The organism is Geitlerinema sp. PCC 7407, assembly GCF_000317045.1.
Classification (GTDB): Bacteria; Cyanobacteriota; Cyanobacteriia; order PCC-7407; family PCC-7407; genus PCC-7407.
In genome coordinates this window covers 2,720,778-3,182,150 of the sequence record NC_019703.1, presented here as the reverse complement: position 1 = coordinate 3,182,150, position 461,373 = coordinate 2,720,778, and the positions used below count along the sequence as shown (strand labels likewise).

384 protein-coding genes, 3 tRNA genes, 4 pseudogenes and 2 riboswitches (1 of these 393 cut by a window edge) are annotated in these 461,373 nt (G+C 57.8%); of the genes and pseudogenes, 219 read left to right on the top strand and 172 right to left on the bottom strand.

Annotation, left to right across the window (positions count from 1 at the left end; genetic code table 11):
* Window positions 1-555: 555 nt before the first annotated feature.
* A complete protein-coding gene (locus tag GEI7407_RS12940; RefSeq protein ID WP_015172637.1) occupies window positions 556-930 on the bottom strand; it encodes a hypothetical protein in 375 nt (124 codons plus the stop codon).
* A 226-nt stretch (window positions 931-1,156) separates the two neighbouring features.
* Between GEI7407_RS12940 and GEI7407_RS19625 the strand changes: the two genes are divergently transcribed.
* On the top strand, window positions 1,157-1,831 hold the full coding sequence (locus tag GEI7407_RS19625; RefSeq protein WP_015172636.1) for a hypothetical protein: 675 nt from the start codon (window positions 1,157-1,159) through the stop codon (window positions 1,829-1,831).
* Window positions 1,832-1,872: 41 nt separating this feature from the next.
* On the opposite strand, the gene GEI7407_RS12930 is transcribed toward GEI7407_RS19625, so the two are convergent.
* A complete protein-coding gene (locus GEI7407_RS12930; protein WP_015172635.1) occupies window positions 1,873-2,610 on the bottom strand; it encodes a TRADD-N-associated membrane domain-containing protein in 738 nt (245 codons plus the stop codon).
* A 288-nt stretch (window positions 2,611-2,898) separates the two neighbouring features.
* On the opposite strand from GEI7407_RS12930, the gene GEI7407_RS12925 reads away from it, so the two are divergent.
* The 3 genes from GEI7407_RS12925 (at window position 2,899) to GEI7407_RS12915 (ending at window position 9,011) form a co-directional block, all read left to right on the top strand.
* The gene (locus GEI7407_RS12925) at window positions 2,899-6,486 is read left to right on the top strand and encodes a tetratricopeptide repeat protein (protein ID WP_015172634.1); all 3,588 of its coding nucleotides are present in this window, start codon (window positions 2,899-2,901) and stop codon (window positions 6,484-6,486) included.
* A gap of 96 nt (window positions 6,487-6,582) precedes the next feature.
* On the top strand, window positions 6,583-7,254 hold the full coding sequence (locus tag GEI7407_RS12920) for a MerR family transcriptional regulator (RefSeq protein WP_015172633.1): 672 nt from the start codon (window positions 6,583-6,585) through the stop codon (window positions 7,252-7,254).
* Window positions 7,251-9,011, top strand: coding sequence for a macro domain-containing protein (locus GEI7407_RS12915; RefSeq protein WP_015172632.1), 1,761 nt, complete (start codon window positions 7,251-7,253; stop codon window positions 9,009-9,011). The genes GEI7407_RS12920 and GEI7407_RS12915 overlap by 4 nt, the downstream gene beginning before the upstream one ends.
* An 18-nt stretch (window positions 9,012-9,029) precedes the next feature.
* Here GEI7407_RS12915 and murG read toward each other — a convergent pair whose 3' ends face one another.
* Entirely contained in the window at window positions 9,030-10,121 is a 1,092-nt protein-coding gene (gene murG, locus GEI7407_RS12910) for an undecaprenyldiphospho-muramoylpentapeptide beta-N-acetylglucosaminyltransferase (protein ID WP_015172631.1), read from the bottom strand.
* Window positions 10,122-10,371: 250 nt separating this feature from the next.
* Between murG and GEI7407_RS12905 the strand changes: the two genes are divergently transcribed.
* From GEI7407_RS12905 to GEI7407_RS21100, 6 genes are all read left to right on the top strand, one after another.
* A complete protein-coding gene (locus GEI7407_RS12905) occupies window positions 10,372-11,250 on the top strand; it encodes a hypothetical protein (protein WP_015172630.1) in 879 nt (292 codons plus the stop codon).
* Between the two features lie 178 nt (window positions 11,251-11,428).
* A complete protein-coding gene (locus GEI7407_RS12900) occupies window positions 11,429-12,181 on the top strand; it encodes an SDR family oxidoreductase (protein WP_396229535.1) in 753 nt (250 codons plus the stop codon).
* A 19-nt stretch (window positions 12,182-12,200) separates the two neighbouring features.
* Entirely contained in the window at window positions 12,201-12,866 is a 666-nt protein-coding gene (locus tag GEI7407_RS12895; protein WP_015172628.1) for an isoprenylcysteine carboxylmethyltransferase family protein, read from the top strand.
* Between the two features lie 81 nt (window positions 12,867-12,947).
* Window positions 12,948-13,925 (top strand): hypothetical protein, encoded by a 978-nt coding sequence (locus GEI7407_RS12890; protein WP_015172627.1) that lies wholly within the window; start codon window positions 12,948-12,950, stop codon window positions 13,923-13,925.
* 82 nt (window positions 13,926-14,007) lie between these two features.
* On the top strand, window positions 14,008-14,658 hold the full coding sequence (locus GEI7407_RS12885; protein WP_150109789.1) for a hypothetical protein: 651 nt from the start codon (window positions 14,008-14,010) through the stop codon (window positions 14,656-14,658).
* Between the two features lie 65 nt (window positions 14,659-14,723).
* Window positions 14,724-15,587, top strand: coding sequence for a DUF6997 domain-containing protein (locus GEI7407_RS21100; protein WP_015172625.1), 864 nt, complete (start codon window positions 14,724-14,726; stop codon window positions 15,585-15,587).
* Between the two features lie 322 nt (window positions 15,588-15,909).
* Here GEI7407_RS21100 and GEI7407_RS20280 read toward each other — a convergent pair whose 3' ends face one another.
* Complete coding sequence (locus tag GEI7407_RS20280; RefSeq protein ID WP_071880839.1) at window positions 15,910-16,224, bottom strand: hypothetical protein; 315 nt, start codon at window positions 16,222-16,224, stop codon at window positions 15,910-15,912.
* Window positions 16,225-16,580: 356 nt separating this feature from the next.
* Complete coding sequence (locus GEI7407_RS12880; protein ID WP_015172624.1) at window positions 16,581-17,180, bottom strand: DNA-3-methyladenine glycosylase; 600 nt, start codon at window positions 17,178-17,180, stop codon at window positions 16,581-16,583.
* Between the two features lie 443 nt (window positions 17,181-17,623).
* Here GEI7407_RS12880 and GEI7407_RS19620 point away from each other — a divergent pair, with 443 nt between their 5' ends.
* The 4 genes from GEI7407_RS19620 to GEI7407_RS12860 all read left to right on the top strand — a co-directional run bounded on the left by GEI7407_RS19620 (window position 17,624) and on the right by GEI7407_RS12860 (window position 23,782).
* The gene (locus GEI7407_RS19620; RefSeq protein WP_015172623.1) at window positions 17,624-21,376 is read left to right on the top strand and encodes a PAS domain S-box protein; all 3,753 of its coding nucleotides are present in this window, start codon (window positions 17,624-17,626) and stop codon (window positions 21,374-21,376) included.
* Window positions 21,377-21,394: 18 nt separating this feature from the next.
* Window positions 21,395-21,649, top strand: coding sequence for a hypothetical protein (locus tag GEI7407_RS12870; RefSeq protein ID WP_015172622.1), 255 nt, complete (start codon window positions 21,395-21,397; stop codon window positions 21,647-21,649).
* Window positions 21,650-21,797: 148 nt separating this feature from the next.
* Window positions 21,798-23,174 carry a glycoside hydrolase family 10 protein gene (locus GEI7407_RS12865; protein WP_015172621.1) on the top strand — a complete coding sequence of 459 codons (1,377 nt, stop codon included), beginning with the start codon at window positions 21,798-21,800 and terminating at the stop codon, window positions 23,172-23,174.
* Complete coding sequence (locus GEI7407_RS12860) at window positions 23,171-23,782, top strand: hypothetical protein (protein ID WP_015172620.1); 612 nt, start codon at window positions 23,171-23,173, stop codon at window positions 23,780-23,782. Before GEI7407_RS12865 ends, GEI7407_RS12860 begins: the two co-directional genes overlap by 4 nt.
* Here the strand turns inward: GEI7407_RS12860 and GEI7407_RS12855 are convergent.
* Window positions 23,744-24,601 carry a PHP domain-containing protein gene (locus GEI7407_RS12855; RefSeq protein ID WP_015172619.1) on the bottom strand — a complete coding sequence of 286 codons (858 nt, stop codon included), beginning with the start codon at window positions 24,599-24,601 and terminating at the stop codon, window positions 23,744-23,746. The two genes, GEI7407_RS12860 and GEI7407_RS12855, sit on opposite strands and share 39 nt — an antisense overlap.
* A gap of 186 nt (window positions 24,602-24,787) precedes the next feature.
* Here GEI7407_RS12855 and GEI7407_RS12850 point away from each other — a divergent pair, with 186 nt between their 5' ends.
* The 3 genes from GEI7407_RS12850 to yidD all read left to right on the top strand — a co-directional run bounded on the left by GEI7407_RS12850 (window position 24,788) and on the right by yidD (window position 28,745).
* Window positions 24,788-26,791, top strand: a complete 2,004-nt coding sequence (locus tag GEI7407_RS12850; protein ID WP_015172618.1) for a cation:proton antiporter — start codon at window positions 24,788-24,790, stop codon at window positions 26,789-26,791.
* A 206-nt stretch (window positions 26,792-26,997) separates the two neighbouring features.
* Window positions 26,998-28,314 carry a pentapeptide repeat-containing protein gene (locus GEI7407_RS19615; protein ID WP_015172617.1) on the top strand — a complete coding sequence of 439 codons (1,317 nt, stop codon included), beginning with the start codon at window positions 26,998-27,000 and terminating at the stop codon, window positions 28,312-28,314.
* A gap of 140 nt (window positions 28,315-28,454) precedes the next feature.
* A complete protein-coding gene (yidD, locus tag GEI7407_RS12840) occupies window positions 28,455-28,745 on the top strand; it encodes a membrane protein insertion efficiency factor YidD (RefSeq protein ID WP_015172616.1) in 291 nt (96 codons plus the stop codon).
* Between the two features lie 110 nt (window positions 28,746-28,855).
* On the opposite strand, the gene GEI7407_RS12835 is transcribed toward yidD, so the two are convergent.
* Window positions 28,856-30,781 carry a heavy metal translocating P-type ATPase gene (locus tag GEI7407_RS12835; RefSeq protein ID WP_015172615.1) on the bottom strand — a complete coding sequence of 642 codons (1,926 nt, stop codon included), beginning with the start codon at window positions 30,779-30,781 and terminating at the stop codon, window positions 28,856-28,858.
* Window positions 30,782-30,862: 81 nt separating this feature from the next.
* On the opposite strand from GEI7407_RS12835, the gene GEI7407_RS12830 reads away from it, so the two are divergent.
* On the top strand, window positions 30,863-31,975 hold the full coding sequence (locus GEI7407_RS12830) for a precorrin-8X methylmutase (RefSeq protein ID WP_015172614.1): 1,113 nt from the start codon (window positions 30,863-30,865) through the stop codon (window positions 31,973-31,975).
* A 15-nt stretch (window positions 31,976-31,990) separates the two neighbouring features.
* Entirely contained in the window at window positions 31,991-32,554 is a 564-nt protein-coding gene (locus tag GEI7407_RS12825; protein ID WP_015172613.1) for an RNA 2'-phosphotransferase, read from the top strand.
* A gap of 38 nt (window positions 32,555-32,592) precedes the next feature.
* Here the strand turns inward: GEI7407_RS12825 and GEI7407_RS12820 are convergent, their stop codons facing one another.
* Complete coding sequence (locus GEI7407_RS12820) at window positions 32,593-33,534, bottom strand: aldo/keto reductase (RefSeq protein WP_015172612.1); 942 nt, start codon at window positions 33,532-33,534, stop codon at window positions 32,593-32,595.
* Window positions 33,535-34,093: 559 nt separating this feature from the next.
* Between GEI7407_RS12820 and GEI7407_RS19610 the strand changes: the two genes are divergently transcribed.
* Window positions 34,094-38,542, top strand: a complete 4,449-nt coding sequence (locus GEI7407_RS19610) for a CHAT domain-containing protein (protein WP_015172611.1) — start codon at window positions 34,094-34,096, stop codon at window positions 38,540-38,542.
* Window positions 38,543-38,570: 28 nt separating this feature from the next.
* Here the strand turns inward: GEI7407_RS19610 and GEI7407_RS12810 are convergent, their stop codons facing one another.
* Entirely contained in the window at window positions 38,571-40,397 is a 1,827-nt protein-coding gene (locus GEI7407_RS12810; protein WP_015172610.1) for a ShlB/FhaC/HecB family hemolysin secretion/activation protein, read from the bottom strand.
* Between the two features lie 394 nt (window positions 40,398-40,791).
* Here GEI7407_RS12810 and GEI7407_RS12805 point away from each other — a divergent pair, with 394 nt between their 5' ends.
* The gene (locus GEI7407_RS12805) at window positions 40,792-41,943 is read left to right on the top strand and encodes an alanine--glyoxylate aminotransferase family protein (protein ID WP_015172609.1); all 1,152 of its coding nucleotides are present in this window, start codon (window positions 40,792-40,794) and stop codon (window positions 41,941-41,943) included.
* A gap of 231 nt (window positions 41,944-42,174) precedes the next feature.
* Here the strand turns inward: GEI7407_RS12805 and GEI7407_RS12800 are convergent, their stop codons facing one another.
* The 5 genes from GEI7407_RS12800 to GEI7407_RS12780 all read right to left on the bottom strand — a co-directional run bounded on the left by GEI7407_RS12800 (window position 42,175) and on the right by GEI7407_RS12780 (window position 46,682).
* Window positions 42,175-42,369 carry a DUF2949 domain-containing protein gene (locus tag GEI7407_RS12800; protein WP_015172608.1) on the bottom strand — a complete coding sequence of 65 codons (195 nt, stop codon included), beginning with the start codon at window positions 42,367-42,369 and terminating at the stop codon, window positions 42,175-42,177.
* A gap of 787 nt (window positions 42,370-43,156) precedes the next feature.
* Window positions 43,157-43,636: a DUF192 domain-containing protein gene (locus GEI7407_RS12795; RefSeq protein ID WP_015172607.1), complete on the bottom strand. Its 480-nt coding sequence runs from the start codon at window positions 43,634-43,636 to the stop codon at window positions 43,157-43,159.
* Window positions 43,637-43,780: 144 nt separating this feature from the next.
* Complete coding sequence (gene nblR, locus GEI7407_RS12790) at window positions 43,781-44,479, bottom strand: response regulator transcription factor NblR (protein ID WP_015172606.1); 699 nt, start codon at window positions 44,477-44,479, stop codon at window positions 43,781-43,783.
* A gap of 77 nt (window positions 44,480-44,556) precedes the next feature.
* Window positions 44,557-45,474 (bottom strand): NAD(+) kinase, encoded by a 918-nt coding sequence (locus GEI7407_RS12785; protein WP_015172605.1) that lies wholly within the window; start codon window positions 45,472-45,474, stop codon window positions 44,557-44,559.
* A 239-nt stretch (window positions 45,475-45,713) separates the two neighbouring features.
* On the bottom strand, window positions 45,714-46,682 hold the full coding sequence (locus GEI7407_RS12780) for an SDR family oxidoreductase (RefSeq protein WP_015172604.1): 969 nt from the start codon (window positions 46,680-46,682) through the stop codon (window positions 45,714-45,716).
* Window positions 46,683-46,957: 275 nt separating this feature from the next.
* Between GEI7407_RS12780 and GEI7407_RS12775 the strand changes: the two genes are divergently transcribed.
* The gene (locus GEI7407_RS12775) at window positions 46,958-47,371 is read left to right on the top strand and encodes a helix-turn-helix transcriptional regulator (protein ID WP_015172603.1); all 414 of its coding nucleotides are present in this window, start codon (window positions 46,958-46,960) and stop codon (window positions 47,369-47,371) included.
* A gap of 29 nt (window positions 47,372-47,400) precedes the next feature.
* On the opposite strand, the gene GEI7407_RS12770 is transcribed toward GEI7407_RS12775, so the two are convergent.
* Complete coding sequence (locus GEI7407_RS12770; RefSeq protein WP_015172602.1) at window positions 47,401-47,505, bottom strand: PetM family cytochrome b6-f complex subunit 7; 105 nt, start codon at window positions 47,503-47,505, stop codon at window positions 47,401-47,403.
* A gap of 215 nt (window positions 47,506-47,720) precedes the next feature.
* Between GEI7407_RS12770 and pdxA the strand changes: the two genes are divergently transcribed.
* Both pdxA and GEI7407_RS12760 read left to right on the top strand, forming a co-directional pair.
* The gene (gene pdxA, locus GEI7407_RS12765) at window positions 47,721-48,788 is read left to right on the top strand and encodes a 4-hydroxythreonine-4-phosphate dehydrogenase PdxA (RefSeq protein ID WP_015172601.1); all 1,068 of its coding nucleotides are present in this window, start codon (window positions 47,721-47,723) and stop codon (window positions 48,786-48,788) included.
* A gap of 430 nt (window positions 48,789-49,218) precedes the next feature.
* On the top strand, window positions 49,219-49,440 hold the full coding sequence (locus GEI7407_RS12760; RefSeq protein WP_015172600.1) for a DUF4327 family protein: 222 nt from the start codon (window positions 49,219-49,221) through the stop codon (window positions 49,438-49,440).
* Window positions 49,441-49,561: 121 nt separating this feature from the next.
* Here the strand turns inward: GEI7407_RS12760 and GEI7407_RS12755 are convergent, their stop codons facing one another.
* Both GEI7407_RS12755 and GEI7407_RS12750 read right to left on the bottom strand, forming a co-directional pair.
* Window positions 49,562-49,972 carry a hypothetical protein gene (locus GEI7407_RS12755; RefSeq protein ID WP_015172599.1) on the bottom strand — a complete coding sequence of 137 codons (411 nt, stop codon included), beginning with the start codon at window positions 49,970-49,972 and terminating at the stop codon, window positions 49,562-49,564.
* Between the two features lie 188 nt (window positions 49,973-50,160).
* On the bottom strand, window positions 50,161-50,520 hold the full coding sequence (locus GEI7407_RS12750; RefSeq protein ID WP_015172598.1) for a hypothetical protein: 360 nt from the start codon (window positions 50,518-50,520) through the stop codon (window positions 50,161-50,163).
* A gap of 241 nt (window positions 50,521-50,761) precedes the next feature.
* Between GEI7407_RS12750 and GEI7407_RS19605 the strand changes: the two genes are divergently transcribed.
* From GEI7407_RS19605 to GEI7407_RS12700, 10 genes are all read left to right on the top strand, one after another.
* Complete coding sequence (locus GEI7407_RS19605) at window positions 50,762-51,547, top strand: SPOR domain-containing protein (protein ID WP_015172597.1); 786 nt, start codon at window positions 50,762-50,764, stop codon at window positions 51,545-51,547.
* A gap of 37 nt (window positions 51,548-51,584) precedes the next feature.
* On the top strand, window positions 51,585-53,150 hold the full coding sequence (locus tag GEI7407_RS12740; RefSeq protein WP_015172596.1) for a bifunctional ADP-dependent NAD(P)H-hydrate dehydratase/NAD(P)H-hydrate epimerase: 1,566 nt from the start codon (window positions 51,585-51,587) through the stop codon (window positions 53,148-53,150).
* Window positions 53,151-53,309: 159 nt separating this feature from the next.
* A complete protein-coding gene (locus GEI7407_RS12735; protein WP_150109788.1) occupies window positions 53,310-54,257 on the top strand; it encodes a GDSL-type esterase/lipase family protein in 948 nt (315 codons plus the stop codon).
* A 140-nt stretch (window positions 54,258-54,397) separates the two neighbouring features.
* A complete protein-coding gene (locus tag GEI7407_RS12730; RefSeq protein ID WP_015172594.1) occupies window positions 54,398-55,381 on the top strand; it encodes an alpha-ketoacid dehydrogenase subunit beta in 984 nt (327 codons plus the stop codon).
* Window positions 55,382-55,588: 207 nt separating this feature from the next.
* On the top strand, window positions 55,589-57,001 hold the full coding sequence (secD, locus tag GEI7407_RS12725; RefSeq protein WP_015172593.1) for a protein translocase subunit SecD: 1,413 nt from the start codon (window positions 55,589-55,591) through the stop codon (window positions 56,999-57,001).
* Window positions 56,998-57,999, top strand: coding sequence for a protein translocase subunit SecF (gene secF, locus GEI7407_RS12720; RefSeq protein ID WP_015172592.1), 1,002 nt, complete (start codon window positions 56,998-57,000; stop codon window positions 57,997-57,999). The genes secD and secF overlap by 4 nt, the downstream gene beginning before the upstream one ends.
* Window positions 58,000-58,098: 99 nt before the next feature.
* Window positions 58,099-58,527 (top strand): hypothetical protein, encoded by a 429-nt coding sequence (locus tag GEI7407_RS12715; protein ID WP_015172591.1) that lies wholly within the window; start codon window positions 58,099-58,101, stop codon window positions 58,525-58,527.
* Window positions 58,524-59,375, top strand: a complete 852-nt coding sequence (locus GEI7407_RS12710; RefSeq protein WP_015172590.1) for a Tab2/Atab2 family RNA-binding protein — start codon at window positions 58,524-58,526, stop codon at window positions 59,373-59,375. The genes GEI7407_RS12715 and GEI7407_RS12710 overlap by 4 nt, the downstream gene beginning before the upstream one ends.
* A 67-nt stretch (window positions 59,376-59,442) precedes the next feature.
* Window positions 59,443-60,315, top strand: coding sequence for an S-methyl-5'-thioadenosine phosphorylase (locus GEI7407_RS12705; RefSeq protein ID WP_015172589.1), 873 nt, complete (start codon window positions 59,443-59,445; stop codon window positions 60,313-60,315).
* 35 nt (window positions 60,316-60,350) lie between these two features.
* Window positions 60,351-60,914: a DUF3122 domain-containing protein gene (locus GEI7407_RS12700; RefSeq protein WP_015172588.1), complete on the top strand. Its 564-nt coding sequence runs from the start codon at window positions 60,351-60,353 to the stop codon at window positions 60,912-60,914.
* A gap of 155 nt (window positions 60,915-61,069) precedes the next feature.
* On the opposite strand, the gene fabG is transcribed toward GEI7407_RS12700, so the two are convergent.
* Window positions 61,070-61,834: a 3-oxoacyl-[acyl-carrier-protein] reductase gene (gene fabG, locus GEI7407_RS12695; protein WP_015172587.1), complete on the bottom strand. Its 765-nt coding sequence runs from the start codon at window positions 61,832-61,834 to the stop codon at window positions 61,070-61,072.
* Between the two features lie 167 nt (window positions 61,835-62,001).
* Between fabG and trxA the strand changes: the two genes are divergently transcribed.
* Genes trxA through GEI7407_RS12680 form a run of 3 tightly spaced genes read left to right on the top strand, consistent with a single transcriptional unit; the run spans window position 62,002 to window position 63,654 of the window.
* Window positions 62,002-62,319, top strand: coding sequence for a thioredoxin (gene trxA / locus GEI7407_RS12690; protein WP_015172586.1), 318 nt, complete (start codon window positions 62,002-62,004; stop codon window positions 62,317-62,319).
* Between the two features lie 58 nt (window positions 62,320-62,377).
* Window positions 62,378-63,091 carry an adenylate/guanylate cyclase domain-containing protein gene (locus tag GEI7407_RS12685; RefSeq protein ID WP_015172585.1) on the top strand — a complete coding sequence of 238 codons (714 nt, stop codon included), beginning with the start codon at window positions 62,378-62,380 and terminating at the stop codon, window positions 63,089-63,091.
* A complete protein-coding gene (locus GEI7407_RS12680; protein ID WP_015172584.1) occupies window positions 63,088-63,654 on the top strand; it encodes a hypothetical protein in 567 nt (188 codons plus the stop codon). Before GEI7407_RS12685 ends, GEI7407_RS12680 begins: the two co-directional genes overlap by 4 nt.
* A 9-nt stretch (window positions 63,655-63,663) precedes the next feature.
* Here GEI7407_RS12680 and prmA read toward each other — a convergent pair whose 3' ends face one another.
* Together prmA and GEI7407_RS12670 are read right to left on the bottom strand one after the other, a co-directional pair.
* Window positions 63,664-64,560 (bottom strand): 50S ribosomal protein L11 methyltransferase, encoded by an 897-nt coding sequence (gene prmA / locus GEI7407_RS12675; protein WP_041268439.1) that lies wholly within the window; start codon window positions 64,558-64,560, stop codon window positions 63,664-63,666.
* 135 nt (window positions 64,561-64,695) lie between these two features.
* A complete protein-coding gene (locus GEI7407_RS12670) occupies window positions 64,696-65,832 on the bottom strand; it encodes a quinone-dependent dihydroorotate dehydrogenase (protein ID WP_015172582.1) in 1,137 nt (378 codons plus the stop codon).
* A gap of 482 nt (window positions 65,833-66,314) precedes the next feature.
* Between GEI7407_RS12670 and GEI7407_RS12665 the strand changes: the two genes are divergently transcribed.
* Together GEI7407_RS12665 and clpP are read left to right on the top strand one after the other, a co-directional pair.
* On the top strand, window positions 66,315-69,137 hold the full coding sequence (locus GEI7407_RS12665; RefSeq protein ID WP_015172581.1) for a GAF domain-containing protein: 2,823 nt from the start codon (window positions 66,315-66,317) through the stop codon (window positions 69,135-69,137).
* A 138-nt stretch (window positions 69,138-69,275) separates the two neighbouring features.
* Window positions 69,276-69,878 (top strand): ATP-dependent Clp endopeptidase proteolytic subunit ClpP, encoded by a 603-nt coding sequence (gene clpP, locus GEI7407_RS12660; RefSeq protein ID WP_015172580.1) that lies wholly within the window; start codon window positions 69,276-69,278, stop codon window positions 69,876-69,878.
* A 235-nt stretch (window positions 69,879-70,113) separates the two neighbouring features.
* Here clpP and GEI7407_RS12655 read toward each other — a convergent pair whose 3' ends face one another.
* The 3 genes from GEI7407_RS12655 to GEI7407_RS12645 all read right to left on the bottom strand — a co-directional run bounded on the left by GEI7407_RS12655 (window position 70,114) and on the right by GEI7407_RS12645 (window position 72,360).
* Complete coding sequence (locus GEI7407_RS12655; RefSeq protein ID WP_015172579.1) at window positions 70,114-70,926, bottom strand: hypothetical protein; 813 nt, start codon at window positions 70,924-70,926, stop codon at window positions 70,114-70,116.
* 269 nt (window positions 70,927-71,195) lie between these two features.
* Entirely contained in the window at window positions 71,196-71,549 is a 354-nt protein-coding gene (locus GEI7407_RS12650) for an antibiotic biosynthesis monooxygenase (RefSeq protein ID WP_015172578.1), read from the bottom strand.
* A 181-nt stretch (window positions 71,550-71,730) separates the two neighbouring features.
* Window positions 71,731-72,360, bottom strand: coding sequence for a PEP-CTERM sorting domain-containing protein (locus GEI7407_RS12645; RefSeq protein WP_015172577.1), 630 nt, complete (start codon window positions 72,358-72,360; stop codon window positions 71,731-71,733).
* A gap of 513 nt (window positions 72,361-72,873) precedes the next feature.
* On the opposite strand from GEI7407_RS12645, the gene GEI7407_RS12640 reads away from it, so the two are divergent.
* The 3 genes from GEI7407_RS12640 to GEI7407_RS12630 all read left to right on the top strand — a co-directional run bounded on the left by GEI7407_RS12640 (window position 72,874) and on the right by GEI7407_RS12630 (window position 76,254).
* On the top strand, window positions 72,874-74,517 hold the full coding sequence (locus tag GEI7407_RS12640; protein WP_223294550.1) for an ATP-binding protein: 1,644 nt from the start codon (window positions 72,874-72,876) through the stop codon (window positions 74,515-74,517).
* Window positions 74,518-74,521: 4 nt separating this feature from the next.
* Window positions 74,522-74,968, top strand: a complete 447-nt coding sequence (locus tag GEI7407_RS12635; RefSeq protein WP_015172575.1) for a response regulator — start codon at window positions 74,522-74,524, stop codon at window positions 74,966-74,968.
* An 83-nt stretch (window positions 74,969-75,051) separates the two neighbouring features.
* Complete coding sequence (locus tag GEI7407_RS12630; RefSeq protein WP_015172574.1) at window positions 75,052-76,254, top strand: hybrid sensor histidine kinase/response regulator; 1,203 nt, start codon at window positions 75,052-75,054, stop codon at window positions 76,252-76,254.
* A 110-nt stretch (window positions 76,255-76,364) separates the two neighbouring features.
* Here GEI7407_RS12630 and GEI7407_RS12625 read toward each other — a convergent pair whose 3' ends face one another.
* A complete protein-coding gene (locus tag GEI7407_RS12625; RefSeq protein ID WP_015172573.1) occupies window positions 76,365-77,414 on the bottom strand; it encodes a fatty acid desaturase in 1,050 nt (349 codons plus the stop codon).
* A gap of 513 nt (window positions 77,415-77,927) precedes the next feature.
* On the opposite strand from GEI7407_RS12625, the gene GEI7407_RS12620 reads away from it, so the two are divergent.
* Window positions 77,928-78,728: a type II CAAX prenyl endopeptidase Rce1 family protein gene (locus GEI7407_RS12620; protein ID WP_015172572.1), complete on the top strand. Its 801-nt coding sequence runs from the start codon at window positions 77,928-77,930 to the stop codon at window positions 78,726-78,728.
* A gap of 203 nt (window positions 78,729-78,931) precedes the next feature.
* Window positions 78,932-79,975 (top strand): DUF3474 domain-containing protein, encoded by a 1,044-nt coding sequence (locus GEI7407_RS12615; protein ID WP_015172571.1) that lies wholly within the window; start codon window positions 78,932-78,934, stop codon window positions 79,973-79,975.
* Window positions 79,976-80,395: 420 nt separating this feature from the next.
* On the opposite strand, the gene GEI7407_RS12610 is transcribed toward GEI7407_RS12615, so the two are convergent.
* Together GEI7407_RS12610 and GEI7407_RS12605 are read right to left on the bottom strand one after the other, a co-directional pair.
* Window positions 80,396-80,469, bottom strand: a tRNA-Arg gene (locus tag GEI7407_RS12610).
* A 44-nt stretch (window positions 80,470-80,513) separates the two neighbouring features.
* Complete coding sequence (locus GEI7407_RS12605; RefSeq protein ID WP_041268437.1) at window positions 80,514-81,608, bottom strand: tocopherol cyclase family protein; 1,095 nt, start codon at window positions 81,606-81,608, stop codon at window positions 80,514-80,516.
* A 472-nt stretch (window positions 81,609-82,080) separates the two neighbouring features.
* Here GEI7407_RS12605 and GEI7407_RS12600 point away from each other — a divergent pair, with 472 nt between their 5' ends.
* The 7 genes from GEI7407_RS12600 to GEI7407_RS12575 all read left to right on the top strand — a co-directional run bounded on the left by GEI7407_RS12600 (window position 82,081) and on the right by GEI7407_RS12575 (window position 90,781).
* Window positions 82,081-83,523 (top strand): hypothetical protein, encoded by a 1,443-nt coding sequence (locus GEI7407_RS12600; RefSeq protein ID WP_041268436.1) that lies wholly within the window; start codon window positions 82,081-82,083, stop codon window positions 83,521-83,523.
* A 293-nt stretch (window positions 83,524-83,816) separates the two neighbouring features.
* The gene (gene rimP / locus GEI7407_RS12595; RefSeq protein WP_015172568.1) at window positions 83,817-84,278 is read left to right on the top strand and encodes a ribosome maturation factor RimP; all 462 of its coding nucleotides are present in this window, start codon (window positions 83,817-83,819) and stop codon (window positions 84,276-84,278) included.
* Between the two features lie 116 nt (window positions 84,279-84,394).
* Window positions 84,395-85,789 carry a transcription termination factor NusA gene (gene nusA, locus GEI7407_RS12590; RefSeq protein WP_015172567.1) on the top strand — a complete coding sequence of 465 codons (1,395 nt, stop codon included), beginning with the start codon at window positions 84,395-84,397 and terminating at the stop codon, window positions 85,787-85,789.
* Between the two features lie 86 nt (window positions 85,790-85,875).
* Window positions 85,876-86,181 (top strand): YlxR family protein, encoded by a 306-nt coding sequence (locus GEI7407_RS20275; protein WP_015172566.1) that lies wholly within the window; start codon window positions 85,876-85,878, stop codon window positions 86,179-86,181.
* A 316-nt stretch (window positions 86,182-86,497) separates the two neighbouring features.
* Window positions 86,498-89,518, top strand: coding sequence for a translation initiation factor IF-2 (gene infB, locus GEI7407_RS12585; protein ID WP_015172565.1), 3,021 nt, complete (start codon window positions 86,498-86,500; stop codon window positions 89,516-89,518).
* Between the two features lie 62 nt (window positions 89,519-89,580).
* Window positions 89,581-90,273, top strand: a complete 693-nt coding sequence (locus GEI7407_RS12580; RefSeq protein WP_051030865.1) for a low-complexity tail membrane protein — start codon at window positions 89,581-89,583, stop codon at window positions 90,271-90,273.
* A gap of 307 nt (window positions 90,274-90,580) precedes the next feature.
* Complete coding sequence (locus GEI7407_RS12575; RefSeq protein WP_015172563.1) at window positions 90,581-90,781, top strand: hypothetical protein; 201 nt, start codon at window positions 90,581-90,583, stop codon at window positions 90,779-90,781.
* A gap of 118 nt (window positions 90,782-90,899) precedes the next feature.
* Here GEI7407_RS12575 and GEI7407_RS12570 read toward each other — a convergent pair whose 3' ends face one another.
* Entirely contained in the window at window positions 90,900-91,388 is a 489-nt protein-coding gene (locus tag GEI7407_RS12570; RefSeq protein WP_223294427.1) for an alpha/beta hydrolase, read from the bottom strand.
* Window positions 91,389-91,885: 497 nt separating this feature from the next.
* On the opposite strand from GEI7407_RS12570, the gene GEI7407_RS12565 reads away from it, so the two are divergent.
* Window positions 91,886-93,544, top strand: coding sequence for a DUF1565 domain-containing protein (locus GEI7407_RS12565; RefSeq protein ID WP_015172561.1), 1,659 nt, complete (start codon window positions 91,886-91,888; stop codon window positions 93,542-93,544).
* A gap of 267 nt (window positions 93,545-93,811) precedes the next feature.
* On the opposite strand, the gene GEI7407_RS12560 is transcribed toward GEI7407_RS12565, so the two are convergent.
* The gene (locus GEI7407_RS12560; RefSeq protein WP_015172560.1) at window positions 93,812-94,117 is read right to left on the bottom strand and encodes a DUF3493 domain-containing protein; all 306 of its coding nucleotides are present in this window, start codon (window positions 94,115-94,117) and stop codon (window positions 93,812-93,814) included.
* Window positions 94,118-94,213: 96 nt separating this feature from the next.
* Here GEI7407_RS12560 and GEI7407_RS12555 point away from each other — a divergent pair.
* A tRNA-Thr gene (locus GEI7407_RS12555) sits at window positions 94,214-94,285 on the top strand.
* 331 nt (window positions 94,286-94,616) lie between these two features.
* Here GEI7407_RS12555 and GEI7407_RS12550 read toward each other — a convergent pair.
* Complete coding sequence (locus GEI7407_RS12550; RefSeq protein ID WP_015172559.1) at window positions 94,617-95,744, bottom strand: HNH endonuclease; 1,128 nt, start codon at window positions 95,742-95,744, stop codon at window positions 94,617-94,619.
* A 405-nt stretch (window positions 95,745-96,149) separates the two neighbouring features.
* Here GEI7407_RS12550 and GEI7407_RS21395 point away from each other — a divergent pair, with 405 nt between their 5' ends.
* Window positions 96,150-98,684: an MASE1 domain-containing protein gene (locus GEI7407_RS21395; protein ID WP_015172558.1), complete on the top strand. Its 2,535-nt coding sequence runs from the start codon at window positions 96,150-96,152 to the stop codon at window positions 98,682-98,684.
* On the top strand, window positions 98,684-100,018 hold the full coding sequence (locus GEI7407_RS12540) for a sensor histidine kinase (RefSeq protein WP_015172557.1): 1,335 nt from the start codon (window positions 98,684-98,686) through the stop codon (window positions 100,016-100,018). The genes GEI7407_RS21395 and GEI7407_RS12540 overlap by 1 nt, the downstream gene beginning before the upstream one ends.
* 219 nt (window positions 100,019-100,237) lie before the next feature.
* Here the strand turns inward: GEI7407_RS12540 and dnaN are convergent, their stop codons facing one another.
* Window positions 100,238-101,383, bottom strand: coding sequence for a DNA polymerase III subunit beta (gene dnaN, locus GEI7407_RS12535; RefSeq protein ID WP_015172556.1), 1,146 nt, complete (start codon window positions 101,381-101,383; stop codon window positions 100,238-100,240).
* A gap of 208 nt (window positions 101,384-101,591) precedes the next feature.
* On the opposite strand from dnaN, the gene GEI7407_RS12530 reads away from it, so the two are divergent.
* From GEI7407_RS12530 to GEI7407_RS12520, 3 genes are read left to right on the top strand one after another with little or no spacing between them, the layout of a single operon-like run.
* On the top strand, window positions 101,592-102,596 hold the full coding sequence (locus tag GEI7407_RS12530; RefSeq protein WP_015172555.1) for an NAD(P)/FAD-dependent oxidoreductase: 1,005 nt from the start codon (window positions 101,592-101,594) through the stop codon (window positions 102,594-102,596).
* Complete coding sequence (locus GEI7407_RS12525) at window positions 102,593-103,141, top strand: Npun_F5560 family protein (RefSeq protein ID WP_015172554.1); 549 nt, start codon at window positions 102,593-102,595, stop codon at window positions 103,139-103,141. The genes GEI7407_RS12530 and GEI7407_RS12525 overlap by 4 nt, the downstream gene beginning before the upstream one ends.
* Before the next feature lie 16 nt (window positions 103,142-103,157).
* Window positions 103,158-103,862 (top strand): hypothetical protein, encoded by a 705-nt coding sequence (locus GEI7407_RS12520; protein ID WP_015172553.1) that lies wholly within the window; start codon window positions 103,158-103,160, stop codon window positions 103,860-103,862.
* Between the two features lie 177 nt (window positions 103,863-104,039).
* Here the strand turns inward: GEI7407_RS12520 and GEI7407_RS12515 are convergent, their stop codons facing one another.
* Both GEI7407_RS12515 and GEI7407_RS21820 read right to left on the bottom strand, forming a co-directional pair.
* Window positions 104,040-104,414 (bottom strand): STAS domain-containing protein, encoded by a 375-nt coding sequence (locus GEI7407_RS12515; RefSeq protein WP_015172552.1) that lies wholly within the window; start codon window positions 104,412-104,414, stop codon window positions 104,040-104,042.
* Between the two features lie 459 nt (window positions 104,415-104,873).
* Window positions 104,874-105,008 carry a hypothetical protein gene (locus GEI7407_RS21820; RefSeq protein ID WP_255347572.1) on the bottom strand — a complete coding sequence of 45 codons (135 nt, stop codon included), beginning with the start codon at window positions 105,006-105,008 and terminating at the stop codon, window positions 104,874-104,876.
* Between the two features lie 60 nt (window positions 105,009-105,068).
* On the opposite strand from GEI7407_RS21820, the gene GEI7407_RS12510 reads away from it, so the two are divergent.
* Complete coding sequence (locus tag GEI7407_RS12510; protein WP_015172551.1) at window positions 105,069-105,704, top strand: DedA family protein; 636 nt, start codon at window positions 105,069-105,071, stop codon at window positions 105,702-105,704.
* A 194-nt stretch (window positions 105,705-105,898) separates the two neighbouring features.
* Entirely contained in the window at window positions 105,899-106,576 is a 678-nt protein-coding gene (locus GEI7407_RS12505; RefSeq protein WP_223294549.1) for an EcsC family protein, read from the top strand.
* Window positions 106,577-106,751: 175 nt separating this feature from the next.
* On the opposite strand, the gene GEI7407_RS12500 is transcribed toward GEI7407_RS12505, so the two are convergent.
* Window positions 106,752-107,957, bottom strand: a complete 1,206-nt coding sequence (locus GEI7407_RS12500; RefSeq protein WP_015172549.1) for an argininosuccinate synthase — start codon at window positions 107,955-107,957, stop codon at window positions 106,752-106,754.
* Window positions 107,958-108,117: 160 nt separating this feature from the next.
* On the opposite strand from GEI7407_RS12500, the gene GEI7407_RS12495 reads away from it, so the two are divergent.
* Window positions 108,118-109,083 (top strand): glycosyltransferase family 2 protein, encoded by a 966-nt coding sequence (locus GEI7407_RS12495; protein ID WP_015172548.1) that lies wholly within the window; start codon window positions 108,118-108,120, stop codon window positions 109,081-109,083.
* Here GEI7407_RS12495 and GEI7407_RS12490 read toward each other — a convergent pair.
* A complete protein-coding gene (locus tag GEI7407_RS12490; RefSeq protein ID WP_015172547.1) occupies window positions 109,080-110,402 on the bottom strand; it encodes a TAXI family TRAP transporter solute-binding subunit in 1,323 nt (440 codons plus the stop codon). The genes GEI7407_RS12495 and GEI7407_RS12490 overlap by 4 nt on opposite strands.
* A gap of 251 nt (window positions 110,403-110,653) precedes the next feature.
* Between GEI7407_RS12490 and rpsB the strand changes: the two genes are divergently transcribed.
* The 6 genes from rpsB to GEI7407_RS12455 all read left to right on the top strand — a co-directional run bounded on the left by rpsB (window position 110,654) and on the right by GEI7407_RS12455 (window position 120,987).
* Window positions 110,654-111,439, top strand: coding sequence for a 30S ribosomal protein S2 (rpsB, locus tag GEI7407_RS12485; protein WP_015172546.1), 786 nt, complete (start codon window positions 110,654-110,656; stop codon window positions 111,437-111,439).
* A 139-nt stretch (window positions 111,440-111,578) separates the two neighbouring features.
* Window positions 111,579-112,241, top strand: coding sequence for a translation elongation factor Ts (gene tsf, locus GEI7407_RS12480; RefSeq protein WP_015172545.1), 663 nt, complete (start codon window positions 111,579-111,581; stop codon window positions 112,239-112,241).
* A gap of 239 nt (window positions 112,242-112,480) precedes the next feature.
* A complete protein-coding gene (locus GEI7407_RS12470; RefSeq protein ID WP_223294426.1) occupies window positions 112,481-113,362 on the top strand; it encodes a hypothetical protein in 882 nt (293 codons plus the stop codon).
* 12 nt (window positions 113,363-113,374) lie between these two features.
* Window positions 113,375-115,948, top strand: a complete 2,574-nt coding sequence (recG, locus tag GEI7407_RS12465) for an ATP-dependent DNA helicase RecG (RefSeq protein ID WP_015172543.1) — start codon at window positions 113,375-113,377, stop codon at window positions 115,946-115,948.
* Window positions 115,949-117,040: 1,092 nt separating this feature from the next.
* A complete protein-coding gene (locus tag GEI7407_RS12460) occupies window positions 117,041-120,448 on the top strand; it encodes an EAL domain-containing protein (protein WP_015172542.1) in 3,408 nt (1,135 codons plus the stop codon).
* The gene (locus GEI7407_RS12455) at window positions 120,445-120,987 is read left to right on the top strand and encodes a pentapeptide repeat-containing protein (protein ID WP_015172541.1); all 543 of its coding nucleotides are present in this window, start codon (window positions 120,445-120,447) and stop codon (window positions 120,985-120,987) included. The genes GEI7407_RS12460 and GEI7407_RS12455 overlap by 4 nt, the downstream gene beginning before the upstream one ends.
* Before the next feature lie 14 nt (window positions 120,988-121,001).
* Here GEI7407_RS12455 and GEI7407_RS12450 read toward each other — a convergent pair whose 3' ends face one another.
* On the bottom strand, window positions 121,002-121,682 hold the full coding sequence (locus tag GEI7407_RS12450; RefSeq protein WP_015172540.1) for a hypothetical protein: 681 nt from the start codon (window positions 121,680-121,682) through the stop codon (window positions 121,002-121,004).
* 304 nt (window positions 121,683-121,986) lie between these two features.
* Here GEI7407_RS12450 and gorA point away from each other — a divergent pair, with 304 nt between their 5' ends.
* A complete protein-coding gene (gene gorA, locus GEI7407_RS12445; RefSeq protein ID WP_015172539.1) occupies window positions 121,987-123,327 on the top strand; it encodes a glutathione-disulfide reductase in 1,341 nt (446 codons plus the stop codon).
* Window positions 123,328-123,335: 8 nt separating this feature from the next.
* Here gorA and GEI7407_RS12440 read toward each other — a convergent pair whose 3' ends face one another.
* The gene (locus GEI7407_RS12440; protein WP_015172538.1) at window positions 123,336-124,157 is read right to left on the bottom strand and encodes an ABC transporter permease; all 822 of its coding nucleotides are present in this window, start codon (window positions 124,155-124,157) and stop codon (window positions 123,336-123,338) included.
* Between the two features lie 394 nt (window positions 124,158-124,551).
* On the opposite strand from GEI7407_RS12440, the gene GEI7407_RS12435 reads away from it, so the two are divergent.
* Window positions 124,552-125,043, top strand: a complete 492-nt coding sequence (locus GEI7407_RS12435; protein ID WP_015172537.1) for a DUF3172 domain-containing protein — start codon at window positions 124,552-124,554, stop codon at window positions 125,041-125,043.
* Between the two features lie 87 nt (window positions 125,044-125,130).
* On the opposite strand, the gene GEI7407_RS19600 is transcribed toward GEI7407_RS12435, so the two are convergent.
* Entirely contained in the window at window positions 125,131-127,311 is a 2,181-nt protein-coding gene (locus GEI7407_RS19600; RefSeq protein ID WP_081587323.1) for an AMIN domain-containing protein, read from the bottom strand.
* A gap of 240 nt (window positions 127,312-127,551) precedes the next feature.
* Between GEI7407_RS19600 and GEI7407_RS12425 the strand changes: the two genes are divergently transcribed.
* The 5 genes from GEI7407_RS12425 (at window position 127,552) to GEI7407_RS12405 (ending at window position 130,704) form a co-directional block, all read left to right on the top strand.
* Complete coding sequence (locus GEI7407_RS12425) at window positions 127,552-127,818, top strand: hypothetical protein (protein WP_015172535.1); 267 nt, start codon at window positions 127,552-127,554, stop codon at window positions 127,816-127,818.
* The gene (locus tag GEI7407_RS12420) at window positions 127,815-128,501 is read left to right on the top strand and encodes an energy-coupling factor ABC transporter ATP-binding protein (protein WP_015172534.1); all 687 of its coding nucleotides are present in this window, start codon (window positions 127,815-127,817) and stop codon (window positions 128,499-128,501) included. Before GEI7407_RS12425 ends, GEI7407_RS12420 begins: the two co-directional genes overlap by 4 nt.
* Window positions 128,502-128,664: 163 nt before the next feature.
* Complete coding sequence (locus GEI7407_RS12415; RefSeq protein WP_015172533.1) at window positions 128,665-129,234, top strand: NYN domain-containing protein; 570 nt, start codon at window positions 128,665-128,667, stop codon at window positions 129,232-129,234.
* 128 nt (window positions 129,235-129,362) lie between these two features.
* Window positions 129,363-129,434: transfer RNA gene (locus tag GEI7407_RS12410), tRNA-Asn, on the top strand.
* 67 nt (window positions 129,435-129,501) lie between these two features.
* Complete coding sequence (locus tag GEI7407_RS12405) at window positions 129,502-130,704, top strand: aminotransferase class V-fold PLP-dependent enzyme (protein WP_015172532.1); 1,203 nt, start codon at window positions 129,502-129,504, stop codon at window positions 130,702-130,704.
* On the opposite strand, the gene GEI7407_RS12400 is transcribed toward GEI7407_RS12405, so the two are convergent.
* Both GEI7407_RS12400 and GEI7407_RS21095 read right to left on the bottom strand, forming a co-directional pair.
* Window positions 130,701-131,903, bottom strand: coding sequence for a class I SAM-dependent methyltransferase (locus GEI7407_RS12400; protein WP_015172531.1), 1,203 nt, complete (start codon window positions 131,901-131,903; stop codon window positions 130,701-130,703). The two genes, GEI7407_RS12405 and GEI7407_RS12400, sit on opposite strands and share 4 nt — an antisense overlap.
* 16 nt (window positions 131,904-131,919) lie before the next feature.
* Window positions 131,920-132,099, bottom strand: a complete 180-nt coding sequence (locus GEI7407_RS21095) for a hypothetical protein (RefSeq protein WP_150109787.1) — start codon at window positions 132,097-132,099, stop codon at window positions 131,920-131,922.
* A 436-nt stretch (window positions 132,100-132,535) separates the two neighbouring features.
* On the opposite strand from GEI7407_RS21095, the gene GEI7407_RS12395 reads away from it, so the two are divergent.
* Both GEI7407_RS12395 and GEI7407_RS12390 read left to right on the top strand, forming a co-directional pair.
* Window positions 132,536-133,165, top strand: a complete 630-nt coding sequence (locus GEI7407_RS12395) for a DUF3038 domain-containing protein (protein WP_015172530.1) — start codon at window positions 132,536-132,538, stop codon at window positions 133,163-133,165.
* Between the two features lie 2 nt (window positions 133,166-133,167).
* Window positions 133,168-134,568, top strand: a complete 1,401-nt coding sequence (locus GEI7407_RS12390; protein WP_015172529.1) for a DUF4335 domain-containing protein — start codon at window positions 133,168-133,170, stop codon at window positions 134,566-134,568.
* Window positions 134,569-134,657: 89 nt separating this feature from the next.
* On the opposite strand, the gene GEI7407_RS12385 is transcribed toward GEI7407_RS12390, so the two are convergent.
* The gene (locus GEI7407_RS12385) at window positions 134,658-135,347 is read right to left on the bottom strand and encodes a hypothetical protein (RefSeq protein WP_041268430.1); all 690 of its coding nucleotides are present in this window, start codon (window positions 135,345-135,347) and stop codon (window positions 134,658-134,660) included.
* Window positions 135,348-135,963: 616 nt separating this feature from the next.
* Here GEI7407_RS12385 and GEI7407_RS12380 point away from each other — a divergent pair.
* Window positions 135,964-136,791, top strand: a complete 828-nt coding sequence (locus GEI7407_RS12380) for an OmpA family protein (protein WP_041268429.1) — start codon at window positions 135,964-135,966, stop codon at window positions 136,789-136,791.
* 70 nt (window positions 136,792-136,861) lie between these two features.
* The gene (fmt, locus tag GEI7407_RS12375) at window positions 136,862-137,851 is read left to right on the top strand and encodes a methionyl-tRNA formyltransferase (RefSeq protein WP_015172526.1); all 990 of its coding nucleotides are present in this window, start codon (window positions 136,862-136,864) and stop codon (window positions 137,849-137,851) included.
* Here fmt and GEI7407_RS12370 read toward each other — a convergent pair.
* Window positions 137,840-138,205, bottom strand: a complete 366-nt coding sequence (locus tag GEI7407_RS12370; protein WP_015172525.1) for a DUF6464 family protein — start codon at window positions 138,203-138,205, stop codon at window positions 137,840-137,842. The two genes, fmt and GEI7407_RS12370, sit on opposite strands and share 12 nt — an antisense overlap.
* Window positions 138,206-138,498: 293 nt before the next feature.
* Between GEI7407_RS12370 and GEI7407_RS12365 the strand changes: the two genes are divergently transcribed.
* Both GEI7407_RS12365 and GEI7407_RS12360 read left to right on the top strand, forming a co-directional pair.
* Window positions 138,499-139,218, top strand: a complete 720-nt coding sequence (locus tag GEI7407_RS12365; protein ID WP_015172524.1) for a hypothetical protein — start codon at window positions 138,499-138,501, stop codon at window positions 139,216-139,218.
* Between the two features lie 58 nt (window positions 139,219-139,276).
* Complete coding sequence (locus tag GEI7407_RS12360; protein WP_015172523.1) at window positions 139,277-139,975, top strand: hypothetical protein; 699 nt, start codon at window positions 139,277-139,279, stop codon at window positions 139,973-139,975.
* A 10-nt stretch (window positions 139,976-139,985) separates the two neighbouring features.
* On the opposite strand, the gene mutS is transcribed toward GEI7407_RS12360, so the two are convergent.
* Both mutS and GEI7407_RS12350 read right to left on the bottom strand, forming a co-directional pair.
* Window positions 139,986-142,664, bottom strand: coding sequence for a DNA mismatch repair protein MutS (mutS, locus tag GEI7407_RS12355; protein ID WP_015172522.1), 2,679 nt, complete (start codon window positions 142,662-142,664; stop codon window positions 139,986-139,988).
* A gap of 86 nt (window positions 142,665-142,750) precedes the next feature.
* Window positions 142,751-143,002 (bottom strand): hypothetical protein, encoded by a 252-nt coding sequence (locus tag GEI7407_RS12350; protein ID WP_015172521.1) that lies wholly within the window; start codon window positions 143,000-143,002, stop codon window positions 142,751-142,753.
* Between the two features lie 533 nt (window positions 143,003-143,535).
* Between GEI7407_RS12350 and GEI7407_RS12345 the strand changes: the two genes are divergently transcribed.
* Window positions 143,536-144,996, top strand: a complete 1,461-nt coding sequence (locus GEI7407_RS12345; protein ID WP_015172520.1) for a PLP-dependent aminotransferase family protein — start codon at window positions 143,536-143,538, stop codon at window positions 144,994-144,996.
* A gap of 46 nt (window positions 144,997-145,042) precedes the next feature.
* Here the strand turns inward: GEI7407_RS12345 and GEI7407_RS21390 are convergent, their stop codons facing one another.
* A complete protein-coding gene (locus GEI7407_RS21390; protein WP_190274213.1) occupies window positions 145,043-145,213 on the bottom strand; it encodes a hypothetical protein in 171 nt (56 codons plus the stop codon).
* On the opposite strand from GEI7407_RS21390, the gene GEI7407_RS12340 reads away from it, so the two are divergent.
* The 4 genes from GEI7407_RS12340 (at window position 145,175) to GEI7407_RS12325 (ending at window position 151,379) form a co-directional block, all read left to right on the top strand.
* Window positions 145,175-146,263 (top strand): hypothetical protein, encoded by a 1,089-nt coding sequence (locus GEI7407_RS12340; RefSeq protein ID WP_015172519.1) that lies wholly within the window; start codon window positions 145,175-145,177, stop codon window positions 146,261-146,263. The two genes, GEI7407_RS21390 and GEI7407_RS12340, sit on opposite strands and share 39 nt — an antisense overlap.
* A gap of 100 nt (window positions 146,264-146,363) precedes the next feature.
* A complete protein-coding gene (locus GEI7407_RS19595) occupies window positions 146,364-147,944 on the top strand; it encodes a PAS domain-containing protein (protein ID WP_015172518.1) in 1,581 nt (526 codons plus the stop codon).
* Between the two features lie 260 nt (window positions 147,945-148,204).
* The gene (locus GEI7407_RS12330; protein ID WP_015172516.1) at window positions 148,205-148,633 is read left to right on the top strand and encodes a response regulator; all 429 of its coding nucleotides are present in this window, start codon (window positions 148,205-148,207) and stop codon (window positions 148,631-148,633) included.
* A gap of 19 nt (window positions 148,634-148,652) precedes the next feature.
* The gene (locus GEI7407_RS12325; protein WP_015172515.1) at window positions 148,653-151,379 is read left to right on the top strand and encodes an ATP-binding protein; all 2,727 of its coding nucleotides are present in this window, start codon (window positions 148,653-148,655) and stop codon (window positions 151,377-151,379) included.
* A gap of 17 nt (window positions 151,380-151,396) precedes the next feature.
* On the opposite strand, the gene rsmH is transcribed toward GEI7407_RS12325, so the two are convergent.
* On the bottom strand, window positions 151,397-152,311 hold the full coding sequence (rsmH, locus tag GEI7407_RS12320) for a 16S rRNA (cytosine(1402)-N(4))-methyltransferase RsmH (RefSeq protein WP_015172514.1): 915 nt from the start codon (window positions 152,309-152,311) through the stop codon (window positions 151,397-151,399).
* A gap of 287 nt (window positions 152,312-152,598) precedes the next feature.
* Between rsmH and GEI7407_RS12315 the strand changes: the two genes are divergently transcribed.
* Entirely contained in the window at window positions 152,599-153,783 is a 1,185-nt protein-coding gene (locus GEI7407_RS12315) for an NAD(P)H-quinone oxidoreductase subunit H (protein ID WP_015172513.1), read from the top strand.
* A 116-nt stretch (window positions 153,784-153,899) separates the two neighbouring features.
* Here the strand turns inward: GEI7407_RS12315 and GEI7407_RS12310 are convergent, their stop codons facing one another.
* A complete protein-coding gene (locus GEI7407_RS12310) occupies window positions 153,900-154,682 on the bottom strand; it encodes an ABC transporter permease (RefSeq protein WP_015172512.1) in 783 nt (260 codons plus the stop codon).
* A gap of 180 nt (window positions 154,683-154,862) precedes the next feature.
* Between GEI7407_RS12310 and GEI7407_RS12305 the strand changes: the two genes are divergently transcribed.
* On the top strand, window positions 154,863-155,789 hold the full coding sequence (locus GEI7407_RS12305) for a sensor histidine kinase KdpD (protein ID WP_015172511.1): 927 nt from the start codon (window positions 154,863-154,865) through the stop codon (window positions 155,787-155,789).
* Between the two features lie 65 nt (window positions 155,790-155,854).
* On the opposite strand, the gene GEI7407_RS12300 is transcribed toward GEI7407_RS12305, so the two are convergent.
* Window positions 155,855-156,313: a GNAT family N-acetyltransferase gene (locus GEI7407_RS12300; RefSeq protein WP_041269012.1), complete on the bottom strand. Its 459-nt coding sequence runs from the start codon at window positions 156,311-156,313 to the stop codon at window positions 155,855-155,857.
* Window positions 156,314-156,757: 444 nt separating this feature from the next.
* Between GEI7407_RS12300 and GEI7407_RS12295 the strand changes: the two genes are divergently transcribed.
* A complete protein-coding gene (locus tag GEI7407_RS12295; RefSeq protein WP_015172509.1) occupies window positions 156,758-157,327 on the top strand; it encodes a diheme cytochrome C in 570 nt (189 codons plus the stop codon).
* Between the two features lie 228 nt (window positions 157,328-157,555).
* On the top strand, window positions 157,556-160,351 hold the full coding sequence (gene secA, locus GEI7407_RS12290; protein ID WP_015172508.1) for a preprotein translocase subunit SecA: 2,796 nt from the start codon (window positions 157,556-157,558) through the stop codon (window positions 160,349-160,351).
* 183 nt (window positions 160,352-160,534) lie between these two features.
* Here the strand turns inward: secA and GEI7407_RS12285 are convergent, their stop codons facing one another.
* From GEI7407_RS12285 to GEI7407_RS12270, 4 genes are all read right to left on the bottom strand, one after another.
* Entirely contained in the window at window positions 160,535-160,906 is a 372-nt protein-coding gene (locus GEI7407_RS12285) for a hypothetical protein (protein WP_015172507.1), read from the bottom strand.
* 470 nt (window positions 160,907-161,376) lie between these two features.
* On the bottom strand, window positions 161,377-163,116 hold the full coding sequence (locus tag GEI7407_RS12280) for an AarF/ABC1/UbiB kinase family protein (protein WP_015172506.1): 1,740 nt from the start codon (window positions 163,114-163,116) through the stop codon (window positions 161,377-161,379).
* 627 nt (window positions 163,117-163,743) lie between these two features.
* Window positions 163,744-164,889 (bottom strand): DegT/DnrJ/EryC1/StrS aminotransferase family protein, encoded by a 1,146-nt coding sequence (locus GEI7407_RS12275; RefSeq protein ID WP_015172505.1) that lies wholly within the window; start codon window positions 164,887-164,889, stop codon window positions 163,744-163,746.
* A gap of 233 nt (window positions 164,890-165,122) precedes the next feature.
* The gene (locus GEI7407_RS12270; RefSeq protein ID WP_015172504.1) at window positions 165,123-166,352 is read right to left on the bottom strand and encodes a DUF4912 domain-containing protein; all 1,230 of its coding nucleotides are present in this window, start codon (window positions 166,350-166,352) and stop codon (window positions 165,123-165,125) included.
* A gap of 612 nt (window positions 166,353-166,964) precedes the next feature.
* On the opposite strand from GEI7407_RS12270, the gene GEI7407_RS12265 reads away from it, so the two are divergent.
* On the top strand, window positions 166,965-167,771 hold the full coding sequence (locus GEI7407_RS12265; protein ID WP_015172503.1) for a DUF2993 domain-containing protein: 807 nt from the start codon (window positions 166,965-166,967) through the stop codon (window positions 167,769-167,771).
* Between the two features lie 129 nt (window positions 167,772-167,900).
* Here GEI7407_RS12265 and GEI7407_RS12260 read toward each other — a convergent pair whose 3' ends face one another.
* The 4 genes from GEI7407_RS12260 to GEI7407_RS12245 form a co-directional block, all read right to left on the bottom strand.
* Window positions 167,901-168,764, bottom strand: a complete 864-nt coding sequence (locus GEI7407_RS12260) for a phosphatidate cytidylyltransferase (protein ID WP_015172502.1) — start codon at window positions 168,762-168,764, stop codon at window positions 167,901-167,903.
* 107 nt (window positions 168,765-168,871) lie between these two features.
* Window positions 168,872-169,474, bottom strand: a complete 603-nt coding sequence (cbiT, locus tag GEI7407_RS12255; RefSeq protein ID WP_015172501.1) for a precorrin-6Y C5,15-methyltransferase subunit CbiT — start codon at window positions 169,472-169,474, stop codon at window positions 168,872-168,874.
* A 210-nt stretch (window positions 169,475-169,684) separates the two neighbouring features.
* A complete protein-coding gene (locus tag GEI7407_RS12250) occupies window positions 169,685-171,142 on the bottom strand; it encodes an aminotransferase class I/II-fold pyridoxal phosphate-dependent enzyme (protein ID WP_015172500.1) in 1,458 nt (485 codons plus the stop codon).
* A gap of 161 nt (window positions 171,143-171,303) precedes the next feature.
* On the bottom strand, window positions 171,304-172,071 hold the full coding sequence (locus tag GEI7407_RS12245; protein WP_015172499.1) for an ABC transporter ATP-binding protein: 768 nt from the start codon (window positions 172,069-172,071) through the stop codon (window positions 171,304-171,306).
* A 137-nt stretch (window positions 172,072-172,208) separates the two neighbouring features.
* Between GEI7407_RS12245 and GEI7407_RS12240 the strand changes: the two genes are divergently transcribed.
* Window positions 172,209-172,901: a 2,3-bisphosphoglycerate-dependent phosphoglycerate mutase gene (locus tag GEI7407_RS12240; protein ID WP_015172498.1), complete on the top strand. Its 693-nt coding sequence runs from the start codon at window positions 172,209-172,211 to the stop codon at window positions 172,899-172,901.
* 109 nt (window positions 172,902-173,010) lie between these two features.
* On the opposite strand, the gene GEI7407_RS12235 is transcribed toward GEI7407_RS12240, so the two are convergent.
* Complete coding sequence (locus GEI7407_RS12235; RefSeq protein WP_015172497.1) at window positions 173,011-173,883, bottom strand: 6-carboxytetrahydropterin synthase; 873 nt, start codon at window positions 173,881-173,883, stop codon at window positions 173,011-173,013.
* Between the two features lie 508 nt (window positions 173,884-174,391).
* Here GEI7407_RS12235 and GEI7407_RS21685 point away from each other — a divergent pair.
* Window positions 174,392-175,612, top strand: coding sequence for a hypothetical protein (locus GEI7407_RS21685; RefSeq protein ID WP_015172496.1), 1,221 nt, complete (start codon window positions 174,392-174,394; stop codon window positions 175,610-175,612).
* A 296-nt stretch (window positions 175,613-175,908) separates the two neighbouring features.
* A riboswitch (Glutamine riboswitch) is annotated at window positions 175,909-176,001 on the top strand.
* 42 nt (window positions 176,002-176,043) lie between these two features.
* Window positions 176,044-176,439 carry a DUF4278 domain-containing protein gene (locus GEI7407_RS12220; RefSeq protein ID WP_015172495.1) on the top strand — a complete coding sequence of 132 codons (396 nt, stop codon included), beginning with the start codon at window positions 176,044-176,046 and terminating at the stop codon, window positions 176,437-176,439.
* A 118-nt stretch (window positions 176,440-176,557) separates the two neighbouring features.
* Here GEI7407_RS12220 and GEI7407_RS12215 read toward each other — a convergent pair whose 3' ends face one another.
* A complete protein-coding gene (locus GEI7407_RS12215; RefSeq protein WP_223294424.1) occupies window positions 176,558-177,160 on the bottom strand; it encodes a hypothetical protein in 603 nt (200 codons plus the stop codon).
* Between the two features lie 14 nt (window positions 177,161-177,174).
* Between GEI7407_RS12215 and GEI7407_RS12210 the strand changes: the two genes are divergently transcribed.
* Window positions 177,175-177,771 (top strand): CDP-alcohol phosphatidyltransferase family protein, encoded by a 597-nt coding sequence (locus tag GEI7407_RS12210; protein ID WP_015172493.1) that lies wholly within the window; start codon window positions 177,175-177,177, stop codon window positions 177,769-177,771.
* Here the strand turns inward: GEI7407_RS12210 and GEI7407_RS12205 are convergent.
* From GEI7407_RS12205 to GEI7407_RS12195, 3 genes are all read right to left on the bottom strand, one after another.
* Complete coding sequence (locus tag GEI7407_RS12205; protein ID WP_015172492.1) at window positions 177,768-178,232, bottom strand: ABA4-like family protein; 465 nt, start codon at window positions 178,230-178,232, stop codon at window positions 177,768-177,770. The genes GEI7407_RS12210 and GEI7407_RS12205 overlap by 4 nt on opposite strands.
* A gap of 260 nt (window positions 178,233-178,492) precedes the next feature.
* Window positions 178,493-179,602: an ABC transporter ATP-binding protein gene (locus GEI7407_RS12200; protein WP_015172490.1), complete on the bottom strand. Its 1,110-nt coding sequence runs from the start codon at window positions 179,600-179,602 to the stop codon at window positions 178,493-178,495.
* A 22-nt stretch (window positions 179,603-179,624) separates the two neighbouring features.
* Window positions 179,625-180,233 (bottom strand): HD domain-containing protein, encoded by a 609-nt coding sequence (locus GEI7407_RS12195; protein ID WP_015172489.1) that lies wholly within the window; start codon window positions 180,231-180,233, stop codon window positions 179,625-179,627.
* Between the two features lie 432 nt (window positions 180,234-180,665).
* Between GEI7407_RS12195 and GEI7407_RS12190 the strand changes: the two genes are divergently transcribed.
* Window positions 180,666-181,784, top strand: a complete 1,119-nt coding sequence (locus GEI7407_RS12190) for an SGNH/GDSL hydrolase family protein (protein WP_015172488.1) — start codon at window positions 180,666-180,668, stop codon at window positions 181,782-181,784.
* Window positions 181,785-181,880: 96 nt separating this feature from the next.
* On the opposite strand, the gene GEI7407_RS12185 is transcribed toward GEI7407_RS12190, so the two are convergent.
* Both GEI7407_RS12185 and GEI7407_RS12180 read right to left on the bottom strand, forming a co-directional pair.
* The gene (locus GEI7407_RS12185) at window positions 181,881-182,297 is read right to left on the bottom strand and encodes a hypothetical protein (RefSeq protein ID WP_015172487.1); all 417 of its coding nucleotides are present in this window, start codon (window positions 182,295-182,297) and stop codon (window positions 181,881-181,883) included.
* Between the two features lie 7 nt (window positions 182,298-182,304).
* On the bottom strand, window positions 182,305-183,273 hold the full coding sequence (locus tag GEI7407_RS12180) for a hypothetical protein (protein WP_015172486.1): 969 nt from the start codon (window positions 183,271-183,273) through the stop codon (window positions 182,305-182,307).
* 286 nt (window positions 183,274-183,559) lie between these two features.
* Between GEI7407_RS12180 and GEI7407_RS12175 the strand changes: the two genes are divergently transcribed.
* Window positions 183,560-184,462: a lipopolysaccharide assembly protein LapB gene (locus tag GEI7407_RS12175; protein WP_015172485.1), complete on the top strand. Its 903-nt coding sequence runs from the start codon at window positions 183,560-183,562 to the stop codon at window positions 184,460-184,462.
* Between the two features lie 351 nt (window positions 184,463-184,813).
* Here the strand turns inward: GEI7407_RS12175 and GEI7407_RS12170 are convergent, their stop codons facing one another.
* Window positions 184,814-186,289 carry an MFS transporter gene (locus GEI7407_RS12170; RefSeq protein ID WP_015172484.1) on the bottom strand — a complete coding sequence of 492 codons (1,476 nt, stop codon included), beginning with the start codon at window positions 186,287-186,289 and terminating at the stop codon, window positions 184,814-184,816.
* A gap of 205 nt (window positions 186,290-186,494) precedes the next feature.
* Between GEI7407_RS12170 and GEI7407_RS12165 the strand changes: the two genes are divergently transcribed.
* Window positions 186,495-187,319, top strand: a complete 825-nt coding sequence (locus GEI7407_RS12165) for a tetratricopeptide repeat protein (RefSeq protein WP_015172483.1) — start codon at window positions 186,495-186,497, stop codon at window positions 187,317-187,319.
* A 154-nt stretch (window positions 187,320-187,473) separates the two neighbouring features.
* Here GEI7407_RS12165 and GEI7407_RS12160 read toward each other — a convergent pair whose 3' ends face one another.
* Window positions 187,474-187,842 carry a phage holin family protein gene (locus GEI7407_RS12160; protein WP_015172482.1) on the bottom strand — a complete coding sequence of 123 codons (369 nt, stop codon included), beginning with the start codon at window positions 187,840-187,842 and terminating at the stop codon, window positions 187,474-187,476.
* A 291-nt stretch (window positions 187,843-188,133) separates the two neighbouring features.
* Between GEI7407_RS12160 and GEI7407_RS12155 the strand changes: the two genes are divergently transcribed.
* The 5 genes from GEI7407_RS12155 (at window position 188,134) to rlmN (ending at window position 194,121) form a co-directional block, all read left to right on the top strand.
* Window positions 188,134-188,325: a YqaE/Pmp3 family membrane protein gene (locus tag GEI7407_RS12155; protein ID WP_015172481.1), complete on the top strand. Its 192-nt coding sequence runs from the start codon at window positions 188,134-188,136 to the stop codon at window positions 188,323-188,325.
* A gap of 508 nt (window positions 188,326-188,833) precedes the next feature.
* Window positions 188,834-190,075 carry an esterase-like activity of phytase family protein gene (locus tag GEI7407_RS12150; protein WP_015172480.1) on the top strand — a complete coding sequence of 414 codons (1,242 nt, stop codon included), beginning with the start codon at window positions 188,834-188,836 and terminating at the stop codon, window positions 190,073-190,075.
* 72 nt (window positions 190,076-190,147) lie between these two features.
* Window positions 190,148-191,470 (top strand): FAD-binding oxidoreductase, encoded by a 1,323-nt coding sequence (locus tag GEI7407_RS12145; RefSeq protein WP_223294423.1) that lies wholly within the window; start codon window positions 190,148-190,150, stop codon window positions 191,468-191,470.
* Window positions 191,471-191,473: 3 nt separating this feature from the next.
* On the top strand, window positions 191,474-192,856 hold the full coding sequence (locus GEI7407_RS12140; RefSeq protein WP_015172478.1) for a (Fe-S)-binding protein: 1,383 nt from the start codon (window positions 191,474-191,476) through the stop codon (window positions 192,854-192,856).
* Window positions 192,857-193,056: 200 nt separating this feature from the next.
* Entirely contained in the window at window positions 193,057-194,121 is a 1,065-nt protein-coding gene (gene rlmN, locus GEI7407_RS12135) for a 23S rRNA (adenine(2503)-C(2))-methyltransferase RlmN (RefSeq protein WP_015172477.1), read from the top strand.
* Between the two features lie 74 nt (window positions 194,122-194,195).
* Here the strand turns inward: rlmN and GEI7407_RS20270 are convergent, their stop codons facing one another.
* Window positions 194,196-194,378, bottom strand: a complete 183-nt coding sequence (locus tag GEI7407_RS20270; protein WP_015172476.1) for a hypothetical protein — start codon at window positions 194,376-194,378, stop codon at window positions 194,196-194,198.
* A 1,219-nt stretch (window positions 194,379-195,597) separates the two neighbouring features.
* On the opposite strand from GEI7407_RS20270, the gene GEI7407_RS12130 reads away from it, so the two are divergent.
* The 3 genes from GEI7407_RS12130 (at window position 195,598) to GEI7407_RS12120 (ending at window position 201,067) form a co-directional block, all read left to right on the top strand.
* Window positions 195,598-196,350, top strand: a complete 753-nt coding sequence (locus GEI7407_RS12130; RefSeq protein WP_015172475.1) for a peptidylprolyl isomerase — start codon at window positions 195,598-195,600, stop codon at window positions 196,348-196,350.
* Window positions 196,347-199,409 carry a peptidase domain-containing ABC transporter gene (locus tag GEI7407_RS12125; protein WP_015172474.1) on the top strand — a complete coding sequence of 1,021 codons (3,063 nt, stop codon included), beginning with the start codon at window positions 196,347-196,349 and terminating at the stop codon, window positions 199,407-199,409. The genes GEI7407_RS12130 and GEI7407_RS12125 overlap by 4 nt, the downstream gene beginning before the upstream one ends.
* A 74-nt stretch (window positions 199,410-199,483) precedes the next feature.
* The gene (locus GEI7407_RS12120) at window positions 199,484-201,067 is read left to right on the top strand and encodes an HlyD family efflux transporter periplasmic adaptor subunit (protein ID WP_015172473.1); all 1,584 of its coding nucleotides are present in this window, start codon (window positions 199,484-199,486) and stop codon (window positions 201,065-201,067) included.
* Window positions 201,068-201,168: 101 nt separating this feature from the next.
* Here the strand turns inward: GEI7407_RS12120 and GEI7407_RS12115 are convergent, their stop codons facing one another.
* Window positions 201,169-201,723: a hypothetical protein gene (locus tag GEI7407_RS12115; RefSeq protein WP_041268426.1), complete on the bottom strand. Its 555-nt coding sequence runs from the start codon at window positions 201,721-201,723 to the stop codon at window positions 201,169-201,171.
* A gap of 1,108 nt (window positions 201,724-202,831) precedes the next feature.
* On the opposite strand from GEI7407_RS12115, the gene GEI7407_RS12110 reads away from it, so the two are divergent.
* From GEI7407_RS12110 to GEI7407_RS12100, 3 genes are all read left to right on the top strand, one after another.
* On the top strand, window positions 202,832-205,957 hold the full coding sequence (locus GEI7407_RS12110; protein ID WP_015172471.1) for a peptidase domain-containing ABC transporter: 3,126 nt from the start codon (window positions 202,832-202,834) through the stop codon (window positions 205,955-205,957).
* 487 nt (window positions 205,958-206,444) lie between these two features.
* Window positions 206,445-208,364: an HlyD family efflux transporter periplasmic adaptor subunit gene (locus tag GEI7407_RS12105; RefSeq protein ID WP_190274134.1), complete on the top strand. Its 1,920-nt coding sequence runs from the start codon at window positions 206,445-206,447 to the stop codon at window positions 208,362-208,364.
* A gap of 82 nt (window positions 208,365-208,446) precedes the next feature.
* Window positions 208,447-208,782, top strand: a complete 336-nt coding sequence (locus GEI7407_RS12100; protein ID WP_396229521.1) for a HetP family heterocyst commitment protein — start codon at window positions 208,447-208,449, stop codon at window positions 208,780-208,782.
* A 637-nt stretch (window positions 208,783-209,419) separates the two neighbouring features.
* On the opposite strand, the gene tnpA is transcribed toward GEI7407_RS12100, so the two are convergent.
* Window positions 209,420-209,830 (bottom strand): IS200/IS605 family transposase, encoded by a 411-nt coding sequence (tnpA, locus tag GEI7407_RS12095; RefSeq protein WP_015172468.1) that lies wholly within the window; start codon window positions 209,828-209,830, stop codon window positions 209,420-209,422.
* 60 nt (window positions 209,831-209,890) lie between these two features.
* Here tnpA and GEI7407_RS12090 point away from each other — a divergent pair, with 60 nt between their 5' ends.
* From GEI7407_RS12090 to GEI7407_RS12065, 6 genes are all read left to right on the top strand, one after another.
* Window positions 209,891-211,123, top strand: a complete 1,233-nt coding sequence (locus tag GEI7407_RS12090; protein WP_015172467.1) for an RNA-guided endonuclease TnpB family protein — start codon at window positions 209,891-209,893, stop codon at window positions 211,121-211,123.
* A gap of 613 nt (window positions 211,124-211,736) precedes the next feature.
* Window positions 211,737-212,045, top strand: coding sequence for a hypothetical protein (locus GEI7407_RS12085; protein ID WP_015172465.1), 309 nt, complete (start codon window positions 211,737-211,739; stop codon window positions 212,043-212,045).
* Window positions 212,046-212,060: 15 nt separating this feature from the next.
* Window positions 212,061-212,441, top strand: a complete 381-nt coding sequence (locus GEI7407_RS12080) for a hypothetical protein (RefSeq protein WP_223294421.1) — start codon at window positions 212,061-212,063, stop codon at window positions 212,439-212,441.
* Between the two features lie 285 nt (window positions 212,442-212,726).
* Window positions 212,727-213,557 carry a calcium-binding protein gene (locus GEI7407_RS12075; protein ID WP_150109786.1) on the top strand — a complete coding sequence of 277 codons (831 nt, stop codon included), beginning with the start codon at window positions 212,727-212,729 and terminating at the stop codon, window positions 213,555-213,557.
* A 13-nt stretch (window positions 213,558-213,570) separates the two neighbouring features.
* The gene (locus tag GEI7407_RS12070) at window positions 213,571-214,341 is read left to right on the top strand and encodes a peptidylprolyl isomerase (protein WP_015172462.1); all 771 of its coding nucleotides are present in this window, start codon (window positions 213,571-213,573) and stop codon (window positions 214,339-214,341) included.
* Between the two features lie 33 nt (window positions 214,342-214,374).
* Window positions 214,375-215,277, top strand: coding sequence for an MvdC/MvdD family ATP grasp protein (locus GEI7407_RS12065; protein ID WP_015172461.1), 903 nt, complete (start codon window positions 214,375-214,377; stop codon window positions 215,275-215,277).
* Between the two features lie 85 nt (window positions 215,278-215,362).
* Here GEI7407_RS12065 and GEI7407_RS12060 read toward each other — a convergent pair whose 3' ends face one another.
* The 3 genes from GEI7407_RS12060 to GEI7407_RS12050 form a co-directional block, all read right to left on the bottom strand.
* Window positions 215,363-215,686 carry a hypothetical protein gene (locus GEI7407_RS12060; protein WP_150109785.1) on the bottom strand — a complete coding sequence of 108 codons (324 nt, stop codon included), beginning with the start codon at window positions 215,684-215,686 and terminating at the stop codon, window positions 215,363-215,365.
* 381 nt (window positions 215,687-216,067) lie between these two features.
* Window positions 216,068-217,105: a calcium-binding protein gene (locus GEI7407_RS12055; RefSeq protein ID WP_051030760.1), complete on the bottom strand. Its 1,038-nt coding sequence runs from the start codon at window positions 217,103-217,105 to the stop codon at window positions 216,068-216,070.
* Window positions 217,106-217,540: 435 nt separating this feature from the next.
* Window positions 217,541-218,341, bottom strand: coding sequence for a hypothetical protein (locus GEI7407_RS12050; protein ID WP_015172458.1), 801 nt, complete (start codon window positions 218,339-218,341; stop codon window positions 217,541-217,543).
* 637 nt (window positions 218,342-218,978) lie between these two features.
* Here GEI7407_RS12050 and purC point away from each other — a divergent pair.
* The 7 genes from purC (at window position 218,979) to GEI7407_RS12015 (ending at window position 226,613) form a co-directional block, all read left to right on the top strand.
* Window positions 218,979-219,713 (top strand): phosphoribosylaminoimidazolesuccinocarboxamide synthase, encoded by a 735-nt coding sequence (gene purC, locus GEI7407_RS12045; protein WP_015172457.1) that lies wholly within the window; start codon window positions 218,979-218,981, stop codon window positions 219,711-219,713.
* A gap of 182 nt (window positions 219,714-219,895) precedes the next feature.
* The gene (locus GEI7407_RS12040) at window positions 219,896-222,274 is read left to right on the top strand and encodes a BamA/TamA family outer membrane protein (RefSeq protein ID WP_041268425.1); all 2,379 of its coding nucleotides are present in this window, start codon (window positions 219,896-219,898) and stop codon (window positions 222,272-222,274) included.
* 12 nt (window positions 222,275-222,286) lie between these two features.
* Entirely contained in the window at window positions 222,287-223,210 is a 924-nt protein-coding gene (gene lpxC / locus GEI7407_RS12035) for a UDP-3-O-acyl-N-acetylglucosamine deacetylase (protein WP_015172455.1), read from the top strand.
* A gap of 47 nt (window positions 223,211-223,257) precedes the next feature.
* Entirely contained in the window at window positions 223,258-223,773 is a 516-nt protein-coding gene (gene fabZ / locus GEI7407_RS12030; RefSeq protein WP_015172454.1) for a 3-hydroxyacyl-ACP dehydratase FabZ, read from the top strand.
* A 47-nt stretch (window positions 223,774-223,820) separates the two neighbouring features.
* On the top strand, window positions 223,821-224,651 hold the full coding sequence (gene lpxA, locus GEI7407_RS12025; protein WP_015172453.1) for an acyl-ACP--UDP-N-acetylglucosamine O-acyltransferase: 831 nt from the start codon (window positions 223,821-223,823) through the stop codon (window positions 224,649-224,651).
* Window positions 224,648-225,883: a lipid-A-disaccharide synthase gene (gene lpxB / locus GEI7407_RS12020; protein ID WP_015172452.1), complete on the top strand. Its 1,236-nt coding sequence runs from the start codon at window positions 224,648-224,650 to the stop codon at window positions 225,881-225,883. Before lpxA ends, lpxB begins: the two co-directional genes overlap by 4 nt.
* Before the next feature lie 97 nt (window positions 225,884-225,980).
* Window positions 225,981-226,613: a YdcF family protein gene (locus tag GEI7407_RS12015; RefSeq protein WP_051030759.1), complete on the top strand. Its 633-nt coding sequence runs from the start codon at window positions 225,981-225,983 to the stop codon at window positions 226,611-226,613.
* Window positions 226,614-226,635: 22 nt separating this feature from the next.
* Here the strand turns inward: GEI7407_RS12015 and GEI7407_RS12010 are convergent, their stop codons facing one another.
* From GEI7407_RS12010 to rpaB, 6 genes are all read right to left on the bottom strand, one after another.
* Window positions 226,636-226,935 carry a DUF2288 domain-containing protein gene (locus GEI7407_RS12010; RefSeq protein WP_015172450.1) on the bottom strand — a complete coding sequence of 100 codons (300 nt, stop codon included), beginning with the start codon at window positions 226,933-226,935 and terminating at the stop codon, window positions 226,636-226,638.
* Window positions 226,936-227,025: 90 nt separating this feature from the next.
* Window positions 227,026-227,664, bottom strand: a complete 639-nt coding sequence (locus GEI7407_RS12005) for a 1-acyl-sn-glycerol-3-phosphate acyltransferase (RefSeq protein ID WP_015172449.1) — start codon at window positions 227,662-227,664, stop codon at window positions 227,026-227,028.
* A gap of 24 nt (window positions 227,665-227,688) precedes the next feature.
* The gene (gene fabD, locus GEI7407_RS12000) at window positions 227,689-228,570 is read right to left on the bottom strand and encodes an ACP S-malonyltransferase (RefSeq protein WP_015172448.1); all 882 of its coding nucleotides are present in this window, start codon (window positions 228,568-228,570) and stop codon (window positions 227,689-227,691) included.
* A 149-nt stretch (window positions 228,571-228,719) separates the two neighbouring features.
* Complete coding sequence (locus GEI7407_RS11995) at window positions 228,720-229,721, bottom strand: beta-ketoacyl-ACP synthase III (RefSeq protein ID WP_015172447.1); 1,002 nt, start codon at window positions 229,719-229,721, stop codon at window positions 228,720-228,722.
* On the bottom strand, window positions 229,721-230,758 hold the full coding sequence (plsX, locus tag GEI7407_RS11990) for a phosphate acyltransferase PlsX (protein ID WP_015172446.1): 1,038 nt from the start codon (window positions 230,756-230,758) through the stop codon (window positions 229,721-229,723). Before plsX ends, GEI7407_RS11995 begins: the two co-directional genes overlap by 1 nt.
* A 288-nt stretch (window positions 230,759-231,046) precedes the next feature.
* Window positions 231,047-231,778 (bottom strand): response regulator transcription factor RpaB, encoded by a 732-nt coding sequence (gene rpaB, locus GEI7407_RS11985; protein WP_015172445.1) that lies wholly within the window; start codon window positions 231,776-231,778, stop codon window positions 231,047-231,049.
* 245 nt (window positions 231,779-232,023) lie between these two features.
* On the opposite strand from rpaB, the gene radA reads away from it, so the two are divergent.
* Window positions 232,024-233,511: a DNA repair protein RadA gene (gene radA, locus GEI7407_RS11980; protein ID WP_015172444.1), complete on the top strand. Its 1,488-nt coding sequence runs from the start codon at window positions 232,024-232,026 to the stop codon at window positions 233,509-233,511.
* Complete coding sequence (locus GEI7407_RS11975) at window positions 233,508-233,876, top strand: hypothetical protein (RefSeq protein ID WP_015172443.1); 369 nt, start codon at window positions 233,508-233,510, stop codon at window positions 233,874-233,876. Before radA ends, GEI7407_RS11975 begins: the two co-directional genes overlap by 4 nt.
* A 4-nt stretch (window positions 233,877-233,880) precedes the next feature.
* On the opposite strand, the gene GEI7407_RS11970 is transcribed toward GEI7407_RS11975, so the two are convergent.
* Window positions 233,881-234,627: a creatininase family protein gene (locus GEI7407_RS11970; RefSeq protein ID WP_015172442.1), complete on the bottom strand. Its 747-nt coding sequence runs from the start codon at window positions 234,625-234,627 to the stop codon at window positions 233,881-233,883.
* Between the two features lie 729 nt (window positions 234,628-235,356).
* On the opposite strand from GEI7407_RS11970, the gene GEI7407_RS11960 reads away from it, so the two are divergent.
* On the top strand, window positions 235,357-235,668 hold the full coding sequence (locus tag GEI7407_RS11960) for a DUF6679 family protein (protein ID WP_015172441.1): 312 nt from the start codon (window positions 235,357-235,359) through the stop codon (window positions 235,666-235,668).
* 148 nt (window positions 235,669-235,816) lie between these two features.
* Here GEI7407_RS11960 and GEI7407_RS11955 read toward each other — a convergent pair whose 3' ends face one another.
* The 6 genes from GEI7407_RS11955 to ctpB form a co-directional block, all read right to left on the bottom strand.
* Window positions 235,817-237,568 (bottom strand): MBL fold metallo-hydrolase, encoded by a 1,752-nt coding sequence (locus GEI7407_RS11955; RefSeq protein WP_015172440.1) that lies wholly within the window; start codon window positions 237,566-237,568, stop codon window positions 235,817-235,819.
* Between the two features lie 123 nt (window positions 237,569-237,691).
* The gene (locus GEI7407_RS21815; protein WP_015172439.1) at window positions 237,692-237,817 is read right to left on the bottom strand and encodes a hypothetical protein; all 126 of its coding nucleotides are present in this window, start codon (window positions 237,815-237,817) and stop codon (window positions 237,692-237,694) included.
* Window positions 237,818-238,082: 265 nt separating this feature from the next.
* Window positions 238,083-239,867, bottom strand: coding sequence for an iron uptake porin (locus tag GEI7407_RS11945; RefSeq protein WP_015172438.1), 1,785 nt, complete (start codon window positions 239,865-239,867; stop codon window positions 238,083-238,085).
* Between the two features lie 427 nt (window positions 239,868-240,294).
* Entirely contained in the window at window positions 240,295-240,573 is a 279-nt protein-coding gene (locus tag GEI7407_RS11940; protein ID WP_015172437.1) for a 4a-hydroxytetrahydrobiopterin dehydratase, read from the bottom strand.
* Window positions 240,574-241,102: 529 nt separating this feature from the next.
* Window positions 241,103-242,161 carry a photosystem II D2 protein (photosystem q(a) protein) gene (gene psbD, locus GEI7407_RS11935; protein WP_015170991.1) on the bottom strand — a complete coding sequence of 353 codons (1,059 nt, stop codon included), beginning with the start codon at window positions 242,159-242,161 and terminating at the stop codon, window positions 241,103-241,105.
* Window positions 242,162-242,468: 307 nt separating this feature from the next.
* Window positions 242,469-243,779, bottom strand: coding sequence for a carboxyl-terminal processing protease CtpB (ctpB, locus tag GEI7407_RS11930; RefSeq protein ID WP_015172436.1), 1,311 nt, complete (start codon window positions 243,777-243,779; stop codon window positions 242,469-242,471).
* A 403-nt stretch (window positions 243,780-244,182) separates the two neighbouring features.
* Here ctpB and GEI7407_RS11925 point away from each other — a divergent pair, with 403 nt between their 5' ends.
* On the top strand, window positions 244,183-244,863 hold the full coding sequence (locus GEI7407_RS11925; protein ID WP_051030758.1) for a YdcF family protein: 681 nt from the start codon (window positions 244,183-244,185) through the stop codon (window positions 244,861-244,863).
* A 43-nt stretch (window positions 244,864-244,906) separates the two neighbouring features.
* On the opposite strand, the gene cobN is transcribed toward GEI7407_RS11925, so the two are convergent.
* Entirely contained in the window at window positions 244,907-248,824 is a 3,918-nt protein-coding gene (gene cobN / locus GEI7407_RS11920; protein ID WP_015172434.1) for a cobaltochelatase subunit CobN, read from the bottom strand.
* 529 nt (window positions 248,825-249,353) lie between these two features.
* Between cobN and GEI7407_RS11915 the strand changes: the two genes are divergently transcribed.
* Complete coding sequence (locus GEI7407_RS11915) at window positions 249,354-251,567, top strand: GAF domain-containing hybrid sensor histidine kinase/response regulator (protein WP_223294420.1); 2,214 nt, start codon at window positions 249,354-249,356, stop codon at window positions 251,565-251,567.
* Window positions 251,568-251,636: 69 nt separating this feature from the next.
* Window positions 251,637-252,350, top strand: a complete 714-nt coding sequence (locus tag GEI7407_RS11910; RefSeq protein ID WP_015172432.1) for an N-acetylmannosamine-6-phosphate 2-epimerase — start codon at window positions 251,637-251,639, stop codon at window positions 252,348-252,350.
* Here the strand turns inward: GEI7407_RS11910 and GEI7407_RS11905 are convergent.
* On the bottom strand, window positions 252,347-253,318 hold the full coding sequence (locus GEI7407_RS11905; protein ID WP_015172431.1) for a hypothetical protein: 972 nt from the start codon (window positions 253,316-253,318) through the stop codon (window positions 252,347-252,349). The genes GEI7407_RS11910 and GEI7407_RS11905 overlap by 4 nt on opposite strands.
* A 220-nt stretch (window positions 253,319-253,538) precedes the next feature.
* Here GEI7407_RS11905 and GEI7407_RS11900 point away from each other — a divergent pair, with 220 nt between their 5' ends.
* Window positions 253,539-254,696 (top strand): metallophosphoesterase, encoded by a 1,158-nt coding sequence (locus tag GEI7407_RS11900; RefSeq protein ID WP_015172430.1) that lies wholly within the window; start codon window positions 253,539-253,541, stop codon window positions 254,694-254,696.
* Between the two features lie 388 nt (window positions 254,697-255,084).
* Here the strand turns inward: GEI7407_RS11900 and bchD are convergent, their stop codons facing one another.
* A complete protein-coding gene (gene bchD, locus GEI7407_RS11895; protein ID WP_015172429.1) occupies window positions 255,085-257,127 on the bottom strand; it encodes a magnesium chelatase ATPase subunit D in 2,043 nt (680 codons plus the stop codon).
* Between the two features lie 205 nt (window positions 257,128-257,332).
* Here bchD and GEI7407_RS11890 point away from each other — a divergent pair, with 205 nt between their 5' ends.
* Entirely contained in the window at window positions 257,333-257,926 is a 594-nt protein-coding gene (locus tag GEI7407_RS11890) for a thioredoxin family protein (RefSeq protein ID WP_015172428.1), read from the top strand.
* A 96-nt stretch (window positions 257,927-258,022) separates the two neighbouring features.
* Here GEI7407_RS11890 and GEI7407_RS11885 read toward each other — a convergent pair whose 3' ends face one another.
* The 5 genes from GEI7407_RS11885 to GEI7407_RS11860 form a co-directional block, all read right to left on the bottom strand.
* Complete coding sequence (locus GEI7407_RS11885) at window positions 258,023-259,723, bottom strand: ABC transporter permease (RefSeq protein ID WP_015172427.1); 1,701 nt, start codon at window positions 259,721-259,723, stop codon at window positions 258,023-258,025.
* Complete coding sequence (locus tag GEI7407_RS11880) at window positions 259,720-260,520, bottom strand: phosphonate ABC transporter ATP-binding protein (RefSeq protein WP_015172426.1); 801 nt, start codon at window positions 260,518-260,520, stop codon at window positions 259,720-259,722. Before GEI7407_RS11880 ends, GEI7407_RS11885 begins: the two co-directional genes overlap by 4 nt.
* 23 nt (window positions 260,521-260,543) lie before the next feature.
* On the bottom strand, window positions 260,544-261,476 hold the full coding sequence (locus GEI7407_RS11875) for a putative selenate ABC transporter substrate-binding protein (RefSeq protein WP_015172425.1): 933 nt from the start codon (window positions 261,474-261,476) through the stop codon (window positions 260,544-260,546).
* A 190-nt stretch (window positions 261,477-261,666) separates the two neighbouring features.
* Complete coding sequence (locus GEI7407_RS11870) at window positions 261,667-262,161, bottom strand: hypothetical protein (protein ID WP_015172424.1); 495 nt, start codon at window positions 262,159-262,161, stop codon at window positions 261,667-261,669.
* A gap of 355 nt (window positions 262,162-262,516) precedes the next feature.
* A complete protein-coding gene (locus GEI7407_RS11860) occupies window positions 262,517-264,121 on the bottom strand; it encodes a 2-isopropylmalate synthase (protein ID WP_015172423.1) in 1,605 nt (534 codons plus the stop codon).
* Window positions 264,122-264,270: 149 nt separating this feature from the next.
* Between GEI7407_RS11860 and GEI7407_RS11855 the strand changes: the two genes are divergently transcribed.
* The 4 genes from GEI7407_RS11855 to coaBC all read left to right on the top strand — a co-directional run bounded on the left by GEI7407_RS11855 (window position 264,271) and on the right by coaBC (window position 267,332).
* Window positions 264,271-264,951: a GntR family transcriptional regulator gene (locus GEI7407_RS11855; protein ID WP_041268420.1), complete on the top strand. Its 681-nt coding sequence runs from the start codon at window positions 264,271-264,273 to the stop codon at window positions 264,949-264,951.
* Between the two features lie 112 nt (window positions 264,952-265,063).
* A complete protein-coding gene (locus GEI7407_RS11850; RefSeq protein WP_015172421.1) occupies window positions 265,064-265,687 on the top strand; it encodes an alpha/beta hydrolase in 624 nt (207 codons plus the stop codon).
* Between the two features lie 155 nt (window positions 265,688-265,842).
* Window positions 265,843-266,055, top strand: coding sequence for a DUF2555 domain-containing protein (locus tag GEI7407_RS11845; RefSeq protein WP_015172420.1), 213 nt, complete (start codon window positions 265,843-265,845; stop codon window positions 266,053-266,055).
* Window positions 266,052-267,332 carry a bifunctional phosphopantothenoylcysteine decarboxylase/phosphopantothenate--cysteine ligase CoaBC gene (gene coaBC / locus GEI7407_RS11840; RefSeq protein WP_015172419.1) on the top strand — a complete coding sequence of 427 codons (1,281 nt, stop codon included), beginning with the start codon at window positions 266,052-266,054 and terminating at the stop codon, window positions 267,330-267,332. The genes GEI7407_RS11845 and coaBC overlap by 4 nt, the downstream gene beginning before the upstream one ends.
* Here coaBC and GEI7407_RS11835 read toward each other — a convergent pair.
* The 3 genes from GEI7407_RS11835 to GEI7407_RS11825 form a co-directional block, all read right to left on the bottom strand.
* Entirely contained in the window at window positions 267,291-268,793 is a 1,503-nt protein-coding gene (locus GEI7407_RS11835) for a hypothetical protein (RefSeq protein WP_015172418.1), read from the bottom strand. The genes coaBC and GEI7407_RS11835 overlap by 42 nt on opposite strands.
* A 73-nt stretch (window positions 268,794-268,866) precedes the next feature.
* Window positions 268,867-269,670 (bottom strand): TIGR03943 family putative permease subunit, encoded by an 804-nt coding sequence (locus tag GEI7407_RS11830; protein WP_015172417.1) that lies wholly within the window; start codon window positions 269,668-269,670, stop codon window positions 268,867-268,869.
* The gene (locus GEI7407_RS11825; RefSeq protein WP_015172416.1) at window positions 269,660-270,667 is read right to left on the bottom strand and encodes a permease; all 1,008 of its coding nucleotides are present in this window, start codon (window positions 270,665-270,667) and stop codon (window positions 269,660-269,662) included. The genes GEI7407_RS11830 and GEI7407_RS11825 overlap by 11 nt, the downstream gene beginning before the upstream one ends.
* Window positions 270,668-271,003: 336 nt before the next feature.
* Between GEI7407_RS11825 and GEI7407_RS11820 the strand changes: the two genes are divergently transcribed.
* Window positions 271,004-271,561 (top strand): hypothetical protein, encoded by a 558-nt coding sequence (locus GEI7407_RS11820; protein ID WP_015172415.1) that lies wholly within the window; start codon window positions 271,004-271,006, stop codon window positions 271,559-271,561.
* On the opposite strand, the gene GEI7407_RS11815 is transcribed toward GEI7407_RS11820, so the two are convergent.
* On the bottom strand, window positions 271,558-273,459 hold the full coding sequence (locus GEI7407_RS11815; RefSeq protein ID WP_015172414.1) for a GAF domain-containing protein: 1,902 nt from the start codon (window positions 273,457-273,459) through the stop codon (window positions 271,558-271,560). The genes GEI7407_RS11820 and GEI7407_RS11815 overlap by 4 nt on opposite strands.
* A gap of 894 nt (window positions 273,460-274,353) precedes the next feature.
* On the opposite strand from GEI7407_RS11815, the gene GEI7407_RS11810 reads away from it, so the two are divergent.
* Together GEI7407_RS11810 and rdgB are read left to right on the top strand one after the other, a co-directional pair.
* Complete coding sequence (locus tag GEI7407_RS11810) at window positions 274,354-275,814, top strand: phosphoglucomutase/phosphomannomutase family protein (RefSeq protein ID WP_015172412.1); 1,461 nt, start codon at window positions 274,354-274,356, stop codon at window positions 275,812-275,814.
* Between the two features lie 98 nt (window positions 275,815-275,912).
* On the top strand, window positions 275,913-276,500 hold the full coding sequence (gene rdgB / locus GEI7407_RS11805; protein WP_041268418.1) for an RdgB/HAM1 family non-canonical purine NTP pyrophosphatase: 588 nt from the start codon (window positions 275,913-275,915) through the stop codon (window positions 276,498-276,500).
* A 106-nt stretch (window positions 276,501-276,606) separates the two neighbouring features.
* Here the strand turns inward: rdgB and GEI7407_RS11800 are convergent, their stop codons facing one another.
* Both GEI7407_RS11800 and GEI7407_RS11795 read right to left on the bottom strand, forming a co-directional pair.
* Window positions 276,607-276,945 (bottom strand): P-II family nitrogen regulator, encoded by a 339-nt coding sequence (locus GEI7407_RS11800; RefSeq protein WP_015172410.1) that lies wholly within the window; start codon window positions 276,943-276,945, stop codon window positions 276,607-276,609.
* Between the two features lie 191 nt (window positions 276,946-277,136).
* Window positions 277,137-277,715 carry a hypothetical protein gene (locus tag GEI7407_RS11795; RefSeq protein ID WP_015172409.1) on the bottom strand — a complete coding sequence of 193 codons (579 nt, stop codon included), beginning with the start codon at window positions 277,713-277,715 and terminating at the stop codon, window positions 277,137-277,139.
* A 326-nt stretch (window positions 277,716-278,041) separates the two neighbouring features.
* Between GEI7407_RS11795 and queF the strand changes: the two genes are divergently transcribed.
* The gene (queF, locus tag GEI7407_RS11790; RefSeq protein WP_015172408.1) at window positions 278,042-278,461 is read left to right on the top strand and encodes a preQ(1) synthase; all 420 of its coding nucleotides are present in this window, start codon (window positions 278,042-278,044) and stop codon (window positions 278,459-278,461) included.
* Between the two features lie 121 nt (window positions 278,462-278,582).
* Here queF and GEI7407_RS11785 read toward each other — a convergent pair whose 3' ends face one another.
* From GEI7407_RS11785 to GEI7407_RS11755, 7 genes are all read right to left on the bottom strand, one after another.
* Window positions 278,583-279,965 (bottom strand): cytochrome c biogenesis protein, encoded by a 1,383-nt coding sequence (locus GEI7407_RS11785; protein ID WP_015172407.1) that lies wholly within the window; start codon window positions 279,963-279,965, stop codon window positions 278,583-278,585.
* Between the two features lie 57 nt (window positions 279,966-280,022).
* Window positions 280,023-280,763: a cytochrome c biogenesis protein CcdA gene (locus GEI7407_RS11780; RefSeq protein WP_015172406.1), complete on the bottom strand. Its 741-nt coding sequence runs from the start codon at window positions 280,761-280,763 to the stop codon at window positions 280,023-280,025.
* Window positions 280,764-280,827: 64 nt separating this feature from the next.
* Window positions 280,828-282,078 carry an FtsW/RodA/SpoVE family cell cycle protein gene (locus GEI7407_RS11775; RefSeq protein WP_015172405.1) on the bottom strand — a complete coding sequence of 417 codons (1,251 nt, stop codon included), beginning with the start codon at window positions 282,076-282,078 and terminating at the stop codon, window positions 280,828-280,830.
* Window positions 282,079-282,742: 664 nt separating this feature from the next.
* Window positions 282,743-282,946: a phycobilisome linker polypeptide gene (locus tag GEI7407_RS11770; protein WP_015172404.1), complete on the bottom strand. Its 204-nt coding sequence runs from the start codon at window positions 282,944-282,946 to the stop codon at window positions 282,743-282,745.
* 397 nt (window positions 282,947-283,343) lie between these two features.
* A complete protein-coding gene (gene apcB, locus GEI7407_RS11765) occupies window positions 283,344-283,829 on the bottom strand; it encodes an allophycocyanin subunit beta (RefSeq protein ID WP_015172403.1) in 486 nt (161 codons plus the stop codon).
* Between the two features lie 63 nt (window positions 283,830-283,892).
* On the bottom strand, window positions 283,893-284,378 hold the full coding sequence (gene apcA / locus GEI7407_RS11760; protein WP_015172402.1) for an allophycocyanin subunit alpha: 486 nt from the start codon (window positions 284,376-284,378) through the stop codon (window positions 283,893-283,895).
* A 521-nt stretch (window positions 284,379-284,899) separates the two neighbouring features.
* Window positions 284,900-288,295 carry a phycobilisome rod-core linker polypeptide gene (locus GEI7407_RS11755; protein ID WP_015172401.1) on the bottom strand — a complete coding sequence of 1,132 codons (3,396 nt, stop codon included), beginning with the start codon at window positions 288,293-288,295 and terminating at the stop codon, window positions 284,900-284,902.
* A 509-nt stretch (window positions 288,296-288,804) separates the two neighbouring features.
* Here GEI7407_RS11755 and GEI7407_RS11750 point away from each other — a divergent pair.
* From GEI7407_RS11750 to GEI7407_RS11690, 13 genes are all read left to right on the top strand, one after another.
* Window positions 288,805-290,004 carry a class I SAM-dependent methyltransferase gene (locus GEI7407_RS11750; protein ID WP_015172400.1) on the top strand — a complete coding sequence of 400 codons (1,200 nt, stop codon included), beginning with the start codon at window positions 288,805-288,807 and terminating at the stop codon, window positions 290,002-290,004.
* A gap of 152 nt (window positions 290,005-290,156) precedes the next feature.
* Complete coding sequence (locus GEI7407_RS11745) at window positions 290,157-290,564, top strand: ATP synthase subunit I (RefSeq protein ID WP_015172399.1); 408 nt, start codon at window positions 290,157-290,159, stop codon at window positions 290,562-290,564.
* 57 nt (window positions 290,565-290,621) lie between these two features.
* On the top strand, window positions 290,622-291,386 hold the full coding sequence (atpB, locus tag GEI7407_RS11740; RefSeq protein WP_015172398.1) for a F0F1 ATP synthase subunit A: 765 nt from the start codon (window positions 290,622-290,624) through the stop codon (window positions 291,384-291,386).
* 157 nt (window positions 291,387-291,543) lie between these two features.
* Window positions 291,544-291,789, top strand: a complete 246-nt coding sequence (gene atpE / locus GEI7407_RS11735; RefSeq protein WP_015172397.1) for an ATP synthase F0 subunit C — start codon at window positions 291,544-291,546, stop codon at window positions 291,787-291,789.
* Window positions 291,790-291,903: 114 nt separating this feature from the next.
* On the top strand, window positions 291,904-292,380 hold the full coding sequence (locus tag GEI7407_RS11730; protein WP_041268992.1) for a F0F1 ATP synthase subunit B': 477 nt from the start codon (window positions 291,904-291,906) through the stop codon (window positions 292,378-292,380).
* 142 nt (window positions 292,381-292,522) lie between these two features.
* On the top strand, window positions 292,523-293,074 hold the full coding sequence (locus GEI7407_RS11725; RefSeq protein ID WP_015172395.1) for a F0F1 ATP synthase subunit B: 552 nt from the start codon (window positions 292,523-292,525) through the stop codon (window positions 293,072-293,074).
* Complete coding sequence (gene atpH / locus GEI7407_RS11720) at window positions 293,074-293,628, top strand: ATP synthase F1 subunit delta (RefSeq protein WP_015172394.1); 555 nt, start codon at window positions 293,074-293,076, stop codon at window positions 293,626-293,628. The genes GEI7407_RS11725 and atpH overlap by 1 nt, the downstream gene beginning before the upstream one ends.
* A 95-nt stretch (window positions 293,629-293,723) precedes the next feature.
* Window positions 293,724-295,244: a F0F1 ATP synthase subunit alpha gene (gene atpA / locus GEI7407_RS11715; protein WP_015172393.1), complete on the top strand. Its 1,521-nt coding sequence runs from the start codon at window positions 293,724-293,726 to the stop codon at window positions 295,242-295,244.
* A gap of 87 nt (window positions 295,245-295,331) precedes the next feature.
* Window positions 295,332-296,282, top strand: a complete 951-nt coding sequence (locus GEI7407_RS11710) for a F0F1 ATP synthase subunit gamma (protein WP_015172392.1) — start codon at window positions 295,332-295,334, stop codon at window positions 296,280-296,282.
* Window positions 296,283-296,582: 300 nt separating this feature from the next.
* Complete coding sequence (locus tag GEI7407_RS11705; RefSeq protein ID WP_015172391.1) at window positions 296,583-296,903, top strand: 2Fe-2S iron-sulfur cluster-binding protein; 321 nt, start codon at window positions 296,583-296,585, stop codon at window positions 296,901-296,903.
* Between the two features lie 46 nt (window positions 296,904-296,949).
* Window positions 296,950-297,153, top strand: a complete 204-nt coding sequence (locus GEI7407_RS11700) for a hypothetical protein (protein ID WP_015172390.1) — start codon at window positions 296,950-296,952, stop codon at window positions 297,151-297,153.
* Window positions 297,140-298,216, top strand: coding sequence for a DUF3326 domain-containing protein (locus GEI7407_RS11695; protein WP_015172389.1), 1,077 nt, complete (start codon window positions 297,140-297,142; stop codon window positions 298,214-298,216). The genes GEI7407_RS11700 and GEI7407_RS11695 overlap by 14 nt, the downstream gene beginning before the upstream one ends.
* A gap of 96 nt (window positions 298,217-298,312) precedes the next feature.
* Window positions 298,313-298,906 carry a CPBP family intramembrane glutamic endopeptidase gene (locus GEI7407_RS11690; protein ID WP_015172388.1) on the top strand — a complete coding sequence of 198 codons (594 nt, stop codon included), beginning with the start codon at window positions 298,313-298,315 and terminating at the stop codon, window positions 298,904-298,906.
* Between the two features lie 14 nt (window positions 298,907-298,920).
* Here GEI7407_RS11690 and purN read toward each other — a convergent pair whose 3' ends face one another.
* Window positions 298,921-299,604, bottom strand: coding sequence for a phosphoribosylglycinamide formyltransferase (gene purN / locus GEI7407_RS11685; RefSeq protein ID WP_015172387.1), 684 nt, complete (start codon window positions 299,602-299,604; stop codon window positions 298,921-298,923).
* A 135-nt stretch (window positions 299,605-299,739) separates the two neighbouring features.
* Here purN and GEI7407_RS11680 point away from each other — a divergent pair, with 135 nt between their 5' ends.
* Window positions 299,740-300,630: a carbohydrate ABC transporter permease gene (locus GEI7407_RS11680; RefSeq protein WP_015172386.1), complete on the top strand. Its 891-nt coding sequence runs from the start codon at window positions 299,740-299,742 to the stop codon at window positions 300,628-300,630.
* On the opposite strand, the gene GEI7407_RS11675 is transcribed toward GEI7407_RS11680, so the two are convergent.
* The 7 genes from GEI7407_RS11675 to GEI7407_RS11645 all read right to left on the bottom strand — a co-directional run bounded on the left by GEI7407_RS11675 (window position 300,627) and on the right by GEI7407_RS11645 (window position 311,607).
* Window positions 300,627-301,361 carry a DUF305 domain-containing protein gene (locus tag GEI7407_RS11675; protein ID WP_015172385.1) on the bottom strand — a complete coding sequence of 245 codons (735 nt, stop codon included), beginning with the start codon at window positions 301,359-301,361 and terminating at the stop codon, window positions 300,627-300,629. The genes GEI7407_RS11680 and GEI7407_RS11675 overlap by 4 nt on opposite strands.
* A 210-nt stretch (window positions 301,362-301,571) precedes the next feature.
* Window positions 301,572-302,105 carry a cupredoxin domain-containing protein gene (locus tag GEI7407_RS11670; RefSeq protein WP_015172384.1) on the bottom strand — a complete coding sequence of 178 codons (534 nt, stop codon included), beginning with the start codon at window positions 302,103-302,105 and terminating at the stop codon, window positions 301,572-301,574.
* A 44-nt stretch (window positions 302,106-302,149) separates the two neighbouring features.
* Window positions 302,150-304,423, bottom strand: coding sequence for a heavy metal translocating P-type ATPase (locus GEI7407_RS11665; RefSeq protein WP_015172383.1), 2,274 nt, complete (start codon window positions 304,421-304,423; stop codon window positions 302,150-302,152).
* A gap of 129 nt (window positions 304,424-304,552) precedes the next feature.
* On the bottom strand, window positions 304,553-304,939 hold the full coding sequence (locus GEI7407_RS11660; protein ID WP_015172382.1) for a VOC family protein: 387 nt from the start codon (window positions 304,937-304,939) through the stop codon (window positions 304,553-304,555).
* Between the two features lie 103 nt (window positions 304,940-305,042).
* Entirely contained in the window at window positions 305,043-308,330 is a 3,288-nt protein-coding gene (locus GEI7407_RS11655) for an efflux RND transporter permease subunit (RefSeq protein WP_015172381.1), read from the bottom strand.
* Window positions 308,331-308,421: 91 nt separating this feature from the next.
* Window positions 308,422-309,864: an efflux RND transporter periplasmic adaptor subunit gene (locus tag GEI7407_RS11650; RefSeq protein WP_015172380.1), complete on the bottom strand. Its 1,443-nt coding sequence runs from the start codon at window positions 309,862-309,864 to the stop codon at window positions 308,422-308,424.
* Between the two features lie 246 nt (window positions 309,865-310,110).
* Window positions 310,111-311,607, bottom strand: coding sequence for a thioredoxin-like domain-containing protein (locus tag GEI7407_RS11645; protein ID WP_015172379.1), 1,497 nt, complete (start codon window positions 311,605-311,607; stop codon window positions 310,111-310,113).
* Between the two features lie 207 nt (window positions 311,608-311,814).
* Between GEI7407_RS11645 and GEI7407_RS11640 the strand changes: the two genes are divergently transcribed.
* Together GEI7407_RS11640 and GEI7407_RS11635 are read left to right on the top strand one after the other, a co-directional pair.
* On the top strand, window positions 311,815-312,408 hold the full coding sequence (locus GEI7407_RS11640; protein ID WP_015172378.1) for a GDSL-type esterase/lipase family protein: 594 nt from the start codon (window positions 311,815-311,817) through the stop codon (window positions 312,406-312,408).
* A gap of 7 nt (window positions 312,409-312,415) precedes the next feature.
* Complete coding sequence (locus tag GEI7407_RS11635) at window positions 312,416-312,913, top strand: GNAT family N-acetyltransferase (RefSeq protein ID WP_015172377.1); 498 nt, start codon at window positions 312,416-312,418, stop codon at window positions 312,911-312,913.
* Here the strand turns inward: GEI7407_RS11635 and GEI7407_RS11630 are convergent.
* Window positions 312,910-315,819 (bottom strand): glycerol-3-phosphate acyltransferase, encoded by a 2,910-nt coding sequence (locus tag GEI7407_RS11630; RefSeq protein ID WP_015172376.1) that lies wholly within the window; start codon window positions 315,817-315,819, stop codon window positions 312,910-312,912. The two genes, GEI7407_RS11635 and GEI7407_RS11630, sit on opposite strands and share 4 nt — an antisense overlap.
* 662 nt (window positions 315,820-316,481) lie before the next feature.
* Here GEI7407_RS11630 and GEI7407_RS11625 point away from each other — a divergent pair.
* The 3 genes from GEI7407_RS11625 (at window position 316,482) to GEI7407_RS11615 (ending at window position 318,490) form a co-directional block, all read left to right on the top strand.
* Window positions 316,482-317,171, top strand: coding sequence for a TIGR00266 family protein (locus tag GEI7407_RS11625; RefSeq protein WP_015172375.1), 690 nt, complete (start codon window positions 316,482-316,484; stop codon window positions 317,169-317,171).
* 60 nt (window positions 317,172-317,231) lie between these two features.
* Window positions 317,232-317,786 carry a zinc ribbon domain-containing protein gene (locus GEI7407_RS11620; RefSeq protein ID WP_015172374.1) on the top strand — a complete coding sequence of 185 codons (555 nt, stop codon included), beginning with the start codon at window positions 317,232-317,234 and terminating at the stop codon, window positions 317,784-317,786.
* Window positions 317,787-317,869: 83 nt separating this feature from the next.
* Entirely contained in the window at window positions 317,870-318,490 is a 621-nt protein-coding gene (locus GEI7407_RS11615) for a chorismate lyase (protein WP_041268416.1), read from the top strand.
* 107 nt (window positions 318,491-318,597) lie between these two features.
* Here the strand turns inward: GEI7407_RS11615 and GEI7407_RS21385 are convergent, their stop codons facing one another.
* Window positions 318,598-318,753, bottom strand: a complete 156-nt coding sequence (locus tag GEI7407_RS21385; RefSeq protein ID WP_190274133.1) for a hypothetical protein — start codon at window positions 318,751-318,753, stop codon at window positions 318,598-318,600.
* 241 nt (window positions 318,754-318,994) lie between these two features.
* Between GEI7407_RS21385 and GEI7407_RS11610 the strand changes: the two genes are divergently transcribed.
* From GEI7407_RS11610 to hypB, 6 genes are all read left to right on the top strand, one after another.
* The gene (locus tag GEI7407_RS11610; protein ID WP_015172371.1) at window positions 318,995-319,507 is read left to right on the top strand and encodes an RNA methyltransferase; all 513 of its coding nucleotides are present in this window, start codon (window positions 318,995-318,997) and stop codon (window positions 319,505-319,507) included.
* Window positions 319,508-319,608: 101 nt separating this feature from the next.
* Window positions 319,609-320,397, top strand: a complete 789-nt coding sequence (locus GEI7407_RS11605) for an S-adenosyl-l-methionine hydroxide adenosyltransferase family protein (RefSeq protein WP_015172370.1) — start codon at window positions 319,609-319,611, stop codon at window positions 320,395-320,397.
* 25 nt (window positions 320,398-320,422) lie between these two features.
* Entirely contained in the window at window positions 320,423-321,079 is a 657-nt protein-coding gene (locus GEI7407_RS11600) for a DUF2301 domain-containing membrane protein (protein WP_150109784.1), read from the top strand.
* Between the two features lie 223 nt (window positions 321,080-321,302).
* Window positions 321,303-321,433: riboswitch (guanidine-I (ykkC/yxkD leader) on the top strand.
* 96 nt (window positions 321,434-321,529) lie between these two features.
* Complete coding sequence (gene speB / locus GEI7407_RS11595) at window positions 321,530-322,723, top strand: agmatinase (RefSeq protein WP_041268990.1); 1,194 nt, start codon at window positions 321,530-321,532, stop codon at window positions 322,721-322,723.
* 3 nt (window positions 322,724-322,726) lie between these two features.
* The gene (gene hypA / locus GEI7407_RS11590; protein WP_041268414.1) at window positions 322,727-323,113 is read left to right on the top strand and encodes a hydrogenase maturation nickel metallochaperone HypA; all 387 of its coding nucleotides are present in this window, start codon (window positions 322,727-322,729) and stop codon (window positions 323,111-323,113) included.
* Window positions 323,097-323,810 carry a hydrogenase nickel incorporation protein HypB gene (hypB, locus tag GEI7407_RS11585; protein ID WP_015172366.1) on the top strand — a complete coding sequence of 238 codons (714 nt, stop codon included), beginning with the start codon at window positions 323,097-323,099 and terminating at the stop codon, window positions 323,808-323,810. Before hypA ends, hypB begins: the two co-directional genes overlap by 17 nt.
* Window positions 323,811-323,904: 94 nt before the next feature.
* Here hypB and GEI7407_RS11580 read toward each other — a convergent pair whose 3' ends face one another.
* Both GEI7407_RS11580 and GEI7407_RS11575 read right to left on the bottom strand, forming a co-directional pair.
* Window positions 323,905-324,090 (bottom strand): hypothetical protein, encoded by a 186-nt coding sequence (locus GEI7407_RS11580; RefSeq protein ID WP_015172365.1) that lies wholly within the window; start codon window positions 324,088-324,090, stop codon window positions 323,905-323,907.
* Window positions 324,091-324,251: 161 nt separating this feature from the next.
* Complete coding sequence (locus GEI7407_RS11575; RefSeq protein WP_015172364.1) at window positions 324,252-324,497, bottom strand: hypothetical protein; 246 nt, start codon at window positions 324,495-324,497, stop codon at window positions 324,252-324,254.
* A gap of 367 nt (window positions 324,498-324,864) precedes the next feature.
* Here GEI7407_RS11575 and GEI7407_RS11570 point away from each other — a divergent pair, with 367 nt between their 5' ends.
* Window positions 324,865-325,302 (top strand): peroxiredoxin, encoded by a 438-nt coding sequence (locus GEI7407_RS11570; RefSeq protein ID WP_015172363.1) that lies wholly within the window; start codon window positions 324,865-324,867, stop codon window positions 325,300-325,302.
* Here GEI7407_RS11570 and GEI7407_RS11565 read toward each other — a convergent pair.
* The 6 genes from GEI7407_RS11565 to GEI7407_RS11540 all read right to left on the bottom strand — a co-directional run bounded on the left by GEI7407_RS11565 (window position 325,299) and on the right by GEI7407_RS11540 (window position 333,991).
* Window positions 325,299-326,726: a YdiU family protein gene (locus GEI7407_RS11565; protein WP_015172362.1), complete on the bottom strand. Its 1,428-nt coding sequence runs from the start codon at window positions 326,724-326,726 to the stop codon at window positions 325,299-325,301. The genes GEI7407_RS11570 and GEI7407_RS11565 overlap by 4 nt on opposite strands.
* A gap of 36 nt (window positions 326,727-326,762) precedes the next feature.
* Complete coding sequence (locus GEI7407_RS19590; RefSeq protein WP_015172361.1) at window positions 326,763-327,812, bottom strand: bifunctional 2-polyprenyl-6-hydroxyphenol methylase/3-demethylubiquinol 3-O-methyltransferase UbiG; 1,050 nt, start codon at window positions 327,810-327,812, stop codon at window positions 326,763-326,765.
* Between the two features lie 24 nt (window positions 327,813-327,836).
* Window positions 327,837-329,129 carry an ABC transporter ATP-binding protein gene (locus tag GEI7407_RS11555; protein WP_015172360.1) on the bottom strand — a complete coding sequence of 431 codons (1,293 nt, stop codon included), beginning with the start codon at window positions 329,127-329,129 and terminating at the stop codon, window positions 327,837-327,839.
* Window positions 329,126-330,850, bottom strand: coding sequence for an O-antigen ligase (locus GEI7407_RS11550; RefSeq protein WP_190274132.1), 1,725 nt, complete (start codon window positions 330,848-330,850; stop codon window positions 329,126-329,128). Before GEI7407_RS11550 ends, GEI7407_RS11555 begins: the two co-directional genes overlap by 4 nt.
* A gap of 323 nt (window positions 330,851-331,173) precedes the next feature.
* On the bottom strand, window positions 331,174-333,093 hold the full coding sequence (locus GEI7407_RS11545) for a nucleoside-diphosphate sugar epimerase/dehydratase (protein WP_015172358.1): 1,920 nt from the start codon (window positions 333,091-333,093) through the stop codon (window positions 331,174-331,176).
* A gap of 55 nt (window positions 333,094-333,148) precedes the next feature.
* On the bottom strand, window positions 333,149-333,991 hold the full coding sequence (locus GEI7407_RS11540) for a hypothetical protein (protein ID WP_041268412.1): 843 nt from the start codon (window positions 333,989-333,991) through the stop codon (window positions 333,149-333,151).
* A gap of 402 nt (window positions 333,992-334,393) precedes the next feature.
* On the opposite strand from GEI7407_RS11540, the gene GEI7407_RS11535 reads away from it, so the two are divergent.
* The 12 genes from GEI7407_RS11535 (at window position 334,394) to GEI7407_RS11490 (ending at window position 348,088) form a co-directional block, all read left to right on the top strand.
* Window positions 334,394-335,728 carry a nucleotide sugar dehydrogenase gene (locus GEI7407_RS11535; protein ID WP_015172356.1) on the top strand — a complete coding sequence of 445 codons (1,335 nt, stop codon included), beginning with the start codon at window positions 334,394-334,396 and terminating at the stop codon, window positions 335,726-335,728.
* The gene (locus tag GEI7407_RS11530; RefSeq protein ID WP_015172355.1) at window positions 335,725-336,666 is read left to right on the top strand and encodes a Gfo/Idh/MocA family protein; all 942 of its coding nucleotides are present in this window, start codon (window positions 335,725-335,727) and stop codon (window positions 336,664-336,666) included. The genes GEI7407_RS11535 and GEI7407_RS11530 overlap by 4 nt, the downstream gene beginning before the upstream one ends.
* 4 nt (window positions 336,667-336,670) lie before the next feature.
* Complete coding sequence (locus tag GEI7407_RS20260; protein WP_015172354.1) at window positions 336,671-337,345, top strand: formyltransferase family protein; 675 nt, start codon at window positions 336,671-336,673, stop codon at window positions 337,343-337,345.
* Entirely contained in the window at window positions 337,338-338,606 is a 1,269-nt protein-coding gene (locus GEI7407_RS20255) for a hypothetical protein (RefSeq protein WP_015172353.1), read from the top strand. Before GEI7407_RS20260 ends, GEI7407_RS20255 begins: the two co-directional genes overlap by 8 nt.
* Before the next feature lie 15 nt (window positions 338,607-338,621).
* The gene (locus GEI7407_RS11525) at window positions 338,622-339,767 is read left to right on the top strand and encodes a DegT/DnrJ/EryC1/StrS aminotransferase family protein (protein ID WP_015172352.1); all 1,146 of its coding nucleotides are present in this window, start codon (window positions 338,622-338,624) and stop codon (window positions 339,765-339,767) included.
* Between the two features lie 122 nt (window positions 339,768-339,889).
* Entirely contained in the window at window positions 339,890-341,173 is a 1,284-nt protein-coding gene (locus GEI7407_RS11520) for a lipopolysaccharide biosynthesis protein (RefSeq protein ID WP_015172351.1), read from the top strand.
* A 574-nt stretch (window positions 341,174-341,747) separates the two neighbouring features.
* Window positions 341,748-342,563 (top strand): hypothetical protein, encoded by an 816-nt coding sequence (locus tag GEI7407_RS21090; RefSeq protein WP_150109782.1) that lies wholly within the window; start codon window positions 341,748-341,750, stop codon window positions 342,561-342,563.
* Window positions 342,564-342,603: 40 nt separating this feature from the next.
* Window positions 342,604-343,704: a glycosyltransferase family 4 protein gene (locus GEI7407_RS11510; protein ID WP_015172349.1), complete on the top strand. Its 1,101-nt coding sequence runs from the start codon at window positions 342,604-342,606 to the stop codon at window positions 343,702-343,704.
* Window positions 343,701-344,807, top strand: a complete 1,107-nt coding sequence (wecB, locus tag GEI7407_RS11505; RefSeq protein ID WP_015172348.1) for a non-hydrolyzing UDP-N-acetylglucosamine 2-epimerase — start codon at window positions 343,701-343,703, stop codon at window positions 344,805-344,807. The genes GEI7407_RS11510 and wecB overlap by 4 nt, the downstream gene beginning before the upstream one ends.
* A gap of 23 nt (window positions 344,808-344,830) precedes the next feature.
* Complete coding sequence (locus GEI7407_RS11500) at window positions 344,831-346,123, top strand: glycosyltransferase family 4 protein (protein ID WP_015172347.1); 1,293 nt, start codon at window positions 344,831-344,833, stop codon at window positions 346,121-346,123.
* 7 nt (window positions 346,124-346,130) lie between these two features.
* Window positions 346,131-347,096, top strand: coding sequence for an NAD-dependent epimerase/dehydratase family protein (locus GEI7407_RS11495; RefSeq protein ID WP_015172346.1), 966 nt, complete (start codon window positions 346,131-346,133; stop codon window positions 347,094-347,096).
* On the top strand, window positions 347,096-348,088 hold the full coding sequence (locus GEI7407_RS11490) for a glycosyltransferase family 4 protein (protein ID WP_015172345.1): 993 nt from the start codon (window positions 347,096-347,098) through the stop codon (window positions 348,086-348,088). The genes GEI7407_RS11495 and GEI7407_RS11490 overlap by 1 nt, the downstream gene beginning before the upstream one ends.
* Here GEI7407_RS11490 and GEI7407_RS11485 read toward each other — a convergent pair.
* The 3 genes from GEI7407_RS11485 to GEI7407_RS21810 all read right to left on the bottom strand — a co-directional run bounded on the left by GEI7407_RS11485 (window position 348,085) and on the right by GEI7407_RS21810 (window position 349,821).
* Window positions 348,085-348,999 (bottom strand): ABC transporter permease, encoded by a 915-nt coding sequence (locus tag GEI7407_RS11485; RefSeq protein WP_015172344.1) that lies wholly within the window; start codon window positions 348,997-348,999, stop codon window positions 348,085-348,087. The two genes, GEI7407_RS11490 and GEI7407_RS11485, sit on opposite strands and share 4 nt — an antisense overlap.
* 128 nt (window positions 349,000-349,127) lie before the next feature.
* A complete protein-coding gene (locus GEI7407_RS11480) occupies window positions 349,128-349,655 on the bottom strand; it encodes a hypothetical protein (protein ID WP_015172343.1) in 528 nt (175 codons plus the stop codon).
* A gap of 34 nt (window positions 349,656-349,689) precedes the next feature.
* Entirely contained in the window at window positions 349,690-349,821 is a 132-nt protein-coding gene (locus tag GEI7407_RS21810) for a hypothetical protein (protein WP_255347571.1), read from the bottom strand.
* On the opposite strand from GEI7407_RS21810, the gene ruvB reads away from it, so the two are divergent.
* Together ruvB and GEI7407_RS11470 are read left to right on the top strand one after the other, a co-directional pair.
* Complete coding sequence (gene ruvB, locus GEI7407_RS11475) at window positions 349,820-350,929, top strand: Holliday junction branch migration DNA helicase RuvB (protein WP_015172342.1); 1,110 nt, start codon at window positions 349,820-349,822, stop codon at window positions 350,927-350,929. The genes GEI7407_RS21810 and ruvB overlap by 2 nt on opposite strands.
* Window positions 350,930-350,988: 59 nt before the next feature.
* Window positions 350,989-351,837, top strand: a complete 849-nt coding sequence (locus tag GEI7407_RS11470) for a tetratricopeptide repeat protein (RefSeq protein ID WP_051030756.1) — start codon at window positions 350,989-350,991, stop codon at window positions 351,835-351,837.
* A gap of 6 nt (window positions 351,838-351,843) precedes the next feature.
* Here GEI7407_RS11470 and GEI7407_RS11465 read toward each other — a convergent pair whose 3' ends face one another.
* On the bottom strand, window positions 351,844-352,623 hold the full coding sequence (locus GEI7407_RS11465; protein ID WP_015172340.1) for a TIGR01548 family HAD-type hydrolase: 780 nt from the start codon (window positions 352,621-352,623) through the stop codon (window positions 351,844-351,846).
* A gap of 252 nt (window positions 352,624-352,875) precedes the next feature.
* On the opposite strand from GEI7407_RS11465, the gene GEI7407_RS11460 reads away from it, so the two are divergent.
* Window positions 352,876-353,175 carry a 30S ribosomal protein PSRP-3 gene (locus GEI7407_RS11460; protein WP_015172339.1) on the top strand — a complete coding sequence of 100 codons (300 nt, stop codon included), beginning with the start codon at window positions 352,876-352,878 and terminating at the stop codon, window positions 353,173-353,175.
* 189 nt (window positions 353,176-353,364) lie between these two features.
* On the opposite strand, the gene atpC is transcribed toward GEI7407_RS11460, so the two are convergent.
* The 3 genes from atpC to GEI7407_RS11445 form a co-directional block, all read right to left on the bottom strand.
* Window positions 353,365-353,778: an ATP synthase F1 subunit epsilon gene (atpC, locus tag GEI7407_RS11455; RefSeq protein WP_015172338.1), complete on the bottom strand. Its 414-nt coding sequence runs from the start codon at window positions 353,776-353,778 to the stop codon at window positions 353,365-353,367.
* Between the two features lie 90 nt (window positions 353,779-353,868).
* On the bottom strand, window positions 353,869-355,326 hold the full coding sequence (atpD, locus tag GEI7407_RS11450) for a F0F1 ATP synthase subunit beta (protein WP_015172337.1): 1,458 nt from the start codon (window positions 355,324-355,326) through the stop codon (window positions 353,869-353,871).
* A 254-nt stretch (window positions 355,327-355,580) separates the two neighbouring features.
* Complete coding sequence (locus tag GEI7407_RS11445; RefSeq protein ID WP_015172336.1) at window positions 355,581-356,942, bottom strand: lipase; 1,362 nt, start codon at window positions 356,940-356,942, stop codon at window positions 355,581-355,583.
* 412 nt (window positions 356,943-357,354) lie between these two features.
* On the opposite strand from GEI7407_RS11445, the gene GEI7407_RS11440 reads away from it, so the two are divergent.
* Window positions 357,355-357,867: a low molecular weight protein-tyrosine-phosphatase gene (locus GEI7407_RS11440; RefSeq protein ID WP_015172335.1), complete on the top strand. Its 513-nt coding sequence runs from the start codon at window positions 357,355-357,357 to the stop codon at window positions 357,865-357,867.
* Between the two features lie 65 nt (window positions 357,868-357,932).
* Here the strand turns inward: GEI7407_RS11440 and GEI7407_RS11435 are convergent, their stop codons facing one another.
* The 3 genes from GEI7407_RS11435 to GEI7407_RS11425 all read right to left on the bottom strand — a co-directional run bounded on the left by GEI7407_RS11435 (window position 357,933) and on the right by GEI7407_RS11425 (window position 361,487).
* A complete protein-coding gene (locus tag GEI7407_RS11435; RefSeq protein ID WP_015172334.1) occupies window positions 357,933-358,589 on the bottom strand; it encodes a response regulator transcription factor in 657 nt (218 codons plus the stop codon).
* Between the two features lie 200 nt (window positions 358,590-358,789).
* Complete coding sequence (locus GEI7407_RS11430; RefSeq protein ID WP_015172333.1) at window positions 358,790-359,764, bottom strand: M48 family metallopeptidase; 975 nt, start codon at window positions 359,762-359,764, stop codon at window positions 358,790-358,792.
* A gap of 109 nt (window positions 359,765-359,873) precedes the next feature.
* Window positions 359,874-361,487 (bottom strand): serine/threonine-protein kinase, encoded by a 1,614-nt coding sequence (locus tag GEI7407_RS11425; RefSeq protein WP_015172332.1) that lies wholly within the window; start codon window positions 361,485-361,487, stop codon window positions 359,874-359,876.
* A gap of 617 nt (window positions 361,488-362,104) precedes the next feature.
* On the opposite strand from GEI7407_RS11425, the gene pheT reads away from it, so the two are divergent.
* Window positions 362,105-364,555: a phenylalanine--tRNA ligase subunit beta gene (gene pheT / locus GEI7407_RS11420; protein ID WP_015172331.1), complete on the top strand. Its 2,451-nt coding sequence runs from the start codon at window positions 362,105-362,107 to the stop codon at window positions 364,553-364,555.
* Window positions 364,556-364,703: 148 nt separating this feature from the next.
* The gene (locus tag GEI7407_RS11415) at window positions 364,704-365,621 is read left to right on the top strand and encodes a mechanosensitive ion channel family protein (protein WP_015172330.1); all 918 of its coding nucleotides are present in this window, start codon (window positions 364,704-364,706) and stop codon (window positions 365,619-365,621) included.
* Here GEI7407_RS11415 and GEI7407_RS11410 read toward each other — a convergent pair.
* Window positions 365,618-366,307, bottom strand: coding sequence for a Mo-dependent nitrogenase C-terminal domain-containing protein (locus GEI7407_RS11410; RefSeq protein ID WP_015172329.1), 690 nt, complete (start codon window positions 366,305-366,307; stop codon window positions 365,618-365,620). The genes GEI7407_RS11415 and GEI7407_RS11410 overlap by 4 nt on opposite strands.
* A gap of 129 nt (window positions 366,308-366,436) precedes the next feature.
* On the opposite strand from GEI7407_RS11410, the gene GEI7407_RS21380 reads away from it, so the two are divergent.
* Entirely contained in the window at window positions 366,437-366,598 is a 162-nt protein-coding gene (locus GEI7407_RS21380; protein ID WP_190274131.1) for a hypothetical protein, read from the top strand.
* On the opposite strand, the gene plsY is transcribed toward GEI7407_RS21380, so the two are convergent.
* The 4 genes from plsY to GEI7407_RS11390 all read right to left on the bottom strand — a co-directional run bounded on the left by plsY (window position 366,595) and on the right by GEI7407_RS11390 (window position 369,840).
* Window positions 366,595-367,266, bottom strand: a complete 672-nt coding sequence (plsY, locus tag GEI7407_RS11405; protein WP_015172328.1) for a glycerol-3-phosphate 1-O-acyltransferase PlsY — start codon at window positions 367,264-367,266, stop codon at window positions 366,595-366,597. The two genes, GEI7407_RS21380 and plsY, sit on opposite strands and share 4 nt — an antisense overlap.
* 112 nt (window positions 367,267-367,378) lie before the next feature.
* Entirely contained in the window at window positions 367,379-368,449 is a 1,071-nt protein-coding gene (locus tag GEI7407_RS11400; protein WP_015172327.1) for a DUF3086 domain-containing protein, read from the bottom strand.
* A gap of 71 nt (window positions 368,450-368,520) precedes the next feature.
* Entirely contained in the window at window positions 368,521-368,916 is a 396-nt protein-coding gene (locus tag GEI7407_RS11395; RefSeq protein WP_015172326.1) for a DUF3119 family protein, read from the bottom strand.
* Window positions 368,917-369,042: 126 nt separating this feature from the next.
* On the bottom strand, window positions 369,043-369,840 hold the full coding sequence (locus GEI7407_RS11390; protein ID WP_015172325.1) for an MlaE family lipid ABC transporter permease subunit: 798 nt from the start codon (window positions 369,838-369,840) through the stop codon (window positions 369,043-369,045).
* Between the two features lie 356 nt (window positions 369,841-370,196).
* Between GEI7407_RS11390 and GEI7407_RS11385 the strand changes: the two genes are divergently transcribed.
* The 7 genes from GEI7407_RS11385 (at window position 370,197) to GEI7407_RS11355 (ending at window position 378,094) form a co-directional block, all read left to right on the top strand.
* Window positions 370,197-370,499 (top strand): hypothetical protein, encoded by a 303-nt coding sequence (locus GEI7407_RS11385; RefSeq protein ID WP_015172324.1) that lies wholly within the window; start codon window positions 370,197-370,199, stop codon window positions 370,497-370,499.
* Between the two features lie 100 nt (window positions 370,500-370,599).
* Window positions 370,600-372,570 (top strand): pitrilysin family protein, encoded by a 1,971-nt coding sequence (locus tag GEI7407_RS11380; protein WP_015172323.1) that lies wholly within the window; start codon window positions 370,600-370,602, stop codon window positions 372,568-372,570.
* 16 nt (window positions 372,571-372,586) lie between these two features.
* Window positions 372,587-374,125 (top strand): pitrilysin family protein, encoded by a 1,539-nt coding sequence (locus GEI7407_RS11375; RefSeq protein WP_015172322.1) that lies wholly within the window; start codon window positions 372,587-372,589, stop codon window positions 374,123-374,125.
* A 233-nt stretch (window positions 374,126-374,358) separates the two neighbouring features.
* Window positions 374,359-375,285 (top strand): hypothetical protein, encoded by a 927-nt coding sequence (locus GEI7407_RS11370; RefSeq protein WP_041268405.1) that lies wholly within the window; start codon window positions 374,359-374,361, stop codon window positions 375,283-375,285.
* A gap of 75 nt (window positions 375,286-375,360) precedes the next feature.
* Window positions 375,361-375,708, top strand: a complete 348-nt coding sequence (locus GEI7407_RS11365; RefSeq protein WP_015172320.1) for a rhodanese-like domain-containing protein — start codon at window positions 375,361-375,363, stop codon at window positions 375,706-375,708.
* A gap of 245 nt (window positions 375,709-375,953) precedes the next feature.
* On the top strand, window positions 375,954-377,054 hold the full coding sequence (gene hrcA / locus GEI7407_RS11360; RefSeq protein WP_015172319.1) for a heat-inducible transcriptional repressor HrcA: 1,101 nt from the start codon (window positions 375,954-375,956) through the stop codon (window positions 377,052-377,054).
* Window positions 377,055-377,380: 326 nt separating this feature from the next.
* Window positions 377,381-378,094 (top strand): DUF928 domain-containing protein, encoded by a 714-nt coding sequence (locus tag GEI7407_RS11355; protein ID WP_190274130.1) that lies wholly within the window; start codon window positions 377,381-377,383, stop codon window positions 378,092-378,094.
* 107 nt (window positions 378,095-378,201) lie between these two features.
* Here the strand turns inward: GEI7407_RS11355 and GEI7407_RS11350 are convergent, their stop codons facing one another.
* The 3 genes from GEI7407_RS11350 to GEI7407_RS11340 all read right to left on the bottom strand — a co-directional run bounded on the left by GEI7407_RS11350 (window position 378,202) and on the right by GEI7407_RS11340 (window position 381,910).
* Window positions 378,202-378,666 (bottom strand): SRPBCC family protein, encoded by a 465-nt coding sequence (locus tag GEI7407_RS11350; protein ID WP_015172317.1) that lies wholly within the window; start codon window positions 378,664-378,666, stop codon window positions 378,202-378,204.
* A gap of 46 nt (window positions 378,667-378,712) precedes the next feature.
* Complete coding sequence (gene zds / locus GEI7407_RS11345) at window positions 378,713-380,185, bottom strand: 9,9'-di-cis-zeta-carotene desaturase (protein WP_015172316.1); 1,473 nt, start codon at window positions 380,183-380,185, stop codon at window positions 378,713-378,715.
* Window positions 380,186-380,287: 102 nt separating this feature from the next.
* Window positions 380,288-381,910, bottom strand: a complete 1,623-nt coding sequence (locus GEI7407_RS11340; protein WP_015172315.1) for a DUF6930 domain-containing protein — start codon at window positions 381,908-381,910, stop codon at window positions 380,288-380,290.
* Between the two features lie 569 nt (window positions 381,911-382,479).
* On the opposite strand from GEI7407_RS11340, the gene GEI7407_RS11335 reads away from it, so the two are divergent.
* The 6 genes from GEI7407_RS11335 (at window position 382,480) to GEI7407_RS11320 (ending at window position 385,261) form a co-directional block, all read left to right on the top strand.
* Entirely contained in the window at window positions 382,480-382,839 is a 360-nt protein-coding gene (locus GEI7407_RS11335; RefSeq protein ID WP_015172314.1) for an iron-sulfur cluster assembly accessory protein, read from the top strand.
* A gap of 80 nt (window positions 382,840-382,919) precedes the next feature.
* Complete coding sequence (locus tag GEI7407_RS11330) at window positions 382,920-383,339, top strand: M48 family metallopeptidase (protein ID WP_015172313.1); 420 nt, start codon at window positions 382,920-382,922, stop codon at window positions 383,337-383,339.
* Between the two features lie 64 nt (window positions 383,340-383,403).
* Complete coding sequence (locus GEI7407_RS21085) at window positions 383,404-383,757, top strand: hypothetical protein (RefSeq protein WP_015172312.1); 354 nt, start codon at window positions 383,404-383,406, stop codon at window positions 383,755-383,757.
* Between the two features lie 172 nt (window positions 383,758-383,929).
* Window positions 383,930-384,124 (top strand): hypothetical protein, encoded by a 195-nt coding sequence (locus tag GEI7407_RS20250; RefSeq protein ID WP_015172311.1) that lies wholly within the window; start codon window positions 383,930-383,932, stop codon window positions 384,122-384,124.
* A 137-nt stretch (window positions 384,125-384,261) separates the two neighbouring features.
* Window positions 384,262-384,513: a hypothetical protein gene (locus tag GEI7407_RS11325; RefSeq protein WP_015172310.1), complete on the top strand. Its 252-nt coding sequence runs from the start codon at window positions 384,262-384,264 to the stop codon at window positions 384,511-384,513.
* A gap of 4 nt (window positions 384,514-384,517) precedes the next feature.
* Window positions 384,518-385,261, top strand: a complete 744-nt coding sequence (locus tag GEI7407_RS11320) for a DUF554 domain-containing protein (protein ID WP_015172309.1) — start codon at window positions 384,518-384,520, stop codon at window positions 385,259-385,261.
* A gap of 12 nt (window positions 385,262-385,273) precedes the next feature.
* Here GEI7407_RS11320 and GEI7407_RS11315 read toward each other — a convergent pair whose 3' ends face one another.
* Complete coding sequence (locus GEI7407_RS11315; protein ID WP_015172308.1) at window positions 385,274-385,744, bottom strand: tetratricopeptide repeat protein; 471 nt, start codon at window positions 385,742-385,744, stop codon at window positions 385,274-385,276.
* A 644-nt stretch (window positions 385,745-386,388) separates the two neighbouring features.
* Between GEI7407_RS11315 and GEI7407_RS21375 the strand changes: the two genes are divergently transcribed.
* The 4 genes from GEI7407_RS21375 (at window position 386,389) to GEI7407_RS19585 (ending at window position 392,521) form a co-directional block, all read left to right on the top strand.
* Complete coding sequence (locus GEI7407_RS21375) at window positions 386,389-388,086, top strand: hypothetical protein (RefSeq protein ID WP_015172307.1); 1,698 nt, start codon at window positions 386,389-386,391, stop codon at window positions 388,084-388,086.
* Window positions 388,087-388,475: 389 nt separating this feature from the next.
* A complete protein-coding gene (locus GEI7407_RS11305) occupies window positions 388,476-388,592 on the top strand; it encodes a photosystem II reaction center protein I (RefSeq protein ID WP_015172306.1) in 117 nt (38 codons plus the stop codon).
* 230 nt (window positions 388,593-388,822) lie between these two features.
* Window positions 388,823-391,510, top strand: a complete 2,688-nt coding sequence (locus tag GEI7407_RS11300) for a DUF3769 domain-containing protein (protein WP_015172305.1) — start codon at window positions 388,823-388,825, stop codon at window positions 391,508-391,510.
* Window positions 391,511-391,720: 210 nt separating this feature from the next.
* Window positions 391,721-392,521: a hypothetical protein gene (locus GEI7407_RS19585; protein ID WP_015172304.1), complete on the top strand. Its 801-nt coding sequence runs from the start codon at window positions 391,721-391,723 to the stop codon at window positions 392,519-392,521.
* 164 nt (window positions 392,522-392,685) lie between these two features.
* On the opposite strand, the gene GEI7407_RS11290 is transcribed toward GEI7407_RS19585, so the two are convergent.
* Entirely contained in the window at window positions 392,686-393,246 is a 561-nt protein-coding gene (locus tag GEI7407_RS11290) for a phycobiliprotein lyase (RefSeq protein ID WP_015172303.1), read from the bottom strand.
* A gap of 351 nt (window positions 393,247-393,597) precedes the next feature.
* Here GEI7407_RS11290 and hemE point away from each other — a divergent pair, with 351 nt between their 5' ends.
* From hemE to GEI7407_RS11265, 5 genes are all read left to right on the top strand, one after another.
* Window positions 393,598-394,659: a uroporphyrinogen decarboxylase gene (gene hemE / locus GEI7407_RS11285; protein WP_015172302.1), complete on the top strand. Its 1,062-nt coding sequence runs from the start codon at window positions 393,598-393,600 to the stop codon at window positions 394,657-394,659.
* Window positions 394,660-394,831: 172 nt separating this feature from the next.
* Window positions 394,832-395,827, top strand: coding sequence for an NAD(P)-dependent oxidoreductase (locus GEI7407_RS11280; protein WP_015172301.1), 996 nt, complete (start codon window positions 394,832-394,834; stop codon window positions 395,825-395,827).
* The gene (locus GEI7407_RS11275; RefSeq protein ID WP_015172300.1) at window positions 395,793-396,311 is read left to right on the top strand and encodes a DinB family protein; all 519 of its coding nucleotides are present in this window, start codon (window positions 395,793-395,795) and stop codon (window positions 396,309-396,311) included. The genes GEI7407_RS11280 and GEI7407_RS11275 overlap by 35 nt, the downstream gene beginning before the upstream one ends.
* Window positions 396,312-396,935: 624 nt before the next feature.
* Complete coding sequence (locus tag GEI7407_RS11270; RefSeq protein WP_015172299.1) at window positions 396,936-397,778, top strand: peptidoglycan-binding protein; 843 nt, start codon at window positions 396,936-396,938, stop codon at window positions 397,776-397,778.
* Window positions 397,779-397,876: 98 nt separating this feature from the next.
* On the top strand, window positions 397,877-400,126 hold the full coding sequence (locus tag GEI7407_RS11265) for an AAA family ATPase (protein WP_015172298.1): 2,250 nt from the start codon (window positions 397,877-397,879) through the stop codon (window positions 400,124-400,126).
* On the opposite strand, the gene GEI7407_RS20745 is transcribed toward GEI7407_RS11265, so the two are convergent.
* Window positions 400,080-403,940 carry a PAS domain S-box protein gene (locus tag GEI7407_RS20745; RefSeq protein ID WP_015172297.1) on the bottom strand — a complete coding sequence of 1,287 codons (3,861 nt, stop codon included), beginning with the start codon at window positions 403,938-403,940 and terminating at the stop codon, window positions 400,080-400,082. The genes GEI7407_RS11265 and GEI7407_RS20745 overlap by 47 nt on opposite strands.
* A 167-nt stretch (window positions 403,941-404,107) precedes the next feature.
* Window positions 404,108-404,641, bottom strand: a complete 534-nt coding sequence (locus GEI7407_RS11255; RefSeq protein ID WP_015172296.1) for a type IV pilin-like G/H family protein — start codon at window positions 404,639-404,641, stop codon at window positions 404,108-404,110.
* Between the two features lie 212 nt (window positions 404,642-404,853).
* On the opposite strand from GEI7407_RS11255, the gene msrA reads away from it, so the two are divergent.
* Together msrA and GEI7407_RS19575 are read left to right on the top strand one after the other, a co-directional pair.
* Window positions 404,854-405,504 carry a peptide-methionine (S)-S-oxide reductase MsrA gene (gene msrA, locus GEI7407_RS11250; protein ID WP_015172295.1) on the top strand — a complete coding sequence of 217 codons (651 nt, stop codon included), beginning with the start codon at window positions 404,854-404,856 and terminating at the stop codon, window positions 405,502-405,504.
* Between the two features lie 261 nt (window positions 405,505-405,765).
* Window positions 405,766-406,722, top strand: coding sequence for a hypothetical protein (locus tag GEI7407_RS19575; protein ID WP_015172294.1), 957 nt, complete (start codon window positions 405,766-405,768; stop codon window positions 406,720-406,722).
* 37 nt (window positions 406,723-406,759) lie between these two features.
* Here GEI7407_RS19575 and GEI7407_RS11240 read toward each other — a convergent pair whose 3' ends face one another.
* Window positions 406,760-407,509 (bottom strand): carbonic anhydrase, encoded by a 750-nt coding sequence (locus GEI7407_RS11240; RefSeq protein WP_015172293.1) that lies wholly within the window; start codon window positions 407,507-407,509, stop codon window positions 406,760-406,762.
* Between the two features lie 266 nt (window positions 407,510-407,775).
* Here GEI7407_RS11240 and GEI7407_RS11235 point away from each other — a divergent pair, with 266 nt between their 5' ends.
* Window positions 407,776-408,207: a hypothetical protein gene (locus GEI7407_RS11235; RefSeq protein WP_015172292.1), complete on the top strand. Its 432-nt coding sequence runs from the start codon at window positions 407,776-407,778 to the stop codon at window positions 408,205-408,207.
* 224 nt (window positions 408,208-408,431) lie between these two features.
* Window positions 408,432-408,521 (top strand): annotated as a pseudogene (locus GEI7407_RS21880) (S26 family signal peptidase); the annotation flags it as partial.
* 151 nt (window positions 408,522-408,672) lie between these two features.
* On the opposite strand, the gene GEI7407_RS21075 reads toward GEI7407_RS21880, so the two are convergent.
* Window positions 408,673-409,299: a hypothetical protein gene (locus GEI7407_RS21075; protein ID WP_015172291.1), complete on the bottom strand. Its 627-nt coding sequence runs from the start codon at window positions 409,297-409,299 to the stop codon at window positions 408,673-408,675.
* A 639-nt stretch (window positions 409,300-409,938) separates the two neighbouring features.
* Here GEI7407_RS21075 and GEI7407_RS22000 point away from each other — a divergent pair.
* A pseudogene (locus GEI7407_RS22000) lies at window positions 409,939-410,205 on the top strand (hypothetical protein); the annotation flags it as partial.
* Here the strand turns inward: GEI7407_RS22000 and GEI7407_RS11225 are convergent.
* Entirely contained in the window at window positions 410,167-412,608 is a 2,442-nt protein-coding gene (locus GEI7407_RS11225) for a hypothetical protein (protein WP_015172290.1), read from the bottom strand. The pseudogene GEI7407_RS22000 and the gene GEI7407_RS11225 sit on opposite strands and share 39 nt — an antisense overlap.
* Window positions 412,609-413,126: 518 nt before the next feature.
* Window positions 413,127-413,402, bottom strand: a pseudogene (locus GEI7407_RS11220) (glutamine--fructose-6-phosphate aminotransferase); the annotation flags it as partial.
* A 217-nt stretch (window positions 413,403-413,619) separates the two neighbouring features.
* On the opposite strand from GEI7407_RS11220, the pseudogene GEI7407_RS21805 reads away from it, so the two are divergent.
* Window positions 413,620-413,688: pseudogene (locus tag GEI7407_RS21805) on the top strand (S26 family signal peptidase); the annotation flags it as partial.
* A gap of 175 nt (window positions 413,689-413,863) precedes the next feature.
* Here GEI7407_RS21805 and GEI7407_RS20215 read toward each other — a convergent pair.
* The 10 genes from GEI7407_RS20215 to GEI7407_RS11180 form a co-directional block, all read right to left on the bottom strand.
* Entirely contained in the window at window positions 413,864-415,060 is a 1,197-nt protein-coding gene (locus GEI7407_RS20215; protein WP_071880833.1) for a pentapeptide repeat-containing protein, read from the bottom strand.
* A 99-nt stretch (window positions 415,061-415,159) separates the two neighbouring features.
* Entirely contained in the window at window positions 415,160-416,050 is an 891-nt protein-coding gene (locus GEI7407_RS11210; protein ID WP_150109780.1) for a hypothetical protein, read from the bottom strand.
* A gap of 119 nt (window positions 416,051-416,169) precedes the next feature.
* Window positions 416,170-416,499: a YbjQ family protein gene (locus GEI7407_RS20210; protein ID WP_015172287.1), complete on the bottom strand. Its 330-nt coding sequence runs from the start codon at window positions 416,497-416,499 to the stop codon at window positions 416,170-416,172.
* A 464-nt stretch (window positions 416,500-416,963) separates the two neighbouring features.
* Window positions 416,964-418,877, bottom strand: coding sequence for a glutamine--fructose-6-phosphate transaminase (isomerizing) (gene glmS, locus GEI7407_RS11205; protein ID WP_015172286.1), 1,914 nt, complete (start codon window positions 418,875-418,877; stop codon window positions 416,964-416,966).
* A gap of 411 nt (window positions 418,878-419,288) precedes the next feature.
* A complete protein-coding gene (psaC, locus tag GEI7407_RS20205) occupies window positions 419,289-419,534 on the bottom strand; it encodes a photosystem I iron-sulfur center protein PsaC (RefSeq protein ID WP_006515950.1) in 246 nt (81 codons plus the stop codon).
* 253 nt (window positions 419,535-419,787) lie between these two features.
* Window positions 419,788-421,050 carry a SufS family cysteine desulfurase gene (locus tag GEI7407_RS11200; protein WP_015172284.1) on the bottom strand — a complete coding sequence of 421 codons (1,263 nt, stop codon included), beginning with the start codon at window positions 421,048-421,050 and terminating at the stop codon, window positions 419,788-419,790.
* A gap of 74 nt (window positions 421,051-421,124) precedes the next feature.
* The gene (gene sufD / locus GEI7407_RS11195) at window positions 421,125-422,462 is read right to left on the bottom strand and encodes a Fe-S cluster assembly protein SufD (RefSeq protein ID WP_015172283.1); all 1,338 of its coding nucleotides are present in this window, start codon (window positions 422,460-422,462) and stop codon (window positions 421,125-421,127) included.
* Window positions 422,459-423,250 carry a Fe-S cluster assembly ATPase SufC gene (gene sufC / locus GEI7407_RS11190; RefSeq protein WP_015172282.1) on the bottom strand — a complete coding sequence of 264 codons (792 nt, stop codon included), beginning with the start codon at window positions 423,248-423,250 and terminating at the stop codon, window positions 422,459-422,461. The genes sufD and sufC overlap by 4 nt, the downstream gene beginning before the upstream one ends.
* A gap of 97 nt (window positions 423,251-423,347) precedes the next feature.
* Window positions 423,348-424,784 (bottom strand): Fe-S cluster assembly protein SufB, encoded by a 1,437-nt coding sequence (sufB, locus tag GEI7407_RS11185; protein WP_015172281.1) that lies wholly within the window; start codon window positions 424,782-424,784, stop codon window positions 423,348-423,350.
* Window positions 424,785-425,007: 223 nt separating this feature from the next.
* Window positions 425,008-425,370, bottom strand: a complete 363-nt coding sequence (locus GEI7407_RS11180; protein WP_015172280.1) for a ferredoxin thioredoxin reductase catalytic beta subunit — start codon at window positions 425,368-425,370, stop codon at window positions 425,008-425,010.
* A gap of 180 nt (window positions 425,371-425,550) precedes the next feature.
* On the opposite strand from GEI7407_RS11180, the gene sufR reads away from it, so the two are divergent.
* On the top strand, window positions 425,551-426,201 hold the full coding sequence (gene sufR, locus GEI7407_RS11175; RefSeq protein ID WP_015172279.1) for an iron-sulfur cluster biosynthesis transcriptional regulator SufR: 651 nt from the start codon (window positions 425,551-425,553) through the stop codon (window positions 426,199-426,201).
* Window positions 426,202-426,269: 68 nt separating this feature from the next.
* Window positions 426,270-426,665: a hypothetical protein gene (locus GEI7407_RS11170; protein ID WP_041268398.1), complete on the top strand. Its 396-nt coding sequence runs from the start codon at window positions 426,270-426,272 to the stop codon at window positions 426,663-426,665.
* Here the strand turns inward: GEI7407_RS11170 and GEI7407_RS11165 are convergent.
* Complete coding sequence (locus tag GEI7407_RS11165) at window positions 426,662-428,434, bottom strand: FAD-dependent oxidoreductase (protein ID WP_015172277.1); 1,773 nt, start codon at window positions 428,432-428,434, stop codon at window positions 426,662-426,664. The two genes, GEI7407_RS11170 and GEI7407_RS11165, sit on opposite strands and share 4 nt — an antisense overlap.
* Window positions 428,435-428,478: 44 nt before the next feature.
* The gene (locus GEI7407_RS11160) at window positions 428,479-430,110 is read right to left on the bottom strand and encodes an adenylate/guanylate cyclase domain-containing protein (protein ID WP_190274128.1); all 1,632 of its coding nucleotides are present in this window, start codon (window positions 430,108-430,110) and stop codon (window positions 428,479-428,481) included.
* A 264-nt stretch (window positions 430,111-430,374) separates the two neighbouring features.
* On the opposite strand from GEI7407_RS11160, the gene GEI7407_RS11155 reads away from it, so the two are divergent.
* The 3 genes from GEI7407_RS11155 (at window position 430,375) to GEI7407_RS11145 (ending at window position 433,793) form a co-directional block, all read left to right on the top strand.
* Complete coding sequence (locus GEI7407_RS11155) at window positions 430,375-431,430, top strand: zinc-dependent dehydrogenase (RefSeq protein ID WP_015172274.1); 1,056 nt, start codon at window positions 430,375-430,377, stop codon at window positions 431,428-431,430.
* A gap of 144 nt (window positions 431,431-431,574) precedes the next feature.
* A complete protein-coding gene (locus GEI7407_RS11150) occupies window positions 431,575-432,210 on the top strand; it encodes a cupin domain-containing protein (protein ID WP_015172273.1) in 636 nt (211 codons plus the stop codon).
* Between the two features lie 509 nt (window positions 432,211-432,719).
* On the top strand, window positions 432,720-433,793 hold the full coding sequence (locus GEI7407_RS11145) for an ABC transporter ATP-binding protein (protein ID WP_015172272.1): 1,074 nt from the start codon (window positions 432,720-432,722) through the stop codon (window positions 433,791-433,793).
* 178 nt (window positions 433,794-433,971) lie between these two features.
* Here the strand turns inward: GEI7407_RS11145 and GEI7407_RS11140 are convergent, their stop codons facing one another.
* The 4 genes from GEI7407_RS11140 to GEI7407_RS11125 form a co-directional block, all read right to left on the bottom strand.
* A complete protein-coding gene (locus GEI7407_RS11140) occupies window positions 433,972-434,979 on the bottom strand; it encodes an NAD(P)H-dependent glycerol-3-phosphate dehydrogenase (protein ID WP_015172271.1) in 1,008 nt (335 codons plus the stop codon).
* A 52-nt stretch (window positions 434,980-435,031) separates the two neighbouring features.
* The gene (glpD, locus tag GEI7407_RS11135) at window positions 435,032-436,726 is read right to left on the bottom strand and encodes a glycerol-3-phosphate dehydrogenase (RefSeq protein ID WP_015172270.1); all 1,695 of its coding nucleotides are present in this window, start codon (window positions 436,724-436,726) and stop codon (window positions 435,032-435,034) included.
* Window positions 436,727-437,012: 286 nt separating this feature from the next.
* Complete coding sequence (ggpS, locus tag GEI7407_RS11130; protein WP_015172269.1) at window positions 437,013-438,524, bottom strand: glucosylglycerol-phosphate synthase; 1,512 nt, start codon at window positions 438,522-438,524, stop codon at window positions 437,013-437,015.
* Window positions 438,521-439,264, bottom strand: a complete 744-nt coding sequence (locus GEI7407_RS11125) for an HAD family hydrolase (protein WP_015172268.1) — start codon at window positions 439,262-439,264, stop codon at window positions 438,521-438,523. Before GEI7407_RS11125 ends, ggpS begins: the two co-directional genes overlap by 4 nt.
* Window positions 439,265-439,741: 477 nt before the next feature.
* Between GEI7407_RS11125 and gghA the strand changes: the two genes are divergently transcribed.
* The 4 genes from gghA (at window position 439,742) to GEI7407_RS11105 (ending at window position 447,454) form a co-directional block, all read left to right on the top strand.
* Complete coding sequence (gene gghA, locus GEI7407_RS11120) at window positions 439,742-442,207, top strand: glucosylglycerol hydrolase (protein WP_015172267.1); 2,466 nt, start codon at window positions 439,742-439,744, stop codon at window positions 442,205-442,207.
* 126 nt (window positions 442,208-442,333) lie between these two features.
* Window positions 442,334-443,839, top strand: coding sequence for a glycerol kinase GlpK (gene glpK / locus GEI7407_RS11115; protein ID WP_015172266.1), 1,506 nt, complete (start codon window positions 442,334-442,336; stop codon window positions 443,837-443,839).
* Window positions 443,840-443,952: 113 nt separating this feature from the next.
* Window positions 443,953-445,596 carry a tetratricopeptide repeat protein gene (locus GEI7407_RS11110; RefSeq protein ID WP_015172265.1) on the top strand — a complete coding sequence of 548 codons (1,644 nt, stop codon included), beginning with the start codon at window positions 443,953-443,955 and terminating at the stop codon, window positions 445,594-445,596.
* A gap of 280 nt (window positions 445,597-445,876) precedes the next feature.
* The gene (locus GEI7407_RS11105; RefSeq protein ID WP_015172264.1) at window positions 445,877-447,454 is read left to right on the top strand and encodes an iron uptake porin; all 1,578 of its coding nucleotides are present in this window, start codon (window positions 445,877-445,879) and stop codon (window positions 447,452-447,454) included.
* A 144-nt stretch (window positions 447,455-447,598) separates the two neighbouring features.
* Here GEI7407_RS11105 and GEI7407_RS11100 read toward each other — a convergent pair whose 3' ends face one another.
* The 8 genes from GEI7407_RS11100 to GEI7407_RS11065 form a co-directional block, all read right to left on the bottom strand.
* Window positions 447,599-447,952 carry a hypothetical protein gene (locus GEI7407_RS11100; RefSeq protein ID WP_015172263.1) on the bottom strand — a complete coding sequence of 118 codons (354 nt, stop codon included), beginning with the start codon at window positions 447,950-447,952 and terminating at the stop codon, window positions 447,599-447,601.
* A 108-nt stretch (window positions 447,953-448,060) separates the two neighbouring features.
* Window positions 448,061-448,945 (bottom strand): carbohydrate ABC transporter permease, encoded by an 885-nt coding sequence (locus tag GEI7407_RS11095; RefSeq protein WP_015172262.1) that lies wholly within the window; start codon window positions 448,943-448,945, stop codon window positions 448,061-448,063.
* Between the two features lie 13 nt (window positions 448,946-448,958).
* The gene (locus tag GEI7407_RS11090; RefSeq protein ID WP_015172261.1) at window positions 448,959-449,870 is read right to left on the bottom strand and encodes a carbohydrate ABC transporter permease; all 912 of its coding nucleotides are present in this window, start codon (window positions 449,868-449,870) and stop codon (window positions 448,959-448,961) included.
* An 87-nt stretch (window positions 449,871-449,957) separates the two neighbouring features.
* On the bottom strand, window positions 449,958-451,271 hold the full coding sequence (locus GEI7407_RS11085; RefSeq protein ID WP_015172260.1) for an ABC transporter substrate-binding protein: 1,314 nt from the start codon (window positions 451,269-451,271) through the stop codon (window positions 449,958-449,960).
* A 463-nt stretch (window positions 451,272-451,734) separates the two neighbouring features.
* Entirely contained in the window at window positions 451,735-452,538 is an 804-nt protein-coding gene (gene drmC / locus GEI7407_RS11080; RefSeq protein WP_015172259.1) for a DISARM system phospholipase D-like protein DrmC, read from the bottom strand.
* Window positions 452,535-454,427, bottom strand: coding sequence for a DUF1998 domain-containing protein (gene drmB / locus GEI7407_RS11075; protein ID WP_015172258.1), 1,893 nt, complete (start codon window positions 454,425-454,427; stop codon window positions 452,535-452,537). The genes drmC and drmB overlap by 4 nt, the downstream gene beginning before the upstream one ends.
* Entirely contained in the window at window positions 454,424-457,906 is a 3,483-nt protein-coding gene (gene drmA, locus GEI7407_RS11070) for a DISARM system helicase DrmA (RefSeq protein ID WP_015172257.1), read from the bottom strand. The genes drmB and drmA overlap by 4 nt, the downstream gene beginning before the upstream one ends.
* Before the next feature lie 118 nt (window positions 457,907-458,024).
* A protein-coding gene (locus GEI7407_RS11065; RefSeq protein ID WP_015172256.1) for an Eco57I restriction-modification methylase domain-containing protein crosses the window boundary here: on the bottom strand, window positions 458,025-461,373 show its 3' portion. 596 nt of this gene lie beyond the right edge of the window; only the last 3,349 of its 3,945 coding nucleotides appear in the window; its start codon lies beyond the right edge, outside the window; it ends in the stop codon at window positions 458,025-458,027.

Genomic DNA, 461,373 nt, shown 5'->3' with positions numbered 1-461,373 from the left:
TCAAAGATTAGCTGTCGATAGTTCTTGATACTGAAAAGCCGAGGCCTTACACAGGCCTCGGCTTTTCGCAAGAGTTACTCAGAAATAAGAAATAGACGATTACTTTAGATCAAACGCAAAGATTGTTCAGCTCTGACAAGACGAACGTCGCGATCTTGGTTTCTGCTTTGCAAACTCCCCTTTGTCATTCGCATTGCTTGAACAGTGTGACATGACTCAGGATAAAACAATGCTCTATCAAATGCTCCAGGAGCGTTGGGATCATCAACTGTGACCCACTTATTCTTAGCCCAGAATCCTTTGACAGGAGCGGACTCATCATCCGCAAATGCAATAATCCAGCCTGATTTTGGCATTTTGTCGATACCGAAAAATTAAATCTTCAATTTATGATAATCCATTTGCAATGGTTTTTAGTTGATCGAAAATCATTTGATTTAAAGACCCAATTAATTCTCGAATTTTAATGCTGTGCAGGTCAAATGAGCTTGAAATTGCAATTGCTCTCATTGCAATTTCAAGCCAAAAAATACACTTTTGGAAAATAGCTGAGAATTAAGGATGTAAGTCCATCAAAAAGTCAGGCACGTCTAAAACGTGGAAATAGACCAGGGCGGCAATAACCACGGTATAGAGCGTCGAGCCGCCCAACCCCAGCAGCAGATCTCGCCGGGTGTTTCGCTTCTCCTCATCCATGAAGACATCCACCGCTCCAAACTGCATCATCAAGATGCCCAGAACATTTGAGAGCCAGTAGCCCACGACCGTTCCTGCCAGAAACCAGTCGGCCTTGATCCAGCTCACGGCATATCCAAACACAAGGGCGATCGGCAGATTAAAAAAGATATCGTTCCACCAAGATAGAGGAGAGAGCATATAGCCCAGGCCGATCAGGGTGCCGCCACGCAGCTTCTTGAGGAGATTTATCACTTTGGAATTTAAATAGAGCTTGACTGATAGCGCTTCGTGGAGACTTTGGGATAATTCTATCGGTTGGTAGAGCCTTGGAAAAAGGCTAAAAAATGGGAGACTTGCTGAGCTGCGAGGTAGACAGGGCAGGAAATTGGGCGATCGCCCGCCATCTCCCTTTATCCTTCGGAAATGCCCAATTATAGAGTGTATCTATCTCCGCAAATTTTCCAAGGGATCTGAGAAAATGTCTCACTCGCCGATCGTATTAGCGCTTCAGTCTGTCATTTTCTTGGGTCTCTTTGGCTGTGCTCAGGCGAGGGTCGAGAGCCTACCTGTCGCAGAGGAAACGCGATCGCCTGCCGCTAGCCCCGTCGCCACCGAAGTGGCGTCTGCGGATCGGCTCACCCCCGAGCAAAAATCTTCTCTCCAGGCCCTCGATATACCGGTGGTGGTGCCGAGGTATCTGCCGGATGTCTTCGAAATATCGGAGGTCAAGGCCAATCTCTGCGGCCCCGACGCGCCTCAGCGGGGCAACTGCCGAGAGGGCTCTAGCTACACCCTGGTCTATCGCAATGCCCAAAATACCTGCCTGCTGGTGAATGGCGTCAGTGGCGGTGTGGGTGGCGGCTCTAGTGAGTTCGAGTTCCAGACGCCGACGGAGGTCTTGGGGGAAGTGACGATCCTATTTGGGCCGCCCACGGGCGAAAATCAGGCTCCCTCAGCTGATCAGTTGACGACTCCCCAGACCAGCCTAGGCAGCTTCCCGGCGCCGCTCAGTGGGCGATCTCCTTCGCCGCTCTACAACGTCGTGGTGGGCGACGGCGAGTACTACCGCGAAACCTACGGCTGTGGCGAAAATGCCAGCGTGACGCCCCAGGAACTGGAAAAAGTGGTTCAGTCCCTCGTGGTTTTGGAATAGGCGATCGCCCCTCAATTCGCGCTTGAAGCGATCGCTGGAGGCTAGAGCTTGTCTAGGAGTGCTTTTGCCATCTCGATTTTTGCCTGAAGCAACCGATTGTCTGGGCTGGCTTCGGCGATCGCGTCTGGGTCAGAATTAGGGTCTGCAACGCTGTCTAAAATCTGCATCGACATTCCCACGATATTCATACGCTCCAAAATCTCTGCATACTTGCCGGCCTGCTCAATGCTGGATCGGTAAACATACAAAAACGTCGCGCCAATGAATTCGGTCATGATGCCCGCAATGCCGCCGATCGCGCCCACGATCCAGTTTTCACGAGGATTTTGATAGCTCAGAGCCACACCATAGAGAATCAAAAGAAACCCCAGGGTCATAACAACAATGCTGAGCCAGAAAATCCACTGTATTTGACTGAGATTGCGCCTGAAATAGCTTTCTAGGGTGAGCTGCGCCATATCCCAGACTGGTTTTGCCTTATCAGGCTCCTCTGCGTGTCTGACTTGAGCCTGTTGGTAGGCTTTTTCTTCAAATTTTGAGCCAGTGCTCTCGGTTTGAAGGTACAAAAAGAACCCTAAGATCAAAAGAATATAAGGAAAAATCAGAAAGGCATAGGTAATAAAAGGCCCAAGAACTTGTAAAGAAACGTCCCAAACAAACGCGAGCTGCTGGCGGACAATAATCAGCAAGACACTGATGCTGATGATCAGTAAGCCAAGCAATCTTTTCTGGCGGAAACTGTTCAGACGTAATTTTTGGGGTTCTTGATCTAAATTCATGCTTCTTTGGCTAGGGTTGACGACGTTTTGATGAATCAATCCAAGATTTCTAAAAGCTTGCGATCGCTGGGATATGCCGATTTCTAATTGCCCAAGATTTTGTCAAAGATTTTAGTCTGACATTGTTTTTGCATGGCGCGCGCTCTTGGCATTATCTTGCTTGAAAAACTCGCTACAAAGCGAAAGAAAATCCTAAATAAGGATTGCAAAACGGGCGATCGAGATACCGTTTCCCTAAAGCGCTCTCTAGAATAAGGCTCAGCTTTTAATTTGTTGGGCGGGTTGCAGATGATGGCTGGGGCTAAGTTTGGTGGGCTGTGGGGCAGCGCGATCGCCTTGGGATGTCTGCTGGGCGTGGCGCCGAGTGGACCTGTGTGGGGGCAGGCGGCCCCGGCGGCTGAAACGACGGAGGATAACCTGTCGAGCCAGGCTCAGCTCCGGGAGCGCTACAACGACGCTCTCCAGCGAGCCGGAAGCGGCGATCCGGCAGAAGTCGAGCAGGCGATCGCCGACTTGCAGGCGATCCGGACCCTCTGGCAGCAGAGAGGCGATCGCGCTCAGGAAGGCCTGACCCTCCAGGCCCTCGGCTTTATTTTCGTGCTGCGGGGCGAGCTGCCGCAGGCCCTGGCTGCCTACCAGAGCGCACTGACCATCTACGAAGCGCTGCCCAACCGTGAGGCAGAAGCCGTCACCCTGAGCGGCATGGCCGGGATCTACGAACAGACCGGCGAAACCCAAAAAGCGATCGCGACCTACGAAAAGTCTCTGGCGATCGCCCGAGAACTGCGCCTGCCCGAGATGGAAGCTACCCAGCTCCAGTTCTTGGGCATTCTCTACAACAACCTGGGCCAGACCCAGCGGTCGATCGACGCTTACCAGGAGGCTCTCGCAGTCTACGAAACCCTGGGCGACCCGGCGGGTAAGGCAGAGGTGCTCTATTCCCTCGGCACGCTCTACACCGAGCTCGGACAGCTCCCCAAGGGCCTCGAGTACCTGCGCCAAGCCTACGACGGAGCCCGGGAACTGCCCAACCAGACGGCGGTCTTGACCCGAACCCTGGTGGCCTTGGGCTACACCTATTTGGCCATGGGCGAAACGGACCAGGGCATCACCTATCTCCAGGAAGCTGCGACGCTCCAGGGTGCCCAAGAAGATCTGGCGGGCCAGAGCCTGACGCTCTATGCCTTGGGGGGCGCGTATTTTCGGCAGGGCGATCACCAAAAGGCGATCGCCGCCTTTGAGTCCGTGCTCGAAAAGCAGCAGCGCGTGGGCAATCAAAACCTGATCGCCGCTGTGCACTCCAGTTTGGGAAATGTCTACAGCCAGCGGGGACAGTATCAGCAGGCTCGGGAAATGGCCGAAATGGCGCTACAAATTTATGAGCGCCTAGACGACAAGGCCGAAATAGCTGGCACTCTGACCACCCTGGGCAGCATCGACGCGGGCCTCGGCAACTATCAACAGGCCCTCAAGCGCTACGCAGACGCGATCGCCCTTCAGCGCGAGATCGGCCAGCTCCCTGGAGAGGCCGAAACCGTGGTCACCATGGCAAACCTCTACCGCCAGCTCGGAAGCTACGACCTGAGCCTCTCGACCTATGAGCGGGCGCTGGCCATCCAGCGGGAGATCGGCGATCGCGGCACCGAAGCCTTGATCTTGGAGTCCATGGGCTCGGTCCAGCGGCAGGCCCAAAACGACCCTGCGGCCCTCCAGTCCTACGAGCAGGCGATCGCCCTCGCTCGCCAGCAGCAAAACCCCCTCCAAGAGGCCACCTTTTTGGCCAGCCTCAGCCGCCTGCACACCGAAAACCAGCGGCCCCAGGCGGCGGCGGAGAGCCTGAACCGAGCTCTCGAAATCTATCGCCGACAAGGAAATCTCCTGGGCGAAACCGCCGCCTTGGGACAGATGGGCCGCCTCTACACCAGCCTCCAGGAGTACGATCGCGCCGCTGCCATCCTCGAAGACGCCCTAGATCGGATTCGGTCAGCCCAGGTCCCCGTCGCCGAGGCCAACATCCTGCGGAACCTGGCCCAGGTCTATCGGCTCCAGGGCAAGTTTGCCGATGGCCGCGCCGCCCTCGATCGGGAGCTGCGCCTGCGGGAGATCCTGGGCGATCGCGAGGGACAGGCCGAGTCCCTGTACCAGCTAGCCCTGGTGGAGCGAGACCAGGCCAATCTGCCCGCTGCCAAAGCGTCCCTAGAGCGGGCGATCGCCCTAGTCGAAGCCCTGCGCACGGGCGTCACCACCGACAAACTGCGCACCAGCTTCTTTGCCTCCAAGCAGGCCTACTACGAGCTGTACATCGACGTGCTGATGCAGCTCCACGACCGAGCGCCCGAGCAGGGCTACGCAGCCATGGCTCTCCAGGCTAGCGAGCGGGCGCGCGCCCGCAGCCTGCTAGATCTCCTTGCCCTCGCTCGGGCCGATGTGCGGGCGGGAGTCGACCCCAAGCTGTTGGCCGAAGCCGAAACCCTCGGTCAGCAGATCGAAGCAGCCGAAAAACAGCGAGTCACCTTGCTCAACCGCAGCGCCAGCCCGGAGCGGCTCACCGGCCTCCAGCAAGAGGTCGACAGCTTGCTGGCCCGCCTGCAAACCCTCGAAGCCCAGATTCGCGCCACCAGCCCCCGCTACGCGGACTTGACCCAGCCCCAGCCTCTCAGCCTCGCCGAGATTCAGCAGCAGGTCCTCGATGACCAAACCCTGCTGCTGCAGTACAGCCTGGGCGAAGAGCGCAGCTATCTGTGGGTGGTCAGCCCGACGGACCTGCGCAGCTACACCCTGCCGGGCCGGGCCAGCCTGGAGGCCGCTGCCCAGGCCTTTTATCAACAGATGCCGAGGCTGGATACCACGCCCACCTTCAGCGACGATCGCGCGATTATTGCCATTCCGCGGGAGGGTCCGCCGCCCCCAGCGGGTACCTCCTACGATGCCCAGATCAGCCAGGTCCTTTTGGGGCCGATCGCCGATCGGCTCCAGGGTCAGCGCCTGCTGATCGTGGCCGACGGAGCGCTGCAATACGTTCCCTTTTCAGCCTTGCAGATACCGGGCGCTGGCAAAGCCCCCCTGATCACCCAGCATGAAGTCATTCATTTGCCGTCGGCCTCGACCCTAGGGCTGCTGCGCCGTGAGACGGCGCAACGCGCCCCCGCCCCCAAGACCGTGGCCATCTTTGCCGATCCGGTCTTTACCCTAGGCGATGAGCGCTTCCAGACCTTCTGGAAGGTGCCGCCCCCGCAGCCAGCGCCAGATTTGGAGGAAGTCGCGTTTCGGCAGGCCCGCCAATCCTGGGGAATGGGTCTGGGGCGCTTGCCCTTTACGTCGGTGGAGGCCGAAAAAATCGGGGCGATCGTGCCGGATGCTCAAGAGTTTGTGGCGTCGGGCTTTGAGGCCAGTCGCGAGAAGGTGCTGGACACCGATCTGAGCCAGTACCGCATTGTTCACTTCGCCACCCATGGCCTGCTCAATGCCCAAAACCCCGAGCTCTCGGGCATCGTGCTGTCGCTGTTTAGCGCCGATGGGGAATCCCAAAACGGCTTTTTGCGCCTGCGAGACATCTTTAACCTGAAGCTGCCCGTTGAGCTGGTGGTCCTGAGCGCCTGTGAAACGGGCCTCGGCCAGAATGTGCGGGGAGAGGGCATGGTTGGCCTGACGCGGGGCTTTATGTATGCGGGGGCGCCGCGGGTGCTGGTGAGTTTGTGGAGCGTCGATGATGAGGGGACGTCGGTCCTGATGAGCCTCTTCTATCGCAAGCTGTTGCAGGAGCAGCTCGCCCCGGGGGCCGCACTGCGGGCCGCCCAGATCGAGATGTCCCAAGACCCTCAGTGGCGATCGCCCTACTACTGGGCGGCTTTCACGCTCCAGGGAGAGTGGCGCTAGGCGATCGCCGCCCGAGCCGCCCCGGCGTTTTCGTTGGCTAAACTTACAATTCAAATTGTCATTGACACTTGCAGTTGTCATAAATAGCATAGGTACATGGAAACTTTGCAGCAAATCGCTCAGCAAAATCCTCACTGGTCCCTGGATGAGCTGGTGCAGGTCGCCAACCGGTTCTTGCCCCAGTTTTTGCCCGACGAAAAGGCCCATACACGGGTCCGCGAGGAGGTCACCCCCCGCCTGGTGCGGCACTACACCAGCCAGGGGATGCTGGACGAACCGCTCAAAGAGGGGCGCGAAGCCCGCTATACCTACCGGCATCTGCTGCAAGTGCTGCTGGTGCGGCGGCTGCTGACCGAGGGGTACGGGGCCAGCGTAATCGACACCCTGGCCCGCTCCAAGAGCAACGCCGAGCTAGAAGCGCTGCTCTACGGCGGCGTCCAGCTGACCATGGCTCCGGCCAATCCTGCTTTGGCCTTTTTGCAGGAGATCCAGCAGCGCCAGGTCGAGAGTGCGCCCAAACCGGCGATCGCGCCCCCAGCGGTGTCCCGACCTGCTCCTTCGCCGCCTTCGTCCCCCGTCTCTCCGGCTCCCGTTTCGCCGCCGACCCTCCAGTGGACGCGCCTCGAAATCTTGCCGGGACTGGAGCTGCACGTGCGCAGTGACTTTGTGCTGCCGTCGACGACCCAGGAGCAGCAAACCCTGCTCCAGCGACTGTTCCAAGCGCTGATATCCCTCACTACTTCCAAACGGAGGTCTTCTAGGTCATGACTCCTCAACTTGAGCTGATTCCGTTGCGGGCTGCGGTGTGTGCTGATCGAGCGACGACCCTGGATGTGGTGGTGCGGATTGTGCCGCCGCAGGCAAGCAGTCGGAGCGATCGCCGCCCCAGCCTCAACCTGGGCTTTGTGATTGACCGTTCGGGCTCCATGGCCTCGCTCAACAAGCTGGACTACGCCAAGAAGGCGGTCTGCTACGCAATCGAGCAGCTACTGCCGAGCGATCGCCTCAGCGTCACGATCTTTGATGACCAAATTCAAACCATCATTCCCAGCACCCCCGTCAACAACAAAGCCAGCTTTATTCGCAGGGTGCAGCAGATTTATCGGGGGGGCAGCACGGCGCTCCATGGAGGCTGGGTGCAAGGGGGAATCCAGGTCAGCCAGTCCCTCACCGCCGACCTGAACCGGATTATTTTGCTCTCCGATGGCTTGGCCAATGTTGGAGAAACCAATCCTGACGCGATCGCTAGCGATGTCCACGGCCTGGCTCAGCGGGGCGTCAGCACCTCCACCCTGGGCCTCGGAGACGACTACAACGAAGACCTGCTCCAGGCCATGGCCCGCAGCGGGGATGGCAACTACTACTACGTCGCCCGAGCGGAGCAGCTGCCCAGCATCTTTGAGCAAGAGCTGCAGGGCCTGACCACCATCGTTGGCAAGGCCGTCACCCTGGGCTTCGAGCCCCAAGGGGCCGTCGCGGTCGAGGCGGTGCTCAATGACCTGGAGGTGGACGAGGGCGGTCGCTTCAAGCTGCCCAACCTGCTCCAGGAGCAGCCCATCGACATCGTGGTGCGCCTCAAGGTGCCTGCCCTGGCCCAGCTCATGCCTCTGTGCAGCTTTCATCTCGCCTGGACCGACACGGACCAGCGGCCCCAGGAGGTGCGCGCAACCCTCCAGCTGCCGGTGGTCGACCTCGCCCAGTGGGAGCAGCTGCCCCTCAATCAAGACGTGCAGCAGCAAGTGGCGCTGATGATGGCGGCTCGGGCCAAGAAAGAAGCTGTGCAGCTAGTCGATCGCGGAGACTACGCGGCGGCCAGCCAGGTGCTCCAATCGACGAAGCAGCAAATGCTGGACTTTCAGCTGCCGATGTCGGCTCCCGAGGCAGCTGCCCTTGCAGATCTCGATGATCGGCTCCAGAAGCGGGAGTACCTCCAGTACCGCAAAATGGCGACCCAGCAGGTGTACAGCCGCAGCGGACGCTTTAGCCGTGGCCACAACAGCTTGCTCTATGCCCTGGAGGGTGGCCCCAAGCTCGGCGACATTACGCAGCAAGAGCTCGATGCCATTGTCAATTCAGCCGATCGCTTTCTGTCGGACAGCGGCGTGGTTTCGCGGGCGATTCACCGGGCGGCTGGCCCAGAGCTGCTGGTGGCCTGCCAGGAACTGGGGGGCTGTCCGGTGGGCGAAGCGAAGCTGACGCCGGGATTTCAGCTGCGATCGCCCTGGGTGATTCACACGGTGTGTCCCGAGTGGCAGGGGGGCGATCGCCAGGAGACCGAGATCCTGGCCCAGTGCTACCGCAGCTGTCTGGAACTGGCGGCTGCCAAGGGCCTGCAATCGATCGCCTTCCCGGCGCTAGGAGTAGGAGCCCTGGGCTTCCCCGTGGCGATCGCCGCTCGAGTGGCGATCGCCACCGTCGGGCGCTACCTGACGACCCACAGCGAAATTGGCACGGTGCGGCTGGTCTGCTTCAATGAGGCCGTCTTGCAAACGTACCGCACTGAGTTCCAGCAGTCTGGTCTGTAGGGCGATCGCCCCCTACTCTTAGGCGCGAGCGGCCAGGGTTTGGCGAACCAGCGTCGCGAGCTGAGCCGCGCTGTCGGGTTCTGCCAGATCCTGGCAGCGCTGGGCCATTTCGGCGAGAACCTCCGGCGAATTCATCAGGTGAAGCACCTTGTCGCGCAGCAGGTCCGGCGTCAGGTCCCCTTGGCGACACACGATACCAGCCCCCGCCGCTCCAAACACCGCCGCATTAAAGGCCTGGTGATCTTCCGCCGCGAAGGGATAGGGCACCAGGATCGACGGAGTCTGGGTCACCGCCAGCTCCGTCAGAGTGCCCGCTCCGGCCCGGCTCAGGGCCAGATTGGCGCGGTGAAAAAGCGCCGACATATGAGGATAGAAGGGCATCACCAGATAGCGCGGGTGGTGCAGCGTGTCGGCCTCGGGATCGCTGTCGCCGGTCAGGTGCACAATCCAGGCCCCCGCCTCCAGCCACACAGGCGCCACCTGACGCACTAGCCGGTTGAGGGCGACGGCCCCCTGGCTGCCGCCAACCACCACGATCAGGAAGGCCTCGGGGGGAATCGGCAGGTTGAGGGACGGCGGGGTGAGGAAATCGGGCCGAACAGGGGTACCCACGCAAACTGTGTGGGCGCGGGGCAGGTACTGGCTCGAGGTGTCAAACCCGAGGGCGACTTTGGTGCACCAAGGGCTAAGCCAGCGGGTCACTTTGCCGGGGAGAGCGTTGGACTCGTGGAGAATCACGGGCAGCCCTAAGGATCGGGCCGCCAAGATGGCCGGCCCGGCGATGTAGCCGCCGGTGGTGACGACGCCTTGGAAGTTGCCCTGCTTGAGGAGGCTGCGCACCTGAAAAATGCCGCTAATCAAGCGAAAGAGAACCTTGACGGCTTTGATGCTGCGCGACTGGAAGCCTTCGACGCGGATGGTGTGGAGGGGGTATTGCTTGGGAACGAGCTGGGTTTCGAGGCGATCGGGGACGCCCAGCCACTCGATGTGATAGTCCGAAAGCTGCTCTGCTAGGGCGATCGCCGGAAATAGGTGACCCCCCGTTCCGCTGGCGGCCACGAGCAGGCGGGGAGCAGACCGATGAGAAGGACGGGCGGTGGCGTCGGACATAGTCACGAAATTGGGGAAACAGATAGCAAGATTGAACGTCAGAGTGCAAGCAAAGCGCAGGAAACAGCCGATGGCTTGGGGCTTCTAGGGCGATCGCCCCCAAATCTGGTCAGACCCTCCTGGAAACTCGCGTTACCCTTAGGGATATCAATCTGCCATTTCTGCTATTAATGGGTCAATTGCGGCTCTGGCGTCGAAGCCCTTCACAATGGCCCAGTTTTCCTGCCCATACATCACAACCCTATCACCGATGATGTTGAAGTATCTCACTGCACGAGCGTCCCATAGCGAGACCCCCAACCGTGGGCAACAAGGGGCGATCGCGTCGTCCTCTAGCTGGCTGACGTCCCTAGCGCTAGGACTCGTGGTTGGGCTTGGTGGGTTTCTGCCCCAGGCAGCCCGTGCGGCAGAGGGTCCCGAGTCGGCACCGGCCAGCCTCGTCCAGACCATCGACCAGATCGACACCGCTGCCAACCAGCGCGACCTCAAGGCGTTGATGCAGTTCTACGGTCCCAAGTTCAACCACGCCGACGGCCTCAACCGCCAGCGCTACGAACAGGCGGTGCGGGAATTTTGGGAGCGCTACTCGACTCTCAACTACGACACGGAGCTGCTGTCTTGGGAGCAAAACGGCGACATTCTGACGGCGGAAACCCTGACGACCATCACGGGTACTCAGACCGTCGGCGAGCACAACTTCCAGCTGACGGCGACGGTGAAGTCCCGGCAGCAGTTTGACGGCCAGCGGATGATTCGTCAGGAAATCCTGTCAGAGAAGTCGTCCCTCTCGGCGGGCGACAAGCCCCCGACCGTTGAGGTGCGGCTGCCGGAAACGGTGAGCGTGGGCCAGCGCTACAACCTAGACGCCATTGTCCAGGAGCCCCTGGGCGAAGATGTGCTCCTGGGAGCGGCGCTCGAAGAGCGAGTGCGCCCCGATGCCTACTTCAAGGCGGACAAGCTGGACCTGGTGCCCCTGACGGCGGGCGGGATTTTCCGGGAGGGCAGTGCGCCCAATGTGCCGGATAACTACTGGATTACGACGGCGCTGGTCCGTTCGGACGGTATGACTTTCTCGACCCAGCGGCTCCAGGTGCAGGGCCGGGGCGGACCGGTCAAGCAGCCCCGCTAGGACTGTGGCAGTTCGGAGATGAAGGTGCGATGAGCGTTGGCCCGTGCGGGATGATGCCTGGAAAGGCGATCGCGTCACGGGCCTTTGCGTGGGCCGGTCGGGCCGAGCGTAGCTGTAGTAAATGATGTAGAGCGCAGAAAAGGGGTGTTGTGTGATTTCGGTGAGCGATCGCGTGGTGATGATTACGGGGGCGAGCAGCGGCATCGGGGAGGCCTGCGCCTATGCCTTTGCCCAGGCGGGGGCGCGGCTGATTTTGGCGGCGCGGCGGGGCGATCGCCTCGAAGCCCTAGCCCAGGATTTGCGAGCAGAGTTTGACACGCAGATTCATCTAATAACCCTGGATGTGCGCGATCGCGCGGCGGTCGAGGCGGCGATCGCCGCCATCCCTGAGGAATGGTCCGCCATCGACATCTTGGTCAACAATGCCGGTCTCAGTCGCGGCCTCGAAAAGTTTCATCAAGCCGACATCCAAGACTGGGAAGAGATGATCGACACCAATGTCAAAGGTCTGCTCTACGTGACGCGGGCGGTGGTGCCGGGTATGGTGGCGCGCGATCGCGGCCATGTGATTAACATTGGTTCCATTGCCGGTCGGGCGGCCTACCCCAGTGGCCACGTCTACTGCGGCTCCAAGGCGGCGGTGCGATCGATCTCCGAAGGCCTCAAGCAAGATCTCCTGGGAACGGCGGTGCGGGTCAGCCTGATCGAGCCGGGTCTGGTAGAGACGGAGTTTAGCGAAGTGCGTTTTCACGGCGATCGCGATCGCGCCAAGGCCGTGTACCAAGGCCTGACCCCCCTCATCGGCGAGGACATCGCCGATTTGGTGCTCTTCTGCGCCACCCGGCCCCCCCACGTCAACATCAGCGAGCTGCTGGTGGTCCCCACCGACCAGGCCAACGCCACCCTGGTTCATCGTCGTCCAGCCCCCTAAAGCGTTTTGAGGAATCCCCATGGAAGACCGTTCTCCCGCAACCCCAGCCAGTGCTCTCACAGAGCTGATGGCGATCAATATTGGTAAATGGCTCACCGGCGTGCTGCTCCTGGGGGGCCTGTGGTTCTATGGCGCCCAGGACGATCTGCGCGGCGTGCTGTACTTGTGCCTCCACGGCGGCTACTGCGTCTGGTGGCTGCTGGAGCAGTGGCTCTATCCCGCCCGGAGCCGCTACATGTTTGCCACGCCGACGACGCTCCCCAGGGCGGCGCTCATCGTGGCGTTCTTGGGCATTATCTACGCCGTGCCGGGTTACTTCGCCTACACCAATCCAGCGCCGATTTCTCTGCTCACCGCGGCGATCGCCCTCATCCTGTACATCTTTGGCAGCTTGATCAACGCGACCGCAGACGTCCAAAAACTCACGGCCAAGGAAATGGGGGCGCAGCTTGTGCAGGATGGCCCATGGCGGCTGTCGCGCAACATCAACTATCTCGGCGATCTGCTGCGCTATCTCAGCTTCTCAGTGGTGGCGGGCTCACCCTGGGCCTATTTTCTGCCGGTGCTCGTGGCCGCGATCTATGCGCAGCGCATCAACCAAAAAGAAGCCAGCATGGCCGAGAAATACAGCAACTTCGAGCAATACCGCGCCCAAACCAAGCGCTTGATTCCCTTTATCTGGTAAATATCCAGGCTGCTTGCAGAATTTGGCCGCTTTTTGCTGAAGTTCCCCGATCGAAGGTCGTGGAATATCTGAAGGCGAGCCATGCTGGAGAGTCTCGTAAAAGCGCTTTTGACGTTCGGTGGCTTCAGTTTGGGCGTGACGCTCCTGATTTTGGCGCAGTTTTTGGGCCGACTGTCCCGAGGCCCGATCGCCCCTGCAACCGCCAAACTCCCAGAGCGCTATCTGCCCGTTTTTTGGGCCATTCTGTCGGGTCTGTTTTTGCTCTCTTTCCAGGCGATCGCGGTGATCTTCCCAGGGCGATCGCTACTGGTCTGGCTCGCTCTGGCCGCTTTCTTGGGCGCGCTGGCGATTCCCCTGGTGCGATCGCCCTTTCCACCCCCTCGATCGACCCTCGGCAATCTGGCTGTGCGGTTCTTTGGGGCGATCGCGCTCCTGTTCACCGGTCAGGCAACGGCCACCTTGGTTCCCTTTTGGACCGCCTACACGCCGCTGGTTGATATTAGCTTGGGATTTGCGCTCTTCCTGCTGATTGGGCCGCTGCTCATCTTCGATTGGTCGATGCTGGGCGTGATTTACTTTTGCCAAGTCCAGGAGCGATCGCCCCTCAACCGCAGGATGAATGCTGGCCTGTTTTTGGCGATCTCTCTGGGGGCGATCGCCCTTTCCATCGGCCTGATTCACAGCCACTACATCAGCGATCCGCTGGTTGATTTCAATCTTTATCGCAGCGATCGAGAATCGGTGGTTCGCTGGGTCGAGACCACCCAGCCCAAGGGAAGCAACAACTGTTTTCTAGACAGCACGCTGCAAATCCTAGAAAAGTTTGACGCTATTTGCCGAGATACGATCGCGCTTCCGCCCCAGTACCAAGGTCTCTCGCGCAATGGCACTATAGAAATCCTCAAAACCGCCGATAACCTGGCGCTCGTTTTCACCCACAGCACTCGCAGCTTCAAGGATGTCAGGACCACCTTCGTCTATCACCAAGATCCAGCCTCTCCCCTCACCCAACTAGACGAGAAAATCAGCGATCGCTGGCACTTCAAATATCAGTATTAGCCTTATCTAAGAATTTTTGTTTCCCAGAGCAGCAGGCGATCGCCCACAGACCCGAAAATACTACTAAGGAAGTATGGTGACTATGAGATTATCCCCCTCTGAAGCTCTGAATACTGAGGCACTAAGCCGATTGTTTGATCACACAACGAATTCTTATAAATATCTATTCTTTCTGGGGCTGATAGATAGATTGCATCAACGCCAGTTTGATGTTTCTATGCCAATCCTGCTTAAGGATGTAGTAGTAGAGATGTTGGCTAGAGCTTGGAGACCTTACTTTATCTACCAACTGAAATTTGGGGTACAAGATCGAATTGTAGAGAAGCTGAAAGAATTAGACGATGCTCTGCCAAAATCCTTGTTTCGCGTTAGCGATGTTAGTCGGAGTGATCTTCGAGGAATGGTTCAGGGCCGGGTCGTCGATTCCACTGTTGAACTCTTGCGCTATGTCCCTTTTCGCCTGATCCGCCCCTTCTTTGATGACGAACTAGTAAGGGTTAAGGATGCCCAGGTTAATCAAAAGATTTTGGTGCTGTCCCAAGACGAGTTTGAAACTCGCAAGCCACTCTACACTTTTACCGATGATGCACAGGCGATCATCGTTCACCCTGATTGGGCGACTTATCTACAAGAAAATGATGCCCAAATTCAAGACTGGGCGTTTGATGCGTGGGTAGACTATATGGAACGATCCAATCCAGGCGTTGACCAAATGGCTGAAAAACTGCGCTAGGGCTTTTGGCTTTGGTTCTCTAGCTAAAACATCTCAGTCAATATCACTGTCTAAACTATTCAAGTATGAGTGGTGTTTTTGATCAGGCAATCTCTATCTTGAAAAGTCAAGGAGTTTGCTACTCAGAGCCTCAATCTTTTCAAGGCTATCTTAAAGAGTATGAGATTAAGTCTCAAAAGACGGCTGCCTGTATTTCAATTCAAAAATTAGAAGATTTGAAGCCAGAGCTTCGTAAAAATGAATATATGGTTTTTCGGTTGGGTTGTAGATTTAACGACTCAAATACATATTTTGGATTGGCAAAACTTCATAATTCTAGTGATTGGTCAGAATATTTTTTGATAGACAAGCTGATTTTTGATGGCGTTGAGCCAGAAATATTCTTGCCCAATGTTTCTATAAGACAGTTGTTTGCTTTTAATCTGCTTGCAAATCTTACGGAAAATTCGCTCATCAATTTAGCAACATCCTCAGGATTACTTGCTGCAGCCTTACAGGTTGAAGAGCAAGGTGGCCTAGCTGCGCCTGCGTCTGGTCAAGGAACCTTTACGTTTGACTTTAAACCAAGTCCTTTGGCACCCTCAGCGTGGAATCATATCAATGGCCAAGTTGAAATAGATGCTTTATTTGTTGGAAGGAAAAACAAGCGAGAAACCCTATTTGTAATTGAAGCGAAAACATCTGATAGTTTTGAGTCATTGTCAAAACATAAGCTGGTTTATCCAATACTTGCTTTGCGATCTAAGGTGCCAGCCTATATTCCAATGATTCCCGTCTATGTCAGAGCTGTAAAACCAAAAGACAAGAAGGAAATTCACTTTTTTATTGCGATCTGTCATTTGAATCCTTGTAATCAAGAATCAATACTTTCGGTAAGTGAATTAAGTGTGTGCTACGTCAAGCATTTGATCTTAATGGGCTTCTCATGATTTTAATACAGCGGTTTTCACAATTATCAGACACTATAAGATAAGCCATAACATCAAAATGCCATCATGCCAGCTTACTCTAGAGACCTGCGCCAAAAAATCATTGAGGTCTCTAAGCAAGGAAACACATCAATTCGCGCAGTGGCGGAGTGCTTCGGGGTTAGCAAATGCGTTTCTGAGCTAATTGCCCCTGCTACTCGTGCAATTCTCTCTACGGCAAAGAGTTTCTACAAGAATTGATGTATTGACTGATCATTTCTTGTTAGGTGGTTATCACCAAAAAAATCTATTGACAGGGGCACTGATTTCGAGAGATTTTTCTCTATCTTGGAGCCCTTGTCCAGCCGCTGGCGATCGCCTCATTTTCAGTGCAAAACCACCTTTCGCCAGCAGATTGATCGATTCTGGTAGATTCATAATCTTCCATTCCAGGTACATGATAAAGCTTTCTTCCTGAATCTATAGAGATGTTGCCTTTGATATTGCATTCCGAACGAATAGAGGAGTTGCTAGAACTTTGACTGGGGCTCTTGGAGACTGGATTGAAGTTGTCAAAAAATTGACTAGAAGCTAAGACGAAAAGTCCAGCGCCACCCAAAAACTTAATGATGGTGTTCCAGGGAGATTTTGGCTTCATTTTCTGTTTTGGTTTTTGATTTACTATGAATTTGAGTGAAATCTCTAAAGTCGAAGCTTGGGAAGCTTGAATGCTTCTGTCTGATTCAACGATTGTTTCATATAAAGCCGTGTCTCTAGATTAAAAGTAAAAGCTTCCTTTTGGTACTGTATTGATGCGTAAGAAAATGTTTTCTATTGTCTGATCGAATAAAGCCAAAGCCTCATCATCTTTATAGGCTTTAATTTACTCTCTTTGGATATAAAGAGCATGGCATCATTCTAAAAACAAGACTTTTTCAGTATTCCCAAATTTGCGATCGCCAAACGTGATATTTACAGAAAGCTGATCGGGCTTGTTTAGATGAGGCTGAAACTTTAGCCTTTGCGGGAGACGGCGGGGCAGTGGTTGAGATACCAGCGCCAGGGGAGATCGACGCCTTTGGTGAGGCCGATGCGGGTGGTTTGGGTGATGGAAAAAGTTTGTTGATCGAAGCGGTGTTGCCAGTCAGGAGAGCGGTGCTCTAGCCAGAGGCTCTGACCGGGTTGGAGGGGGGTTGCGTTGAGAGAGCGATCGATCTGGAGAGTGCGACAGAGCTTGCCGGGGCCAGCGGCGATGCGATGGGGCTTGGGTTCGCGCTGGGGGTCGACCCAGGCCGGGACGCTGGCGAGTTGCAGAGCCCGAATCAGCACAGCGCTGGCGATGCCATCTTGGTCAGTCACGACATTGAGACAGTGATAGCACCCGTAGATCAAATAGATATAGGCCGTCCCGGCAGGCCCAAATATCACTTTGTTGCGGGGGGTGGGGCGCTGATAGGCGTGCATGGCGGGGTCTCCAGGACCGTAGGCTTCGGTCTCGACGATGGTGCCCGCGAGGCAGGTCCCGTCGGGTAGTCGCCGCAGGAGGGTGCAGCCAATCAGGTCTGGAGCAACTTCGGTGGAAGGGCGACTGAGCCAGTGGGCGTCAATGAGCATGAATTCAAAAGCGCTGAGGGCGAGGATAGGGTCTCTTGGCGGCGTGGGCTGGGGTAGGACGGGACGAAAACAGCGAAGCTTCGCTGAGGCGGACAAATGCGATCGCCCCTAGTAGATCTTAATAAAAGAAAATAAAGCGTCTGGAGGACTCTGGGAATTTTCGGGGCTGAAGGGGTGCTACTAAGAACAAGAGGCGCTGCAAAGGGGCGATCGCTTCTTCACTCTTCGTTAAAGTTTTGGGGAATGCCGGGCACGCTAACGGTAGGTTTGAACTGGATATTAAATTTTTTGGGGAGCGATCGCGGCTTGATGGAGGAGCAAGCTGCCCAGTGCTTTTGCGGATTGCTGCCAGTATCAAAATGGCTGTGTCCAAAGGTCTAGCCTTGGTTGAGCGATCGTCTACTTTCCTGACCCTGACCCCCTCAACGTAGGACGCTGACGCAATGCAATACAATCGACGCGGGCCGCAGGATGCCCACTTTCGCAGTGACGGGGGCGTGAACTTGGAGGAAGATACCGGGCTAGAGGCGATGCTGACCCACTTGCCGGGGGTGGTGTATCAGCTTCAGCATCATGGGGATGGGTCATGGCTGTTTTCCTACCTGAGTGCGGCCTGTTGGGGGCTCCTGGGCCTAGAGGCGGAGGCGGTGCGCGATCGCCCGCATTTGCTGTTTGACCGGATCGTGGCTGAGGACCTAGGGGAGTTTTGGCGATCGCTCCAGGCTGCGGAGCAGGCTCAGGGGGCTTGGCACTGGCAGGGACGCTTTTGCCTGCCGACGGGGGAGATCAAATGGCTCGAAACCACGGCCAATCCCCAAACTTTGCCTGGGGGAACCGTGGTGTGGGCGGGGCTGTGGCTGGACATTACGGTGCGCAAAGAGGCAGAACTCTCGACGGTAGCGGCGATCGCGGCCCATTCCCCCGAGCAGCGCGACGAGTGGCTGACCATCCTCCTCGACAATGCCCCGCTGATCCTCTACACCCTCGACACCCAGGGCCGCTTCACCTTCTCGGCGGGCAGCGGTTTGCGACTGCTGGGCCTCCAGCCCCAGCAGGTGGTCGGCGCATTGGTGTATGACCTCTATCAAGACTGCCAGGAGGCCCTGGTAGCCGTCGATCGGGCCTTGGCGGGGGAGGCCTCCATCGCCACGATTCAGGTCGGGGATGTTTATTTCGAGAACTCCTGCATTCCCTGCCGTGACAAGGGAGGCGCGATCGTCGGCGTGATCGGCGTTGCCCTGGATATCTCCCACCGCAAGCAGCTCGAAGAAGCCCAGCGCACCCAGGAGTACCAAATCCAGCGCCAAAACCAGGCCCTCCTGGACCTCTCAAAAAACAAGGTGCTCAGCAGCGGCATTTTGGAGAAGGCGTTTCAGGAGATGACGGTGGTAGCCGCTACCACCCTGGGCATTGAGCGGGCGAGCATTTGGCTGTTTGATGCCGATCGCACCCAGCTGCAATGCCAGGATCTCTATCAGCTTTCCCTGGGTTGCCATTCCCAGGGCATCGAGTTGCGGATAGAAGACTATCCGGGATACTTTGCGGCCCTTGAGCATCAGGCGACCATTGTGGCGAGCGAAGCGCGCACCGATCCGAGTACGCGCGAGTTTACCGAAAACTATTTCCAGCCCCTGGGCATCATGTCGCTGCTAGATTCGCCGATTCAGCTGGGCGGCAAGATCGTGGGAGTGGTGTGCTTTGAGCAGGTGGGTGAGCCCCGCTACTGGTCCCAGGCGGAGCAGACCTTTTCGCGATCGCTGGCTGACATTGCTGCGCTGGCCCTGGAGATCCACGAGCGGCAGCGGGCCGAGCGCGATCGCGATCGCTTCTTTGCGGTGTCCCAGGATTTGCTGTGCGTGGCCACCCTCGACGGCTACTTTCGCCGGGTCAATCCGGCCTGGGAGACCGTGCTGGGCTACACCGAAGCCGAGCTGCGATCGCGCCCCCTGCTGGATTTCGTGCACCCGAGCGATCGCGCGGCCACCCTCGCCGAGGCCCGCCGCCTGCGCGACCAAGACACCGCCTACCTGGAAAACCGCTACCGGGCCAAGGACGGCACCTACCGCTGGCTGGCCTGGAACTCAACGGTGTCCCGCGAAGATGACCTCGTCTACGCCGTGGCCCGCGACATCACCCACCTCAAGCAGGCCCAAAAAGAGCACCGCAAGCTGATCGCCCTGATCGAAAACAGCAGTGATTTTATTTGCCTGACCGCCCTCGATGGCCGCGTGCTCTACCTCAACCCCGCTGGGCAGCGCCTCGCTGGCGTCGAGAGTCTGGCCGCCGCCAAGGCCTACTGGCTGTTTGAGTTTCTGGTGCCCCACCAGCGCGACGCCTTTGCGCAGGAGGTGCTGCCCCGGGTGCTGCGCGACGGGGCCGCCCAAGGAGAAGTGCGGCTGCAGCCCGTGGCCGGAAACGCCGAGGTCGTGGTGGAGCACAACACCTTCGTGATCGCCAGTCCCACCAGCAACGAGCCGCTGTGTCTGGCGACGATCTTCCGGGACATCAGCGATCGCAAACGGTTTGAGGCGAATTTGCTGGAGCGCGAGCAGTTTCTGCGCACCATCTACGACGGCATTGAGCAAATCATCAGCGTGCTGGATGTGCGGCCCGATCGCGACTTCCGCGTCCTGGGCTGGAATCACGTCGCGACGCGCATCATCGGCTTGACCAGCGCCCAGGTCCAAGGCCGCACCCTCGAAGAAGCGCTGGGCGAAGAAAATGGCCGCCAGTGGCGTCAGCGCTACGCCCAGGCCGTGGCCACGGGGGAGACCCTCACCTACGAGGATCTCTACTGCCTCAATGGCCAAGAGTCGTGGTGGCTCTCCCACATCACGCCCCTGCGCAATGAGGCAGGCGAAGTCTACCGTTTGGTGATGACGGCCTCGGACGTGAGCGATCGCAAGCGGGTCGAAAAAGAGCAGGCCCGTCTGACCGCCATCCTGGAGGCGACCAGCGACTTGGTGGGAATTGGGGATGCGACGGGCCAGAGTATCTATCTCAATAAGGCCGGTCGCCGCATGATGGGGCTGGCAGAGGATGCCGATATTAGCGGGATTCCCTGCTGCGACTTTGTGGTGCCGGCCCAGCGAGAGCGCTTTCAGCGAGAGGCGATGCCCTTTGCCCTCGAGCACGGCCTGTGGTCTGGGGAGAACGTCATGGGGTATCGCGGCGCGGAGGTGCCCGTGTCCCAGGTGATCATCATCCACCGAGACCCCGAAGGGAATGTCGAGTTTTTGTCCACGGTGGCGCGGGACATCAGCGATCGCAAGCGCACCGAGGCCCAGCTCCGTCAGCAGGCCGACGAGATTGCCCAGACCCTGCGGGAGCTCCAGCGCACCCAGACGCAGCTCGTCCAGAGCGAAAAGATGTCGAGCCTCGGCCAGCTGGTGGCGGGAGTCGCCCACGAGATCAACAACCCGGTGAACTTCATTTCGGGCAACCTCACCCACGCCAGCGAGTACACCCGCGATCTGCTGGCGCTGATGACCCTGTACAACCAGCACTACCCCGACCCTGTGCCCGAGATTCGCGATCGCTCGGAGGCCGTGGACCTCGACTTTTTGCTCGAAGACTTGCCCCGGCTGATCAGCTCGATGCGCGTAGGGGCCGATCGCATTCGGTCCATCGTGACGTCCCTGCGCACCTTCTCCCGCATGGACGAGGCTGAGATGAAAGCGGTGAACATCCACGAGGGCATCGACAGCACCCTGATGATTTTGCAAAATCGCCTCAAGGCCAAGTCCTATATGCCCGCGATCGCCGTGGTGAAGGAGTACGGCAGCTTGCCCCTGGTGGAGTGCTACGCAGGCCAGCTCAACCAGGTGTTTATGAATATCTTGACCAATGCGATCGACGCCCTAGAGGAGCGGGACGAGGGGCGATCGCCCGCCGACCGCCAAACGTGCCTCAGCCAAATCACCATCAAAACGGTCCTGCTTGAGGGCGATCGCGTAGCGATTCACCTGATCGACAACGGCCCCGGCATCCCCGAAAGCATCCAGCAGCGGCTGTTTGACCCCTTCTTCACCACCAAGCCGGTGGGCAAGGGGACGGGCCTGGGGATGTCCATCAGCTACCAAATCGTGACCGAAAAGCACCACGGCTCTTTGCACTGCGTTTCCTCCCCGGGGCAGGGAGCCGAGTTCATCATCACGATCCCCATTCGTCAGCCCATCACTCCCCACCAAGCTTGAGCCTGTGAGTCCGATCTGATGAAACTGGAATATTTGGTTGTGCGGCTGTTGTTGAGCTACGACAAGAACGGAGAGCGCTGGGTCCAGGCGGTGCGGGGCGACGCGACGAAGCTCGGCCCCCTCAAGAGCTGGACGGGAACCCTAGATGGGCTTCTAGATGCGCTGGGAGAGCAAGAGTGGGAGCTGGCGGCAGGCACCACGGCCCTTTCGGCCACGATCACCGACCTGCACCTAGTCCTCAAGCGCGCGAAGTCCCAGAGCAGCCCTGCGTAAAGATATGCCAACAAACGCTGCTCTCCTGGACCGTAGACGGAACAATAAAATCGCGAGAAATCAGCTCAGGAAAGACGCCGTGAATGCTTTGAAGGGGGATGAAAAAGGGGGCTGTGTGGATGGTCTGGAGCGGGCTGAACGATAGGCTATGGCTCGTCAATCGTCCCCACTCCTGGGTCGCCAGGCGGTCCTAATTTGCCAGCGGGCGATCGCCCCGGTGAGAGCCTGTTGGCATGCTCTGGGAGGGCGATCGCCCCGGCCGGGCCGTTGGCTGCTGGCTGCCCTACTGCTGGCGGTTTTGCTCATGGCGGGCGTGCCCCAGGCACTTCGGCAGGCCCCGACGGCCTCAGCGCCTGCATCGCCACCGGCAGAGCTGCGGGGGGTGTGGCTGACCAATGTCAGCAGCAACGTCCTCTTTGCTCCCTGGGCGATCAACCGCGCCTTTCGCCAGCTAGCGACCCTGCACTTCAACACCGTATACCCCGTGGTCTGGAATCGGGGCCATACTTTTTATCCCAGTGACGTGAGCCAGCGCTTTACGGGCCGCGACCAGGACCCGACGCTGCGGCTGTGGCGGGCGGGGCGCGACGTGCTGGCGGAGATGACGCGGGAAGGGCAGCACTACGGCCTGCGGGTGATTCCCTGGTTTGAGTATGGGTTCATGGCCCCTGCGCGATCGCCCCTCGTGCGCCAGCATCCCCACTGGCTGACCCAGCGCCAAGACGGCTCCCAAACCGTGGGCGACTTTGAGGGGGCGGCCCTAGAGCTCTCTGGCCGATCGCGAGAATCGGGCTGGCAGCGGCTGCGATCGCACCTAGGCGATCGCGTCGTGGGCCAGCGAGTCTGGCTCAATCCTCTGCACCCCGAGGTGCAGGACTTCATTTTGCAGCTGGTCCTAGAAGTGGTCACCCGCTATGACCACATTGCGGGCATTCAGCTCGATGATCACTTTGGTCTGCCCGTGGAGTTTGGCTACGACCCCTACACCGTCGCCCGCTACCAGCTCGACCACGGGGGCGCTCGTCCGCCCCGGGACCCCCGCGATCCGGAGTGGGTGCGCTGGCGGGCCGATCGGCTGACGGCATTCATGGGCCGAATTGCTGAGGCGGTCCACCAGGCCCGGCCGGGCTGCATCGTGTCGCTGTCCCCCAACTCCCAGGGCTTTGCCTACACAGCCTATTTGCAAGACTGGAGCACCTGGGTCGAGCGGGGATGGGTCGATGAGCTGGTGGTGCAGGTTTATCGCCGTCACCTCGACGCCTTTTTGCTCGAGCTGGACCAGCCCGCCCTCCAGCAGGCCCAGGCCAAGATTCCGGTGGGAGTCGGCATCTTGACGGGATCCTGGAAGAAGCCGGTGAAAATGGCTCAAATCGAGCAGCAGGTGCAGGCCGTGCGCGATCGCGGTTTGCGCGGTGTTTCGTTCTTCTACTGGGAAAGCCTGTGGAGCTACCTGACCCCCGAAGCGCCCCGCCAGCGCCGCGCCGCCTTCCAGACCCTCTTTGATCCGTTGGAGCAAGCAACATGAGCCCTAGCCGCATCGCCTCTCGCGCAGAGGTGGGTTTTGGATTTTGGCTGCAGTGGGTCGCGCTGACGGTGCTGGCCTTTGGCCTCAGTCTCTACTGGATCGAGGTGGGCTATCGCAGCGACTTGGGGGCGATCGCCGGGGGGCTGGGCGGCCTGTGCGTCGGAGCGGCCCAGGGCTGGCGACTGCGGCGCTGGGGCCTGTGTGCTTGGCGCTGGGCCTTGGCGACCGCCCTGGGCTGGGCCGCTTTGGGCCTGTTGGGGGTGGGTGCCCTGGGCTGGGTGGTGCCCCAGACCCACGACATCGGGCCGCGCCTCGTCTACGGCTTGCTGGACGGCCTCAAGGTCGGCGTGATCCTGGGGAGCGCCCAGTGGTGGGTGCTGCGCCAGGGCCAGGATCAAACCTGGCTGTGGATTCCGGTGAATGTGGTGAGCTGGTCGACCGCCCTGGCCCTGGGCTGGGTTGTGGGTGGGGTCCTGCGGCAGGTGACCGGCGTCTTTGGGGGAGAAGTGGTGGGGCTGGGCCTTGTCTGGCTGGTGGCGGCCATGCTCAGCGGCCTCAACCTGATTAGCCTACTGAGCGATCGCCCCCGAAAGGCCCTCTTGACGTAGGGTTTGGGCGGTGTCCTTCAGCGGAGTCAGCAGATCCAGGGGCACCCGCAGCAGATTGAGCAGGCCCCAGTCGTCGGGCTTGGCGTTGGCCTGGGGGCCGTGGTAGTCGCTGCCGCCGGTCTTGAGCAGTTTGTACTGCTGACTGAGGGACTCCAGGGTCGCCACCTGCTGAAAGGAGTGATGGGGATGGTAGACCTCGATGCCCAGCAGCCCCGCCTCGACCAGGTTTCGCAGGGTCAGCTCCAGACCGCCGCCCCGAAACAGATAAGGATGCGCCCACACGGGCACCGCGCCGCTCTGGCGCAGGAGGGCCACGCCTTCTTCGCTGCTGAGGGGCTCGTAGCTGACGCAGGCGGGCCGATCGTCTCCCAAAAAGCGATCGAAGGCTTCCTCGGGCGATCGCACGTGACCCGCTTTTACTAGGGCCGCCGCCAGGTGGGGCCGTCCGGGGGCCATGGCGGGGCCGAGGGTGGGCAGCTCGATGGGATAGCCCAGCGCCGCCAGCTTTTCGGCCATCTCCTGGGCGCGGCGCTGACGACCGGCCAGCCGCTCGGCCAGCACCGGCTTCAGGCGCTCCGGATCTGGATAAAAGCCCAAAATATGCAGCGATCGCCCATTTTTGACCGTGCTCAGCTCTAGACCGGGAATAATCTCCAAATCTGTGCCCGCAGCAGCGGCGTAGGCTTCATCCCAGCCGCCAATTGTGTCATGATCCGTGATCGCCAGAGCCCTGACCCCCCGAGCGAGGGCCGCAGCCACTAACTCTGTGGGCGTCAAGGTGCCATCAGAATAGGTGGTATGGCAATGAAGCTCTAGCATGGCGGTATGCTCATCAACGATTTGGGGCGCTCTCGGAACGCTGAACGGGCGATCGCCCTTAGCTAGACCCTAGCCGAAAACGATCGTCAGCGGGAAATTTTCTCGCCCGCCTCCGCAAGGCGATCGCAGCGCTCTAGCCAACCTTTTTCATCCCCAATATTTGTTCTAGTTTTCCAGGAGACCCGCATGGCGAGTGAGCTGAAACTCATTGTTGACATGGTGACTGTCTTGGGGTCAGCCACCGCCGGCGGCTACCTGGCCCACCAGCTCCGCCAACCCGTTTTGCTGGGATACCTCGTGGGTGGCATGGTCATTGGCCCAGCGGGGTTTGGGCTGGTCGCCCTCGAGGGTGACATCCAGGTGCTCTCCGAAGTCGGCGTGGCCCTGCTGCTGTTTGCCCTGGGCGTCGAGTTTTCCCTCAAAGATCTTCTGCGGATGCGCAAGATCGCCCTGGGCGGCGGCTCGCTCCAGATCTTGCTGACGATCTTGCTGGGGGGCGGCCTCGCCTACCTGCTGGGCTGGGTGAGCACGATTCCCAAAGCGATTTTTCTGGGGGCGGTGCTGTCGCTGTCCTCGACCGCCGTCGTCCTGAAAACCCTGATCGAGCGCAACGAAGCCCAAACGGTGAATGGGCAAGTCATGCTGGCCATGCTGATCGTCCAGGACTTGGGCCTGGGGCTGATGCTGGCGGTATTGCCGGCTCTGACCCAGCCGCCGGAGGCCATTGGCAGCGCGCTGCTCTTTGCGCTTTTCAAGGCGGTGCTGTTCCTCGTTGCGGCGGTGTTTGCGGGGAAGTGGCTGATTCCGCCTTTGGTGCGCATCATTGGCCGCAGCGGATCCCAGGAGCTGTTTTTGCTGGGGATTTTGGTGCTGTGCTTGGGCATTGCCCTGATGACGTACTTTATGGGGCTGGGCATTGCCATGGGGGCCTTTGTGGCGGGGCTGATGATTTCCAATATCGAGTACGCGGATCACGCCCTCGATCGGGTGCTGCCCATGCGGGATGTGTTCGCCACCCTGTTTTTCGCCTCCATTGGTCTGCTGATCGACCCCCAGTTTCTCTGGGAGAACGCTGGAATTTTGCTGGGGCTGGTGGCGGTGTCGATGGTTGGGAAAGCGGCCATTGTGGGGCTGGTGGTCCGGGGGTTTGGCTACCCGCTCAGGACGGCGATCGCCGTGGGTCTGGGCATCAACCAGATCGGGGAATTTTCCTTTGTGCTGGCTAGCATGGCCCAGTCCCAGGGACTCTTTACGCCGAGGGTGTACGGCCTGGTGGTGGGCACCACGGCGGCAACGCTGCTCTTGGCGCCTCTTTTTCTCCGGCTGACGCCGGTGCTGCTGCGCGTCCTGGAGGACATGCCCCGGCTGCGCTACTGGCTGCGCCTCAGTCCGCCGCCGGTGCTGGTGGGGGCTGAGGAAGGAGAGCTGGTAGACCATATTGTGGTGGTGGGCTACGGCCGGGTGGGCCAAACCCTGGTTCGGATGCTCTATTTCCAGGGGCACCAGATCTTGGTGATTGACAGTAATGAAGCGGCGCTGCCGGCCCTGCGCGATCGGGGAATTCCCTATCTGTTTGGCGATGCGTCGAGTGTGCTGGTCCTAGAAAAAGCCAATCTGCCGAAGGCTCGCGCCCTAGCGATCGCCCTTCCCGATCCCTTGGCCACTCGTCTCACCCTCAACCGCGCCTTGAGCCTAGCGCCGGATCTCGACGTCACCGTGCGAGCCCACGCCAACCACGAAATCGACGCGCTGTATCAGCTGGGAGCCCAGGAGGTGGTGCAGCCGGAGTTTGAAGCGGCGCTGGAGATGGGAGCCCACATGCTCCTGCAACTGGGGGACTCGGCCCCGGCGGTGCAGCAGGCGGTCAATCGCTATCGCCGAGGCCGCTATCGCGAGATTTTGCCGGAGCGGGCAGAGTACTGGGGCGTGACCGACTGGGAGACGACGCTGGATGGCCTGCCCCACACCTGGTACGTGCTCCAGGACGATTCGCCGTTGCAGGGGCTCAGTCTGGCCCAGTCCAATATTCGACGACGGACTGGGGCGACGGTGATGGCCATTGAGCGCAACAAGCAGCTTCATCGCTACCCGACGGGCGAGGTGACCCTTGCCCCAGGCGATCGCCTTTTGGTCGTCGGCAACCCCGAAGAACAAGCCGCTTTTGAGCAGCTTCTACACGCCGCTTCCTAATTCGCCTCAACTGCACAATAAGACAGAAAATGCTTGATTTTGTGGATTTAATGAGCCAATAAGATCAGGAAAAATTAATCTTTTTTCAGCCCAAAAGCCTTTGAGTTAGGGATAGCATAGTCAGAAATAAAAACTTATTCAGCAGAAAATATGATTTCTGCTAGTGGTTTTGATCGACAAACAAACGCTCCTTTCTAGCGATCGCCATGCAGAAGTATCCCAAGGATAAAGCCGCAAAGGTCAAAAAAATACAAGAGCTCTATGCCTCAGGAGTGCGAGACTTCTCCTCTCAAGAAGATGACCTAAATCTCGATGGTGTGGACTTTACAGGAGTTGATTTGCAAGATGCCAATCTCTCTTATCTATCGATGATCAAATCGAAGATAGTTGGTGCCAATTTTAGTCGCGTCGATTTGTCTGACAATAATTTGACAGAAGCCGATTTAAGCGAAACAAACTTGAGCTCAGCAAACCTAGGCTATTCTTGCCTACACCGAGCAAAACTTGACAAGGCCGTTCTGTCGGATGCCAAATTAGATAATGCTGAGTTAAATGATGCTTCTTTGAGAGAGGCAAATCTGCAAGGAGCAGATCTGTGTAATTCTAAGCTGATAAATGTAGATTTTCGCGGTGCAGATTTACGAAATACTAACTTGTCAGACATTGATGCTAAAGGGGCTAATTTTGAAGATGCAGATTTGCGTGAAGCCAATTTAGGCCAGGCTCTTTTGTGTGGTGCAAATCTAGACAAAATTATTCTGCCAAATGCTAATTTGGCTTGTGTCGACTTCAGCAATGCCTCTTTGCAAGAGGCAGATTTACAAGGAGCGAATCTAACGGATTCCAGTTTTGTAAATGTGGATTTTCGCAATGTAAAGCTATCGAATGCCAACTTTTTCCGAGCCGAGCTTAAAGGCGCTAATTTCGAGAATGTAGATTTGCGAGAGGTGAATTTAGAAAATTCTATTCTGATCAATGCCAATCTTCGCGGCTCCAACCTCTGTAACGTTAACCTTTCATACGCTGATCTGAAGGGTGCTAATTTCGAGAATGCGGATTTACGGGGTGCTGATTTAGATGGTGTTCGGTATGATGAAACTACGCAATTCCCTGAAGATATTCATCCATCTTCCTATCAAGGGCTGTGGTTAGATGAAGACACGTTTGTAAAATATGACTGTATAGATCGCATAAGAATTGCGAAAAGCTGGGATAGATTTTCAGATTTAATGCTTGACATGGGGTTTGGAGAAGAAGTCTCAAAAATGGTCAAAACCGTTGATGATGACTCCACTGATGACTGGTTTGATGACTCCAATGATGACTGCTACTCCTACAGGCATGATATTGAATTCAAAGATGTAAACATTAGATTGTCAGACTTGCAAGATTTGGACTGGGACTACGTAGTGATAAAAAGTAGTACATCTCTTGATGGGTATGATTTTGGTTATCTTTCCTCAGCAATAAAGGAAGCAGTAGAATCTGGTGATATTGAATTGGAGATTTATTTGTATACCTAAAATGAACTAATTTTCTAATTAGGAACCTATGTCTAGGGCTACAGGTCTTGCAAATCTTGTAGATAGACCTATTGATAGAGCTTTGATGGGGATATGTTAGCTACAAGGTGAGGGTCAGTCTTCATCTCTTGGCTAATCCCATGACGGCTTACTCTTTAGAAACCTTGGCGACTCAAGCGGCGATCGCCTCTTTGGATGTCTACCGCGCCCACATTTCCCCGCGAAAAGGCTTCGGTTGCCCCCATCGCCTTTTGCACCAGGGTGAGTCCTGCTCGGACTACGTCAAGCGCATCCTGACCGAGCAAAACTTCAGCGCTGCGCTTCGCCTTTCTCCCGATCGCTTCAGAGCCTGCAAGGCGGCGGCCCAGACCCTCCAGTCCCAAAACGCCCAGAGTGGATGCATCATCATTCCCTGCTGCATTCCTATCTAGCGGGTTGGGGTTAGCAGGTTGGGGCTGGGCCGCTGCGCTGTCTGGCACCGATCGCTGAACCTGAGCGATCGCGTTGCGCCAAGACCCTTGTCGCCTCAGCGCGGGGCCTGTCACCCTCTCAGCAATCGCAACCCACTCAGCGTCACGATCACCGTCGAGCCTTCGTGCCCCAGCACTCCCAGCGGCAAGGTGATATCTCCGGCGAAGTTTGCAATTAACAAAATCACCACGAAACTGAGGGCAAACACAATGTTTTGCTTGACCACCCCTTGAGCGCGCCGACCCAGGCGAATCGCGTGCTCTAGGCGCTCCAGGCGATCCGCCATCAAGACAATATCTGCCGTTTCCAGGGCCACGTCACTGCCTGCGGCTCCCATGGCAATGCCAACGGATGCCTGTGCCAAGGCCGGAGCGTCATTGATGCCGTCGCCAACCATGGCCACGGACTGATACTGCTGTTGGAGCTTGCGAATGACGTCTACTTTCTCTTCGGGCAAGAGCTCTGCATAGACCTGATCGACTCCCACCTGCTGAGCAATGCTGTGGGCGGTGCGCGAATTGTCTCCTGTCAGCATGACAATCTGCTCAACGCCTAACCGCTTCAATCGGGCGATCGCCTTGGCTGCTGCTGGTCGCACCGTATCCGCCACCGCGATGATGCCCAAGATTTCTCCGGCGTAGGCAACCCAAACCACGGTTTTGCCATCAGCTTCCCACTGCTGGCTTTGTTCTCGGAGGGGTTGGGCCGCCGTGCTGACCTGTGCCTGGACAAAGGCCGCTTTGCCCGCGATCGCGCCTTGACCCTCGATGTCTCCCGTGATTCCCTGGCCCGCCCGGGCCTGAACGTTCACGGCGGCGGCCCAGGTCAGGTTTTGCTGGCGGGCGAACTGGGCGATCGCCTCCCCGATGGGATGCTCGGACAAGCTTTCCAGCGCCGCCGCCACTTGCAGAAGTTTGTTGGTAGAGGGCTGGGCCGAGAGCACGCTCACGACTTGCAGGTTGCCTGTGGTCAGCGTTCCGGTCTTGTCAAAGGCGATCGCCCGCACGCGCCCGATCTGCTCTAGCTGCGCCCCGTTCTTGAACAAGATGCCTTGGCGCGCCCCATTGGCGATGCCCGACAGCAGCGCAGGCATAATCGAAGCCATCAAAGCGCAGGGAGATGCCACTACCAAAAAAATTAGGGCTCGGTAGATCGTCTCTTCCCAGTTCCAGCCCAGCAGAAAGGGAGGCAGCGTACCCAGCAAGATCCCGGCCAGCACAATCACCTTGGCGTAGCCGCGCTCAAATCGCTCAATGAACTGCTGAGAGGGGGGCGCTTCCGTTTGCGCTTGCTGCACCAGACGGATCACCCGCTGAATCAAGCTACTTTCGGGCGGCTGGTGAATTTTTAGCCGCAGCGCCCCGCTGCCGTTGAGGGTGCCTGCAAAGACCTCATCGCCGATCGTCCTTTCCACCGGGATGGATTCTCCGGTGATCGAAGCCTGGTTGAGCGTGCTAAATCCTTCGATCACCAAGCCATCGGTTGGCACCAGTTCTCCCGGCTTCACCAGCACCTGATCGCCGATCTGGAGGTCCGCAACGGGAAGAATGTGCTCCTGGCCGCTGCGCATCACGCGCGCCGTATCAGCGGTGAGGCTCATCAGACCCTGGATGCTCCGCTCGGTGCGCTGCATCGCGTACCCCTCTAGCGCCCCGCTGATCGCAAAAATCAGAATCAGAACCGCCCCATCGACGATCAGGTAATACTCCCGTCGCCAGAGTCCCAGACCTGCGGCTCCCAGCGCGGCCACGATCATCAGCAGGTCCACGTCCAGTTCTTTTTCTTCAAAAAGGGTGGTGAGCCCCTCGCGGGCACTCTCGAACCCACCGATCACATAGGCTGCCGCCAGGACCCAGAGGGCTATGCCCAGCCAGCCGAAGTTGAGCATCTGCCAGCCTAGGAAGACGAGCACCGCGCAGGCGATCGCCGCTCCTGCGTCAGGGTGATCCTTGAGAAGGTTAGAAAATCGAGGGATAGGAGGGGGAGCTGCAACCATGCTTCAAAACGTCAGATTTCTGCCCTCCTAGCCTAAACCTTGACATTAGTGTCAATGTCAAGGTTTGAGTAAACTGAAAAAATGAAGACCGACCCCCTAACGATCAAAGAACTAACCGATGCGGTTGGCGGTGGCGTTACGCCCCGCATGGTGCGCCACTATCACACCCTCGGACTGCTGCCTCCGGTCCAGCGCTCCGAAGGCAACTACCGCCTCTATACTCAGCAGGACGTGCAGCGGCTCCAGCGGATCATCGCCCTGAAGCAGCAGGGGTTTCAGCTGTCCCACATTCGGCACCTGCTCGACAGCCATTCAGACGACGATGGCGATCCCACCCTGATGGCGCAGCTACAGCAGCAGTATCGCTCGGTGATTCAGCAGATTACTCGCCTCCGCCAGACGGCATCGGCCTTGGAGGGATTGCTGGGGCGCGACCAAGACTGCCAAATCACCCAAGCCGAAGCGCTGGCACAGCTCAAGCAGCTAGATGTCGACGCCCAGGAGGGCTTGGGAAAGCTCGACCAGCTGTGGCTCAATCTGGACGCCGAGACGACCAACCATCCAGAAGCATTTCAGGAGTCCCTGCAACACCTGCTGCCGGATTTGTCTGGCTATTCTGAAATCACGGTCCATCTGCTGCACCAGCTGGTGCTGGCGTGTGGCGATGTCAGCTTGGTGAGCGCTGTGCGGCTGAGCTCAGGGGCGATCGCCGCTGCCCGAGAGGCGCTGAAGGCCGGGTGCTCGGTTGTGACCGATGTTCCGGTGGTCGCGGCGGCCCTCGATCAGACTCGATTAGCCCATCTCAAATGCGCGATCGCAACCCTGATTGACGATCCTCACGTCACGGGGGTCAGCGAAGCCGAGCAAGCCTTTTGGAACCACGACCGCTGGCAGCAGCGGCTCCACCAGATTCCCCAGGGCTGCGTGCTGGTGGTTGGCTATGCTCCGTCTGTGTTGCTCACCGCCTGTAAGTTGATTGAGCAAGGGACAATCCAGCCCGCTCTCGTCATTGGCATGCCCATCGGCTTTAGCCATGCTCCAGCCGCGAAGCGACAGCTGATGACCACCTCAGTTCCTTCCATCACGGTTCAGGGGAGCCTCGGCGGGGGACTACTGGCCGCAGTGGCCCTAAACGCTCTAGCAGAAACATTCATTGCCAAGCCAGACTGCCACTGCTATCTCACTCGGACTTAGCAGGAGAAGCGATCGATGACAGAAAACTCGCCTTCTTTGGTCACTGCTAGCAAGTTTATGAGCCTGCTTCTGCGCCATCAGCCCGAGGCGATCGGCCTGAGCCTGGATGCCCAGGGATGGGCCTTGATCGAAGACTTGGTTCGGCTGTCCCAAAACTCGCGATCGCCCCTCACCCGGGAGGTGATTTTGGACGTGGTGCGCACCAACAGCAAACAGCGCTTTAGCGTGTCCGAGGACGGCCTGCGAATCCGGGCCAACCAGGGCCACTCGATCTCGGTGGATCTGGGCCTCGCGCCGATCGCGCCGCCGGAGGTGCTGTTTCACGGGACGGCCACGCGGTTTCTAGAGGCCATCTTGGCGGAGGGGCTGCGGCCAGGGTCTCGTCAGCACGTGCACCTGTCGGCAGACCCAGCCACCGCTCGGCAGGTTGGCCAGCGCCACGGCAAGCCGGTGGTGCTGGTCGTGGCCTCCGGCGCGATGCACCAGGCAGGCCACGAGTTTTTTCGCGCCGAAAACGGGGTCTGGCTGACGGCGGCAGTCCCTCCCCAATACCTGAAGGTGGCGGTGGACTCGCCCTAGGCCAGTCTGCCAGTTGGGGAGGCGCTGCCTCGGGCGCGCTAGCGCTCGTAGGAGTAAATGTCGCCGGGCTGCTCAAAGAGAGACTGCGATCGCGCGCTGAGAATCTCGATGTCTTCTGGGTCTAGGGTCCACTGGAGCGCCTCGACGTTGCTCTGGATCTGCGATCGCTTCAGCGTCAGGCCCGAAATCACCGCCTGCACGCCGGACTGCTGCTTCACCCAGTTCAGCGCCACCTGGGAAATGGTTTTGCCGTGCTTTTGGCCCACCTCTGCCAGGGTGTCCAGCATCCGCAGGACCGGCAGCCAGCCGCCATGAAGCCGGATCATGCGGCTGTAATAGAACGATCGCCCGTGATCGCCCTCCATTTTGGGGGCTTGGGTGCCGCGAAACTGGTCCGACAAAAAGCCGCCCGCCAAGGGACCGTAGGGCAGCAGCGCGACGTCATTGGCCACGCACAGAGCCTGCATCGCCGCCTCGACCCGCCGATCGATCAGGCTGTACTGGACCTGGTGAGTGCTGATGGGGGCGTATTGCAGCGCTTTCTCGAGCATGGCGGTGGTGAAGTTGGTCACGCCGAGCCGCTGGATTTTGCCCTGGTCCACGAGGTCCGCTAGGGCGGTGAAAGTGCCTGCGAAATCCACTTCCGGATCGTGCCAGTGAATTTGCAGGACATCGAGGGTGTCTCGCTGGAGATTGCGCAGGGAATTCTCGACTTTGCGGCGCACCTGAAACTCGCTCGGCGCCTCGCCAAAAAAGACGGCTTTGGTCAAGACAAAACTGTCGCTGCCTTTGAGGAGTCGACCCAAGAGGGTTTCGCTGCGCCCGTAGATGTCGGCGGTGTCGAAGCAGTTGATGCCGTGGGCCTGATAAAGGTCGATCGCCCGAGCAATCTCTGCTTCGGAAAGGGCTTTCCAACTGCGATCGTCAAGCTGCCAGCAGCCGACGATGAGCGAGTTCGGTAAAGGACGAAGACGGGTCATGGGCAAAACATTCAGGCACAAAGGTTGACGGAACAGTGTGAGGGGCGATCGCGCTCAAGGACGTTTTAACTGGCTGCGCCTGCCCGGCGAACTCGGGCCAATAACCTCAAAAAACGCCAAGAGACTGCGTCAGTTGACGATAACGCACCCTCTAGAAACCTGCCAACCTTTCCGAAAGGTTCCGCGATCGGCCTGTTTGACCCCTTGGGGGCTCTGAAAAGAGACCCGCCCGGACCGGCTTTGCCAAGGGCCCTGACCCCGCCGTGAAGTATTCCTAAATCTTGGCGGAAAGTGGCCTAAAAGTGCCGCAGACTAGAGGCAGATTCCGCGCTGGCTGGGCGAGATTTTGAGGGCAAACAAAGTGCTTCGATGGTGAGGTCTGGTTTCAACGTCGATCCGCCAACCAAGAGACTCCCAAGTTTGCGAAATATGGGTCCAGATTGAAGGGCGATCGCGCCTGGTTCTGAATCCTTGACCTGAATACTTTCCAGACTTTCTCGATGGAAGTGGTGCCGCTGCCTACAACCTTTTGGGCGATCGCCCGCGTTTTGTCACTGCCATGAACCTCCTCCCAAAACTCCTGCCTGCTCTGCTGATCGTCGCGCCTTTGATCAATACGGAGGCCGGCAAAGCCCAAGCTCAATCCATCCAGGCCAACCCCGACGGCACAAACACCCAGGTTCAGCTCAATCAAGGCCGCTATGACATCACGGGCGGGGCGCGATCGCGCGACGGCCAAAACCTCTTCCATAGCTTTAGTCAATTTGGGCTCACTGACGCCGAAACGGCCCGGTTCCTGACCAGCCCAGAAACCCAAAACATCCTGTCGCGCATCACCAGCGGCACGCCGTCGGAGATCAATGGCCTGCTGCAAGTCGTCGGCAGCAGCGCCCATCTCTACTTGCTCAATCCAGCGGGCATTGTCTTTGGGCCGAGCGCTCGCCTGGATATTCCCGGCTCCTTTACCGCTGCCACGGCTACCCACCTGAAGTTCGCCGAGGGCTGGTGGAGCGCCATCGGCAGCCAAGACTACGCCAACCTGGTCGGCAATCCCGAAAGCTTTGTCTTCCAGGTGGACCAGCCCGGCAGCTTGGTCAACGAGGGCACGCTGGCACCGGGCCAAAACCTGACCCTGCTGGGCGGCAGCGTGATCAGCACCGGAGCGCTCTTGACGCCCAATGGCCAGCTGGCGATCGCCGCTGTCCCGGGCCAGAGCACCGTTCGTCTCACTCAGCCCGGGGATGTCCTCAGCCTAGAAATTAGTCCCCACGACGCCGCGGTCAATCCAGTCCCCCTCGGCGGCACCTGGAATTTGCCGATCGCCAGCCTGCCCGAGCTGCTCACCGGCGGCCCTGCTCCCCACGCCACCAGCGTCACCGTAGACCCTGACGGCAGCGTCCGCCTCCAGGGCTCCAGCCTGGCCCTGCAGCCGGGAGACGTCACCCTGCGCCAAGCCAGCGGCCAAAACGTCCGGGTCCAGGCCACCGAAAGCATTAACCTGCTCGAAGGCACCTTCAGCGCTGCCCAAGACCTGACCCTCCAAGCCGATAACCGCATCTACATCCGAGACAGCGCCACGGTTCCTTTTCGGGCGCAGGCGGGCCGCGATCTCACCCTCCAGGGCCGCCAAGCCGTTGACATCCTTGCTCTCAACCACCTGGACATCACGCCCTTCGTCAGCGGCGAAGACATGCGCCTGATCAGCGACGGCCCCATCTCAGGCGATGCCCACTTCACGAGCGGCGGCGTCTTTGAACTCAGGAAGCTGGACGGGCGCCCGGGTGACTTCTTCAGCTACTACGACCCCATCATCAGCTCAGCCAACGATGTCTTTTTAGGTGACTACAACGGCGTGGCGCTGAAGATCGAGTCTGGTGGCAGCATCACCGCAGGCAACATTCGCATCACGGGGCCAGATATCGGCTTGACGGGTCAACCACCCAGCCCAGATATTACCCTCCTCACCACTCGTCCTGCCCTGATCTTGCGAGCTGGCCAGCCAACCCTGACGGCAGCTCCAGGTCCCGGCGTATTTACCCTGCCCCCCAATTCGCCACCTTTGGGAGGAACGATTTTTTCGACACCCGGAACTCTCTCTGCTGGCAATATCCAGGTGGGGGATATTGATACCTCTAGCAATATTGACTCTGATCCGGGCTCTGAATTTACAGCAGAAGTGTATGGCGGTCCTGTGATCCTCGAAGCCCGTGGGGGGCGAATCGTTGCAGGCAATATCAACACCAGCAGTAGCTATGTGGGCTTGCCTGGCCTGGGTGAAGCGGGCCGCGTTGACATCAATGCATCGGAGACCGTGCAGGTTGGCAACATTACGGCTACGGCGACCAATCCTTCGGCGAGTTCTGTGGTGCGAGGCGGGGAGGTTGTGATTCAGGGGGCTGGGGTCAAGACTGGCGCTTTGAATACGGGAGTGAACAGCTTTGGGTTTGTCTCTGCCCCCTATGTTGCTGGACCCGTCAATATCGTCTCCCGAGGCCCGATTGAGACGGGGGCGATCGACACAACTGCGGTTGCCTCTAGCGTGGTACCCCAGGTATCGGGGGGATCTGTGACCCTATCGGTGCTCCCTGGAAACCCTGGAGATGTCTTGTTTGAAAGTATCAACACCCAGGGCCGCATAAACGATTTGGATTCGGTTGCCAGCGGCGGGCCAGTCAGCATCACCGCTGAGGGAGTGGTGCGCGGAACGGGGACTCTGATTACCGGAGAGACGATTTTGACGGCGGCCCGTGACCAAGGAGGCTTTGTCAAAATCAGCCACAACGGTGGGCCGAATACGGGCGTGGACGATTCGCGCTTTATTGTCGGGAATGCGACGAGTAATGGTACGGCGGGCTCGATCGACAGCCGATCGACTGCACCAGGAACTGGGGTGCTGATCACAGGGCAGACGTTTCCGGCTCCGGGAACCCCGATTCCGAACAACACGGATTCGGATCTGGGGGACCCCAATGTGGATGGGGTGCGCATTACCTATCGCAATACGGCTCCAACGCTTTCGGCGGCGAATCCTACGGTGGGAGATGCGGAGGCTGGCAGCGTTTTTACGTTCTCCGCATCGGCTCTAGGCTTGTCGCCGGGAGACGCAAATCCTGAAGATCTGCCGACGGTGGCGGGTGAGTCCTACATTATTGACTCGGTGGCTCCGGGGGTAATCGTGCGGGTCAATGGCAGCTCGATTTCGCCGGGGATAACGCGGCTGAGTCCAACGGATGTGGTGGAATACCAAGCGCCGCCGGGGGTCACGGGGACGCTGCCGCTCTTTACGCTGCGGGCTACCGATCGCGTTTCCCTATCGGCGCCTATCCAGATTTCAGTGAATGTGGTGATAACACCGCCACCGCCACCGCCACCGCCACCACCGCCACCGCCACCACCACCACCACCACCACCACCGCCAACCCCATCTCCTGAGCCAACCCCTGAACCAACCCCAACTCCATCTCCTGAGCCAACCCCTGAACCAACCCCAACTCCGTCTCCTGAGCCAACTCCAACCCCGTCTCCCGAGCCTGAGGTCCGTAGACCTAGACCGCCTCAGGAACCGGTGCGATCGCCCATTAATGTGGCGACAAGGGTTCCGGTTGCGGAGGTTGATACGGCGATCGCCTCTCGTGAAAGCCGTCTGACCAATGAGTTTGCCGACCATCTGGGCATCCCGATCGAGACGCCCCCGGTGACGCTGGACGAGGCACGGGAAATCTTGCGCGACATCGAGGACAATACGGGCGCGCGGCCTGCGTTGGTCTATCTCAGCTTTTTGCCCGAGGGCCAAGTGCTGGCCAGAACTGGCGCCCCCGGCCAAGCAACGGCCCTAGATCCAGAAAAAGCCTTTGGCAGTGGGGGCGGCAGCGCCAACCGCGCAGGCCAAATGGAGTGGCAGTTTGGCGCGATCGCCCAGGCTTTGTCTTCGGAGGCGACTTCGGAGTTTGAGCCCCAGGACAGCGATCAGCTGGAGGTGTTGGTGGTGACGGCGGAGGGAGAGCCGATCTTCCAGCGGATCCCAGAGGCGACGCGATCGCGGGTGATGGCGATCGCCGCCGATCTGCGGGCCGCCGTTGCCAGCCCCGATTCCACCAGCTCCGATGACTACCTGCTGCCGGCCCAGCAGCTCCATGAATGGATCATTGAGCCGGTGCTCCTGAGGCTCGAGCAGCGCCGAATCAACAATCTGGTGTTCCTCATGGAGCCCGGCTTGCGATCGACCCCCATGGCGGCGCTCCACAACGGTCAGCAGTTCTTGGTGGAAGAATTCAGCGTTGGGATGATGCCCAGCCTCTCCCTGACCGATACCCGCTATCGTGACATTCGCGATACCCAGGTCCTCGGCATGGGCGTGTCCGAGAGCACCCAAGAGCAGCCGCCTCTGCCAGCGGTGCCGGCGGAACTGGCGGCTATCGAGCAGCTCTGGCAAGGACGGGCGCTGCTCAATGAGTCCTTCACCATCGATCGCCTCAAGGCCCTGCGCACCGAGCGGCCCTACGGCATCATTCACCTGGCAACCCATGCGGACTTTGAGCCTGGGCCGCTGGCCAACTCCTACGTGCAGTTTTGGAACAGCCGCCTCAAGCTAGACCAGCTGCGCACCCTGGGGCTGGCGAATCCGCCGGTAGAGCTGCTGGTGCTCAGCGCCTGCCGAACGGCTCTGGGGAACGAAGAAGCAGAGCTCGGCTTTGCGGGCTTTGCGGTGAAGGCCGGGGTCAAAAGCGCGATCGCCAGTCTGTGGTTTGTCAACGATGCGGCAACAGCGGGCCTGATGACAGAGTTCTACGGCCATCTGCGGACAGCCCCCATCAAAGCAGAAGCCCTGCGCAGGGCTCAGCTGGCCATGGCCCAGGGGCAAATCACCCTTGAAGACGGCAAGCTGCAAGGGTTGGAGTTCTTGCCAGCGGTCGAGCTGCCGCCAGAGAGTGCCGACTTGGTGAGCGATCGCGTGCTGTCTCACCCTTACTACTGGGCCGGTTTCACCCTGATCGGGAACCCCTGGTAAAAGCGACAACGGCGTTACCCAGAGCGACCTAGGGCGTGTAGCGGACACTAAAGTAGAAGCTCTCGTCCTGGGCGTTTTGGGTGCGATCGCTCAGCTCGATAAACGGCACCGCGTAGTCTAGGCGAATCGTCAGACCGGGCAGCGCCTCCCACTGTAGTCCCAGGCCCGCCGCCGCCAAAAAGGTCTGGTCCGCCAGCCGATTGGGATTATTCGAAGTGTTCCAAACCTTGCCCACATCCACAAAGGGAGCCAGCTGCACAGTGGGGCTGCCGGTTTCATTGCGAACGATGGCGATCCGGTCCTCCACCGAAAAGCGAAAGCCGTTGTCCCCGGAGCGGGCATTTTGCCGAAAGCCGCGCAGGGACTGGCCGCCCCCGATCACAAACTGCTGAGACGGCAGCAGGGTATCAGGCGTCAGCTGAAGGTCAGCCTGCACGATCAGCAGGTTGCTGTCATTGAGGATCTGGACCCGCTGGGCCTGGCCCAGCCAGCTCACAAAGCGCCCGTCGGGCGTGGGGTCGTCGTTGATCGTGGCGTCCAAGATATCCAGGCCCAGGTTGAACTGCGATCGCAAGGCCCAAGCGCCGCCCACGTCCCGGCGCACGTAGTCTTGACCAAGCTTGAGCACGCGCGTGCGGCTAAAGCCATCGGCGTCGGGACCGATGCCAAAGGGCGTGGGCTGATTGTCAAACAAAAACGTCTGGCCGTTTTGCAGCGTGAAGCCCAGGGACAGGGCTAGCTCTTCGCGGGGCGATCGCACCAGGGGCTGCCGAAAGCTCACCTCATAGAGCTCCGTCTCCCCCCGAATCCCAAAACCTGCAAAGGCCGGGTCAATAATCTCATTGTTGTTGGGAGCTGCCCGCAGAGCCAGGGTTCCCTCGCGGGCATTCAGCGGAATCTGGTAGCTGAAGTCAAAGACATTGGCGCCGCCTGCCGTGGTGCGATTGTAGGCTGCCGCTAGCTCATCGCCGTTGCCTGTGAGATTGCGATGGCGCAGCGCGATGCCCATGCGCTCCGAGCCAACGCTGGGAGGCGAGTAGTTGTCAACGCTAAAAGTTGCCTGAAATGGATTTGCTTCGACCACCCGCACCGACAGCAGGCTGCGCCCTATTTGCTTGCCCGATCGCAGGCTGGCCTCCACATTTGCAAAGAGCGGGTTGAGCTTGAGGAGGCGCAGCTGGTCTTCGAGGCGATTTTTGTTCAGGGGCTGGCCGGTGCCCAGGCGAATGCGATCGCGGACGTAGTCCGCCCTCACCCGCTGGTTGCCCTCGACAATAATGTCCTCGACGCTGCCCTCAATCACCTGAATCTGGACGATGCCATTGCTCACCGTCTGGTCGCCAACAATGGCCCGCGAAGTAATATAGCCCTCGCCAAGATAGAGTTCGGTGATTTTGTCGGCGGCTTGGCGCAGCGCCTCAAGGGTGACTTGGCGGCCTTCTAGCGGACCGACGATCGCCTCGAAATCGGCTTCTTCAAAGACCGTGCTGCCAACCACCTGCACCTGCTCGACAGCAATCAGGGGGCTCGCCTCTTCTGCGGGGGTCTCCTCTGCGGGAGTCTCGGGTGCCAGCGTGTCCTCCTCGAGGAGCGGCTCCTCCTCTAGCAGGGGCTCGTCTTCCGGCAGGATAGTCTCGGGGTCTGTCGGGAGGGTCTCTGGCAGGCCCGGTGACGGCAGTAGGCGATCGCGGTTAGGGTCCGGCACCTGGGCGATCGCGTCTTGCGCCATGCCCGGCTCTCGCTCCGGAGGGTCCGCGGTGCCCTGGGCGATCGCCTCCGAGCTGACCCCCAGCCCCCAACACCCAGTCAACAGCGCCGCTCGCCACCAAGATCTCGCTCCATATCCCCAATTCATAAACCCTTCTCCCCACCGCTGATCAGCGATGACTACCAGCGTTTTTAAGCTCACTCTACGCACCCGCTAACCCTTGATCCGTTTAGATAAGGGCAGCTTGTGGCAGAAAATAGATATTTCTACGGTTGTCTTTTGTAATTTAGTGGGAGCGAAGGGCGATCGCCGCCATTTTTCACGCCACTGTAATTTTTCGTCGCCCACTCCTGGGTTGCCCGCTCCTGCCTCTTTTGCGAGGGCCTATCATCCCCCCCAAATTCAGGCCCTGAGGCTGCCGAATTTTTCCTTAAATCCCTTTCCCAGACTCGTCATCCTCCCCTAAGCCGAAAGGAGCGAGTTATGCGATCCTGGATCATACGCCAAAATTTTAGATGCCTCACACGGTTGGACAGAACCAATGGATGACAAGTTAATGCTGATGATTCCCGGCCCCACACCGGTGCCGGAGCAAGTTCTGCTGGCGATGGCAAAGCACCCCATCGGTCACCGCAGCGGAGACTTCAACAAGATTATGGCGGAGGTCACCGAAGGCCTCAAATGGCTGCACCAAACCCAAAACGACGTGCTCGTGCTAGCCTCCAGCGGTACCGGCGCCATGGAAGCGGGAATCATCAACTTCCTGAGCCCGGGCGATCGCGTTTTGGTGGGCAACAACGGTAAGTTTGGCGAGCGCTGGGGCGAAGTCTGCGAAGCCTACGGTCTGACGGTCCAGGCGATCACCGCCGAGTGGGGCAAGCCCCTCGACCCCGAGCAATTCCGCGCTGCTCTAGAAGCGGACACCAACAAGGAAATCCGGGCGGTCATCATCACCCACAGTGAGACCTCCACCGGCGTCCTCAACGATCTCGAAGCCATCAACCGCCACGTGAAAGCCCACGGCCAAGCGTTGATGATCGTAGACGCGGTGACCAGCCTCGGCGCTGTGAACGTGCCCATCGATGAATGGGGCCTCGACGTCGTCGCCTCCGGCTCCCAGAAAGGCTACATGCTGCCGCCGGGTCTCGGCTTTGTGAGCGTCAGCGCCAAAGCGTGGGACGCCTACAAAACCGCAAAACTGCCCCGCTTCTATCTGGATCTGGGCAAGTACCGCAAAGACGCCGCCAAGAACAGTACGCCCTTCACGCCGCCGGTGAATTTGTTCTTTGGCTTGCAGGCAGCCCTGCGGATCATGAAAGCCGAGGGTCTCGAGAATATCTTTGCTCGCCACCAGCGCCAAATGCAGGCGACTCGCGCCGCCATGCGGGCGTGCGATCTGCCGCTGTTTGCGCCGGATGAGGCAGCGAGCCCAGCTATCACGGCGGTCATGCCCCAATCGGTGGACGCAGAGCAAATCCGCTCAGCGATGCGTAAGCGCTTTGACATCGCGCTAGCGGGCGGCCAAGACCACCTCAAGGGCAAGATCTTCCGGGTGGGTCACCTCGGTTTTGTGAGCGATCGCGATATTCTGACGGCGATCGCGGCCCTCGAAGCCACCCTGCAAGACCTCGGTCACCAGACCTTTACCTCGGGCGCTGGGGTTGCTGCTGCGGCCAAAGTGCTGATCGGCTAAAGCCCAACTAGGCACAAAACCCATAAACACAAAAAAGCGGATTCAACCGAATCCGCTTTTTTGCATAGAACCAAACATTGCAGCATATCAGCACGAGACTTGCCTCCCCCTTGCCGGATGACTGTTTGACGGCTGACCAACCACGAGAATTTGTTAGGAGTTAGACCAAAATTTCTGAAAAGCTTTTTCGGTCTGCTAATGACAGTTGCTAGACTGTCTCTCCGTTCCTCTCTAAGCCGCCGTCTCTAGCCAGTCATAAATGCGATTGAGCTGATCAAGGGTTACAAGGCCGTACTGCCAAAGCACCATGGGCAAGGGGCCAGGATCTTGGGCGCAGTGCCGCAGGGCCATCTCGATGGAGGAAGAAGATAAGGCTAAATCCTCCCGAAGAAACCGGATCAGTTGTGAATAGCTTGCAGGAGTCACGACTAAAACTCACCTCCCGAAAACATTGGTTGTCTCTACCCTCTTGTATGTGTTGATTGAGCTTGTATTGTGTCGCAGCGATCGCCGCTTGCAGAAAACTGCTCAGCCAGTCTTTAAGCTGTCCACAGTGTGCCACTGCCAACACCCCCAGACCTCCGACCTAAGCTAGAGAAGCAGAGCCTCCAGCGTCAGAGATTCAGCGACTTCTAGCAGCAGACCTACAGCAAGATCGAGAGACTTGCGCTGCTCTTCGCAAGTCCTCAGCAGACCAAGAAACGCTTGGTCCCAATGCTCTTTACCGATCAGATGCGATGCTTGCAAAAGCAACACCGCGATCGCCTCACACCAAAGACCTCACACCCGCCGCTTGAGAAATTCCCGAGACTGTCGTCGCACGGCGTAGGCAAAGACTACACCAACCCGCAGCGCCATATCGGAAATTTCGCTCGGCGAAAGAACGAATCAAAATTCCTGGTCAGGCTTGTCTCTAGGACACTCGATTCTGCTGTTCAGCACAGCTAGCCATGTGACCTATTGGCCTTAAATCTGAGCAGGAATCACCACTCCGATTAAAGTCTTCCCAAAGCATAGACGAAGATCTCCCAACCTGAGCAAAACCCAGTGTGAAGAATCTACGCTCATAAACTCCGGATGCGCCCGGATGAACCCTGGGGCCGACTTGGACTGCAAGCGTAGCAAATTCCAACCGGGTTTGTATAGGTCTAATTATGAGTAGTTTAGTGTTTTTTTGTAAACTTTCTCAAAAAAAGCTCTCAAAAAGCAGACATCACGGCGAAATTGCTTCAATGCTGACGCGATCGCCCACTTCTAGACCGAGCTCGGCGGCTCTGCCAGCTCGCAGCTCGATCACTTGGTCAATCAGAGCTGTCGGGCCGTAGGTGGGGCAGCTTGGGGTGGTGCAGGGGGGCACCTCAGCCGCGATCGCCTTCACCTCACCGTTGTACACAAACACCATATCCAGCGGCACCGGCACATTGCGCATCCAGAACTGCACCGGTCGGGCCGGCTCAAAGGGAAACAGCATCCCTCGATTGGCCGGAAGGGCTGGCCGGAACATCAGCCCCGTTGCTTGCTCTGCCGAAGTCCTCGCCACCTCCAGGCGGATGATCGCTTGACCGATGCGCGCCTGAGCCGAAACGGGGAGCAGCTGAGCACCTGCCGGAAGCGTGCTCTCGAGAATCTGCTCTGCCGAATCTGTGTCTGGGGGTAGCTCGGTCGCTGGAGCAGAGCAGCCCATGAGCAGCATCGTGAGTCCCAGCGCAGTGCTCCGAAGAAACAGATGAGGGCGATCGCCCGATCGGTTAGTCATGCTAGATGAATCAAAAAATCTATCAACGCAAAGGGATTGACCGCAGGCGAGGCTGAGAAGTTTCGATCGCGCCGATTTTGGTTAAGGTTCACGCAGCACATAGCCCACGCCGCGCACAGTCTGAATTAGCCGTTTTTCGCCTTCGTCCTCGATTTTCAGCCGCAGATAGCGAATATAGACCTCAATCACGTTGGATTCGCCCATGAAGTCGTAGCCCCAGACATTCTCTAGGATTTGCTCCCGCGTCAGGACCTCCCGTGGATGCTCCATCAGGTACTTCAGCAGGTCAAATTCTTTCATCGTCAGGTCGATGGTGCGTCCATTGCGCAGCACTCGCCGGGTAGCCAGGTCCAGGACCAGTTCCCCAAAGCGAAGCTGCTCATTGCCGGTGGTCTCGGGCCGCAGATAGAGCCGCAGCAGCCGCAAGAACTCTTCGGTGCGATAGGGCTTGAGGAAATAGTCGTCGGCTCCTGCTTCGAGGCAGGCGATGCGGTCTTCGACGGTGTCGCGCGCCATCAGCAGCAGGACCGGCACCCGAAAGCCCAATCCCCGCAGCTGCGTGCAAAACTGGAGCCCTGACTCACCCCCCAGCATGCGATCGACCACTACCATGGCGGGCTGGAGCTGCGAGAGCTGCTGGAGTCCAGTGCTGGCGTCGTGGGCCACGACGGCGTCGTACCCTGCTTCTTTGAGATCCAGACTCATGTGCTGGGCAAGCAGATCATCGGCCTCGAGCAGCAAAATGCAAGGATCATGGACAGCGGAAGCCGGGAGATTCATAGGCCTGAGGAGAGCGGCAGCAAAAAGGGCGATCGCGCGATCGCCTCAACCGAATTTTATCTGGTTTCTAGGCAAGGCTAGGGCAGCTCGACCGAGGTTGGCTTGGCGATGTGGGGTAGGCCCCAGCCCAGCTTTTCGCGCAGCACTTGAAAAAACTCAGGGGCTTGCAGACGAATAAATCGAGCGTTGTAGGGCGATCGCTCGACCTGCACCCGATCATCGGGCATCACATAGCAACCGGCGTTGCCGTCCACCACCATCACCAAGCGATCGAGGTTGGCAGGGAAGATCTGCACCACTTCCTGATCATCAAACACCAGCGCTCGCGAAGCCAACGAGTGAGGGCAGATCGGCACCAGCTGTAGGACAGAAACCCCAGGCGTTACTACAGGCCCCCCGGCCGACAGCGAATAGGCCGTCGAGCCCGTGGGCGTCGAAAGAATAATCCCGTCGGCGGCAATATCGACGGGGGCATGACGACCAATGCCAATCTCAAAGTGGCACATGCTCGTCAGTGGCTCCCGGTGCAGCACCATCTCGTTGAGGCACAGAGCCTCCCACAGCAGGCGATCGCGCCGGAACACCTGCACCGCCAGCATACTGCGGGTCTCCACCTCGTACTCTCCCGCCAGCATCTGATCGATGGCCGTTGAGAGCTGATTGATGTAGACCTCCGTCAAGAACCCCATATGGCCTGTGTTGACCGTCAGCAGGGGAATCCCGAGGGGAGCTATTTGCCGAAAGGCCGACAGGACCGTGCCGTCTCCCCCCAGCACGATCGCAAACTGAATTTCTTCGTCAAAACCTGGCGGAACCAGACTCTCAATGGGAATACGACAAGCCTCGCCCTCTAGCTCGGAGTAGCCCAGAATCCCCCCCAAACCGGTGGCGAGACAAACTTCCCATCCCTGGTCTATGAGCTTGCTGTGTAACTCTTCTGCGGTTCGACAGGCAACAGGCTTAACGTCGTTGTAAATAATGCCAACCTTGGGCACGCTTGTGATCCAACGTCTAAATGAAGGTCTAAAAAAGGGGCGATCGCCCAAATAGTGGGGATTCTTCAACCTCAATGCAGAATTCTAATTCCTCAATGGGTCACGCTCATACCAACTATGAACGCCACTGCAAGAGAGAATTCTTCACTTTGAAAGAAGCCCCACTCATTCAAGCTTAATCTTACCGCACCCTTCCCGAGCCACAGTGCCTAGAGGGTGCTATCTCTCAAAAGCTGCCCTTAGAAAGGCAGTTTCTTTTTGCTCTGTTTCTTGGCCGAGACTTCGTAATCTAGCTCTTTTAGCTTCTTAATAATGCGGGCAAAATACTCCTGCATGTAGGCTTCTAGAGTCGTAGTTTCCTGGCGATCGATCCCAAAAGTCTCGTACACCTCGTCCATCGGTGCCGTAAAGGGTTCTCCGTCGGCGATCACTTCCACAAAGGCCAGTCGGTCCGCCAAGTTTTGGCCCCACTGGAAGAAGCGCGCAATGCGGCGAACGCCGCGCACCAGGCCCGTCGGCATGCGAGCCACCTTCGCGTCTTGGCCCGAAAGCCGCTCGCACAGGCGAATGATTTCGTAGCCTCCCCAGGGTCGAGTGCCCACCACGGGGAAGATGCGGTTCTCGGTGGCCGGGACCGACAGCGATCGCACCGCAAACTTGGCGATGTCGAGGGTGTCCATGTAGGCGATGGGGGCCGCTTCTCCGGTCACCCAAACCGTTTGGCCTTCCAAAACCGGAATGGCGTACTGGGCAATCAGACCCTGCATGAAGCCGCAGGGCCGCAGAATCGTGTAGTTGAGCCCCGACTCCGCCAGAAATTTCTCCGTGCAGTGCTTGATGTCCATCAGCGGCACGTCGGGATGCTGGTCGCACTCCAAGATCGAGAAAAAGACAAAGCGCTTGATGTTGGCAGCCTTGGCTGCCTGGATCAAGGCGACTTTACCGTCCCAGTCGACCTTCTGCATCCGCTGACTGTCGGTGGGGCGAGTGGTCGCCGCATCGATCACGATGTCCATGCCTTCGAGGGTGGGCGGCAGACTTTCGGGATTGCACAGATTGGCCTCGACCAACTCAGCGCCCCACTCCCGCAAGAACGAGGCCTTTTTGAAATTTCTCACCAGACAGCGCACCTTATATCCCTCATCGAGGGCGCGCCGCGTAACTTGTCTTCCTAAAGTGCCCGTGGCACCCACCACCAGTACATTCATGAGGGATAAGGATGATTCGTTAACTTTTTATAAGATGTTATCAGAAATCCTTGTCCCCCTTTCAGAAATGCGCTGAGAAGACCAAAACTCGAAGGCCTGACGGACCTGCGACCCAAGCTGTGACCCACGGGGCGATCGCCTGCGCCCGCTCAGCTACCAGCGCACAGGGGCATCCGAGCCCGGCCGTCTGCCTGCCAGAAAGATTAAAGTAGGATTGGGGCTGCTGAGCCCGTCCAAAGTTTTGGCCGCTGGTCCGATGCGTTTTGAGATGTGCAATGTCTAATCCCAAACCTGTGCTTTCAACGTCTGCGGATGCCGTTCAGGCTTCGGAGAGTCTGAACTGCGACGTTCAGCATCCGGTCAATCTGGAGCAGGTTCGACAACTGCACCGAGAAATTTTGAGTCAAGAAAAGGCTCAGCGAATGGCTGAGTTTTTTGGTTTGCTGGGGGACGCCAACCGCCTGCGCATTGTGTCGGCGCTGGCTATGCAAGAGCTGTGCGTCTGTGACCTAGCGGCGATCGTCAAAATGAGCGAGTCTGCGGTGTCGCACCAGCTGCGGGCGCTGCGATCGATCCGACTGGTGGGCTACCGGAAGCAAGGGCGAAACGTGTTTTATCGCCTCAAGGACAGCCACGTGCTGAATTTGTATCGAGAGGTGGCGGAGCACCTGGATGAACCGGAGGACTGAGCAGTGCTCCGGCTCATACTGACGAGAAATTAGCCTTCTGCGCCTTTCTGAATTTTCAGAAGCAGGAAACCAGCGGACAGGCCCACCAGAATCAGGCTGGCGGATAGAAAGGCGGCGGTGAACATTTCGCCCATTGCAGTATTCGCTCCTCTCAGTAGCTGCGTGAAAACAGGCTCCCTGGGTTCTAGAATGCGGCGAAAGTCGCCTGAACGCCGGGGGCTGCACCCAGTATTTTAGGTCAATCAGGGCTGGAATAGTTGGTTTGTGGCCCGCTGGAGCGGTGCTGCTGGCTGGCCTCCTCGGCTGGGCCAACGGAGTTTGGGATAGGTCAATCTTCAGGAGAACGGGTATGAACGGGCAGCATCGGGAACAAGAGCAGGTTCGGTTGGCGGTCACCCTCGGAGATCCTGCGGGTATCGGGCCTGAGGTGCTGCTCAAGGCGCTGTCTCAGCCGCTGCCAGGGGCTCAGGTGACGGTGGTGGGCCAGCGATCGCTCCTGGAAACGACCTACGAGCACCTGCGTCGCCAGCACCCCGATCTGCCGCTGGCTGACCCGGCAACCCTGGCGGTCCTGGAGGTGCCGACTCCCCTGAGCACGCTGACCTGGGGTCAAGAAAGCGCAGCCACGGGCGCAGCCAGCTTCGCGTACCTGGAGACGGCGATCGCTCGGGCCGTTGCTGGCGAGTTCCAGGGAATCGTCACCGGCCCCATCGCCAAGTCCGCCTGGAAAGCAGCTGGTCATCACTATCCCGGCCAAACAGAGCTGCTGGCTGAGCGGGGCGGCGCCCCGCGCTACGGCATGCTCTTCGTGGCGCGATCGCCCCATACAGGCTGGATCCTGCGCACCCTCTTGGCCACCACCCACATTCCCCTGCGCCAGGTGCCCGACGCCCTCACCCCGGAGCTGCTCGATCAGAAGCTGGAGCTGCTGCTAGGGTGCCTGGACCAAGACTTTGGCCTCAAAACGCCGCGCATTGCCGTTGCCGGCCTCAACCCCCACAGCGGCGAGCAGGGGCAGCTGGGCCGAGAAGAAGTGGAGTGGCTGGGACCTTGGCTAGAGCGATCGCGCCAGCGCTGGCCCCACGTCCAGATTGAGGGACCGATTCCCCCCGACACGCTGTGGGTCAAGCCCGGCCAGGCCTGGTTTGGCCCCGCAGGCGCGATCGCCCACGACGGCTACCTCGCCCTCTATCACGACCAGGGCCTCATTCCCGTCAAGCTGATGGCCTTCGATCGCGCCGTCAACACCTCCATCGGCTTGCCCTTCGTGCGCACCTCTCCGGACCACGGCACCGCCTTTGATATCGCTGGCCGGGGAATCGCTAGCCCCGCCAGTATGAAAGCGGCCCTAGACCTAGCGGTAGATCTGTGTGTCCAGCGCCGCCAGGGCGTCTCTCAACCTGCGATCGCCTCTTAAGCTTGGAAGGTGCAGGCGATCGCAACTTTAGAAAATGTTTCAGGCCCCGAACTTTTGGGAGTTGTGTGTTTCTGTTTTGATCTGAAGCGCCCCAGGCGATCGCTGCCACAATAGTTCTAGAGGTTCCTCTTGGCCTGAAACTTTGGAACTTCTTAAGAATTTCTATCGTTCAAATAAGCGAATTTAAACTTTCTAGAACTGCCAAAAGCCGCTGCGGATTGTATCAAAGGTGGCACATTTTGTAGAAATTATAATGTCAGAGAGTTCTGACTCTCTTAACGGTTATTAATATAATTGAGAGAGGGGTAGCGTAAGAATAAAAACTGGTTAGTATACTCGATTACAAAAGGCACAGCTCGCCCAAAGCTTTACCGTTGGTTTCGCTACCCCGTCTCGATTTGTTAGCTCGCTACAGACATGAGGGTGAACCATGATTCAATCTGTCCAATACTCCTTAAATGTAATTCAGGACGAAGCGCGTCAGCTTGTGCACAAAGGGGTAGTTAGCCGCAAACAGCCGATTTACGTTCTGTGCCAGTTCATCCCGCCTCGGGAGTGGGCCTTGGTGGAGTGCGAACTAGAGCGTAATGATTTCTTGTTGCGCGATCCGATTTGTGACTTGCTCGGCCACGAAGAGTGGGAAAACGATTAGATTCCAAAGGTGTGAGGCTTCTAAAAATTGAATAGTTTTCATTGGGAAAACGCCCTGTACTTGATAAAAGTGCAGGGCGTTTTTGGGAATCAAGATGCAGTTGTTTTGCCGGGGCGATCGCCTACTGTCCGGAGTCAGATTCTTGGTTTCTGAGGGCTTCGAGCTCGGCCCGGATGGCTGCAAGCTGAGCGGTCAGCTCTTGCAGCTCTAGCTGCGTGTCCGGCGAGGCTGCCGAGGGCGGAGCGACCACGGTGGTGGTGCTGCCGTAGTCGTATCCGGTACTCTCGGCGGGGCTGGAGGCGGCGCGATCGCCCTGGCGGAAAATGCTGTCCACAAAGTTGCGGGCTTCCTGCTCGGTGACGCTGCCCTTTTCGGCCCACTCTTGGGCTAGCTGATCAAACTCGGTCCGCAGCTTGGAGAGGTTGGCATCACGCCGTTGGGGATCTTGCAGGATCTCAACTAGGGAAGCTGTCGCGCCGAGGGTGACGCGAAAACCTCGCTGGAGTAACTGAAGTACGGTGTCGGAGTTCATCGAGGTTATGTCGGTATTTTGAATGGGGCAGGGAGGGGGTGACAGCGAAACGCGAAGCGTGGGATGCCCAAGAATGAGGGTCTAGGGGCGATCGCCTGCTGTCAGTGTGAGCCTGAGCCTGCCTCGATTCTACAAAACTCTTCTGAGAATGCTGGTTGTGGGTGAGCTTTCTAGCCAAAAGGTCCGTTTTAGCCAGCCTGCTCGAGATAAAAGTTGACGTCCTCGATCACGCGGCTCAGCTCGGCTTCGGTGGTGAGGCGAATGCGCTCGTCCCGGATGGTGATCAGGACCTTGGCAGCGAAGGGGCTGGGCCAAATATTGGGATTGCAGAAGATCTCGAGAAAGACGTCGCCGGTGTGGCGATACTCGATGGGCTCCTGGGGATTGGGGCGGCCGGGGGTGCCGGGGGTGGCTTGGGCGGCGATCGTCTTGAGACGACTCATCAGCGTGCTGAGGGCCGCTTGCAAATCGCGGGCGGCCTCCGGCGTGAAGCTAAGGGAAACCGAGCCTTCGGTGAGATTGAGTTTGAGCGGGGAAAGATGGCTCATGGGGGCTATGGGGCGGCGAAGCGCAAAAGAACAGCGAGACGGATCCAAAACGCCTTGAGGACTTTGGTCCTTCTGGGGTTTTAGTGTAGTGGGTTTTGGCCAAGGGGCGTCAGGGGCCAAAAATCTGGGGCGATTGCCCTCTGGCAGCCAGGGCAGGGTTTTGCCAAACTCCCGTGCTACACTGGCTGCAAATTTTCCCATGCCCTAGGGGAGTTCCTCAAAAATCATTGGGTTCGAAGTCATGGTGAGTCACCACAATGGGTGCCAAGTTGGGCCGCTACGTTTTGGGCTAAAGCTGCGCCTGCTCGCGGGGGCAGCGGTGGTTTCGGGTGCGTTGGGGGCGATCGCGGAGGGGGCGATCGCAGAAACCCCTCTCCTCAAAAGCCAGCTCATCGCTCAGGATGTGTTTCAGGGTCTGCCGCCGCCGCCAGAACTCACGCCCTTGCCCTCGGTGACCGTGCCCTCGGACCCGTCGGCTGCTCCCGCCGCTGCCCCTCGGGAAATTGAATTTTCTGCGCCCCTGCCGACGACCGCGCCGTCGCTGAGCCCCGCCACCCCGGCTGGCCTGCCCGGACGCTATTTCGTGCTGATCAGCGGCGATAGCGATCTGCTGCTGGGGCAGGTGCGGCGCGTGGAGCCGGAGGCCTTCCGCAAGACCTATAAAGGACGCACGGTGATTCAGGCAGGCACCTTCAACAGCCGCGAAAACGCCGCCCAGCGAGCGGCCCAGCTCCAGGCCCAGGGCATTCGCTCGAACCTGATCTCGGTCTCGGGGGACGGCGGAGAGGACTTTGGGTCGGTGGCCCAGGGCTACTATGTGGTGATTCCGGCCGATCGCGCCCTGCTGCCGTCCATTGCCGAAACGGTGCGCCGTGCCGGGGTCAGTGGCCAGGTGCTCCAGCGCACGGCACCTTTGGGACCTCATGTGGCGGTCGGTCCCTTCGGCGATCGCGACGCGGCGGAGCGCTCCATGAACGCCCTCAAGGGGATCGGCCTCCCCAACGCGCGGGTCTATTTCGATCGGTAACTGAACGAACTGAACAACGCTTGAGCGCCCCATCGCCATGCAGGACCGAGCGGCTCAACTTCAAACCTTTGTGGTGACGGCCCAGCAGATGCGCGCCATCGAGTCGCGGGTGTTTGCGGCGGGGATGCCGGTCGCGGCCCTAATGGAAAAGGTCGCTGGCCAGGTGGCGCGCCGAATTCAGGTGCTCTACCCCCAGCCTGCAACGCGCCGGGTGGGAGTGCTGGTGGGGCCGGGGCACAATGGCGGCGATGGGCTGGTGGTGGCGCGGGAGCTGCTGTTTCGGGGGTATGAGGTGCGTCTGTGGCAGCCCATCGCTAAGCTAAAAGACTTGACGGCTCAGCACGCCCGCTATGTCCAGAGCCTGGGCGCTTCGGTGAGCGATCGCCCCGAGAGCCTGGACGGCGTGGATTTGATTGTGGATGGGCTGTTTGGCTTTGGGCTGGAGCGCCCGATCGACGGGGATTTGGCGGCGGCGATCGCCCACCTCAACGCCCTGCCGTGCCCCGTAGTCAGCATTGACCTGCCGTCCGGTCTGCACACCGACACCGGCGAGGCCCTGGGCACCGCAATCTGTGCCGATCGCACCCTGTGTTTGGGCCTCTGGAAGCTGGGCTTGCTCCAGGATCGCGCCCTGGCCTTTGTTGGAGAAACAGAGCTAGTTGACTTTGATCTGCCCCTAGCGGACATCGCGGCGGTGCTATCAGAGTCGCCTGGGCTGCGCCGGATCACCCCAGAAGTCGCTCTTTCGGGGCTGCCGCTGGTCCGCCAGCCCTCCACTCACAAGTATCGCCAGGGCCACGTCCTGCTGGTGTGCGGGTCTCGGCAGTACCTGGGGGCGATGCTGCTGACGGCGCTGGGGGCGCGGGCGACGGGGGTGGGTATGGTGTCCATGGCGGTGCCGGAGTCCGCGAAGCCCTGGCTGGTGAGCCGCCTGCCCGAGGTGGTGGCCTACGGCTGCCCGGAAACCGAGAGCGGGGCGATCGCCCAATTGCCCAGTCTCGACTTGGCGAAATTCCAGGCGATCGCCTGTGGACCGGGCCTGACCCTGGACGCAGCGGGCGTTATGAGAACGCTTTTGGAGAGCGATCGCCCCTTGGTCCTCGACGCAGACGGCCTGAACTTGCTGGCCCAAATCGATCCCATCGCCACCCTGCGATCGCGATCGGCCCCGACGGTGCTGACCCCCCACACTGGCGAATTTCAGCGGCTGTTTCCCGAGACCGGCTGGGATCGCGAAAACCGGCCCCAGGCGGCCCAGGCTGCGGCCCAGGCCACGGGTGCAACCATTTTGCTTAAGGGTGCGCGAACGGCGATCGCCAGCCCCCAAGGCCCCGTCTGGATCAATCCCGAGAGCACGCCCGCCCTGGCTCGGGGCGGCAGCGGCGATGTCTTGACCGGGCTGATCGGTGGCCTGATGGCCCAGGGACTCGCCAAAGGGATCGCCCCGGAGGCGAGCGTGCGCAGCGCCGCCTGGTGGCATGCCCAGGCGGCATGCCGAGCGGCTCAGGAGCGCACCGTCCTGGGCGTGGATCCGGTGACCCTGACCGAGGCCCTGATCCCGACGCTGCGGGACTGGGCGGCGATCGCCCGTCCCCCGATGTAACAGAGTTGTTGCGGCGCTTTGGGCCAGCGAGGAAATCCGGCAACTGTCCTGACTGCGGAAGAAACCCGTGTCAAAAGAGAAACAGGCGATCGCTCCGTGGTCTGCCAAGATTTGCAGCTCAGGAGCGATCGCCCCGCGTCGTTTCACCAGCAATTGCCCATGAGTGGTTTGGAACTCCTGGCTCTGACCGAAGCCCAGCTTGCTGCTTCTGCCTCTGCGTCCGCTCCCGATCCGGTGCCCATTCTCCAGACTGCTCCCAAGACCCTTCCGGAGCCCGCTGTTCCCGCTAATCCGCCAGCCCCCGCCGGTGTGGCGATTCAGCCCGAGTTTGGCGCTCTGCCGCCCGGCCGCTCGGACTTCACGCCCCTAGCGCCGCCCCAGGTAATTCCGCGGCCTCGCTCCGGCAGCCAGCTCTTTGTCCAGCGCTGGGCCGCCCTGCGGGCGGGCCGGCTCTACACCCGTTTGCCCAGTGACAGCTTTCAGGATCTGTGGTCTCGGGCGACCCGCCAGCCCACCCACGAAGACTGGAAGCGTCTCCTGGCCCAAGAAGCGCGGGTGGTCGCCCAGAGTCAGGGCCGCAGCCGCCTGTCGGTCCTGGTGGGAGACTCCCTCACCCTGTGGCTGCCCCCGGAGGACTTGGCGGGCGATCGCCTCTGGCTCAACCAAAGCATCTCCGGCGAGACCTCGGCCCACGTCCTGAGCCGTCTGCAAAACTTCGCCCAGACGCGGCCCGACACGATCTACGTGATGGCGGGGGTCAATGACCTCAAGCAAGGTGCCTCAGACAACACCGTCCTGTGGAATCTGCGGGTGATCATGCGGCGACTGCGCCAAACCCACCCCTCTGCCCAAATCGTCGTGCAGTCGATTTTGCCCACGCGCCTAGACCGGATTCCAGGCGATCGCGTGGCGCGCCTCAATCAGCGCCTCGCCGCGATCGCCCGCCAAGAAAACGCCCAGTACCTCGATCTCTACTCTGCCTTTGCAGACTTTGATGGCAACCTGCGCCCCGAACTCACGACCGACGGCCTTCACCTAAGCGCCCAAGGCTACCAGCTCTGGCAGCAGCGATTGCAGCAGTCCCAGTGGACCATTGCTCAGTCCTAGCGGCGACTTTCCCCCAAGGGCGATCCCTCGAAGATCCCCGCTCATCGCAGCGAAACCCCCGGTTAAGGGGTAAAATCTTAGACTGCATCAAAATTCGTGCAACCACTCGACGTAGACCGTAGCCGCTGACGAGGTTATAGATGGCAGAAACCTTCATGTTCAACGCCCTTCGCGAGGCTGTCGACGAAGAAATGGCCCGCGATCCGTCTGTGTTTGTCCTGGGGGAAGACGTCGGTCACTACGGCGGTTCCTACAAGGTCACCAAGGATCTGTATAAGAAATACGGCGACTTGCGGGTCCTCGACACCCCGATCGCCGAAAACAGCTTTACCGGCATGGCCGTTGGCGCCGCCATGACTGGCCTGCGCCCCATCATCGAGGGCATGAACATGGGCTTTTTGCTCCTGGCCTTCAACCAAATCGCCAACAACGCCGGGATGCTCCGCTATACCTCGGGCGGCAACTACAAAATCCCCATGGTGATTCGCGGACCGGGCGGTGTCGGTCGTCAGCTCGGCGCTGAGCACTCCCAGCGCCTCGAGGCTTACTTCCAGGCCGTCCCTGGCCTCAAGATCGTTGCTTGCTCCACGGCCTACAACGCCAAAGGCCTGCTCAAAGCCGCCATCCGAGACGACAACCCGGTGCTCTTCTTCGAGCACGTCCTCCTGTACAACCTCAAGGAAAACCTGCCCGACGAGGAGTATGTCCTGCCCCTCGACAAAGCAGAGATCGTCCGGCGCGGCAAGGATGTCACCATCCTCACCTATTCCCGGATGCGCCACCACGTCACCCAGGCGCTCAAAACCCTCGAAAAAGAAGGCTTTGACCCGGAAGTCATCGACTTGATTTCCCTCAAGCCGCTGGACTTTGACACCATTGGCGAATCCATTCGCAAAACTCACCGCGTCATCGTGGTTGAGGAGTGCATGCGGACTGGCGGAATCGGTGCAGAAATCGTCGCCTCCATCAACGATCGCTTCTTTGATGAGCTCGATGCCCCGGTACTGCGGATGTCCTCCCAGGACATCCCGACTCCCTACAACGGTGCTTTGGAGCGGCTGACCATTGTGCAGCCTGAGGACATCGTAGAGGCCGTCCGCAAGATGGTGGCTCTGCGCGTCTAGATCAGCTGAGCGCTGGGTGGGGCCAGCGCTATCGTTGGCCCTATCCTTAAGATGAAAATGATCAAAAGAAACCTTGGGTCTGACGGCTTTTAGCCGCCCAAGTTAGAAAGATTTGTGGCCTAGGGGTCCGCTTGGGAGCTGCTTTGGGCAGTCCTAGGCGCTCTGAGGAGCCACTGTAAGATAGCTGTTATCGCTGCGGGACTTGGTATGGGAAAACAGCGTTCTGTTTTGATTTTAATTTTCGCCCTCATTTTGGCGGCGATCGCCCTTTTGTTTTGGCCCAATGAAAATGGCAAGCGAGAATTCTTGCCCCTGGGCCTCGATTTGCGCGGCGGAGCGCAGCTCACCATTCAGCTCAACCCCTCGGAGAACGTGAAAGAAATCACGCCCGAGGTCCTCGAAGGGGTGAAGCGGGTGATCGAAAACCGCGTCAACGGTTTGGGCGTTTCAGAACCGATTATTCAGACCTCGGGCAGTGACCAGATCGTGGTGCAGCTGCCGGGCGTCAGCAATCCGGAGCAGGCGGAGCGAGTCTTGGGCGGCACGGCTCAGCTCGACTTCCGTCGTCAGCGACCTGGCACCGAAGGCCAACTGCAAGCAGAGCTGCTGGTGCGCCAAGAGCTCGAGAAAAATCTGGCCGAGGCTCGGCAGGCTGACGATCTGGCGAAAATCGAAGAAGTTCAGGCTGCTTTGCGTCGCAGCAATGAGGCGATCGAGCCGCTGTTTGAGAAGGTGGGCCTCAATGGTGAAAACCTGACCGATGCGAGCCCCCAGCCGACTGGCGCGGGCGATCGCTGGGAAGTGGCCATTGTCTTTGACGGGCAAGGCGGCGATCGCTTTGCGGAGCTCACCAAGTCCTTGGCGGGCACGGGGCGCAGCATCGGCATCTTCTTGGATGAAGTGCTGATTAGCGCACCTACCGTGGGCGTCGAATTTGCCCAGACCGGAATCGCGGGCGGTCGCGCCGTGATCACCGGCAGCTTCAACGCGGAGAGGGCCACGGACCTGGCGGTCCAGCTGCGCGGGGGCGCTTTGCCTGTGCCCGTCGAGATCGTGGAAAACCGGACCGTGGGCGCTACCCTGGGCCGCGACAGCATCAACCGTAGCCTCTACGCGGGTATCGGCGGCTTGGTGCTGGTCTTAATCTTCATGGGCGTTTACTACCGCTTGCCGGGACTCGTCGCGAATCTGTCTCTGCTGATCTACGCCCTATTGACCCTGGCGGCGTTCAAGCTCGTGGGCGTGACCCTCACCCTACCGGGAATTGCAGGCTTCATTCTCAGCATCGGGATGGCTGTCGACGCCAACGTCTTGATTTTTGAGCGGATGCGGGAAGAGCTGCGCGTCGGCAAAACCCTCTTCCGCTCCGTGGAATCTGGATTTTACCGCGCCTTCTCGAGCATTCTGGACAGTAACGTGACTACCCTGATTGCTTGTGGAGCGCTGTTTTGGCTGGGCTCCGGCCTGGTCAAAGGCTTTGCGCTGACCCTGGCGATCGGCGTCCTGACGAGCATGTTCACAGCCGTTACCTGTAGCCGCACCTTGCTGCTGTTTGCCATTAGCATGCCGTCTTTGCGGAAGCCGGCCTGGTACTGCCCCAAGCTGGAGGTGACAGGATGAAACTAGAAATCAACAAAAACCGCCGCTACTGGTGGGTGAGCTCGGTCGCGATTTTGCTGGGCGGTTTGTTGGCGATGGGGATTTCTTGGGCCACCATCGGCACGCCCCTGCGGCCTGGACTGGACTTTGTGGGCGGGACGCGGGTGCAGCTAGAGCTCGACTGCACCGTCCCCAACAACTGCACGCAGCCAAACTCCAACGAGCCCAAGGCGATTGACCCGGCGGCGGTGCGCCAGATTCTAGATCAAAAAGATCTGACTGGGAGCATTCAGGTCACTGGCGAGAATCGCCAGGGCGTTTTGATCCAGACGACGAGCCTCTCTCCTGAGGAGCGACTGGAGCTCCAGGGACTCCTAGAGCAGGAGTTGGGAACCTTTGACACGGAGCGATCGCAGATTGACTCCGTGGGTCCGACCCTGGGTCGCCAGCTCTTTATCTCCGGCATGCTGGCGCTGATCATTTCCTTCGTTGGCATCATCGTCTACCTGACCTTCCGCTTCCAGTTTGACTACGCTTTCTTCGCCATCGTGGCTCTAGTCCATGATGTCCTGCTGACGGTCGGCGTCTTCGCCATTTTGGGCCTGACCTTGGGAACTGAGGTTGACAGCCTCTTTATCGTGGCGCTGCTCACGATTATTGGTTTCTCGGTCAATGACACAGTGGTCATCTATGACCGGGTGCGAGAGGTCATCCAGCAAAACCCAACCAAGCACATTGCTGAGGTTGTGGACGATGCGGTTAACCAAACACTGACGCGCTCGATCAATACCTCTTTGACCACGATTTTGCCCCTGGTGGCGATTTTCTGGTTTGGCGGATCGACGCTCAAGTACTTCTCCCTGGCGCTGATTATTGGCTTTTTGACAGGGGTGTACTCCAGTATCTTTATCGCTAGCTCCATGCTGGCCTGGTGGCGAGAGCGCACTGGCCGCACGACGCTGCAGCCAGTGGTGGCGACAGAAGGTCCGGCTGAAGAGACGACGGCTGAAGAGTCCTAAACGATCGATCGCGCGATCGCCCTTGGGTTGCCAGGCGGCGATCGCGCTTTTGCTCCTGGCTGCCGAAATTTTGAAGGCAATTGCTGAACGCGCGTGACTATGCCTGCGCCCTTCCCTGATCCCTACCTGCACTTCAAGGCTGTTGAGCCGGACCTCCGGCTGCAGGCGTGGCGCCTGCACCGAATCACGGTGGGCTTGCGGTGGCTGTGGGTGGGGATCTTGTGGATGACGATCGCGCCAGCGAGTCTGTGGCGGCTGCGGGGCGAATTTGCTCTGTGGCGCGAGTACTTTACCTGGTCAGCAGTGCGCTATGGCTTGGTGTACCATCCGGTGGCGACCTTGGGCATCGCTTTCTGCATTGGTATGCTGCTGTCGGTCTTGGTCTGGCAGAGCCGAAATATTCTGTTTGATCTGCCGCGTGTTGAGCAGCGACGCCTAGAAAAACAGGTGCGCAAAATTCGGCACCAGGGTCCGGTGCACCCGCTGTGGCGCTGGGTCTGGTCCCCCTACGATCCCCAACTGAAATGACGATCTGGGAAGCGGATTTTTATCGTCGTCCGCTGCGAAACGCGGCGGGCCAGCCTCTCTGGGAGCTGCTGCTCTGTGATCAGCAGCGGCAGCTGATCTTGAGTGCGATGTGCCCTCAGCCGGACGCAACGGCGGCTTGGCTCACGGGGCAGCTGCGATCGCACTTTGCGGCGGGAGTGACGCCTCCAGAGCGCCTGCGGGTGTTTCGGCCCCAGTCCCTGAGCCTGCTCCAGGTGGCCTGCGAGCCCTTAGGAATCGCTGTCGAAGGAACGCGGCGCACCCCGGCCATCAAGGCAGCGCTGCTGGCGCGCGCCTCGGCCTACGCCCAGATGCCGGAGTATTCCAGCGAAGCGTACCAGCCCCTCTACATCGAGAAAGCGCCCCCTGCGCCTTTGCCCGAGACGCTGTGGGGCGATCGCTGGCGGTTTGGGGCGATGGCCGCTGGGGATCTGATTTCGGTCTTTCGGCATCGCCCGGTGCCGATTTTGGAGATGCCCACGGAGCTGCTGCCGGTGCAGCTGGGGCTGGCCTCCACGACCCCCATTCCGGGCGTCATCCTCGAAGGCGGTCGGCGATCGCTCCAGATTGCCCGCTGGCTCCAGGCCCATCAGCCCGTGTCGCTCCACTACCGGACGGGCGACCCGGACGGCCTGATCCTCGAAGCGGGCCTGAGCGATCGCTGGGTGATCGCCACGACCACAGACCCCGACATGGCCGCAGCGGCTCGCACCTACGAGGAGCGCCAGCAGGCCAGCCAGGGACTGCACTTTTTGCTGATTGAGCCTGACGACTCGGGCCAGACCTCCACGGCCTTTTGGCTTCTGCGCCCCGATCCCTTTGGCTCCTAGACTGCGCCAAACCACGGGATTGTAGAATGGCTACGGTTATCACCCTCTCAAGCGAACTGAAGAATTTATGGCGCAGGCAAAGATTGGCATTATCGGGGGCAGCGGCCTTTACAAGATGGAAGCCCTCAAGGACATTGAGGAAGTGCGGGTCGAGACGCCCTTTGGCGATCCCTCGGATGCGCTGATCGTCGGAACTCTGGATGGCACGCGGGTGGCCTTTTTGGCGCGCCACGGTCGCAACCACCACCTCACCCCCACTGAGCTTCCCTTCCGGGCCAATATCTACGCCATGAAGAGCCTGGGCGTTGAGTACTTGATTTCGGCGTCGGCCGTGGGCTCTCTCAAGCAAGAAGCCAAGCCCCTCGACATGGTGATCCCGGATCAGTTTATTGACCGGACCCGCAACCGGATTTCGACCTTCTTTGGGGACGGCATCGTGGCCCACATCGCCTTTGGCGATCCGGTGTGCGGCCACCTGGCTAAAATCCTGGCAGAGGCGGTCGAGAGCCTGGATCTGCCGGAGGTGACGCTGCACAAGGGCGGCACCTATGTTTGCATGGAGGGGCCAGCTTTCTCGACTAAGGCGGAGTCGAATCTGTACCGCAGCTGGGGCGCCACGGTGATCGGCATGACCAATGTGCCGGAGGCCAAGCTGGCGCGCGAAGCGGAAATCGCCTATGCGACTCTGGCGCTGGTGACGGACTACGACTGCTGGCACCCCGACCACGACAGCGTGACGGTGGATATGGTGGTCGCCAACCTGCACCGCAACGCCACCAATGCCCAGCAGGTGATTCGCGAGACGGTGCGCCGCCTGAGCGAAAATCCGCCGGTCTCTGAGGCCCACTCGGCGCTGAAGTACGCGATTTTGACGCCGCTGGACAAGGTGCCCGCAGCGACCAAAGAGCGGATGAAGCTGCTGCTGCAAAAGTATCTCTAATGCTCGGTTAACCCCTTGTTTTGGGAGGTGTGGCGATGGGCCTTCGGCGTTGGCAAAGCATTGGTATGACCTGGTTTCTGGGCCTCGTTCTTTGGCTGGGTGGGCTGGCGATCGCCCCTGCTGGACACGCTGAGCTGCGCCTGGCCCAGGAGGCGCCGGACCACCTGCTCTACAAGTCCTGGAACACCCTGCGCGATCGCGAGGGGCGATCGTGGCAGGTGGTGCTGTTTCGGCGGGGCGAACCGACGCCCGCAGAGCTGGGCCTGCGTCTGGTGGGCTTTCCGGGCGCGGTGGCGATCGCCCATCCCCAGCCCCTCGAGATCGAGAGCACCACAGGGGCAGTCCTGCGATCGCCCGACCTGTTTCAGCAGGATGCCCCGGCCCCCAGCGTGGGGCAGTATGACCTACTGCCCCTCCTAGACCAGCTGCCCTCGGAGCGATTTCAGCTCCGGGTGCCCCTGACCGACGGGACGGCCCTGGAGATCCGGGTGCCCCAGGCGGTTGCGGCAGAGTGGCGGGCGATCGCCCAGCTCCAGGGGCCATCTCCCGAGCTGTTTGCCGTCGATGAGATTGACTACGCGCGATCGCTCTCGCGCTAGTGGATTAGCGCCAATAAATTAATCGATCTTTGGCCAATGTCTCCGGCAAAAAGGGCTCGAGTTCTAATTTGAGAAACTCGAGCCCTTCATCTTCTGGATTCCGCAGTCCACGCCGCCCGGAGGGCGACGCTGGGTCGGAAAAAGACCGGGATATACTACGCCATTACCATGCCGCCATCGACGTTCATGACTTGGCCGGTGATGTAGGCCGCTGCCGGATCGGCGGCCAGGAAGCGAATCAGGCCGGCCACTTCCTCGGGCTGACCGTAGCGTCCCAGGGGAATGAACTTGAGAATGCCCTCGGCGTCCAGACTGTGGGTCATGTCGGTGGCGATGAAGCCGGGCGCGACCGCGTTCACGGTGATCCCGCGACTGGCCAGTTCCTTGGCCACGGTTTTGGTGAAGCCAATCACGCCCGCCTTAGCGGCGCTGTAGTTGGCTTGGCCGGGATTGCCCATCTGGCCTGCGACAGAGGTGATATTCACGATGCGGCCGGAGCGCTGCTTGAGCATGATTTTGCTGACGGCGCGGGTGCAGAGGAAAACGCCGGTCAGGTTCAGATTGATCACGGCTTGCCAATCCTCGGGCTTCATGCGCAGCAGCAGGGTGTCCCGAGTGATGCCCGCGTTGTTGACCAAGACGTCAACGTGGCCCCAGCGGCTCATGGCTGCTTCGACCAGGGCGTCCACTTGCTCCGCGCTGGACACGTCCGCCTGGACGGCGATCGCCTCGACGCCCATGCCCTGGACTTCGGCGACGACTTCGTCAGCGGCGGTGCTGGAGCTGGCGTAGTTGACCACGATGTGGGCGCCTTCTGCTGCGAGGGCGATCGCCGTGGCTCGGCCAATCCCCCGTGAACCCCCCGTGACAATCGCGACCTGTCCCCGTAACCGTTGCAGCTTTTCTGGCAAGGCTTCCATCCCAATTTCTTCCTTCTAAAAAGCACCAATTCACAAGAGCTCATTCAATCACAAAACGGCAAAGGGACTGAGACTGCCCGCGAATTGCCGCGACCAGGCCCTGCCCAAGCGTGGCCAGAATCTGCGCTAGCATAGGCCCAAACGTGCTCTGTTGGAGGAAAAACTCCATGGCGATCAAAAAGCAATTTACGAGCTTTCAGGATTTGCTGGCGGAGTCGGAGGTGCCGCTGCTGGTGGATTTTTATGCCGCGTGGTGCGGGCCATGCCAGATGATGGCCCCGATTTTGGAGCAGGTGCAGCACCGCCTGAGCGGCCGCCTCAAGGTGGTGAAGATTGACACCGATCGCTATCCCCAGCTAGCCTCTCGCTATGGTATCCAGGCGCTGCCGACCTTGGTCGTGTTCAAGCAAGGACAGCCGGTGGATCGCCTTGAGGGGGTGATGCAGGCAGAGCAGCTAATCTCGCGACTGCAAAGCGTCCTGTAGCGATCGCGGGGCACTGGATCAGGTTTTTTGTCGTTTTCCTTGTGCCCTGAGCGCCACTATGGAGCAATCTGTGTTGAATCACCGCGCCGTGTTGGGGATGTTGATGGGTGGGGCGATCGCCGCTTCTGTGTCTGGCGGCCCAGCGCTCCCCCTGCTCGCTGCGGAGCCGCCCCCAACGGCGGAGACCCTAGAGCAGCTGCTGGAGCGGCGCAACGCCCATCTAGAAGCAGTAGAGGCCATCGATCAAGAAATCTGGCAGATTTTTGGCAAAACTCAGGCCGTGATGATGATCGACATGGCGGGGTTTTCGCGCACGGCGGCGGAGCTGGGCATTGTGCCAACCCTGGCGATGATCCAGCGGCAGCGCAGCGTCGCGGTGCCCTTGATCCGCCGCCACGGCGGCCAGATGCTCAAAGCTGACGCGGATAACGTGCTGGCGGTGTTTCCCGACGTAGATCAGGCCGTGGCGGCGGCGGCGGATATCCTGCGGACGCTGGTGGCCAAGGGCCAGGGCGCGAGCATCGGCATCGGCTATGGCGAAACCCTGGCGATCGCCAGCGAAGACGTCTACGGCGAGGAAGTAAACCTTGCCTCTAAGCTGGGCGAGGACCTAGCCCTGCGAAACGAAATTTTGCTGACGGAGACGGCCTACCAGCGCTGGCAGCCCCGGCCTGCCCAAGCGCAGCTGTGGAAGCGCGACGAGCTGGAAATTGCGGGGCTCGAGCTGACGGTGCATCGCTGGCAGCCTACGCAGCCCGCCGCGCAGCCATGAACACCCCCAGCCACGCGATCTTGAACCTGGTGCTGCTCGATCGCGCCCAAAATCACCCCTGGCCCGTGTTGCTGGGCTCGGTGCTGCCAGACCTGCCGATTTTTGCCTTTTATGGTCTGCAGCGCTGGGTGTATGGCCAGCCGCCCAACAAAATCTGGTCCGAAATTTATTTCCAGCCGTTTTGGCAGGACGTGGTGGCGATCGCCCATTCGATGCCCCTGGCGCTGGCGGGGTGGGCGATCGCCCGCAGCCAAAATCATGCCGGGGCCGAGCTCCTGTGCGTGAGCCTCTTGCTTCACTCTCTGCTCGATCTGCCCGTCCACAGCGAGGACGCCCACCGGCATTTCTGGCCCCTGACGGACTACCGCTTTTTTAGCCCGCTCTCCTACTGGGACCCCCGACACTACGGCCAGTGGGTCGCCCTGGCAGAAGCGCTGCTCGTCCTGGGGGCGATGGTGCTGCTGTGGCGGGGCGCTGCGCCTGGGGGGCGGGTGCTGCTGGCCGTGGTGAACGGTCTGTACGCTGTGGCCTATGTGCGCTTCTATGTCTTAACGGGGGTCTGATGGGGGCGGCTAGGCGCGGCGGATATTGAAGCAGCACCATTCCTGGCGTCGCCAGAGGGTCGCGACGATCCAGCCGTTTTGCTCGAGGGTGTCTGCGACGGGTTTTGCCTGGTCCATCAGCACCCCGCTGATGATTCCCCAGGTGCCCGGCTTGGCGATCGCCCCGAAGTGGGGCGTCAAATCAATGACAATTTCCGCCAAAATATTACACAAAAAACCGTCAACGGGCTCGGGGCACAGCTCAATCAGCTGCTGCATGCTGCCCCGCTCAGCGATCAGCCGGTCGGCGTCGAGGCCGTTGAGTTTGCGGTTGCTCATTGTGGCCTTGATGGCCATGCTGTCGGTGTCGACGGCGTAAACCCGCTGGGCTCCCAAGAGCAGCGCGCCAATGGAGAGAATGCCGGAGCCGCAGCCCACGTCGGCAATGATCTTTTGGCTGGCCTCTTCGCGATCGCCCAGGCGCATTTCTAGAGACTCTAGGCAAAGCTGGGTGGTGGCGTGGGCGCCGGTGCCAAAGGCCGCCCCTGGATCCAGGCGAATCACCAGACGATCGGTCCCCTCCGGAACCGGAATCCAGGCAGGGTTGATCAAAAAGCGATCGCCGATTTCCTCTGGTTGCCAGTGGTCTTTCCAACTGCTGGACCAGTCCTCTTCATCGATCAGATTCCACTGGGTGACCGGGACCGGCAGGCCCACCGACAGCGCGTCCTGGCGCAGGTTGATGGCCAGGGCCGCCAAATCCAGAAGCTGAGCGTCTTCCTGCGGCAGATAGGCGCGGACCAAATAGCTGTGTCCTTTGACCTCGTTGGAGGTGCCCCGACAGCCAAACTCCTCCAGGCGCCAAAAGATCAAATCGTCTAGGGCAGCGTCACAGAGAACCTGAATTTCCCACCAACTGTTCACCAACGTCCTACCGCCCCAATGACACCCTACTTTTCATACCATTTTGCGAGGGATTGTACACACTCGATTTGGCTGCAAATTGGCCGAGAACGTTTTTGAGGCGGGGTTTGGGGGAGGTTTGTCCTAGCGGGCAGGGGATCAGCGCCGGTGATCGAGGCCTACCGCCTCGTGCAGGTGCGTCAGGCCGTGGGCGTCGAGCTGGCGGACGAGGCCTTCGAGAATGCGCCGCACCATCCAGGGGCCTTCGTAGATCCAGCCGGTGTAGACCTGAATGAGGGTGGCTCCGGCGGTGATTTTGGCCCAGGCGTCCTCGGCGGTGAAGATGCCGCCCACGCCGATGATCGGCAGGCTGCCCTGGGTCTGCTGATAGATGAAGCGAATCACCTCGGTGGAGCGCTGGCGAACGGGAGCGCCGCTGATGCCGCCGGCTTCTTCGGTGACGGGGTTGCCGGTCTGCTCGATGATCTGGGTGCGCAGGTTGTCGCGGCGAATGGTGGTGTTGGTGGCGATGATGCCGGCGAGCTGGTAGCGCTGGGCGAGGGCGATCACGTCGGCGATCGCCTCCCACTCGAGATCCGGGGCGATCTTCACCAGCAGCGGCTTGCGGGTCGTGTTGGCCTGCTGGAGCGCCTCCAAAATAGGCGCGAGCTGATCTGTGGCCTGGAGCGATCGCAGTCCTGGGGTATTGGGCGAAGACACGTTCACCACAAAGTAGTCGCCCAGTTCTTGGAGCTGCCGGAAGCTGCCCTCGTAGTCCGCTGCCGCCTCTTCGAGCGGTGTTACCTTAGACTTACCCAGATTGATGCCAATGGGAATTTGCCGCGATCGCTGCTGCCACAGCCCTTGGAGGTTGCTCGCGAGGGCAGCGGCGCCCTGATTGTTGAACCCCATGCGGTTGAGCGCCGCTTGGTCGAGGGGCAGCCGAAACAAACGGGGACGCGGATTGCCGGGCTGAGCGTGCAGCGTGACCGTACCCAACTCCGCAAACCCAAAGCCCAGGGAAGACCAAATGCCAGCGGCCAAGCCATCCTTGTCAAAGCCAGCGGCCAGCCCCACGGGATTCTCAAAGTTCAAGCCCCAGACCTGCTGGGAGAGTCTTTCGTCCTCCCATCGGCAAGACTGAGCCAGGCGGTTCTCCATCCAGGCACTGGCCGGATTTAAGCTGCTTTGGTGAAGCTGCCGCAGAGTGCGAATAGACTGTTGGTGCAACCACTCTGGATCAACTTTCAGTCCAGAGAACAAAATAGGACGTATACCGGCTTGATAGATATCCAAGGGCGCAGCGTTTTTGACAACACACAAGGGCAGATTGAAAGGACGAATCCCCGTGACCCATCGCGTGTGGCCTCGGTGCGATCGCCCCTAGGCCATAGTATCAGCCTCCTGGACCCCGACTCTAGCGATCGCTCTCGGCTCTCTTCCCGGCAGCCTCTGCATCAAAATTTGCTGTTCGCTTGAGTGCATCTACGTTGGCGATGGCAATGATAAATGTATAAAAACAAATCAGCTCTAGTGCATTGGTATTGGGCAAAACGGTGGAACAGGCGGCTCTAGACCTGCCAGCAGTTTCAGCGCACTCTGAGGTCTTCCTTGGCAAATCCCCGGCTAGCAAAACCCAGCCAATGCCCCTATCGCTTCCTCGCTCTGCTGCTGGTCTTGTGGCGATCGCCCCCGCTGCTGTGCTCAGCGCTTAAAGTAGAGCTTGCCCGTTTCCCTTGGATGATGATGAACCTCCCTCACACAGGGGAGCTGAAGATATGGGTCAACCCAAAGAACCGAACGCCTACGAAAAACAGCTTGTTGCCCTGGGACGGGTTCTCCAAACCTTGCGGGAGGAAGAGAACACGACGGTTCTCGTGGAGACGACTCTGAGCTATCTCCAGACAGCCTGTGACTACAGCCTGCTGTGGCTGGGCCTCTACGATCGCCTCGATCACTGCATGATCGGCAAAGGGGGCCTCATTCCCAACAACGACGTGGCCTTTTTGAATAAGCGCTTCATGCTGCAGCCCGGCGATTTGCTGGAGCAGGTGGTGATCGAGCAGCGGCCCGTGGGGGTGCCCGATCTGCGCGAAGAAATGCGCGCCGGGGAATGGCGACGCTTGGCCCGCAACCTGAATATTCAGGGAACCATCATTTTTCCGATCCGCTACCGCGACATTTGCTATGGCGTGGTGCTCCTGGGCTCGTCTCTGTGGGGTGTGTCCCCCAGCGCCGAGGAGAAGGCGCGGCTGTCGATCGTGCTGGGAGAGCTGGCGACGGTTTTTCACAAGATCGAGGTGGACTGGCAGCGGGAGCAAACCAAGCACCCCGATGAGCCGCTGCTGCGTCTGCTGGCTTCGCTGCGATCGCTCCCCGACTTTCCCCAGCGCCTGGAGGCCATCGTCGAGGAAACCCACCGCTTCATCGCTCCGTCCCGCACCAATATTTACTGGTTTGAGCGCAAGCGGCGCTATTTTTGGCGGCGCGTCGGCAACCTGCGCAAAGCGGCGGCCTTTAGCGAAGCCGCTCAGGCCGTCTCGGGCATCACGGTCCAGGAGGTGGGCGGGTTTTATCAGGCGCTGGTCTCCGATCAGCTGGTCTCGATCGGAGAGGCCCACAGCTCCCTCAAGGCGGAGGTGACCGGGCGGCTGATGCAGCTGATCCGGGCGCGATCGCTCCTGGCAGCGCCGATCCTGTTCCAGGATGAGCTGATTGGCTTTTTGGCGGTCGAGGGCAACGAGCCCCGCATTTGGGCTGACGAAGAAAAGCGCTACATGCGGGGCGCGGCGCAGCTCGTGGCCCTGATGGCTCCCCTCGAAGATATGGAAGCGGCCATTCAGCAAACCCGCTCTGACCAGATTTTGACAGCCCAGATTGCCCGCGCCATCTACTCCGACGAAGATTGGAAGTCGACCCTAGCCTTCACGGCCAGGCACCTCAACGATCGCTTCCATACAGAGCGCTTTTGGGTCCTGGTCTATGACCCCGATCAGCGCCACTTCATTGTGGGCTACCAGAGCCAGCTCTCCAATCGCCGTCTGCTGCCGACGCCGCTGCCGCCCCTGAGCAGCCTCGACTTCCAGACCCTCGAGCAGAGCACAGAGCCGATCGCCATCGAAAATCTAGAAGATGACTTGCGCTTCATGGCTTGGCGGGAGCAGTTTCTAGAGCTCGGCGTGCGATCGCTCTTGGTCTGCAGCACCGCCCCCGGCGGCCTGCCCGAGGGCGTGGTGATCTTGACCCACGAAGCCACCCGCACCTGGCAGCAAAACGAGCGCGATCTGCTTCAGATCGTCAGCCAGCAAGTCGGCGTGATCTTGCATCAGTGGCAGCTCCAGCGCCAGACCGACCAGCAAAACAAGATCCACCAAACCATTCACTGGGGCCTGACGGCGCTCCAGCAAACCACCAACGTGGACCAGCTCGAATGGTCCGCTATGCAGCACGTCGCCCAAATTCTCCAGGCCCCCTTGGCCACCCTGGTCACCTGGCAGCCCGGCCGCCGCGCGGGCCGGATCGCAGCCCCGGTGGTCGGCAACAACCAGTTTCTGCTGAAGCCGGATACGGTGGTGCCGGTGCACACCGATCCGCTGATCCAGTGGGTGCTGCAGTCCGATGAGCTGCTGTCGCTGTCGGCGGAGTCGCTGTCTGCCGAGACTCGCCAGTGGCTGAATGCGCCGGGTCTGGGGGAGCTGCTGGTGATGGCCCTGCGCACCACGCCGGAGCATCAGCCCATGGGCATTGTGCTGGTGGCGGATGGGCCAGGTCGCCGCTGGGCGGAGCGACACCTGATAGCCCTGGGCACGCTGATTGGGCAGTTTGCGTGGTCGCGGCGAGCGCTGATTTTGACCGATCTGCTGAAGACGCAGCGGGAAGACCTCGAGCGCATGAACTGGTACAAGCACCGCCGCCTGGAGGATATCCACCGGGTGCTGGGGACTGGAATTCGCCGGCTCAATGAGCTGGGAACGCGTCAGGATGCCCTGACCGGAACCCGCCATCAACAGATTCTGCGGCAGTTCGGGAATTCTTTGGCGAGCCTGACCCAGGTGCTCAAGAACGAAGAGTGGCGAATGCGCATCTATAAGGGGAATGTGGCGCTGGTGAGCCTGCTGCGGCGATCGCTTGAGCAAGTGGAAGGCGTGGTCAAGCAGCGTCAGCTGTGGACTCAGGTGCACAATGACTTCAACCTGAGCATCAGCGGCGACGTCCTGAAAATCGAGGCGGTGCTGAACGAAGTGCTGCTGGCGGCTTGTCTGCGATCGCCTTCAGGAGGCCGCATCGACATCTGGTGCCGGCCCATCGACTCGACCTTGCTGGATCTCTCGATTACTGACAGTGGCGTGGTCGAGCCGCGCCTGCTAGAAGAGCTGCAGGCGGCGCGATCGGCGGATTTGCTGGCTCCCTCAACCCTCGATCAGCCCCCCGGCCTGCACCTCAAAATTTGTCAGGCCATCATGAAGCAGCTCGATATAGAGCTCACCTTCAGCCAACTCGAAGATGGCCGAGTCCTGACGCGTATGCTGCTGCCCGTCGCAGCCGGAATCCCCCTGGATTCGTCGATCTCCAGCTCCTCCAAAAGCAGCTCTCTGGGCTAAGCGCCCCCCCGACACCGTCAAGCCCCGTCAATCTCAATGCGCTGACGAGACTGCGTATCGCCGAATACCTTCAAAGCCGCCCGACGCGCTGGACAACGCCTAAAATGTAGAGAAGTTGCAGTAACGCAGGTGGGCTGAATGATCCCTATTGTCATTGAACAGTCTGGTCGGGGCGAACGCGCCTTTGACATCTATTCCAAACTGCTCCAAGAGCGCATCATCTTTTTGGGACAACCGGTTGATTCTGACCTCGCCAACCTGATTGTGGCGCAGCTGTTGTTTCTGGAAGCCGAGGATCCAGAAAAGGATATCTATCTCTATATCAACTCGCCCGGCGGTTCGGTGAGTGCAGGGATGGGCATCTTTGACACGATGAATCACGTCAAGCCCGATGTTTGCACGATCTGTCTGGGTCTGGCGGCCAGCATGGGCGCGTTTCTGCTGGCGGCAGGGGCCAAAGGCAAGCGCATGAGCCTACCCAACTCCCGGATCATGATTCACCAGCCGCTGGGCGGCGCCCAGGGTCAGGCGACGGATATCGAGATTCAGGCGCGGGAGATTTTGTACATCAAGCGCCGCCTGAATGAAATTCTGGCGGAGCGGACGGGCCAGCCCCTCGATCGCATTGAAACAGATACCGATCGCGACTTCTTTATGTCGGCGGAAGAAGCGAGAACCTATGGTCTGATTGACCAGGTGATCGATCGCAAGCCTTCGGCGAGCAACCCGATCGCAGTCTAGGGGCGATCGCCCGCTAAGGGCGACTGCCTATACTGGTTATACAAAAAAGGCGAGGAATTCCTCGCCTTTTTGCGTTTCAAGGGCATTGAAATAGCAGCTAGATCCCGTCTAAATCGCTTTCAAAGTTTGGTTTGAGATCGCCTTTTTAGGACTCTAGGAAAGCTACTTCAAGCTAATAAAATCCTTCTGGGAAATACCCGATCTCGCAGCCCAAAGACGGGACTTGATATCTTGGCTATTCAGGCTTGTGAGGGCTATCGTCCTTCGAGCTGCTGCCATCTTTAAAGCTGTCGGTGACAGCGTGCCAGAGCTCTTGCAGGACCTGCTTGACCTGCTTTTCTTTGCGAGCGATCGCCCCTCCGGCTTCCCCGAGCTTCTGCTCAAAGGTGCTGTGCCGCTGCTTCACCTGCTCGGCGACGGCCTCTGCTTTAGGCTTGGCGCTTTCGTACCAGGATTTCGCATCATCCAGGTACTTTTGGATCTCTTCGTGCTCGCCGTAGCGGGCGGCCAGGTTGGCTCGCAGCACGGCAAGCTGGGCCTGAAGCTGCGCATAGCGCTTGCGCATCAGGGCTGCCTCTTCGCTGCTCTTGAAGCCATCGATGGCGCTGTTGAGAGCTTCCCGCACCTGGTCTGCTTTGGTGCCGTCGCCCTCGGTGCTCTCGCTGGCTTCAATGTCGATCAGCAGGCTATCGACCTCGGTTTGCAGGGCCGCTTCTTGGGCTTCGACTTGGGCCTGGAGCTGCTGGATTTCGGCTTCGGACTGGGCGATCGCCTGGCGCTTTTGCTGGCTGAGACCGGCGATCGCCCCCTCCAGGGAGGCCGTCACGTCTTCTTTGACTTCGCCGCCGCGATCGCGCAGCGCATCGACCACCGCCGCAAAGATGTCTTTCACCACGGCCCGAAACTCCGTCGAGCCCTCCTTCAGCTCAGACCCTGCCTGAGCCACGGCGGCCTGCACGATCTCTCGCAGGCGATCGCCCCGGAGCTTACCTTCATCCTTCGCCCTTTGCAGATCAGCCGTAATGCGCTCTTTCACAGGATTTGCCATGGGTTAACTCCTTATCTCGCTGAGCGGGAGCAACGGTTTATCGTGGGCCATCGACACCTTTGTGCTAGCTGGCCAGCATCCTAGAAGCGCAGCTCCCTCGGCGTCCTGCTCTAGACTGGAGCCATCTCCTTGCCCAGAGTTCGCCTCTTGATCCCATGCTGACGCATTCCCCCTGAAATGGGCACAATCAGAAGAAATAGACGACTTCGCTGTCTACCCACTCAAGCTGAATTTGATGCAGAATACCGGCTCAAGGGGCGATCGCGTTTTCAGTGGGCGATCGCCATATCGGCGTGGTTTTCGGCGTGGGGATGGAGGCTGCAAACCACCTCATAAAAAACGGGCTTGGGCGGCTCCGCAAACAAAGGCGCCATCTTCTTCAAGATCGCCTCATACAGCGCGCTCTTGTGCGCCTCCATATCCTCGATGTTTTCCCAAAAAATCACCGAAATCCCGCGATCGGTTCCCGGCTCCTGGAGCAAATAAGCCCCTCTAAAGCCTTTTCCGTAGGTGGAAACCGCCTCGTAGTATAGATTTTTGGCCTCATCAAAGCGCCCGGGCTTGAATTCACCAATAGCGACATAGGCGAAATCATGCTTCAAAAAATCCTGGAAGTCTGACATGGTTACCAGCTCCAAATGACCTGTCTGAACTCAGTGTAGGGGGTTGATCGCGGTGGTGAAATTAATAAAATCTAAGGCCTGACAAGTCCTTTGAAGCTGTGAAAAATTGCAACAAAGCAGGGAGACTGTCCCCAAAATTTGCTGAGTCGGATGGGCGATCGCTCCCTGCTATTTCCAGATACTATGCTGCCCCAGCCCGTCTCCCCCAGCGCAGCAGCCACCCAGCGCCTAGTACCCCCAACCCCCCGATGAGACTGGGTTCTGGCACAGGATTCACCGGATCAAAAATCACGTTGCCGTAGCCATACCATTCCAAAGGCCAATCTGTTTGATATTCAAACTCGCGCCTGGGGAGGGGCTGCCCTGCCGCATCGGTACCTCCTGGATACCAAAATTGAAAGATTAGACCAGTCCCTTGATAGCTGTGCTCATAATTGCCGCCATCATAAAAGACATGAGTGGGAGTCCCATCTTGGAAATAAATGTAAGAACGGCCTAGCTCTTCATCTGCCTCTGTAAAAGTTTGGTCCAAAAAGTTGAAACTGAAGCGAACGTTTCCATCGAATTCGTGGGAATTGCTCGTATAAGAGACGCCAGAATATTCAAATCCACTGCGCTGAAAATGGGTGTCGTCAATGGTGACCGATCCCCGGAATTCTTGACCGGCGAGGGCACCCGTTAGGTTAGTAATGGTGAAGTGGTAAGTCAAGTCAGCCGCGATCGCACTACCCTGATGGATCCCCAAAATCGTCGTGGCCCCAACAGCGGCAAAAACAGCGGTCGCAAAATGAGAATTCAACAACGCTTTCATAGTGACCTCCCTGGAGGTAGCGCAAGATCTCCGGAGGGCGATCGCCCTCCCTTTGCTCAAACTGGCACCGCTGTTTCTCCTCTTGGCCAAGAGTCATACGCTAGCCAGCCATCAAGGACAACTGATGACCAGCAGGCTCTAAAAGCTGCATGTTCACTATAGCCAGTGTTGAAAAACTGGATTAAAAGATTGTGTAAAAGCTGTCTTTATTTCATCAAGATTCTGATAAAAAACCAGCCATTAATTAAATATTTTTTCCGTGAAATTTTGCACAAAAAACTTATGGTATTTATATTTGAATTATAATTTTCAGATTCCAAAATCATCGCTTATTTTTTAATATAAAAATATTCTTTGAATATAGAGCTGGCTTGATCTTTTGCCCAGAAGCTGTTTAATGATTGATGAAGTTTTGAATCTAAGAAATTGACGCCAGAACTATCGCAGAAAATTCAGCGTGATTTACAGATTGCCAATCGGGCGCTGCGGGTTCTAGGGGCCTGTACCCAGGCGGTGATCCGTGCGACTGACGAAAACGCTCTGCTGCAAACTCTTTGTCAGTTGATTACTGAGGAAGCGGCCTATCGCATGGCTTGGGTGGGCTACGCGCTCCATGATGAGGCAAAAACGGTACAGCCGATGGCCTGGGCCGGCTACGAAACCGACTATCTCAAAGCCGCTGAGATTACCTGGGCAGATGTTCCCCGAGGCCAGGGCCCGACGGGTCGCGCAATTCGATCTGGTCAGCCTGTGGCCTGCCAGAACATGCTAGAAGACCCAAGCTTTCTGCCCTGGCGAGCAGCGGCGCAGCAGCGGGGCTACCAATCTTCGCTGGTTTTGCCGCTGCTGGAAGGAGAAAAGGTCTTTGGAGCCCTCAACATTTACTCCGCAGAAGCAGATGCCTTTGATCTGCGAGAGATGGAGCTTTTGCGAGAGCTAGCTGATAGCCTCAGCTTTGGAATTTCGGTGCTGCGCGCGAAACAAGAGCGCCAGCGAGTAGAAGCGGCTTTGCAGCTATCCGAAGAGAAATTTGCGAAGGCTTTCTATAGTAGTCCTGTGGCAAAAAGCATCACAACGCTGGAGGACGGCCGATATTTAGACGTGAATTGGAGTTTTGAGGAGTTATTTGGTTATCGGCGCGAGGAAGCACTGGGTAAGACAACTCTTGAGCTGGGAATTTGGCAAAGACCCGAATATCGACTCAAGATGATTGGCCTGCTCAGGGATCATGGATCTTTGAAAGATTATGAAGCATTGCTCAAAACTTCTAGTGATCGGCCTATCATTTGCTCTCTTTCGACTGAGCTCATTCAAATTCAGGGCGTGACTTGCGCAATTTCTGCGATCGAAGATGTGACTGAGCGTAGGCAAGCAGAGCAGCTAATTGTGCAAATGAATTCGGAGCTTGAGCAGCGGGTAGAGGCTCGAACGGCGGAACTAACGCAAGCGACAGAGCAGCTTCAGCTCCTTAATCAAGAGTTGCAGCGATCGAATCAAGAGCTAGAAGAATTTGCCTATGTCGCCTCCCACGATCTCCAAGAGCCTTTGCGCGCAGTGACTGGCTACACGCAGCTGTTGATGAGCGAATATGGCGATCGCTTTGATGACACTTCGCGCTCCTACGCTGAATTTGTCATTGACGGCGCCAAGCGAATGCAGCAGCTAATTCAGGATTTGTTGGCCTATTCGCGGGTTGGAACTCGGGGCAAAGAATTTGCTGAGACTGACTGTAATACGGTCTTGCAAGAGGTGCTGAGAAACTTGCAGATGGCGATCGCCGAAAGCAACGCTGAAATTGTGATTGAATCCTTACCCATTCTCAGCGCTGACCAAAATCAGCTAGGACAACTATTCCAAAATCTAATTGCGAATGCGATCAAATTCTGTAAAGAAGAATATCCAAAAGTCCAAATTCGAGTAACTCAAAGAGAAACTGACTATCTATTTGAAGTCACCGATAATGGAATTGGCATCAAGCCTCAGTATCTAGAGCGAGTTTTTGAAGTCTTTAAGCGTCTTCATACTCGACGAGAATATCCAGGAACCGGCATTGGGCTCGCCATTTGCAAAAAAATTGTGATGCGTCATAATGGGCAAATTTGGGCAGAGTCCACTCCGGGTGTAGGGACAACATTCTATTTCACGATCCCCACTTAAAGTTATGAATCGCCGTTTGGATTGCCGACCGATCGAAATTTTGCTCGTGGAAGACTCTCCCAGTGACGCGAATTTGACGATTCGAGAGTTTGGCAGAGCAAAAATTGCCAACAATATTCACTGGGTAGAAGATGGCGAATCCGCCATGAACTATCTAAGGTGCCAGGAAGAATTTGCCAATGCGGTGCGGCCCGATTTGATCTTGCTGGATCTCAATCTACCCGGAATGGATGGGCGTGAAGTCTTGGCGGAGGTCAAAGCAGATGCCTCGCTCAAGCAAATCCCGGTGGTGGTTTTGACGACTTCTGCGGATGAGGAGGACGTTTTGCGCTCCTATAACCTGAATGCTAATTGTTATGTTACTAAGCCCATTGATATTCATCAATTTATTCACGTTGTTCAACTCATTAATGAGTTTTGGCTGGCAGCCGTAAAACTACCGGTTGAATAAGTGCGATCGCTTCCTAAAGATCTCAGCACTCTCTGATTTTGACTGCGAAATCACAACTGGTTCTCACGAAACTCTAGAGTCTCATGCATCCAGAATCTCTCCATGTTCTCCTAGTAGAAGATAGCCCAACGGATGCCCAGCTCTTTCAGCATGTATTTCTCCGAGCAGCAACAGGTAAATGGTCGCTTGTGCATGCTGAGCGTCTCAGCGAAGCCGTTGATTATTGCCAAACTCAGTCCTTTGATGTTGCGCTATTAGACTTACGCCTACCGGATTCAGACGGCCTAGAGACCGTCACGCAATTCAATCAGGCCGCCCCCGACATTCCGATCATTATTTTGACAGCCACCGATGACGAGGAGCTTGCCCTCCAGGCGATGGCCCAGGGCGCCCAAGACTACTTGGTCAAAGACCAGGTCACCACTCAGCTACTGCGTCGCAGTGTTCGCTATGCCGTGGAGCGATCGCAGATTATCCAGCAGCTCAGAAGCAGCGAAAAGAAAACCCTAGAAGCGCTGGATAAAGAGCGTGAACTCAATCAACTCAAGTCCTATTTTGTCTCGATGGTTTCCCACGAGTTTCGCAATCCCTTGAGCACATTGCGGGTGATGAGCGACATTTTGCTGCGCTTCGAGGGCCGCCTCACTCCAGAAAAAAAGCAAGAGTATCTGCGTCAAGTAGACACCGCAATTAGTCACATGTGTCAGCTGTTAGACGAAGTGATCCTCTTAGGCAGAGCGGACACCGGTAAGCTTGAGCTAGATCTTACCGAAGTTGACTTACAGGCGTTCTGTAATGAACTGATCTCGGCCTTACAGTTTAGTGATGAGCAGCAGCATATTCTGCAACTGGTTTCTGATACCCCGTTAGAGCGGGTTAAGCTCGACGCTGGACTCCTAAGGCACATCCTCACCAATCTTTTGTCCAATGCCTTGAAGTACTCGCCTCCGGCCTCGGTGGTGAAACTAACAGTGGCTTACCAGGAAATGCAGGTGATCTTCAACGTCAGCGATCGCGGAATTGGCATTCCTAAAGCCGATCAATCTCGTCTTTTTGAAACCTTTAGCCGCTGTAGTAACGTGGGCAAAGTCCCTGGCACGGGCCTAGGCTTGGCGATCGTCAAACGCTGCGTTGACTTGCATCATGGAACAATTGAAGTTGAGAGTGATGCGGGAAAAGGGACCGAAGTGACCGTTGTCTTACCGGTTGGGACGCTGCTTCAAAGGTTGCTAGACCAAAAATTTGTGGAAGCCAGGAATCAAGTAGGCTTTCCAAACCGAGACTAATTAAAAGTCAGACCCAGCTTAATGATCAAAAAAAAGAGCGAAGCCAACGCTGGCTTCGCTCAAAAGAATTTCAAAAGCGATTAGTGCTTCTTAACGTATGGGTTGAACGTTTAAGCAGACTTGCGCTTGAGATCTTTGAAAGAGATATAAATGGTCTCGGGATCATAGATGTGGCATTGATCCACGATCTCCCTCATCAGAGGCCAAGAGAACTTGCGCTCAATCATGTGCGCTCCCCAAGTTTCTTTGAGTTTGTGGTGAGCCATGCGTAGGTTGTAAGAAGGAATCGCAACCGACACGTGGTGGGGAATGTGGACATTGATGTCGTGGCACAGGATCTCGACCCAGCGGGGGTAAGAGCAGTGCACGGTACCTGCGAGCTGAGACTCAGCAGCGCTCCACTCGTTTTCTAGATAGAAGGGGATATCCGGGGCGGTGTGGTGCACCAGCGTGAAGGTGCTCATCCAGAAGTGGTAACCCAGCCACGGCATCAGCCAAAACTTCACAAAGCCCCAAACGCCGGTGGTGATGATCAGGGTGGGGAAGACGATCGCTGCGAAAATCAGCACAGCCGCGATCGACAGTTTGGCTTTCCCTTGATCCCGCTTGGAGAAATTGGACAGATCAAAGTGCAGCACTGCCCAGTGAGCAACGGACGCTACCCACCAGAACCGGCCCCGCAGCAGCTCATAGGACTTGCTGATGACGGGGGTCTCGGCGGCGTAGGTCTCAGGGGTCCACGGGTGCCAAGCGTTATCGATGTCTAGCTTGTTGGTGTGAATGTGGTGATGGTCGTGGAGGATGCGCCAGCAATGAAAAGGATAGATAAGGGGCAGCATCAAAACGTGGCCGACCAGGTCATTCACCCAGCGACGCTTCGCAAAGGAGCGGTGGCCGCAATCATGAGCAATTACAAAAAAGCCCGTGAGAGCGGTACCTGTGAAAAACCAAGCGAAGGGCAGCAGGAACCAGGGTGAAAAGACGATGCTGGTGTATCCCAGGATGACGGCAGTTACGCTCAAAAGGACAGACAACCAGGCCTTGCGGCTATTTTTCTGAAAGCATTCTCGAGGCAGCGTTTTAATAATATCTTTCAGTTGAATGTCAGCATCTACTAAAGATCGGGATGCGTTTGTGAGCTTCTCGGTCGTTGCAGTCATGAACGAGATTAAATCTCCATATAGCGTTAAAGTGCTTGTAGCTATGGGACCTCACACCAAGAAGATCGCTGAGCTCACTGATATACTGAGCGAGCGATGCTGCTGAATGCGTGTGTGAATGCCGGTACAGCCTTTAAGGAACCGATTTGGTAAACTAGCGCTCCAGAGATGAGAGCGTTTAAAAAACCTTCACATTTATACCATGTAAATTTGTTTCCGCCCTGCGGGAAATGCGGGTTTTCTAGTTTTCTAGAAGTGCCGAATTTTGCTATAACTGAGCAATTTTTGTCAAAATTGTAGAAATTTTCGCTTTCGTGGCCCCTAATCAACTTGGAGACGCCTGCGGCCGCCAAAAAACGAGCGCGATCGCCCCTCTAGGATCGGGAATGATATTTCTCGCTGACATCGTAAAGGTGGTTTTGGGTCGATCGCCCTTGACGAGAGCGCTATGCTCCAGATTGGTTGGTCTCGCGTCCGCACGTTTACATCACAGAATTCTGAAGGACTCGGCCTATGACTCAAAAAATGGCGCTTCCGCGAACCTTTAGCCAGCGCTTTATATCCCTGTTTTGCATGGGGCTAGTGGGGATCGCGCTTTTGCCGGTTGTTTCGATGCCGCTGCTGCGATCGCAGTGGGAAATGCTGCCGCCGTCGCGGCCTCCGCTGGGGGTGATCGTCGCTGCATCGGTGCTCCAACCGCTGATCCTGCTGGCTGTGGCAACGGCTTTTGGGGCGGCCTTCGCCCATCGGGTGAACCTGCGATCGCTTGTGGCAGAGGGGCGATCGCTAAAGCTCGTGTTTGCCACGCTGCCCATTGCGCTAGTAACCGGTACAGGACTGGGCTTGCTTTTCTCGCTGCTGGACTGGCAAGTGTTTCAGCCCCAAATGCCAGAATTTTTTGAGGCGGCCAATCGGCTGCAGCCCCGAACCTGGAGCACGATGCTGTTGGGGCTCCTCTATGGCGGCATTACCGAGGAAATCCTGCTGCGCTGGGGAGCTATTTCGCTTTTGGTGTGGCTAGGATGGCGCGGCTTCCAGCGGCGGCGAGCTGAACCGTCAAAACCTGTGTTTCAAGTGGCGATCGCGATCGCTGCGATCGCCTTTGCCCTGGCCCATTTGCCAGCCGTAGCCGCCTTTGCACCCCTCTCTCCTCTCCTGGCGCTGCGCGTGCTCCTACTCAATGGGTTGGGGGGGCTGATTTTTGGCTGGCTTTTCTGGCGGCACAACCTCGAAACCGCCATGGTTTCTCATGGGAGCGTTCACGTTGTGGTTACCCTGATTAGCACTTTGTTGCCTTTCTTGCCAAAAACTTAGGGTTCCGGGCGTCACCCTAAAAAAGAATGGTGCGGCAACTGAACTGAGCTGGGGGTCCAAAGGATTTCGCAAGTTTCCCCCTGTTCATGAAGGAATGTAAAGCCGTACAATGAGCGGGCTGTTGATAGTTTTCGGCCTAGACCGAAGGTTTTGCCATATACAAACTATCCTGCCTGTTCTTTTCGCCCTGAATTTCTCATAACGTGACATCGAATCTGATCTCTCGTCCGCCCGCGCGCGAATTTTTGCCGTTTACCCTCCAAGATGTGCGCCGCGCGATCCCAGCCCACTGCTTCCAGCCCAAAGCCTGGCGATCGCTCTCTTACTTTTTCCTAGACATTGGCATTATTGCGCTTCTGTATTGGGTCGCTGCCCAAATAGATAGCGCCTGGTTTTTTCCCATTTTTTGGTTTATGCAAGGCACCATGTTTTGGGCCTTGTTTGTGGTAGGTCATGACTGCGGTCATGGCTCCTTTTCTCGCTATCGCTGGCTCAATAATCTGATTGGTCACCTGAGCCATACGCCTATTTTGGTGCCCTATCACGGCTGGCGAATTAGCCACCGCACCCACCACGCCAACACGGGCAACATCGAAACCGATGAAAGCTGGTATCCGGTCACCGAAGGCTACTACAACGGTATGCCTTGGTATGAGCGTTTTGCCCGCTTCCACTTGATTTTGGTGGTGTATCCGCTTTATCTTTTCCGGCGATCGCCCGGTAAGCAAGGCTCGCACTTCTTGCCCGACAGTCCCCTGTTCAAACCCCATGAAAAATGGGGCGTGATCACGAGTACAGTTTGCTGCGCGCTGATGCTGGCATTTCTGATTGGCCTGGGCTTTTATCAGGGATTTGGCTTCGTTTTCAACTACTACTTCATGCCCTATCTCTTCTTTGTGATGTGGCTGGATGTAGTGACCTTCCTGCACCATACCGAAGCCGATATTCCCTGGTATCGCGGCAAGGACTGGTACTTCCTTAAGGGTGCTCTGTCGACGATCGATCGCGACTACGGCATCTTTAACCCGATTCACCACGACATTGGCACTCACGTTGCTCACCATATCTTTTTGGGAATTCCCCATTACTATCTGCGTGAAGCAACTGAAGCGATCAAGCCAGTCTTGGGTGAGTACTACCACGAGTCCAAAGAGCCTATCTTTAAGTCTCTCTGGCGCTCCTATCGCTCTTGCTACTTTGTTCCTGATAAAGGCAGCAAAGTTTACTATCAATCACCTCAACGCTAGATTTGCGTGAAGGTAATTGATAGTTTTTAGAGCGCCTCAATGCTCTAGAGAAACTGACGAAAAGTCCCTGAAAACGTCTCTTTCAAAAGCCCGATTAACGAACTGGTCTGTAATAATTTCAGTTTCCTAAAGTGGGGAAATTTGAATCTTCGGCCCCTAGTAGCGGCGATCGCGAATATTTGATGTATTTCAAACGCGATCGCCCCATCTACTAGGGGCTCTATTTATGCCCAATCTTAATGATCTAGCGCCAGTTTTTTAGACCAGCATTTTCCAGCGCTCAGCCTCGAGTGATTCATGGCTGTTGCTGAGTGCTGAGCGCTGAATTGCTTCAAAGCTTGATAGACATTACCCAAACTAGAGTTCCTCGATTAGAGCATTGCCCTAATCGAGACGTGCATCCAGCTTGAGTTGGGGAAACGGGACTGGCGCGATTCGAACGCGCGGCCTATCGCTTAGGAGGCGATCGCTCTATCCTGCTGAGCTACAGCCCCAAGGCTCAGACCCATGATAGCAACAGGTGCTATCTCCTCCAAGGTCATCTGCCCGACACCCACGGCTCGTCCCACGGGCCGCCTCCGACCTCCAGTCCTCCCAGAGAGCTGCTCGCTTCGACGATGGGGGTCCATCCGTGGGGCGATCGCGCTTTGAGGCTGAGGGAGACAGCGCCGTGCATGGTATCCCGGCAGCAAAAAATCAGGCCGTCTCGGGTGGGCGCCCGCAGCGGGGTGCCCGGGCGATCGCAGATCCCCGTCACCTCCACCGCAAACCGCTCATTTTCAGCCCGAATTTGCCAGTATCCCCAGGGCTTGATATGCCAAGAAACGCGGGCGTTCCACGGCACAAACTCATAAAACTTGCCGCGATAGTGCAGGCCCACCATGGCGACGGACTCCATCCAGGTCAGTACGCCGCGCCGTCCGCCGCCCGCCGTCAGCGCCAGGTCTGGCTCATCCTCAAAGCTGTTGCAGTTGACCCAAAACCACTTCTCGGGAAAGGCCCCGCCCCAGTTCTTTTCGCTGTAGGCAGGAGCGCAAGTAAAGTCATAGCGCTGGCCATTCCACTCGATCCAGCCGCTGGCGAGGCCGTGGGCCATGAGGATTTGCCAGCCCGGCTCGAAAATCGGCAGGAACGACAGCCAGCCAGCCGTGGACTGCTGGGCAGCACCGCGATCGCCCCATCCATAGACTGGCTCGATCCCATACTCCCAGAGGGCTGTCTGTCCGGAGCCCGGATCGCGGAGCTTCCCTTGATGCCAGGTGGCGGTGGCTTGATAACCCTCAGCGATCTGGTGATCGAAGTCGGCGGGGGGCAGCAGCCGAGGCGTCTCCCCAGGGGCGATCGCCTGCCAGTGGCCCAAGGCCAGCTCCCCAGGACTCGCCCAAAAGCCCCGGCAGTCCGGGAAGGTGCGACACAGGTACTCATCTCGCGGACCCAAGATCTGAGCCCCGCCGCCGCTGTGGAACTGGCCGCCTTGCGGATCTTCGATGGAGTACATGAAGGCGAAGGTTTCTCGCACGTCGGGCAAGGTGACCCGATAGTACCAACCCTCAAAGAAGCGGCGATCGCTCCCATCCCAGTGATAGCCACTGTGGGGCGTTTGGAGACTGCGAAATGGAGATCCAGGAGTCATGAAGTCGGAGCAAGCAACACCGCCCATTGTGCAAGAGGATCCCCCATCTCGACCACATCAAGGCCATTCTATAGAGAGAGAGCCCTAAACCTGAGATGGCCCCAAAAGAGCCCCGTCTGAAGTTTGCACTTGGGCGATCGCTCCCTAGCCGCCCGCCAGCAGGGAACTCTGTCCTGTGTCTGAGGTATCTCCATCGAGAAACCTGATATAAGTAGCTTGGCAGAACGAGCCAAAATTCCAGGGAAACGCTGACGAACCGATGGCCAGCGCTTACAACCTAACTCTAGGTAGTCCCCACGCCCCCAATGACCCTCGCCCTGCCTCCTAGCCACCCGTTTAGAGAGTGAGCGCTTCGTCGCCCCGCCCCGCGAGTGGTCGATGTGTCGATAAGAAAGCAATGTCAACGCTCCAACGCCTCCGAAAAAAGTCCGCCCGCCGCAAAAACTCGCCCAGCCTTTGGTTCGAGCGGGCAATGGCTGCTCTTGCCGCTCTCAACTTTGGCCTGGTCCTCTTCGATCTGACCTACATCTCCATGCGGGACTTTTGGCTGCGGGGCACCGTCCAGGTCATGAACTTCACCATCCAGATTCCCCTGCCGCCGATCACCGACTGGTATGACCCCATCAAAGGGATCGAGCCCTACCGAGACACAGAGATCTATCTCGAAACGGTCGATCAGCTAAAGCGCCAAGTGGCCCGCACAGGCTTAGAGTCTGAGGCTGTGGCGGTTTTGCTGGCGGATCTGCGCGATCGCAGTATCGCCATGATCGAAGACAACCCCTTTCTGGTCGCCGACAAGACCGGCACCCTCGAAAAAATCAAAAACCGCCTGCGCGAGCATGTCGGCACCGAATCTTCCAAGGAAGCCTTCGATGTTTTTTGGACCCAGACTTACCTCACCCGAGAAGGCTGGGAAGACTCCATCGGCTACTTCGATCGGCGCATCCGTCCTCTGATCGCCACCAACTACTACCGGCCCCTGGGAGAGAATGGGGAGCTTTACAGTAATTTTTGGGCCATCGACGCGCCCTTTGTCTTCATTTTTTTGGCGGAGTTCTTGGCCCGCACCTTCTACATCAGCCGCAAGCACAACGGCGTGAGCTGGATCGATGCCATGCTGTGGCGCTGGTACGACATCCCCTTGCTGCTGCCCTTTTGGCGCTGGCTGCGGATTATCCCGGTCACTCTGCGCCTCGACCAGTCAGGCCTGGTAGATATGGATCGGATCCGATCCCAGGCCAGCCAAGGATTGGTCGCAAGCATTGCCGAAGACCTGACCGAGCTGGTGGCGATCCGCACGATCAATCAGCTGCAGTCCGCCGTGGAGCAGGGAACGCTGACCCGCTTGCTCACCCGCAATGAAGCGGAGCGTCGCTCCTATATTGATCTCAACAATGTTAATGAGGTCGAGGCAGTCACCAACCTGCTTATACAGATGCTGATTTATCGGGTGCTGCCCAAGGTGAAGCCCGACATTGATGCGATCGTCAGCCACAATATCCAAGGGGCCGTGGGCCAGCTGCCTGGAGCCCAGTTGGTGAATCAGCTGCCGGGTATGGACCAGTTTTCAGCCCAGGTGACGAACCAGGTTTCTGCCCAGATCACCCAGACGATCTATGAGGCCGTAGTTCGGGGGCTCGAAGATCCTGTGGGTGCCGAGCTAGCGGGGCGCCTCGTGCAAAGCTTCTCCGAGGCGTTGGGGACAGAGTTTCAGTCCCAGCGCACGAGCGATGAGCTCCAGACGCTGCTGGTCGATTTCCTCGAAGAGTTCAAGGTGAACTACATTGCCCGTCTCAACCAAGAAGACGTGGAAACTCTCTTGGACCAGACGCGCGAACTGCGGCAGCAGCTTTCGGCCCAGAGGCAGGCGCAGGTTGCGGCTCGCGATCGCAGCTCTCTGGCCTCCTCAGACTAGCCAAACTCTGCCCCATCCTTGATCCCCGCTGGGGCGCGGCTAGCTTGTGGCATGTCGCTAAGTTTCCGGCTAAGATACATTAGATTAGTTCAACCGAAGGATATCGCCCTATCCTTTGGCGTGAACAGACATCATTTCAAAGAGGAAGTGGGTCAGCGCCCACTTTTTTTATTGGCTAAGCGGGGTTGTGGACCGGAGCTTGAGCGGCGATCGCCCCCCAAACTTCGCCCATAATGATCTGCCGAAATGATGTGAGCCCTTCGTTGAGACTCGTCATCAGACACACCGAAGCCATGGTGCACCCACTCGTTCCTCAAATCATTGATCTGGCCGTACCAGTTGCTGAGAACCTGGGCTTAGAGGTCGTTGGGGTTGTGTTCCATACCAATCAAAACCCCCCCGTTCTGCGCGTGGATATTCGGAATTTGCAGCAGGACACGGGCCTTGATGACTGCGAACGAATGAGCCGAGCCTTCGAGGAAGTTCTCGACAGCGTCGATCTCATTCCCGATCGCTACGTGCTAGAAGTGTCGAGCCCCGGCATCGCGCGCCAGCTCATCACCGATCGCGAATTCATTTCTTTTAAAGGATTTGCGGTCATCGTTGAACTTACCGAACCGTTTAACGGCCATAAAACCTGGACGGGGCAGCTGGTTCAGAGGGACGAAGAGTCGCTGTCCCTTAATCTCAAAGGACGCACTTTGACCCTTCCGCGATCGCTCGTGGCCACGGTGCAGCTAGACGAGCGTCGCTAAGACCGGTAGGGGATCAGCTCTAGCCTGCCGGCACAAGCATTTTGACTACCTTTGATGCTGATGTCGATCGCGCGCTGAATTCATGGAAGTTTAGAGAGTTTAAGGAGATTCGAGCGATGTCAATGGTTAACCTGCCAGGCCTGGCTGAAATGATCGATGGGATCAGCCGCGAGCGCAACCTGCCCAAGCACGCGGTCCAAGCCGCTCTCCGAGAAGCTCTGCTCAAGGGGTATGAGCGCTATCGGCGTACCATGCGCATGTCTGCGGGTGGCCTCAACTTCGATGAAGACTACTTCAACAACTTCGAAGTCGAGCTAGATATCGAAAGCGAAGGCTTCCGCGTCCTCTCCACCAAGACCATCGTCGATAGCGATAGCCTCATCAACCCTGACCACCAGATTTCGCTCCAGGAGGTTCAGGAGGTTGCAGCCGAGGCTCAGCTAGGCGACACCGTCGTGCTCGATGTCACGCCGGATCAGGCCGACTTTGGCCGCATGGCCGCCATCCAGACCAAGCAAGTGCTCGCCCAAAAACTTCGGGATCAGCAGCGCAAGCTAATTCAAGAAGAGTTTCAAGATCTTGAAGGCACTGTCCTCCAGGCGAGAGTGCTGCGCTTTGAGCGCCAGTCTGTGATCATGGCCGTTACCAGCAGCTATGGCCAGCCCGAGGTCGAAGCCGAGCTGCCCAAGCGAGAACAGCTCCCCAACGACAACTACCGCGCCAACGCCACCTTCAAAGTCTTCTTGAAGAAAATCTATGAGGGATCCCACCGCGGCCCTCAGCTCATGGTGTCTCGGGCAGACGCGGGCTTGGTGGTGGACCTGTTTGCCACAGAGGTTCCCGAAATTGAAGATGAGGTGGTGCGCATTGTGGCCGTCGCCCGCGAAGCCAATCCTCCTTCGCGGCATGTTGGCCCCCGCACCAAGATTGCGGTTGATACCCTAGAGCGAGACGTGGATCCTGTGGGCGCCTGCATTGGCGCGCGCGGTTCGCGGATCCAGGTGGTGGTCAATGAGCTGCGAGGTGAAAAAATCGACGTGATTCGCTGGTCTCCGGACCCGGCAACCTACATCGCCAATGCGCTGAGCCCGGCGCGAGTGGAGGAGGTGCGTCTGGTGGATCCGGATGCGCGTCAAACCCATGTGCTGGTGGCTGAAGATCAGCTCAGCTTGGCGATCGGTAAAGAGGGGCAAAACGTCCGTCTGGCTGCTCGTTTGACCGGTTGGAAAATTGACATCAAAGACATTGCCAAGTACGACTACGACGCTGAAACGGCGAAGATTGACGCTCTCATGGCAGCGCGTCAAGCCGAAGAAGAGGAAGCGCTAGAAGCGTTTGAGGCTGAGGGGCAGGCGGCGATCGAAGACGAAATCGAATACGAAATGGACGATGATCTGGCCCCGGAGTCTGAGGCGGCTGAGCCGGTTGAGGACGAGGCTGAAACGCTCTCCGAGGATGAGGCGATCGCCGAAGAGGCAGATGCGGAGGCCGACGACGACTCAGAAGAGTAAGATAGGAGACAACTGTCGCGGCTAGAGCTTTAGTCGCGACAAAGTTTTGACCTTACTGCCGGTCATTTGAGGGAGGTGGAACCGACGTGCAACCGAACTGCCGCCGCTGCATTAGCTGCCGCACAGCCGGGCCTAAAGTGGCCTTTTGGCGGGTGGTTCGAGTCTATCCGTCCCAGGCGATACAATTAGATGAGGGAATGGGGCGTTCTGCCTACCTTTGCCGAACATCCGACTGCCTGCAGGCGGCGCAGAAAAAAAATCGTCTCCAGCGATCGCTGCGATCGCCGGTACCCCCCGGTATCTACGACGTGCTCTGGGAGCGCCTCCACACTCAGGCCGCCCTAGCAGCGAACCTACCCAACGCACTGAGTAACGAGGACACAACGCGTTGAAGCATCTCCAGTCTCGCTAGAGAGCCAACCCATCGCGATCGCCCGCAGGGGGCTCAGCTCTGTTCCTGTCACCCAAAACCACCTGTGACAGAAGGCGATCGCTCCGCGCGTTAACGCAACCTTACACAGCTTTTGGGAGATTCATGCAAGATTAAAAACAGTAGAGTAATTTACGGTGCCGTCATGTTTCTAAACCTGTTCAATCCTTCACAGGATCAGAAGTCTGGCAGCGGTAAATCTCCAGCAGGTGTCACTGTTACTCAAACGGTAAGGCCCTATGTAAAACGGTAACGAACGTTTCGAGAGGGAATCGTGGATGAACAACGGAAAAGTCAGAATTTACGAGCTATCACGGGAACTCAATTTGGATAATAAAGATATTTTGGCGGTTTGCGACCAACTGAATATTGCGGCCAAGAGCCATAGCAGTACCATTAGCGAAGCAGATGCCGAGCGGATTCGGGCATCGGCGGAGAAGCTGGCGGGTAGCCACGCTTCAGCAGTCGCTATCAAACCCAACTCCCCAAGCCACGGCGCTGGAACCATGTCTCAGGAATCAAAGGGTCGTCCTGCGGTCAAGAAGCCTCAAATTCTAGAAGTGCGTCATCGCGAACCGTCAAGTTCACAAGAGTCTGACGACTCCACGTTGAAAGCAGGGCCTGCACCCGTGCGCCCTGCTAGCGTCCAACCCTCTTCGAGACCGACCCCGCCCGTCCGGCCCGCAAAGCCCGCTCCGGCTCGGGACGAAGCAGCCTCCGCTGAGGTCAAAGAATCCGCAGCTCCGGCAACCCCGACTCGCAATGCCGCCTCAGAGGGGCCTGTGACCCCGCCCGTTTCGCGGCCGGCCGTTCGGCAAGTCCGCTCGGCCGCTGAACTCCTTGGTCCCCCGTCGCGGCCCTCGTCTCAGCAAGCCGATGACGACGACCAGGGTATACGGCCATCCCAGGTCGAGCGTCCTATCCTCAAGCGCGATCGCGCAGACCAAGACACAGAAACCCGCGAGGCCAGAACTGGCGAGCCCCGGCGTCGCGAAGGCGGACGGCCTCCTGAGCGAACCGATCGCTCCACCAGCAGCGTCCCTGAACTGCGCCGTCCAACCAAGCCCGTTCGACCCACCCGCTCCACGGGTGAAACGGAAGACGAGGGCGAAGAGATCGCAGTCACCAGCGTGGACGATCAAGATCCCCTGGAGCTCAAGCGGCCCACCCCGCCTCGCCTCAAGCGCGTCGCTGGCAAGAAGCAGCGTGAGGACGACGAGAGCGAAGAATTTGCTGATAAGCCCACCAAAGCAGCACCCAAGAGCAAGCGTCGCCATCAAGAATTTCTGGAAGACGACGAAGAAGACATCGATTCGGACCTCGAGGACGGCCAAGGCGACGGCGCGACCCTGGTGTCTCTATCCCTGATGCGGCCTGCCAAGCCCAAAGCCGAAGGCACCAGCAAGCCCACGGGGACGCACCAGCGCGCTCGCAAGCCGCCCACCCGAAACAGCGGCGACAGCAACCAGCGGAGCTCCCGCCGCGAACAGCGCCAAGAAACCAAGCGCGAAAGACCTACCAAGATCACCCTTTCCAACGAACTCACAGTGCAGGAATTGGCTGATGAGCTCGTTGTAGCAGAAACCGAGGTCGTGAAGATTCTCTTCATGAAGGGCATCATGGCCACGGTTACCCAAACCCTGGACATCCCGACAGCGCGCATCGTGGCTGAGGAGCTAGGAGTTGAGCTAGAGGCTGCTGAGCAAGCGGCCGAAGCTCGCAAGGTCACCGAGATGATCGATGCCAATGACCTCGAGAGCCTCACTCGACGTCCGCCGGTCGTGACCATCATGGGCCACGTTGACCACGGTAAAACGACCCTGCTCGACTCGATCCGCAAGACCAAAGTGGCAGCGGGCGAAGCAGGCGGTATCACCCAGCACATTGGCGCATACCACGTTGATGTGGAGCACGATGGCCGGGTTGAGCAAGTTGTCTTCCTGGATACGCCCGGTCACGAAGCCTTCACCTCCATGCGGGCTCGAGGTGCGCGCGTCACCGATATTGCCATTCTGGTGGTGGCCGCCGATGACGGTGTGCGTCCCCAGACGATCGAGGCCATCAGCCACGCCAAGGCGGCTGAGGTGCCCATCGTGGTCGCGGTCAACAAGATCGACAAAGAATCGGCTCAGCCGGACCGCGTGAAGCAAGAGCTGATGGAATACGGTCTGGTACCTGAGGAGTGGGGTGGAGACACCATTGTGGTGCCGGTGAGCGCCCTCAATGGCGAAAATCTCGACACCCTGCTGGAAATGATCCTGCTGGTGGCCGAGGTCGAAGATCTCCAAGCCAACTCCGACCGGGCGGCCCGCGGAACGGTCATTGAGGCGAATCTTGACAAGGCTCGAGGCCCTGTGGCGACCCTTCTGGTCCAGAACGGTACCCTGCGCGTTGGCGATATTCTGGTTGTGGGCTCGGTCTTCGGTAAGGTCCGGGCGATGGTGAACGATCGCGGTAAGCGCGTGGATATTGCGTCGCCTTCCTTCGCCGTCGAAGTTCTAGGTCTGGGCGAAGTGCCTGCCGCTGGAGACGAGTTCGAAGTCTACCGCGATGAGAAAGAAGCGCGACAAACGGCTTCTAGTCGCGCGGCTCAGCAGCGCCAGTCCCGCTTGCAGCAGACGATGGCTTCTCGCCGGGTGTCCCTCAACAGCTTCTCGGCTCAGGCTCAAGAGGGCGAGTTGAAGGAACTCAACTTGATTCTCAAGGCCGACGTACAGGGCTCGGTCGAGGCTATTCTGGGCGCGCTGCAACAGCTTCCCCAGAAAGAGGTGCAGGTCCGGGTGCTGCTGGCAGCGCCGGGCGAAGTGACCGAAACGGATGTAGATTTGGCGGCGGCTAGTAGCGCGGTCATCATTGGCTTCAACACGACGCTGGCTAGCGGCTCTCGGGCTGCGGCAGATCACGCTGGGGTCGACGTGCGCGAATATGACATCATTTACAACTTGCTGGATGATGTCCAGGCGGCGATGGAAGGGATGCTCGAGCCTGAAATGGTGGAAGAGCCCCTCGGCCAAGTCGAAGTTCGGGCGGTGTTCCCGGTGGGACGTGGAGCTGTGGCGGGCTGCTATGTTCAGTCCGGTAAGGCGATTCGAAACTGCAAGGTTCGGGTCCAGCGCCGCGGCCAGGTGGTCTACGAGGGGAACCTCGATTCTCTGAAGCGGATGAAAGAGGATGTCAAGGAAGTCAACTCTGGCTTTGAGTGTGGCATTGGCATTGACAAGTTCAGCGCTTGGGAGATGGGCGATATCATCGAGACCTTCCGCATGGTCTCGAAGCGTCGGACTCTGTCGATGGCCTAGATAGAGTCAGGGGCAGCTCTTCTAAAGGGCTGCCCTTTTTGATGTTTTGCGTGATGGCGATTATGCGTTCATTCTGGTCAGAACCGTTTTTGTGGATCCATTTGGCGGGACTAGCTGCTGTGCCTTTGGCGCTGGAGGTGGTGTGCCTGGGGCTGGCAGCGGGCGATCCGATTTTGCCGGCGTGGCTAGAGTTTTTGCTGGTGGCTGGTGTGGGAATTGGGCCGGTGCTGCTGATGCAGTGGCTGCGTCCATTTTCGATTTTTAGCGTGCTGGCGGTGTCGCTGAAGCCGGAGCAGCTATCGCTGGATCAACGGCGAATGCTGAGTCTGTTTCGGACGCCAGCAAGTCACGTGGCGGCGATCGCCGCTTCGGTCTTTATGGCGCTGGTGCTCTGGAAGCTCTATCAAATAGCGCCCATCGCCGCGATCGCAACTCCCCTAGCGCCCAAGGACCACGTCGTTGGCCTCGCCGTGGCATCTGTGGCTTTCTTGGGAGCAAACTTGTTTCTCCATGTACCGGTCAGCGTGGTGCGGGTCATGGTGGTTAGCGAATCGGCCTTTAGCGCGACGCAGCCTTACCCACTTGAGCGCATTGACCGCGACTTTCTTTTGCCGGGGCTGCGGGTGAATCAGATCTTGCCGACGTTTGCGCAGGAGGCTGGACAAGTTGCAGCTGCTCCACCGACGGCGGCCAAGCGAAGTGCTGAGGAGATGGCGCCCCCGGATGCTTCCTCGTCTTCGCCAGAGCAGGAGTGAGGCAAGACGAGCGGACCCGCGATTTTCCAGCCAAACTTTTGCGAGAAGTTTGGAAAAAATAGTCTGCAATTTTGTTCAAGTTTTTGCCAATTGTGTCATCCTTGCTACAGAAAGCAGTTTTTTCCAAAATTTCTACGGTACTTTCCGGGAAACGTTGTCTGCGTAACCAGACAGCGTAAAATTTTTACGCCTACAATGGAGAGGACAAAGCGTCGGGTTGGCAGCACGCTCTAGAAGAGGTGCTTGGGAAGGACCGCATTCACCTGACGCCAATCGGCGAGACTGTATCACGATTGTTGAGGTGTCTATGAGCCTTTTTTCTTCTCCCGCTATTGGCCAGTTTTCTGAGGATTCTCAAATTTGGGAAAGCCTGAAAAGCGCGATCGCCTCTAGCTCTGGCTTCCAGCGCTGGCAGATGGAGCGCCAAAGCAATGGCAACCGTCAGAACTCTCTGGACCAGCAGGTCCGCCGCTACCTGCGAGAAACGCTGGAGACCCTGGCTTACTAGGCAGGAGCGATGCCTGAATGGCGATCGCGTGGCAAAGTTTGACAATTTTTGGATTCATCTTTTGGATTCATCGAAATGGGGGCCTTGGTGCCCCCATTTATTTTGGAAGTGGTGCGGCTCAAAAGGGGAGCTTGTTGAGCAGATCAACGCCGGGCAGCTGGCCGCTGAGGACCTGAAGCTGACGGTAAGCGTCCACTAGGCGATCGCCCTCAACCTGCACTTCCTGGGTTGGGTACTTTTGGATCACCTCGATCAGGCTCACTTGGCCGTCATCGGCTGCGGCTAAGACGAGCGCACCCCGCAACGCCTGGCGATCGCCCCGTCCCGATGGCGTATGGATCACCGTAGACATCTCGTCGAGCACCAAATTTCCTGCCCGGCTGTTCAGCAAGCGGTCAGCGAGGAGCGGATTGACCTTCACCGTGCGCGATAACGCTTTGCGCACCTCGGCGGGATTTTGGCCTGCGAGGCTCAAATTGGTGCGTAAACCGGACGAAAGCTCACCGTGCTCCGCTAGAGCCGTCAAATCTGCCACGGAGACCGTTTCTCGCAAAATGCTGTACTTGAGCAGAACCTGCTCAGCGGCGATCGCCCGCCCTGTTGCCATCCAAGCCACTAGACCGGCGATGCCCAGTGCGGGGATAACCCATAGTCCTTTGATTTTTGGTTGTTTGGTTGCTGGTCGTTGCATAGTGCCATCTGCTATCAAAATCTATTGACTCACCGTCCAGAATGAAGGTGCCCTCCTGAGCCGCCAACTGCCTCGGGAAATGTTTTGTTTGTCCGGTTCGATGGGCTCGGCGACCCTCCGGTGGCCCAAAAATCCGGAAAACCTGAGTTTTTGCTAAAAAAATCGAACTTAAGATGACGGTCAGTCCTCAAAATAATTGAATAACGTGAAAACTAGGGTTTGGCACCGTATCTAAGGGCTAACCAGCAGCCAAACGAAAGAGGGTGAGGTGCTTGGCTGAGTTTCTGCTTGGATCTAGGCGCGCTTCGCGGGACATCAACTGCGACAGCCTGCCCTGGACTTCGAACCAAGAGAACGCCACTGCGATGACTCACCCCATTGCCCATACCAATTGCTATACGAGAGAAAAATCGATGACTCATCAGGACCGCGTCTCGCCTCAAGGTCGCATGGCCCGACGACTGGCCCCCGTTAGCTTGCGGGCTGGATTGGTGAGCCTTTTGCTGTTGACGTTGGGAGTTCCGGCGATCGCCAGCAGCTCGCTGCCGACGGCGACCCGCGATCGCCCCACGCCCGCCTCGACCGCCCAAATCCCAGCCTCAGCGCGGGTCCTCTACGTCAACCCAGCTCGGGGTGACGACAGCTCCAGCGCCGGCGGCAGCGAAGCGAATGCCTATCGCACCATCACCTATGCCCTGCGCCAAGCCAGCGCCAACACCGTCATTCAGCTTGCTCCTGGCACCTACAGCCGCGACTCTGGCGAAGTGTTTCCGCTGACCATTCCTGCTGGCGTGATTTTGCGAGGGGATGAGTCTAACAAGGGCCAGACCGTGCTGATCGTAGGGGGAGGCACCTATCTCAGTCCCAGCTGGGGAGGTCAGAGCGTCGCTGTACGCGCAGAGAAGACCGCTTCCGTGCGGGGCGTGACCATTTCCAATACCGCCGATAGCCGCGGAACGGGGCTGTGGGTCGAAGATGGAACCCCCGTTATTCGCAACAACACCTTCACCAACAGTCGCCGTGACGGCATCTTGATTGCCGGTAGCGCAAACCCCACCATCGCGGACAACGTCTTTGTGCGCAACGGCGGCAACGGCCTATCGGTGACCCGCGCGGCCCAGGGACAGATTGAAAACAACGTCTTTCAAAGTACAGGCTTTGGCATTGCCGTTGGCGGCACCTCAGCGCCGAGACTGGCTTCCAACCGGGTGATCGAAAATGTCGACGGTATCTACGTGAACGACAACGCTCGCCCGGTGCTGCGGGGCAACACCATCGAGCGCAACACCCGAGATGGCGTGGTGGCGACCATCAACGCCCAGCCCGATCTGGGCACTGCGGACGATCCAGGCGAAAATATCCTTCGCAACAACGGTCGCTACGATCTGCACAACGCGACCCGCACCAACACGATCGTGGCAGTGGGCAACGACATTAACCGCGATCGCATTGTTGGCAAGGTGGACTTTGTTGCTACCTCGATTCCTTCTTCTGGCTCCTTCAGTGATGTGACGGGCCACTGGGCCGAGGCCTACATTGCCGCTTTGGCTAGCCAAGACATTATTGCCGGTTTCCCCGACGGCACTTTTCGGCCTAGCGAACCGGTGACGCGGGCTCAGTTCGCGGCGATCGTCGCTAAGGCCTTCAATCCGGCTCCCCAGCGGGGCGCGACGACCTTCTCGGACATTCGCTCGGGCTATTGGGCGACCCAGGTGATCCAGACGGCCTACCGGGGCGGTTTCCTGGCGGGCTATCCCGGCAATATCTTCCGGCCTGAGCAGCGCATTCCGCGAGTGCAAATCCTGGTGGCCTTGGCCAATGGCTTGGGGCTCTCGCCCACCAATACCAACGTGCTGTCGGTGTACCAGGATGGGGCGCAGATCCCGTCCTATGCCGTGGGGCCGGTGACCGCAGCCACAGAGCGCCAGCTGGTGGTGAACTACCCAACCGCGACTCAGCTCAACCCCAACCGCGAAGCGACCCGGGCAGAAGTGGCGGCTCTGGTCTACCAAGCGCTGGTGAATGCAGGCAAAGCAGAGCCCATCGACTCGCCCTACGTGGTCAAACCCTAGCGATCGCCCGCGAGACGCGGGCTCACTGACTAGACAACACAAAAGGCCAGGGATCCGAAGATTCCTGGCCTTTCGTAGATATTTATAAGGATTTATCGCTGAAGGTCTTTATATTGGCTGACCTCCTTTTATTGACTGTTATCCTCGCAGGGTTTTCGGGGGTCGGTAGATTTCGTAATGTTTTCTTTGTATTCTTTCCTTGTCTTTCGTGATTTTTCGCAATGAATTGCCGCAAAACTTCAAATTGGCGGCGCTGAAAGCCCCAGGCTAGGGCTTTTTCCGTTTCGCGGCGTTTTTGGGCGATCGCCGCTCCCAGCGCAGCAGCGCGATCATCAGAGCGACCACCCCCACCTGCAGGGCAAAGTTGGGCAGCGCGCTGCTCACGTCCCGCCCCGCCAAGATTTGGGTCAAGAAAATGAAGCTGCCGATGCCTCCGGACGCAGCGAAGGCAACGTAAATAAACTGTCGCAGCCCTTTGTAGGGGGCTGCGGCCTCGGCGCGCAGCCGCTCGAAGGCTTCGGGGTCGCGCTGCTGTAGGCGACGACCCGCAGGGCTCGGATTAGGGTCAGGCATAGCTTGCTGGCAAAATGATTAGATAATCTTCTGGAAACAGCCGCAAAAAAATGGGCGATCGCCCTTTGATGCTGCTATACTAGTTTACCGTTACATGCCGATGTGGCTCAGTGGTAGAGCACTCGATTCGTAATCGAGCGGTCACGGGTTCAAATCCCGTCATCGGCTTTCAAAAACTTACAGAATCAATGATTTAGAGAGCCTCAATCTGTTTGGATATGGCTCTAAGAGTCTCATTTAATAGTACAAACTTTCTATGAATTGGTCATTTTGAGACCATATAAGCCAGTTTTTTGGGGTAAAAAATTCCTTTCTCTGACACTAATGCTGGCTCGAATCCACCCATGATGAGGTCTTAGGTCGATTCCTTGACCTCAACCAGAAACTTCCTGAAGAAGAAGTGCTAGGCGGCAAGCCCGCTGAGAGCAAGCAGAAAAAGGCAGCGAAAAAGTTTGCCAAGCCCAAGAAAGCGGACGACACGCCATTATTCCCAGGCTTTTCATTCTAAAGTCATGCCACCCAGTTCATGTCGGTACCCAAAAGCAACGTATTTTCTCATGAAGTCTTTCATTGAATCGGCTACAACTTCTTTATCGGGGATGCTGCCTTCAGGAACATCTTTGAAGAAGTTCTTAGCGGCTTCGCGTGAAAGAGTACTGACAAAGTCATTTGTTTGTTTGATCGACATCGCTTCCTTAAGATCTACCCATGCTCGATTGATTTCTTGATTGAAGTGTGGCTGTTGCTCAAATAGATCTAAAAGCTCCTGTCTAGAAATGGCAATCTTCATCTCTAGAGCAACCGTCTCATTCTTGACTACATCAAACGTGTATGTAGCGTTGAGAGGGGTGCCATCGTAACGATCTGACAACAGAACGAGAAATTTGAAGGTGCTAAAAAAATCGATATGGGCAAACAAAATACCTTCCGAGGGATCGCCCTTTACATAAAGCGTATGAAAAACCGTAAGATTTTCGCCATCAAGTGCAGTGAAATTATCGGGATAGAAAAAACATACGCAGCTACGGTTTTGTCCATCTTTGATGTAAGGAATTAAGTGGGCGATGGTATCCCGTGTCCCGCCTTGATGGAGATATAACCCAATCGCCATTTTACAGATGGCTCTAAAGGCTTCTTCTCCTCCAACAGTTTCCTCATGATGAACTGGGCTAGTCATATAAGAACCTTGTGGAGCAGCCTCATCCAGTATGGCTTCAACATCTAGGCACGGATATTTTCGCTTCAGTCCCTGTAAAACCTCCCGCATCTGTTTCTTATCTTTAGCAGAAATTGATAGGTGAGGTGCTCCATCAATAGTGGAATTTTGGATGACAGGCTTGATTGAAACTGGCTTGCCTCCCGCACTAATAAAAATTTTCTCTCCTGTGCCTGTAATTGTTACTTTAATTGGGGGATTGGTGCCGCGATCGCGTTTAATATTCAGCAACAAGCCAATAAAATTAAGCTGATTGGACAGTGCTGCATCAATTTTATCAAAGTAAGGAGCACACTCCTGACACAGCAAAGAGTCTGACTTTAGCTTGCCTCCCAGTGAATTTAAAAGAATATGCTCTTTATAACGATTTTCTGATTGAATTTCTGTTTCGCAAATGTAGCACTGTGCCATTTCGAGGCTCCACTTTCGATATTTTGTGCATAGTGTAAATGTTACATACGGTACTTATACTTTAGCCACGGTGATTGCTCTGTTGGAATTTCGCGCAGAATGTTACCTGCGAGTCGCGAGAAATGTAGATCGATTTATTTAGAGGCTCAATAGTCTGGAAAGGCATAGGCATGGTTACCTTGCTGCGTAATCACCCTAAAAAATCCTTTATAATCTCCAGATTTATTCCTTAATTTATCTTTATAGCTCTCGAAGACCCCGTGTTTTTCCTGAGATTTTTTGAGTAAAATCCTCCCTTTGATTACTAAGCGTCATTGGCAGCGATCGCTACATCTCGTCCGAAAGTGGGCACCTTAAAATCAAGAGATCTGTGTTTCCCTTGGCGTGCTGCCTGGACTTGGCTCCATGAACCTGCAAGACTTTTCCCGGCGAATCAAAAAGATTCTGCTCATCCTGTCGATTGCGCTGATCTATTACATCACAGCAAAATTAGGGCAGTTTTTGGCAATTCCCCCTGGCTTTATCACGCCAGTCTATCCGCCCTCTGGTATTGCCCTAGCGATGATCCTGCTTTTGGGATACCAGGTTTGGTGGGGGATCTGGCTGGGAGCTTTTGTGGCGGCGGCGTGGGCACTGTGGGCGAATACCGGCGTTTTGCCCATGGCGGTTATCTCAGGTCTTGGGATTGCCACGGGCTCTGTTTTACAGGCGATCGCCGGAGCGTTTCTCATTCGGCGCCTGATCGGCAATCGCCGAATTTTTACCAACGTCCCCAGCGTGACTCGGTTTACCGGTATCGAAGTTTTGAGCTGTATGGTGAGCCCCACCTTCGGCTCAACCGTGATGTATTTGTGCGGGTTCATCAAGGCCGAAAACTACGTCATTAGCTGGCTGACTTTTTGGCTAGGAGACTTGATTGGGGTTCTGGTGGTTGCGCCGCTGCTGCTCTCTTGGATTGGCAGTCGGTATCAGTCCTTTGAGAAAATCAATTCATCCATTCACCCGAGTCCAAAGGCTTTTGCCCTAGAGACGGGACTGTGGCTTTTGTCATTGCTCAGCATTGGCATGGTGGCCTTTGGGTTTAGCTATCCCGTGGAGTATTTGCTCATCCCGCTGCTGGTTTGGTCGGCGTTTCGGACAGAGCAGCGTTTTACGGCGATCGCCATTGTGTTGGTGTCCGCTCTGGCGATCGCCGGCGCTATTCGCGGCACCAGCTCCTTCAACCGCAGCACCCTCAATGAATCTCTGCTGCTGCTGCAAACCTTCTTAGGGACCGTCACCGTCACGACGTTGATGTTGTCGGCTGTGATCATGGAGCGCGAACAAGCCAAAGAAAGATTGCAGCGCGTCAACGAAGACCTAGAGCTCAAAGTAGAAGAGCGCACCGCCGCCCTCAAGCAGTCCAAGGAAGCAGCAGAAGTCGCGAGCCACGCCAAAAGTGAGTTTTTGGCAAACATGAGTCACGAGCTGCGGACCCCGCTCAACGGCATCTTGGGCTATGCCCAGATCCTCAGCCGCTCCCAAAGCTGGGGCGAAAAAGAGCGCAAAGGCATTGATATTATCTATCAGTGCGGCTCGCACTTACTGACCTTAATTAATGACGTTTTAGACATTTCTAAAATCGAAGCTCGCCGCCTAGAGCTAGAGCCTGCGATCGTTCACCTGCCCGCCCTTTTGCAGGGAATTGCTGAAATTGTTGGCATTCGCGCTAAACAAAAAGAAATTGATTTTGTGTATCTGCCCGATGCAGATTTGCCAGAAGGTATCGAAGCTGACGAAAAGCGCTTGCGGCAAGTGCTGATCAATCTGCTAGGCAACGCAGTTAAGTTCACCGATCACGGCAAAGTTACTTTTAGAGTTCGGCGATTGCAGGCTCCAGAAAATCACGCGTCAAGAAAGGAAATTCAGGCAGAAGATGCCGAAACTTCAACTGTACGCCTGCGCTTTCAAGTGGAAGATACAGGCATCGGCATCGATGCTGAGGCCATAGAGAAGATTTTCCAACCCTTTGAGCAGGTCAGTAACTACAAGCGCAATTCCGAAGGAACTGGCTTGGGACTGGCCATTAGCCAAACGATCGCTCAGATGATGGGCAGCCATATTTCTGTCCAGAGCCAGGTCGGAATAGGCAGCACATTTTCCCTAGAAGTCGAGTTTCCGATCGCGACTGAGTGGCGACAGTCCACCCTGAACGCCAATGGAGAGCGCCTAGAAGGCTACCAAGAAGAACAAAAAACCATTTTAGTGGTTGACGATAAGTGGGAAAATCGATCCGTTATTGTCAACTTACTGGAGCCTTTGGGCTTTGCTGTGATTGAGGCGGAGGATGGAAAAGATGGCTTAGAAAAAGCCTGGAAACATCAACCAGATCTGACTATTACGGATATTCTGATGCCTGTTATGAATGGCTATCAGTTAATTCAAGGGATTCGAGAGTCCGATACGCTCAATTCAATCCCAATTATTGTTTCCTCAGCCTCGGTTTCAAACCTGGAGCAACAGCAGAGTCTAGATGCTGGAGGGAGTGCTTTCTTAGGGAAGCCTGTCGAAGCTGAAAGCCTATTTCGAATGTTGCGTAAGTACCTACAGCTTACTTGGGTTTATCAAGCGCCAGTTTCGGATTTGAAACCAGAAGCGACATTGACTTTACCGGTATCGACCTCTGTGCCGGTGACGAGCCTAGCTCCTGTGGGTCTAGACGCTGTCCCATCGTCAGAGGCTCTAGCGCAGCTACTTGATTTGGCTCAGCAAGGCCGCCTGAAAAGACTCGTGGATCTTGCCCAGGATTTAGTTGTAGAAAATGCCCAATATGCACCTCTGGCAAAGCAGCTCTCTGAGCTGAGCAGAGGGTTTCAGGTCATAAAAATAGAGGAGCTGATTCAGCAATTGCTTAAGCAGGCTGCTGATAAGAAAGCTGCTGAATCGGAGAGAGGTGAATAATGAATAGTCTGCCATTGATTTTGGTTGTTGATGACACGCCAGCGAACTTGGAAGTGGTGGTAGAGGCACTGAGTGATGCTGGTTTTGAGGTGGCGATCGCAACAGATGGAGAGCGCGCGATCAGGCAGGCAACCCTGAGCCAGCCGGACCTGATTTTGCTGGATGTCATGATGCCGATTTTAGACGGCTTTGAAACCTGCCGCCGTCTCAAAGCCTCTTCGGTGACCAGCGATATTCCCGTGATTTTCATGACGGCTTTGTCGGATACGACGGACAAAGTTCGAGGGTTCACTCTGGGAGCAGTTGACTACGTCACGAAGCCGTTTCAAGAGGCAGAGCTGATTGTTCGCGTCACGACTCAGCTCAAATTGCGCCAGCTCAACCAAACCCTAGAGGAGCAAGTAGAGCAGCGCACCGATGAACTGCAAAAAGCGCTGCAACAGCTCCAGCAGTCTCAGGTACAGCTTGTGCAGTCTGAGAAGATGGCGATGCTAGGCCAGCTCGTGGCTGGCGTGGCCCATGAAATCAATAATCCTGTCAACTTTATTCATGGAAATTTAGTCCACGTACAGGAGTATGTAGAAGATTTGCTGACCTTTGCGGAGGTGTATCAGCAGTGCAGTGCAGAAGCGCCAGCGGCCCTTCAATCGGCTGCGGATGATCTGGACTTGGCCTTTGTTCAAGATGATCTCCCCAAGACGCTGGCCTCGATGAAAATTGGCACTCAGCGTATTTGTGAAATTGTGCGATCGCTCCGCAATTTCTCGCGCCTTGACGAGTCTGAGTGCAAAGCCGTCAATGTCCATGAAGGGATTGATAGCACGCTGCTGATCTTGCAGCACCGCCTCAAGGGCACGTCCAATCATCCTGAAATTCAAGTGATTCGCGACTACGCCGCTGTGCCGCCAGTGGAATGCTACGCGAGCTCGCTCAATCAGGTTTTTATGAATATCTTGGCTAACGCGATCGACGCTCTCGAAGAGCAGATGACTCAGCGAACCTATCCTGAGAATCAACAGCGGCCAAGTCAGATCGCGATCCGAACCTCGGTGCTCGAAAATCAGTGGATAAAAATTGCGATCGCCGATAACGGGCCTGGTATTTCTCCGCAGATTCAGCGACGTATCTTTGACCCCTTCTTTACAACCAAGCCTTTGGGCAAAGGCACCGGCATGGGGCTCTCGATCAGCTATCAAATTATTGCTGATAAGCACCAAGGCAAGCTCGAGTGCATTTCGACGCCGGGCGAAAGATCGGAGTTTATTATTCAGATTCCGATTCGGCAGCCAGCCTTGGCAACTGCCGGGGGTCGCAGTGAATCCAGCAACAGCTAAAACACGACGAAACAGGAGATGAGCAATCTTAGAAAATTAGTGTGAAAACCAGGATAAATGCCAATAGTGGCTGACTGTTAGTTTGAGAAAAACGCTATAAATTTCCGCAAAAGCGCTCTGAAAAGTTAGTTTTCAGAGCGCTTTTTGCTCAATAAACTCTTCGGAAGAAAGGCTTTCGGGGGGCGATCGCCCCCCAAAAGATACAGACGACCCATCCGCTTAGCTGCGAATCTGGACCGGCATCACGAGATAGGTCATTTTCATTGCGCCAATGGGCACTAGGACAACGGGGCTAGTCGCCGTATTGACCTGAATCTGGACCTCGGTTGACGGCAAAACCTTGAGGCCGTCGAGCAGATATTTCACATTGAAGGCGATGTCTAGGTCTTCGCCGGTGAGCTGAGCCGGGACGGCTTCCTGGCCGCTGCCCACGTCTTGGGCATCCACCGACACCGTGATCTGCTGCTGAGCCGAGTCTAGGGAAATTTTGACAATATTATTCTTGCGATCGGCCAGCACCGCAATCCGCTCTAGGGCCGAGATCAGCGATCGCCGCTCCACCGTGACTTGGCGAGCAAACTGCTTCGGAATCAGCTGGCGATAGTTGGGATACTGCCCCTCTAGCAAGCGACTGGTCAGGCGCTGGTCCGCCCATTCAAAAACGACCTGTCCCGGCTCCGAGCGAAGGGCGATCGCCTCCGTAGACTGGTGCGCGGCTAGCATCCGCTCCAGCTCCCGCAGGGTTTTCCCCGGGATCGTCACATCCAGCGTCCCTTCCCCTCCCACGATCGTCGCCGCTCCTTCTTCGGAGCTGGTCTGCACCACCGCTAGCCGGTGGCCGTCCGTGGCCGCAAACTCCAGCCCCTCCGCCTGGATCGTCACGTGGACCCCCGTCAGCACCTGCTTGGTCTCATCGGTGCTCGCCGCAAACAGAGCCCCCTTGAGCCCCTCGATCAGCGCCTCCGCCGGCAGCTGGGCCACGTCCCCTTCCTCGATGATCGGCAGCTCCGGAAACTCCTCCGCCCCCATGCCCCGCACCTGATACTTGCCCGAGGCCGACTTGATCGTGACCGTCGCTTCCCCCAGGTCATCATCCAAAACCATCTCTCCGTCGGGCAGGCGCGCCACGATGTCCCCCAGCAGCTTGGCAGGCAGCGTGATCTCTCCCCCCGCCTCAATCTTGGCGGCGAAGCTGGTCCGAATCCCCAGGCTCAAGTCAAAGGCGGTCAGGCTCACGCGCTGGGTGGCCTCATCTGCCGTCAGCTTGACATTGGCAAGTACCGGATGGGCAGGGCGAGACGGGACAGCGCGGCTGACCAAAGAAAGGTGAGTACTAAGATCGCTTTGGGTACAGGCGAGTTTCATGGCGGTCTGCTGAATGAGGCGTTTAATAGACTACAGCAATTCTTGGCTAGGAGCGATCGCCCCTTGTCAGGAGCACTTCGCAAGCTTCCGTACCCCTAACCCATCCTCCGGAAGCGCTTGCCCAGATGATCGCTGCCCGCGAAAGCTAGCATTGATTAACACTCGATTCATCTAAGCAAACCCGCACTCCATCCACTCCAGAGACATCATGAAGCTGGCAAAAAAGAATCTCGATCAGCGCCTCGATCACACCTATGACGTCATTATCGTCGGTGGGGGGGCCGCTGGCCTCTCCGCTGCCATCTACCTCCAGCGCTATCGGCTTTCCTGCCTGGTCATCGAAAAAGGCCGGGGCCGCTCCTTTTGGATGCAGGACCTGCGCAACTACCTGGGCCTCGACTCCACAACACCCGGACGCGCTCTCCAGCAGCAGGGCCTCGATCATGCCCTATCCCTAGGCGCTGACCACCTGCGCGCCTACGTGGAAGACATCCAAGACGAAGGAGAAACCTTCGCCGTCAAGGTCAAAGTGGGCAAACAGGACAGCGTTTATCCCACCTTTCGATCGCGCTACGTGATCGCGGCTAGCGGCATCATCGATCGCCTGCCCCAGCTTGAGGATATGCAAAATGTCTTTGACTTTGCGGGCTACACCCTGCACGTCTGTATGATCTGCGACGGCTACGAAATGGCCGATCAAAAGTGTGGCCTGTTCGTCGGGTCAGAAGGGGCGATCAACACCGCTTTTGTCATGAACTGGTTTACGCCCTACCTCACCGTGTTTACCCAGGGCCTGTGTGAGGTGAGTGCCGAAATGCGCCAAAAGCTGCAAGAGCATGGCTACCCCCTGGTCGAAACCCCGATCCGGCGCTTCCTGGGCGAAAATCACCAGCTCAGCGGCGTAGAGCTGACCGACGGCTCGGTGGTGGAGCTGCAAACCGGCCTGGTGGCCATGGGCTCGGAATATCACAATAAATATCTGGAAAGCCTGAATTTGACCAAGCAAGGGGAGAATATCGTGACGGATGAAATGTGCCGTACGTCTCATTCTCGGGTCTTTGCGGTGGGAGATCTAAAAGTCGGTCTCAATCAGGTGTCAATCGCGGTTGCAGATGGTACATTAGCTGCAACGGCAATATGGCGAGACATTCGGCGCGCTTCATCTCCCCGCCGTTGGGAAGAAAACCTTACTACGGGAGCTGCGAAATCGTGACTCAAACTGACCTTTCAAGTTTTCAGGATCTCCAATCTCAGGTCGTGAACCTGCGGGAAGAACTGCAAATGCGCGACCAGCTCGTGCAGCAGCTGTCCCAGGAGCTGTTTCGCTTGGTGAAGGGCAACACCGGGTTCATGCCGACGCCGGAGGTGTCCGAAAAGCACCAGGCTGAGATGCGGGCGCTGCGGGAGCAGCTGCAGGGCGTCGAGCAGCAGGTGTCTTTCTACCAAGAACAGATTTCCAGCCGCGACTCTGAGATCTATCAGCTGCGGCAAACGGTGCAGGAGCTGACCGATCGCTCCCGGATGCTGGAGCAGGTGGTGCAGGAGCTGCCGAAGGTGTACCGCCAGAAGTTTGCGGAGCGCATGGCACCGATCAAGGAGAAGGTGGCGGCGATCCAGCAGGAAAACCGGAAGCTCCACGCGGAGCTGCAGAGCGTGAGCTATCGCCTGGCGGTGCGCAATCGTCGGGCTGGCAGCCTCGATTTGCCGAGCTTCCCCCGAGGCGCGATGCCCAATGTGCCGACCTTCAGCGACGTCTAGGTGATTTTCGGAGCATATGCGGGTTGCGATCGCCGTTGATGGGGCTGTCGATGAGACCGGTGAGCCACGAGAGGCTACCCCGGCGCTCATCCAGTCCATTCGTGCCCTCCGGCAGGCGATCGCCTCCTCGAACTTCGATGGGGACGGCCCAGGCGGCCAAGAGGCCAGCGTAACCGTGGTTTCGGCCACGGCGCTGAGTCCGGAGGCGATCGCCCCGAAGACGCTACTGGTCCCCCTGACCCTCGATCTCCCAGAAACGCTTCACTTCCCCGAAAAAACGATTTACGCCACTTGCCGTGATGTCCCACTGCTGCGCCAGCGCGTTCAGCAGTGGGACTTTTTGGTAGGAGAAGGCCAGTATTGGCTGCCCGTTGTCCAGACGGCCAAGGGGCCGCTGTACGCCGAGGCGATCGCGCCCGCGGCCCCGACCGGCTACTGCCAGCCCCTCCACCTGGCCGATTACCAGCGTCAGCCCCTCTACCGCCTGAGCCAGCGGCTGCTGTCGTCTTTGGCCGCGCCTCCGGCGGTTTATTTGCTTCAGTTTGGCTACCAGGGCGATCGCTGGTGGTTTGACCGCTTGTGGCCCTTTCCGGCGCCGCCCGCGATCGCTAGCCTGAGCTGCCAAGCGCCGAATCTGTTCAGCTGCCACTGGCACTGCCTGCGGGGGCAGCCGCTGCGCGACATCGTCATTCGGCCGCCCGTGGACCACGTTTTGCTCTAGTCGTCACCCCCGACACGAAAAAAGCCGCGACCAGAGGCGATCGCGGCATAGAAGCGATGAGAGATGAAATGCCTCAGCATTCCCGGAGCCCATCGATTGGGATTCACACGTTTTTGGCTGTCAGACTCTCTAGAAGACCAACCAGGCCGCTTTGACGACCCTTGCTAGAGCTCAGTTCTAGGCTGCTAGCTCGCCTTTGAGGGGCGCGATCACGCGAGGGCGGTGATGCTTCAGAGCCGCCTCCGGACTCTCAAAAATCTCAAATACCCGATCAAGCTGCGTGATTTCGAGGATCAGACGCACAGGTGCCCGCAGGTTGCAGATGACCAAGCGGCTACCACAGGCTCGGGCTGCTTTCAGACTCTCAGTCAGAGTCATCAACCCGAAGCTATCAATAAACTCGATTTGGTCGAGGTCTAGGATCCAGAGGTACTGCGGTTCGAGGGATAGCCGATCAATACACTCCTGAAGCGTCGCACTGCCTTGGGCGTTCAGGCGGCCCTGGGGCTTGAGCACGACCACACCTGATGTTTCACTCAAAATCATGGCCATAGTTCGCGTTGGGGGACAGCTTTGGAAAGGACTGGAAGGCCCTGCCCTTCCTTGAAACCTAAACTTGGAGCACGGTGCATCACTCGTAGCTGACAGCTGCGGGCTAGAGGTGGGCAACTAAAGAGCAGTCAGGACGAGTGCAGTCAGCAGGCCCAAGTCGTTAGTCCAGCAACCCGGGTAAATATCCTGGGTTTTACGTAAAACTACGCTTGACTGAAATCTATGCTAAGCGAGTTGGCTGAAATAAACCCGAGTTTTTGCTGGGCTTTGCAAAAACTTCACGACTTCCCAGGAGTTCAATAAAGTTTTGGGGGCGATCGCCAAAACGCATCTGCCGCAACAGATTGAGCAGCTGCCAGCCGATAGAGAGAATTTTCTCTCTGACTAGAGAGACGCTTTTCTATCTTCAGAGGGATTTAAGAATTCTGACCGAAGATAGGGGAAATTTTGCGTTTGCTTCTACACCTCCATGCCAAAGGGCTGATTTCCGGAAGCGAGTTGCCCGGTGATTGCTTTTGATCTTGCCAGCGCCTTTATAAAGTTTTCTGCCAGAATGCCGTCAAATGGCGGAATTTCAAGCTTCTCAATTGACACTCTTCTTTCAAACGCGCCACAATCTGAGAGTAAGGTGAAACTTTGTAAAGGCCATCTTGAATGTCCGCCGAAATCATCTCGCTAGAGTCTATTCAAGAGATTGCCCATCAGTACGGCTATGGGGCCGTCTTCTTTGGCATTTTGCTGGAAAACATGGGCATCCCGCTGCCCGGAGAGACCATCACGCTCGTGGGTGGCTTCTTGGCAGGGAATGATGAGCTCAATGTTTGGCTAGTGCTGCTAAGCGCGATCGCTGGGGCGATCGTGGGCGATAGCTGCGGTTATTGGATCGGTCGCTGGGGCGGCTGGCCTTTCTTGCTGCGCTTGGGCAAGATCTTCCGCATCCAGGAAGAACAAATTGCTGAGGGTCGGCGACAGTTTAGCGAAAATGCGGCCAAAGCAGTGTTTCTGGGCCGATTTATCGCGCTGTTGCGAATTTTTGCAGGGCCGCTGGCTGGGATTGCCCAGATGCCCTATCGCCAGTTTTTGCTCTACAACGCTGCGGGAGCGGCGCTGTGGGCGTCGGTAATGGTGGGCGTGTCGTTCTTTATCGGTCAGGTGCTGCCCCTTGAGGAAGTGATTAGCTGGGTCGCTCGGTTTGCGATCGCGGCCTTTGTCCTCTTGGCCGCCTGGATTGGGGTGCCGTTGTGGCTGGAGTCTCGCAAGATTGCCAAACAAGTAGAGCCGCAAGAATAAACGCGTTCTCGCGCTTGGTTCACGGCTAAGTCTGCTCAGTTCAAATCAGTTCAACCAATTAGTCATTGAGTGAGTAAAAGAGGGAGGCGATCGCCTCCCTCTTCGCGTTTCTGCAAAACCGGCCAAAAGCATGGGTGAACTATAACTGTCAAGTCGTAGAAAATTCGTAATCCTACGGTTAGGTATTTAAAGATCTGAAGGCTAAAACAGATAAAGCCGTTTCAAAGAAAAAATCAATGGTTTCATCTTCTGTGCCCAGCGACTTAGAGCAAGCTGCTAATGGGTTGCTCGATTGGATTGTTAATGCAGGTATTAATGGCTTGGGTGTTTTGGCACCCGCTGAAAAAGTCGCAGAAGATCATCGACGTTCCTGTAAAACCATTGAAGATGCAACCAACTCGGTAATTGCGTGGAATGCCGCCTATGCCGCTGGCACAGGGTTTGTGACGGGTTTGGGAGGTTTGGCGACGCTGCCAATCGCACTTCCTGCTAGCTTGGCCGCTTCCTACGCTCTAGCCGCCAATACAATTGCTGTAATTGCATGTCTGCGTGGTTACGATATTCATTCGGAGCAGGTCAAGACAATGATCTTGCTTTCTCTCATTGGTGGAGGAGCAGAAGAAATCTTGAAGGGAGCTGGAATTACAGTCGGCAATAAAGTTTGTCTGAATGTGATTAAACAAGTGCCGGGTAAAGTTCTAATTGAGATTAATAAAAAGGTTGGTTTTCGCCTCATCACCAAAGCCGGAGAAAAAGGCGTAATTAACCTCACAAAAATGGTTCCTATTGCTGGTGGCTTTGTCAGTGGTGGCTTTGATTGTCTGTTTATCAATACCTGTGGCCACACAGCGAAGAAAGTTTTCCCAAGTTAAAAGAACTAAGTTTTGACCCTGGTGGTCTGAATGCGGAAGCGGGAGTTGAAAAACTAAAAGACCCTTATTCTCTGCTTTGCGGGCGATCGCAGAATGAGAATAAGGGTCTTATTGAGTGTCTAGGCGCGGGCGATCGCCTAAGGCGCTCAGAACTCGAAAGCCTAACTAGCAAGTCCTAGGACTCACGCAGCTTCTGAGACCACACACGGGTGGGCAGGCCCCACACATAGATGAAGCCCTCAGCAGCCTTGTGATCGAAGGTGTCCTCAGCGCCGTAGGTGGCGAGGTCAGGGGTGTAGAGGGACTTCTCGGACTTGCGGCCCACGATGGTGGCGTTGCCCTTGAAGAGCTTCAGACGCACCGTGCCCGAGACTCGCTCTTGGGTTTGGTGGACAAAGGCATCCAGAGCGCCCTTGAGGGGGCTGTACCAGAGACCGTTGTAGATCATCTGGGAGTAGGTTTCTTCGATGCCGCGCTTGTAGTGGGTGACGTCGGCGGTTAGGGTGAGGCTTTCGAGGTCGCGGTGAGCCTGAATCAGCACGAGCAGGGCCGGGGCTTCGTAGATTTCCCGCGACTTGATGCCTACCAGGCGGTTTTCGACCATGTCGATGCGGCCAACGCCGTGAGCGCCGACGACTTCGTTTAGGCGGCTGATCAGGCTGACGGGATCGAGGCCTTGGCCGTTCAGGCCGACGGGGACGCCGCGCTCAAAGTTGATCTCGATGTACTCGGGCTCGTCGGGGGTATCGGCGATCGCTTTCGTCAGGTCATAGACTTCTTCGAGGGGCTCGGTCCAGGGATCTTCGAGAGGACCGGCTTCGATGCTGCGGCCCAGCAGGTTGCGATCGATGCTGTAGGGCGAGGACTTCTTCACCGGCGCCGGAATGCCGAACCGCTCGCCGTAGGCAATGGTTTCTTCGCGGCTCATGCCCCACTCCCGCGCCGGAGCGAGCACTTTGATGTTGGGATTTAGAGCGGCGATGGACACGTCAAATCGCACCTGGTCATTGCCTTTGCCGGTGCAGCCGTGGGCGACAGCGTCCGCGCCGTACTTTTCGGCTGCTTCCACCAGCAGCTTGGCGATCAGCGGGCGCGCCAGGGCCGTCGACAGGGGATAGCGATTTTCGTAGAGGGCGTTTGCCTGAATGGCCGGGAAGGTGTAGTCCTTGACGAAGCTCTCGGTGGCGTTGATCACGAGGGATTCAGCCGCGCCAGAATCGAGGGCTTTTTGGCGAATGGGCTCTAGCTCATCCCCTTGGCCGAGATCAGCGGCCAGCGTGATCACTTCTTTGACGCCCCATTCTTCTTTGAGGTAGGGGATACAAACGGAGGTGTCTACTCCGCCAGAATATGCCAGCACAACTTTGTCGGCGCGACCCATGACCATCTCACTCGGTAGAACAATGAGTCCCTATTATGCAACTAATCCTGATGGATTCGTGTCTAGGCCGGTACAGATCCGACGAGTCCGATTGGGGTGTGGCATGATGCAAAAAGTAGGCGATCGCCCCGAGTTTTGAGTCCCAGATTTTGGAGCTACTGTGTTTTTCAGCGTCGTTATTCCCACCTACAATCGCAAACCCATCCTGGAAAAGTGTCTGCGGGCGCTGGAGCAGCAAACCTTTGTGCCCCGGCAGCCCGTTGAGGGCTATGAAGTGGTCGTGGTGGATGATGGCTCGACCGATGGCACGGTGGAGTGGCTGCGTGCCTTGGGCGTCAGCGATGCCGTCGGCACGAGCGCTGAGTTTGGTCACGTGCGGCTGCTCGGCCAGGATCACCAGGGTCCAGCAGCGGCCCGCAACCTGGGCGTACAGGCGGCCCAGGGCGACACGATTATTTTTATAGATAGCGACTTGGTGGTGACGCCGCAGTTTTTGCAGGCCCACGGCGATCGCCTGGTAGAAGGGGCGCAGCAGCTCGGGAGCGATCGCCTCTTTACCTATGGGCGCGTCATCAACACCGCCAATTTCGAGCATCCCACCAGCGAACCCTACAAGGTGACCGACTTCTCGGCGGCCTTCTTTGCTACCGGGAATGTGGCGATCGCCCGCCACTGGCTCGAAGCCGCTGGCCTCTTCGACACCCAGTTTCAGCTCTACGGCTGGGAAGACCTCGAGCTCGGCGTCCGGCTCAAGAACCTGGGCCTCAAGCTGATCAAGTGCCCCGACGCTGTGGGCTACCACTGGCATCCCCCCTTCTCCCTCGAGCAAATCCCCAAGTTGATCGATCAGGAAATTCAGCGGGGGCGCATGGGCGTGCTGTTTTACCAGAAGCACCCCACTTGGGATGTGCGCATGATGATCCAGATGACCTGGCTGCACCGAGTGCTTTGGGGGCTGCTGTCTTTGGGGGGCCGCCTTAATGAACGCACCCTCGCCCCCCTCCTCCAGTGGCTGATCGATCGCGGCAAGCCCCAGCTAGCGCTGGAAGTGGCCCGCATTTTCCTCAATTGGTACAACGTCCAGGGTGTCTACGCGGCCTATTCCCAGATGCGGGCTCGGGCCTAGAATCGATGGGGGCGATCGCCCCTGTCCCCCAAGCCATCGAGGGGCAGCCGGTTGAGCAGCACCATTTCCCGATGGCGAATCGTCGTGATCGCCACCTCCCAGGGAAACGTAAAGGACTGGAAAGACTCCGGAGAGATTCGGTCTTCGTCGAGGTCCACCACCACCTTCCGCAGGATCTCAAAAAGCTGGGCCTGAACCGCCCGCAGCTGACCCACGTCCTGGACATCGTGCACCTGATCGATCAGCGCCAAAATCTCCAGGTTGTACATATCGGCCCGGTTTTTTTGGCGGCCCAGCAGCCACAGCCGAAACTGCCAAAGACTCGACACCGCCAGCACCGACATCGACAGCAGCAGGCCCAGCGGCTCGGCATACTGCACAACAAAGTTGGGCTCATCTTGCCGGTAGTAGGCCTTGGCCCCTGGGTGCAGCGGGACTCCCAGCCCTTCGCCCGCCTCCGGTAGCTGGATCGTCGCCGCTTGGGGGTACTGGGTGACCAGTTCGTTGCGCGCCTCGTAGAGAATGCGCGTCACCTCATAGATCGCGCTGGCGTCCACCGTTTCGTGGGCGATCAGCATCGCCCGCACCCCCACCCCCGGCAGGTCGGTTGGCGGGATGGGCGGCGCTCCGCCATAGATCCCCTTAGGAATTGTGACGGCCTCGATCTGCGGCAGCGAGAGCTGTAGGGCGCTCACTTGGTCGATGGGCAGCAGGCGCGCCTGCCCGGTCCGCAGCAGATCGGCCATCGCGGGGTTGCCCAGACCGATCACGCGAAAGAGGGCATCTGCTTGGCCTGCCCGGACCATGGCGCTGGCGCGGACCGGTGGCACGGTCGTGGGCAAAAAGTTGTTGGCCGAGAGGCCATAGTGCTGGGCGAGGGGCCAAAAGAGGGCGTAGGACCCGCTGCCCTCGGGGGGAAGGGCGACGCGCTTGCCCTGCAAGTCCGAGAGATTCTGGAGCGACGGATCTTGGCGGGCGACCAGATGAAAGACTTCGGGAAACAGAGAGGCGATCGCCCGGGCTGGCGGCTCGACGGACGCATCGCTCTGAACAATCGCGAGATCGGCCTTTTTCTGGAGCAGGAGCTCCACATTGTTTTGGGAGCCCTGGGTCTCGAGCACCTGAATGCGCAGGCGGGGGTGGTGCTGGGCTACGACCCGCGAGAGGGCCTGACCAAAGGCATAGTATTCGCCGTCCTTGGCTGCGGTAGCCAGGGTCAGGGTGTAGACCCGGGTGTGATTGCGCACCGACAGCACCGCGAACCCCGCCGCTGCTACCACGCTCAGCACCAAGACTGAAAGCGTTACTCGTGTTTGCATCCACCTACCGCCTGACTCATCGTAGAAGCCCAGGGGCGATCGCCTGCGCGAAGACGCGCGATCGCCATCGGAGATCTGTCCAACTATGCTACCCTAGGAAAGTTGTCAAATCTCACACATCCAGGGTTTCGGGTGTTTCTGGCCGCCGAAAGCCATCTCGTGAGCAGCCTCGGCTGCGTGCGCGATCGCCCCTTCGACGTTTGCCTGGAATCCGCCTGGATGGAGGCTAAACCCGAAAGGAGAATTTCATAATGCCTGTTGTCTCTTTGGCTCAACTCCTAGAGGCTGGTGTTCACTTTGGTCACCAGACCCGCCGCTGGAATCCCAGCATGGCGCCTTACATCTACACCGCTCGCAACGGGGTCCACATCATCGACCTCGTGCAAACGGCTCGCTGCATGGAGGACGCCTACCAGTTCATGCGCACCAGCGCTGAGCAGGGCAAAAAGTTCCTGTTCGTCGGCACCAAGCGCCAAGCTGCGGGCATCATCGCCCAAGAAGCCCAGCGCTGCGGTGCTCACTACGTCAACCAGCGCTGGCTCGGTGGCATGCTCACCAACTGGGCAACCATCAAGACCCGGATCGAACGCCTCAAAGAGCTAGAGCGTCGCGAAGAAACCGGTGCTCTGGATCTTCTGCCCAAGAAAGAAGCATCTGTACTGCGCCGCGAACTTGAGAAGCTGCGCAAGTACCTGGGCGGTCTGCGCTCCATGCGCAAGCTGCCGGACATCGTCGTCATCGTCGACCAGCGCCGGGAATACAACGCCGTTCTGGAGTGCCAGAAAATTGGCGTGCCCATCGTGGCTCTGCTGGACACCAACTGCGATCCCGATGTGGTGGATATTCCCATCCCCGCTAATGACGACGCCATCCGCTCCATTAAGCTAATAGTGGGCAAGTTGGCAGACGCGATCTATGAAGGTCGCCACGGTCAACTGGACGCCGAAGAAGACTACGAAGACTACGAAGGCGCTGAAGAAGACTACGACTACGAAGAGAGCGACGCCTCGGGCGACGACGAAGGCGCTGACAACTAATCGGCACAACGACCCCCAGCGGGCGATCGCGTAAACCGATAGTCGGTGGCTTGAGAGGTGGGCCTAGAAGCTTGCTCTCAAGGCGCGATCGCTCCCCCAAGGGTCAACCTGTCAAAGCAGAGAGTAGGGACAAACAACAATGGCAGAAATTTCGGCAAAGCTCGTCAAAGATCTGCGCGAAAAAACCGGCGCAGGCATGATGGACTGCAAAAAAGCCCTCAAGGAGTCCGGTGGCGACCCCGTGAAGGCTGCAGAATGGCTGCGGCAGAAGGGCATTACCTCTGCTGAGAAAAAAGCAAGCCGGGTGGCTGCCGAAGGTCTAGTCGGCAGCTACATTCACACGGGTGGCCGAGTGGGCGTGCTTGTGGAAGTGAACTGTGAAACGGACTTCGTGGCTCGCCGCGAAGAGTTCCAAACCCTGGTGCGCAACGTGGCGATGCAAATCGCGGCTTGCCCCAACGTGGAGTACGTGAAGGTCAGCGACATTCCCGCTGAAGTCGCTGAGCGCGAAAAGCAGATCGAAATGGGTCGCGATGACCTCGCGAACAAGCCGGAAAACATCCGCGAGAAAATCGTGGTGGGCCGGATCGAGAAGCGCCTCAAGGAACTGGCGCTGATGGATCAGCCTTTCATCCGCGATCAGAGCATCACGGTGGAAGAGCTGGTGAAGCAAGCCGTTTCTCAACTGGGCGAAAACATCCAGATCCGTCGCTTTGTGCGCTTTGTGCTGGGCGAGGGCATCGAGAAGGAAGAGAGTAACTTCGCTGAAGAAGTGGCAGCTCAGACCGGCGGCAAGCTCTAGATTGCCCTGGGGGCGATCGCCTTTTGATCGGCGAGAGAAGGGCGATCGCCTGCTGATGCCTACTTCAGGAATGCTTTTTGAGGACGGGTTTTCCATCGACTATGGGAACCTGTCCTTTTGTCTTTGTATGCTGGAGTTGAGTCCGTTTAAGCAACAGTTTGCTGAGAAACAGTCCTGTAGCGTCACGCTGATTGGTTAATCAGGGTGATGGGCAAGAGCCAGGAGGTCGAAGAACAGTGGTGGGATCGGTCGATCGAATTGAACGCGATATTGCGGGACTTGAAGAGGCGATCGCAGCCTTGGCCCAAGAATTTCAAGTCCAGTACAAAGCCTATTTGACGTCTCTGGGGCAAGCTGTGCGCCAGCAGCTGATTTTGGCGTCCTATCATCTGTGTACCCAGGGCTATCCCGAGGCTTTTTTGGAGCTGAGCTTTAGTCAGCGGCAGCAGCTCCAGCAGGCCCTCCAGCGCGTGGGACAGTCTGCCCAGGGTCGACTGCTCGAGCAGTTGCAGCCTCCCGAGGCCTTTGAAGAAGAAGATGAGCCGGACTCGACGCCCGAGGAGGCGATCGCCCCTTCTGCCCAAGAGGACTGCTGCCCTGAGGACGAGCATGCCCTAGTGCCCCAGACGTCCCAAGCGCCATCCTCCGACGCTCCTGCCGATCCAGCCGAGGACATCTTGACCCCTGAGCTACTCATCGACTGGCAAGAGGATCTGGAAGACGCGATCACAGACCAGTTGGCTCTGCTCTCCCGCGATGCCAACGTGATTTTGCAGCGCTTTGGCATTTTGCCGCGGCACCTGCCCGAGCCGGTACTGGAGGCGGCGGCTAAGGTGGAGATGGGCACCGAGATGCGATCGAGTTCGCCCAATTTGCTCAATCTGCTAGTGGAGACCGAGAGCGACGACGAGCAGAGCGCGATGGTCTCCCAGGTGATGGCGCTGTACCTGCGGCTGGGGGAGATTGAATTTGCGGAGCCGACGCTGCTCTCGCTGCGCCAGCGACTGCGGGACTTGGTCAATCGTCTGCAAAGGCTGGCCCGCGACTACCAGGCGAAATGCCACGAGCGAGCGATCGCCCAGGCCCAACACGCTTGGCGAGCGAGCTGGTATGAAAGCTGAGCCCCAACGGTCATGACAGAGCGCCTTACCCAGTCAGAGTGGATACCGCCGGAAGAGCGTTCGCCCCGAGTGGCCGACACGGGCGATCGCGGCGGGACGTCTAGCCCTGAGCCGGACTGGGTGCGCCTGCAAAAAGCCCTGGCCGTCGAGGCTGAGAAAGGCTTTAACAACCTCGAAGGGAAGCAGCACCGCTTTCATGAATTCCTGCGGCTGAGCTTTGAGCAGGTGCCGGATCTGCGGGATGAGGACGCGCGGCGACGCTGGCGGGCGATCGCCGATCAGTTTGGTCAGTACCCCGACATGACCTTTGCCCAGCGCCAGCACCTGATCGCCGAGACCCGCCGCTTCCTGCATCAGACGCGCAAGCAGTGGGAAGCCAAGAGCGTCCTGTCCGGAGCCGTCGACCCGAGCAGCCGCAGCACCCCCGCCAAAAAAATCAAATCCCCCCGCACCGCCTCCCTGGTCGAGTCCGCTGCTCCCAGCCTCGATCCCGACCAAGCGCTGACCTACCTAAAAGGCGTTGGTCCCAAAAACGCTGAGCGTTTGGCCAAGCTGGGCCTTTTGACTGTGCGCGATCTCTTGTTTTACTATCCGCGCGACCACCTTGACTACGCCAAGCAAGTTCGCATTCGAGACTTGGTCGCTGGGGAAACGGTCACCATCGTCGGTACGGTCCGGCGATGCAACTGCTTTACCAGCCCCAAAAACAACAAGCTCGCCATTCTAGAAATCACCCTGCGCGACAGCAGCGGCCAAATTCGCCTGAGCTGGTTTCGGCCCGGGCACCGCTTCACGAGCCGCGCCTGGCAAGAGCAGCAGCGCCGCAGCTATCCCCCCGGCACGACCCTGGCTGCCTCGGGCTTGGTCAAGGAAAGTAAGTACGGGTTCACCCTCGAAGAGGCCCAAATCGAGGTGCTCTCCCACAGCGAAGACACCATAGAGTCGCTGACGGTGGGGCGCATTGTGCCGATTTATCCGCTCACTGAGGGCGTTCCGGCGGATCTGGTGCGCCGTGCCGTCCTGCAAGCGCTGCCGGCGGTGGCCCAGCTGCAAGACGCGCTGCCGGCGGATCTGCGCCAGCAGTATGGCCTGATTTCTCTCAAAGAGGCGATCGCCCACATTCACTTTCCCCCCGATCGCGAAGCCCTCGCCCAGGCCCGTCGCCGCCTGATTTTCGACGAGTTTTTCTATTTGCAGCTGGGGCTGCTGATGCGGCGGGTCTCCCAGCGCCGCGAGCAGGCCAGCGCCATTCTGGCGCCCACCGGTGATCTCCACCAGACCTTTCTCGAAATTTTGCCCTTTCAGCTGACCGGTGCCCAGGATCGCGTCGTCAACGACATCCTCAACGACATGGGCCAGCCTTTCCCGATGAACCGGCTCGTGCAGGGAGATGTCGGCTCCGGCAAAACGGTGGTTGCGGTGCTGGCGATCCTGGCTGCCATCGAGGCAGGCTACCAGGCAGCTTTCATGGCTCCTACCGAAGTGCTGGCCGAGCAGCACTACCGCAAGCTGGTGAGCTGGTTCAATCTCATGCATCTGCCCGTGGAGCTGCTAACCGGCTCCACCAAGGCCGCCAAGCGCCGCCAAATCCACGCTCACCTGCAAACCGGAGAGCTGCCGGTGCTGGTCGGCACCCATGCCCTGATTCAAGATGCGGTCAGCTTCCACAAGCTGGGCCTAGCGGTGATCGATGAGCAGCACCGCTTTGGGGTCCAGCAGCGGGCCCGCCTCCAGCAAAAGGGCAGCAACCCCCACGTCCTGACTATGACGGCGACGCCCATTCCCCGTACCTTGGCGCTGACGCTGCACGGTGACCTGGACGTGAGCCAAATCGATGAGTTGCCGCCGGGGCGTCAGCCCATTCAGACGACGGCGCTGACTGGGGGCGATCGCGCCCACGCCTACGATCTGATTCGCCGCGAGATCGCCCAGGGCCGCCAAACCTACGTCGTGCTGCCCCTGGTCGAGGAGTCCGAAAAGCTCGATCTGCGATCGGCGATTGATGAGCATCAGCGCCTTCAGGAACTCATTTTTCCCGAGTTTCGCGTGGGGCTGCTCCATGGCCGCATGAGCAGCCAAGAGAAAGAAGAAGCCATCAATCAGTTTCGCGACAACGAAACCCAACTTCTGGTGTCGACTACGGTCGTTGAAGTGGGTGTTGATGTGCCTAATGCAACAGTCATGCTCATTGAACATGCGGAGCGTTTTGGCCTCTCTCAGCTGCACCAGCTGCGGGGACGGGTAGGCCGAGGCGCTGCCCAGTCTTTTTGTCTGCTGATGAGCAGCTCCAAAGCGGAAACGGCCCGCCAGCGTCTGCAAGTCCTAGAGCAGTCCCAGGATGGATTTTTTATCGCGGAGATGGATATGCGGTTCCGGGGACCAGGGGAAGTACTGGGAATGCGTCAGTCGGGGCTGCCGGACTTTGCCCTGGCCAGCCTGGTGGAGGATCAAGCCGTGCTCGAAGTGGCCCGAGCAGCGGCTGAATCAGTGGTCCAGCAAGACGACACCCTGGCCGCTTGGCCCCTGATGCGCCGAGAGCTGAACTATCGCTATCAGCGCTTGATGGGCGGCGCGATTTTGACTTAATTACGGGTGGGCCTTTGCCCCAATCCTTAAACAGGCTTTTTCCTGGCTCAGGGGCTCTAGAATCTCGGCGGCAAAGTCAGGCTGTGGCGGGACAATGCCTAACAATTGTCTCTGCAATAAGTCTGCTGGGTCAGGAGCAACAGTAGCCCAAGCGAGTCAGAATCAACGGTCTGAGGCGTTGATACGTCACTAAAAAAAATCTGCTGCGAGAGCATTAAGCAGCTCACCGCGTTGGCTGAAAACAAGTATTTTTTGCCACGAATTTTTTGTCAATTCTCAGCAAATATGTCATTGAAAATAAACTTTCGTAAAGTTGTGCGAAATAAAATCGTAAATTTTGGCTGATTTTTAAATTTTTCATGAAATTTCTTGAATGGAAAATACGAAAAACCAAGATTTTTTCATGCTTTTGTTAAGCTTGTGTGGTTTTCTATCAGCGACGGCTGTAGAAATTCGATAGGATGGTGTGCATCGATACACAGTAGCCACTTAAATTCTTCGATCGCGGCAGATTTTGTTAGTAGCTGAGCCTTTTGTTGGGGATTCAAGGCCTTAGTTGTTCGGAAATTGCCAGGGATTAAAATCCGCCTCTAAATTTCGGTATTTTCTCAGGAATTATCGCGATCGCATCTTCCCTAGGCCTGATTTTATAGCGTACAGATTTCGTGAATTCTCGCTTTACTTTGGCAATGAATCTGGCGTTTAATAGCGATCCCGAGGGGAAATCAAATAAAACTTTGGCATCACAAAATATCTGTTACGAAAACCTTATTCAAACCTCAGGCCGCAATGACTATCCATGATCATTCTCGCTGTCCAGATCTGCCCCTGGATGTCAAGTCAACAGATCTGACAGAGCCTCAGGATAACTGGGGAAAAAGCGATCGCGGCTCGCATTATAAGACTCACTATACTCACCAGTATCGGGGAAGGACACCGCTGGCTGCGGGAGCTGATTCTGCCTGGGCTGAGCTGATCCCCCCGGACAATGAATACTCCCCTGGGAGATCGGCTAGCCTGCGATCGCCCGTCGGATCGGACAGGACAGACGCGGATGCCGGAAGCTTCCCTGGTTTAGAGGGATTTCAAACCATGCTGGAAGAGCAGCAGAAATTCATTGCGCTGGTTGAACACAGCAGCGACTTCATCGCGATGTCCTCTGCTGATGGTCAAGTTTTATACATCAACCCAGCGGGTCGAGAAATGCTAGGGCTTGATAGCCTGGCTGAGGCTCTGTCAAAGGATATCTCGGAGTATTTTACAACTGAAGAATTTCAGTACTTCATAGAGGTGATTCTGCCGACTTTGTCGACTGTGGGTCGCCATGAGAGCGAAGGGCACCTCAAGCATTTCAAAACGGGTGCGCTGATTCCTGTACAGCGGAGCTGCTTCACGATTCGCAGCAGTACGACGGGTGCGCCGATTTGCATGGCGACCATTCAGCGAGACATTCGGTCTTTTCGCGCTACGGAGAGGGCTCTGCGGGAAAGCGAAGAGCGCTACCGCAGCCTAGTTGAGCTCTCTCCCGATGGCATTGCGGTTCACTGCAATGGCAGGCTGACCTACGTGAACGGGGCAGCGGCTCATCTGCTCGGCGCTAAGGCGTCCGAGGATCTCCTGGGTCAGCCCATCATTCATTTTTTGTCGCCCCAAAGCCACCATTTGGGCTGTGACGCGTCGGGGGTGATGCCTGAATTTATTGCCATTGAGGGATTTGTCCAGGAGACGATCACCCGTCTAGACGGCACGTCGCTGGCGGTCGAGATGAGCGGGATTGCGACCACTCATCAGGGCCGACCGGCCTTTCAGTTGATGATTCGCGACGTTAGCCACCGCCAGCAGGCCGAGAACAGCCTGCGGGCCCACGCTCGCCAACAGGCGACCGTCGCGAAGCTGGGGCAGCGGGCTCTGGAGGGGATCGATCTGGCGGTGCTGTTTGATGAGGCGGCGGCGTGGGTGGCTGAAACCCTGGAGGTCCCCTACAGCACGATTTTGGAGCTGATGCCCAATAGCCATGCGTTTTTGGTGACGGCGGGAGTCGGCTGGCAGTCTGGAATCGTGGGCTGCGCGATGATTGGCGCGCAGCCCAGCTCCCAGGCGGGCCATACGCTGCGGTCTGCGACCCCGGTGGTGTTTGAGGATCTGCGGGTCGATGCTCGCTTTAGCAGCTCTCAGCTGCTGCACAACCACCGCGTGATCAGCGGCATGAGCGTGGTGATTCCGGGGGCTGGGGGGCAGCCTTTTGGGGTTTTGGGGGTCTATGCCCGTCATCTGCGGCAGTTTAGTGAAGATGATGTGCACTTTTTGCAGGCGATCGCCAATGTGCTGGCGACGGCGATCGATCGCAAGCAGGCCGACAGCCGTCTGCACCTGATGGAGCGGGTGATCGCGGCGAGCAGTAACGGCATTGTGGTCACCGATCCAACCCAGCCCGATAACCCGGTGATCTATGTCAACCCAGCTTTTGAGGGCATTACGGGCTATAGCGGGGAGGATGTGCTGGGGAAAAACTGCCGCTTTTTGCAGGGGCCGGACCGCGATCAGGCGGGGGTGGAAGAGCTGCGGCGGGCGATTCGAGAGCAGCGCGAGTGCCACGTTGTGCTGCACAACACGCGCAAGGATGGGGTGGATTTCTGGAATGAGCTGTTTGTGGCGCCGGTGTTCGATCGCCAGGGCTATCTGACCCACTTTGTGGGCATCCAAAACGATATTACGGAGCGCAAGCGGGCTGAGGAGGCGCTGCGCCAGAGCGAGGAGCGCCTCGAAAGCATCCTAAATTCCCTAGAAGACATTGTGTGGTCGGTGGATGCCCAAACGCGGCAGGTGCTTTACCTGAATCCGGCGGCGGAGCGCATCTATGGCCGGCCGATTGCGGAGTTTTTGCAGCATCCGGATCTGTGGCTGCAAATTATCCACTCGGACGATCGCGATCGCGTCTTGGAGGCGGCGGCCCTGCTGCGCCAGGTGGGCAGCAATGACGTGGAATATCGGGTGGTTCGGCCCGACGGCGAGATCCGCTGGCTGCGCGATCGCGGCCACGTGGTCTACGATGCCGACGGTGAGCCGCTGCGCGTCGATGGCATCTCCTCAGACATCACCACTCGCAAGCGCATGGAGGAGCAGCTCCGCCACGACGCCCTCCACGATGCCCTGACGGGGCTGCCCAACCGGGCGCTGTTTATGGATCGCCTGCGCCAGTCAGCCGCCAAGGATACCCGCTATCCGGATCACCTGTTTGCGGTGCTGTTCCTCGATCTCGATCGCTTCAAGATGGTCAACGACAGCATGGGCCACCTGGTCGGCGATCAGCTGCTGGTGGCGATCGCCCGCCGTCTGCAAAAGCGTCTGCGGCCCAGCGATACCCTTGCCCGCTTGGGGGGGGACGAGTTCACCATCTTGCTCGAAGACCTCAAGAGCCCTGCCGAAGCGCAGCACGTGGCGGGACGCATCCACCGGGCCTTGCGCGTGCCTTTCAACGTGTGCGGCCACGAGATCTACATCAATGCCAGCATCGGCATTGCCCTGAGCCGAGACGAAGCGGGCGAGCGCTACCATCAGCCGGAGCACTTCCTGCGCAACGCAGACGCCGCCATGTACCACGCCAAGGGCCTCGGCAAAAATCGCTACGAGGTCTTCAGCCCCGTTATGCACACCCAGGCGGTCCGCTTCATGCGCATCGAGATGGACCTGCGGCGCGCCCTCGAGCGGCGGGAATTTGTGGTCCACTACCAGCCGATCGTGGAGCTGCAAACCGGCGCTCTGACCGGGTTCGAGGCCTTGGTTCGCTGGCACCATGCCGAGCACGGCTGGATTTCGCCCGCCGAGTTCATTCCGGTGGCCGAAGAAACCGGCCTGATCATTCCCCTGGGACAGTGGATCTTGGAGGAAGCCTGCCATCAGCTCAAGATCTGGCAGAGCGCCTTCCCCAAAGCCCACAATCTGGCGATGAATGTGAACCTGTCGGTCAAGCAGTTCTCCCAGCCTGACCTGATTGCCCAAATCGATCGGGTGCTGCACTCGATTCAGCCAGCCCCTGGCAGTCTGAAGCTGGAGATCACCGAGAGCGCCATTATGGATAATGCAGAGGCAGCGGTGCTGATTCTGCAAACCCTGCAAGCCCGAGAGGTGCGCTTCTGCATTGATGATTTTGGGACGGGGTATTCTTCGTTGAGCCAGCTCCATCGTTTTCCGGCCCACACCCTCAAGATCGATCGCTCCTTCGTGAACCGGATGGACGTCCGGGACGAGGATGCGGAGATCGTGCGCACCATTGTCACCCTGGCGCACAACCTGCGCATGGATTCGGTGGCCGAGGGCATCGAGACGCCGACGCAGCTCCACCAGCTGCGATCGCTGGGCTGTGAGCTGGGTCAGGGCTATCTCCTTTCGCGGCCGCTCAGCGCTGCTGACGCCGAAGCGTTGATTGGGGCCTGGGGTCAGGGAAATCTACCGTGGCAGCCGTTCTTTTCCCACGACACGAGCATGGTGCAAAGTCTATGAAAGCAGCCGTTTGGTTGACGGGGCTGATGGTGCTGGGTCTGGCGCTACCGGCGATCGCCGGGGAAGCTGAGCGCACCGAAGCCAACCGCCAGCGTCTCTTGGGCGATCGCGCCTGCCTCGCGTGCTACCTGCGCAAAGCCGACCTGCGCTATTTTCAGCTCAACGGCGTCAAGCTCCTGGCTGCCAACCTCTCCAAAAGCAACCTCTACAGCGCCAAGCTGCGCGGCTCAGACCTTGGTCTTGCCAATCTTCGGGAAGCCAACCTCGGCGACGCCGACCTCAAGCAGAGCAATCTGCGGGGCGCCGACTTGCGCAACGCCAACCTGCTGGGAGCCTCCCTCATCGAAGCCGACCTGCGGGGCGCCGACCTGCGCGACGCTAACTTGACCAATGCCAACCTCGACGGCGCCGACCTGCGCCAGACAAACCTCCAGGGAGCCGTCCTCACCGGCGTCAGCTTCCGGGGTGCGGTCCTGTGCGGAGCCACCATGCCCAACGGCCTCGCTGCCCGCTACGGCTGCCCCCTCACCACTAATTAAGGCGCCGGTCTGCCTCACTCCTTGTACTGCACGTTGCTGTGGACATTGCGCACGAGATCGAGACACTGCTGTAGTCGAGGGACGTAGTTGCGGTTCCACTTGTCGATGTACTCGGCAATGCGGTACTTCTCAGGGATTTCGTAGTTGTAGACCCGGAAAAAGAGCGATCGAAAGGCTCGCCAGTGACGACTGTTTTCGGGTTCGTCTGCCAGGTCCCACTTGCTGAGGGCTCGCTGGAGCAAGAAAAACGTAGCGAGCTGCTCTGGGGGGGTCAGGTCCCAATCCCCGGACGCGAGATAGTGGTCGAGGGCCTCGCGATAGTCGAACAAAAAGTCATCCACGTACTGCCAACCGTTGAACCGCAGGGCGCAGCAGGTTAGCACTTTTTTCTCATCGAGCTGGAGCAGCTGGAGCTTGCCAGCCTCGATGTCGGGCACCAGCTCAAACAGGTGCATCATGCCGCGATCGGGCACGCCCAAGAAAGAAGCGATGTGCACCAAGTGGCTCTCTTCGAGGGATTGGCCGGTTTCGATGAGCTGAAATCGCCGGGGAACCCGGGGAGTAGCTGTGTTGACCCGCGCCCACAGGTAGGGCTTGCCGTCCTGGACTTGCACGGTCAAGATGCTGGCGCTGGTGGGCAGCTCGATTTGAAATTCCCGTTCGAGGGGAATGGGGTATTGGTAAACAGTCTCCATGGGCTTAATAATTCCACGGTGAAGCTGAGAAGCACAAGCGCGCTCTAGCGGTTCTCAAAGGAACTCCTCAATTGTGCCCCAGGACTCAAGGGGGTGCTGGGACGGGCGATCGCCCTCTAGACCCTAGGGCTGGGGGGCTTTTGGGCAAAAGTCATTAAGATCGAAAGGCGGTACGCCGTCTCAATTAGGCTGCTCTGGTGACTGGTTGCATCCCTTGACTCACCCTTGGGGTGATGGATGACACTGGCGCACTAGAGCGACCGAGAGACCCAAAGACTAGCCCAGACGCTGCGGGAGAGATGCCATGAGCTTTGATTATGATCTGTTCGTGATTGGTGCGGGGTCGGGAGGCATCGCGGCGGCCCGGCGCGCAGCGAGCTATGGTGCTCGGGTGGCGATCGCCGAACGAGACAGCCTGGGCGGCACCTGCGTCAATCGCGGCTGCGTCCCCAAAAAGCTCTTCGTCTACGCTTCGCGCTTTGCGGAGCAGTTTCAGCTGGCCCAGGACTACGGCTGGTCCGTGGAGGCTGGGGAGTTTGACTGGCCACACTTCATCGCCGCCAAGGATCAAGAGATCGGGCGGCTCAATCAGGTCTATCAGCGGCTGCTCGAAGACTCTGGCGTGACGCTGCTGCGGGGACTAGCCCAGTTTTGCGATCGCCATACCCTGGAGGTGGACGGCCAAACCGTCACGGCTGAGAAAATTTTGATTGCGGTGGGCGGCAAGCCTCGGCGGCCAGAGATTCCTGGCATCGAGCACGCCTGGGTCTCGGATGACATCTTTCACGTTCCGCAGCAGCCTCGCCGCATCGCGATCATTGGCGGCGGCTACATTGGGGTGGAGTTTGCGGGCATTTTGCAGGGGCTGGGGTCCCAGGTGTCCTTGGTGGTGCGCGATCGCCTGGTGCTGAACCATTTCGACCAAGACATCCGCGAGCACGTGCAGCTGAGCATGGCCTCCCAGGGCGTTGAAATTCATACGGATACTGAGGCAAAGGCCATTGAGCGCCACGATCGCGGGCTGACGGTCTGGCTGACAGGGGAGGAGCCCCAGTCCCTAGAGGTGGATGGCGTGCTGGTGGCAACGGGGCGGGTGGCGCACCTAGGGCCGCTGCGCCTGGAGGCTGCTGGCGTGACCGTGGAGCGGGGGGCGATCGCCGTGGATGCCTACAGCCGCACCTCCCAAGCAAATATCTTTGCGGTGGGAGACTGCACCAACCGCCGCAACCTCACCCCAGTGGCGATCGCCGAGGGGCGAGCCTTTGCCGACACCGAATTCAATCAGCAGCCGCACCACGTCAGCTACCACTGCATTCCCTCTGCCGTCTTTTCCCATCCCGAAGCGGCCACCGTCGGCCTCACCGAAGCCGAAGCGCGAGCGAAGATCGGAGACGCGGTGCGCTGCTACCGCAGCCAGTTTCGGCCCCTGCTCCACACCCTGGGTCACACAACCCAGGTCCTGCTCAAGCTGGTTGTGGACGGCGAAACCGACAAAGTCTTGGGGGCTCACATGGTCGGAGAAGCCGCCGCCGAAATTATCCAGGGTCTGGCGGTGGCGCTGCGCCTCGGGGCGACCCGCAGCGACCTCAACCAAACCATCGGCATTCACCCCTCCACCGGCGAAGAGTTTTTCTCGATGCGCTAGGGCTCGGCCTAGTCTTGCTGGTGCGAAAACTGGTAGGCTCCCACCAGCGAGAGGGCGATCGCCACGGCCAGCAGCACCGGCACGGAGTACCAGGGAAACTGGGACAGCGGCAAGTAGGCTGCGGCCCGCAGCGCCGTGCTGGTGTAGGTCAGGGGCAGCAGGTAAACGACGCCCTTGAGGAGGGTGGGCAGCGTCGCCGGATCAAAGAACGTCGCCCCCAAAAACGACATCGGGATAATCACAAAGTTGTTGTAGAGGCCGACGCTTTCGAGGGACTTGACTGAGAGGCCCACCAGCACCCCCAACCCCGCAAACACCGCGCAGTTGAGAACCAGCACCAGCAAAAACAGCGGGTTCAGAAAGCTCCACACCTTGCCCGTAAACAGGACCGCCACCAAAATCACCGATCCTGAGGTCATCAAGCCGCGCACAATCCCCGCCATCATCTTGCCCACGTGGAGGGCCAGGGGATGAATCGGCAGCAGCAGCATTTCCTCGAAGGTCTTGGTAAACAGCCGCTCGCCGCAAATCGAAAAGGTCGTGCCCCCGAAGCTAATGGTCATCGACGAGAGAGCCACCATGCCCGGCAGGATGAACTCCAGGTAGCTATCGCCAGCGGGAGACTCCATGGCCTGGTCGAGGGCGCTGCCCAAGCCCAAACCAAAGGCCAAAATGTAAATCAGGGGAGACACCAGCCCAGAAGCCGCGACTTGGGCAATGCGCACCCGCAAATCTAGCCAGTCACCCCAGAAAACGGTCAAACTGTCGTTCCAGAGATAGCGCAAACCGCTACCGGCAGAGTTTTTGGAGACAAAGGAAGGAGAAGTCACAAGCGGTCCAGAGGAATAGATGAGGTGAACAGGGAGAATCCAGCCCGAAAGCTACTGGCGGGGTGGATTCTGGATTTTAACCCGGGGATTGAAGTGTGTCAGTTGGGCCTGGCGGCTAATTCCTGGCAGGGCCTCACAGTGTCTCGAATAGGGGGCGATCGCCCCTCGCTTTTGCGCTAAGCTGGGACTTAAGGGGTCTTTGTCATGAAAGCAAGACATTGGGGGATTTGCGACCCTTTGCGGATACCCTCAGGGGGCGATCGCAGGAAATAACGGCATACTGGTGGAAGAGTGTCCGCGAGGGCACCAACCTCTGGTTTTCGGAACCGCCTAATTCCCTATGAGACGTAGATCTAGACCCACGGCCACCAAAGTTTCTCCCCGATCCGAGCCTATGAGTGCCAAAGCTCCCCTGATTAGCTACACCAGCTTGGCGATTTTGGCAGGGGTGTTCATTTTGGGAATTGGCGTTGGCATTGGCTTTAGCTCCACAGCCAGCTTCACCCCCGAAAACGTCGCGTCTCGGGAATTCATCGATCGCAGCGCCCCCAATCCAGAAATCTGCGTGCAGTACGGAGCCAGCGCCATCGTCACCGAAACCCGCACCTTTGTCACTTTTAACCCCTTCAACGTGTACGTGACGCAGCCGGTCATGCAGCCAGGCTGTGTCCTGCGCCGCAACAACTGGGCCGTCCTAGAGCAGCGCGATCTGATCAATAATGAACAGGTCCGCGAGTGCAAAAACCGGATGAACACCTTTGGGTATACCGGTGACCTAGGGGCGACGCCAGAGATTCAGTGCGTTTACCAAAACGACGCCAGCAAGAACCAGTTCCTGGGGCAGCCCGGAATTGGGGCACCGCCGCCAGAAACCAAAGATTTCTAATCGAAGACTTTTTTACGCGTAGAACAAAGCTCTAGCGGGCCTACGCAAAAAGAGGGGCGCAGTCTGCGCCCCTCTTTTTGCGAAAGACTAGCTGCGATAGAGGTCTTCTGCCAGCTCGACTTCGAGGATCTGTCCCGGCTGGATCACGATGGTGGGAGCAGACCCAAAAAAGGTGGTCGCGGCCCCCGCGACAGCGCCGCCGATCAGCCCAACGCCTGTAAATCCGCCGATCACGGTACCGGCGATCGCCCCTAGGCCAGATCCTAGGAGCAGATCGTCGCTGTCTTTTTTGGAAACGTAGTCAGACTTGCCGGTGACCAAAATATTGCGATCGCTGAGGGTGACCGCCTGCACAAAGAATCGGCTGCCGCGTCGGCTGGTTTCGAAGCGCCCGACCACCTGGGTCCCCTCGGCCAAAACCACATTCCCCGCCGCGTCTAGCACAGCCTCCTGGAGTAGCAGGACTTCTTGGCGCTCCTGATCGCCATCGAGGGTGAGGGGGGCGTCGCCGGCATAGCGCAGTCTGAACTGAGTCCCCTTGGATAGCAGAATGTCGGGATTTTGGGGCGGCAGGGCGATCGCCACAGTCTCGGGCGCTGAGGGGCTGGGCGCCTCATTGACGGCGGGCAGATCTGGGGCGGGGGTGCTGGGTGCCCCGGACCCTGCCACAATCACCTCGGGCAGCGGCTGACCGAAGGAAAACTCTCGGGGCGCGATCGCCCCTTGAGCCGCCGGGTTGGCCTGAACCGGCACTGCGAGGGGGGCCTCAGGAGGCATGGCAGCCAAGTCTGGCACCTGAATCTGGGGCAGCTCTGGGTCTGACGCTTGGGCTGGGGGCAGCTCGACCGGCACTTCGAGGGGGGCGGGCGATCGCGCGGGCGCTGGAGCGCTGACCAAAGCGGGCACCTGTACCGTGGCCGCAGCGGGCGCGGGCGTCTCCGCTGTCACTGGCAAGGCCGAAACCTCCTCAACGGGCAGCTCGACGGGCACTTCGATCGCGACCTCGGTTTTCTGGGCAGGCACAGCCGCCGGGGGCGCTTGGGGGGAGGCTGGAGCTGCGGGCGATCGCCCTAGGTCCGGCACCTGTACGGCGGGGCGCTTGGGTTCAGACACGTCTGAAGGGGCCGCGGGCGGCAGCTCGACGGCGATGTCGACTGGGGCCTCTGCGGTCGGCGGTGGGGCGATCGCCGCTGTTGCCGCCAGGGGTGCCGCCGCTGGCCGTGGCGGAGCAGCGGGCGCCGCAGGAATGGCGGCGGCCGGAGCTTCTGGTGCTGGTGCGGGCTTGGGTGTGGTCCCAGCGGGTTTGGGCGTCACTCGCGGGGTGCTGGGAGCGGGCGTAGCAGCCGTGCGGGCCGGGGGAGGAGCCCCAAGATTGGGAACTCGCACCTGAACGCCCGTTTGGCTAGATCGCCGAAAAGGGGCCGCAGGCGGCAGCTCGACGGGGCCTTCGAGGCCTGATGGGCGGGCAGCAGGGGTCGGAGCGCTGGTCTCAGGACGCCGAGGGGCGATCGCCCCTGGCTGGGCGGTCGGCGGAGTGCTGGGAGCCGCGGGCGCTGAAGGCTTCGGCGCTGGGGCCTCGATGGGAATATCAATGCCTGGTTCTGCCGCCGCCGCCAGCAAATCTGCGGAATCCTCGCTATCCGGCAGTGTCTCGGCGAGCGGCTCTGGCGTCTCGGGAGCAGCAGGCGCTGCCGGTGCTGCACTGGCGGGCGTCTCAAGGGCAGAGGGCGGATTGTCAGGCCGGGCGGCCTCAGCAGGGGCAGGGGCGATCGCCACCGGCACACTTTGGCCCGCTTCCCCTGCAATCAAGGGCTTGAGCACCCAGCTCGTCTGATCAGAACCGCTTGCCTGGAGCTGAACCTGCCCCGGCGCCAAAACGACCTCGGGCGACAGCTCCATCACAATGCGTGCCGTATCCGGCTGAAACTGAGACACCCGAATCTGGCGCACTGAGCCGCTGTAGGTCTGAACCTGCTCCACCGTTCCCACCTGGGTGCCCGGCAGATCCACCACGATGCGAAGAGGCTTGGCCAGCAGGAAATAGCGCGGCTGCGTGCCTTCGTTCACCTTCAGCTCGAGCTGATTTTCCCTCGGGTCAAAGCGCCACTGGCTGAGCAGCGCCCCGTAGGCTGGCAAATTCGCGTGGGTCAGCGCGGCGGCTGCGAGGGCGCCCAGGATCTGCCGAATGGGCCGAAATCCTCGCCCTTGGTGCCGCGCCGGTTTGTTCCTCCCGCCCGTGTTGTCCCGCATCATAACCCCTCGATCCATTTAGACAGACTTGGCTCATAGGATAGTCGCAAGGGCCCGCTCTGGAACAAAATTTCTTGAGCTTTCGATAGGTTTGGCGAGCGATCGCCTCTCGAAGATGCTCTCCAGTGCCGATCAGGGGGCCTTGGGCCTCAAGCTTGGCCCTGGGCGATCGCCCCTGAGGCTTTTGCCCCCGCTCCCCCAAGATTTTGAGATACTAGGCATAGTGTTGAATGTCCACGTATCGAGCGTTATTGGCCCATGTTCATCATTGATATTGCTGTTAAGTACACCCCCCTCCCCCTGTCCGTTCAGCGCAAAAGCCAAGAAGACGCTCACCAGCTCTACCAGCACGTGCTGGACGCCATCCAGTCGGGTCAGCCCAAACTCCTAGAGCTCACCTGTGAGCACCAAACCGACAAGCGGCTGGCGATCGTAACCAGCGAGATTTCTGCGGTGCAGCTCACCGAAAAGTCCGGCAGCTCTGCCTCGGGTCGTCCAGCAGGCTTCTTTGCGATCGCTGAATGAGTTTTGCCCCTTCCGATCCAGGCGCCCCTGCGATCGCAGTGCGCGACCTCTGCTTCCGATGGCCTTCGGGGGCAGAGGTCTTGCGGGACTGCTCCCTTGCCGTGCCCCGAGGACAGTTCTGGATGCTCCTCGGGACCAACGGCAGCGGCAAGTCGACGCTCCTGCGCACCCTGGCGGGGCTCTTGCAGCCCCAGTCTGGCACCATCGAGCTGCACCCCCCCGTGGGCTTTGTTTTCCAGAATCCGGACCACCAGCTCGTCATGCCCACCGTCGGCGCGGACGTAGCCTTTGGCCTTGTGTCCGAAAAGCTGTCTCCCCCTGAGGTCCAGCAGCGCGTCACCTACGCCCTGGCCGCCGTCAATCTTTTGGACTTTATTCGGCGGCCGATCTATGCCCTCAGCGGCGGCCAAAAGCAGCGCGTTGCCATTGCAGGGGCGATCGCCCGTCATTGCGATGTGCTGCTGCTCGACGAGCCCACGGCTCTTTTGGACCCCGACAGCCAGATTGACCTGGTCAAGCAGCTCCAGCGCCTGGTCAAAGAGCGGGGGCTCACGGCTCTCTGGGTGACCCACCGCCTCGAAGAACTCAACTACTGCGACGGCGCGTTTCTGCTCGAGCAGGGCCGAGTCGTCGATCAGGGCAACCCCGATCGCCTCCGTCAGCGCCTAATCCAGTCTTTCTAGCGAAAGGGGCTGCACCCGAAAGACAAGATCTCCGAAGTTTTTGAGAGGGCCTTGGCCGTGTGAAAAAGGCTTTATTTTCCTTAAAAGAGAATAAAGCCTTGCTAGAGATCGTATTAATATATGAGACATGCATAAGTTTTCTTTACATTCCCCCCCTTAAGCCATGGCACGCTCCGAACCCCAGGCATTTCTATTGGTCGACGGATACAACGTCATAGGAGCCTGGTCGGAGCTGAAGCAAGCGCGCGACTGTGAGGGTCTAGAAACCGCCCGCTGGCAGCTGGTTGAGACCCTGACCAACTACAGCGCCTTTCAGGGATACGCCACAGAAGTTGTCTTTGACGCCTACTACCAAGACAGCAGCAGCCGCCGGGAATCGGTTACCGACCACCTCAGCATTTATTACACCGACTTTAACCAAACCGCAGATACCTACATCGAAAAGGTCTGTGCTTTGTTTCGCCAAGATCTGCGCAAGTACAGTCAGCGCCTGATCGTGGCGACCTCTGACCGAGCCCAGCAGCTGACGGTTGTGGGCTATGGGGCGGAGTGGATGTCCTCCCAGCAGCTTGCCCTAGAGGTGGAGTCGGTGACCCGGCGAGTCCGCCGCAAGCAGCGAGCAAACACTCGCAAGAAATCCTCGGGGCGATTTTTGGCCAGCTCCCTGGACCCGGTGGCTCAGCAGCGCCTGGCTGCGCTCCGGATGGGCATTGTGCCGCCGCCTTCGGTCTAGGCGGTGGGCGGCGATCGCAGCCTTCGAAACGGGCGATCGCCCCGGTCTGGAAAAACTTAAAAAAAAGTTTTCCAAAGGGGTTGCAAAATTTTCTAACTGTTCTGTAATATAAAAAGGCACGCGAGCGGTCCTCAGTAGCTCAGTGGTAGAGCGGTCGGCTGTTAACCGATTGGTCGTAGGTTCGAGTCCTACCTGGGGAGTTGAAAAATAGCAAAACACTGCGGGGGTGAGTTATGCTCATCCCCGCAGTGTTTTTGGGGATCTGGGATGCCAAGGACAACCTACGGGAAACATTGGTCCCTCGATCCGGCAGTCATTTTTCTCAACCATGGTTCTTTTGGGGCCTGCCCGAGACCAGTCTTGGAACGGCAGCGGCAGCTGCGCGATCGCCTGGAGGCGCAGCCGCTGCGATTTTTTGTCCAGGAAATAGAGCCGCTGCTGGATCAGGCGCGCCAGGCCTTGGCCGCATTTGTGGGGGCGGAGCCGGAGAATTTGGCTTTTGTGCCCAACGCCACGACGGGGGTGAATACGGTCCTGCGATCGCGCTGTAGCGGCCCCGATCGCCTCCAGCCGGGCGATGAGCTGCTGACAACGAATCACGGCTACAACGCGTGCAACAATGCGCTGCGGTTTTTGGCGGAGCAGACGGGGGCGCGCATTGTGGTGGCGGAGGTGCCTTTTCCCCTGGCAAGGCCCGAAGCGGTGGTGGCGGCGGTGATGGCTCGGGTGACGGACCGGACCCGCCTGGCGCTGCTGGACCACGTGACCAGCCAGACAGGGCTGATCTTTCCGCTGGAGACGCTGGTGCCGCAGCTGACGGCGGCGGGGGTCGAGACGCTGATTGATGGGGCCCACGCGCCGGGAATGATTCCGCTGGATCTGAGGGCGATCGCCCCGACCTACTACACTGGCAACGCCCACAAGTGGCTGTGCTGCCCCAAGGGGTCGGCGTTCCTCTACGTGCACCCCGATCGCCACGAAAATATGCGGCCCCTCACGATCAGCCACGGGGCCAACTCGCCCCGGCGCGATCGCTCTCGGTTTTGGCTGGAGTTTGACTGGCCGGGGACGGTGGACCCGACGCCCTACCTGTGCGTGCCGGAGGCGATCGCCTTTTTGGGGTCGCTGCTGCCGGGAGGGTGGCCCGCGCTGATGCAGCACAACCACGCCAAGGCGATCGCGGCGCGCGACCTCTTGTGCCGGACGCTGGGCGTTGCGGCTCCCTGTCCAGATGACATGCTGGGAACCCTGGCCTCGGTGGCGCTGCCCGACGGCGACTGGCAGTCTCTCCAGGCCATTCTGCTGGACCAGTTCCAGATCGAAGTGCCCATCGTGCCGTGGCCCACAGCGCCCCGACGCTGGGTCCGCATTTCCGCCCAGATCTACAACGATGAGACCGAATACGCGGCCCTAGCCGAGGCGCTAACGGTGACTTTGGCCCAGGAGCGCTCTGGCTCGCCGATCGCCTAAAAGGGCTGCTGGAGTCCCTTGAGCGATCGCTCCTGTTCGGCGTCGCTGAGCCCTTTGCTCTGAACCAGGACGCCAAAGTTGCCGAGGCCCATAGGGTCCATCAGGCTGTGGAGCACCTCCCGCCGCTGGAAGATGCGGCTGATGTCGTCGGCGGTGGCGATCGCGCTGCCCCCCGCCGACAGCGCCGTCAGGCGATCGCCCAGGCCCAGAGCCATCAAAAACAGCCCCTGCTGCGTGAAGCCCAGGTTCTGGAGGCCGCAGCGATCGCCCTGGCGCTCGAGCGCTGTGAAATTCACGTGGGCCGTCAGATCCTGCTGACCCACGTGAATATAGGGATCGCCGTGGTGCTGGTGCTGGTAATAGCACTGCAAGGTGCCCTGGCTGCGGGCCGGTGCGTAGTAGCGGCTGGCCGGATAGCCATAGTCAATGGTCACGACGTAGCCCCGCTGGAGGCGATCGCTCACCGTCTCCAGCCAGTCCAGGGCTGCCAAGTTGACCTCGGTTCGGTAGCCCTCGGGGTACCCCGGAGCCAGCAAATCAATCTCGTTCAGCTCAAAATATGCCTGCAAGCGCGGCGTAGATAGCTCCCCCAGCACCTCCGTCAGGCCGCCGCCCTCGTCCACCGTCACATACACCTCCTGGAGCTGGCCCCCTTGCACCACCACCTGATGAACCGGGAACGCGTCCACCAGCTCATTGGAGAAGCAGCAGCCCACCAGAGAACTCGGGGCGATCGCCTCCCAAGTGCTCCAGGCAACCTTGCCCGCGATCGCCCCAAACTCTGCCAGCTGCGATCGCTGGACCGCCCGAAGGGCCGGAGACTTTTCGACAATGCGATAGCTCAGCGCCTCAAAACAAGCCCGATGGTGCTTGGCCAGATAGCGCAGGCTATCGCGGGCCAGTAGTCCCTGGCCTGCGCCCATCTCCAGCAGCGTCATCGGCCCCCCGCCCAGGCTCTGCCACACATCGACCCACTGCTCCGCCAGCAGCTCCCCAAAGTCGCTCGCCAAATAGGGCGACGTCACAAAATCCCCCTGCATCCCAAACTGATTGGGCCGCGAGGCATAGTAGCCATGCTCCGGGTGATACAGCACCCAGTCCATATAGTCTGCAAAGGAAATGCGGCGCTGGGGATGGGCCGCAATCCGCTCCACCAAAAACGGGTACAGAGCGCGATTGCCAGGACGAGGAGGATGCATAAGGGTCACAAAAAGACTAAAAAATCGCCGAGCAGCCGCGATCGCCGCCCAAACCCACCAAAACCCCTCGGCGCAGTCCCGTCAAGTCTTCCTCGGCCTTTTCCCGGCTCAAGCTCGCAGCCTCGTCAGCGGGCGATCGCCCCAAAAAACCGCAAAATCCTCCGATTTCAGCAAAGTTTTGCAACTTTCCAGACATCTTGCGGAACGGTTCCTTTCGCCGCAGAAGAAAATCACTACAATGCTCGTTCTCAGAGGCGATGCCCAAAAGAACCCGATTTCGGTAGAATGCTGCTGAATCCAGCGGAGCGACTCGTTGGCTTTCCACAGCGGTCTTTCTGGCAGCGGCCTCTGCGGTGCCTTGCCCCAGCAAAAACGCGGTCAAAGACCGACTTTTCTTCCATCCCCAGGAAGATAAAACGAGCAAATACCGTGTAATCAGCGCTACGGGCTCAGTACGATCGTCGTACAACAATGTATAGTCACCGTGTCATGATGGCGAGGGAGCGACGCAGTCCATTCATTCTTGATCATTCTGTTCTTGATCCTTGGGCCAGGAACCCTTCCCCCTTGCTCCCTCGTCATGTATGAGTTACAACAGTCCCTTCGTTAAGGTGCGCGGCTAGCCAGTCAACATGGACGTTTCTCTTAGCGTAATGCAACCCAACAGTTCACCTGCCCAGTCTTCCCCTATCATCTTGGACAGCTTGCCAAACTACCTGAGCGGCGATCGCGGTTGTCCCCGGCGGGCGCGGCTGCACATCGACCTCATCCTCTTGGCAATCGAAGCCCTCGACCTGGGAGGCTCGGAAGCGATCTTAGCCGTCGCGCAGGAACTCGGCCTCCAGCCCATCATCAAAAACCGCGTTGTTCTCTGGCGACTCCGCAGCACCAACCCCCTCCGACGCTACAGCCAGCGCCGCCCCCTCAGCCAAGACGAAGCCAAAGCCCTTGTGATCATCGCGAGTCACCTCGCCCGTCGCCTCACCGTCTTGATCCGGCAGCTTCTTTTGGCCCACCAGCAGCTCCAAGACAAAAAGCTCTCAGTCGAGCATCACTTCCGGCTCTCGGAGTATCTAGAGCGCTTTCGTGCCCACTTCCGCTCCCGCATGAACCCCAAGCGGGCTGGCGTCATCAGCTACAACAACAGCCCCGAGCGGCTCAACGAATTGGCCATGAACTTGCTGGGACAACTGCTGTTTTGTACCGGGACGGCCGGCACACAGCGCTTTTGGTGCAGTTTGTTTGACGGGGAAGTGGAGTAACAATGCAGCGTCAATATAGTTTGCCTAACTGCAAGCTGGTTCTCGAAGGGATCGAAGACATTCCGGCAGAAGGAGCCCTCGATCCGCGACCTCCCATCAATGTCTTGGTGAATGCAGAGTGCCACATCCAGGGGCATGAGCAGCCTTTGAGCGGGGGACGCACCTTTTTTGAGGGGCTTGTGAATGCTGTGAACCACTATGCCCAGAGCTTCTTTAGCAGCGTCTCGGCGCCCGAAAGCCGACGCGGCAAGGCGTCTCCGGTCACGATCGAGCGCCTCGACCAAAATCGTCACCGCATCGTGATTCACCCAGAAGCGATGTCGAGTGAGGAGGCGGCCGCTGCGCGGACTGGTCCCCTGGAGATGGATCTCACGACGGTGCAGCTGTTTGACTTGGTGGAGGCGGTCGACCAGTTCTTTGCCGACAGCCGCACGCTGCCGGATCTGTCTTGTCAGCTCCAGCCCGTTTCCCGCAAGCACGCGAAGGCCGAGCGTCCCCTCCAAGAGCGCGCTTTGCCGGCGGCGGTTGGGATCTCGGGGCTAGCGGCGGCGGCGGTGGCGGTCTTCTTGCTGCCGATCCCCAACCTGGAGCGGCCGCGCGATCCTGCGGCCCAGTCGCGCAACGGCAATAATCCGAATGAGACCTCTGCGGCGCAGGCGGGCCAGACAGGCCAGCCTGACTCGGAGGAATTGGCGGCCATGATCGCCTCAGCGCGAGAAATTGTGGACCCCAATCAGCTCAATGCTTTGCGCCAAAGCCTGTATGACACCATTGACCAAGCCTGGTCTGAGGAGCCTGAGTTTTCGGAACCCCTGAGCTACAAGGTGAGCGTGGGCGAAGATGGGGCTGTGCTGGGCTACGACGGTATGGATTTGGTGTCTGATGAATCGGTGAACCAAACGCCGCTGCTGGACTTGGTGTACATCCCGCCAGAAGGGGGAGTTGCCCCTCGCGAGACGATCGCCCTTTTCAAGGTGGTCTTTCGTCCGAGCGGTGTCCTGGAGGTGAGCCCCTGGCGCGGCTTTCGATCGCCCCCTAGCGATGGACCGACCATCGACGACCCTGCGCAAATCGAGGAGTTGACGGGCTCAGTCTACGACCAAATCAACAATGCTTGGGACGAGGAGCCTTCCTTTGAGCAGGATTTGGTGTTCCGAGTGGGAGTCACCAGCGAAGGCAAGATCGCCGAGTATGAGGCGGTGAACCAGCCGGCCCGTGATTATGGCCAGGAGATCCCCTTGCCGAGTCTGGTCGAGCGATCGCCCTCGTCGTCTACTGCTGCTGAGACTGCGACCACAGAGGCGTCTACAGTGCCCCCTGTGCCCCTTGCTCAGTTCAAGGTCGTCTTTACGTCCCGAGGGGTCCTACAAGTCAATCCTTGGGATGGCTACCCCGACTCTTAACCGCCGTGCCTGTCGCGAAAGGGCTAGCAGAAGCCTGCTAGCCCTTTGTGCTGCCCTGGGGGCAGGGAAGAGAATGAAATTAAATGAAATTATCGGTAGGCCTGGGGGCCTGCCCAAACGTTGTTGACGACGGTCCCGTGCACCAGGGGTTTGTCGTTGGGCGAGAGCGTGGTTTGCCCGCGGGTGTCGACGGCCCAGAGCGGCCAGTTGGGGTCGCCCAGGGTGCCAGCCCGAAAGAGCACCTGCTCAGGGCTGCGCTGACTCCAGCCGAGCAGGATGGCGTTGGAGTACTCGATGCGGCTGGGGGCCAGGGTGCTGGTGCGATCGCGCGTGCGATCCCAGACGACGGCGTAGTCGGAGGCATCGGAAGTGTTGAAGATGCCCTCAAATTCGCGGGCCAAAATGCGATCGCCTGAGGGCGACCACGACACGGGAATTAAGATGGCGATCGCCCCTGGCATATCCGCCGCCTCGTTTTCGAGAAAGGGATTGTCTGACAGGGGAGACGTGGCGGTGATCACCCGCAGGTCACCGGTTTTGACGTTTTCCAGAAACATCGTGCTGCTGATGCGGCTCCGAAAGCCGTCGGGCTGCACCTGCATCTGAATGCGGCTGTAGGCAGCGTACTCTCCATCGGGGGACATCAGTGACTGACTACGGTAGTAGCGAACACTGGGGACTCCCGAAGCGGTCACCTCAGCCTGAGTGGCCAACACCCAGTTCCAGGGAACCGGATGCGGGCTGTTGAGCGGATCAATTTGTACCGGAGATTCCATCATGGCAGCATCAGAAGGTTGGGGCTGTGACTCTGTTGCTTCACCCAATCCCTGTGTAACCAGCGCCTCGGTCAAGGAATCCGCTTGCGCCAAAGCGGGAGTCCCGAGGGCCGTCGCACCCAAAATGCTCAAACAAAGAGCACACCACAGAGGCTGACCAAGGCGCATCGTGGGCCAGCCAAAAAGCAAGAAACGCTGGAGCATTGAGTGGGCAATAATTCCTAGACGACGTTCTTAGTGTGAGAAGCGGCGTCTACACAAATTCAAGCTTGGTGTCTATATATGTACCCTATGGGATCGGTACTGGAAAGCCTGAATTCACTAAAGTTTTCAAGGCTTTTAATGTTTCGTTGCGGACTGGTCAAAAAACAAGCGATCGCCCACATTTTCTGACAGTGTCTGCAACATTTGGCTGCTAAGTCAAAATTTCGAGACCCGGTTTATCGCCTAGGCGTGACGGCGAAACTGCTGAGTTGAGCTAGTATCTCTTTGATCGTCTTTGCTGGCCACAAAAAAGCCGCCCAGCCTTCTAGGGGTGCTCTGGCCAAGACCCTGAGGCCGCAGCAAGCCGAAGGATCTGCGAAGCGTGCCTTCGTTTGTCGATGTTCGAAAGAAAGCCGTGAATGACGCCCCTGTTTCTCCTCCGTCGCCTTCTCCCAAGGTGCAGCGAAGCTGGCCTGTGCTGACGTTTGTGTTTCGACTGCTGCTGCTCTCGGTGGGGGTGAGTCTGGCGTGGCTGGTGGGAATGGCGATCGCGCTGTTCAATCCCGGCGCTAGCAGTGAGCCGCCGCTGGTCGTCCAGGGTCTGCGGCGATCGCAGCAGTGGTTGGGCCTGCGGGATCCCGCGTCCAGCAGCGCTCCCCAGCCTGCTGCCCCCAGTGCCAATCTTTCGACGAGCGAGCAGCAGGCCCTCCAACAAGAACTGGAGCAACTGCAAGCTGAGGCCCAGTCTTTGGCCAGTCGCGCGGCCCAGATCGAAGCCCAGATCGGGGTTCAGCAGTCCAATGAGCCCCTGGAGTCGCGAATTCAGCGCCTCTCTCAGCAAATTGAGGGGACCAGTGACTTTGCACAGACACCGGGCAGCAGCTCGACTACGCCCGTCTTTCGCGTGACGCTGCCCAGCGATGTGCTGTTTGCGAACAACCAGAGCACCCTCAAGCCGGAGGCAGAGCCAATTCTCGATAGCTTGGTGGGCGATCTCCAGGCCTATCCCAGCAGCACGATTCGGGTCGCTGCCCATACCGATGACGTGGGCAGCCCCGAAATGAATCGGGCGCTCTCTCTCCAGCGGGCCGCAGCGGTGGAAAGCTACCTATCGGGCGTCCTGGGAGATGGCTATCACTGGGTGAGCGTGGGATTTGGGGAGGATCTGCCGCTGGCCACGGGCCAAGCCGAGGGCGATCGCCTGCGCAATCGTCGCCTGGAAATCACCGTTGAGCCCAAGTGATTCGCCCGCTGAAGGCGCTAGGTGTGACACTTGTTTGTACACTGCTGAAAACCTTTCAGTGCGCTGATTCATGAGAATTGTGTTTTTTGGGACTCCCCAGTTTGCTGTGCCGACCCTCGATCGCTTGCTGGAGCATCCCGAGTTTGAGGTGGTGGCGGTGGTGACGCAGCCGGACAAGCGGCGGGGGCGGGGCAGCCAGCTGATCCCTTCGCCGGTCAAGGAGCGGGCGATCGCCCACCAGATCCCGGTCTGGCAGCCCACCCGGATCAAAAAAGACGCTGACATCTTGCAGCAGCTGCGAGAGACCCAGGCCGATGCCTTCGTGGTGGTTGCCTACGGCCAGATTCTGTCCCCCGAAATTTTGGCCATGCCGCGCCTGGGCTGCATTAATGTCCATGGCTCTCTGCTGCCCGAATATCGCGGAGCCGCGCCCATCCAGTGGTGTCTGCGCCACGGCGCGACGGTAACGGGCATCACCACCATGCAAATGGACGCAGGCATGGACACCGGCCCCATGCTGCTCAAGGCGACCGTTCCCATTGGCCTGTTTGATAGCGCGGCGGACCTCGCCCAGTCCCTGGCCACTGTCGGCGCAGACCTGCTGATCGAGACGCTGCTAGAGGGCGATCGCGGCGCCCTGATGCCCGAGCCCCAGGACGACGCCCAGGCCACCTACGCCCCGCTGATCCAAAAATCTGACTATGAGCTCGACTGGTCTCAGCCAGCGATCGCCCTGCATAACCAAGTGCGCGGCTTCTACCCCGCCTGCGTCACCATTTTTCGCGAAGCGCCCCTCAAGGTCATGGCGACCGCGCCCATCAGCGCCGCCACCCTTCCCCAGCTACCCGATGCCCTGCAAGCTCAGGCCTCCAGCCTCACCGACCTAGCGGGCCAGCCTGGAGAAGTCGTTGCCCTGCTCAAAAACCTGGGGCCTGTGATCCAAACCGGCGACGGACTCTTGCTGTTGCAGCAGGTGCAAATGGCGGGCAAGCGGCCCCAGTCGGGCTGGGATTTCGCCAATGGCGCCCGCCTAACCCTCGGCGAAACCCTAGGCGTCTAGAGAGGCCAGCTCAAAGTGCCGGCAGCCCTCACACGGACCCGCTGGATTGACAGCGCAGCGCAACAGCTCCGACAGAGCGTTGTAGCGGCACTTGGCGTCCCCCAGAACCCATCGCCCCTGGACCAGGGTCCGTTCTGAGGGCCGAGCCGCAGACTGTACGTAGAGCGCCACCTTGTGCAGGCGATAGCGGCCAGACTTCAGTTGATAGCGGTGACGACGCTCCAGCACAGCGTAGGTCTGGCCGTTGAAGTCCAGATAGCTGCCGGGCTGGGGCATCCAGTCCAAATGAACATTGCCGAGGGACTGACGCGAATGCGTCAAGATCACCTCGGTGGGTAGCGAATCTAGCTCCATAGGGGCGTGAATGTTACGCAGCGTACATCTTGGATGGTATCGCACCCCCTCTAGTAATTTCGACTGAACCTCCGAGGGACTCCCGACGGGACACTGAGGACTGGGGTCTGGGGCGCAGAAACGAAAGCAGCGCCGCTGATGCTCAAAATGCTGAAGGAAAAGCTTCGATTTTGATCCAAGCCCACCGAAATCCACCGAGAGCATGATGTAGTTCTGGCGAAACCCTCTGCGCGAGGACTGTCGGCGCGCCGAGGCTTTGAGGAATTGATGTCATCAGGCCTTCGGAAATCTCTATGAATTATTTTTCTGTGCTGATTATGCTGCTGCGCGATCGCGCCAACTTCCTCTCAGAAATTCGCCAAAATATTAAAATCGAGCAAAAAATCATCGCTTTGTTGGTTTCGAGCTCGATTTTTTTTGCGGTTTACGGCTTGATTATTGGCTCTTCCAATAGTTGGTTACAATCTGCTTCTTCGGCGATTAAGCTGCCAGCGCTTTACCTAATCACGCTGGTCATTTGTTTGCCGACTCTCTATTTCTTTGACATTCTGATGGGGTCAAGCTTGCAGTTTGCTCAGTACTTGGCGCTGATGCTGACGACAGTTTCAGTTATTAGCGTACTGCTGTTTGCCTTTGCTCCGGTGACGCTGTTTTTCCTGATTTCCATTCGAGATTACAACTTCTTTTTGTTCATTAATCTGGTCATTTTTGGAATTACCGGGCTGGTGGGGGTCAGCTTGTTTTATCAAGCGATGCAGACGCTGGTCAGGCCAACCGTCCTGAAGGTGCGCGACGCAGAGCCCATTGACCCCGAGCCAGGCCATCAGGATATGCGGCAGCGACTGCTGCAAGGCTGGCTGGTGCTGTACGCGCTGGTAGGCAGTCAGCTCGGCTGGACGCTGCGGCCCTTTTTTGGAGCACCGGACCAGGCGTTTCAGCTTTTTCGCCCGGAAATCGAGGGGAATTTCTATCAGCAGGCGATTATTATTGTGCTGAAGCTGTTTGGATTTTAAGGCTGATCAAAACCCTTGAAAGGGATGAACAACTTTGGGAAAGATGCTCTGAAAATTTATGCAGCCTGAGCTTCAAGATTTGATGATTTCGGCCCAGGAAATAGAGCGTCTGAGCGGGCTGGATGTAGGGGCCGTGTTCGCAGGGGGAACGGTTCGTAAAGGGGTGTTGTCAAATCCCCGAAAACTGACAGAATGGGCGATCGCCCAACTGATGGCCCTGGGGATTATTCTGATTTTTTGTTTTCCCTTGGGGCTGGTTGTGGGGCGCAGCTTCAACTGGCTGAGCAACGATCCGGCGACTCTGGCCCGCTTTGTGCAGCTGACTCTGGGAATGTCGGGAGCGATCGCCCTTGGCTGGAATGCCTATCTCTGGCGTCGGCACCAGCAGCTCGCCCTGTTTTTGACGCTGCTCGACGAGATCGACAAGCATCACGAAATCCTGCGAGCGCTGCAAATTTTGGATGAGCTCGAGACGGTGCAGGCCAAGGGCGATCGCCGCGATCGCGCGGAGGTGTTGGCGGCCCTGGCTGTCACCCGGGAAAGCTTGGTGTGCGCCCTCCTGACCGAAAAAATTCTGCGCCAGCACCAAGCCTTTTTGGCGCGGCGTCAGGAACTGCTGGAGCACGTGGAAACCAACCTGGGGCGGCTGCGATCGCTGCGGGTGCTGAGCGAGGCCGATGAGTACGGCCGCCTAATGCGGGAGGCGCTGGACATCGGCCTGAGCGTACACCGCGAGCTGCACCGCCTGGACACCTGACCCCTCGGCCCTAGCCACCAAAAATATCAAGCTGCTCAGGGCGGTTCTCGGAGGCGCTGGGACTGGGCGATCGCCCGTTTTTCTCAGGTTTGTCGGCGATCGCGCTGGTTTTGCGCAGGCCCACGGCGATTTTGCTGTGCTTTTCGATCTGGCTCATCACCTGCCGCGCCCGCTGGATCACCACCGCTGGCAGCCCCGCCAGTCGCCCCGCCTCAATGCCGTAGGAGCGATCGGCCCCGCCGGGCTGCACCTGATGGAGAAACACGATTTGGTCCGGCAGTTCCTTCACCACCACCTGGTAGTTGGCCACGTTGGGCAGCAGCGAGGCCAGCTCGTTGAGCTCGTGGTAATGGGTAGCAAAGATGGTGCGAGCGCCGATCTCGCCCGCCAGGTACTCCGCCACGGACCAGGCGATCGCCAGCCCGTCAAAGGTGGCGGTGCCGCGGCCGATTTCGTCCAGCAGCACCAAGGACTGGGGCGTCGCGTGGTTGAGAATGTTGGCGGTCTCGTTCATCTCTACCATGAAGGTAGACTGGCCCGTCGCCAGGTCGTCGACGGCCCCGACGCGGGTAAAAATGCGATCGCAGATGCCCAAGGTAGCCGAGGTGGCTGGCACAAAACTCCCCACCTGAGCCATCAGTTGAATCAGCCCGACTTGGCGCAGATAGCAGCTTTTGCCGCTGGCATTGGGGCCGGTGAGCACGATCAGATCTGGCGCTGTGACACCGCGATCGCCCAGGTGGGTCGAATTGGGGACAAAGAAGCCCGCCGGTAGAGACTGCTCCACCACGGGATGGCGGCCTGCCTCCACGGCGATGGTGCGCCCTTCGCCGAGTTGGGGGCGGCAGTAGCCGCGATACACCGCCACCTCCGCCAAGCCGCACAGCACATCCGCCGCCGCCACAGCCTGAGCCACCTGGCGAATCAGGGCCGCTTGCTCCCCGACCTGGGTCCGCAGCGCCGCGAAAATTTCGTACTCCAGCTGGTTGAGGTCGTCCCGCGCTGAGAATATGCGGGCCTCGCGCTCCTTCAGCTCGGGCGTGATGTAGCGCTCTTCGTTGGTGAGGGTCTGCTTGCGCAGATAGTTGTCCGGCACCTGGTCGGCCTTGGCCCGAGAGATGCTGATGTAGTAGCCAAAGGTCTTGTTGTAGCCGACCTTGAGGGTCGAAACGCCGGTGCGATCGCGCTCGGATTTTTCGAGGTTGTTGATCCAAATTTGGTCGTCTTCGATCTGGCTGCGGCGGGTATCCAGGTCGGCATTGACCCCAGAGCGAATCAGGTTGCCGTCGGTGAGGGAGAGGGGCGGCGACTCCACCAGGTGGGCCTTGAGGGTGTGGCCGAGCTGCTCCAGGACCGGGGGCACGCTCTGGAGAGCCTGGAGGTAGGGCGATCGCCCTTGGGCTACCAGCGTCGCCAGATCGGGTAAGCGGCCAAAGGAGTCCGCCAGCGCCACCAAATCTCGCGCATTGGCGGTCCCCGATCCGGCCCGTCCGGCCAGCCGCTCCAGGTCATAAATGTCTCGCAGGAGGGCCTGCAAATCCTGGCGCAGCGTGCCGTTGTCCACCAGTTCCTGGAGGGTCTCCTGGCGCTGGGCGATCGCCTCTACCTTCAGCAGCGGTTGCAGGAGCCAGCGCCGCAGCATCCGCGACCCCATCGCCGTCACTGTGCGATCGAGCGCCCACAGGAGCGATCCGTGAAAAGTCCCGTCGCGCACCGTTTGGGTGATCTCCAGATTGCGGCGGCTCTGGTGATCCAGGATCAAATAGTCAGTCAGGGCGTAGGTGCGCAACGTTTGCAGGGGGACCGGGGTTTCTCGCTGGGTGTCCTCCAAGTAGGCCAGCAGCCCGCCCGCTGCCCGCACCGCCAGGGGCAAATGGTCGCAGCCCATGCCTTCGAGGGACCGCACCCGCAGCCACTCCAGCAGACGCTGGCGGGCCTCCGGCAGCGCAAAGGACGCTTGCGATCGCAGGGCGTAGCAAAACTGGGTCGGCAGGCAGTCCGGCAAATGGCTCGATCGCTCCCCCGGTCGCAAAAGGCCGCCCAGATCCGGCGCATTGGTAGGCACCAGCACCTCCGACGGCTGCAGCCGCATCAGCTCCTGGGTGAGCTGCTCTAGGTCGCTGGCCTGGGTGGTGAGAAACTCGCCCGTCGACACATCCGCCACTGCCAGACCCCAAGCGCTGCCCGCCAGCACCACCGCCGCCAAAAAATTATTGCGGCGAGCGTTCAGCATTCCTTCTTCGAGGACCGTACCCGGCGTCATCACCCGCGTGATCTCGCGCCGCACCAAGCCCTGGGCCTGGGACGCATACTCCATCTGATCGCAGATCGCCACCGCGTAGCCCTTCTCGACGAGCTGGGCGCAGTAGCGATCGAGGGCGTGGTAAGGAACGCCCGCCATGGCGACGCGGCCAATGTCCTTGCCCCCTTCCTTGCTCGTGAGCACCAGCTCCAGCTCCCGCGCCACCGCCACCGCATCCTGGAAAAAGCACTCAAAGAAATCCCCCACTCGGTACAGCAGGAGCGCGTGGGAATAGTCGTCTTTGAGGTCGGCGTAGTGGCGCATCATGGGCGTCAGCAGCTCCCGATCCGCTAAGCGGTGGTCGGTGAGGCTGTTGATGGCTTTGGCGCGGCGCTCTGGCAAGCCGTCGCTGGCGTCAGGCCCAAAGGCCTCAGGGGAAACGGTCATGGGTCGGTCGCAAATCGGCAAGTCCTTAATCTATCCTACGAACCTGCCCGGACACACTCCCACCGGCCCAATCCCCAAAACCCCGCCTACAGATAATATCGATGCTCCAGCCAGGCGCGGATCTCGGCCTCAGAGGCAAAGCAAACCGTGTGGCCCGTTGCCGGGTCGTAGACGTGCCACACGATCTGATGGTCGGGGCCGTGGGTCTGCCAAATTTGGGGCTCGGTGGACTCCGTAAAAAATCGGCTGATTTTTTGCCAGGCGCGCTGGAAAATTTCGCCGAAAACGACTGAAGATTTTGATGAGGAGCTGGTCGATAGTGTCGAGAAGGCTTTCACGAGAACCTCCAATGAATTGAGGATGAAAAGAGGGTGTAAAGGGAGAGAAACTCTTTGGAAGAACACTCCTAAACCTTGAGGCAAACACATCGCCCGGTTGGGTGAATTCCAAGGATTAAAAAGCTGAATTTCTGCGTTTGGAGCGATCGCTCACTGATGCAAAAAACCGCCAAAGCGTTTCTGAAAAAGGGTTTTGCGAGATTCTGAGAGGCTGTGGGGTGGATGCTACAGAAATCTTTTGATTGCCCTTCTTCTTTTAGTATGCCCAAAATTTCTGACAACAGAAGGTACAGATTTCTGAAAAGAAACTAGTACGGTTTCAAGAAATGTTTACTGTTCTATTTGAATTTTTTAAAACTGTACTAGCAAATTCACTTTTCAATCCCGTATATTCGCTCTAAGTGGGGTTTCCAAAAAGTAGCTTTTTGGGGGGCTAGCGCAAACGGTCGAAGGGGCGCGCTAGGCCCCCAGGCAAGAAAGACGCTGGGGCGTGGATGGGGCTGACGATGTCCACTCTTATTGAGGGTTAGGCCGTGAGGATTTTGCTGGATCGCCACTCGCCGGAGCCAATCTATCTGCAAATTCGCGATCGCTTTCGGCGGCTGATCACGGCGGGCATGCTGCAACCGGGCGATCGCCTGCCCTCGATTCGCGCCCTGGCCAGCAGCGTCCAGGTCAACAAGCTCACCGTCGTTGAGGCCTACAACGTCTTGGAGGCGGACGGCCTGATCCATGCGCGCCAGGGGGCGGGGTATTTTGTCAGCGATCGCGCGATCGCCAAGCCTCCCAAGGAGTCCACGTTTTCGCCCCGCCAAGAGGTGATCATCCCCGATCGCTGGGGCTGCTCATTTTTTGACCTCTACACCACCTCTTTGCACGTCAAAGACCAGCCGGAGATTATCGACTTCACCTCTGGCTTTTCTCAGCCCCTGGGCCTAGAAGACTTGCAGCGGCTGGCGCGTCGGGCCATGGGCCAGCTGCCCGAGAGCCTCTTTTGCTACGACTATGCCCAGGGCCAGCAAACCCTGCGCCAGCAGATCGCGCGCCTCTTGATGCAGGAGGGCTTGGCGGTGTCCCCCGATCACCTGATCGTCACCAACGGCTCCCAGCAGGGCTTGGCGCTGGCGATTCAGGCCTATGTCCGGCCGGGAGACTGGGTGATCGTAGAGAGCCCCACCTACCACGGCACCCTGGCCCTGCTGGAGACCCTGGGAGCGCGGGTGATTGGCATTCCCATGGCCCCCGACGGCATGAACCTAACGCTGCTGGCCCAGTACCTAGAGAGCCATCGCCCCAAGCTGATCTACACCGTCAGTACGCTGCACAACCCCACGGGCATCACGACTTCCCAGGCCCATCGCCAAGCGCTGCTCGATCTGGCGGAGCATTACGACTGCTGGATTTTGGAGGACAACGCCTACGAAGGGCTCAATTTTGAGCCGGTGCCGCCGCCGATCAAGGCCCTGGACACCCGCGATCGCGTGATTTATCTGGGGACCTTTTCCAAGACGCTGACGCCGGGGCTGCGGGTGGGCTATGTGGTGGCGACGGGGCCAGACCACCAAAACCTGCTGGAGCGGAAGCTGCTGCAAGATCTGCACGTCTCGACGGTGTCCCAGGCGATCGTCAGCGAGTATCTGGCGTCGGGGCACTACCGCCACCACCTCAGCCGCCTGCGCCACCACAACCAGCGCAGCCAGCAGGCGATGCTCCAGGCCCTAGAGCAGCACTTTCCCTTGGAGGCGTCGTGGACGGTGCCCCAGGGCGGAATGTTTTTGTGGGTGGAGCTGCCCGATCGGCTGCCGCTGCGGGAAATCTGCAACCAGGCGATCGCCCATCAGGTGCTGGTGTCCTGCGGCGACGCGTTTTTCCCAGGGCAGCGGGGCTATCCGGCCATGCGCCTGAACTTTTCCCAGCCGCCGGAGGCCATCGAGCGGGGCATTCGGGTCTTGGGGACGCTGCTCAAGCAGCACAGCCTCCGTCTGACGGGCTAAGGCGGGATCTATCTTGGGGCTGGCTGCGGGGTTTGGGGCGATCGATCTACCCTGAAATCAGCCCCCCCGAGGCGATCGCCTCGAAAACGGGCTGGGCAGAGGTGCCGATCGGGGCCTCGGTGCAGTGGCGTTGTGGGGGTGATTTGGTGCGATCGCCCACTTTGCCGAAAGACTCTCTATGCCCCGTCCCGTCCTCTATTTCGCTGTGACGAATCATGGCTTTGGCCATGCGGTGCGTGCCGCTTCGGTGGCCGCTGCCATCCAGCGCCTCAATCCAGAGATTTTGCTAATTTTGGTGACCACGGCGCCGCGCTGGCTGCTGGAGTCCTACATTCCGGGAGACTTTATCCAGCGGCCCCGCGGCTTTGATGTGGGGGTGGTCCAGACCGACAGCCTGACCATGGACAAGGCGGCCACCCTCGAAAAGCTGCAAGCCATCCAGGCCCAGCAAAAGGCCATCATTGCCAGCGAGGTCAATTTCCTGCGCCAAAACCGCGTCGGGCTGGTGCTGGCCGATATTCCGCCTTTGGCCGCGCCTATTGCCCGGGCGGCGGGCGTGCCGGTCTGGATGATGAGCAACTTTGGCTGGGATTTTATCTACAAGCCCTGGGGGCCTGACTTTGCGCCGATTGTGAGCTGGATTGAGGCGTGCTTTGGCCAGTGCGATCGCCTGTTTCGCCTGCCCTTTCATGAGCCGATGGTGGCCTTTCCCCAGATCACCGATGTGGGCCTGACCGGCGGCATTCCGGCCCACGACCTGGCCAAGCTGCGCCAGCACTTTGGCCTGAGTGCGCCAACCGAGCGCACGGTGCTCCTGACCTTTGGCGGCTTGGGGCTGAGCCGAATTCCCTACGAGGCTCTGGCCCAGTTTCCCGACTGGCAGTTCATCACCTTTGATGCCCAGGCGCCGAAGCTGCCCAATCTCTGCCGGGTCCAGGACCATCGCTACCGGCCAGTGGACTTCATGCCGCTGTGTGGCCGGGTGGTCTCAAAGCCGGGCTACAGCACCTTTGCGGAGGCGGTGCGGGTGGGGGTGCCCATTGCGTCGCTGCCCCGAGAAGACTTTGCCGAAGCGCCGCTGCTGCTAGAGGGCATTCGCGATCGCGCCTATCACCAGATCCTGTCGCCGACGGCCTTTGAAGCGGGAGACTGGTCGTTTTTGCGCGAGGAACCCCAGTCTCCCCGCTTCCCCGAGGCGATCGCTCCTGATGGTGATCAGGCGATCGCCCAGGCCGTGGTGGATTTCTTTGCCCGCGCCGAATTTTAGCCCCTGAGGTGCCTTGGGCCTTGGGCCTGTGATCGCCGTCTAAAGCCCCAAATCCCTGCCCGAAGCTGACCTTGTTGAAACAACGATTGATTATCACTTTATGAGCCAGTCCCCTTGCTCCCCCGTCCCCTCGTCGCCCTCCGGCCCCCTGCTGCTCCGCCTGCCAACCCTGCCGCAGCAGTGCCTTGACGCCCTGCCCCAAGTCGCCTGGATCACGGATGCCGAGGGACACTTGCTCACCTGCAATCGTCAGTGGCACTGTGTGACCGGGCAGCCGAGGGAGATAGAGCTTTGGGCCTGGGTTCACGCAGAAGATCGCGATCGCCTCCAGCACGCCTACAGCGCCCAACCCCAAACAATCGAGTATCGCCTGGCCCATCGCGACGGCGCATTTCGGTGGATGCAGGCCCAGATCACGCCCCTCTGGGACACCGAGGGTCAGCTCCAGGGGCACCTGACCCTCAGCAGCCGCAGCGATCGCCCCGATCGCTCTGCCGCCTTGCAGACGGATTTTTGCAGCTTGGTCAACGGCCTGCCTGACGCGATCCTGTGGGAGGCAGACCCCCAAACCCTGGCCTTTACCTTTGTCAGCGACAGCGCCACGACCCTGCTGGGCTATCCGGCCCACCAGTGGCTGCGGGACGATTGCTTTTGGCTCACCCTGGTTCATTCAGAGGATCGGGGCTGGGTGAAGCACTTTCGCCAAGAAGAGATCGCCCAGGGCAAAGACTTTCGGTGTGAGTACCGCTGTGTTTCTGCCAGTGGCCAGACCCTCTGGCTGCGGGAGCAGGGATACCTAGTGCGGGCCGAGGACGGCACCGTCCAGAAGCTCCGGGGCATCTTGATCAACGTGACGCGCACCAAGCACGCAGAGGACGCTCTGCGCAGCCACGCCAACGAGCTCGCCCGCACGACCCGCGCCCTGGCCCAAACCTCCATCAGCCTAGAGCAGCGCAACCGCGATCTGGACCAGTTTGCCTACATTGCCTCCCACGACCTCAAGGCGCCGCTGCGGGCGATCGCCAACCTGTCCCAGTGGCTCGAAGAAGACCTCGATGGCGTGCTCACCCCCGACACTCGCCACCAGATGACCCTGATGCGGAGCCGGGTTCGCCGCCTTGAGGGCCTGATCGACGGCCTGCTCCAGTACTCCCGGGTGGGGCGCTTGCCCAGCGATCTCGAGCCCGTTTCGGTAGCGGAGCTGGTGCACGAAATTCTCGACTCCCTGGTCCCGCCGCCAGAATTCCAGGTTCGGCTGCACGAACCCCTGCCGACGTTTTGGACGGCTCGCCTGCCCCTGGCCCAGGTGCTGACCAATCTGATCAGCAATGCCATCAAGCACCATGGGGGCGATCGTGGCACGATCGCCATCAGTGCCCAAGATCTAGGGACCTACTACGAGTTCAGCGTGGCGGACGACGGGGCGGGCATTGCCCCGCGCTACCACGAAAAGATTTTTATGATCTTCCAGACCCTGGCGGCCCGCGATCGCGTAGACAACACCGGCATTGGTCTGGCCATCGTCAAAAAAATCATCGATGGCTACGGCGGCCACATCACTGTGGAGTCGGATCTCAACCAAGGAGCAATTTTCCGCTTCAGTTGGCCAAAATCTCTCTCAAGACAGGATACAACCCATGAGGAGTTGCCTAAGATTGGGATCACTCCTTCGGACGAATAATTTCGTTTATCGAGAGTTTTTCGTCAAAGTTCTGGGCTACGGCAAATCAACTCAAACCCGCTATCCGACAATAATTTATCTCCATAAAAATCAGGGTGTCTCGAGACTGCGCTGAACTCCCCACAAAACCGCTGTTTCAACGTCTAGTCTATTTCCCTAAGTAGACGGCAAGGGCCAAATCGGACAGTTAGAATGACACGCAGCCGCTGGAGTTAAGCCTCCTGTCATTGCTTGTTTCCCCCAAGATGCATAGAACTGAGATGCTCCTAACCACCGAAACTCGTTATCGGCTCCTGCTGGTAGAAGACGATGATGTCGACGCGATGAGCGTCCAGCGCGCCTGCCAGCAAAGTAAGATTCTCTGTAGCCTGGAGCGTGCCTCAAATGGGCGAGAGGCGCTTGAGCGTTTGCGGTCTGCGCAGGCTGGCACACCCTCCGGTATCCAGCGGCTAATTCTTCTGGATCTCGACATGCCAGAAATGGGAGGGCTAGAGTTTTTGAGGACGCTGCGAGCGGACCCTCAGCTACAGTCGCTCCCGGTCATTGTTCTCACAGCTTCCGAGTCTGACCAAGATCGTCTGGAAGCGGGAACTCTAAAAATTGCTGCTTATCTGCGCAAGCCAGTATCCCAGGACAGCCTTCTGAAGGCTCTTGGTCAGTTCACGCGATGTAGTAGGAGTGTCGGCTAACCCTGGCCGATCGGGGAGCATGGAACAGACGCTCAATATTCTGGTGGTTGATGATGATGAGGTTGATCGCCTCCTATTTCAGCGTGTTCTGAGGGCTTCGGGTATTCAGGCGGATGTCACGGAGGTTGAGGATTGCGCGGGAGCGATCGCCTATCTGGAGGCGTCTTCCTTTGACTGCATTTTTTTGGACTACCGCCTGCCGGACGGGGACGGTCTAGAGCTCATTCTGCAAATTCGCCAGCTGGGCACAACGCTGCCGATCGTGGTGCTCACGGGGCAAGGGGATGAGCGGATCGCGGTAGAGCTGATGAAGTCGGGGGCCTCGGACTACTTGGTAAAGTCCAGCCTCACCCCCGAGAACCTAGGTCAGACGCTGCGCAGCGTGACGCGCATCTACCAGGCGGAAGCCCAGGTGGCCCTGACTCAGGCCCGCTTGCGCCAGAGCGAGGAGCGATTTCGATCGCTGGTCCAGTATTCCTCGGACATCATCACGATCCTGGAGCCCGACGGCACGATCAGCTATGAGAGCCCGTCCATCGAGCGGATTCTGGGCTACTTGCCCGATGAGCTGCTGGGCAAGCGACTACAGGATTTTGTGCATCCGGCAGATCAGGAGATCGTGGCTAGGGTGCTGGCGGAGGCGATCGCCCAGCCCCGCACGCCCCTGTACGCCGAATACCGCATCCAGCACGCCGAGGGGAGCTGGGTCTACCTCGACACCGTCAGCAACAACCTGCTGGCCAACCCCAGCATCCAGGGCCTCGTCATCAACTCTCGAGACATCAGCCAGCGCAAGCGAGCCGAGGATTCTCTGCGCTTTTTGGTGGAAGCCAATACGATCTTGTCTTCTTCCCTGGACTACGCCACCGCCCTCGAAAATCTGGTGCGGCTGGTGGTGCCGCGCCTAGCAGACTGGTGCGCCATCGACGCGAATCCGCCGGGCGAGGGCTTGCAGCGGCTGGCGGTGGCCCACTTTGACCCCGCCAAGGAAGCCCTCCTGTGGGAAATCCAGCAGCGCTATCCGGCGTCGCCGGACGCCGAGTTTGGCTATCCCAAGGTGCTGCGGACCGGCGAGACAGACTATCAGCTCACGCTGTCCCTGGAGTCGCTGGCTGGAGAAAGCCAGGATGCGGATCATCAGCAGCTCCTAGAGCAAATCAACTGTCGGTCTTATATCTGTGTGCCGCTGCGGGTGGGCGATCGCGTTTTGGGGTCGCTGCTGTTTGTGATGTCCGACTCTGGGCGGCTATACGAGCCCGAGGACATCACGCTGTTTCAGGACCTGGCCTATCAGGCGGCCCTGGCCGTCGAGAATGCCCAGCTTTACCAGCAGGCCCAGGAAGCCAGCGAAAATCTGCGTCGCGCCATTTTGGTGCTGGGCGAGCGTCAGCGCCAGCTCCAAACTTTGCAGCGCCTGACCACCCTGCTCAACCAGCGCCTAGCCGACTTGCCCGGTCTGCTCCAGGTGATGGTGGACGCCATGTGCGACGCCATTCCGGGGGCGCAGTTTGGCCTGATCGTGCTGCACAATGCCCAAAACTGGCTCCTGCAACTGACGGCGACGGCGGGCTCGGGGGTCGATCGCTTCGAGACCAATGACTCGCTGCGGGTGGGCGACGGGCTGCTCGGGCAAATTTTCTTGACGGGAGAGTCGCGGCTGATCATCGGCAAAGAGCACCGGCCCAAGCTGCTGGGAGCAGAGGTGGCGTCGATCTGCGCGGTGGCGATCGAGTCGGCGCAGTCGGGCCGCTTGGGCGTGCTAGCGATCGGAAATTGGCTCAATGACTACGCCTTTGACGAAGACGATCGGCAGCTGCTGCTGGCCTTTGGAGAGCAAGCGGCGATCGCCATTGACAACGCCCAGCTGATCAACGCCCTCGAAGAGCGCGAGGAGCGCCTCGCCGTCCAAAATGACCTCCTGGCCCAGCAAAACTGGGAGCTCGAGCAGCAGCGCCACCGCATCCAGCAGCAAAACATTCAGCTCCTCGAAGCGGCCCGCCTCAAGTCGCAGTTTTTGGCCACCATGTCCCACGAGCTGCGCACCCCCATGAATGCGATCATCGGCTTTTCGCAGCTGCTGTTGCGCCAGCGCCAGTCTCCCCTTTCCAACCAGCAAACGGACGCGGTAGAGCGCATTCTCAACAACGGCAAGCACCTGCTCGCCCTGATCAACGACATTTTGGACCTCTCCAAGATCGAGTCGGGCCGGCTCGATCTGGAAATGGAAGAATTTAACGTGGTGAATCTGGCCCGGGCGACCATGGATGAGCTGCGCTCCCTCGCGGACCAAAAGCGCCTCGCCCTGAACCTGCAAAGCGATCTCAGCGATCCGATGATTGTCAATGACCGGGCGCGCCTGCGGCAAATCCTGGTGAATTTGCTCTCTAATGCCGTCAAGTTCACCGAGACCGGCAGCGTCACGGTGCAGCTCCAAAGTCGCGGCGTCGACCGCATTTCCCTGAGCGTGACCGACACCGGCATCGGCATTTCCCAGGCTGACCTCAAGCACATTTTTGAGGAGTTCCGCCAGGTGGATCAGTCCCTGCGGCGGCGCTACTCCGGCACGGGGCTGGGGCTGGCCATCGTGGACTGGCTGGTGCGGATCATGGACGGCACCATCCGCGTGGAGAGTGAGGAAAAGAAGGGCTCGTGCTTTGAAATTGAGCTGCCGCGCTGCGTGTCGCCGCCGCCGCCCGCCAAGGTGCAGAGCTGGTCTCAAACGCGGCAGTCGCGAGTAATCACCTGAGGGCGATCGCCCTGGGGCTAGGCGTCTGACTTGCGCTCGGCGATGCGCAGCTTGGCAGATCGAGCGCGGGGGTTGCGATCGCACTCTTCCTCGGTGGGAATAATCGGCTTTTTGGTCAGCACCTTTAGCTCCGGGATTTCCCGCAGGCGGTGCTTGACGATGCGATCTTCGAGACTGTGAAAGCTAATGATGCCCAGGCGGCCACCGGGTTTCAGCCACTGGGGCGATCGCGCCAGAAAGCGCTCTAGGACTTCGAGTTCTCGGTTGACGACAATGCGCAGCGCCTGAAAAACGCGGGTGGCTGGGTGAATGCGGCCATAGCGGTAGGCTCGGGGGACGCAGCGGGCGATCGCCTCTGCCAGCTCCGTCGTCGTCTCAAAGGGGCGATCCTCGACGATGCGGCGAGCAATGCGCCGCGACAGCCGCTCCTCGCCGTAGTGATAAAACGCATTGGCCAGGGCCTGCTCGTCCCAGGTGTTGATCACCTCCGCTGCCGTCAACTCTTGGCGTTGGTCCATCCGCATGTCCAGGGCCGCCGCATGCCGAAAGCTAAAGCCCCGCTCAGGAATGTCGAACTGGGCCGAGCTCACCCCCAGATCCGCCAAAATGCCGTCAAAGCGGCGATCGCCCGGGTCATACTCCGAAAAGTTGCCGCGCCAAAACGTCACGCGATCGCCCCAGGGCCGGAGCGTTTCCGCCGCCGCCGCCAAGGCCTGCTCATCCTGATCGATGGCCACCAGCTGCGTGTCGGGCGTCGCCAAGATGTGCTGGCTGTGGCCACCGCCGCCCACCGTCGCATCGAGATAGCAGCCCCCCGGCTGGACCGCCAAACCCGCGATCGCCTCCGTCAGCAGCACCGGCACATGCACAAAAGCGGGTTCGTCGACCCCCGCTGCTAACTCCAATTCCGTCCCATCTTCAAAAGAACCCATGCCAACCCTAGAGGCGTCTCGATAATAATGAACTATTTTGGGGTTTTCTAACTTATCTGGCCGATAAGCGACTCCTGTCAAAGGCGTGCGATCGCCCTTTGATCGAACCAATTCTCGCCTGCCAGCACGTTTCCCGGGCCATCCCTCTCTATAATTAAAAGGGCGTCAAAAGACCGCTAGCGTCTTTTTCCGCGTCCTCTCAGGTGCAGCGCAGCCTTGCCTGCCAAGCATCTCTCGCCCACAACTCGATCTCTGCTGAACCGATTGCAAGGGGAGACCGCTCATCTATGACAATGATCGAAACCAAGACCGAACCCATGGTGCTCAACATGGGCCCCCACCACCCCTCCATGCACGGGGTGTTGCGGCTCATCGTCACCCTGGACGGCGAAAACGTAGTGGACTGTGAGCCCGTCATTGGCTACCTCCACCGGGGCATGGAGAAGATTGCGGAAAACCGCACCAACATCATGTACGTCCCCTATGTCAGCCGCTGGGACTACGCGGCAGGCATGTTCAACGAGGCAATCACGGTCAATGCCCCCGAACGGCTAGCAGACATCGAGGTGCCGAAGCGGGCCAGCTACATCCGCGTGATCATGCTGGAGCTCAACCGGATTGCCAACCATCTGCTGTGGCTTGGACCTTTCTTGGCAGATGTCGGCGCCCAGACCCCCTTCTTCTACATCTTCCGGGAGCGGGAGATGATTTACGACCTGTGGGAAGCCGCCACCGGCATGCGCCTGATCAACAACAACTACTTCCGCATTGGCGGCGTTGCGGCGGATCTGCCCTACGGCTGGATCGACAAGTGCGAAGACTTTTGCGACTACTTCCTGCCCAAGGTCGATGAGTACGAGCGCCTGATCACCAACAACCCGATCTTCCGGCGACGCATCGAGGGCATTGGCACTATTACCCGCGAAGAAGCCATCAACTGGGGGCTGTCAGGGCCGATGCTGCGCGGCTCGGGCGTGAAGTGGGACCTGCGCAAGGTCGACCACTACGAGTGCTACGACGACTTTGACTGGGATGTGCACTACGAGACGGCGGGCGACTGCATGGCTCGCTATCTGGTGCGGATTCGCGAAATGCGGGAGTCGACCAAGATTATTCGGCAGGCTCTCAAGGGAATCCCGGGCGGCCCCTACGAGAACCTAGAGGCCAAGCGGATGATGGAAGGTCCGAAGTCGAAGTGGAATGACTTTGAGTACCAGTTTGCTGGTAAGAAGATTCCGCCGACCTTCAAGATTCCGGCGGGCGAGCACTATGTGCGCCTCGAGAGCGGCAAGGGCGAGCTGGGTATCTTTATCCAGGGCAATGACACGGTGTTCCCCTGGCGCTGGAAGATCCGGGCGGCGGATTTCAACAATCTCCAGGTGCTGCCTCACCTGCTGCGCGGCGTGAAGGTAGCGGATATTATGGCAATTTTGGGCAGTATCGACATCATCATGGGATCGGTCGATCGCTAGAAGCTGTCGGTGCCAGGGGCGATCGCCCCTGGCGCTGCCCCTAGAATTGCATCCTCGCCCCGGGCCGCTGGCTTGGGGTTTTTTGTTGGGCGATCGCCCTTTCGATTGGCTGGCCCCTAGCTAGAGGCACTGGTATAAAAGCGCAGGGCAAAGCGCCAAAGACCGATGGACCCGAGGAAAAGGGCGATCGCCAGACTGCCAGAACCGAGATACCACAGCCAGTCGCCCCGGCCCAAAATTGCCTCAGCCGGTACGGTGGTGAGAAACGCTACGGGCACCACAAAGGTAAAAAAGATGCGATAGGCAGCCGGATAGGCCACGATGGGATAGCGCCCCGCCTCTATCAGGCCCCGCAGGACTTCGGTGGTGTTGTAGATTTTGACAAACCAGATGCTTGTGGCTCCCAGCATGAACCAGAGACTGTACAGGCTCATCAACGCTAGCAAGAGGGGGAAAATGCCTCCCACATAGCGCCAAGGCGACAGCCCCAGCTTCCAGCCTGCGTAAATCACCAAAATCACTCCAAAGGCCAAATCTGGAAATCCCCAGGGAGAGATCATTCGGGTCGAAAGCCAAAACTGGCTGCTGAGAGGTTTGAGCAGCAGAAAATCGAGAGTCCCTTCTTGGACATGGCGAACGATGCGGCTGAGATTGGGCACAAGAAAGGTCGCTGAGAAGCCTTGTAGCAGGGTGAAGATGCCCAGCACGACGAGGGCTTCGTTCCAGCTCCAGCCCGAAAAGGTATAGCCGGTTTGGTAAAAGAGAAACAGGCCGAAGAGGCTGCCTAGAAAACCACCTAGGCTGCTGAGGGCCGCTAAAACAAAGTTAAGGCGATATTCCATTTCGGCAGCGATCGCCGTACTCCAAAACAGCCGCAGCACCGCTAGATATCGAACCATAATCTGCCCTTGGAAGCCCTCTAGTTCTTGCGTCTCATCTTAGGATGAGGGGCGATCGGATGGGGGCGATCGCCCCTCAAAAAACGGTCAAAGTTATCTGAACTAGTCAGCTAGGCAGCAAATGCCCCTCAAGTTGGACTTCACGGCCCCGATCACTTTCACAAAAGGAGCTCAAGACCCATGCCCTGGGCGTTGCTAATCGTTGGACTCGGAATGGGCAGTGTGCTGGGATGGTTGCTCAAAGCGCGATCGCTGCGCCACAAGCCCCGCAGTTCCGCCGCCAAGTCTACTGGGGCTGACGGCAGCGCCGCGGACCAGCTCATCGATCGCATGCGTAGCCAGGTCCGCCAAGCTCAGCTGGCCTACCAAGCTGCCAGCGAAAATGCTCTCTTCAAGAGTGGTTTTTTGGCCCGGACGTCCCACGAACTGCGATCGCCCCTCAACAGCGTTTTGGGGTTGCTACAGCTCATCGAGTCCGACCTGTGCGACAGCCCCGAGGAGGAGCGTGAATTCATTGGCCAAGCCCACGAGACCCTGCTCAAGATGGTCGAGCAGCTCGACGAAGTGATTGGTGTCTCCAAGCTGGAGCACGGCACCTTTCCGCCCCAGATCCGGCCCGTCTACGTCGCGAGCCTGCTCGATGAGCTTTATCACCTCACCCACCTGCAAGCCGCCAATCGCGGCATTCGCCTGACCCTAGAGCCCATTGATGCCCATCTCTACGTCCAGACGGATGCCCGCTGCCTCCAGCAGGTGCTGCTCAATCTGCTCGACATTCCCCTCACTCTGATGAATGAGGGCTATGTCACGCTCAAGAGCACGGTCAGCGGCGACTGGGTGGTGTTCGAAATCGAAGATGAGCGGCCGGCGATCGCCCTCCAGGAGCCTCTGCGCCTTGAGCAGCTGCAAGTGTCTCCCGAAGGCGCTCCCTGGACCAAGCTCTCGCCGGGAATGCGCTTCCTGATGGCCCAGGCGATCGCCAGCGTCCTGGGCGGCACCCTCGATTTGCTGAGCGCCCCCCTCGAAACCGACGATCCCAAGGCTCCCACCAAAACCCGCACGCGCCTGACCCTGCCCATGGGCGAGCCCCCGAGTGCCCCCCTCTAGGGATCTGCCCCCGCAGGCGAACTGCTGGCGGGGGCTGGGTCGATCGCATTGCACCTAGACAGCTTCTACTGGGAGATCTCAGCCATCCAGGCTGGGCAAGGGCTATCCATCGGCTGGTTGTGCAGCACCATGGTGGTCGAGCCATTGGGCTGGAAGCCGATCCGCTCGTAAAAAGCTTGCTGATTGGTGGTGGTGAGGTATACGCGCTCCACCCGGCTTAGGCGAGGGTGGCTCAGCACCGTCTCCACCAGCTTGCGCCCGAGGCCCGCGCCCTGATAATCCGGATGAATCACCACATCCCAGATCATGGCTCGATAAATCCCGTCAGAGGTGGCCCGCGCGAAGCCAATCAGGCGATCGCCATCCCACACCCCAATCACCGGCTCACTAAAGGCGATCGCCGTGGCCAAATCCTCCAGTCGTCGCCCCTTCGCCCAAAAGGCAGCCAAATCAAACAAAGAGCGAAGCTGCTCTAGATCAATTCGCTCCTTGCGATCGCAAAACTGAATGTGGCGGCAATCCATATTGGTCGGTTCCTCCAGCATCGTCGCTGGCGTCAAAGTGGACTGGATCAGTCAGTCAGCGCTCTCGCTGGCCTGCTAGAACAAGGGCGTCGAGCCCGGGATTTGGGGGATGTGACTGACTGTTAAGTTAGTTGGCTTTCGTTCAACAGTAATGCATAGACCCAGTCTTCGACAGAGCGTTTCCACACTTTTGTCACCCTTTAAAAACAACTCCAAACCTTAAAAGCCACCAGAGAAATAGCTGAAGAAATTCACCGCGCTGAACTCTCGGCTGCCCGATCGTTTCTGCGATCGCCCTTCCCGGAACTCCCCTTGGCCCCACCCGTCCTTGTAGCCGAGCCGCCCGATCGGAGATCATAGAAAACGGCAGCAAAACCACGTTGGTTCTGTTGCTCCGGCCCTCCGCGCTCTAGCACCTCGCTCTTTTGAAATACCCGGCACTCCATGGATAAGGCACCCCAGCACACCCCCTCCCCGACCCGCCTACCGCGGCGAAAACGGCGATCGCCCGTCGTTCTCATGGTTCTCCTTGCCTTCTGGAGTGCCTGCATTGGCTGGGCTCTATCCCTCAGCGCCTACAGCCAAACCCCCACCCTCCCCAGCGAAGCGCCAGCCGCCATTGGCACCGTCGACCCCGTCCCGCCCGTCCATCAGCTTGGCCAGCAGCTCTACCTCGAAAATTGCAGCAGCTGTCACATCGCGATTCCCCCGGCGGTCCTGCCCACAGAAACCTGGCGACGACTGCTCCAAGATCCCCAGCACTACGGCCAGCAAATCACCCCCCCAGTCGATCCGGGCCGGCTGCTGATTTGGAACTACCTTCAGATCTTCTCGCGCCCCCTCAAAGAAGGCGAAGAAGTCCCCTACCGCCTCGAGCGATCGCGCTACTTCAAAGCCCTCCATCCCACCGTCGATCTGCCCCGCCCCGTCACCCTCACGGGCTGCGTAAGCTGTCATCCAGGCGTCAGCGACTTCAACTTCCGTCGCCTCGCAGACGCCCAAGCCGAGCCCTAACCGGTTGAGATACGGGAATCCCGCCTTTGCCCACGGAGCAAAGTGATAGGATGAACTTACAGTCAGCCGTCCAGACGATAACGCTTTTAGCGCTTTCTGAGGCTTCGGCTCGACTGTGGGTTTGGGTCAATGCGATCGCCTTTCTCTTCCCCGAGAAGCCGCGCCTCTAACGCTCATTGTCGAACCCCTTGTTGCATTTCTCGGACGCTAACCTTCTCCGCTCCTGCCATGCTGAAACGACTGCTGGGTGACCCCAACGCACGCAAGCTCAAAAAATATCAACCGATTGTGACGGAGATTAACCTCCTTGAGGACGAAATCAAAGTACTCTCGGACTCAGAGCTACAGGCCAAAACTGGAGAATTTAAGCAGCGCCTAGAGAAGGGCGAGAGCCTGGATGACATCCTGCCCGAAGCCTTCGCCGTCGTGCGCGAAGCGGCCAAGCGAGTCCTAGGAATGCGGCACTTTGACGTGCAGATGATCGGTGCCATGGTCCTCCACGATGGCCAGATCGCCGAAATGAAAACCGGTGAAGGCAAAACCCTCGTGGCAACCCTGCCGGCCTACCTCAACGCCATCAGCGGCAAAGGTGTCCACGTCGTCACCGTCAACGACTACCTGGCGCGCCGGGACGCCGAATGGATGGGCCAGGTCCACCGCTTCTTGGGCCTGAGCGTGGGTCTGATCCAGCAGGGCATGAACCCCGCCGAGCGCAAGCGCAACTACGACTGCGACATCACCTACGCCACCAACAGCGAAATCGGCTTTGACTATCTGCGCGACAACATGGCCACCTCCATGGCCGATGTGGTGCAGCGCCCCTTCAACTACTGCGTCATCGACGAAGTGGACTCCGTCCTGGTAGACGAAGCGCGCACCCCCCTGATCATCTCCGGTCAGGTAGAGCGCCCCAGCGAGAAGTACCTGCGGGCGGCAGAGGTCGCGCGGGCGCTACAAAGCGAAGAAGACTACGAAGTAGACGAAAAAGCCCGCAACGTCTTGCTGACGGATGAGGGCTTTATCAAGGCGGAGCGAGAACTGAACGTTCAGGATCTCTTTGACCCCAAAGATCCCTGGGCTCACTACGTTTTCAACGCCATTAAAGCAAAAGAACTTTTTATCAAGGACGTGAACTACATCGTCCGGAACGATGAAGTCGTGATCGTGGACGAGTTCACAGGACGCGTCATGCCGGGGCGGCGCTGGAGCGACGGCTTGCACCAAGCCATTGAGGCCAAGGAGCGCGTCGAGATCCAGCCTGAAACCCAGACCTTGGCGACGATCACCTACCAGAACTTCTTCCTGCTGTATCCCAAGCTGGCGGGCATGACGGGAACGGCCAAGACGGAGGAGGCAGAGTTCGAGAAGATCTACAACCTCGAAGTCACCATTATTCCGACCAACCGGACTCGTCTGCGTCAGGATTTGTCCGACGTGGTCTACAAGACTGAAGAGGCGAAGTGGCGGGCGATCGCCGATGAGTGCGCCCAGATGCACGAAGCAGGCCGTCCGGTCCTGGTGGGCACCACCAGCGTCGAGAAATCCGAGGTTCTCTCGGCCCTGCTGCGCGAGCGCAACGTCCCTCACAACCTCCTCAACGCCAAGCCTGAGAACGTGGAGCGGGAATCGGAGATCGTGGCCCAGGCGGGTCGCGGCGGCGCTGTCACCATCGCCACCAACATGGCCGGTCGCGGTACCGACATCATCCTCGGCGGTAACGCCGAGTACATGGCCCGCCTCAAGGTGCGAGAGTACCTGATGCCTCGCATCGTGAAGCCCGAAGACGAGGATGAATTTGGCGTGATGCGGGTTCCGGGAGCGGGCGCTGGCCGCAGCGGTGGCCAGGGCTTCGCAGGGACCGCCGCCAAGGTGAAAACCTGGAAAGCCTCGCCGGATATTTTCCCGAACGACCTGCCCAAGGAAATCGAGCAGCAGTTGAAGGATGCGGTGGAGTTTGCGGTGAAGCAGCACGGGGAGCGATCGCTGCCTGAACTGGAGGCCGAAGACCTCATCGCGGTCGCTTCTGAGAAGGCCCCCACCCAGAACCCCGTCATTCAGCACATTCGCGACGCCTACAACGCGGTTCGTCACGAGTACGAGCGCTTTACCAGCACCGAGCATGAGGCGGTTGTCCAGCGCGGGGGTCTGTACGTCATCGGGACTGAACGCCACGAGTCGCGCCGCATTGACAACCAGCTGCGCGGTCGGGCTGGCCGCCAGGGAGACCCGGGCTCTACCAAGTTCTTCTTGAGCCTGCAAGATAACCTGCTGCGCATCTTCGGTGGCGATCGCGTGGCTGGCTTCATGAATGCCTTCCGCGTCGAAGAAGACATGCCCATCGAATCGGGCATGCTGACGCGCTCCCTCGAAGGGGCTCAGCGCAAGGTCGAGACCTACTACTACGACATTCGAAAGCAGGTCTTTGAGTACGACGAGGTGATGAACAACCAGCGTCGAGCAATCTATGCCGAGCGGCGACGCGTCCTTGAGGGGCAAGACCTTAAGGAGCAGGTCATTACCTACGCTGAGAAGACGATGAGCGACATTGTGGACGCCTACGTCAACCCAGAACTGCCGCCGGACGAGTGGGATCTGCCCAACCTCGTAAACAAGGTGAAAGAGTTTGTCTACCTGCTGTCGGATCTCGAGCCCGCCCAGCTTGAGGACTTCTCGGTCAATGAGATCAAGACCTTCCTCCATGAGCAGGTCCGCATTGCCTACGACCTCAAGGAAGCGCAAATCGATCAAATTCAGCCGGGTCTGATGCGCCAAGCGGAGCGATTCTTTATCCTCCAGCGCATTGATACCCTCTGGCGTGAGCACCTCCAGCAGATGGATGCCCTGCGAGAGTCTGTGGGTCTGCGGGGCTATGGCCAGCGCGATCCGCTCATCGAGTACAAGAGTGAGGGCTATGAGCTCTTCTTGGACATGATGACCAATATCCGCCGCGACGTGGTCTACTCGCTCTTCCAGTTCCAGCCTCAGGTGCAGCCCGCTACCCAGGCTACTTCTGAGATGGTCTAGGTCTCGCGATCGCCCTCTAGCGTTCTAAATTCAAGGCGTATCAATCTTCAGCTTGATTGGTGCGCCTTTGCGCTTTGCGGGGGCGATCGCCAGCAAAAAGCCCGCTGATCCGATCAGCGGGCTACCATCAAGCTTGTCGCAACAATAAAACGGCAACAGGGCGATCGCTAGATGGCGCTGGATTTACCCGATGGAGTCTAGATCGATCGCCTTAGAGCCGCCCCGCTCCAGCTGAACAAGAATTTTGCCGAGCTGAGACCACACGAGCCACGCCGTCAGCACCGTCAGCGGCAGCGCCACTGCGTAGGACAGAAAGCGGGAAAACCCGAAAATTTCTAGGCCAGAGCCCAAAAAGAGCGCAATCCCGATCGCAATCCCCAAATAGGGCACTTGCAAGTGAGAGCCCTGCATCGTGGCCAGGGTGCGGCTAGAGCGCTGGCGATACCACTCCTGCACCAGCTCCTTGAGCGTGGCTTCAAAGGCGACGCCGGACGTGACGCCGATGAACAGGCCAGCGACCAGCAAGAAATAAGGCGGTTCTAAATAAAATTGCACAAGGTACTCCTTGAATCCTGAGGTTGATATTCACTCCAGCTCAGCACCGGGCGATCGCGCTGGAGATTGTTTGGATCGCTCCAAAGACTGCCTGTATCTCAGGTCCAGGCCCTTTACGCTGGGACGAACCTGCGGCCAAAACGCCGCGACAGGCCACTTGCTGAGTGTTTGCCCAAAACAAAATCTAGACAAACAGCCTTGGAAAGCTTTGGAGCCAGGATTCGACAATCCCTATCCTGGTTTCAGCATCAAGCTCATTCTACAAGATGTCGATTTTGCCGAGATTGCGTAGCGCGCTTCTGCCTGTCTCTTGCTGCTTGAGGCTGCTCTTGGGAGGATCTCCGCGATCGCTTCCGGCATCACCAAAGCCTGATTGCAGATCCCCGAAGCGCCCTAGACCTAGAAGTAAGCGCCCAATTCCGTCGCAAAGTGAAAGCAGCGAAATACTTCTGCTCAGCGTGGCTTGCTGCTTAGTCTCTTGGGGAGGTCGTCAGCGCAGCCACGGGCGGAAACAACGAAGCCGCACTTTCGAGGGAAAACTCCGTCAGAGCGCCTACTGCAACGTCCCAGAGGCGAGCGGGCTGGAGATCGTCTTTGACCAGGCGCCAGAGCCGCTGAACCTGCTCTGTGTGCAGGCGATCGTCCTCGGTGAGCGCCAGCAAAAGCTGACGGCGGAGAAACTGGCCTTCCTCGGACATCAGGTACTGCAAGCCGAGCTGAGCCGTGGGCAGCAAATCAAAGCTTTGGTCAGACTGGGCGATCGCAATCAGGTTTTCCAGGCGATCCCAGCAGAAGCGGCCGTCCTTGAACAGCACCTCCACTAGGCGACGCCGCAAAGCCGGTGATTCTCCCTTCAGCAGCCGCTGGGCCACGTAGGGATAGGCAATCTCGACAATCTTGAAGTCGGGATTGAGGCTAAGGGCCAAACCCTCCTGCGTGACCAAAGACCGAATGATCAGCGCAAACTTTGCAGGGACTCGGAAGGGATATTCATACATCAAGTCCGAGAAGCGATCGGTAATGGTCTTGAAGTTAAAATTACCGACGCTCTCGCCCATCACGTCGCCCAGGACCGACTCCAGCGCCGGCACGATAGGCATAATGTCAACGTCCGGCGTCAGGAAGCCCAGCTTGACGAAGTCCTTGGCCAGCTCCACGTAGTCTCGGTTGATCAGGTGCACGACTGAGTCCACCAAGGCTTCCTTGGTTTCTTCGTCTAGCTGGTCCATCATCCCGAAGTCAATGTAGGCCATGCGGCCATCTTCGAGGGCGAACAGGTTGCCCGGATGGGGGTCTGCGTGAAAAAAGCCAAACTCCAGAAGCTGCTGTAAACCGGTGGTAACGCCGATGCGAATCACTGCATCGGTGTCGATGGTGTCCGCTCGCTTCAGGCACTCGGTTCCCGCGAGCTTGAAGCCGTGGATCCACTCGAGAGTCAGGACGTGTTGGCTGGCATAGCGCCAATAGATGGCTGGAACCTTGACGCAGGCAGTTTCGCGGAAGTTTTCGGCAAAGCGCTCAGCGTTGCGGCCCTCGTTGAGGTAGTCGACCTCCTCAAACAGCTTGGTGCCAAACTCATCAACGATCAGGGTCAGGTCGTGGCCGAGATTCAGGGGCAGCCAGGGCGCGAGCCAGCTGGCGGCCCAGCGCATCAGGAACAAATCGCGGGTCAGGACCGGCAGCAGATTGGGCCGCTGAACCTTGACGGCCACTTCTTCGCCGGTGGCGAGATAGGCGTGATAAACCTGGCCTAGACTGGCTGCCGCGACGGGTTCGGGAGAAATATCGCGATAAATCTGGTGGACCGGCTGGCCGAGCTCCGCCTCAATGATTGCAAAGGCGGTCTCAGTGGGGAAGGGAGGCAGCTGGTCTTGTAGCTTGATCAGCTCTTCGAGAAAATCCGGCCGAATGAGGTCTGGCCGCGTCGAGAGAGCCTGACCAACTTTGATGAAGGTGGGGCCGAGCCGGGTCAAAATCTGGCGCAGCTGTGAGGCGCGTTTGAACTTGTTGGCTTCTTCTTGGTGACGCCATTTGTCCCACTGAATCCCCGCTAAAAAGTTGAGGAAGGAGAAAATGATCGTAAGGGCGCGCCCGATAATTTCCCAGGGGCGGGAGCGATAGTAGCGGGCGATCGCAGCAGCATCGTAGCGCTGCAAAGGGAAGTCAAGGGTCTGGGCTGAAGAAACCGTTTGTTGCCGAATCACGCTCACACTTGCCTTCGTAATGAGGTTTTGACGACGGAATCAGGCGATCCGCAGCGATCTCGAAGCCGCCGGAGCGAGAGAGCAGTGACTGGCCTTGGGAGAGGTGCCTCTGCACAAAAGTTGAAATCACTGTTGAGATCACTGAAGAATTCAAAAGAAAGACCTGAGATGGGGCCAAGGAGCAAAGAGTTATGATGCTTCCAAGGCATTAGTTTGCCTAAATTCACAGGTTTTTATCTTTTCATTAACTATAGTATAAGAAAATACAAAATATTTCACTAAAGGGCCGACTGATCGTTAATTTTTTGTAAATAAGCCCTGGGTTTGGAGCTGGTCTTCGCTACTTGAAAGCAGTGCTTTTTCTTCAGAAATACGGCTTCTTTTAGACGTTTCCAGAGAAGTAAAAAGCGCTTGATTGCGAGAATGGCGCTTTTTCTTTTGGAGATTGTAGAAAGCGCTCATTTCTAGCGCTGTTTGCCTTGATCCTTTTGGGGTTTACGACCTGCGATCGCCGTCAAAGCTTTACAAAAATTATTTTCTGGTGCCGTTTTAGACGCGCCTGATCAACAAAAGCAGCCCGCAGAAGCTGCAGACTGCTTTTTGAGAAGGAGCGGAGGTGCGAACCGAGACGCTTTAGAGGGCGATCGCGTCCTTGAGGGCGTGGACGACCTGGGCCTGTGCCTCGGGCGGCAGCTCGGGAAACATCGGCAGCGACAGGACTTCACAGGCCAGCCGCTCCGCCACCGGCAGCTGGCCTTCGCGGTAGCCCAGAGACTGGTACACCGGCTGCAGGTGCAGCGGGATTGGGTAGTAGACCATGGAACTGACCCCCTGATCCTGCAAGAACTGGCGCACGGCGTCGCGGCGATCGCGCCGCGCCTGGAGATCAGCTGCTGCTGGATGCACAATCCTCACGGTGTACTGGTTCCAGACGCAGCGCCCCTGGGTCGCGACCTGAGGCACCACAACATCTGGGACTGGCGCCAAAAGCTGGTGATAGCGCTCGGCGACGGCGTGGCGCTGCTGATTCCAGGTGTCGAGATGGCGCAGCTTGATCTGCAAAATCACGGCCTGCACAGCGTCCAGGCGGCTGTTGACCCCCACCTCGTCGTGGAGATAGCGCTGGCGCTGGCCGTGCTCCCGCAGCGATCGCAGCCGCCCCACCAGCTCCGGATCATTGGTGGTGATTGCCCCGCCATCGCCGCAGGCCCCCAGGTTCTTGGTGGGGAAGAAGCTAAAACAGCCGACGTGGCCGATCGCGCCGACCTTTTGGCCCTGCCACTGGGCGCCCGTGGCCTGGGCGCAGTCCTCGATCACCGTCAAACCGTGGGCTTCGGCCACGGCCATCAGCCGCGTCATATCCGCCGGATAGCCAAACAAATGCACCGGAATCACCGCCCGAGTCTTGTCGGTGATCGCCGCCGCGACCTGGTCAGCATCGATGTTGAAGGTCAGGGGATCAACGTCCACAAAAACCGGCGTCGCGCCCACGGCGCTAATGGTTTCCGCCGTCGCCACAAAGGTAAAGGGCGTGGTGATCACCTCGTCTCCCGGACCAATATCCAGAGCCCGCATCGCCAGATACAGCGCATCGGTGCCGGAGTTGCAGACCACGGCATGGCGGGTGCCGATGTACTCTGCGAATTGGGTCTCAAACTGCTGAACCTGGGGACCGCCGATGTACTGTCCCGAGGCCAAGACTGCCAACACGGCCTTGCTAACGTCAGCCTCAATTTGCTGATATTGCTGGGTTAAATCCAGAGGTGGAATTTTATTCACTCGGTCGCACCACGCTGCTAACACTCTTAAATACAATCAAATTTCGAATCGAAAGGGAATCCGCCAGAAGCGAAACTCTGGGCCTCGCGGCCTGAGGCACTGGGGTTTTAGACTGGGGGCGATCGCCCTTTGTTGCCCGAGACGCCAGATCACCCTAAACAAAAACCTCCGGCGAAAACCGGAGGCTGTTTGCTATGGCTACTTCAATCTGATGTGCAAGACCGTCGAGAGACCTAAACGAGCCACTCCTCGACCGCTTCTGCCTTGGTGTTCGTGTTGCGAGAGGGCGTCTCGCGGTTGAACTTCATATGGATAGAGCGGGTCTGCTCGCCATCGGCCGCCACCGCCATGATCGGGTAGTCGATCAGGCCGTCTTGGAAGGACATCTGGAAGCGGAAAGTCCCGTCGGGATTGAGCTTGATCGGCTGACCGCCAATGGTGACAGTCGCGTCAGGCTCCGTCGCGCCGTAGACAATCAGCTCAGCATCGGCCACCAGCCAGAATTTGCGGGGACGAATGGGCGGCATCGAGGCCGAGAAGCCAACGCCGGACATGCCAGCGCCGGACATCGTCAGGCCCATGCCAGACTCCGTCGGCAGCGCCCACATTCCCACGCCGGACGGGAAGACGTAGGAGCTGACCACCGAGCCCGCCACGTGCTGCATGGAGCCGAAGAGGGAACCGGCCACTCGCTGAGCCTCGGCGCCTTGGGCCATGCCGAAGATCTTTTCGTAGAGGGGGCTGTCGCCAGCCACCGGTGCGGGCTTCTTGCTGGGAGGAACCAGCTCGAAGAATTTCTTGCCGCGCAGCTCTTCGTCCCAGTTGATGGTGATGAAGTTGTCCTCGATCCAGTCGGAGGGGTACACCGGCGGAATGTGAACAGGCAGCGATCGCGCCAAGACCAGCCAGCGACCGTCTGCGCAGCGATAGCCAATGTCGATCGCATAGTCGCGATCGCTCACCGGAACCGGCAGGTACCACTCCCGAGCCAGCTCATCGCAAGGATACTCTTGCAGGCTGTGGGGGCTCTGGTGCTCTAGGTTGATATCCGTCACGTCGTACAGCCGCAGCGCCAGCTGCAATCCGCCCTGGCGACGAGCGTCTTCCTTGTGCTCGTTGGGCACATCCCAGTAGGCGTAAGCCCACTGCGGATCCCGAGGTAGGAGGACAATGCGGCTTTCGCCGTAGCCCGAGGGGAGATCCGCCAATCCTTCATCAACCGAAGACAGTTCTCCGCCAGTACGGTCTTCTTGCCCGAGTTCAAACTTTGCTGCTTCCACTTCTTCCTGCGCCTCCAGCGTACGAGATGGACTGAGGGAAAACTTGGTTCGCTGAACTTCTTGAATCGATGCCAAAAGCTGGGACTTCCGCATGCGGCTATAGCGGGAAATCCCGTACTCACTGGCTACCCTGCGCAGCTGCCGCAGAGTCATTTCTTCTAGGGGTGGGCGTTCCTTAGCCATGGGTATGGTCTCCGATTGGGTAAAGACATCGAATGCAGGACTTCTGGCAGTGGCTGTAGCCCTAGAGCGTTGCGAGAGCTCTAGGTCAGAAGTCAGAGCGTTGGACTCCCTGGCATATTCAGTGGTCGGTCTACGTAGTCTGCAGTCTTTGTCTCCAGGTTGACCTGGAACTCACTGGCAAGCGATCGCGAACCGAATAGTGGTCGCAGCGCTAGACCCTCCTTCACAGCATCCGGAGCCAAAACAAGCCCTGGAGCTAGGAGCCTTGCCCCCGTTCGTTGCGATCTTTTTGGGATCAAGCAGTGAAGTGGGGATCGCTCGCTTGCTTCATATGTCGCAAAAAAATCAAAAGAGATCAAGGCCTTAAAAGGCTGATTTTGCGAGGTTCTACGAATTCTAGGCAAAAATGGGGATCGTTATGTCAAATTTTCCTGACATTTATCCTTGAGGGGATCAGGGCAATTGTCAGAGATTCTTGACACAAAATTTGAGGCAAGATTCGAGTTGGGGCGTGCGGTAAACTTTTGCAAAGCAGCCGCGTCCTAAACTGCAGCCCAGCCCGCTCGGACCGAGGGCGTCGCTGGCTCCGGTTCTTTGTCACAGTGGTTTTTCATGAGTTCAGAGAGTTCAGATTTTTCTTCGTCCCATCCGCTGGAAGCTGAAGGCCCAGAGGCTGAGCAGGCCAAGGGCGATCGCGCGCCCCGCAGTCGGCTGATCAGCCGGGTGCTGACGCCGGCGGTCAAGCTGTGGCTGCGATCGCAGGTCGAGCACATCGAGGATCTCCAGATCGAGATTGCCAGCGGCGATCGCCAGATTTTGTCGGGCTACCTACCGCGCATCGTCCTCGCCGCCCGCAAAGCCATTTACCAAGGCATCCATCTGAGCCAGATCGCCATGACGGGCGAAAACATCCGGGTCAACCTGGGCCAGGTGCTGCGCGGCAAACCCCTTCAGCTCCTAGAGCCCATCCCCGTTACCGCCGAACTCACGCTCCAAGAGGCCGACTTCAACGCCTCCCTGCAAACGCCGCTGTTTGCCAACGCTGTGATCGACTTCTTGACCGATTGGCTGGGCAGCACCGACGCCATCGGCGAGGAGGTCACCACCGAAGGCCCCCTCAATCTGCAAAATCTCCAGGTCAAGCTGCTCCCCGACGCCCTGATCCTCAGTAGCCAGATCCGCTCAGCCAGCGGCGAAGCGGTGCCTCTGATCATTCGCACGGGCCTGTCGGGCCAGGGACGCTATCTGCGCTTCGAGAAGCCCTCCTGGCTGCCCCACCTCAACGCCCAGCGCGGCATTCCCCTGCGGGAGCTCGATGGCTATGTCCTCGACCTCGGCGAAACCGTGGTGATCGAAGACCTGACCTTGTCTAGCGAATGCCTCCACTGCCAGGGCCACTTAACGGTGCTGCCGGGCTAGCCTCGGTTTCAGCTGAGTTTTTGCCCTGCCATAAAGCGCTTGCCCTGCGGACTCTGTCTCGAAACCGTGGGGCAAGCGCTTGGCTTGGGTTTGAAAGTCGGCGATCGCAGGCTGCGACGGAGCGTGGCCCTAGGAGAGCAGGGGCAGCAGCAGGGTGACGAAGTAGTAAACCAGAGGAGCCGTGAAGACGTAGCTGTCGGCCCGGTCGAGAATGCCGCCGTGGCCGGGAATCAGCTGGCCGGAGTCCTTGACGCCCGCATCGCGCTTCATCATGGACTCGGTGAGGTCGCCCAGGAGGCTGGCAATGCCGATGATCAGTCCCAGGCCGACCCCGGTGTAGGGCCAGGCGGGCCAGTCGAGATACCAGGAACCGGCGATCGCTACGCCCACGCTGCCAGCTACGCCAAACACTGCGCCCTCCACCGTTTTCTTGGGGCTGATGTCCGAGAGGCGGGTGCGGCCAAAGAGCTTGCCGAAGGTGTAGGCGCCGATGTCGGCGGCCCAGATGCAGCCAAAGGACAGCAAAGTCAAGGTCAGGCCTTCGGGGAGACTGCTCAGGCTCCAGGACTCTGGCCAGAAGCCGCCCAGGGGAAGATTGGTGCTGGCTGCGCTGCCGAGCGATCGCAGCCGAATCCAGTAGCTCGGCAGGTAGCCGCCATAAAACAAGCCCAAAATTGACGTGGCAATGTCAGCAATGGTGGCGAACTTGGGCTGAAAGAGCAGGTAAAAGCAAATGAACGTCCCGGCCACGGGCATCACAGCATCCGCAAGGGCAGGAGAAAGCGTCGAGGTGATCAGCAGCAGCTGGCTGACAACCAACGTTGTTTTGGCCGCTGGCAGAATCCCCTTGGCCCGAGCCATCTGGAAGTATTCTTGCTGTCCCAGATAGATGATGATGCCGAATCCCAGCGTGAAGTACCAGCCGCCGAGGAAAATCATTCCGAGGGCAAGGACAATCGCTACGATTCCGCTGACAATTCGAGACCAAGGCATAGAGCAAGGCAGTGTGAGGTGAATGACCCGAAAACGCGCGATCGCGGCCTTCAATAGGGTTAACCTAAGCTTATACCGAGCGTAAGGCTGCGGAGCGGTATTGCTCGCTAGCTCAGCTTTTCGGCACTCAGGACAAAGAGGGGGTCGGCGGCGGCAAAGGTTTGGTGGATGCCGCGCTTTTCGAGGCGATTGACGGCGGACTGGACCACCTCGATGTTGCGGGCCTGGAGGGCCGAAAAGCTCTCTGAGATGGCGTAGAGGCCCTCGAGGTTGCTGGCGATCGCCACCACGCGCCCCGGCGATCGCAGCCTCGGCCACACCGCCGTCAAGATTTCCCGCACCGATCGCCCGCCCTCGATGCAAACGCAGTCCGGCGAATCAGCCAGAGCCTCCAGGCACTCGGGCGCATTGCCCTCGATCACCTGAATATTGCCCACCTCAAAGCGATCGCAGTTGCGCCGAATCAAGGCCGCCACTTCTTCATCTCGCTCCACTGCGACAATGCGCCCCTCGGGACACAGCAGCCCCACCTCCACCGAAATCGTGCCGGTGCCAGCGCCGATATCCCAAAACACCGCATCTTTTTTCAGCCGCAGCTGGGACAAGATCAGCAGGCGCACTTCCCGCTTGGTCATAGGAATGCCGGGCAATCCTTCAAACAGGTCGTCAGTGATGCCAGGAGTGGTGTAGGGCCAGAGTTGACAGGGCATAGGGGCAACAGATGGATGACGGCGCACGGTGGGGAATAGGCAGGATTGTGGGGTCAGAGGAGGGAAACTCCTGCGTCGGCTTCCGAAGCTGATTCTACTGGGACAGCTTCCAGCTTGGGGGAACCCTCGCCCTATCTTAAGGAACAATCGCTCGGAGTGGCCGCTGGGGCGACCCTGCCGTGGACTCACTTGGTTGACGGCGGGAGACCGTTACAGTGACTCCTGCAAGACATTCACCCGGGGATCTGCCTCCTCGCCGCACCCCGTCACAAATCCGCCTGCCGCCAGCACCTCCTGAACGAGGCGGACAGCAGCAGGGGTAATGCGCTCTCCCGGCAGCAGCACCGGAATCCCCGGTGGATAGGGACAAACGGTGGCGGCGCTGATGGTGCCGACGGCCTCTGCCAGGGGAACGGTCGTCTGAGATCCAAAAAAAGCCTCCCGGGGCGATCGCGCCAGCGGTCCGTCGGCCTCCAGGGGCTGCCAGGGCGCTGGCACGAGGGGCGCGCTAGCCTCAGCGGCCAAGCGATGAAAGCCCTGCACCAGCGCCTCGATATCTGCGTCGGTGTTGCCCAGGGTGACCAAGAAAGTGAGACGCCGCAGAGTCGGCAGCTCGGCGGTCACGCCAAAGGCTTCGTGGAGGCGCTGGTCGGCGGCAAAGCCATCAAAGCCCCACTGGGTGACGTCGACGGTGATGCGCGTCAGGTCCAGCGCTGCAAAGCCGGGCTGGGGCACGGGGGGCGGCTCCAGGAGCGAGAGGCCCGGTAGGGCTTGGAGCTGCTCCCGGGCGCGGCGGGCGAGGGCGATCGCCGCTGCCATTCGGGCCGGGCCTTCGGTGGCCATCTGGTGGCGCGCTGCGTCTAGGGAGGCCAGCAGCCAGTAGTTGGGGCTGGTGGACTGGACGAGCTGGAGGGCCTGACTGATCCGGCGGGGCATAACGCGATCGCCCCGCAGGTGGAGCATGGCCGCCTGGGTCAGCGCCGACAGGATTTTGTGGGTGGACTGGATGACCAGGTCCGCCCCCGCCGCCAAGGCCGAGGGGGGAAGCTCGGGGTAAAAGGCAAAGTGGGGACCGTGGGCCTCATCGACGATCAGGGGCACGCCGTGGCGGTGGGCGATCGCCGCGATCGCAGCCACGTCGGCACACACGCCCTCGTAGGTCGGCGACACGATCAGCACCGCCTTGGTCTGGGGATGGTCGACCAGGGCCTGGGCGATCGCCTCCGGATCCAGGCCATAGGCCAGACCTTGGGCCGGGTCATACACCGGCGCTACGAAAACAGGCGTTGCCCCCGACACCACCAAGCCCGCGATCGCCGACTGGTGGACATTGCGAGGCAAAATCAGCCTGTCGCCCGGACCGCAGGTCGCCGCGATCGCCGCGATCACGCCGCTCGTCGAGCCATTGGCCAAAAACCAGGTCTGGTCCGCCCCAAAGGCCTCAGCGGCCAGCTCCTGGGCCGCCAAAATCGGCCCCTGCGGCGCAAACAGATTGTCCAGCTCCGGCAGCTCTGGCAGGTCCGCGCGCAGTCCTTGGGTGCTCAAGAGCGCCACAAGCTCCGGCGGTGCGCCCCGGCCTTGTTTGTGGCCCGGCGTATGAAAGGGAGCGTAGGGGCGAGACGCCTGGGTCTGGAGGGCGTTCAGCAGAGGCAAATCGGCTTGGTTCACGCGGAGATTCAGCGGTCAAGTGAAAGAGCAAGACCCCTTATTTTCCCTTAGAGGATGTCTGAGAAGTCAAAGAATCACCCTCATCCCCCAACCCCTTCTCCCAAACTTGGGAGAAGGGGAGCAGAAGGGGTGAAGAGCAATAATAAGTCTTGAGGCATGTTTCACATGCTGACGGTGTGGCCCAGGTCCTCTGGCGCCAGATGGGAGTGGATCACTTGGCCATCGCGGAACCAGACGATCCGCCCGGTGCAGCGCGCGACCTCGGGCTCGTGGGTCACCATGACGATGGTCATGCCGCTGGCATTGAGGCCGCCGAAAATGTCCAGAACTTCCCGCGTGGTGTGGGAGTCGAGGGCACCCGTGGGCTCGTCGGCCAGCAGCAGCACCGGCTCGTTGACGATGGCGCGGGCGATCGCCACCCGCTGCTGCTGACCGCCCGACAGCTGACTGGGGCGATTGTTGAGGCGGTTGGCCAGGCCCACCCGCTCTAGAGCAATGGCAGCGCGATCGCGGCGTTCTCGGGCCGGAACCCCGGCGTACACCATGGGCAGCATCACATTCTCCAGGGCCGTCAGCTGGGGCAGCAGATGAAACTGCTGGAACACAAAGCCCAGCTTGCGATTGCGAATAATGGCTAGCTCTGCATCCGTGAGGCGAGCGACTTCCTGGGAATCTAGGTGATAGCTGCCGCTGGTCGGGCGATCGAGACAGCCAATGATATTCATGGCCGTGGATTTTCCCGATCCCGACGGCCCCATGATGGAGCAGTACTCGCCCGGCTCGACCGTCAAGCTGATCTCTGAAAGGGCATAGACCGCCGTCTCCCCCTCCCCATACACCTTGGAGACCTGCTCGAGCTGCACGATCGCGCTCACGTCGGCGATCGCCTCTGGCTGAGCTTCTCGGAGATTGGTTGCCAAATCACCCATGGGAATTTTCCCGCCACAAACATGCTTCTAGCTTAGCGATCGCCCCCGGCTGCCTGGATGACCCACCTAGGTGATTCCGATCCCGCCAACGGCGATCGCCCCCCTGCTAAAGTTTGGCCAGACTCCCAGGAGAAATCATGGCCACGCTGATTTTGATTCGTCACGGGCAGAGCACCTGGAACGCTGCCAACCGCTTTACGGGCTGGGTCGATGTCCCCCTGAGCAAGCAGGGCCGAGAAGAAGCCCGCCGCGCCGCCCAGCAAATTTCGAACTACCGCGTTGACGTCTGCTACACGAGCCTGCTGATTCGCGCCATCGAGACCGCCATCATCGCCCTCACTGAGTGCGAAGGCGTGTGTGGCGATCGCAGCCCCGTGCTCAAGCACAACGCCGACGATCCCGACTGGCACGGCTGGGACGCCTACGAAGGCGACCCAAGCCAAGAACTACCGATTTTTCTCTCGGCGGCCCTGGATGAACGCTACTACGGCGAGCTGCAGGGCCTCAACAAGAGCCAAACCGCCGCCAAGTACGGCTCAGAGGTCGTCCACACTTGGCGACGCTCCTTTGCCACTCGGCCCCCCGGCGGCGAAAGCCTCGCCGACACGGCAGCCCGCACCCTGCCTTTCTTCCAGAGCCGGATCTTGAGCCACATCGCCCAAGACGAGGTGGTCTTGGTGGCGGCCCACGGCAACTCGCTGCGATCGATCATCATGCACCTCGACCAGCTCGATCCGGAAACCGTGCCCGATCTGGAGCTGGCGACCGGGGTGCCGATCGTCTATGAAATGACCCCCGCCGCGCAGATCCTGAGTAAGCGCACGCTCTAGGCCTGGTTCAGCAATCCTGCGCTAGGCACCCACGACAAAGGCGATCGCCCCCTGCCATCGGGAAAACGCGATCGCCTTTGAATCGTCGAAAACCTGGCCCTTCGATCGACTAGACCTGCACCAGCACCGGCGTTTCTGCCTGGGCCGTCACGCGGCCCTCCGCCACCAGGTTGGTGTACACCTCGCAGGAGTTGTTGGGGCTCTCAACCAGCTTCACCTTGTACAGCTCAGCGCCCGTCGCCCGGATCGGCTCCACCAGCAGATCGCGAATGTGAACCGCGATATTTTCCGCCGTCGGCACCACCTGCTCAAAGTAGGCGATGTCTTTGTTCAAGAAGGTGTGGTCAAAGGGCTCCACCACAAACTCGTCGATGGCCTTTTGCAGCTCCACCAGGTCCGCGATCATGCCCGTGCGCGGGTCGATCTGGCCCTTCACGGTCACTTCCAAATGGTAGTTGTGCCCATGGCCGTTGGGGCGTGCACACTTGCCGTAGATCTCGCAGTTCTCTTCGTAGCTGAGATCTGGGCGCGCCAGACGGTGGGCGGCGCTGAAATGAGTGCTAATGGTCAAAAACGCTTCCATGTCATTCCCCAAGTAATCGGCCCAAAGTTCAGGATGTTCGTAAAGCTGAATTCGCACCAGCGGCAAATGCGGGGCGAGACGCTGCCAGACCACCCGCGCGATATTCTCCGTGGTGGGCAGGGTTTGCGTAAACTCTGGCCACGCTTCATTTAAAAAGGAGAAGTTCAGCTGCTGGGTGACCTCCTGCTTGATGACGTGCTTGACGTCAGACAGGTTGAGCACCATGCCGTACTCGTCTAGATCTCCGGCCATGGAGACGTACAGCACATAGTTGTGGCCGTGGCCCGGTGCGCGAGCGCAGAGGCCAAAACGTTGCGCATTTTCGGCGTCGGTCAGCTCCGGCAACCAGTATCGGTGGCTGGCCGAGAACTCCGCTCGACGATTAATGGTGCATTTCATGGGCAGGCAATATTTGTGAAGTTCTGTGAACCGGCACTAGTTCCAGCATAAACCAATTGAGCAGAGAGATTGGCCTTTGGGGAGAGCCGGGGATCAGCGCGATCGCAGAATTTCACGGTCCCTTGGGACCTGAAACCGGAAGGGCCGAGAGCCTGCACTCATTGGCAGCGAGCCTGCTCAATCCCGAAAAGTGGTAGCACCCGCCAAGCCGTCCAAAATCGGGGGCGATCGCCCTTAGCAAGGGGCAATCCCAGAGGACCAGAGCCGCGTGCTACCATACAGCCAGATTCTCACTCATTGCTAAAGTGATAGGAAGTGCTTATAGGAGAAAGGGTCGGGAGTTATTTCCCGGCTGGTTTCTAGCCACGCTGCTCTAGCGCCTGCGCCCTCCTCAAGCTGCGCTAGAGCGCTTTGCTCTTGACCCAGAGAGCCCTTTCCAAAAGAGCTTTGGGAAGTCTTTGGTCTTCCTTGGCCCCAGCCTATTGCCACCGTCGTCTTCTTGAAGCCCATGCGTAGTCTCCTGCTTCGGGTGATTCCCCTCAGCCTCCTGGCTGTTTTGATTGTTGTTGGTGCTCACCTAGCGATGCCCTCGAACCAGTATCCAGTGGTGGAGGTGCATCTGACCCAGGCTGGGCCGGCTGGCTTTGTGGATACCTATGGAGAGATGACTGGCAGTGCTGTCGGTGAGCGGCCGGTGGGATCGCTGTATCTGTCGGGGCTGCTAACTTTTGCGGCGGGGGGCGCTGCGTGGGGAGTCCAGCGGCTGCGCCGCCAGCGAGCGCTGGGCGAACTGGAAAAGATCAATTTTCGATCGCAGATTGACCAAGCGGGCGATCGCCTCAACGCAGCCCACCAAGCCCTAGAGTCTCACCAAGCCCAAGTCCAGCAGCTCAGCGCCGACGCAGCCACCGCTGCCCAGCAGCTCCAGACGGCCCACGTTCAGATCCAGCAGCTCAAGCAGCAAATTTATGAGCTCGAGCGCGTCTCCCCGATTCACGAAACCCAGCAGGAGCCGCAAAGCCAGGCCGTTGCGCAGCTTCGGCAGGAGCTCGACACTTCCCAAAGCCTCAACCACCAGCTGCGACAGCAGCTCACCGAAGAAACTGCCAAGGTCTTGCATCAGCAAGCCGACATTCAGCGCCTCACCGACCAGTGCCAAACCCTTGGCCTCCAGCTCGCCGATCACCAAAGCGAAATTGATCAGCTCCTCGCCCAGCTCGAGCTCGCCCTCCAGCAAGAAGACGAGCATCGCCGCAGCATCACCTGCCTCGAAGGCCAGCTCAGCCACCAAGCCGCCCTCCAGAGCGCCCAGCTCGAGAACCTCACCCGCACAGTGCGGGACCTCAAGCGCCAGCTGCGCCAAGCGAGCTTTCAGCAGCAGCAGGCCACCGAAGACGCCCTCACCTTCGAAGAGGGCTGCACCAACGGCAAGCACTTTTATCGGCTGCGCATTGACTGCGAAAAAGATCTCAAGAAGCTGCCCAGCCGAGAGTTTAAGCAGCTCATGATACGGATCTTGGACTTGCAAATCTCGCCGCGTCCCCAGGACCACCGCCCCCTCAATAAGTATGGCTATCGCTCGGTGATGAGCATCGATGAGGGGGAGTATCGCATTTGTTACAGCATCTATGAGGCGGTCGAGCATCAGCTCGGCGAGGTGCAGGTGCTGGTGGTGGATAAACGCAATGACGGCCGAGTGTATAACCGCCTGCGACAGATGCTGGGATAGGGGGCAAAGCTGCCTCAGCAAGGCTAGAATTCTTCGGAAAAAATGTATCGTAAAATACAAAATTTTGCGTGAGTGCGGCGGAGGAATTTCTCTCACGATAGAAGCGGGCTGTGTGAGGGGCGATCGCCCGGTGGGTCAGCGTTTCCGTTCTCTGCCGAAAGCAAGATTTTAAAAGTTTGCTTTGCTACAAAGAGGCTTCAAAGCAATGCGAGATAAGCCTTGGCGGCCTATTGTAAGAAGTTGCTAAACTGCTTCCGTTTTTTAATGGAAACAGTAAAATGATATACAGACGTATAATCGTTCATCCCCATAAGGGCTCGGGTCATCTTTACAAGGCGATCGCAGCGCTTGGGGGACGGAAGTAGGGAAAAATCCCGAAGGAACGCGCCTCACGTTATCTACCTTCTTCAAATGATTCGGAGGCGAATTTCATGAAGCTCTCTTATCGCGGAGTCAGTTACGACTACAATCCCCCCGTTCTAGACAGCGTGGAAAGCGAGTTGACGGGCCAGTACCGAGGCCGGCCAACCATCTTTCACTATGCCCGGCATATGTCTGTGCCCCAGCCGGCCCACACGCTGACCTATCGCGGTGCTCAGTACTCGACTGATGGCCGTGTGCCTGCGCCCAAGCCTGTTGTGGACTCGCTGCCGGTGAACGTGCCCTTGATTTACCGGTCTGACGTGTCCTCCTTCAATGCTGTGGCCAAGACCCACCTCGACAACATTCGCAAGAGCGCTGAGCGCCGCCTGCAAATGGCGCGCGAGCGAGGCGACGAGCAGCTGGTGCGGCTCTTGGAAAATGAGCTGAAGCAGGTGGCTTCCTAAGCTTTTTCTGGGGCGATCGCCCTTTTGTGAAGTGTTTTGAATTCCCATAGTCTGCGCTGTCTCGTTTTGCGGCAGCGCAGTTTTTTTGTGGCCTGAAAGCGGGCGATCGCGGGCTCTGTCAGGCCAGAATGGCGATCTCGTCGGGGTTGAGGTGCAGGGTCAGGCGATCGCCGTACTGGACCGACGGCAGCCACGGCGCCAAGACTTCTAGCGTGGAGGCGTCCTGGAAGTGGGTGCGCTTGGTTTCGGGGTGGGGGTAGTAGACCCAGGCGTCGACGGTGCGATCGCCGATCGCGATCTGGCAGGCCGAAAAGGAGAAGTGCTCCGGCGGATGGTGGGGCGTCCAGTCCACCGACCGGAAGGTGTAGCGCGGCGCGACCATCTCGAAGCGGTGGGGCGCGATGGACAGGTTGAGGGTACCGCAAAAGCAGCCCGCGAGGTCGAGGCCCCGGGCGGCAAAGTGGGGCTGCTGGAGCGCGACGCTGCCGCCGGGGTAGGGGCTGTCGGTGGCTTGGCCGGAGGCGATGCGGTGACCGGGCTGCACGATGGCCGTGAGCGATCGCCAAGACTGGGTCATGGAGCTGCTCCTAGAAAATTTGAGGCTGAAAGTTCGAGACTCCTGGGGGTGCGGCGCGGGGGGGTAGTCCCCAGTGTGCAAAGGCTGCGTGAAGTCTGCGGACTGGAGCGCCTGAGCGGTGTAGCTGCTGGGCAGTTTTCTCACAGAAGGCGATCGCGATGGTGTGGCTAAACAAGATTCCTGGTTTTTTGGTGGCGTTTCGGTTTGCGATCGCCCTGCTGCTGCTGATCGACGCGGCGGATCACGCCGTGGGGCCGTGGTTTTTGGTGGGCTACGTTGCCGCCGTCCTGTCAGATATTTTCGATGGCATCATTGCCCGTCGCCTGGGGGTTAGCACCGTTGGGCTGCGTCAGGCCGACAGCTTGGCCGATGTCTGCCTGTATTCGAGCGTGGCGTTCAGCGTTTGGTGGGTGCATCCGGCGGTTTTGCTGGCCTTCCGGGGGCCGCTGCTGGTCTGCGTCGCGGCCCAGATCGCCGTCTACGCCGCCAGCTTGATCAAGTTTGGCCAAGCGCCCAGCTTCCACACCTACATCGCCAAGGCGTGGGGACTGGGGCTGTGCGCGGCGACGGTGAGCCTGTTTGGCTTTGGCCACAGCGCCGCCCTGTGGCTGGCGATCGCCCTTTGCTGGCTCAACAGCCTCGAAGAAGTGCTGATGACGCTGATTTTGCCCCAGTGGCACCACGACGTTTTGACCCTGGGCCACGCCCTGCGGCTGCGGGCCGAGGACCGGTCAAAATCAGCCGTCGCGTCCTAGGGCGTGCTTTCTGAGGGGGCGGTTTCTGACGCCGCTTCGCCTTTGTCGAGGCGCTGGGCGATCGCCGCCGTCCCGATGTGAGACAGCAGCCCCAGGGGACCGGCAAAGAGGCACAGCGCGATGGAATGAATCGTCCAGACGCCGGTCCGCTGCCCCTCCCAGTACACCCAGCGCCCCACGAACAGGTCCATCACCAAAAAGTGAACCCAGCCCGTGGCCGCGGCCCGCTCATCGCCAAAGAAGCGGGCAATGTCCGCCAGGGTGGGATTGGCGAGGGCCTGGGCCGTTTCTTCGTTCAGGGTGCCCGCGATGAAGTAGATATAGAGAGCGGCTAGGGCCACAAAGGGCAGATAGGACCCCATCACCTTGCGGGTGAGGCCCCAGTTGGGCAGAAAAATCATCAAGGCCCAGAAGGGCAGCACAAACAGGTTTGCGCCATCAAAGAGTTGGGTAATGCTCATAGATTTTTGGGCAAAAAATAGAAGTGCAAAAACGGCGTGACGAAAAATTGGCGCGATCGCCCTCCAAGCCTTGAGTTTCCCTTAAACTCAGCTCCCTTTGGCGATCGCCCCGGCACAATGGAGAAAAACCGCCGAGAAGGGAAACAACCATGGAATCTGGCGAACTGCTCACTTTGATTTTGCTACTGACCCCCGGCATTTTGCTGTCAGCAATTGTTTTGGGCACCTTTGCCGCTGGAGGCTGACCGCTGTCCGGAGCGCTACGACTCCTCCTCGGGCAAGGGATACACAGTCTTGCCCGAGGCCTCATCAAACAAAAAGATTGCTTCTAAATTGAACTGGATCAGCAGGCGATCGCCCGGTTGGGGCTGTACCAGGGGCGAGGCTTGCCACGTGAGATACAGCGCCGGGTTCGAGCCCGCGAGCTTGGCCCGAATTAAGGTTTCGCGGCCCAGGGGCTCCACGACCATCACCTCCACCATCAGATGCCCCTCCATCTCCGAGGGAGCAAGGGAGATCTGCTCAGGCCGAATCCCCAGATCGAAGCGCTGGTCCGGACTCGGGGAAAACTTGGCCCGCAGCAGCGGCGGACAGGGAATCACCTGCTGCCCCACCCGAAACCCGGTGCCGTTGTAGGTCACCGGCAGAACATTCATGGGCGGGTTGCCCACAAAGGTGGCAACCATGCGATTTTGGGGCCGGTTGTAGATGCTCTGGGGGCTGCCGATCTGCTGAATTTGCCCTTGGTTGAGCACCACAATCTGGTCGGCCAGGGTCATGGCCTCGACCTGGTCATGGGTGACATAAATCGTGGTGATACCGAGGCGCTGGTGCAGCTGCTTGAGCTCGGCTCGCGTGTCGTCCCGCAGCTGGGCGTCCAGGTTCGAGAGGGGCTCATCGAGCAAAAAGACCTGAGGTTCGCGGGCGATCGCCCGTCCGAGGGCGACCCGCTGCTGCTGACCGCCGGAGAGCTGCTTGGGCTTGCGATCGAGCAGGTGGGCGATGTCCAGCGATCGCGCTACGGCCTCGATGCGAGGGGCGATCGCCTCAGGCGCGGTGCCCCGCATCTTCAGCCCAAAGGCCAAATTGTCGGCCACGCTCATGTGGGGATAGAGGGCGTAGTTCTGAAAGACCATGGCCACGTCTCGCTGACGGGCGGGCACCTCGGTCACACAGCGATCGCCAATGAACAGATCCCCACTGGTGGCCTGCTCAAGCCCCGCAATGGTCCGCAAAATGGTGGATTTGCCGCACCCCGATGGCCCCACCAAGACCCAAAAACGGCCATCGGGCACCGTAAAGGTAATGTCGTCAATGGCGGTGACGCGGTTAAAGCGGCGGGTAATTCCCTCAAGACGGACGCTGGCCATGGGTGCTTTTGGAATGCAGTTGCTAGGGCAATTGTCCCCCACCTTGTCCCAAAACGCCTTGGCCTTCTGCGCTGACTAGAGCTTCGAGGGTCTGCACCACCCGCTCGAGCTCCTGCTGGAGGGGCGACGCACCGGCAGCCCGAAAGGCATCGCTGCAAGCGCGGTAGTACCACAGGGTGCCGTCTTTGCCCCCCTGAAAGCGCTGCCACAGCTCATCCCCGAGCTGGCGATAGTCCTGCACGATGGAGCGAGCGTTGTACAGCTTGTCGGACATGGAGACCAGCCGAACGGAGTCGGGGGCGTGGGGAATTTTGGCGACGTAGGCCTCTTTGCGCGATCGCCAGGGGGGCTTGGGACTGGTGTCTGCGTCGGTGCAGCCGTCCACGATCGCCGCCACGGTCTCGCCAAAGCGGCGGCGAATCTCTTCGCGAGTGGCGGCTCCCCCTTGGTCCTCGATGGCGTCGTGGAGCAAGGCGGCGATCGCCTCGTCTTCGTTGGCACCATGCTCTAGGGCGATGCTGGCCACCCCTAGCAGGTGGGCGGCGTAGGGCACCCCCGACCCCTTGCGAATCTGCGTCGCGTGCAGCTCCATCGCAAAAACCAGCGCTTCCCGAAAGCGTTCAGAGAGCATAGCGATTGATTTTCCCCAGGGAAACTGACCGCTACGATAGCTCAATGCTGGGCAAAAATAAACCGGACCCGCTCACAAGAATTGATTGACGAAGTAATGGATATTGGCAATCAAGAATGAGGTGTTTTTGTGGGCGATCGCACGAATTTTGAAATGAATTCAAATTAATAAAATTAGCTAAGTAGCATTCAATATCAAGATTTGTGGCAAAGATAATAATGCTTTTTGATTTATTTTATGAGCACGAATTTTAGACAAAAAATCAGTCAATAAATTGCGATTAAAAGATTAATAATCTATGAAAAATTCAAGAGCTTCTGATAAGAAAATAGCCGTGAATTTCAATTGATGAAAAAGCTGCCAGTTTGGCAGATACACCCGTTCTCTCGGTGCTAGAACAGCAGGATTGCCCCCTTTTTGCTGACGCTTTTTATGAAATCTGTCCTGTTCTGCGCTGGCTGCTCCCTGCTTGCTTTGGCAGCGCCTCTGAGTGAGAGCGCGATCGCCGTTTCCTTCGATCGCATGTACGTGTTTGGTGACAGCTTGTCGGATACCGGCAACGTGTCGAATGTCACCCGCTTCGTCCAAACGCTCGATCCCTCTACCTCCGTTCAGCCGCCCTCTCCGCCTTACTTCCAGGGGCGCTATTCCAATGGGCCGCTGTGGGTGGATTACCTGGCCGATGCCTTTGATGTGGACTTGGTGCCGTCCAGTACGCTAGCGTTTCCGGCCCCGATTACGGTGACGCCGTCGGGCTCGGTGACCGTGAACGAAAATTTTGTAGGACAGACGGTCGATCGCAGCGTGAACTTTGCTTTTGGGGGGGCGCAGTCGGGCTTGAATAATGCGGTTGATCCGCGCTTACCGGGAATTTTGCGGGAGACGAATGCCTTTCTCGGTGATCACCTTGCGGCTGGAGCCCGGGCAGATGAAGACGCGCTCTATGTGGTGTGGGCTGCTGGGGCAAATGACTATCAGCCTTCGACCTTTGCTGAGCCCGACAAAGCGATCGCCTCTGTCATGAAAAACATCACCCAAAGCATCACGACGCTGTTTGACTTGGGAGCGCGAAACTTCTTGATTCCCAATGCGCCGAACCTAGGCCTCACGCCCCTGGCCCTGGCGGCAGGACCTCAGGTCTCGGGGCTGCTGACCGATATTAGTAAAGGTCACAATGCTTTGCTCCAATCTACTCTGACGTCGCTGGGGCAGTCTCTCACGGGGGCCAAGCTGGTTTCCCTCGATATCAATGGCCTCCTTGCGAGAGCGATCGCCGATCCGGGACGCTACGGCTTTGTGGAAACCCAGACTTCGTGCCTCAATCAGGTCACCTTAGCGGTTTGTGATGCCCCGGATCAGTATCTGTTTTGGGATGGCATTCACCCCAGCGGCAAGGCGCATCAAGTGGTCAGTGAGTTTGCTCTGGCAACTCTCCATGATGCCTACGATGATGGCTCGGTCTCGGTGCCGGAACCGGAGATGGGCTGGCTAGGGGCGATCGCCCTCGGAGGCTGGCTGACTTGGCGCAGACGTCGCTCGGTGGCTGCCTAAGAAGTCCGCAGGGCAAAGTCTTGGATCTTGCCCTGCATCAAAAAGGCGACGCAACTCGCCGCCGTGCTCACCAATATTTATTGGATTAAAAGAATCCTAGAATTCCCATACGTGATCAGGATTCTCTAGGTTCTTTTGGACTGTTGACAAATCTGCCAGATCCTTAAAGGGGCTAGACTTTGCTAGATCTACGATCGCATTTAGCGCCAAACTGAGCTGCTGATTGTTGTCAGAGGCGATCGCGTGGTCAACCACTTCGAAAAGTGACTGAAAGTTCTTGGCACGTTCATCAAACGAACGCTCAAGATACCCAATCAAAAGATCAGACTTTGCCTTGATTTCAGCCAGAGACTTCTTCTCCCATGCCTCAATCGCCCGCCGTTTGGTCTTCTCTTGCTCAGCAATAATCAAGTAGTCGCTACATGCTTGAACAATTTCACTCAGGCACTCCGCGGGAAGTACTAAAGCATTAACCTTTTGAGCAGGATTGACAGAGATTTTCTTGCTTGTCATGTTTTTCTTAGAGATTCCGATACTTTACTTGAAGTTTCATGGCTTCATCATTGAGAGCTCCATCGGTGGTCAAAACTGGAGTTTTCATGATTTCAGCTAGCGCCTTAATCAAGAGAGCAACTTGTTGAAATTTTTCTGCATCTCGTTCGCGCACAAAAGGTCTTGTCTCTAAATCCTCTAAGCCTTCTAATGCTCTGGAATTGAGGCGATTTATGAGATCTTGGAGCTCACTAATTCTTTGTTCTGCCTGACCAAGAAAATTTTGAAAAGCATTCAGCTTTTCAACTTCGACAATGACTTTGGCTGCGTATTCACGAGCCTCAGTTAATGCTTTTTCTCCTTCCCCTCCCAAAACAAAGCCACCAATCATCAGGGCTGGTCCTACAGCAATGCCGCCCAAAACCAAGGTGCCCAAAGCCATTCCACCCCCACCTGCTGCTAAGGATCCTCCGCCTAGCCACGCGAGAGTTGCATTCCATGCGGCAGCCCCACCAAGTCCACTGATTGCTGTGCCAGTACTAGCTGTGCCGAAGAGTCCTATAAGACCCAAGGCTCCTTGACTGGCAGCATATCCTGTTCCGACTGCTTTGAGAGTTCCTGATGCAAAGCTTACGGCCTCTAAAGCGGTTGCTTTATACTCCTGAACTTGCTGAGGTGAAACCCCTTCTAGCCCCTCCAAAAACTTCATGTCGCTTTGCGAAGCTCGTTGACCAATTTGCGCAATAAACGCTACGAAACGTCCAATAGTGCGCAACTTGCATTCAATCTGAAGCCGACCATACTCTTCCGCTAGACTGTTAGTCGCTTGCAAAGCATTTTCAACTGATTTTTGCCGTTGCTCATGAATCCTTTGAGCATTTTTGCCAATCTTCTTGGCTTTGTCCATTTTAGAAATACCATCTACACCTGCCGCAGCTCCGACACCGGCAGTAACTAGAGCGGCAGCTCCAAGAATGATCGGGATAATGAAAATCATGAGGAATTTCCTGGCAGAGGGTAAGGGCTTTGCTGGCTAAGCAGGCTCTGGCAAATTTAAAAATTTCTACCAAGGTAGCAATACGCGCATTTTGTGACCCTCAGTACTATCCCTGATAGTTTGTCTGCTAAAGCTTGGGCCTCAATTGCCGGGTTGAGCGGCTGGGGCGTAGACAGCAGCTTTGGAGTTTTGGGGATTAAAGGGTGGCGATCGCGATCGCTCCTAGGGTGATGGTGTAAATTGGGGAACCAATGCACCCAACTCCTGTGAGGCGAGGCACTCGGTGATGAAGACACGCTGGATTGTACTGGGGCTACTGAGTAGTGTTTTTGTCGGCGCTCCTGGCTGGGCTGTCCCCTCGATAGCGGCCCCAGTGCAGCTTGCCCAGAGCAGCGGCGAAACCGCAGAAGACTGGCTAAATCGAGGCGTCCAGGCCGCTCAGCAAAACAAACTCGATGAGGCGATCGCTGCTTTTCAGACAGCAGCCCGCCTGAACCCCGCCCTGGCCCCCGCCCACTACAACCTGGGGCTGGCCCTGCGCCAAAAAGGCGAACTGCAACCCGCCGCCGATGCCTTCTACCGTGCGACGCAGTCCGACCCCCAGTTTTCCCTCGCCTTCGCCAACCTGGGCGCAGCCCTCCTAGAGGGCAACAACCTAGATCAAGCCGAAGACTATCTCGGGCGGGCCATCGAGCTAGACGCCGATTTGGGTCTGGCTCACTACAACCTGGGCCTCGTTCTGTCGCGCCAAAATCAGCCTGAGAAGGCGATCGCCGCCTTCCAAAAAGCCATTCAGTTTAGCCCCAAGGCCCCCGAACCCCTCTATCACCTCGGTCTGCTACAGCTCGCTCAAAACAAAACCCAAGAGGCTCAGCGCTCCTTCGAGAAAGCCATCAGCCTCAACCCCCGCTACGCCGAAGCCCACTACAACCTCGGCGCTATCTTCCTCAGCGAGAACAAGCTAGATGCGGCCCTCGAAGCCTTTCGGCGCTCCGCTGAGGCCAACAGCAACTACGCCAACGCCTACTACGGTGCGGGCGTCGTCTTTCTGAAGCAGGGGATGCCCGCCGACGCGCGGCAGGTGCTGGAGTATGCCCAGGACCTCTACGAATCCCAGGGCAACACCCAGTGGGCCGCCAAGACCACGCAAATGCTGGAGCAAACGGAGTCCGTTGGCGGCACGCCATAGAGGCCGTTAACAGAAGCTGAAAGTGGCTGATACTTCACGGGATCATCCTCCCTGCCCCCCTTAAAAAGGGGGGAGAAGTCCTTGATTCAAAGGGGATAGAAGTCCCCCTTAAAAAGGGGGATTTAGGGGGATCTTCACCTTTGCTACAGAGAATCTGAAAGTGGCTGATGCTCCACAGGATCATCCCCCCTGCCCCCCTTAAAAAGGGGGGAGAAGTCCTTGATTCAAAGGGGATAGAAGTCCTCGATTCAAAGGGGATAGAAGTCCCCCTTAAAAAGGGGGATTGAGGGGGATCTCCACCTTTGCTACATAGAGACAAAGCTTTTCAAGCATCCTCTCAGATCTGCGAGTCTAGAGAGTATTGATCGGATCGGTGGGGTCGTCAGGCGGCGTGATGCCTTGGCGGCGCTCCCGCAGGCGCAGCAGAATGGCCGCGTGGATTTCTCGGCTGATCGGGTAGAAGTAGGCCAGCACCAGGCCCAAAATCAGCGACACGGTGGGAATGGGGCCGATGGCCACTCGGATGGCAAACAGCGCTGACTCGGGCTGAAGGGGGGTGGGTTGGCCGGGCACGCTTTCGATGAAGCTCGCCTGATCGAGGGCATTGCCCACCAAAAAGAGACCCAGGGCGAGGCCGAGCTTCTGGAGCAGCACCATGAAGCCGTAGAAAATGCCTTCTCGGCGCTGGCCGGTGCGCAGCTCATCGAGCTCGATCACGTCGGGCACCATGGACCAGGGCACCAGGTAGGCGGTCGAAACGCCAAATCCCGCCGCGATCGCCAGTCCATACATCAGGCCCACCTGACCGGGCTGCAAGAAAAACAGGCCCCCCTGGACCAAGATCCACAGGCCTGCGCCCAGGAAATACACGATGCGCTTGCCGACGCGATCGCTGACAGCACTCCAGAAAAACAGCGTCACCAGCGCCGTGCCCTGGACCGCGAGGGCAACCTGGGTGAAAGCCTGGTTGGGCAGCCCCATCCAGTTCACCACAAAGTAAGGAATGATGGCGGCTGTGATCTGCACCGCCAGCCAGGAGCACAGATAGATCCCGATCACGTAGAGAAAGGGGCGATTGCTAAAGACGATGCGCAACTGCTCTTTGAAGGGAATGTTGGCTTCCTCGGAGTCTTTGCTCTCCCCTGCTTTGTTGCCCATGGTGCGCTGGTAGGTGCCCCACACGCACCAGTAGATCGGCAGCACCGAAATCACCGCGCACAGCAACCCCAGCAGCAGATACTGCTGTCGCCCGTCGGAGATGAGACCAAAGATGACCTGGGCCAGAATCAGCGAAAAGATGCTGCCGCCAATGGAGAAGGCAAACCGAAAGCTGTTGAGGCTGGTGCGCTCGTTGTAGTCCTGGGTCATCTCCGGCGTGAGGGCCGTGTAGGGCAGGTTGACGGCCGTGTAGGCCATGTTGAAAAAGATGGAGATGATCACGTAATACCAAAACAGCCCCCACTGGTTGGCAGCCGGGTCAGGGCTGAAGCTAGGAACGATCCACTGCAAAAAGAAAAATACCCCAAAGGGAATCGCGCCCAGGACCATCCACGGATAGCGGCGGCCCCAGCGGCTCTGGGTGCGATCGCTCAGCACGCCCACCAGCGGATCATTGATCGCGTCCCAGACCTTGCCGATCATCAGCACGCTGCCCGCCAGAGCGGCATTGAGGCCCGCCACGCTGGTCAAGAAGTACAGCAGGAAAAAGGCCAACAAATTCGCGGTGATCGCCGGTCCTAGGTCGCCTGCGCCGTAGGCCAGCTTGGTCGGAAAGTTGAGGGGCTCAGCGGCGGGAGTCTCGGAGGGAGGATGGGGGGAAGAAGTCATAGAGTTTGTGTCAGCCAATCAACGCAAATCTGGCTCCACAACCGCGTCCTGACCAGGGGCGATCGCAGACATCGTAGAACTCATAATCAGGCTTAAGCTAGGATTCCATCGATTTGGTCCAGGAAATCGTAATAATTACTTTTGATAGATGTGTTGCCCTCGCGTTTTTTGGCCGCGAGGAGCAAACAGGCGAGGAGAAAAACTCATGGGAACCGTAGTTGAAGTCAGACAGGACAATTTCACGGCTGAGGTAATCGAGAAATCCTACGAAAAGCCGGTGCTGGTTGACTTCTTTGCCCAGTGGTGTGGGCCTTGTCAGATGCTCAAGCCCATGTTGGAGAAGCTGGCCCAGGAATATGACTTTGTGCTGGCCAAGGTGGACATCGACGAAAGTCCGGCCCTGGCCAACGCCTACAGCGTCGAGGGCGTGCCGGATGTCCGGATCGTCAGCCAGGGCCAAGTGGAGCCCGGATTTGTAGGGGCGCTGACGGAGGCCCAACTTCGAGAGCTTTTGGCAAACCAGCTCAATCTCCAGTCAGATCTGGAGGCGGGCATTGCCGGGATGGTCGCTGCCCTGGACGCAGGCGATCCGCGAGGAGCGTTGCAGCAGCTACAGCGACTGGCGAACCGCTATCCGGAGGAGCGGCGGCTGATGATCGAGGGTGCCAAGCTGCTGCTGCGGGTCGGCAACCTGGAGGATGCGGAGAAGCTGGCGGGCGCTATCCAGGCGAGCGATCGCGACTTTTATGATCAGGCGGTGGCGGTGAAGGAGCTGATCGACCTAGTGCGCCTGAGCCGCGAGACGGCGATCGCCTCAGAGTGGGACCGCGAATTTTTCAAAGCCATCGAGCTCACGCTGCGGGGCGACCACGAATCGGCTCTGGATCTGCTCCTCGACATCGTTCGGGGCAACCGCAAGTACCGCGACGACGGCGCTCGCAAGGCCATGCTGATGATCTTCTCGCTGCTGGGCCTGTCCCACCCCCTCAGCAACAGCTACCGCAAACAGCTCATGCTGGCGATGTACTAGGCCCTGCCCGCCAAATTGCCCACAAGAAAAAGCCCCGTTAGCAATCCACTAACGAGGCTTATTCCCTCTCAATCCACCACTGATCGAAGGATCGAGTTTCGATGGCATTGCAGCGGCCAGAAACCGAATCCTTCGCTGGGCGCGATCGCGCGCTCTAGACACCTGTTTGCATATCCGGATGACGCTCAGCAAAGTACTTGCTGAGGAAGGTATTCACGAGCGACAAGACCACGGGGCCCAAAATAATTCCGACGATGCCGTGGACCGAGAATCCTGGCACCAAAGCCGCCGCCAGCCAGAAGCAGACGCCGTTGACCACCAGAGAAAACAGGCCCAGCGTTACTAGGTTGACAGGCAGGGAGAGCAGGGACAGCACCGGTCTCACGGTGGAGTTGACCAAGCCCAACACGACTGCGCCGATCAAGGCCGCTGGAAATGTCGCCAGGTCCACGCCCGGCACCACCAGATCAACGACAAGTAAGCTCAGGGCTGTTGCTAGCCACGTTAAAAAAGTTCCAAGCATCGTATATCCTCTCGAATGGGAATCGATTTATTAAACGCACTGTTTATAGGACCCATTGTGGGCGATCGCATTTTTCCTGGCCTCTCTACACAGATAGATTCCCCTTGCCAAGAATCTCTGATTCGACTGTGCCTGAGTACTGAGAAAGGCTGACAAAACTAGAGACTATGAGTCTTTGGCTAGCGCTATATCTTCTGAATACTCGCTGAATAAGCCAGAAGTAAGAGGGCAAAATTTGCGGCGTTTTCCATAATGGAAACAAGAATGAAACGCTGCAAAAAGAGAGACGATATGAAGCTACTAAGAATTCTTTTGGCTGTCCTAATCCCGCCGGTGGGTGTCTTCATGACCTACGGCTTTGGCCCCACCCTGCTGATCAATATTGGCCTAACGCTGTTGGGCTGGCTCCCCGGCTCGATCCACGGTCTGTGGGCCGTCGTGAAGCACGAAGAGAAGCTGAGCCGCCAGGAAGAAGTTTACTAAAGCTCCAGGTTAGATACCCAGCCAAATTCAAGTCCTCAGGGGCGATCGCCTTTCTCTCGCTACAGTGAGAGGCGATCGTTTTTTTCTGGCTGCCTATTTTTGCATTAATTTCTATTGCATTATCTTGATACAACCAGCACCATCAAAAACAACGCTTGGCACACAATTCAAAGCCGCAGTGCATACCGCTATTTCCTGGCGATGAAGTTTAGCCATGCAGCGAAGCGTGGCTGTTAAGAAAATACATAAACAACCTGAGCTAAAACGCGCAGAATTCCCGCCCTCATACAACTTGCTGTAATCCCCTTTGTCCTGAGCTAAGGGAGCACCCCGAGGCATCATGCCTAGAACGCTTGAGGCGGCTAACGGAAGCTGATACAAAGGCAATCTGCCGGAAGTAGGCAGGAGCCCGGACCCTTCAAACGGCTCACCCAGAACTTCTCGTGGCGATCGCTCAGACATTTTTTGCCAAGATGGGAAAGGTGAAAAGCTTGGAGTAGGGCGATCGATGATGACGCGCTGGCAGAACTGGCAATGGGGGCAGCAAAGGCTGCGGGAGTGGGGGCGCTTTGGGGCCTTGTGGGGGGCGATCGCCCTGCTGTTGGGACTTTCGGCCTGCTCGATCCCGCGAGTAAATGCCGAAGATCGGCTGTTTCTGGGACTGTCGGCGGAGCTGATCGGGACCTATTCCCTGCCGAGCGACACCACCTTTGAAGAGACTCAGGTGGCCGGTTTGTCGGCGATCGCCTACGACCGCCAGCGCGATCGCTTCTACGCCCTCAGTGACGACAGCCGGACGGCACCGCCCCGCTTCTACACCCTCAAGCTAGATTTGGCCCCAGAGCCTACCGATACAGCGGGCCTAGAAGCTGTAACCGTCGAAGGGGTGACCTTCCTGCTGGATGAGGCCGGTCAGCGCTACGCGCCCCAGCAGCTAGACCCCGAAGCCCTGGCCCTCGCGCCCCAAGACGTCCTGTGGGTCGCTAGCGAAGGGAGTGGTTCTTCGATTCCGCCCGCGATCGGGGCCTACGACTTGCAGACGGGCCAGCTCCGCCGCACCCTGCCCCTGCCGCTCGCCTTCTTGCCCGACCCCCAGGGCGACGAGCCCCGGGGCGTCCGAGGCAATGTGGGCTTCGAGGCGTTGACCCTGAACCCCACGGGCACTGTGGCCTCCCAGGGCGAGCCGCTGCGCCTGTTCGCCGCCACCGAAGCGTCCCTGGCTCAGGATGAAGATGAAGAAGCCCTCGATCGGCGCAGTCGCTTTTTGCACTACTACCTTGGCGAAGGGCCGCCCCTAGCCCTCTCCAGCCACCTCTACGAGCTAGAAGAAGCCCCCTTTGGCCAGGTGTACGGCCTGACGGAGCTGGCGGCCCTGGATGCGGGCGGCCACTTTTTGGCCCTGGAGCGGGCCTTTGGGCTGGGGGGCTTTGGGGCGAAGCTGATCCAGATCGCCACCGGCGGCGCGACGGATATTTCGGGCGTGAAGCGCTTGCAGGGGGACATCACAGGCATCGAGCCCATCCGCAAGCAAGCGCTGCTGGACCTGAAAACTCTGGATCTGCGCCTCGAGAACCTGGAAGGAATGACCCTGGGGCCGCGCTTGGCGGATGGCAGCCAGAGCTTGATCCTGGTGAGTGACAATAACTTTGGCGATCGCCCGACCCAGTTTTTGCTGTTTCGGCTGCGCGCTGGCAGGGCCGCTGCGGCGGTGACCCCCGTTCCGGCAGCGCCCCCGGCCCCGGTATCCTGATAGGGTGAGCAGGGCGGCGATCGCCCTAAAGAAATCCACAAGAATCCACGCGAAAGGCGAGATAGAGAGCAAGTGACGCAAGCGATGGGGGCGATCGCCCCAGAATTGGCGGCCATCGTGGGGCCAGACAACGTGCAGGCTTGGGAGCAGGTGGCTCCGGCGTTTCAGGCGACGCTCCAGGCGGCGGTGCCCGGGGCGTCGCCGGTGGTAGCGTCCCCAGCGACCCCCGAGGAGCTGGCCGCCGTAATGGCGATCGCCCACCAAAAAGGCTGGCGCGTCCTGCCCTGCGGCAGCGGCAGCAAGCTAGACTGGGGCGGCCTCGGCGCTGGGGCTGAGGTGGTCCTGAGCACGGCCCGCCTGACGCGCCTGGTGGAGCACGCCGTGGGCGATCTGACGGTCACCGCAGAGGCCGGGCTGACCCTGGCGGCGCTGCAGCAGACCCTCGCCGCCTCGCGCCAATTTCTGGCCCTAGACCCCGCCTATCCGGACCGAGCGACCCTGGGCGGCATCGTGGCCACCGCCGACACGGGGGCGCTGCGCCAGCGCTACGGCGGCGTCCGGGACATGCTGATCGGCCTGGAGTTTGTCCGCTACGACGGCCAGCGGGTCAAGGCCGGAGGCCGCGTGGTTAAGAATGTGGCGGGCTATGACCTGATGAAGCTGCTGACGGGCTCCTATGGCACCCTGGGCATCCTGACCCAGGTGACCTTTCGGCTGTACCCCGAGTCCGAAACCTCCCAAACGGTGCTGCTGCGGGGAGAGGGCGAGGCGATCGCCCGGGCCGCCCAAACCCTCTTGGCTTCGGCCCTCACGCCGGTGGCCGCCGATTTATTAACGCCGTCCCTGCTGGCGGCCCTCGATCTGGGTGAAGGCTTCGGCCTGCTGGCGCGCTTCCAGAGCGTCGCCCCCAGCGTCGAGGAGCAGATCGCCAAGCTGCGCAGCCTGGGCCAGTCTCTGGGCCTGGGGGACCACACCTTTGGGCCAGAGGTCGAAGGTCCTCTATGGCAGCGATTGACAACGGTTCTGACCGAAGACCCGACAGAATCCACCTTGCTGGCCAAAATAGGAGTAGAGCCGGCGAAGGCGATCGCGACTTTGCAGCAGCTCGGGGCGATCGCCCCCGGAGCTCAGGCTCGCCTGCACCTGGCCAGCGGCTTGGGCCTGCTTCGGCTAGACGGCGCGCTGGCCGAGGACCCCGCAGCGCTTGGCGACATGCGATCGCGCTGTGAGCAAGCCGGTGGTTTCTTGAGCGTGCTGCGGGCCACCCCAGCCCTCAAGCGCTCCCTCGATGTGTGGGGCTACAGCGGCAGCGCGATCGCCCCCATGCGCCAGCTCAAGCAGCAGTTTGACCCTAATTCTTTGCTGAGCCCCCAGCGATTTGTCGGGGGAATTTGATCCATGCAGACCTTCGACCCGCCGACCTCACCTTCTGACTCGACCTTGCCCTGCGGCTTCGACGCCCAGCACCCCCCCGCCCAAAACCTCATCGACGCCTGCGTTCACTGCGGCTTTTGCCTGTCGACCTGTCCGAGCTACCGCGTGATTGGCAAAGAAACCGACTCGCCGCGGGGCCGCATTTACCTGATGAATGCGGTCAATAAAGGAGAGATTCCCCTGAATGAGGCGGTAACGGAGCACTTCGACACCTGTCTGGGCTGTCTGGCCTGTGTGTCTACCTGCCCCTCAGGGGTCCAGTACGACCAGCTGATTGCCGCTACCCGGCCCCAGGTCGAGCGCAACCAAACGCGATCGCTCTCCGATCGCTGGCTGCGATCGCTCATTTTTGGCCTCTTCCCCTACCCCAACCGTCTGCGCCTGCTCCTGCTGCCCCTCTTCTTCTACCAAAAGCTGGGCCTGCAAGCCCTGGTGCGATCGACCGGACTGTTGCCGCGCCTGCTGCCGCGCTTGGGGGCGATGGAGTCGATTTTGCCGACGGTGCCGCTGTCGGCCTTTCGGGAGCCCGTGGCCACGGTGATTCCGGCCCAGGGCGAAAAGCGCTATCGCGTCGGCATGATCCTAGGCTGCGTGCAGCGGCTATTTTTTGAGCCGGTGAATGCGGCCACCCTGCGGGTGCTGACGGCCAATGGCTGCGAAGTGGTGATTCCGCGGGCTCAGGGGTGCTGCGCCGCCCTGCCCGCCCACCAAGGCCAGGAAGCCCAGGCCCAAACCCTGGCCCGCCAAATGATTGACGCCTTTGAGGGGACGGAGGTAGACGCCATTATTATTAATGCGGCGGGCTGCGGCCACACCCTTAAGGAGTACGGCCACATTCTCCAGGATGACCCCGCCTATCGGGCCAAGGCGGAAGCCTTTGCGGCCAAGGTGCGCGATGTCCAGGAGTTCTTGGCGGCAGCGGGACTGACCGCGACGCTCTCGCCCGTGGCTGAGCAGCCGCTGCCGGTAGTTTACCAGGACGCCTGCCACCTGCTCCACGGCCAAAAGATCAGCGCCCAGCCCCGAGATCTGCTGCGCCAAATTCCGGGGGTGGTGCTGCGAGAGCCCCTAGACGCGGGTCTGTGCTGCGGCAGCGCGGGGGTTTATAACCTGCTGCAGCCTGAAGTGGCCGAAGAACTGGGCCAGCAAAAGGTGCAAAACCTGGTGGCGACGGGGGCGGTGGTGATTGCTTCGCCCAATCCGGGCTGCTCGCTGCAAATCCAGAAGCACCTCCGACAGCAGGGTCACTCAACGCGCCTGATGCATCCCATGGAGCTGCTGGACTGCTCGATTCGGGGGCAGCGCCTGGAGATGCCGCCGGTCGAGGAGCCCGCGGCTCGGGCCTAAAGAGCCTAAAGTTCGCTGATCTGGGGGCGATCGCCCTTTGCTGTTCCTGGGCTGGGCGCTACCCAAAAGATTCACAGACAGCCTCCTAGCTCCTGGGCTAGGATGGAACATCTGTGAGCCACGGTGGGCGATCGCCCACCAGGACCTGAGCTTCGCCGCTTCCCTTGCACTGATCGCTTTTTCTGAGAGCCCTGCTTGCCATGTCAGATCTGACCTTGACCCCGATCGCTCCTGCCGAATCGCGCCGCCCCCTGCTGGGAGCCTCCCAGGCAGAGCTGACGGAGTGGGTCCAGCAGCAAGGACAACCGGGCTATCGCGGCAAGCAGCTGTATCAGTGGCTCTACGAGCGGGGGGCGCGCTCTCTAGAAGAAATCTCGGTGTTTCCCAAGCAGTGGCGATCGCAGCTGGCCGACTTTCCCATCGGGCGATCGCAGATTCACCACCGCGCCGTAGCGCCCGACGAGACCGTCAAGTATCTGCTCAAGCTCGCCGATGGCCAGATTATTGAAACCGTCGGCATTCCCAGCGATCGCCGCCTCACCGTCTGCGTCTCCTCCCAAGTCGGCTGTCCCATGGCCTGCGACTTCTGCGCCACCGGCAAAGGCGGCTTCCAGCGCAACCTAGAGCGCCACGAAATCGTAGATCAGGTACTGACCGTTCAAGAAGACTTTCAGCAGCGCGTCAGCAACATCGTTTTCATGGGCATGGGCGAACCGCTGCTCAACACCGACAATGTCCTGGCCGCCATCCGCTGCCTCAACGAAGACGTCGGCATCGGCGCGCGCCACATCACCGTTTCCACCGTCGGCATTCCGGGCCACATTCGCCGCCTCGCCGATCAGCAGCTCCAGATCACCCTGGCGGTCAGCCTGCACGCCTCCAACCAGCCCCTGCGGGAGCGCCTGATTCCCAGCGCCAAGCCCTATCCCCTGGCCGATCTCTTGGAGGAGTGCCGCACCTACGTCCAGCTCACCGGTCGGCGAGTCACCTTCGAGTACATCCTGCTAGCGGACTTTAACGATCTGCCGGAGCACGCCGCCGAGCTGGCCCACTCTCTGCGGGGCTTCCAGAGCCACGTCAACCTCATCCCCTACAACCCCATCTCCGAGGTGGATTACCAGCGGCCCAGCCCCCAGCGGGTTCAGGCCTTCCTAGACGCCCTCAAGCGCCACCGCATTGCTGCCAGCGTCCGCTATTCTCGAGGCCTGGAGGCAGATGCGGCCTGCGGACAGCTCCGCGCCTCCAAACTAAAAGCGAGCCTCTAAAAACGAGGCTCGCTAGGCTCAAAAATCGATTTTTTCGATCAAAGGTAGACACTGTCGAGCCGCCTGCCGCTACCCTATCGTCGAGATGCGATGCCGGGGGCGTAGGCTTCGATAACGCGGCCCGTCTCAGAGCAGGTGATCATCAGGTAATCACAGCGGTGGCACTGAGTACGAATCAGTCGGCTGCTCAGAATGTGATGGCGCTCAGCCGAACTACCGCAGTTGGGGCAATGAACCTTCTGAACAATTTGCTGCATTTTTCGGACTTCCTCGTTTTGTGTAGTCGGGCGGCTGGACGAAAAGGCTGGAAATGGGGGCAACGGCGTTTCCAAAAAGCTTTGCCCGGGCTCTAGGTCAGGCGATAGCTGCCTAAACATCGAGTTTCTAACGCCTAGAGCCTGCTCAAAAACTTTACAGAAGCGCTAAAAATTCCCAGAAAATTCACGAAACTCAATCTTACTCAATGCAAGTTTTTGAATGATTCGATTTGGTTACAAAAAGGTGAGTGGGAATTCATTGCTTCTATTAGACATTATGTTGAGTGCTATCAGAGTTGTCAATGTAACTTCGGATGGGGATCGCTTTGTTTTAGCGTGATCCCCGCCCTGCTTCCTACCAAATGAAAATAAGGATTTAATAAAGAACCCCTCTTGGTTGATGAATAAATCGACAAGAGATTTGGTGTTCTTGAAGGTGATTGGTGAGAACGGCTTTTTTTGCTGAAAAGCGATGGACTTTCCGGCTGGAGAGAGTTTTTTGAGAATGAAATGTTAAATAAATCTTTAGATAGATGTTGAGAGAGATCTAGCAATAATGCGAGCTGCTTTGGGAGGCGATGAGAATTTCTAGAAAGCGAATCAAAAGGAAAAAAGAAAAGTAATGAGTTTTGTTGCGGCGACCATAAAGTCTTGGCGATCGCCCCTTGGAGAGGGCATCTTTAGAGTGTGAAATCATCGTTTGTGACCGGTCTTTTACATTGGCCTAAATCAATCGAAATGTAGCTTAAGAAAATGTAAAGTTTGGGCGGCGATCGCCCCAGACACCGTAAAGCGCCCCCAGGTCAGCCCGCTGGGGAAACCTAAAGGAGCCCGATTTTGCCAAAAGTCTTGATTGCTTGAGCCTGCCTGCACAATATGTTGTTTATCAGGGTGAGAGCTTAGGGGGCATGACCCGAGGGCAGAGTTTGCGACATTGTCCAAGGCAGCGGCGGTGCACCCGTCCCGGGAAGTGTGCCCGCGCCGGGAAGTGTGGTAGGTTTCCTGACAATTGGCGCATCGCCGCAGCGCAAGGCTCAAGCCTGCTTGGGTTGCCGCTTCCCCAAAAACGCTAAAAACCTTGCAACACAGAGGCGATCGCAGATTTTGGGGTACGCTATGGCGACTGGTTGCTGATCTCAGACACCAGAGCCCGAAAAGCCTGATTTAATAAACCCGTTTCCCCGCGTTGTGGGGCCTAGATGATAATCGCCATCCACTTATGACCGCAGTTCTCAAAGTCGGCCAGCGAACGATTACCGCTGAGGAAATTATTCCGCTCCTGGCGCGCTACCAGCTTTTGCCGCAGCTTGTGCGAGAGCTGCTGGTGGATGAGGCGATCGCGTCAGTCGAGTGCTCCCCCGAAGAACTGGATGCGGCCTGTGAGCAAATCTTTTTGCGCCACCAGCTAGAGCTGCCGGAGGCGCGCCAAAACTGGCTCAAGAGTCAAGGCCAGACCCTAGAGCTGTTTCGGGCCAACACTCTGCGCAGCTTCAAGCTGGAAAAGTTTAAGCAAACCACCTGGGGACCGAAGCTAGAGTCCTATTTCCTGACGCGCAAGGGCCAGCTCGACCGGGTGATCTACTCCCTGATTCGGACCCAGGATCCGGGAATTGCGCAGGAGCTGTATTTTCGGATTCAAGAAGGGGAACAATCCCTAGCAGAGCTGGCGGCAGAGTACTCCCAGGGGCCGGAGGCCCAAACTGGGGGCTTGATTGGTCCGGTGGAGCTGACGGTGCCCGCTCCTCCGCTGGCCCGGATGCTGTCGGTGAGCAAACCGGGACAGCTCTGGCCCCCAACGCGTTTGGGGGAATGGTTTGTGATTGTGCGTCTCGAAAAGTTTTTGCCGGTGCAGCTCGACGATGGCGTTCGTCAGCGCCTGCTCAATGAATTGTTCAATGGCTGGTTGCAGGAGCAGCTGGCGCAGCTCGGTGCCCCTGATTCCCCCGACTCCACTCCCACGGCTTCGCAATGATCTACACCACAACTTCGGTTCAATCGTTTCTCGCCAGCGTTGAACCCTTCAATTTGCTACCGCCGGCAGCCCTGGAGCAGCTGTCCCGCCAAGGGCAGCTGCTGCGCTATCGCATGGGTCAGGCGATCGTGATTCGCGACAAGATGCCCGCCCAGATTTCGATTTTGTTTGAGGGGCAGGCGCGGATGCTGGGCTATGATCCCCGGACCCAGCTGCCGGTGACGCTGCGGCTCCTAGACAAGGGAGCGGTGCTGGGGGATGCGAGCCTGGTGCGGGGGGTGCCCTGCGAGACGGCGATCGCCTCCCGCGAGACCATTTGCCTGACGTTTTCGGTGCAGGATTTTTGGACGCTGCTCGATCAGCATCCGCTGCTGTCCCAGGCCTTTCACGATCGCGCCTCCCTGATCGAGATCTTTGATCTGCTGGGGGCGGAGCTGATGCGCCGAGCCGACGGCGCGGCCAACCTCAAAGATCTCACCCAGGCGTTGCAGACCCAGACGGTGGTGCACCACTGGCCCGCTGGTCCTCGCACCCTGGCCGACCTCAACCCTGAGCGGCTGTGGCTGGTGAGCGGGGGCGGGGCGATCGCCGATCGCCCCGCAGGCTCTCGCCTCGAGCCCGGGCTTCAGGACACCCTGCAGGTCACCGGCACCCTGCCCGCCCGCATCCTGGAGATGCCCGACTTTGCCTCGGTGCCGCCCCCCGGAACGCTGCCCATCGGGGCGGCTGAGGATCTGGCGGTGGCCGATGCGCCGGTGAGCGCCGTCGCGGCCATGGAAGGGGAAACCAGCCTGGAGTCCCCGACCGACAACGGCATTCCCTACGCCCCCGATCGCCCGCCTGAGGCCGAAAATCTGCCCTACGTGATCGACGCGCCGGTGGGCCGGGCCAAAAAATACCCCTACGTGCGCGGGCGGGGGGCGGTGTATGCGCCCCTGGCCTGCTTCCAGATGCTGGCCAAGCATTTGGGGATGCCCTTCCGGCGAGACCTGATCGAGCGCGTGCTCAAGAGCCAGGTCGAGCGCTACGGCAAAGAGCCCAATCTCGATCAGGCCGTATCGCTCCAGCTCTATGGGGCGATCGCCGAAATGATGGGTCTGAGCGCCAACTTGGTCAGCGTGCCCGCAGGCTCCTTTGGCCGCCTGCCCACCCCCGCCCTGATCCTGTGGCAGGGCAGCGTCGCCATTCTCTATGGCGCCACCAGCCGAGAAGTCATTCTGGGCATTCCCGAGGAAGGGGTGCGCCGCCGCCGCCTCAGCGACTTTTTGCGCTCGTGGGGCAAAGAAGGGCCGGTCTTGCTCCTCAGCTCCACCCGCCAAACGCCCCAAAGGAAATTCGGCTTGGGCTGGTTCTTGCCCTCGGTCAACCGCTATCGCCGCGTCCTGATCGAGGTCTTCATTGCCTCCTTCTTTGTCCAGCTGTTTGCCCTGGCCAATCCCCTGATGATCCAGGTGATCATCGACAAGGTGATCATCCAGAACAGCATCGACACGCTGCAAATTCTGGGCATTTTCCTGGTGATCATTGCGATCTTTGAGGCGCTGCTGTCGAGTTTGCGAACGTACCTTTTCGTCGACACCACGAACCGCATCGACCTGTCCCTGGGCACCGAGATCATCGATCACCTGCTGCGCCTGCCCCTGAAGTACTTCGAGCAGCGGCCCGTGGGTGAACTGTCTACCCGGGTGGGCGAGCTGGAGCGAATTCGCCAGTTCCTGACGGGGACCGCCCTGACGGTGGTCCTTGACTCCATCTTCTCGGTGATCTACATCCTCGTGATGCTGATCTACAGCCCCCTGCTGACGGCGGTGGCTCTGTCGACGATTCCGCTGTTTGTGGGGCTGGCGGTGATCGCCTCGCCGATCATCCGGCGGCAGCTGCGGGAGCGGGCCGAGCGCAACGCCGAAACCCAGTCCTACCTAGTGGAGGTGGTGGGCGGTATCCAGACCGTCAAGGCCCAAAACATTGAGCTGCGATCGCGCTGGCAGTGGCAAGACCGCTACGCTCGCTACGTCAGCGCCGGCTTCAAGACCGTTTTGACCTCGACCACCGCCAACTCCCTGACCCACTTCCTCAACCAAATCTCGGGGTTGCTGGTGCTGTGGGTGGGGGCCTACCTGGTGCTCAAGGGGGAGCTTACCCTGGGTCAGCTGATCGCTTTCCGGATCATCGCGGGCTACGTGACCACGCCCCTGCTGCGCCTCGCCCAGCTCTGGCAAAACTTCCAGGAGCTGGCGCTGTCCATCGAGCGCCTGAGCGACATTCTCGACACGCCCCAAGAGGCCGACGAGACCGATCGCACCAACATCCCCATGCCCTACATCAAGGGCGCGGTGTCCTACGACAATGTTTCCTTCCGCTTTGGCAAGACTGGGCCGTCCCAGCTCAATAACATTACCCTCGACTTCCCATCTGGGAAGTTTGTGGGGATTGTGGGCCAGAGCGGCTCTGGTAAGAGTACTTTGATGAAGCTTTTGCCGCGTCTGTATGCGCCCAATAATGGCCGCATTATGATTGATGGCTATGACATCAGCAAAGTGGAGCTGTACTCTCTGCGCCGCCAGATCGGTATCGTGCCCCAGGACACGCTGCTGTTTGATGCGTCAGTGCAGGAAAACATTGCTCTGACCAACCCGGAGGCGACCTCTGAGGAGATCATCGAAGCCGCCAAGATCGCCGTGGCCCACGAGTTTGTGATGGGCCTGCCCAATGGCTACAACACCCGGGTTGGGGAGCGGGGTTCTTCTTTGTCCGGGGGTCAGCGGCAGCGTCTGGCGATCGCCCGTACCATCCTCCAAAATCCCCGGTTGCTGATCATGGACGAAGCCACCAGCGCCCTCGACTACAACACCGAGCGCCAGGTGTGCCTCAACCTTGCCGAAGCCTTCCGGGGCCGAACGGTTTTCTTCATCACCCACCGCCTCAGCACCATTCGCAACGCGGATCTGATCTTGATGATGGACCAGGGGTCCGTGGTGGAGCAGGGAACCCATGAAGAATTGATGGAGCTGCGGGGACGCTACTTCTGTCTCTACCAGCAGCAGGAAGCCCAGCTCTAATAAGGCCCAGGGTTCAAGAATCTACCGCCGATCGCTTGCCCGCCTACGTCCTTAAATCAGCAGGTTTTGAAGCTATGACTCAGAGTAACGGCAAAAACGGCACCCACACCGCCAATGGCACCAACGGCAGCCGCCACGCTGCCCCCATCGCCGTCACCCCAGCCCAGCCAGGCCCGAGCATCATCAGCATCGAAGAGGAGATGCGGCCAGCCAGCTTTGACAAGCCGGTGGTGCTGCAACAGTCTCCGCTGTGGTCCCGAGCGATCGTCTGGACGATCGTGGGAGTGACCAGCTCGCTGCTGGTGTGGGCGGCCTTTGCGGAGGTGGAGCAGGCGATTCCGGCGCGGGGCAAGCTGGAGCCTACCGGCGCGGTGAAAGAGGTCCAGGCTCCCGTGGGCGGCGTGGTAAAAACGGTCCACGTCAAAGACGGCGATCGCGTCAAGGCGGGCGATCTGCTGATTAGCTTTGACCCGACTGCCTCCAAGGCTCAGCTAGAGTCCCTGCAAAGCATTCGCGCCAAGCTGGTTCAGGAAAACCAGTTCTATCGCACCCAGACCAGCCAGACTCTGACGCCAGTGGAGATCGAAGCCCAGATTGCCCGGCTAAATATCTCCCCCGCCATGGCCTCTCTTACCAAGAGCCGCGCGACCCTCGTCTCTGAAAATCGCCTCTATCGCTTGCAGCTGGGGGATACCAGCGGAGCGGCCAGCCTGAGCGCGGAGCAGGTCGCCCGCCTGCAAAATAGCCAGTCAGAGCTGCGATCGCGGGTAGCGGCCGCCGAGCTAGAGGTGGGTCAGCTGGAGCGCCAGCTGCGAGAAAACGACGTTCAGCTCGCGAGCGCCAAAGACTCGCTGGCGGTGAACCAAGAAATTTTGGGGAACGTCGAGCCGCTGCTGGAGGACGGCGGAATTGCTCGCCTGCAAGTGCTTCAGCAGCAGCTCGAGGTGCGCACGGGCCAGTCCGAGGTGCAGCGCCTCACCGAATCCCAGCAGCGCCTGAAGCTGGCGATCGCCCAGGCCCAAGAGCGCCTGCAAAACACCGTTGCCTTCGCGGGCAAAGACCTCTTCACCCAGCTCGCCGACAACGAAAAGCGCATTGCCGAGATCGACAGCCAGATCAGCCGCGCCGTCGTTGACAATGAAAAGCGCATCGCCGAGATCGACGGCCAGCTCGAGCAGGCAGCCCTCACCCTGCGCTACCAGGAGATCAAAGCGCCCGTAGACGGCGTGATCTTCGACCTCCAGGCGGGCGGACCGGGCTTTGTGGCCAACACCAGCGAGCCGATCCTGAAGCTGGTGCCCGAAGACAGCCTGATTGCCAAAGTCGACATCACCAATCAGGACATCGGCTTTGTTGAGCCGGAGATGAAAGTGGATGTGCGCATTGACTCCTTCCCCTACAGCGAGTTTGGGGATGTCAAAGGCACTCTGGTCGAAATTGGCTCGGACGCCCTGCCGCCCACCGACATCAAGCCCTTCTACACCTTCCCGGCCAAGATTCGCCTGGAGCAGCAGTCTCTCAAGATCAAAGGTAAAGAAGTGCCTCTCCAGTCCGGTATGTCCATCAGCGCCAACATCAAAGTCCGCAAGCGGACGGTGCTGAGCATCTTCACCGAGCTCTTCCAGAAGAAAACCGATAGCATCACCACGGTGCGCTAGGGTCGAAAAATTCTAAAAGGCGATCGCGGGTCGTGCCCAGGCACTGCCCGCGATTTTTATGGGCGATGGAAAGGGGCACAGGAAGGGCGAGCCGGTGGCCCCTAGCTCTGCGGCCGCAGAGCTAGGGGCCACCCCAGCACCAAGCCACCTAGGGCCAGCCAGCCCAGGGAGCCGGTCGGCTCGGGAACGCTCTGGGCTGCCGTGACTCGGGCGCTGGTGACCGTGGCGTTGCCCGGTACCAGCGCCGCCGCAAAGCTTCCCTGCAAGAACCGAGTGGGCGGTGCGCCATAGTCTGGCCCAGACGGCACAGTTGGCAGGGCATTAGCTGCAAAAAATTGTAGATTAAACGCCGCATTGGGGCGCGCAATGTCTAGCCAGTAGAGCGTGGTGCCGCGATCGACCTGCTGAAAGCGCACGAACGACGGGGGCAGCTCAATGGGGTCATCTATGGCCAGATTGATATTTTGCTGGCCACCAACCAGGGTAAAGCGATAGTCCGTCAGGGCGATCGCTTCTCCGCCGAGGGAACTGGGCTGCCGCTCATCTGGGTCATAAACGTAAAAACCGCTGAAGCTCTCTAAATTAAAAAGATTGTCAGGAGCAAAGGTGCCAGTCACGTCAAAACGTAGAGGAGCAGCGATCGCTGCGGGAGCCAAAACTGCTCCTAATAAGCACGAATTCAAAATGCTTAAAAGCCAAAAGATTCGTAGATTCATGGGAAAAACTTGAATGAATAAATCAGACAAAAACTGACTTAAGCCATTGACGCAATTTGGAAGTTTCAGATTAGTGGCACAGTGCCAAATTGCGAATTTTGACCGTAAAAGCTTGCTTTTCTGTATAGCGCAGGACACCCGTATTCAGCAGAATCATGGAGGCCAGCTTCACACTTTCTTTAAAAAAGAATCTACAAAATCTTTTGAAATTTCGAGAGCGCGATCGCTGTATCCCTTGCCTGGAAAGCTTTTAGGTCGCAAGAGGTTCAAAAACTCATCTTGTTTGCATAAAAAATTAATAAAGCCTTACGCGAAAGCATCTGTATAATCACGGGTATTGCCTTCAAAAGACATACAACTCGCGAAAATCCTCGATAGTAGCAAGCTAAAGGCTTTATTGAGCTTGCTGAAAACTTGATCGCTAAATCCTGATAATAATCAGTCTGTACCTTGAAGAATGTTTGAAATAATACTCGTTTATGGCCTCTAAAATATTTTCTGGAGGTATTGACATTAAAGATTTCAATCGCGTAAAAGTATTGGTTAATAGAGTCAGGATCGCTGAAATTGATTAACTTAAGTCGAAATCCTAAGCCATAAGGATAAATCGACAAAAGTCCAGATTTTGAGTCCGATTTGATATTTGACTAATGTCTTCTGGATCTGAATTCGTCTTGGCACTGGGGTAGTGCGATTCAGATCGAAAAAAAAGCTGATCATAAATTCTGCTTAAGGAAACAGCATTTTCCGTGCTTGGTTTTCGAGTAAGCCATTGCTAAAAGTACTTCCTGATATTTCTTTCAGCTTCTGATCTTGTCGCTCAGAGATCGCTGTTTGTCTGGGGCAGTCATTGCCCTGGTAGGCCAGATCGCTGTGTGAACTCTAGATTTTTGAAAGCTGAATAGCCTTCAGCAAGTCCCTCTGCCTTAGACGTGTAGAGGGATAGAGTCACCTTGCTTAATTTAGGCAGAAAGGACGTCTTTGCAGTCTTTTCGGTGGATGACACTGCCATGAACGCAATTTTCCGACAGCGACCGAGGTCTGGGGAATGAATGCTTCATCCAGACTTTTAAGCCAATCTTCTACAGATCCAATTGAGGTCTCTAAAAGTGATGAAGATCTGGTTTTTCAGGGCCTAAATGTGACCGCTGAAGCGCCAGAGATTCTGCGATCGCTGGCAGAGAGCGTGAGCTACACGAGCGTTTCTCTGGGGGAGGTCGTGGCCGCCTCGGAGCCGTCGGGTTCTGAGGCGGCGGGAGACTGGGCCGGTCTGTATATAGTGTGCCGGGGGCGGGTGAGGCTCTTGGCCCCGGCCTCGGGGGAGCGCTGGGTTTCGGTGCTGACCCTGGAGCCGGGGGAGGTGTTTGGGGCGGGAGCGTTGGCGCCAGAGGCGGGCCGGTGTCAGGCGATCGCCGCGAGCAATGGACTGGTGGCTCGCCTGCCCCAAGCCGCGCTGCAAGCGTGGTCGGCTCGCCTCCCTGCCCTGGGCAGCGCGGTGAGCGATCGCCTGCTGCACCATCAGCGCCTGATCTTCTTCAAGACCATGACAGAGCTGCGATCGCTGCCGAGCCACCGCCTAGACGCTCTGGCTTCGCTGATGATCCAGAAAACGGTGCCCGCCGGAGCCACGATCGCCCAGGAGACGCCGACCGACCTGGGGCGCTGCTGGCTGCGCCAGGGCCAGGTCCAGAGCCACGACCCCGAAAGCTTGCCGCCCAGCCCGGGTAGCACCTGGGGCTATCCGGATGCGGTCCCGGCGGCCTGGACAGCCCAAACAGAGCTACAGATTGAGTACTTAGCGATCGAGCACTGGAGCACCTACCAGGCCATGGTGCATCCCCACGGGGACGCCGCCAATCACAACGGCCACACGACCAACGGTCACCGCAAAGCGCCCCGCCTGGCCCCAGTGAGCGATCGCCCGACCCGAGAGGCAGCGTCCGCTAGCGCCCCCGCGACGCCCGAGCCGGCCCCATCGGCTTCCCCGGTCCTCTTTCCCAAGCCGCTGCGCCGCTACCTGCTGGACTGGCTGGAGCGCTATCCCTTTATCCAGCAGCAGAGTTCCTCCGACTGCGGCGTCACTTGCCTGGCGATGATCAGTCGCTACTGGGGCAAGCGGGTGCCGATCCACATCCTGCGCGATCGCGCCAATGTCGGCACGGCGGGGGCCTCCCTCAGCGCTCTGGCCAAGGCCGCCGAAAGTCTGGGATTTCAGGCGCAGCCGGTGCGCGCCAGCCTCAGCAAACTCGCAGAGCAGGCCAACCCCTGGATCGCTCACTGGCAGGGCATTCACTATGTGGTGGTGTATCAGGTGCGGCGCGATCGCGTCGTGATCGCCGACCCAGCCCTGGGACGCCAAACCCTCTCCCGCCAAGCCTTTCTAGAAAACTGGACCGGCTACGCGCTGCTCTTGGCGCCGGGCGATCGCTTCCGAGAGGTCGAGGTGGCGCAGCCCTCCCTGTGGCGATACCTCCACGCCCTGTGGCCCTATCGGGGACTAGCCGCCCAGATTCTCGCAGTGTCCCTGCTGATCCAGATTTTTGGCATCATCTCCCCCCTGTTTACCCAGATCATTCTCGACCAAGTCGTCGTCCAAAAAAGTCAGGTCACCCTCCAGGTCTTTGTGATTGGCCTGTTTATCTTTGGCATCTGGAGCATGATGCTTTCGGCGGTGCGCCAGTACCTGCTGAGCTACTTTTCCAATCGCCTCGACCTCACCTTGATCAGCGGCTTTATCAGCCATACGCTCCTGCTGCCTCTCAAGTTTTTTGAGTCGCGGCGGGTGGGCGACATTCTGACCCGGGTGCAGGAGAACCAAAAAATCCAGCGCTTCTTGATCGGGCAAGTGGTGCTGGCGTGGCTCGACTTCCTGACGGGCTTTGTCTATCTGGGGTTGATGTTCTATTACAACTGGCAGCTGACCCTGCTGGCTTTGTGTCTGATTCCGCCCATCGTGCTGATCACCTTGGGGTCGACGCCCTTTCTGCGCCAGATGTCGCGGGAGGTGTTTAATGCCTCAGCAGAGCAGAACTCTTCTCTGGTGGAGCTGATCACGGGGGTCTCGACGATCAAAGGAGCGTCGGTGGAGCGAGAGCTGCGCTGGCGCTGGGAAGACACCCTAACGAACCAAATCAATGTCCGCTTCAAGGCGCAAAATCTGGCCATTGGGCTCCAGCTGGTGAGTGGCTTGATCAACAGCCTTGGGGGCACGGCGCTGCTGTGGTACGGGGCGACGCTGGTGATCCAAGATCAGCTGTCCATTGGTCAGTTTGTGGCTTTCAACATGATGATTGGCTACGTGATTCGGCCGATTTTGGCCCTGGCTCAGCTGTGGGACGAGCTGCAAGAGGTGCTGATTTCGGTGGAGCGTCTCGACGACATTTTCGAGACGGAGCCGGAGGAGCACCCCCAGCGGCCCATGCTGGTCATGCCGCCGATCCGGGGGGCCGTCACTTTGGAAAATGTGACCTTCCGCTACTCCGAGGAAGAGGAGCAAAACACGCTGCAAAATCTGTCGCTGGAGGTGGCGGCGGGCCAAACCGTGGCGATCGTCGGTCGCAGCGGCTCGGGCAAAAGCACCCTGGTGAAGCTGCTCCAGAGCCTGTATGCGCCGACCAGTGGCCGCATCTGGATTGATGGTCACGACATTCGCCACGTGTCGCCCCAGTCTCTGCGATCGCAGATGGGGGTGGTGCCCCAGGAGTGCTTCCTGTTTTCGGGCACGATCTTGGAAAACATTACTCTGCACCGGCCAGACTTCCATCTGGAGGAGGCCATCGAAGTGGCGAAGCTGGCGGAGGCCCACAGCTTCATTCAGGCGCTGCCCATGGGCTACAACACCAAGGTGGGTGAGCGAGGCTCGACCCTCTCGGGGGGCCAGCGCCAGCGCGTTGCGATCGCCCGCGCCCTTCTAGGCAATCCGCGCATTTTGATTTTGGATGAGGCGACGAGCTCGCTGGACACGGAGTCAGAGCGCCGCTTCCAGCAAAACTTGGCCCAGATCAGCCGCGATCGCACGGCGTTTATCATTGCCCACCGCCTCTCGACGGTCCGCAACGCGGACCTGATCCTGGTGCTCGATCGCGGGGTTCTGGTAGAGCAGGGCACCCACGAAACCCTGATGGAGGCTCGCGGTCTCTACTACCACCTGGCCCAGCAGCAGCTCAACCTCTAGCCCTATCTCGAAGGCCAACTGCTGGCTTTGGCATGATGCATGGTTTCGCTAGCCAATCAAAAATCGCGATCGCCCGCCAAAATGCGCAAAATTCTACCTTCTTCACGAAATTTAGAGAATAAATTTGCCAGTTTGGCAGTGCGGCTAGCCCAAGGCCGCTAGCATCGAAGTGGCCTGTCTTGCGTGTATTTACGGTTTTTTGCAAAGACTCCTGAGATGGCTCAGTAAAAACGCGTAAAGATGATGCTTTTTGGGATGACTCCTGCTGTTGACACGATGCAAGTTCCCTGGATGAGTTGTTTCCCCGAGCCCCAGGCCCCAACAAGATTTCAAGATCGCTCAGCTGAGACGAGGCATTCTGGGCGGGTGGAGATTGGGATTCAGGGTTGAGCGCTCGGACGTGTGTTCCACACCCGGCAACGGTCGTGATCCAGTCTTTGAGGGACGAAATTAGGTCATGGGTTTTTTGTTAATTCAGAACCGATCGGTGTCCTGTTCTGTACTTTTGCTGCTTTTGGGGGCGGGGCCAGCCCTTGCTGAAACCCCGCGCCCCGGCCAAACCGCAGCCTCTGGCTGTGAGCAGCTGACTTACCAGGTTCAGCCAGGGGACACCTTTGATGCGATCGCCCGCGATCGCGCCCTACCCGTAGCAGCAGTCCTGGCGGCCAACCCCGGCCTGGACCCAGAATCGCTGCAAATCGATCAGACCATTCAGCTGCCGGTGCCGGCAGAGTGTGCGCCCGAGTCGCCAAAGGCGGCGGTCCCAGAGCGCGCCGCGGCTCCTGCGATCGTGGCTCAGCTGGGCGCCACGGTGGCCTCTGCGCTGACGGATCGCCCGGATCTTTGGATCGGGGGCGGGTCGCTGCTGTCGCTGCTGGGACTTGCGTATCTGGGCCAGCGCTGGCGTCGGCGCTGGCTCGGGCCGCTGGTCTCCCGACCGGCTGAGGGAGACTTGGGGCGATCGCCCCTGACGCCCTCTCCTGCGGTTCCTCTCGATTTGCCCCTGGAAATCACCCCCGTTTCGGCTGCGGCCATCGTCGGTGGGGTGGCGATACCCAGTGCACCCAGTCGCCCCGTCGTCCGCCCGCCCGCGATCGCCCCACCGCCTGAGCGGCCCGCCCCTCCTGCCCCGCCAGAGGAGCACTGGTCAGGAGCGCTGCAAAATGTTCTGAACCAGCCCCCCGCCTCCCTTCCCAGTCGCATGATGCTGGGTGGCGTGATGTTTTTTGTGGTCTTTGGCACGTGGGCCTGGTTTGGCCACATCGAAGAGTCGGGGAAAGGCCGGGGGCGCCTGATTCCAGAGGGCGAAGCCTACAAGCTCCACGCCATCGAAATGGGACGCATCGCGCGGCTTGCCGTTCAAGAAGGCCAGAGCGTCAAAAAAGGCGAAATCATCGTCGAGCTCGATACAGAGCTCGCTCAGCAAGACCTGGCGCGGCTCCAGCAGACGCTGATGGCCTACCAAACGGAGCTACTGCAAAAGCAAGGGCTGCGCGAACAAATGGAGTCCGAGGCCCAAAGCCGAGCTCAAATGTCGGCGGCGGACTTGCAGGCTCAGGAAACGTCGCTGCTAGAGGCCCGAAACAGCGCAGAGACATTTCGTCGGCTGCTCGAACAGCTCAAGGGTGATGCGGCCGCCCAGGGCGATCGCCTTGAGCGCTTACAGCCCCTCGCGGATGACGGGGCCATCAGTCGAGAGCACCTCTTTGATCTAGAGCAGTCCCTGCGCGATCGCCGCCGCAGCATTACTCAGAGTCAGGGAGACTTGGCGCGATCGCTTTCGGAGGCCGAGCGCCTAGAGGCCCTGCTGCGCCAAAAACAGGCCGAAGCTCAGGCAGTCCAGGCCGAGGCCCAACAGCGCATCGAAAGCCTGCAAGTGGAGCTGACCCAAATCAAAGCCAAGATGACCGAAACTCAGGGACTCATCACCAGTGCTCAAACCAAGCTCAAGCAGCGCTTTGTGTACGCTCCGATCGACGGAGTCGTGCTGTCCCTCAACGTCGACCATGCGGGAGAAGTGCTGCAACCGGGACAGACGATCGCCGCGATCGCCCCCAGTGACGCTCCCCTGGTGCTCCAAGCGGCTCTCCCAAACCCAGAAGCGGGCTTCGTCAAAATCGGCATGCCCGTCAAAGTCAAAATTGACGCCTACCCCTTCCAAGACTACGGCGTTGTACCAGGACACGTGGTTGCCCTGTCCCCTGACACCAAACAGGACGAACAGATGGGGCCTGTTTACGAAGTCAAAGTCGCCCTCGATCGCAACCACGTCATCGAAGGCGGCCGATCCATCACCTTTAAGCCGGGCCAAACGGCCCAGGCTGACATCGTGATTCGTCGTCGGCGCATTCTCGATATCCTGCTGGATCCGATTCGTCAGCTCCAGCGCGACACCCTATCCCGATAACCGCCTTCTTTGGAGAGAGTTTGAAATGCATCAGCCGTTTTCTGCTGCAAATTCCAGCCTGAATTCAAAAAGACAAAAGGTTATGACACCCGAGCAATTCAATCAAGTGGTTGAGGCGATTTTGTCCGGCAAATATTCTTGGGCTTGCGTCCTAATCTTGCGCTTCGCAGGCTATAACCCGCTGCACTACATCCCCTACCGGACCTACAACCGGCTCATGAAAGAAAACCGGCCCCATGCCCATCGCCCCAACACGCCTCCATCTGCGGGCGATCGCTCCAGAGACCCCAGAAATAGCGACGCCCAGCCTCGCAAAGCAAGCACGATTTCCGACCTTGCCTACCTTGACTCCGTCAAAGGAGAAAGCCTGCCGGTGCGGGGCAGCGGCAGCAATCAGTTTCGAACCCCCTGGGGGTGAGACAGCCGCCCTGGTTGGGCGATCTTTCCTGTCGGGCAGCTGAGTCCCTTGAGCGGGCGATCGCCCAGCAAAATAACCATTAAGCCACAAAGCCTTTAAAACCCCTCTTTAAAGTCAAAAGAGGGGTTTTAATTATGAGATCTAAAACATCTAAAAATATTCAATATGTTTCTCTGATTGCTAGCTGAAACTTCATTAAATCTATTTCTATATAAAAATGGGTTTAAAACTGCCAACATGGCAGACGAACGATAACAGGATTCCATAGGATTTTTTTGTCGAATCGACATGACTTTATCCATTGTAGTTCTCAATGGATTTCGCCAAAATTAGTCCCTCTTGCCTTCTCATTCCCCACCTTCCCAGGGCCATCTGCACCTTTTAGCCTAGATTCGCTTTGCAGGTGGCTGTATGTCTCTAAAATTCAGCGTCTGGGCGCTGCTTTGGAAGCTGCATTACCAACCTCAAAGAGCAATCAAACCCCATGTTGATCCAAGATTTAGCTAGTTCAGCCAGAAGCCTCACGTCCATAATCTCTGATTTGGCGTGAGATGAAGGCGCGTTTATGGCGGAGCGGTCGGTGAACCATGTTTGACGCGAGAGGCGACCAGCACCGCCATAAACCATCTCCTTCGCTTCAGTCCGGAGAGTCTTGCTCCTCAATGTATCGCTTGAGAGTCGAGACCGTAACGCCCCCACAGGATGCAATGAAATAGGAGCCATTCCACAACGCATCTTTGGTATAAAACTCAGAAACCCGCTCCTCAAACTCAGAGCGCAACCTCCGACTCGTCACCGTTTTCAGGTTGTTCACCAACTTACTCAGCTCCAAGCTGGGATGGTACTGAAACAGCAAATGAACGTGATTTTCTTCCCCATTAAACTCAATCACTCGACAGTCCCAGCGCCCTAGAAGATCCTCGAAGATCTCATGCAGTCGCTCCAACATCTCCTTGGTGAACAGCTTTTTTCGATACTTGGTTGTCAGAATCAAGTGAGCCTTTAAGTCCGATACAGAGCGACCTCTAGAGAAGAAATCATTTTTCATCCAGGCCATGACCCTTTAATTGGTGTACAATTAAAAAGTATCACTAATTAAAGCATTCAAGTGAGAACCGCTTACCAGTACCGACTGCGTCCAACCTCCAGTCAAGTCGCCGTGATAAGCGAATGGCTGGAACTCTTGCGCAGACAGTACAACTACCGTCTCGGTGAGCGGTTCTCTTGGTACGAGCAAAACCGCTGTGACATCAACGCTTGCCCGCTAATCTGTCACCTGCCAGAACTGCGAGAGAATCCCGACTTCTACTCCCAGAAACGAGACCTGGTGAACTCCAAAGCTCTGTTTCCGGAGTACCAGCAGATTTATTCTCAAGTGCTGCAAGATTGCATTGGCCGGGTCAAGAAGACCTTTGACCGCTGGCTCAAGGGAGACTGCAACGGCAGTCGAAGCGGTAGACCTCGGTTTAAGGGAGTAGGTCGATATCGCTCCTTCACCTTCCCGCAAGCAAAGCAAGACTGCATTCGGGGCAAACAGATCAATCTCCCCAAGATTGGTTGGGTGAAACTGATCCAGCATCGACCCTTACCAGAAGGGTTCAAGGTCAAGACTGCCACCGTCAGCTACAAAGTCGATGGCTGGTATGTGACTCTGAGCTTGGAAGATGCATCAGTTCCCGTCCTTACTCCCGACATCCCCAATACTGAGAACACGACTGGAATTGATCTGGGCTTGAAGTCGTTTTTGGTGGACGACGCAGGGCAAGAAGAACCCATCCCCCAGCACTACCGCAAAGCAGAGAAGCGTCTGAAGCGGTTGCAGCGGAGTTTATCTCGAAAGAAGAAGGGGTCTAATCGCCGAAAGAAGGCGATTAAACGAGTTTCTAAGGCACACCTGAAAGTCTCGAATCAGCGCAAGGACTTTCACCACAAGGTCGCAAGCAAGCTTTTATCCCAGGGAAAGCATGTTGCTCATGAAAAGCTGAATGTTCGAGGCATTGCCAGAAGCAAGCTGGCGAAGTCAACTCATGATGCTGGCTGGGGCCAGTTCCTGCAAATCTTGGCAGTCAAGGCTGAAAGAGCTGGATTGCTTACGGTTGCAGTGAATCCTAGAGGTACGTCTCAGAACTGCTCTGGCTGCGGAGTCAAGGTACCTAAAACACTTCAGGACAGGATTCACGCCTGTCTTGAGTGTGGACTGACGCTGGACCGTGACCACAATGCAGCGATCAATATCAAGTCTTTGGCGGTAGGGCATTCCGTCAATAAAGCTCAGGAAACGCCCGATGGGTTACCAGGGGTCACTGAGAAGCCTGCACCGTATACGTCAGTATCGGTGTAGGAGTATGTCACTTCATCTTGAAGCGCTGGGCAGAAACTGTAAGGTTTCTGGTGGTGCCTACTCCTATACCTATGCTTATACCGATGCAGGAGCAAACTATAGCTATGCAACGGCTGATGCCTATAGCCTTGGCTATGTCGGGACTGCGGATACCAGCACCTACACCAACGCGACAAAAACGGGTAGCTACTCAGTCAATACTGCGACGGCAGACGCAACGGCCTACGCTCGCAGTCCTATGGGCACTTCCTCGGGGACATCGACGAGTACATCGCTCTATACAAGTACAGGGACTTTTAGCTCTCGAAGGTCATCTGTGAATTTGTCCTACTCGACGAACAATTATCGCTATTCCTGAGGAAAAAAGTCGTGAGAGTACGCCATTTTGGCATCACGTTTTGAAATAAAGCTGTGAAACAAATGGTTGGGCGATCGCCCAACCATTTGTTTTTAGGACTTTTTCTAGGCGAACTTTTTATCTTGAAAATTTCGTTATTGAAAAAGAGTCGAAAGTGCCAGAATGGCAACACGAATAACGGGTTTATTTCTATTCTTAATTCAACAGCTAAAACAAGGCTGTTGCACAACCTAAACCGTTGAAGAGAGAAGTCCAATGAATATTTCTGATCTGAATCACTTGGAAGCTTTGTCGGATGTCAAAGTTGTTGGCGGCACCTACTGGAGCGGTGGCGGCAGCAATATCGACGTTAACATTGACAAGGAAGTCGATATCCATGTTGACGAGTATGTCAATGTTTACAAAGACTTCTGCGTAGATTCTCATGTGGATGGCATCAGCGCCTTCGCAGAAGCAGAAGCTCTCGCCTACGGCTATGACGCCCATGCAGAGTCACTGACCTTCACCTACACCAAAGACGACTTTGCAACTTCTTCGGCCCAATCTATCTCGCTGACCGGCTGATTTTAGATTGCTGTCTTGACTACTGAACGGGGTTTCTGCTTTGTGAAACCTCAAGCTAAACCGTCAAAAAGAGAAGAGGAAAAATCGATGCTTATTTCTGATCTGAGCCATTTGGAAGCTGTGTCGGATATCAAAGTCGTTGGTGGCACCTACTGGGGTGGTGGCGGCAGCAATATCAACGTTAATATTGACAAGGAAGTTGATATTGAAGTCTACGAAAATGTGGAAGTCTACAAAGACTTTTGTGTAGAGTCTTATGTGGATGGCATCAGCGCCTTTGCAGAAGCAGAAGCTCTCGCCTATGGCAATGATGCTCACGCTGAGTCGCTGACCTTCACCTACACCAAGCCTGGTTTTGCGACCTCTTCTGCTCAGTCTATCTCCCTGACCGGCTGATAGAAACTGCTCTGTGATCTGAAGAGAATCACGAGACTGGCTAAACCAAAAAAATGAAATCAATGGAAGTTGCGGCGATTGGGCACGTCAAGGCACTTCCATTGATTCATTTGTGGCGTTTTTAAATTGACTAGGGTGTATTAAAAAGCATTTTTTGTTTCTTTTTTGCCTGAATTGGCTTTTTTGTCGGGTGTATTTTGAGAGATTAATTGCCATGGTCTTTGAGAAAACCTTTGTTTAGAAGAGTGATGTGTGATGGTGATTTTCAAGCTTTCTGATTTCCCCATGCAAATGAGTGCAAATGCTTTTCAAGCGGGTGGGACGCGCGCTTCGAGCAGTTCCACTGCCTACGTCAATAGCCAAGGAGCAGGGGGCCAGAGCCGATCGACGGCTTCGTCTCCTCTGGGAACGGTTGTCCGATTTGATGAAATTTTTAAGCCTGGGGCAACTTCTAGTAGCGCTTCGGGGACGGCGATCGCCTCGACGACGCAGCTGCCGATCGCCACGGTCCAGGTGAAGGCCCCTGCCGATCCTCCGGACGATTTGCCTGCGGCTGAGCCCCCTGCTCCCGAAACCTCTCCGACGGTCTCGCCAACGCTGCCGACGCTGCTCCACCTTGCCCTGGACTCGGCTAAGGCTGGCCTGACGATCTCAGCAGGTGAGGGAGATCAAGTCTTGGAGGGAACGGCTGAGGGCGATGATCTGCGCGGCGGTCCGGGAGCCGATCGGCTGATCGGTGGCGAAGGTTCTGATCTGCTGGTGGGCGGCCTAGGAGAGGATCAGCTCACGGGTGGTCCAGGGGCCGATCTCTTTGTCTGGCAGCGATCGGACTTGGCGCTGGCTGAATCAGGAGATGTGATTGTAGATTTTGATGCGGCTCAGGGCGATCGCATTGGTCTGGTGGGGTTGACCTTTGAGGAGCTGTCCCTAGAAGTGCTCGACACCAATCAAGATGGCCTAGCGGACGCGACCCGAGTCGCGGTTGGGGCTGTCGATGGTCTGTCTGCTGCTCTGGGTGTGGTCTCTGGAACCGTGGATGCAGCGGGTGCTTCCACGCTGACCGCGAGCAGTTTTGTTAGTTTGCCGGCTGATTTTGGAGCGATCGCAAGCGTCTGAGAGGAAAAAGATGATGGGCATGATGACGGGCGTTTCCCTCGAGGCTGAGGAAATCCTGCAGTATCTCAAAACTGAGATGCGTTTCAAGGAGATATATCAGAAGGTGCTCTGCCGTCAGATAGTGTTGCAAACGGCCCAAGAGCGCGGAGTGGCTGTTTCGCCGACGGACGTGCAGCAGGAAGCAGACCGACTGCGCCGAGAGCTACGCCTAGAGAAGGCGGCCGATACTCTGGCTTGGCTGGCGGAGCAAATGATCACGCCGGAAGAGTGGGAGATTGGTATCAGCGATCGCCTCTTGACCCGCAAACTCGCCGAGACGCTCTACGACACGGAAGCTGAGGCCTACTTTGCCCAAAATCGCCTCGACTACGAGCGCATCATGCTCTATCAGATCATCGTTCCCTACGCTGAGCTAGCCCGCGAAATCTTCTATCAAATCGAAGAAGAAGAAATCAGTTTTTATGAGGCGGCTCACCTCTACGACATTGATGAGGCGCGGCGGTGCCGGTGCGGCTACGAAGGCAAAATTTACCGCTGGAGCCTGAAGCCGGATATTGCAGCCGCGATTTTTGGCGTGAGCGTGGGTGAGATTGCGGGGCCGGTCCAAACTGATCAGGGGTTTCATCTGCTGCGGGTCGAAGAGCTAATCGTGCCAGAGCTCACGCCCGAGGTGCGCAAGGAAATCGTCGATCGCCTCTTTGGGGAATGGCTCAAGGGCGAACTCAACTACCTGCTGCACCACACCCCCCGCCCCGAGGCCAGCGGTGTCGCCCTCGAAAGCTGAGCCCGCCGCTGACTCCCTTTTCGAACGTAAAACATGAAAATTTTGGTGTTGGGATGCCCGGAAGAAGCCCACGCCCGCCACATGGGCCAGGCGCTGCGGGCTGCGGGAGCATCGGTCAACTATCTCGATACAACCCAGTTTCCCGCGCGGCTGCGCTTGTCTTGGTGTCCTCAGACGGCTGAGGGCACCCTTTGCTTTGAGTCGGGCGATCGCCTTTCTCTGCGAGACATTCACAGCGTTTTTTGGCGCAGCTTGGGAGAACCGGCCATTGCGCCGCTAGACCCAGCCCTCCAGCCTGTGGCGAGACAGGACGCCGCCAGCTTGCTGCGATCGCTGATCAGAGCCTGTCCCGCTCGCTGGGTCAACTCCTGGCGGGCCTACGACTTCCACAAAGAGAAACCCCGCCAACTCCAGCGGGTCCACGCCCTGGGCATTCCCATTCCCGAGACCCTCGTCACCAATGACCCCCAGGAAGTCCTGGCCTTCGCCCAAAGGCGCGATCGCCTGATTTTCAAGCCGGTCTACGGTGGTGCCCACACTCGCCAGTTGACCCCTGAGCACCTCGACGCGGCGCGACTGCGGCACGTGCTGGGCCTAGCGCCGGTCACCCTCCAGACCTACATCCCCGGCACCAACCTCCGGACCTACGTCGTGGAGGATGCGGTATACGCCGCCGAAATTCGCTCTGCTGCCCTCGACTTTCGCGAAGATGCCCAGGCCGAGCTCATTCCCGTTGCCCTGCCCGAGGCGGCTCAGCGCCAGTGCGTTGCGATCGCCCGCGCCCTCGGCCTCACCTGGACCGCCATCGACTGGCGCCAGCCCCCCGACGGTGACTGGGTCTTCCTAGAAGCCAATCCCAGCCCCATGTTTCTGTTTTTTGAGCAGCGGACCGGCTACCCCATTACCCAGGCCCTCGTCGAGACCCTCACCCGCTAGATTTCTGCCGCCCCCGCCAAGAAAACGGCTTCTCGATGACCGAGAAGCCGCAGGCGGGACTTAAAAGCTGACTCAACAAGGGACGTTAGGCTAGCTCATAACCGGGCCAGCAGCCGCCTTCCTCGCCCAGTGCCAGAGTCGTCATCTCCGGCGGGTCTATCACAATGGGCGGCTTGATCGGATGATAGGCCGGTGGTTTCACGGGCCCAGGGCAAATAGGTGTGGGCTTCGGCGGTTCCCAGTCGATGGGATCTGGGAAGCAACTGCCCCCCTCTTCGCCCAAAGCCAGGGTCGTGTAATAGGTTAATCCGCCGCCAACTTGAGCGGCTTCGGCCTCAGAAATGGCTTCAGAAAAGTCGAGTTCTTCGGGGCAAGCCTGCTGAGGAAATAATTCAAAAGGGTGCATCACAGTGAACTCCTCGCGGATATTTCAGATGAGTGAACGTGATACGGCAGGGGGCAAAAACTCGCTCGGCGGCTCAGGGAATGTCACAGAACGACTAAGGATTACCTGACCGGGATCTAAAAACAGATTGGCAAGCGGGTTAGATAATCCTAAAAAACTGCGAAAAAAAAGGGCGATCGCCTTTAAAGTCCCTCAAAAGTTCTAAAAATAGAAGTTTTTTGGGAGATCCTGAAAAAGACGATCGCTTCTCAATCAGCCCTGAACGCGTAAGCAAATCTTAAAAAGAATTTCTCGCACCATGTTGCCACTCTGGCATTTCGGTAAACATAAAAAATTCCGGCATTACACCGGAATCATGGCTGTAGAAACCCGGCTCCAATCCACCTAAGCAAACACGATAGATCCAGAATTCAGTAGATTAGTGGGCGTGATGTTCAAAACGCGACCAATCAAATCGCCGTTGTAGAAGATTTGTGTTTCTGTGCCGCTGATGCCAAACCCGTAGGCCATCATATTGCTGCCGTTGAGCTGAATCTTGTCGCTTCCAGCCTGAAAATCCACAATCAGCGCAAAATCCCCGGTTCCGGCTGCATCGTAGAAAACCGTCGTGCTGTTGCCCAGCACGAAGACATCAGCACCCGCTCCAGTGGTCGAACCCGGCACATCCCCGTAGAGAAGATCAATTTCAAAGTCCCCTGTAGCCCCGGCTCCTTGGACAGTATCGGCTCCTCGTCCCCCCACAACTGTGTCATTGCCGCTGCCGCCGATCAAAACGTCGGTGCCGTCTTGGCCGTCCACCAGATCGTTGCCGCCGCTGCCATCAAGGGTGTCGTTACCGCTCGCTGCCAAAAAGCTCTGAGGCAAGCCAGTCGTGGCGTTAATGACAACATAGCCGCCGTATAGGCTGTCGTTGCCATTGCCGCCAAAAAGACTGTCGTTACCACCCTGAAACAATGTGGTGCCGGGGATGTAGACGCCGTCGCCGACAAGGACGTCGATGCCGCCGCCTGCGGTCAAGCTGTCATTTCCTAGGCCGCCGTCAAGGGTGTTGTTGCCGCTGGTGTCGATCAGCTCATCATCCCCAGTTTCGCCGACAGAGACATCGTTGCCGATGCTGCCGAGGAGTTGATCATTGCCGGAGCCGCCCAGAAGCGTGTCATTGCCAGAACCGCCTAGGAGTGTGTCAAGACCAGCGTCCCCGAAAAGCAAGTCCGCATCGCTGCCGCCGTCGACGAGGTCGTCGCCGTTCCCGCCAAAGATCGTGTCTAGGCCGCGATCGCCAAAGATCTGGTCATTGCCTTCTTCTCCGCGCAGCTCATCGTTACCGCTGTCGCCTTTAATAAAGTCGTCGCCGCCAGCACCAAAAACCGTATCATTGCCTTCCCCTGCGTAGATAATATCGGCATCTATTGTGGAAGCCAATGCACTGGTTAAAGAGATTAAGTCTGCGCTAAAAGTACCTCTGACTAAAGCCATGATGAACAACTCCTAGCTTAAAAAATGAGTTCATGCTAGGGATACTATAGAAACTCGCTAAAAAGCTTGTGGGCCAAAATGGCAGTTTTTTGATATCAAATTTTAATTAATTTTGTTCTTTGCCAAAAATGAAAGATAGCTTAGTGATTTTGTGCTTCTTTGGTTGCAAATTTAACTTAGAGAGTTTCAATAATGCTTTCTTGAATAAATGAAAATATCGAACTTCGTTAATCCATAAAAATCAATAATTTCTCTTAGAAAAATTCTATTTTTGATTGACTGAATTGGCAAAAAAGTTATTAAATCTAGAATGCAAATGAATTTATAAAGAATAAAAAGCTCAGGATTTAATGCCTGAGCTTTTTATTTGCAATCTCGAAATTAGTTGAAATTTTGGCGTTTTTTTGATGCTTTTTGAAGAGCTGAAACTCCAGTCAATCCACCAAAAACCAAAAAGGCGATCGCCGACCCGGGTTCCGGAGCTTTAGCGAGAGCGGTATTGCTTTTGACCTCGACCAGGCGAAGCTGAGTACGACTCGCAAAGGTTTGCCCAAACGACCCGAGAACCAAACCAGACAGAACCTCTGAAGTTCCACCCGTGTTGAAGGAGATAGAAGAGGCGTCGCCTAGAACAATATTTTCACTGCTGTCAAGAGAAACAAAATCCGTTCCCGTTGTCTTTAGGCCGCCTGAGAAGCTAAAGAAAGCAATGGGGTTTGGGGAGCTATCAGCTTCCAAAAAGAAAGAGATGGATCCCAGGGATTCTACGTATTCCTGAACTGGATTATCAATTTGGGTGAGCAAGTCGAGACTGGCAAAAAAGTCAAAACCGAAGCTTTGACCTGCCTCAACCCAGAAGTTTCCCAAGACTGAAGCCGTGCTATTGGCAAGACCGAAGTAATTTTTGCCCTGACCAAAAGCTTCACTGTTTGTGGAGTTGGAGGAGAAAAGAGACTCATTGCTGAAAGTGGCATCTGCGTCTGCGATCGCCCCATTAGAGCCACCTTCTCTAGCGATCGAAAAGGTATCAGTATTAACATCCGTTTGGAAATCCGATGCAGACTGATTGTATCGAATCAGGACATTGCCGATAGAGCTAGAAAAAGTTGCAGCCTCTCCAGGAAGAGCTGTGAGTAAAGTACCTAAAGTAACGGAACTGAACGCAGCAAAAAATAGCTTCATGGTGTTGAAGAGGGAAGGAAATTCTCAGTGGCCCAAAACGTGGCAATAGTCAGGCCTTCCAGTCAAAATCAAGTCGAATTTGGAAAACTGTAAGGCTCAAAGAAGAAGTCTAAATTGAGATCAATCCTATGTAGATTTCACCAGAAAATTATAAAGACCAGTTAAATATATCCGTGCACTTGATAAATTTTTGAAGATTTAAATGAATCAAGATTAATCGAGAAAATTCAATAAGAATGAATAACAGAGGCGATCTTTCAGAGTTCTTGCGGTTGCTTGATGAGAAGCTAATGAAGCAATGATTAAGCTCTTAACAAGAGTATAAAGCTTGAATAAGGAAAGAAAGTGATTTTCAAAAAATTAGTGAATTCTCAAAAACGCAATCAATTGAAGTCAATCCTTGTTTGCTGTCTGAGTGCTCTTCCGTAAAAGGCAATGTCTGCGATCGCTCACTCAACAGCCTCCATCTGGCCCCAGAGCCCGCTGTCCCAGAACTTCCTTCGCGGGCTAAAATGGCCTTCTTGGGATTCTCCCGGCCAAAGCATCGCTGCAAGCTCACCGCTAAGGCAATGGGTCGCTGCCTAGGTGGCAGTCTTGGCTTGGGACAATCCTCGATCACCCTCCTAACAGCGAAAACATGTCTGGCCTCGAAAAGCGCTACGAAGGTAAAGCCAAGATTCTGTACGCCACAGATGACCCCGATATTTTGCTCACCCACTATAAGGATGACGCCACGGCCTTCAATGCTCAAAAGCGAGGCAGCATTGCGGGCAAAGGAGAGATTAACTGCCGCGTCGCTGCTCACCTGTTCAAGGTTCTCGAAACCCAGGGAGTCCCCACCCACTTCATCGACTGCCCTACCCCCAACCAGATGCGCGTACGCGCCGTGACCATCGTGCCCATCGAGGTCGTGGTCAGGAACATTGCGGCTGGCAGTCTCTGTCAACAGACGGGACTGGAACTGGGGACCGCGATCGCCCCTCCCCTCGTCGAGTTTTATTACAAAAACGATGACCTGGGAGACCCGATGCTCACGGTTGACCGGCTACTGCTGATGAAGCTAGCCACGCCCGCTCAAGTCGATCAGCTGCGAGCCATGGCCCTCAAGGTGAATGAAGTTCTCATCGACTTCTTTCAGCGGTGCAATATTACCCTTGTGGACTTCAAGCTGGAGTTTGGTCTCCGCCCTGATGGCACGATGCTGCTCGCAGACGAAATCAGTCCGGACACCTGCCGACTGTGGGACCAAGGTGAAACTGACCCCAATCTGCGGGTAATGGACAAAGACCGCTTTCGGCGAGATTTGGGCAACGTAGAACATGCCTATCAGCGTGTGCTAGAGCGCGTTCTGGCCCAAACCGCCGAGACTTAGGTCTGTCAATGCGGTAGAATTTGCCCGTTTGCTCGACGTGCTCTCACTTTGCGCGATCGCGCAGAGTCCACAGTGCGACCCGTGCAGGGGTTTCTTCTTGCCTGACTTCTGAACAGATCCTCTTTCTCGTGCCTGCCAAGGGCAGGTCATGGTGTGTGGACGTGCCAAGTAACGTGAACAAAATGCGATTTTCTCCTGCTCTGATGGCGGTTTTTGCGGCTTCCGCCACTTTGGGTTTCTCCAATCCTGCCCGTGGACAAACCGTTGATGCTGAATCTAGCGTCGTCGTTGAAACCAGCCAGACGGAAGGGGCCTCCTCCGAAGCGGATTTGTCGCTTCTGGAAACCCCGAGCCCTGAAGTTTTGCCGGTGGAGCCCGAAAGCGCCCCTGCTGCCTCGCTGGTCCTTGAGCCCGATGCGGCAGATGTAGCCCCACAGAGCGATCGCTTTGAGGCGTTCCAAATCAGCCGCAACGCCGATCTTCAGCTGTTTACTGGCAGTGAGCTGGCTCAGGCAGGCTCCCCACCCCCAGGCACCCAAGGCCCCGACCAAGAAACCCCCAATCAAATCGAATTTGAGGTGTCGCCGGACGGCTCAGAACCTCAGATCGAGATTTCGCCGGAGCTCCAGCGGCGATCGCCCGCTGACGAAGAAATACCTCCCGAAGGCGAAATGGCCCCCGAAGGTGAGATGGCTCCCGAAGGCGAAAGCCCCACGCCTGACGCCGCTGGCGAGACAACCGACACCCCCGCCCAGGAGACCGAAGCGCGCGTCTTGATCAGCGAGCTAGACGTCCGAGGCGTCGCCGGTAATCCTGCCGAAGCAGAATTGCTAGATGCCATCTACAGCGCAGCGCGCACCACGCCCGGCCGCCCGACCACCCAGTCCCAGCTCCAGGAAGACGTCAACGCCATTTTCCGGACGGGCTATTTTTCCAACGTCACCTACGAACCCGAAAACACTCCCCTAGGCGTGCGGGTGACCTTTGTGGTGCAGCCCAACCCCATCTTGCGTCAGGTCACCGTCACAGGCGACGAGGTTTTGCCCGACGATGTCGTCAACGAAGCCTTCGAAGAGCAGTACGGCGAAATCCTCAACTTCCGAGATTTGCAGCGCGGTATCCAGCAGGTCAACGACTGGTACCAAGAAAATGGTTACGTGCTGGCCCAGGTGATTGATGCGCCCGAAGTCAGCCAAGACGGCGTTGTGACCCTCGAAGTCGCCGAAGGTGAAATCGAAGATGTCCAAGTGCGCTTTTTGAGCGAAGATGGCGAACTGACGGACGAGAACGACGAGCCCATCAAGGGCAAGACGCGCCCCTTCATCATCACGCGCGAACTTCAGCTTGAGCCCGGCAAGACCTTCAACCGGACCCAGGTAGAGGAGGATTTGCGCCGAGTCTTTGGCCTCGGCATCTTTGAGGACGTGCGCCTCTCCCTCGAGCCCGGCCAAGACCCCCGCAAGGTAGTCGTGGTGGTCAACGTGATCGAGCGAGACACCGGCTCCATCGCCGCCGGGGCGGGCTTTAGCTCTGCCAGCGGCCTGTTTGGTTCGGTAAGCTACCAAGAACAAAACCTGGGCGGCAACAACCAGAAGCTAGGGGCTGAGGTCCAGGTGGGCGTTCGTGAGCTGCTATTTGACGTCAACTTCACCGATCCCTGGATTGCGGGCGACCCCTACCGCACCTCGTACACGGTCAACGCGTTCCGTCGGCGATCGATTTCGCTGATTTTTGACGGCGGCGAAAATGAGGTGACGTTGCCCAACGAAGACCGGCCTCGGGTGACGAGAACCGGTGGCGGTATCAGCTTTACCCGGCCTCTCGATGATGGCTGGACCCTGTCCTTGGGAGGCCAGTACCAGCGGGTGTCCCTGCGCGATGCGGATGGCGACCTGAGCTTTGTAGACGAGCTGGGGAATGTTCTGAGCTTTGATGATGACGGCACAGACGATATTTTGTCGGTGCAGTTTGGGGGGGTGCGCGATCGCCGAAACGACCGGATTCGTCCCACCCAGGGCTCCCTGCTGCGCCTAGGCGTCGAGCAAACGGTTCCCTTGGGCGGCATCCTCTTTAACCGCCTGCGGGGCAGCTATAGCTACTACATGCCGGTGCGCTTCACCAACTTCACCGAAGGCTGCCGCCAAGAAGACTCGACTCCCAACGATTGTCCCCAAGCTCTGGCCTTTAACGTCCAGGCCGGAACGGTTCTGGGAGATCTGCCGCCCTATGAAGCTTTCTCTTTGGGAGGCAGCAGCTCGGTGCGGGGCTATGGCGAGGGCGAACTGGGTAGTGGCCGCAGCTTTGTGCAGGCCAGCGCAGAGTACCGCTTCCCGCTGTTCTCCTTCATTGGGGGCGCGCTGTTTGCGGACTTTGGCTCGGATCTGGGAACGGGTGACAATGTGCCCGGTAGACCCGCAGAGGTCCGCGGCAAGCCGGGTAGCGGCTTTGGCGTTGGGGCTGGGGTGCGCATTCAGTCGCCTCTGGGACCGATTCGTATTGACTATGCGGTCAATGACGACGGTGATAGCCGCATCCACTTTGGTATTGGCGAGCGTTTCTAGGTAATCCACAGAATGTCAGGAGCTACGGACAATTTTCCGGTATCTGCACCCGACGTTCCGGGGCGATCGCAGTTTGGGGTATCTACCGCTGCCGCTCAGCAAACGCTGGCCCAGCCCGTCCGTCAAATTGGGGTTGGGCTGCACAGCGGGGCTCGGGTAGAGGTGCGGCTCTTGCCTGCGGCCGCGGATACGGGTCGAATATTTGTGCGGACGGATTTGCCCGCAGCGCCGACTGTGGCCGCGACGATCGGAGCGGTCAGCCAGACGACGCTTTCTACGGAGCTGCAGCACGGCGAGGCCAAGGTGCGCACGGTGGAGCACCTCCTCGCGACGCTGCAAGGATTTGGCGTTGACAATGTGCGCATCGAAATCGACGGCCCTGAGGTGCCGCTCCTAGACGGTTCGGCCAAGGAGTGGGCAGAGGCGATCGCCCAGGTGGGGGTTGTGGCTCAGTCAGCGCCCAGGGCCTCCCAGCCTGCGCTGACTCGACCCTTGTGGGTCTATCAGGGCGACGCCTTTGTCGCAGCGCTGCCAGCCTCCGAGCTGCGCTTTACCTACGGCATTGAATTTGAGCTGCCCGCCATCGGCACCCAGTGGCACAGCTGGCAGCCGGCCCGAGAGCCCTTCGGCAGCGCGATCGCCCCGGCGCGGACCTTTGCCCTCGCCCACCAAATCGATCAGCTCCGGGCCGCCGGACTGATTCGCGGCGGCAGCCTCGAAAATGCCTTAGTTTGCGGTCCAGACGGATGGATCAATCCTCCGCTGCGATTTTCAAATGAGCCAGCGCGTCATAAACTTTTAGACTTAGTAGGGGATTTAAGTTTATTGGGAACGCTGCCGACCGCTCATTTTTTGGCCTACAAAGCCAGTCACTTTTTGCACACGCAACTCACTCGGCTTCTGGCACAGCGAGGGTGCCAGTCACCCCAGGCTTGAAAACGTCGCCCGATTACCCTTTCGCACAGTCATCAAGAAGTTAACCCATGTCCACGCTAATTGACGTACACGCCGACAATACCGCCAGTGAAGTTCAGGTCCGCTCTCAGCCGACCCCGTCTGCGCCCGCGATTTTGGCGGCCGAGGATATCCAAAAGCTGCTGCCCCATCGCTATCCTTTTGCGCTGGTCGATCGAATCATCGAATATGTTCCGGGTGAGCGGGCGGTTGGTATCAAAAACGTGACGTTCAACGAGCCCCACTTCCAGGGACATTTTCCGGGACGGCCCATCATGCCGGGCGTTCTGATCGTCGAAGCCATGGCCCAAGTGGGTGGGGTTGTGCTGACCCAGATGGCCGATATGGAGGGCGGACTGTTTCTGTTTGCCGGCATTGACAAGGTGCGTTTTCGTCGGCCTGTGGTGCCCGGCGATCAGCTGGTCATGACCGTGGAACTGCTGTGCGTGAAGCGCCGTCGTTTTGGAAAGATGCAGGGACGTGCTGAAGTGAACGGTCAGATCGCGGCAGAAGGCGAGCTGATGTTCTCCTTGGTCACCGACTAGCTGCCCCTCCTACCACGAGTTGGGACGCAATCCCTGGAGTGAATCCCTTGACAACCTTAATTCATCCGACTGCGGTGATTCATCCCGCTGCCGAGGTGCACCCTACTGCGCAGATCGGCGCCTATGCCGTGATTGGTCCACGGGTCAAAATCGGTCCTGAAACGACGGTTGGAGCCCATGTGGTGATCGACGGCTGGACGGAAATCGGTGCCCGCAACCATATTTTTCCTGGGGCTGCCATTGGTCTGGAGCCCCAGGATCTGAAGTACGACGGCTCTATAAGCCTGGTGCGGATTGGGGATGACAACCGAATTCGCGAATACGTCACGATCAATCGCGCAACGCGAGCCGACGAAGCAACGCTGATTGGCAACGGCAATCTGCTGATGGCCTATGTCCATGTGGCGCACAACTGTGTCTTGGAAGACAACATTGTGATCGCCAACTCGGTGGCTTTAGCAGGCCATGTTCATATTGAGTCGCGGGCTGTGATTGGCGGTGTGTTGGGAGTGCACCAGTTCGTCCACATTGGCCGGTTGGCAATGGTGGGCGGCATGAGCCGGATCGATCGCGATGTACCGCCTTACATGTTGGTGGAGGGCAATCCGTCTCGGGTGCGATCGCTCAATCAGGTAGGCCTCAAGCGGGCTGGCCTGGTCGATGGAGACGGAGGTCGCACCTTCCAGTCCCTCAAAAAGGCCTACCGGCTTTTGTATCGCTCGGGGCTGACGCTCAATGAGGCGCTAGAGCGCCTTGATCTGCTGCCTGAAAGTGAGCCTTTGGCGAATCTGCGCCGATTTTTGGTGGCGTCTCAGCAGCCCGACCGCCGGGGGCTGATTCCGGGGCGGCGGCGATCGAGTGGCCGGGAGGAAGCGTGACGGCGTTGGAGAAGCCCAAAAATGGGTCGGGTCAGTCTGCTGAGCGCACTTATCAAATATTTATTAGTACAGGTGAGGTCTCAGGAGACTTGCAGGGCGGCCTGTTAGTCGAGGCTCTGTACCGCCGAGCCGCAGCTCGCAAGATTGCCATCGAGGTGTTTGCGCTGGGCGGCGATCGCATGGCGCAAGCTGGCGCAGAGCTCCTGGGAAACACGAGCGCGATCGGCTCGGTGGGGATTCTGGAGTCTGTGCCCTATGTGATTCCGACGCTGCTCCTCCAGCGGCGCGCCCGCCGTGTGCTGCAGCAGCGATCGCCGGATGTGGCTGTTTTGATCGACTATCTAGGCCCCAACCTGGGCATCGGGCGCTACCTCCAGCAGCAGTGGTCCCAGGTGCCGCTGGTGTACTACATCGCTCCCCAAGAGTGGGTGTGGTCCTTTGGGTCGCGCAACACCGCCACGATCGTCCAAATGACGAAGCGTCTGCTGGCGATTTTCCCGGAGGAAGCGCGCTATTTTGCGGAGCAGGGCGCAGATGTGACCTTTGTGGGCCACCCGCTGGTGGATCGCGTCCGGTCGGCCCCGAGCCGAGCCGCTGCGCGCGCCAGTCTAGGCATCGGGGAAACCGAAACGGCGATCGCGCTTTTCCCGGCTTCCCGGCGCCAGGAGATTCAGTATCTGCTGCCGGTGATGTTTGAGGCGGCGCAGCAAATCCAAAAGCGGCTGCCCCAAGCGCGCTTTTGGATTCCGCTGTCCCTGGAGACCTATCGGCCCGCTATCGAGGCCGCCATCAAGCGCTATGGCCTCGCGGCGACGATCGTCTCGGGCCAGAGTCAGGCGATCGCCGCCGCTGCCGATCTGGCCCTGACCAAGTCCGGCACGGTCAATCTCGAGCTGGCTCTGCTGAAGATTCCCCAGGTGGTTCTCTATCGCGTCAGCCCTCTGACGGCCTGGATTGCTCAGCACGTGCTGAAGTTTTCGATTCCTTTCATGTCGCCGCCCAACCTAGTGGCGATGCGATCGATCGTGCCCGAGTTTCTCCAGCACGAAGCGACCCCCCACAATGTTGCCGAGGCCGGGCTCGAGCTGCTGCTCAATGCAGAGCGCCGCGCCCAGATGCTGGCAGACTACGACGCCATGCGCGCAGTGCTGGGTAGCGAGGGAGTCTGCGATCGCGCTGCGGAGGAAATCTTGTCCCTCCTGCCGAACCAAAAGGCGATCGCCAGCGAATAAACTTCTGAAGCTCTGCGGATCAGATAGAAGCCCAGCAGAAAATTGCTGTAAACTTCGTGTGCAGCCTTGCCCGAGAATGAGCAGCCTTGATCAACGCATGCAGCTAAAGACTTCTCCCCACCCGCGCTCCAGAAAGCGGCCTGCGCGTGTTCGCCCTAAGCGGCGATCGCGCTTGGCCCTGATTTTGCCTTTGCTGTGTCTGAGCCTCTGGGTGGGGTATCGCAAAACCCAAGCGCTCTTGCTGCGACCGGATGCCATGCTGGTTTTGGGTGGCTCCCCGGATCGAGAAGTCTTCGCAGCAGAGTTTGCCCGTCAGCATCCCCACTTGGACATTTGGGTTTCGTCGGGCAGCAACCCTGAATATGCGGAATGGGTGTTTGATCAGGCGGGCATTTCGCCAGAGCGGATTCACCTGGACTACCAGGCCGTTGACACGGTCAGCAACTTCACGACCTTGGTCGATGAGCTACAGGCGCGCAAAATCGATAGCGTCTATCTCATCACCTCTGAGGACCACATGCGTCGCGCTCAGGTGATTGGTGAAATTATCTTGGGAAGCCGCAACATCAGCTTCAAGCCGATCGCCGTCCCCTCGACCCGCGAACCCGAGCCCATCGAGAAAGCGGTGCGAGACGGGGCCCGAGCGGTGCTTTGGCTCGCGACAGGCCGGACCGGCACCACCCTCAGCCGCTGGCTACCGCCCAAAACCCAGCTGCCGCCCGACAGCTAGCGATACAAGGCGATCGCAATTCCTAGGCTTCAGGAGCAATTTCCTTGATCAGGACGTAGGGCGCCACAATCAGAGACGTAAATTTCCGGGTGTCGTCTTGGTTCCAGAAGGACAGCTGCTCCGCAGACGGTTTGGCGATCAGCTGCTCCGTGATCCAGCGCTGGACGGCCTGGACGTTGTCATTGGCGATCGCGACCCCCACCTCCAGAATGTCCAGCTCAGACGACACCAAAATGATTGCGTCGCGCTGGGCATGGGGCTTGAGCCAATCCCATTCTGCTTCGGCCAGGTTGTCTGCTAACTGGGTTTTCAAGTCTTCCATCGTTCTACCTTGCCCCTCAGGGGGCCTCTAGATTGGCTGTCAGGCTTCAGTGAGTGGCTCTAAATTGCAGACTTCGGCCCACAGGCTCCCCTACCGCCCAAGATCGTGCATCTCTGTAATCACCTGAGCGCACTGCTGCGTCACTGCGTCCAGGGCTTCTCGCTTGGTGCTGGGCGGGGGCGGTATCAAAGAGCCAATGCGAATGGTGATCGGGACAGGCTGCGGGAGCGCTGAGCCTTTGCGGAGAATCTTTTCTGTGCCCCACAGGCTCACCGGCAAAAGCGGTACCTGAGCCTTGGCCGCAATCAGCGCCGCCCCCAGCTTGGGCTCGTGAATTTGGCCATCTTCGGTGCGCGTCCCCTCCAGAAAGACCCCCGTTGCCCAGCCCTGCTCGAGGGACTGTATGGCCGCGCGAATCGCAGCGCGATCGCCTGCTCCGCGCTTCACTGGATAGGCCCCATACAGAGAAATCGCCTGCTTCAAGACAGGGACCTCGAAGAGCTCTTCCTTGGCCATGTAGGCCACAGGCCGCCGGACTGCACAAGAGAGCAACGGCGGATCAAAGTAGCTAGCGTGATTGCTGACTGCTACAAACGCCCCTGTCTTCGGTACGTGATTGACGCCATACACCCGACCCCGCAAATACACGCTCAAAACAGGGCTAACCACTGACCACTTGAACAAGTGATAGAGCAGTAGGCTAGCTAAAGGTTCGCGGCTTCGGCCCATGGGAATCTTGGTTCCTTCGTCACGTTATGCTGGAATCTCGGCGGCGCTGCTGATATTCTCCAGGGCGATGTCACCGCAGGTCCGCTTGATCAGTCCCGTCAGGACTTTGCCAGGGCCGACTTCGATTACCCGATCAACCCCTTCAGCTGCGAGCTGGAGCGACAGCTCGCGCCAGCGGACCGAGCCCGTCATCTGCCGACTCAGGCGATCGCGCAGAACCGAACCGTCGGTGGCCGGCAGGGGCTCTACGTTTGACAGGACCGGGACCTGAGCGTCTTGGAAGGTCACTGAATCGAGGACCTGCTGAAATTCTGTGGCGGCTGGGGCCATCAAGGGCGAGTGGAAAGCGCCGGAAACATTGAGCGGCACGGCTCGCTTCGCTTTCACCGTGGCCATGATGTGCGCCACCGCTTCGGGCGTGCCTGAAATCACGACCTGGCCCGCATTGTTATCGTTTGCCAAAACGACCCCAGGCGTTTGCTGAAGCTGCTGATCGAGAGCCTCGCGATCGAACCCGATCAGAGCCGCCATTTTGCCGTCGGAGGTGCTGTCCATCAGCTCGGCCCGACGCTGGACCAGCCGGAGGCCCGCCTCAAAGCTAAAAACCCCGGCAGTATAGAGAGCAACATACTCCCCAAGGCTGTGGCCCGCCACTAAGGCGGGCTGGTGCCCCTTCTCCCGCAGCAGGTCCACCAAAATGCTTTCGATCACGTAGAGGCAGGGCTGCGTGTAGAGAGTGCGAGAGAGCTGGGCATCGTCGCTGCTGCACACCTCGGAGACAGACCAGCCCAGGATATCTTCAGCAATGGCGAGCTTGGCTTGCCCAACGGGCAAATCCACGAGGTCAGCGCCCATGCCGGTTGCTTGTGAGCCTTGTCCAGGAAACACCCATGCGGTCTTGGTCATCGCTTCGTTCTCGAAAGGTAGGGTTGGTGAAGGGTTAAAGAAATATTCTCAGCAAGCGGGCAGAAAAGGTAGCCCAAAGCGATGCTTGGGCTCCTCAATGGGCGATCGCCCTCAAGTCAGGCTATCCAGCTATCCAGCGCTGCGGCGACCTAGCGTCCCCACTGGAAGATCGCCGCTCCCCAGGTCAGGCCAGCGCCAAAGCCAGATGCTGCGATCGTCTGTCCCGGCTGGATCTTGCCTGCGCGGACGTACTCATCGAGGGCGAGGGGAATCGAGGCAGCGGAGGTGTTGCCGTAGCGGGCCAGGTTGCTGACCACTTTTTCGGACGGGACTTTGAGCCGCTGGGCAACGGCGTCTAGAATCCGCTGGTTGGCCTGGTGCAGCAGGAGCCAGTCGAGATCCTCGGTGCTCAGGCTGGCGCGGTGGAGGGCCTTTTCGATCACCTCTGGCACCCGCTTGACGGCAAAGCGATAAACTTCCTGGCCATTCATCGTAATGAACTGGTAGTTGCCCTGGGCGATCGCGTGCTCACCGACCAGCGATCGCGGCTGACCCGCATAGGCCAGATTGAGGCAGCTATTTTGGCTGCCGTCGCTGCGCAGCTCGAACCCCAGCAGGCGATCGCGATCATTGGCCTGGAGCACTACCGCCCCAGCCCCGTCACCAAAGAGCACACAGGTCCGGCGATCGCTCCAATCAACCCAGCGCGACAAAACATCCGCCCCGATCAGCAGCACCTTGCGATAGACGCCGGTCCGGATGAACTGAGACGCCGTCACCAGGCCAAAGACAAAGCCCGAGCAGGCCGCCGTCAAGTCAAAGGCCACCGCATTGACCGCACCCAGTTCCGCCTGGACCTTGCTCGCAGTGCCAAACAAATCATCCGGTGTGGAGGTCGCCAAGATGATTAGGTCAATCTCCTGCGGCTCAACCTCAGCCATAGCGAGGGCACTGCGCGACGCCTCCGTCGCCAAGGTTGCCAGTGTTTCTTGGGGAGTGGCCAAACGGCGCTGCTGAATCCCAGTCCGACTCGAGATCCACTCATCCGAGGTCTCGACGATCTGACTCAGGCCAACATTATCTAGCGATAGCGACGGCGCTGCCGAACCGCTACCCGTAACGGCAACTCCTGCCCCGATAAATTGATGCATTACTCTCCGTCAGTCGTGGGCGTGGCTACTTGTTTTTGGTACTGCGATTGAATGCGATCGAGCACGCGATTATCCACAGCTTCCATCGCCAAGCGGATCGCATTGAACACTGATGGTGCCTGGGAGCTGCCATGGCTGATGATGCAGACGCCCGCCACCCCCAAAAGCAGACCGCCGCCATGCTCAGCGTGATCCATCCGCTGTTTGATGCGCTTCAAGTTGGGCCGGAGCAGCCAGGTCCCGATCTTGCCGCGAATTCCCCGGGGCAGCTCCTCTCGCAGAATCTGCAAGGCTACTTCGCCAACGGCTTCCGCAAACTTTAGCAAGACGTTTCCGACGAAGCCGTCACACACAATCACGTCAAAACGACCCGACAAAACGTCGCGGCCTTCTGCATTGCCAATGAACGAAAGGTTGGTGTTTTCCTGAAGGAGTTGGTGGGTCCGCAGAGCGAGCTCATTGCCCTTGGACTCTTCCTCACCAATGTTCAGCAGGCCAACCTTGGGGTCGTCGATGCCCAAGACGTACTTGCTGTAAATGCTTCCCATCGCGGCGAACTGCTCTAGGAACTTGGGGCGACAGTCTACGTTGGCGCCCACGTCCAGGATAATGACGGGCTTGCCGGCAACCTGGGTCGGCAGAACGGTTCCGATGGCCGGGCGATCGATGCCTGGCAGACGACCGAGGCGCAGAAGGGCCGCGGCCATCGCTGCACCAGAGTGTCCGGCAGAGACGACTGCATCTGCTTGGCCAGATTTGACCAAGTTCATGGCGACATTGATCGATGCTTTCGGCTTGCGCCGCAGGCCGCTCAGGGGCTCTTCATGCATTTCAATCGTGCCTTCTGCGGGCACAATCTGCAGCTGGTGCGAGGAGCCATGACGTTTCAAAGAGGCTTCGATCTGGGCTGGGTCCCCGACAAGCAGGACTTCCACGCCAAGTTCTTCGTGCGCTCTGAGCGCTCCAGCAACGATCTCGGCAGGGGCGTGATCCCCTCCCATTGCGTCAATTGCGATCCGTGCGCGAGTCGATCCCATCGATCAAATTTGTAGAAACCTCAAAAATTTTAACAGATGGTTTTCGCGCAATACGCACTCTTCACAGAAGTCTTATTGCGAATTGCCTGCCTCAAAACCTTTGATCTTGGGGCGATCGCCCCTTGCTTTGAGCGGCCTGCTGAGGCGTGATCTAGCCTGTGAAGCCTGTCTTGGCCAAGACCCCTGTCCGGGAAGACAGGGACCCGTGAAGATGGAGTAAAACGGCGATCGCCCCCTGCATGCAGAAATCGGGCGATCGCTTTTAATTCGCCACCCGTCCAACCGGACCTACTCCTCCATGCCGGGCTCCACAATCCGCTGGAACAGGTAGCCCGTACCTCGAGCCGTCAAAATCAGCTCCGGATTGCTGGGGTCATCCTCCAGCTTGGCCCGCAAACGCGAGATGTGGACGTCTACCACGCGAGTGTCCACATGGCGCTCAGGCGTGTAGCCCCAAACCTCTTGCAGAATTTCAGAGCGCGAGAAGGGTTCACCAGAGCGGCTAACGAGCAGCTCCAGCAGGCTAAATTCCATACCGGTCAGCCGAATTCGCTCATCGCCTTTGTAGACTTGGCGCTTGTTGGTGTCGATGCGCAGACTGCTGACATGGATGACGCCAGAGCTGGGAATGCCTGAAGTCCCCGTTTTCTCAACGCGGCGCAGCACAGAGCGAATGCGGGCCTCGAGCTCCTTTGGGGAGAAGGGCTTGACGACATAATCGTCGGCTCCGAGCTCCAAACCCGTAATCCGGTCGGCGACATCTCCCAGGGCCGTTAGCATGATGATGGGGATGTCAGACTCTTTGCGCAGCTCTTGACAGACGCCGTAGCCGTCTAGCTTGGGCATCATGACATCCAGCACAACCAAGTCAGGGGCAGTGTTCCGGAAGGTTTCCAGAGCCTCTTCTCCGTCAGCGGCCGTAACGACGTCGTAGCCAATCATTGATAGACGAGTCTCTAGGATGCGGCGGATGCTAGCTTCGTCATCCACCACCAAGATCTTTTCTTTATGATTTTCCAAGTTACCCGACGCTCCTCGAACCTACATATCTAATCATTAATTTTCAATACCTTATCATTAAGATATTACCGTGCCGCTAAATTATAAAGATTCCTGAAACACTTGTTTCCAGGACATTTCACGCTTTCTTAAGATTCACTTTTGTTGTCCTTGCTCTCTCGTGGGCGCTGCCTGAAACAGGACTTCTCTACATTGTTCTGGGGAGGCGTTTTCGGGGGGAGAGCTATCGCAAGAAACTGACGGGAATGCCTAAGTCTAGAACTCAGTATGTCTGCAGTGAGTGCGGGGTTGCCTCACCCCAGTATTTTGGTAAGTGCCCGGCCTGTGAAAGTTGGAACACGCTGATCGAAGAAGTGGTTGGGCCGACGTCAGTGGTGGAGGCGATCGCCCGTCCCTCGGCGAGTGGGGGGCGATCGGGGCGACGGTCTCGGTCAGAGGGCGATCGCGGGCCGGGTGCGCCTTTGGCGGCGCTGACGTTGCCCCAGATTGTCCAGTCTGCCCAGGCCCGGATGCCCTCAGGCTACGGAGAGCTCGATCGGGTACTGGGGGGCGGCATTGTCCCAGGGTCGCTGGTGCTTTTGGGCGGCGACCCTGGCATTGGCAAGTCAACGCTGCTTTTGCAGGCGGCCGATCGGATGTCGCGCTGCTATCAGGTTCTCTATGTCTGCGCAGAGGAGTCGGGCCACCAGGTGAAGCTGCGATGGCAGCGGCTGCGAGAAGGCTTTGCTGATGGGCCGGAGACCCAGACTGAGCCGGGAGCAGATTTGGCGAATTTCTTCTTGCTGCCAGAGACAAATCTGGAGGCGATTTTGCTGGAGCTGGAGTCTTTGCGGCCCCAGATCGCCGTGATTGACAGTATTCAGGCGCTGCACTTTGCGGCCCTCAGCTCGGCGCCGGGGTCAGTGGCCCAGGTGCGCGAGTGTACGTCGGCGCTGATGCAGCTGGCCAAGCGAGCGAATATCACGCTGATGATTGTGGGTCACGTGACGAAGGAGGGGGCGATCGCCGGCCCGAAGGTGCTGGAGCACTTGGTTGATACGGTGCTGTACTTCGAGGGCGAGCGCTTTGCCAGTCATCGTCTGCTGCGCTCCGTCAAAAACCGCTTTGGGGCCACCCATGAGCTGGGCGTTTTCGAGATGGCGGATCGGGGACTGACCGAGGTGCCCAACCCGTCGGAGCTGTTTTTGGGCAATCGGGAAGAGGTGAACCCTGGCACCGCAACGATTGTTGCCTGCGAAGGAACGCGGCCGATTGTGGTTGAGCTCCAGGCCTTGGTCAGTCCCACCAGCTACAGTTCCCCCCGCCGCTCGACGACGGGGATTGAATTCAATCGCCTGCTGCAAATCCTGGCGGTGCTCGAAAAGCGGGTCGGGATTCCTCTGTCCAAGCTGGATGCCTACGTGGCGTCCTCCGGCGGCCTCAATGTGGGCGAACCAGCGGCGGACCTGGGGGTGGCGGTGGCGGTGGCCGCGAGCTTCCGCGATCGCGTCGTAGATCCCTACACTGTGGTGATTGGCGAGGTCGGCCTAGGCGGCCAGGTGCGGCCCGTTTCCCAGATGGAACTGCGCCTCAAGGAGGCCGCGAAGCTCGGGTTTCAGCGCGCCATCATTCCCAAGGGCCAGACGATCGCTGACGCTGGTCTAGAGGTCATTCCGGTAGCGCGGGTGGTAGATGCCTTGGCGGCTGCCCTGTCATCGGCGCCAGAGAGTTCTGATTTAGGAGACGAACCATGAAGCGTCCTGGCTTACTGTTCGCTGCGATCGCCCTAGTTGCCCTGCTTTTCTGGGGAACCGCGATCGCCCCTCGGGCCTCTGCCCAAAACCTAGGCAGTCTCCAGGCTCAGATTCGTCGCCTAGAGTCAGAAGTCTTGCAGCTGCGCTCCCAGGTCAACCGCCTCGATAGCCAAGCCTCCCGCGCCGATCGCCGCCCCCCGACCAGCGATCGCCCCGTGGCGCCCCTCGAACTGCCCGATCGTCCCGCAGCCCCGCCCCCGACCGATGGCCAATTCGACCGCCTCGCCACCCTGGTGATCGAGCTCAAGCAAGACTTGCAGTCCCTCGATCGCCGCGTTACTCAGCTAGAGTCGGCCGCCCCCTAGTCTCCTAATCCGCTGCCAAAAACTCCAAATACTCCGCGCTGAGCGCCTTCACCGCCGCCTCATAAAACTGCTTGCCGTGTTCCGGCGTTGCCAAGTCAGGATTTGAGCCCATCCGACCGTCCGGATAGCGCCGCCGAAAATCAGCCGCCCCGTAGATACTGTGACCCTTGGCCACCTCGGGCGATAGTGGTACCCGCTTGATAGCCTCAGGATACACAAACTGAGTCACTGCCACTTCGCTGGGCGTTGCGTGGGCCCCCTCCTGATCGCCGTACAGTTCTTTCGCTAGCTTGTATACCGGTGAGCACATATACCAGTTGGCTACTCGGCAGCGCGCGCGATCGCCGTTAGGCAGTCCCAAATCCGTCAGCGTCACGTAGCTCTCTGCAAACGCAGCCTTCAGCGTTGCGACATTGCCGCCATGACCATTAATGAAGAAAAACTGGCAGAAGCCCGCACGGGCCAAACTCACCAGATAGTCCCGAATAACCAAAATCATCGTGCTAGGACGCAGGCTCATCGTGCCCGGAAAGCCTGTGTGGTGGAGCGCCATGCCCACATTGATCGTCGGGCCGACTAGAGCGCCGATTTCTTTCCCCACGCCGTGGGCGATCGCCTCCGCGCAGATTGCATCTGTGCCGATCAGTCCCGTCGGCCCGTGCTGCTCCGTTGAGCCGATCGGCAAAATAATTCCCTGGGAGCGCTCTAAATACGCCTCCACCTCTGGCCAAGTACTCAGCTGTAGCAACATTCGCTAAAACCTTAGGTGCACAACAACAGTGCTCTGCAAGCGAGCCCTCTCCCTCATTCTAAAAAAGCCACCCTCGAGCCCGTGCGCGATCGCCTGAAAGGGGTTGCAGTGGCTAGGCACATCCAGCCCGCTTTTGGGTTTCTGGCTGCCTGACCCATCCAACTTCCCCAAACCACCATTAACAATCGCTAGAATGGGGGATAACATTAAATAGTGATTTAGAGCACCTTATATATAATGGGGTCCAAGCGACACTCCCCAGTAGCAGCGAGCTAAACCTTGCAGACTACAGGCTCCCATTGTTCCTGTCCATTACTCAGCACTAGGGTTTTGTCAAGCTTCGAGCGACCCTGCCCCCCACACGACTATTTTTCGCAGCAAATTATCGGTACTATTGCTTTGAAGTTGGCCCCCAGGTTGTTTTCCACAGACCTTTCCAATTCCTTTCGATATCGACCATTGCGGCGCATACTCCTTGAGGATTTTATTGGAATGACCGTACTTCACCGAGCAGTGTTTGACCCCCTCGCTTGCCTAATTCCACCGACTATTTGCAAAACGGTTCGCTAACGCCTTGTTACTTTTCTGGGCAACCTGCCTTTACAAGGACACAAGGTTGGTAAATTCGTTTAAGCCCTTTGCAGTTTAGTCCTTAGGCCAAGGCGCCTCCGTTTTACGGAAGCCCTGCCAAGCAACTATAGAAACGTTACCGGCTCAGGAGACGCGGCAATGCTACATCGCAAGATCTATCAACTTTGCTGTGATGGTCGCGAAGTATGGATCTTTTTGCGGGACCAACAGCGCTGGATTGAACGCGCCCGCATCCTTGATATCGAAGGAGATTTGGTGACGCTTCGCTATGAAACCGAAGAAGAAGATGAAATCTGCTCCTGGGAGGAGATGGTGCGCCTAGAGAGCATCGGCGCAGTCACCCAGAAGCTGGCAACTGTGCCTCGGGGCGATGTCGAACCGATGGTGTCCGACGACTGCCCAGAAGCAGAGCAAATTCGCAATCATCGTCCAGACAGCGGTTTGGAATAAACCAAGTAAAAGGCCAGCCAAAACGACTTTGGCTGGCCTTTTTAGTGAATCCCTGGTGGGGGTTAGCTGTCTTGCCCAAAGGCCCAGGAGTCACTGAACCCCGAGAGAAATGTGCATTTTCCTTGGGGCTAAAAGCTGGGTGAAATTGTCAATTGGGCTCATCAAGTTCTTCTAAAGAGGCGATCTCCCGATCTGGACTGAGCATGCCCCACTCGAAGACAGGACAATAGCCTTCTGTGGTGACCTTGAAGCCGAAGAGCGGTGATTTTTGGTTCCAGCAGCGCCGTCCTCGATAGTGGTAGCAGTTCCCGCAGCATTCTAGATCGGACGGCAGCGGGCGATCGCCCCCCTGACTGAGGAGCTCGCGCTGAGAAATCCCCCGAAGCACGAGCTCCTCACCCTGCCAGCGGACATCCACGAGCCCAGTATCCGCGAAGTTTTGCCATCGGGGGTCAGAGATCAGCGCATGGGGCAGGGTGATCGTCACAGCGGTTTCTAACTCAGTTAGCTCTCCTTCGTAGGTTGTCTCAGGGACCGCAGGCTGCAGGAAAGTCTCACCGATAGGCAACTCTAGCGGTATTCCCAGCGAGGGTGAGTGCAGCTGATAGCGATGATTCAGTTCATCGAGGCCTGTCAGATCGGCGAGATAGGTGGGCGATCCATGCACAAAGACCACATGCTGCGGCCTCAGATTGTGAATCAGCTGCGTGGTGCCTGGACCATCACAGTGCTCTGATAGCAGATAGGTTTGGATCTTGATTCGCCCCTGGCGGAGCGCTGCCTGCAATTTTTGCGCGGTGTCGGGAGCCTGACCCTGCAAAAATTGCTGAATGGCGTTGGAAGGGGTGCTGTAGCCGGGATGCTCGGGAATCAGGATGGCCCAGTTTCCGGCGTCATCGGCAGTATAGGGGGTTAAATCGACTGTTTCGTCGACCAGCATGATGCAAGGAGCTGCTCCGTCACGCACGCTTTGTAGTGCCTGGGAGCTGCTCCATCGACGCATTCGCGGGCGAATGCGCTCATCCCAAAATAGAGGCTGATGCCGCGCGAAGTTTTGCACTGAGGACGGGAGGTGGGGCAAGATGTCGAGATAGGCATCGCACGCCTGAGCGACTGTGCCTGAAACCCAAATGTCGATCTCCCGGCCCGTGAAGTGGTGGTGGCTGCGCAGCAGCATGAGAAGCTCTTGGCCCAGACCTAGGGGCGGCACGGGCATCAAAATGGAATAGCGAGAGGCGATTGCCTGATCGATGCGCTCTGCAAGCTGATTTTCTTGCTGACGGCGATGAGGCTGTCTGGCGGTTCCGTAGCTTCCCTCTACGATCAAGACATCGGGCTTGAGTCCCCGCACCTCATCCAGCGGAAAGCCATCGACCAACCGCGAACTGGATAGAAAAAAATCCCCAGTATAGAAAATCGTGTAATGTCGACCTGCTCCCTCTGAGTAAGGGGGGGATGCATAGGTCAATAAAATCGCTGCGGCTCCTGGTAGATGACCAGCAGGCCAAAGCTCGGCGCTCAAGCCGTCCCGAAACTCAACAGGCGATCGCCAAGGTAGTGCTTGGCAAAAAGTGGGTACTTCTGAGGGATGAAGGGATGGCCAATTGAGATGAAGTAATTGGGTGGTTACTTCACTGGCATAAATTGGAACCTTGGGAAATGCGTGGTGAAACTCCAGCAGTCCGCGAGCGTGATCGGAATGAGCGTGAGTGCACAACACCAGATCAACCGGAGGATCGGGCTGTTGCCGTAATACTTCGAGGTTGGTTGGCCCGCAATCCAGCAGAATCCGGTGAGGGCCCATTTTCACTAGGAGAGAGGTTCCCCCATCGAGGTAACTCACACCATAGGGTACGCATTCCAGTTCAGTCACATCTGCACCGCACTTCCCAACACCCAAGGGTTTTGTCAGCCCTGAGCAGTGTTTACAGAGGTTTTAGAGGCTCAGTTTGCATGAGCCTTCGTTGATATTGCCGTAGGTGCGCTGAAGCTATCGAAGGGCGATCGCACCTCACAAAGAGTCTTAGTGAGCTGAACCGTTGCCGTGGTACTTGTCGGTGTCATAGAAACCGTTGCGAGTGCCAAAAAACAGGCAGGCAACCACAAAAAAGGCAGAGAGTCCCACCAAAAGCAACTTAACTTCCATCATAGTTGTAGTGCCTCAACAGAGGAGTAGCTGAACAGATTCTAGTTAGTGAGCACTTGAGTCTTGGAAAACCCTGCGATATTTCACACTTGTTTGCAATAACTGCCGAATTTCCAGATCTAGCTCACCAAGATAATAGATCGCCAAGAGAGTACTTACCCCCTTAAATGCTCTGAAATTTTAACAATCGTAGCAATCAACGCAAAAAAGCCCCTAGCAGGGCTAGGGGCTTCGAACTTCAAGCTAAAAAACTAGATTGTCTACAGTTTTAGAACTTGAAGGTGGTACGAAGGGTACCAATCACAGCATCGCTGTCAGATCCGAAGATGTCTTCGTTGGGGCTGGTCAGCCAGATGACACCGGGAGTGATGGAGATGTTGTCGTTCAACTGGTACTTGTAGAAGGCTTCCACGTGGAAAGGCACTTCTTGGTTGCGGTAGTCAGAGCCGGGAACTTCGATCAGACCTGCGTAGGGCTGAGCACCAGCGAAGATACCCAGGAGGTTGCCCTCTTTGCCCAGGTCAGGGAAAGCAACACCCAAGCCATAGGTCCAGATTTCAGCGTCACCAGCTTCCACCAGCTTGGCATCGGTGTAAGCACCGTAGCCGCTAACGGAAACGCGATCGCTCAGACGGAAGGCTGCTTCAACGCCGTAGGAGTTGGTCACAGTGGGAGAAGTGCCCAGGCTGGGGAAGTTAGCCAGGGTGCTACCAACAACACCATTACCGCTACCCAGGTCAAAGATAGCGCTGCCGCTGGTGTGGTAACCGTGAACGTAGGTCAGGCCCAGACCGAAGCGATCGCTAACGTTGAAGTTAGCTTGAGCAAGAGCTGCATAGTCGCCGTTGAATAGGCCGTTCTTCTCCTCAGGAGAAGCGGGATCGCTGGTCGACAGACCGCCAGCCAAGTAGCCAAGCGTGACGGTGCTAGGACCAAGGATGCTCTCTAGCGGGCTGAAGCCAAAGCTCACAGCAGCACCGGCGCCGCCACCGATCCGGTAGATGGGGCTCTCAGACGCAAAAGTCGAGAGCGCGCCGTTACCGCCGTCGTAGTCTTCAAAGTAGGGATTCAGCGTAGGAGCGTAGTCGCTGTGAATACCACCCGTTGCCGCTACGTAAACGCGGGAGTTGCCGAAGGGGAAGGTATAGGACAACCAATCGAGGACAATGTCGTTGTCGCTATCAGAGAGGTTGAAGGTTTGGGTCGACTCAGGAGTACCAAAAGCGACCGGCAGAGGAGACAGGTTACCAGCAGCCAGACGGGTAACCAACTTGTCACGGCCCGTGAAGCTAGATTCCAGAGCTAAGCGAACCCGGTTACCAAAGACGATTTCGTTATCGTCGTTGTCGCCAAAAGAATCGGTCAAAGCAAAGATTGCTTCACCGTTCAGCTTGGTGGTGGTGGAGAACTGGTTGGCTTCGAGCTCAGCGGTGCGAGCTTCGAGGGAGTCCACGCGGCCGCGCAGGGTGGCGAGCTCAGCAGCGAACTCTTCTTGCAGGCGCTGCAGGGTGGCGAGGTCTTCGCGGGTGGCCAGGTCAGCGGTGCCAGCGGCGATCAGCTCGTTCACGCGGTCCAAGCAGGCGTTGAGACCAGCGGCGAACTCGTAGCGGGTCATGGCCCGGTTGCCGCGGTAGGTGCCGTCGGGATAACCAGCGATACAGCCGTAGCGCTCAACGAGGGACTGAAGCGCTTGGAAGGCCCAGTCGGTCGGCTGAACGTCGGAGAGCTGAGATACAGAGGTTACCTGACCGGCATCGTCTGCGCGGCCTTCCAGGCTGTAAGTATTGATTTGGCTGAGGGACCCAGCATCAGCGGCTTGGGCCAGGGTCGTCGGCTCAGCAAAAGAAGGGGCTGCTTCAGCAACAGGTGCCTCAGGAGCGGCAGACTGGGATGCTACAGCTTCAACAGATTGCAGAGACTCGACAGCAGCCAGTTCGCTAACTTGGCTTGTCGCGGGAGCGCTTTCAGCAGCGATCGCGCCCGCAGAAGCAACCAGAGCAGCTCCCAGAACTGCAGGGCTTACTAGCAGTGACTTCCACAAAATTTTCGACATTATCGTTATCCTCACACCTGAGTTGTAGAACAATTCGATGAATTGACCTGTCTACATCCAAAACACTGGATCCTTGAAGGACCGCCGGCTACGCGTCAGAGCACTGAAGCTTAGCATCAAGGTACTGTGTGCCAAGACACACGTACAAAATTAATCCTAGCAGATCCTTAAGGCTGACGAGAATACTTTATCCCTAAGGAGTGCTGCCTAGTAAGGACGTTAGTGAAAACAAGCAAGTTCCCTACTTTTTCGGAAAGGACCTTGAGAATTTTGTTAGGCGGGGACGCTGTGGTGTCTTCAAGGCTGGATGAGGGTTTTGCAAAGAAGTCTAGCTTTGTTGACCGCTCTGTTTGGATTGAAAGCTCTCAATATTGAAGCCAGAGACTTCTATCTCTGAAGCCTAATAGTTATCCAGCCAAAAGGATCACTAAATTTTCGAAATTATTTGAGCCAACTCAAAATCTTTTGTTGTTAACCCGCCGGCATCATGAGTTGTTAGCGTGATCTGTACCTTGTTGTAGGCGATCGCCAGATCAGGATGATGTCCCATTGCCTCGGCAGGCTGAACCAGTTGATTGACAAATTCGATCGCTTCTACAAAGCCTGGAAAAGTCCGGCGACAGCGGAGCGCTTTGTCTCCCAACTCCCAACCGCGGAGCTGGTCAAATCGAGCTTGAATTTCAGCCTCTGTCAATAACGGAGCCATAAAACAAAAAATTCTCCAAGGACAACATTCTTCTATCCTAGGAGATTCTATAAATCCACTTGAGTAGTCTGAAACAAGCTTCAAGGTGATGAATGCTTGTAATCCTCTAGCGAGGGCCAACTGCCTTTAAAAACTATCCGCTCCCACCTGGGACAAACGCTGTACAAAAAAGCACAAGGTTTGTAAAGATGGGAGCGGTGTAGCGGATCATCATCGTTGACACCTGACTGCCGGGAGGAACCCCGTCCAGTTCGCTTAGCCTAAGTCAGCACTTGGCTGGCTTAAACAAGAGCTTTCTTTCTAGAGAACAGCCCCGGCGCTCAGCCGGCTATTGTCAACGTGATGACCCATGCATTTACTACTATCAATCATGGGCATCACCTCCTTAATCCCTAAATGGTTGATTTGAAGAGCTCAACTGTCAGCCAGTGTAACACAGGTTTTCAGTTTGTAGTGCTCTTAAATCAAAAGCCCCCACACCTCAGTGCAGGGACTTCTGATTTGGTCTTAAAACCAGAGCTCGCTGCGATTAGAGAGCGTTACCGCGAGGCAGTACTTCCTCAGGGAAAGCAAATCCTTCGTGCGGCTGGTCCTGCGGCGCCAACCAGGCCCGGATACCCTCGTTCAGCAAGATGTTCTTCGTGTAGAACGTCTCGAACTCAGGGTCCTCCGCTGCCCGAATCTCCTGCGAAACAAAGTCGTATGCCCGCAGGTTCAGACCCAAACCAATGATACCCACCGAGCTCATCCACAGGCCCGTCACAGGCACGAACAGCATGAAGAAGTGCAGCCAGCGCTTGTTCGAAAACGCAATCCCGAAGATCTGCGACCAGAAACGGTTCGCCGTCACCATCGAGTACGTCTCTTCTGCCTGCGTCGGGTTGAACGCCCGGAAGGTGTTCGCGTTCTCGCCGTCCTCAAACAGCGTGTTCTCCACCGTCGCTCCGTGGATCGCGCACAGCAGTGCACCCCCCAGAACGCCAGCCACTCCCATCATGTGGAAGGGGTTCAACGTCCAGTTGTGGAAACCTTGGAAGAACAGCAGAAAGCGGAAAATCGCCGCTACACCAAAGCTCGGTGCAAAAAACCAGCCAGACTGACCCAGCGGGTACATCAGAAACACCGACACAAACACTGCAATCGGCGCGCTGAAGGCGATCGCGTTGTACGGACGAATGCCCACCAGTCGAGAAATCTCAAACTGACGCAGCATGAACCCGATCAACCCGAAAGCTCCGTGCAGGGCGACAAAGGTCCACAGACCTCCCAGTTGGCACCAGCGGACAAAGTCCCCTTGGGCCTCAGGTCCCCACAAAAACAGCAGGGAGTGTCCCAGGCTGTTGGGCGGTGTCGACACCGCCACGGTCAAAAAGTTGCATCCTTCCAGGTAGGACGATGCCAACCCGTGGGTGTACCACGAGCTTACGAAGGTGGTCCCCGTCAGCCATCCCCCAACCGCCAAGTAGGCGCAGGGGAACAGCAGCAAACCAGACCACCCAATGAACACAAACCGATCGCGCTTCAGCCAGTCGTCGAGAACGTCAAACCATCCTCGCTGGGCCTGTGCGCGTCCGACTGCGATGGTCATAGCGCTAATCTCCAAATCTTATGAGTACATCGAAACTTTGCTCTCAATTCCGACTGCTTACGACTCTAATGATGTAGAAGTAAGTCGGAAAATGAGGAGAGTTTACGTTTCTTTACTCAAAGTATAGGAGGAACTGCTAAAAGTTTCACCCCTATTTTTGAATTTATTCTGAATTTTGCTTTCTGATGAAAGTCCAGAACCCTTGCAGTGAGCGGGAAATGCTGCTGGAGTAATGACTTCTCAAATGCAAAAAATCCTTTGGGCGATCGCCCAAAGGATTGCTAAGAATAAGTAATTGTAACTAGCTTTAACGACTCGCGCGCTGCGGCGGCTTCGCGTTCGGGCGGAAGGCAGTTGCCATCAGCGTGTCGATGGCCTTTGCGTACTGCGGATCGTTCATGGTGCCAATCAGCTTCGGATTGCTTGAGAGCTGCATCTGCTGAGCCTCGCTGAGCTCGATTTGGATATCAGGGGTAATGCCCTTGTGGCTGATGTCCGTGCCATTGGGGGTGTAGTAGTGGGCGATCGTTACTGCAACCCCAGATCCATCTGAGAGCGAGTGAACAGACTGTACAAGGGCTTTTCCAAAGGTTTGACTGCCGATAACCGTCGCTCGACCGTTGTCCTGGAGTGCGCCGGTCAGGATCTCGCTGGAGCTAGCCGAGTTCCCGTCTACGAGTACCGTGAGGGGGAGCTGTGTCAGCGCGGAGTTGTTGGCGGAGATATTTTCGCTTTGGCCTACTCGGTTGACGGTTTTCACGATGTCCCCTTGGTCAAGCCACATGCGCGCAATGTCGATGCTCGCATTTAGGAGGCCGCCTGGGTTGCCCCGCAAGTCCAGCACAAACGCCTCTGCACCTTGCTGCTTGAGCTCTTGGATAGCTCGCCGCATTTGCTCGGAGGCGTGGCCGCTGAACTGGTTGAGGCGAATGTAGCCAATAGCCCGACTGCCTTCGCGGTTGAGGGTGTAGCGTACTGTGGGTAGCTCAATGCGGGCACGGACGAGGGAGACATCGAAGGGGGCCTGACCGTCTCGGGCGAGTTTGAGATCAACCTTGGTGCCCTCTTCGCCTCGAATCATGGCTGCTGCGGCTTCAACGGCAATGCCTTCGGTTGATTTGCCATTGATTGCTAGGATCTCGTCTCCGGGCTGGATGCCAGCTTTGACGGCAGGAGAGCCCTCGATGGGCTCGACCACCACCAGCTTTTTGCTTTCCTCGTTAATTTCGAGGCGCATGCCAACGCCAGAGAGCTCTCCGGAGGTTTGGTTGCTCAGCGCTTGGTACTGCTCGCGATCCATGAAGCGAGTATAGGGATCATTGAGGAGCTCTAGTTCTTTGCGCAAGGCGTCGTAGGCCTGCTCTCGGGAGCTGTAATCTCGGCTGAGGAGGCGCTGACGGGCGGCCTGCCAGTCGGTTTGGTTGAAAGTGGCGTCGACGTACTCGCGATTAACGATTTGCCAAGCTTCGTCGAGGATGGCTTTGGGGCTCTCCTGGAGGGCTGCCCGAACCGAGTTGGTGACGCCAGGAATGAAAAGCGAGAGGGTTGCTGTGGTGGCGATCGCACCGCTGAAGAGTGCTATGTGAAAGATGTGGGGGTGCTTGGGGGTTCGATTCATGGAGAGTGCCGGGACGAGGGAAAAGTCAGTGACTGACGGTGGACTGAAAACCGCTATGGCTCGTGTAAGGCTGAGGAAATGAGGGTGCGCTCGCGATGGCCTGAAATGTAGTTTTCTGGACGCTTAGGGAAAAACTACTATCTTTTAACGGGCTTGTCTCACGATTATCAGGGGCCTTTTGGGCATGATTGGGGAGACAGGGTGTGAAGTTTCGATAAAAATCTCTTGGCCAGTAGACAAGATAGAAATTGGCTTCACGATAGCGAAGTTTGACTGAATGGTACGGGTAATCGTGTGACAGTTTGTTGAGCGTCTCGGAAAAGCGGTCCTGAAGTGGCGTCCTGAGGACGCTGGAGGCGCGATCGCCGAACTCGAGCTACCCTGAGTTGTTCTGCTTACCATAATGCCCAAGAATTCTCGATATGAACGCGATCGCTGTCACAAACGCGGCTTTTGGAAACGGATGGTCGCCCTGATCGCGATGATTTTGGGTCTGTGGCTGCTGACGGTAGGCGCAAGGCTGTTGCTAGCAGCGCGCCACCCAGTGGATGGCTACTTTGTGCTGGGGGGCAGCATCCGCCGGGAGATAGTGGTGGCGGATCTGGTGCGTCAGCGCCCGGAGATACCAGTTTTGATTTCCCAAGGGTCTGAGGCACCCTGCATTCGGGCGATTTTTCAGCGAGCTTTGGCACCAGCCGATCGCGTGTGGCTAGAAACCTGCGCCCAATCAACCTTTGGAAATTTTTTCTATGGCTTGCCGATTTTGCGGCGCTGGAGAGTCCATAAGGTCAAGCTGCTAACTTCGGCGACCCATCTGCCGCGAGCGAGGTGGATGGCGCAGATCTTGCTGGGGGCTCACGGGATATGGGTGGAGGTGGAAGTGGTGCCAGAAACCGGAATTCCGGGAAACCGGGAATCGTGGCTGAAGACGGCGCTGGATGTGACGCGTAGCCTGGGGTGGGCGGTGATCAGTCAGGGATGGCAGCCCCAGTGTGGGGCGGTAATGCCGCTAGCGACAGTCGATGGGAGAGTCGGGCGATCGCCGGCGGTCCGCTGCGAGCATCAAGGGCAATTAATTCCCTGAGGTGCTGCCCTAGAGCAATTGCTTCTCAGGGAATTAATTGACTCTAGGTGCCTGCTTCGATGGCTCCTTCGGCTTCGTGCACCAGCGATCGCAGGTCGTCGAGCAAGTCTGGTGAGGCCGAGGCCCAAAGTCCTCGCTGCTGGGCTTCTAGCAGCCGCTCTGCCATATCTCGCAGCGCCCAGGGATTTTTGGCTTGAATAAAAGCTTGTACCTCTGGGTCCAGAAGATAGGCCTCGGCGACGCCGGTGTACATGTGGTCCTCGACGCAGCGGGCTGTGGCGTCGTAGGCAAAGAGATAGTCCACGGTGGCCGCCATTTCAAAGGCCCCCTTGTAGCCGTGGCGCATCACGCCTGCGATCCACTTGGGGTTGACGACCCGCGAGCGGTAGACCCGCGCGATCTCTTGGCGCAGCGATCGCACCCGAGGACTTTCGGGCCGAGAGTGATCGCCAAAGTAGGTCTGGGGGTTGCGCCCCTGGATGGCCCGCACGGCGGCGGTCAGCCCGCCCTGAAACTGGTAGTAGTCATCAGAATCGAGGAGATCGTGCTCGCGATTGTCTTGGTTGTGCAGGACTACCTGCATCTGGCGCAGGCGATCGCCAAAGGCCTCCGGAGCTGCGCGGCCTTCCCCCTGGCGCGTGTAGGCGTAGCTGCTCCAGTTGATGTAGGCCCGGGCCAGATCGGCGTCATCTTGCCAGTTTTGGGCCTCAATGAGCCCTTGCAGACCGGCACCATAGGCACCGGGCTTGGAGCCAAAGACGCGGTACTGGGCACGGGTCTGGGCCTGGTCTGCGGGCAGGCCGGCTGCTTGCCAGCGCTGGGTTTCCTGATGGACCTGGGCTGCCAGGGGATTTTGATCGGGCGGCTCTGGCAAGGCGGCGATCGCCTCCACTGCTTGGTCGAACAGATCGATCAAATTTGGGAAGGCATCTCGGAAAAAGCCCGAAATCCGCAGGGTGACATCGACCCGAGGACGGCCCAACAGACTCACGGGCAACACTTCAAAGTCCACCACTCGCCGCGACGGCCCATCCCACACGGGCTGCACGCCCAGAAGGGCCAGGGCCTCAGCGATGTCGTCACCGCCCGTGCGCATGGTCGAGGTGCCCCACACCGACAGGCCAATGCTGCGGGGATACTCGCCGTTGTCTTGGACGTAGCGCTCGACCAGGGCCTCAGCAGCCTTGCGACCTACGTCCCAGGCGGTTTCGGTGGGCAGAGCGCGAATGTCCACGGAGTAAAAGTTGCGCCCGGTGGGCAGAACCTCTGGGCGGCCGCGGGTTGGTGCGCCGGAGGGGCCGCTGGGCACGTAGCGTCCATCGAGAGCCCGCAAAAACTGGGTGATTTCTTGGGAGGTCTGGCGGAGATTGGGCAAGAGATGGCGGCTGATCCAGGCCAGTTCGGTGGCCGTGGCGGTGCTGCTGGGTGCCCCTGGGGCGTCAGGCGCGATCGCCCGCCAAGCCTCCGCGAGGGTGGGTAAATTGCTCGAATCGTCGATGGGAGAGTCGACCAGAGCTTCCAAGAGACGAGCGGCGATCGCCTCCAAGATTTCCACGGCATCCCCCACCGTGCGCAAGGCTTCGGGCGATCGCGACCCGCTGGCCAAAATCTGGCGATCGCCCTCCGCAAGGCGTTCTCCCAAATCAGGCCCCAGGGGATCGGCCTCTAACCCTAGGTCTTGGGCGATCGCGCGGGTGAGGCCCTGGCGCTGGCGGGCCGGAGAGCGGGCGATCGCCACTGCCAAGTCGCGCAGCTGACGGCCCTGAGGACACTGGCCAAAAATGTGCAGCCCGTCGCGGATTTGGGCTTCCTTGAGCTCGCAGAGATAGCCATCGAGGGAGTTCAAGATCGCCGTCTCAAAGGCTGCCGCATCAACGGTGGAAGGCTGGCTGATGGGGCGATCGCCCTCGGTCAGGGCCTCGGCGAATTCCTCCAGTCCCAGATCGCGGTGGAGCTGCGCCTCGTCAATCACCTGCAAGAGGCGATCGCGAATCAGCGGCAGGCGCGTGGGGTCGAGGGTCTGGGCTTCGTAATACTCGTCCACGAGGTGCTCGACCTGCTGGAGCGGGCCGTAGAGCTCCGCTCGGGTCAAAGGCGGAGTCAGGTGATCCAAAATCACTGCCTGAGCGCGCCGCTTGGCCTGGGAGCCTTCCCCTGGGTCATTCACGATGAATGGGTACAGGTGGGGCATGGGGCCAAAAACCGCCTCGGGGAAACAGCTTTCGGCCAGGGCAACGCTCTTGCCCGGCAGCCATTCGAGGTTGCCGTGTTTGCCGAGGTGGGCGATCGCCTGGGCCCCAAAGCGCGATCGCAGCCAGTAATAGAACGCCAAATAGGTGTGGGGCGGCTCCAAGTCCGGCGCGTGGTAGTTCAGCGCCGGGTCGAGGTCATAGCCCCGGGCCGGCTGAATGCCGACAAACACGTTTCCTAGCCGAATGCCAGCGATCGCAAATTCTCCCTGGGGTGCGTAGCGATCCGGCGCTCCCCAGCGATCGCAAATGGCCTGCTGCACCGCCTCGGGCAGTCCAGCAAAAAAGCGCCGATATTCCGCCAGCGGCAGAGTGTCGATCACCGATGGCCGGCAGCCCTCCGGCAGCGAAAACTGTTGCCGCGCGTCCCACATCGCCTGATTTTCAGGGTCGTTGGTTCGGCCCGCCGTTAGCTGGGCGATCAGCTCCTCGCTCGATTGCGGCGGACTATCAACGCGGTACCCTGCGGCCTGCATTGCCGCCAAAACGGCCACGCAGCTAGCCGGGGTATCCAGCCCAACGCCGTTGGCTAGGCGACCGTTGCGGGTCGGGTAATTGGCCAGGACCAAGGCGACTCGGCGATCCGGCGGTGGGGTGTGGCGCAGATGCACCCAGGCTGCGGCCAGCGCCGCCACAAACTCCACGCGATCGCGCGCAGGCTCGTAGATGACGACGTCCGTTTCGAGGCGGGGGTGATGGGCCTGCACGGTCTTGAAGGAGACGGCGCGGCTAATGATGCGGCCATCGACTTCGGGCAGCGCCACATTCATGGCCGTGTCCCGAGGCGACAGTCCCCGCACCTGCGATCGCCACTGCTCCGCAGTCCCCCCGCTCAAGATCACCTGCAAGATCGGAACGTCGAGGGCCCGCCACAGATCCAGCTTGGGCTGCTCCGTCGAGAGCTTCGCTAGGGAAAAGCTCGTGCAGTTGAGCAGCAAATCAATCCTCGGCGCGTCCGATGGCCGGAAATGGGCCTCTAGCTCTTCTGGCAGATCGGGATCTTGCATGGAGGCGACAAAGACAGGCACCGGCTCGAGATTTTGGGCGGCGATCGCCTCACAGAGCGCATCGATGGGTGCCGTGTTGCCCGCCAGATAGTGCGCCCGGTAAAACAGCACCCCCACCCGAAACCGGGTCGAAGAATCACGCGCCTGGGGAGTCTGGAACGGATAGCGGCCCACTCGAGGCACCGGCTGGGGCGCCAGCGGCCTATAGGACAGTCCCAGCACTACCTGGGCCAGGTGCTGGAGTCCCTGGGCCAGGTTTTCGACGCCCCCTTCGGTGAAGTACTGCCACAGCTCGTGAACCGCCCGCAGGGGGACCGTCGAGAGACTCATCAAGTCTGGATCGGGGCGATCGTCCCCTGGCAGCACGATCAGGGCAATGCCGCGGTGCTCGGCCAGCTCCTGCACCACCTCTAGGCCGTAGGACCAGTAGGCTCGTCCCCCCAGCAGACGCAGCACGATGCCTTGGGCCTGCTCTAGGACGTCCTCGGCGTAGGTGTCGATGGTCAGGGCCTGCTGGAGCTGGAGCAAGTTTGCCACCCGCAGCGCCGGAAAATCCGACGGTAAATGGGGCAGGGCCTGGGCGATCGCCTGAATATCTGTGTCTGCTGCTGTCAGGATCACCAGCGGAGCGGGAGTTTGCTCCACAAAAATGACGCCCTCTGTATCCGGGGTCCAGCCGCCGGGAGTGGCTGCAAGGCGATGCATCGTAACCTCGTTAGTGTCGGGAGTGTTGGCGGTGTTTGTCAGAAATAGTCAGGACTTTTGCAGACGCCTGGGCGATTTTCCCAGGATTCTTGGATAAAAAAGCCTAGGGCTTCGCAAGAGGCACAATGCGTGAATCGACGGCCCAGCGATCGCGCTTCGAGCTCGGCAAGGTGTGCGCTGCTAGCCAGGAAGCAGGAGAATATGCCAGGGATAGGACTTGAGCTGACTTTCAGCCAGCGCGCCCATAAACTCCTGTTAAGATGTCCAGCGCACTATGGCACAGTAATAGATTAGGGGATTAAACGCTTCAAATTATTTCAGCCAGAAATTCTGAAGGCGATCGCGAGCTCGGTCCTGATGCTGGACGGCTGGCTGCGGGAGCCCCCATTGTTTCATTTCAGCCCTTCATCTTTATCAGACCGGCCCTCGTTGCTCTGTCGTTGAACGAATGAGTCTTCACCAGCATCAAACGCTGCATCAACCGCTGTCCCTTGAGCTTTGTAATCGCTTACGCAGCCTCCTGCAGCAAATGGTTCGCAACGCGGGCACGCCGACGATCGCCGTGAGTGAGCTTACCCTCGCCACTGCCAAGCTGGCAAAGGGTCGCCAGGACTGCGCGCCTTTGCCAGCTTTATTTACGCTGGTGATCTCTGCTGACTTCAGTGCGCTGCTGCTGGGCGATCGCCTCCCCGAAAACCCAGCCGATCTCTGCAAAGCGCAGATTACCTTTGAGCCCGAGGCGATCGCGAGCTTCGGCCATCAGCTGGCCGCCCACCTGAGCCGCACATCGACCCTGGCCAAGCAGCTCAAGCAGGCCCTGGCCGTCCTCGGAACCAACAATCCCCTGCATCAGAGTGAATTCACCCAGGAGCTCCTCGGCCTCCTGATGCAGCCGCCCCAGACGCCGATGGCCCAGTGCAGCTCCGACCAAAGCAGCTTCAAAACCATTGAAGCCGCTCTCCAACCGCAAGTGGAGCAGGAGCGCCTCCTCAACCAAGTCATCACCCAAATTCGCCAAAGCCTCGAGCTGCCGGTGATTTTGGAGACGGCAGTCCAGCAGGTGCGGCACTTTTTGGTGGCCGATCGCCTGGTGATCTACCAGTGCCAGCGCCAGACCGGTGTGCCGGAGGCAGGCATCGTCTACGAAGCTCGGGTCTCGGCCAGCGTCGGCTCGATTTTGCATGTGGTCGAGTCCAACACCTGCCTCAAACCGTCCACGGAGTGCCACGAAAAATATCGCCAGGGAACGGCTGTGGCGATCGCCGACACCGAGGTCTCCTACGCCGACCTGCCTTGTCTCCTGGAACTGGTGCGGCGGCATCAAATTCGCGCCAAGCTCGTCGTCCCGATCGTGCTCCAAGACGAGCTGTGGGGCCTGCTGATTGCCCATCAGTGCCAGCCCCGGGTCTGGACCGAGACCGAGCAAGCCTTTCTCAAGCACACGGCTGAGCATCTCGCCATCGCCATTCAGCAGGCGTCTCTCTACGCTCAGCTCCAGCAGCAGCAGCAAACCCTCAAGCAGCGGGTCATCGAGCGGACCCAGGAGCTCTACGACACCCTCCAGCTGGCTCAGTCCGCCAACCAGGCCAAAAGCGAGTTTCTGGCGACGATGAGCCACGAGCTGCGCACGCCCCTCACCTGCGTGATAGGTATGTCGGCGACCCTGCTGCGATCGACCCTGGGGGAACTGACCCCCAAGCAGCGCGACTACCTCAAAACCATTCACAGCAGCGGCGAGCACCTGCTCAGCCTCATTAACGACATCCTGGACCTGTCCCAGGTGGAGTCGGGCAAGGCTTTCTTGACCATCAGCGAATTTTCCCTCAGCCGCTTGGCCCAGCAGGTGATGCGCGCCATCGAGGAAAGAGCCCAAAGCCACCAAGTGCAGCTCATTCTGGACTTGCGCCTGGAGGCATCCCGTAGCCGCTTTGTGGCGGATCAGCGGCGCGTCCGTCAGATCCTGCTGAACCTGCTGAGCAACGCAATCAAGTTCACGCCGGACGGGGGCCAGGTGATTTTGCGGGTGTGGCGTGAGGGCGAGACGGCGGTGCTCCAGGTCGAAGATACGGGAATCGGCATTCCGGAGCATCAGCGGCCCCTGCTGTTCCAAAAATTTCAGCAGCTCGACACGTCCTACCGGCGAAAGTACGGGGGAACGGGCCTGGGTCTGGCCCTCACAAAGCAGCTGGTGGAGCTGCACCGGGGCTGGATCAACGTGGAGTCGTCGGTGGGGGTGGGCTCGACCTTTACGGTGCACCTGCCGGCCCAAACGCGCGCCTCAAGCTCGGCGATCGCGCCTCCGTCGTCCTTTCGGGAGCAGCCCTCGGAGCCGCTCCAGGGCAACATCGTGCTGATCCAAGAGCACGAAGAGAGCGCGATGCTCATCTGCGATATCTTGACCGCCGCCGGTTATCAGGTGGTGTGGATGGTGGAGGGCATCACGGCTCTCAAGCAAATTGAGATTTTGCAGCCAGCGGCCGTGATTACCGACACGCAGCTGCCCAGCATCGACGGCGATGAGGTGATTCGGTATTTGCGCAGCGTCACCCTTCTGCGGGATCTGCGAATTTTGGCCCTGGTGTCCAAGGCGACCCCTGCTGACTACGTGGCCTACCTGGAAATGGGAGCGGACGACTATCTCACCAAGCCCATTCACCCCGAGCAGCTGCTGATCAAGGTGAATGCGCTGATGAGCCTGACGGTGCCGCCGGTGATGACCCTGGGCCGGACCTCGACGCCCTGAAACCGGCGATCGCGGCAGGACCGAGATTCTTGCTAGAGTGGCAAAGCACTGTGTGGAAGGGTCTGATTTATGGTGTTGCCCGAGGGGTCTTTGGCGCTGCTAGAAACGCTCCGTGGTGGCTTGGTGGTGTCCTGTCAGGCGCCCGCCGATTCGCCGCTCTATGAACCGTCAGTGATCGCGGCGATCGCCCAGGCGGCGGTGCTGCGGGGCGCGGTGGGCGTGCGCATCGACACCCCAGCCCACATCGCGGCGGTGCGCCAGCGGGTCCAGGCTCCGATCATTGGGCTGTGGAAGCGGCAAATTCCGGGCTGCGAGGTCTATATCACGCCCCAGTTTGAGCATGCTCGGGCTGTGGCCGAGGCGGGGGCAGACATTATCGCCATCGACGCGACGCTGCGGCCCCGGCCCGCCGGGGAAACGGTGGTGGAGCTGATCGGCCAAATTCACGACTCTCTGGGCAAGCTGGTGATGGCCGATGTGGACACGCTGGAGGCGGCGATCGCGGCGGTCGAAGCGGGCGCTGACCTCGTGGGAACGACCCTCTACGGCTACACGCCAGCGACGGCTGGCCAGACGCCGCCGGGCTGGGAATTGCTGAGCCAGATGACGCTCCTGGGGAAACCGGCGATCTGCGAGGGCGGCGTGGCTTCTCCGGAGATGACCCGCAAGGCCCTGGACCTAGGGGCCCACGCGGTGGTGGTGGGGACGGCGATCACGGGAATTGACTTGCAGGTGCAGGCCTACTGCCGGGCGATCGCCCCGGCGGAGGATCACCGGCTCTAGGCCTGGCGCTTGAGAATGATCATGTCGCTGCCCACGATGGGGCTGCGCGCCACCAAATCCCCCTGCCGATTCACCAGCCGCAGATAGTCAAAGCGGAGGTCCTGGGCCTGGCGCTGGAGGGCGCTGGCCAGGCGGTCTTGCTCCGTGACGGAGAGGCTGTACCAGCGATCGCTGAGGGAGACCACCAGCCGATGGGTAGCTTCGTTGATTTGCAGCGACTCGATCAGGTCGGGGACGTAGCGATCGCTGATGGCCACCAAGGGCGATCGCACGCTAGCAAGAAACTGCTCCTCAGGGGACAGCATCGGCTCGGGCACTAACTCAGGTAGGGCCGGGACGTCCTCGGCCGCAGGCTCGGTAGGTTCCTCCGGCAGGACAGCGACGGGAGCCGGCGTCTCGGGAGCCGTCAGCGTCGGCGGCGCGGTCAAGGTCGGCGGAGCTGGTTGGCTTATGGGGGCGGGGCGCTGGACCGGGGGAACTCGGACCACGTCAGGCGATCGCCCTGGACTGCCCGAAAAGAGCGACGACAAGATCCACAGCGCCAGGAAGATCGCGCCCGCCACGATCGCTGATAACGTCCGGTCGGATAGATTTTCGGTGGCAGACTGGGGCAGACGCGATCGCACCTGAGTCAGCAGCTTTTGCCACCAGGCCTGAAAGCGCTCGAGCCAGGGCCGCAGCTGCGATCGCCATCGGCCAATCTGCTGCTCCCAGTCAATGGAGGTGCCGCTCGGGCTGCCTGACTGGGGAGGGCCGCTGGCTTCCAGCTTGGCGATCGCCCCCTGCAAGGCCTGCACCGTCAGCCGCAGCACATTCAGGGCCTGGGTCCGCAGCACCGGCTGCGCTTTCTGCCAAGTGGCTTGGGCCTGGGTCAGGAGCTGCGCTGCAGGATTCTCCCCCTGACGCTGGGGTGAAGACTTGGGGGGTTCAGGTTGCGAAAATCCGGGCTCTTTGGGTTCTTCAGTCATGTCTGCCGCTCACCATTCGCCTTTGCACAGCTATATACCAGCATACGAGGAACCGGAAACTGCCGGGAGCCCCCTTGCTATGATGTTTCTGGCTTTTTGGGGCTGGGGGTAAACGGCGATCGCCGATCGCGCCGCCCTGCCAATTTTGAATCCTGGGGCACTCCAGGGGATTCTCCACCATCACAGCATTGGTCAACTCGTCTGGGACTACCAACACATCATGGGACTCAAGCGCCGTCGTTTTCTAGGCCTCGGTGGTGGCATTTTGGGGGGCGTGGGCCTCTCGATGATAGGCCACCGACTGCTGGCTGATTCAGCCCCAGTCCCGACAAGGGGGCCAGCCCCTTCGCCCCTGCCTGAACCGGTGCCGAGCCCTGTGGCCTCGCCAGCCCCTGCGGGCCTGTTTGCGCCGGCTCGGGGAGATGTGCGCATCGTGGTGATCAGCGATCTCAACAGCCAGTACGGCTCCACTGACTATGACCCCGAAGTCGACCAGGCGATCGCCTTTACCCCGGACTGGCAGCCCGATCTGGTGCTCTGCGGGGGCGACATGGTGGCAGGACAGTCCGCTTCCCTCAGCCGCGCCCAGATCGAAGCGATGTGGGCCGCCTTTGATCAGCACGTGGCGGCGCCGCTGCGCCGCGCCCAGATTCCCTTTGGCTTCACGGTGGGCAACCACGACGCCTCCGCTGCCCAGTCTGGTGGCCAGTACAGTTTTCAGCAAGAGCGCGACCTAGCCGCCGCCTACTGGAATGCGTCCCAGCACAATCCTGGCCTGACCTTTGTCGATCGCGCCCAGTTTCCCTTCTATTACACCTTTGCCCAAAAGAATATTTTTTATCTCGTCTGGGATGCGTCGGCCAGCCGCCTGTCGGCGGAGCAGCTTGCCTGGGTGGAGCGCAGCCTCGCCAGCGAAGCGGCCCAGTCAGCCACCCTGCGCATCGCCATTGGTCACCTGCCGCTGTACGCGGTGGCGGTGGGCCGGGACAGGCCAGGGGAAATCCTGGATGATGCGGACAGACTGCGATCGCTCCTCGAGCGCCACCGGGTGCACACCTACATCAGCGGCCACCACCACGCCTACTTCCCCGGCCATCGGGGCAGCCTACAAATGCTCCACGCGGGGGCCATGGGCGGCGGACCGCGCCCGCTCCTCAACAGCAACCTTGCCCCGTTCAAGACGCTGACCGTCGTAGATGTTCGCCTCGCCGAAGCCGACACGGTGTACACCACCTACGATCTGAGAACTTGGCAAGTGGTCGATCAGCAGACTCTGCCCCGGCTGGTCGTCGGCCCCAATGGCTGGATCCTGCGCCGAGACGTCGAAGAAGCCAATCTCAGCGCCGCAGAGCGTGCCGCTGCGGGGTTGACTCCCTGAGGTTAGAGAAACTTGGGATACGCGGCTTCTCCGGGGAATCTTGGAGAGAGGGCGAAGAAGCGGCAAACTTTCACGAAAACTTCTAATAAAAAACCGCTTCTCCCCAGAGAATAGAGAAGCGGTTGCCTTGGATGAATGAGGTTCCTACAAACAAGATAGACAACCCGCTTGTCAATGGTTTGACACTGGTGTGACAAGGGTGTGTCAGGGTGCATTTTTCCCGCTTTGGGGAGACGATGGAGCAAAACCCATCCCTCTGAAAACGCTGAAGCGCTGGCTGGCAGGCGATCGCCCCGTAGAATTACGCAGACATTAGATTCTAGATTGCTAGAAAAACCTTGGGAGCAGTTCGCTTCCAAGGCTTTTCTGTTGATGCAGGGGTGGGTGACTAGCGCGCTTTCATGTCGGCGATCGCGCTGCGAGTCATAGAGGCGATCGCCTGATCCGTTGCCTTCGGCAGGTGATAGTACTTGCCGCCGGCGGTTTTGGCCAGCTCTTTGGCAAATCCCGTGGAGATGAACTTATTCTCGGTGTCGATGACCAGCAGCTGGATACCCAGGCCGCGAATGCGTCCCGCGATCTCCAGCAGCTCGCCCTTGATGTCTGGCTTTTCGCCCTCCATCATCACCTCGCCCAGGGAGCGCGCCAGCGGGATATTCCCCCGCCCGTCGGTAATGGCCACGATCACCACCTGGCCTACGTCCCCGGTTTGCTGAGCATTCATGCCGACCCGCACGGCCTGGGTCAGGCCGTGGGCCAGGGGCGAACCGCCGCCGCAGGGCAGCCGGTCCAGACGTCGCCGCGCCGACGCGATCGATCGCGTGGGGGGCAGCAGCACTTCGGCCTGCTCGCCCCGGAAGGGAATCAGGGCCACCTGGTCGCGGCTCTGGTAGGCCTCGGTGAGCAGCTGCATCACTGCGCCCTTAGCCGACTGCATCCGGTTCAGGGCCATGGATCCCGATGCATCCACCACAAAGACCACCAGCGCGCCCGATCGCCGCGCCAGCCGCTTCGAGCGAATGTCGGGCTGCTCCACGATCACCCGGCGCTCCGGGTTGCGCAGGCGCCGCGCCTTTTGGTAGGGGGCGGCGGCGCGCAGGGTGGCGTCCACTGCGATGCGCCGCACAGGCCCCTTGGGCAGCATAGGCTTCACGTAGCGGCCCCGGTCCTCGGTAAACATGAGGCTGCGAGCCCCCGACTTGCCGCGCCGCTGGGCCATCTGGGCGAAGTACAGGACCGTCGGATCGAGAATCACGCCCTCCGGGTCAAAAACAAATTCTTCTGGAACGCTGGGGGGGTCTTCGGGCTCCTCGGTGTCCTCGTTTTCGCTCTCGTCCTCGGTTTGATCGTCCTCGTCCTGATCTTGGTCGGTGGGCTCGTCCGGGTTGTCCTGGTTGGCAGGGGGTGGCGGCGGCGGTGGCGGTGGCTGCTCCTCGGGCGGCGTCTCGATGACTGTTGCCCGGGGAATAATCACCAGCTCGACGGCCCGTCGCAGGTCGTCGGCGCTGACCTGGGTGCGGCCATCGAGGGCGGCGCTGGCCTTGGCCACCCGCACGGCGAAGAGCTCGGCCCGGTGTCCCTGGACGCGACCGCGCACGGCCTCGTTCACCAGGTAGGTGATTTGGTCTTGGGAAATCTGGACATCCTTGAGCCACTCGCGGGCCAGGATGATTTGGGTTTTGAGACTTTCGGTGTCTTCTTCGTACTGCTCGAGGAAGGCGGTGGGGGAGTTGGCGTAGCTGGTGGCCTGCTCGACGGCGGCCACCCGATCATCGAGGCCCAGCACCATGTCGGCGGAGAGGGCGATCGCAAATCGGTCGAGGACGTGCTCCCGCAGCGCCCCTTCCTCGGGGTTGTAGGTGGCAATCAGGATCGGCTTGCAGGGGTGCTGGACGCTGATGCCTTCTCGCTCGATCTGGTTGCGGCCGTCGCTGAGGGCGCCCAGCAGCAGGTTGGCGATTTGGTCGTCGAGGAGGTTGATTTCGTCAACGTAGAGGACGCCTCGGTGGCCTTCGGCCAGCAGTCCTGGCTGAAAGACGGTTTCGCCGCGCTTGATGGACTGGGCGACGTCCACAGAGCCCAGCAAGCGGTCCTCGGTGACGCCCAGCGGCACCTGAACAAAGGGAGCCGGAACGACTTGGGTCGGCGCTTCGGTGGGGCGATCGCCATACTCAGCGGCGGTTTGGTCGTCCCATTCCGAGGGCAGGTTGGGATCGCAGTTGAGGGAGCCTTGGACGATTTCGATGGGGGGCAGCAGGGCGTGAATTGCGCGCGCCATCACGGATTTGGCCGTGCCGCGTCGACCCGAAATGATGATGCCGCCAAGGCCTGGATCCACCGCCGACAGCAGCAGGGCGACCTTGATCGCTTCCTGGCCGACGACGGCTGCGAGGGGAAAGGTTAGGGGTGCAGAGCGACTGAGCACAGACATCCTTTTCGTTGACGGAGTTCCAGTACTCCAGCATACCAAGAAGCGCCCAGCCCTTGGGCTGCTGGCTTTTGGCTGGATTGGCGAATTTGGCGGGAAAAGGGGCGATCGCCCTGCGAAGAGCGGTGGTCTGCTCTAGGATCAAGAGCATTGGGCTTCGATCCAGTACTTCAACGATTTTCGGCACAACACGGCACATACAGAAATCATGGCTGAGCACTCTCCCACAGCAACCCCCGAAGCAACTCCGGTCAACTTTGCCAAGCGCATTCGCAACTTTGCCACGGTGCTGGTGGCTGTTTTCCTGAGCGTGAGTGTCTTCCTGGGGCTCCAGACCGCCAACCCGTCCTCTTCGCTGACGGCCCTGGCAGAGTCGGCGATTCCTCTAGAGGCTGCCCTCACCAGCAATAAGCCTACCCTGATTGAGTTCTACGCCAACTGGTGCACGAGCTGTCAGGCCATGGCCGAGGATATGGGCGAGCTGAAGCAAACCTACGGCGATCGCATCAATTTTGTGATGCTGAATGTCGATAACAGCAAGTGGCTGCCTGAGATGCTGCACTACCGTGTCGATGGCATTCCCCAGTTTGTGTTCCTCGATGCCCAGAGCGAAACCCTGGGCAGCACCCTGGGCGAGCAGCCCAAGGCCATCATGGCGGCCAACCTAGAGGCGCTGCTTTCTGGAGAGGCGCTGCCCTATGGCCAAGCCAGCGGCCAAACCTCTGCCTTTGAGGCGCCGGTGACCGCAGCGGGTGGCCAAAGCGATCCGCGCAGCCACGGCAGTCAGGTGGTGGCGAACTAGAGGCTGCGACGGCTGAAATTTTGCAAGTGCGCGATCGCCCCTTGCTTCCCGTCAAAGGCTCGGGAGGCAAGGGGCTTTTGCGTGGGGACAGAGTCGCTAGCGCAGCGATCGCCGCACCGAAGCGCTGATCAGGTCGACCATGAAAGTCAATGCCATGAAGCACAGCAGCGTTGACAGCAGGCCAGGATAGTCGAAGTTGCTGAGCTGCTCGGTGAGGCGGCGGCCCAGACCCCCGGCCCCCACTAGCCCCACGATCACGGTGGCCCGGATGCACACTTCCCAGCGGTAGAGAATGTAGGCCAAAAAGCGCGGCAGGGTATTGGGCAGCAGGCTGTAGAAAATGATTTGCCCCCGGGAGGCGCCCAGGCTGTGCAGGGCGCGGGCGGGACGCTCATCGAGATTTTCGATCACTTCGGCCATCAGGCGACCGAGCACCCCCAGGTTGTAGAGACCGAGGGCGATCGCCCCCGGCAAGATGCCGGGAAACAGCACAAACAGCAGCACCAGCGCCCAGATCGGCGGCGGAATCGCTCGACTGACCAGCAGCACCAGCCGGGTGGTCACCAGCACGGCCATTCCTCGCAGCCAAGCCGCGCGATCGCCCGCCTCCGGCCGGAAGAGGCCGCCGGGGAGCAGGAGATTTTGGGCGGCCCAGAAGGACAGAAAAATCGCCACGGCCCCCGCCCAGCTCATGGCGACAATGGACATCGCCAAGGTCTGAAGCGACAGCTCCAACAGGTCCCCGGCTTGGGAAAAGTCCGGCGGAAAGGCGGTGGCCGCGATATCTGCCAGCAGGGCCTGGGTGCGCGGCGACCATAGCTTGCTAAAGTCGGCCCCTACATAGAAAAACGAGAAAATAACCAGCCCAACGGTCCCTATCCAGGAAGCGCGCAAGATCCAGTCTGCCTCCCGGCGCGGCTGGCGGCGCTGGAGCTTGCCGACATTCAGATCCAGGCGGCTGGGCGCCCCGATGCGACGGCGCAGAATTGCGCTCCAGGCGTCGATGGCGCCGCTCAGCAAAATCAAGGCGATAAAGAGGGTCCAGAGCTGGCTGTAGCGCAGGGACTTTAGGCTCAAGAGGAGCTGGTAGCCCAGGCCCCCGGCCCCGATCACGCCGAGAACTGCGGCCGATCGCACCGAGCACTCAAAGCGATAAAAGCCGTAGGACAGCAAGCTCGGGAAAGCCTGGGGCAAGATGCTGTAGAGAAAGGCGCTGATGGGGGAGGCGCCGCTGCTGAGGAGCGTTCCCAGGGGAGCTCGGGGGGTCTCGTCGAGCAGCTCAGAAAAAACTTTGGCGGTGATCGCGCCGAAGGGAAGGGCGATCGCCAAAATGGCCACCAGCGGATCGAGGCCAAAAATATTGACGAAAAACAGGCCCCAGATCAGCTCGTGGATGGCGCGAGGCACGGCCAAAGCCCCGCGCAGCGCCACCCAGATCATCTGGGCGCGGCGGGGATGGGTGGGCCAGACCGACTGCCACCAGACCTCTGAGCAGAGTACGCCGCCCACCAGGCCAATAGCGGCGCTGAACACCGTGCCGCAGACGGCGTAGCCCAGGGTTTTTAGGGAGGCGTCTAGGGCGATCGCCACAAACTCCGGCGACAGGTCCGGGCGCAGAGCCGCTGCCCAAAATTCCTGCACCAGAGACCAGCCCCCCTCGTTGACCACGTCGCGGCTGAAGATCCCGGTTTGGGCGATCGCCGCGCCGATGGCAACCAGGGCGATCGCCCCCCATAGGTTCCGCAGGGTCCAGCGCTGGGGGCGCGGCAAAGCAGAGAGATCGAATTCAGCGCTCATAAGCGGTACAGCTCGGTCACCATCTCCTCTGTGACCGCTGGCGCTGGAGCGTCAAACATCACCTGACCCTGGCGCAGACCCACAATGCGATCGCAGTGGCTGCGGGCAAAGGCCACGGAGTGCAGCGTCGTCACTAGCGTAGTTCCCAGGTCAGCGCTCAGGCGGCCCAGCAAGTCCATGACCTCCCGCGATCGCTCCGGGTCTAGGCTAGAAATGGGCTCATCGGCCAGGATGGCTTCGGGATTTTGAACCAAAACGCGGGCGATCGCCACCCGCTGCTGCTGGCCGCCCGACAGCCGATCTGTGCGTTCGTAGAGCTTCTCGGGGATGCCCACCTGGCCCAGCACTTGGGCCGCCCGCTCCACCTCCTGGGGAAACACCAGGGACAGAGCCGACTTCAGCAGGGACCAGCGCCCCAGGTTGCCTGCGTTCACGTTGTGGATCACCCGCAGATTGTCCACCAGGTGAAACTGCTGGTAGATCGTGCCGATGCGGCGCTGGACCTGACGGCGCGATCGCGCCTTGAGGTGGGCCAGGTTTCGGCCCAAGGCCCACACCTCCCCGGTCGTCGGTGCCTGGGATCCATTTAGGAGGCCCAGCAGCGTGGACTTGCCAGCGCCGCTGGGGCCTACCAGCGCCAGCCGCTCCCCGGCCCGCACCGTCAGGCTGACCTCCCGCAGCGCCTCGAACCCTCCAAAGCGCACGCCCACCTGCCGCAGCTCGAAAATGACGCTGCGATCGGCTGCTGGCGCCGCCGCCTGACTGTGGGGTTCCTGCACCGCTCTCTCTGGATTCATGACCTAGGAAGTTGATCCGTGAACTACTTGATCTTGCCGATTTGGCGACCGACCGCCTCGATTTGGGCGTAGTTCTTATTCTCCGTTGGGATAAACTTCTGAGCCCCAAACAGCTCCAAAATTTCCTTTTGGTCTGGGTCGGCCGGGTCGAGGCTCAGCAGCGCGGCCTGGACCTTGTCCACGAAATCCGCGCCGTAGCGCTCTTTCACCGCCGGATTGATTACCCAGTGGTAGTCGTAGTAGGTGGGCGTCCGCCAAATGACCTGGACCTTGCTCGTGTCGATCGCGCCCTCTTTCAGACGGCTTTCCCACACCTGCTCATTGAGCGCTCCGACCTCGTAGGAGCCTGCGGTCACCAGCTTGATCGTCGCGTCGTGAGAATCCGAAAAGCCCGGCTCTCCCTTGAAGTCTTCAAGTTTGACCCCGGCCTGCTGCAAGAAGTACTGGGGCATCAAACGGCCTGAGGTCGAGGACTCGCTACCAAAAGTGAAGGAGCGCCCCCTCAGGGCATAGAGTCCTTGCAAATCCTCAAAAGGCTGAAGATCTGAGTTTTTGTTGGCAATAAAAACGCTGCGAAATTCGGCGTCGATGTCTCGCTGCGCTAGGGCTTCGGCTCCGGGAACCTGCAAACGAGCCTGCACCCCTGTGAGCCCCCCAAACCAGACCATGTCTAGGTCTCCGACTTTGAAGGCCGTCACGGCGGCGGCGTAGTCGGTGACGGGCTTGTACTCCACCGGCACTCCCAGCTTGGCTTCTAGGTAGGTGGCTAGCTTGCCGTAGAGCCGCTGGAGCTTCTCGGGGTCTTGATCAGGAATTGCCCCGGTAGTGAAGGTGCGGACTGCTTCTCCCTGGGCATTGGGTAAGGGACTGCTGGCGGAACCTCCCTCCGGTGAGGACGAGCAGGCTGCGAGAGGCAGCAGGAGACTGACTAAACTGGCTAGTAATAGACGTTTCATAGGTTATTTGCGATCGCTCACCCACAACAGAACAGGCGGTTAGCGGCTGTGGCCTAGCACCTCGGTCTTGCGCGGACCCCAGCCTTCTCTAGAAATTGGCCAATCCTGAGCATACGCCAAAGCAATCAAAAGCGATCGCTCCCTTGCAGAAAGCGATCGCCCGCAAAATTTGGCTGGGTGAATCCAGTCCCTAGTAGGTGTAGTAGTAGCCCGAGGGATACTCGACTCGCCGATAAATGACCCGCCCGCGCCGAGAGCCGTTGATTTCGGAATTGATAATGGTGGGGTTGATCAGCGTGGAGTCGTTGATCTCGGAGTTGATGATGGTCGGGTTGACCAGGGTGCCGCGGCCGTAGGGGTTGTAGTCGTAGCGGGAGCTAGAGCTGTTGCTGACGCAGCAGACGACGCCACCGCGCGATCGCGTGCCGGTGGGGCGATTGGGGTCGATGGACAGGTCTACAGACGTGCTGCGGCTGCTCGGGCGGATCGTCGCTGGATAGGGCCGATAGTTTTCGTAGCGGCCATAGCGATCGTAGGAATCGTAGTCATCACCGATGATGATTTTGACCTCGGCGGAGGCCGGGGCGATCGCGCTCCCGAGCAGGGCCACTGTGGTCAGCAGCGCAATGCCCAAAGACTTCTGGGCCGACAGACCGGGCGATCGCAAATGGGGCAGTCTCACCATGATTGGCTCCTAATTAACAAGTGCATAGCGATCCCAACAGTGGCGCACACGTGCTCTGACATTTGATACCGAAGGTCTGAGGGCGGAGAGACTCAAACTCGGGATGAGAGCTGACCTTGAGCTTAGCGGCTCGGCTCCAAATGGACTTCGTGCAACAGACTCATCCACTTGGGCGATCTGACGGGCGTCTGCGGCTCGGTCAGTATCCCGTCGTCCGCAAATTCTGGGAGAACTCGCTCAATAAGACCTTCAAAGAGAACCTCTGGTTCCCGGAAAAATCCCAGGATCAGAGAAGCCTGCGGGCCGCTGGAACTGGCTTGAGACTACTCTCAGTCTGGATTAGCCCGCGCTTTTCCTAGGCGCTCAGGGCCGCCGGTGCCGCTGCCGGGAGCGATCGCGCCAGGCGATTGAGAGCGTTCATGTAGGCGAACGCCGCTGCGACCACGATGTCCGTATCCGAGGCCTGCCCGATAAACAGCCGGTCCTCGTGGCGCAGGCGCACCGTCACTGTCCCTAGGGCGTCAATTCCCTCCGTCACAGACTGGACCGCAAACTCCACCAGATGGTTGGGGATTTTCACCAGGCGATTGATCACTTGGTACACCGCATCCACGGGGCCGGTGCCCACCGCTGCCTCGGTCAAAATTTCGCCGGTGGGAGTGACGATGGTGACCGTAGCCGTGGGACAGGTGCAGTCGCCGCAGGTCACCTGGACGTGCTCGAGGCGGAAGCTAGGCTCTGCGTCGGCCTGGACTTCGTCCCGGGCGATCGCCTCCAAATCCCAGTCGGTAATGTCTTTTTTCTTGTCGGCCAGCTCCTTGAAACGGTGGAAAGCCCGATTGAGCTCCTCTTCTGCCAGCTGAAAGCCCAGCGTCTGCAAGCGCGTTCGGAAGGCGTTGCGGCCGGAGTGCTTGCCCAGAACGATCTGGTTTTCCATCAGGCCAATGGTGGCCGCGTCCATGATTTCGTAGGTTTCGCGGTGCTTGAGGACGCCGTCTTGGTGAATGCCGGACTCGTGGGCAAAGGCATTGGCGCCGACGATCGCCTTGTTGGGCTGGACGCTCATCCCTGTGGCCTGGGACACCATCCGCGACGAGCGGTAGAGCTCCTGCGGATTGATCCGGGTCAGGGGCTCGGTGTGGTCGGCGGGCCGGCCCAAAATCGGGTTGAAGTAGGCCTGCCGCACGTGCAGCGCCATGACGACTTCCTCGAGGGCAGCATTACCGGCCCGCTCGCCAATGCCGTTGATGGTGCACTCGACCTGGCGCACGCCGCTCTCGATGGCGGCCAGGGCGTTGGCGGTGGCGAGGCCGAGATCATTTTGGGTGTGGATGGACAGGATCACCTGATCGATGCCCGCGACGTTTTGGCGGACGCCTTGGATCAGGGCTTCGATTTCCTTGGGGGTGCGGTAGCCCACGGTGTCCGGAATGTTGATCGTGGTGGCCCCAGCGGCGATCGCCCGCTCCAGCACCTGATACAAAAAGGCGGGCTCTGATCGCGTGGCGTCCATGGGTGAAAACTCAACATCTGCCACGAAGCCCTTGGCGTAGGCCACCATTTCGCCGGTCAGGGCCAGCACTTCGGCCCGGGACTTGCGCAGCTGGTGCTCCAGATGAATATCCGAGGTGGAGAGAAACACGTGAATGCGCGGATGGGCGGCGGGTTTGAGGGCCTCGGCTGCTGCTTCGATGTCCTTGGGTACGGCTCGGGCCAGGCTGCAAATGATCGGGCTGTCGGGGCGGCCGCCCACCTCCCGCGCGATCGCCTGGACGGCCTCAAAGTCGCCGGGACTCGACACCGCAAAGCCAGCCTCGATCACATCAACGCCCAGTAGAGCCAGTTGATGAGCGATCGCCAGTTTTTCGCCCACGTTTAGGGTGGCGCCGGGAGACTGCTCGCCGTCGCGCAGGGTGGTGTCAAAGATGATCACTCGATCGGACTGAGGTTGATGGCTCATACTGACTCCTTTTAATTGAGGGGAGTGATGGAAGGGCGGCTGAGGACTTGGAGTCGCTCGGTGGGCGATCGCCCATGGCTAGGCGTTTGCTCACCAGTCTCAGCTACTCGCTTTGGATATTGTATACAAAAATCGTATACAATATCCACATGAATCTCAACGACCTTGCCGCCACTGTGCTTCAGCAGCAGCGCAGCACGCCCGATCTAATCGCCGATGCCCTGCGTCAGGCCATCCTGCACGGCATCTTTCAGGAAGGGGAATCCCTGCGCCAAGACCAAATCGCGACCAAGTTTGGGGTGAGCCGCATTCCGGTTCGAGAGGCCCTGCGCCAGCTCGAAGTCGAGGGACTGGTCACCTTCTACACCAACCGAGGCGCCACGGTTTCGGTCCTCTCGCCCGCAGAGGCCCAGGAGCTGTGCGAAATTCGCGCTGCCCTGGAAACTACGGCCCTGCGGGTGGCGCTGCCCCAGCTCCAGGCCGAAGATTTGCAAAAGGCCGAGACGCTGCTGGCCGCCACGGACCAGGCGACGGATGTGGGCCGCTGGTCAGAGCTGAACTGGGAATTTCACGCCACGCTCTATGCCCCGGCCCATCGGCCCCGCCTGATGACCATGCTGAAGGCCATCCACGTGAACATGGATCGCTATGTCCGCCTGCAAATGAGCAAAATGCACTACCTGGAGCGATCGCAGAGAGAGCACTACCAGCTCTTGGCCGCCTGTCGCCAGCAAGACACCCCTGGCGCGATCGCCCTGCTAGAGGCTCACATCACCGAAGCGGGCCAGCAGCTTGTCGCCTATCTAGAGCAGTGCCCCAAGGGCCGGTGAGCGCAGTGATCTCAGCAGGCGATCGCCCCTTTTCTGGATCTGGTGCCCAAGGCTGGCCTCAAAGGCGCTCGACGCGGCACAGTAGAAGCAGCAAACCAGATTGAGAACGCCTATGCTGTCGGTCAAATCGATCCTGCCCACCTCGAATCAGCCCCCCAAAGGTGTGATTGTCGCCCTCCACGGCTGGGGCGCGAACGCTGCGGATTTGGCCGGACTGGTGCCTTTCTTGGGCTTGGGCGATTATCAGTTCCTGCTGCCGGATGCCCCCTTTCCCCACCCCTACGCCGCTGACGGCAAAATGTGGTATGACCTGGAAAGCGACCAGTACACCGGCATTACTGAGAGTCGCCAGCTGCTCCATGACTGGCTGCGATCGCTCGAAGGCGAGACCGGCGTGCCCCTCGATCGGACCTTTCTCAGCGGCTTCTCCCAGGGCGGCGCGATGACCCTCGATGTGGGGCTGCAGCTGCCGCTAGCGGGGCTCCTTTCCCTCAGCGGCTACCTCCACCCGGTGACCCAGCCTCTGGCCGATCCGGTGCCGCCCGTGCTCGTCGTCCACGGCCGCCAGGATGCCGTCGTTCCCTTGCGAGCTGCCCACCACGCCCGGGAGGACCTCACCCAGCGGGGGGTGAGCGTGCAGTACGAAGAATATGACATGGGTCACGAAATCCAGATGGTGGTGCTAGAGCGAATCAAGGCATTTATCGAGGCCCAGAGCGCCGCCTGGGCAAATTGACCCGGGGACTTAGCGCCGACCAATTGAAACACTTGATGACCTTTTCCGGGAAGGGGTAGGGATTTCAGATAAAATTAAAGCCTGAGGCGAGTTTCCTGCCCGCTGCTCAGCAAAGCAAGTGAACTGAAAGCGCGGAGGATAGGAGGTGCGGAGCCATGACAACTGCCAATTTTTCCCATAAGGACGTTGCTGAAATTACCGAAGCAGAGGTGGCTGCCCTAGCCAATCGCTTGGAAGATGATGATTACAGCAGCGTATTCGAGGGGCTAGAAGACTGGCACCTGCTGCGAGCGATCGCCTTCCAGCGTCCAGAACTGGTTGAACCCTACATTCACCTACTCGACCTAGAAGCCTACGACGAAGCGTGAAAGGTCGGCGAATTCTCCTAGGCCTCGGTGGTGGCATCGCGGCCTATAAAGTATGCGAAGTGATTTCTTCCCTGGCGAAGTCCGGGGCTGAAGTTCGGGCCATCCTGACTGATGCTGCCCAAGAATTCATTACGCCGCTGTCGGTGGCGACGCTCTGTCGCCATCCGGCCTACACGGACCAAGACTTTTGGCAGCCGACCCATGCTCGCCCGCTGCACATCGAGCTGGGGGAGTGGGCGGAGCTGCTGGTGTTGGCTCCCCTGACCGCAAACACCCTCGGTAAGCTGGCCCACGGCCTAGCGGACAATCTCCTGACCAATACAGTCCTGGCCTCGACCTGCCCGATCCTGCTGGCCCCGGCCATGAATACGGATATGTGGGAGCAGCGGACGGTCCAGGCGAACTGGCAGCAGGTTTTGGGCAATCCGCGCTGCCATGGCGTGGGGCCAGGGGCGGGAATTCTGGCGTGCGATCGCGTTGGGATGGGCCGCATGGCCGAGCCGCCAGAAATTTTGGTGGCCATTGAGTCGCTGCTGCAAACCGGCGGTCGGCGGGACTTGGCAGGACAGCGCGTCCTCATCAGCGGCGCCTCGACCCGCGAGTACCTAGACCCAGTGCGCTTTTTGGGCAATCCGTCCACCGGCAAGATGGGGGTGGCGCTGGCCCAGGCGGCCTACTATCGCGGCGCAGCGGTGACGCTGGTCCATGGCCCGATGGAGGCGTCCCTGCGATCGCTGCTGCCGCCGGTCCAGACAGTGCCGGTGACCACCGGAGAAGAAATGTATGCGGCCATGCTCGCCCACCAGCCAGAGGCAGACTGGATTGTGATGTCGGCGGCGGTGGCCGATGTGAAACCGGCCCGCTACGTGGCGGAGAAACTGCCCAAGCGATCGCTCCCGGATCAGCTGGAACTAGCGCCGGTGCCGGATATCCTGATGACCCTGGGCGATCGCCGCCTGCCGCGCCAGACCCTCGTAGGGTTCGCGGCCCAGACCGGCGATATTTTGCCGCCCGCGCGGGACAAGCTCCAGCGCAAGAAGCTCGACGCGATCGCCGCCAATCCCGTTGACCAAGCCGATAGCGGCTTTGGCACTTCGACCAATCAGGCGATTTTCCTCGATCGCCACGGCCGCCAGCAGGCGATCGCCCCCTGCTCCAAACTGTCCATGGCCCACCAGCTCTACGACTTTGTGCTAACTATCGACACCAGTAACGGTGCTGGTGGCCTCGCCGACCTAGGGCAGCCAGACTGGCCGGAATCCTTCAAAGGGCAGTAGCTCCGGCTGCTGGAGAGCCAGAGTTTTGCCGGTTTCGGCGTCAGGCGGCGTCAGGGGCAGCAGCCAAAGCTGACTGGTGGCGATCGCCTCCCCCGCATCGTTGCGCAGGGCGCTGGGCTCGCTCTGCTGAGCTGCGTCTGCGCGGATCGAGCGGTCAAACAGCAGCGCCAGCCCGTCCGGCGCTAGGCTCATGCGCACATCCGGCTGCGCAGGTAGCTGAACCAGCGTGGTTTTTTCTTTGGTCTTGAGGTTGAGCGTGGCGATGTAGGGCTGCTCTCGATAGGCGTTCGGGTCCTCGATCAGCTCCGTCAGCAGGCAGTAGAGCTGCTGCTGTAGCGGGTCAAAGGTAACGGAGCGAATCGATCCGGTCGTGCGCATCAGCTCCACCTCGCTGCCCTGGTTGGTCACCAAAAAGAGCGATCGCGTCCGGTCTGTGTTGAATTTCACCATGGCGGCCTGGGTGCCGTCCGGGGCAAAACTCAGCACCGTGCCGTACTTCGGCAAAAAGTCCAGGGTATCGGCTGTTTGGGCCTTGCTTTCGTCTAGCGGCACAATGGCAACCCCTTGCCCCTGGGCCATGGCCACGGCTTTGCTGTCTGGCGTGATCAAAAACTCGCCCCCGGGCTGGGTCTCAAAGGGGACCGGTTCCTTGTTGCCCAGGATTTTCCAAAAGCCAAAGTCACTGGGGTCGTCCCGCTTGACCCGCTGCACGATGATAAATTCTCCATCGGGTGAGAGGTCAAACTTGAGATTTTGATAGGGACCACTGTCTAGGACGAGCTCAGGGGCTGGATTTTCCTCACGCGGCGACCCATTGGCGCCGGTGCCCACGACGTACAGCTTTTGGTCAAATTTGCCCTGGTTGTAGCTGGTCCGGTCCGTAGCCGCAAAAAGAATGCGATCGCCCTTGGGATAGCTCTCGAACTCCCGCACCACCAAGCCCGCTGGCGAGAGAATCTGCTTTTTTTCCTGGGTGAAGTTGTAGAGAACCAAGCGTCCCTCTTCGTCACCGTTGGTGCCGATGTAGGCAAAGGCGCGATCGCGCGTCTGAAACTGGCTCAAGAAAGGTTCAATGGAAGCAGCTTGCTCAGCAGTATTGCTAAAGCGGTCCCTAGCCCCCTCAAGGGCAATGCTAAATTGCGTGCTGTAGGGGGCTGGCAGGGTCAGCGTGTAGGCCATGCGCCGCCCCGCCCAGCTGATTTTCCCTGGGAGTGCTGGACTGATGCGCAGGTTGCGCTCCACGCTTTCGGTGTTCATGGGGCGATTGAAGGTGACGATAAAGGCCCGGTCCTCGGAGCCGATGCGCTGACTGGCCCAGCTAAAGTCCCGGACCTTGGGCTCGGTGTGATCACCGCTCCAGATCAGCAAGCCGATCACAATTGACAAAGCCACCATCGCCCCCAGCGCAACGCGATCGAGGGTAGACAGAGAAATTTTTTCCTTGGGAAATGACGAAGCCATAGCGGATGCTGCTCAAAACGACGGGGCCACAGGTCCGGCAAAAGCCGCGATTCCTCGGGGAGCTCGAAATGGCCTAGTAATCGTAGGGATTTTTGGGTTCAGGAATGGTTTTGAAGGACTTGGCCACAATCACCAGCTGACGCCGCTGGTCGAGTTCCTCAGTGGCCATGGTGCCCTCGATTTCGAGCCACTGGTCGGCGGGATAGGGCTGGGCAGCGCTGCCCTCGGGCAGCTTCACCGGCAGGCCGACCGGATACACGTCAGCCGCGCAGCAGGTGATCACAAACCGCGAAATCACCAGGTACCCCGCTGGGTAGTTGGGCGGGTACACCACGAAGCCCTGAACCTTGGCCGCTTGGCCTGTGTAGGCGTCTGGCTCTGGGTACACATTGAGGGTCCGCACCCACTCTACAATCGAGCGATCCTCGGGGCGAGCCACCACCTGAAAGGACTGAGGCTGGCTGCGGGTGAGGGTGACAAAGTCGGCGATGCCTCGGTTGAGGGCGATGTCGCTGGCGAAGGCGCGGGGCGTGATCAAAAAGCCTGCGATCGCAGCGGCCAACAGCAGGGCGCTGCTCCAGCCCGAAGGCAGCAGCGTCATGTGAGACCGCTGACTGACAATGGCGCGACGGCGCACGATACGGCTGATCAGCAGCAGCAGCTTGGCAACGCCGATGATCAGCAGCAGCAGGCCGGTGGCGATCGTCAGCCAGTGGTAGTTGGGGTGGATCAAGAGCCCCAGCTTGCCATCGCGCCAGTAGTGCATCAGGAGGGCTCCCCAAGCGGCGATCGCCAGAATATCCAGCAAATTTGTCAGGGCTGGCCAGATCCGCGCTTGAGGAGAGCGAACGGTGCGGGGGGAAGAGTTAGCTGACATGCAGGTTCAAGAACAAAGTCGCAAGGAAGGTCAACTGGGCCGCAATGACGAAGATGTAGGCGATCGCCCGCCCGCGAAACAGCGACATCATCAGGCCAATCGCCTTGAGGTCGATCATCGGTCCGAAAATCAGAAACGCCAGCAGAGACCCGCCGGTGAAGGCCGACGCAAAGGACAGGGCAAAAAAGGAATCCACCGTGGAGCAAATCGACACGATGGCGGCCAGCAGCATCATGGCCACGATCGAAGTAATCGGTCCCTGGCCCAGCCCCAGGATAACTTCCCGCGGCACAAAAATCTGGATCGAAGCGGCGATCGCGCTGCCGAGAATCAAAACGCCCCCCAGCTCCCGCAGCTCCTGCACCGCGTTTTCTAGGAAGAGCCAGAATCGGCTGTTGGGCGCGGCGATCGCCGGAGCGGCCGCCGCAGTGGCCGTCGCCGTCTCAAAGCGCATCGACTCTCCCTGACCGATCAAAAACGTGCCCGACTGGAGCAGAGGCGAAACGCTGCCCCCCGAAGATTTTTCAGGTTCGGGCGATCGCACCAAATTGGCAACATTGGGCTGCAGCAGTGGGCGAATATCTTTTTGGGTGCTAAAGAGCCAGCCAATCAACGTCGCAATGGCCAGCGTTAGCCCCACGCGCCAAAACACAATCTCGGGCTGGTCGCGAAAAGCAATCCAGGTCGACCAAATCACAATCGGGTTAATCGTGGGGGCCGCCAGCAAAAATCCGATGGCAACCGGGGCAGGAGCACCCTGGATCAGCAGTCGCCGCGCCACCGGTACGTTGCCGCACTCGCACACCGGAAACAAAAAACCGACCATGCCGCCCGACAAGGCCCCAAACAGCGGATGTTTGGGGAGGGACGCCACGAGCTTGCGCTCGTCCACAAATATCAGCAAAAAGCTGGAGAAAAGAACGCCCAAGAGCAAAAAGGGAATTGCTTCCACTAGAAGGCTCAAAAAGAGTGTGAACGCACTGTGTAGCTGGTTCATGAAGATCGTAGTGGACGGCAAGAGAGGCTTGGTTCGCACTGACAAGCCATTGTATCGAAATCATTTAAGGACCGCCGCAGAAATTGTGCTTCTGGGCCTAGAGGCAGTGTGGCACTTTGCCAAGTGTCCTGATATGAGGGCTGCTTAGTCGCGATCGCCTGCCCTTGACAGCACTTTTGGTCTTCCCTACCCGCGATCGCCCGCCCAATCAGGAAAAATCACTTAGCAAACTGTCATACCCAGGGGCCAGCTCCCCGAAATATTACGGAGGATGTTTGTAGACCTCCTGGGGACGGTCTCCCGCTACGTTCAGTGCATCTCATCCTGGAAATCACTATGTTGCCCCCCACCACCAAGACTGCTCCTGTTCTCAGGATCGACACAACCCCCCCTGGGCACCTGCAACGGGCTGCGGCGACCCCCATGCCGGCCTGGGCCGAAATCAATTTCGATGAGCGAGCTTTGTACGAAGAAATTCAGCATCAGTACACCGACTTGGGCGTCGCCTTCCAAGGAGCGATCGCCCTCCAGCCCTCTAATCCCCTATTTCTTCAGGGATGCTCTGGGCAGCGGGTGATTGCGCCGAAAACCAGCGATCGCGGCATCACGGTGCAGTTTCGCCAGTCCGTGCGAACCGTCAAAGTCCAAGTCTGTAGTGCCAGTCCAGTTCAGCTAGCCGTCTTCGATGGTCAGGGCCGCTGCATGAGCCACATTAGAGGGGGCCAGCGCTACCACCTGGGCCCTAGCACCGATCTGGAGGTGCCGCTACCCCACCACGAGCTGACCCTCGAAGGAGAGGCGATCGCCCGGGCTGTCCTGACCGCCAACACCACCTTCATCGTCGATCGCGTGGCTTTTGGGCGATCGCCCAGCGAGACCCCCCAAGCCGCCTAGGCCAGCTTGATCGGCAGCTCAATGAGAAATTCTGCCCCTTCTCCCGGCGAGCTGATGCACTCCAACCGCCCCTGGTGTCCGTTCACGACGATTTCCCGACAAATCGACAGTCCCAGGCCGCGGGCTTCTTTCTTGTCCTTGGTGGTAAAGAGCGGCTCAAAGATTCGCTCTAGCAGCTCCTGGGGAACGCCGGGACCATTGTCCTTGAAGGAAATGCAGACGGTCTGAGGATCGGCCTGCCAGCTGCGGATCGTCAACTGAGTCGCATCGCCCCCCGCATCAATGGCATTGTTGATCAAATTCAGAAAGACTTGATTGAGCTGTCCGGCGCGGCAGTGAATGGGCGGCAGCGCGCCGTACTCTTTGGTCACTTTGACCCCCATATCTAGGCGGTGGCGCAAAATGACCAAGCAGCTATCGATGCTTTCGTGGAGGTCGATGGCCTTGTGCTTCGCTTCGTCTAAGTGAGCGAAGCGCCGCAGCGCCAAGACCACCTCCCGCACCCGGCTGGCTCCGTCCCGCATCGACTGGAGCATCAGCGGGAAGTCTCGACGCAGATAGTCTAGGTCGAGATCTTCGTCGATGGCGTCTAGGCGATCTTGAGCTTCTGGCACCGCTTGGCGGTAGCGATCGAGGGCCTCAAACAGCGAGAGCGCGTAGCCTTGGGCATGGGGAAGATTGGCGTGCACAAAGTTCATGGCGTTGTTGACCTCGTGGGCAACGCCCGCGGTGACTTGGCCCAAGAGAGACAGCTTTTCGCTCTGGATAAGCTGCATTTGAGCGGTTTGGAGCTGCTCTAGGGTGGTGCGAATTTGCTGGGTTTGGGCCTGGGAGCGGGCGTACAGCTCGGCCTGCTGAATGGCGATCGCCACCTGATTGGCCAGCTGCTCGAGGAGATCGGTTTCCCAGCGCTGCCACCGGCGGGTGCTGCGGCACTCGTGGGCGATCAGCAGCCCCCACAGCTGAGCGCCGATCACAATGGGCACAATCAAGTTGGCCTTGACCTGGAGCCGCTTGAGAAACTCTACGTGACAGGTGTTGAGGCCCGCCTTCTCGACATCGTTGATGGCCCGCACTCGCCCGCCGAGGTAGAGGTGCGCATAGTTGCCTGAGAAGCAGTCATCTTGACCGATCACGCCTAGGACCGAGCACCAGGGCGCGATGACGTCCTCGACCACCACCGTGCCGTTCCAGTCTTGATCAAACTTGTAAATCACCACCCGGTCGGTGTTGAGCAGCTTGCGGACTTCCTGGACGACGGTTTGCTGGATGACTGACAGATTGAGGGTCTGGCGAATTTGGTTGGTCACCAAGCGCAGCAGAGACTCCCGCTCGGCCCGATGGCGCATTTCGTCGTAGAGGCGCGCCTGATTGATCGCGATCGCTAACTGCCCTGCGACCCCTTCTACGAGCGCTTCTTCCCAGGGCAGCCACTCCCGCTGGCGATCGCACTGGTGCAGCCCCAAAATCCCGTTGACCTGCCCCTGGTAGCGCGTGGCCACCGCCAGCATCGACCGAATCCCCAGCTCAGCGGCCATGGCTTGTCCTTGGTCCCCCAGCTCTGCCGCCTCCTCGAGTCGAGCGATCGCCAACACCCCGGGCCGCTCCATCAGCGCCTGCAAATGCGGATCGTTGGCGATGGGCAGCTGCAGCCCGATCTGAGACGCAATCTCGCCCTGGCGATACTCCCCCCGCGTGATCAAAAAGTCATCCTCGTCCGTTTTCCGAATCAGCATAGAAACTCGGCTACAGCCCAGGGCCTGTCCCAGCAGATGGCAGGCGACTTCCAGCACCTCATCGAGATCCAGTGTCTTGCAGATCTCTGTGCTGATCTGATTGAGCAGCTGTGAAAACTGGACCTGCTGCTGAAGTTGCAAATCCAGAGGATCACTATCCATGGGCACAGTCCCTAGGGGCGCGAGGAATGAATCATTACCGGGGCGTGACTTGCTTTGGAAGGAAGGGAAATCAAGAACCATACGGAGACAGGCGGCTTTGCCGTGGAGGACACAGGAGTGAAGGGAAACCGGTCAAACGCTGAGGTCGGAATGAGCACACCCTGAGGTTCGGAAATAAATCTTAAAGATTATATTGCCTATCTTCGATAAGAGCTATCTATCTGGGGATGAATACTGCCAATTTGGCAAAGAAATTGACTTTTAACTAATAGTGCTCTGCACGAAAGAATCAGAAAATTGTGCTTTCAGAAAAGACTGATTTTGAGATCTCTAAGGGGTTTCTACTACAATGGAAAGCTTTGAACTAGAGACTTTCGAAGATTTCAAATATTTTCTGTTTTGGGTAAACAGTTTTAATAAAGAAATTTTCTTGAAAAAGGCAATGAGTAAAAGTACCTTTTTGAAAAATCTAGACTTAAAGCTTTCCTTGATACTTTGAGGCTCAAAAATAGGGCTAGAGTTTTTGAAAATAGACAGTTTCTAATCAAAAAAAACAAAAAATAAATGATTTAGGGCTGAAAGGGAAGGGCGATCGCCTGCGGTCCTCCCAAGGGTTTTCGGTAGATGGGGTGATTCTTGTATTGTAACGATCGCGCTATCCCCGTATATATCCGCAAAAAAGCGGATTTCAATCACAAAAAACCCCGAAGCCTTATTCCTGCTTGAGATCAAAAGCCTGAGGGGTCAATTTCTCGCTGCTTGAAAGTGCAGTGAAAGGCCCGTAATCTGCCAGGGGCGATCGCTTCCGCGATCCGAAAAAGTGTCTGCTTCTGGCTCCCAGTGCGGATACACTCGGAGGAGTGTTGTTCATGATTCTCAAACGAGGCAGATCTCATGGCGGTTCATGCGTCCTCCGTTCCCATCACAGTTAAACCCATTCAGTTTGGCACGGATGGTTGGCGAGGGATCATTGCAGCGGACTTTACCTTTGAGCGGGTTGCTCGGGTAGCGGCGGCGGTGGCGGAGGTGCTGGCCGAGGTGGACACAGAGGGGCGCGATCGCAAAATTGTGGTCGGCTTCGATCGCCGTTTTTTGTCCGAGTCCTTCGCGAAGACTGCCGCAGAGGCAGTTCAGGCCCAGGGATTCGATGTTTTGCTGGCGGAGACCTACGCGCCGACGCCCGCCTTTAGCTGGGCGGCCCATCACCTCAACGCGTTGGGCGCGATCGTGATCACGGCCAGCCACAACCCGGGGCTGTACTCCGGCCTGAAGGTGAAGGGATCTTTTGGTGGTTCAATTTCGCCCCAGGTAACCCAACAGATCGAGCAGAAGCTGGCGGCGGGCACCTCACCGGCGGCTGCGCCGGGGCAGTGGCAGACCTTTGATCCGTGGCCGGGCTACTGCGAAGGGCTGCGATCGCAGGTTGACATCGCCGCGATTCAGGAGGCGATCGCCGCTGGCAAGCTGACGGTTTTTGCAGACGTGATGCACGGGGCCGCCGCTAGCGGCCTAGAGCGGCTGCTCGGCGTGCCGATCCAGGAGCTCAACAGCAACCGAGACCCGCTGTTTGAAGGCGGTGCGCCCGAGCCCCTGCCCCGCTACCTTTCTCAGCTTTTCCGCCGGATTCGGACCCAGCGCCGCCAGGACCCCGATCGCCTGATTGCTGGCTTAGTCTTCGATGGAGACAGCGATCGCATCGCCGCAGTCGATGGCGATGGCAACTTCCTCAGCTCCCAAATCTTGATTCCGATCTTGATGGAGCACCTGACCCTGCGGCGCGGCTACCGGGGCGAACTGGTGAAAACCATCAGCGGCTCGGATCTGTTCCCCAAGGTGGCGGCTCTCTACGATCTGCCGGTGACCGAAACGGCGATCGGCTACAAGTACATTGCCGATCGGATGCTGGAGGCGTCGGTGCTGCTGGGCGGCGAAGAATCCGGCGGCATTGGCTATGGGCACCACATCCCGGAGCGAGACGCCCTGCTCTCGGCGCTGTTCGTTCTAGAAACGATGGTCCAAACCGGCCAAGATCTGAGCGCTCTGTATCGCCAGCTGCAAGAGAAAACGGGCTTTTTCTCGGCCTACGATCGCATTGATCTGCCCCTGGCCAGCATGGACGTGCGATCGCGCCTGCTCAGCCAGCTCCAAGAAAACCCGCCCCAGGAAATCGCTGGCCAAAAAGTGGTCGACTGCTTGGCGATCGACGGCTACAAGTTCCGCTTGGCGGACGATCGCTGGCTGCTGATTCGCTTTAGCGGCACCGAGCCTGTGCTGCGGCTTTACTGCGAAGCGGCGACGCCCCAGGCCGTCAGCCAAACCCTCCGCTGGGCCAAGGACTGGGCCGATTCTTTCTAGCCCAAATTTGATTGAAATAGCGTCAAGCGTTCTCACGAATCCTGCTAAAGACCGTGAGGACGTTTGCTGTGAACCCCAACTTACAACTACTTCAAAGCATGATGAAACGGCTGATTGTGGCGACGGGAAATCCCGGCAAGCTCAAGGAAATGCAGTCTTACCTGGCGGATGTGCCGGTGACGCTGGAGCTAAAACCAGCAGAGCTAGATGTAGATGAGACAGGCTTGACCTTCGCAGAAAACGCCTGCCTCAAAGCCTCTGAAATTGCTCGGGCGACTGGCGAGTGGGCGATCGCCGACGACTCGGGGCTGGCGGTCGATGCCCTAGAGGGCGCTCCGGGCGTCTTTTCGGCGCGCTACGGCAAAACCGATGCGGAGCGCATTGAGCGGCTGCTAGGAGAGCTGGGCAACGAGCTCGATCGCGCGGCTCAGTTTGTGTGCGTGGTGGCGATCGCCCGTCCTGATGGCGCGATCGCCCTCCAGGCTGAGGGCATTTGCCCCGGCGAAATTCTCCATGCGCCGCGCGGCGAAGCAGGCTTTGGCTACGACCCCGTCTTCTATGTGCCCGAGCATCGCCTCTCCTTCGCCGAGATGTCCCCCGATCTCAAGCGCTCAGTGAGCCATCGAGGCCGCGCCTTTGACCAGCTCCTGCCAAAGCTGCGATCGCTCATGGCAAGCCAAGCCTAGAGGGCTAGACTCTGCGCCAAAAAAATAGGTCCCCGCCAGGGGACCTAAGCAAGTCAAGAAAAGAATCAGAAATCTTGGACCAATCTTAGGAGATCGGTCCTTCAGGCTAGATGGCTTCGAGGTCCTTCTCGCCAGTCCGGATCCGCACGATCTTCTCCACAGGAGAGATGAAGATCTTGCCGTCGCCAATCTCGCCAGTCCGAGCAGCGGCAATAATCTTGTCGACCACCATGTCAACTTGATCATCCTCGACGACGATTTCAACCTTCAGCTTTTGAAGGAACTCAACGGTGTATTCAGAGCCCCGGTAGCGCTCGGTTTGACCCTTTTGGCGTCCGAAACCCCGGACCTCCGAAACGGTCATCCCGACAATACCCGCATTGACGAGAGCAATTTTCACTTCGTCAAGCTTAAAAGGCCGAATAATCGCTTCAATCTTTTTCAATGTTTTGCTCCTCAAACCGTTATCAACAGTCCATCAACCACGATGACACCTTCTTCTATCACCGCCTCACAGCATCCTTTTGTAACACAGGATACGAATTGCCGGGGATGACCAGCTTTTAGGCGATCGCGCTTGCTCAGACGCCGCCTAGGATACAAAATCAGCCGCGATCGCCTGATTTCGTCGCCAGGTTACTTGCTGGGGAGGAAGGGGCGAACAATAGCAAAGCCTGCGCCAAAGGCCGTGACGATAATCAGCAAGATCGCGATGGTCAGACCAATGCCGCCCAGGTCTCTGGAGTGCTCTGGGGGAGCGGGGCGACGGTTGCGCGGTTCCTCTTGCTCGGTGACCAGCTTGGGTTGGCGAGGCGGCTCAGCAATCGTGGGAGGAGCCACCGGTGCATGCTTGGCAGCCGGGGCGGCGGGTCTGGGGGCCGGCGCGGGCCGAGGCGGCTGGGCCTGGGGCACGCTGGGCTCAAACCAGACCTCTGGCTCAGCGCGAGGAATCTCCAGCTCTTGGAGAGCGACAGGCTGGAAGGCATCGGCAACCTGACGCAAGTGAAGGGACGTCTGCACCACGCGCTCGATTTCGAGACGAAGCTGCTGGTTGTGGTTTTGGAGCTGCTGATTTTGCGCCTTGAGGGAGTTCATCATCACCTGAGCGGTCTGAAGCTCGGCGGCTAGCTCTCGGTAAACCGAAATCGGCACTGAGGGTGCGTAGTTGCTGCTGCCCGCCTGGTGGTGAGGTCCAGGAACGGTATGGTTTCGCATAGGTGGCTTGCTATTGAGAGGTGTCATCGGTTTAGCCGTATTTATAGCCGAAAAAGCGTTCAAATAGATATGCCCCAGAATAGTCGAAATCAATCAGTCTGACAGTAGACGCTTTGTAAATTTGCGATACGTCTGACATCGCGATCGTACGGAGAAGGACAACCGCGATCGCTAGACTCCAGGACTCGTCTACCTGGGGAATAGGACTCGGAGCGTGGCCTGTGAACTTTGCCCAGACCCTGACTCTATACTGAGAAAGAAACCCAGCTATCTAGCGATTCAAAGTGCTAGCCCCTGGGTCAGTCGTTTCAGCAAAGATTCGGTTCATGCAGTCAGAGCAATTGGCAGAGAATTCTACCGCAACTTCGGAAACTTCTGGGGTGAAGTACGGTGAGCGGGCGATCGCAGAGGGAGAGCTGATCACCTTCCCCAACCCGCGGGTCGGCCGCCGCTACAACGTGAATGTGACCTTGCCGGAGTTTACCTGCAAATGCCCCTTCTCCGGCTACCCTGACTTTGCCACCATCCACATCACCTATGTCCCCGATGAGCGGGTGGTAGAGCTCAAGGCTCTCAAGCTGTACATCAACAGCTATCGCGATCGCTATATCTCCCACGAAGAATCGGTCAACCAGATTTTAGATGACTTTGTGGCGGCCTGCGACCCGCTAGAGGTCCACATCAAGGGAGATTTCTCGCCCCGGGGCAACGTCCATACCGTGATTGAGGTCACGCATAAAAAGTAGAGCTTGACTCTGCCTAGCTCTGGATAATTCCAAAATTAAACCCCTGCTGGATTGGCAGGGGTTTTTGAGCACTTATAGGAGTTTCTAGCTCAGAGCTCTGGAAGTGAGGGATACAGCGGGTCTAGGCCAGCGGTGCCAGGTCTCCGCTAGGGGCGATCGCATCCGAGTTCTCGCTCGGGCTACTGAGGCGATCGAGAATCCCCAGCAGCTCCCGCTCAAAGGTCACCTGAGCGCGATTGGTCCGTCCTCCCACATAGAGGCGATCGCCCACTTTCAGCGCCCACACCTGGGAGTGCGACACGTAGCTCATGACCACGCCCACCATCAGCAAGCCAAAGCCTGCGTAGACCAGCGGGATCCCAGGGTCGGCCTTGATCTGGAGACCCGTGCTGCCGATCAGATCGACCACAGACAGCGTCACCCCTGGCAGATCCAGGGCCATCCCGACCCGCACCGTGCCGATCAGCTTGCCTCCCATGTCATAGACCAGCAGCATCCCCTGCAAGTCCTTGGTGACCAGCGAAACCCCTTCACTCAGGTCCGGCTTGGTGGGCAGCCAGGTCCCCCAAATCCGACCGCCCCCCAGGTCCAGCGGGGCCATGGGCAGTTCGAAGGTCGGGCTGTTGTTGAGCCGCACCTGCACCGCCGCGATCGACCAATCAGCCTGGTAGAGCGTCACGCCGCGATGGCGCAGAGGCTCATTAACGTGAATCGTTTTGCGCTGGAGCTCCTGCCCGTCATTGTCCAGGACCGACAAATCAGAATAAAACTGATCAATCGTGCCCTCGGGCGTGTAGTCGATCCAGAACCGGTTGACGCGCACGGACCAATCCTTGGGAATTTGGGCCTCCGCCCAGGGACCGGCATCAAAAATATTGCGAATCTGGAAAGTCTGGCCGCTGGGCACCATCTCCTGGGCGAAAAAGCCCGTCATGCTGCCCCAGATCGCCCCCGCCAGGATCAGCAGCATGCTGGCGTGGACCACGATCGGCCCGATGCGCCCCACAAGCCCTTTGCGAGCATAGATCTGGTTGCCTTCCTGGAAGACGCGATAGCGCCGCCCCTGAAGCAGGTCCACCAGGCGATCGGGGGCTCCCTGAGCAATGTCGGTGCTGAGGGCCAGCTTCTCAAACTGCCGCGGCTTGTCGTAGAACTTCCAGCCGCGAGCAGCGCTCAGGGCCGGAAATTGGCGCGTGAAGGTGCAGGCGGTCAGGCTCCCGCCAAACAAAATCAGCAGCGCCAAGAACCACCAGGTCCGGTACACATGGTCGAGACCAAGCGCGAGGACGATTTTCCAGGTCAGAAAACCGAAGAGGGCCGGTGACTCCGGATAGTTTTCTTGGTAAAAGGCGAGGGACTGCCCTTGCTCAATGACGGTGCCGAGAATGCTGAAAACGGCGATCGCCAGCAAAAGGGCGATCGCCAGTCGCAAGTCCGCCAGCAGCGGCAGCATCTCTTTTTTGAAAAAGCGGCTTGGCCCAGACCAAAGTGAAGTATTTGCCATCGTCGGCCCAAAAATCTGTCCAGAAATAGTTTCAAACGGCTTGCTGCGATCGCCCGTCTAGAGCCTGGCGCCTGGCAGCAGCCGAGACAGCAGCGAAAAAACGCCAAACCCCACCAGCAGCGCCCCACTGGTCGGCGTCACCCAGGCGGACCACTGGCGCAGCTCCAGCAGCTTCTTGATCGCCGCCGTAAACGTCCCCGCCAAGATCAGCGGCGAAACATACCCCGCCGTGTAGCTGATCAGCAGCGTCCCGCCCAAAACCGGGTCCTGAGTCGTCGAAATCCAGCCGAGCAGCGTCGCCAGCACCGGCGTACTGCACGGCGACGCCACCAACCCAAAGGTGAGACCCACCAGATACGACTGCACGCTGCGAGGCCATTCCTTGGAAATCAGGCCCTCCCCCGTAAAGCTCGGCAACGGCAGCGGCAGGGCTTCCAGGAGATTGAGGCCCATCAGGATGGCCAGCACGCTGACCACGATCGGCAGACCCAGTCCCACTTGACCATAGACCCGCCCTAGCACCGCCGCCAAAATGCCCAGGCCCGCCAGGGTCGTGGCCAGCCCTAGGGAAAACCATAGAGACTGAGCGGCAGCCTGCCAGCGTGTCTGGGCCTCGTAGCCGCCGATGTAGCCAATGGTGATCGGCAGCATCGAGAGCATGCAGGGCGTCAGACTCGTGAGCAGACCCGCAGCAAAAATGATACCGATGCTCAACGGCGTGAGATGCAGCAGCTGCTCAGATACCAAACCATTGGCAAAGCGCTCCAGGTGGTAAAGCTGCGTCTGTAAAGTTTCCATGGGGCGATCGCACTAGCCAACTCTCAAAGCAAGAATGGAGCGGTGTATCACTCCATTCTTCATCTTATAAGCGATTGGGGTTGGGGGAAGGGCGCGATCGCTCCTTGAGAGATTCTGAGGGGCGGGGCGATCGCGGTTCCGGTTTGGCAGGCGGGGCAGGGGGCGATCGCCGCAGCGTCACCACCTCCGCCTCATGGCTCTCCCGCGCGACTCGGATCAGCAGCGCCGCCGTGATCAAACTCGAAATCATCGAGCTGCCCCCGTAGCTAAACAGCGGGAGCGGCAAACCCGTTGTCGGCAAAGCCCCCGTTGCCACGCCAATATTGAGCAGCGACTGACCAATCAGCAAGATCATGACGCCCATGGCCACCAGCTGATGAACCACTCGCTTGCTTTTCAGCGCTACCCAGAGCGAGACCGCCCCGTAAGCCACCAGCATCAGCATCAGCAGCACGCTGCCAACAAACCCAAACTCCTCTGCGAACACCGAGAAAATAAAATCTGTGTACTGAATCGGCAAATAAAACAGCTTCTGCTGCGAGAGCCCAAACCCGGTGCCCCACGTTCCCCCAGAGCCCACCGCCAGCAAGCTCTGAATCAGCTGGTAGCCATCTTGCATCGGGTCGGCCCAGGGATTGAGAAACGACATCACCCGCCGCTGCTGATACTCCCGCAGGCTAATGCTGAGCGTCCCCAGCATCAGCCCCGCAAAGGCCGTAGCCCCCAGCGCCCGCAGCGGAATCCCCGCCGCCATCGCCAACAGCCACAGCACAATACCGCACAGAGCAGCAGTACTCAGGTTGGGCTGCATCAAAATGCTGCCCATCACCATACAAAAGACCAGCAGCCAGCCGATGCGCGTGCTCCAGGTCAGCCGGTCCCACTGCCCAAACAGCCTTGCTCCCTGCAAGATCAAAAAAGGCTTTACAAACTCTGAAGGCTGGATCGGAAACGGCCCGATTTCCAGCCAGCGCGTCGCCCCGTTCACCGTCGTGCCGACTCCCGGCAGGAGCGTCGTGATGATCAGCCCCAAAAAGAAGAGCAAAAACCAGTGAGACACTCCCAAAATGTAGCGAAGGGGAGCATGAACAATGCAGTTAAAGCCCACCATGCCAACGCCAACCCAAATGAGTTGACGCTTGAAATAGTAGAGGCCGTCGCCCATCTCGGCATCGGCGATGGGATAGGACGCCGAAAAAAGAGCAACTAAGCCGATCGCCAACCACAGGAAGGTGAGCCATCTGAGAAGACGGGCTTCGATGGCCCACGTTTGCACCGAGGGATCGAAGAAGGGGATAAAGCGACGAATATTCACGGCGGCCCTGGAGGTGAGCGATCGTGGGGCGATCGTAGAGGATCTCTCGCCCTAGCGCAATGCAAACGCAGAATCTAGAAAGCCAAAAAACTCATTGCGGGGAAATTACTATGTCCAAAAAGCAAAAAAGAGGCCAAAGCGACCTCTTCCTGGACTCAGCATTTGATCTGAGAGACGAGCTTTTGACATTCCCACCGGGCTGAAGCCACGACGAGCCCTAGACCTCACGATCTAGGTTTCTGTTTCATTACTCTGTTGCGAACACAACCAAAGCCATGTCACCGCCTTCTACAGAGTCTACAGACGTTCGGACCCATTTCAGAGCCCAGATTCCGCATGTCCAACGGTACTGTATCCCAAAAAGATTGCCCTTACTGCCTGAAGTTTTTACCCAGAGAAGCATCTCTCTGGAACTCCCGAACTTCAGTTTTTAGGGTGTGCTGGAGCGCTTTTTTTCAAGAGTTCCAGCGGTGCTTTGCTGCGCAGCGATGCCAGAAGCATGGGGAGTGCAGATCAAGGAGAATTGGTGGGCTGCGAAGTTGCCGAAATTCTCCACAAAGCAAAAAACCTGCGACGAAGGGATGGGCTAGGCTGGGATGACCGCAGCGGGCTGTTGCACCTTCATCTAGAAGGTCAGTCAAAACAGCTTGCGATCGCCAAATCTCTAGATAAGACCCGTGTTCATACCAGGCTTACCAGTGGCCAGCTCAACCTTGATGATTTTGCCACCCATCTTCATGATGCGCTGCTGCTCACGGAACCAGTTGTCGTAAGGCACCAGCTTGGTGAAGTAGGTGTTTTGCAGTTCCCGCTGGGTCCGAATCCGGGTTTGGCTGGGAACACAAGCCGTAATCTTGAACATCCGCATAGGTGGTCTGCTCCAACTAAAGGGTACAGAGAAACTTTGAATGTGAAGAAACTATCGCTTGTATCGGTGCTTTGATGAGGGGCAAGCCTAACCGACAAAGGGCGATCGCACGCAGCTCAAAAGCCCAGTATGCTCAGGCGATCAAGCAAATATTTCTGAGAATCAATCTACCCAGACCAGATTGGATAAAACCAATCCCTGTCAAACTGGGACAATCGTTGAACGAAAGCCTGTCAGCTGCGTAGCACAAAGGCTGGGCGTTCAAAGTCAATGTTAGACCGCGAAAACTAACCTCTTGTTGGAGAGGAGCCTGTGCGGGCTAGCACTCACTCCAAACTGCCCAGCCTCTAACTATCGGTAACGAGCGTTAGCCCAATCCGACATTCCTGGGAGGGAATTAGCTCAAGCCAGAGCAGATGTAGTCGAAGTAGACGCCCATTTCCTTACCAGCGTCAGCACCCACCAGGCTAGCGGTCACTTCCTTCATAGCTTGGATAGCTTGAACGGTAGCAGCCACGGGAACGCCCAGGGAGTTGTAGGTCTCCTTCAGACCGTTGAGCACGCGCTCATCGAGGATAGAAGGATCGCCAGCCAGCATTGCGTAGGTGGAGTAGCGGAGGTAGTAGTCCAAGTCGCGGATGCAAGCTGCATAGCGACGGGTGGTGTACATGTTGCCGCCGGGACGGGTGATGTCAGAGTACAGCAGGGACTTAGCCACAGCTTCCTTGACGATCTGAGCAGCGTTAGCGCTGATCGCGGTAGCCGCACGAACGCGCAGTTCGCCGGTTTGGAAATAAGCCTTCAGCTTCTCGAGAGAAGCGTTGTCCAGGTACTTACCCTGAACGTCAGAAGAGTTGATAACAGCGGTGATTGCGTCTTGCATGATTTTGCTTCCTTAAGTCTCGTAATCGTTGCAGTACGGGGTACTAGAGTAAGAGCCAACGCTCTACTGCATAGAGCCGATGACGTAGTCGAAGTAGGAACCTGCTTCAGCAGCGTCTTCGCCAGACAGCAGAGAAGAAGCAACGTTCTTCATTGCCCGAACGCCTTCAGCAACTGCATCGATGGGGGTGCCCAGAGACTTGTACATCTCGCGAACGCCCACCAGACCGATTTCTTCGATGGGGGTCACATCACCAGAGACGATGCCGTAGGTGACGAGGCGCAGATAGTAGTCGAGGTCACGCAGGCAGGTTGCGGTCATCTCTTCGCCATAAGCGTTGCCGCCGGGAGAGACAACATCGGGACGCTTTTGGAACAGTTGGTCGCCAGCTTGCTTGACGATGCGCTCGCGGGACTCGGTCAGAGTTTGAGCAATCCGGAGACGGCGCTCGCCACCGGTCACAAAGCTCTTGATGCGATCCAACTCACCGGGGCTCAGGTAACGTGCCTCGGCGTCTGCGTTCACGATTGACTTCGTGACAATACTCATCAGTGGATTCCTCCAAAAATAAAAGATGTAACCAGGGCTGTCTAAACTGGTATTCGCAATCAGCGCAGTAGCCGAACCGACGCTAGCCTCTGCAATCCATCTCAGACAAAAGTCGGGAGGAGTTCGCTAGCCTGACGCTAACTGCTCGTGCTTCGTCGCCAGAAGTAACCGAGTAAGGCAGGTTACTAATTCAGCTACCTTCCGGAATTATTTTGCGGCATGGCGTTCACATTACGGAGCGCAACGCAACAGTTTGTAATGTTTTTCCTCAGCTTGTGGCGCAAAACAAAACAATTGGAGCCGCCGCTGATTCAGGACAACTCCAATTGTGTCAGTACTTTAGAGAGCTAGTACTGACTGGTTTCGCGACAGCGCTGTAGCCAGAAGGCCAGCGCTGCCTTGCTCTAACAAGTCAAGCGAAGAGATTCGATGGCGAATGTGTCAGTCTGAGTGCCCCTGGAAAAATTGTTGGGATTTGCAACAAAAATTTCCAAGGACATCAACTTCGGTAACTAGCGGCGCTAGCGATCGCCCACTCGGCCACCCAGGTAAGACGGAGACAGATCAGACCAAGACTGTTTCACCAGGTCCGTATCCGCCTTCACACTGCCCAGGTAGTTACCCGCAGGCAGCGCCGGGAAGCGCTTGTAAGGCACCACATCCTCGCCAAAGTACCGTGCATACTCAGCGCCCTCGGTCAGCGCCTCCACAGCGGCCCGCAGACCATTGTCAGCCAGCAGCTTGTTGTACTGCTGAATCTCACCCTGGGTTGCAGGGGCGCGGCCGAGCAGGTGACGGAACAAGAACTCAATCACCTTCGTGTTCGGATAAGGCGTGTAGAACCGGCGACGGTAGATATCCGAGCTAGCTAGCTCCCGGACAAACTCCCGCACAGAGATTTCGCCATTGCGCAGACGGCTATCGAGATCCGAACGGCGGTACTCTGCCGGAACCTGACCACTGAAGACGTCCATCACTTGGCAGTAGATGGCATTGATCACCAGCTCGTTCTCAGCCTGGGTCATTCCCGGATTCATCCGGTGAATCCGAGCAGGCTTACGACGGGTCGTGCCAACCCCTACCTCAACCGACTGACCAGAGCCATCCGTGTTGAGAGAGCGGCCGAGTTCCACAAACAGCGGCTTGCTCATGTCCCGCTTGCGCGCTTGAGCCGCCATGTCCGCCATCGTCTTCGCCATAATCGGCATCTTGGTGGCATCCATGCGAGGCTTCACCGTGTCGAAGCTAGGCACAACCAAGTCCTTGTTTTGCTTGGTGAGCTGGTTGTAGAGCTTCTGGGTGTTGGGGAAGTTCGCTGCCGGCAGCGTCGGGAAGCGACGGTAAGGCACCGTATCCTCTCCGAAGGCTTGGGCGTACTCAGCGCTGTTGACCATAGCGCCAATGAAGCCGCGAATCCCTTCGCTAGCCAGAATCTGGTTGTACTTGCGAATCTCCTTCTGGTCTTCGGGAGCGCGACCCAAGAAGTGCTTCGTACCCAGCTCGATCACCTTCGTGTTCGGGTAGGGCGTATAGAACTCCTTGATGTACAGGCTGGAGCCACCCAAGGCTTCAATGAATTCCTTCAGGTTGATTTCGCCGTTGCCCAGCTTGCTCTCGAGGCCGCTGAACTCATTGTTGACAATGTAAGGAGCAACATCGCGCTCGAAGATTTGCCGGTAGGCTGCGCTAATCACGGCGCCGAGCTGCTGCTTGTCTTCGGTGCTGGTCAGCTTGAAGACCTTGGTTTGCTCCCGCTGTTTCGTGACCCCCTGGTTGATCCGGAAGTCGATGTCGGGCTGGGTCCGCATGCTGGTGACAGCGCCCAGCTCAACGAAGCGCGGCGTGGTCTCTTCCTCAGCTCGAGCACCCCGGTCAGCAATGCTGCCGACGCGCAGAGAGCGCATTGAGTAGCCGCCGGGCGTCAGATAGCGCTCGTAAGGAACGGTATCTTCTCCAAAGGCTTCGCTGTACTCTTTGCTGTCGAGGATGGCGTCAATCAGGGCATAGAAGCCTTTCTTGGCGCATAGATCGAAGTAGCTGTTGACTTCTTGGCGACCATAGGTAGGACGGCCAAGGATGCGGCGGTGGATGTACTCGACTGCCTTGGTGACGTACAGCGAGGACCAGTACATCTTGCGGAACAGGTCCGACTTGGCAATCTGGCGGACAAATTCACGAACGGTGATTTCGCCGTTTTCCAGCTTGATTTCTGCAACCTTTAGACGCTGGCCTTCGTAGACGTCGCGGCCGAAGACTTGCAGGTAAGCTGCGCGGATGACGGCCTGAGTCGAGCTCTCAGAAAATTTGACGCTGGCGTTTTTGTCGTACTTCTTGCCGCCGAAGCTGGGAAGCTGGTCGAGCTTGAAGACTTTGGGACCCAGGGAACCTGGGGCGACGCCACGGGCTGCGGGGTTGCTGAGCTGGTTGTTGATGCCAGCGCCCCGGTTGATGAGGATTCGGCGAGTGTCTTTGCCGAAGGGAGCAGGCCGCGTGCTGGGATTGCGGGTTTCTTTCGGGAAGATGGCTCCGAACTGGATTTCCAGCGGGTCATTACCAGAGCCGTAGGGATGCTGATCCGGCAGCGGCTGGTCGTAGTCGGCAAAGGTCGTAACGAACTGAGGAACTTTGCGGAAGGGTGCGCTGTACTTGAAGAGATCTTGTTGGGGACCCCAGTTACGGCACTCTTGGGCTTCTTGACCCAGGCCACGCAGGTAGGGGACGGTTTCTTCGCCGAAGTAGTCGGAGTACTCGGAGGAGTCAACCAGAGCATCTACGAGGGCCGGTAGACCACCGTTGGAGATGATGGCAAAGTACTTGCGGACTTCTTCGCGAGAGCTAGGACCGCGGCCCAGGATGTGACGGAAGGCGAGCTCAATCACCCGGCTGTTGATGAAGGGCTCGTAGAATTGCTTCCGATATAGAGGTGACTTGGTTAGACGGCGGACAAACTCCTTCATGGAGATTTCGCCGTTTCTGACTTTGGACTCGAGATCGGAGATGCCAAGGCTGTAGGCGCGGGTAATGTCTCGCTCAAAGATTTGTCGATAAGCGGCCCGGACTACGGCCTGTTTCTCGCTGGAGGAGAGGCCGGGCTTCATGACAAATTTGGGCCGGCGCTCGGAGGAGTTGAAGTAAATTTGGGGTAGCTGAAGGCCCTGAAGGTCTCCAGAGGGACGCTGCCGCAGCTTGTTGGAGGGGCTGGGGGCGCTAAATTCGTTGATGAGTACTTCGAAGTACTGACCCACGATGGTGGATGCGTCGCTGTCGTTGCGGAAGTAGCCGAGGGAAGCTTGGCGCATTTCCTGGAGCGCAACGAGGGTTGCTTCGCCGGAGCAGGCGTTCTCGATGATTTCGCGCAGGCCCCGGACGTTGACGGAAATGATGTTGGGGTCGCCAGCAACGATGGCGTAGGTGATGTAGCGCAGGAACCAGCTCAGGTCTCGCAGAGACTTCTGCATGTTGCTGGGACCATAGCGAGCGACGTTGATTGGACGGAAGCCGCTGGGGGTGGGACCGCTCCCTGAAGCGCTAAAGAGCGATCGCAGTCCTTCAAGGAAGCCGCCGCCGCTCTCGACGTAGGTGGCGGTTCCGAGTTTCATGGCTTCGCGGGTGTCCACGACGGTCCCGGCCATGCTCATGACGGGTTCTTGCTTGGGCTTCTCCAAGAAAGACATGGGAGAGCCACCGACAAAAATCCGGTTGGCGGCGCGGGAAACGATGAGTTCGGAATTGCGAGTAATCGTTTCTGCGATTTCTAGACGCTTGGTGCCAGAGCTGAAGAAGCTGGCTAACTCGCCTAGCTCGCCGCGCTCTAGGAAGCGGTCTTGCTGTTCAGCTTGGGAAATGGTCGCAACAGGAACGGTTTGATAAAGTTGCGGACGTGCAACTGAGCTTCCACCACTTGCCTTAACACTCATTAGATCTCAAAAGCTCCCTTCAGATCATTAACTGCGTTAAACCTGACCAGAGTGCCACCTGGCAGCCTTTCAGCAGTAATTTTTTCTGCTGTTATAAAGTGGGCTCTAGGCAATGAAGTTCGCACACACTGCTGCCTGTGGTTAGCCAGCCCAGCTTTTAGATTAGAACGTTTCGGACGCCCCACAGTTGTTTATTACAAAGTGTGTCGAAGTGCTGGCCTTGATTTACAGTGCGATTGTAGTTGACTACGCCAGGTTACCTGAGAGGCGGTATAAGTTTTGTTACTTTTCTGGCAATTCCAGATGGGCGAACTGTTTGGGGCTCTGCCTTTAGGAAGATGAGAGCAGGACGTTTCGCAAGAATTTGTGATGTGTTTTAACACAGGAAGCGTTTCGGGCTGGATAGGAGCGATTCGAGGGCGATCGCCTTTTGAGGGAGACGCTTGAGGGCGATCGCGTTGAGCTAGGTCTCTTCGGTACACTCAGAAGTTGCCGCGTTTCAAGGTCCGATGTCAGACTCTCAATCCATTAGTGCCTCGGTGGCCAAGCTGTACGATACCTACCCGTTTCCGCCTGAGCCGCTGCTTGACGAACCCCCGCCAGGCTACAACTGGCGCTGGAATTGGTCGGCGGCTTACGCGTTTTGTATGGGACGCAAGCCTGAAACCCAGCAGGTCCGCATTTTGGATGCGGGATGTGGCACAGGGGTGGGAACAGAGTACCTGGTGCACCTCAATCCAGAGGTGTCGGTGACCGGGATTGACCTGAGTGCTGGGGCGCTGGCCGTTGCCCAGGAGCGCTGCCGCCGGTCGGGAGCCGATCGGGTCGAGTTTCACCACCTCAGCTTGTTTGATGCTGAGCAGCTGCCGGGGCAGTTTGATCTCATTAATTGTGTGGGGGTGCTGCACCATACACCAGATCCGATTCGGGGCATTCAGGCCCTGGCCGCGAAGCTGGCGCCGGGCGGCATCATGCATATTTTTGTCTATGCTGAGCTGGGCCGCTGGGAAATTCAGCTCATGCAGCGAGCGATCGCCCTACTCCAGGGCGATCGCCGGGGCGACTATCGCGACGGTGTGCAATTGGGCCGCGCTCTGTTTGCGGCTTTGCCCGAAAACAATCGCCTGGTGCGGCGGGAAAATGAGCGCTGGGCCATGGAAAACCAGCGGGATGAATGCTTTGCCGATATGTACGTTCATCCCCAAGAGATTGACTACAACATCGAAACGCTGTTCGAGCTGATTGATGCCTCTGGCCTGGAATTTCTGGGTTTTTCCAACCCTCGCCAGTGGGACTTGTCCACTCTTGTGGGAGCCAATCCAGACATTTTGGCGCGAGCCGCTCACCTGCCCGATCGCCAGCGCTATCGTCTGATAGAGTTGCTCAACCCCGAAGCCGTCACTCACTACGAATTTTTCTTGGCCAAGCCGCCGTTTACTCGCTCAGACTGGTCTCAGGAAGATGCTCTCATGGCGGCAATTCCGGAGCGTCATCCTTGTATGGACGGCTGGCCTAGCCAGTGCCTGTTCAATTGCGACTACCAAATTATTAATCTTTCAGCTGAGGAGTTTCGCCTTCTCGAAGCTTGCGACGCTAATCGCGTCCACGGGCGATCGCTCGCAGAAATTTGCCAAGCCACTGAAACAACGCCTCAAGAAGCGCGATCGCTACTTGACAAGCAGCTCATCTTACTCACCCCAAAAAACTAGGCCTTCCTGCAAAATTTATCCGCCCTAAACCAGGCTATTAAGTATTGTTACCGCCCCGTGGTATGATGTCTCGTGGCCTGCAACCATCAGGCGATTGACCTCAATCGGCTTCAAATCTGAGCGTGCCTGACTCATCTCCCGAAACCACCGCTATGCCCGAGGACAGCGCAGAGACAAACGACCCTGCGCAAAACTCAGCATCGTCAATGCAAGAGTACTATCGGCTTCAGCAGGAGCTCTATATTGCTACCGCTGTATTGACCGGGATCATTTTTATTTCCGCGTGGTTTGCCTACTCCCTGAATACCGCACTCAATTATTTGTTGGGCGCGTGCACAGGTGTGGTTTACTTGAGAATGTTGGCAAAGGATGTTGAGCGGTTAGGGAAGGAAAATAGCAAAATCGGGAAAACTCGATTTGCGCTATTTATCGGGCTGTTTATATTAGCAACTCGTCTAGATCAACTAGAGATAATACCCATTTTTCTGGGTTTCCTCACCTACAAAGCCGCCCTCATCATTTACACGCTCAGAATTACGTTTCTGCCCGATTCTCGATGAATTGGGAGAGATATGCCTGAGAATTCTCCGCGCTAGATTTCTGGGGAACCCTCTTCCATGCAAATGCTGAGTTTTCTGGACACTTTACAACAGTTGCCACTGGCCGAGCTAGAAGTCGGTCAGCATTTTTACTGGCACATTGGCAGTCTCAAGGTCCATGGTCAGGTCATCATGACCTCCTGGTTTGTGATTGCAGTGCTCGTAATTGCCTCGCTTGCGGCGAGCCGCAATCTCCAGAGAATTCCAAGCGGTTTCCAGAACTTTATGGAATATGCCTTGGAATTCATCCGGGACCTTGCCAAAAACCAGATTGGCGAGAAAGAATATCGTCCTTGGGTGCCTTTTGTCGGTACGCTGTTTTTGTTTATCTTCGTGGCTAACTGGTCCGGCGCTTTGATTCCTTGGAAGCTCGTTGAACTTCCGGCGAGCGAGCTGGCCGCACCCACGAACGACATTAATACGACAGTTGCATTGGCGCTACTGACTTCTCTGGCATACTTCTATGCTGGCATCAGTAAGCGCGGCATTGGATACTTCGCCAAGTACGTCCAGCCCACGCCGATTCTGCTGCCGATTAATGTCCTAGAAGATTTCACCAAGCCTCTCTCCCTAAGCTTCCGTTTGTTTGGTAACATCCTTGCCGATGAACTGGTTGTGGCGGTGTTGGTGCTTCTGGTTCCCCTGTTTGTTCCGCTGCCGGTAATGGCCTTGGGTCTGTTTACCAGCGCAATTCAGGCGCTGATCTTTGCAACCCTTGCTGCGGCCTACATTGGGGAAGCCATGGAGGGGCATGGTCATGAAGGGCATGAGGAGCATTCGTAAGCGTCCTCAGTTGAGTTAGCTTGCACAGCTCTGCGAGCCAGCGGTAATTCCGGGTGCGTGGATTGCTGCGATCGCTGATTTCGTGCGGCATTGCAAACGTGTGTCTAGCTGTAGACATCCAATCTGTTAGTTCCATCTTCTTAAGGTAGGGAAAATCATGAATCCAACGGTTGCTGCTGCTTCTGTTCTGGCCGCTGCTCTTGCTATCGGTCTGGCTGCTATCGGCCCTGGTATCGGTCAAGGTAATGCTGCTGGTCAAGCTGTAGAAGGTATCGCTCGTCAGCCTGAAGCAGAAGGTAAGATCCGCGGCACGCTGCTGCTCAGCTTGGCCTTCATGGAAGCGCTGACGATCTATGGTCTGGTCGTTGCCCTGGTTCTGCTGTTTGCTAACCCCTTTGCCTAAGCTTTAGCAAAAGGCGTGGAAGATTCTTTCGGAGTCTTCCACGCCTCCTGTTGAGTTTCGAGCGCAGCGCATTGAGGAGTTTTGTCCCCTCCAGGGAAAACGGGTGACCAAATGATGACGCAATGGATTTTTCTGGCTGCCGAAACCGCTACTGAGGGGGGGTTGTTCGATTTCGACGCCACGCTCCCTTTGATGGCGGTGCAGTTTTTGCTGCTGGCAGCAGTTCTAAACGCGGTTTTTTATAAACCCATTGGTAACGCAATCGATCAGCGTGACAGCTATGTCCGCACGACGCAAGCCGAAGCCCGTGAGCGTTTGGCAAAAGCCGAGCGCTTGGCGGCGCAGTACGAACAGGAGCTAGCGTCTGCTCGTAAGCAGGCTCAAGCCACGATCGCAGCGGCTCAGTCTGAAGCGGACAAGCTGGCGGCAGGCCAACTAGCGGAAGCCCAGCGCGAAGCCCAAGCCCAGCGCGAGCAAGCCCAGAAGGAATTGGAGCAGCAGAAACAAGCAGCGATGAGTTCCCTTGAGCAACAAGTGGATAGTCTGAGCCGTGAAATTCTTCAAAAGCTGCTCGGTAACTTGGCTGCTTAGGGTTATTTCTTCTCTGACAAGGGTTGTTCAGCGAGTGGGCATTCAAGACCCAAGTCTGACCTTGAATTGCCCCAAAAACTTGATCTCAGGAAAGTCAGCCTGAGAGTGTGTAAGTCGGCAGCGCAGTTATGGGTTGAGTATCATGGGGACTTTTTTATGGCTGGCAACGCAGGCTGGTGCCGAGCTGGCAGAGGTTGCTGAAGAGCATGGCTTCGGCCTAAATTTCGATATTTTAGAGACCAATTTAATCAACCTGGCGATTATCATTTTCGTCCTGGTTTATTTTGGTCGAAATTTTCTCGGTGGAATTTTGACTGAGCGGCGATCGCGCATTGAAGAAGCGATTCGTTCCGCAGAGGAGCGTCAGCGTAAAGCTGCTGCTGCCCTTGAGGAGCAAAACCAAAAGCTGGCCCAAGCTCAAGCTGAGGCTGAGCGCATCAAGCAACAGGCTCAAGAGAGTGCCAAGAAGGTCAGAGAGGAAATCCTGGCTCAGGCTGCTCAAGACGTGGAGCGCATGCGTCAGTCGGCTGCTCAAGAACAAAGTTCGAATCAAGAAAAGGTCTTGGCGGAGTTGCGTCAACGGGCTGCTGCCCTTGCGGTTGAGCAAGTTGAAGCTCACCTCAAGACCAATCTCAGCGATTCGACCCAGCATCAGCTGGTTGATCGCAGCATTGCGCTACTCGGAGGTCGGTGATGCAGGGCTATAGTGCAGCAATCGTAGAGCCTTATGCAGAGGCTTTGATGTCGCTGGGACAGTCTAACGATCAAGTCCAGCGTTTTGGCGAGGACATCTGCTTTTTGCAAGAGCTGCTGGCAAGCTCAGAAGATCTGCAGCAGTTCCTGGAGAGTCCCTTGATCAATGCAGATGCCAAGAAGGCGGTCCTGCGTCAGCTAGCAGGGGAAACAGTACATCCTTACGTTCTGAACTTCCTGCTGCTGCTGGCTGAGCGTCGACGCATTCTGTTTCTTCAGGGCATTTGCCAGAAGTTTCTGGAGCTGCTTCGCAAGCTTAGCGGAACAGTTCTCGCTGAAGTGACGAGCGTGGTTGAGGTGTCTGAAGAGCAGCGTCGCACGATTGAAGATCGCGTGAAGGCGATGACGGGAGCTCAGCAGGTAGAGCTGAAGGTCAACTTGGATCCAGAACTGATTGGTGGTGTTGTGATCAAGGTTGGCTCGCAAGTTGTCGATGCTAGTCTGCGAGGCCAGCTGCGTCGTCTCTCTCTGCGACTGTCTGGCATGAATGCCTGATGGCCGCGATCGCCATGTCTTCGCTTCTTTAGGCAACTTTAGTCCGACCCGGACACAGACGATATCAAAACCATACTGTTGATTGAGCAACTCCCATGGTAAGCATCAGACCTGACGAAATTAGCAGCATTATTCGACAGCAGATCGAGCAGTACGAACAGGAAGTCAAAGTTTCCAACGTTGGTACTGTTCTGCAAGTGGGTGACGGTATCGCCCGCGTCTACGGCCTGGACAAGGTCATGGCCGGTGAACTAGTTGAGTTCGAAGATGGCACCGTCGGTATCGCCCTCAACCTGGAAGCCGACAACGTCGGTGTGGTGTTGATGGGTAATGGCCGCACCATCCAAGAAGGCAGCTCCGTCACCGCCACTGGCAAGATCGCTCAGATCCCCGTGGGCGAAGCGATGGTTGGCCGGGTAGTAGACGCTCTGGCCCGTCCGATCGACGGCAAAGGCGACATTCACACCTCTGAAACCCGCCTGATCGAGTCTCCTGCTCCTGGCATCATCGAGCGTCGCTCCGTGCATGAGCCGATGCAGACCGGCATCACCGCCATTGACGCCTTGATTCCCATCGGCCGCGGCCAGCGGGAGCTGATCATTGGTGACCGTCAGACCGGCAAAACCTCCATTGCCGTTGACACCATCTTGAACCAGAAGGGCGGCGACGTTATTTGCGTTTACGTCGCGATCGGCCAGAAAGCTTCCACGGTTGCTCAGGTTGTGGGCGTCTTGGCTGAGAAGGGCGCACTCGACTACACCATCGTAGTTGCAGCAAACGCGAACGATCCCGCTACCCTGCAGTACCTGGCACCTTACACCGGCGCAACCTTGGCTGAGTACTTTATGTACAAGGGCAAGGCAACCCTGGTTGTTTATGATGACTTGACCAAGCAGGCTCAAGCCTATCGCCAGATGTCCCTGCTGCTTCGTCGTCCGCCCGGACGTGAAGCCTATCCCGGCGACGTGTTCTACCTACACTCTCGCCTTCTGGAGCGGGCAGCTAAGCTCAGCGATGAGCTCGGCAGCGGCAGCATGACGGCTCTGCCTATCGTCGAGACCCAAGCAGGCGACGTTTCTGCTTACATTCCGACCAACGTAATTTCGATTACGGACGGTCAGATCTTCCTGTCTTCTGACCTCTTCAACTCGGGTCTGCGTCCGGCAGTGAACGCGGGTATCTCTGTGTCCCGCGTGGGTTCGGCCGCTCAGACCAAGGCCATGAAGCAGGTCGCTGGTAAGATCAAGCTCGAGCTGGCCCAGTTCGCTGAGCTGGAAGCATTTGCTCAGTTTGCATCGGACCTCGATAAGGCAACCCAGAACCAGCTGGCTCGGGGTCAGCGTCTGCGGGAGATCCTCAAGCAGCCCCAGTACTCTCCGCTGCCCTTGGCCGATCAGGTCGCTGTCATCTACACCGGCATCAATGGCTACCTGGACGATGTGCCCCTCGACAAAGTCACGGGCTACATCAAGACGCTGCGGGACTACCTGCGCAACAGCGTGCCCAAGTTTGTTGAGACCGTCAGCAACGAGAAGAAGCTGACGGACGAAGCAGAAAGCCTCCTCAAGGATGCGATCGCTGAGTGCAAGAAGACCTTCCTCGCTACCGCCGCGTAGGAGCTAGGCAGTGAGCCACTGATTTTTGAGGCTGCTGCGGCATGTCTCAAAAATCAGTGGCTGCTCGCTCATCACAGGTAAGCTATCATGCCAAATCTAAAATTCATTCGGGACCGCATTCAATCGGTCAAGAATACGAAAAAGATTACTGAAGCGATGCGCCTAGTGGCTGCGGCAAAGGTTCGTCGCGCCCAGGAACAAGTCATCGCCACCCGGCCTTTTGCCGACCGTCTAGCCCAGGTGCTGCACGGTTTGCAGACCCGACTGCGGTTTGAAGATGCAGACCTGCCGCTGCTGAAAAAGCGTGAGGTCAAGACTGTTGGAATTCTGGTGATTTCGGGCGATCGCGGTCTCTGTGGTGCGTACAACACCAACGTGATCCGGCGCGCCGAAATGCGAGCTCAAGAGCTCAAGGCCGAAGGCATTGACTACCGTTTTATCCTGGTTGGTCGCAAAGCTGTGCAGTACTTCCAGCGTCGCGAGCAGCCCATCGATAAAACCTACATCAACCTGGAGCAAATCCCCACCGCCGGAGAAGCATCGACGATCGCCGATCATCTGCTCTCCCTATTTCTTTCGGAAACGGTGGATCGAATTGAGCTGGTCTATACCAAGTTTGTGTCTCTGATTAGCTCTCGTCCGGTTGTACAAACCCTCCTGCCCCTTGATCCTCAGGGTCTAGAGGCTTCTGACGACGAGATCTTCCGCCTGACCACCCGCGGTGGTGCCTTCCAGGTGGAGCGCGAAAAAGTCACGACGCCGACCCAGTCTTTGCCTCAGGACATGATCTTCGAGCAAGACCCGGTCCAAATCCTCAATGCGCTGCTGCCGCTGTACCTCAACAACCAGCTGCTGCGCGCCCTGCAAGAATCTGCTGCGAGCGAGCTTGCAGCCCGGATGACGGCAATGAACAATGCTAGCGACAACGCCTCGGACCTGATCAAGTCCCTGTCGCTGTCCTACAACAAAGCCCGTCAAGCCGCCATTACCCAAGAAATTCTTGAGGTTGTGGGCGGTGCTGAGGCTCTGGCTAAGTAGCCCTCTTCAGTGGAAAATGAATCTGCGCCTGGAGTTTCTTCAGGCGCATTTTTTGTCCCTTGAATCAGGGAGCCGTGAAACGCGGGATAAACGCGGTAAGATCCCTGGAGAAAGCTGAAAGCTAAGGCTTTCCCTGCGTTCGCAAAGCTTTTGGATCGCAAATTGTCGAGGGTTTGGGAAAGCGAAACCCCAGCAGTCAGCCTGGGGTGACAAAAATCTTTTCCCTTCAGGAAAAGGGACAGAGTTTGCGATCGCCTTTCAAGTTTTATCTAAGAGACAAATTTGGACTGAGCGTGTTCTATGGCTAAGTCGTATACGGTCGAAATTCAGCACCAAGGAAACTCCTACACCCTGAATGTGCCCGAAGATCAAACGGTTTTGCAAGTGGCAGAAGCGAATGGAATTAAGATTCCTAGCTCTTGCCATGCGGGAGTTTGCACCAGCTGTGCAGCGCTGGTCACCGAAGGAACCGTTGATCAGGCCGATGGTATGGGCATCAGCCCTGACCTGATGGCTCAAGGGTATGCGCTGCTGTGCGTGGCCTATCCGCGCTCGGATCTCAAGATCGAGACGGAAAAAGAGGAAGTCGTGTACCAGCGCCAGTTTGGCCAGAACGGCTAACGCCCCAAAGGCCCAATCAACAGTCAGTGTGGGATAGAAAATAACAATGACAACTCATTTCATCACGGCAGAAATCAACCTCCAAGAATCGCCGACCGCCACCCATGCGGCCATCGAGCAGGCCCTGCAGGAGCGCGGAGAGCCGCTGCGCTGGGCGGTCACTGCGGTGGATGAGGAGACCCAGGTGGCTCAGGTAGAGGCCATTGTGGTGGACGAAGCTGACCGATTGGAAGCCGTTGCTGACGCCTAAGCCGGGTTCTCGCCCCTATACAGCAGTGCTGCTGGTGCCGACGGGCATCGGAGCAGCGATCGGAGGCTATGCAGGAGATGCGCTGCCGACAGCGCGGGCGATCGCCCAAGTGGTTGATTGCCTGATCACCCATCCCAATGTGCTCAATGGGGCACAGCTCTATTGGCCCATCCCCAACGCGCTCTATGTCGAAGGGTATGGGCTAGACCAGTTTGCCCAAGGCCACTGGTCGCTGCGGCCCACCCACCAAAATCGGGTGGGCTTGCTGCTCGATCAGGCCATTGAGCCTGAGCTGAGGCTCAGACACTTGCAGGCGGCGGATGCGGCGCGGGCCACTCTGGGCCTGACGCTGACGGACTATGTCGTCACCGACGCGCCCCTGGGGGTGATGCTGCGGACAGCGGAGTCGGGAGCAACCTGGGGCACGATTGAGAATCCCGGGAGCCTGCTGCGGGCGGCGGAGACGCTGATCCAGAAAGCAGGAGCAGAGGCGATCGCCGTGGTGGCGCGCTTCCCGGATGATACGGGTAGTGAAGCCCTCCAGGCCTATCGCCACGGTCAGGGAGTCGATCCCCTGGCCGGAGCTGAGGCAGTCATTAGCCACTTGGTGGTGCGGCGCTTCGGGATTCCCTGCGCCCACGCGCCGGCCCTGCTGCCGCTGCCCCTGGATCCAGAGCTGTCACCGCGATCGGCGGCAGAAGAAGTGGGCTACACGTTTTTGCCCTGCGTGCTGGTGGGGCTGAGCCGGGCGCCGCAGTTTGGGCGCGGGATGGGTGATCGCCGTCCGACGGACTTGACGGCGGATCAGGTTGATGCGCTGATCGTGCCTGCCACGGCCTTTGGGGGCAGCGCGGTCCTGAGCTTGGCCCAGACCCAAACCCAAATCATTGCGGTGCGAGAAAATGCCACGCGCATGGCTGTATCGCCGGAGCAGCTGGGCATCCGGGCGATTGCGGTGGATTCCTACCTAGAGGCCATTGGCGTGCTGGCCGCCCATCGCGCGGGCGTTTCTCCCCAGGCGCTCGGGCCAACCCTTCAGCGTTTACAGCCTCTCGAAGGCTAGGCTAGAGAAGACCGAGCTGAGAGAAAAGCGGCGATCGCCCCTTGGGCTCCCTTTTCTCTCAGCCCGTATCTGTCCTGGAAAAGAGATAAAACGCGCGTGAATAAGCAGTTCCCTGAGGATCCAGAGATGCTGCCCCTGAGTCGGACCCAGGTTCTGATTGCCATGGGAGTGACCGCTATTTTGCTGTTGCTGGTGGCCCGTCTCTGGCTGTGGCTCGGGTCCGTCAAGATTTTGCAGACGACGTGGTCTCCCGAGGCTCTGGCCTGGGGCCTGAGCCTGGGCCTAGCGATCACGGTGGCTAGCTCTGGGGTTTACCGGCTCTGGCCCGCCTATCGCCAGAGCACTGACTTTTACTTACAAATGGTGCTGCAGCCGCTGCTGCTGCCGGATTTGATCTGGCTGGGCCTGCTGCCAGGCCTGAGCGAGGAGCTGCTGTTTCGCGGCGTGATGCTGCCAGCTCTGGGCCTAGATGCCTTTGCGCTGCTGGTGTCTAGCGCGTGCTTTGGGGTGCTGCACCTGAGCGGCCGCAATCAGTGGCCCTACGTGATTTGGGCTACGGTGATTGGGGGCGTGCTGGGCCTGAGCGCGCTGGTCACGGACAACCTGCTGGTGCCGGTGGTGGCCCACATTGTGACCAACCTGCTTTCGAGCTTTATTTGGAAGCAGCAACAGCCCTCGACGTCGTCCTAGCCCCTGCTCGTGGCCTAGGCGTCCCAGCCACCGGCGATCGCCTGCTGCGTGGCGAGGGCGATCGCCTGGGGAAAGATTCGGTGCTCTTGTACCTGAATGCGAGCGTGCAAAGATTCGGCTGTGTCGCTGGGCAGGACCGGAACCGCAGCCTGCATCAGAATCGGGCCGCTGTCGACTTCGAGGCGCACGAGGTGGACTGTGCAGCCCGACACGCGCACTCCTGCGGCGATCGCCTGCTCGACGGCCCGCAGCCCCGGAAAGCTGGGCAGCAAACTCGGGTGAATATTGATCATGCGATCGGAAAAAGCATCCAGCAGCGTCGGAGTCACAACCCGCATCCAGCCCGCCATGATCACCCATTCGACCCCGTACTCCCGCAAGGTCTCCACGATCTTGCGATCGCAGGTTTCCCGTTGGGAAAACTCGCGATGGTTGACCAGCACCGCCGGAATCCCCCAGCGCTCGGCCCGCGCGACGGCCTTGACCCCAGGATTGTTGTAAACCATCACCTCGATGCGGGCGTGGAGCTTGCCGTCGGCGATCGCCTGAGCGATCGCTTCGAAGTTGCTGCCGCTGCCCGAGGCCAGCACTCCCAGGCGAACCGGCGGCGTGGTGGGCCGCTCAGTCGCCATCAGGACCGGCGAAATGAAACTGGGGGTCGCGTCGGACGCAGGCGAAGGAGATGACAAGTCAGACATGGAACGTTGGACATCGACGGTGCGTGCAGTAGACTAGCACCTTGGTGTAGCCAGCACAATGGAAGAAGCAGGGGTGTTTGGGGGCGATCGCGCCTTGGAGAGCCCCGCCTTGACCTGTTCCGACGGAGGGAGTCTATGCACCACACAAAAGGACAGCCAAAGACCTGGCTCGATCAAGATGCGATCGCGGCCTGGGTTTTTTTGGCCCCCGCGCTGCTGTTGCTGAGCGTGTTCGTGTTTTGGCCCATCGCCTATCTGCTGTATCTCAGCTTCACCACCGGCAGCTTTACCCAGGCGGGCTTGAGCTGGGTGGGTGGCCGCAACTATTGGCGACTGCTCCTGAGCCCTGACTTTTGGCAGGTGCTGTGGAACACGGTCTACTTCACCGTGGGGACCGTGATTCCGACCCTGGTGATTCCCTTGGGGCTGGCGGTCCTGCTCAATCGGGCGATCGCCCTACGAGGCCTGCTGCGCACCGCCTACTTCATTCCGTCGGTCACCTCCCTGGTGGCGGTGGGCCTGGGCTTCCGCTGGCTGTTTCAAACCGACGGCCCGGTAAATGCCTGGCTCAGCCCTCTGGGCCTGGAGCCGATTCCCTGGTTGGCCAGCACCACCTGGGCCATGCCCGTGCTGATTTTGCTCAGCACCTGGAAGCAAATCGGCTTCAACATGGTGGTGTTTTTGGCAGGGCTACAAACCATTCCCCAAAACCGCTACGAAGCCGCCGAGCTCGATGGCGCCGGTCCCTGGCAGCAGTTTTGGCACATTACGCTGCCCGGTCTGCGACCGACGCTGGTTTTTGCCACGGTCACCACCGCCATCTTTACCCTGCGCAGCTTTGAGCAGGTCTATGTCGTCACGGGCGGCGGCCCCCTAAACACCACCAACCTGCTGGTGTACTACGTTTATGAGCAGGCCTTTGGCCAATTTGACTTTGGCTATGCGGCGGCGGCAGCGACGGTCCTGTTGGCGATCGCCGGCCTACTGGTGTACCTCCAGCTACGAGTGTGGGGAGACGAAGCCTAGGCTTGGGGATACCACTGCTGATACCACTGCATCATCTGGTCGATTTCACGCTGCTGCTCTCGAATGATGGACTGGGCCAGATCGCGCATTTCGGAATGCTCGACATTCAGCAGCACATGATTGGCCATCCGGACCGCCATCTGGTGATGGGGAATCATCTCCTCCAAGAACGCCCGATCGAAGTCCGTTGCTGCTTCTAGGGCGGCCAGATCGGGCGCCATAGCACAGCGCCCCATACCCGCCTGAGGGCCTGCACCTCCACGCCAGCCCCGGCCTTGTCCTCGCCCGGGACCCATGCCCATTCCGCGGCCCATGCCCATTCCCTGGCCGGGCTGCCATTCAGGGACGGAGCTGCCGTACCACTGCTGGTACCAGTCCCGCATTTTGCTGATTTCCTGGCTTTGGCTGGTCTTGATGGCCTGGGCGAGCTGCTTGATTTCGGGGCGCTGCGATCGCGCCAAAGCCAGATCTGCCATGGCGATCGCGCTCTCGTGATGGGGAATCATCCGGATAATGAAATGCTGCTCAGAGGGGCCTCGGCGCGGCAGAGTCGCCCCCCCACTCGGAGGCGTCGTGGCTTGTACCAAGGTCACCGTCGGAGAAGTCGTGGGGGCGTTCGAAATGCTTGCATCTGCCGGAGATACTGGGTCGGGCAGCAGCCAGCCAGCCGCAAAGGCGCTCCCCACAACCAGAGCCAACGTTCCAGCGGCGATCGCGTACTTGTAATGCATAAAGCCTCCTGACCTCGACCGGCAAGGGTGAAGCGATGCGCCGATCGAAGACCTGCTAATTTCTAGGATAGGAAATTGGGGCTGGAAGAGAGTCAAGGAAAAGCAACGAAATGCAACAGCTGCCCAAGCCCGGAAACGCCAAAGTCCCGCTCCTGCAATGGGGAGCCGGGACTGACGGAGGTCCAAATCTCGTGAATTTCATGAACTGGGCTAGGACTCAGCAGCCTGCACTTCGATGGTGCCGCGCACCATGTTCATGCCGCAGGAAAATTGGTACTGCCCTGGCTTGTCCGGCGTAAACTCCACCGGCGTAGTTTTGTTCAGGGGGAGATCGGCGGCGACATGAAAATCTGGGAAGCGCACGCTGTCTAGGCAGCTGCTGGGGTCCTTGCGAAAGAAGTTGAGGCGGACTGGCTGACCGGCGGTGACCACGATGCGGCTGGGGCTGTAGCCGCCGTCGACCTCGATGGTCATCTCCTGGACGCCAGGGGTGGCGGCGGCGCGGCGAGCTTGGGGCTTGCTCAGGAGGAACCACCAGAGCTCTAGGCCCACCAGCCCCAGCCCTGCCAGCGTGACGCCGATTTTCAGGGGGAGGGGCTGCTCCAGGCGCTGAAAGCCAGCGCTGCTGCCGCCGTGGGACATCGAGTCCATGGAGTCGTGGGGAGCGGCGATCGCCCCGGCCCCGAGGCCCAGCGCTAAGCCAGTACCCAGAGCCGTACGCCAGAGAAAAGAGCGAAATTTCATCAAAAAACCTCCAAAACTGGGAATAAATGGCTAAAAAAGCGAAACTAGCGCGTCTCTTGGGGCTGGAAGTTGCGCAGCCGCAGCGCGTTGGTCACCACTGAGACCGAGCTAAAGGCCATGGCCGCACCGGCCACAATGGGATTGAGCAAGAGACCAAAGAAGGGATAGAGGATGCCAGCGGCGATGGGAATACCGGCGGTGTTGTAGATGAAGGCGAAGAAGAGATTTTGGCGGATGTTGCGGATGGTGGCGCGGCTGAGCTGAATCGCGGTGACGATGCCGTGCAGATCTCCCGAGACGAGGGTGATGTCGCTCGCGGCGATCGCCACATCGGTGCCCGTGCCGATGGCGATGCCCACATCGGCCTGGGCGAGGGCAGGAGCGTCATTGATGCCATCGCCCACCATGGCCACGATTTTTCCTTCGGCCTGGAGCCGCTGGATCGTGCTGGCTTTTTGGTCCGGGCGCACCTCTGCAAACACCCGCTGAATCCCCACTTCGCGGGCGATCGCGTTGGCTGTTTGCTGATTGTCCCCGGTGAGCATAACCACCTCGAGGTCCAGATTGCGCAAAGCCCGTACTGCTGCTGGTGAGGAGGCCTTGAGCTTGTCCGCGATGCCAAAGATTCCCTCGGCCCGGCCGTCCGCCGCCACCCAGATGACGGTTTTGCCCTGGCTTTCCCAGGCATGCTGCTGCTCGATCAGCGATCGCTGGGTGGACGTGACCCGAGCGGTCGAGATGCCCTGCTCTTCTAGCCAGCGCCGGGTGCCGATCTGGACCTGCTGGCCGCTGACCTGGCCCTGGACGCCGCTGCCCGCGATCGCCTCAAATTCCTCCACATCGCCCAGCGTCACCTCCTGCTCTTGGGCATAGCGCACCAGCGCCTCAGCCAAAGGATGCTCGGAGTAACGCTCCACGGTGGCCGCCAGCCGCAGCAGGCGCAGCTCATTGCCGTTGCTGGTGCCGCCCACGGTTTGGTAGTCCGTCACCGTCGGCTTGCCCAGGGTCAAGGTTCCGGTCTTGTCTAACACGATTGTATTGAGTTTGTGGGCGAGCTCTAGGCTTTCGGCCCCCTGGATCAAAATGCCATTCTCGGCGCCCTTGCCCGTGCCCACCATGACAGAAGTGGGCGTCGCCAAGCCCAGAGCACAGGGACAGGCAATAATCAGCACGCCGACCGTCGTAATCAGGGCCAGGGTCACATTGCCCATGAAGTTGAACCACAGCACGAAGGTCACCAGGGCAATGGCAATCACCACCGGCACAAACCAGCCCGTCACTTGGTCTGCGAGCTTTTGGATGGGCGCTTTGGAGCCCTGGGCCTGCTGCACCAGCTTGACGATCTGGGCCAAGACCGTGTCCTTGCCGACCCGCGTCGCCCGGAAAATAAAGCGGCCCGTCCGGTTGATGGTTGCGCCGATCACTTCGTCGCCCACCCGCTTGTCCACGGGGATGCTCTCCCCCGTCACCATGGATTCATCGATGCTCGAGTTGCCCTCGACCACTTCGCCGTCAACGGGGATTTTTTCGCCGGGGCGCACCAAAATGCGATCGCCCACCACCACCTCACCCAGGGGCAGGTCCACTTCTTGGCCATGGCGGATGACCCGCGCTGTCTTGGCCTGGAGGCCCATCAGTTTGCGAATCGCCTCCGAGGTCTGGCCCCGAGCCCGGTTTTCGAGCAGCCGCCCCAGCAAAATCAGCGTGATGATCACCACGGCGGCTTCGTAGTAGACCTCCACGGGTAAGCCCTGATCGAGCAGCAAATTAGGGAACAGGGTGATCGCTAGGGAATAGAGATAAGCGGTGCCTGTCCCCAGGGCAACCAGGGTATTCATGTCTGCTGCATGGCGCTTGAGGGATTTCCAGGCGCCTACAAAAAAGCTGCGGCCACACCAAACCAGCACAGGCGTAGACAGAACGAGCTGAAACCACGGATTGTGCAGCCAGGTCGGAATGAAGGGGATGGGTAAGCCGAGCATCATCGGCAAAGACCCAAGGACGATCACGCTGCTGATCACGCCGCCGACCCACACTTTGTTGCGCAGGTCGCGGGCTTCGGCCAGACGACTGGCTTTCTCCGCGTCGTCTTCTTCGGTGGGGTCTGCTAGGGGGGAGGCGCGGTATCCAGCGTCGGCCACGGCTTGCTGGATGGCCTGTAGGTCGGTGGTGCGCTCGTGGTAGGAGATGGTGGCCTGCTCGACGCCAAAGTTCACGCTGCAAGACTCGACGCCAGGGACGGCTTGGATGGCTTGCTCGATGGCACTGGCGCAAGCGGCACAGCTCATGCCGCTGAGGCGCAGCTGCTCGGTTTTCATGGGGACTCTCTCGCTGAAGGTCTCCTCCAGGGTAGAGTCTCTAGCTGGCTTGAGAGTCAAGGGGGAAGATTGGTGAAATTAGGGGGCGATCGCCCCCCAATCTCTCTCTGAAACCCTGGCCTAGCGTCCCTAGCTTTCGTAGATCTCTAGGGGCAGGCCGTCCGGATCCTTAAAAAACGTAAAGCGCCGGCCCGTCAGCTCATCAACCCGAATGGGCTCTACCGAGACGCCCTGGGCTTCGAGGCTTTGGGCGGTTTGGGCGACGTCGGCCACAGTGAAGGCTAGGTGGCGCAGGCCGCACGCCTCCGGGCGTCCGGGCCGCTCTGGCGGATTGGGGAAGGAAAAAAGCTCGATCTGGCCGTGGTCACCCACCTTCAGATCGAGCTTGTAGGAGTTGCGGGCTGCCCGAAAGGTCTCTTGGAGAATGGGGAAGCCCAAAATCTGGGTATAGAAATGCTTGGAAACGTCGTAGTCCGAGCAAATAATGGCGACGTGATGAAAACCGCGTGTGTCCACAGGCCGCTAGCCGCTAGAGGAAGGGAAAGGGGCGATCGCCCCTTTCCCTCCAGTGTGCCGAATTTTGGGCCTTGGCGAGAGAACTCTCTACGAAGGCGATCGCCTAGAGTTCTTGGCTTTGGGGGAAGATATCGACGGTTTCTCGGACCGCCTCTTTTTCTGCCACAGGGGGCGAGGTTCGTCGCCGCCTGCCCCAGCCACCGCCCCCAAACAGGTCGTGGAGCAGCACGTAGAAGCAAGGAATGATAAACAGCGTCAGCAGCGTCGCCAGGGCGAGACCCGAAAAGACCACAACTCCCAGCGGCTGCAAGAATTCGCTGCCCTCGCCAACCCCCAGGGCCAAGGGGAACATGCCCAGTACCGTCGTGATGGTGGTCATCAGCACCGGGCGCAGTCGTCGGGGCGCCGCTCGCAAAATCGCCGTGTAGCGATCGCAGCCTTCCTCCGCCTGGATCTGGTTAGCCAGCTCCACCATGATGATGGCGTTGTTCACCACGATACCCACCAGCAGCACCGCCCCGACGATCACCGTCGCGCCGATCGCCGTCTGGGTCACAAACAGCCCCAAAATACCGCCAGCCAGCGCCAGAGGCAGCGTAAACATAATGACCAGCGGATCCACCAGCGAGTTGTACTGGACCGCCATCACCACGAACACCAAGAACGCCGCCAAGCCCCCCAAAACCGGCAGTGTGCCCTGGAGCTGCGCATTGCTCTCGGCGGCCGCACTGGGCAAAACACTCACCCCCTCGGGCAGGTCAACCGTTTGGACGATCTGCTGCACCTGCTCGATCGCTGCCCCGAGGCTCGCCCCTTCGGCCAGGTTGCCCGCCAGCAAAAACACCTGGCGCTGGTTGATGCGCTGAATCTCCGACGGCGCCTGACCATCGGTGACCGTTGCTACATCTCCGATGCGCACCTGCCGTCCCCCTTCGACAAACAGGGGGATGCGCTCAATCTGGGACGGCCGCTGCACCGCGGCGCGATCGAGCTGCACGCGCACATCCACCAAGCGAGTACCCCGCTGGATCTGGGTCGGCACCGAGCCTTGAATGGCGGTCTGGAGCGTGTCGCCCACATCCTGGATCGTCAGATTCAGGGCTGCCAAGCGCTCCTCATCGGGCACAATCTGCACCTCGGGCTGCGGTTCGTCGGCATCGGCCCGGAACCTTGCCAGGGTGGCCTGGCGATTGAGGGCCGCGAGAACCTGCTGGCCAGCAGCATTCAGAGCTTCGGTATCTTCTCCCTGGAGAATCACGTCCACATCGGCTCCCCGCACGGGCGAGTTGGACAAAATCAGGCCTCGCACCTGCCCTGGGCGCATGCGCAGGGTCACATCCACAAGATTGAGCTGCTCAAATTCTTTAGTGACTCGTGTGATGAAAGCATTGACATCGGTTCCGGGCTCGAGGGTGATGTTGCTGCTGCTGCGCAGAGGGTTTTCATTGGTGTTGCTGCCAAAGAGAAAGCCCCCGGCGGTGGTGAAGACATACTCGGTTTCGGGTTGAGCCTGGATAATTTCGTCCACGGCTGCCATGACTTGCAGGTTGCTCTCTAGGGGCGTGCCGGGCGGAAATTGGGCGATCAGGTTGGCTTGACCCGTGCTGATCTGAGGCAGGATTTCTTGAGGAATGTTGCCCAACATCCACATACTGCCCCCACCAAAGGTGAGGAGCGTTAGGGCAATAATCAGAATTCGCTTGGAGAGAATCCAGGCTAGCAGCGCGGCGTAGCCTCGGGTCGAAGCGTCGAAGCGATCGTTGAAGGTCCGCAGAAACCAGGTGCGGGATATGCCGGAGGACCACTTCACCGCTAGGAGCCGGGAAGCCAGCATGGGGACCAGGGTGACGGCCACCACGATGGAGGCAGCGACGGCGAAGCTGATGGTCAAGATCAGCTCATTAAACAGGAGGGCAATGAAGCCGCCAATCAAGAGGAACGGCAAAACAGCGACCAGGTTGGTGCTGGTGGAGGCGATGAGGGCTGACTCGACTTCTTGGCTGCTCTTGATGGACTGGCGGATCATTTGACCGGGGCTCAGGCGCGATCGCGTGTCTTGGCCGGGGGTCATGCCTGCCCCTTCAGCGATCGTCTCTAGCATCACGATGGAGTTGTCCACAACGATGCCGACGCCCAGGGCCAAGCCGCCCAAGCTGAAGACGTTGATGGATAGGTCAAACATGCCCATCAAGATGATGGCCGTCAGAATGGCCAGGGGAATGGCCAGCAAAATAATTAGGGTTTGGCGGATGGAGCCCAAAAACAGCAAAACGGCGATCGCAGCCAGCCCGGCTCCCGTGAGGCCGGAGCTGGTGACATTAGAAATGGCGTTTTGAATGAAAACCGACTCATCCAGGGTGGTGACGATTTCCATCTCGTCGCGAATGACGCCCCCCTGCCGCAGCTCTTCGAGGCGTTTTTTCACCCCCTGCACCACCTCGATGGTGTTGGCGTCGGGCTGTTTCTGGATGCTGACTTTGACGGCTTGGCGACCGTTGAGCGTTACAAAAATCCGCTGCTCTTGGGTGCCGTCGATAACTTCCGCGAAGTCCCGCAGATAGACCCGCTGGGCCGGGGCGATCGCCCCGGATGCCTGTCCCTCGGAGACACTGGCGCGCGGCGTCACCTCAAAAGAAAGGTTTCGGATCTCGTCAGCGCTGCGGAACCGGCCCACTGCCCGCGTCAGCGACTCCGCCGTATCGCTAAAGATCCGGCCGCCTGAGATGTCCTGGTTGCGATCGCGCACCTCCGTGAGCACGTCATCGAGCCCAATTCCCAGAGCCTGGAGGCGATCGAGGTCGATCAGGACGCGGACCTCCTCTGCAACGCCCCCCGCCACGTCCACCGAGGCTACCCCTGCCACCACCGTCAGCTCGCGCGCTAGGTCTTCGTCTGCAAAGACCCGCAGATCAACGGGCTCCAGCTCATCAGAAGACAGCGCAAATTCATACACCGGCAGCTGCGAAGGGTCCACCTTGAACAGGCGCGGGTCCTCGATGGTGTCTGGTAGCCGACCCCGCGCCCGGTTGAAGGCCGCCGTGGCGTCATTGAGTGCTTGGTCGATGTCGCCTCCCGGCTCAAAGTAGAGGTCAACGCTGACCTGGCCTTCCCGGGTTTGGGAGTAAACCTGGATAACCCCTTCGGTGGCCGACAGGGCTTCTTCGAGGGGGCGGGTCACCTCATCAATGGCGACTTCGGGCGAAACCCCCGGCGCGCCGACCCGGACCCCGATGCGGGGATAGGTGATGGACGGGAGCAGATCCACCTGGAGCGTCGAGATGAAGAAAATGCCCACCACCACCACGGCCAGGGTGAGCATGAGCGTGCCGATGTGTCGCCGAATCGCAACGCCGCTGATACTAAAGCCGGTTGTAGGAGAATCCTGCGTCATGGGCCAATTTGGGAAGGAAGAACATCGGAGGACAAAACGCGATCGCCCGCCCCATGGGGGTCACACCCGTTGGAACGTGCTTGAGACATCATCATGGGTCCTGGGAGCGGGATGCTCCCGAGCCCTGCGCAGGTGCCTCCTCTGACAGGACACTGGTCCGGACCGTCTCGCCATCCTTGAGGCCCTGGCTACTGCGGGCCACAAAAGCTTCTCCGGGCTCGAGGCCCGCAATGATCTCCACGCGGCCATCCCGGCGATCGCCCACCGTGACGGTCCGCTCCTCCACCGTGGCCGCATCTCCCGAGCCCGCCACCACAAAAATCGTGCCGCGATCGCCCGCCTGCAGCGGCTGGGGGGATTCGCTGGGGCGCTGACTGGCTCCCCCGGGCGGCCCTCCAGCGGGTCTGCCCCCGCCGCGAGCGCCGCCGCGAGGCCCCCGCTCCTGGTTGGCCCGGAGAGCCGTTTCAGGCACCACCACGCGGGCCGCCGCCTGCTGCGTGAAATTCACCCGCGCCAGGAGACCGCTGCCGATGCGTCCACCCTCATTGGGAATGGTCACCTCCACCGGCACCAAGCGAGCCGTCGGGTCCGCCGCGGGAGAGATTCGCGCCACCCGACCGACCAGTGCCTGGCCCGGAAAAGCATCAAGCCGGACTTGGACTACCTGTCCTGTCTGAATGTCGGCCAGCTCCAGCTCAGACACTTGGACCGAAATCTTGACCTGACTAAAGTCTCCCAATCGGAGCAGTTCCCCTCCGGGCTGGACCAAGTTTCCTGGCTCAGTCACCCGCTCAAGGACATAGCCATCGATGGGAGATGTCAGCACTGAATAGGCCCGCCGCTCCTGCTCTTGGGCGACGGCGGCCTGCTGGGCGATCACCCGCCGCTCCGAGGCGGTCACCGCCTGCTGGCGCGTGCGCACCTGCTCTTGGGCCGACCGAAAAGCCTGCTCTGCCGTGCCGACAGCGGTGCGAGCCTGCTCGACCTGCTGCTCTGGAATAACGCCCTCCTCGTACAGACCCTGGAAGCGAGCGAGATCGGACTGGGCTTGCTGCAGCTCTAGGCGAGCTTGTTCGACCAGGGTTTCGGCATCGCTGACCTCTGTGCGGGCCTGGGCGACCTCGGCTTCCTGGGCGGCGACCTCGGCCTGGGCCCCGACGACCGCTGCGGTCAAGACCTGGTCATCGAGACGAGCAACCACTTGGCCTCGGGCCACGGGGTCTCCCACATCGGCGCTGAGGCTCACCAGCTGCCCTTCGACCTGGGCGCGCAGGGAAATTTCCCGAAAGGGCTGGGTGGTGCCGGTGTATTCCAGTTCCTCACCGAGGGGGGCAGTACGGGCGATCGCCACATCCACGGCTGCGGGACCATCTTCGGCTTGGCCCCGCTGAGCGGGCTGGGCGTTGGCCTCCTCTTTGGGCAAAAAGCCGCAGCCGGCCGTTGGGATGATCAGCAACCCGATCAACAGCATCCGAGAGAGGGTCGCCGGTGTGAGAGAACGAAAATGCTCAGTCAATAGGGCAACCTGCGACATGTTTTCACCTGTACTGTGGGCGTTTCTGTGAGCGTTCTAATTATTACGCTTTGTAAAGCAAATGCGGTCACTCCTGAGACATATCCTGATGCTCCAAACCCAGCGCTATCAAGGCTTTTGAGCGCCTTTGTGCCACCAGAAACTGTCCACCTAGAGCTGATGCAAAAAGCACCTAGGCAGAGCTTTGAGAGGGGCAATAGCGGTTTTGGCGCGGTGCAGGAGTCCTCAGAAAGGGGATGGATTTTGTTACCTAGGCGGAACGCAAAGATGGGGAGCACAAAGTCCTTCGAAGCAGAAGGTCGTGACCTGTTGGGTGGCCCAGTCCCAGCGCCGGATAGCGTGGTTGTTGGTGTCTGCGATGTACAGCGTTTGACCCTCGCTGGCGAGGCCGGAAGGTTCCGAGAAAGAGGCTTCTGGGCCCCAGCCGTCCTGGTGGCCTGGGAGGCCGCTCCCGACTATATTGACGCAGTGGCCTTCGGCGAGGTTCAACCGCTTGATTTTGTGGTTGTAGGTGTCGGCGATCCAGAGGTTGCCAGGGCCGTGGGCGAGGCCGAGGCAGTGCTGCAATCGCGCGCGATCGCCCCGGCCCTCGCGATCGCCAAAGTCGAAGAGGCCGCCGCTGCCACACAGGGTTTGGACGCTGGGAGGATCGGCGAGGGAAATGGCCCGAACCGAGCTGCTTTCGCTGTCGGCAACGTAGAGGGTGTCGCCGTCGATGGCCAGGCCGCTGGGCTGGGCAAAGGTGGCCTCGCTGGCGGTGCCGTCGATGCAGGCTTCGGCGCCGGTTCCGAGCAGGGTGCCGACGGCGTCTTCGGTGAGGGAGAGCACCCAGATCTGGTGGGACCCGGCCATGGCGATGAAGAGGCGATCGCCTTTGAGGGCGACATCCCAGGGGGAGTTGAGCGGGGTTTCCAGGCGGCGGCCCTGCTGGGGGCGCAGAGATCGGTTTTGCTGGCCCGTGCCGGCGAGGGTGGTGACGGTGCGCGATCGCCCATGGACGCAGCGAATCAAGTGATTGCCGGTGTCGGCGACGTAGAGGCGATCGCCCGCCGGATCGTAGGTCAGGCCCTGGGGCGCGCGAAACTGGGCGGTTTCCCAGGGGCCGTCTTGGTAGCCGGGAGTGCCTGAGCCGACGGTGGCCCGCACCTTTCCCTCAAGGGTGGCGATGACCAGGCGGTGGTGGCCGGTGTCTGCGACAAATAGGTGATTTTCCTGGGCGATCGCCCCGATCGCCACCTTTCCCGGAAAGGCCAGGGGGCTGGCGATCGGCTGTTCTGGGGCGGGAGCGCCGGAATCGGGCGATCGCCCGGCCAGAAGTTCGCCAATCTGGCGATCGAAGGTGTCGGAGTGGCCTTCACCGGCCCGCTGGGTCACGACGTAGCCTGCGGGGTCGATGAGCACCAAGGTGGGCCAGGCCTTGATGGCGTACTGGTCCCACAGATATTGATTTTGATCGACGACCACTGGGTGGCGGATGCCGTAGCGGGCGATTGCCTGCTCGACGCTGGCGGGGTGCTGCTCCTGGGAAAACTTGCCGGTGTGGATGCCGATCACCTGGAGGCGATCGCCGTAGCGCTGCTCTAGGGCGTGCAGGTCTGGCAAAACGTGCAGACAGTTGATGCAGCCATAGGTCCAAAAATCCAGCAGGACGACCCGACCGCGCAGCGATCGCAGGGATAAAGGGCCTGGAAAATTTAGCCAGGGAAAGTCAGCGGGCAGCTCGGGCGCACGAACGCGGGGCATAGAACAAGATCCAAACGAATAGCCAAATCGGGTCAAAAGCGGCTGGAAAATCTGGTGTTGGCCGTAATCAGGCCGTGGCGGGGCCGTAGCGATCGCCCCAGAAAGCTCAGACCCCCGTTGTGCTGAGCCGTCCCTTCCCCTACAAAAAGTATCAGCGATCGCGTGTTAGGGCGATCGCACTCACCCAGGGGTCTAAAGGCGCAAGATATGCGAATTTGCTTCGTAGGAGACTCTTTTGTTAACGGGACAGGCGATCGCTCGAGTTTGGGCTGGACAGGTCGCCTGTGCGCGATCGCCCAGCATCGAGGCTACGACCTGACCCACTACAACCTCGGCGTCCGCCGAGAGACCAGCGCAGACATTCGCCAGCGCTGGTACGCTGAGGTCGCGGTGCGTCTGCCGGAGACCGTGGACGGGCGCCTGGTGTTTTCCTTTGGCGTCAACGATACGACCTTTGAAAATCAAACGTTTCGGGTTGAGCCGGAGGCGTCCCTGGACAACGCTGCCGCCATCTTGACCCAGGCCCAAAAGCAGTATCCGGTGCTGATGGTGGGACCGCCGCCCGTCGCTGATCTGAGCCACAATCATCGGATTGTCCACCTGTCCGAGCGCTTGGCCGCCCTCTGCGCCCAGCTACAGGTTCCGTTTCTGGGCGTGGTGACGCCCCTCCAGCAGTCGACCGCCTGGATGCAGGAGGTGGCGACCTACGACGGGGCCCACCCCCGGGAAGCGGGCTACAGCACGCTGGCCCAGCTAGTCAATCAGTGGCCTGCCTGGCAGGCTTGGTTTTCGAAAACTTGAGAGAAACATGCAGCTTCGAGACGCCGCGATCGCCGATTTGCCCCAGATTGTCGCCATCTACAACCAGACGATTCCCAGCCGCCAGGTTACCGCAGATACCGAGCCAGTCACCGTCGAGAGCCGACTGGCTTGGCTGGGCGATCGCCCGCCCCATCGCCCGGTCTGGGTCCTGGAGGACAGCGGCGAAATCCTGGCCTGGTGCAGCTTCCAGTCCTTTTATGGGCGTCCGGCCTACGGCGGCACCGCCGAAATTAGCCTCTACGTTGCGGCGGCCCATCGACGCCGGGGTCTGGGGCGATCGCTGCTTCAGCAGGCCTGCCAGCGCGGGCCGGACCTGGGCCTGACGACCCTGCTGGGCTTCATCTTTGCCCACAACGAGCCGAGCCTGAGCCTCTTTCGCCAAATGGGCTTCGAGACCTGGGGACACCTGCCCCGAGTGGCGGTGCTCGATGGCGTCGAGCGAGACTTGGTCATCCTGGGCCGCCGCCTGGAGGATCCTGCCTAGAGCAGCTCTACCAGGCCGCTCTGGCCGTTGAGGCGGACCCGCTGGCCGTCTCGCAGCAGCCGTGTGGCCTCGTGAATATCCATCACCGCCGGAATGCCGTACTCCCGAGCCACGATCGCCCCGTGGGACAGGCGGCCCCCCACCTCCGCGATCAGGCCCTTGGCCTGGGCCAGCAGCGGGGCCCAGCCGGAGTCCGTGTAGGGGACCACCAAAATGGCGTCTTCGGGCAGGGTGGCGCTGCTGCGCAGGGTTCGCAGGACAACGACGCGCCCCTCCACCTCGCCAGGACTGGCGCCAATGCCCCGAAACTGCTGGCGGGCCGGGGCGGCGCTGCTCAGCTCTGGGGGCGGCGGGGTTTTGCCGTAGACGACCTGGGGAACTGAGGGAAGCTGGCGATCGCGCTCAAATTGCGATCGCCGCCGCTGGGCCTTGCTTTGCCAGTGAGCGGCCAGCTCGGGGGAGCCCGTTTTGGCTAGCCGCTGCACCTCATCCCACGTCAGATCAAACAGGGTGTCCACGCTGGGCAGTAGCTCCTGCTGATGCAGGCGTTTCCCTAGCGCCATCAAGCTCCAGCGCAGCTCCGCCAGCAGCCGACTGTACACCCGGGTCACCTCCCCCTTGAGATCCACGCGCTGCTGCACGGCTTGGGGGGCAGACTGACTGGACTCAGCGGCGGGAGGCGCTCCCTGGCGGACAAACTGCCAGAAAATTTCCTCCACCGTTTGGGGATGTTCGCGCCAGGTGGGAACGGCGATGTCCGTGCCCACCTCGCTTAGGTAGCCGTACTCCGCCACCAAGGCGTCAAACTGGCTCATGAGGTCTGCTGTTTCGGGATGTCTGCGCAGAGCCGCGATCGCCTCTGACTGCTCTGGGGGCAAGGCCCCTGGATCCAGGCGATCGCGCACCCGATCTGCCAAGGCACCCAGGGCCTGGAGCGACGCGACCTCTGGCGTGCGGCGATTGTCCAGCGCCTGATCCGGCACCTTGAAGAGGGCCTGGCGCAGGGCAGCGCTCAGGGGACCCAGAATGCTGTAGTAGGTTGCCCGCCGCAGCAACAGCAGCACCCGATCGATGCGCTCTAGGAGGGCCGAGGTCTCCAGGGTCTCGGCGGGCTGCTGCTCAAAGGCGGCGATCGCCGGCCCAAAGTGCTGCTGCATCTCCCGCCGAAAATCCTTGTGAAGCCGCAGCTCTCGGCCCACCAGGCGGCCCAGGCCGGGAACATTGCGCACCGTGGCGCTCAGGGGCGGCTTCGAAAATTTTGCGCCTCGGGTCAAAAACTCCAGGCTCTCTGGCGGCAGCCCCATGCGCAGAAACAAATCCCCCAGCAGGGACGCATTGAAGTAGGCGTGGGAAAAATGCAGCGTGGCGGTTTCGGTGAAGTCGAGCCCGCGCGCGCGATCGCCCAGCACCAGCGTGAAGAGCTCGCCCCAAACTCCGCAGGTCAGGGGCCGGTTGATCGACCAGGTGAGCGGGCGAATCGCCCCCGGGATCACCTCCGCCGCGATCTTGCGGGTCCAGATGGGAATCAGCGTCGTGATGGGGCGGCTCTGGAGCAGCCAGAGCTGCTGGCCGTCGTAGGTCCACTCGATGTCCTGGGGAACGCCGTGGTAGCGCTTTTCGAGGTGCCGCGCCAAAAATGCCACCTGCTGAATCAGAAACATCGGCACGTCGCCGCTGCCTTCCACGGGCAGATCCAGCTTTTCGGGCAGTCGCCAGCTCTCGGTGGCCTGATCGAGGTCGCTGTCGAGGACGCTCACCCGGTAGGACTCGGGGGTCACCTGGCCAGAAACCACCCGCGTGGCCGGTCCGGGCAGCGCTTCGATCACGACGGCAGATCCCTGCTGGCTGATCGGGTCGCGGCTAAAGGCCACCCCCGAAAACGCCCCAGAAACCTGCTGCTGGACCAGCACGGCCATGGCGCTGTCGGCCAAGCCGCGATCGCTGCGGTAGCGGCTGGCGCTGGGCTGGTCGTAGGAGGCAAAGCACCGATCGATGGCGATCGCCAGCTCCTCGTGACTGGTGACGTTGAGCAGCGTCAGATACTGACCCGCCGCCGAGGCCGTTTCGGAGTCCTCGCCCACGGCGGAGGACCGCACCGCCAGGGGCGTGGCGGCGCTGGGCTGAAAGCCGCTCACCAGGGTTTCTACGTCGTCCCCCGGCAAGATCACCCAGCCAAAGGGCACGGGGTAGCCCCAGCGCCGCAGCTGGGCCAGGGTTGCGGCCTTGGCGCCAGCAACCTCGGTTTTGAGAGAATCATCAAGGGTTTTGAGGCCGCGATCGCCCCGGAAAAATCGAAACATACGGCGAGACTCCGGTGTGGCAGCAGAGGTAGACAGGTCCAGATCGTCAGGAATGGCTTGGTAAATCAGGGCAATCAGGCCGCTCAGGGCGATCGCCGCCACGACGCGACCAGACTGACCGGGATGGAGCAGCGCCAAAATCACCGGCACCAGCAGCAGCACCACCAAGCGCCCCTGCTCCCGCTGGCGCATCAGCGTAAAGCTCACCCCAGAAATCAAGAAAACCAGGGCCGCGACCCGCCAGTCGTGGACGATGTATCCCCAAACCACGTTGGTCGTGCCTGCGCCGCGCCCGAGGCTGTAGCGTCCGGCCACCAGGGCCAGCAACGCCACCAGCTCCCAGGCCGGGGCCCCCGGCAGAAGCGATCGCGCCACCAGCACGGCCCCAATGCCTTTGGCTGCCTCCAGCACCACCGCCCCAATGCCAACCCAGCGCCCCCCGTGATAAAAAGCCGCAGACACGCTGAGGTTGCCGGTGCCAGCGGCGCGCAGCCGCCGTCCTGTGGCTAGCTGCACCCACCATCCGGTCAGGGGCAAAGCTCCCAAACAAAAGGCGATCGCGCTCATCACTACCAGCGCCCATCCAGTCCCAAGATTCAGCACCATGTTCCCGGCTCTAACCCTGCATCAAGGCCTATATCTCTGCCAGCTTAATACTCCAAAAGCGCGCGATCGCCTTTAGTCATTTTCTCTTCAGCAATCCTCACCGCTCCCTTGCGTCCAGGCTTCTCGCCGAGAACACGATTCTTCTAGAGCCCCATCAACGAAGTGTTAGCTGTCTTCAATCTCAAAACTTTTTGGATCAAAAACCTAAAAAATTGCATTGACGATCCTTTTCGGGATCCTCATTGATTTCTGCTGGCAAAAACAACTCAAGAATTTAAATAAAGCCAATTTTAGAGATGCTTGAGCTGAATCTGATGATTAAGTTCATCTCAAAATAAAATCAGCAAATTGATTTTGAGAAACAGGCTAAAATTCCTGCATTTTTACTATTTTGAAGATTGAAGTGTTTTGAAGGAAAAATTAAACTTGATTTTTTAAGGACAATCTTGCAATTGAAATTGAATTTTCTGATTAAAACAGTAGTTCAAATGCAAAATCTAAAAGCTGATCTCAATAATTTTCTAAATACCTAAAAATAAAAATATAAGCTCATGAGATACCTTTTTGAAATTTACGCTTGAAGCTTAAATAAAGCTGTTTGTGGAACTCGCGCTCTCAAACGTGGATCTAGAACAGTAGTTAGTTCAGAAAATTTGAGAACTATGCGCTACGAAATTCACGGCACCGTCATGCAAACCGTGGACATCTATCTACAGGCGGGAGAATCCGTCTACACCGAGTCCGGTGGGATGGCGTGGATGCGCGGTGACCTAGAAATGAAAACCAACACCAAAGGCGGCCTGATGGCCGGTTTGGGGCGCGCCTTGGCCGGTGAGTCGCTGTTTATGACCACCTATGTCTGCCGCAGCAGCGCTGGGATGGTGGTGTTTGCGCCGGAGGCCCCGGGCAAGATTATGGCGATCGACTTGGCAGCGGGACAGAGCCTGATTTGCCAAAAAGATGCCTTTATGTGCGCAGAGTCCAGCGTCAAGCTAGAGATGCACTTCCGGCGCAAGCTGGGGGCGGGTTTCTTTGGCGGTGAGGGCTTCATCCTGCAAAAGGTGACCGGGCCGGGGACTGTCTTTTTGGAGATTCCGGGCGAGGTGCGCGAATATGACCTGCGGCCCGGGGAGTCGATGCAGGTCGATCCGGGACACTTGGCGGTTTTCGAGCCGACGGTGAGCTACGACATCACGATGGTCAAAGGCCTGCGAAATATCTTCTTGAGCGGCGAAGGGCTGTTTTTGGCCAAGATGACCGGACCGGGCAAGATTTGGCTGCAAAGCTTGCCGCTGACCAACTTGGCAGCGAAGATCGCCCAGCACCTGCCGCCCCAGGGAGGCAGCAGCTAGAGGCCGAAAGGGCGATCGCGCTAAGGTGAAGAAAATCGCCTGACTTGAGGAGGGTGCGAGATGGTGTATATTGTTGGGTTGCCGTCGGGTCAGCAACTGACGCTAGAAAATCACGGCTACCAAACCCTCTTGACCCTCTCTCAGCAGCAGACGGGGCAGCAGCAGAGCCAGCGCAGTAGCTTCATGACCGGGGCGTGGACCGGGCTGCCCCAGGTTTTTCAGACGGTTCACGGGGCGATCGCCCGCTTCGAGACGGCCCAGGGCATCTTCCAGGTGCAGATCGTCGGGTCGGCTATGGCGGCGATCGCCCCCTCTCCGATCGCCGATGCCAAAGAGCTGCCTCTACAGGTGATTTCAGGACCTAATGCCTTGGGAATGCAGCCCATGCAGCCCATGCAGCCCATGCAGCCTTTCGCGCCGATGTCGATGTCCATGGGCAACCTGGAAATGCACCTCAGCCCCCCGCCGCCAGAACCCGATCGGCCCGCCGTCAATCAGCCGAACCCGGAGCGATCGCCTGTGGCGCAGCGCTTTTGTACCCAGTGTGGCGAGCCCGCCGAGAAGGGCGATCGCTTTTGCGGGGCCTGCGGCCATCCCCTGCGATCGCCCACCTAAAGCTTGGGTCAGCGGCTTTCCCGAAGCACTCACTCCCGAGAACGCTATGATGTGAGTAGAGAAGTTAAGTTGTGTAACATATCTTGGCTGCCGCTTTCCCCTCAAAGCAAAGTGCGACGATCCCAGCCGTCTGGCATGCCCTCACGCCAGTGTGGTCCGGTGACGAAGACGTAGTGCGACAGGGATTGCCCCATGAGCAACTCGCCCCTACTTGGCAGCTGCTGCTCTTGGGGGATGGCTCACCGACCCGGCACCTCCAGCTCCTCACCGGAGAACCGACGGAAGTAGACGTGATCGACATGTCCCCAGTGGGCATCGACACAGACCATGCGCCCGAACTGATCAAGATGGTGCCAGGGCCTCGCCTGCGGCGACAGGTCTGGCTGCGGACGGCCTCCGGCCAGCGCTTGGCCTATGCTGCCTCCTGGTGGGAAGCCAGTCACGTAGACGAGTACTTGCAAAACCGATCGCTACCGATCTGGGCCAGTCTGGCGCGGCTGCGGACCGAGCTGTATCGCGACGTCCAGGGTATTCACTACGGCCACTCGCCCGCCCTAGAGCAAGCTTTTGGACAATCAGGGCCATTTTGGGGCCGCCACTACCTGTTTTGGCACCATGGCCAGCCCCTAACGCTGATTTACGAGGTTTTCTCTCCCTATTTGGAGCGCTATCTTGGCCCCGCAAAACTGCCAAAAATGAAATAAGCCTGCAAGGCGCTGAGAGGCTCAGCTTGCAGGCAGGGAGCTAGGAGATCTGGAACAGAGCGCTTGACTCGGTAGTAGAAGCGATCAAGGCTCAATGTCCGAAAGGACTAATGAAGATAGCTTGCTTCTGCTTCTAATTGGCGAATCAGAGACTCATCGCCCCGGGCCCGAGCAACTTCGAGGCGGTGCTCTAGGCGTTTTTGGATGGCGGCGCGGTGAGCTTCGGCAGCTTGCATCACAGCAGCATGACGATTTTTGTTCATCTTGAACATTCTATTCGACCTATTTGTAGTAAAGGACTCACTACCTAAAAAGTAGCATTTTGCTTGAAAAGATTGAGGGACCTCTGGGGTAAAAATTTACCTGGGGGCTGGGTGGCTTTGGGGGTGAAGCAAAGGCCTCGCGGAAAGACGCGGGGCGATCGCCCGCGCGATCGGTGGCGCGCCCAGAGACCTGCGCTTGCAGCAGCTGAAGGGAACGAAAATGGGAGCGAAAGGGGCCGGAATGGAATCGCCGAGTCGACAAAATTATCGCGATTTGCCCCGCCATTCTCTGGTGGTGTGCGGGTCGCTGGTCCACAATCCGGCGAATCTGGGCAGCCTGTGCCGGATGGCAGAGGCGTTTCGCCTGGAGTCGTTGGTGCTCCCGGATTTGGCGGTGGCGGAGGACTGGGCGTTTCGCCATTTGGCGGTGTCGACCCATCGGTGGCAGCCCTTGGCGACCTGTCCCCGCGATCGCCTGGTGCCCTGGCTGGCCGAGCAGCAGCGGCGGGGCTACTGCGCGATCGCCCTGCATCTGTGCCCTGAGGCGGTGCCGCTGCCGCAGTTTGCCTTTCCGCGGCGATCGCTGCTGGTGCTGGGCCAGGAGCTCACGGGTGTGCCGGAGTCGGTGGCGGCGGCCTGCGATCGCGCGCTGGTGATTCCCCAGTGGGGGATGGTGGAGTCGCTGAATGTGAGCGTGGCGGCGGCGATCGCGGCCTATGCCTACACCCAGCAGCACCCCCTAGAGATGCCTTAAACCAGACTGGCAAAAACCTCTGTCTGCCTTCAGAGGGCATCGGGCGCGCCAGAAATCACGATAGAAATAAGGGGAAGAGAGAACTCGCTGCGGCAATGGCTATGACTGCGAACCGCATTCTGACGCTGCTAACGGATTTTGGCCTGACGGATGTCTATGTGGGGGTGATGAAGGGGGCGATCGCCGCCATCAACCGCGACATTCAGGTGATCGACCTGACCCACGACATCGCGCCCCAGGACGTCGCGGCCGCTCGCTTCAATCTAATGAACGCCTACAGCTACTTCCCGGCGGGGACGGTGCACGTCGCAGTGGTCGACCCAGGCGTCGGCAGCCAGCGGCGCGGCGTGGCGGTTGCCTTCGACGGGGGATGGCTCGTGGGGCCGGACAACGGCCTGCTGAGCGGGGTGCTGAGCCAGCGACCGGCGATCGCGGCGGTGGCGCTGACCAACCCAGACTACTGGCGATCGCCCGTGGCCAGCGCCACCTTTCACGGGCGAGACATTTTTGCGCCGGTGGGCGCGCATTTGGCCTCCGGGGTGCCCCTGAGCGCCCTGGGCTGCCCCGTTGACCCGGCGACTCTGAGCGCGCTGGCTCTGGCCCCCTATCACGTCACCGACACTGGCCTCGAGGGCTGCATCCAGCACATCGATCGCTTCGGCAACCTGATAACCAACATCCCCAATGACCAGGTCAAAGATCGCACGTGGGCGATCGCTCTAGGGCGGCTGCGAATTCCGGGGTGCACGACCTACAGCGATATCGAGCTCCAGCAGCCTCTGGCGCTGCCGGGGAGCCACGGCTGGGTCGAAGTTGCCGTCAATGGCGGCGACGCCCACTTTCAGCTGCGCCTCAACTGGGGCGATCGCATCCAAATTGTTTTGCAATGATGGGAGACGAATCATGGACCCAACAATGGCGTCACAACCCCCGCTGAAGGTCTACCAGGGCCAGTTTGGCGATTTTACGATTACCAAGGGCGATCGCCGGGGCGTGCAGATTTACCGAGGGGCGCTGCTGGTGGCGGCTCTCTGTTTTGCCGTGGGCAGCGGCCTGATCTTGGCCCGAGGGCCTGAGCCCTGGGTGCTCCAGAGCCTGACGATTTTGTATGGGGTGTTTTGTGGGGCGCTCGGCGTGAGTCTGTTCACCATTCATATCTATATGGTGGTTCTTCACCGGGCCTTGCAGGGGGCCTGGCTGGTGGGCTGTTTGGTCTCCGGGGCGATCGCCCTGCGCACCTCCGAGCCGCTGCTGCTCTACCTCTACGAGCAGCCCTTGACGCTGCTGGGGGTGGGTTTTGTTTTCGTTGCTCTGACCGGCATTTTCTTCAAAGAAGCCTTTTGCTTCGATCGCCTAGAAACCAAGCTACTCACGCCCCTGGTGCCGCTGCTGCTCTTGGGCCATCTGGTGGGCATTTTGCCGGTGGCCCTGGAGCAGGGCCTGCTGGCGGTTTGGGCGCTGCTGTTTCTGGTGTTTGCCCTGCGCAAGACGGTGCAGGAGATTCCCGCCGACATTGGCGACAAGTCGGTGTTTGACCACCTCAAGGCTCAGAGGGCCATTCCGGGCAGCTAGCGCCTGGGGCCTGCGGGCCGGGTCAGGGGCGATCGCCCCCCAGGTTTTGGTATTGCCCAATACAGTTCATTTTTCGGCTATCTTGCTACTACTGATACAAGCGCACACGAGCAAGCGCCGGTCCGACCAAAGTTTGGAGCTGTTGACCAACAGATTGCCCTTTCCGAGAACATTTTTGGAAAAGCCAATCTTTTTCTCGAAACAGTGCCTCAGGAATCGAAAAACTAAACGCTTCTAGGGTTCCGACAGGGCGTCAGCGCGCTCTGTGGCTGGTCCGAGAGAAGCAGGTCGGTTTTGGCTTCGTCTTCGCGAATCTAGAGGCCGACTACACGGCGGGAAAAAAGCCCGGGAGGAGTTGTGACCCAGGAATGGTTGCAGCTTGCCCGGGCTTTGGTATTTGCGATCGCCTTTTTTCTGCGCCTTGTCCCATTCACCGTATGTCTGGAAACCATGACAGAAGATAATCGCTCCTCCTCGGCTGGCGTTGACCCCGCAGCCACCGAAGCCCAGCAAGCCCTCCAGCGAGAAAACGCGCTTCCCTTCACCGGCTGGCAGCAAGAAGTGTCTCGCGGCCTCGAATTTGGCCTAGAAGCGGCCGACTCCATTCGCGATCGCAGCATCCCGACATTTTCTCGGGGCGAGCTGCCCCACTACGCCGGCATCAACACCTTCCTAAAAGCGCCCTACCTGGAGGACGTGCGCAAGGTCGGCGAGTATGACGTGGCCATCGTGGGCGTGCCCCACGACTCCGGGACCACCTACCGGCCCGGCACCCGCTTTGGTCCCCAGGGCATTCGCCGCATCTCCGCCCTCTACACGCCCTACAACTTCGAGCTGGGGGTGGACCTGCGCGAGCAGATAACTCTGTGCGACGTGGGGGACATCTTCACCATTCCCGCCAACAACGAAAAGTCTTTTGACCAGATTTCTAAAGGGATTGCCCATATTTTCCACTCCGGCGCCTTCCCAATTATTCTCGGCGGCGACCACTCCATCGGCTATCCCACAGTGCGGGGCGTGTGTCGGCACCTCGGCGACAAGAAAGTGGGCATCATTCACTTCGATCGCCACGTCGACACCCAAGAAACCGACCTCGACGAGCGGATGCACACCTGTCCGTGGTTTCACGCCACCAACATCAAAAACGCGCCGCCCCACAACCTGGTGCAGCTGGGAATCGGGGGCTGGCAGGTGCCCCGGCAGGGGGTCAAGGTCTGCCGAGAGCGGGCGACCAATATCCTGACGGTCACCGACATTATGGACATCGGTCTGGATGCGGCGGTGGACTTTGCCCTTGAGCGGGCTCTGGACGGCACCGACTGCGTTTACATCAGCTTCGACATTGACTGCATCGATGCGGGCTTTGTGCCGGGGACGGGCTGGCCCGAGCCCGGCGGCCTGCTCCCTCGCGAGGCTCTCTATCTGCTCAGCCGCATTGTCCGCAAAGCGCCCGTGTGCGGCCTGGAGGTGGTCGAGGTGTCGCCGCCCTACGACGTGAGCGACATTACCTCGCTCATGGCGACCCGCGTCATCTGCGACACCCTCGCCAACTTGGTGGTGTCGGGGCAGCTCCCTCGCAAGGAAAAGCCCGCCTACATTCACCCCGAGGCGCAGCCGGAACTGTTGACTGAGGAGTGGACCTAGACTGTGCACGAAACCGACATGACCAAGGCGCTGCTGATGACCCTCCACGACTGGTGGGAGTCCCAGCCCGATCGCCCCAAGATTGACAAGGTGCATTTGGTGGTGGGCCAGTTTACCTGCGTGGAGCCTGCGAGTCTCCAGTTCGCCTTCGAGGTGCAGACGCGGGGAACGTTTTTGGCCGGGTCTGAACTGGTGATTCGCGAAACGCCCCTCATCGCCTTCTGCCACACCTGTCAGAGCGAATACGCGCCCCAAATTGGCTTGCAGTATGCTTGCCCCACCTGCCAAAGCCCGATGGATGACATTCGCTCTGGGCGCGAGCTCAAGATCGATCGCATTGAGTACCAGCTTGAACCGGAGGAGGCCGCTAGTCATGCATCAAACCTTTGACGCTGCTCTTGAGATGAATTTGCTCCACGCCAACCAGGCGGGGGCCGATCACAATCGCGCTCATTTCGATGGCTGGGGCATCACCTGCTTGAACCTAATGAGCAGTCCCGGCGCGGGCAAAACGGCTCTGCTGGAGCGGACGCTGGCGGCGCTCCAGGGGGAGATGGCGATCGCCGTCATCGAGGGAGACATGACCACCGAGCTAGACGCCGAGCGACTGCGCCGCTACGGCGTACCGGTGATCGCCATCAACACCGGCCGCTCCTGCCACCTGGACGCCAAAATGGTCGCGGGCGGTCTGCATCAGCTCGAGCACGCCCACGATCCGCGCCAGTTTGACCTCGTGCTGGTGGAAAATGTCGGCAACCTCGTGTGTCCGGCGGAATTCGAGGTGGGAGAGCACGCCAAGGTGGCGCTGCTGAGCGTCACGGAGGGGGAAGACAAGCCCCTGAAGTACCCGGTGATGTTCCAGGAGGCGGACTGCCTGCTGATCACCAAGATGGACCTGGCGCCCCACCTGGAGGTTGACCTGGATTTACTCATCGGCAACGTGCGCCAGATGAATCCCCACGTGACCATCGTGCCGGTGTCGGCGAAGACGGGGGAAGGCCTAGAAGCTTGGCTGGAGTGGGTGCGTGCTGAGGTGGCTCGTCCCAAAGCGGCGGCTGAGGCGCCTGCGGGTTTGGGTGCTCGCTAAGCTGCGCAGCAAATCGGAAAAACCAAAAACCCAAAAGCCTCGGGCTACCCCGAGGCTTTTGGGTTTGGTCAAGCAATGGCTGAGCAGAAATCCTCTAGCCTTCGAACTGGGAGCCCTGATCTTCGGGCTGCTTCGGCAAGAATCGGGCCTCAGAAATCTCAATCATACGATCGACGGACGTTTCTTCGAGAAACTTTCGCGCGGCTTGGGCGTATTCAAGGTGGGGGCACTTGTCCCCCAAAATGCAGCCATTCACGCAGGTTTCAGCACAGTTATTCACGCTTCTGCTCTCCCAGGATCTGTTTCCCTCGCAAGGGATGGACACAATTTCATCCCGATCATTTTAGCGACTGGAGCGGAGCGCGATAGCGACGGGATGGAGAGAGGCGATCGCCCCTGTAGGAGACTCGATCGCCCAGAACCAGCGTGAAACCGGGCCTCTTAGGCGATCGCAAAATCCCGCTCGTGCAGCACGACTTCCCCATGATCGGGGACCCAGGCCAGCCAGTGCTCGTCGTTTTGCTGGCACAGCAGCAGCGCCTCGTCGAAGCTGTAGGGATTGGGCCGTTGGTACAGCTTCACCCAGGTAGACGGTTGCGGCAGCTGAGCGGTGCGGCCTAGGGGCTTGTTGAGCCAGCAGAAGGGACCGACCGTTGTGGTTGCAGTTTCAAGCGTCGTGAGTGCCATGGATGACTTTGCCTCTGAACAGTTCTAACGTGAGCGATCGCTCAGGGAAATGAGCGTGGACGAGATTCGGAACCCCAGCCCAGTCAGCGATAGCGCTGCTGACCTGGCACCTGAGCTGACATCTGAATGAAGAGGGGACAGCTCTTTTTAAAGGTGCAAAAAATTTCTGTATCAAGAAATACAGTTTTTCTTTATTCTAAACAAGCAGTTGTCTCAAAACTTGATAGATCCCAAATTTCCCTCTGAAGGTAGGGAAGCCTGAGGGGTCAAAAACCGGCGATCGCGTCCTTGAGGAGGATATTCGGGGTCAGTGTTAAGATTGATTGCGAATATCGACGTATCGCAACATCTTACGGAGGCCATTGTCATGGCATTGACCACTGGAACCCCCGCGCCGAGCTTCACTGTCAAAGACACCAACGGCAACACCGTTTCGCTCTCTGACTTCCAAGGCAAAACCGTGGTGCTGTACTTCTATCCCAAAGACGATACCCCTGGCTGCACCAAAGAAGCTTGCAGCTTCCGCGACTCCTACACGGCTTATCAAGGCAAGGACATCGTGGTCCTAGGCGTCAGCATGGATGATGAGGCGTCCCACCAGCGCTTTACCGAGAAATTCAGCCTGCCCTTCCCGCTGCTGGCGGACGTCAAGGGCGAACTGACCAAGGCCTACGACGTGGATGGCGGCAGCTACTCCAAGCGCGTAACCTACGTCATCGACGGCAACGGCACCATCAGCCACGTCTACGACTCCGTCAAGACCGACACCCACGCCAGCGACATCTTGGCTGATCTGGGCGTCTAGGTCCGGATTCGCTCAAGGAGCTCATAAAACGGGAGCCAGTTGTCCTCAGTGGCAATGGGCTCCCACACCGCTTCAATTGCAGGCCGCACAGGCACTGTTGCCGGATTGGCCTGCTGAAGCTGGTCCTTTACGCTGTCCATCGCTTCGAGGGGCAGCGTTTCTAGTGCTTGCTGGTAAAGCTCCTGCCATTGCTCGAGGCAGTGCTGCTGGGCGTCGTTGAGCGGGTCCTGGAAGCGGGGCCAGGGGCGATCGCCTGCTCGCCAGGCCGGAGTAAAGGAAGCCGCTAGCCCGCCAAAAAATCCGTGATAGCTGGCCTGGGTCTCCTGCAAAAGCTGGAGCGTTGCCTCAACCAGTTGGGGGGCGATCGCTCCCAGCGCCGCCGGTTTCTCAAAGCCCAGCTTTCGCAGCATCAGGCGCTCGTAGGTTCTCTGGAAATGGTCGAAATATTGCGCGAGGCCTGCCTCCAGATCAGCCGTGGGCAAGACCAAGCCCAGGGGCGCTTGCAGCATTTCCAGATTCCAGCGGCAGGCCAAGGGCTGCTGGCCGTAGCAGTAGCGCCCAAAGTAGTCGAAGTAGGCGGCCGTGAATCGCAGATTGTAGCTGGGAATAAAGGCGTAGGGGCCGTAGTCGAAGCTCTCCCCGGTGATGGTCATGTTGTCGGTGTTGAGGACCGCGTGACAAAAGCCCGCCGCCATCCACTGAGCCGCCAATTCTGCCACCCGCTCCACCAGTTCGCCATAAAAGCGCGCTCCCCCGTCGGCGTCGCCCTGGAGATGGGGGTAGTAGTGCTCGATGACGTGGTCCAGCAGCGTCTGAATCAGGTCTTTGCGCTGGAAGTGGTGTAGCCGCTCGAAGGTGCCAAAACGGATGTGCGATCGCGCCATGCGCACCATGACCGAAGAGCGCGTCGGCGAGGGCTCATCGCCCCGCCAGAGGGCCTCGCCGGTTTCGATCAGGCTCAGACATCGAGACGTTCTCACCCCCATGCGGTGCAGGGCCTCGGCGGCAATCACCTCCCGCACGCCGCCCTTGAGGGTGAGGCGACCGTCGGCGGTCCGGGAATAGGGGGTGGTGCCGGAGCCCTTGGTGCCGAGGTCTTGCAGCTGGCCCTGGCGATCGCGCACCTGACCGTAGAGGAAGCCCCGACCGTCCCCGAGCTCGGGGTTGTACTGGCCAAACTGATAGCCGTGGTAGCGCATCGCCAAAAAAGGCGATCGCCCCTCAAAGCGACCAAACGCCTCCAGAAAATGCTCATCCTGCACCTGATCTGCGCTCAGCCCAAGCTGCTCCAGCAAGTCATCATTGCGAAAGCGTAAAAGATGCTGGGGAAACGAAGCCGCCGCCACCGGGTCGGCATAGTCCTCCCCGAGGGACTCAAAGGCAGGCTCATAGTCCAGGGTCAAAAAGGGGTTCAAAGCGGTCATGGAATCTCTGAAGAAAAGGGCGATGGAGGGGGTGCGCTAGGCTGGCTTGTAGCCAATCACGCTGTAGTCCTGGGCGCTGCGCAGGTACTCATTGAGCACGGCATCGGTTTCTGGGTGGCCGGTCTGAATTGGGACCGGATGGGGGTGAAGCGCAAGTACCTGTACCCGCTCGAGGCCGCTGTACTCCAGGAGAAACTGCGCCAAGAGGCTGGGCAGCGGATTTCGGTGGGTGGGGTCAATGTAAAAGTAATGGCTGGCCGTGACCAAGTTTTGGGGGTTGGGGGTCTCGAAAATGGCGATGCCGCCCGGTTTGAGGACGCGGCGGGTCTCCTGAAACAGGCTCATCAGGGCCGGAAAGGAGAGATGCTCGATCAGGTGAAAGCCGGTGACAATGTCCAGGCTGCGGTCGGGGAGCGATCGCAGATACTCCACGGCAGGCTGCTCGATCACCGTCAGGCCGCGATCGCGGCAGTGCTGCACCATCGCGCGATTGAGATCGAGGCCCCGCCCCTGATATCCCCAATCCCGCAGCAGCTCGAGCCATTCTCCGCGACCGCAGCCCAGATCCAGGGCCGAGCAGCGGCGCGGCTCCCGACCGAGGGCCTCCAGGTGGGGCAGGTACACCGTCAGCCGCTGGCGAATCTCCTCGGGGGCGCCGCGAAAGCGATTTTCGAAGGCGATGTAAAAATCATCGAGATCCAGGTTCTCAGGGGCCTTAGCGGCGGCTGGGGTCTCTGGGGCTGGGGCGGCATCTTGGGCGGGCGATCGCCCTTTGTCTCCCCAATAGGCCATCTCCTGGCGCAGACCCTGCACCTCCTGCCGCAAAAACTGGGTTTCCTGCCAAAGCTGGGCATTGAGCGCTGCGGTTTCCCCGAGCAGCCGCGTCAGGACCAGGGGCGTGGCGACCCGATTGGGCCACAGCCTCGCCGCAACCTTGGCAGACCACCGGTGCAGCCGCCCGCTGGCGTTCCAGGGAAACTGGTCTAGGCGCTGATACCAACGATCGCCATCGTTGGCCGTCTCAGCTAGCTGGGCGATCGCCCGCTGCAGCTCCTGCAAATGCTCTGTTGTATCGCGCATAGCCATAGGGGTCAGTGTGCTGGCGAGATCCTAAGATGGCAGCGCCGAAGACAGCACTTCGTAGCGCACCTCCGACGCCAAATCCACAAATCCCTCGCACTGACTGGTGTTGTAGACCTCAAACACCACCAGCTCATCCACCCAGTCGTAGCTCAGGCCGCCCTCCGAGTGCGCCCCCACCGTCACCGTGTAGACGCCGCGATTGAGCTGGCAGGGCAGCTGGAAGGTCAGTGTGATGGTCTGACCGGCCTCCAGAGAGGGCAACTTGCTGTCGAGGTGGTAGGTATTGGTGCCGTACATCACCACCCCCATCAGGTTGCGGATCGAGATGCCCACGACCAGGTCCGACAGCTCCGCCATCGCCTCTAGGGAAATCGAGATATGAAAGGTGCTGCCCGTTTCCAGCTTCTCTGCCTCTTGGCCGTGGGCATCGGTGATTTTGATTTCCTGAAACACCGCCAATTTGGTGCCGTAGCGGCGAGCTTTCAGCTCTACATCGTCAGCGCCCTGGGCTGCTGTCGTCCGGCGAATCGACGCCAGCTCCTCCGGTGACGTGGCCGTTTCGGAGACGTCGGCGGCGGGCTGGGTGCTGCCAGAGTTGAGCAGCTCGATGTAGTAGTTCACGACCTCCCGGGGCTGCCCTGAGCGGATCGCCTCGCCGTGGTGCAGCAAGATGGCCTGATCGCACAGCATTTTCACGCTGGACGCATCGTGGGACACGAACAGGATCGTCACGCCCTGGTCCTTCATCTGGCGAATCCGCTGCATGCAGCGAACCTGGAACTTGGCGTCGCCCACCGCCAGGGCCTCATCCACAATCAGGATGCGGGGTTCGGTGTGGGCCACCACCGCAAAGGCAAGCCGCACGGCCATGCCGCTGGAGTAGGTTTTGACGGGCTGATCGATGAATTCGCCGATGTCCGCGAAGGCGGCGATCGCATCAAACTTTGCCTCCACCTCTTCGCGCGCTAGCCCCAGAATCTGGCCGTTGAAAAAGACGTTCTGGCGACCGGTGAATTCCGGGTTGAAGCCGCTGCCTAGCTCCAGCAGCGCCGCCACGCGACCATTCACCGTCACCTCGCCCTCGGAGGGGGTCAGCGTTCCCGCGATGATTTGCAGCAGCGTGCTCTTGCCCGAGCCGTTTTGGCCGACGATGCCCAGGGTTTCGCCCTCTTTGACCTCTAGGCTGATATTGCGCAAAGCCCAGAATTCCCGAGCCCTTAGCTTGCCCGGAATGAGCAATTCTTTGAGGCGATCGGAGGGACGGCGATAAAGCCGGTAGCACTTGGAAATATTTTTGAGGGCAATGGCTACATTACTCACGCGGACCCACTTTCTTGCTTGACGAGCGGAGTTGGTTGCTGACGAATCTCCAGCAGCTGTACGCCCAGCCGCCGCATATCCAGGCTATCGCCTGCGTTTAGAGGCGTAAAGCAGGGGGTGGCTTTGAGCGTCAGCGTAAATTTTGACCGAGGACGCAGCGCAGACAAATCGAGAATTTGCTGATAGTGGCCTCGCCGATAAAGGGTCTGGGTGACTTGCTGGATGGTGCGGCCTTTTTGGGCGATCGCCCAAGATAACTCTAGAGGATGCTGCCTCACGTGCGAGTGATGCACTCTATATTCCGCCACCAAAAACCGCGATCCGGCCCGAAACTCCTGCTCGAAGATGCCGCCGGTCTGCCCATCCGGGTAAAACGCGAAGCGGTGGCAAGCATACTCCGAGCGAAAAGGGACCCGCTCATAGGCCCCAGCCACCTCGACTCCGGCGACTCCTAGAAGGGCAGCCAGTCCTCCCACGCTCAGTATCCAGGTCTTGGGAGCTCGCGGGAGCCGCAGGCGCTGAAAAACGGGCGGGACTGGCACGTCAGGCCCATTGCCCGCGCCAATCAAAATAAATGCCAAAAATAAAATATTGGGCAGCAGGAGCGAGTGGCCATAGAGATTGCCCGCCGCAATGCCCAGCAGCATCACCCAAATGGCTTCAGAGGTGCTCTGATACACCCAGTATTTGTAAATAAAAATAAAGGCAAAAGATGCAAAGCCAATTATCCCCATTTCAGTGAGGATTTGCAGAAAATAATTGTGAGCGTTTTCGCCTCGATGCTGTCGAGAAAAGAAAAAAGACTCGCTAAAGTCTCCAATGGAACTTTGTCGATAAAACTCTCCTTTGCCGATGCCAAGCCAGGGGTAGCTTGAGAACATTTTGAGGCTCGACTGAAAAATTTCGGGCCGATAGCTAAGGGCAATATTGACGTCCTGAAAAGATTGCGCCTGAAAGATTTTTCCGGGGCTCAGCAGCTTGAGATTGGGCAAGGCCACGGACAGCAAACCGGCGATCGCCCAGGCCCCCAGAAGCCCAGCGGCTGAGTAGATCAGGCGCTGGCGCAGACTGAAGCTCTCGTTCCACAAAAGCCTGACCAACAGCACAAGAAACAAAAGCCCAATCGAGAACCGAGAACCGCTCAGCAAAACGCCCAAACTCGATAGACCAAGCAGGCTAAAAGCAAAACGGCGATCGCTCCATTTGCCTTCACGTTTCTCCAAATAGTAGAGACCCAGAAAGCAGCCAATGAGCATATAGCCGCCGTAGGCGTGAATGTCGGGCAAAAAGCTGTTGACTCCGCGCTCGGCTCCGCTGCGCAAAAAACCGATTCCCAGGACCTTTTGGGCGAGGGCATACAGAACTAGCAGGCCTTGAGACGCAATCAGCGGCAGGGTAATGCTCGAGTGAATATGTTGATGAGAATGAAAGCGAGGAATTAGATAAGTTGCCAGGGCGATCGCTCCGCCAAAAAGCGCAATGTCCTGGAGCGGAAAGTAATCTGAAAAGGGATTGAGATAACGAAAATTGATGAAATTATAAATGAAGCCATCGAGGAAAAAGGGCGAAGCGGCCTGAGCGAGATTTCGAGAAAGGGCGATCGCTCCGGTCAGAATCACCAAGCCATAAAAGACCAGTAATCCTCCCGTTAAGATCCGCTGTGCTGGAGAGTAAACGCCTTCTGGATTGTTTGCTGTCTTTTGCTCAAGCCGAAGCAGCATGCGGCACCCTACCCCACCCAGAAATCCAGCGACCAGATCAAAGCTTAAAGAGCGCAAAGCTTCAATTTCAACTGAGAAAAGGGCATTAATCTGATCAATGATGCCGCCCGTAAAAGGTAGGACAAAGACCAATATTCCCAGGGCGATCGCGGGCCGCCAAAAAGCCAGAATCCAGCTCACGCCGGCAAAGGCTGCATTCAACACTGGAAAGCTAGCGTGGTCGCCTAGAACTAAGCTCAGAAACTCCCACCCAAAAATCAAAAAACAAAAGCTAATTTGAAAGCGCAGAGCCAGACTGAAATGGGATTTAGAACTCTCAACTCCTAACATGTTTGATTGGTTTTGAGATGGGCAGATTCCATGGCTCGCGTGTAGCTTTGCAAGCGAACCCACAGCTCTTCGGTAGAGGTCGCTGACTGAGCAGCCTCTGTGAGGGTCTGGAGCGCAGCGGCAACGGGTTCGCTGGGCGCAAAATTAGACTTGACGGCCATGATTTTTGGGTGATCTGTTGGCAGGGCGACCTCCAGATCGCTGACCAGCGCTTCGTGCAGCTTTTCGCCGGGACGCAGCCCCGTCAGGTGAATCGCAATGTCGGTGCCGGGGTCGTAGCCTGCCAGGCGGATCATTTGCTCGGCCAGGTCAAAAATGCGGACCGGTTCGCCCATGTCGAGGACTAGGGTTTGACCCGACTGGCCCACCGCAAGGCTCTGAATGACCAGGCGAGCGGCCTCAGGCACCGTCATAAAGTATCGGGTCATGCCCGGGTCGGTCACGGTCACAGGCCCCCCCTGGCGAATCTGCTCCTGAAAGATGGGCACGACGCTGCCACGGCTCCCCAGGACGTTGCCAAAGCGGACGGCGAGAAAGCGGGTGGTGCTGTCTTGGGCGATCGCCTTGATCAGCAGCTCTGCAAGCCGCTTGCTGAGGCCCATGAAATTCGAAGGATCAACGGCTTTGTCTGTGGAAATCAAGACAAAGGTGCTGACGCCGTGGCGCTGGGCGAGCTGGCCCAGGCGGGCAGAGGCGATCGCGTTATTCTCGATCGCTTCGGTGGGGTTAAGCTGCATCAGCGGCACATGCTTGTGGGCCGCAGCGTGGAAAACCACCTCTGGCTTCCAGGTTTGAAACACCTTTTCGAGACGGGCCTGGTGCCGAATATCGGCAATCACAGGGATGGTCTCCAGATTGGGAAAAGTCTGCTGAAGCTCCCGGCTGATATTAAAAATGCTGTTTTCGCCGCGACCGAGCAGCAAAATTTGGCTGGGCTCTAGGCGAGCTAGCTGGCGGCAGATCTCGGAGCCGATGGTGCCGCCGGCCCCCGTAACCAGGACTCGCCGCTGATAGATCTGCGCCTTGGCGGAGGGATAGCGGGCGCTGAGCGGCTGAGAAAAGTCCAGCTCGATTTCCTGACGTCCCAGGATGTCCTGGATCTGAATTTCTCGCGCCTGGGGAGCCAAGCGGCGATCGCGCAAAATCTCCGCCGGACCCGGCAAGACTTTGAGCTTGAGAGAGGTGCCGTGGGCCAGATTGACCAGCTTGCGGATCTGCGCCGAGCTGGCTGAAGGCATGGAAATCAGGACTTCCTGGACCCCCAGCTGACGGGCGATCGCCACAAACTGGTGAGTCGGCCCCCATACCTTCACCCCCTGCACCCGCCGGCCAATCTTGGTCCGGTCATCGTCCACAAACCCTACCACTGCGAAAGGTAGCTGGGGATTTTGCTGGAGCTCCTGCACGATCTGGCAACCCGCCATCCCCGCCCCGATCAGCAAAAGACGCCGCTGCTCAGACTTGCGGCAGCTCGGGTACTGACTCAGGTTGGCCCGCTGGACAGACCAGCGCCGGGTCAGCCGCAGGACCATCATCATCAGCAGGCAGATACTCCAGTCTAGGACGGCCACGCTCATCGGCACCCCCCTTGACTCCCAAAAGCGCGGCACGATCAACCGTGTCGTTACCACCATCAAGAGCGAGTACAGCGTGACCGACAAAACCAGCGGCGGAATATCTTTGCTGCCAAAAAATCGCCAAACTCGCTGGTACAGCCCAAAGCAAGTGTGGGTTAGGAGACGACCAGGGATGGCAATCAGCGGCAGCAGCCAGATCAAAGTTTGGTGCCCTGTGCTGATGTCTCCCTCAAAGCGAATTAAAAAAGCAAGAGCACAGGCAATCCAGGCTGCTAACCCATCTAGACTGAGTTGTCCTAAACGGTAAATCGATGGAAAAAAAATTCTTTTAGGCATGGGTACGGCTCAGTGTAGATTCCTCGGGTGCAGGAGCAGGATGGATGGGACCTGCTCAGGGTTGACGGGACTCTTCGAGATCTTCCAACTCGCTTTGAGGGGCCGCTAGTGTCTTCTGGGCATCCGCATTGCCGATGAGAACAAGCTGCTCTCGTACGATGGCAACTAAAACGGCCATGATGAAGCTGGTGATGGCAATCAGAACGATCGATCGCTTTTGGAAGCCGAGTTTCTCCACCTCGCTTTGGGCGAGCACGCTGATGGAAACCACCTTATCGATGAAGGCTTGCGGTGATGCCTTGGCCTCATCCAGATAGCGGCTGTCCGCCTGCCTCAGCGCTAAGTTTGTTGTGAGAATAGCGCGCTGCTCTTCCAGAGCATTCAAACGGGCGATCGCAGCAATAGAAGAATTATTTAAAGATGGGCCAATGGTATTAATTTGCTGATTGAGCTGAGCAAGCGCTTCGTTCGCACGGCTCTGCTCGATATCTGCTGCTGTAATCGTTGCTAAAACTTGCTTGTTGAGATGGCTTTGAAGCGTGTCCTGAATAAAAGTAGGTAGGCTAGTCGAAAAGCTCTTCAGTGCCTCTGCTTTAGTACCGGTAGCTGTAACTGTCAGCTGCTGAGTCCCCGCGTCAAAGGTGCTGCTTGCTTGAATTGATAGATTATCTTGATTGTTTAAAGCTGAAATGACTAAATTGTTTAAATTGGCAGTATTTTCTGCAGGAAAAGTACGATCGGCAAGCTTGATGGGATTTGCCTGAATCGCGAGCACGCTCTTCTGCTGATAGTTTGCAGGACGAGTCAGAGAATAAACTAAAGCCAGTCCCGTAAATCCAATCGTAATTAAGCCAATTAGTGTCAAGTTTCGCAGAAAAAAGCGAATAATGTCGGCCAAGGAAATTTCGTCATCGGATGACGATTGATAACTAGAATCTCGACTCAAAAACCTGTCTCCCGAACAACACTATCTGTCACACAGTAGGATACAGTACTGGCAAAAAAGCTCAAAGAATGGGGGGGTGAGAGTATGCCTGTCGTATTCATGAACCCTGAATTGGATGCCTTTGGAAGTGGCTACGGTTATGGAGCAGAGGCTCCTAGACAAAAGGCTGAGATGGATGGAAGTGGGGGCTGGATTGAGTCTCTAGCATGCATTCTGAAGGACCTGTGAGAAAGATCACAATCTTTTAGATTTGGGCGTGGCGAGTACCCAATTGTTCCGGGTCTTTTGCTCAAAAGGTCGTAATTGGAGGCGGGCACGTGCTACTTATATATCTGGAAATCACTGCTTGGCTCAATGACTGACTTCCCCTCGTCCTCTGTTTTACAGGCGCTACAGCAAAAGATCCGGGACCACACTGCAACGGTTGGCGTCGTGGGCCTGGGCTATGTCGGGCTGCCTTTTGCCCTCGAAAAAGCAAAAGTGGGATTTAGGGTACTGGGGGTTGAGCAGAATCCTGCGCGGGCTGGGCAGGTTGCCCAGGGACACAGCTACATTGCGGATGTCAGCAGCGAGGAGCTGAGCCAAGTTGTAGCAGCAGGAACGCTCCAGGCAACCACAAGCTTTGACGCCATCGCTGAGATGGATGTGATTGTGATTTGTGTGCCGACGCCCCTAACCAGGAATTTGACTCCCAATCTGACCTATGTCGAGAGCGTGACGCGAGAAATCGCTCAGCGCCTGCGGCCAGGTCAACTGGTGACCCTCGAGTCGACGACCTATCCGGGGACAACGGATGAGGTGATGCGGCCGATGCTGGAGCAGGCAGCGGGACTCAAGCAGGGACAGGATTTCTTCTTGGCGCACTCGCCGGAGCGGGTTGATCCAGGCAACCAGCGCTACACCACGAAGAACACTAATAAGGTGGTGGGAGCCTCGGACCCTCAGTCGCTGGCGATCGCCGCTTTGTTTTATGAACAGACCATTGAGCATGTGGTGCCGGTGAGCAGCGCGAAGGCGGCTGAGCTGGTCAAGGTCTTTGAAAACACCTTCCGCGCTGTCAACATCGCCCTGGTCAATGAATTGGCGATGCTGTGCGATCGCATGGATCTCAACGTCTGGGAAGTGCTAGACGCTGCCAACACCAAACCCTTCGGCATTATGCCCTTCTATCCCGGGCCGGGGGTCGGGGGGCACTGCATCCCCATTGATCCGCACTACCTGGAATGGAAGGCGAAGGAGCTCAACTTCAACACCCACTTCATTGCGCTAGCCGGGGAAATCAACCGGAAGATGCCTGAGTTTGTGCGGGAGAAAGTGCGCCGAATTTTGAATCAGTTGGGCATTGCTCCAGCCCGCTCGAATGTTTTGGTTTTGGGTGCCGCATACAAAAAGGATCTGGGAGACTGGCGCGAATCCCCGGCGATTGCCGTTATGAGCTATTTGCTGGAGGACTCGGTCGGTCTCACCTATCATGACCCCTACGTGCCGGAGATCGAGGTCGCCGGTAAAACCCTGCTGTCGGTTGACCTCACGGAAAGCGCGGTCGCGGCGGCAGACCTTGTGGTGATCGTGACCGATCACAGCCAGGTCGACTACGTTCGTGTGGTTCACCATGCTAAAGCAGTCCTGGACACGCGCGGCATTACGCGCCATCTGGCCACCGATTCAGAAAAAGTAACCCTGCTATGAGTCAAGTCATCGTCGTCGGAGCCGGTAACTGGGGAAAGAACCTGGTTCGCAACTTCCATCAGCTCGGAGCTTTGGCCGGCGTGGCTGAAGCCAATCCAGACCTGCTGGCCCAGGTTCGCGCTCAGTACCCCGAGGTGCAGACCTATGCGGACTTTGACAGCGCCCTGGCTGCGGATGCCCCGGCCCTGGTGATCGCGACCCCTGCTTTCACCCACCACAAGCTCGCCCTCCAGGCCCTCGAAGTGGGCAAGGACGTCTTCGTCGAGAAGCCGATGACCATGCGCACCGAAGAGGCGCGCCAGCTGGCGGAGTATGCTGACCAGCACCAGCGAGTGCTGATGGTGGGCCATCTGCTGCTCTATCAGGAGGCGATCGCCTGGATGCAGGACTACCTGGCATCGGGTGAGGCGGGCGAGGTCCTGCATGTGGCAACCCAGCGCCTCAAGCTGGGCAAAGTCCGGACCGAAGAAAACGTCTGGTGGTCCTTTGCGCCCCACGATATCTCGGTGGTTCTGGCTCTCCTGGGCAACCCGCCTTTGGAAAGCGTGAAGGCTCAAGGCCAAGCCATCCTTCAGCCCAGCATTGCGGATCATGTGCACGTTGACCTGAATTTTGCGGGCGGTAAGTCCGCTCATGTCCACTGTTCTTGGCAGTGGCCCGAGATTCAGCGATCGACGGTGGTCGTGGCTCAGCGGCAGATGCTGGTCTACAACGAAGTGACTCAGACGGTCACGATCTATGACAAAGGCGTCAACCCGGACCTCAGTCACTACGATCGCGGCGATCGCGAAGTCAAATTTGAAGACCCAGCACCCCTAGCACGCGAGTGTGCTCACTTCTTGCAGTGCCTCCAGACCCGAGAGCAACCTCGCTCCAACGGGTGGAACGGTGTGGCCGTCGTCGAAATCCTAGAAAAAGCTCAAGACAATTTACTTTAAAGATATGTCCCTCCAAACAGTTGGTTTGATTACGTACGACTATCCCCATCTCAAAACAGAGCAAATTCTTCTAAGAATTGTTGAAAAGCAGTACAACTACAAAATGTATGCCCTGCCTTTTACTCCTCGAAAACCTCGTGAAGTTTTAGTTCAGCATCGACCTGATCAAACGATATCGATTCCCCCAGAAGTTCTGGCTCAAAAATTTAATATTCCATATTTTCGTTGTAATTCCGACAAAGATATTGATAACTCCTGTGATGTTTATCTTGTCTTAGGGGCTGGAATTCTTTCTCCAGAGTGTATCGCCGGCAAGAAAGTAATCAATTGTCATCCTGGTATTATTCCAGCTTGCCGGGGGCTAGATGCTTTTAAATGGGCAATTTTGGACATGAAACCTCTTGGAATTACACTGCATTTTGTTGATGAAGCTGTAGATGCTGGTGAGATTATTGCAATCTTGCCAACAAATGCTTTTCAATCTGATAGTTTAGAAACTCTTGCTAGAAGACATTACGAAAATGAAATAGATATTTGTAGCCGTTTTGATGAACTCCTGGAAAACCCTGTTAATTCTTACAAAGATATTGCAGTTGGCAATCCTAGAAAGCGAATGTCTTATGAGATTGAGAAAACTTTGAGCACAGCATTAAACCAATACCTGGAGCAGTATGGATGAAGAAAAAAATGCGTGGAGAGTCGATGTGTTTTTGCTTTTGCAAAGTCTTTCAGGCAATGCGCCAAAATTTTCTTTGAAAAATAGACTGCATAGAAAGCTTAAACAATACTACTGGTTCTACTGCGCGGGTGTTGCTGTTTGCTTATTGAGTATTTCTAGTGCCAATATTGCTGTTGATCCCTACGGCATCTGGTTCTCCCAAAGGATCTGGGGTTGGAATTGGTCAAAGCCTAAGCAGACTCTTCATCAACGCCTATTTAAAGCCTTTGACATTGCCCACCAGAAACCCGTCGGCCTGATTTTGGGATCTTCTAGGGTTTTGTATAGCCTTTCGCCTGATCATCCAGCACTGGCAAATTATCAGCCGGTTTATAATGCTGGTTTGAGCAGCGCGAATATGTATGAGCAACTGCGATATCTTCAGCATGCTTTATACTATCAGTCTAAACTAAAGATTGTTATTGTTGGCCTAGACTTTTTCTCGTTCAACAAGAATATTGAAAATCGTCCTGACTTTCGTGAAGACCGCCTTGCAAGACCTCTTTTTTTATCTAAAGATTATCTGATCACTAGTCTTTCTCTATCGGTTTTGAGAGACAGTCAGGAAACCTTAAAACGCAATAAATTAAATCCTAGTATTCAGCCATTTTATGAAAATGGCTTTGGGAAATATCGTGAAGAATTAGAGCAACCTAAAGGTTCTGGATATCGCCTGAAAGCGTTTGAACACTCGATTTCTAGTCACTTTAAGTCACCTGAAATCCTGGGAGATTATCAAATTTCTGAGGAGAAACTAGAAAATCTTAAGCAGCTTGTCGAAATATGCCAAAAAAACGACATTCAGTTAAAGTTGTTTATTTCTCCTACCCATGTTGCAGACTTGGAGGCTATATCTGCGGCAGGTCTCTGGACAGAGTTTGAACAGTGGAAACGGCGATTAGTGAAAATTTCCCCTGTGTGGGATTTTTCTGGATATACTCCCACAACTTCTGAAGAAATCAGTGATCAAATGCTCAATTATTGGGACAGCCATCATTATCGTCGCTCTGTTGGTGATAAAATTTTGAATGTTATATTAAATGACTCTGAAGCTGTCTCCTGGCTAGACCGTCCTAGCTCGCCATTAACGCAGAAAAATATTGAATATAGCTTGCAGAAAACGAGAGAAAATCAAAGTATTTGGAGAGCTCAACATCAATCTACTGTTCAATGGATCCGAGCTTTAAAGAAGCTACACTACACAGCATCAAATTCTAACTAAGCTCTTTTGTGCCTCATGAAAATTCCTGTATTAGATCTCAAGCCTCAGTATGAACTTTTAAAGGCTGATATCCATGCCGCGATCGATCGAGTTTTGGAGTCTGGTCAGTTCATTATGGGACCAGATGTGAAGCTGTTTGAGCAGGAAGTGGCTGACTATCTAGGTGTCAAGCACGCGATCGCGGTCAACAGCGGAACGGATGCGCTGGTAATCAGTTTGCGATCGCTAGGGATTGGGGAAGGCGATGAAGTAATCACGACGCCTTTCTCTTTCTTCGCCACGGCAGAATCTATCAGCAGTGTGGGAGCGACTCCAGTCTTTGTTGATATTGACGACCGCACCTTCAATATCAACCCCAATCTGATCGAAAGCCACATCACTGACAAGACGAAAGCAATTTTGCCAGTGCATCTCTACGGCCGACCTGCAGAGATGGGCAAGATTATGACAATTGCCCGGAAACACAATCTGAAGGTGGTTGAGGATTGCGCTCAAAGCTTTGGTGCAAGGTACTCAGCCGCTTGTCCGACCTGTGATGGCCAATGTGACGGTGCTTCGCTGCAAGGCAAACAGACCGGAACAATCGGTGACATGGGGGCCTACAGCTTCTTTCCCAGTAAGAACTTAGGGGCTTATGGAGACGGAGGCCTTGTCGCGACGAATGATGATGCCCTCGCCGAACAAGCCCGGATGCTGCGAGTGCATGGTGCGAAAAAGAAGTACCACAATGAAGTAATTGGCTATAACTCCCGCTTGGACACTATCCAAGCTGCTATTTTGCGGGTCAAGCTTCCCTACATTGATCAGTGGAACCAGCAGCGCTACAACGTTGCGAAAAACTACAACGAGCTTTTGCAAGACATACCCGGAGTGATCACGCCAGAGGCAATCCCAGGCCACGTCTTCCATCAATACACGATCCGTATCCAAGGGCGATCGCGAGATGCTATTCAAGCATCCCTTGCAGCCCAGGGCGTGAACACGATGGTTTACTATCCGGTTCCTCAAAATGAACTACCTGTGTATGTTCATGATGTTGTCGCGACCCTCGTAAGCAGCGCACTCTCACAAGAGGTGCTGAGCTTGCCTATTTGGCCTGAGTTGAATCTAGAAATTCAACAAGATATTGCTAATACAGTCTCAACTGTACTAAATTCATAGCCCTGCTGTCAGATAACACTATGTGTTATTACAACCATAGATAGAAAATGAGAGCATACAGGCTCTCATAGCCTTGTCCAGCCATGTGAACTAAGTGACTGCTGGCGAAATTTTCGTTCTTTATGCGCGAAAAATTTAACGGACGTTTTTTAAAGAACACTGCGCTTCTGGTTGGTAGCACTACTCTAGTCCAGGGGTTGGCAGTTTTATGCGCTCCAGTATTGACTCGGCTCTATACACCTGAGGACTTTGGAATTCTCACCGTTTATACGTCACTTGCATCACTTTTACTAGTGATTGCATCTCTTCGATATCAGCTGGCTATCCCTCTGCCAAAGTCAGAAACAGATAGCATCCATCTTATTTATGTTTCATTTTTGTGCTTGTTTTTGGTTACAGGCTCTGTAATTGTTGCTGTTTTCTTGTCGAGTGGTTTTATTTCTGAAGCTTTAGGAGTGCCGGGGCTAAAAAAATTTCTATGGCTTTTGCCTTTGAGTTTATTTGGAGCAGGAACCTATCAAGTTTTGAACTACTGGGCATTGCGCTATAGCGAGTTCAAGCTTCTTGCCTCTACCAAGGTACGGCAAGGGTTGACTCAAATTTTTATCCAGATTACTGTTGGCTTTTTTTACCCTGGCCCTTTTGGGTTACTGTTAGGCGATTCTTTTGGGCGAACTGCTGGCAGCCAGAAAGTTTTGGCTGCTTTTCAAAAAAGCGCAGGCATCTCACTGGAACCGCCTTCTCTGTCGAAGATGTGGATAGTGGCGAAGAAATACTGGCGGTTTCCTATTTATTCATCAGTGTCTGGATTGATGAATAATGCAGGCTTGCAAGTACCTGCTTTTTTAATTTCTTGGTTTTATGGAGCGACAGTACTTGGGTGGTTTAGCTTGGGGCAAAGAATTATTGCTCTACCCTTGATCTTGCTGGGAACTGCAGTTAGTCAAGTCTACTTTAGCGAGGCATCTCAGATCCTGAAGTCTGAAAAGGGTACATCAAATTTAAAAGAAATGTTCCTGAAAACCGCTAAAAAGCTTTTTATTATTAGTGTTCTACCTCTATCTTTAATTGCTTTTGCCGGACCGTCTGTGTTTGAAATGATTTTTGGTAAAGGTTGGCAGGAAGCTGGGCAGTATATGCAAGCCCTATTTCCAATGTTTGTTGCTCAGTTTACAGTTTCTCCTCTTTCCCAAACGCTGAATATCCTCGAAAGACAAGATTGGCAAATGTGCTGGGATGCTTGCCGACTAATCACAGTTCTTCTCGCTTTTTATGTGTCTTCCAGCCTTTCTTTAAATGCATATTCATGCATCATGCTATATAGCTTGTCAATGACATTTTTGTATGTTTGTCTCTTCTTTTTGAGCTTATCAGCCTTCAAGAATTTTCGAATAATAGAATCTTGATAATTAATCAAAAATGAAAAGTCTAGAAGCAGTAAAAATTAAGCCAATAAAAGTTAATTCAAAAAATTTTTTTTTAATATTTTTGACCTTAACCTATCTTGGACTCGTAATTTGGTCTTATCTAACTTTAATATCTCCCCGATACACCTATTTAGGCTACATTGCAAATCCTAGATCTCCTTTCATACACTGCACCAGCTTTTTACTAGCTTTGATTCCGTCTTTGGGTTTAACCAAGAAGGTGGATAGACCTTCTCAGGTACTCATATGGTTTATATACTTATTAGTTCTTCTGCCTAGCTTGACGGTGCCATTTTATGCTACTAGCCTGTCTTCCTTTAAGTTAATAGTTTACTCTTGTGTAACAATAGCTGGTTTCTGGATACTAAGCTTCTTCTCACAAATTCCACATTTCCAGGAACCTAGACTCAGAGTGTCAAAGACTGTATTTTACTTTGTCGCTTCCATTTTGGTTGTAGTCTTTCTATGTCTATTGGTTAAAACGTTTGGGTTCTCTCTAAAGTGGATTAATTTCTTGGATGTTTATGACGTTCGAGCGAACTATAAGAGTTCCTTGAAATCTGCTTTTGGGATGGTTCCATATCTTGTAATCTGGCAAGGAAACGTTATTAATCCATTCTTGATGGTTTACGGTTTGTCTCAGCGAAAGTGGATATGGCTTCTAGTTGGCTTAGTGCTGCAACTCTTTATTTACTCAGTTACTGGCCTTAAAAGCGTCTCTCTTTCTTTTTTGCTTGTTTTGTGTATTTTTTGGGGAATTGGAGCAAAATATAAATCTAATAATTTTGGAACTTATCTATTAACCGGTGCTTCCAGCTTGATTTTGATATGTGTGTTCTTGGCTAAGTTTTTCAACTTTCATCTCCCACTGTCTTTTCTCGTAAGGAGATTAATAATTACACCTGGATTATTAACAGGGTTCTATTGGGATTTCTTTGCGACTCATCCAAAAGCCTTTTTAGGCCATAGCTTATTGAAAGACTTGGTGGAGTACCCATACAGCAAGTCTCCACCTTTTATAATAGGAGAGATGTATTTTGATAATGCTTCTACATCGGCAAATGCTAATTTTTGGGCAGATTCTTTTGCTAACTTTGGCCTTTCCGGAATCCTAATGTTTTCGGTTTTGCTGGGAATTTTTATCTGGTTATTTGATAGTGTTTCCAAGCCAATAGATCTGAGGGTGTCAAGTACTATGCTGAGCGTTACAGGTTTTAGTTTGATTAATTCTGCTCTCTTGACAAGCTTGGTGACCCACGGACTTATTTTAACTCTTATGGTCATGGCTTGTCTTCCCACCAGAAAGCTTCAGCTATCTACTTGTAGTGCGCTTGTGCAGAAAAATGACTCAAATTTGATGAGCGACTAAAGAAAAACCAAAATGTAAAAGTTGATATAAAAAATCCCCTATGGCACTCCCCAAGATTGTTCACTTAACTTCTGTTCATCCACCTTCCGACACGAGAATCTTTCTAAAAGAGTGTTCTTCTTTGGCCGAAGTTGGCTACCCTGTCACGTTAGTTGTTCCTCATTCTGAAAGTTTCATGAGCCGAGGAGTTGAAGTCGTTGCAGTCCCCAAATGCTCTGGTCGACTTGGTCGTATGCTAAAAACGACCTGGAACGTTTATCGTGCTGGATGGCGAGAAAGAGGATGCATATACCACTTTCATGATCCTGAATTAGTCCCAATTGCTTTGCTGCTAAAAATGCAAGGAAAGAAGGTGGTATATGATGTTCATGAAGATGTGCCTCGCCAGATTCTTAGTAAATATTGGATATCTCCACAAGCTCGTTGGCTGGTATCTCAATTAACGGAGATAATAGAAGATATTGCAGCTAAAAAATTTGATGCTCTTGTTCTTGCTACTCCGAACATTAAAAAAAGATTTGAGGCTCTCAATAAAAATTCGATAAACGTTAATAATTATCCAATTTTAGGCGAATTAGAGTCGCCTAAACGCAGCAAGAAAGAACCTGCCTTTGCCTATGTTGGAGGGGTGACGGCAATTCGTGGCTTGCTAGAGATGGTTCAGGCTATGGACTCAGTGGATGCTCAACTCTTAGTGGCAGGTAAGTTCGCAGGTCCAAACCTAAGGGAAAAAGTTGAGCAAATGCCAGGATGGCAGAATGTAAAAGTTATGGGACATTTGGACCGACCACAGGTGGCAGAACTTTTGTCTAGATCAGTTGCTGGCTTGGTTTTGTTTCACCCTGAGCCAAACCATGTGAATGCTCAGCCAAACAAAATGTTTGAGTATATGTCGGCGGGTTTGCCTGTAATTGCTTCTAACTTTCCTTTGTGGAAAGAGATTATAGAAGGAAGCAGCTGTGGGATTTGTGTGGACCCCTTAAATCCTTCAGAGATCGCTCAGGCGATGCAGTGGATTTTGGATAATCCGGAGCAGGCGCAAGAGATGGGGAGGAATGGTTATAAGGCAGTTGTAGAGAAGTACAACTGGGATGTAGAAGCGATCAAGCTGAAAAAGCTCTATCAGGATTTGCTGCAATGAAGTTAGTGACAGTAGTTGGTGCTAGACCGCAGTTTATCAAGGCGGCGACAGTTTCAAGAGCGATCGCAAATCATAACCAGAGCAACCTTGCACCTCAGGTTCATGAGGTTATTGTCCATACAGGGCAGCATCATGACGCCAGTATGTCTGACGTCTTTTTCGAGCAAATGGCAATTCCAACACCAGATCATCATCTTGGTGTTTCTGGCGGAGGCCACGGTCAGATGACTGGCCGTATGCTTCAAGGAATCGAAGAAGTACTGATTGAAGAGAAACCAGACGCTGTATTGGTTTATGGTGACACAAATTCAACTTTGGCCGGTGCTTTAGCTGCGGCCAAGCTTCATATCCCTGTAGCCCATGTGGAAGCGGGCTTGCGGTCTTTTAATATGCGAATGCCAGAAGAGATAAACCGTATATTAACTGATCGAATTTCACGCTGGCTCTTTTGCCCAACAGAAACAGCAGTGCAAAATCTTCAAAATGAGGGATTTGAAAGTTTTGAAGGAACTTGGCTAGAAAATGTTGGCGATGTAATGTATGATGCTGCTATTTTCTATCAAGACCTAGCTGAAGGCACGCCTCTAACTCAGCAGATCTTAGAGGAAAATCAAGGAAATTTCTACTTAGCAACAGTTCATCGAGCTGAAAATACTAATAGCCTAGCAAGACTAAGATCGATTTTTAAGGCATTGGAGCAAATTTCCGCTTCTACATCAATTGTTATTCCTCTTCACCCAAGAACTAGAAAAATTCTAAATGAATTCAATATATCCATCTCTCAAATTAATACTATTGATCCCGTAGGTTACTTTGAGATGCTTCATTTGCTGAAGCACTGTTTGGGAGTCATAACTGATAGTGGAGGCTTGCAAAAGGAAGCTTACTTCTTCCGAAAACCCTGCCTTACCCTGCGAGATGAAACTGAGTGGCTGGAGTTAGTGAAATGCGGAGCTAATTTCCTAGTAGGTGCTGATGAGCAAAAAATACTCTCGTCGGAAAGCCATCTTAAATTAGCAAATTCAAGCATTTTTGCTAACAAACTTTATGGAGCTGGAAAATCTGCTGAAAAAATAATTGATATTTTGACTCAGGCGTTTTAGTTCTTAGAGATTTGTTAAAAGTAATGAGAATTGTCGTTATCAATCAATATGCTCTTCCACGAGGCTCTGTTGGAATTACTCGTCATGGAGATCTGGCAAGTATACTCGTAAAGATGGGAAATGAAGTAACTATTGTTTCGTCTGATTTTAACTATTTAACAAAAGAAAATAAAATAGAAGAAGAACCTAGGCTTGTTGATCACTATGGCGTTAATTTTATTTGCCTAAAGTCTCTTAAATATAACAAGAATGACTCAAAGAGAATATTGAGCATGATCCACTATTTTTGGAGTGCAACTTTTGCAGGCCTTAAATTTCCCAGTAAACCAGATATTGTTTGGGCCTCTTCTCCACAAATATTATCTGGCTTATCAGGGTTTATTTTGGCCAAATACTATGGAGTTCCTTTTGTTTTAGAAATTAGAGATGTTTGGCCCTCAGTTCTAGTTGAATTGAAGGCCCTAAAAGAATCGAGTTTCGTCCATAAAATACTACTTTTTGTTGAAAAATTTCTCTATACTCAATCACATACAATAATAAGTGTCTTGCCAAATTTTTCTAGGCGACTAGAAGAAGTCGGCCTAGGTAATAAAGTCAATGTCTATCTTCCTAATGGAATATTTTTATCTGAAAATAATAAAGAAAAAAAGAACGATTCAGCAGAGCATGAAAAGCTAATCCAAATTCAAAAAATTATCCAAGACTTGCGAGAGAATGACAAAGCTGTGTTTCTTTACACAGGTTTAATAGGAGTTGCTCAAGATCTTTCATTCTTGGTTGAGTTTCTGGATTTTTGTAAGACAAAAGATCAAGAAACTTACGATAAAATATCCTTCGTTTTTGTTGGTTCTGGTCCAGAGCAAGAAAAACTAAAGAAGATGATTGTGGACGGTGGCCATCAGGATTCTGTCTTTGTAATTTCACCCATCGCTAAACAGCTTGTTCCTAAACTGCTAAAGAATGCAGATTTTCTGCTTTTAGCATTGGCAAATATACCTGTATTTAAGTATGGTATTAGTCCCAATAAACTATTTGACTATCTCCAGGCAGCTAAACCCATATTAATGGTTGCTCCTCTTGAAGAAAGTATTGTTGATATGGTTGGTGTGGGAGTTACCTGTAAGTCAAGAGATTTTCGCGAACTTCTTACTTCTATTCGGACTCTAATCTCTTTACCGGAAGAGATTCGTAATGAAATGGGAAATAAGGGAAGAAATTATGTCGAAAGTGAGCATGATTTAGAACGCCTAGCTTTCACGTTGGAGTCTGCTCTTCAAGAGACTGTCAATCGCTTTCGTACAGAAAAGCAAAGCTAAGTAGACCATGATTCTCGTAACAGGAGCTTATGGTTTTGTTGGTCGTCACCTCTTGGAGCGCTTTAGCCAAGATCAGAAATTCACTAAAGTCTTTCTTCGCTCTAGACCTGAGACTTTGCCGTCCATTGTGAGTGAAGTGTGTGTTGGGACTATCGATGGGAAAACTGATTGGCGATCGCCCTTAGAAGGCGTCACAGAAGTTGTTCATTTGGCGGCTAGAGCCCATATTCTGCGGGATGATGCAGCGGACCCGGAGGCTGAGTTTCGTCGGGTGAATGTCGAGGGGACGCTGAATTTGGCTCGCCAATGTGCTCAAGCAGGGGTGAAGCACTTTGTGTTTGTCAGTTCTGTAGGTGCGATCGCCACCTTGAGCGATCGCGCCCTCAATGAGACCTCGCCTTGTAGCCCCGATACTCCCTACGGACGGAGCAAGCTGCGGGCCGAAGATGGGCTGAAAGCAATTGCTCAGGCTAGCGGCATGACCTACACCATCTTGCGGCCGACGCTGGTTTATGGGCCAGGAAATCCGGGCAATATGGAGCGCCTGATGAAACTAGTGCGTCTTGGGTTGCCGCTGCCGCTGGGTTCCATCCGAAACCTTCGGAGCTTTGTGTACGTGGAGAACCTGGTAGATGCAATCCTTTGCTGCTTGGAGCATCCTGAGGCACGAAACCAAACCTTTGTGGTGAGCGATGGCCAAGATGTTTCGACACCACAGCTTATTCAAAAAATTGCTCAATCAGCGGGCTATCCCTGTCGCCTCTTTCCTTGTCCTGTGGCTGTGTTGCAGCTCCTAGGACGGGCGGGGAGCTTGCTTCAGCGCGCTACGGGCCGAACTTTGCCGATCAACCAAGATGTTGTAGAGCGCCTGTCTGGTTCCCTGGTGGTTGACAGCGCCAAAATTCGTACTACGTTGGATTGGCAGCCCCCCTTCTCCCTCGAAGAAGGGTTAATCAAAACGTTTCGATCCTGATGGATTTACTTGCGTTTAGTCTGATTAGTTTTGCGATTAGCTGGGGCGTTGTGGCTCAGATCCGGCGGCGCTTTGGTCAGCTCCTGCTCGATATTCCGAACGATCGCAGCTCCCATACCCAACCAACGCCCCGGGGCGGCGGTTTGGGCTTTGTGATTGCTTTTGCGGTGACAGGGGCGATCGCGCCGTGGGTGATTTCCCAGCTTTGGCAGCAGCCGCCCATCGAGGCTAGCGGGCTCCGTCTGGGTGCGATCGCCTTGAGTCTGGGCGCTTTGGCGCTGACGGGTTTACTGGACGATCGCTATAACTTACCAGCCAAGAGCCGCTATGGGGTGCAGTTGGGCGCTGCGATGGTGGTGGTGCTGAGCTTGGAAAGCTTTGCGTTTCTCGAGGGCTGGGAACTGGGTCTGGCGATCGCCCTCAGCGTGGTTGCCATGACGGCGCTTATCAATTTCTACAACTTCATGGATGGCCTGGATGGCCTGGTGGCCAGCGTCTGTGCCTTTCAGCTCGGCTTTTTCGCCTGGTATTTGAATCAGCCGCTTTGGTGGCTGATGGTGGCCGCGCTTCTAGGATTTTTGTACTGGAATTGGTCCCCCGCCAAGATTTTTATGGGTGACGTGGGCAGTACTGTGCTCGGTGCCTGCGTGGCGATCGCGCTGTTGGCGGGGACAGAGAGCCCCGAGCGCCTAATCTTGGCCGCCACCGTCACTTTTCCCCTGCTCGGGGATGCTGTTTTCACCCTGCTGCGCCGGCTGGTTCGTGGCGAAAATATTTTCCAGGCCCATCGCACCCACCTATACCAGCGGCTTCAGCAGTCCGGCTGGTCTCATCGCCAGGTTGCGACAACCTATCTGCTGGCGACGGCCTGCACAGCGATCGCCGTTGCGGTGCTGGGGACGGCAGGCGCCGCGCTGAACACTGTGGGAACGCTGCTGGTCTTGGCGATCGGTGAAGGGTATCTCAAGCGCTCTGCCGCGATCAGCCGCTAGAGCACATCGGCGAAGGCTGGGCGGAGCTTGCGATAGCACCAGTATCCAACCCCAAAGACCACGCCCGAGATGAGGTAGGTCATCAGCCATTCTTTCCAGTGCTCGACCTGGCCGACCAAGATCAGGTCTCGGTAGAGCTCGGCGATCGCCGCTAGCGGGTTCAGCAAAAAGATCCACTCGCGGAACGCCTCTGGGATGACCGACGAGGGATATACGATCGGCGTCATGTAGAACCACAAATTCAGCAGGACGCCGATGGTTTGGGGAATGTCGCGCAAAAAGACCGTCAGGCTGGAGGTCAGGTAGCCCAGGCCTGTCGTCAGCAGGAGCTGGGGCAGCCACACCAGCGGCAGCAGGCAGAGCGTCGGGTGGAGCGTGTCAGAGGCGATCGCCACCAGCGTGATCAGAGCCATCAGACCAAAAGTGCTCTCGATAAAGGCTGAGAGCACCGGCACCAGAGGCAATAGCTCTAGAGGAAAGACGACCTTTTTAATCAAATTGGGCTGACCAATCACCGACGTAGAAGCCTGGGTAAAGCCGCTGGTAAAGGCAATCCAGGGCAGCAGCCCCGCAAAAAGCCACAGCCCAAAGGTGAGATTGTTGGGCGGGAGGCCCTGGAGACTCAGCTTGACCCGCAGCACCACCGAGAAAACGTAGGTGTAGATCAGCAGCTGGGACAGTTGATTGAGCAAAGGCCAAAGATTCCCGAGGGTCGAGCCCTTGTAGCGCGCTTCTAGGTCCCGCTGGACCAGAGCCTTGAGCAAACTCGCTTTGGTGCGCCACTCAGCTTTGACCGGAATCCAGCGGGTTGCCCACAAAAAAAGGCGCAGACCGCGCTTGAGCACCCACAGAGGAGCAGCAGATGAGGCCCAGCGGGTCGCACCGCTGGCTTTTTGGACGGCTCCTTTCATTGACTTGATCGACTTGATCAACGTTGCTTCCTCTTGTGTTCCCCTGCTGGTATCGGTTTTGCCGATGGTTCCGTGGTTCGGTGTATCGATTGAATGAATTTTTCGGGTGCTTGTTCCGACAAAGCGCCTCAGGGCTCCAGAACTTTTTGAACGGCTGCCTGAATGGCTTGGCGCTGCTCTGTATCGTAACCCCAGCGCTCTAGAAACTCGACGTACGGCCCAGAATCGCTCTGGATACTCGTTTCTAAGGCTTTTAGCTCCTGTATCAGATTTGGCAGGTTCACCAATCCTATCAAACGGGCTGTGCGCGATCGCACGCGATCGGAGCCCAAGGCCATACTTTCGCGATCGGCGCGGCGGTGAGCGATCGCCATGGCGGTGGACATGGCGAGGTTTTTGGTTAGGAGGGGCGCGACCGTGGTGGGTGCGCTCTGGAGGGCCGCCAGCACGCCGGACGTGGGGCGATCGCCCAGGGGCCGCTCATCGGTCAGGTAGGTCACAAAGAAGCCACGGGCACCGTTTGGGCTCTGGACCAGTGACGCGATGGTCGCCTGGGTCGCCTCGTCGATGTACTGCTCGGCTTCGAGACCCGCCAAAAGCTCCTGAGTCAGGGCGATCGCCCCTTCGAAAGAAATATCTGGAGACGCTATCAGCACCGAATTCACCCTAGAATCACGACGATCATTGAAGTCATTCAATATGATGATACTGGTGTTCCTTCTGGGCTTTTTGCCAGCCGAATGTTTGCATTTTAGGCGCGATCGCCCGCCCTAAACCGCCTGCTGCTGTAACCGTCTGCCGCTGTCTGTCCGGTGTCTTCATGGCCATTATTTCCTCCCAAGGGCCCGCGCCCGAAGCCCAACCCCCGGCCCGTCGTCGCCGAGAGGCTGCGCCTCCTGTCCCTGAGGCCGACCCGTCTTTGCTCCAGCCAGAGTCTGGCCCGGAGGAGATCGGCAAGCAAGAAGAAGGGCTGCGTCCCCAGCACCTAGCAGACTACATCGGCCAAAAGGCCCTCAAAGATGTCCTGCACATTGCCATCCAGGCTGCCCAGTCGCGCCAAGAGCCCCTCGACCACCTGCTGCTCTACGGTCCACCGGGTCTGGGGAAAACGACCCTGGCGCTGATTTTGGCCTCTGAGATGGGCGTGAGCTGCAAGATCACCACCGCGCCTGCCCTAGAGCGGCCCCGCGACATTGTTGGCCTGCTGATCAACCTGCAGCCGGGAGACGTGCTGTTTATCGATGAGATTCACCGACTGCCGCGGGTGACCGAGGAGATTCTCTATCCGGCCATGGAGGACTGCCGGATCGATATCACCATCGGCAAAGGCCAAAGCGCCCGGACCCGCAGCCTGCCGCTGCCGCACTTTACCCTGGTGGGGGCTACCACGCGGGTGGGCGCTTTGACGTCGCCTCTGCGCGATCGCTTTGGCCTGGTGCAGCGGCTGCGCTTCTATGAGCTCGATGAGCTGAGCGCCATTGTGATGCGGACGGCTCAGATTCTGGCGACGCCCATCACGGCTGCGGGCGCCGAAGAAATCGCTCGGCGGGCTCGGGGGACGCCGCGCATTGCCAACCGCTTGCTCAAGCGAGTGCGGGACTATGCCGCCGTCAAGGCCCTCGGCGAAGTCGACGCGGCGATCGCCGCTGAAGCGCTGGAGCTCTTTAACGTTGACCCCTGCGGGCTCGACTGGACCGATCGCCGCCTCCTGAGCGCCATCGTCGAGAACTTTGGGGGCGGGCCGGTGGGCCTGGAAACTCTGGCGGCGGCCACCGGCGAAGACGCCCAGACCATCGAAGAGGTCTATGAGCCCTACCTCCTGCAAATCGGCTACCTTCAGCGGACGCCTCGGGGCCGGACGGCCACCGCTGCGGCCTGGCGACATCTGGGCTACGATCCGCCGAATCATCAGCTTTCGGTTTTTCGGTAAGGAGCGCTGTTAAATTGAAGTTTTCATCCAATCTTTTCGGGTAGATGACTCAAAACGCCATGGTTAGAAGGGTTTATCGCTGGCTCGGCTGGAAAATTGCGATCGCGGCTTTGACCCTTGTCTGTTGTCTAGGCTGGCTGCCCCCGGCAGCGGCGTCGAAAATCTCGGATTTTCCCCGTGCTGAGGCCCTGACCGAAGAGAGTCTGGCGGATCTCGAATCCCTTTATCAAGCGGCCCTCGCCGCCACCCAGAACGGCAACTTTGTCTTGGCGGAGGACATTTGGACCCAGGCGATCGCCCTGTTCCCTGAGAATCCGGCTTCCTGGAGCAACCGGGGCAATGCGCGGATGAGCCAAAATAAGCTGCAAGCCGCCCTAGAAGACTACAACCAGTCGGTGACCCTCGCACCGGACCTGCCCGACCCCTACCTCAACCGGGGAGTGGTGTTTGAGCGCTTGGAGGACTGGGACGCCGCGATCGCCGACTACAACCAGGCCCTGAGCTTTAATCCCCAGGACCCAGTCGCCTACAACAATCGCGGCAACGCCGAAGCGGGTGCCCGCCAGTGGCAAGCGGCGATCGCTGACTACCAGCACGCCGTGGATCTCGCCCCCGCCTACGCGGCGGCCCGCGCCAACTACACCCTCGCCCTCTGGCAGAACGGGGATCTGCCGGCCGCCATCCGGCAAATGCGCAACCTAATTCGCAAGTATCCCCAGTTTGCTGACATGCGGGCGGCGCTCACGGCTGCCCTCTGGCAAACGGGCCAGCGGGGCGAAGCCGAGAGCAACTGGTTTGCGGCCGTCGGCCTCGATCGCCGCTACAAGGACCTCACCTGGGTGCAGCAGATTCGCCGCTGGCCGCCCGTCGCCGTCGAGGCCCTCGACAACTTTTTGGCGATCCGCTGAGGCCCTCTAGGCGCCGATCAGATCCCGAATCACCGCGGGCGTGAGGTTCTCAACCGACCCCAGACACACGTCCGCGCCCGCCTGCCGCAGCGTATCGGCATAGGCTAGGGCCCGCTGCTCGTCCGCCTGGACGTGGGGCGGCAGCACCCCAACGGCCTTCCACGGGCGCTCTGGGGCCTGGGCGCGCGCCTTGGTGATGGTGTACATGTCGGCCACCGTATCGCCGACGTAGAGCACGCTCTGGCCAGTAGTCTCTGGCGTTTCCAGGGCGGCGATCGCGGCAAACAGGCCCGTCGGATCCGGTTTTCCCGGCGCGTCCTCCATCGCCACCAAAACCGGCTGGTTGAGCCCTATCCGCCGCTCCAGCACATAGGTTGCCGAAGCCTTCGTCGCCCCGCTAAAAAATCCCCAGGTGATGCCCGCAGCGCTCAAGCTTTCGAGATAAGCCTTGCTCATGAGCAAAGGCTCCTGGCAGATATAGCCATTCCAGTTCACCGGGTCGGTGCCCCGATAGCGCTCTTGGAAGAAAGCCACCAGCCCTTCGTAGTCCAAATTAAGCTGCGATCGCGTCTGGCCCTGGCCCTCAAAATAGCGATACACCAACTCTTGGGACGCGTGCCAGTCGTTATTCCAGATTCCCTCGCCCTTGAGGGCGTCAATGTCCTCTGGAGAGGGCCGGTAGCCGCCCGCCGTAAAGTGCTCCACCGTATCCGCCAGCGCCCGGCGGTAGGAGCCGCTCACATCTCGAACAACGCCATCAATATCAAAAACAACAATCGCAGACACAGCTTTGTCCCAGTCTGATAACAACTGCAAAACTTTGAGCTATGCTCCCTCAGGGGCCTCACGACGCCTCAAAGGAAGCTTGATTCACTGCTCTAGACCCCATTCATCGAAAAATCAGCGTCCGATTTGGCGCTACTTTTCCGGATGATTTGAGAATAAACCTGCGACCCCTAGAGTAGAGCCAGAGCAGTGCGGTATTATAGATCGCTGTACCGTTTGTAGTTATACCCCGAAGTCATTCTGGAGGTGTCTTTGTCCAGGTTTATTTTGAAAGTTCTCTGGCTCGACGAAAACGTTGCGCTAGCAGTGGATCAGATTGTCGGTAAGGGAACTAGCCCGCTGACTTCCTACTTTTTCTGGCCTCGTAACGATGCCTGGGAACAGCTCAAAACTGAGCTAGAAGCCAAGCATTGGATCACCGACAACGAGCGTGTTGAACTGCTCAACAAGGCAACGGAAGTCATCAACTACTGGCAAGAAGAAGGCCGGAATCGACCGATGGCCGAAGCCCAAGCTCGATTCCCTGAAGTCACCTTCACCGGGAGCGCCTGAGTTTTTGCCCATTACGCCGCTTCGCCCACCAGCATAAACCACCCCCTTAAGGGGGAATCTAAGGCTCACAGGCCCACGCAGGCTTTCTAAAATTCAAAAGGGACAGGCGCGATGGACCTGTCCCTTTTTGCTGACTGCGCAAAGCGCAGCGTCGGTCATGCTTTTCCAAGCGATCGCCCAGAGCTGAGTCTAGACAGACACCATGCCGCCAGCCGCCTGGAAGCGAGCGCGAGCGCGCTTTAGGGCCTGGGTGCTCTGGATCTGCTCTTGGCGCGAAGCGCTCTGGCCTTGGTTGGCCTTGCTGAGGGCTTCGTCGTAGGCTGCCTTAGCAGCGTCGCGATCGATGGACTCGCCGCGCTCTGCGCCATTGACGAGAATGGTAACTTCGTTGCTTTCAACTTCAGCGAAGCCGCCCATCAGGGCGATCGTCGCCCAGTCACGATTGGCCCGGACGCGCATCACGCCGATGTCCAGAGCGGACAACAGAGGCGCGTGACCAGGCAGAATTCCCAATTGACCGGTGGTGCTCGGCAGAATCACTTCTTCTGCTTGGCCATCCCAAACGGTGCGATCGGGCGAAATTACACGAACGGTTAGTGGCATAGTATGTCGACCTCAAAGCGTATGAAGACCAGCAGCAATCAGCCGTCGACCTAGCAGCTAGGGAGGCTGATTGCTGACGATGAAAAGGGCTTACTTGTTTTCGGCCTTGATCTTCTCGGCCTTGGCGATCGCCTCGTTGATGTCGCCAACCAGGTAGAATGCCTGCTCAGGCAGATCGTCTAGTTCGCCCTTGAGGATCATCTGGAAGCCCTTGATGGTGTCCTCCAGCTTCACATACTTACCAGGAGCGCCCGTGAAGACCTCTGCCACAAAGAAGGGCTGAGACAGGAAACGCTCGATCTTCCGAGCCCGAGCCACCGTCACACGGTCATCTTCAGAAAGCTCGTCAAGACCCAGAATCGCGATGATGTCCTGCAGCTCTTTGTAGCGCTGGAGGGTCGCCTGCACTGCCCGGGCGGTGCCGTAGTGCTCATCACCCACGATCGCGGGTTGCAGCATCGTCGAGGTGGAATCCAGGGGATCCACAGCGGGGTAAATACCCTTGGCGGCCAGGTTCCGGGACAGCACCGTCGTACCGTCAAGGTGCGCAAAGGTGGTTGCAGGAGCGGGGTCGGTCAAGTCATCCGCCGGCACGTACACCGCCTGAATGGAGGTGATGGAGCCTTCGGTGGTGGAGGTGATCCGCTCTTGCAGGTCGCCCACGTCGGTACCGAGGGTCGGCTGGTAGCCCACAGCAGAGGGCATCCGGCCCAGCAGTGCAGACACCTCAGAACCCGCTTGAACGAAGCGGAAGATGTTGTCGATGAACAGCAGCACGTCCTGCTTGTTCACATCCCGGAAGTATTCAGCCATCGTCAGAGCCGACAGGCCGACGCGCATCCGAGCTCCGGGGGGCTCGTTCATCTGACCGTAGACCAAGGCAATCTTGGACTTGCTGAGGTCGTTCTTGTCGATTACGCCGGACTCGATCATCTCGTTGTAAAGGTCGTTCCCTTCACGAGTCCGCTCACCCACGCCGCCGAACACGGATACACCACCGTGATTGGTCGCGATGTTGTTGATGAGTTCCATCATGATGACGGTCTTGCCGACACCTGCACCGCCGAACAGACCAATTTTGCCACCACGACGATAGGGGGTCAGCAGGTCGATCACCTTGATCCCCGTCTCAAACACGGAAGGCTTGGTTTCAAGTTCCGTGAGCTTGGGAGCCGGACGGTGGATGGGGAAGGTTTCTTGGGTGTTGACAGGCCCTTGGTTGTCAACGGGCTCGCCCAGAACGTTGAAGATCCGTCCGAGGGTGGCAACGCCAACCGGCACGCTGATGGGAGCACCGGTGTCTACCACCTCCATGCCACGGATCAGGCCGTCCGTGGAGCTCATGGATACGGCGCGGATTTGGTTGTCGCCCAGCAGCTGCTGCACTTCGCAAGTAACGGTGACATCTTCGCCAGCTTCGTTCTTGCCTTGAACGCGGAGAGCGTTGTAGATCTGCGGCATCTTGCCGGTGGGGAATTCAACGTCTACGACAGGGCCAATGACCTGCGTAATGCGACCAACGTTTGTCTTTTCTGTGGTGGTGACCATGCTCGCGCCTACTTATAAAAATTCAGCTTTTTCGAGTACTTGAGGACTAATTTCGCCATCTCTCAGAGTATCACTGAACGGACAAGGTTACAGAATGAAACATATCGATGTCCTGGGATTCTTTCAGGGAGGCGAGAGACGGCGCAGTCCGGGGATTGGGCATGGGGATCACGCCGCGGAAATTCTACAGCAATTTGGGCTGCTGTTGGCTTAAGGCGATCGCGCCGTTTGCCTAAGAAGCTACTTCAGAGACCCTAGGGCTCCAGCGAGGGCCTCGGCTGAATTTGCAAGAAGCTGGTGACCGAGGTGTATAGCTGGTCGGCCAATACGGTATTGGCTTCGTCGGTCAGGTGGATGGTGTCGTGGAAGGCCTGACCGGGAAAGTCTGCATATAGGCCATAGAGGTTGAGCACGCGCACGTTGGGCTTGCCCTGCTGGACTTGCTTGGCCTGCTGCTCAAGGGCGGTGTATCCCTGGGTGATGCGATCGCGATAAGTAGGGCCGAGCTGCTGCAAGATCGCCTGCTCGGGAGCTAGCAGCTTGGATTTGCGCCCAGTAATTTCAGGCTGGAGGGCCAAAATGATGGGGATTTTGGCTGCTGTGGCGTAGTTCGCCATTTGCTGAACGTTTTGGCGATAGCGATCGAAGCGCTTTTTCATCTCCTCGGCGTCGGCTGACACGATCTGCTCTGCGAGGGACTGCTGGTCGCCGGTAACCAAGTTGGTTTGAGCGGCTGACTGCTGGGGTCTCAAGAGCCAGTACTGGGTGCCTTTGATCAGGTAAAGCTGCCGTACCCAGGTACTAATGTCTTGGGTGATGTTCTGGTAGAGGTGGTGGGGCGCGTTCTCCAGCAGGTCGTCGGTGCCGGGAATGTCAGCGCCCATCTGGTCGCTGGGCAAGGTGAGATCGGTGTAGCCATCGACGACGATCAGCATGTCGGGCTTGTAGGCTGCCACTTGCAGCATGAGCTGGGTCAGCTCGTTGCCGGAGGCATAGCCGGGAACAGCGGCATTGATCACGCGATATTTGCCGTCTCGGATGCGCGCAGGACGGGCGAGGACTTTGTCGACTTCTTCTTTGAAATAGGGCAGGACGTCGGGCCGAAACCGCTCGGGGTTGCTCTTTTGCTGGGCGACTCGGTCGTTGAGGAGGGTCTCGAGTTTGCTGGCAAAGGTGGTGCGGTTATTGGAGCTGAGCTGGCCAAAGGCGGTGGAGCCTCCGAGGACAAAGATCCGAAATTCGCCTTTGGGTTTGGCAAGCGGGAGGGGGGCGTCGGCTCGAAACCCTTGTTCGTTGATTTTCCAGAAGCTGGTTTGCTGGTTGCTGGCGAGCTCGTAGCCGAGGAGGGATTTGCGGGTGGCGACGAGGCGACCTCGACTGGGGAAGCCGTCGTAGGGCTGGCGATCGGCGCCAAAAAACTTGAGACGGTAGGCCGTGACGATTTGCGCTTCCCCTTCGTAGGCGGCGATGTCGGCTTGTTGGTTGGTCACGATGGCGATCGCTCGCATCGCCACTTCCAGCACGATGAGCGCCAGGGGAATAGCCAGAAGCGCAATCATGGGACTCGAAACGCGACGCTGTTTCTGGCGATAGAACCGACGGCTGGACTTAAACATTCAAACGTGTCCTCGAACAGTTTTAGGAATAGGGCCGGGCAGCTCCCGCAGGGTGGCGACGGCGGTTGAGAGAAAGGTCGCTCGGTCGGGATTTCGCGCGATCGCACCGTGTAGGTCTTCGGGGCCTACACCGCGACTGAATGGAAATTCCAGGGGCTCAAACCGCTTTCCCAGAAACGGCTGGGGGCTACGGGGGTTTGAGCGAGTCTGGATCTGCCAACGGAAGTCAGACGACAGCCATTGTAGGCTGCCATGGGAATCCGATAAAGTTTGCACGCAGAATCTTGGCTGACCCGGAAACTGCGATCGCCTCTTTGCGGGGCCTCGCGTGATTCTTGAGGTCCTCCCCTAAAATTGCTGAAGTGGGTGGCGGGCGATCGCCCTTTGCCTGGTTGTTTCAGTCCTGGTTGCTATGTCTTCCCCAAACGCTACTCCTCCGATCAAGCTGCTGTTTGTCTGTCTTGGCAATATCTGCCGATCGCCCGCCGCCGAAAATTTAATGAATCACCTGATCGAAGCCCAGGGCCTGAGCGATCGCATCACCTGTGATTCGGCTGGCACATCGGGCTACCACATCGGCGACCCCCCCGATCGCCGCATGACCCTGGCAGCTCGCCAGCGCGGAATTCCTATGCAGGGAGCGGCCCGTCAGTTTCAGCGCTCCGACTTCGAGCACTTCGACTGGATCTTGGCCATGGACGAAGACAACTACGACGATATCCTGCGCCTCGATCCTCAAGGTCAATACCGGCACAAAGTGCGCTTGATGTGTGATTTTTGTACCCATTCCAAGGCTCGGTCCGTCCCTGATCCTTACTATGGCGGTCCCGAAGGCTTCAACAAAGTTCTGGATCTGCTCGCGGATGCCTGCGAAGGCCTGTTGACCCATCTGCAAACTTCCCCCGAGCCTCTTCCCCGAGCTTGAGCCAGACGGAGCGCAGCAGAGCAATCTAGCGATCGCCCGTCTGTACCCATTGGCACAAACGGGCGCTACTGCACCAAGTGATGCTGGAGCGCGAAGCGGACAAGCTCCGCTCGGTTATTGGTCGATGTCTTGCGCAAAAGGCTGCTGACGTATTTCTCCACCGTGCGGGGGCTCAGGTGCAGACTGTCGCCGATCTGAATATTGGAGAGGCCGTCCGTCAGTAAGCGCAAAACCTCTTGCTCGCGGACGGTTAGGCTGACGGGTGAAAGATCAGACTCTTCTAGGGTGTCGATCGCCCTATTTTCCTGGTAGGGCGGCTGTGCGTGGAGGCGCCACTCGGACTGAATCAGCTGCGATCGCTCCAAAAGATTGCGCACCACCGCCCCCAACTCCTGCAAGTCAAAAGGCTTTGGCAAATAGGCATCACAGCCCAGTTGATAGCCCAAAATTCGCTCTTCCGTTGTCGATCGCGCCGTCAAAAAAATTACCGGCAGCAGGCGAAACGGCGGCTGTTGGCGCACCCGTCGTACAAACTCGTAGCCATCCATTTGTGGCATAACCACATCCGTCACGATCAGATGAGGTTGGTAACTGGAGACCAGTTCCAGGGCTTCTTTGCCATTTTCGGCAGCAACAACTGAGTATCCAGATAACTCTAAATAGTGCTCAATCGACAGGCGAGTCCCTGGATCGTCCTCAGCGACTAAAATTAGCAAGGGCATGAGGCACGGGTCGCTTGAGTGAAGGGTTGGATCAGTTAGGGTAACATTGGTTACCCCAAACTTACAGCCGTAAAAGATAACCAAGTTGGCGTTCAGGCGCTACTGAGCTGCAAGAATGCAGCGATCGCAGAACTCTATGAGCGAATCACTTTTGGGATGCAGCCGGTCCTTCAGCGTCTCGAGGCAGTGGGCACCCCCTCTTAGGACTGAGACCGAATGCGATTGATTTCCTGCTGAAGCTCCTCAATTTGCCGCTGCAAAGCCTCAACCTCAGAGCGATTTGAAGTTGGAGGAGCAGGTGACACATCAACCGCGTTTGGCGTGGGCGATCGCCGGTAATGACCCGCCCGAATTTGCCGATACTCCGCAGAATTGGCCCATTCCTGTAGATAGTGTACCCGCTCTACCGGAAAGGGGTGACTCAAAAAGGCACCCTGCATGCCTCCGTTGTAGAGCAAGAACTTGTACACCTGATTGAGGCCGTCTGCATCGAGCTCTCGATAGCGCCCTGACTGAGCAATAAACTCCTCCAGGCTGCACTCATGACTGTAGCGCTGACTGCCGCCTGCCAGCCGCATCATCGAGTGCGTCACCGTCTGAAAGTCATCCGTCACCAGCAGCGCCGCCCGATCTGCCGATAGCTCTGCCTTGCGCCGCCACTCATAAAACGCGTACAGCAGACTGCTGCCCACCAGATTCCCGAGGCCCATCGTCAGATCGCCCAGCGTCTCGATCGCGCTCATCACCCACATCGCCATCTGGATCAGCGTTGTGTGTCCACACTTGATGTGGCCTAGCTCATGGGCAATCACCGATCGCAGCTCTGCCTCATCCATCAGATCTAGCAAGCCCGAGTTCACCACCACACAGGCGCGCTCTTCTCCCAGGGCGTAGCTATTGACCACCGGGTTTTGGCAAACAAACAGCGTCGGCTCGGGCGAGAGATCCAGGCTTTGGACGCACTCCCGCAAGATGTGATACAGCGTTGCGTACTGGCGGGGGCCTACCTGGATATGATTGCCCATCAAATACACCGTCTGGGGGCGCTCATACATAAACTCCACAAACTTGCGCGCCACCAAGTCAAACCCGGGCACGCTCCGGAGAGCCTGCTCGGCCTCTCGGTCAAGAGGATGGCGAAACGCGTCACTCGAAATTCCTGGATATGCAGGCATCGGCATCACCCAATAGAACTGGTCGTTGGCCCTTCAAAGCCCTTCCTTCCGGGTGTACTGCAATCTTGCTGGTTTTGACAACTGCCCGGAGCAGAACCGCCGCGATCGCCTACCAAATCTCCCGCTTACCGCTGGGGCGCACCGTCCTCCAGTTCGTCTTGGCGAGGGCGAGCTGCTCGTCAGTAATCTTCGCCCCCGTGAGGTTGGCGCCGCACAGGTTCGCGCCCCGCAGATTGGCATTGCTCAAGTGGGCATAGCTCAGATCGGCCCCCCGCAGGTCGGCCCCTTGCAGATCGGCGTGACTCAGGTAGGCTCGGCCCAAATTGGCATCCCGCAAAATGGCTTGGCTCAGGCTGGCCCGCCCAAAATCTACATTAGTCAGCGTTGCGCCCCAAAAATTGACCTTATTGAGCTTGGAGTCATGAAAACTGGCGTCTGAGAGGTTGACCTGCTGCAAATTGGCCGCGCTCAGATCGTGGGACGCAAAGTCGCGCCGTCCCTTACCGTAATAGGTCTGAAGGTCCGTGGCGCTCAGGCGAGGCATGGGTTTTGCCTTTTCGCCCGTGGGTCGCTTGGGCGGCTGCACGGTGGTGATGCCACCCGAGGCGAGGCGACCTCCGCTCGTGCGCGACTGGAAGCGCGTGGTCTCAGTGGATCGAGAAAATCGTCGGGCCCGAATCGCCATCGCCATCCGAGCAGAGGGAGAGGAGGGCATGCCGTTCCCGCTGAGGTCGCTGGAGTCGAGGCGATCGTCGTCGTTTTGGCCGCGATTGGTTGGGCTGCCGCCCTGCTGAGAGACGAGGCCCTTGGCGAGGCTCTCGAGGTAGGGCTCAAGATCGAGGGCCCGCAGGACGTCGTTGGCGCTCTGGTAGCGATGGCGCACCGAGACCTCCAGCATTTTGGTCAGCACGTCGGCAAAGTGCTCGCTGACATGCACATGCTGCTGCCACATCATTTCCCCGGTGGAGGGGTTGTAGTGCAGATCTTTGGGGGACTTGGCGGTCAGCAAATAAATACAGGTCACCCCGAGGGCGTAGACGTCGCTGGCGTAGACCGGACGCATGGCCATCTGCTCGGGCGGCGCGTAGCCCGGTGTCCCAATGGCATAGGACGTGAGAGCGGTTTGCTCAGAGGCGTTCGCGGCGGCCGGATTGACCTGGTCTTTGACGGCCCCAAAGTCGATCAGAACGAGCTTTTTGTCCTGGGTGCGCCGGATCAAGTTGGCGGGCTTGATGTCGCGGTGGATGACCTGCTGGCTGTGGATGAAGTGGAGAACCGGCAGGATTTCGCTGAGAAATTGCTTGACCCCGGCTTCGCTGAAAGGGCCTGAGCGCTTGACCTCTTGCTGGAGGGTGGCGCCGCTGATGTACTCCTGTACCAGGTAAAATTCGGTACCGGCCTCGAAGTAGTCGAGGAGGCGAGGAATCTGGGGATGGCTGCCGATCTTGCCGAGGGTTTTGGCCTCGCGCCGAAACAGATCCCGGGCCATGTCGAGGACATGGGGGGCTGTAGAGGAGGGACGAAGCTGCTTGATGACGCAGTAGGGATTCCCGGGGAGCGAGAGATCGTTGGCGAGGAAGGTAGCGCCAAATCCCCCTTGCCCTAGCCCTTGAATGACTTGGTAGCGATCGCGCAGCAAGAGCTTGGAACCGCAAGCCTGACACACTTCGGTGTTGACAAGGTTATCAGGGTTAGGACAAGCAGGATTTACACAGTAGCTCATTCAGCGTCACTCGCTTTTATAGTCTGTCGCTAGGATGTTGCACCCTTGCTTCTATTATTGGTTGCGCAGTCAGAAGAACTAATCCTCGATTCTTCGGAATTCGTTGAAGAGTTGCTAAAGTTCAGCCGAATCGCCTTGAAGGTTCAGTAAATATCAGGATAATTGCGGAATTCTTATCCATACAGGATACAGTGACCTTTTTATGGTTCCCAGTGGAGGCCTGGGGAGAGACACACAATTTGATAAACCCCTGTAAAAATTTTTGCGCTGGGCGTTGTCTAGGGGGTGGCGATCGCCAAGGGGTCTCTTTGGGCTTGGGTGCACTTTAGCAGAGCGCAAGTCTAGCAGTGACGGTCAGGAAAAGCGGGGCTAGCACACGAGGGCCAAAGCGTAAGGTCGGTTCACCCGGTGGTGAGGCTCATTAGGCTTTAAGCGCATTATAAAGGACCCTTTCCAAGGCTTTTGGACGCTGAGTGCCCAAATCCAGAAAAAATTGAGGATACGGTTTGCATCGAGGCAGAACTGAGCTGAAATCGGCTGGGTTTCTGGGTTCGGGGAGAGCGCTACAATGATTGGGCTGTTTCGTTTACCCAGCGCACTCACAAGGCAAGCTGTCCATGCGTATTTCCCTAAACTGGCTACAAGAACTCGTAGACATCTCTCTCTCCCCGGAGGCGTTGGCCGAAACGCTGACGATGGCGGGCTTTGAGGTGGAGGATATTGAAGACCGGCGCACCTGGGCTGATGGCGTTGTGGTTGGTAAGGTGCTGAGCCGAGAGCAGCACCCCAACGCGGACAAGCTCAGCGTTTGCCAGGTCGATGTCGGGGCGGAGAGCGGCCCGCTAAATATTGTGTGCGGGGCTGCCAATGTCCGAGCGGACATCTATGTAGCGGTGGCGACGGTGGGCACCTATCTGCCGGCGATCGACCTGAAGCTGCGGCCGACCAAGCTGCGGGGAGTGCGCTCAGAGGGAATGATTTGTTCGCTGTCTGAGGTGGGTCTAGAAAAAGACTCGGAGGGCATTCACATCTTTGGTGAGGCGGGACTGCAGCCGGGAGCCGATGTGCGGCCGCTGCTGGGCCTCGAGGATGTGGTGCTGGACTTGACGTCGACGGCCAACCGAGCGGACGCCTTGAGCATGGTCGGGGTGGCTCGAGAGGTGGCTGCGCTGACGGGAGCGACGCTGCGGCTGCCGGGGGCAGACTTGGAGGCGATCGCTCAGCCCGAGGACGCGTCGAAATTGGCGGTGCAGGTCCAGGAGCCGAAGGCCTGTCCGGCCTACATCGGCACGATGATTGAAAATGTCAACATTCAGCCGTCCCCTGAGTGGCTCAAGCGGCGCCTTCAGGCGGCGGGGGTGCGCCCTATTAATAATGTGGTGGATGTCACCAACTATGTGCTACTGGAGTGGGGGCAGCCGCTGCACGCCTTCGATCGCGATCGCCTCCAGCAGGTAGCCGGAGCCGGTGCTTTGACCCTGGGCGTCCGGTTTGGCCGTTCCGATGAAAGCCTCACGACCCTGGACAGCCAAAAGCGCAAGCTGCAAAACCAGTCTCTGGTCATCACGGCAAACGATCGCCCTGTTGCGCTGGCGGGGGTGATGGGCGGCGAAGACACCGAGGTGCACGGGGGCACGACCAACCTCGTCCTTGAGGCGGCCTTGTTTGACTCTGTGGCGATCCGGCGATCGGCTCGGAGCCAGGGTCTGCGCACTGAGGCTTCGACCCGCTACGAGCGAGGCGTCAACCAGGCAGAACTGGAGGTGGCGGCTCGTCGCGCCTTGGCCCTCCTGCTGGATCTGGCGGGCGGGACCGTGGTTGCCCAGGCGATCGCCGATAGTCGTCCCAGCCAGGCCACCTGGACCCGCTCCATCGAGCTGCGCCTAGAGCGCGTCAACCAGGTGCTGGGTCTTGTGGAGGTGGAGGACGCCGACCCGCGCGAGCTGCAGCCCCAGGAAGTCGAGCGCAGCCTGACCGCCCTGGGCTGCCAAGTCCAGCCGACGGATCGCAAGGACGTGTGGAGCGTGACGGTGCCTCCCTACCGGTACCGCGATCTCGAGCGAGAAATCGACCTGATCGAAGAAGTGGCGCGCCTCTACGGCTATGACAAGTTTTGCGAGACCCTGCCGGACAAGAGCGAAGCGGGCTATCTGTCCCTCGAGCAGGAACTGACGCGATCGCTGCGCGCGGCGTTTCGCGGGGTTGGCCTGACGGAGCTGATGCACTACTCCCTGGTTAAACCGGTTCACGAATCCCAAGTTACCCTTGCCAATCCCCTCTTCGCCGAATACTCAGCCCTGCGGACAGAGCTGATCGAGGGCCTGGTTGACGCCTTCCAGTACAACTTGGAGCAGGGCAACGGGCCGCTCAACGCCTTTGAGATTGGCCGTGTGTTCTGGCAGGACGACCTGGGATTCCATGAAATGGATGCTCTGGCGGGGGTGATGGGCGGTGATGCCTCGGTGGGCCGATGGCGGCGCTCTGGTCGCGAACAGCCCATGAACTGGTACGAGGCCAAGGGCCTGCTGGAGAGCGCCTTCCAGCGCCTGGGCATCAAGGTGGAATATCAGCCCGATCGCCGGGATAGTCGCCTGCACCCGGGCCGAACCGCCTCCCTCTGGATTCGCGGAGAGCGCCTGGGCACCTTTGGCCAGCTGCATCCCCAGCTGCGGCGCGATCGCGATTTGCCGGACGACGTCTATATTTTCACCCTGTCTCTGGACTTGCTCTTGGGTGAGCTGAGCCGCGATGAGGCGCTAACGCCCTTGTTTAAGCCCTTTTCGTCCTATCCTGCGACGGATCGCGACATTGCTTTCTTCGCGCCGCTGGCGGTGTCCGTAGTGGACCTGGAAAAGGCGATCGCCCGCGCCGGGGGAGACCTGCTGGAGTCTGCTGAGCTGTTTGACGAGTACCAGGGAGAAGGCGTCCCCGCAGGGCAGCGGAGCCTGGCATTCCGGCTGGTGTACCGGGCGAGCGATCGCACCCTGACCGAGGCCGACGTGGAGCCAGTGCACCAGCGCGTCCGGGAGCTGCTGAGCGAAAAGTTCAGCGTGAGCCTGCGCAGCTAGATCCGAGAGAGTCCCTTACTCTAGAAGGGGTTCGGAGAAAATTAACGGTGAAGTCAGGGTTAGAGAGCCTCGTTTGACGCTCCAAGCCTGACTTCACCGAAGAGCGCTCCGTCAACGCTCTTTTTATGCAGATTTTGAGGGCTCCAGCATGAATCCGTCTAACCCGCTGATTCAAGAGATTCAAGCCAGCTTGCTAGGCTTGGTCGGTGAAGGAATCCGCTTGCTGCCGTCTATTCTGATGGCCTTGACAATCTTGGCAATCACCAGCTACGCCGCCAAAGCGGTGCGCCAAGTTGTGGCAGTGGCCGCCGATCGCGCCCTGCAAAACCGATCGCTGCGATCGCTTGCGGTCCAGATTAGCTATGTTTCTGCCTGGGTGGTTGGGATCGTGACGTCCTGCGTGGTGGCCTTCCCGGGGTTGGGTTTGGGGGACATCATTGGCCTGTTGGGACTGGGTTCTGTCGCGATCGGTTTTGCGTTCCAGGACATCTTCAAAAACTTTCTGGCCGGGATTCTTTTGCTGCTGCAGCAGCCCTTCCGGATCGGCGACCAGATTGTGATCAACAGCTACGAAGGTACGGTCGAAGAAATCAAGATTCGGGCGACGCGCATTCGCACCTACGACGGCGAAATCGTGGTCATGCCCAATTCGCTGCTGTTTACAAATCCGGTGCAGGTGCGCACCGCGCTGCCGCACCGGCGAACCGACCTGGCCATTTCGGTGGACTACAACACGCCCCTGCCGACGGCCATTGAGACCCTGCTCTCAGCGCTCAAAAACGTCAAGGACGTCCTGGAAGAGCCAGCCCCTGAAATTGATGTGGTGTCCTTTGGCGATAGCGCCGTTGACCTGATGGCGCGTTTTTGGACCACGCCGCAGCAGGTGGTGGTGCGGCGAACCAGTACCCAGGTCATGATCGCGCTCAAACAGGCGTGCGATCGCGCCAATATCGTGATCCCGTACCCCATCCGCACGGTGTACCACTTCGATCAAACAAAATACGAAGACTTTATGCCTCGCGAGCGGTCTCAGATCGCCGCCGAACCCCCTTTGAAGGGGCGTTAGCAGTAGGGCGTAATGTCCTCGCCGCAGTCATCAGCGAGATAGGACAGCGCCCGAAAACGCAGACCCACTAGCTGCTCATAGAGCGGGTTGAGCTTGCACAGGGGCGGGATGTGCACGATCTTGCGGCCAAAGAGGGCGATATCCCGCTCGAAAGGGCACTGGGGCGGGATCATTTTGCACAGAAACCGGGCAACTCGCGGATCGTGCACTTCGAGGCCGTCCATCCACTCCTGGATGGGCTGGAGCGGATTGGGAACTCCGGCCTTGGGGCTGCTGATGCTAGGGGCGATCGCCCGGGGTGCTGCCTGGCTGCTCGGGTCGTAAAGCGTCGATCGCAGGCTCTGCAAGGCAAGAGTCTGGACATCGAGGGCGGTGCAGTAGTCCTGAAGCAGCTTATCTTCGGGGAGCGTGTACACGCCATCTGCCAAAGCGACCATGATGGCGGTGCGCACAAAGTTCTCGGCAGTGAGGTGATCATGTCCCAACTCGGCGGCTAGGTCCTGAGCCCCGATGGGCTCGAAAGTTTCGATGCTAACTTTGGGAGCTAGCTCATCTTGGGTAATGGCGGCGATCAGATCTCGCTCATGGGAGTCAAAATCGCCATCGGACCAGGCGATCGTGAGCAGCCCGCGCAGCCAAGCGGCGATCTGCGCATCCGTGTAGGGAGAGTGAACAACGCTTGTCATAAAACCGTCGTGAGATGATTCGCTGTGAGGAAATACAGTTGAATCCTGACTATTCCCAGAAATACAGCGGTTTTGATGACTTGCCTTGGATCGTCAGAATCTCTTCACAGACCTCTAGAGCATTGACTCATGGGTCGAAAACTTCAGGGTACCGGGGTGCGAGAAGGAGCGGTTTGGTGCCGGAGGGACCGGCCCCGCCTGGACGGCAGCCACCAAAAGCGCTGTTTCAACTGTCGCACTCACTCTAGCAAGAAATTGTTGGGGCGATCGCCCGCCCTGGAGCGGACCTAAGTCGGGCCTTGGGAGGATTTTTGGCCGATGCGGGGTTCGGTGCCTGCCACTAGGCGCTGGATGTTGGTCCGGTGACGCACGATCACGTAGACCCCGCCCGCGATCGCAAATAGCAGATAGGGCACAGGCTGCCGAAACGCAATCATAAACACGGTTACGGCGATCGCCCCCACAATGGAGCTGAGGGAAACAATCTGGGAGAGGGACAAAACCGCCGCGAAAACGCCCAGCGTGCCCAGGGCAACCGGCCAATGCAGCGCCAGCAAAACCCCCAGGCTGGACGCCACGGATTTGCCGCCGGTGAAGCCGATCCATGGGGACTTGCTGTGGCCGATCAGGGCTGCCAGTCCGGCCAGGGCGCGCAGCCAGTCGCTCCACAAGGCAAAGTCAACCACGCCCGCTGGCAAAAAGCGCTCCGAAGCCCACACCAGGCCAGGGCCGATCAGCAGCACGGCCAGCAGACCCTTCAGCATGTCGATCAGCAAAACGGCGATCGCTGGACCCTTGCCGAGGGTCCGCAGCACGTTGGTTGCTCCGGTCGATCCCGAGCCATGCTGGCGAATATCAATGCCCTTTAGCGCGTACCCCAGCCAATAACCCGTCGCGATCGAACCCAGCAGGTACGCCCCCAGCAGCAGCGCTGCGCTCCACACCAGCCAAAGCACCATATTCAGCCTTTTCCTATCAAGTCATGCCGCGGCCTGCGATCGCGCCGCTTCTTCACTCCCAATTATCCGGCACAGAGCCCTCGCCGAGGCGATCCCTTCTAGAGAACAGGATCTAGATAAAGGGAGTCGAGTAGGTCGGATCGGGGGCAAAGGCTAGCCACAGCGGGAACTGGAGCAAAGACAAGCTGACTTGATTCTCGGTGTCGTCGATGATGATCAGGGGCAGGTCGCCCTCTTGCTCAAGGCGATCGGCCTTGAGGGCCAGGGGCTCCGCTGCCTCAAACAGCACAATGCCCTGATCCGGGCCAAAGTCTGCCCGCGTGATGCCCAGACAGTCCTGGAGACCGCGCCGCCATTCGCCGAGGCGCTCGGGGCTGTTGGCCAACACCAGGGGCCAGAGGCGATCGCCGTACATGCGCCGCAAAATCGCGATCGCGGCTGAGGCCACCAAAATATTTTGCAGACGGCTGCCCATGCTCTTGAGGGCACCTTTCCCCCCTTGGTCAAAAAACCACTTGGACACCCGCTCCGCATGGATCGGCTCAAACGTCCGCCGCAGCTGCCACGGCGGCCCATAATAGTCCGGGCGATCGCGAAACTGATCCAGCATCCGCCGAATCAAGCGCGTCTGCTCCTCGAAGCTCTGCTCACCAAAATCGGGCTTGGCGAGCTCCGCTGGCTCCGCATCTCGGACCGGCTTCATCTCCGGCTCCGGCGCTTCGCGCACCAGCTGCAGCTGCTCCGCTGCCGCCGCCAGATCCTGCAAGCTGCCCACCAAATAATCCTTGAAGCCCTGGATTCGAATCGCCAGGTCCTGCGAGGTGCCCGCAAATGTCGTCCGCATCTCTGTGCGAATGCGCTCTTGGCGCCGCTCCAGCTGCTCCACCGCAATCTGCAGCGCCTGTTTGCGCTGCTCCAGATCGGCCAGCCCTTCCTGCACCACCTGCCCCATCATCATCTGGGCCTGCACCATCTGCTCTCTGAGCGTCCGGTCGTAGGTCGCCTGCAGATCAGCCACCTCTTTGCGCAGGCGCTCTTCCTGGCGCCGCAGATCCGCGATCCGGCGCTCTAGCTCCCGGACTTCTCCGTGGGCGAGCTCCTGTCCCGGAGTCCCCTCGGGCTGGTCAGCGCCAGAGGGGATCGATTGGCCAGAGTCAGAGGGGGGAAATGCGTCAGAATTCATGGGATATCGTCGTCAGGATCGTCGGCACACAGCGAACACGTGAGGATCATTCAAGCACAGATCCCCAGACATCAGCTGCCAGAGTTGCGAGGACAGTGGGTCTCAAGGCAGCTTCTGAGGGCCTTAGGATCGAAAATGATCGGCAAAAAGTGAATACTTTTCACTTCTTTGAAGTAGAACAAAATCGGCACCTTGCTCCAAAAAATTTCCCAGTTTTGCCACTCAGCGTAGGGAAACCGCCGAATCAGCGTTTCGGACCGGTAAATGTCTAGGGCCGTCTCTGTAAACAGAAGACGCAGCGTCACCGTTTGCAGCAGCAGAAAAAGGCCAAACAGCGTCACCGGAACGCCAGCAAAGGGCTGGGCGATCGCCAAAGGAAGCGCCGCCCCAATCAGCGTGAGGGGAATGCGATAGCTTGGCGCGAGCTCTGTGACCTTTTCGGAAGAAACAGGGTTAGTAACCGTCACAATTCAAAAAATCCTTACTCAAAGAATGTAAATATCTGTCTCATCTATTCTAAGAACTTCTGTCTGGGGAGTTTGGGCGATCGCCGGCCGAGGGTTTCGGGGTTGCTGGAGTCTCGGCAAACGGGCCTAGAGGTTGTTGAGGACGGCGTTTCCGAGCCCCCGAAACATCGCCCAGGACAAGAAAAAGTTAGAGATAAAAATTGCCAGCAGCGCCGTCACAACAGCTGTTGTGGTGGACTGGCCCACGCCCTTGGCCCCGCCGGTGGTGGTCAGGCCCCAGCTGGTGCCGATCACGGCGATCAGTGCACCAAACACCAAAGCCTTTAGCATGGCGCTGACGAGGTCCCAGACCGCCAAAAAGTTGCGCGCAGAGTCCAAAAAGACGCGGCTGGGAATGTCATAGATGGTCGTGACGACGATCATGCCCCCGGCCATCCCCGTGATGAAGCACAGGATCGTCAGCAAGGGCAGCATGAGGGAGCAGGCAATCACCCGCGGAATCACCAAATAATCTACGGGGTCGGTGCGCAGCATCTGGAGCGCGTCGATCTGCTCGGTGACGCACATGGTGCCGATCTCGGCGGCGAAAGCCGAGCCCACCCGTCCCGCGATCACGACGGCGGTCAAAACGGGTGCAAGCTCGCGCAGCAGCGCCACCGCCAACACCCCGCCTACGGCAGAAGTCGCCCCAAAGTTGATAAATTCTCGGGCAACCTGAATCGTAAAAACCGCGCCCACAAAGGTGGCAGTGACCAGCGCAATCAGCAACGAATCGGGGCCTACCAGCACCATCTGCTCAAGGGTGTTGCGTCGGTGGATGCGCCCTTGAACCAGATGCAAAACAACTTGGCCTGCCAGGAAAATAGCGGCGATCAGCCGCTGGGTCCAGAGTCCGAGGCTTGAGCGAGAACTGGTTTGACTCAAGATGCGTAACCTACCTAATCAGTGAGAATCAGTGAGATGGCGAGGGAATGCTGAGAAGTTTCTAACAAAGTGTTTTGGCCTTTGCTGGCGATCGCTCCAGGGAGGTTTGGCCAGGGCTTCCCCAGAATACTGAGATTTTGCCAGATCTTTTGCTGAGAGGGCAGCTTGAGCGATCGGGCTGGGGCGCTGCAAGTGTTGCGGCAGCAAAGAAATTTTTTCACAAAAATTGAAGAAGGAATCTTAAGGATGATTTAAGAATCTTGAAGGGGGCTGATGAGCAAGGGCGATCGCTCCTATCGTAGAGACAACGCAAGCTCCTGATGCCTGCCTTTGTCCTACCACGGCTCCGTTCTGTTATGAACAATCTGCCCTGTTTTCTGCGATCGCTCCTTCTGACGATGCTGCTAGCGTTTGTCGTTCCCTTGCTGATGCTGGGAGGACTCCTAGCAGGACTCTCGCTGCTGACTGCAGTTCCGGGACTCGGAGGCATTAGCCAGCTGCTTAGTGAGCAGATTTTGAGCTTTTTGGCGGTTTTTGGGAGCGGTCAACCGCTGCACGGAGCGCTGACCATTGGCCTGACCTGCGGCTTGGTGGGAGCCCTTTTCGACTCCTACACGTTCTACCGCCAGCAGTATCTCCCCGGTCATCACCACCAGTAGAGTCGCCCCCTAGACCCCATCTAGAGCGCTGAACGAAGGCCTTCTAGAGGCGGCAAGACAAAAGGATTTAAAGATTTCAACTCCAGGAGGCCAGCCTGCAATGGCTGTGACTCGGGGGCTGAGCTGTGCCCTCATCCGCTTCAGGCACCTCCCTCAGCCCCCAGCATCGCTGACCTCCCAAATCCATACGGTCCCTCACCGGGGCGATCGCCCCTGGACCGGGGTTTTCCCGGGATGCACAACGCTTCCCGCTCAGGACATCGAAGACCCCATTAGCGCTGTTGGCCACCCAAATTGGATCGGGGAACGACTCGGCCAGAGGGGTGCAGACTCCCCAAGGGATAGGGGAAGACGAGACGAAAATTCCAGAAACGGGCTGAAACTCTTTATTCTGGGATCAGTGCTGCTTGTACGGATTTCTATGAGTCAGTCCTGTCATTCTGCGTCACGCCCCTGGGCAAAAGCTGCTCAAGGGGGCCAGTGGCGGTTTTTCTTTCATTTTGGCCAAAAGGCGATCGCGCTGTTTCTGATCGTCGCTCTGAGCTGGGGCGCTGGCCTTGCGCCGGCTTGGGCTCGGGACGCCTCGGCGACCCAGACGCCCCCTTCGACCCAGCCCTACCTCGATCGCGTCATTGATCAGATCACCGAGTTTCGCCTCGACAATGGCCTCCAGTTCATTGTCCTAGAGCGTCACCAAGCACCGGTCGTTTCCTTCTTGACCTATGCCGACGTGGGCGGTGCGAATGAGCCGGACGGCAAAACCGGCGTGGCCCACTTTCTAGAGCACCTGGCTTTCAAGGGGACTCAGCGCATCGGGACGCGCAACTACGAGGCGGAGGCCAAACTCCTCGATCGCCTCGACGAGATTCATCAACAGATCGAAACTGCCGAAGCTGCGGGACAGGCAGAGCGGGTTACCCAGCTCAAGGCGCAGTTTGACGAGCTGAAAAAAGAAGCCAGCAGCTACGTGGTCCAGAACGAGTATGGCCAGATCGTCGAGCAAGCGGGGGGAGTCGGCCTCAACGCAACCACCTCGACCGACGCGACTCGCTATTTCTACAGCTTCCCGTCCAACAAGCTGGAGCTGTGGATGTCTCTGGAGTCGGAGCGCTTCTTGGAGCCGGTGTTCCGCGAGTTCTACGAGGAGCAGGAGGTCATCCTGGAGGAGCGGCGGCTGCGGACCGACAACTCGCCGATCGGCCAGATGATCGAGGCGCTGCTGGACACGGCCTACACAACGCATCCCTATAAGCGGCCGGTGATCGGCTATTCCGAGGACATTCGGAATCTCGAGCGTGAGGATGTGCGAGCCTTTTTTGACACCTACTATGTGCCTAGCAACTTGACGATCGCCGTTGTGGGCGACGTGGATCCCGCGACTGTCAAGCAGCTGGCCGAGACCTATTTTGGGCGCTATCCCAAGCGTCCTGCACCGCCGAAGCTGACAGTAGTAGAGCCGCCTCAGCAAGAGCCGCGGGAGGTGACGCTGGAGCTGGCGTCTCAGCCGTGGTACCTGGAGGCCTATCACCGCCCCGCGATCGATCATCCCGACAACGTGATCTACCAAATGATCGGCAGCATCCTCAGCGATGGCCGGACGTCGCGGCTGTACAAGTCTCTGGTGGAAACTCAGCAGCTGGCGCTGACGGCCCAGGGCTTTAGCGGTTTCCCGGGAGACAAGTATCCGAACTTGATGCTGTTTTATGCGCTGACGGCACCCAATCACACGGTGGATGAGGTGGCATCGGCGCTCCAAAGCGAGATCGAGCGTCTGAAGTCGGAGCCGGTGTCCCAGATGGAGCTGGAGCGGGTCAAAAATCAGGCCCGAGCCGGTTTGCTGCGATCGCTCGACTCGAATATGGGCATGGCGATGTCGCTGGTGGAGTATGAGGTGAAGACCGGCAGCTGGCAGAACCTGTTTAAGGATCTCGACGCGATCGCCGCTGTCACCGCCGAAGACATTCAGCGAGTGGCCCAGGCAACCTTCTCCCCCGAAAACCGCACCATCGGACGCATTCTGCCCACGGCTCCACCAGAAGGGGATTCTGCTCCTTCTGGGGATGCCTCCTAGGCCGGAGGATGGAGCGATGAACTCTTTGCAGATTCGAATTCAGGCGTTTTTGACCGCTATGAACCATGTGTTTTCGGCTCGCCAGCGCCGCTGGCTGCGCCGTCTGGGGCTGAGTACCTTGGTGGCTTTGCTGCTGCTGGTGACCGCTTCGCGATCGCCCGCCGCTGCCCAGACCGCCAAACACTATACCGAGCTGACCTTTCCGGCACTGCCTGATATTCAAGTCCCTGACTACAGCCAGTTCCAGCTGCGCAACGGCTTGACGGTCTACCTGATGGAAGACCACGAGTTGCCCCTGGTGTCTGGAGAGGCCTATGTGCGCACCGGCAGCCGCTGGGAACCGGCAAACAAAGTCGGTCTGGCGGATCTGACGGCGGAGGTGATGCGCACCAGCGGCACCCGCAGCCACAGTGCCGATGAGCTCAACCAGCTCCTCGAGCAGCGATCGGCCTTTGTCGAAACCGCCATTGGCGAAGACTTTGGCACAGCCAGCTTCAACACGCTGAGCGAAGACCTCGATCTGGTGTTTGGGCTGTTTGCTGAGGTGCTCCAGGAGCCGGTCTTTGCTCAGGAAAAACTGGATCTAGCGAAGACTCAGCGGCGCGGCGGCATTGCGCGGCGCAACGATGACCCAGATGGCATTGCCAATCGCGAGTTCCAAAAGCTGATCTACGGTCGCGAGAATCCCTATGCGCGGACGGTGGAGTATGCAACTCTCGAAAACATTGCTCTGACGGATTTGGAGCAGTTTTATCGGCAGTCTTTTCAGCCTCAGAACCTGATTTTGGGAATTTCTGGGGACTTTGATAGTCGAGAAATGCGATCGCTGGTGGAAGCCAAGTTTGGCAAATGGCGATCGCCGTCTCGCGCAAAGCTGCCGCCGCCGCCCCAGATTAACCAGGCGGAGACTGGCGGAGTGTTCTTTGTCAACCAGCCCCAGCTCACCCAGAGCTACATCTACCTGGGACACTTGGGCGGTCAGTTCAACGACCCAGACTATCCGGCCCTCAGCGTGATGAACAGCGTGCTCAATGGCTTTGGCGGGCGCTTGTTCAATGAGGTGCGATCGCGCCAGGGCTTGGCCTACAGCGTGTTTGGGTTCTGGAGCCCGCGCCACAACCACCCCGGCATTTTCATTGCGGGGGGCCAGACGCGCTCAGAGGCTACGGTGCCTTTCATTCGGTCGGTGCAGTCGGAAATCGATCGCATTCGCACTGCGCCGGTCTCGGATGTCGAGCTGGCCTACGCCAAGGACTCCGTGCTCAACTCCTTTGTGTTCAACTTCGAGAGCCCGGAGGAAATCCTCAGCCGGATCATGCGCTACGCCTACTTTGACTACCCGGAGGACTTTATTTTCCGGTACAAGCAGCAGGTCGAGGCGACGACGGTTGAGGACGTGCAGCGAGTGGCTGAGAAGTACCTGAAGCCCGATCAGCTGGTGACCCTGGTGGTGGGCAAGCGGGAGGACATTCAGCCCACGCTGGAGAGCCTAGATGTGCCGGTGGAGACTCTGGATGTGACAATCCCGGGAGCGCCGACGCCTTCGGCCTCCTAGGCCCCAGGTTTCAAACCAGCTTGAATCAGCGCTAGGCGTCAGAGATAGAGGGCGATCGCCCTCCATCTCTGACGCTTTGCTATATCGAGGAATTTTCAGCGGCCCGCGTTTGAAACTTCGGCGTTTTGCCCTCGGCTCCTCCGTAAAGACTTGATAAATTCAGGTGCTGTTTGAAGCCGCGATCGCGTTTGCAGGGGAGGCTAGAGGGAGAGACCCATAGAGGCGATCGCGCCATGAAAGCTGCTCATCCTTCGACTGCACCCGATTTCCTGTCTGACTGGCCCCAAGGATTTCTAGAAATGCTGGGAGACCTGCAAACTGCGGATCAAACCCTCCACGACCTGATGGCCCTCGAAATTTGGTCTATGGCCCAAACCCTGGACGAAGCCTTTCCGGGGCTGTGGGCGCAGTACATGGAAAACCGTCAGCGCCTGGTTCGTGACTATTTGTCGGACCGTCGCCAGCCTCAGGAAGCCGACAGTGGGCAATCATCGCGGCGGATTTTCTCGGTGAACGAGGCGGTACAGACCGCATCACGCCTGTCGCACTGGCAGGCGGCAACCCAGGCCCTGACGACCCTCTGTGATCAAGATTTCATGGTGCTAGAGACCGAAGCAGCGCCCGAACCGCTCCCAGAAAAGCCGCCCGAGCCGTCCCAGGACGTTCGCCTCCTGCCTCTGCCTCACCTCTATCGGCCTCCCGTTGTCCAGGTGCCCAGCTCGGCCGATGCGACAGCAGCGACGGTGGTGCCTGTGTCGATTGCTTGCTGGACGACCCGGCATTTTTGGCAGGGGTCGACGGCCCAGGAGGCTCCAGCCCTGCGATCGCAGGAAACGGTTGTCCTAGAGCCCGGCGATTCCCTGACCTGTGGCCTGGGCTTTGCGCTGCAAGGCGTGCGATCGCCCCTCGGATTTCGGCTGGTGGATGCGCTCGTGGGGCAAGGGCTGAGTGTCGAGGCGCTGACGGTGCAAGATTCGGGAGAACTGACCGTGACGCTGAGCTATCAGGCGGCTCAGCCTCTCGAAATCCAGGCTGGCAAACCCTTGGGTCGAGTTGAGTTTTCGGCTCTGGCTATCCATCTGCGATCGCTGCGTCGCAGCTACGGCAACCGCTTTCGAAATCGCGTTTCCCAATCAGCAGCTATATCGCTGACAGCGTAGGTTTTCAGAGAACTGGTTGTCTCGGTCTTTTGTGGTTCAAAATAATCACACCCTTCCAAGCTGTGTTGATGCGCCATGACCTTTGCTGCTTTACCCGCCATTGACGTCGCCACCTTGGCCACCTACCTGAGCGACGAAACGAGCGATCGCCAATTTATTGACGTGCGCGAGCCCCAGGAGATCGCGATCGCCCGTCTAGAAGGCTTTGAGAATTTGCCTTTGAGCCAATACGAGGCTTGGGCCAGCCAAATTCGCGATCGCTTCGACGCCGACAAAGAAACCTGCGTCCTGTGCCATCACGGCGTCCGCTCCGCCCAGATGTGTCAGTGGCTCCTGCACCAGGGCTTCACCAACGTCAAAAACATCACCGGCGGCATCGACGCCTACTCTGCCTACGTTGATCCCTCAGTACCGCGCTACTGACCCGATAACAGTCGCCTGTGGTACAGCGGCCCCCCGAGCCCCAAGAGAAAATCAGGCATCTGCTATCTTTGAAAAAAAGCAAAATTTCCTAAAAGCCCAGCTAGTCATTGCTCTAGCTTTTTCAGGTCTCATGCATCTGCTGGTTCGAAGATTGCAACCGATCTTCGGCTAAACTCCAGCCATGTCGCCCTTTCCTAGCCTTTTTTCTTGCATCGTTTCCTGTTTTTTCACAAGCGTCTGATTTAATGCCAGCGTCCAAAGATAAATCCGGGTCACTCAATCTCACGAGTCGACAGCAGCAAGTGTTGTGGGCGACGGTCCGCCACTACATCTCGACGGCAGAACCGGTCGGCTCCAAAGCGCTGGTGGAAGAGTATGACTTCAGCGTGAGCTCGGCCACCATCCGGAACGCCATGGGGGTTCTGGAGCGGGCCGGGTTGCTGTATCAGCCCCACACCTCGGCGGGGCGTATCCCCTCCGATTCGGGGTATCGGATTTATGTTGACAAGCTAATCCAGCCGTCGGGTGGCTTTGCGCTCCAGGTTGAGCAGCTTCTCAGCCAAAACCTGCGGCGCGAAGACTGGGGCTTTGACCATTTGCTTCAGCGGGCCGCCCAGATCTTGGCGACGCTCAGCGGATGCATTGCGCTGATCACGGTGCCCCAAACCTGCTTGGTGTACCTGCGTCATCTACAGCTGGTGTCGCTCAATCACCGCCAGGTGATGCTGATCATCGTGACCGATGCCTATGCGACGCAGTCGGTGGTGCTGGATTTGCCGAAGGCAAGCGAGGAAGAGGCGTACGACCTCGATCAGCTGGAGCGAGATTTGCAGATTCTGTCGAATTTCCTCAATAGCAAGCTGCGGGGGCGATCGCTCAATGAACTGGCGGCGGTGGACTGGAGTGGCCTCGATCGCGAATTTGGGTCCTACACCGACTTTCTGCGACTGCTCCTCGTTGAGCTAAATCGGCGGACCCGGCCTCTGCCAACCCAGATTTTGATCAGCGGCATTTCTGAGGTGCTCCGCCAGCCTGAGTTCTCGGAGCTGCAGCAGGTCCAGACGATTTTGCACCTGCTGGAAGAGGAACAAGAGCAGCTGTGGCCGCTGATGTTTGAGCCGACACCGCTGGAAGATGCCTTTGGCAAGCGGGTCACCGTGCGCATCGGTTCCGAAAATCCCTTGGAGCCGATGCAGTCCTGCACACTGATCTCTTCGGTCTACCGTCGCGGCGAGACGACGGTGGGCAGTGTAGGAGTGCTGGGGCCGACGCGGATGGCCTACGAAAATGCGATCGCTGTGGTTGAGGCTGCTTCGGATTACCTCTCAGACACTTTAAATTCATAAAAGCTTACCTGCCGTGCGGAACTTTCCCATCTCAGGGGGAATCTATCTGTGGGTATAGTTTTCATAGCAAGATGTCGCTGATGCGACAGGCGTGAATCGCTACGTCTGTCGGTAGTTCTGATTTTGATCGCTCGCAAACTAGGCCTCCATCAGCCATCTGCAATCTGAATGAAGGGTGCTGAAGCAGAGACTTCTTTGCTATGGTGCTTGCGGTTTTGCTGGTTCCATCAGTTGGACTTAGGAATCCTCACCTTATGCGCAGGAGACAACGCTACTTTTCTATTGCGAGAGCCGGTTTGGTCTCTCTTCTTAGTCTTTCGATTTGTATGGCTCCGAGTCTATCCCTAGCCTCGGAAATTGGCTTTAAGGCTCCGGATGATGTGGGTCTTCCTGGGCGGCGGGTCGGTGGTGGTACCCGAGGTCCCGCATGTTTGCAAGGTCGACTGCCTCAGCTAGTGGCGCTGTCCCCTAGCAATAATGTTGGCTATACCAGCGAAGCGTTTCCGCGATTTTTCTGGTACATGCCCACGACCAAAACCAAAACGGCGGAGTTTACCCTTTATTCGGTCGGTGCGCAGCGTCAGCGCAAGGATGTCATTTATCGGGCGACTTTCGGAACCTCTGGAACGCCGGGAATTGCTAGCTTAAAGCTCCCCAGTGGGACAACGATGCCCGCTCTTGAAAAGGGGCAGTACTACACTTGGACGGTGTCGGTGATCTGTGATTCGGAGGATCGCGAACGCGATATTCGGGTGTCTGGCTGGGTGCGCTACATGCCGCCTGAGGGTGATCTAGCAGATCAGCTGGCGGCGGCGTCAGAGAGCGATCGCCTAAAGCTCTACGCCGAAAATGGCTACTGGTTCGATCTCGTGGCGGCTTTGGCCAAGATGCGCGCGGATAATCCTCGCGATGAGGCGATCGCCGAGCAGTGGTCAGACCTTCTGCGATCCCAAGGACTCAGCCGGCTTGCGAATCAGCGGATTATTTCCTGCTGTGATAGCACTCAGGCTCGGCGCCAGAGCGCCGGCGCTCGGAACTAGTGACGTTCACCGAAACATCCTGAGCCAAGCATCCTGAATAAAAAGCAATGGCTCGGGCATTTCGCCCGAGCCATTGCTGTGTCAAGACTAGCGAGTAACCAGACAGACTACTCGACGTCTTGAGCGTTGCTCTGAGCTTGAGCCTCCATCGCGTAGTGGCGAAAGCGCTCTAGGTCAGCCTGGATCGTCGATTCGACGATCCGGCCCAGGAACAGGTTGTCCATCAGCTTGCCCAAAACGCCGGGAATCGCGTAGGCCACCGTCAGTTTGACGATGCTGCTGTTGTGGCGATCGTAGAAGCGGATGGCCCCGCGATTGGGCAGTCCGTCCACCGACTCCCACTGAATAATCTGGTGGGGGGTGACTTTCAGGATGCGAGAGAGCCAGCTAAACTCAAACCCACCAGAGGCGAGCTTCCAGCGCGAAAGCTCGGGGTTGTCTTCTAGCACTTTGACCGACTCGATCCATTTCATCCAGCGGGGCATCTGCTCGAGGTCAGACCAGAGGTCCCACACCAGATCAATGGGGGTGTCGACTTCTACTTGAACGCTGTGTTCTAGCCAATCGGGCATGGCAATTTTTGCTGAAACAATAGGGCGATCGCAACGTGGGCAAACACTAGCCAACAACCGACGGCTGGCTGACCGAAGAGCGCTGGGCTGCGTGTCCCAGAATCGCCTTCGCCGCCTGGCGGCCAGAAATCGTCGCCCCCTCCATGCTATCGATGTAATCCTGCATGGTGTAGCTGCCCGCCAAGAAGAAATTGCCAATGGGCGTTTTTTGGTCGGGACGGTAGGGGTCCATCCCGGGGCCTTCGCGGTAGAGGGACTGAGCCAGCTTCACGACGCTGTACCAGGTCATGTTGAGCTCGCGCGAAGACGGGAACAGATCATGGACCTGCTTGAGCACGTGCTGGGCGATCGCCTCATTGCTCTGCTTGATAAACGGATCGCCCGGCGTCAGCACTAGCTGCATCAGCGAGCCTTGGCCCTCGCGATAGTAGTCGCCCGGGCTCGTCAGCGCCAGATCTGCAAAGCAAGAGAAGTCTGCATCCGGGGTGTACAGCAAGTTGTCGATTCCTGCCGCCTCTTGCAGCTGGCGGCGACGAGCGGCGTCGTGCATCTCCGTCACCCAGCCATCGAAGCGCAGCTGCACCGTGGCCACCGGCACCGTATCCAGCTTGAAAATATTGTCAAACTCAGACCAGCGCCGCCAAGCATCGGGCACCAGACGCTGAATTCCCGGCACGTCGCAGGCGCACACATAGGCGTCCGCCGTGATCGTCTCCGTCGAGTCGCCGTTGGCCACCACCAGGCCGGTCACCTGGGTTTGGTCCCCTTCGCCCTCAAACAGGATCTGACGCACCCCGCGTCGCAGGTGGATCTTGCCGCCGCGCTCCTCCAGGTAGTTCACGATGGGCCGGTGCAGGTACTCCTCGGGTGAGCCCTCCAGCATCCGCAGGATCGACGCCTCGGTTTTGGCCGCAAAGAACTGAAAGATCGTCAGCATGCAGCGGGCAGAAATATTTTCGGTGTCGATGAAGCCCAAGGCGTAGGCGATCGGGTTCCACATCCGCTTGAGGCTGCCATCGGAGCCGCCATGCTGGCGGAACCAGTCCGCAAAGCTGATGTGGTCGAGGGCGCGGATCGTTTTCATGGCGCCGTCAAAGTCGACGAGGCCGCGCACCAGGGGGCTAATGCCGAGGGCGATCGCGTTTTGCGCCTTGTCTGCCAGGGAAAGCTGAGACGTGGTGAAGAAAGCCTTGAGACCGTTGAAGGGCGCGCCCGTGATGAAGCGAAAATCGAGGGCGCCCACATCGCCGCCGCGATTGATAAAGGTGTGGGTGTGCTCCTTGAGGCGCAGATGCTGGAACGCATCTACTTTTTTCATCAGCTCAAAGAGGTTGTAATAGCAACCAAAGAAGACATGCAGACCCATCTCGATGTGATTGCCGTCTGCGTCAACCCAGCTTCCAACTTTGCCTCCCACAAAGGGGCGAGATTCGAAAATTTCAACCTCGTGACCTGCATCCACTAGGTCAACGGCTGTGGCCATCCCGGCTAGACCCGCCCCAACAATCGCGACTCGCATGCCTTGCTTGTGTCCTTTTCAAATTCTTTACATATTTTGACATTGTGATGCCCAAAAACCTACCGCTTTCGGCTCCAAGTCCTAGAAGGCAAAGGGCGATCGCTAATCGAGGTCCAGATCCAACGTCAGCGGTTCCATGCCGAGGGATTCAGCAGTCGCGTAGTTCGTTTCAAAAAAACCCAGCATGTCTCGCAGCTGGGGATTGCCCCGAGTTTTGCCATTCACGCCCATCGCAATCACCACGCCGCAAACGCCCTGGGTAATGCGACAGCGCTCCTCCCAGAGCTGGCGGGCGCTCTGGTGGTGGGGGTCGGTGGCGTCAAATTCGCAAAACAGATGCAGCTCGCCATCGCCTGTCTGCAAAATACCCAGATCGTAAAGCTCACCGAGATAAGGATCTGCGCCCAAATTGAAGGTGACAGTTTGCAAGCCTCCTTTTCCCTGGATGTTGTTGATGAGATCTTTGGCTTTGGGGCGGGAGGTCTGGATCACGATCACGGGTAGACCCTCGGGAGGCCGAGAAATATCGGCTGCAGTGGCTTGATGAAACTGGGCGTTGAGGCGGAGGGACTCGACGAGATCCCAACCCAGAACGCCAATGCTGCCAATAGAGCCATCGGGTACCAGATCGTCCTGGATCGGGGGAAAAGCGTCGTTTTCTTCTTCCAGCTCCTCCTCAATCAAATCAGCGAGCTCTTGGGCAACCTCCGGTAGGGTCTTCACCTGGACAGAAATGGTTTCTTCGAGGGCATCTTCGCTGGCGGGCAAAGAAATGCGATAGCGGCTGCTGATTGGGCGGTAGGGGGTGCTGGTGAGCTTGTCTTTGTGCTGTTTTAGAAATCGATGCAGGGCTTCGATGCCCACCATAAGGGCGATCGCCTCTTCTTCATAAATCACCGATCGCATCCCCTCTAGCGGATGCAGATTGCCAAAGGATGGCTGCACTTGATCTGGCTCTGGTACGGCTAGGGGATGGCTGGAAACTTTTGCTTGGTTTTCTGGTGCCTCAAAGGTGATGAAGAGACAGTCTTGCTGTAGAAAGGCGTTCTCCATATCGCTGCTGGATCTCTCGAGGACTGCGAGCCGAAACTGCCTGAGAGAGTCTAGCGATCGATAAAAGAGCGCTCCATACTCCGTCCCCATCATGCCTAGGACGGATAAGTAGAGCGTGCCGATATCTGCGTGGTTGATCTCAATGCCGATGATCTGATGCTCTTCGAGATACTCCCAAGGCGCGTCTTGCCAGAGATCTTTGGCAAGATTTTCCAGATTCTCGGCATAGCGGTCTGGAAGCTGGGGAGCATTGTGGTGAGCGGCCCCGGCCATCCCCCGAAAGATCTCATCGATCAGCGGCAAGTCTGCAACGTACTCGACCTGAATCCCTAGGTCTTGGAGCACCCCCCGCAGAAAAAACTGCATTTCTCGATTGCGGACGACGATTTTTTGGGGACGGGCGGGGGCGCTGGTGCTCAGAGGATTTTCGATGGCGCGAATGAGGGTGCGCACAACGGCTTCGGGACCACTGGCGGGGTTAACCATATCCATGGCGCGGACAATGCCTTCACGCCCGTCGACCCACAGGATGCAGTCGGTGTCTTCATCGACAAGTCTGGAATGGGGAATGGTGGTGGCGTCATGGATGGAGCGGCGATCGCCTTCCCATACGCTCGCAAGCAATGGCAGTTTTTGGAGGCGGCGGCACGTAGCCTGGGTTAGCGTGGTCATCTTAGATCTCCGAGAGACTCCCGCCAGAGTGCGCGGCCCTCAGCGGTGAGAAGAATAGAAGCAGCAATGAAGTGAGCCTAAACGACTTTGACATTGCTACAACTCGGGATACATCCGGTTGGTCACTGACCCACCCGTGACGATCTCTTAAAAGCTTAGATTCTGCTGGATTGCCTACAAGAACGGCTTGAGGGGATACCCCATCTTATTCAACCCTGGAAAATTGCTCAAATTGGTCAAATTGCTGCTGATCAGCGTCAATCTCTCTGAAAGCTGCGATCGCGTGGAGCCCACAGCAAGGGGTTGAGCTCGCTAGACAGGATGTCCTATCCTCCCCCTCCTGGATCGGCGTCCTGCCAGGGCAGCGCCCGGTCGGGATGTCGAGTCGCTTGCTCAGTACACTAGACTGAGGGTATGAAGCCCGCTAGATTCTCCTGCTTTTTGAGAGAATCTTCTGGGAAAAATGTTTAACAGGCAGCGAAAAGCGAAAAAGTGAGTTTCTCACTCAGCAAACCCTGACCCCTTTGGCCTGGGGGGATGTCACGATTTTAAGGAGTTGTATCGGCTCTATGACACAAGCAACTCAATCTCAGCAGCGCGGAATTCAAATGACCGACGCGGCTCGAAGCCAGATCCGCCTGTTGCGTGAGCAGCAGGGCCGGGATTTGTGCCTGCGAGTGGGTGTGCGCCAAGGTGGCTGCTCTGGTATGTCCTACATGATGGACTTCGAGGACGTTACGAAGGCGAATCCTGAGCAGGATGAAATTTATGATCATGGCGATTTCAAGGTAGTGTGCGATCGCAAGAGCTTGCTCTACCTCTACGGCTTGGTTCTGGACTACAGCAATGCCATGATCGGCGGCGGCTTTCAGTTCACCAACCCCAATGCAAGTCAAACTTGCGGTTGCGGTAAGTCTTTCTCCGCCTGACGGTCTGCACCAAATCGGGGAAACTTTTATTGAGGCAGTGTTTTGCGCACTGCCATTTTCTGTTTTTAGACTGGAATTGTATGACTGAGACTGTTGAATCGTTGTTTGATAGCGGCATCCAGCGTTACCAGGCTGGTGAAGATCCGGAGATTTTGATTCCCCTGTTCAAGGAAGTGTGCGATCGCTCTCCCAAAAGCAGCTCCTCTTGGACCTGCTTGGCGTGGCTTTATCTCCTTACCGATCGCTCCAAACTGGCCCTCAAAGCGGCCCAAAAAGCGGTCAAGCTCAACCCCGAAGATCCTCAGGCCCGCGTGAACCTGTCGGTCGCCATGCTCGAAACTGGGCAAAAGGGCGTGCGTGAGCACATTGAACTGACCCAGCAGATCATGATGGCGGTCAAGGAACTGCGGGACGAAGTGGCCGAAAACATCGAAGACGGTCTCAAGCGCCGTCCCGACTGGAAGAGTCTGCAGCGCGTCCAAAACTGGCTTTTCGAATAATTCTCCTGGGCAATGGCTAGCAGCGACTGTTCTCAGTTGGATGGACAGTGACTGTTAGCCATTGATGGACGTAAGCGCGGTTTATGGGGTTGTGACTATAAAAAACTATTTCTATATAAAAATCTCGTTGCGCCTTAAAACATGCTTGAATCTGACCGGTAATGGTCGCCAAAAAGAATCTCAACGCTCCGAAGAATCAGGATTTCTAAGCGATCGCCTTTTGCCAATCCCCGTGTTTTTGGGGGTTGGCATTACATTTGTTCACGAAGCTTCCATTCTCGATAAGCGTTACGTATTGCAACGCTCCGAAATGGGGGCTGTGGGGATCAAGCGAAAGGCTGCTCCCATGGAGCGATCGCCCCTTCAATCGGATGCTCAGAATCTGGTCGAAATGCAGCTAGATGCCAGCTTCTCCTGAGTCTCTGTAAAGACTTTGGTGTGTTTAGGTCGATGTTTGAGCCCGATCAAGGGGCGATCGCACAAATAACTTAATAATGAATCCGTAAATCCAGTGATAAGATTTAGTGAACTAGTCGATAAGTAATTCTGAATTTATCGGCGCACAACCAGGTTCACGGAGTAGGGCAATTATGATGATCGAAAACGTTGGCATCAAACCTGAAACTCGTAATCATAAAGGTTTCTTTGTTCAAGAAGCTGACTACAACCTTGTCAGCATTGAACCTTCTGGTTGGGCGCTCATTTGTGTTGACGAAGCTCAATGCCACTATGTTGATCCCGATAATCTAGAGATGCCAAACGCTTCTGGCAACGCGCTGGACTAGGGAAATTGGGAACACTGGCTGTAGACTAAACGTAGGTTAATTCTGCTTCTGCGCTTTTGGCTGTCCTATAGATTAGGTACAGCCATATTTTTTTGGCAATTTTGATAGGCTTACTCGGGAGCAACATTTCGTCTGTTATGAAGGACAAGCTACTTTCCTGGCTCAATCTTTTCCTGATGGCCGACGTTTTTGTAGTTTTGTTTAGTTTCTTTTGGCTGGCGATCGCCGTCCTCGGCCGCTCCATGAACCTCAGCCTCGGCCTCGATCTTTGGTACAAGCTCTGGGAGCCCGTCTTCACTCCCGCCATCGGTCTTCTGATGGGCGGTGCCCTTCTCAGCGGCCTGATCAGCCAAATTAACAAGCGTCTGCGCGCCCGAGATTCTCAGTAGCTGCATGGCCCTCGAATTGTGGATCCGCACCAGCGGCACCTGGATTAATGTCATTGCCATTTTGATTGGCACCAGCGTGGGGCTCCTGCTGCGGGGAAAATTGCCCCTGAGAATGCAAAAAGTGATCACCCAAGGCGTCGGTCTGCTCACGCTGTTTGTGGGAGTGAGCATGGCCGCCAGCCTCACCCAGGCCCGCGCGGGCGCCTTCGACGGCGTCGTTCTGGGGTTGCTAGCGATGGTAGTCGGCGGCCTACTGGGAGAATGGTGGCAGCTAGAGGAGCGCCTCACGGCGCTGGGCAACTGGCTAAAAGCCCGCTTTCACGGCGGCGGTGGCTTTACGGAAGGGTTTGTCGCGGCCAGCCTGCTGTTCTGCGTGGGGCCGATGGCCCTGGTGGGCAGCGTGAGCAATGGCCTGACCGGGGACAACCGACTGCTGACTATTAAATCTACGATGGACGGCCTAGCCTCGATCGCCTTCACCAGCACCTACGGCGTGGGCGTTGGTTTCTCGAGCCTGATGGTCCTGCTGTATCAGGGAGGACTGTCCCTATTTGCGGGCGGCTTGGCCCAGTCTTTGCCCAATCCCAATGATGCCCCCTCGGTGATGCTGGTGACTGGCGTGGGCGGCCTGATGATTATGGGCATTGCCCTCAATCTGCTGGAGGTAGCGCGAATTCGGGTGGCGTCCTTTTTGCCGGGACTGCTGCTGGCACCGGCTTTGTTTGCGATCGCCGACTGGGTGTCCTGAGTCCCAGGCCCCCTAGCTCAAGCGCGCCGTGCATTCCAGCAGCAGGCGCTGATTGAGCGTGCTGTAAGGCTGGATCTCCAGAGCCCGCCGAAAAGCGCTAATCGCCTCTCGATATTCTCCCAGCATGGCATGGCAAAGCCCCAGGCCGTGCAGCGCCCCAAAGTGAATGGGATTGAGCTCGATGACCTTTTGGCAGTCGTGGAGAGACTGGCGGTAGCGGCTTTGGGTGTAGTGGAGGACGGCTCGCCGGTTCCAGGCCTCTGCAAAGTCCGGCTGATCGCCAACCAGCTCCGTCAGCATCGCCTCAGCATCCTGAATTTGCTGATTTTCCAGCAGAGTTTGGGCCTGCTGCAAGATCTCCCAGCCGTAGAGTCCTTTTTGCTGAAACCAAAGCCGCCAAAGCGCCTCAGTCGCGCGATCGCGCACGGTCGCGTCAGAGTTTTTGAGATCGTCCAGGAGAGACTGAATTTGAGGATCATTCATTGGGGTGGACTAGGGAAACGGCGGCTAGGGATAGGGGACGAGCCAGCGATGAGCTGCGAGCAACGGGATAAAGCTGAATGAGTGGGCAAAGGCAGAATTTGAGAATTCCTGGTTTGCACGGAGAGGTATGTGAAGCTCCGACAAAGAAAACGGCAGCTTTTCAGAAAATTTACGGGGCTTTATTCACTCTTTACGGACGTGCTGCCGGGAGAGGCTGAAAATGATGGATATCATGCCAATAGAATGACGCCCCCGGTAGAAATGCCGGGGTTTCTTTACGGGAATTTTCTGGCAAGCGCCCCTGAGAAGGTGTACTGAGTTCAGTAGTCGCTCTGAGGGCAAAGAATCAGCGCCTGGCAAACAATAGGGATATAAGGCTGAATGACGCTTAGGTTCAGGGTTTTCTACCACTTCCTCATTTTGTCGCATTACATCAGGTTTGTTTTGATCGCTCGCCTCAAGATTTCGATCTGAATGTGATGTTTGTCCCTTCCTAAAACTGCGAAAATCTGCGTTTTGTGCCCTTAGCCATCGGGAAACCGGTGGCTTTACTATGCTTGGGCGGCCCTGGGACCAGAATTTCTGGCAGACCCCGGTAAAATAGTGATTACCGTTTCCCAACCAGTGTTTCGCACCTAACTGCTATGCCTCCGACAGGCCGCTACCAAAGTAGAGTGCTGAGTTTCTTGTCCCAGCGATCGCGCCAATGGGTGGATCAGTGCGAGATTGCTCTGCGCCACGCCAAAGTAGCGACTTTGTGGGGTGTTCAGGTGCTGCTTTCGCCGCTCTACCTGATCCGCAAGGGGGGATGGCGACGCTTTGGGCAGCCGCTCGGTGGTGGATCGGTGGCGTCTGCTGGTTTGCCAGAGGCGACTGAGGTGCCGCCGCCCAGCCCTGCGCCATCCGCCGATGAGGGACCGGTGCTGGAGGTTTTGCAGGTGGTGGAGCAGTGGCGATCGCTGAGTGCGACGAGCTCGTTGCCGCCGGCTGATGGGGCGCTGGTGGCCGGAGCGTCGGGGGCGATCGCGCCTCAGGGTGCGGCTGTGCGAGGGATCGCGAGCTGCCTGATCTCGCGGCAGCTTGTGCTGGTAGGCGCTGACAATCAAGAACTTGAAGGGCTGACGCTCTTTGATCAGCGATTGCTCAAGCAGCAAATCTGGGTGGCGATCGCGCTTTTTGAGGGCAGGCAGTGGGTGCGGCCGCGTCTTCAGGGCGCTGTGGCTGCTCTCCAAGGCGCTTTGCGTCCGCTGGGTCAGCAAGTGTCTCGCTGGACGGCGAACCGTCTGGGGGGTGCAGTGCCGCTGCGGGCGATCGCGCCTCAAGAAATCCCCGAACGTACCGGGCTGGTGGCGAATTCGGGGGCGATCGCGCCGGTGACCCAACCTGGAAGCCTCTTGGCTCGCACGGGCAAGGCTGCGCTGCTGGTCCGTCAGCACCTCAAAAGGGCGATCGCTGGAGCGCTGACCCTTCCCTTGCCTCCCGCTAGTGGCGATCGGGCCCTCCCCCCGCCAACGCCCCAGACACCCCAAAATTCATCAACGCTCGAGACAGAGAGCCTGAAGCCTTTGGGGGCGATCGCGCCCTACAGTGGTCTGACCGCAAGGGGGCCTGCTGCAGCCATTTCTTCGCTGCTGCAAGCGGCCGTCGCCTACTTCTTTGGCGATCGCGCGCCTCGGCCCCAGCTTCCTGGTGGGCCGCCGAGCCTGCCGGCCGCGTCATCGCCCCAGCCGCGGCTGGGCCGCGTGTGGCAGGCGATCGCGCCCTCCACTCTTGGGCAGGAGCAGGTGCCGACTCTGACCGTCGATGACCCGTGGCTGTCGGCAGAGGATCTCTTTGGCGTCCAGCCTCCAGTGGAGCGCCAGCCTGCGACTGCTAACCCAGCGCCGCAGGCCCTGCCCAGCGCCCCCCGCCTCAGCTTGCCGAGCAGTATCCGCCACTGGCTGCGCCGCGTGGCTTTGAATTCGACGGCTGATCTGGCTTTGCCGCCTGACTCGCCGTCTCCTGTGCCGCAGCCCCAGCCGCAGAGCTGGAGTCGTTGGCTAGCGCCGCGATCGCCAGCACAATCAGCCTCGCTTCCCGCTAGGGCAGAGTCTGCTGCGACTAGCGCCCCGGAAACGCCGCGTCTGGAACCTGCCGCTAGCAGCTTCGAGCACTGGCTGGCAGCCCTGGGCGATCTGGGCCTGACGTCCAACCCTGACTGGATCGAGGCTCCCGCGACGCCAGCGGGCTATGTCAAACATCCCCTGGAGACCCTTTTGGAGTGGTTCGATCGCCTGCTCGTGTGGCTCGAAGAAAGGGTCATCGCGGTGTTTCACTGGCTGAGCCGCTTCTGGAAGCCCTAGCTCATTCTGCTTGGGGGACTGGCTGCGTGCTGTCCGGGAACGTATTGCTTAGGGCAGACGTCCTTGGCTGTAGGTCAGCTTCTCCAATGAGCTTTTGGGGCGCCATCTCTCAGTTCTGGCTTGCAAGTCAGGGTGAGAGAGATTCGTGTGAGAGTCCTAGATATTTGATCTCGAGCGTAGAGGCGATCCTTGCGATCGCATTTATTCTCCTGTCAGCTAGTTAGGCCGTCTCTCCGAAAACCACCGAAAGCAACCTCTCTAGGGGCGATCGCCTTTATGGGAACGATTGACAGCTTCGCCAAGAAAGTTCAACATTTCGGTAATATATAAAGGCTGTCAGACTCTGACAATGAGGCCTACTCGGTCATTCCACCTCTGGAGGTATTGGTATGCTGACTTTGAAAATCGCTGTTTATCTCGTCGTTGCATTTTTTGTTGGCCTGTTCGTCTTTGGCTTCCTCTCAAATGACCCTGCTCGGACCCCCAACCGCCGGGATATGGAGTAAGCGAAGATCCAGCTCATGCATCGCGTCATGGGACAGGCGACCTTCGGGTCGCCTCTTTAGTCTCAGACGGTTGTTAGCGCTGTGCAGACTCTAGTTGCTCACGTTCCAGAACAAAAAGTTTTGCGACTTATCCCTGTGTCTGCACAGAAGTCTCCCTTGCCTGCTAACGGATTCAGCGTTTTCAACAAAGCCACCTATCGGGGTCAACTGTCTGACTGCTCCTGTTGACTATGCCCTACCCAGTTCCGCCGCCAGAGCCACCTCCCGTCGTGCATCTTGCAACGACTCCGGAGACTGATCCAGCCCCTTTTGTTGTTGAAGCGTCTTCCGCTATTGTGGCCCAGGCGATCGCCCCAGAGGTCACCCTGACGCGCCCTTCCGCGCCCGAAGAATTTACGCCCGAGCTGTCGCCCCTGCCTGGAAATGTCACCCAGAATGCTGCCGATCTCGGGCCGTCTGCCAGTATTGATGTGCCGCTAGCGCCTGAAGCTGCTACTGAGTCAGGCTTGGGGGCTGAGAATGCGGAACCGGTAGAAATCGCAGAGACGACCAGCGTCTCTGCTGAGCCGCCAGTGCTGCCTGCCGCCGAAGAGGTAGTAGACCCCCCCAGCAATCCAGGAAGTTTGACGAGTCCGTCAACGAGTCCGCTGGAGCCAGCTGAAGAAGACTTGCCGCCCTTGGCCGAACCGCTGGAGCCATCGTCTTCCCAGGAGGAGCCCAGTGCTCCAGAATCGCCGCCGCCAGCAACGCCAGCGCCTAGGGTGCCTCCGATGCCGCGACGATCGCCTCTGCCACCTCCCCAACCCACGACGACCCCGGATGCAGCAGCGCCGGTGCCGCCGGGTTCTGTCACGGTGCCGACCCGCGACGCCCCGTCCGATGACGCTGAGACCGAAGGCGATCGCCCGCTCCTCGAAATCGACTCTGATCAGCCGCCGACTCCGCCGGAAAGCGATCGCCCGAGCCCCCCTGCGCCGCCGCGTCCGGCTCCGGCTCCAGCAACGCCCCCGGCAACCACCCAGCCTGCTGCGGCCCCAGGACCCAACCCGCTGGACCTGATCGAGCTAGTGGCCGATCGCCAAGAGTATGACTCTGTGCGTCAGGTGGTGACGGCTGAAGGCAACGTCGTCATGCGTTTTCGGGGTGCAGTCCTCGATGCCGATCGCCTCCAGGTCAGCATCCCCAACCGCAACGCTGTGGCAACCGGGGATGTCGCTCTGACCCGTGGGGCTCAGGTGCTGCGAGGCAACCGTTTTGAATATGACTTTGTGCAGGGTGATGGCACCATTCAGGGCGCCAGCGGGGATATCTTCGTGCCCGCTGTGGGGTCTGACTTTGACATCAACGATACGGCAGCCCTGGAGAACGGCGTGTTGCCATCGCGTCCCCTCAGCGATCGCGTTCGGGCCAGCCAGCCCCTGAGTCGGGTCTCGAATCCGGGCGGCATCTCTGTCACCGTGGGCGGCGGCGGGGCCAGCAACCTGCCAGGCTCAGCGACTGGAGGGGAGGTGCGTCGTCTGCGTTTTGAGGCGGACAATGTAGAATTCACTCCGGATGGCTGGGAAGCGGAGGATGTGCGGATTACCAATGATCCTTTCTCGCCCCCAGAGCTGGAGGTCAGAGCGGAGCGCGCCAAGCTCACGCGCCTCTCGCCTTACCAGGATGAACTGCGAGCGGAGCGCCCCCGAGTCGTGTTTGACCAGGGATTCTCGCTGCCGCTGCTGCGCGATCGCCTGGTGTTTGATCGGCGAGAACGGGAACCTGGCCTTGTGCAGTTTGGCTTTGATGCCGAGGACCGCGGAGGTCTCTATGTGGAGCGATCCTTTGAGCCCATCTCGACGCCTCGCGTCCGCTTGGTGATCACGCCCCAATTCTTCTTGCAAAAGGTGATTGCTCCTGACTTCTTGGTGAGCAATGACGATAACGAGAAGACAGGGGTGTTTGACCCGGATGCCTATGGCCTGCGCGCCAGCCTGGATGCGACTCTGGGGCCTCAAACCACGCTCCGAGGGACAACGTCTTTTACTAGCTTGGATCTCAATAAGGCGGAAGACAATCTGCGGGCTAGCTTGCGGCTGCGCCAGCAGCTGGGGACTCACTCCCTAGCAGCGGAGTACAGCTATCGCGATCGCCTGTTTAATGGCTCTTTGGGCTTCCAGACGGTGCAAAGCAGCCTGGGCTTGGTCCTGACCTCTCCGAACTTCCGGCTGGGAGATACGGGCATTATCGCGAACTATCAGCTGGGTGCGCAGTACATTCGCGCCAACACCGATCGCCTGGATCTCTTAGATCCGGTGCGAGAAAACAACCGCGTTAACCTGGGGCGCTTCCAGGGAACTGTGGGCTTGTTCCGAGGATTTAACCTGTGGCGGGGTCGGGCGCTGCCGGCGACCCCCGAAGAGGGACTGCGCTATAGTCCGCGCCCCCTAGTACCCTACGTGAATCTCAATACCAGCCTGCGGAGCACCTTCAATCTTTACACCAGTGGAGACACCCAGGAGTCTGTGACGGCGGGGGTGAGCCTGCTGGGCCAGTTTGGCCACTTCTCCAAGAATTTCTTGGACTACACGGCCTTTAATGTGGGGTATTCCCAGGGCTTGCAGGGTAGCCAGTCGCCGTTCCTGTTTGACCGGGATGTGGACCGAGAAGTCCTGACGGCGGGGATTACCCAGCAGATTTATGGTCCTTTCCGGGCAGGCTTCCAGACGTCTTACAGCTTTACGCGCGATCGCACTATTAGTACCGATTATTTCTTGGAATACAGCCGGCGTACTTACGGCATCATTTTGCGCTACAACCCCGTGCTAGAGTTTGGCTCGCTGAACCTGCGCATTAGCGACTTTAACTGGAACGGCAATGCTGGGCCTTTCTCTGAGGTGGAGTCGGTGGAAGATGGTGTGATTCGTCCCAATAACTAGTCACTGCTGGTCGGTGCGGTGGGCGATCGCCCACCGCGCGGCTGCGAGACCCCTAGCCCAAGCGCTCTGGCGGCCGTAAAATCCCAGGGCCGGGTACATCCCAGCTGACTTTGGCTCAGCGTTCGGCTTGGCTGGCAAGATCCTGCTAACTGCTCTGGTACAGCGGTCTTCGAATTTGTGCCTGGGATTTAATTGGGCGAAAATTGCTGTATGACGGATGTGGACAAGGGCTCGCTGGAACCGGAAAGAAGTTCTCCTGAGGCGTTTGCGACGGCGCTCCTGTCTCGCTATGGCTTTGATCTAAGCGGCAACTCAGCAGCCGGAATTATCCAAGATTGGCGTCAGCAGTACCCGGTGGAATGGCTCCGGCCAGCGGTGATCGAGGCGCTGTACCAGGGGCGCTACAAGGCTATTTCGGTGGAGCAAATCCTGACATTTTGGCAGCGGCGGGGCCGTCCGCTGTGCCACTTCAATCACGAGTTTGAGCGAATTATTTGCAGCAAGTTTCCTGAGATTTTGGCGATCGCCCGTCAGAGCGAGCCGCAGCCGGAGCCGCTGCCGGGGGTGCAGCGACTGCGGGCCTTGCGTCAGGCGGCGATCGCCCCTGAGCAGCAGCCCGTGCCGATCGCTGCGTTGAGCGCCGAACCGGAAAATAGCCCAGCCAACAGCGATCGCCCACTTCCCCAAACGGCGATCGCCCCGGCCCAAACCGAGCAGCCAGCCCCAGATCCGAGCAATGGCCACGCTGAAACACCGCTGCCGGTGACCGATCCGCCCGTCCTGCGATCGCCTCCTGATCCGATCCAGCCTCTGCAACCCGAGAGCATCGAAGACGCTCAGACCCACGACCTCTCGGCCCTCCTGGGTAAACCTGGGACTCCCCGGCCCATCGATCAGTTCAAGCCCGACCCCGATTCTCCGCCGTTCTATGAAAAAATGCGCAGCCCAGAAGTTGCCTCAGAGCCTGCTAGGCTTCGCCCTGAGGCTGAGTCGCGTGAGGCTTCCCCGTGAGCTGTGCCCGCGTGCCGCGCGATCGCCTGTCCTAGGCCCAAAACCCTAAAGACAAGCGATCGCTGCTGTGGCGCGATCGCTTTCAAGGAATTAGTTTGGTCAAGCGGTTCAGCCTCGGTGGCTCGAATCTGGTTCTCGCGCTATGGCCTGAAAACCCAGAGACGCTAGGAATTGGCTGTGGCTGCGTCCGTCGACGGCATGGGCTTCAGATTGCCGGTGCGGATCTCGGAGCAAAAAGACGCCATGCTAAAGCCCCCGAACCGCTTCAGAATGCTGGTGCGCAGGCGCAGATTGGGGCTGGCGAACCACAGACGCTCCTCCGAGTACATCGTCTCGTACTCCGTGATCAGGGTCAGCGCTTCATCGCTGCCCATCACGTAGCGGCCGGCCACCGGTGCCTTCTCGGCATAGCCCAGCTCCCGCAGCAGCTTACCTTCCATGGGGTTGTTGGGATCGGCCACCGGTACCAACACCGTAGAGCCTTCATGCTTTTCCTTGTCCCATTCCATGGTGCCGGTCCAGGTCACCCGAGCCCCGCACAGGGCTTCAGCAGGATCGAAGCTGTACTGCTCACACAGTTGAATCACTGCGGGATCATCCTTCGCCAACATGTCAATTTGGAGTTCAGATTTTCCAGCTTCTGACTGTTTGAAGGCGAGGTGGTGGCTCGTGCGTTGCGAAAACCACTTGCCAGCACTCAGGTCAAAAAATTCAACTATATCCATGAATTCAAGCGATCCGTTCTATGGGGGTTTGCTGTACTGCTGCAATTGTCGCGCGAATTGTGTCCAAGCCAAAAGGGGCTATTTGGGGCTTAGCCGCTAGCTGCGCGCACCCTTTAGTTTAAGCTTTTTTGATAAGTCCGATAAGCGCAAACCAATTGCCTGAGGGTGGTTAACCGCGATCGCGTATAATCGGATCTTGCTGTGACGTTGGTTTCGTCTGCGATCGCGCCGCTCGAAGCTTCTGCCCGGTCAGGCAATCAGGCTCGCTGGCGGATTCCTCGGTGCGACGCTGCCAAAATCAAAAGCGATTAATATTTGGCACTTAATTTTTGAGTTGGGAGAGAAGCTTCAATGACCGGATCAACCCAGGTTCCCTACCTCTTGCGGGCAGCCCGTGGCGAAGTCCTCGATCGTCCTCCGGTTTGGATGATGCGCCAAGCCGGTCGCTATATGAAAGTCTATCGGGACCTGCGGGACAAGTACCCCTCGTTCCGGGAGCGGTCCGAAAACCCCGAAATTGCTATCGAAATCTCTCTCCAGCCGTTTCGTGCCTTCAAGCCCGACGGAGTCATTTTGTTCTCAGACATTTTGACGCCGCTGCCGGGAGTAGGCATTCCCTTTGACATCATCGAGAGTCGCGGCCCGATCATCGATCCGCCGATCCGGAGCTTAGAGCAAATCAAGCAGCTCCACGAGTTCAACCCCGATGAGTCCGTGCCCTTTATTCGCCCCATCCTAGAAACGCTGCGGCGGGAAGTGGGCAACGAGGCGACGGTGCTGGGCTTTGTGGGCGCGCCGTGGACCTTGGCTGCCTACGCCATCGAGGGCAAGAGCTCCAAGGACTACACCATCATCAAGGGGATGGCTTTCTCGGAGCCGGAGATGCTCCACACCTTCCTGGGCAAGCTGGCGGATGCGATCGCCATCTATGTGCGCCACCAGATCGACTGCGGCGCGCAGGTGATTCAGATGTTTGACTCCTGGGCCGGCCATCTCAGCCCCCAAGACTACGACACCTTCGCGCTGCCCTATCAGCAGCGCGTGGTGCAGCAGGTCAAGCAGACCCACCCCGACACGCCGCTGATCCTCTATATCAACGGCAGTGCCGGTATTCTGGAGCGCATGGGGCAGTCCGGCGTAGACATCGTCAGCGTGGACTGGACGGTGGATATGGCCGAAGCCCGTCGCCGCCTGGGTCCGGACATCGGGGTGCAGGGCAATGTGGATCCCTGCGCGCTGTTTGGCTCGAAGCCTTTCATCCGCGATCGCATTCTCGACACCATCCGCAAGGCCGGCAACCGCGGCCACATCCTCAACCTGGGTCACGGCATTTTGCCGGGGACGCCGGAGGAAAACGCGGCGTACTTCTTCGAGGTCGGTAAGCAAGCCGATCAGCTGCTGGTCCGCGCCTAAATCCTGTTAAGGCTGCGATCGCCCTTGGTTTCCGAGCACACTGCTGGGCGACTGAGGGCGATCGCGGGTTTTGGGTTGCTGCCGGATCGCCTCCCTGGGCCTGCCGACCCCAGAATGACTCCACCCAGACTACTTGTATCCGGGCAACCTTCGTTCAGCACAAAAAGCCCCCATGACCTCAAAGCGAATCTTCATGACTGGAGCCAGCGGCTGCATCGGTCACTACATCGCCGAAGCCCTGATCCAGGAAACCAATCACGAGCTCTTTCTCCTGGTGCGCAATCGGGACAAGCTCAAGATGGACTACAACCTGCGCCCTGGCGTCACGATCTTGCAGGGCGACATGCGGGAGATTGAGAATTTTGGCGATCTGCTGCCCACCATCGATGTGGCAATTTTGGCGGCGACCGCCTGGGGCAATCCCCAAGAAACCCACGACGTGAACGTCCTCAAAACCCTGCGCCTGATGAAGCTCCTGGATCCGGCGCGGTGCGAGCAGGTGATTTACTTCTCGACGGCCAGCATTCTGGGCCGCGACAACAAGCCGCTCCAAGAGGCGGGCCAGTGCGGCACCGACTACATCGCCAGCAAGTACCACTGCTACATGCAGCTGTCCAAGCTTGACATCGCGCCCAAGCTGACAACCCTATTCCCCACGCTGGTAGTGGGCGGAGACGAGCACAAGCCCACGTCTCACCTGTCTTCTGGGCTGCCGGAAGTGGCCAAATGGGTGGATCTGATTCGCTTTTTCAAGGCGGACGGCAGCTTTCACTTTATCCATGCGCGCGACATTGCCCAGGTGACGGCCTACTTGGTGGATCACCCCCCTGCACCCGGTGAGCCGCGAGAGTACGTGCTCGGCAACGCGCCCCTGACGGCGAACCAGGCGATCGCCGAAGTCTGCCGCTACCTCAACAAAAAAATCTATTTCCAGATTCCTCTCTCTTTTTGGTTGGCAGATATCCTGATCTGGCTGTTTCGAATTCAGATGGCAGCCTGGGACCAGTTTTGTCTGCGCTATCGCCACTTCACCTATGCCAATCCCACCAATCCCGCGACCTTTGGTTTGACGACCTACTGCCCCACGCTGGCCGATGTCTTGCGTTTGAGCGGCGTGACGCCGGAGACTAGCCGTGATCAGTCCAAGCTATTGCCAGAGGATGGCTGAATACAATCAGTGGATGAACCAGCGCCTCTTTGACGTGTGCGGAGCGCTGAGTGACGAGGAGCGAAAGCGCGATCGCGGTGCCTTTTTTCGCTCGATTCACGGAACGCTAAATCACCTGCTCTACGGCGATCGCGCCTGGCTGGGGCGCTTCACGGGCTGTCCGGCGTCTTTGCCCGCCTTGGGTCAGGACCTCTACGCGGACTTCGAGGAGCTGCGACGCCAGCGCGACCTGACTGACCAAGCCCTGCTGTTGTGGGCAAGCCAGCTCTCCGAAAGCTGGCTCGCTCAGCCCCTGGCGTACACCAGCAGCGTAGACAACCAGCCGCGCTGCCTGCCGGCCTGGGTGCTGGTCACTCACCTGTTCAATCACCAGACGCATCACCGAGGCCAGGTAACTACGCTGCTGTCCCAGGCGGGCCATGACCCGGGCGTGACGGATTTGCCCTGGCTGCCGACCCTGAGGGCGGACGCTCAAGACCGGTGAGGGTCTGGCTGAAAGCGGGTCGGGGTGCTCCCACTGGCCCTAAGTTGCTGTCAAATTGATGCGCTTCTAAGCTGCTGCTTCTGTCCCAAAAAATACGGTCGCAATCTGATCGGAAGCCTGAGCGCTGCTGGAATTACTTTGAAGCTTTGATGGTCTCTAGACGACGCTTACGCTACTGGGATCAAGCCAGATGGGTTTTTTGTGGAGGAACGACTATTTTTTTGGCTATTCGTCAATGGTGATTGATAAGAATTTTCTTGATTGGTGAGAGTTCGGTGACAGCGCAGTATAACCATAGATAGGACAGGGAAGCGCCTCGATACTGCGATCGCCACACCGACAGTATCCGGCTCAACACCATTGTGGTTTGCCAGCACTCTCCTCCAAATCCTTTGGAAGCGGGAACTGCTGGCCAAACGGGTCAAAAATGATCGGCTTCCCAGACGCCTGAGGCTTGAGAGTCCCTCAAGTCCTGGTACGAAAGACCGCTGAGAAACGAAGCCTCAAGACAACCGAGCGAACGTCTCTCCAGAGACCGTTTTCGCCTGCGCTACTGTTGCGGGCTGAGGGCCTTGGCGATGCCTAAAACCTGTTGATCGCTTCACACATTGAGGGGGAAAAGCCGTGCCAACCCTACATTCTGAATTAACGCGAGCGGAAATTGTCCGGCTGCAGCAGCGCCTTGACCACTTGGGATTTCGGGTGGGACCCATCGACGGGGTCTGGGGACCGAAAACGGAGGCTGCGGTGCAAGCTTTTCAGCGAAGCCAGCATCTGAGGCCAGATGGCATTGTCGGGCCGCTGACCCAGGAAGCGCTGTTTGCCGCTGAGCCAGTGCCGACCATGACGCTTTCGGAGAAGGCCATCCAGCTCATTTTGGAGTTTGAGGTGGGTGGAGGATCGTCCTACTACAATCGCCATTTGCTGCACCCGATCTGGCCGCAGGCTTCGTCGGGGGTGACGATTGGGATTGGCTACGATCTGGGCTACAACCCGCGCCATCGCTTTGAAAAAGACTGGCTCTGCCTGCCGGAGGGCGATCGCATCCGCCTGGGGGACTGCTGCGGACTCAAGGGCGAAGCAGCCCAGCGGCGCATCGGCAGCGTAAAAGATATTGTGGTGCCGTGGGACATTGCTTGGCAGGTGTTTCAGGCGGTGACCATTCCACGGTTTTATCGGGATGCGGCGGAGGCGTTTCCGGGGCTGCTGCGGCTGCCGCTGGACGCCCAGGGGGCGCTGGTCAGCCTGGTGTTTAACCGGGGGCCGAGCATGGAAGGCCCGAAGCGGCTGGAGATGCGGCTGATTCGCGAGATGGTGCCGCGCCAGGATCTGCCGGGAATCGCAGAGCAGCTGCGCAATATGAAGCGCCTCTGGGTCGGCACGTCGGTGGAGCGGGGTCTCTCGCGGCGCCGGGAAGCAGAGGCGGCTCTGCTTGAGGGGGCCCTTCATCGGTCTCGCGGCTCCTGAGGGTCGCTCCTGATCCTAGAAGGTCTAAGGAAACGCTTGTTTAATGCCAGGCTCCCAAGCTTTGATCGGGTTTGGGAGCGCTGGCTTGGAATGAAGGAATGGATTTGTTTGAGCAGCACCGATTGCAGGTGACAGAAGCAGAGGCGCCTCTGGCGGCTCGGATGCGTCCTCGGGTGCTGGAGGAGTTCATTGGTCAGGATCACATGATTGGTCCGGGGCGTCTGCTGCGGCGGGCGATCCAGGCGGACCAGCTGTCGTCGCTGATTTTCTATGGACCGCCGGGCACGGGTAAAACCACGCTGGCGCGGGTGATCGCCAATAGCACCCGCGCCCATTTTATTGCCCTCAACGCGGTGCTGGCGGGGGTGAAAGACATTCGGGAGGCGATCGCGACGGCCCAGGAACGGCGAGGACGCTACGACCAGCGGACGCTGCTGTTTGTCGATGAGGTGCACCGCTTCAACAAGGCGCAGCAGGATGCGCTGCTGCCGTGGGTGGAAAATGGCACGGTGATTTTGATTGGGGCGACGACGGAGAATCCCTATTTTGAGGTGAATAAGGCGCTGGTTAGCCGATCGCGGATTTTTCAGCTGCGATCGCTGACGGCGGCGGATCTGCGGGCGATCGCGCAGCAGGCCCTCCAAGATCGCGAGCGGGGCTACGGCGATCGCTCGGTGAAGTTGGCCCCAGAGGCCCTCGATCACCTGGTCAACGTGGCCAATGGTGACGCCCGCGCCCTGCTGAACGCCCTAGAGCTAGCGGTCGAAACCACGCCCCCCGACGAGACCGGCGCGATCGCGATTTCCCTGGCGGTGGCGGAGGAGTCGATCCAGCGGCGGGCAGTCCTCTATGACAAAGAAGGGGACGCCCACTTCGATACCATCAGCGCCTTTATCAAGAGCGTGCGCGGTTCGGACCCCGATGCGGCGCTCTACTGGCTGGCCCGCATGGTCTACGGCGGCGAGGACCCCCGCTTTTTGTTTCGGCGGCTGCTGATCCTGGCCAGCGAGGATGTGGGGCTGGCCGACCCCCAGGCGGTGGTGGTGGTCAATGCCTGCGCCCAGGCCTTTGACCGGATGGGGTTGCCGGAGGGCCACTATCCCCTGGCCCAGGCGACGCTGTACCTGGCGACGGCCCCCAAGTCCAACAGCGTGATGGGCTTTTTTGATGCTTTGACGGCGGTGAAGCAGGAGCGCGAGGCCGAGGTGCCCAATCCCCTCAAGGATGCTAGCCGCGATCGCCAGTCTATGGGCCACGGCGAGGGCTACCGCTATCCCCACGCCTACCGAGATCACTGGGTGGCTCAGCAATATTTGCCGCGATCGCTCCAGGGACAGGTGTTTTATCAGCCCTCGGATCAGGGCTACGAAGCCCAGATCGGCGAGACGGTGGAGCGGCGGCGGGAAGCCCAGATCGCGGCGGTCCTAGACAGCCAAGCGATCGATCCGCTGGAGGTGCTGACCTTCGGGCCGCGCGATCGCGCCCTCGATCGCTGGCTGCAGCGCACCCTAGACCAGATGGGCGAGCACTGGGGACACCTACGCGATCGCCTGTTTGCCTTAGCGCCGTTTCAGCGCCACCAGGTCGTGCTGGATCTCAACGCGGGCAGCGGCTTGCTGACCTGGGAGGCCCTGCGGCGCGTGCCCGAGGGCGGCGTGTATGCCTGGGTGCAGACGGCGGCGGAGGCCGAAAGCCTGCGGGAGCAGGCGGCGGCTTTGCCTTCGCTGCACCAGCCGACGATCTTGACGGGAGACTGGAGCGCCCTAGAAGCAAATCTGACGGCGATTGCCCCCGGCATTCGCTTCGATCGCATCGTGGGCCGCAATCTCTTCATCCAGGCTGCCGACAAAAGCGCGATCGCTCGTCAGCTTGCGGCCTTGCTGCCGCCCGAAGGGACGCTGCTCCTGGCCGAAGCCTTGCCCCGCCACAGCCAGCGCCTCTATCCGTGGCTAGCCGCTGAGACCTTGGACGCTGACCTGTATCAGCGCTGGATCGCGGCTGAGGAGCGCATCTACACCGACCCCGCCAATCCCCTGGTGAACTGGGACGAGACGGATTTGGTGCAGGCGCTCGAGGCGGCGGGCCTGACGGTGCGGCTCCAGGTAGAGCCCTGGATCACCGGTCGCACCCTGACCCCGGCCGTGATCCAGAGCTGGTTTAGCGATCGCACCGATCCACCCAGCTACGCCACCCACCTGGCCGCCAGCCTGACCCCCGATGAAATCGCCCACCTGCACCAGCGCTTTCAGCAGACCCTGGCCCACCAGCAGCGGCCCTGGCGGCGGGCGATCGCCTTTTGCACTATTCGACCGGCCGCGGCGGGTCCAGATTTGGCAGCGTCACCGTAAAGCAGGTCCAGCGATCGCCACTGTGAGCCGCAATGGTCCCATTTAGGTGCTCCGTCAGCTTTTTCACCAGGGCCAGCCCCAGTCCCGTGCCCCCGTGCTTCCAGGGGTCATTTTTCGGCACCCGGTAAAACTTGTCGAAAACGTGGGCCAGCTCGGCCTCTGGGATGTCCACGCCCGAGTTACAGACGTGAATGGCCATGCCCTCTGGAACCACCTGCGCCGACAGGCGAATACTCTCCTGGGCTGGCGTGTACTTGCAGGCGTTTTGCAGCAGCTCCCCGAGCACCCGCTCGAGGTGGAAAAAATCCGTGGTCAGGGGCGGCAAATCTGCTGGCAGCTCATTGATCAGGGTTTGCTGCTGCTGCTGAAAGCGGCTCATGAAGGGCTCGATCACCTTTTGGATCCAGCGCTGGAGGCGCAGGGTGTTGAGGACGAGGGGCTCGTGGTGGGCATCGAGGCGGGCCAAATCCAGCAGGTCGTTGATCAGATTGGTTTCGCGGCTACATTCCTCCTTGAGAATCCGAAAATAGCGATGGGGCGTTTCGCTGGCCTCCAGCAGGCCCGTGGGTCGCAGAGACACCTCCAGCATCTGAATGGCCATGCGCATGTTGGACATGGGGGTGCGCAGCTCGTGGGACACGCTGCTCAAGAAGTCGTCTTTGAGATGATTGAGCCGCTCGAGCTCCTGTACCTGGGCCTGGGCCGCTTGGTAGAGCTGGGCCTGGCGCAGGGCGATCGCGCACTGGTTGGCTACCTGCTGGACCAGCCGAATATCTTGGTCGCTGAAGGCGTGGTAGCTCTGCTTGACCAGCCACAAATCGCCCATCACCCCCTTGTCATCCTGGATCGGGCAGGCCAGCATGGCCACGCGGCCTCGCAGGGGATTGGGCATGATCGAGCAAAACTGGAAATGCTCACCCCGCAAAAGGGGTTCATAAAGCTCCGGGAAGTCTTTGAGGCGCGAGATGCGACCGCGATAGGGCGATACACCAGCGCTGACGTGCTCATAGCAGATGGTGGAGGTGTCTTTTTCTAGATCAAAAAGCGCTGCGTTGCAGCAGTTGACCCCCAGGCACTGGGCCAGCTCCTCCACGGCGGTCTGTAAGATGTGGCTCTCGTCGAGGCTGTCGCGCACCCGGTCGGTGATCCGCTTGAGGGACGCCTCGAAGTCAAAGGCCATTTCCAGCTGGGCCGTGCGGGCCTTGACTTGGCGCTCGAGGGTGGCGTTGAGGCGGTGCACCTGGATGTAGAGCTCGGACTGCTCCACGGCGATGGCCAACTGATTGGCAATGGTCTGGGTCAGCTCGATCTCGCTTTCCTGCCAGGGCTGGTGCGATCGCCTCAGCGCCAGACAGCCCCACAGTCGATGCAGATAAATCCGCACAACCAGCCAAGTTTGGGCAGTTTTTGGCGGGGACTCCGCCTCGCCCCACAGTCCGCCCACCCGTTTGCCAGAGAGCAGGGGCAGCGCCTCCAGATACTGCAACCGCCGCAGGGCAAGCGCCTGAACCTCGCTGACTTCTCGGCCCGTCAGATCGGGTGCCTCGGCGTTGGCCCCGTGCCAGGCCACGTTGCGCCAGAGCCGCTGCTCCGGCAGAAACTGGGTCAGCACCGTTTGCTCGCTTTCCAGCAGCTCCGTCACCGATCGCACCGCCGTCGCAAACAGGGTGCTGACATCCAGCGAATGATGGATCGCCTGAATCACCCGGTTGAGGGCCTTCTCTCGCTGGGCCTGCCGCAGGACGGCTGCTTCGGCGAGACGGCGCTGGGTGACATCCCGGGCCACCATTAGCACCGACTCGACCTGATGGCGATCGCCAAACTCCGGCACGATCCGCGCAGAGTAGTACCTCGGGGGGTGATCGGGGGAGCTGCACTGATACTCCACTACCTCTTCTTGGCCCGTCTGGTAGACCGACGCGACGGTCTGGTCCCACAGCTGCACAATATGGCCCGGAAAGCCCAGCGCCTGAGGGGTCTGATGGATAAATCGGTGAGGCGGAATGCCCGTGGTCTGCTCGACTCGGGGATTGATATAGAGAAACTCGCAGCGCTGATTGAAGCGGGCGATCACGTCGGGCGCATTTTCGACCAGGGCGCGAAACTCTCGCTCCCGCTGGTGCAGCGCCTCCTCTGTGGCTTTGTGCTCGCTGATGTTGCGGGAGTTGAGGACGATCGCCCGGACGTCCGGATGATGGAGCCAGTTGGTCAAAACAGTCTCGATCCAGACCCAGGAGCCGTCGGTCCGCCGCATGCGGTACTGAACGGTTAATGGGGTCTCGGGCTGCCCCAGGCTGGCGGCCATCACCCGATGCATCAGGGGAGCGTCTTCTTCGTGGAGCTGGCGGCAGAGAGCGTGGGACGTGAAGGGCTGAGGCAGGGGGCCGAGGATACGCTCCAGGGCGGGATTGGTATAGAGCACGTTAAACTCGGCATCCATCAGCTGCAGGATGTCGAAGGAGTTCTGCACCAGGGCGCGAAACCGAGTTTCATTGGCCTTGAGGGAGGCCTCGGCCTGCTTGAACGTCGTAATGTCTCGCCCGACGGACTGGATTTCTAGGATGTTGCCCTGGGCGTCGCAAACGACCTGATTGTTCCACTGATGCCAGCGCAGCGTGCCGTCGGGGGCCGTGATGCGGTGCTCGCAGAGCAGTGACTGGCAGGTTTCGGCGAGGCGCTGGAGGCTGCTCTGGACGAGGGCGTGGTCCTCGGGGGGAATGAAGGAGAGAAAGCTCTGGCCGAGCAGCGCTTCGGGCGATCGCTGAAAGTAGTTGCAGTAGGCCTGATTGACAAAGGTCAAGGTGCCGTCGGGCTGGCAGCAGGACACCAAATCCGGCAAGTTATTCAAAATGCTGTGGTAGCGTGCCTCATAATCGGCCAAAGATTGCTGGAGGCTCTGCCGCTGCTGCTTTTCGTGTTCGAGATCGGCCGCTTGATGTTGGACCGTTTGCTGCAACTCGGCGATCAGCAGGTGCATCTCGACCGGGTCATAGGCGCTCAAGACCCGAGTTTGCGTGATCGTCCCCACCCACTCGCCGCGATCGCCCGTCACGACCAGCTGCTGAATTTGGTGATGCTGCATCGCTGCGTGGACTTCCCCCAAAGAAGCCTCAGATCCGATCGTCAAAACCGGAGCGCTCATCACGTCCTGAGCCAGGGTCGTCGCAAAATTTACCCGCCGAGCGTACCAGCGCAGCACATCGTGCTCAGTGATGATCCCGACGGGACTCAACGGCTGCAAGCGCCCTTGGGCTCCGGCCATCGGGGGCGAAGCGGAACCCACAATCACAACAAAACTGGCTGAATCCTGGGCCATCATCTGGACAATTTGCTGGAGGGGCTGCTCGGCCTGGGCGTAGAGTCCGGGGGAGCCCATCACCTCAGCAACCCGCCGAAAGCGCAGCAGATCCAGCGGCTTGAGCATCCCGCGCAGCGCCGTCCGCGAGATCACGCCAATGGGATGTCCCTGGTCATTGACCACCGGCAAATGGGGTACCCCATAGGCCTGAAGCTTGTGCAGCACCTCCAGCAGGCTCTCGAGATCGGCCTCAGCGAGGGTGATCACCTCCGCATCCATCAGATCCACGACGCGCAACGTTGCCAGGGACTGTCCAGAGGCCAGGGCGCGCACGACGTCGTTTTCTGTGAGGATGCCGTGGAGAACCTGATCTTGGGTCACGAGGACGTAGCGAGCTTGCTGTCGGTGCATTTGGGCGATCGCCGATGCCACCGTGGTATCAGGCGTGGCCGTTAAGGGTTGAGTTTGAAGAAGACTGGAAACAGAAACATTCGTCAAATCGAGCAATTCTGACATATTTCCACGCCAAGCTCGCTGCCTCTGAGCAGCACCACGCTTCCACTGAAATCTTGAGGGGTTGTCAATATTGTGACTACTACAACCCTAATAAGCACGCACCTGAATTGATAGATTTTGACGTAAAGGTTAATCCCTGGCCGGCGGTGAAGACCGAGTCTAGAGGCCTAGGGAGCTACGGGCGCAAAGCCTGCTGGGCAGGCAGGCTGGCCGGTAGCTTGCAAAGACGGCGCAGGGGGATCTGAGCGCTCCTCTAGCCAGGATCCCACACAGGTGATCGAGACAGTCTCGGGGGGCGAGGCACCTGTGATGAAAACCCCGCTAACCCAGGTAGGGGCGACTTCCTGGAAGGGGATGGTCTGGCGCAAGGGGCCTAGGCGCAGCGTCAGGGGGCGGCGAAGCTGGCGCGGTGTGGCGCTTTGAAAAGCAGCTTGGGGAGTAGCGTGGACCCGATAGAGGTAGTTGGAGTTATCTGGGGAACTTGGCAGGCCCGTAAATTCCCGTAAAGCTGCTGAGGCGGTGGCAAAGCGCTGGTAGGTTTGGTAGTGGGCTTTTTGCGATCGCGTTAGGGCACCAATCGTGGTTTTTGCCTCGGAGCCGCAGCCGCAGGCCCTTTCGAGGCGGACACTAAACCCGAGGGCCAAAACGCCTGCTGCAACTCCCAAAAACCACCATCGTCGATTGAGGTTGCCTAGGGGCAAGTTTGAATCCTATTGATGGTTAACCTTTGACATTCCATAGCATTTTTCGCCGTGAATTCCGAGGAAAGGATTCTTAAGAAGTTTGGTCCTCTCGGCGGCGATCGCCCCTTGATCCCCTCAGGACTGTGCCCCGCCCTGCGCAACCCCCGCCGAAACTTTAAAATGTGAAGTAAGTTCACCATCTTCGTTTCACAAGAGGGCAATCGCGCTCCATGCTATTTGGATTTGGAAAGAAACTGAAGCTGCCGACCCAGGCCGAGGCTCTGCCGGGTCGCTCGACGGCCATGCCAGTCCCCCAGCGGCACTATGTCAACGGCAACCCCCTCAAGCCCCCCTATCCCGAGGGTTTGGTCCAGGTGATCGTGGGCATGGGCTGCTTTTGGGGCGCCGAGCGCAAATTCTGGCAGCAAGAGGGCGTTTTCGTGACGGCGGTGGGCTACGCGGCGGGTCTGACCCCCAACCCGACCTACCAAGAGGTGTGCTCCGGCATGACGGGGCACAATGAGGTGGTGCACGTGGTGTTCGATCCGCAGGTAATTTCCTTTGCCCAGGTGCTGAAGGTGTTTTGGGAGGGCCACGACCCGACCCAGGGCATGCGCCAAGGAAACGACGTCGGGACGCAGTACCGCTCGGGCATCTATACCTTTGGCGAGGCTCAGCGCCGCGAGGCGGAGGCCTCCCGCGACGCCTACCAAAAGGCCCTGAGCGCGGCGGGCTACGGCAAGATCACGACGGAAATCCTGGATGCTCCGGAGTTCTACTACGCCGAGGAGTACCACCAGCAGTACCTGGCCAAGAATCCCAATGGCTACTGCGGTCTGGGCGGCACGAATGTGGCGTGTCCCATTGGGCTAGGGGTGTAGGGCGATCGCCCGTCTCCGGCCCGCGATCGCGCTTGATCGAAAGCCCCCGAAATTTTGGGGGCTTTTGCGTGGAATTCGGTTTCTGAGGAAATCGGGCGGAACCAACTGTTTCTGGGGTAGTCTCTAACCCCAAGAGCCTCTGCGGCGATCGCCTGACTGGGCGTGTTGCATTCTCCCTGGTTTTCGCGCAGGAGTGTGCAGCCCTTTGCCGCAGATGGGGCCAAAATTTTCTGCTGACGATTTTTCAGAGACGGGTCGCCCATGAAATACGCGCGTTTGTCCTCTCGAGCTGGCTCCCTTGCGGCTTGGTTGTGCCTGGGAATGATGTCCTTGGGACCGGTGAGTGTGGCCCCGTCGGGGGCGATCGCCGCTCCCAGCGCCGACTTGCCCCGAGCGATCGCCCAGCTCGGCCCATCTCCGGACAGCCGCTTGCCTCGCCCCCTGGTCAACCGAGTGCGCCGTGCCTTGGCAGAGCGCACAGGCGCTGCGCCGGGCCAGTTTCGCATCGTTGATGCGCAGCCCCAGCGCTGGAATGATGCCTGCCTGGGCCTCGCTCAGCCCGAAGAAATCTGTCTCCAAGTCCTGGTGGACGGCTGGGTGATTACCTTGTCGGATGGAGAGCAGCAGTGGATCTATCACACCAACCGCGAGGGCCAGCTGCTGCGCCTGGCGGAGGCGAACACTGCGCCCAAGCTGCCTGGGGCGATCGCCGAAGCCGTCCAGCAGCAGTTTGCCAACTGGGTGATGGTGCCCGTTGACCAGATTCGCGTTGTCGAGGCCCAGCCCCGCGAGTGGCAAAATAGCTGCCTAGAGCTTCAGCGTCCCACCGAGCGCTGCGCCGGTCGGACCGTCAATGGCTGGCGGGTCACCGTCGCGGCCCGTGGCCAGACCTGGTCCTATCGCACGGACGAAACCGGCGAAACCGTGCGCATCGAGCCCCAGACCGACGCCCAGAATTTGCCGAAAAATGTGACGCGCGCCATCCTGAGCGATCTGACCCAGCGCCAACCTACCCTGACTGAAACGGACCTCAAAGTGGTGGCGGTGGAGCCCCAGAGCTGGGATGGCTGCTTGGGATTGGCCAAGGAAGACGAGCCGTGCAATGCCGTCCTGTTTGCGGGCTGGCGCGTCACCCTCGAAGACGCGCGGCAGCAGTGGACCTACCACACGACCCGAGACGGCTCCATTGTGAAGCTAGCGGGCACAACGCCCCAATAAGCCCCAATAATTTCTGGGTCTGGGCCAAAGGCGTTGCCTATTGCCGCTGCAAGGGTCGGACATTTGGGCCGTAGCGGGCGGTGAAGCGAGCGATCTGGGCGGCAGATGCCTGGATCGGCTGGCTCAGCACGAGCCACTGGACCCCTTCGGAGCACGGCGGCGTGGTCAAAGAGCCGCTGTAGCGGTAGTGCGCTAGGTCATGGGGCAACAGCGATTGCCCGTCAAAGGCCGCCAGTGCGGTGTCATCGGTGAGCGATCGCCACAGCTGCTCTAGGGCAGGATTTTCGCGCCCCGCGTCCACCAGCACGGCCAGCACAGCCAGATCCCCTGCCTCGCTGCGATGGACCCAGTGCACCTCCATGGCGTGGGGCCGGTGATCGATCCAGTGCTCGCTGGGGACGTGGAAATGAAATTGTTGGAGGCCGTAGGACTGGTTGCCAACTGTGAGCTGATTGCCAGCGGGATAGCGCACCTGAAGCGTGGTGCCGGGCTCCACGACAGCGCTGGGTGCGACGCCATAGTCCAAGGTGAGATCCCCAGAAGCGCCTACAGAAGCGCCCATTTTGGCCGTCACCAGATCAACGGGGGATTGGGTATGGCCCGTGGCGCACAGCTTGTAGGCCGGGTCGATCTCGGCCCAGTGGGCTGGGTCGGTGGGCTCCTGGTAGCTCCAGGTCAGCGCCCAAACCGGCTCCCCAAAAGCCACCCACAGCAAGCCCAAAAGTGCGATCGCCCGTCCCAGGCGTTGAAGGAATTTTTGGTGAATGTGCGATCGCCTTATCGTCATCGGTCTCTGCTGTTGATCTCAATCTTGGCTGCTGAACCATCTTAAATCCTCAAAATCCTTGAGAAGCCTCGGTTTTTGGCTATTTGTCCTTTTTCTGCTCAGGGAAACCGAGGACAATGACTCCAGCGGCGATTTTGGCGAAAAAATGCTTCCTAAGGAACTTTTCGCCTCGAAATTGCCCTTATACACTAGGCAAGAGCGGACTGTACCTAGAGTCCTGTTTTGCTAGATGTCACCGAATTTATAGAGAAAGAGAGGATACAACAATGAGGTTCAAACTTTTGGTGTCGGGATTGGTCACGGCAGCGGCGATCGCTCTATCGGGGACTGGCGCTGAGGCTCAGACGCTGATGCGGACCGGCCTGATGCGCAATGTGCTGGTCGACGCTTTGGCCAACCGCTCGACGGTGTTTTCGAGCGGAGTGCTGGCAGACCTGGAAACCGATGAGAACTTTGGTGGGGACTATCAACAGATTTTTGACTATGCCAGCGGCATCTTGAATGACTACACGGTGGTCGATCGGGGTGGCGTCTTCCCCGAAAATGCCGGCATCCCCCGCGATCGCCAGCTTCCCCGCACCGACGTGGTCTATACCGTCTTCACCCTCGACAACGGCAATGAACTCTTCCTCTATCGCTCGCCCCTCGAAGACACCGCGCGCTACTTTATCCGCGAATCGGTTCCTTTTGGCGGCTAACTGGCTCTAACCTAATCCCAAAAAGGCGATCGCCCAGTAGATCAAGGTTCTCTAAAACCCTCTACTGGGCGATCGCTGCTTTTATGTACTTGTATGCCTTGTGCAGTAAAAAAGCGGATTAATAACTCTAGCCCAATGTTTCCATAATGGGTAGACAGTCATCAACGGGAAAGTTATTACAGAACCCTTACGGACCTATAACTGTTCTGTAGAATCAGTACTTCTTCCTGGGAGACAACAGGAATAACAGCTATGACAGCTATCTACGGGGATTTGCACCAGAGCAAAACAAATTGGCTTCAAACTGCTACTGAGCTATCCTCTTTTGCACTTCCAAGTTTTATTTTAACGATCAAGCTCACCGAACGCAGATAGCCTTTGATGCTCACCGACTGGCTTTTTGCGTCCCGGTGCAGCGATTTGTTAGATTTCGGGCACATCAACTTCCGAAGTATTTATTCAGTTTCATCGAGGTGCTAAATTAACATGTTTTTCTAACTCAGATATTTTTAAGATCTCTTTAGCCTCCTCTATTGTATATACGCTCTTTAAAAAATTGCCTAACCAAGCAATATTAGCCTTTTCTATTCCGTCCTTATTAATGCATTCTCTAAATATTTTCAAATAGCCAAGTATCTGTCTATCTATGTCAGAAAAATGCTCTGAAAAGTTTTGAATAAAATCTTGGGTTCCTGCTAGTATTGCATACCTTTCAAAACTGCTCATCAGAGCCCACTTCCCTTGAGGTGAAAAAATTACACTCTCTAATTGATAAGATAAGCCAAAAGTGTTGGTATCAATAGACAAATATGTAGATATTTCTTCAAAAGGAATCCACCAATGCTTTGTCATAGATGAATTGAAATCAACAACATTAACAATAGATAGGTATAAGCTTGAATCTCCCATATGTGAGGCAGTACTTACAAGAGCATTAACAACTTCTACATTTGGGGGAAAATACTCATATAAGAGTTTAACTTCTTCAGCATTAGATCCGAATTGAGGTAGCTTGGGATTCTCGTTGAGAAATACTTGTCTCAATTTAGGTTCGGCCTCAGAATAATATTCATCATCTGTGAGAATACGCACAATTCCAACCTCTGTCTAACTAAAACATTGTTGATCAATAAACTAACACTCAGTTATAGAAACGGGACAAAGAAGTAGCTTTTTATATGGAAATTCAACTTCTTTCACAAGCGAAAAAACTTCTCCGCCGAGTGTGCGAGTGTAATGATTCAGAAGATCGATCACTCCATCTTCAAGCCTTCATTTGGATAGCCACATGAGATCCATTTCATGAAGGCGAATAAAATAAGATGGATATCCCGGTGATTGGTAAAGAATCTATCAACTTACTGATAATTGTTCAGTCCATTGCTAAAAATCCTTAGCCCAAAAGTTCGGGAGAAACAAAAAACTGTCATAAGACACAATATCGCTGCTACTTTATCCGCGAATCGGTTCCTTTTGGCGTCTAATTGGCTCTAACGTAATCCCAAAAAGGCGATCGCCCAGTAGATCAAGGTTCTCTAAAACCCTCTACTGGGCGATCGCTGTTTTTATGTACTTGGATCTCTTGTGCAGTAAGAAAGCGAGTCAACAATCGTAGCCCGATATTTCCATAATGGGTAGACAGTTATCAACGGGAAAGTTGCAGAACCCTATGTGAAGGAGAAAACAACTTACAACTACGGACCTATAACTGTTCTGTAAAATCAGTACTTCTTCGTGGGAGACAACAGGAATAACAGCTATGACAGTCATCTACGGGGATTTGCACCAGAGCAAAACAAATTGGTTGAAAACTGCTACGGAGCTATCCTCTTTTGCACTTTCAAGTTTTGTTTGAACGGCTCAAATCAGCGGCAGCCAAAAACTAAAAACGAAGCAGAAAGCATTGCAATATGTCCGCTGCATTTGAATTGTTGGGCAGCGTGTGCTCGTGGTCAAGATTTAACTCTCAATCCAATTTCTAAAGAGGACTTCCCTTAAAATCTCTTGACTTCGGTATGCCGTTGATTTTGGTAGTGATATGTGAAGCTTATCCTGCTCTAAACAGTATTCAACAAAAAATCTGACAATCTTCTGCTCATTAATATTCTTCTGTAAGTCTTGATCACTTAATTTGTCATTCTCTTCTAGTACCTGTCTAATCTTTGAGGCATATTCATGGCTAACAACAGGAGTAACTAGTGCCATTTCGCCCATATATGTGCCGCTTTTGTCTTCAGTAACGAATTCATAATGAATACGACCACAATGAGTCACCTTAAATCTTTGCGACTCATAAATATTTATATCTGTCGGATCATAAGGTTCGATAAGGCGACGATCAAGAAGAGATTTAAGATGTTCTTTAACAATCGTGCGACTGACGGTTGCAGGTTCAAAATAATTGAGAATATCATCCGCAGAAAGGTATATTTTTTCTGTATCAGATGCTGTATCAGAATAGACGTCCATTAAAAGACGTAAAATTGACAATCTCAGTAATGGACTAGTTATAGAGTTAGAATCAATCTCAAAAAGATTCAAAATAAAACTACTTTCTTGTTGAGAAAAATAGTTATATTCCCCTAGCAAGAGAGCTTTCTTTATGTTTCGATATCCAGGTCGAAAACTTTCGCCGATAGTATAGGCTTTAATTAGAACAGAAATATCTACAATTGGCGATATAACAATTCTTTGGGCAATTTGAAGCCCCCTGCGTATATCAAAATTTGCAAGCCATCCAACCATACGTCCTACATAATCTTCATTAACAAATATGCCTTCTACTGACAGAGCAAATGCCTTAACATCTGGTATTGAAAGGCGAATACCTCTTTTTGTAAAATAATCCCCGCTGTTTCCAGAGTTTTCCTGAATTTTTGCCTTAATGAATTCAACTCGTTTTGTTAGAACTTCTTTAGTTGAAGGCACAGGCAAATAAAAATCTCGATGATCATATGATTGTAATGGTCCTGATTTCGAAAGCTGCCAAACAGTACGATCAGTAATTGGACAGATAATGAATGAAAAACACTCTCTATAAATTGATTGTGCGAATTGAAAAACAGATTCTTGAAAAGATTGAGGGAAATGATCAGTATTGTCAAATACGATGCAGGGCATTAATTTTCTTGAGGAAATTGAGTGTTTAAGCAACTTTGTTACATAATCTCTGGGCTTTTGCGTCATTAATTCATTAATTAGTTCACCAAACTTCTCCTTAAACGCATTCTTATCCCTCTCGTAAAGTGGTTTGTATTGCCCAGAACTCCATCGTCTATATTCTGATATGAAAACTCCTTGGAGATCATTATATGTAGGAAAACTATCATCAAATAACTTTGCCTCTAACTCATTTTTTAATTGATCGATAAGCCAAGTAGAGATGGTAGACTCGTTACCATCTGAATCTGCCAAATCGATACGAAGGATCAAGCATAGCTCAGATAGTTTCTTATCTAGAATCAGACGGAAAAACCGATCAATAAAAGTAGATTTTCCTGCGCCTTTGTTACCTATGATTAAAATAAAGTCACCCTTTTCTATTTCTATGGCACTCCGAATTTGCTCTTCCAACTCTTCTCCTCGTTCTGAGTTGACAATATCAATCCTGTTTAATAAATTTCTTGTTATTTTCTCTAAACTTTCGTCCGCTGCACGGCTCTCTTTTGACTCAACAAAACACTCGGCAAGCATATCTGGATCTTCTCCAGATATGGTGCTGAAAAAACTGCGATAAACACCTTCTAAATCTCTCAATAGAGGTGATTTATGAAGCAAACGCCTTTCAGATGGATCTATAACTGTATCTAAAATTTCACTTTGATTAACATGTAACCCTTCTGCTTCATGAATATGAACTTGATATAAGTTCTCCATCACCCCTTCTGGGGAAAAGAGATCGTAGAATAGTGCAAAGTTTTGTTTAATAGATTCAAGATTTGGAAATACTACTGCTTTTCCTTCTCTAGGTGGTACTCCATCTGTACGAACTGCCCAAAATCCAATCCATTCCAGACCTGTGGTTAAGGCTGAAAAGAAAACAGCAGTATCTGCACAATAACGTTTTGCCTGTTCTAACCCTTCATTTGCTGACTGAATCGCTGGTCCACTAACTTTGTACCAAGACATACGGGATTGACGAGTATCAATCAGCAGTTTAGAAATTCGCTTAGCTTCTACAACAAGTCTCGCTCGACCACTAACGGAGAGTAAATAGTCAACATAACCCGATTCCGTATGAGGCTCAGTTTTTATTCCTTGTCTTTCCCATCCCAAGACCTCAATCAAGATGCGATCAATGATGTGGAGCCGTGCATCTTGTTCAGTCTCAAGAGGAATATTATTTTGAACCAATTCTTCATGTAAACTGTCAAACCTTTCTTTGGCTAAGTCAATATCCATAAACACAAATTTACAATGAGGTATAACCTAGAACTGGTTTTAGAGTGTAACTTACTTGCAAAAATTCTGCCTTAGCCTTGGCTTGTTTCCCAATCGAGTAGATAAAGCTGGCGTAGTGTGCTCACAGACAACCTAAAGCAGCCCAACTATTAATAGACGGAATTTTTCTGCCTAAGATCTCAATAGGGATAGTTAGGCAGAATGATTCAGCCTAAGATCCCAAATTACTACTTATGCCGATTATTTCCGCATAATTACGTCGTTTGAGCTGATTAGCGAGAATCTTTCCGCATAATTTCAGATTCCTTGCGGAAATGAGCAGATGTACTATTGGGTACACAGTACATCTGCTTGTCTCTATGCAGTCACCTCCTAAAAAATTGCTGGATCAGGTGCGGAATGCAATTCGTTTCAAGCATTACGCCTACCGCCCTGAAGAAACTTACTGGTAAAGGACTTTATTGTTTAGCAAAGAACATTATTCCCATTGATTCTCTGCCCAAAAGTGGACAGTAAGCCTACTCGACCGTGACCGATTTGGCGAGGTTGCGGGGCTGATCGACGTCGAGGCCCCGGCGAGCCGCGATGTGGTACGCCAAGAGCTGGAGCGGAATCACCGTCAGCACCGGCGACAGCAGCTCCGGCACCGCCGGAATCGGCAGCATGTCGTCAAAGATCTCGGCAGCGTGGGCGTCGCTGGTGGCCGTGACCCCGATCAGCCGGGAGTCCCGCGCCTTGGCCTCTTGGGCATTGGAGAGCACCTTGTCGTAGACCGACCCCGGAACGGCGATCGCCCAGTAGATCAAGGCTTCCTAAAACCTTCTACTGGGCGATCGCTGTTTTTATGTACTTGGATCTCTTGTGCAGTAAGAAAGTGAGTCAACAATCGTAGCCCGATGTTTCCGTAGTGGTCAGATAGGCCTCAACGGCAAGGTTATTACAGAACCCAACGTGAAGAAAAAACTAACTTCCAACTATGGACCTGTAATGGTTCTGTAGCACCAGTACTTTGTTCTAGGAGACAACCGAAATAACAGCTCTGACGGTCATCTATGGAGATTTGTACCAGAGCAAACATAATTGATCGCACACTGCTAAGGACTATCTTCTTTTACACCTCCAATTTCTGCTTTAATATTCCTGCTGATCGGTTACAAATAGCCTTTGCAATAATGACTAGAAGTTCCCGCTAGTCCGCTTCAGCAGGTTTGCTAGACAGCACAGTTTCAAGAATTCGAATTTATCTGCTTCCCAATTATGGTAGAGGGAGACCAGCAGAGCGAATAGCCAGCTTTACAACTCCCTGTACAACGTCACTCACCGTGGCATTTCCTACGGATTGTCCCCACTTAAGAAGCTTGGCTTGCATACTCGGATTATTTTTAGCTTGATTTGCTATATCTGCCGCAACCTTCTCCTTTGCCACGTCAACGTCCATTCCTTGACTTTGTAACTGATCAATCAAAGCTTGAATCTGGGAAGCTGCATGAGTCAAATTTTGGTTCATATTAATGTAGTTAACATAGTTTCCCTCAGCATAACCACCAGAGTTAGATTCGATATAATTACCACCACCAGTGTTAATATTTCTTCTCGATTCTTCTTTCTCAGCCATTACTCGAATAATCCTTAATAATTCTGTATTGTGCTGTCTATATTCTACCAATTGCTGATCTTGAAGTGTCAACAGTTTCTCTTGTGCTTTAAGTTTGTAATTATACTCCTGCTTTAGTGTTTTTTCGATCTCCGTCTTATTTACTTCTGCTGCAACCTCTAGTCGAATTATGAAAGCTTCATCCTTTTTCTTTTCAATAGCTTGTACAGAGAGATTAGCATCTCCATACTTGTCTCTCAATTCTTGAAAAGAAAGAAGAAAGGGTTTCCAATCAATACCATCAACAAAAATCAAATCAATTGTATCTGACACTTTATGAATTAATGCTGAAAACTCACCAGGAGCAAAAGAGGAAGATTGAGGCCGACGTTTTTGACAACCTTCTACTCCATAAAAATAGTCACAGATAACTTCAAAAAATTGTGTTTCAGTATCTAAAATCCAGTCTTGAAGACACGATCCAGTCAATGTTGCTTTGGAAAAGATAGTTGCAGAGCATTGAGCTTTACTGAGATTGACATTGGAAAGATCAGCTCCAGTAAAATTAGTTTTACTTAAAATGGTTCTGGTTAAATTTGCTCCGGTGAGGTCAGAGCCAATCAACTTTGCTTCACTTAAGTTAGCCCCAGAAAGGTTTGCCCCGCTCAAGTTGGCATGACTGAGATCTGCGTGGCTGAGATCTGCATGAGGTAGATAAGCTCTATCAAGTTTAGCATCTTTGAGTTTTACCTTTGTTAAGTCAGCACTACTAAGATAAGCATCTCTCAGATCTGCCTTGCTGAAATCGATTTGCCCTATAAAATGGCTTCTCCACTGATTCCAAATAGGTATACCCATTCTCAGAAGAAATAACTGAACTGAATTTATCACCTGCTTAATCCACTATTTATTGAAAGTTTTTAAGCCTGGGAATTTGCATTGTTATTCTGACTGAGATTACCCAAGAAGAATTATCTGTGTGACAGATATATTAACCAATGAACCTTGTGAAACCCACCAAAAAATTAGACGGAATAACACAAAAATCACCAATGAAGAAATAACGTTGCTTAAAAATCTTTCAAGTCTCAAAATACTCTTGTTTATCTCTATTGCTTCTTGAATACTTTTAATTCCGCCTAAATTATCTAACGAGTTATTTAAAGTGGAGATGATAGTGAAGTAGCCTAAAATAAAATAAAGAATGCTACAGATAAGATTGAAGACTCTTGCAACGAAATGACCAAAGCCCGATACTCTGTACCCTCCTATGGATGCATTTAAGCTATATAACCAATAATCAAAAAAGCTACTGATATATATTTGATCTTCTTTGATCCAACTTAAAAAGCTTTTTGTATAAATGACATTTCCAGTAAGATGGCCAAGTGTATAGCTTGCATGATCTGTAAAAATATTAATTGTGTAAAGACTTTCGGATCCAAGAGTTGCGACTTGAACAAAGTCTAAAACTGTTGTCAAGAAACAAAATATGATTGTGCTACCTAAAACAAGAATCAAGAATATAGCTTTATTGCTCAATATGTACAAGTTTGAAAATCCTATTCCAATTAGTACAAAAGGTAATAAAAGTATAGACAAGACAAATTGTTGGATATCGGAATCTCTGCGGAACTCATCTTCTATTCCAGCAGCTATTAGTATTCCGCAGATACAGGAAAATATTATGAAAATATAAATAAAACAACCTATTAAAAAGTCAATCCAGTCTAGTCCTGTAAACTGAAATACATTAAAAAAGTTAGTAGGTATTATCCAAAAACTGATTGCTCCCCATATCCATCCTAATAGTGTACTAATAAGTGGTCTCAGAATGAAAACTATCATAATGTAATAAAAAAAAGTCGTTAAAAGTGCTAGTCCAGTGAAAATTAATGGGAAACCAACGACGAAGAAAATATTCCTGAAAAAGAGCGTCATTTTTTGTTTTTGCCTTCTTTGAATTATTACTTAGGCTCAACAAAGACTGCTGTTCCGTAACATAAGCATTCAGCTACACCAGCCGAAATCTCTGTTGAATCATAGCGGATACCAATTACAGCATTTGCACCTAGTTTCTTTGCCTGTTGAATCATTAATTCATATGCTTCTTGTCGAGTAAGAATACATAATTGAGTAAAGAGTGTAATATTTCCTCCGAACAAAAGTTGTAAAGATATTATAAAATTACCTGCCAAACTACGAGATCGAACAGTAACTCCACGAGCAACACCAAGATTCCTTACGATTTTGTATCCTGGTAAATCAAAGGCTGTAGTTGTAAATTTGTCATCCATGACACATTTCATTTTTTGTGTTTCTACATAGCCATAGATTTCCCAAACTCTAGAAAACAATAACTACTCTTTGTCGGTAGGTTGCTTAGAATGTTCCAATCTGCTACGGATAGTCTGATTGCTCTAGCTTTCAAAGGCGTCTGCAACATCTGCTCAAATAGATGGCTTAAAGCTGTCTAACAGCTAAGTTGAGCCGCAAACACCGCTAAGATCGCGTTGTTGAGCTAACGGTGTTCATCGGCTCCAACGCAGAGTTGGGATTCCGGTTGCTCTATAGGGTTCCCGAGATCTAACAGTCGATACAAGGTAACTCAACAAATAGGAACACTGTTTCTACTCACAAAGCTTGGATATCAAGAACTCTGTGACTAAGTATTTATGCTCTGTGCCAGTCGACCAAGAACTTTACTTCTCAGCAAAAAGCTCTATTCCCATTGGTCATCTGTCCGAAATTGGCTGCAACCCTACTCGACTGTGACTGATTTGGCGAGGTTGCGGGGCTGATCGACGTCGAGGCCTCGGCGAGCTGCGATGTGGTACGCCAAGAGCTGTAGTGGAATCACCGTCAGCACCGGCGACAGCAGCTCCGGCACCTCCGGAATCGGCAGCATGTCGTCAAAGATCTCGGCAGCGTGGGCGTCGCTGGTGGCCGTGACCCCGATCAGCCTGGAGTCCCGCGCCTTGGCCTCTTGGGCGTTGGAGAGCACCTTGTCGTAGACCGACCCCGGAACGGCGATCGCCACCACCGGCACCTTGGCATCCAGCAGCGCGATCGGGCCATGCTTCATCTCCCCAGCCGGATAACCCTCCGCGTGGATGTAGCTGATCTCCTTGAGCTTCAGGGCTCCCTCCAGAGCGATCGGGAAATTGACCCCCCGGCCCAAGAAGATGAAGTCCTGGGTTTCAGCAAAATGGTGCGCCAGATCCTCGATATAGCGCTCCTGGGTTTCCAGGATCAGCTCGATAGAAGCTGGCAGCTGGCGCAGACCAGCAATAATCTCCGCGATTTGAGGCGGCGTGAGGGTCTTGCGGCGGTAGGCCAGCTCCAGGGCCAGCCCATAGAAAGCCATCAGCTGGCCGAGGAAAGTTTTCGTGGCGGCCACGCCGATCTCGATGCCCGCGTGGGTATCGATGATGTGGGGAACCAGGTGGCCCAGAGAGCTCTCGGGGCGGTTGGTGATGCCCAAGAGGCGCGCGCGAAACTCCGGGGGGCGATCGGCGCGGCGCTGCTGCTCCATGTCCAGAGCTGCCAGCGTGTCGGCGGTTTCGCCGGACTGGGTGACGCCGATGGTCAGGGTGTTGGGCGTCAGGGGCGAGGGAGAGTAGCGAAACTCCGAGGCGTACTGGACCATCGTCGGGATGCCAGCGAGCTGCTCGATCAGGTACTTGCCGACCAGGCTGGCGTGCCAGCTGGTGCCGCAGGCGACGATCTGCACGCGCTCGAGGTCTTCATAGAGGTCTGGCGACAGACCCAGGGTCAGGGGCGATCGCCCGTCTTCGGGGGAGTCGGTTTCTGGCTGCCACTGACTGTTGAGATAGGACTCCAGGCAGGTCCGCACCACTCCGGGCTGCTCATAGATTTCCTTGAGCATGAAGTGCTTGAAGCCCTGCTTTTCCACCAAGACGGGGTTCCAGTTCAGCAGGCGCGGCGACTTCATGAGGCGCTTGCCGCCAAAGGTATACACTTCTGCCCCCAGGGAGGTGAGGCGGGCCATTTCGCCATTGTCGAGGGTCAGGACCGCCCGGGTGTGGGGAATCAGGGCCGGGGTGTCTGACGCGCAGAAAAACTCCCCTTGGCCAAAGCCCAGGGACAAGGGAGCCTGCTGGCGCGCAACCACCAGCTCGTTGGGATAGTCGGCAGACACAACGGCGATCGCAAACGCCCCCTCTAGCTGGTTGACGGTGCGCCGCACCGCCTCTAGGAGCCGCGATCCGGCGGGCAGATTTTCGTCAGGCGACAGCGCTTGCAGGTGCTCGGCGATCAGGTGGGGAATGACTTCCGTGTCGGTTTCCGAGCGAAACTCCACGCCGCGGCTGCGTAATGCGTCTCGCAGCTCTCGATAGTTCTCGACGATGCCGTTTTGGACCACGGCGACGCGCATGTCCGTGTCGAGGTGGGGGTGGGCATTGTGTTCCTCGGGTTTGCCGTGGGTTGCCCAGCGGGTGTGACCAATGCCGATGTGGGAGGGGGTGGCGACGCTCTCTAGCTTTTCCTGAAGGTTGTAGAGCTTGCCCTTGGCCCGCACGCACTGGAGCTCGCCGTCCCAGACCGTCGCGATACCGGCCGAATCGTAGCCCCGGTACTCAAGTTTCCGCAATCCTTCGAGGAGAATTCCGCTGGCTGCCTGGGTGCCAATGTAGCCGACGATTCCGCACATGGAAATCTAACTCCGTTGATGGGCGATCTGCTCCCGCCGTTGACGCTACGCATTATATACCCTGGAGCCCTGTCGGGGAGACTGTTTCAGGCTCTGGAGAGAGGCTGAAAGCGGAGCGTCAGCGCGGGGGCCTGGGGGGCAGGGGGCTGTCCCAAGCTGCCTTGGATCATGGCGGGGAAATTTGGCCAGCGTCAAGGGTGAGCGACGGAGACCAAACAAAATTGGGTGCCCCAGCGGTTGCGGCGCACCCAATTTTTGGGCATAAAAAAGCGGGGGTGGAAACTCCCCCGAATCTGACTGCGAGAATCGTTGTAAAACGCAGGCTTGGTAAAGAAATTGCGTTTAAACGGATTTTTAAGTTCAGAACAACCCTGGTCCGAACATTTGACTAAGGAAACGAGCGTTGGCGAATTAGTAAGCCAAGCCCATGCTGCGAGTGGTCTCTGCGCCGAGATAAACCCGGATGCTCAAAAAGTCCGTGGGGCAAGCAGTCTCGCACCGCTTGCAGCCAACGCAGTCTTCAGTCCGAGGGGAGGAAGCAATTTGTCCAGCTTTGCATCCATCCCAGGGCACCATCTCTAGTACGTCCGTAGGGCATGCCCGCACGCATTGGGTGCACCCAATGCAAGTGTCATAGATCTTGACTGAATGGGACATTGAATAATGACTCCAAACTACTGTCAATTGCGATCGCAATACTCACAGCAAAGCGGCTAAACACAAGGCTTGGCCGCGATCGCTGCGAAGTTAAGGGTAGTGTACCGCAGGGTTTTGACCGCCTTGTCGATAGAGCGACAAAACTTCAAACAACTTGACATAATCTCGGTCGCAGCGGCGTTTTCGCCCCATTTTCGCAATAAAAAGGGCATCGCCATCGCGATGCCCCAGCGTTTTCTCAGGTGAGCGGACGCTAGCCGAAGATGCCCCCGAAGAACTCGATCGCCTCATTGAGGGCCGCAATAAAGACGTCTACTTCTTCACGGGTGTTGTAGAAGTAGAGGCTAGCCCGGGCGGTGGACTGGGCCTGGATGTGGCGGTGCAGGGGCTGGGTGCAGTGGTGGCCAGCCCGAATGGCGACGCCTGCTTGGTCCAGGATGGTCGATAGGTCGTGGGGATGGACGTCCCCTGCAGTAAAGGAGGCAAGAGCGGCTCGACCGCTGCCGTCGGCGGCGGGTTTGGGACCATAGATGCGCACCTGGGAGAGGGGCTGCAACTGGTCAAACAAATAGCGGGTCAGCTCTTTTTCGTAGGCGTAGATGGTGTCCATGCCTAGGCCCATTAGGTAGTCGACGGCGGCTCCCAGGGCGATCGCCTCCCCGATGGCCGGAGTGCCTGCTTCGAACTTGTGGGGCAGGTCCGCGTAGGTGGCGTGGTCGAGGAACACATCGGCGATCATTTCGCCGCCGCCCAAAAAGGGCGGCATGGCGCGCAGCACCTCGCGCTTGCCGTAGAGGAAGCCGATCCCGGTCGGCGCGCACATCTTGTGGCCCGAGGCGACCAGCCAGTCGCAGTCGATGTCTTGGACATCAATGGGCATGTGGGGCACGCTCTGGCAGGCGTCGATGAGCACCCGCGCCCCGTGCTGATGGGCGATCGCGGCGATTTCTTTCACCGGATTGACGCAGCCTAGGGTATTGGAAACGTGGACCACAGACACCAGCTTGGTGCGATCGCCCACCAGAGCGCGATACTGCTCCAAGTCAAAGCCTTCATTGCTGTCGAGACCGACAAACTTCAGCACCGCCCCGGTCCGCTGGGCTACCATCTGCCACGGAATCAGGTTGCTGTGGTGCTCCATCACCGACAGAATGATTTCGTCTCCTGGCCCCAGATTTTGCTGTCCCCAGGCGTAGGCCACCAAGTTGATCGCCTCCGTCGCGTTGCGCGTGTAGACAATCTCCTGGGACGACGCCGCATTCACAAAGCGCGCGACCTTCTCCCGCGCCCCTTCGTAGGCATCGGTGGCCCGAGCGCTCAGGGTATGGACGCCCCGATGGACGTTGGCGTTGTCGCGTTCATAGTAGTGCCGGAGCGCGTCCAGCACCGCCTGGGGCTTTTGGGAAGTGGCAGCGTTGTCGAGGTAGACCAGGGGCTTGCCGTGGACTTCCTGATTGAGAATCGGAAAGTCTTTGCGGACTGCTTCTGCGAGGCTTCTAGCTTGGGTGAAGGTCATGGCGGGGAAGCGTGGAGGGGGACATGAAGCGGCAAAAGGCGATCCTTGACCCAGGATCGGCCTTTGCCTCCAGTTTAGTGATTTTGGGTGGCTTGGGCGGCGAGGGCCTGGCGGATCGAGGGAACCGGCACGCGCTCGAGGATCTCGGCCGCGAAGGCGTAGATCAGCAGCTCCTGGGCACTCCCCTGGTCAATGCCGCGGCTTTGCAGATAAAACACCTCGTCGGTGTCTAGCTGGCTGACCGTAGCGCCGTGGGAGCATTTCACGTTGTCTGCCACGATTTCTAGCTGGGGCTTGGTGTCGACCCGCGCCTTGGGCGAGAGCAGCAAGTTGCGGCTAAGCTGGGCGGCGTTGGTGAGCTGAGCGGCCTTGGGAACCGAGATGCGGCCATTAAACACGGCGCGAGCGCGATCGCCCACGATGCACTTGTGGAGCTGATCGCTGGCGCCGTAGGGCTGGGTGTACTGGATCAGGCTGTGGGTGTCGGCGAGCTGGGTACCGCTGGCGACGGTGAGGCCGTTGAGGGCCAGATGGGTTTGCTCACCCTGCTGCAAGACCTCCAGATGGTGGCGCGAGATTTGGCCGCCGAGGCTGATGGCGTTGCAGGTGTAGCGGCTGTCGCGCCCCTGGGAGACGGCGGTTTTGCCGATGTGAAAGGCGGCGATCGCCTCCCGCTGAATCCGGGTGTGATTGACCTGAGCGTTTGCTTGGACCCACACCTCGGTGACCGCATTGGTCCAGTGCGGCCCATCGCCCACCGTCACAAAGTCCTCCACCAGGGTCAAGGCGCTGCCGGTTTCGGCCACCACCAGGCACCGAGGGGAAATCAGCGCCGCTTCAGAGGCCGTAGCCACCAGCAGCAGATGAATCGGGGCCTCGATCACGGCATTGTGGGGCAGCCATACCACCGCCACGTCCTGAAAATGGCTGGTGTTGAGGGCGGTGAAGCGCTCTTCGCCCCCGTGCTGCTTGGCCAGATAATCTTGGAGGGCGCTTTGCCGCTCAGCGGGCAAATCCGCCAGGCTGCCAACAAAGGCCCCGGCGGGCAAACCTGCGATCGCCGATAGCTCCGGCGCGTAGACGCCATTGACCAGGACCAAGCGGCTCTGCTCGGCCTCCGATACTGCAAAGGGGGCGATCGCCTCCGGCGTCAGCCGTGACGCCGTGGCCGCCTGGAAAGGCACCGCCAGCAGCGGCGAAAGATCGGTAAAGCGCCAGTCTTCATCCCGGCGACTGGGAAAGGACTGCTCCTTGAGGAAGGCAGCTCCCTGATCGCGCAGACCCTGAAGCCAGGCGATCGCCTCTGCCCCAAAGCGCGCCTCGTCAATGCGGGGGGCCTGGGCGAGCCATCCGCTCAGCGCTTCCTCAGCATTCGCCTGGGGCGTGGTTGCTACGTCAGACACTGTCATCATCGCGCCCCCACCTCAGCGGTTTCCTCTTCCACCACCCAGTCGTAGCCGCGGGACTCCAGCTCTAGCGCCAGTTCCTTGCCGCCCGTCGTCACGATCCGGCCTCCCTCCATCACGTGCACAAAGTCCGGCACGATGTAGTCCAGCAGGCGCTGATAGTGAGTAATCACGATCGTGCCGTTGGTTTCATTGGTCAGCTGATTGACTCCGTTGGCGACAATCTTCAGCGCGTCAATATCCAGACCCGAATCGGTCTCATCCAGGATCGCCAGGGTGGGCTCCAGGATCGCCATTTGCAGGATCTCGTTGCGCTTTTTCTCCCCGCCCGAGAACCCTTCATTGACGCTGCGGCTCAGGAAGTTGGGGTTCATTTTCACCACGTCCAGCTTCGTCTGCACCAGGTCATCAAAGTCAAACGCGTCCAGCTCTTCGAGGCCCTGGGCCTTCCGGCGGCTGTTGTAGGCGACCCGCAAAAAGTCCAGATTGCTCACGCCAGGAATCTCGATGGGATACTGGAAGGCCAAAAACACCCCAGCCCGCGCCCGGTCCTCCGGTTCCAGCTCCACCAGGCTCTGCCCTTTGTAGAGGATGTCACCGCCGGTGACCGTGTAGGCGGGGTGACCGGCCAGGATCTTGGAAAAGGTGCTCTTGCCCGAGCCGTTCGGTCCCATGATGGCGTGGATTTCTCCGGCCTTGATCTCCAGGTTGAGCCCCTTGAGAATGGGCGTCCCGTCTACCTCGGCGGTCAGGTCCCGCACCGACAAAATTACTTCGCTGTTCTCGATAATCATTGCTGAACGACAAACGTGATGTGCAATCGGGAGAGGGAAAAGGGCGATCGCCCGGGCCGCAAAGCCACAAACCGCGATCGCCCCTCAATGCAAAACCTTAGCCAACAGATCCTTCCAGCTTCAGACTCAGCAGGCGATCCGCCTCCACCGCAAACTCCATCGGCAGCTTATTGAAGACGTCCTTGCAGAAGCCGCTGATGATCATCGACACCGCGTCCTCCGTCGAGATGCCCCGCTGCTGGAAATAAAACAGCTGGTCTTCGCCAATCTTCGACGTCGAAGCCTCGTGCTCCACCCGCCCCGTGTTGTTTTGCACCTGGATGTAGGGGAACGTGTTGGCCTCGGCGCTGTCGCCGATCAGCATCGAGTCACACTGGGAGTAGTTGCGCGCTCCCTCAGCGCTCGGGTTTACCTTCACCAGGCCGCGATAGCTGTTCTTCGAGCGGCCCGCCGAGATCCCCTTAGAAATAATCGTGCTGCGGGTGTTCTTGCCGATGTGCACCATCTTGGTGCCCGTGTCGGCCTGCTGGCAGTTGTTCGTCAGCGCCACCGAATAAAACTCACCCACCGAGTTGTCCCCGGCCAGCACGCAGCTGGGATACTTCCAGGTGATCGCCGAGCCCGTCTCGACCTGGGTCCAAGAAATCTTGGAGTTGACACCCTTGCACAAGCCTCGCTTCGTCACGAAGTTGTAGATGCCGCCCTTGCCGTTTTCGTCGCCGGCGTACCAGTTTTGGACCGTGGAGTAGCGAATTTCCGCATTGTCCAGGGCCACTAGCTCGACCACTGCGGCGTGGAGCTGATTGGTGTCAAACATGGGCGCGGTGCAGCCTTCCAGGTAGGTCACCGAAGCGCCTTCCTCGGCCACGATCAGCGTCCGCTCAAACTGACCTGAATCGCCGTTGTTGATCCGGAAATAGGTCGACAGGTCCATGGGGCACTTCACGCCCTTGGGGATGAACACAAAAGACCCGTCCGTGAACACCGCCGAGTTCAGAGCCGCAAAATAGTTGTCGGCGACCGGGACCACCGTGCCCAGGTACTTCTTCACCAGTTCGGGGTGCTGGTGGAGGGCCTCCGAAATGGAGCAGAAGATCACGCCTTCCTCGGCCAGCTTCTCCTTGAAGGTGGTGGCCACGGACACGCTGTCGAAGATCGCGTCAACGGCGACGTTGGACAGGCGCTTTTGCTCGGACAGGGGGATGCCCAGCTTCTCAAAAGTCTCCAGCAGTTTGGGGTCGACTTCGTCGAGGCTGCCCAGCTTTTCCTTTTGCTTGGGAGCGGAGTAGTAAACGATGTCTTGGTAGTTGATGGGGGGATAGCTGACGTGGGGCCAGGTGGGCTCCTCCATCTTCAGCCACTGCCGATAGGCCTTGAGACGAAACTCCAGCATGAACTCAGGTTCATTTTTCTTGGCTGAGATCAGCCGAATGACGTCTTCGTTGAGGCCCCGGGCGATCGAGTCGGTTTCGATGTCGGTGACAAAGCCGTATTTGTAAGGCTGATTAACAACGTTTTTAAGGGTGGTGGTCATCGCGGGTGTTCTCTGATTCGCTGCGAGTGTCTCAAAGGATCGTGAAGGCGGGCGTGGAATGGAATGGAATGGAAGGTTCCTCTGGAAACGGCTTTGGGAAAAGACCGCTGGCGGACGAGACCTAGAAAACCACCGGCCTAGCGCGGGAGAAACCGCCCGTTCGGCACAAGAAAAAGCTGTGTAAAGATTGGGGTGGGTGGGTATCCAGGGCTGGATACACCCGTTAGTATTGGCTCGTGGTTTGGCGGATCTGCTCGAAAGAGATCTCTTGCTGCTGGCCTGCGAACTCGTTTTCGGGCGTCAAAAAGAGCATGCAGTGGCACTCTTTGCGCTCGCGCATGGGGACGCAGGGGCAGTTCCAAAAGGCTGCTGAAGCTTCAGCTTCTTTGTCGTCGTAGTGCCGACAGGGACACAGCGGAGCGCCGAGGTCGTCTTTGTGCTTGGCAAGACCTTCTATGACGACGGCGGTGATGCTCAGATCCGCACAAAAGTAGGTGCCTGTTCGCTTGGCATAGGTCTCAGCGAAGTGCCGCATGGCTTCCAGGCTTTTCTCTGTGGCTTGAGTGGTCTGGGTCTGTGAGGTCATCGAGTCAAGAAGTGGAACGAACGGTTGGCTTGCGTGATAATCTTGGGTTAAAACAACTTATTTGTTGCTTAACTCCATTGTAGGTTACTTTGGAAATGTTCAAGTTGTCAAAGTAATCAGCCGGTTGCAGTTCACAGTGGGTTGTTGGGCGCCGGGGCAGCGATTATGGCAAGGAAAACGATGGCGACTTCGCAGCATCCTTCTACTAAGCAAGATATCCTCCAACGTTTGCTGAAGCAGGGTCAAGCGACGGCCCAGGAACTGGCTGAGACCCTTGAGATTAGTCCTCAGGCGATCCGTCGCCACCTAAAGGATCTGGAGGCGGAGGGGCTGATCCAGTACCAGAGTGTGCAGGCGGGGATGGGCCGACCGCAGCACGTGTATCAGCTGAGTCGCCAGGGGCGCGATCGCTTTCCCGATCGCTACGGGGAGTTTGCGATGTCGCTGCTGGACACGCTGGCGCAGACGGTGGGCCAGGAGCAGGTGAGCAGCATTTTGCGCAAGCAGTGGGAGCGCAAGGCCCAAGAATATCGCGATCGCCTGCACAATGGGGGCTCGGTGCGCGATCGCGTGGCGCTGCTGGTGGAGTTGCGGCGGGCCGAGGGCTATATGGCGGAGTGGTATCCGGCCGATGCCAGCGGCGATGAAGCAGAGGGCTACGTCATTACAGAATACAACTGCGCGATTTCTGATATTGCGGAGTCGTTTCCGAGCGTGTGCGGCCACGAGCTAGAGATGTTTAGCGCGGCGCTGCCTGACTGCGCGGTGGAGCGAACGCACTGGCTGATCGACGGGGAGCACCGCTGCGGCTATTTGATCCGGGCGCGCTAAGCTTGGGAGGTCGGATGCTGGGGCGCTTGGCGGCTCTCGGCCCACAGGACCTTTTCCTCGTAAATTCTATGTTTGATGTGCAATCTTCGTTTTCCCAGATGCTGCTGCCTGAGGAGTCGGCTCAGGTAGATGGGGCGCTGATGTCGTCGCGAGACAAGTTTTCGGCGCGGGTTGCGATCTATTCGCTGCGGGTGCTGCGCCAAGTCGCGGCGGCGGACGCGGCGATCGCCCAGGTGACCCCGGAGCAAATCACCGACTGGCTGGCCCAGGACCCAGCGGCCCAAGAATCTCTAGACCTAGACGAGTCATTTCAGTCGTTCTATAGCCGACTAATCTTGGCGTCGGTGCGCCCCCTGACGGCGGCGGCAGAAATGGCTGAAACAACGGTGGCTGCTCTGACGGTGGATCAAATCATTGCGTGGTTTGAGGCGGAGGCCCGCCGCAAACAACAAGCCGGAGCCTAGGAGCCCGGGGCGCTGAGAGCCTCGACGACGATCCAGGGACCAGCGAGATTGCGGTGGCCCCAGACCGTCGCTGGCTGCTGGTCGGGGTACTCGGCGAGCTGGCGATCGAGGTCGGCCCAGAGGGTGACGAGCTGCCAGGTTTGGTCAGGGGTAGAAAGCTGATACTCCTGGGGACCGAGGCGCTGAAACTGGCCTGTGGTGGACTGGGCCGGGGCGATCGCCCGCTGAATTTCAGGCGGCTTGCCTTCAGCGATGGGAGCGTAGCCGGTGGCAGGGTAGGTGTCTGGATTCGCCAGATAGTGCCGCTGCCAGCGCAGCCATTCAGGATGGTCGGGCAGGAGATTGAACAGAGGGGCGATCGCCACGGGCGCGACAGGATCCGTCAGCAGGGCCTCTTGGAGAGAGGCTACCGGCAGATCGCGGGGCTGACAGCCAGCCTGGACGCAGAGGGCGGCGGCCATGCCGGCGGCCTGACCCAGGCTCAGCACGGCGGGCTGGAGACGGGTCGCGCCATTGGCGATGTGGGACACAGCAATATTTTTTTCGCACACCAGCAGGCCGTCGACGGCGGCAGGCACTAGGCAGCCGTAGGGCAAGGCAAAGGGGGTGCCGGTCCAGCGCCCCCCCCAGCGAATCGATTTGGGCTGGAGGCGCAGATCGTAGCCGGGATAGTGGTGGTCGTTGGCGTAGTTGCCCAGGGCGATCGCGCTAGACCGGCCGCTGTCATCAAAGGGCAGCGGGGCGACTTGGCCCTCGGGCAAGGGCAAAATATCCTGCTCGCGCACCGTGGCCAGACCCTGAAGGCGTCGGCTTTCGCGGAAGTAGGGGTGCAGCGCGTAGCCGCCTCCGCCGAGGGAGTTGGGCAGGGCGGGGAAAATCTCGGCCAGACTGTAGCGCCGCCCGAGCTGGCTCTGGAGGTAGTGGGCAAAGCCCTGAGTGTACCAGCGGGCCTCTTGATAAAACTGCGATCGCGCGGTGGGGCTCTCGATCAGGCGATCGAGGCCGATGCCGTAGTCATTGCCGCGAAAGGGCCAGTTGAGCATGAAGCGATCGCCCGGCAGGCGGCCATAGTCGAGAAATTTCTCCGGCCCCCAGTAGTCCCAGGTGCCGTCGAAGCCGTGGGCGCTGTAGTTGGGCGGCGCGGGGATCTCTGGCGCGATCGCCCCCTCCCCAAAGTCCTGCAAAATCGTGATCCAGGTGGGGGCCTGCACCGAGTACAGATCCGAAAGGGAAATCGGCTCCTCGGGAGCGCTGGGCTCTTGCCACTGGCTGCGCCACTCCCAGCCCCAGCGGTGGGGAATGTCTCCCAGGGCCAGCAGGTCGCCCAGCTCGGTGCCGTCCAGAGTGATCTGCGATCGCACCGTCAGCCCTTCAAACTCCACCCCCACCACGCGATCGCCCTCCCGCAGCACGGCCCGGGGCGCCGAATCGACAATCCACTGGAGATTGGGCAGGGCCGCCGCCCAGTCCCGAAAAATCTGGGCGCCAACGCGCGGATCGTAGGTGAAAAAGCTCACCCAGGCGTGATCCAGGCCCTCGGGCTGCCGCTGTCGCAGCGCCTGCAAGAAAGCCCCCCACAGCCCCGTCTGGAAGGCGGCTAGCTCGTGACCATCCGGGGCCGGGACGCCCGCGCTGGTCAGCATGCCGCCCAGCCAGGGAAACTCGCTCACCAAGACCGTTTTCGCGCCCTGCCGGGCTGCCTGAATCGCTGCTGCTGTGCCGCCGGTGCCCCCCCCGACAACCAAAACCTCGGTGGTGATCATGCGCATAAAAATCGATCCTTGGGGGCAGTGAACAGCAGCGACATAGGGGGCTAACTCCGGTCTGGAAAAGGGCTCAAGGGGGCGATCGCCCCTTGGGGGGCCGGGAGGCAGTATACCGCGATGGGTTGGGGTTGTCCCTTGACCCGCTGCGGCGCTAGGGCCTCGGTGACGGTGCTGGCAGGCAGCGATCGCCGCGTCGCCTCACTCATGAGCAGCGGCCGATCTAGGACCTTGGTCAAGCCCTCAATGCGGGACGCCACATTCACCGTATCGCCGATCGCCGTGTACTCCAGCCGCCGAGAGGACCCAATGCTGCCTACCACGGCCCGCCCCGTGTGGATGCCAATGCCGATCGCCAGTGGCGGCTGACCCAGGGCCATCAGCTGAGCATTGATCGGCTCCAGCCGCGCCAGCATTCTTTGGCCCGCCGCCACCGCGTCAGCCGCGTGATTGCCCTGGCCCTCGCCGATGCCAAACAGCGCCATAAACCCATCCCCCAAAAACTTATTCACCATGCCGTTGTGCCCCTCCACCACGTCCACCATCTCCGTCAAAAAGAGATTGAGCATCATCACGATCTGCTGGGGCGAGGCGAGGGCGCAGCGAGCGGTAAAGTTGCGAATATCGGCAAAAAGCACCGTGATTTCCTGCTCTACTCCATTTAGGCTGGGATCTCGCCGCAGGATCTGCGCTGCCACCTGCTGGCCCACGTGACGACCAAAGGTCTCCTGGAGCCGCTGTTTCTCCTGTAGCTCGCTGACCATGGCCTGGAACTCCTCGATCAGGGGACCAAATTCATCCGCTCGCAGCACCGTCAGCTCGACGCCCAGATCGCCTTCGGAGACAGACTTCGCGGCTTTTTGCAGCGCCTGCACGGGCTCGATCACCTGCTGACTCACCATCCAGGCCGTTGTCAGCCCAAAAACCATGCTCAGCGCTCCAACCGTCAGCTCGAACCAAGGCAGCGGTCCACCAACCGGCTGATCGGCCAGCATGAGCAGCAGCAGCGACGTAATGGGACAGACGCCTGCGGAAATGGCCCACATGAGGCCCCGCCCGCGCAGCGACAAGGGAAAAGCACCAGGGGTATCGGCGGGCTGATTGGTCGGGAAAAAGATCGGATAGAGAAGCCACTGGCTGACCAGCTCAATGGCGAAAAATCCGTGGGTGACCGCAATGAAAGCGGCCACCAAAATCGAGACGGGCAGGTGCAGAAACAGGCGGCTGTCGAGAGGCTCGGAGGTGGTGCCCAGGGCGATCAGAAAGACCGGGATGCACAGCAGCCAGCAGATTCCCGCTAGGAAGCTGCCATACCACGGCAGGTTGATGGCCCGCTGCTGAGCCCGCAAAAGCTGCCGAGGCGAGATCTCCTGCCCCCGCAGGAGCTGCGCTAGGGGCCGCCGAAAGCTCCAGATCTGGCTCATCCAAAGGGCGATCGCAACCGGATAGACCAGCCCATTAAAAAGGCCGATGGCCCGGATGAAGGTGCTGAGCTGCGCCGAGGTCAGCAGCGGCTTGATGTGGCTGAGGTTGTACCAAATATTAAAGACGCTGCCCACAATTTGGGTAACCAGGGGTGCTAGGCAAATCGCCCAGAGGCTGTGATGCATGAGCCAGCGCTGGAGATGTCCCAGATGGCGATCTCGTGGAGGGGGGCTGTTTTCTTGGGGGGGTTGAGACATATTCTCACCAGCCATTCACAATGGTTTGGCGATTGATTGGCCGCGATCGCGCACCCAGAGGTTTGGGACAGGCCACTCCCAGCGCAGCTCCAAACTGCCTCCATTGTGGTCTAGGAATTTTCTAGGCACAATGTTCACCCTAAACAGGGGTGGGGTGTTTGGCAAAACGAAGGCAAAGCGCCTCCAAGGCGCGATCGCGGGCTGTCCCGAGCCAAATGATAAAGTCGATAACGTCGGCGTTGTAGGGCATTGCAGGTATATCCCATGAAAGCGCAGGTATTTCGCGGTGTGAATCAGCTCAGCTATGAAGAGGTTCCCAAGCCTGAGCTAGGAGATGACGAAGTGCTCGTCCAGGTCCGCGTGGTAGGCCTGTGCCAGTCGGACATCAAAAAAATTCTCTATCCGCTGTATGAGCCGCCCCGGATTTTTGGTCATGAGACAGCGGGCACGATCGCCGCAGTGGGCAAAGACGTCAAAGGATGGCAAGTCGGTCAGCGCGTGGTGGTGCTCCACCACATCCCCTGTATGCACTGCGACTACTGTCTCAATGACAATTTCTCGATGTGTGATGTCTACAAAAACATCACGACTTCCGCAGGCTTCACGCCCAGTGGTGGCGGCTTCGCGGACTATGTGAAGGTGCCGGGACATATCGTGCGCCATGGTGGCCTGATGGAGATCCCGGACGAGATCACCTTCGAGCAGGCCAGCTTTGTGGAGCCGACCAACTGCTGCCTGAAAGCGGTCAAAAAAGCCCAGGTGCAGCCCGGCCAGACGGTGCTGGTGACGGGGGCTGGTCCCATTGGTCTGATGTTTGTGATGCTGGTGAAATACTTTGGTGGACGCGCGATCGCGACAGATCTCCTGCCCTCGCGCATTGCCAAAGCCAAAGAAGTCGGCGCAGAGGCAGCCTTTGACGCGCGCGATCCGGAGCTAGCTCAAAAGATCCAGGCTCTCACCAATGGCATGGGCGTCGATACGACGCTGCTGGCGGTGCCCAGTGATAAGGCCTTTTTCCAGGCGCTGGACTGCACGCGCAAGGGTGGAAAGATTCTCTTCTTTGCGGAGTTCCCGGATGAAGTGGAGATCCCCATCAATCCCAATGTCCTCTATCGCCGAGAAATCGACCTGATGGGCAGCTACAGCTCGTCTTACCGCTTGCAAAACCTGGCTGCGGATATTGTCTTTAATAAGCGCATTGATGTAGATGCGCTGGTGAGCGATCGCTATCCGCTCAAGGACTTGGCCGCAGCAGTGGAGCGTGCTGTGAAGCCCACAGAGGAGACCTACAAGATCTTGATCTATCCGGAATTGGGATAGACTTTTTGCGTATCACCTTCTCCTTCTTTGCAATTAGAGAAGGAGAAGGTGATAACGAATTTCTAGACATACAAAGTTTCTGGATATATAGCGATCGCTTCTCAGACGCTTGATATAAAAAAGTACTCCTAAAAACTATCGATTATGACTATCACTGCGGGCGATCGCCTTATTCACAACACGAACGCTATGGACTGGCAGCCCAGCCCCAGTCCCACTGTCTGGCGCAAGCGGCTGCATCTCCTAGGAGACACCGAAAAAGGCCAGGTGACCTCTGTGGTGCGCTACGATTCCAGCTCTGCCTTTCCGACCCATGAGCACCCCGCAGGCGAAGAGATATTAGTGCTAGACGGCGTGTTCTCAGACGAATATGGTGACTATCCAGCGGGCTCCTATCTCCTCAATCCCCCTGGATTTGCCCACGCTCCCTTCTCGCGGTCGGGCTGCGTGATCTTCGTGAAGCTGCTTCAGTACGGCGGTCCTGGGCGGCTTCAGTGCTCTATCGATACCCAGACCGCGGCTTGGCAAACGGGCGATCGCCCGGGTATCTTTTTGATCTCTCTCTATGCCCAGGCGGGATATCCTGAGCGGATGCAGCTCGTGCGCTGGCAGCCAGGGGTGAGAGAGACCCTCCTGCCCCACAGTGAGATTTTCATTGTCGAAGGTGAGATGGGCGATCGCGTTCTGAATCATCCTGCTAGAACCTGGATTCGTCACGGTGAGACTTGCTCGATGGAATACATGACTGAAGCAGGATGTGTTTTCTACCTGGCGCAATAGCCTGCGTCACTGATAACGCACTTTAGAGCGATTCCGGCGATCGCAGCCTAGCGAAAACATCCATGAATTCAAGAGGGCGATCGCCTTTAGGCCTGCTCTCAAAACAGAGTTAAGAAAATACTAAACCAAAGGCTGAAAAGAACTCTGTCGCAGGACAGTTGACAGAGAAAAACTTTAATTTATTACCCGATAAAAGCGATTCAAAAAATAACTTTTTGTTTCTGTTTGTGAAAATCACTCAGCAAGAAACCCGGTGTTTTGCTGTTGTTCGCTATGCTAATTTTGTCTGATTTCAAAATTTCCAACTAAATAGAGCAAAATTTGCGAGATTTCAGCACAAGGCTTTCGAATGAGGGCGATAGTGCTCTGAAAACTCGAAATTTCCCAAGTTTCTTCCTCGCTGGCTGCCCAGTAAGTTTTGCTAAATACAGGCAATAGCTTGCGAAACTTGGCTTTGATGAAGCGTGGGACGCTGGCCTTGGCTGTACGAAGTATTTGCAATTCCAACAATGGCAAAACTAGAAATTCGTAACCTCAATAAAACTTATAATCGCAAAACGGTTCCGGTCAAAGATATCAGTCTTGATGTTAGCGACAATGAATTTCTGACGCTTTTGGGGCCTTCAGGCTGCGGCAAATCCACGACTCTGAGACTAATTGCTGGTCTGGAACAGCCAACGCGAGGTCAGGTTCTGATCGGCTCCCAGGATGTCACGAATTTGCGGCCGGGCGATCGCAATATCGCCATGGTGTTTCAGAGCTATGCGCTGTATCCACACATGAGCGTGTTTGAGAATATGGCCTCTAGCCTGAAGCTGCGCAAAACTCCCTCGGATGAGATCCATCAGCGAATTGGAGACGCGACGCGGGTGCTCGGCCTCGAAGGCCTGATGGATCGCAAGCCGAGCCAGCTCTCCGGCGGGCAGCGTCAGCGGGTAGCCCTGGGGCGGGCGCTTGTGCGCCGTCCAGATGTCTTTCTGTTAGATGAGCCCCTGAGTAACCTGGATGCCCTGCTGCGGGAGCGGGTGCGGGCTGACATCAAGCAGCTGTTTGAGTCTCAGCAGGTGCCGGTGGTCTACGTGACCCACGACCAAACCGAGGCCATGACGCTGTCGACAAAGGTAGCTGTGCTGAATCAGGGACTGGTGCAGCAGCTCGCGCCGCCAGCCCAGATCTACTCTGATCCGGCCAATCAGTTTGTGGCGGGCTTTGTGGGTAGTCCCCAGATGAACTTGCTGACGCTCCCCTGCCAGGGACCCTACGCGGTGCTGGGCTCCACCAAGATCCCATTGCCTGATAACCTTACGCCGCCGCCGGAGATTGTGCTGGGGATTCGCCCCGAAAATCTCCGCTTTCCTCAGCCCGGCGATGATCTAAAAGTCGAGGGGCGCGTATTCTTGGTGGAAAACTTGGGGATGAGCAATCTCATCAGCATGGAAGTAAAAGGAGAGGGTCAAAAAGCTGAGATCGTGCGGGCTCTGGTGCCGATCGACCAGTCTTGGAGCGGAGACCACGTAGCTCTGGCGCTCGTGCCATCTGCGATCTATTGGTTTGATGTCAAATCGGGCGATCGCGTGGGCTAGAGTCTTTCAGTCAACAAGATTGCACAAAAATAAAAGACAAAAGAGAGAGCGATCGCCCTCTCTCTTTTGTCTTAATTGATCTGATTGAGCTAACAAAAAGCCTATGCTTTAAGATGCTCTGAAGTGAGAGTTTCTAACATGAGAAACGATAGAAGAAACGGGCTCTCCCAAAGCTCGTTTACTCAGCCGTCAGCTCTCGCCCCATTAGGCCTTCTACAGCTCTTTGGGGAGAGACTTTCCCGCGAATGACACTGTAGACGCACCGGGCGATCGGCAGATCTAACTGGTTCTCCTGGGCGATACCCATCAGAACCTGAGTGGTGTTCACACCTTCAGCTGTGCTCTTGAGATCTTCGAGCACCTGGGTGAGAGATTTGCCGGTGGCCAGACCCTGGCCGACGCGGTAGTTGCGGCTGAGGGGGCCGTCACAGGTGGCCAGCAAATCTCCTAGGCCCGATAGGCCACAAAATGTCTCTGCTTTCGCGCCAAAGTGGAGACCGACCCGCACCATCTCGGCGAGGGCGCGGCTGATCAGGGCGGCTTTGGCGTTGGTGCCGAGCTCGAGGCCGTCGCAGATGCCAGCGGCGATCGCGATGACGTTTTTGAGGGTGCCCCCGAGCTCTGTGCCGAGGGGATCGTCATTGGTATAGACCCGAAAAGCGTCCGAAGAAAAGAGTTTCTGCACTTCTTCGGCGGCCTGGGGGCTGGTGCTGGCGGCCACGCTGGCGGCGGGGAGACCCTGCTGAATCTCCTTAGAGAGATTGGGGCCGGAAAGCACTACAACCGGATGCTCGGGAAAGGCCTGCTGCCAAATCTGGGAGGGCGTTTCGGCGGTGTTGGGATCTAGTCCCTTGGTGGCTGTAACCACCAGCATATTGGCCGGTAAGGTGAACTCTTGGAGAGCCTCTACCGTGGCGCTGACGCCCTTCATGGGAATTGCAGAAACGATCACATCGACGCCCGCGATCGCCTCTTCTAGGGTTTCGTTCGAGCGCCGGGACCATACCCGGACATCGTGGCCGTTGCGGCGCAGGAGGGTAGCCAGGGCGCTGCCCCAGGCTCCGGCCCCAAGGACTGTGGCCGTTGCTGTAGAAGTTCGGGAGGGAAAGGGATTGAGGGGAGCGATCGCCCCTTTGCTAAAGGAAGTTTTGGGAGTGGATTGGACTTGGGTTAGATTGCTGACCATCCGTTCTCTTTGAACTCAATAAAGAATTTGATGCAAGTGGGCGATCGCCGCTTTAGGCAGAGAGAGAGGCTGCGCGAGCAGGCTTGCGGGCAATGGCATAATCGGGCAAGCAGTTAGCCTCAATGTAGGCGTGGTAGTCAGCCTGCTGGCGATCGCACGCTTCTCGGCTCCAGCCGCAGTGAGCAGCGAGTACGTCGGTGATGACTGGCAAGAGCTCCCGCCCGTAGCTGCCCTTGACTGCTAGGAGCGTCCGCCGCCGCAGAATATCCACCAGAGTTTGGGCCATCTCCGATCGGACGCTGTAGACGATCTGGGCCCGGATATCCGGCAGGTCTTCAGCGATCGGCTGGGCCAAATCTGGAGCCTCATCAACCAGGGCCAGCACGTCTTCTGCCTGCCGACCATAGACCGAAAAGAGATAGTCAATGGAAGCTAGCGAAACGCGATCGCGATAGCGCTGAATGGTTTGGCCAATCAGGGGATCTTTGGGCAAAATTGCTCCCGGCAGCGGCCGCTGCTGCGTGGGGCAGGGAGGCGCTGTCTCTCCCCGCTTTTGATAGACTGCGTCGACCATCTCTTCGCCAACGCTGCGATAGGTGGTGAGCTTGCCCCCCACCAGAGAGATCAGGTTCCTGACCCCTTCAGAGGCATGATCAACCAAAATATGTCGGCGAGTGATACTGCCGGGCTTTTTGCCCGCTTCATTGGGCAGCGGCCGCACTCCGGAGTAGGTGAATTTCACGTCTTGCCGAGTGAGCTGAGCGCTGGGAATCAGGGCGTTGGCTTCGGCGAGGAGATAGTCGACTTCATCATCGCTGGCCTTGATGCGATCGAGGTCTCCGGAGTAGGGCAGATCGGTGGTGCCAATGAGATACATGCCGAGCCAGGGCACGATAAAAATAGGGCGCTGGTCGCGGCGTGCCTCGGTGTAGAGCGCGGTCTCGGGAGCCCCCGGAAACGTCTCTACGATGATATGGCTACCCTTAGTGCCGCCCATCTTTTGGCGAGCGCCGATGGGTGCTGCCTGATGGTGCTCGGTCCCCAAGCCACACACCTGGTCGACCCAGGGGCCGCTGGTGTTGATCACCACAGTGCGATCGCCCAGCTCAAGATTAAATGTCTCTCCCGTTAATTCATCTCTCACCGTCAGCCCCTGAAGGCGATCGCCCTCTCGCGCCAGCTCCGTAACGCAGGCATAGTTGAGGATCGTCGCTCCCGCGGCTTGGGCATCCCAGAGATTCTCAAGGCACAGGCGCTCTGCTTGTGCCACCTGGGCGTCATAGTACTGCGCTCCGCCCTTGAGATCGCGATCGTCTAAAGATCGAAAAAGCTGCTGGAAGTTGCGCTGGGGAAGCATCTGGTGCCACGGCAGCGTCTTGTCATAGCTAAAGACATCGTACAAAATCATCCCGGCCCAGATCTTCCAATAGGGGCGATCGCTGTGGGTATAGATCGGGATTGTGAGTTTGAGGGCCTCGACGAGGTGAGGCGCGGTATTGAGCAGGATCTCGCGCTCTCGTAGAGACTCTCGCACCAGCGAAAACTCAAAATACTCGAGGTAGCGCAAGCCGCCGTGAACTAATCGAGTAGACCAGCTGGTGGTGCCGCTGGCAAAATCTCCTTTTTCTAACAAGAGTGTCTTTAAACCGCGGAGAGCCGCATCTCGAGCGACCCCAGCACCATTAATGCCGCCGCCAATGATGACAAGGTCATAGGGCGTATTTGATAAAGATGAAAAATCTCGCATGGTTTGATGGTGTATTTTTGCCAGCGGGAATGAAACGAATCCCTGATTCGAGGGTAATTCAGTTCACACACGCTGCCCACTTTCCCGCGAGGGGTTTTGAAGTGCCTTGAAAAGAGATCTTGAGCCAAAAGTGACCCAGAGACTGAAAGAAAAGCAGAGCTCTCTAGAAGAACCAAGAAAGAACTAGAACGTTTGCTAGACCGCTTGGTGAGAACTGGGAAAATCGATCTCTCACCTCAAGAGAGACTCTGCTCACGGAACTAATATGGGGAACCGGCAGAAGATCTTAGACCGTTGTCAGCACTTCTTCTTTTTTGGGCGTCTTGTTGTCGAGGGATTGGAACAGCTCAAAAAGGTGATCGGCCCAGCACTGGACGTCGTAGCGCGTCACCACGTCGTACATTTTTTCCATGCGGGCTTTGCGCTCCTCAGGAGACATGGCGATCGCCTGATCGATGGCTTCATCCATCCGATCAATCGAGTAGGGATTGGTCTGGATGGCGTCAGGCAGCTCCACCGCCGCGCCCACAAACTCCGACAGCACCAGCGCGCCGCCGCCCTTCTCCTGAGCCACGATGTACTCCTTGGCGACCAGGTTGAGACCGTCGCGCAGAGGCGTGGTCCAGCAGATATCGGCGGCCTTGTAGTAGGCCATGAGATCGTTGAAGGGAACCGGCTGGGTAAACAGCAGGATCGGCGTCCAGTCGAGCTTGGCAAAGCGGCCGTTGATCTTGCCGACTAGCTGCTCGATCTGGCTCTGGGCGGTCTTGTAAACGCGCATGCCGGCGGCGGGCGTCACCGAGGTCACCAGCAAAATGATCTTGCTGTGGAGATCGGGGCGGCGCTCCAGTAGACGACCGTAGGCCTCGAGGGTTTCTCGGGTGCCTTTGACATAGTCCACGCGGCCAGCGGAGATGATCAGCTTGCGATCGCCCAGCTCTTGGCGAATCTTGGCCAGCCTTTCCTCCGTCTCCGATCGCCGCAGCACCGAGAAGATCTGCTGGGGATTGGTGCCCACCGGGAACGCGTCCACATGAACCAGCTGCCCCTTATAGCGAATCTGAGTCGTCATCTCAGGCTCCGCCAGCGCCGTACCCACCGATGTGAGATGGTCGGGGACCGCTTCTTTCTTGACGATCTCAACGGGCCGGAGACTCTTCGCCACATTGACGAAATTCTCGGAGTAGCGGGGAATGTGGAAGCCGCAGATATCACAGCACAGCAGGCTGTCGATAATGGCTTCACGCCACGGCAAGATATTAAAGATATCCACCGAAGGGAAGGGCGTGTGGTGGAAGAAAGCGATCTTCGCGTTGGGCTTGAGTTCGCGAATATATTTGGGAACGAGCCACAAATTATAGTCGTGGACCCAAATCAGCGCGTCATCGGCGGCTTCTTCACAGGCGGCTTCCGCAAAGAGACGGTTGATGGTTTTGAAGTTTTCCCAGTCGGCGGTCTCGTAGGTAAAGTGCCAGGGAAAAGAGTGGAGAATCGGCCAAAAAGACTCTTTGGAGGTGATGTGATAGAAGTGCTTCACCTGGTCCGCCGTGAGCGGGATCCGGCGCACATTGTAGTTGCCGCCGTCTTCAACGACGATGCGCTCCTCGAAGGTGGCCTGCTGCTTGGAGCTGATCTGCTTCCAGGCGATCCAGGTGCCTTGCTGGACTCCAGAAAAGAAACTTTTGAGGGTGGGCACGATACCGTTGGGGCTCTTCTTCTCGCGGTAGTGAACCCGGCCATCTTCGATGACCTCATCGTAGGGTTCCCGGTGATAGAGAATGACGAGGGAAGATTTCATGCAGCAACCTCTAGTTGTTTGCCATAGACCGTGAGTCCGTCCCGGATGCCCGCAACGCCGGGATGGGGACTGTGATAAACGTTGTCCATCGTTTGAATTGCTTTGACCAGCTTGGGCTCGGAGTTGCCGACCGCAACGCTTTTGAGGCCGGTCTCAAAGAGAGAGAGATCGTTGAGGGTGTCGCCGCAGGGAATCACGCTGTCGGGATCGAGGCTGAGAGCGTCGATAAATTTCAGCAGCGTGGGGCCTTTAGCAATGCCTTTGGGCATCACGTCAAGGTACAAATCGGCGGAGAGAATGCAGTCAAACCCGGCATCGATCACCTTTTGAACGGTGCTGGGCTGCAGTTCGTCAGGCTTGTAATAGTAGGAGATGCGCCGCTCGGTGGGGACGGGCTGCAGCTCGAGGCCGGGCTCGTCGGCCAGCATGGCTTTGACGCGATCGCCTGCGTCTTGCCAGCGATCGCTCACCCAGTCTTGGACTTCGCGCAGGGGCTCGTGGGTGCGCCCATCCACAATGGTGGTGCCCACGTCGCCAATGATGTAATCAGGATGGGGAAAAAGGGGATCTTCGCAGAGGCTGCGAACGAAACCGAGATCGCGCCCGGTGACAAAGACGAGTAGTATATCGTCGCGGCAGGCCTGAATGGATTGGTAGAATTCAGCGCGCTGCTGACTGGATCCTCCTAGAAACGTGCCGTCTAGATCAGTGGCAAGAACTAGCGAGTAGTTGGAACGCATGGATAGTTGAAAAGAACTCGTCACAAACTCGATGAACTCGGGTGCTCAAAGTCTCTAAGAGATAGGGACTGCGCTGGGGCAGAGAACCGGAGCGCCTCAGCCGGTCGAGGGAACTTCATCCAGGGAGTAAAACCAGCCTCGAAGGGGTTAATGGGTTGCATTTGGCAAAGGGCCTCTCCGTAGGTTTCGAGGTCTCGTGATCTACTCAATTGGGATAGAAGACGCCAGAAATGGCTTCCCAAGCAGGCTTTGAGGCCAAAAATCAATACTGGGAAGATTAACGCTTGTTTGACTTTAACAGAGTACCATTGAATTGATAAATTTTGCCTGTATTGATTGCTACTTTTATCGGATTTTTATATCTTTCGACATATTTTTGCCTGAAAACCTGTGTTGCAAGCTTCCAGATCCCAAACTCGAGAAAAACAATTGATATTATGAAGCTTAATGAAACAGACTTTAGATTTTTAATACCCCGTGACAGTCAAAGCCTCCCACCTAAAGCTGATCGAGGAAGAGACCCAGGCACTTCTGGACTGGGCGGCGAGTGTTGAGCAGTCGGACGACACCTACTTTGGTAAAGCCCAGACTTTGGCAAGGCGACTAGGAGCCCACTATCGCGCCGACGGACTAACGGCCTTTGGATTTTGGACGCCGGAGCTGCTGGCGGAGGTTTTGCGGCCGCGAGAGATCTACCTAGAGGTGTTCACGCCCGTCGATGAGGTGGATCTGCGATCGCCCGAACAGACGGTGGTGTTTCGTCGCGATCGCCTGCGGCTGCGTCAGCAGGGAGAGTATTTCTGGGGCGTGGTGGGAGGACTGCGCGCGGGCAGGCGCGATCGCCTGGGATCGCTCTACTGGATGCGCTTCGAAGATCCCCACGGCAACTTGCAAATCATTCGAGATAGTCTGGCGGAGTCTCTCCCCTTTGGTGTTTTTGCCCCGGCGGAGGTCTATGACTGGGAGACGCTTCAGGCTGAGCGCGCGGACCTCGACTATTTCCGGCGCACCGGACGGGCGATCGCCGAAAGCCCAGAAAACTCTGAGTTGCCTCGCGTACCGGCCCCGCTGAACATCTTGCAGCTCCACGTTGGCACCGCCTCCCCCGAAGGAACCTTTGAAGGAATCACGGCGATTTTTCGGCGAATCTCAGAGAAGCTAGCGGCGGGTGAAACTCTCACCCCAGCGGAAGAAAACTATATTGGCTACGATGCGGTGCAGCTGTTGCCCGTGGAGCCCACGATTGAATATCGCGATGATAATAGTCCCGAGAGTGAGTTTTTCGCCCAGCTGCCCGTAGACGACGACTCGGACCAAGTCGAAGTGCGTCTGCGCAAACCCATCACCCAAGACTGGGGCTATGATGTCCCAATTTTGGGGTCGGCAGCGACCAATCCGGCTCTGCTGGGGAGTTTGCGCCCGGACGAGGCGATCGAATTTATTTCTACGCTTCATACCTTTTCGGCTGGGCCAATCCAGCTAATTTATGACTTGGTGTATGGCCACGCCGATAACCAAGCCGAGCAGCTGATCAATCGCCAGTTTCTCAAGGGGCCGAATATGTACGGCCAGGATCTCAACCACCAGCTGCCGACGGTGCGGGCCATTTTATTAGAAATGCAGCGCCGCAAAATTAATACCGGCGCGGATGGCATTCGGGTGGATGGGGGCCAGGATTTCCGCTTCTTTAATCCCCTCTCGGGGCGCATAGAGTATGACGATGCCTATCTCCTGGCCATGAGTGATGTGGTGCAGGAGATAGGCGGATACCAGCGGCTGATGTTCACGATCTTTGAAGACGGGCGTCCCTGGCCCCAGGAAGGCTGGGAGGAGACCTCGACCTATCGGGAGCTAACGGAGCTGCGGCCTGAGTCCTATCAGTGGGGGCCGCTGATTTTTGCCCACAATACGCCGACCCTAGAGAAGTTCTGGGATCAGAAGTGGCGGCGGGTGTGCGAGGTGATGTATCAGGGCGATCGCTGGATTACCGGCTGCGCCAACCACGACACGGTGCGGCGCGGCAACCAGGTCGATCCCCAGGGGCCGGTCAATCGGAACCTGGGTGAGACCCTGCCGGAGGTGCTGGACAATGCCTACGACAACCCGGCGGTGACCCTGTGGGTCTACGGCTTTAGTCCGGGGCTACCCATGGACTTTTTGAATGCGCTGATGCGATCGCCCTGGCTGTTTTTCCGCAATACCGATGAGCGCTACGGCGTGAAGGTGGTGTCGGAGGAGGTGGGCTTTTTGGACTGGCAGGTGACGCCCGAGCTCTACGATCACGCCGATCTCTTTCCCCGACTCAAGTCTCTGGGCTTTGAGACGCTGGGGCCGCTGCGCGAGTTTGCCAAGGCACTCCAGACCACCATGGTGGAGACGGACTGCAACCTAAACGCGGTGGTGGAGGCCTGCCAAACCTGCCTCGATAGCGACTCGGCGGCCTGCGGCGTCTCGGCCCTCAAGAGTCTGCGCCAGTCTCAGCAGGTGCCCTTTGCCGAGCAGCTCGACATTCCCAAGCTCAAGGCCTTTGCGCTGATGTTTATGGAAGACTGCTATGAGGCGTGCAATGTCTCGCGGGATGAGGCGCACCTGAGCCCGGAGCAGACGGCCTTTAACCGGTCGCTGCGCAAGTTTCGGCGATCGCGCCCCTGGCTGCGCGAAAACCTCTCGGGGGGCGATCGCTTCAACCGCATTAGCGAAGAGAAGCAGAGTCTCTTTTATGGCTGGCGGGCCAACCCGGAGCAGCCCGAGGATCAGGTGGTGATGGCGGCCCACATGGGCGGCGAGCCCCTGACGGTGACGCTGGGGGACTGGCTCCAGCTCGACTTGGGCGAGTGGAAAGTGGCGATCGCCTCTCCCGGTCTCCAAGAGAGCGGCGCGATCGACGATCTGCGTCTCTTCGAATTGAAAGACAGTCAGGCGGTTTTGCTGGTGCGAGCCTAATTTAAGGTATTTCTAAATTGCCCGCTGATTCCACCGATCCGTTTGCTTTGGGAGATATCAGCTGGAGATTGGCGGGCTTTTCTCTTTCGTTTAAATAAAAAGTTTGCTGTTTGCATCGTAGATATCATGACTCACGCTTCTGCTGCCTATATCCTGGCCCTGGATCTGGGAACGACGGGGAATCGGGCGCTGCTGTTTGATCGCGAGGGCCGTGTGGTCAGTCAGGCCTACCGCGAGATGACCCAGTATTATCCCCAGCCCGGATGGCTAGAGCATGACCCCCGAGAGATCTGGGAGCAGACTCACTGGGCCATCCAAACGGCAATCCAGAAGGCCCAAATCGCGCCAGAGGCGATCGCCGCCGTGGGCCTGACGGTGCAGCGCGAAACCTGTCTGCTGTGGGACAAAACCACGGGCCGCCCGCTCCACAACGCCATCGTCTGGCAGGACCGCCGCACCGCTTACCGCTGCAACCAGCTCCGCGCCGACGGCTACGCCGAGATGGTGCGCGATCGCACTGGCCTGGTCCTCGATGCCTACTTCTCCGCCACCAAGATCGCCTGGCTGATCGACCGGGTGCAGCCGGAGCAGCCGCCGGTGGACTGGTCAAATATCCTGGCGGGTACGGTGGACAGCTGGGTGCTGTGGAACCTGACCGGCGGCAAGGTCCACGCCACGGACCACAGCAACGCCAGCCGCACCATGCTGATGAATCTGGAGTCCCTCGCCTGGGACGAAAAGCTGCTGGAGCTGTTTGGCATTCCGGCGTCGCTGATGCCCGAGATCCGCCCCAGTTTTGGCTACTTCGGGCACACGGACAAGGCGATCGTGGGGGCGGAGATCCCGATTATGGCGATCTTGGGCGATCAGCAGGCGGCGCTGCTGGCCCACGGCTGCGATCGCCCCGGCCTGCTGAAGTGTACCTACGGCACCGGGTGTTTCTTGATTGCCCACACCGGCGAGACCCTGACCCGCTCGGATCACCAGCTTTTGTCCACGGTGGCCTGGAGCCGCGATCGCAGCGTGGGCTTCGCCCTGGAGGGCAGTATGTTCACCGCCGGGGCCTGCATCCAGTGGCTGCGGGACGGCCTCAAGCTGATCACCTCGGCCGCAGACACCCAGCCCATGGCCGAGAGCGTCAGCGACAATGGCGGCGTCTATTTTGTCCCGGCCCTGAGCGGCTTGGGGGCTCCCCACTGGGATATGAGCGCGCGGGGGGCGTTTCTGGGCCTGACGGGGGCGGCTCGGCGCGAGCACCTGGTGCGATCGGTGCTGGAGGCGATCGCCTTCCAGGTCAAGGAAGTGGTCGAGGCCATGAACCAGGACGGCGGCACCCAGATCCAGCGCCTCAAGGTCGATGGCGGAGCCTGCCAAAACGACTTCCTGATGCAGTTTCAGGCGGATGCTCTGGGCATCGAGGTGGAGCGGCCAGCGGTCCTAGACGCGACGGCCCAAGGGGCTGCCTTTGCGGCGGGGCTAGCGGCGGGCTTCTGGGACGACTACGGCGCGCTGGTGTCGGCTCGCCAAGTCGATCGGGTCTTCCGACCGGGGAAGGCGGCGGCCCAGGTGCAGGCCCAGGCGGAGATCTGGCAGCGGGCGCTGGAGCGGGCCAAGCACTGGACCGAAGACTAAGGGCTGAGAGAATAATCTTGCGAAAAACTGGCAGGACGTACGGTATCTACCCATGGCGCGATCGCGTGAAGCATAGCCGCTAGGGAAACACCGCCACGGAGGAAACGGAGCCAGTGTATAGAGCCTTGTGGAATCTCACGAAACGGTTTCTCGGCGAGGAAAACCCAGTGGCGGTTGCTTGCTTGCAGCAACTAGTGGATTCCCACATATCGCGATCGCGATATGCCGAAGCCGAGCCTCTGCTCCAAGAGCTTCTAGCTGTAAGAAAGCGTGCGCTAGGAGCGGATCATCCGGATGTAGCGACTAGTTTGAACAACTTAGGATGTCTCTATTATTATCAAGGGCGGTATGACGAAGCAGAGCCTTTGTACCAGGAGTCGCTGTCTTTGCGGAAGCGATTGCTAGGAGAGAATCATCCAGATGTCGCAACTAGTTTGAATAACCTCGCGAGTCTCTACGAGTCGCAAGGACGCTATAACGAGGCAGAGCCTTTGTACCTGGAGTCGCTGTCTTTGCGGAGGCGATTGCTGGGAGAGAAGCATCTGGATGTAGCGGCTGGTTTGAATAACCTAGCGCATCTCTACGATTCGCAAGGGCGGTATGACGAAGCAGAGCCTTTGTACCAGAAGTCTCTGTCTTTGTGGAAGCGCCTGCTGGGAGAGGAGCATCCGGATGTCGCGACTAGTTTGAACAACCTAGCGAATCTCTACTGTTCGCAAGGGCGGTATGACGAAGCAGAGCCTTTGTACCAGGAGTCGCTATCTTTGCGGAAGCGCTTGCTGGGAGAGGAGCATCCGGATGTCGCGACTAGTTTGAACGATCTAGCGAATCTCTACTGTTCGCAAGGGCGGTATGACGAAGCAGAGCCTTTGTACCAGGAGTCTCTGTCTTTGTGGAAGCGCTTGCTGGGAGAGGAGCATCCGTATGTGGCGCTTGGTTTGAACAACCTAGCGAGTCTCTACTCTTCGCAAGGGCGGTATGACGAAGCTGAACTGCTGTACCAGGAGTCCTTGTCTTTAAAGAAGCGTTTGCTAGGAAAGCAGCATCCGGATGTGGCGACTGGTTTGAATAACCTAGCGCATCTCTACTGTTCGCAAGAACGATATGACAGAGCAGAGCTGTTGTACCAAGAGTCACTGTCTTTGCGGAAGCGCCTGCTGGGAGAGGAGCATCCGGATGTGGCGCTTGGTTTGAACAACCTAGCGAGTCTCTACGATTCGCAAGGGCGGTATGACGAAGCAGAGCCTTTGTACCAGGAGTCTCTGTCTTTGTGGAAGCGCCTGCTGGGAGAGGAGCATCCGGATGTGGCGCTTGGTTTGAACAACCTAGCGGGTCTCTACCGGTCACAAGAACGATATGACAAAGCAGAGCTGTTGTACCAAGAGTCACTGTCTTTGTGGAAGCGCCTGCTGGGAAAGGAGCATCCGGATGTGGCGCTTGGTTTGAACAACCTAGCGGGTCTCTACCGGTCACAAGAACGATATGACAAAGCAGAGCTGTTGTACCAAGAGTCACTGTCTTTGCGGAAGCGATTGCTGGGCGAGGAACACCCGGATGTCGCAATTAGTTTGAACAACCTAGCGGGTCTCTACAAATCGCAAGGGCGATATGAGGAAGCCAAGCCGCTGTATGAAGAGGCTCTTAGGATAGCTCAGCGTCGGTTGGGATCTCAGCACTCAAGCACGCTCAATATTCTGGAAAGTTTGTCTGCGTTGCGGCAGCAGATGCAGGAACAAGAGCGAGACGAAGAAAGTTGATTCACTATCCGGTGCACCGTTGAGCAGCGTGCCGCCTGACTGCCCGCCATGTCGCAAAACTTTCAAAAATCAAGAAATCCTGACTTCTTAGCCTATTTCCGGACGTTTTGGGGCCGAAAAATGCGTCTTTTGCATCAAGGACATGCAGTGGGAGCGATCGCCCCTGAGATTTGTAATGGGCAATACTAATTGACCTAGTATTTTTGCTTAGCGTCTCTCTCAAAGCCTGATTGCCCAGGCCCTTGCCAAAGCCTTTACTCGGTGTGGAGAGAGAACGCTCATGATGAAATTGCTGGCTCATGGACTCAAGATCAGTCCGGTCCTGTGGGGGGCGATCGCCCTTGGTAGCGCCGCTGTGCCGGGGGCGATCGCAGCGGAGCCCCTGCCCGAGGCGACCGTCTCTCCGGCCCTCACCCAGGTCACCTCTGTCTCGCAGCTCTCGGACGTCCAGCCTACGGACTGGGCCTTTCAGGCACTGCAGTCCCTCGTCGAGCGCTACGGCTGTATCGCAGGCTACCCCGACGGTACCTATCGCGGCAACCGGGCCATGACCCGCTACGAGTTCGCCGCCGGCCTCAACGCCTGCCTCGATCGCGTGAATGAACTCATCGCCGCCGGAACTGCCGACCTCGCTACCCAGGAGGATCTGGCCGCCCTGCAACGCCTGCAAGAAGAATTCGCCGCTGAGCTGGCCACCCTGCGCGGCCGCGTGGACTCCCTGGAGGCTCGCACTGCTGAACTCGAGGCTAACCAGTTCTCCACCACCACCAAGCTGAACGGAGAAGCCGCTTTCACCTTGGCCGATGCCTTCGGGGATGACGTGGATGCCGAGACCGTCTTTCATGACAGAGTGCGGCTCCAGCTCACCAGCACCTTCAATGGCAAAGATCGCCTCTACACCCGTCTCTATGCTGGAAACCTCGGCACCTCCTTTGCGCCGACCCTGGGTACCAACGAAGGCCGCTATGCCTTCGACGGCGCAGTTGACAATGACGTCTTGATTGACCGTCTGCACTACGTGTTTCCAGTGGGCGATCGCCTCCAGGTGACCGCCATGGCCAGCCTCGCAGGCCACCACTTCTACGCCGACACCTTCAACCCCGGCCTCGAAGCGGGCGGCGGCGCCACCGGTGCCCTCTCGCGCTTTGGAGAACGCAACCCCATCTATCGCTTTGGTCTCGGCGGTCAGGGCATCGGTCTGCGCTACAAGGTCAGCAACTCCATCGAAGCGTCGGCGGGCTACATGGCGCGCGGCGGTGATAACCCCAGCGAAAAGGCGGGCCTCTTTGACGGCAACTACTCGGCCCTCGCTCAGCTCGTCTTCAAGCCCAGCGACAGCTTCAAGGTTGGCCTCACCTACATCCACTCCTACGACGGCACCGCCCGCCGCTTCTCCTTTGGCGGCACCGGCACCAACCTGGGCAACCTCGCCCCCGCAGCCCTCGGCGGCCTCAACACCCCCGTTTCCAGCAACGCCTACGGCGCTCAGGCCTACTTCCGGGTCAGCCCCAAGTTTGATGTGCGCGGCTGGGTCGGCCTGACCAAGGCCCAGCTGATCAACCGGGGAGACGCCGACCTGCTCACCTATGCGGTGGCCCTGGGCTTCCCCGACCTGGGCAAAGAAGGCAACCTCGGCGCGATCATCGTGGGAGCTGAGCCCTATCTCACCGACCTCAATGTTCCTGGAGATCCCAACTTCAGCGAGGATATCCCCTTCCACATCGAGGCGCTGTACAAGTATCAGCTCAATGACAATGTCTCCATCACGCCGGGGGTCATCTGGCTCACCGCGCCTAACCAAAACGAAGATAACAGTGACGTGGTGATCGGTACCTTGCGCACCACCTTCACGTTCTAGCGTTCCCTTCCCTTACGGAGAGACCTCACACAAAGTTTCCTTACAACCGTTTCGACAGCCATCAAATCCCTCGAAGAGATCTCTTCGAGGGATTTTCTTTGAGAAATGGGGCGATCGCCCTAAGCCCAGTTAGAGAATGTCTACCTAGGGTTTCTCGCTGGAAGATTGCATCTCCTCCCAAGCGGCGATCGCCGAGGGATCTCCCTGCTCAGCCAGCGCTTTCAGGGCATCCTTCGCGGCGCTGTAAATATATTTCCCTGATTTAGTTCGGCTCTGGGCGTGGAAATTCATCTGCTCGATAAAAAGGGCGATCGCCTCCGGACTGCCAGCGCCTACTTGACTAAGTCTGCGCAAAAAAGCAGCGCCTGAGGCCCATTCCTTGGCATCTGCCCAGTGATACCAGCCTCTGTAGGCGTTGATCAATGTCGCCACGTCAGTTTGCTCAGCGGCCCAGTGTATTCTGCGGTGCTCGCCTTCTGGATCGGTAATCTCAGCCATGAACGACTCTCCTGAGGGGGCGGAAGGATAAACTCAGCGGGATATCTCAACAGGTATCTTTGCTTGAGTCGGTCAAAGATAGGCGAACAAGTTCGCCATCGTCCACCGCTATCCCTTAACCGCGCCGGAGGTGAGACCCTGAACGATCTTGCGCTGGAAGATCAGCACCAGAATAATCAACGGAAAGGTTCCCAGAGACGTCGCGGCGGCCAGGGGACCGTAGGGAATGCTGAATAGCGTCGCGCCGCTGAGCTGGGCCGCTGCAACGGGGATCGTTTTGAGAGACTCTCGCGTCACGAAGGTCAGCGCGAAAATATACTCATTCCAGGCAAAGATAAAGGCCAAAATGCCTGTGGTGACCAGCGCGGGGAGGGTCATGGGCAGCACGATTTTCAGCAGCATGCCCAGGGTGCTGTAGCCGTCCACTTTGGCTGCATCTTCGAGATCTTTGGGCAACTGAAGAAAGAAGCTGCGCAGGGTGAGAATGGTCAAGGGCAGGTTAATGGCGGTGTAGGGCACGATCAGCACCAGATAGTTGTTGCCGATGCCCAAGGCCTGCACCACTTGCAGCAGACCCAAGAACAGCAAAATATAAGGGAACAAAACGACAATTAAAATAATTCCCAAAATGATGCGCTCTCCCGGGATCCGCATACGCGCCAGAGCGTAGGCAGCGGGAGCACCCAGTCCCAAAGCAAGCACCGTAGAGACAATGGCGACAAAAGCGCTGTTGAAGATATAGCGCAGGAAAGGCCGCCGCTCAAACAGCAAAATATAGTGCTCGAGGGTATAGCGACTGGGAATATAGACATTGGGGACAGCAGAGATATCCGCGTTGACCTTGATCGACGTCAGCACCTGCCACAGGATGGGGGCAAGGCTGATCACCACGGTCAAAAACACGCCAAGGGCGATCGCGATATTGCGAATGCGCTGGCGCTTTTCGTAGGGATTCTCGGTTTGAGTAGGGGTGGGTTGATGAGTCGTTGTCATGATTTTTTCTGCGCTACTCTACACCAGTGACGTTGCGGGCTCGGGACAGAAGATAGTTGGCCAGCAGCACCACGCCTAGCAAGATCAAGAAGGTAACGACCACCAGCGCGGCCCCATAGCCAAAGTCGAGATAGCGCATCACGGTGGAGTAGATATACAGCGAAACCATCTCTGTCGAACCCGCTGGACCTCCCCCGGTCATCACCTGCACGAGGTCGAAGATGCCAAAGGCCTGGGCAAAGCGAAACAGCGTAGCGATCAGAATCTGGGGCAGCAGCAGCGGCAGGGTAATCTGCCGGAAACTCTGCCACGTGGACGCGCCGTCAATGGAGTGGGCTTCGTAGAGATCTTCGGGGATCGACTGGAGACCCGCTAGGAGCAAAATGCTCACAAAGGATGTGGTTTTCCAAACGTCGGCGGCGATCACTGCCATCATGGCCGTGGTGGGCTGGCCGAGCCAGTTAATGCCTTGGTCGATGATCCCGAGGCGAAGCAAAATATCATTCCAAACTCCATACTGATCATTGAAGATCCAGCGCCAGGTGAGGGCGATCAGGGCGGTGGGCAAGGCCCAGGGAATGATGGCGATCGTCCGCACGATGCCCCGCCCGCGAAAGGCTTGGTTGAGCATCAGCGCGACTCCCATTCCTAGCACCAACTCCAGGACCAGCGATGAAAGGGTAAAAACAGTGGTGTTGAGGATGGTTTGCCAAAAGCGTCCATCCCCGATCATTCGAATATAGTTGCCGATGCCGTTAAACTCTGGCTGAAGCTCGGTTCCAAGGTTCTGGGTGAGAAAGCTGAGCCAAAAGGCTCGCCCAATGGGAAAGGCATAGACGAGCAGCAAGATGAGCAGGGCGGGTATCACCAAGAACCAGCCGGTCATCTTCTCCCGCGATCGAATTGTGCTGTTGGGCTGTACCATGCGCCTGACAAAAGTGAGGTTATCAAAAAGTAGATATGACCAGTAGAGAAGTGAGAAGCGCCCCAAAAAGGCGATCGCCCAGACCCCTTAGCTCAAGAGTCGGCGCGTCTCGGCGGCTGCCGCCCGCATGGCCTGCTCAGGCGTCTGGATGCCAGTGAGCGCAGAGCTGAGATAGCGCTGAAGAATGTCTGAAGCTTGGTCATACTGACCAATCGGGGGGCGCAAAACAGACTGCTCGACAACATCGATTAGCTCGTCGTAATAGCTATATTTCGCCAAGATATCCGCATCTCGAAAGAGAGATTTGCGGCTGGGAACATAGCCGTTCTCTAGCACAAACTGTTTTTGCGACTCTGCTCGGCTGAAAAACTCGACGACTTTCCAAGCTTCGTCGGGGTGGCGACTGGACTTGGCAATGCCAAAGCCCCAGCCTCCCTTGCAGGCCCCGCTGTTCTCGCCCGGAGCGTGGACCATGGCTTTGAGGGCGACTTTGCCCGCAATGGGTGAGTCTTCTCGGTTGACTTCTGGCCAGACGTAGGGCCAGTTTCGTAGGAAGACCGTCGAGCCATTTTGGAAAAGACGGAGGGTCTCTTCTTCTTGGTAGGTGGTGACGCCGGGGGGAGAAATGCCTTCGCGAATGGTGCTGAGCAGAAACTCGACAGAGGCGATCGCCGCAGGCTGATCGAGGCCTATTTCTCGAGTATCCGGATCAATCCAGAACCCGCCATATCCTTCTAGGATCTCGACATAGTCAGCAACCAATCCCTCGTACTGATTGCCCTGCCAGACAAATCCCCAGGTTGCCTCTCCAGCGTTTTGGAGCGCTTTGGAGATACGCATCAAATCATCAAAGGTCTCTGGCGGCTCAAAGCCCGCCTCTTCTAAGAGATCGCGCCGATAGTAGAGCATCCCAGCATCGGTCCGAAACGGGATGCGGTAGAGCTCGCCATCGTAGCGTCCCCCCTCGAGATCGGCTTCCAGATAGTCATTGAGATCTTCGTCTGTGACGCGGTCGGAGAGGGGCAAAAGCCATCCCGCAGCGGCATACTTGGGCACCCAGACAATATCCATATAAACCAGGTCATAGGGAGAATCTCCTAAGAGAAATGACGAGGTATAGAGATCGGAAATGGCGTCCGTTGCGTTGGGTCCTTCGATGATGCTGATGCGAATATTGGGGTTTTCAGCCTCAAAGTCCTCAATCAGAGAACTCCACTGAGAGGCCTCCAGGGTTTGGAGCAGCACCGTCACGGTGACGGGCTGCTGGGCCAAAACCCAACTGGCGAATGTAATGCTGAGTCCTACCAAAAAGGCAGCGATCGCCAATCGAGGCGATCGCGATCGCCGAAAGGATGTTGCAAAGGAGACAAGCCGTTGCTTAATCCGCGTGAAGACAGTCACGATGGTGTATTAAGTTTGAAATTCTCTAACAAAGTAATACCGCGTTTCGGGACATTGGCGATCGCAATCATAAAAAGCTGAGAATAAAATCAATAGAAATTAAAGTAGATTAATATTTCATTCTCGAAATCTTAGAAGGCTAACATTTATGTCCATAAAAGCATCTGCAAAAAGATGGATGTTTTATGTGTCTTCCTTCCAAAGAGTGATTTTTGAATCAATGCTTTTGTGGTGTTGTTATGCTGGCTCAAAGTCTTGCTTGATATGAATTTCAAGGTTCCATCGCCTTTCTGCTTTTAGCTCAGAAGCCTTCGATGGCTGACTTTTTAATGAACTGATTCACGAAGGTTGGTAGTAGAAACGGTTGAGTGCTGAGTAAACATGAATTTCTGAAAAATGATTTTGAGAAAATATCAAGTTCGAGATGTTAAATATTGTCTAATTTAAATCTTATTGATAAGGTCTAGAATCCTGGAACTCGATAGAGAATGCCTTGAGTGACTAGCATCTCGAATTGTGACAAGATTGCTCTTGCAGTAATTTGATCACGCACTAAAACTCCTGCCTCAATGTTGCGTTGATGGGCTGCTTCTGTGAAATTTGCAGATGTAATAAAGGCTTTCTCTTCATCAATGATGATGCACTTTGCATGTAGACAGGCGTTTGTCTGGGTCGATAATTCTAGCGATCGGGGATCATAGAAAATTTCTGGTAGTTGACACCCTGACCAAACATGCTGACGAAAATTATGAGAGAACTCTTCTAGCAGGATAGAGGCAGGTTTTGCGTTTCTATAATTTTGCTTGATGTTTAGAAATAGGCGGACGCTTAGGTTGGGATTTAAGTCCATCTGTCTCACCAGGGGATGAAACAGCTTGCGCCCTTTGTTGCCTTGATCAATTGCAAAACTGGAAACTAAGACGCTGTGTTGTGCGCTGCTGAAAAGCTCTTGCACAACTACCGCTGTATCGCGGCTCTCGCTCCCAGAAAGTTCAGGGCCTGTCCAGACTAGATCGATTTGGTCTTGTTTTTGGTGGGTGATCGCGCGCTCCTGTGCCAGTAGTTCTAGCATATAGGCCATATGCACTGGGCTCATGCCCTCCTGCTGTAGCTGATTGAGCTCAGACGCGATCGCCCCTGTCAGTTGCTCTGGTACATAGCTTGCCAGAGCGAATGGATAAATTGGGAAGCTGAACCGCTCGGTTTCCAGGGCGGAAGCCAGACCAACCAGAGCAGGACGGCTCAATTTCATCAACGGAGACATCATGAGACAATATCTGGGAAAAATTCTGTTCCCAGTCCTGCTACGGTGTTCACGACTAATGCGCGATCCAGCATTTCATTCCGGCGTTCGCAGGAAGTCTCGGCAATGAGTAAGCACCCGTGACAGGCCGCTCCGTGCAGTAAACGATCCTCCTGTGCGTCATCCGGTTGGTGCTGGGCGCATACGGGGTCATTGGAGCATAGCCGACCGTACTCTAAGGCTCTGCCGAGGTGTTCTTCAATCCGCCTACCGACCTCAACCAAGCCACCTAGAGTCCCTTCTGAGCCTGAAGTGCCCGTGTGGAGCAGAATACCGTAGCCAATATCATCAAAGGCATAAATCCGCTCGCGGATGGCGCTGGAGGCATAGCCGCAATCGAGAGACACGGCTGTGATGAGTAAGTGAGAAAGAGAGTGCAGCATGATGTATGGTGTGCCGGGAAACTTTGTCCTGTCGCGGGGAATGCCCCTCGTGTCGAGCCATTTGTAAAATCCCTGCTCAAGCTTCTTTTCCCGGGCTTTAACCTCCGGGCGTTCCAACCATTTGCGGATTGCGTCTCTCGAGATGCTGATGAAAACACCTTCACCCAAGTTTTCGATCGCAGGCACCCACTTGGGTTCGAAGTCTAGCTTGGCCCTACGAACATTGATCGCTAAGTCATCAATCTCACCCTCAATATTCGGCATGGCAGCCTCAAAGCGGGTAAAGCCAATCAACGCCGTAACTTCCCGTAAACGATGCACCAGCACGACCCGATCGATGGCCGATCGCCATTTCGCATCTAGCGTATCCAAACGACGAGCATATCCCTGAAAATCCTGATCTGCCGTTGGAACTTCTTTGCCCATTTCGTCAGGGCAGGCGAGTAGTGCCTCCAGTTCTACTTGCTTAATACTTTTGTCTGGAATCGTTAACCCACTTTTACGCCGCTTCACTTCTGTCCAGACAACCTCTGCTCCAAAGTTGGCCAGTTCAGCAAACTTCGGCTTCTTGAATTCTTTTTGAATATCTGCCAAGTCTTCAGCAAACTGTAAATCTTCCTCATAGAAGCAATCGACTGCCTTCTTCAGCTCAGCCGCCTGGTCGGGCATGGAAATGACGCTAAGGGTTTGGCTGAAGTAGGTATTGCTGGCAGAGCGCACGAGCAAACGATTGTATTCAGGTTGCTCTGTAGTGTCACCATTGCTATTGATTTTGTGTGTAGTGCAAGACTCTTGACCACGGGGACCTAACCAAGGGCGAAGTCCCTGACACTTACCCAGTACTTTGGAATCTTTTAGTTTGGCGTTGGAAAGAGGACGCCGCTTGCCACATTCACAGCGAACGAAAATTTCTTCGAAGTCGTTGCCGGAGCCGCCCTCATCTAACCAAAGTGGTTTGCAGCAGCGGGTATTGAAATCATTGTGAGCAAAGGCGTACCAATCGATATCGCTGAGATGACCATTGGTACAAGCCTGGACGAAGCGGACAGGGACTGCTTGAGTTTTTCTGCCTTCATGCTTGAACCCGCTTCTGACTGCGCTCCACCTCACTAGCGGTCGAGTTCGGTAAACTTTGCCATCCTTGTGTTGATAGGTTCTGTCTACTTGTCCCAGAAACCAAGTGGGGAAGACAAAGGCATCAATGCCACTGAGGGCAGCTCGGGGATCGCTAGATTGTTGAGGTGGTGTGCAGAGTTGGATTGTCTGAGGATCGATGTCCAGGCTTTTGGCGACTTTGTAGCGGAGCCGATCCTCCCAAATAGTTTGGCGATCGCCTTTCCAGTAGGTCAATCCCGCAATGACGACAGAGTGGGTCGGTAAATCGACCATTGAGCCAGGACCGAAGGTGGTTAGCACTTGGCTCTGCCGCAATTCGCCACTGGGTTTAGGCTGGCTTTTCTTATTGCTCATCGGTTTTCGTCCTCCATATCCAGTCCATAGGGCTCGCGTACCCAAAGATTGACGGTTGCTTCGACATCGCGCAAGCTACGGTAAGCCTTGAACTTTTGACGTTCGCGGGGCTCTTTGTCAGCATCTGGGCTGAGTGCGTCTAGTAGTAGCGGAGGAGCGAGATCGGCTTCCTTCTGGTATTGCAGCTGCTTATCTCGATTCGCAATTTGTCTCCAGGTGTCGATTAGATCTAGTACCTGTGCTCTGACCTGCTGCCGTAGCTTGCTCGTTGCGGCAGCATCTAGGTCCGGGCTGTAACTCTCAGCGCGACAGGCGATCGCCTCCACGACTGCCTTGATTCCATCTTCCTGACTATTGATGTTTGCGGCTCCCAGCGCCGGGGTCATTGCTGGAATACTCAAGCGAGTGAGCCCAACAACAATCCCTGCTAACCCCCGGTCTAAGGCACGAGGCGAAAAGGGAGTGACACTGGTGGCCTCGACTGCTCTGTAGAAGCTGTTGTGCCAGCTTTGGAAGCGTTCGTAGTGAGAGCGATCGCGAGGTCGATGAACATTGAGCAGGGTAACGACTAATCCAGGACGCTTGGGATCTCGACCCACCCGACTGGTGGCCTGAATATATTCTGCGGCTGTTTTGGGTTGTCCCAGAACAACCATTAAGCCTAACCGCACAATATCCAGACCAACGGAAATCATGTTGGTGGCCAGCGCCACATCGACTCGCTCTTTTTCGTGAAATGGCAGGGCTAATCGACGCTTGGTATTGGCAACTTTGTTGGTGCTGACCCGCGAGGTGAGTTCTTCAGGCTCGTCGTCAATTTTCCGATTGAGAAATGGTCCCACGAGCTCACCGGGCCGTAGGCGATCGCCGTAGTTCGCCAGTTGAGCGACGACCTCGTCTTCAACAATTCGACGGCTTCCTCCCAGTTCGCGTAAGGAGTTGAAGTATCCCATCAGGGTCATATAGGGGTCAGCCGGGTTCTCCTTGTTCCGTTTGCCGCCCTGTTCTTCGTATTGCTTGTAGGCGGCTGACATGAGCGCCAGATAGGTTCTGAGCAAAACAACTTTGAGGCTGCGTCCCTGGGCAGCAACGCCCAGGTAGAGCCGTCCGGGAACTGTAAAGTCTGTTTTGGCAAAGAAGGAATCGTGGCGATCGGGGCTAGGTGGCGGAAAGATATCGACATGACCCCGACCGAAGAGGGCTTGAATCTGATGTTTGGCTCGCCGCACTGTGGCGGTTGAGGCAATGATTTTAGGGCGAATGGGTTTACCGGAGTCGGCGCTGGTATGGGAGCAGAGCGTGTCGATCGCCGTTTCGTATAGGCCGACCATCGTACCAAGGGGACCCGAGATCAGGTGCAATTCATCCTGGATCACTAAATCAGGAGGGGGGAGGTAGTTGTCTAATGGTTTACCAGCGATCGTCGGATCAGCGGCGCTATAAAAGCCTTCACCATTCTGGTAATGGGTGACACGACCAAACAACGCCCCGGTTTGTCCCACCCAAGGCAGTGCAGCAAATTTATCGACCGTGGCGATCATGAAGCAGGGTAAGCGCCGATAAATCGGCTCATCGACTGCGAGAATGGGTAGGGGGTTGCGGCTGCGAAAGTCACAGTCTCGATTGACGCACACAACCGTGAGATTTTTCGGCGTATCCTCGGTCGGTTGCAGCTGAAAGGAGTTGGCCGAAAACTTCTCGCCACACCAAGGGCAGCGCTCTAGGGGAATAGGCGAGGGTTCGTTTTTGCTATCTTGCTTGAAGGTAAGGGTCCGCTCACGGGCAGAGTACTTGTCTTTTTCCCCGCGTTTGCCCAGTCTGTTGGGGGTTGCGGCCCGTCCCACCCAAAGCCCAATCTCAAAAGGCCACTGACCCAGCTTTGTCGGGTCTTTTTGTCGCTCTAGCTCTAGGGCACAAATCAGACGAGAGGCTCGCTCTAACTGGTCAAGGGTGAGCAATCGCAGGGTGTAGCGCATGAGGACGCTCACGCCGGCAGAGCGAATGCCTGGATGCTTGAGGCGACGCAGCACTAGGGTAAAGGCGGCTAGCCCGAGATAGGCTTCTGTTTTACCACCCCCTGTGGGGAAAAACAGCAGATCAACGATGCTTCGATCCAGACACTCGGGCTGGGCAATACTCACTAGATTGAGCAGGATAAAAGCAAGCTGGAACGGTCGCCATGCAGGAGGCTGGAAACTTTCTGGTGGTTGGCTTTGTTCTTGGCTGAGTTGGCGACGACGCGCGATCGCCACGACTCGATTGGCAGTCCGAAAGGCTTCTAGCACCTGCGGGTCAGCCAGCAAATGAATGCCTGCTTCAATGCGATCGCAGGCACGGCGAGCATCGTTCAGCAGGGCTTGGGCAACGTTGTTGGCCTGGGGGGGCTCAATGGGGGTGTTGTACTGAGCGGCGATCCAGGTGCGGTATTCTGCCACCATGGGGCTGAGCATTTGCTGGATCACCTCTGCATTTTTGGCCGTGGCTAATGCCTCCATGTCCAGTTGGACCATGGGCAAGGGGGCGGCTTCGACCCTGGGCACCTCAGCGATCGGAATCCAGGTAGTACAGACCTCGGTGCACATGGCCCCCACATCTCCAACCCGTCTCTCACTCGGGGAAATGGGAGACGGACGATTTCCCTCTCCCAACACGGGAGAGGGGCGAGGGATGAGGGCAGCATGGGCGATGACGGAGACGTTGTGCCCCACGGCAAACTCGTACTCGTGGCGATATTGGAGGTTAGCGATCGCCTCATCGGGGTCTCTGCTATCTAGGCCCCGTGGGTCTGCGCGGGGCACAAATCCCTCTGAGCACTGCACCATGAGGCAAGTTTGAAAGACAAAGGACGTATCTTTCTCGCTAGAGGCCATCTGACGGTTATTGACAAGAAAGATAGAAACGGAAAGGGTTCCTGCCTCAAAGCGATGATCCGTCACGGGGCGACAGTTGACGACGAGGGCAAGGCCACTCCCTGCGGAAAGATCGGTTGTAAACGAATCCTTCGACGCTCGGATCGCGATGCTGCGGGAGACCGATTGAGGAATCCGCCGCCATTCTCGCGATTTGGGCTGCTGAGTGCCGTCTGGCTCCTCTGTTTCGAGAGGGGGTCTGTCTTTCTCAATGGGTTTGTAATCGGCCCAGTGAACTGTCGCTAGCAGCTCTGTGGTCCGGGGGGAAATGAGAAAGCTCATTCCCATAGAGGAGGGAAATGGTGCTTTGCGCGCGGGAGTTGGCTCGGGCAGTTGACTATCTTCGCTGGTGGCTTTCTCTCCTAGCTCTTGTGGTTCGATGTCTCCTTCGTCGTCTGAGCGATCGTCGAGTTTTGCGCCAAAGGGAGCCAGGAAGCCGGTGAGATATCGCCTAGAGGGAGCCTGAAGGAGTACTTCTTCAGCGTGCTCTGTGTTGTCAGGTTTAGGCCCCACTAGGTCGATTTGGAGAGCATCGACTAGGGCAGAGCGAATTTCAGCAGAAGTTGTCATGGGAATGCGTTACATTTTGAGCAAAAACGTTGAATACATTGCACCGATCCGATCGTCTCAGTCTTGCAATCACCGAGGGCTTTACCTTGATTTTTATGCCGCGCTGATTAGTTAAAAATCAGAGATTGAGTCCTGGAATCGTAGGCTCGGAGGGTTTTGGCGGCGGAGATGGGCGAGATTTCTTGGCCTGTTTCCTAGTGGTTTGACCTCCTCGTTTCTCTTCTTCAGCCCGTTCCTGGTTGAGCTTTAGCAGGCGAGCGAGAACTTCGTCGTGGACTTCTTCGGGCCAGCGGTAGCGCCAGGGCTTCTTGCGTTTGCTGGTGCCTGCGGGGTCGTCGTCTTCGTAGTCGAGCAGGAATTCGCAGTCGGTGGGGATATCTGCCCAACCGTAGGCATCGAGGACGGCGCGATCCATTTGGGCATGGAGTTCGCGCAGTTTGAGGATGTCGGGCTTGGTTTCGTCGGGGTCGTGGAAGCGGTTGTAGGTGGCGGTGAGTCCTTCGTTGTGGCGGATCATGAGATCGGCGCGGAACTCGTAGTAGGTTTTGCCTGCGACTTCGAGGGTGGGGTTGGTTTCCCAGTCAGGGGGGAAGGGAAAGGTTTCAAAACAGTCGGAGGGATTGTAGCGAAGATCATCCTTAACTGAGGAACTGAAGAACCGTGCCCAAACTTCATGCACCCGCGATTGTAATACAGCAAAATCTGAGTCTCGCTGCAATGGAAAAATATTAAGGCTATTCGCAAATACTACATCTGGTCGGTAGAAGATAAATGATAAATAAGTTGATGCTTGAGCATTGGTGACTAGTACCCTATCGCACTGGGCGATCGCTTTGAATAACTCTTCTCGTAATCGCTCAAACTGCCACCAAGGCGCGGTTGAATGCTTTCCGCGAGTTCCTTTAACTTTCTCTTCAACGATCGCCATCAAGTCAGGATATTTCCGCGCCTCATCCTCCTTCATGTCACCAAAATTAATCACGTAGCGATGGTGAGCATGAGTAGGGCTGCTGTTCACTTCCTCGCCGCCGATGTAAGGAAAAATCCGCTCGGCATTGCGTGGATCACTTTCGATTAAGCGGTGCATCTCTGCAATGGGGGTTGCATCTGAGTTTGAGTCATCAAAAGTAAAACCCATGCCTAATACAATGCTGCCCTGAAAACTCTTGTTGGCATTGGCAATCAATACGGCTGGATTTTCATGTCCGCCATCGTGAAATAGAAACGCTGTAATTCTTTCGAGTGCTCGATTGTCCAGGCTCTTGACGCCTTGATACCTGCCTTTAAATATATTCACCACGCTTACAACTACTGCCGCTAGTCCGGGCCATTTCACCCGCTTTTGCGCGTTGTAAATTGTGCCGCCATTCTGACAGATAAATCTAAGTCCCGAGCTGCGAGTATCTCCTTGGGCGATCGTGTTTGTCGCGATCAGGCCAAAGGTGCCGTTTTGGCGAATCAGGTTAAAAGATCGACGGAAAAAATGAGATACCAGATCTGCATTGCCGTGGGATTCTGGATGGACCACTTTGAGCCACTCTAGATAGCCCTCGGGGTTGGCGTTGATCGTGGTATTTTTTCCGGCGAATGGGGGATTGCCGACGATCGCGTCAAATCCTGGATTCTCCCGCTCAAACACCTCTGGAAACTCCAATTCCCAGTTAAACGGCAACACGGCTTTTGTCCCTGTGGTCAGCTTGGCAACCACCGCTTGCACCTCGGATTCGTCTACCAACCCCTTCTCATAGCCGATCAGCTTCCCACCAAACTCCTCACGATTCTTTTGCCGCTGTTTCGCATTTCCCCCCGCGAAAAACGCCGCAATAGCGACTTTTGCCGCCAGTCGAGTGGGCTCCAGCGATCGATCCACATCCTGCAACAGGGCCTGTTTCGCCTCCGCATCCCCATCCGATCGGGTATCCGACCCTTGGATCTGTTGCCGATACGCCAGCGCCCTTGTTGCCGACTGCTTCATCAACCGCTTGTGCTCTTCAAAAACCGTCGGCTCATAGGCCGCACTCGCCCCAAAGCTGCCAATCTCCGCCCTGGTCAGCCCCACCAACGAGTCACCACACTTCAGCGCATGATCCAAAAACGTAAACGGCAAATCCTTTGCCAACGTCACCAACCACAGCGACAACCGCGCCAGGTTCACTGCAAAGGGGTTCTTATCCACCCCATACAAACACCGCTGCGCCACCAGTCGCCGCGCCACCACCACATCCTCTACCGTCTCCGGCAGATCCGCAGGCTTCCCGTGGTAGTTCCAGGCTTCCACCAGCTCGTCTGCTAGCTGCCGACAGGCTTCCACCAAAAACGCCGCCGACCCCATCGCCAGATCGCACACCTTCAGATCCAATAGCTGCTCTGGCGTGGGATGCTCACCCAAATTTTTTAGCACCGGTTCCAGCGTCTTCTCTACGATCGGCTGCGTCAGCTTCCGGGGTGTGTAGTGAGACCCCGATCGCCGCCGCTCCTCTCCCGGCTGCAAAAACAGACTGCCCGCCGCCAACAGGTTTGGCGTTCTAGGCGAAACCCGCCGACCAATGGCAGCGGCAATCTCCTCTGCCGTTTTGGCCTCCTTCAGCTCCTTCAGAGCGCCCCCTTTTAGCTCACACTCTGCCTCCTTGAGCATCTTGGCGCGATCGGCTGGCTTTGCCGCCAGGATTTCGTCCACATCCACCACCACATCTTTTGGACGCACCGCGATCGATCGTCCGCGAGCGATCTCTACCTCATAGCCCATGATTGCCTCATAGACCGAGCCGATCTGCTCAACGTCCAGCGATCGATAGGACAGCCGCTCTCCATCCAGCACCAGCAGCTTATCCAGCATCCGGTAGATCACCCCATCCGAGACGCGAGGGGCTTCAATCCTGCCACAGGTCGCAAAGCGAGAACCGAGGGAGCGGCCTTCTAGATAGGGATACTCATCTGGATCAAACAACTGCCCATGCCGTGCTGGGAGATACTCCTCCGTCGGTCCTCCCCCGTCATACACCAGCCGAAACAGGCTCAACAGAGCGGCCCACGCTCCATACCGCTGATCCATCGTGTCTGGGTAGTTGCCCGCATCCTCCCGCAGCTTCTCGTACAGGCCCGACACCGCGTAGTTGCGCTGATACACCTCATCATCCGGCATCAGCCCCTCATCCTCGGCATACAGCAGAAACACCAGCCGCATCAGCGTGGCAATCAGTCCCCCGTAGATATGCTGTGGATCGGTTTCAGCTAGCTCTCTGAAAATCTTTCCATTCACCGCCGCATCCGCCGCCTGCAATCCGCGCAGCAGCTCCCACAGCGCATCCAAAACCTGTCCAGATAGCTTGGTAGAAACTTCGGCCTGATAGTTGCGACTATCCTCCAGCAGCCGAGTCAGCCGCTGATCCTCCGGCACATTAAACAGCCGATCTTCCCCCAGCAGCAGATCGATCGCACCCAAAATCAACCGCCCCGGCACCTCCGTC

Bases quoted from the DNA above. Each gene is read 5' to 3' on its own strand.
- GEI7407_RS12390 (WP_015172529.1), top strand. From the start codon at position 133,168: ATGCAGCGTCAATATAGTTTGCCTAACTGCAAGCTGGTTCTCGAAGGG.
- GEI7407_RS11545 (WP_015172358.1), bottom strand. From the start codon at position 333,093: ATGCCTAAAAGAATTTTTTTTCCATCGATTTACCGTTTAGGACAACTC.
- GEI7407_RS12325 (WP_015172515.1), top strand. From the start codon at position 148,653: ATGGAACAGACGCTCAATATTCTGGTGGTTGATGATGATGAGGTTGAT.
- GEI7407_RS11500 (WP_015172347.1), top strand. From the start codon at position 344,831: ATGAGAATTGTCGTTATCAATCAATATGCTCTTCCACGAGGCTCTGTT.
- GEI7407_RS11940 (WP_015172437.1), bottom strand. From the start codon at position 240,573: ATGGCTCCGTTATTGACAGAGGCTGAAATTCAAGCTCGATTTGACCAG.
- GEI7407_RS11435 (WP_015172334.1), bottom strand. From the start codon at position 358,589: ATGCCCTTGCTAATTTTAGTCGCTGAGGACGATCCAGGGACTCGCCTG.
- GEI7407_RS11625 (WP_015172375.1), top strand. From the start codon at position 316,482: ATGCGCTACGAAATTCACGGCACCGTCATGCAAACCGTGGACATCTAT.
- GEI7407_RS11710 (WP_015172392.1), top strand. From the start codon at position 295,332: ATGCCAAATCTAAAATTCATTCGGGACCGCATTCAATCGGTCAAGAAT.
- GEI7407_RS21810 (WP_255347571.1), bottom strand. From the start codon at position 349,821: ATGAAGACACCGGACAGACAGCGGCAGACGGTTACAGCAGCAGGCGGT.
- GEI7407_RS11325 (WP_015172310.1), top strand. From the start codon at position 384,262: ATGAAGGACAAGCTACTTTCCTGGCTCAATCTTTTCCTGATGGCCGAC.
- GEI7407_RS11385 (WP_015172324.1), top strand. From the start codon at position 370,197: ATGAACAATCTGCCCTGTTTTCTGCGATCGCTCCTTCTGACGATGCTG.
- GEI7407_RS11430 (WP_015172333.1), bottom strand. From the start codon at position 359,764: ATGCCTGCATATCCAGGAATTTCGAGTGACGCGTTTCGCCATCCTCTT.
- GEI7407_RS11410 (WP_015172329.1), bottom strand. From the start codon at position 366,307: ATGACAAGCGTTGTTCACTCTCCCTACACGGATGCGCAGATCGCCGCT.
- fmt (WP_015172526.1), top strand. From the start codon at position 136,862: ATGAGAATTGTGTTTTTTGGGACTCCCCAGTTTGCTGTGCCGACCCTC.
- GEI7407_RS11510 (WP_015172349.1), top strand. From the start codon at position 342,604: ATGGCACTCCCCAAGATTGTTCACTTAACTTCTGTTCATCCACCTTCC.
- GEI7407_RS11620 (WP_015172374.1), top strand. From the start codon at position 317,232: ATGGTGTATATTGTTGGGTTGCCGTCGGGTCAGCAACTGACGCTAGAA.
- GEI7407_RS12205 (WP_015172492.1), bottom strand. From the start codon at position 178,232: ATGAGCATTACCCAACTCTTTGATGGCGCAAACCTGTTTGTGCTGCCC.
- GEI7407_RS21385 (WP_190274133.1), bottom strand. From the start codon at position 318,753: ATGAACAAAAATCGTCATGCTGCTGTGATGCAAGCTGCCGAAGCTCAC.
- GEI7407_RS12700 (WP_015172588.1), top strand. From the start codon at position 60,351: ATGGGCCTTCGGCGTTGGCAAAGCATTGGTATGACCTGGTTTCTGGGC.
- nblR (WP_015172606.1), bottom strand. From the start codon at position 44,479: ATGAATCTCCCGGCTTCCGCTGTCCATGATCCTTGCATTTTGCTGCTC.
- GEI7407_RS11730 (WP_041268992.1), top strand. From the start codon at position 291,904: ATGACGCAATGGATTTTTCTGGCTGCCGAAACCGCTACTGAGGGGGGG.
- GEI7407_RS12010 (WP_015172450.1), bottom strand. From the start codon at position 226,935: ATGGAAGACTTGAAAACCCAGTTAGCAGACAACCTGGCCGAAGCAGAA.
- GEI7407_RS12605 (WP_041268437.1), bottom strand. From the start codon at position 81,608: ATGACTCCTGGATCTCCATTTCGCAGTCTCCAAACGCCCCACAGTGGC.
- GEI7407_RS12510 (WP_015172551.1), top strand. From the start codon at position 105,069: ATGTCCGCCGAAATCATCTCGCTAGAGTCTATTCAAGAGATTGCCCAT.
- GEI7407_RS19620 (WP_015172623.1), top strand. From the start codon at position 17,624: ATGCAATACAATCGACGCGGGCCGCAGGATGCCCACTTTCGCAGTGAC.
- GEI7407_RS12180 (WP_015172486.1), bottom strand. From the start codon at position 183,273: ATGATTTTCATTATCCCGATCATTCTTGGAGCTGCCGCTCTAGTTACT.
- GEI7407_RS11820 (WP_015172415.1), top strand. From the start codon at position 271,004: ATGTTGCCCCCCACCACCAAGACTGCTCCTGTTCTCAGGATCGACACA.
- GEI7407_RS11525 (WP_015172352.1), top strand. From the start codon at position 338,622: ATGAAAATTCCTGTATTAGATCTCAAGCCTCAGTATGAACTTTTAAAG.
- mutS (WP_015172522.1), bottom strand. From the start codon at position 142,664: ATGACCGTTTCCCCTGAGGCCTTTGGGCCTGACGCCAGCGACGGCTTG.
- GEI7407_RS12155 (WP_015172481.1), top strand. From the start codon at position 188,134: ATGAAGCTACTAAGAATTCTTTTGGCTGTCCTAATCCCGCCGGTGGGT.
- GEI7407_RS12570 (WP_223294427.1), bottom strand. From the start codon at position 91,388: ATGGCAACAGGGCGGGCGATCGCCGCTGAGCAGGTTCTGCTCAAGTAC.
- infB (WP_015172565.1), top strand. From the start codon at position 86,498: ATGAACAACGGAAAAGTCAGAATTTACGAGCTATCACGGGAACTCAAT.
- GEI7407_RS11610 (WP_015172371.1), top strand. From the start codon at position 318,995: ATGGAATCGCCGAGTCGACAAAATTATCGCGATTTGCCCCGCCATTCT.
- GEI7407_RS11365 (WP_015172320.1), top strand. From the start codon at position 375,361: ATGACCTTTGCTGCTTTACCCGCCATTGACGTCGCCACCTTGGCCACC.
- GEI7407_RS12405 (WP_015172532.1), top strand. From the start codon at position 129,502: ATGCCAAGGACAACCTACGGGAAACATTGGTCCCTCGATCCGGCAGTC.
- GEI7407_RS12330 (WP_015172516.1), top strand. From the start codon at position 148,205: ATGCTCCTAACCACCGAAACTCGTTATCGGCTCCTGCTGGTAGAAGAC.
- GEI7407_RS11780 (WP_015172406.1), bottom strand. From the start codon at position 280,763: ATGGAAACTTTACAGACGCAGCTTTACCACCTGGAGCGCTTTGCCAAT.
- GEI7407_RS11860 (WP_015172423.1), bottom strand. From the start codon at position 264,121: ATGAGCCATCAACCTCAGTCCGATCGAGTGATCATCTTTGACACCACC.
- GEI7407_RS12775 (WP_015172603.1), top strand. From the start codon at position 46,958: ATGTCTAATCCCAAACCTGTGCTTTCAACGTCTGCGGATGCCGTTCAG.
- GEI7407_RS12905 (WP_015172630.1), top strand. From the start codon at position 10,372: ATGATGTTGAAGTATCTCACTGCACGAGCGTCCCATAGCGAGACCCCC.
- GEI7407_RS11495 (WP_015172346.1), top strand. From the start codon at position 346,131: ATGATTCTCGTAACAGGAGCTTATGGTTTTGTTGGTCGTCACCTCTTG.
- tnpA (WP_015172468.1), bottom strand. From the start codon at position 209,830: ATGAAAAATGATTTCTTCTCTAGAGGTCGCTCTGTATCGGACTTAAAG.
- GEI7407_RS11925 (WP_051030758.1), top strand. From the start codon at position 244,183: ATGCCCAAGAATTCTCGATATGAACGCGATCGCTGTCACAAACGCGGC.
- GEI7407_RS12930 (WP_015172635.1), bottom strand. From the start codon at position 2,610: ATGAATTTAGATCAAGAACCCCAAAAATTACGTCTGAACAGTTTCCGC.
- GEI7407_RS12360 (WP_015172523.1), top strand. From the start codon at position 139,277: ATGCAGCCTGAGCTTCAAGATTTGATGATTTCGGCCCAGGAAATAGAG.
- GEI7407_RS12260 (WP_015172502.1), bottom strand. From the start codon at position 168,764: ATGCCTTGGTCTCGAATTGTCAGCGGAATCGTAGCGATTGTCCTTGCC.
- GEI7407_RS11440 (WP_015172335.1), top strand. From the start codon at position 357,355: ATGTCTTCCCCAAACGCTACTCCTCCGATCAAGCTGCTGTTTGTCTGT.
- wecB (WP_015172348.1), top strand. From the start codon at position 343,701: ATGAAGTTAGTGACAGTAGTTGGTGCTAGACCGCAGTTTATCAAGGCG.
- GEI7407_RS12750 (WP_015172598.1), bottom strand. From the start codon at position 50,520: ATGAGCCATCTTTCCCCGCTCAAACTCAATCTCACCGAAGGCTCGGTT.
- GEI7407_RS11490 (WP_015172345.1), top strand. From the start codon at position 347,096: ATGGATTTACTTGCGTTTAGTCTGATTAGTTTTGCGATTAGCTGGGGC.
- GEI7407_RS11850 (WP_015172421.1), top strand. From the start codon at position 265,064: ATGCTGTCGGTCAAATCGATCCTGCCCACCTCGAATCAGCCCCCCAAA.
- purC (WP_015172457.1), top strand. From the start codon at position 218,979: ATGTCTGGCCTCGAAAAGCGCTACGAAGGTAAAGCCAAGATTCTGTAC.
- GEI7407_RS11165 (WP_015172277.1), bottom strand. From the start codon at position 428,434: ATGCGCATGATCACCACCGAGGTTTTGGTTGTCGGGGGGGGCACCGGC.
- drmA (WP_015172257.1), bottom strand. From the start codon at position 457,906: ATGACAACTTCTGCTGAAATTCGCTCTGCCCTAGTCGATGCTCTCCAA.
- atpH (WP_015172394.1), top strand. From the start codon at position 293,074: ATGCAGGGCTATAGTGCAGCAATCGTAGAGCCTTATGCAGAGGCTTTG.
- apcB (WP_015172403.1), bottom strand. From the start codon at position 283,829: ATGCAAGACGCAATCACCGCTGTTATCAACTCTTCTGACGTTCAGGGT.
- GEI7407_RS11090 (WP_015172261.1), bottom strand. From the start codon at position 449,870: ATGGTACAGCCCAACAGCACAATTCGATCGCGGGAGAAGATGACCGGC.
- plsX (WP_015172446.1), bottom strand. From the start codon at position 230,758: ATGGGATCGACTCGCGCACGGATCGCAATTGACGCAATGGGAGGGGAT.
- GEI7407_RS11340 (WP_015172315.1), bottom strand. From the start codon at position 381,910: ATGACCACGCTAACCCAGGCTACGTGCCGCCGCCTCCAAAAACTGCCA.
- GEI7407_RS12305 (WP_015172511.1), top strand. From the start codon at position 154,863: ATGCCCTGGGCGTTGCTAATCGTTGGACTCGGAATGGGCAGTGTGCTG.
- hypB (WP_015172366.1), top strand. From the start codon at position 323,097: ATGCATCAAACCTTTGACGCTGCTCTTGAGATGAATTTGCTCCACGCC.
- GEI7407_RS11520 (WP_015172351.1), top strand. From the start codon at position 339,890: ATGCGCGAAAAATTTAACGGACGTTTTTTAAAGAACACTGCGCTTCTG.
- zds (WP_015172316.1), bottom strand. From the start codon at position 380,185: ATGCGAGTCGCGATTGTTGGGGCGGGTCTAGCCGGGATGGCCACAGCC.
- plsY (WP_015172328.1), bottom strand. From the start codon at position 367,266: ATGGTGCTTTGGCTGGTGTGGAGCGCAGCGCTGCTGCTGGGGGCGTAC.
- GEI7407_RS21100 (WP_015172625.1), top strand. From the start codon at position 14,724: ATGAGTGGTGTTTTTGATCAGGCAATCTCTATCTTGAAAAGTCAAGGA.
- GEI7407_RS12110 (WP_015172471.1), top strand. From the start codon at position 202,832: ATGAATGCTTCATCCAGACTTTTAAGCCAATCTTCTACAGATCCAATT.
- ctpB (WP_015172436.1), bottom strand. From the start codon at position 243,779: ATGAATCGAACCCCCAAGCACCCCCACATCTTTCACATAGCACTCTTC.
- GEI7407_RS11650 (WP_015172380.1), bottom strand. From the start codon at position 309,864: ATGTCGCAGGTTGCCCTATTGACTGAGCATTTTCGTTCTCTCACACCG.
- tsf (WP_015172545.1), top strand. From the start codon at position 111,579: ATGGCAGAAATTTCGGCAAAGCTCGTCAAAGATCTGCGCGAAAAAACC.
- rpsB (WP_015172546.1), top strand. From the start codon at position 110,654: ATGCCTGTTGTCTCTTTGGCTCAACTCCTAGAGGCTGGTGTTCACTTT.
- cobN (WP_015172434.1), bottom strand. From the start codon at position 248,824: ATGCATCGCCTTGCAGCCACTCCCGGCGGCTGGACCCCGGATACAGAG.
- GEI7407_RS21375 (WP_015172307.1), top strand. From the start codon at position 386,389: ATGCCTCCGACAGGCCGCTACCAAAGTAGAGTGCTGAGTTTCTTGTCC.
- GEI7407_RS11910 (WP_015172432.1), top strand. From the start codon at position 251,637: ATGGTGTTGCCCGAGGGGTCTTTGGCGCTGCTAGAAACGCTCCGTGGT.
- sufD (WP_015172283.1), bottom strand. From the start codon at position 422,462: ATGATGACAGTGTCTGACGTAGCAACCACGCCCCAGGCGAATGCTGAG.
- radA (WP_015172444.1), top strand. From the start codon at position 232,024: ATGCCTAAGTCTAGAACTCAGTATGTCTGCAGTGAGTGCGGGGTTGCC.
- GEI7407_RS11705 (WP_015172391.1), top strand. From the start codon at position 296,583: ATGGCTAAGTCGTATACGGTCGAAATTCAGCACCAAGGAAACTCCTAC.
- GEI7407_RS11795 (WP_015172409.1), bottom strand. From the start codon at position 277,715: ATGCGAAACCATACCGTTCCTGGACCTCACCACCAGGCGGGCAGCAGC.
- pheT (WP_015172331.1), top strand. From the start codon at position 362,105: ATGCGTATTTCCCTAAACTGGCTACAAGAACTCGTAGACATCTCTCTC.
- GEI7407_RS12235 (WP_015172497.1), bottom strand. From the start codon at position 173,883: ATGAAATGCACCATTAATCGTCGAGCGGAGTTCTCGGCCAGCCACCGA.
- GEI7407_RS11265 (WP_015172298.1), top strand. From the start codon at position 397,877: ATGGATTTGTTTGAGCAGCACCGATTGCAGGTGACAGAAGCAGAGGCG.
- GEI7407_RS11665 (WP_015172383.1), bottom strand. From the start codon at position 304,423: ATGAAAACCGAGCAGCTGCGCCTCAGCGGCATGAGCTGTGCCGCTTGC.
- GEI7407_RS21095 (WP_150109787.1), bottom strand. From the start codon at position 132,099: ATGTCTGGAAAGTTGCAAAACTTTGCTGAAATCGGAGGATTTTGCGGT.
- GEI7407_RS11280 (WP_015172301.1), top strand. From the start codon at position 394,832: ATGACCTCAAAGCGAATCTTCATGACTGGAGCCAGCGGCTGCATCGGT.
- GEI7407_RS11105 (WP_015172264.1), top strand. From the start codon at position 445,877: ATGATGAAATTGCTGGCTCATGGACTCAAGATCAGTCCGGTCCTGTGG.
- GEI7407_RS12860 (WP_015172620.1), top strand. From the start codon at position 23,171: ATGAGCCCTAGCCGCATCGCCTCTCGCGCAGAGGTGGGTTTTGGATTT.
- apcA (WP_015172402.1), bottom strand. From the start codon at position 284,378: ATGAGTATTGTCACGAAGTCAATCGTGAACGCAGACGCCGAGGCACGT.
- GEI7407_RS12880 (WP_015172624.1), bottom strand. From the start codon at position 17,180: ATGCTCATTGACGCCCACTGGCTCAGTCGCCCTTCCACCGAAGTTGCT.
- GEI7407_RS12185 (WP_015172487.1), bottom strand. From the start codon at position 182,297: ATGACAAGCAAGAAAATCTCTGTCAATCCTGCTCAAAAGGTTAATGCT.
- GEI7407_RS12520 (WP_015172553.1), top strand. From the start codon at position 103,158: ATGCGGGTTGCGATCGCCGTTGATGGGGCTGTCGATGAGACCGGTGAG.
- GEI7407_RS12540 (WP_015172557.1), top strand. From the start codon at position 98,684: ATGAATAGTCTGCCATTGATTTTGGTTGTTGATGACACGCCAGCGAAC.
- secA (WP_015172508.1), top strand. From the start codon at position 157,556: ATGCTGAAACGACTGCTGGGTGACCCCAACGCACGCAAGCTCAAAAAA.
- GEI7407_RS20280 (WP_071880839.1), bottom strand. From the start codon at position 16,224: ATGAAGCCAAAATCTCCCTGGAACACCATCATTAAGTTTTTGGGTGGC.
- lpxC (WP_015172455.1), top strand. From the start codon at position 222,287: ATGTCAGGAGCTACGGACAATTTTCCGGTATCTGCACCCGACGTTCCG.
- GEI7407_RS11140 (WP_015172271.1), bottom strand. From the start codon at position 434,979: ATGGTCAGCAATCTAACCCAAGTCCAATCCACTCCCAAAACTTCCTTT.
- GEI7407_RS11970 (WP_015172442.1), bottom strand. From the start codon at position 234,627: ATGTTGCTACAGCTGAGTACTTGGCCAGAGGTGGAGGCGTATTTAGAG.
- GEI7407_RS12460 (WP_015172542.1), top strand. From the start codon at position 117,041: ATGCTGGAAGAGCAGCAGAAATTCATTGCGCTGGTTGAACACAGCAGC.
- GEI7407_RS11815 (WP_015172414.1), bottom strand. From the start codon at position 273,459: ATGGATAGTGATCCTCTGGATTTGCAACTTCAGCAGCAGGTCCAGTTT.
- pdxA (WP_015172601.1), top strand. From the start codon at position 47,721: ATGAACGGGCAGCATCGGGAACAAGAGCAGGTTCGGTTGGCGGTCACC.
- GEI7407_RS12165 (WP_015172483.1), top strand. From the start codon at position 186,495: ATGGGAACCGTAGTTGAAGTCAGACAGGACAATTTCACGGCTGAGGTA.
- GEI7407_RS11425 (WP_015172332.1), bottom strand. From the start codon at position 361,487: ATGAGCTACTGTGTAAATCCTGCTTGTCCTAACCCTGATAACCTTGTC.
- GEI7407_RS12575 (WP_015172563.1), top strand. From the start codon at position 90,581: ATGAGCCTTTTTTCTTCTCCCGCTATTGGCCAGTTTTCTGAGGATTCT.
- GEI7407_RS12065 (WP_015172461.1), top strand. From the start codon at position 214,375: ATGAAAATTTTGGTGTTGGGATGCCCGGAAGAAGCCCACGCCCGCCAC.
- GEI7407_RS12865 (WP_015172621.1), top strand. From the start codon at position 21,798: ATGGCTCGTCAATCGTCCCCACTCCTGGGTCGCCAGGCGGTCCTAATT.
- GEI7407_RS11830 (WP_015172417.1), bottom strand. From the start codon at position 269,670: ATGTCAGCTAACTCTTCCCCCCGCACCGTTCGCTCTCCTCAAGCGCGG.
- GEI7407_RS21380 (WP_190274131.1), top strand. From the start codon at position 366,437: ATGGGTCGAAAACTTCAGGGTACCGGGGTGCGAGAAGGAGCGGTTTGG.
- yidD (WP_015172616.1), top strand. From the start codon at position 28,455: ATGACGGCTTACTCTTTAGAAACCTTGGCGACTCAAGCGGCGATCGCC.
- GEI7407_RS12870 (WP_015172622.1), top strand. From the start codon at position 21,395: ATGAAACTGGAATATTTGGTTGTGCGGCTGTTGTTGAGCTACGACAAG.
- speB (WP_041268990.1), top strand. From the start codon at position 321,530: ATGACAGAAGATAATCGCTCCTCCTCGGCTGGCGTTGACCCCGCAGCC.
- GEI7407_RS12665 (WP_015172581.1), top strand. From the start codon at position 66,315: ATGGGTCAACCCAAAGAACCGAACGCCTACGAAAAACAGCTTGTTGCC.
- GEI7407_RS12560 (WP_015172560.1), bottom strand. From the start codon at position 94,117: ATGCCTGACCCTAATCCGAGCCCTGCGGGTCGTCGCCTACAGCAGCGC.
- GEI7407_RS12710 (WP_015172590.1), top strand. From the start codon at position 58,524: ATGACGATCTGGGAAGCGGATTTTTATCGTCGTCCGCTGCGAAACGCG.
- GEI7407_RS19610 (WP_015172611.1), top strand. From the start codon at position 34,094: ATGAACCTCCTCCCAAAACTCCTGCCTGCTCTGCTGATCGTCGCGCCT.
- GEI7407_RS12170 (WP_015172484.1), bottom strand. From the start codon at position 186,289: ATGACTTCTTCCCCCCATCCTCCCTCCGAGACTCCCGCCGCTGAGCCC.
- GEI7407_RS11605 (WP_015172370.1), top strand. From the start codon at position 319,609: ATGACTGCGAACCGCATTCTGACGCTGCTAACGGATTTTGGCCTGACG.
- GEI7407_RS11700 (WP_015172390.1), top strand. From the start codon at position 296,950: ATGACAACTCATTTCATCACGGCAGAAATCAACCTCCAAGAATCGCCG.
- GEI7407_RS21685 (WP_015172496.1), top strand. From the start codon at position 174,392: ATGCGTAGTCTCCTGCTTCGGGTGATTCCCCTCAGCCTCCTGGCTGTT.
- GEI7407_RS12270 (WP_015172504.1), bottom strand. From the start codon at position 166,352: ATGGCTAAGGAACGCCCACCCCTAGAAGAAATGACTCTGCGGCAGCTG.
- GEI7407_RS12890 (WP_015172627.1), top strand. From the start codon at position 12,948: ATGCTGGAGAGTCTCGTAAAAGCGCTTTTGACGTTCGGTGGCTTCAGT.
- GEI7407_RS12340 (WP_015172519.1), top strand. From the start codon at position 145,175: ATGCCCCGTCCCGTCCTCTATTTCGCTGTGACGAATCATGGCTTTGGC.
- GEI7407_RS12795 (WP_015172607.1), bottom strand. From the start codon at position 43,636: ATGCTGCTCATGGGCTGCTCTGCTCCAGCGACCGAGCTACCCCCAGAC.
- murG (WP_015172631.1), bottom strand. From the start codon at position 10,121: ATGTCCGACGCCACCGCCCGTCCTTCTCATCGGTCTGCTCCCCGCCTG.
- GEI7407_RS12160 (WP_015172482.1), bottom strand. From the start codon at position 187,842: ATGCTTGGAACTTTTTTAACGTGGCTAGCAACAGCCCTGAGCTTACTT.
- GEI7407_RS12685 (WP_015172585.1), top strand. From the start codon at position 62,378: ATGGAGCAATCTGTGTTGAATCACCGCGCCGTGTTGGGGATGTTGATG.
- GEI7407_RS11235 (WP_015172292.1), top strand. From the start codon at position 407,776: ATGAGGTTCAAACTTTTGGTGTCGGGATTGGTCACGGCAGCGGCGATC.
- GEI7407_RS12365 (WP_015172524.1), top strand. From the start codon at position 138,499: ATGAATTATTTTTCTGTGCTGATTATGCTGCTGCGCGATCGCGCCAAC.
- GEI7407_RS12735 (WP_150109788.1), top strand. From the start codon at position 53,310: ATGAGTGGTTTGGAACTCCTGGCTCTGACCGAAGCCCAGCTTGCTGCT.
- GEI7407_RS12240 (WP_015172498.1), top strand. From the start codon at position 172,209: ATGGCCACGCTGATTTTGATTCGTCACGGGCAGAGCACCTGGAACGCT.
- GEI7407_RS11485 (WP_015172344.1), bottom strand. From the start codon at position 348,999: ATGAAAGGAGCCGTCCAAAAAGCCAGCGGTGCGACCCGCTGGGCCTCA.
- GEI7407_RS11875 (WP_015172425.1), bottom strand. From the start codon at position 261,476: ATGAAACGTCTATTACTAGCCAGTTTAGTCAGTCTCCTGCTGCCTCTC.
- GEI7407_RS12920 (WP_015172633.1), top strand. From the start codon at position 6,583: ATGGAAACTTTGCAGCAAATCGCTCAGCAAAATCCTCACTGGTCCCTG.
- GEI7407_RS11945 (WP_015172438.1), bottom strand. From the start codon at position 239,867: ATGTCGAAAATTTTGTGGAAGTCACTGCTAGTAAGCCCTGCAGTTCTG.
- GEI7407_RS19595 (WP_015172518.1), top strand. From the start codon at position 146,364: ATGAGCCAGTCCCCTTGCTCCCCCGTCCCCTCGTCGCCCTCCGGCCCC.
- GEI7407_RS12655 (WP_015172579.1), bottom strand. From the start codon at position 70,926: ATGGCAAATCCTGTGAAAGAGCGCATTACGGCTGATCTGCAAAGGGCG.
- glpK (WP_015172266.1), top strand. From the start codon at position 442,334: ATGACTCACGCTTCTGCTGCCTATATCCTGGCCCTGGATCTGGGAACG.
- GEI7407_RS11180 (WP_015172280.1), bottom strand. From the start codon at position 425,370: ATGACCTCACAGACCCAGACCACTCAAGCCACAGAGAAAAGCCTGGAA.
- GEI7407_RS20215 (WP_071880833.1), bottom strand. From the start codon at position 415,060: ATGGGTATACCTATTTGGAATCAGTGGAGAAGCCATTTTATAGGGCAA.
- GEI7407_RS12190 (WP_015172488.1), top strand. From the start codon at position 180,666: ATGAAATCTGTCCTGTTCTGCGCTGGCTGCTCCCTGCTTGCTTTGGCA.
- GEI7407_RS12925 (WP_015172634.1), top strand. From the start codon at position 2,899: ATGATGGCTGGGGCTAAGTTTGGTGGGCTGTGGGGCAGCGCGATCGCC.
- GEI7407_RS11675 (WP_015172385.1), bottom strand. From the start codon at position 301,361: ATGCATTACAAGTACGCGATCGCCGCTGGAACGTTGGCTCTGGTTGTG.
- GEI7407_RS11290 (WP_015172303.1), bottom strand. From the start codon at position 393,246: ATGGATATAGTTGAATTTTTTGACCTGAGTGCTGGCAAGTGGTTTTCG.
- GEI7407_RS20270 (WP_015172476.1), bottom strand. From the start codon at position 194,378: ATGCAGCAAATTGTTCAGAAGGTTCATTGCCCCAACTGCGGTAGTTCG.
- GEI7407_RS11150 (WP_015172273.1), top strand. From the start codon at position 431,575: ATGACTATCACTGCGGGCGATCGCCTTATTCACAACACGAACGCTATG.
- GEI7407_RS12100 (WP_396229521.1), top strand. From the start codon at position 208,447: ATGACACCCGAGCAATTCAATCAAGTGGTTGAGGCGATTTTGTCCGGC.
- GEI7407_RS12015 (WP_051030759.1), top strand. From the start codon at position 225,981: ATGCAGCTAAAGACTTCTCCCCACCCGCGCTCCAGAAAGCGGCCTGCG.
- GEI7407_RS11900 (WP_015172430.1), top strand. From the start codon at position 253,539: ATGGGACTCAAGCGCCGTCGTTTTCTAGGCCTCGGTGGTGGCATTTTG.
- psbD (WP_015170991.1), bottom strand. From the start codon at position 242,161: ATGACCATCGCAGTCGGACGCGCACAGGCCCAGCGAGGATGGTTTGAC.
- GEI7407_RS11470 (WP_051030756.1), top strand. From the start codon at position 350,989: ATGGTTAGAAGGGTTTATCGCTGGCTCGGCTGGAAAATTGCGATCGCG.
- GEI7407_RS11855 (WP_041268420.1), top strand. From the start codon at position 264,271: ATGAATCTCAACGACCTTGCCGCCACTGTGCTTCAGCAGCAGCGCAGC.
- recG (WP_015172543.1), top strand. From the start codon at position 113,375: ATGACAGAGCGCCTTACCCAGTCAGAGTGGATACCGCCGGAAGAGCGT.
- GEI7407_RS12830 (WP_015172614.1), top strand. From the start codon at position 30,863: ATGAAGACCGACCCCCTAACGATCAAAGAACTAACCGATGCGGTTGGC.
- GEI7407_RS20745 (WP_015172297.1), bottom strand. From the start codon at position 403,940: ATGTCAGAATTGCTCGATTTGACGAATGTTTCTGTTTCCAGTCTTCTT.
- GEI7407_RS12295 (WP_015172509.1), top strand. From the start codon at position 156,758: ATGGATAAGGCACCCCAGCACACCCCCTCCCCGACCCGCCTACCGCGG.
- GEI7407_RS11680 (WP_015172386.1), top strand. From the start codon at position 299,740: ATGCACCACACAAAAGGACAGCCAAAGACCTGGCTCGATCAAGATGCG.
- GEI7407_RS12855 (WP_015172619.1), bottom strand. From the start codon at position 24,601: ATGCTAGAGCTTCATTGCCATACCACCTATTCTGATGGCACCTTGACG.
- GEI7407_RS11370 (WP_041268405.1), top strand. From the start codon at position 374,359: ATGAAAGCTGCTCATCCTTCGACTGCACCCGATTTCCTGTCTGACTGG.
- GEI7407_RS11670 (WP_015172384.1), bottom strand. From the start codon at position 302,105: ATGAAATTTCGCTCTTTTCTCTGGCGTACGGCTCTGGGTACTGGCTTA.
- GEI7407_RS11225 (WP_015172290.1), bottom strand. From the start codon at position 412,608: ATGGATATTGACTTAGCCAAAGAAAGGTTTGACAGTTTACATGAAGAA.
- fabD (WP_015172448.1), bottom strand. From the start codon at position 228,570: ATGACCAAGACCGCATGGGTGTTTCCTGGACAAGGCTCACAAGCAACC.
- GEI7407_RS12715 (WP_015172591.1), top strand. From the start codon at position 58,099: ATGCCTGCGCCCTTCCCTGATCCCTACCTGCACTTCAAGGCTGTTGAG.
- GEI7407_RS12755 (WP_015172599.1), bottom strand. From the start codon at position 49,972: ATGAACTCCGACACCGTACTTCAGTTACTCCAGCGAGGTTTTCGCGTC.
- GEI7407_RS12370 (WP_015172525.1), bottom strand. From the start codon at position 138,205: ATGGAGCTAGATTCGCTACCCACCGAGGTGATCTTGACGCATTCGCGT.
- GEI7407_RS11550 (WP_190274132.1), bottom strand. From the start codon at position 330,850: ATGCTGCTTCGGCTTGAGCAAAAGACAGCAAACAATCCAGAAGGCGTT.
- msrA (WP_015172295.1), top strand. From the start codon at position 404,854: ATGCTATTTGGATTTGGAAAGAAACTGAAGCTGCCGACCCAGGCCGAG.
- GEI7407_RS12300 (WP_041269012.1), bottom strand. From the start codon at position 156,313: ATGGATTGCCGCCACATTCAGTTTTGCGATCGCAAGGAGCGAATTGAT.
- GEI7407_RS12415 (WP_015172533.1), top strand. From the start codon at position 128,665: ATGGCACGCTCCGAACCCCAGGCATTTCTATTGGTCGACGGATACAAC.
- GEI7407_RS12835 (WP_015172615.1), bottom strand. From the start codon at position 30,781: ATGGTTGCAGCTCCCCCTCCTATCCCTCGATTTTCTAACCTTCTCAAG.
- GEI7407_RS11415 (WP_015172330.1), top strand. From the start codon at position 364,704: ATGAATCCGTCTAACCCGCTGATTCAAGAGATTCAAGCCAGCTTGCTA.
- fabZ (WP_015172454.1), top strand. From the start codon at position 223,258: ATGTCCACGCTAATTGACGTACACGCCGACAATACCGCCAGTGAAGTT.
- GEI7407_RS12885 (WP_150109789.1), top strand. From the start codon at position 14,008: ATGAGATTATCCCCCTCTGAAGCTCTGAATACTGAGGCACTAAGCCGA.
- drmB (WP_015172258.1), bottom strand. From the start codon at position 454,427: ATGAGCAATAAGAAAAGCCAGCCTAAACCCAGTGGCGAATTGCGGCAG.
- GEI7407_RS12580 (WP_051030865.1), top strand. From the start codon at position 89,581: ATGCGTTCATTCTGGTCAGAACCGTTTTTGTGGATCCATTTGGCGGGA.
- GEI7407_RS12850 (WP_015172618.1), top strand. From the start codon at position 24,788: ATGGCGAGTGAGCTGAAACTCATTGTTGACATGGTGACTGTCTTGGGG.
- GEI7407_RS11530 (WP_015172355.1), top strand. From the start codon at position 335,725: ATGAGTCAAGTCATCGTCGTCGGAGCCGGTAACTGGGGAAAGAACCTG.
- GEI7407_RS20250 (WP_015172311.1), top strand. From the start codon at position 383,930: ATGATGATCGAAAACGTTGGCATCAAACCTGAAACTCGTAATCATAAA.
- hrcA (WP_015172319.1), top strand. From the start codon at position 375,954: ATGCCAGCGTCCAAAGATAAATCCGGGTCACTCAATCTCACGAGTCGA.
- GEI7407_RS11640 (WP_015172378.1), top strand. From the start codon at position 311,815: ATGCGAATTTGCTTCGTAGGAGACTCTTTTGTTAACGGGACAGGCGAT.
- GEI7407_RS11890 (WP_015172428.1), top strand. From the start codon at position 257,333: ATGGCTGAGCACTCTCCCACAGCAACCCCCGAAGCAACTCCGGTCAAC.
- ruvB (WP_015172342.1), top strand. From the start codon at position 349,820: ATGGCCATTATTTCCTCCCAAGGGCCCGCGCCCGAAGCCCAACCCCCG.
- rlmN (WP_015172477.1), top strand. From the start codon at position 193,057: ATGTCAGATCTGACCTTGACCCCGATCGCTCCTGCCGAATCGCGCCGC.
- hemE (WP_015172302.1), top strand. From the start codon at position 393,598: ATGACCGGATCAACCCAGGTTCCCTACCTCTTGCGGGCAGCCCGTGGC.
- GEI7407_RS11240 (WP_015172293.1), bottom strand. From the start codon at position 407,509: ATGACGATAAGGCGATCGCACATTCACCAAAAATTCCTTCAACGCCTG.
- GEI7407_RS11125 (WP_015172268.1), bottom strand. From the start codon at position 439,264: ATGCGTTCCAACTACTCGCTAGTTCTTGCCACTGATCTAGACGGCACG.
- GEI7407_RS12625 (WP_015172573.1), bottom strand. From the start codon at position 77,414: ATGACTGCAACGACCGAGAAGCTCACAAACGCATCCCGATCTTTAGTA.
- GEI7407_RS12730 (WP_015172594.1), top strand. From the start codon at position 54,398: ATGGCAGAAACCTTCATGTTCAACGCCCTTCGCGAGGCTGTCGACGAA.
- GEI7407_RS12400 (WP_015172531.1), bottom strand. From the start codon at position 131,903: ATGCATCCTCCTCGTCCTGGCAATCGCGCTCTGTACCCGTTTTTGGTG.
- GEI7407_RS11915 (WP_223294420.1), top strand. From the start codon at position 249,354: ATGGTTCGCAACGCGGGCACGCCGACGATCGCCGTGAGTGAGCTTACC.
- GEI7407_RS11160 (WP_190274128.1), bottom strand. From the start codon at position 430,110: ATGTCTCAACCCCCCCAAGAAAACAGCCCCCCTCCACGAGATCGCCAT.
- GEI7407_RS21390 (WP_190274213.1), bottom strand. From the start codon at position 145,213: ATGATTCGTCACAGCGAAATAGAGGACGGGACGGGGCATAGAGAGTCT.
- atpE (WP_015172397.1), top strand. From the start codon at position 291,544: ATGAATCCAACGGTTGCTGCTGCTTCTGTTCTGGCCGCTGCTCTTGCT.
- GEI7407_RS20255 (WP_015172353.1), top strand. From the start codon at position 337,338: ATGGATGAAGAAAAAAATGCGTGGAGAGTCGATGTGTTTTTGCTTTTG.
- trxA (WP_015172586.1), top strand. From the start codon at position 62,002: ATGGCGATCAAAAAGCAATTTACGAGCTTTCAGGATTTGCTGGCGGAG.
- GEI7407_RS12310 (WP_015172512.1), bottom strand. From the start codon at position 154,682: ATGGTTCGATATCTAGCGGTGCTGCGGCTGTTTTGGAGTACGGCGATC.
- GEI7407_RS12385 (WP_041268430.1), bottom strand. From the start codon at position 135,347: ATGATGGAATCTCCGGTACAAATTGATCCGCTCAACAGCCCGCATCCG.
- glpD (WP_015172270.1), bottom strand. From the start codon at position 436,726: ATGCGAGATTTTTCATCTTTATCAAATACGCCCTATGACCTTGTCATC.
- clpP (WP_015172580.1), top strand. From the start codon at position 69,276: ATGATCCCTATTGTCATTGAACAGTCTGGTCGGGGCGAACGCGCCTTT.
- GEI7407_RS11350 (WP_015172317.1), bottom strand. From the start codon at position 378,666: ATGCCCGATTGGCTAGAACACAGCGTTCAAGTAGAAGTCGACACCCCC.
- rsmH (WP_015172514.1), bottom strand. From the start codon at position 152,311: ATGGGTTCTTTTGAAGATGGGACGGAATTGGAGTTAGCAGCGGGGGTC.
- GEI7407_RS12680 (WP_015172584.1), top strand. From the start codon at position 63,088: ATGAACACCCCCAGCCACGCGATCTTGAACCTGGTGCTGCTCGATCGC.
- GEI7407_RS11995 (WP_015172447.1), bottom strand. From the start codon at position 229,721: ATGCATCAATTTATCGGGGCAGGAGTTGCCGTTACGGGTAGCGGTTCG.
- GEI7407_RS21815 (WP_015172439.1), bottom strand. From the start codon at position 237,817: ATGATGGAAGTTAAGTTGCTTTTGGTGGGACTCTCTGCCTTTTTTGTG.
- GEI7407_RS12315 (WP_015172513.1), top strand. From the start codon at position 152,599: ATGACAATGATCGAAACCAAGACCGAACCCATGGTGCTCAACATGGGC.
- GEI7407_RS12265 (WP_015172503.1), top strand. From the start codon at position 166,965: ATGAGTTCAGAGAGTTCAGATTTTTCTTCGTCCCATCCGCTGGAAGCT.
- GEI7407_RS11095 (WP_015172262.1), bottom strand. From the start codon at position 448,945: ATGACAACGACTCATCAACCCACCCCTACTCAAACCGAGAATCCCTAC.
- GEI7407_RS12780 (WP_015172604.1), bottom strand. From the start codon at position 46,682: ATGAATGTACTGGTGGTGGGTGCCACGGGCACTTTAGGAAGACAAGTT.
- GEI7407_RS12435 (WP_015172537.1), top strand. From the start codon at position 124,552: ATGAGTGCCAAAGCTCCCCTGATTAGCTACACCAGCTTGGCGATTTTG.
- GEI7407_RS12005 (WP_015172449.1), bottom strand. From the start codon at position 227,664: ATGGGCCGAAGCCGCGAACCTTTAGCTAGCCTACTGCTCTATCACTTG.
- GEI7407_RS11755 (WP_015172401.1), bottom strand. From the start codon at position 288,295: ATGAGTGTTAAGGCAAGTGGTGGAAGCTCAGTTGCACGTCCGCAACTT.
- GEI7407_RS19625 (WP_015172636.1), top strand. From the start codon at position 1,157: ATGTCTCACTCGCCGATCGTATTAGCGCTTCAGTCTGTCATTTTCTTG.
- GEI7407_RS11725 (WP_015172395.1), top strand. From the start codon at position 292,523: ATGGGGACTTTTTTATGGCTGGCAACGCAGGCTGGTGCCGAGCTGGCA.
- GEI7407_RS12740 (WP_015172596.1), top strand. From the start codon at position 51,585: ATGCAGGACCGAGCGGCTCAACTTCAAACCTTTGTGGTGACGGCCCAG.
- purN (WP_015172387.1), bottom strand. From the start codon at position 299,604: ATGTCTGACTTGTCATCTCCTTCGCCTGCGTCCGACGCGACCCCCAGT.
- GEI7407_RS12150 (WP_015172480.1), top strand. From the start codon at position 188,834: ATGATGACGCGCTGGCAGAACTGGCAATGGGGGCAGCAAAGGCTGCGG.
- GEI7407_RS11565 (WP_015172362.1), bottom strand. From the start codon at position 326,726: ATGACCGCTTTGAACCCCTTTTTGACCCTGGACTATGAGCCTGCCTTT.
- rimP (WP_015172568.1), top strand. From the start codon at position 83,817: ATGGTGCACCCACTCGTTCCTCAAATCATTGATCTGGCCGTACCAGTT.
- cbiT (WP_015172501.1), bottom strand. From the start codon at position 169,474: ATGCCCTGTCAACTCTGGCCCTACACCACTCCTGGCATCACTGACGAC.
- GEI7407_RS12600 (WP_041268436.1), top strand. From the start codon at position 82,081: ATGGCTGCTCTTGCCGCTCTCAACTTTGGCCTGGTCCTCTTCGATCTG.
- GEI7407_RS12210 (WP_015172493.1), top strand. From the start codon at position 177,175: ATGGTGTGGCTAAACAAGATTCCTGGTTTTTTGGTGGCGTTTCGGTTT.
- GEI7407_RS11100 (WP_015172263.1), bottom strand. From the start codon at position 447,952: ATGGCTGAGATTACCGATCCAGAAGGCGAGCACCGCAGAATACACTGG.
- GEI7407_RS12810 (WP_015172610.1), bottom strand. From the start codon at position 40,397: ATGAATTGGGGATATGGAGCGAGATCTTGGTGGCGAGCGGCGCTGTTG.
- GEI7407_RS19605 (WP_015172597.1), top strand. From the start codon at position 50,762: ATGGTGAGTCACCACAATGGGTGCCAAGTTGGGCCGCTACGTTTTGGG.
- GEI7407_RS11145 (WP_015172272.1), top strand. From the start codon at position 432,720: ATGGCAAAACTAGAAATTCGTAACCTCAATAAAACTTATAATCGCAAA.
- GEI7407_RS12195 (WP_015172489.1), bottom strand. From the start codon at position 180,233: ATGCTCTCTGAACGCTTTCGGGAAGCGCTGGTTTTTGCGATGGAGCTG.
- GEI7407_RS11905 (WP_015172431.1), bottom strand. From the start codon at position 253,318: ATGACTGAAGAACCCAAAGAGCCCGGATTTTCGCAACCTGAACCCCCC.
- GEI7407_RS12420 (WP_015172534.1), top strand. From the start codon at position 127,815: ATGAGTTTTGCCCCTTCCGATCCAGGCGCCCCTGCGATCGCAGTGCGC.
- GEI7407_RS11745 (WP_015172399.1), top strand. From the start codon at position 290,157: ATGCCCGAGGACAGCGCAGAGACAAACGACCCTGCGCAAAACTCAGCA.
- GEI7407_RS11845 (WP_015172420.1), top strand. From the start codon at position 265,843: ATGACAACTGCCAATTTTTCCCATAAGGACGTTGCTGAAATTACCGAA.
- atpB (WP_015172398.1), top strand. From the start codon at position 290,622: ATGCAAATGCTGAGTTTTCTGGACACTTTACAACAGTTGCCACTGGCC.
- atpA (WP_015172393.1), top strand. From the start codon at position 293,724: ATGGTAAGCATCAGACCTGACGAAATTAGCAGCATTATTCGACAGCAG.
- GEI7407_RS20210 (WP_015172287.1), bottom strand. From the start codon at position 416,499: ATGGATGACAAATTTACAACTACAGCCTTTGATTTACCAGGATACAAA.
- GEI7407_RS11305 (WP_015172306.1), top strand. From the start codon at position 388,476: ATGCTGACTTTGAAAATCGCTGTTTATCTCGTCGTTGCATTTTTTGTT.
- GEI7407_RS11880 (WP_015172426.1), bottom strand. From the start codon at position 260,520: ATGAATCCAGAGAGAGCGGTGCAGGAACCCCACAGTCAGGCGGCGGCG.
- GEI7407_RS11635 (WP_015172377.1), top strand. From the start codon at position 312,416: ATGCAGCTTCGAGACGCCGCGATCGCCGATTTGCCCCAGATTGTCGCC.
- GEI7407_RS12125 (WP_015172474.1), top strand. From the start codon at position 196,347: ATGATCTACACCACAACTTCGGTTCAATCGTTTCTCGCCAGCGTTGAA.
- GEI7407_RS11355 (WP_190274130.1), top strand. From the start codon at position 377,381: ATGGCTCCGAGTCTATCCCTAGCCTCGGAAATTGGCTTTAAGGCTCCG.
- atpD (WP_015172337.1), bottom strand. From the start codon at position 355,326: ATGGTCACCACCACAGAAAAGACAAACGTTGGTCGCATTACGCAGGTC.
- GEI7407_RS19590 (WP_015172361.1), bottom strand. From the start codon at position 327,812: ATGGCTATGCGCGATACAACAGAGCATTTGCAGGAGCTGCAGCGGGCG.
- GEI7407_RS21085 (WP_015172312.1), top strand. From the start codon at position 383,404: ATGGACGTAAGCGCGGTTTATGGGGTTGTGACTATAAAAAACTATTTC.
- GEI7407_RS12220 (WP_015172495.1), top strand. From the start codon at position 176,044: ATGAAGCTCTCTTATCGCGGAGTCAGTTACGACTACAATCCCCCCGTT.
- GEI7407_RS12500 (WP_015172549.1), bottom strand. From the start codon at position 107,957: ATGGGTCGCGCCGACAAAGTTGTGCTGGCATATTCTGGCGGAGTAGAC.
- GEI7407_RS11335 (WP_015172314.1), top strand. From the start codon at position 382,480: ATGACACAAGCAACTCAATCTCAGCAGCGCGGAATTCAAATGACCGAC.
- ggpS (WP_015172269.1), bottom strand. From the start codon at position 438,524: ATGAAATCTTCCCTCGTCATTCTCTATCACCGGGAACCCTACGATGAG.
- GEI7407_RS12650 (WP_015172578.1), bottom strand. From the start codon at position 71,549: ATGTCAGACTTCCAGGATTTTTTGAAGCATGATTTCGCCTATGTCGCT.
- GEI7407_RS11630 (WP_015172376.1), bottom strand. From the start codon at position 315,819: ATGGTGCTGAATCTTGGGACTGGATGGGCGCTGGTAGTGATGAGCGCG.
- GEI7407_RS19600 (WP_081587323.1), bottom strand. From the start codon at position 127,311: ATGGATCGAGGGGTTATGATGCGGGACAACACGGGCGGGAGGAACAAA.
- atpC (WP_015172338.1), bottom strand. From the start codon at position 353,778: ATGCCACTAACCGTTCGTGTAATTTCGCCCGATCGCACCGTTTGGGAT.
- GEI7407_RS12450 (WP_015172540.1), bottom strand. From the start codon at position 121,682: ATGGAGACTGTTTACCAATACCCCATTCCCCTCGAACGGGAATTTCAA.
- drmC (WP_015172259.1), bottom strand. From the start codon at position 452,538: ATGATGTCTCCGTTGATGAAATTGAGCCGTCCTGCTCTGGTTGGTCTG.
- GEI7407_RS11155 (WP_015172274.1), top strand. From the start codon at position 430,375: ATGAAAGCGCAGGTATTTCGCGGTGTGAATCAGCTCAGCTATGAAGAG.
- psaC (WP_006515950.1), bottom strand. From the start codon at position 419,534: ATGTCCCATTCAGTCAAGATCTATGACACTTGCATTGGGTGCACCCAA.
- GEI7407_RS11445 (WP_015172336.1), bottom strand. From the start codon at position 356,942: ATGTTTAAGTCCAGCCGTCGGTTCTATCGCCAGAAACAGCGTCGCGTT.
- GEI7407_RS12705 (WP_015172589.1), top strand. From the start codon at position 59,443: ATGGCGCAGGCAAAGATTGGCATTATCGGGGGCAGCGGCCTTTACAAG.
- glmS (WP_015172286.1), bottom strand. From the start codon at position 418,877: ATGTGCGGAATCGTCGGCTACATTGGCACCCAGGCAGCCAGCGGAATT.
- GEI7407_RS11870 (WP_015172424.1), bottom strand. From the start codon at position 262,161: ATGGTGAGACTGCCCCATTTGCGATCGCCCGGTCTGTCGGCCCAGAAG.
- GEI7407_RS11375 (WP_015172322.1), top strand. From the start codon at position 372,587: ATGAACTCTTTGCAGATTCGAATTCAGGCGTTTTTGACCGCTATGAAC.
- queF (WP_015172408.1), top strand. From the start codon at position 278,042: ATGCAGTCAGAGCAATTGGCAGAGAATTCTACCGCAACTTCGGAAACT.
- GEI7407_RS11655 (WP_015172381.1), bottom strand. From the start codon at position 308,330: ATGACGCAGGATTCTCCTACAACCGGCTTTAGTATCAGCGGCGTTGCG.
- GEI7407_RS12900 (WP_396229535.1), top strand. From the start codon at position 11,429: ATGATTACGGGGGCGAGCAGCGGCATCGGGGAGGCCTGCGCCTATGCC.
- GEI7407_RS12120 (WP_015172473.1), top strand. From the start codon at position 199,484: ATGACTCAGAGTAACGGCAAAAACGGCACCCACACCGCCAATGGCACC.
- GEI7407_RS12915 (WP_015172632.1), top strand. From the start codon at position 7,251: ATGACTCCTCAACTTGAGCTGATTCCGTTGCGGGCTGCGGTGTGTGCT.
- GEI7407_RS12455 (WP_015172541.1), top strand. From the start codon at position 120,445: ATGAAAGCAGCCGTTTGGTTGACGGGGCTGATGGTGCTGGGTCTGGCG.
- GEI7407_RS12075 (WP_150109786.1), top strand. From the start codon at position 212,727: ATGCAAATGAGTGCAAATGCTTTTCAAGCGGGTGGGACGCGCGCTTCG.
- GEI7407_RS12175 (WP_015172485.1), top strand. From the start codon at position 183,560: ATGAAGACACGCTGGATTGTACTGGGGCTACTGAGTAGTGTTTTTGTC.
- GEI7407_RS11810 (WP_015172412.1), top strand. From the start codon at position 274,354: ATGGCGGTTCATGCGTCCTCCGTTCCCATCACAGTTAAACCCATTCAG.
- GEI7407_RS12550 (WP_015172559.1), bottom strand. From the start codon at position 95,744: ATGGCACAGTGCTACATTTGCGAAACAGAAATTCAATCAGAAAATCGT.
- GEI7407_RS20260 (WP_015172354.1), top strand. From the start codon at position 336,671: ATGTCCCTCCAAACAGTTGGTTTGATTACGTACGACTATCCCCATCTC.
- GEI7407_RS12490 (WP_015172547.1), bottom strand. From the start codon at position 110,402: ATGCAAACACGAGTAACGCTTTCAGTCTTGGTGCTGAGCGTGGTAGCA.
- GEI7407_RS19585 (WP_015172304.1), top strand. From the start codon at position 391,721: ATGACGGATGTGGACAAGGGCTCGCTGGAACCGGAAAGAAGTTCTCCT.
- GEI7407_RS12630 (WP_015172574.1), top strand. From the start codon at position 75,052: ATGCATCCAGAATCTCTCCATGTTCTCCTAGTAGAAGATAGCCCAACG.
- GEI7407_RS12040 (WP_041268425.1), top strand. From the start codon at position 219,896: ATGCGATTTTCTCCTGCTCTGATGGCGGTTTTTGCGGCTTCCGCCACT.
- sufC (WP_015172282.1), bottom strand. From the start codon at position 423,250: ATGATTATCGAGAACAGCGAAGTAATTTTGTCGGTGCGGGACCTGACC.
- GEI7407_RS12050 (WP_015172458.1), bottom strand. From the start codon at position 218,341: ATGAAGCTATTTTTTGCTGCGTTCAGTTCCGTTACTTTAGGTACTTTA.
- GEI7407_RS11975 (WP_015172443.1), top strand. From the start codon at position 233,508: ATGAAGCGTCCTGGCTTACTGTTCGCTGCGATCGCCCTAGTTGCCCTG.
- nusA (WP_015172567.1), top strand. From the start codon at position 84,395: ATGTCAATGGTTAACCTGCCAGGCCTGGCTGAAATGATCGATGGGATC.
- GEI7407_RS12515 (WP_015172552.1), bottom strand. From the start codon at position 104,414: ATGGCCATGATTTTGAGTGAAACATCAGGTGTGGTCGTGCTCAAGCCC.
- GEI7407_RS11535 (WP_015172356.1), top strand. From the start codon at position 334,394: ATGACTGACTTCCCCTCGTCCTCTGTTTTACAGGCGCTACAGCAAAAG.
- GEI7407_RS12635 (WP_015172575.1), top strand. From the start codon at position 74,522: ATGAATCGCCGTTTGGATTGCCGACCGATCGAAATTTTGCTCGTGGAA.
- rdgB (WP_041268418.1), top strand. From the start codon at position 275,913: ATGATGAAACGGCTGATTGTGGCGACGGGAAATCCCGGCAAGCTCAAG.
- GEI7407_RS12130 (WP_015172475.1), top strand. From the start codon at position 195,598: ATGACCGCAGTTCTCAAAGTCGGCCAGCGAACGATTACCGCTGAGGAA.
- secD (WP_015172593.1), top strand. From the start codon at position 55,589: ATGGGAAAACAGCGTTCTGTTTTGATTTTAATTTTCGCCCTCATTTTG.
- GEI7407_RS19615 (WP_015172617.1), top strand. From the start codon at position 26,998: ATGCAGAAGTATCCCAAGGATAAAGCCGCAAAGGTCAAAAAAATACAA.
- bchD (WP_015172429.1), bottom strand. From the start codon at position 257,127: ATGTCTGTGCTCAGTCGCTCTGCACCCCTAACCTTTCCCCTCGCAGCC.
- GEI7407_RS11380 (WP_015172323.1), top strand. From the start codon at position 370,600: ATGGCTGTGACTCGGGGGCTGAGCTGTGCCCTCATCCGCTTCAGGCAC.
- GEI7407_RS11960 (WP_015172441.1), top strand. From the start codon at position 235,357: ATGCTACATCGCAAGATCTATCAACTTTGCTGTGATGGTCGCGAAGTA.
- GEI7407_RS11210 (WP_150109780.1), bottom strand. From the start codon at position 416,050: ATGATAGTTTTCATTCTGAGACCACTTATTAGTACACTATTAGGATGG.
- GEI7407_RS11320 (WP_015172309.1), top strand. From the start codon at position 384,518: ATGGCCCTCGAATTGTGGATCCGCACCAGCGGCACCTGGATTAATGTC.
- GEI7407_RS12895 (WP_015172628.1), top strand. From the start codon at position 12,201: ATGGAAGACCGTTCTCCCGCAACCCCAGCCAGTGCTCTCACAGAGCTG.
- GEI7407_RS12530 (WP_015172555.1), top strand. From the start codon at position 101,592: ATGAAGCTGGCAAAAAAGAATCTCGATCAGCGCCTCGATCACACCTAT.
- GEI7407_RS12200 (WP_015172490.1), bottom strand. From the start codon at position 179,602: ATGGCCAGCGTCCGTCTTGAGGGAATTACCCGCCGCTTTAACCGCGTC.
- GEI7407_RS11825 (WP_015172416.1), bottom strand. From the start codon at position 270,667: ATGAACCAGCTACACAGTGCGTTCACACTCTTTTTGAGCCTTCTAGTG.
- GEI7407_RS11330 (WP_015172313.1), top strand. From the start codon at position 382,920: ATGACTGAGACTGTTGAATCGTTGTTTGATAGCGGCATCCAGCGTTAC.
- GEI7407_RS21395 (WP_015172558.1), top strand. From the start codon at position 96,150: ATGAACCTGCAAGACTTTTCCCGGCGAATCAAAAAGATTCTGCTCATC.
- GEI7407_RS12825 (WP_015172613.1), top strand. From the start codon at position 31,991: ATGACAGAAAACTCGCCTTCTTTGGTCACTGCTAGCAAGTTTATGAGC.
- GEI7407_RS12805 (WP_015172609.1), top strand. From the start codon at position 40,792: ATGGATGACAAGTTAATGCTGATGATTCCCGGCCCCACACCGGTGCCG.
- GEI7407_RS11645 (WP_015172379.1), bottom strand. From the start codon at position 311,607: ATGCCCCGCGTTCGTGCGCCCGAGCTGCCCGCTGACTTTCCCTGGCTA.
- GEI7407_RS11315 (WP_015172308.1), bottom strand. From the start codon at position 385,744: ATGAATGATCCTCAAATTCAGTCTCTCCTGGACGATCTCAAAAACTCT.
- GEI7407_RS12395 (WP_015172530.1), top strand. From the start codon at position 132,536: ATGGACGTTTCTCTTAGCGTAATGCAACCCAACAGTTCACCTGCCCAG.
- dnaN (WP_015172556.1), bottom strand. From the start codon at position 101,383: ATGAAACTCGCCTGTACCCAAAGCGATCTTAGTACTCACCTTTCTTTG.
- GEI7407_RS12620 (WP_015172572.1), top strand. From the start codon at position 77,928: ATGACTCAAAAAATGGCGCTTCCGCGAACCTTTAGCCAGCGCTTTATA.
- GEI7407_RS11575 (WP_015172364.1), bottom strand. From the start codon at position 324,497: ATGGCACTCACGACGCTTGAAACTGCAACCACAACGGTCGGTCCCTTC.
- GEI7407_RS11835 (WP_015172418.1), bottom strand. From the start codon at position 268,793: ATGGCTTCGTCATTTCCCAAGGAAAAAATTTCTCTGTCTACCCTCGAT.
- GEI7407_RS12820 (WP_015172612.1), bottom strand. From the start codon at position 33,534: ATGACCCGTCTTCGTCCTTTACCGAACTCGCTCATCGTCGGCTGCTGG.
- GEI7407_RS11400 (WP_015172327.1), bottom strand. From the start codon at position 368,449: ATGAATTCTGACGCATTTCCCCCCTCTGACTCTGGCCAATCGATCCCC.
- GEI7407_RS11785 (WP_015172407.1), bottom strand. From the start codon at position 279,965: ATGGCAAATACTTCACTTTGGTCTGGGCCAAGCCGCTTTTTCAAAAAA.
- GEI7407_RS11300 (WP_015172305.1), top strand. From the start codon at position 388,823: ATGCCCTACCCAGTTCCGCCGCCAGAGCCACCTCCCGTCGTGCATCTT.
- fabG (WP_015172587.1), bottom strand. From the start codon at position 61,834: ATGGAAGCCTTGCCAGAAAAGCTGCAACGGTTACGGGGACAGGTCGCG.
- GEI7407_RS12085 (WP_015172465.1), top strand. From the start codon at position 211,737: ATGAATATTTCTGATCTGAATCACTTGGAAGCTTTGTCGGATGTCAAA.
- secF (WP_015172592.1), top strand. From the start codon at position 56,998: ATGAAACTAGAAATCAACAAAAACCGCCGCTACTGGTGGGTGAGCTCG.
- GEI7407_RS12140 (WP_015172478.1), top strand. From the start codon at position 191,474: ATGCAGACCTTCGACCCGCCGACCTCACCTTCTGACTCGACCTTGCCC.
- GEI7407_RS11770 (WP_015172404.1), bottom strand. From the start codon at position 282,946: ATGCGGATGTTCAAGATTACGGCTTGTGTTCCCAGCCAAACCCGGATT.
- GEI7407_RS11570 (WP_015172363.1), top strand. From the start codon at position 324,865: ATGGCATTGACCACTGGAACCCCCGCGCCGAGCTTCACTGTCAAAGAC.
- gorA (WP_015172539.1), top strand. From the start codon at position 121,987: ATGAGCTTTGATTATGATCTGTTCGTGATTGGTGCGGGGTCGGGAGGC.
- GEI7407_RS12565 (WP_015172561.1), top strand. From the start codon at position 91,886: ATGACTCATCAGGACCGCGTCTCGCCTCAAGGTCGCATGGCCCGACGA.
- GEI7407_RS11200 (WP_015172284.1), bottom strand. From the start codon at position 421,050: ATGACCTTCACCCAAGCTAGAAGCCTCGCAGAAGCAGTCCGCAAAGAC.
- sufR (WP_015172279.1), top strand. From the start codon at position 425,551: ATGGCGACTTCGCAGCATCCTTCTACTAAGCAAGATATCCTCCAACGT.
- GEI7407_RS11170 (WP_041268398.1), top strand. From the start codon at position 426,270: ATGTTTGATGTGCAATCTTCGTTTTCCCAGATGCTGCTGCCTGAGGAG.
- GEI7407_RS11750 (WP_015172400.1), top strand. From the start codon at position 288,805: ATGTCAGACTCTCAATCCATTAGTGCCTCGGTGGCCAAGCTGTACGAT.
- GEI7407_RS19575 (WP_015172294.1), top strand. From the start codon at position 405,766: ATGAAATACGCGCGTTTGTCCTCTCGAGCTGGCTCCCTTGCGGCTTGG.
- GEI7407_RS11600 (WP_150109784.1), top strand. From the start codon at position 320,423: ATGGCGTCACAACCCCCGCTGAAGGTCTACCAGGGCCAGTTTGGCGAT.
- GEI7407_RS12425 (WP_015172535.1), top strand. From the start codon at position 127,552: ATGTTCATCATTGATATTGCTGTTAAGTACACCCCCCTCCCCCTGTCC.
- GEI7407_RS11885 (WP_015172427.1), bottom strand. From the start codon at position 259,723: ATGAGCGCTGAATTCGATCTCTCTGCTTTGCCGCGCCCCCAGCGCTGG.
- GEI7407_RS12245 (WP_015172499.1), bottom strand. From the start codon at position 172,071: ATGGGTGATTTGGCAACCAATCTCCGAGAAGCTCAGCCAGAGGCGATC.
- GEI7407_RS12070 (WP_015172462.1), top strand. From the start codon at position 213,571: ATGGGCATGATGACGGGCGTTTCCCTCGAGGCTGAGGAAATCCTGCAG.
- GEI7407_RS12770 (WP_015172602.1), bottom strand. From the start codon at position 47,505: ATGGGCGAAATGTTCACCGCCGCCTTTCTATCCGCCAGCCTGATTCTG.
- GEI7407_RS12760 (WP_015172600.1), top strand. From the start codon at position 49,219: ATGATTCAATCTGTCCAATACTCCTTAAATGTAATTCAGGACGAAGCG.
- sufB (WP_015172281.1), bottom strand. From the start codon at position 424,784: ATGACCACCACCCTTAAAAACGTTGTTAATCAGCCTTACAAATACGGC.
- GEI7407_RS12645 (WP_015172577.1), bottom strand. From the start codon at position 72,360: ATGAAAGCGTTGTTGAATTCTCATTTTGCGACCGCTGTTTTTGCCGCT.